A 461,373-nucleotide genomic window follows, 5' to 3' on the forward strand; every position below is an offset into this window, starting at 1 on the left:
CCGAGCCCGCGCAGGGCCGGGCCCGGATCGCCCGGCACCGCCAACGCCGCCGCCACCCGGTCCGCCTCCCGGCTCTCCCCACGGATCCGCTCCCGGCCGACCAGCACGTCCTGGTCCCCGACGACCGGCCGCCGGAACGCCCGCGAGGCCGGATCGAGCACGGGCACGTTCCCCGCCCACCGATAGGCCCGGAACGACGACCAGGGCAGCGACACCAGGCTGCCCCCGGCCGGATCCCGGTTCACCTCGGCGCGCACCGCCGACCACTCCGCGGGGTACCGCACCGTGTCGAGCTGACCACCGAGCCCCCACGCCAGACCGGGCATGAGCAGCACCGGCGCGACCACCAGCAGCGGGGCCAGCGCCCGGGCCCCGGCCGTCATGAGCGACTCCACAAGCATCCCGAGCCCCACCGCCTGCACCAGCGCCAGCGGGGCGAGCAGCCGGGTGCCGTCCCGGACCGCGCCGGCCAGCGGAACGTGCTCGACCAGCGCGACCATCCACTGCGCGCCCAGCGACCACGCCGGCGCCACGGCGACCACGGTGCCCAGGACCGCGCCCGCGAGCAGACCCCACCATGCCGCCGACGGCCAGCGACGACGGGTCAGCACGTACCCCCACAGCGCCGCGCCGGCCAGCGCCAGCGCGAGCAGGGCGACCGCCCACTGGTCCCGGCCGACCGGCACGGCGTGCCGGCTCCAGACGCCGCCGAGAGTGGCGACGCTGCCGAGCACGCCGAGCGGCGTGTCCGCGCGAACCGCGAAGGCGGCAACCCCCCGCTCGTCGAGGTCGACAGCGCCCCCACGGCTCACCAGCGCGAGCCACCACGGCGCGGTCAGGCCGGCCAACGTGGCCGCCCCCGCCACCAGCGCGCGCCACCGGCGCGCCAGAGCCAACGCCGGGGCACAGGCGGACACCGCCGCCAGCACCATCGCCGGGCCGCCCAGCACCACCGCGAGCCCTCCGGCCACTGCGGCACGCCGTCCCGGACCGGTGCCCTCGGGCGGCGGCCGGAGCACCCCCAGCACCCAGGCGAACGCCCACGGCAATGCCGCGTACCCCGCCAGCACCGCCCACTGCCCGAGGTGCAGCCGCCCGTACACCCAGGGGTTCCAGACGTACGCGAGCCCGGCGGCGACCCTCGCCAGCGGGTGACCGACGGGCGCCAGCCGCGCGGCGCCCACCGCGGCCAGGGCGAGACAGCCGGCCAGGAGCGCCTTCTGGGCCACGTCGGCGGGGACGATCTGCGACAGCCCGACCGCGAGCAGCTCGCTGGGCACCGCACGCGGCAGCTCGGAGCCGCTGCCCCAGACCACCGCGCCGAACGGCGGATCCGGCACGAACACCAGGTCGTACCGGAGGACGAAGCCACGGCGCAGCACCGGGCCGAGGATCGCGACGACCACGCCGACACCGAGCGCCGTCTCCGGCCACCAGCGGCGAAGCGCGGCGGCGGCCCACGACAGCGCCGAACCGAACCTCGGTGACGCTCGACGCACACGGACCCCCATGAACCTGGACGGAAGCAGGCCCGACGTCGCACCCGGGGCTCCGGACAGCACTCTAGGCACAGGGGAAGTGCGGACGGTAGCTTGCCTCACGACGTCGACGAACGAGTCGCGACGACGACACGAGGTCCGGGCGAACGTTCCCACAGGCGACACCGACATGAGGCGCGATGACAGAGACCACGGCGGGGCCCGGCGCGAGCCGCATGGGGACAGCCGGCGCGGCCGTCGCGGGCGCCGCGATGGTGGCGAACGGGCTCGCCTACCTGCTGCCCATGCTCGGCGCCCGCTACCTGCCGGTCGAAGAGCTGAGCGTCCTGGCCACGACGCTGGCCCTCGTCGCGATCGCCGGCGTCGCCGGCGTGGGACTGCAGATGGCGGTCGCTGTGCACCGGGCGCGCCACCCCGGCGCGCCGACGCACCGGGTCAGCCTCGTCACCACGGCGGTCGCCGGTGGCGCCGTCGTCGTGGCCGCGCCGCTGGTGATGACCGCCCTGCGGCTGTCGTCGACGGTCGTGGCGCTGGTCGCCGGCACCACTGTGGCGGTCGTCCTGGCCGCCCGATGGCTCGGCGAGCTGCAGGGTGAGCAGCGCTTCGTCCGCCTCGCCTGGGCGATGGGGATGGTGGCGCTCGGGCGGTACGGCGGCATGATCGTCGCGCTGGTCCTCGGCGCCGACGTCGTGGTCACCCTGCTCGCCGGCATGCTGACCGCCTGGCTGGTGCTGCCCGTGCTGGCCTGGATCGCCCGGCCCGACCGGCCCGCCGGGGACGACGCCGTCGCCACCATGCGGATCCGGCAGGTGGCAAGCGCCGGCACCGCCGCGCTGGCGATGCTCGCGGTGTCGTACGCCGACCTGATCTTCGCCCGCCAACTGCTCTCGCCCGCCGACTCCGGGGCGTACGCGGTCGGAACCGTGCTCACCAAGGGCGCGCTCTGGGCGCCCCAGGTGATCGTGGTGCTGGCGCTGCCCCGGCTCGCCGTGGGCGACAACCGGGTCCGTACCGTCGTGCTCGCCATCGTCGCCGCCTGCGGCGTCGTGCTCGTCGCCGCCTCGGCCCTGGCCGGCGGGTTCGCGTTCCGGCTGGTGGGCGGCGAGGACTACACGTCCCTGGGGAGGTACGCCCCGTTCTTCGCCGCGACCGGCGCGCTCTACGCGCTGATCTTCGCGGCCGTCAACGCGAAGATCGCGGCGGGCTCCCGCTGGCCCTCCGCGCCGCTCTGGGTCGCCGCGGCCGTCCTGGCCGTGCTGACCACTACCGTCGCGCCACGGACGTTCCAGGGCATCATGTGGTGCGCGCTCGCCACCGCCGCGGGAACCGCGCTGGTGATGGTGTTCAGGCCTCCGCGAGCCAGTCGCCCAGCAACTGGTGATCGATCGAGTCCACCCGGCCCAGCGACCGCCCTGCCGCGACCCGCGCCCGCAGCTCCGCCCGGCTGAACCAACGCGCCTCCAGCAGCTCCACCCCGTCGACCCGGACCTCCTCGGACACGGCGACGGCCCGGAAACCCGCCATCAGCCCGGCGGGAAACGGCCACGCCTGCGACCCCTGGTAGACCACGTCGGTGACGGTGACGCCCGCCTCCTCGGCCAACTCCCGCCGGACCGCGTCCTCCAGGCTCTCGCCGACCTCGACGAAGCCGGCCAGCGTCGACCAGGCCCCCTCGGCCGCGCCCGCGTGCCGGGCCAGCAGGCAGCGCCCAGCCCGGCCGGGCGCCTCGACCAGCACGATCACGGCCGGCTCGATCCGGGGGAACCACAGCCGCCCGCACTCACCGCCGCCGCAGGTCCGCAGGTGCCCGCCGCCGCCGGCCACGGCCCGGGCGCCGCACGCGCCGCAGTACCGCTGCTGCCGGTGCCAGAGCAGCAACCCCCGGGCGTACGCCTGCACCGCCGCACCGGCCGGGTCGAGCCGGCCCACGAGCGTCCGGACATCGACAGCCCGCGTCGCGGCGGCCAACTCGACTGCGGCCCGCTCGCCGAGCGCGGAGAGGTCGGCCGCGAACACCGCGACGTCGCCGTCGACCCCCAGGAAGACGGTCTCCTCGGCGGCCGACCGGACGCGGGAAGCGTGGTCGCCGGTGAGCCGGACCGGACCGGCCGCGTCGACCAGGCAGCGGTCCCGCCACAGCGGCAGCACCACGCTCACCGGATCGGCCAGCCGCCCGGCCAGCCACTCCGCGTCACCGCGCAGCGCCGCCGCCCGGTCGAGCCATCCACCGCCGTACGCCAGCACCCGCTCACCGTGCCACGATCCACACCCGGGCGCGGCCCCGAATCGGGTGATCGGCACGACACCGCCGAACGCCCGACACGACCGCCGGGCCGGAGACTCCCGGCGCGCCCGGGCGTTGGCTACCGTAGGTGTCTCCCGCGGGGGAAGCGGTCCCCGCGTGTACTTCCGATCGAGGTTGCAGTGACGATGTACGGCGAGAAGGTGCCGGCTGCCGACGACCGGCCCACCATCAAGGTGGCGGCGGTGAGCTGGCCCGGCGTCGAGATGGAGCCGGTCGCCACACCGCCCGGAGGCGAGTCGGGCAGGCCGGGGCGGTCGCGACGGGTCCGGCTGCTGCTGGCCGGGGGGATCGTCGCGGCCGTGCTCGCCGGCGGCGTCGGCCTGGGCGCCTACGCGTACGCCGGTGACGTGCCCCGCGGCACCACTGTGCTCGGCACCGAGCTGGGCGGGCGGAGCCGCACGGAGGCGGCCCAGGCGCTCCGCGCCGAGCTGGAGCGCCGCGCCGACACGTTGAACGCACCGCTGGCGGTCACCGTCGGTGAGAAGAAGGCCGAGCTGAAGCCCTCCGACGTGGGGCTCGCCATCGACGTGGACGCCACGGTGGCGGCGGCCGCCGAGGCCGACGCGCACGCGGTGAGCCGGCTCGTCGGCTCCCGTACGGTCGAGCCGGTGGTCACCGTCGACCAGCACAAGCTGGAGGCCGCCCTGCGCAAGGTGATGGGCTCGCAGGGACGCGAGATGACCATGCCGGCGATCATCTGGACCGGCACCACCCCGAAGCCGGTCTACCCGAAGCCGGCGCTGACTGTCGACACCGACGGCGCCACCGCTGTGGTGAAGGCCGGCTGGCTGGCCGCCGAGCCGGTCACCGTGCCGCTCGTCGAGAAGTGGCCCGCCACCACCCAGGAGGAGGTGGACCGCCTGGTCGCCGAGCTGGCCCGGCCCGCGGTCGCCGCGCCGGTGACACTCACCACCGACGGCGGTTCCGTCACCATCCCGCCCACCGCCATCGCCCGGTCGCTGCGCTTCTCCGCCGACGACGCCGGCACACTCACCCCGAAGGTCGACGTCAAGCGGCTCCGCGCCGCGCTCGGCGACCGGCTGACGAAGCTGGAGGTCGAGCCGCAGGACGCCGGGCTGACCATCAGCGGCGGCAAGCCGAAAGTGGTGCCCAGCAAGGCCGGCCGCCAGGTCGACGCCGCCGCGCTCGGCCCGGCCCTGCTTGCGGTACTGCCCAAGTCCGAGGGCCGCACGGTGACCGCCGAACTCAAGCCGGCCGCGCCCGAGCTGACCGAGGCGGAGCTGGCGAAGCTGGGCATCAAGGAGCGGGTGTCGAGCTTCACCACCCACTTCACCGGCGGCCTCTCCTCCCCGCGCAGCCAGAACATCGTCCGCGCGGCAAAGGACGTGGACGGCGCGCTCGTGAAGCCGGGCGAGACGTTCTCACTCAACGGGCACACCGGCGAACGCGGCTACGACCAGGGATACAAGGACGCGCCGACGATCGTGAACGGCAAGCTGGTGCCGGGTGTCGGTGGCGGCGTCTCACAGTTCACCACCACGCTGTTCAACGCCACCTACTACGCCGGGCTGGAGGACGTGGAGCACAAGCCGCACTCGTTCTACTTCAGCCGCTACCCGGCCGTGATCGAGTCGACCATCTACTGGCCGCAGCTCGACTTCAAGTTCCGCAACAACACGCCCCACGGCGTGCTCATCGACACCTCGTACACGTCCAGCTCGATCACCGTCTCGATCTGGAGCACCAAGATCTACGACAGCGTCAAGACGGAGTACGGCCCCCGCCGCAACATCACCCAGCCGAAGACGGTGTACCTGACGCCGGGACCGTCCTGCATCCCCGCCGCCGGCGCCATCGGGTTCGCCCAGGACGCGTACCGGGTCATCAAGAAGGACGGCAAGGTCCTCAGGCGGGAGAAGTTCAGCTGGCGCTACGACGCCGAGCCGCGCTTCATCTGCGCCCCGAAACCGGGCGGCAACTGATCCACGAAACGCGGAAAGGCCCCGCCGGACGCATCCGGCGGGGCCTTTTCCATGCTTCTCACGGCCGCGCCGTGGCCAACCCTTCGCGTACGCCGTCCGCGTCCAGGTCGGTGCCGTAGACGGGCGTGTCGGGCTGCTGACGCCAGCTCTCGTCCAGGGTGCCCGCGTCGACCGGGTCGAAGCCCAGGTCGTCCACGAGGCCCATCACGATCCGCTTGGCGTCCGCGTCGTCCCCGGCCACCGGCAGCGCGATCCGGCCCGCCGTACCCGCCGGCTTGCCCTCGTCCATCAGGTGCGTCGCCTGGATGTTGTTGAAGACCTTCACCACCCGGGCGCCCTTGAGGTGGTCAGCGGTCCAGCGGCTGGAGCTGAGGCTCCGGTCCAGCAGCTCGGCGATGTCGCCGTCCCGCTGGGGGTAGTAGTTGTTGGCGTCGACCACCAGCTTGCCGTCGAAGAGGCTCGCCGGAAGCTCCGGCACCGCCTTCAGCGGGATCGCGATGACCACCAGCTCGGCGCCCTGCACGGCGTCCTCCACCGACACCGCCCGGGCGCCGGTCTCGGCGGCCAGGTCGGCAAGGCTCTGCGGCCCGCGGGAGTTGGCCACCGCGACGTCGTGGCCGAGTGAACGCAGACGACGGGTGAGGGTGCCCCCGATGTGCCCCGACCCGATGATTCCAATCTCCATGCCCACTCCTGTACCCCGTGCGCACCGCCCCGACCACGGCCCGGGCGTACGCCATGTCACGTTTCGGGCCGCTGAGTCGGCGTGCGTCGGCGGTCCCGGCTCGACGGTACGAGACTGACGCGGCCGTCGTGGTGATTCCCGTCGGCCAGCCCTGAATCCGGGGCGGTGTGGGTGGGCGGCGGCCCGTGCCCGCCACTTCGGCGTGGTGGTGGCCGCCCGGTTCGCCCAGTTCGGCGAAGTGCCGGGGACGGGGGCACTTCGTTGCCGCAACTTCGGGGAAGTGGCGAACGCCTCGCCAGTTCGGGGAGGTGGCTGGGTCCAGGGCACTTCATTGCCGCCACCTCGGGGGAACTGGTGAACGGCTTGCCAGTTCGGGGAATGGCGGGATCCGCAGCACTCCGTTGCCGCCCACTTCGGCGAAGTGGGCGCCGGTGTGGTGGCGGGCGGTTGAGGTTCGTGTTTCGGTGTCGGCGGGGTGGCCGGCTGTGGGGGAATGCGTTTCAGGGCCACCCCGTGTGGGGTGGCCCTGAAATCAAATGTTTGTCCGGCGGTGTCCTACTCTCCCACACCCTCCCGAGTGCAGTACCATCGGCGCTGGAGGGCTTAGCTTCCGGGTTCGGAATGTTGCCGGGCGTTTCCCCTCCGCCATGACCGCCGTAACTCTATGAACATATCAAACAACCAACCTGCGGGTTGTTGTGTGTTCAGAGTTGCACAGTGGACGCGTAGCAGCTTAGTAGTCAAGTCCTCGGCCTATTAGTACCGGTCAACTGAACCCGTTACCGGGCTTACATTTCCGGCCTATCAACCCAGTCGTCTAGCTGGGGGCCTTACCCCACCAAGGTGGGTGGGATACCTCATCTTGAAGCGAGCTTCCCGCTTAGATGCTTTCAGCGGTTATCCCTTCCGAACGTAGCTAACCAGCCGTGCCCCTGGCGGGACAACTGGCACACCAGAGGTTCGTCCGTCCCGGTCCTCTCGTACTAGGGACAGCCCTTCTCAAGTATCCTACGCGCACGGCGGATAGGGACCGAACTGTCTCACGACGTTCTAAACCCAGCTCGCGTACCGCTTTAATGGGCGAACAGCCCAACCCTTGGGACCTGCTACAGCCCCAGGATGCGACGAGCCGACATCGAGGTGCCAAACCATCCCGTCGATATGGACTCTTGGGGAAGATCAGCCTGTTATCCCCGGGGTACCTTTTATCCGTTGAGCGACACCGCTTCCACATGCCAGTGCCGGATCACTAGTCCCGACTTTCGTCCCTGCTCGACCTGTCAGTCTCACAGTCAAGCTCCCTTGTGCACTTGCACTCAACACCTGATTGCCAACCAGGCTGAGGGAACCTTTGGGCGCCTCCGTTACCCTTTAGGAGGCAACCGCCCCAGTTAAACTACCCACCAGACACTGTCCCTGAACCGGATAACGGTCCGAAGTTAGATACCCAAATCAACCAGAGTGGTATTTCAAGATTGCCTCCACCCATACTGGCGTATGGACTTCACCGGCTCCCACCTATCCTACACAAGCTAATTCAGATACCAATGTCAAGCTATAGTAAAGGTCCCGGGGTCTTTCCGTCCTGCCGCGCGTAACGAGCATCTTTACTCGTAATGCAATTTCGCCGGGCCTGTGGTTGAGACAGTGGGGAAGTCGTTACGCCATTCGTGCAGGTCGGAACTTACCCGACAAGGAATTTCGCTACCTTAGGATGGTTATAGTTACCACCGCCGTTTACTGGCGCTTAAGTTCTCCGCTTCGCCCCGAAGAGCTAACAGGTCCCCTTAACGTTCCAGCACCGGGCAGGCGTCAGTCCATATACATCGAATTACTTCTTCGCATGGACCTGTGTTTTTAGTAAACAGTCGCTTCCCCCTGCTCTCTGCGGCCATACAACGCTCCACCCGCATGGGGCTTCACGTCTCCGGCCCCCCTTCTCCCTAAGTTACGGGGGCAATTTGCCGAGTTCCTTAACCACAGTTCGCCCGATCGCCTCGGTATTCTCTACCTGACCACCTGTGTCGGTTTGGGGTACGGGCCGCTAAGAACTCGCTAGAGGCTTTTCTCGGCAGCATAGGATCACTGACTTCACCTGAATCGGCTCGGCATCACGTCTCAGCCTATATGCGCCGCGGATTTGCCTACGGCACGGCCTACACGCTTACCCCGGCACAACCACCGGCCGGGATCAGCTACCTTCCTGCGTCACCCCATCGCTTGACTACTACCCGCCAGGTTCCCACGCTCCCCAACCTCAACCCGAAGGTCTTGGCTGGTTTGGGTGGTTAGCACAACGAGGTTCGTCAGGGTCGCTCTTTCGCGGGTACGGGAATATCAACCCGTTGTCCATCGACTACGCCTCTCGGCCTCGCCTTAGGTCCCGACTCACCCAGGGCGGATTAGCCTGGCCCTGGAACCCTTGGTCATCCGGCGGAAGGGTTTCTCACCCTTCTTTCGCTACTCATGCCTGCATTCTCACTCGTGCCGCGTCCACAACTGGGTCACCCCGCTGCTTCACCCCCGGCACGACGCTCCCCTACCCATCCACACACCTGCATACCCCATCAAGGAGGCACGAAGTTAAAATGTGAATGCCACAGCTTCGGCGGTGTGCTTGAGCCCCGCTACATTGTCGGCGCGGAACCACTTGACCAGTGAGCTATTACGCACTCTTTAAAGGGTGGCTGCTTCTAAGCCAACCTCCTGGTTGTCTATGCGACCCCACATCCTTTTCCACTTAGCACACGCTTAGGGGCCTTAGCTGGTGATCTGGGCTGTTTCCCTCTCGACTACGAAGCTTATCCCCCGCAGTCTCACTGCCGCGCTCTCACTTACCGGCATTCGGAGTTTGGCTGATTTCGGTAAGCTTGTGGGCCCCCTAGACCATCCAGTGCTCTACCTCCGGCAAGAAACACGCGACGCTGCACCTAAATGCATTTCGGGGAGAACCAGCTATCACGGAGTTTGATTGGCCTTTCACCCCTAACCACAGGTCATCCCCCAACTTTTCAACGTTGGTGGGTTCGGCCCTCCACGCGGTCTTACCCGCGCTTCAGCCTGCCCATGGCTAGATCACTCCGCTTCGGGTCTAGAGCATGCGACTGAAAACGCCCTATTCAGACTCGCTTTCGCTACGGCTCCCCCACACGGGTTAACCTCGCCACATGCCACTAACTCGCAGGCTCATTCTTCAAAAGGCACGCCGTCACCCCGCAAGGCTCCGACGGATTGTAGGCGAACGGTTTCAGGTACTATTTCACTCCCCTCCCGGGGTACTTTTCACCATTCCCTCACGGTACTTGTCCGCTATCGGTCACCAGGAAGTATTTAGGCTTACCAGGTGGTCCTGGCAGATTCACGGCAGATTTCAGGAGTCCGCCGCTACTCGGGAACACCCACAGAAGACCAGCAGCTTTCACCTACCGGACTATCACCGTCTACGGTCAGCCATTCCAGACTGTTCGACTAGCCACTGACTTTGTAACTCCTTGAACAAGTGTCAGCTCATTCAGCAGGGTCCCACAACCCCGACCACGCAACCCCTGACAGGTATCACACGCAGCCGGTTTAGCCTCAATCCGCTTTCGCTCGCCACTACTCACGGAATCACTATTTGTTTTCTCTTCCTACGGGTACTGAGATGTTTCACTTCCCCGCGTTCCCCCCACACACCCTATGTGTTCAGGTGCGGGTGACATCACATGACTGATGCCGGGTTTCCCCATTCGGACACCCTGGGATCACAGCTTGGTTGACAGCTCCCCCAGGCCTATCGCGGCCTCCCACGTCCTTCATCGGCTCCTGGTGCCAAGGCATCCACCGTTCGCCCTTGACAACTTGACCACAAAGATGCTCGCGTCCACTGTGCAATTCTCAACAAACAACCAACCCACAACCCACAAGCCCCACACCAAACCCGACAACCGCCGGCGGTATGCGAGACCAGGCCGCGCCTGGCGCCTTCCGCCCCCCGGAACACAGTCCACACAGGGGCATCTCAAGGCTCTGAAAGACAACCACACGGGTTGTTCCTTCAGGACCCAACAGGGTGCTATACGCCATCCACCAGCCGCACCAGAACCCCGTTCCCACCACCCCGAAGAGCAGCTGTACTAAGAAAATTCCTGGCCGTTGCCGGCGCCTGACTTGCCAGTGTCTCCGCCATCTGAGCACCCCGACCCGACATTCGCAGGCCGCGGGCTCCATACCACCTTTCGGTGGATGGTGCTCCTTAGAAAGGAGGTGATCCAGCCGCACCTTCCGGTACGGCTACCTTGTTACGACTTCGTCCCAATCGCCAGCCCCACCTTCGACGGCTCCCTCCACAAGGGTTGGGCCACCGGCTTCGGGTGTTGCCGACTTTCGTGACGTGACGGGCGGTGTGTACAAGGCCCGGGAACGTATTCACCGCAGCGTTGCTGATCTGCGATTACTAGCGACTCCGACTTCACGGGGTCGAGTTGCAGACCCCGATCCGAACTGAGACCGGCTTTTTGGGATTCGCTCCACCTCACGGTATCGCAGCCCATTGTACCGGCCATTGTAGCATGCGTGAAGCCCTGGACATAAGGGGCATGATGACTTGACGTCATCCCCACCTTCCTCCGAGTTGACCCCGGCAGTCTTCGATGAGTCCCCGCCATAACGCGCTGGCAACATCGAACGAGGGTTGCGCTCGTTGCGGGACTTAACCCAACATCTCACGACACGAGCTGACGACAGCCATGCACCACCTGTGACCGCCCCCGAAGGACCTGCCATCTCTGACAGTTTTGCGGCCATGTCAAACCCAGGTAAGGTTCTTCGCGTTGCATCGAATTAATCCGCATGCTCCGCCGCTTGTGCGGGCCCCCGTCAATTCCTTTGAGTTTTAGCCTTGCGGCCGTACTCCCCAGGCGGGGCGCTTAATGCGTTAGCTGCGGCACAGGGAACCGGAGAGGCCCCCCACACCTAGCGCCCAACGTTTACAGCGTGGACTACCAGGGTATCTAATCCTGTTCGCTCCCCACGCTTTCGCTCCTCAGCGTCAGTATCGGCCCAGAGACCCGCCTTCGCCACCGGTGTTCCTCCTGATATCTGCGCATTTCACCGCTACACCAGGAATTCCAGTCTCCCCTACCGAACTCTAGCCTGCCCGTATCGACTGCAGGCCCGCAGTTGAGCTGCGGGTTTTCACAGTCGACGCGACAAGCCGCCTACGAGCTCTTTACGCCCAATAAATCCGGACAACGCTCGCGCCCTACGTCTTACCGCGGCTGCTGGCACGTAGTTGGCCGGCGCTTCTTCTGCAGGTACCGTCACTTACGCTTCGTCCCTGCTGAAAGAGGTTTACAACCCGAAGGCCGTCATCCCTCACGCGGCGTCGCTGCATCAGGCTTCCGCCCATTGTGCAATATTCCCCACTGCTGCCTCCCGTAGGAGTCTGGGCCGTGTCTCAGTCCCAGTGTGGCCGGTCGCCCTCTCAGGCCGGCTACCCGTCGTCGCCTTGGTAGGCCATCACCCCACCAACAAGCTGATAGGCCGCGAGCCCATCCCAAGCCGAAAAACTTTCCACCAAACACCATGCGGTGCAAGGTCATATTCGGTATTAGCCCCGGTTTCCCGGGGTTATCCCAAAGCCTGGGGCAGGTTGCTCACGTGTTACTCACCCGTTCGCCGCTCGAGTACCCCGAAGGGCCTTTCCGCTCGACTTGCATGTGTTAAGCACGCCGCCAGCGTTCGTCCTGAGCCAGGATCAAACTCTCCAACAAAAACTTGTCGAACAGCAATCAACCTGACAACAAAAAGTGTTGCCAAAGGAATCCCAACCAGCCAGACAACAGCCTGACCAGTCCGGGGTATAAAACAATTGGCACTGGCTTTACAAGCACCCTGTTGAGTTCTCAAAGAACAACCACACACCAACCAGAAAGCCCCACACAGTGGAACCCCGACCGGGGTATTTCGTTCAACTGCCCGCCGCTCTCGCGCCGGGCACTTTTACTACGTTACCTCACCGTCTCTGCCGTGTCAAACCGTGTGTCCCGGTCTGTCACGCTTCGTACGGGTCGGCGCCGCTGAGCCCACGCAGCGGTCACCCGCTGCGTCTGATCATCGGATTTGGCAGGCCGGCCGCTGCGGTTTCCCGCTAGCTCGCCCGGTTCCCTGCCGGTCGACAACCTTACCCGGTCGGTTTCGCTCCGCCAAATCCGCCCTGCGGCGTCTCGGCGAGCCTCGCCCGGACCAGGTCCTGCGGAGGCGAAAACCTCGTTCGGACCCGGCACCAGTCCCGGTTCGGCGCTTCAGGACTTTCGTCCTGTTTGCCCCGTTCCGCGCTGGCAGAGAGAAAGTTACGCGTCCACAGGTTTGATCGTCAAATCGGTGGGCAGCGGCGCGCGTCACACCCGTCTGCGGCGCAGACGATAGGCGCGGATGCCCAGGACTCCCACAGTCGTGCCGATCGCCAGGGAGGCGCCGATCAGCAGGGCGTGCACCCAGAGGAAGCCCGTCGGACTGCCCTCGCCGACGACGCCGGCAGACCAGGCGCGCTCGTCGTTCCAGATGGCGACCGCGAACCTCGGCCAGATCGCCCAGGTCCACACCCCGACGGCGACCAGGAACAGCGACCAACCACGCGAGAGGACCATGGTCGGCCAGTATGCCAGCGCACCCGTCCGCGCAGGTCAGGGCCCCGGGGACGGCGCAACGTGTTTCCGTCGTGGCCGCCGGGGCACTGTGCACGGTGTCGAGCCGATGCGCGGGAGGTGCCACCTATGCAGCCGTTCAACCCCTGGGCCTGGCGGGACCCGTCCGCCCTGGCGGGTGGGTACGACCAGACCCGGCCCGGAGACGTACCGCGGCAGCGCGCCTCGGACACCGACGACCAGCTGGACGCCCCCGGCCCCGGTACGCCGCTCGACCTCACCGGCTACCACGTGGAGGCGACTGACGGCCGGATCGGGTCGATCGACGAGGCGAACGAGGATGCCGACGCGCGCTACCTGGTGGTGGACACCGGACCGTGGATCTTCGGGAAGAAGGTGCTGCTGCCGGCCGGCACGGTGGCCCGGGTCGACCACCTGGACCGCGTGGTGCACGTGGACCGCACCCGCGACCAGGTGAAGGAGTCGCCCGCGTTCGACAGCGACCACTTCGCGCACCCGGAGTACCGGGAGCAGGTCGGCAGCTACTACTCCGAGAGCTATCGACAGCGGTGAGCGCGGCAGGAGGCAGCGGCGCAGGCCGGTGAGCAGTTACCGTGTCAGGCATGGTCCGGCCGCGCAGCTGCCTCCCGGAGACCCGTGCCGGTCTTCCGGGCCATGCTGCCGACGGCCGGGAGCAGATCCTCGACGTACTCCGTGCCGGCGGACTTCGGTTCCGCGCCGGCGGGCGATGGCGGCGCTCGTTCTGACGAGCCCGCTCCACCGACCCGGGTGACACCCGGGTCGCGTCTCCCCGCCAGCGAACGGCACGAAAGGCGTACGACCATGCCCTCTGCACGCATGCTCACCGGCGACCGCCCGACCGGGCGGCTGCACCTCGGCCATTACGTGGGCAGCATCGCCAACCGGGTGCGGCTGCACCAGCGGTACGAGAGCTTCTTCATCATCGCCGACCTGCACATGCTCACCACGCGCAACAGCCGCGCGGACATCGAGCAGGTGGCGCACAACGCCCGCGAGATGGTCACCGACATCCTGGCCGCCGGGGTGGAGCCGGAGCGGGCCACGTTCTACCTCCAGTCGGCGATCCCCGAGGTCGGCGACCTGAACACGCTGTTCCAGAACCTCATCACGGTGCCCCGGCTGGAACGGGTGCCGTCGCTCAAGGAGATGACCCGGGACGCCGGCAAGGACGAGATGCCGTACGGCCTGCTCGGCTACCCGGTCCTCCAGGCCGCCGACATCCTCTGCGTCAAGGGGCAGGTCGTGCCGGTCGGGAAGGACAACGCCGCGCACGTCGAGGTGACCCGGGAGATCGCCCGGCGGTTCAACCACCTCTACGGCGAGGTCTTCCCGGTGCCCGACATGCTCATGTCGGCCACGCCCACGCTGGTCGGCACCGACGGCGCCGGGAAGATGAGCAAGAGCAAGGGGAACGCCATCGCGCTCTCCGACGACGCGGCGACGGTGCGCCGCAAGGTGATGGGGATATACACCGATCCGAACCGGGTCCGCGCCGACGTGCCCGGCACCGTCGAGGGGAACCCGGTCTTCGAGTTCCACGACGTCTTCAATCCGGACCGGGCGCAGGTGGCGGAGTTCAAGGACCGCTACCGGGCCGGCCGGGTCGGTGACGTCGAGGTCAAGGAGGCGCTGGTGACGGCGCTCAACCGGTTCCTCGATCCGATCCGGGAGCGCCGGGCCCGCTTCGAGGCGCAGCCCGGCCTGGTCGACGAGCTGATCGTCACCGGCACCGAACGGACCCGCGTCGAGGTGCGCCGCACGCTCGTCGAGGTGCGCCGGGCGATGGGCCTGAGCAGCGCGTACACCCAGGTGCGGCGCCGGGCCGAGCGCTACCGCAAGGCCGTCGCCACCTCGGCCTGACCACAGACCGGCCCGGGGTACGCGCTTGCGCCGACCCCGGGCCGGCCGGTTACGCTGCCGACATGGCCAGTTCGCACGCGTACCCGATGACGTCCCCCGACGTCCGGCTCGGCGCGCTGCGACGCCGGCGGTCCCGCGACCGCCTGCGCTGAGCCTTCCTCTCCTGCGACCGGCGGATCGAGCCGCCGGTCGTCATCGATCGTCCTCGCTCCGCCGTCGCGTTCCCGTCAGGTGATCCGCGCGACGGATCCACAGCGAGATCGGCGTACCCATGGATCTTGAAAAGCTGCTTGCCGACCGGCTGGCGCCCGCGTTCGCGGCGGTGGCCGGCGTGCCGGTGGACCCGGCCGTGCGGCGCTCGCAGCACGCGGACTTCCAGTCCGACGCGGCGTTGGCGCTGGCCCGGCGGCTCGGCCGTCCGCCGCGGGACATCGCCGCGGAGGTACGGGAGCGCGCGGCGCTCGCCGACCTCTGCGCGGCGGTCGAGGTGTCCGGTCCGGGCTTTCTGAACCTCACCGTGTCCGGGCACGCGCTCGGCCGCCTGGTCTCCGCGATGGCCGCCGACCCGCGGCTCGGCGTGCCGGTGGTCGCCGAGCCGGAGACCGTGGTGGTCGACTATTCGGGGCCGAACGTGGCGAAGGAGATGCACGTCGGGCACCTGCGGTCGACCGTGATCGGGGACGCGGCAGCCCGGACGCTGGAGTGGCTCGGGCACCGGGTGCTGCGCGCCAACCACCTCGGCGACTGGGGCACGCCGTTCGGCATGCTGATCGAGCACCTGCTCGACCTGGGCGAGGCCGGGGCGGCGCAGGAGCTGTCCATGGGTGACCTGGACGGGTTCTACAAGGCGGCGCGGGCGAAGTTCGACGACGACGAGGCGTTCCGGGAGCGGTCGCGGCTGCGGGTGGTGGCGTTGCAGGGCGGCGACCCGGCGACGCTGCGGCTGTGGCGGCTGCTGGTGACGCAGTCCGAGAGCTACTTCCTGACCGTGTACGACCTGCTCGACGTGACACTGACCGGCGACGACTTCCGGGGCGAGAGCAGCTACCACGACCAGCTCGCGCCCACTGTCGAGGAGCTGGACCGGCTCGGACTGCTGCGGCGCAGCGACGGCGCGGACTGCGTGTTCCCGCCCGGTTCGGTGGGGCGTGACGGCGAGCCGTTGCCGCTGATCGTGCGCAAGTCCGACGGCGGGTACGGCTACCCGGCCACCGACCTGGCCGCGCTGCGGCACCGGACCGGCGCGCTCGACGCGACCCGGCTGCTCTACGTCGTCGGGCTGCCGCAGCGGCGGCACTTCGAGATGGTGTTCGCGGTCGCCGCGCAGGCCGGCTGGCTGACCGAACCGGTGCGGGCCGAGCACGTCGGGTTCGGCTCGATCCTCGGCCCGGACGGGCGGATGCTGCGCAGCCGGGCCGGCGGGTCGGTGAAGCTGGTCGGGCTGCTCACCGAGGCGGTCCAGCGGGCCACCGCGCTGGCCCGGGAACGCAACCCCGAACTGAGCGAGGCGGAGGCCGCCGAGGTGGGGCGCGCGGTCGGCATCGGCGCGATCAAGTACGCCGACCTGTCCGGGGACCGGCACAAGGACTACGTGCTGGACTGGGAGCGGATGCTGTCGCTGGACGGCAACACCGCGCCCTACCTCCAGTACGCGTACTCCCGGGTCCGGTCGATCTTCCGGCGGGCCGGCGCGGCGGCGCGGCCGGACGCGGAGGTCACGCTCGCCGAGCCGGCCGAGCGGGCGCTCGCGATGGAACTGGTCGGCTTCGGCGCGGTGGTCGAGGAGGTGGCGGACGGCCTGGAGTTCCACCGGCTGACCGCGTACCTGCACCGGCTGGCTGTCGCGTTCAGCGCGTTCTACGAGCGCTGCCCGGTGCTGCGGGCCGACGGGCCGGTACGGGAGAGCCGGCTCGTGTTGTGCGACCTGACCGGTCGGGTGCTGCGGCAGGGCCTGGACCTGCTCGGCATCCGTACCCCGGAAAGGTTGTGAGGCGGCCCGCCCCTCCTGGCGGCTCCGACACCTCCCTGGGCATAGCACTTTGGGCAGCTTGTGGGCCTGATTCGCGCGTATCTATGGTCGGTGCGTCTCCGCGAGCCCGACATGGGGGTGGGTCATGCCCGAACGTCCGACTACCGGCGCGGCGACGGTGGTGCCGTCGTGAGCACCACCGAAGCACCGACCACTGTCGCCTGGGACGGCGCGGCCCGGATCCGCCGCCTCGCCGCCACGATCGCGCTCGGCGAGACGGCCGGCGTCCTGGTGCCGGTGGTGGTGATCGCGCTGATGGCCCGGATCAGCGTCGAGGCGATGTACGTGCGCTCCCTCTACGTACCGTTGGCGCTGCTCTTCGCCGCGCTCCAGGTGGGTTTCGACGTGAGCAACCAGGTCGCCGCGTCGGTGAGCCGCGGCGCCGGCCGGGCACGGGACGTCCTCCCGGTCGCCGCCAGCATGGCCCGCGTCGGCATGGCCGTCTGGGGCACCGTCAGCCTCGTACTGATCCTGGCGGCGCCCTGGCTGGCGGCGCTGCTGAACGTCCCGGACGCGTCCGTGGGGGAATTCGTCGCCTTCACCCGCTGGGCCTGCCTGGCCAACCTGATCTTCTTCCCGACCGTGCTGCTCTCGTCGAGCCTGCGCGGCTACGGCCGGCCGGGCTCCGCGGCGGCCGTGGTGCTGACCGGCGCGACCCTGGAGGTGGGCGGCGTCGCGGTCCTGGGCTTCGGCACCGACCTCGGCGTGTACGCGCTTCCGGTCGCTATCGCGGGCGGCGGCGTGGCCGCACTGACCGTCGGCATGGTGCAGGTGTACCGCTGCGGACTCTGGACGGCGAGCGGCCCGCTGACCTGGCGGCCGGAGGCGATCGGGCGTCTGACCGGCACCGGGCTGCCGGTCACCGCGTCGTTCGTGGTGATGGCCGTGGCGAACGCGGGCCTGCTGTGGGCGCTCAGCCCGTTCGGGCCGGACGTGGTGTCCGGGTACTCGGCAGCCGGCGCGCTGCAGAATCTGCTCATCGTGCCCGCCTCGGCGCTCGGTTCGGCGACCGCGATCGTGCTGAACCAGATGCGGGGCGCGGGGCGGCCCGGGGAATGGCTGACGGCATTCGGTTCCGGACTTCGCCTGACCGCCGCGGTGTACGCGGTGCTGGCCGCCGCGATCTGGTTGTGCCGGGAGCCCCTGGCCGCGCTGCTGGCCGGTGACCCGACCGTCGCGTCGGAGACCGGACGCTTCCTGGCGATCGTCGGCCTGACCTACATCGGTCTGGGCTTGAACGTGATGACGCTGCTCCTTCTCGAACAGGTCGGCGGGGGCCTGATCGCGCTGTTGCTGAACGTGCCCTACTTCGGGGGCATGGTGGTGGTCGGCAGCGCGCTGGCCCGGACCCAGCAGGATCCGTCGGCCCTGTACTGGACGATCGCGGTGCTCAACGTCGGCGGCATGCTGCTCGTCCCGCTGCTGACGTGGCGGCACGTCCGCCGGACCAGCCGGGCGGAGGCCCGGTGAGCCGCCCCGAGTGGCGGGCGCGGGACGTCCGTCTCAGCGTCACGATCATGCATCATCCGGCTCGCGACGTCGCCCTGGACCCGCTCGTCGAGGCGTGCCGCCCGCTGTCCGCGCGCATCGTGCACGACCCGGACCCCGACGCCGCCCGCAGCCCGTTGCGGACCGCGAAGGTCGCCTGGGCCTCGATCGCCGAGGGCGCCACGCATCACCTGGTGCTGCAGGACGACGCCCGGGTCTGCGACGACTTCGCCACCCACGTGGTCGCCGCGATCGCGCGTCGCCCGGCCCACGGCATCGCCCTGTACACCGACTGGAGCAGCCCGCAGAACAGCTTCCTGTGCCGGCTGGCCGCGGTCGCCGGATCGCCGTGGGCGGCGCTGTCCCCGATGGAGTGGATCCCGGCGCTGGCGTTCCTGCTGCCGGCCGACGTGGCCGCGGACCTGGCCGCCTATCTGGCGCCGATCCCGGACGAGGTCACCGACGACGACCAGATGATCGCCCGGTACTGCCGGGAACGTGGAGTGCCGCTGCTGGCGACGGTGCCGCACCTGGTCGACAACCGCGGGCTGCCGACCCTGATCGCCGGGCACGGCGGCCGGCACCACGCCACCGTGTGGGCGCCGCCGGCGCCGTCCGACACGCACTGGGAGCTCGACCCCCGGATCGACACGACCCTGGCGTCGCGGTCCCGCTACCAGTCCCATGACGAGTACGTCGTGCGGGTCAAGGACTCGCGCTGCCTGATCCGGCTGCTCCGGCCGCACACCGGTGAGCCCGGAGGCAACGAGTTCTGCTGGTACTGGGCGGACTGGTGCGACCTGATCGGGGTCGACGCGGAGGAGGTGACGACCGCGCTGGCCGCGTACCTGGACAACCGTCCGGGGCCGCGGCCCCCGGCGCGGGCCGCCCTGGAGATCTGGGCCGCCGGATACCTGCTCGGGCGGGAGGCCGCGGCGGTCCGCCGTGAACTGCCCGTCCCACTCGTCCCCGCCCACCCCGCCCGGATCCGTGCGGCCGTGTCGACCTGGGTGGACTCCGGCCTGACCGCCCTGGACGGTGCGGCCCTCGGCGCCGCCGGCCGGAGCGCGCTCATCGACCTCGGCGTGGCCGCGGTCGCCCTCGGCCTGCACCGCCGGAGCCCTGGCACCTTCGTCACGGCCGGCGTTCCGGCCGACGCCCGTGGAGAGGACACCCGACATGACCACGCTTGCCACGACTCCTGACCCGGCCCTGGGCACCGTGGTCGAACGGATGGCGCGCCGCGAGGCGGCGGCCCACTTCCTCGTTCCGGCCGATCAACCGCCGGGGGTGATCCGCCCGCCCGCACCCCCGATGGCGGTCCGGATCATGTCCTGCCCGGACTGCGGCGCCGACGCGGTCACCTTCCGGGCCGCGGGCGTCGCGTTGCCCTTCGCGGAGTGGCGGATCGTCGCCGCGGACGACGTCGACACCGGCGGGCTGCCCACGCTGACCGTGCTCGGCTGCGAGTGGTTCGCGCCGCGCGCGATGCTGCCGGTGGCGATCGCGATCGAGCGGTTCGGCCCGGTGTCGGCGACCGGCTTCCGCAGCCGCGCGGTGGCGGTCGCCGAGTTGCGTGGTCTGCCGTTCGACGCCGTACTGGCCACCCTCGACGAGCAGGAGAGCTGGGCCGACGCCGTGTGCGCCGGCAGCAGCCTGCCGCCGCGGCCGGCGCGGACCGTACCGGCCGCCAGCCGGCTGGTCAGCCCGGCTGCCACCTGGGCCGACTACCGCGCGTCGGTCGCCGCCCGGTTCCTCGGCCCGCACGCGTCCGACGCCGGGCTGGGCCGGTGGAACGAGCTCTACCTGGAGAACCGCCGGGACGCGGCGGTCCGCACGCTGGACGGCTACGCATCGTGCCCGGCCTGACCGCGGACGTGCGCTGGCAGCCGGCCTGCTTCACCGGTTCCCGGGCGATCGTCGAGCAGCTGACGTGGGGGCAGGTGCTTGTGGAACGCGACATCCGGCGGATGCCGTCGGGCGCCGCCTACAACGTCACGGTCCCCCTGCTGATCCCCGAGGGAGTGGACCTGGCCATGGTGTGCGCCGCGGTGGGCGCGCTGGCCGGCCGTTTCGAGGCACTGCGCACACGGTTCCCGCGACGGGACGGCCGGCTGGTCCAGGAGGTGCTCGACAGCGGCAGCATCCCGGTCGGGGTCTTCTCCGGCGCCGGTCCGGCCGAGCAGTTCGCGGCGGCCGCCCGGGAACTGGACGAGCAGCTTCAGGCGACACCGTTCGACCACGATCGGGACCTGCCGATGCGCGTCCTGGTCTACGTGCACCGGCAGGTGCCCCGGGCACTGGTGCTCTGCATCGCTCACCTGGCGGCCGACCTGCAGAGCAGCCGCCTGGCGGCGCGGGTGCTGGCCGAAATGCTGGCCTGCCGGGCGGCGGGGCGCCCGGATCCGGCGACTCCGGAACTGGTTCATCCCGCCGACCTCGCCGCCTTCGAGCGTTCCCCCCGGGGTCGTACGGTCAGCGCCGCCGCTGTGGCCCACCTGCGCCGGCAACTGAACGCGGTTCCGCTCGACAACTTCGCCGCGGTCCGGCCGGTGGCGCCGGCCGAACCCCGATTCTGGCGCGGTGTCCTGGACTCGCCGATCTCGGCGCCGGTGCTTGGGCTGCTCGCCGACCGGTACCGCACCAGCACCGCCACGGTCGCGCTCGCGGTGACCGCGGCCCTGCTGGGCGTGGTCGCCGAGACCGACCGGTGCGGGTTGCTCCTGGTCACCGGCAACCGCACCACGGCGCCACAGCGGGCCTCGATCGGCACGCTGACCCAGCACATGCCGACCGTCGTCGACCTGACCGGGCCAGCCTTCTCCGACCTGGTCCGGCACTGTTGGGGCACGGCCGTGCGGGCCTTCCGGCACGGCCGCTTCGATCCGGTGGACGGGTGGGCGGCGCTGGCCGAGGTGAGCCGGGAACGCGGCGCCGAGCCGGAGATCCGATGCTTCTTCAACGACATGCGCGGCGCGCCGGAGACGCCGCCCGTCACCGCACCGCTCGACCGTGACGTGGTGCAGCGGGTCCTGACCGAGCCGAGCTTCCGGTGGACCGAACGCCGGCCGGCCGGCCCCTCGTTCTTCATGGAGGTCGGCGACGTGCTCGACACCCCCGGGCAGCTGCGCTGGACGCTGCTCGGGGACACCACCCTGCTGCCCCCTGACCTCATCCGTGCGGTCCTGATCGGAGTGGACCGCCTGCTGGTGCGACTGCTCGACACGGATCTGCTCCTCTCCGAGGTGGGCGAGGCCGCCGGTCTGCGCGGCGTGGTGGCCCCGCACTGAACGACCCGATCGACCGGGGCGGGGCGGCGTGTGCCTGCCCCGCCCCGGTCTCTCAGCCCTGGACGGTGGCCGTCAGCTCCGGCTGCGCGTCACCGGCCTCCGGAGCGGAGGGGACCTGCGGCCGGCCGCCCAGGAAGCGAGGCGCCCACCACGCGGCGCGCCCGAGAATCGCCATCGTCGCCGGGACCAGCAGCATCCGGACGATCACCGCGTCGATCAGGACGGCCAGCACCAGACCCAGACCGACCTCCTTGATCGGGGCGAAGCCCCCGGTCATGAAGCCGGCGAAGGTGACCGCGAGGAGCAGGGCGGCCGCGGTCACGATGCCGCCGCTTCGCTGCAGACCCTCCCGTACCGCCTGGTCCGGGGCCGCGCCGGCGAAGCGGCGCTCACGGATCCGGGAGAGGACGAAGACCTCGTAGTCGGTGGAGAGACCGAACGCGATCGCCGCGACGACCACCGGCACGGTCAGGTCGATGCCGTCGAGCCGCTCACCGCCGAGCAGGCCGACCAGGTGCCCCTCCTGAAACACCCAGACCACCACACCGAGCGCGGCGAACAGGCTCAGCAGGTTGGTGAGCACGGCCTTCAGCGGGATCAGCACCGACCGGGTGAATGCCAGCAGCAGGACGAAGGTGGCCAGCAACACGATGCCGCCGGCGATCGGAAGGCGGTCGCGCAACTCCTGCTGGTAGTCGACCAGGCGGGCCGCGTCCCCGGTGACCTGCACCGTGAAGGGGGCGTCCAGGTCGCGGATGTCGCGTACCGCCTGGGCGGTGTCCGGGTCGCTCGTCGGGTTCTTCGGGGTGGCCTGGAGAACGGCCAGCCCGCCGCCGCTGCGCCCCGGGTTCACCACGGAGACGCCGGGCACCGCGGCGACCCGCTGCCGGAAGTCGGCCAGGTCGGGGTCGTCGGCCGAGGTCCGGGCGACGATCGTGATCGCGCTCGGGCCGGCAAGTGCCGGGAAGTGCTCGCGCAGCTCTTCGGTGAGCTGGCGGGTGGCACTGTCGGCCGGCAGCGACCTGGGGTTGCTGGTGTCCAGCCGCAGGTTGGTCGCCGACAACCCGGCCACGATCAGGCCGACGAGCACCACCAGCAGGGTGAGCACCGGCATCTTCTGCACGCCACGGGCGACCGCGGCGAAGGACCGGCCACGTTCCTTCCGCGCCCGGACCGGCTTGATCCTGTTACGCAGCAGCTGGAGCAGCGCGGGAAGCAGTGTGATCGCGGCAAGCATGTCGATCAGCACCACGGCGGCGCCGGCCACGCCGATCGACCGCAGGAACGGATCGGCGAAGACCACCAGGCTGGCCAGGCTGACCGCGATGGTCAGGCCGGAGAAGACGATGGTCCGGCCGGCACGCTCGGAGGCCCGCACGAGCGCCTCCTCCGCGTCCTCGGTCAGCGCCCGTTCCTCCCGGAACCGGCTGACCATGAGCAGCGCGTAGTCGACGCCGAGGCCGATGGCGAGCATCGTGGTGACCTGGATCGAATAGATCGACACATCGGTGAAGAAGCTCATCACCAGCAGCGTGGAGAAGGTGCCGCCGACACCGACCAGCGCGATCAGCAGCGGTAGCCCGGCGGCGATCAACGACATGAAGACCAGCAGCAACAGGAGCAGCAGCAGCGGCGCGGACACGATCTCGGCCCGCCGGGTGTCCGAGGTGGCCTGGTCGTTGAACTCGCGGTCGGTGAGCGGGCCGCCGGAGACCACCGCTGTCGTGCCGTCGATCCCGGTCAACTGCGTCAGTACCTTGTCGGCCAGCACGTCGCCCTGGTGCGCCAGTTCCACGTTCACCAGGACCGCCGCGCCGTCGGTGGCGACCGGGGCCTGGGGACCGAACGGGTCGGCCACCGCCAGCACGCCGTCGATGGCGCGCAGCTCGGTGAGCGCGGCGGAGACCTTGGTACGAAAGGCGGGGTCGGTGGCCGGGCCGCCGGAGATGACCGCGTTGATCACGGGTGGCGCCAGCTTGGCGTCACCGAGCGCCTGTGCGCCCTGCTGCGACTCGCTGCCGGCGATGGCGCCGACGCTTGTCGTCATCCGGGCGAAGACGCCGTTTCCGACAGTGAAGCCGGCCGCCGCGATCACCAGCCAGATGACGAGCACGACGGCAGGGCGCCGGCGAGCGAAACGCGTAACGACACGGATCATCACACAGCTCCTCAGGACGGAAAGATCGATGTGATCTCATCCTGATGAAGCGGGCCCTCCGGCGGATCGCCGACGAGAGCGAAATCCGGTCTCACCCGAGCGAGGGAGAGCGCTCAGTCGAGATCCTCACCGGGACTGATCAGCCCGGCCTCGTAGGAGAAGACCACCGCCTGCACCCGGTCCCGCAGGCCCAGCTTGGCCAGCACATTGCTGACATGGGTCTTGACGGTGTGATCGCTCACCGTCAGCCGGGCGGCGATCTCGGCGTTGGAGAGCCCACGGGCGACCAGGCAGAGGATCTCCCGTTCCCGGCCGGTCAGCTCGTCCAGCAGAGCCGGCGGGCGGATCGCGCCCTGGGGCCGCCGCAGCAGGTCGGCGATCACCCGCCGGGTCACCGTCGGCGCGAGCAGCGCCTCGCCCTTGGCGATCACCCGTACCGCCTCGACGAGCTCGGCCCGGCGCATGGTCTTGAGCAGGAAGCCGTTCGCGCCGGCCCGCAACGCGTCGTGCACGTGCTCGTCGACGTCGAACGTGGTGAGGATGAGCACCCGCGCGTCCGTGGTCGCGCAGATCCGGCGGGTGGCCTCGATGCCGTCGATCGGGCCCTCCATCCGGATGTCCATGACCACCACGTCCGGCTTCTTCTCAGCCACCACCCGCAGGGCCTCCAGGCCGTCCGCCGCCTCGCCCACCACCGTCAGGTCCGGCTCCGCGTCGAGGATCATGGCGAAGCCACCCCGAACCAGATCCTGGTCGTCGACGACCACGATGCGCACCATCGGGCGCCACCCCTCGATTCGTAGCAGCTCACTCGGCGGGCAGGACGGCGCTCACAGTGAAGCCGCCGCCATCGGGACCCGCTCCGATGTACAGCTCACCACCACAGGCGGTGACCCGCTCCCGCATGCCCATCATCCCGTATCCGCCACCGACATCCACCGCACCGATGCCGTCGTCGGTCACCGTGACCCGGATTTCCCGCGGGCTGAACTCGATCAGCACGTCCACCATCGACGCCCGCGCGTGCCGGATGGTGTTTGTCAGCGCCTCCTGCACCACGCGGAAGACCGTGGCGTCCACGTCGGCGGGCAGTGGCCGCTGCTGCCCGCGCCAGCGCAACGCCGCCTCCAGGCCGCCCCGACGCGCCTCGCCGAGCAGTTGCGGTACGTCACCCACCCCGGGCGCCGGGGCCGGCCGCTCCTCGCCCTCCGCCGAACGCAGCGCGGCCAACGACCGCCGGAGCTGGGCGATGGCGGACCGGCCGCTCTCGGCTATCACCTCGAATGTCTTCTCGACCCGAGCCGGGTCGGTGCGGGCCACCACCGGCCCGGCCTCCGCCTGGACCACCATGATCGCGACCGTGTGCGCCACGATGTCGTGCACCTCGCGGGCGATCCGGTTGCGGTCGCGCGCGGCGGCGGCGGCTCGTTCCTCCTCCTGGCGGGCGGCCCGTTCCTCGAGCACCGCGATCCGGTCGCCGCGCCCTCGGGAGGCGATCCCCATGCTGTACGCCGCCACGTACGCCATCCCGACGTACCCGAAGGTGGCGGCACTCTCGCCCGGGACCACAAGTGAGACGACCACCCCCACGGCCTGCACGCCGATCGCGACCTGTCGCCACGGAGACGGGCTCAGCGACGCGAACGTGTACGTCGCGACGAGCGGCCCGAAGGGCAGCGGCGGCATCTGGTGCGAGAGCCCGAGGACGCTGATCGCCAGGCCCACTGTCACCGTGGTCAGCAGCGGAGCCCGCCGGCGCCAGATCAGCGGTAGCGACGCGCCGGCGGCCACCAGGATGTGCCAGACCTTCCCGTCCTCGGAGAACGCCACCGGCAGGGCGGTGCCGACGAACACGGCCACCGCGATCAGCCCGTCCAGCCAGAGCGTGGCGTTGCGGGGCAGCCGCGCGGGTCGCGCCTGCGCCCGGACGGTGGCCGGAAGAGGCATGGACAACGGCACGATCGGCTCCTCAACGCGCGGCGGTCCCCAGTATGCGGCTCCGGAGAGCCGTCCGGCCGGTACGCACGCCCTCGGACCGCCGTCGATGTCCTGTTCAGGACATCGAGGTGGAGACCGGGACGAGCGGATCGGTTGAATCGACTTCTGTCGCAGAGAGAAGGAGGCACCACGTGGGCGCAGTCCGCGTCGCCATAGCCGGGGTCGGCAACTGTGCCGCGTCGCTGGTGCAAGGCGTCGAGTACTACCGGGACGCGAGGACGACCGACACCGTTCCCGGCCTCATGCACGTCGCCTTCGGCGACTACCACGTCGGCGACATCGAGTTCGTCGCGGCTTTCGACGTGGACGCGAAGAAGGTGGGCCGGGACCTGTCCGAGGCCATCGTCGCGAGTGGCAACAACACCATCAAGATCTGCGACGTTCCCCCGTCCGGGGTCGTCGTGCGGCGTGGCCCGACGCTCGACGGTCTCGGCGAGTACTACCGGGAGATGATCGAGGAGTCCGACGAGCGGGACGTCGACGTGGTTCGCGTACTGCGCGAGTCCGGGGCCGACGTTCTCGTGTCGTACCTGCCGGTGGGATCGGAGGAGGCCGACCGGTTCTACGCCCGGTGCGCGCTGGAGGCGGGGGTGGGGTTCGTCAACGCGCTACCGGTGTTCATCGCCTCGGACCCGGTGTGGGCGGCCCGGTTCACCGAGGCCGGCGTGCCGATCATCGGCGACGACATCAAGTCGCAGGTGGGCGCCACCATCACCCACCGGGTGCTGGCGAAGCTCTTCGAGGACCGCGGGGTCCGGCTGGAGCGCACCTACCAGCTCAACTTCGGCGGCAACATGGACTTCATGAACATGCTGGAGCGTCGGCGGCTGGCGTCGAAGAAGCTGTCCAAGACCCGGGCCGTCACCTCGCAGATCCCCCACGAGATGGCCGCCGGCGACGTGCACATCGGTCCCAGCGACTACGTGCCGTTCCTGGAGGACCGCAAGTACGCGCTGGTGCGCCTGGAGGGGCGGGCGTTCGGCGACGTGCCTCTGCAGCTGGAGTACAAGCTGGAGCTCTGGGACTCCCCCAACTCGGCCGGCGTGATCATCGACGCGGTCCGGGCGACCAGGATCGCCATGGATCGGGGAGTCGGCGGGCCCATCCTCTCCGCCTCCTCGTACTTCATGAAGTCGCCGCCCGAGCAGTACGACGACGCCGCCGCCCGGGACGCCGTCGAGCGCTTCATCCGCGGCGAGGTCGAACGCTGACCGGCAGGTGACGGGGGAGCCGGAGTCCGGCTCCCCCGTCGTCGTCCGTCACGGTTTCCGCCTCAGATCGCGACGGAACTCGTGGTGGTGACAGGCCGCGGGATGCGCTCCGGCCAGCGCCACGGCACCACGGAAGACGTCGTGGTCGGGCAGGTCCCGCAGGAAGTAGTCGCCGGGCAGCCGGCCGGACGGATCACGGACCACCGCCCCGGTCGCCACGCCGGGTACCGGTAGCCGCAGCCCGAGCGCCAGGCGCGCGCCGGCGGCCTTGACACACGCCTCCTTGCGGGTCCACAACCGCAGGTACACGGCATAGGCCCCGGTGCCCGCGGCCGCCACCCGGGCGGCCTCCGCGGGGGTGAAGAAGCGCGCGGCCATCCGCCGCGGATCCAGCCCGGGCCGGGGACGGTCCAGGTCCACGCCGACCTCCCGGCCGGCGACCGCGATCACCGCCCGCTCCCCGGCGTGCGCCAGGCTGAAGTGCAGTGAACTGCCCGGCAGGTACGGCCGCCCGCACGGCTCGCGGCGCAGCGGCAGCGCGGTGGGCCGCAGGTCCAGCAACCCGGCGAGGATCCCGTTCAGAGCGGCGTGCGCCGCGACGAAGCGCCGGCGCCCGTCCGGGTCGCCGACGGCGGCAGCGCGCCGCAGTTCGGCCTCGCCGAGCCAGCGGGCGGCGTCGACGTCGCGGTCCAGGTGGACGGTCCAGACGTCGACGCCGTCCGGCTCAGTCACGGTCGAGTTTGCCCTGGACGAGGCCCTGGAAGGTGTTGAGTCGCTGGATGTTGCCGGTGCCTTCCATGAATTCGACGCCCCGGGCGTCGCGGATCAGCTTGTCCAGCATCGGCTGCGTCAGCCGTGCGCCCGGGCCGAAGTACTCCAGCGCCTCCAGCGTCACCTCCTCGGCCAGCCGGGCCGCCCGGGCCTTCGCCGCCGAGGCCAGGTGGCCGTTGGCGGGCTGGGCGTCCACGATCGCGGCGGCCCGCCAGATGAGCTGTCGCACGCCGTCGATCCGCCGGCCGGTCCGTTCCCAGCGCAGCCGGTCGGCCTTGGACAGCGAACCGCGTTGCTCGGTGACGTAGTCGTGCGCGGACCGGGCGATGCCCAGTGCGATCGCCGCCACACCGGGTCGGAGGCGGTTGAACATCTGCACGCCGCTCCACACCCCGCGCCGGGTGGGGCTGAGGTGGCGGCCGAGCACCCGGCCCTCCGGTACCGGCACGCCGTCCAGGTTGATCGCGCTGAGCTGGGCGCCGCGCAGGCCGATCGTCGGGATCGGCTCGGCCTTGAAACCGGGCGCGCCGGTCTCGACCAGCACCGCGGTGGCGCCGAGGGGACCGGGCCGGTCCCGGGCGAAGACGACGCCGACCTGGGCGCGGGCGCCGTTGCCGATGTAGCGCTTGGCGCCGCGCAGGAGCAGACCTCCCTCGCCGTCGGGGTCCAACCTCGTACCCATCGCAGCCGCGTCCGATCCGTGGTCGGGCTCGGTCAGCGCGAAGAAGGTCCACGTCGGCGCGGCCAGCAGCCGGCCGTAGAACCACTCCTTCTGCTCCTGGTCGGCGAGCAGGTCGACGAGGACCCCGGACAGCGAGGCGCCGGGGGACGCGAGCATCATGCCGGCGTCCCCGGCGGCGATCTCCTCGGCGAACACCACGCGTTCCATTGCCGTCATGCCGTCGAACCGGTACCCGCCGATGAGCGTCCGCTCCGGCAACCACGGCGCCGGGATGAGCATGGTGGACAGGTGCCGTACGGCGGGGTTGTCCAGGCACCGGTACACCGTGTCCGGGTCACGGTCCAGCTCCAGCGCCGTCGAGCGCAGGTCGCGCGCCCAGTCCCGGGCGTGCGCCCGGGCGGCGCCGAGCCGGTCGTCCAGTTCGATCACGGCGCCCACTCCTCTCCACCGATCCAGGCGTCGGCGAGCAACTCCGACGCGTTGACCACCGCGCCCGGTCCGTCCGCGGTGAACCCGCTGGCCCCGAGCAGGCGCAGCAGCATCCGGTCAGCAGTGGTGATCTGCCGATGCAGCCAGGCCAGGGAGCCGGCCGGTGGCGGCGTACCGGTCAGCCGGACCTTGATCTCGATCTGCTCGGTGACGGCGTCCGCCAGAGCGCCCTTGATCATCTGTTGCAGCACCAGCGGGGTGTCGCCGACGCGGCGGTCACCGAGGTGGGCGACAGTGGCGTCGAGCAGGGCCTCGGAGAGCCCGAGCCGGAGCCCGGCCAGCGCGGCCAGCCAGTCCGGCCAGGGCGCTGGCGTACCGGCCGGCCCGGGAACGCCCCGGTAGCGGACGGCCGCCAGCGGGCCGTCCGGTGTCTCGACCGTGCCGAGCCGCTCCACGGCGACCGGGTCCAGGGCGGCGATCGTGTCCCCGGTCCAGACCCGGCCGGCGTCGTGCAGCGCCGGCTCGGGCAGCACGCAACACCCGGTCGGGCCGCACGGCAGGATCCGGTCCGCCAGCGTGGCGTGCATCGCGGTGAGCGTGGCGGTGAGCCCGCCGGTCCGGGCGCTGCGGCGGGCCTCGTCGGCGATCACGACCGCGCCTCCGGGTCCGAGCCGGCGAAGACCGCCACACAGAGAGTGCCCGAGACCGGGTCGTGGTCCGCCACCGCGATCGGCCCGGCGGTGCCCGCCCGTTGCCGGGCGAACTCGGCCCAGACACCGGCCGCACCCAGCCCCGGCGCCGGAACCGCCGGGCGGCCGGCGGTCAGGCCGGGACCGGCGATCAGGACGGCGTCCGCCGGCACCAGCTCGTCGAGCAGCGTCCCGGCCGCCGCCGGCGAGACGTCCGGGCGCTGGTGCACGCTGGTCCCGTCCGAGGCGGCCGGCTCCAGCAGCACAGCCACCCCGACGTCGTGGCCGGGTACCGGATAGCGGGGCCCCACCAGCTCGTACGACATCGTCGTCTGTTCCAGGATCAGCAGCAACGCCCGGCAGCCCGGGAAGTCGCCGGAGTAGGTCCCGAGCAACCGCAGAGCTGTGAACGCCGCCGCCGGCCCCTGATCGGACACCGCGAAGGCGAGGGGATCGCCCGGCACCAGCTCGTTGAGGTAGCAGGCGGTGACCCGGCGTGGGTCGCCGTCCGGAGTGGAGTGCGCGATGGCGATCAGGTCCACCGGCGCCGCGAGGTCGAGATCGCGCACCAGGCGGTCCGCCATCCCGGTGAACGAGTTACGGGCGGCCGCCGCGTGCCGATCCCGGTCGAAGCGACGACCGTACAGCTCGGTCATGTCCGACAGGTATTCCTCGAGCAACGGATCGTCCCGGTACGGCTCCGGATCGGGGTCGAACCGGCGGGCGATCACCTGAGTCGGCCTGAGCCGGCCCGTACGGACCGATGGGGCCGGGGCGATGGACAGGAACATCGGCGTCAGGCCAGGCCCTGGTCGATGACGTAGTCGGCGAGGGTGCCGACCGACTCGAAGTGGTGCTGCTCCAGCGTGTCCGAGTCGATCACGACGTTCAGCCGGTCCTCGATGTGCATGAGCAGTTCGAGGACGTTCGTGGAGTCCAGCCCGAGCTCGTCCATCAGCCGGGTCTGCTCGGTCACCTGGACGGATTCGCGGTTCAGCACCGCGACAACGGCGTCGATCATGTGGTCGACGACCGCGGCGCGGTCGACTGTGGCTTCCGAAGCCATGGTCATGGCGGGCCTCCTGTGTGCCGGTCGGGGTTGGGTTGTCAGTCGAGGATCTGCGGGCCGAGCAGGTCCTCGACGGTGTCGCGGCGGCGGACCAGGCGGGCCCGTCCGCCGTCCACCAGAACCTCGGCCGGGTGGCCGTGGCTGAGGAAGAGCACCGGCGAGGCGCTCGGGCCGTACGCGCCGGAGCGCAGCACGCCGACCAGGTCGCCCGGCCGCAGCTCGGGCAGATCCACGTTGCGGCCGACGGTGTCGTTCGGCGTGCACAGCGGGCCGGTGACGTTCCACGGGCCGGCGTCCGTGCCGGCCCGGTTGAGCAGCCGCATCGGGAAGTTGCGTTTGACGTAGGAGCCGATGCCGACGGCCGCCATGTGGTGGTTCGTGCCGCCGTCGGTGACCGCGAAACGCTCCCGCATCGAACTCTTCACGTACCGCACGCGGGTGACGTAGGTGCCGCACGGCGCGGTCAGGTACCGGCCGAGCTCCAACAGCAGCCGGGCCCCGGGGTGCGCGGCGTGGAACGCCTCGACCACCGGGTTGAGCAGGTGGGCGACCGCGGCCGGGTCGAGGTCCGGCTCGCCGGGGAAGTAGGCCACGCCGAGGCCACCGCCCACGTCGACCGCTTCCAGGACGAAGTCCAGCCGCTCGGCGAGTCGCTCGGCCAGGTCGATGATCCGGCGGGCGTTCTCGGCGATCACCTCGGGATCGAGGATTCGGGTGCCCAGGTAGGCGTGTACGCCCAGGACGCGTACCCCGGGATGGTTCTTGACCAGATCGGCCTCGTCGAAGAGCTGCTGCTCGTCGATCCCGAACTGGCGCGGTTTGCCGCCCATGGTGAGGCCGGAGCCCTTGACCGCGAAGCTCGGGTTGACCCGCAGCATCACCGGGGCGATGACGCCTCGCTCCCGGGCCAGCTCGTCGATCACCGCCAGTTCCCCGAACGACTCGCAGACCAGCGCGAAGACGCCCTCGGACAGGCACGCCTCAAGTTCGGCGCGGCTCTTGCCTGGGCCGAGGAAGATGATGTCGAGCGGGGCCACCCCGGCGGCGAGCGCGGTACGCAGCTCCACCATCGACGACACCTCCGCCCGGGCGCCCTGCGAACCGAGCAGGGCGCAGACGGCCACGTTCGGGTTGGCCTTCAGCGAGTAGAAGATCTCCATCGCCGGGTGCAGCCGCTCGCGCAGCCCCAGGTACTGCCCGCGCAGGCTGTCCCCGTCGTACACGTAGAGGGGCGTGCCGAACCGCTCGGCCAGTTCGGACATCGCCACACCCTGGATCGTCATCTCTCCGGTCACTGTCGTGTTCCTTCCGCCACGGCCGCCAGGCGGCCCGCGATCTCCCCGTCCATCGCCGCCAGCTCGTCGGCCGTCGGCGCGGTCAGCAGGCCGTACAGCCGGCCGTCCGCAGCTCCCGTGCCTTCTCGCACCAGGGCGTTCACCGTCGAGAAGTTCTGCACCACCATCCCGGCCGCACCGGCGGCGCTCAGCAGCCACGGCCCGAGCCCGTCCCGGACCTCACCGAAGCGCAGCGGCCGCGCCAGGCGCAGCGGGTACTGCCGGGCCAGCGCGTACCAGCCCGCCGGCACCAGGTGTTCCTGGAGACCCACCTGGTAGGTCGACATGTTGTGCCGCGCGTTGATCTCCACGACCGGATAGACGCCGCCCTCCGGGTCGAGCATCGCGTCCACCCCGACCACGCCGTGGTAGCCGTCTCGGGCGAGCCGGGCGCCGAGCACCGCGGCGCTGTGCGTCACGATCGCGAGCTGGCCCTCGGTCAGCCCGGCCGGCATCCGGTGCCCCTTGTGTACGCCGTTGGCGGTGACCGCCTCCTTGACGAAGTCGAAGTGCACCCCGCCGTCGCGGAACACGGTGAACTGGTAGTTGAGGTCGACGGTCTTGGCGACCCACTCCTCGACCAGCAGCGCCAGCCGCTGATCGCCGGAACGGTCGGCCCGGCGACGCAGCGTCCGGTGGATCTGGTCCAGGCGCGCCGCGTCCCTGATCAGCAGCAGGCCCTTGCCGGACACCCCGTACGAGTCCTTGAGCACCACCGGCCGCCCGGCCGCGAGCAGGACCCGGGCGTGTTCCACCGCCTCGTCCAGGTCCTCGACGGTCTCGCAGATCCAGCCCGCGGACTGGCGCAGCCCCAGCTCGGTGGCGATCCGCCGGCTGTAGATCTTGCCGTTGACGGACTTGCAGACGGCCGCCGGCGACCCGGCCAGCGCGACCCCGGTCAGCGCGGCGAGCGCCTCCTCGTCCCCGGAGACCCCGTGCGGGACGATCGCGGCCGCCCCGGACAGGGCGGACAACCGGGCCAGCAGGGCCGGGCTGTCCAGCGCGTCCTGGGTCACAGTGCGGTGCGGGTCCTGGCGGTCGGTGATCAGCAGATGCGGCAGTGCCGTCCCGAGCGTCTCCAGATGGGCCAGGTGCTCCGGGTGCGGCCGGTCCTTGAGCACCACGTAGTCGTCCGGACCGGCCAGCAGCAGGGCGAACTCGTCCATCCGGTTGACCATCGCGTCACCCGCGGTCAGCGCGACGCGGGGCAGGCCCGGCTCGTCACCGCCCCACCGCTGCTCGACCTCGAAGTTGCCGAGGAACACCAGCGGGATCCGGTCGGTGCCCAGCAACGCCGTCCGCAGCCGTCTGACGAAAGGTTCCTGTGTCGTCGTCATAGCGTCCTGTCAGTGCTCGAAGACCGCGGCGGCGAATGTCGAACCCAGTCCGACCGCGGCCATCAGGTAGCGGTCGCCGGGCCGTAACCGGCCCAGCTCGCGGGCCGCGACGTAGTTGAGGAAGGAATCGGCGCAGAAGCAGTGGCCGGTGACCGGCATGTTGTCCAGGAACAGGCGCTCCACCGGGATCCCGACATTGCGCGCCACCCGAACCCAGGACACCCGGTTCACGTTGTGCGGCAACACCACGTCCAGGTCGGCGACGGTGATCCCGGCGCGCGCCACCGCCGCGAGGATCACCTCGGCGAGCGCGTCCGGATAGCGTTGCTGGAACTCCAGGGACATCTGCGCGGTCAGGGACAGCCCGGCGTTGAACTCGCCGTGGGTGGCCGAGGCGTACGACAGCAGCCGGTCGCGCCGGCCCGTGCCGACCAGGACGGCCGCGCAGCCCTCCCCCATCAGCGCGGTGCCGGGGATCATCCGGGCCGACGGGGTGAACGCCTTCTCACCGACGAAGACCAGGGCCAGCGCGCCGGGCTCGCCGTCCTCGGCGAGCAGCCGGCCGGCCATCTCGACGGCGAGCAGCCCTGAGGCGCAGGCGTGCTGGGTGACCGCGAAGGCCCGCGCGTGCCGCAGGCCGAGGGCCCGCACCACGTCGTGCAGCGGATCCTCGGGGTACGGTGCGATCGCCTGCAGGGTCCGGGCCTGCACCACGTACCGGACCTGGGATTCGCGGCCGCGCAGCTCGGACAGTTTCGCCGCGGCGTTGAGCATCAGGTCGGTGATCGTGCCGGTCGGTTCCCGCAGCACCTCGGCCAGTCCGTAGTACCGGCGGAACATCCGGACCTGCGTGTCGGTCAGTCCCAGCTCCCCGGCCAGCGAGTCGATCGGCACCCGTTCCGGCGGCAGGTAGGCGGAGACCGCTTCGAGGGCGGTCACGTCCCGGCGTCCAGCGGCAGGCCGGACAGGTACTCGGTGAGTGCGTCGATGCTCGGGTGGTCCCACACGATCGTCGGTTCCAGGGGCACCCCGAGGTGGTCCTCGATCTCACCGCAGAGCGCGAGCGCGTACACCGAGTCGAGGCCCAGATCGGCCAGGGGCGTGGCGGTGTCGATGGTGGCCGGGTCCCGGTTGGTGAAATCGGCGACGCGGTCCCGCAGCCACGGACGGAGCTGTCCGGCGGCCCGGTGGTTCGGCAAGATGGTCAATTCCGGCTCCTAGGAAGGTCGGGCAGCACGCTGTCGGACAGGTCGAAGGCCCGGCCGGCGGCATACCGGCGGGCGAGCTCCGCGTGAATCGGGCCGGCCAGCGCGGCCGGCAGCGACCGGGACGTGCCGTCCAGCTCGTCGGCCAGCCGCAGCAGGGCCGCCGTCACCCAGGCCGGGTCGGCCAGGAAGGTTCCGGGGCGGCGCTGCTCGGCCAGCCAGAGGTTCAGGCAGGTGGCGGCGGTCAGCACCGTGGTGTAGCGGGCGGTCAGGTCGAGCGCCGCCGGGTCGCCGCCGATCGCCAGATCAGCCGGACGGAGGCCCAGCGCCGCCGAACGCAGCCGGGCCAGCTCGGCGGTGAAGCGCCGGACCAATCCGCGCAGCCGGTCGTCGCCGGCCGGCATCGCCTCGGCGGCGGCGAGCAGCTGCGCAGTGAGCGGGTCGCCCGTCGAGGCGATCCGGAGCCGGTCGAACGGCAGGGCCGGAAGATCGGCGTCCAGGTCGTACAGGGCGGGCGGTGGCTCCTGGCCGGTCGCCCAGGAGCGCCGGGCCAGCCGGGGGAGCTGCGGGAGGACGGTGGCCAGGCAGGCGACCCGGGCGGCGTGCCCGAACCCCGCCGGCGCCAGGTCGCGTTGCAACTTCTGGAAGATGCCGTACTCGCCGGTGCGCAGGTAGCTCTGCGCGCCGAGCAGCTCACCGAGCCGGGCCATGGCGCGGATGGACCGGCCGGACACGACGTACTTGACGGCCGAGGCGTACGCGTTGGTGTCCTCGGGCAGCAGGTGCACGGCGCGGGCGACGGTGGTGGACAGGCAGTCGGCGATCAGCAGGTCCGTGAACGCCTCGGCCAGTGCGGTACGGACCACCGGCATGGCGCCCACCGGCCGGCCGCGCAGCCGCCGGTCCGCACCGAACCGCAGCACCGCGCGCAGGCCGGTGTCCAGCACACCCAGCGTCATCGCCGGCAGCCCGGTCCGGGTGAGCTGGAACGAACGCAGCGCGACCTCCATGGCCGAGCCGAGCGGCCCGAGCGCCACGCCCGCGTCGACCGGGCACCGGTCCAGCTCGATCCCGCCGAGCTGCACCCCGCGCATCCCGCTGCTGGGGAACCGCGGCAGATACCGCAGCGCGCCCGGCGGCAGCGTGTCCTTCTCCACGAACAACTGGGTGTGGCTGCGGCCACCGGCCGCGTCCGAGGTGCGACTGAAGATCACCATCGCGCTGCACCGCTGCGCGTTGGTGACCACCTCCTTGCGGCCGCTGAGCAGCAGCTCGCCCGGCCGCCCCGGGTCGGCCCGGAAGTCCACCCGGGCGAAGTCGTTGCCGTGTGCCAGCTCGTGGTAGACGGACGCCACCCGCCGGCCGGAGAGCAGCAGCTCCGCCAGCCGTCGCTGCTGGGCATCGTCGCCGCCGGCCCACACGTTGACCGAGGCGATGAACGAGCTGGCGCCGTAACCGAGGCCCAGGCAGGGGTCCCGCCGGAACACCGAGCGCATCATCCGGATCAGCCGGTCCAGGCCGGCCATCCGGCCGCCCCGAGCGACCGGCACGAACTCGGCGTTGAGTCCGAAGTCGTCGAGCATCCGCTCACCGTCGGCGAACATCTCCTGCCGCTCGTCGGCCGCCAGCACGGCCCGGTTCCCGAGAGGGTTCGCCGGGTCCCACGGATCACCGAAGCGGCTCTCCAGCTCCCGCACGGTGCTCATCACGCCTCCTCGGCGCCGTCGAGGTCGAGCACCGAGGGGCGACGGCCCGGGACGAGGACCGCGTACACCCGGTCGTAGCTCTCGGGATGGTCCGGCGCGACGCCGAGGCGGTGCAGCACCCAGGTCAGCGCCGCGTCGAGCCACAGCCCGTCCGCCCACAGCGGGTCGGCGCCGGCGTGCTCGTGGTTGTGCAGCCACAGGTGCACCGCGCTCGCGCCGGCCACACACAGCTCGTACCGGTGGGCCAGGTCGTAGGCGGCGGGTTCCACGTCGTGCGGCCGTGGGCGGTACCCGGCGAGCTCGGTGTGCAGCAGTTCGGTAGCGGCCAGGAGCGCCTCGGCCCGGGCCGCCGGGCCGCCGGCCGCGCGGACGGCCGGCACCGCAGCGGCCAGCCCGCGCAACGGCAGGCATCCGCGACCGGCGGCCAGCGAGATCCGGTCCGGGTCCAGTTCGGGCACCGGCACCCGCAGGTCGGCCAGCGACCGTAGCCGGGCCGCGTCCACCGGGTCACCGGGCCAGCCCCGCGCCAGTTGCGGGAACTGGTTGATCAGCGCGTTGCGGTTGACCGGGGTGCTGCCGTCGAAGATCCCGACGATCCGGTGGTCCCGCTCCACCTTCTGGAAGCGTCCGTAATCGGGGATGCCGGTCAGGAAGGCACGGGCGCCGAGTTGCTCGCCGCACCCTGCGATCAGTTCGTCGGTGAGTGCCGGCACGAAGGCCTTGAGCACCGGGGCGAGCACGCCCAGTTCCTCGGTCTCCGCCGTCGCCGCCCGCGTGACCAGGGCGGTCACCGCTTCGGCCAGGAACAGCATGGCGTGCAGCCGGCCCACCCCGCGCCGCAGGTACGGCACGTCGGCCAGCCGCCGGCCGTACAGCCGACGGTCGGTCAGGTACCGCCGGACCAGCGCCAGGGCGTGGTCGGCCGCACCGAGCGACAACGCGGCGCAGGTGGTACGCGTCAACTGCAGGGCGCGCAGCACCGTCTCCAGGCCGGTGCCATGCGCACCGACCAGGGCCGCCTCCGGCACCCACGCGTCCTCGAGGACGATCCCGCTGATGTCGGCGCCCCGGATGCCGTGGGTCGACTCCCTGGGCAGGCACCGGTACGAGTGCGCGGGAAGTTCCCGCTTGTCGGCGAGCAGCACCGTGAAGCCACGTGGCCCGCCGTCCGGGTCGGTCCGCGCCAGCAGGCACACCACACCGGCCCGGGTGGCGTTGTTGATCAGCCATTTCGTCCCGGTCACCCGGTATCCGTCGTCGCGCGGGACCGCCGCGACCTCACCGCCGAGCAGGTCGCTGCCGTGGCCCGGTTCGGTGAGCGCCCAGCAGACGGGCACTCCGGCCAGGATCGTGCCGGCGAGCGCGCGGGCCTGCGCCCGGTCCGCCTCGTCGCGCGGCGGCCGGGCCCAGACCGAGGCCGCGCCGAGGAACGTCTTGCCGTGTCCGATGGCAGTCGTCAGGTCCCGGCGCGCGATCACCCGCAGGACCTGGACCAGGGTGTCGAAGCCGCGCAGTTCACCGCCGTACGCCGCCGGGACGTAGTGCGCCGGCAGGCCGAGCCGGTCCAGGTGCGCGCAGATCTCCGCCGGGAACGCCTCGCTCTCGTCGGCGGCGGCGACCCGGGCGTGGTTGAAGACGACGTCGGCGTCGTCCGGATCGCCCAGCCGCTCGTCGAGGTGCCGGGCCACGGTCGCGGCCAGGGGCAGGGTGGGCGCGGTCATCTCAGGCCCGCACCCGGTCGTCGGCCCGGCGCGCGGCCCGCACGCCGTCGGTGAGTTCTTCGTGCTCGGCGCCGAGGGCACCGGTCAGGAAGAGCATCCGGGCCAGGCCGCGCTGGATCTTGCCACTGGTCGTGCGGGGCACCGTGCCGGGACGGACCAGCACCACGCTGACCGCGCCGGTCCCGAACTCCCGCGACAGCACCTGGCGGACGGCGGTGACGACGGCGGCGCGGCCCGCCGGGTCGAGGGACCGGGACCGGCACTCCTGCACCACCACCAGTTCCTCGTACGGCACCTCGACGGTGAAGGCGGCACCGACACCTCGGGACAGGCTCTCGTCCACCGCGCGCACCGTCACCTCGATGTCGTGCGGGTACAGGTTGCGGCCGTTGACGATCAGCAGTTCCTTGATCCGGCCGGTCACGTAGAGCTGGCCGTCGCGCAGCAGGCCCAGGTCCCCGGTACGCAGGAAGCCGCCCTCGCCGTCGGCCAGCTCGTTGTCGAACACCTCCCGGGTGGCCTCCGGGTCGGCCCAGTAACCGCGCGCCACGCTGGCGCCACGCAGCCAGATCTCGCCGATCCGGTCGGGCGGTTGCGGCAGCCGGGTGGCCGGATCGACGATCCTGATGTCGAACTCCGGAGTGGACTCGCCGCTGCTCACGAGTTCGCGCACCGGCTCCGGGTGGCCGGCTCCGACCGGTGTCACGACGTTCCGTTCCAGCTCTTCGGCGTCGACAGTGAGCACCACCGGCGGGCGGCCGATGGTGGCGCCGCTGACGCTGAGCGTGATCTCGGCCAGACCGTACCCGGGGCAGATGGCCTCCGGCCGCAGCCCGGCGGCGGCGAATCGACTGCCGAACGCGGCCAGGGTGGCCGCCTGCACCGGTTCCGAGCCGTTGACCGCGCGCTTCCACCGGGACAGGTCGACGCCGGCGATCTGCTCGTCGGTGATCCGCCGGGTGCACAGGTCGTACGCGAAGTTCGGCGCCGGAGAGATCTCGATGTCGTGCCGGTCGATCAGCCGGAGCCAGGTGGCGGGGCGTTTGAGGAACGTGGTGGCCGACATCCCGACGCTGCACCCGCCCCGCGAGAGGGGGGCCAGCAACTGCCCGATCAGGCCGAAGTCGTGGTACATGGGCAGCCATCCGCCGACGCGTACACCTTCGCCGCCGCCGAGGATCTCGTTGAACGCCCGCAGGTTGGGCAGCAGGTTCGCGTGGTCCACGACGACCCCCTTGGGGTCGCTGGTGGAGCCGGAGGTGTACTGCAGAAAGGCGATGGTGGACCCGTCGACGGCCGGCCGCCGCCATGCCGCCGCCCGATCCGGGGGGATGTCGTCGAAGGCCAGGCACGGTACGTCGGACAGCCCGGACTCGCCCGCCCAGTCGCGAACCGCGTCGAGGGCCGCGGCGTCGGTGACCACCGCGGCCACCTGGGCGTTGTGCGCGATGCCGGCCAGCCGCTCCCGTTGCCGGCGATATCCGTCCGGCAGCGGGGCCGGGACCGGGATCGCACCGGCGTGCTGGACGCCGAGGAAGTTCTCGGCGAAGGCGGTGCCGGGCTCGTTCAGCACGAGCACCCGGTCACCGGCGCGGACGGTGTCGGCGAGCAGCACGGCGATCTGCCGGGCCCGGGCGGCCAGGTCGGCCCACGACACCGTACGCACCCCGGCGTCGCCCGGTCCGGGATCGGTGTCGAAGATCAACGCCGGTCGCTCCGGGTGGACGGCGGCACGCTCCTGCAGCAGGTCGACGAACGTTTCGTGGTCGGGCATCAGGCGCTCCCCGCGGGTCGGTGACGTGCCGGACCCAGCGTCGCGCCGGATCCGGCATGTGCAGAAGGCTCGATCGAGCGGGCGGTTGGGGTAGCCGAACAGGTATGCCAGGCGGTCACGACGCCTCCTGCCAGCCGCCGAGCCAGCCCTGCGACACCCCGGCCAGGCCGATGGCGACCAGCGCCGCACGTCGTTCGACGGTCAGACCGGCGGCGTCCGGCTCCGCCAGGCCGGAGGTGATCCAACTGGTCATCGCGGCCTGGGCGAGCCCGGCCCCGACGGCTGCCGGGGGCCCGACCCCGTCCGCCTCGCCGCGGCGGACCGTCACCGCGTCCGCGCCGAGCAGGTAGCCGGCCGCCCACACCTCCAGGGCGAGTCGCCAGGGCAGGCCCGAGGGTAGGCCGGTGACCCCGAGCAGGCGGTCGAACCCGTCCACCACCTGACTCACGGTCAGCCCGACCAGGCCGCAGTGATCAGCCCAGTACCAGCCGAAACCGTGTTCGACCGGTTCCCCGCTGCCGGGTCGCAGCGGCCGCAACAGGCACCGGCTGCGATGCAGCTGCACGGTGTAGGGCAGCTTCTCGTCGGAGCGGCACCGCCGTGCCAGGGCCTCCTCGGCGCTCGTGCTGAACTGCCAGTACGTCGGCGACAGGACCGGAGCCGGCAGGAAGACGGTGGCGTGGAACCGGCCCGGATGCCCGACGATCGTCGGATCGAACCGGTGATCGACCAGGTGCGGCACGGTCCCGACGACCGGGATGCCGGCCTCCCGGCAGAACATCACCACCATCTCGTCGTCGTCCTTGACGTCGTCCGGAATCCCGGCCAGGTAGTCGGCCAGCTCCCGGGCCACCCGCACCGGCAGGACGAACCCCTGGGTGGGGGTCCACTCGAACAGCGACAGCGGCGCGAACGGCCAACCGGCGATCACCGCGCGGCGGACCAGGTACGAGTTCTGCGGGCTGTCCCAGTGCGAGTAGAGCGAGATGCCGTGTTCCGGACGGGCCGCGATCGCGTGGTGGACCTGGGTGGCGAAGCTCCGGATCAGCCGGATGTCGTCCTGCAGCACCAGGTGGTGGGTGGCGCCGTCGGCGACGGCGCGCCAGGCCACCTTGGCGGTACGCAACGGGCTGGGCACCCCGTCCGGGTCCGGATCGGTGACCACCCGGGCGGTCAGCGGGGCGCAGTCGCGCACGAGCGGTGGGATGCGCTCCCGCCGGCGCGGGTGGTGCATGATCGCCACGCTGAGCCGGATCTCGGCGGCCGTCACCGCGCTTCCGCGGCCGAGAGGCCGGCCGGCACGACCGGCTCCCCACCACGGGTCGCCGACCGGTAGGCCGCCTCGATCAGCGCCGTCGTGGTGACGACCTCCCGCATCGGCCGGTCCCAGCCGGTACCCGCGGCTACCAGGCCGGCGAAGTCGGCGAACATACCGGGGAACCACTCCTGGTGGGTCTGGTCCCGGTTCGGCGGGGCCAGGTCGGTGCGCTCCAGCCCGTCCGCCGTACGCACCTCGGCCATCCCGTCGTGCACGTCGGCGGCGCCGTCCGGGCCGCTGACCAGATAGCGGTTCGACCGGGTGTCACTGACCCAGCTCAGGTCGATCTCGCAGGTCCCGGCGTCGCCGAACTCCAGGTCCAGCCGGGCGGCCACGTCCATCCCGGCGGTGGCGTCGCCGTCCGCCCACTGCGCGACGCAGGAGACCGTCCGGGGCGCCTCGCCGAAGAGCTGGGTGGCCATGTACGCGCAGTGCGTCCCGTGGTCGAGCATGATCCCGCCCCGCGCCACCGAGATGTCCCGACGCCAGTCCGGTTGCCATCCCGGCACTCCGCGGGCGTGCGAGTCACGGGCGATCCGGAACCGGGCCCGCAACGGGCCGCCGAGCCGCCCGCCGGCGACCGCGCCGGTGAGCACCCGCATCATCGGCGAGAAGCCGTAGTTGTGCGCGGGGTAGAGCAGCAGGCCCCGGTCCCGGGCCAGGTCGATCAGGTCGAGCGCCTCGTCGGTGCGCACCGCGACCGGCTTCTCGCAGATCACGTGCAGGCCGGCGGCGAGCGCCTCGCGTTCCAGCTCGACGTGATGGTTCGGTGGGGTGCAGATGTCGACAGCGTCCACCGGCTGGGCGGCGAGCAGCTCGGCCAGTGTCGGGTAGGTGGCCAGGCCGGGGTCGAGCTGCCGGGCCCGGGCCCGCCGCTCCGGCGACGGGTCGAGCACCGCGACGACCCGGCCGGCGGTGACCGTACGGTATGCGTGCAGTCGCCCTTCCCCAGCGGTGCCGAAACCGATGACGGCGATCCTCATGCCGGTACCTCCTCGAGGTGCTGGGGCGCCGCGCCGTCGATCAGGACGCGGCGGATGATCTCGACGGCCTGCTCGGCCAGCTCCGCGTCCACGTTCAGCGGTGGGTAGAGGCGCAGCGTGGTGCCTCCGGTCATCACCAGCACCCCGGCGTCGACCAGTGCCAGGAACGTCTCCCGGAAGGTGCCCTTGTCCAGTGGCCGGCGGGACCGCTTGTCGGCGACCAGCTCGATGCCGATCGCGAAACCGGCGCCGCGGACGTCGCCGACCAGCGGGGACTCGTCGACCAGCGGCTCGAGTGCGGCCAGCATCTCGGCGCCGAGCTTGCTCACGTGGCTGGGCAGGTCCTCGTCGACCAGCACGTCGGTGGTGGTGGCGACCGCCCGGCAGGCCAGCGGGAACGCGCCGAAGCTGGACGAGCTCGCGCTCGGGTCGGCGAACGGACTGGCGGCCATCAGCTCCGCGGTGGAGATCACCCCGGTGACCGGGTATCCGGCGCCCATCCCCTTGCCGACCGTGACGATGTCCGGCGCCACCTCGTCACGCATGAAGGCGAACGACTCACCGGTACGGCCGAAACCGGTCATCATCTCGTCGACGATCAGCAACGCGTCGAACTCGTCGGCGACCGAGGCCAGCGCGGCCAGGTAGCCCGGTGGCGGCACCACGTTGCCCGACCGGCCCTGCACCGGCTCGACGACGAGGGCGGCCAGTGAGCCGGTGGAGTTCTCCTTGATGGTCTCCCGCACGGTCTCCACGCAGGCGTAGCCACAACTCGGGAAGGTCATCTTCAGCGGGCAGTGGTAGCAGTTGGCGTACGGTGCGCTGAAATAGCCGGAGGGCAGCGGGCCGAGACCGGCCCGTGCCCCCGCGGTGAGCGCCAGGCTGCCCAGCGTCTTGCCGTGAAAGCCACCCCAGAACGACAGGAACTCGTGCTTGCCGGTGACCGACTTGGCCAGCCGCAGCGCCGCTTCCACCGCCTCGGTGCCGCCGCTGTAGAGCTGGATCCGGTCCAGCGGCGGCGGCAGGAACCCGCGCAGCGACTCGGCCATCGCCCGGCGGCCGGCCGACCCGAACGCACCGGCCGGCGCGGTGGCGAGCTCGGCGGTGAGGGCGGCGATCAGACGCGGGTTGGCGTGGCCGATCGAGTTGACCCCGCCGGCTCCCTGGAAGTCGATGATCTCGTTGCCGTCCACGTCGACCAGGACCGCGCCGACGGCGTACTCGACGCACAACTGCGCCCAGAGCATGACGGCCTGCAGGCCGGGTCCGATCACTTCCTGCTCAGCGGCCCAGTGCTGAGCACCACGTGGCCGGTCGGGCGTACGCCCAAAACGCCGGCCGTCGCCTGAACTCTCTGCCATCGCTCCGCCTCTCGGGTGCGGCCGATCCGCCGGTCACGCCGACAGCGGACCGCTTTCCGCCCATGCTCGGGATCCGGCGGCGGGCCCGGGAGCCTCCATCGGCCACGACGAATGGGCATGCCCGGACGGCTGACACGTCCGGGCAGCGCGGCACCGGGGCGGACGCGGTTAGCGTGGCGCCGTGACCAGCACGGTGCAGGACCTCATCGACGTGGCGGCGCAGTCCGCCGTGGACGCCGGCCGGCTGGTCCGGCAGCGGTTCGGCGAGCCGACGGACGCTTCCCGGAAGCAGGCGGCCCACGACGTCGTGACCGGGACCGACCTGGCCGCCGAGGCGTTGATCCGCGCCGCGCTGGGTGACGCCGTCGCGCGCTCGACGGTGGTGGGCGAGGAAGGCGGCCGGCAGGACGGCGCCCCGACCGGACCGGACGATCCGGTGTGGCTCGTCGATCCGATCGACGGCACCTACAACTTCGTCCGGGGCATCCCGTTCTTCTGCGTGTCGATCGGACTGCGGATCGGCGGTCGTACCGTGGGCGGCTGCGTCTACGACCCGCTGCGCGAGGAGTTGTTCACCGCGGCGGACGGCCGCGCCTGGTTGAACGGCGCTGCGCTGCCCACGCGTACCTCCGCGTCGTCGGCGCCGCCGCTCGTGCTGTGCGACATCCCGAACGCCGGAGGGCCGCCGTCCACCACCGAGACCGACCTGCTGGCCGCGCTGCTCACCGCCGCCGCGGACGTGCGACGGCTCGGTTCGTCCGCGCTGGCGCTGGCGTACGTCGCGGCGGGCCGCGCCGACGTGGCCGCCAACGCGGACGTCTACGACTGGGACACCGCTGCCGGGCGGGCTCTGGTCACCGCCACGGGCGGCGGTTACCTGAGCCATCCCGATCCGCTGCCGACCCGGCGGCGGGGCAGCTTCGTCGCATGGGCCCCCGCGTACGGGACCCTCGGCCGCGCGGTCGGCGAGGCCCTGCACCCCGACAGCTTCGCGGAGGTCGTGTGACACGCCGGCGCTTTCTGATCATGGGCGGCATGCACCGCAGCGGCACCACCCTGCTGGCCGCGCTGGTCGGCACGAATCCGCAGGTGGCCGGGTTCCGGCAGACCGGCGCGCCGATGGACGAGGGTCAGTACCTGCAGACCGTCTGCCCCTACGACGAGCAGCACGGCGGTCCGGGGCGGTTCGCGTACGCGCCCGGGGCGCACATGACCGAGCATCACGAGCTGGCCAGCCCGGCCACCGCCCGGCTGCTGCGCGAGCAGTGGGACCGCTACCTGGATCCCGGCCGCCCGGTCGTGCTGGAGAAGTCGCCACCCAACCTGTTGCGCTTCCGGTTCTTCCAGCGGCTCTTCCCGGGCTCCCGGTTCGTGCTGGTCAAGCGGCACCCGGTGGCAGTGGCGATGAGCACCCGGAAGTGGACGCCGGCGCTGACCGTGCGGCAGCTCGTCGAACACTGGCTGCACGCCCACGAGCTGGCCCGGGCCGACGCCACACACCTCGACGCGATGTTGACCGTCCGCTACGAGGACCTGATGGACGACCCGGACCGGACGTTGGGGGCCGTCGCGGCCTTCGGCGGCCTTCCACCCGTCTTCGACGTCGGCGACCTGGACCGGGACACGAACACCCGCTACCTGCGGGCATGGCGGCAGGGCCCGGGGGCCGACGACGACCTCGCCGATCTCGCCGACCGGGTCGCACGGTACGGCTACCGGCTGCCCGCGCGCGCCTGAACCGGCTTCGACCGAGAGGGAGAACGGATGTCCCGGTTGCTCATCGTGCACGGCACCGGCGGACCGCGGCGCTCCGACGACTCGGTCCGCCGGGAGTGGATCGGCTCAGTCGAGGACGGTCTGGCGCTGGCCGGCTATCCCGCGGTGGCGCCGGATGCCGCCCTGGTCAACCTCGACGCCCCGGACCGCGTGCCGGCCGTCGGCGACAGCGATCCGGCCGCCGAGGCCGCACTGTTGCGGCGCTGCTGGCGGGCCGCCACCTTCGACACCGAGGCCGGTGCGGAGCCGGTCGACGGGGACGCGTTGGCCGGCCGGCTGGCCTGGTCCCGATACTTCTGCGGGCTGACCGCCGAGGAGCTGACCGGGACCCTGCGTCAGGTGCTGGCGTTCGCCGCCGGCGCGACGGCCGGGCACGCCGCGATCGACGCCGTGCGCGCCGCGCTCACCCCGGACACCGAGATCGTGATCGGCCACTGCCTGGGCGGGGTGGCCGCCGCGCTGGCCCTCGCCGACGCCGGTCCCGCCGCCCCCGCGTTGATCACAGTGGGTGCACCGCATCCTCCGGCCGTGGGACCGCCCGCCTCCGGACCGGCTGTCTGGGTGGATGTCACCGACGTGCAGGACACGCTGCTCCTGGCGGCCGGGGCCGGTCCGGCCGGCGTCACCGAAAGGGTGTCAATCGACTGCGACCCTCGACTGCGCGGCGCTCGCAACTATCTGGCCTCGCCGGAGTTCGGCAAGGTGCTCGGCAGCCTGCTGGAGACGTCTGACCGCGGCTGACTCCGGAGCATGTCCGGAACGAGACATGGTCCTGGATGGGGCGTGCCGCCGTCCGTTTCGATGATTCGTGTGACTCCGAGTGAGAGGAGCGCGGTCATGACCGCGACGATCGTCGAACACCATCCGCACCGCGAGTCGGCAAGCCTGCGCATCGCACTCGTAATGATCAACGACATCCTGCGGGACGGCCTCAGCATGGCACTTCGCGGCCTGGCTCTGACCACTTCCGTCCGTTCCTACCGCTCGATGCCGGAACTGCTGACCGAGGCCGTCGACAAGCGACCGGAAGTGCTCGTCGTCAACGCGGCCGACGGCGTCGCGGGCATCGCGGCCGCCGCGCTGATCGCCCCGGAGAGCAAGATCGTCATGCTGATCCACGACGCCCATGCCGCCGAGGCGGTACTGGCGGACGGCGTCGTGGTGGACGGCTTCCTGCTTCAGCAGGACCTGTCCGGTCGCACCTTGGAGAACGCGCTCCGGGCGATCATGACCGGTGAGGTGCCGATGCCCGCGGTCCTGGCGCAGCAACTGCTGGCCCGGGCGGGCATTCGCCGTACGCCCACCTCGATGGCGCCCATCAAGCTGACGCCGCGCGAGCACGAGACGTTGTTGCTGCTTGTCGAAGGGTTGAGCAACAAGCAGATCGCGCGACGCCTCAAGATCTCCGACCACGGCGCGAAGCGGCTGGTGGCAGGGGTACTGCTCAAGCTCGGCTGCACCAATCGGACGTCGGCGGTGGTCACCGCCATCCGTTCCGGCCTGGTGGAGTGCGCGTAGGGCGGGCGGCGCCGGGCGACCGTACACAGAGGTGGCGGCACCGCAGCGGTGCCGCCACCCGCACGGTCCCTCAGACCGCCTGTCGCAGCGGGGGCCGCTCGTAGAGGCCGTGCACGGCCAGTTTGATGCCGAGTTCGAGCCGACTCCGGGCACCCACCATCTGCATGATCTGCGTGACCTGCCGCTGGACGGTACGGGTGGACACGGCCAGCGCCCGCGCGACCACGTCGTCGGTGGCCCCGCCGGCCAACCGCCGCAGCACGTCGCGCTGCAACGGGTTGAGCCTGCCGTGAAGGTCAATGAAGTCCGCCCGCGCCTCGGACCAGTGGTGGTGAAAGATCGTCGTCAGTGCCTGCACAGCGGTCGGCGAGCGAACGGCCAGCGGCGACGTGGCCCCGCCCCGCGACACGATCGCCAGGTTGCGGTCCAGCACGACCATCAGCGTCGGCGAGTGCTTTCCGCTCCGCACGTCGGCCCGGACGCCCAGCAGGGCCCGCAGCCGGGCGCCCCGGTCCAGGAGGGTTTCCCCGGCCACCACCACGCGCACCCGGGCGGCTCCGGACCATCCGGCCAGAGGCGGCCAGGTCCGGCCCGGCTCCTGATCGGACAGCAGCGCACAGTTGGCCGGAATCAGCGCGAGCACCTCGTCGCGCGCGGCTCTGATCACCCGCGCCGCCAGACGCCAGCCGGCGGCCTCGGCCTCGATGACCTTCGGCTCGGGATCCACGGCTTCGTTCTGCATCAACTCTCCCCCGAGTTGACGTCGCTGACACGTGGTCATGCGACAAGCGGACAGTGATTGAAAGGTAGCGATGGGCGAACGTCGCGGGTACCGGGAAATCCCTGCCTCGCCGAGCCGGATTTCACCGGCTCACCCCGGGCCGGCGTTCGTATGGAGCCTCAAGGCCCCCAACCGGCGGAGCTGTTCGACCGGAGGTACATCAGCACCGCCCGTACCCGCCGGTGCACACCCTCCGCCGCGTCGATCTGCAGCCGCTCCAGAATGCTCGTCACATATGACTCGATGGTCTTGCTGCTCAGCCGCAGACGGTCGGCTATCGCCCGGTTGGTCAACCCCTGCGCCATCAGTGCCAGCACCTCCTGCTCCCGGACGGTCAGGCGGTCGATCCGGCCACCCGTCCGGCGGCGGGCCATCAGCTCCTCGACCAGTGCCGGATCGATGACCGCTCCACCGCTCGCCAGTTCACGCAACGCGGTGACCACCTGCTCGACGTCGAGGATGCGCTCCTTGAGCAGATATCCGACGCCACCCTCGCCCGAGTTGACGATCGCCAGCGCGTACTCCGTCTCGATGTGCATGGAGAGGACCAGCACCGCGATGCCGGAATAGTCCCGCCGGATCCGCTCGGCGACGGCCAGCCCTTCGGTGGTGTAGGTCGGCGGCATCCGGATGTCGACGATCACCGCGTCCGGGCGGTGCCCGGCCACCGCGTCCAGCAGTTCGTGCGCGTCCTTGACCGCCGCGAGCACGGTCATCCCGGCCTGCCGCAGGAGGGCCGACAAGCCCTCCCGGATCAGCACCGCGTCGTCTGCGATGACGATGCGCACGGGATCACCGTCCGCAGCGTCGTGCCGACGCCGGGTCGGCTCTCCAACTCCAGCCGGCCGCCGAGTGCTTCGGCGCGGCGGCAGAGGTTACTCAGACAGTCTTCGTCGTCAAGGGTCCGAGTCGAGCCGGAGCCGTCGTCGCACACCTCCAGGTACAGGCAGTTCTGCTCCATCCGCATCCGGATCACCACCGTCGAGGCGCCCCCGTGCCGGACCGCGTTGGTCAACGCCTCCGCCACGACGAAGTAGGCGGCTTCCGCCACCTCACGCGGAACCAGGCGAGGCCGGCCCTCGATCCGCACCGTCACCGGCGTGTTGGTGGTCAGGGCGGCCAGCGCCTCGTGCAGCTCGCGCCGATCCAGCGCGGGCGGACGCATCCCTCGGCTCAGCAGCCGCAACTCGGTGAGTGCCATGCCCAACTCGGTGACCGCCGCATCCAGGTGAGCGTCCGCCTCGGCGGTGTCCCGCTTCGTCCGGCGCGCCATCTGCACCAGCAGGGTCGCGGTGACCAGCCGCAGCTGCGCGCCGTCGTGCAGGTCCCGTTCGATCTCGCTGCGCGCCCGGTGCCGGCCGTTCCGCGCCTCCTGCTCGTAGCGACGTTCCCAGAGCGCGGCATCGGCCCGCCAGCCGCGTGCGTTGGCGAGCAGCACCGACGGCGGTATCAGAATCTGCAGGACCACACCTGCCGCATTACTCACCAGCCAGGCCAGATGAGGCGGAGTGGTCAACACAGGCACCATCGCCGCGGCGCTCACCTGCACGCAGAGGAGGATGCCCGGAAGCGCGGCGACCCGCTGCGCGCGCTGCCATCGCCTGATCAGGTGGACGGCGAGCCAGATCGCCACCACCGAGACCACCAGCCGCGCGGCCACCGGCCCGTACGGCTCGGCGGCCCAGCCCGGCTCGGGAAGGCAGGCCAGGCACGGGTCGATCGGGCTGGCCGGAGCGGCATAGCTGTCGATGACCAGCAGCGGCAGCCCGGCGAGCGCGGCGGCCAGGAGGACGCGATCCGCCCGGGTACGCGTACGGCCGTGCGGCTGGGTGACCAGGACGGCCACCAGGAGAGTCCAGATCAGCGGGTGCGCGACGGCGGCCACTCCGGTGCCCGTCTCACCGTGCAGCGGCCCGGTGCTCCGGGCCAGCCACACCATCGCGACGGTGAAGAACAGTGTGCCGGTCACCGGGTTGGCGGTCGACCCGATCAGGATCATCCCGGCGGTGCCGTAGGAACAGACCAGAGCCAGAGCCGTCGCGACGAAGAGCGTGGTCTCCGCGTCACCGGACTGGATCACCCGAACCGCGGCGACCACGCTCCCGCCCAACATCACACAGACCAGCATCGCGACAGCCGCGCCCCGCAACGCTGGCCCCGCGTCGACTCGGCTGACTCTGCCGGGCATCGGAAGCCGGACCAATCATCCCTCCGCGGTCGGTAGCCGATGGAGCCGACCGGTGGACGGTGGTGAACCGATGAACGGTCGCTCGACGATCGCGACGCGATCCCTGAAGATGATCAGACCGCCCGAATCGATCTCCTCGATCGGCGTCAATACTATCGCATCGCCGATTAATTGGGGGCAGGTAAATTGCATAAGAGTTTCCGCAAAAGCGGTCATTACTCACCCACAGCCGCCGTAGCGACCCCAAGCGCTCGAACCGGACAGCCCGATGAGTCGCAGCCCGATATCACCCATGATTCTGAGGGTATTTGGCTTCCATTCGTAGCAGCAGGTCGACGCCCTCCCTATCCGTCCCGCCCCGGCCGCACGGCAGCGAATTCCACCCTGCGGGCAGGCTCCGACGACGGGGCAGTTCGGCAGCCAGATCGACGCGCCACGCGACAGCCCGGCCGGCCGGGAAGCCGGCACGCATCCCAGCAATCAGGATAATTGTCGTCCACTCCCAGGAAACAAACCCGCGCATACCGTCGGCAGCCAGATGTCGGGGCGCCGACACAATAGAGGTAGTCCGGGCGATCCCGGCAAGGCGTGATCGGCATCCATCTGAAACCCGCCCGACCGCAATTTGCCTGGCCATGCGCCGCACAGGACCGAACTGCGCGCCCGAAAGGTGACCTCGTCCCGAGCGCAACTCGCCACTGCGGCTGTCCCGGAACGGCGGACAACATCGTTCCGGACGAAGCAGTAGCGTGACGCATCGATCGAACGAGAGGCAGGCGACCATGGCGGATCGGCGCGCGGTACTCGCTCCGGGACGGGGCTACGACACCCGGGGACCGCTCTTCGTCTACCTCGGGGAGGCGTTGCGCCGGCTCGGCTTCGACGTGCACGAGGTGACCTGGCGGTCGCTGGGCGATCTGCGCCTCGACGGCGCGCCGGAGTGGGTCGCCGAGCAGTTGGACCCGGTCCTCGACGCCGGTGTGGATCTGCTCGTGGGCAAGTCGCTCGGCAGTTTCGCCGCGCCGCTCGCCGCCGACCGGGGCATTCCGGCGGTCTGGCTGACGCCGCTGCTGACCGACCCCGCGGTACGGGAGCCGCTGGGCCGGGCCACCGCGCCGTTCCTGCTGGCCGGCGGCACCGCCGACCGGGTCTGGGACGGTGCGGTGGCGCGCCGGCTCACCCCGTACGTGGTGGAGGTCGCCGACGCCGACCACTCGATGATGGTGCCTGGGCCGTTGGCGGCCTCGGCCGAGGCGCTCGGGCGGGTCTGCACCGCGGTGGAGGAGTTCGTCCGGTCCGGCGCTGTCGACAGCTGACGATCAGCGGCGCTCACGTGACCGGCGCCGCGCCCACACCCCCGCCGCCACCGCCGCGACGAGCGGCACGAGGCAGCAGATCGCCAGGACGGACAGGTGCCACGGCTTGATCGCTCCCATGGGCTGAACGATAGGCGTCGCTGTCCACACCCGCTAGGCGGAGGCTCGGGCGGCCTTGCCGTCCAGCCACAGCGTGTCGCTGTCGTCGCGGTGCGAGCCGGTGGAGCCGATGTGCTTGGCGCTGATCTTCGTCCCATTCTTGATCACGTGGACCAGAGCCATCGCGTGTCCCCGTCCGAGGCCGTACTCGTCCTTGAGCCAGCCGACGATCACGCCGGAGGCGAGACGCCGGAGAGCCCGGCCCGCTTGGTTCGCGGGCCGGGCTCTCCACACCTCGGGGTACGCGCTCAGCGCTGGAGGGTGAGCAGTCCGGGGCGGTAGGGCAGGAGGCCGTAGTCGCCGCCGGAGTTGGGGGAGCGGCCTTGGTAGAGCAGTTGGAGGTTGCAGGGGTCGACGGTGAAGGTCTGGTCGGCGGTGGTGCGGATCAACTCGCCGTGGCTGATGTCGTTGGTCCAGGTGGCGCCGCTGTTGGCCTTGCCGGCGAACGGGTTGGACTCGGTGGCGGCCTGCGGGGTCCAGGAGCCGCCCAGGCTGGTGGCGGTGAAGGACCGGAAGTAGCGGCCCTGGGAGCCGATGGCCTCGACGATCATGAGGTAGCGGGTCTGGCCTTGCAGCTTGTAGACCTGCACGGCTTCGAACAGGTTGTTCGTGGTGTCGCTCATGATGGTGGTGTAGTTGGAGCCGAAGCTGCCGGGGAAGTTGCCCAGGGGCATGCTGGAGCGGTAGATCTTGCCGTTGTCACCGGCGAAGAACAGGTACATGTTCTGGTCGTCGGCGATCAGGGTCTGGTCGATCGGGCCGGTGCCGGAGCCGGAGATGCTGCCGGTGAACAGCGGCTGCGCCGAGGACCATCCGTTGGGGTTGGTGGGGTCGTTGGAGGTGCGGTAGGAGAACGCGGTCGGTCCCCACTGGTAGGCCAGGACCCAGATGTTGCGCGGCGCGAAGTAGAACAGCGTCGGCGCCACGGTGCCCGAGGACATCGCGTTCTGGCTGGCGGAGGCCATCTGCGACCAGTTGGAGAACAGGCCGAAGTTCATCGACCCCCACGACGACCCGGTGTCGTGCGTGGTGGCGTAGACCAGGTGCTGCCCGTTGTAGGGCACCACTGTGAAGTCCTTCAACGACACCCAGCCCGAGCGCGGCTGCGCCAACACGCCGGAAGACGACCACCGGTACGACGACGGCAGGTTGCAGGTACCACCCGGCGGAGGCGTCGTGGGCGGCGCCGTGGTGGGGTTACCACCGCCGCCGTCGACGCGGACGAGCTGCCACTGCTGGTTGGCGCCGTTCCAGTCGTCGTACTGGACGATGTTTCCGCCGTCTGCGGTCGAGGCGCCCTGCACCTCCACCACCTTGTTGCTGTTGCGGTTGATCAGGCGGATGTAGCCGCTGTCGGAGTCGGCCAGCCGGAACTGCTGGTTGGTCCCGTTGGTGTCGGACCACTGCACGATGCTGCCGCCGTTGGCGGTCGACCAGTTGTAGACGTCGAGCACCTTGCCGGACAGCCGGGACTTCAGCCGGTAGTAGCCGCCGCCGGAGTCGACGAACTGCCACTGCTGCTGGTTGCCGTTGTTGCGCGACCACTGCACGATTCGCGCGCCGTCGTTCGTGGCCAGGTTGTAGACGTCGAGCGCCTTGCCGCTGTTGCGGTTGACCAGGACGTACCAGGCATTCGTGTCGACGCTCGCGGCGGCGGCGGGCGCGGACACGACCGCCACGGCGCCGGCGCCGACGAGGAGCGCCGCGGCACCTGTCGCGACGACTCGCGGCAGCCATCCGCGCCGTCGTGGCGGCGAAACCGTCGATGGGGATCTACCAAAAGCAAACATGTTCCTCCCTCAGATCACATTTGTGAGCGCTAACAATTAGCGCTGGCGCACTGACCCCACACCCGGCCTGCCACCCGGCCGCCCGCGCCCGCTCGGCGACCCGTCGCTCCCGCCGCGCTGTGCCATCGACTGTGAGCGATAACACGTCGTTCGTCAAGTCGTAACAGTCGATGGATGCCGGACCCGAGGGCCACGGAGGCCATGTCGGCTTGTCGACCCAGCACTGGCGACGCCCGCATCGCGGCCCGACAGTGCACACGGCTGGAGGGTGGTGGGGAAGTTGGGGCAGCCGGCGGACGAATCCGTCATGATCCGGGACTGGTTCAGCGTGCCGCGGGTGTCCGCCGAGGACCGGGCCGCGGTCTTCGGCGTACGCACCCAGGACCCGCGCGTGGAGTTCGTCGCGCTGACCGTCAAGTACTGGATGGACGCCCACGCCACCCGGTCGATGACCCGCGACCGGGTCCTGACCGCGATGATCGGCCGCATCACCACCGACAACGTCTGGGACCTGACCGCGATGCTCGCGAAACTGCGGCTGGCCGAGGCGTTCTTCGACCTGGCCGCCTCCGACGTCGACACCGACGGCGCGTTCCGCCGCTACCTGCTCGGCCTCGACCCCGCGCTGCTCGACGCGATGCGGCACTACGCGGCCTGGAACGGGATCAACCCGAAGCTGTTCCTCGACGGGTTCGCGGTGGGTGTCGGGGAGTCCGTCGCGACGGTGGTGGTCGACCTCGGCAAGCTCGTGCAGTTGATCGGCCGGCTCCAGCAGGAACAGTTCACCACGCTCATCGTGCTGACAGTCGATCCCCGCGCCGGTGTGCAGCGCATCGCCGACCAGGCCACCGTCGTACGCCAGGCGCTGGCCGGGATCGTGGCCGCGCTGGACCCGACAACCGTCCCGGAACGGCTGCTGGCGCTGTGGCGCGGCTGGGCGGCCGAGTTCGCCCGGCACCTGGAGAACCTCGACCCGTTCGCCGCCGGCCGGCTGCTCGGGCGCGTCGCCGGCGACCTGTACCAGGTGCTCACCGGACTGGTACATCTCGCCCGGCTGCTCGGCGGCGTCGCGGTGCGCGCCGCCGTCCGGTACGTGCCGCTGCTGCTCGCGGGCGCCCGCGAGGCGCGCCTGCTGACCGCCCAGATGGCCGCGCTGCTGGTGGCGATCGGCCGGGCCGCGATCGCCGCCACGCCCCGGGTGGGGCTGGCCGTCCTGCGCACGCTCTTCCCGCCGAAGGTGCTCGACGCGCTGTTCCGGCAGGGCCGGGTGCTGCTGGCCGACGCCGAACTGACGCTGAGCGTGTTCAACCAGGCGGCGCACGCCGAGGCGTTCGCGGGCGCCGGGGCGGGCACCCGGCTCGGCGCGCTGGTCAGCCTCGACGGCCGGCCCGTGCTGATGGCGAGCATGTCCGAGACGGTGTCCTCGGCCGGCCGGGCGGCGACCCGCGCCGAACTGAACGAGGCGCTGGACGAGATCATCAAGCGGGTCGAGGACCTGCGCGAGCTGAAGCCGCCGAAGACACCCCGGGACATCCAGGCCGCCGTCGTGCGCGCGGCCATCGCCCGGCAACTGGAGCAGCGGCTGACCACCGCGTTCAACCGGGCGCTCCAGACCGCCGCGTACGAGGAGTTCCGCGCGCTGCGCAAGGCCGGGCAGGCGCAGCCCTGGCGGCTCGGGCAGCAGGTGCACCGGCGGATGGCCGCCGAGGTCGCCCAGCTCGTCGGCCGGTCACCGGGCCTCGAGGCGTTCGCGGAGAAGTCGCTGGCGACAGTGGTCGAGGCGGTCCGCGCGGCCCATCCGGAACTGGCGCCCGCGCTGCGCGGCTCCGAGGCGGTGCTGCGCCAGACGGTCGCCCAGATGCTGCTCGGCCACCCGGACCGGGACCTGCTGCTGCGCCTCGTCGGGTTCACCGGCAACCCGGCCGCGACCGGGGCGGAGAAGGCCCTCGCCGGCCACCTCGCCGAGCGGTTCCGGTGGAAGGCGTCCACCACTGTCGGGGACCTCCGTTCCGACCTGCTGCTCGTCGACCCCGATGCGGCCCGCGTCACGAACGTCGACTGGACCTCCTCGACCAAGCTGGAGCGCTTCGAGAAGACCTGGGGCACCGTCGCCGACGACCTCGGGGAGACGTTCGACGGTCGCTGGGAGGCGATCGCGGAGGCGTACCAGCGGGCCGCCAAGGGCGGTGTGCCGGCAGAGGTCGTCGCCGGTCTCGAAGAGCTGACCGCGCACGCCGTACGCGAGACGGTCGTCCGGCAGGCCGCCCTCAGTCAGTTGTTCCCCGGGTTCTTCGTCACCTCGCACGAGATGACGTACCAGGGGCTGCACTCCCTGTTCACCCTGCCGCTGTAGAGGAGCACCGATGGGCAGAGTCGTCGTCGCCGACGCCGATCCGGCGACGCTTGGTTTCAGCACCGCGCATTCCGACCGGTACGTCTACTCCAACTACTTCGTACCGGTCCGGCTCACGTTCGGCGGTGGCGAGACGCCCATCCTGCCGTTCTACGTCAAGCAGGCGCTGATCGAGGCGATCCGCTACGGCGGGCTCGACGGCGACCGGCTGCCCCACCTGCTCAAGCAACTCGGCCTCTACGACCTGTGGAAGGCGAACGACATGGACGCCGCCACCGAGGCTCTGCCCGGCACCGACTCGGGCATGTCGTACCGGGAGCCGCCGGCGCGACGCCAGACGCTTCTCGGCGACCAGCAGGCGGAGTTCCTCGCCGGGCTGCTCCAGTCCGACGTGGGCATCGCGTTCCTCGACCGCACCCGGATCCGGCCGGTGGGCTTCGCGCTCGGCGAGCACGTCTACGCGCTGGCGCTCGCCCCTGGCGAGGAGGCGGTGCTGGAGCAGCGCACCTACACCAAGCGCGAGCTGACCCTGGAGGAGCAGAACGAGTCGGAGCAGCAGACCGACGTCGAGCTGACCAGCGCGCTCACCACGGAACTCCAGGAGGGCTTCGAGCGGCAGAAGTCGCTCACCGACACCTGGGGGCTCAACGCGAGCCACACCGGCCAGTACACCAGCCCGACCGGCATCTGGGGCACCTTCAACGCCAGCCACACGATCGGCTTCGCCAGCAGCGTCACCGCGGCGAGCCAGGAGACGAGCCGCCGCGCGGTCAAGGACAGCCGGACCGCCACGTCGAAGGTCGCCGCGCGCTACCGCACCCAGCACAAGACCGACTTCAAACTCGTCACCGAGACGGGTACGGAGTCGGCCTCGAAGCGCACCGTCCGCAACCCGAACCGGGCCACGCCGATCACACTGCACTACTTCAAGGTGCTGCAACGGCTGGAACTGGCCCACGAGCGGTACGGCGCACGGGTCTGCTGGGCCCCCACGATCAAGGATCCGGCGTTCGCCTTCGCCCGGAAGATCGTCAACGGGCGGCAGCGGATCCGCGACAACGCGGTCGCCGCACTGCCCCCGATACCGGTGAAGCCGGAGCGCCCGCCGCGTGGCGCGCCCGCAGCGGTGGAGACGCGCGTCGTGTACTCCCCCGTGGTCACGCTCGACAAGTGGGGATTCACGGGTGACATGAGCGCGGACTACGACGTCGACGTCGCCCTCGACGCCGGATGGGAGTGGGACGGCAACGTCGACACGATCCGGCAGAACCTCAACCTGATCACCCGCCGCCCGCCGACCGCCATCGCGGCCCAGGTCGTCGGTGTGCCGGTGGTGACGGAGGCGGACGGCCGACCGGTCCTGCGCGTCCGCATCCACGTGGGCGCGGCCAGCTGGCTGGGCGGTCCCGGCGCGCAGGCGCAGATCGCGGCCGGGTTCCGGCGTACCCCGACGGTGGTGGACCAGACCGCCGACGACGCGGCGTACAACGCGCTCGTCGCGGGCTACCTGACCGATCTCCAGGAGTGGCAGGACCGGCGTGACGCGGCGCTGGCGGCGGCCCAGACGGCGGGGGACGAGTTCGAGGCGCGGCTGCGGGCCGGCTTCTCGCCGGTCAACGAGATGGTCTCGCAGATCGTGGAGGCGCACTTCCCGGCCAGCGTGCGGGACGAGGCGTGGGAGATCGACTTCTGGCACCGGGTCTTCGACTGGGAGCGCGCGTCGTTCGTGTCGTACCCCGGGTGGTGGTCCGGCGGTGACGCCCGTGCCCCGGAGCGCGACCCCGGCGACTTCGTCAACGCCAGCTGGGCGAAGCTCTACCTGCCGGTGCGGCCCGGCATGGAGCTGACCGCCCTGCGGTGGATCTTCGGCAAGGTGGTGGCGACCGGCCTCGCGCCGCAGGTGGAGCACGAGCTGAAGGCGTTCGTGGACGAGCTGACGGCGTACCGGACCGGCCACCTCGGCACCGGCGACGAGATGCCCGAGCTGACCACCGAGTGCCAGGACGTGCCGGAGCGGGTGTACTGCCTGGCGAAGTGGACCGAGCTGATGCCCACCGACGGCACTCACCTGGAGGTGGTGCAGGGCGCCACCACGGCGGCCGACGCGGTGACCGCCAAGGAGATCAGCGACGCGGAGGCGCTGCGGGCGGCGCTGCTCGACGGCGAGGTGCAGACCAACCGGCTCCGGACCAAGGCGTACGACCAGATGACCGAGCCGGCCGAGGTAGGCATCCGCCTCGGCACGCCGTCCGGGAGCGGCCCGGCCGTCTGAGAGAGCGCTCGTCCACCCCGATCCCGCAGCTGACCAGGGGATCGGGGTGGACGATTTCTGCAAGAATTCGGACTTTCGATTCATCCCGGATGGGCAAAAAGGGGCATAAGATTGGGCCCCCACGGTCGCTCCCCGACGACGACGATGCCGGTGGTCGGCGAACCGTCCAAAAAGCACTGTCTGCCCACCGGAGGGTTGATGGCGCTGGATCTCCAAAGCCACTAAGTTGGCGTCGCTGCTGTGCTCGGCCGGCGCATTCACGAACCTAAGGAAAACTCATGACTACCGCACCCTTGCGCCAGGAAGAGCCCCCGGTGTCGCTGGGCAAGGTCCGCGCGGAGCCGCTCGACCGGCTCTCCGCCGCGGACATATCCCCCATCGTGCGCCGGGTGATGGCGGCTCACCTCGATCAGACCAGGATCCCGGCGGCGAAATTCGGCTCGTTCATCTGACCTGCGATGTCCCCGGGGCCGGCCCGCGCGGCGCTCACCGAGTTCATCCTCAAGGTGCACGCCAGGTGTGACCTGGCGTGCGACCACTGCTACGTCTACGAACACGCCGACCAGAGCTGGCGCCGCCGCCCGGTACGGATGACGCCGGAGGTGCTCCGCGCCGCGGCCGGGCGGATCGCCGAACACGCCGCGGCCCACGACCTGCCGGACGTCACTGTCATCCTGCACGGCGGGGAACCGCTGCTGCTCGGCCCCGAACGGCTGGGCCAGGTGCTCGCCGAACTGAGGCGCGTCATCGGCCCGGTCACCCGGCTCCGGATCGGCATGCAGACGAACGGCGTGCTGCTCTCCGAGCGGTTCTGCGACCTGCTCGCCGAACACGACGTCGCGGTGGGCGTATCGCTCGACGGCGACCGGGCCGCCAACGACAGGCACCGGCGCTTCCGGTCCGGGGCCGGCAGCTACGACCAGGTGCTGCGCGCGCTCGCCCTGCTGCGCCGCCCGGCGTACCGGCGGATCTACTCCGGCCTGCTGTGCACGGTGGATGTGCGCAACGACCCGATCGCGGTGTACGAGGCGCTGCTCGCCCAGGAGCCACCGCGGATCGACTTCCTGCTCCCGCACGCCACCTGGGACGACCCGCCGTGGCGGCCGGCCGTCGGGGACACCGCGTACGCCCGCTGGCTGCGCGCCGTCCACGACCGCTGGCGCGCGGACGGCCGCCCGGTCCCGGTGCGCCTGTTCGACTCGCTCCTGTCCACGGCCCGCGGCGGACCCAGCGGCACGGAGTGGCTCGGTCTCGACCCGATCGACCTGGCCGTGATCGAGACGGACGGCGAATGGGAGCAGGCCGACTCGCTCAAGACCGCGTACGACGGTGCGCCGGCCACCGGCATGACCGTCTTCTCGCACGCGGCCGACGACGTGGCGGCCAGCCCGCTCCTGGCCCGTCGCCGCTCCGGCCGAGCCGGTCTCAGCGACGAGTGCCGGCGGTGTCCGGTGGTCGACCAGTGCGGCGGCGGACTCTTCGCCCACCGGTACGGCGCCGGGCACTTCGACAATCCGAGTGTCTACTGCGCCGATCTGAAAGAGCTGATCGTGCATGTGAACGAGAACTCACCAGCACCCGTCCGGCTCGACGCCGGCCTGCCCGACGACTTCATCGACCGCCTCGCGGCACCGACCGGCGACCGGGTCGCCATCGGCCGGCTCGTGGAGGCACAGATCGCCATCGTCCGCGCGCTGCTCGCCGAGGTGGCCGACCGCCTGCCGACCGGCGGGGCCGGAGCCGACGGCTGGGCCGCGCTGACCGCCCTGGACCGCGGCGCGCCGGAATCCGTGGCCCGGATCGCGGCGCATCCGTACGTGCGGGCGTGGGCTGTCGACTGCCTCGCCGGCACCGGCACCGGCGCCCGCCAGGGGCCGGACTACCTGAGCGCGATCGCCGCCGCCGCCGCGCTCGACGTCGGCACGCCGGTACGCCTGGCCGTGCCGGTGCGAGGCGGCCGCCTGCACCTGCCGACGGTGGGCACCGCCCTGCTGCCAGAGGTGGGCGACGGCACCGCACGGGTCGAGACCGGCCCGGGCTCGCTGCGGGTGACCGCCGGGGACGTGACAGTGGCGATCCGCCCCGGGACGCCGGAGGACACGCCCCGGTGGTGGCCCAGCCGCGTGCTCGCCACGCCGGACTTGAGCGTCCTGCTGGAGGACGGCGACCCGCACCGCGACTGCCACCGGCTGCCCGCCGGTGACCGGCTCGACGACGCGGGCGCCGCGCGCTGGGCCGCCACGTTCGCGTCGGCGTGGCAGGTGATCCGGGACGAGGTGCCGGGCCACGCCGAGGAGCTGCGCGCCGGGTTGCGGGCCGTGGTCCCGTTGCGGCGCAGCGGCGCCGGTGTCAGCGAGGCGTCGACAGCGCGGCAGGCGTTCGGCGGTGTCGCGGCCACGGAGACCGATGCCGGGTCGCTGGCGGTGCTGCTCGTGCACGAGTTCCAGCACAGCAAGATGAACGCGCTGCTGGACGTCTGCGACCTGGTCGACGGCACCCGGCCGATCGACATCACGGTGGGCTGGCGGCCCGATCCCCGGCCCGCGGAGGCCGTCCTGCACGGCATCTACGCGCACGCGGCAGTGGCCGACATCTGGCGGATCCGGGCCGACCGCCAGGTCGACGGCGCGCAGGCGGTCTACCGGCGGTACCGCGACTGGACTGCCGACGCGATCGGCGCGCTGCAACGGACGGACGCGCTCACCCCGGCGGGCTCGCGGCTGGTCCGGCAGGTCTCCCGTTCGATGTCCGGGTGGCCGTCGTGACCGTCGCCCGGACCTTGTACCGGACCGGCACGCTCGCCGCCGACCTGCGCGCACTCGGGCTCGGCCCCGGCGACGTGGTGCTCGTGCACTGCTCCCTGCGCGCCCTCGGACCGGTAGCCGGTGGGCCGGCCACCCTCGCTGCGGCGCTGCGGGCCGCCGTCGGGCCGTCCGGCACCGTCGTGGTCCCGGCGCAGACCCCCGACAACTCGGTGAGCAGCCCCGCGTACCACGCGGCGACCGCCGGGCTGACCGACGGGGAACGCCTGGCGTACGAGGAACGGATGCCCGGCTTCGACCCGGCCGTCACGCCGTCGTTCGGGGTCGGCGCGTTCGCCGAGCACGTACGCCGCCTGCCCGGCGCGGTCCGCAGCCGGCACCCGCAGACGTCGTTCAGCGCGTGGGGGCCGCTGGCGGAGGAGCTGATGCGCGTCCACGACCTCGACTCCCACCTCGGGGAGCGGTCCCCGCTCGCCGCCCTGGAGGCGGCCGGTGCCCGGACGCTGCTGCTCGGTGTCGGTTATGCGACATGCACCGCGCTGCACCTCGCCGAGTACCGGTTGCGCCGCCCGGCACCGTGTCGTCCGTACCGCTGCTACGTGCTGCGCGACGGCCGCCGGGAACGGCTGGACTTCGACGCGCCGCACCTGGATGCGGCCCCTTTTCCCGCAATCGGCGCGGAGCTCGACCGGGCGGCGTTCACCCGGCACGGGACGGTCGGCGACGCCCCGGCCCGGCTGCTGCCGATATCCGACGCGGTACGCACCGCCGTCGCCTGGATGGACGCCCACATCGGACGGTGAGGGCCTGGTAACCCGAGCGCAACCTCTCTACCCTGATCGATAGACGCCGTATCGTGTCGACTGGGGAGCAGCACGTGATCATTGACGGTTGGGGGTCAGGCGCTCTTCCCGTGGAACGGTCGGGTCGTCGTGACCTCTGAGCGGCCCGCGCTGCCGGGCCCGCCCTATTTCTTCCTCAGCTACGTCCCCCCGCCGGCACACAACGACCGCACCCCCGGCGACCACTGGGTCCGCCGCTTCTACCACGATCTCAACCTGGCGATCGACGGCCGGCCCGGCGACCGGTTACGCCGGCAGGGCTTCGCCGACTTCATGGTGCGGCCACCGGAGGCCCGGACGGAACGAAAACGCATCGCGCTGGCCGAGGCCGAGGTGTTCGTCCCGCTGTACTCACCGGCCTACCTCAACCGGAACGACTCGCGCCGGGAGCGGGAGTGGTTCCGGCAACGGCTCATCCGGGCCGGCCGGCCGCCCGACGGCGACAACATCCTCCCGGTCCTGTGGATCCCGTCGCCGGCCGCCGTCCACGCGCCGGACCAGACGCGCGCGGTGGCGATGGCCGCCGACGTGGAGGCGTACGCCGCGAACGGCATGAGCGCGCTCTGCCGGCTCCAGAAGTTCCAGCATGCCTACAAGGAGGTGCTGGGCCGGCTCGCCCAGCACATCGTCGACACCGCCGAGCAGACGCCGCTGCAACCGGCCGAGCCGCCGACCGGCCCGACCGACCTGCCGTCGTCCCCGACCAGCGAGGTGCCGTTCCGGGCGGTGGTGATCGCCCCCGAGCAGCCGGGGGACCCGGGCCGGCTCAACGGACGCTCCGACACGCACGCCGGGCGGTGGCGCCCGTTCCGCGGCCGGCCGCCGGTGGTCGACGACGTGGCCGACGCGGTGCAGCGGCTGCGGATGCCCATGGACGTGCGCGACTTCGTACCGGACGCCGGGCTGTTCCGGGCCTGTCCGGGCGTACTCATGATCGATCCTCGGGTGGTCGAGACGCCGGACGGCGCGGAGGCCGTCCAGGCCGCCGTCGACTGCCTGCACAGCTGGGTGGGCGTCGTGCTGATCAGCGAGGACGCCCGCTCTGGCCACCGCTCGCACGCGGTGGGACTGCTCGACCGGGCGGCGAGCCTCCTCTCCGCCACGACACGTCCGCTGATGATCACCACGTGGGACGACTGGCGGACCGAGATCCACGATCTGGTCCGCCGGATGCGACGCCGATACCTGGAGGCGGGACCGAACTACCCACCGCCGGGACCGCCCATCAACAAGCCCCGGCTCTGGGAGAACCCGCCGCCCGACGAGGGAGTGGACACATGACCCGACGTGAGGGACAGGTCGTCACCTTCTACTCCTACAAGGGCGGCACCGGCCGGACGATGGCGCTGGCCAACGTCGCCTGGATCCTCGCCGCGAACGGCAAGCGGGTGCTCGCCGTCGACTGGGATCTGGAGTCCCCCGGCCTGTCGCGCTTCTTCGCGCCGTTCATCGACCGGGACGCGCTGGAGAGCACCGGCGGGGTGATCGACCTGATCCGCGAGTACGAGTGGGCGACCACCACCAAGCAGGACAAGGGCGACGACCGCTGGCACGAGCAGTACGCCCGGGTGCACAAGTACTCGTTCTCGCTGAACTGGTCCAACTTCCCCGGTGACGGGACGCTGGACTTCCTCGGCGCCGGCCAGCAGAACAACGACTACGCGGGCGCGCTCGCCGGGATGAACTGGGACGAGTTCTACGAGCGGCAGGGCGGTGGCTACTTCTTCGACGCCCTGCGCGCCGACATGAAGCGCAACTACGACTACGTGCTGATCGACAGCCGCACCGGATTCTCCGACGTCGCCGACATCTGCACCATCCAGCTGCCGGACGTGCTCGTCACCTGTTTCACCCTCAGCGAGCAGGGCATCACCGGCGCCGCGAAGGTGGCGCGGCTGGTCGAGCACCGGTACGGGGCGCGGCGGATCCGGGTGCTGCCGGTGCCGATGCGCATCGACCCGGCGGAGAAGGTCAAGGCGGACACCGGGCGGGCGGTGGCGCGGCAGCGTTTCAGCGGTCTGCCCAGCGGCATGAGCGAGGCCGAACGGGACCGGTACTGGGCCCGGATGCAGGTGCCGTACCAGGCGTTCTACGCGTACGAGGAACTCCTCGCCACGTTCGCCGACCAACCAGGCGTCAACGGGTCGCTGCTGTCCGCGTACGAGGCGCTGACGCGCGAGATCACCCGGGGCGAGGTGGAGTCGCTGCCGTCGATGAGCAGCGCGGTACGCGAACGGGTCAACGCCCGGTTCACCCGCACCTCCAACTCGGTGGAGAACGAGATCATGCTCCGGCACGCCCCGTACGACAGGGTGTGGGCGGAGTGGATCGGCCACCTCCTGGTCTCGGCCGACGTGCGGGTGACCGACCCGTGGTTCACCGACGACGAGACGCCCCGGACGGCCCGGGAGCTGATCATCGTCTCCGAGGGGAACGCCAACGAGGAGGCGGTGCTCGCCGCGCCGGACCGCTCGCCCGACCAGGTGCCGCTCGTCGTCTACGTGGCGGACGTGCGGCGCCTGGCGAACGTGCCGGCCGCGCACACCGTCTCGGTGGCCGGGCTGGAGGCGCAGACCGCCGCCGCGCGGATCCTGCGCCTGGTCGGCCGGGAGGGGGTGCCGGCCGACCTGGAACTGCCCACCGGTCCCCGCTTCCCCGGCCGGGACAACACGGTGTTCGAGGTGCCGGGCCGCAACAAGCGCTTCACCGGCCGGGAGGCGGACCTGCGCGAGCTGCGGACGCTGCTGCGCAGCAGCCCGAAAGTGGTGCTCTCCGGCACCGGGCCGGTGGCGTTGCAGGGCATGGGCGGCATCGGCAAGAGCCAGCTCGCGCTGGAGTACGCCCACCGCTACCGCGCCGCGTACGACATGGTGTGGTGGATCGACGCCGACCAGGTGCCGTTCATCGAGTCGGCCATCGGTGACCTCGCGCCCTACCTGGGCGTGCCCGCCTCGGAGTCGAACCGGGAGAACGCCCGGCTGGTGCTCCAGGCGCTGCGCCGCACCGACCTCCGATGGCTGCTGATCATGGACAACGCCGACGAGGTCGAGGGCGTCCTGCCGTACGTGCCGGACGGCAGGGGCCACGTCCTGATCACGTCCCGGAACCTGCAGTGGGTCGAGCGGGCCACCACGGTCCAGGTCGACGTGTTCAAGCGCGCGGAGAGCATCCAGCACCTCACCGAGCGGGTGCCGACGATGCGCGTCGACCAGGCCGACCGGATCGCCGCCCTGCTCGGCGACCTGCCGATCGCTGTCACCGCCGCCGCGGCCTGGCTGGCCGACACCGGCCACTCGGTCGACAGCTACCTCACCGAGATCGCCAACTTCGGTCCGGGCGCGGTGATGGAGCCGAACAGCAACGTCTCGGTGGAGGCGACCTGGGAGCTGTCCCTGAACCACCTGCGTACCCGGAACCCGGCGGCCTACCGGGTGCTGCAACTCTGCTCGGTGTTCGCGCCGGAGATCTCCGCCGACCTGGTCTACAGCGACGAGTTCGCCGAGGCGCTCGTGCCGTTCCACCCGCAGGCCAAGGAACGGCTGGTCCGTCAGCAGTTGGTGCAGCAGGCGAACCGGCTCGCGCTGGTCCGCGTCGACCTGCGGGCCGAGAGCCCGTCCGGTGGCGAGCGGGGCCGGGGCGGCCTGGTGCTCATGCACCGGCTGCTCCAGCACGCCGTCCGGTCCCGGATGACCGAGGAGGAACTCGACGAGGCGCGCCGCCAGGTCCACCTGGTGCTCGCCGCCGCCCGGCCCGAGGGCGAGGTGGACGACCCCGACGGCTGGCCCCGGTTCCGGGTCATCTGGCCGCACCTGGAGGCGTCGAAGGCGCCGCTGAGCCACCGGGTGGAGGTGCGGGCCCTGATGATCGACCGGGTCCGCTACCTCCAGTTGCGCGGCGACCTGGAGACCGGCCGGCGGCTCGGCGAGGAGGTCGCGCAGACCTGGGAGCAGATGCTGGCCGAGGAGACCGACGCACGGGCACGCGACGACCTGCGCCGGCAGTTGCTGCACCTCCAGTTCAACCTCGCCAACATCCTCGCCTTCCTCGGGCAGTTCCAGCAGTCCCGGGCGCTGGACGAGGAGGTCCTCGCGGCCCAGCGGGAACTGCTCGGCGAAGACCACCCACACACGCTGATGACCGCGGGCGGGCTGGCCCGCGACCTGCGCGGCATGGGGAAGTACAACGAGGCGCTGCGCCTGGACGAGATCACGTTCAACGCGTGGAAACGGAACTTCACCGAGGAGCACCCACGTACCCTCGTCGCGCTGAACAACCTCGCCACCACCCAGCGCCTGATGGGCGACTTCCGGGAGGCCCGCAAGAACGACGAGATGGTGCTGGCCGGACGCCGCGCGATCCTCGGGGAGGACCACCCGGACACGCTCGCCTCGTCCGCGTACGTGGGCATCGACATGCGCGACGCCGGCGACTACGAGCAGTCCATCGCCCGGCTCCGCGGCGTCCACCGGGACCTGCTGCGCACGGCCGGGGCGGAACACCTGATGACCCTGCGCGCGCAGACCAACCTGGCGGTGTCGCTGCGCTCGGCCGGGCACGCGGTCGAGGCGGGCAAGCTCCTCGAAGCCGCGTACGAGCTGCTGAACGAGCGGTTCGGGCCGGACAACCCGGAGACGCTCACCTGCCGGCTGAGCCTGTCCGTCAACCTGCTCAGCGTCGACCTGTTCCAGCGCGCCAGCCGCGAACTGACCGAGGTGCACCGCGTCTACCAGCAGAACCTCGGCCCGGAGCACCCGCTGACGCTGGTCTGCATGGTCAACCTCGCCATGGTCGCCCGCCGCGCCGGGGACTTCGACGAGGCCCGGCAACTCGCCGCCCGGTCCGCCGACGCGCTCGCCGACGTGCTGGGCAGCGATCACCCGTATCCCCTCTCCGGGTGGATGAACCAGGGCATCTGCATCGCCGAGCATCCGGACCCGCCGGAGGGCCGGGAGGCGGCGGACCTGGAGGCGCTGGGGCTGTTGCGGCGCGCCGACGACGGCCTGACCCGGATGCTCGGCCGCGACCACCCGAACACGCTGCGCTCCCGGGCGAACCTGGTGGTGATGCAGGAGCGGATGGAGAGCGGACGGCGGGCGGAGCTGGAGGCGGTCACCCGCGAACTGGCCTACCGGCTGGGTGAGAACCACCCGGCGGTCGAGGCCGTCCGGGAGAACCAGTTGCAGCGGCGCATCATCGACCCGCATCCGATCTGACAGCGGTCCGCTCCACCGGGTCGGCCAGCCAGGCGAGGATCTCCGGCAGCACCTCGACCGCGCCGAAGTGCGCGCTGCGCGGCTGCACGTGCAGCTGCGCGCCGGGGATCTGCTCGGCCAGCCACCGGGTGTGGCTGGCCGGGGCGAAGTTGTCGTCCGCGCCGTGCCACAGCCGCACCGGCATCCGGATGTCCGCCAGCGTGACGCCCCAGTCGGCGCGCAGCGCGAGGACGTCGTCGATCCAGCCGTGCGGCCCCTGGCGCAGCGCCTCGGCATAGGCGTCGGTCAGCTGCCGGCGGATCGGCACCCCGGCCACCACCCGGCGGTCGGCCGCGGTCATCTGCTCGACCAGCAGCGCGAGCAGCGAGCCCGGGTCGTCCATGGTGCGCTCGGCCCGCAGCCGCAACTGCTCGGCGAGCACCGGCGCGGCGCGCTCGGCGGCGCCGTAGTCCCGCACGTTGGCGTCGGTCATGCCGCCGAACCAGTCCAGCCCGGCCGCCCCCGCCGGGGCGAGGCCGACCAGGACGGCGGTGCGCCGTACCCGCTCCGGCAGCAGCGCGGCGCAGGCCAGGGCGTGCGGGCCGCCGCCGGATCGGCCGACCACCGAGAACCCGTCCAGACCGAGGTCGTCGGCGACGGCCGCGACGTCGGCGGCGGCGTCGGCGATCCGGCGGCCGGGCAGGCGGCTGGAGCCGCCGTAGCCCGGCCGGTCGTAGGAGATCAGGCGTACGCCGAGGCGGTGCAGCACGATCGAGCGTGGTCGCGGACCGTTGCGGCTGCCCGGTGTGCCGTGCATCAGGAACACCGGCCAGCCGCGTTCCGCCCCGGCGATGTCGACCGCCAGGCTTCTCCTTCCCGTTCGGACGATGTGCTCACGATGCGGGGGCGAGTGTGCCAATCGGGGCCTCCGAACGGGTGGTGGCGGTGCGGGTGGCGCGGTCAGACCGCCTCGGCGGCCGGGATCTGGTCGGTCTGCTCGGGCTGGTCGGTCCGGTCGGTCGCTGCGAGGACGCGCAGCGTGTCGAGGGCGGACGCCAGCGAGACCTCGGCCGGCGCCCGGTCGTGCGCCCGCAGGTAGTCCACGAGTAGCCGGCACAGGCGCGCCTCGTCGAGGAACTCGTCCGGCAGCCGGTGCGCGAGCAACTCGGCCATCGTCCGGGGCGGGATCTTCCGCCAGGCCAGGTCGCCGTACTCGGTCAACGCCATGAGCAGCCACAGCGCGGTGCGGTTGTCGACCCGCGCGGCCGCGAACTGCTCGGCCATCTCGGCCGACACCACGCCGTCCTCAAGCGGCAGCTCCGCGAGCCGCCCCTCGATGTCGGCGAGCACCGCCCGCACCCGGGGCACGTACCGCCGGGGCAGCCGGTCGAGCCCGTGCCGCAGGATGAGCGCGTGCAGCACCGCGTGATCGTCGGTCGTGCCGAGCGAGTCGACCAGCTCCGGGAACTCGTCGATCAGGTACGGGCACGAGATGATCAGCTCCGGTGGCGCTGTCGGTGAGCTGGGCAACCGGCTCAGCGCCACCCGGGTCAGCCCGCACACCACCTCGCGGGGCAACTGCGCGCCGTCCTCGGCGAGGCATTCCAGCAGGACCGTGGCGCTGGTGCTGGACACCGCCTCCGGGAACTCGACGGCGCGCGCCCACAGCCGCCGGTAGCTGCGCTCGTCGTACAGGATCAGCTGGTGCAGTGACGGCACCGGCCAGCGGCGGGTGGCCAACTCCACCAGGTCGGCGTGGAACCGGCCCGCCTCGAAGCTGTTCGGCGCCTGGCCGCGCCACGTCCGCGCGCCGGCCTGCAACTGGCTGTAGGTGGTGACGTCGCCGAGCAGCCGGGCCTCCTCGGCCGCCACGTTCACCTTCTCCCCCCGGCTTTCACGCCGCCGCTCGGCGACGATCCGGCCGTCGGCGTCGCGGCGCAGCCAGCTGATCATCGCGAGTTGGCCCTTCTCGTCCAGCCCTGCCCGCCACAGCCGCACCGTGGACATCCAGGTCTCGTCGTCCATCAGGTCGCTGTGCCGCACCCCGTCCGGTGACACGAGCGCGGCCAGCGCCACCAGGTTCGCGGTGTATGCGGCGAGCAGCCGCACCGGGTCGTACGGCGCGGGCCGGTAGCCGTCCACCCCGGCCAGGTTGGTCCGCTGCCGGGCCTCGGCCAGCAGGCCGGCGATCGTCTCCACGATCGCGTCCCGCTCCCGCGGATGGCGGGAGGCGAGTTCCCCTGCGAAGCCGACCACCGCCTCCCGCTTGACCAGCGGCTGGTGCGAGAGCAGCGCCCGGAACTGGCCGGTGTCCAGCTGATAGCCGAACCCGGCCGGGCTGCGGGTGTGCCGCCGCAGCTCGGCCAGGCTCCGCAGCGCCCCGATGACGTACTCGGCGATCAGGAAGTCGCCGATGGTGGCGTGCAGGAACTCGTACGTGCGCCGGGCGTCCTCGCCCTGCACGTCGTCCGGGCCGTACACCACGAAGAAGGCGGCGGTGACCAGTTGCTCCGGGCCGAGCACGTCGCCGAGTTCGAACCGGGAGCCGTCGCCGGCCCCGGGCCCGAAACAGCCGAGGTCGGCGCGGAGCGCGGCCCGGTTCACGAGTTCCCGGTTGCGGTTGAACATGGCGAACGCGGTGATCGCCAGGTCGCGCCGCAGTTGGTGTTCGCGGGCCTCCCGTTCGTGGTGCGGGAGAGCGGTCGGCGCCTTCTCGCTCACCTGCCGTCTGATGAACGCGGTGAGCAGGCCGGTGAACAGGTCGGACGGGGAGATGGCGGCGCCCGGACGGCGATCGGCCCAGTGCTCGTTGTAGTAGATGGCGAGCAGCGTGAGCAGCAGCGGCTGGCGGGCCAGCTCGCCGTGCGACAGCAGCTCGCGGGCGGCGAGCCGGCGGTAGCCGGGCCGGTCCTCGTTTGCCGCGTTGACGGCGGCCAGCCACGCCGTCACCTGCGCGTCGGTCAGGTCCTCCAGCCGCACCAGCACGGTGCCCTGCGGCACGCTGGCGCGGTCCATCACCAGGATCCGGGACGTGATGATCGGGATGACGGAGTAGCCCAGGTCCCACTGGGCCTCCTGGAACTCGGCCACCCGGTCGATGTACTGGGAGTGGGCGGTGCCGGTGACCTGGACGAGTTCGTCGAACCCGTCGAAGATCACCACGACTGTGGTGTTCTCGGTGGCCCGGCGCAGATCCGCCCAGCGGATGCGCTCGTCCATCACCTGCTCGATCGCGGCCTCGATCTGTTCGGTCGGCGACGTGTCCCCGGACATCCGGCGCAGCGGCACCACTATCGCGGTGAACCGGCTCGCCGGCAGCCGGGCCGCGATGACCCGGGTCAGCAACGTCTTGCCGGCGCCCGGCTGGCCGAGGAGCAGCAGCGGACGGTGCAGGCTCGCCGGATCGGTCAGGTACTCGGAGAGGAAACCGACCAGGTCGCCCCGGCGCGGCTGGTCGTCCCACCAGCGCTCCCGCTCCGGCGACGTGTGCTTGCCGTACTCGGCGGCCCGGAAGTCCGGGCTGATGAACCCCTCCTCCACGGTGGGCAGGCGCAGGTGGAAGTCGACGTCCTTGATCCGTAGCAGCGGCTGCCGGAACACCGCGGCCAGCGAGCCGGTGAGCCGGTCGAGGGACTCGCGGAGCAGGTCGGGACGGTCGGCCGGGGCCGGGCCGGACAGCTCGGCGAGATTGCGGTACAGCTGCGCCAGCGCGTCCAGCCGGGCCGAGACCTCGGTGGTCAGATTGCGGTTGTCGATCAGGTTGTGCTCGATCGCCTGCCGGAGCATCCGGAACCCGAACTCGGGGAGGTCCGCGGCGAGGCGGTCGAAGCGGTCCTCGTAGTGCCACATGGCCCGGCCCACCACCCGGGACCGCAGCGACGTGAGGTCGAGCCCGCGCCGCACCGACGGCCAGGCGGCGAGGCCCTCGCAGAACGCGATGGTGGCGTCGTAGAGCTTGACGTAGGCGGCCTCGACGTCCCGGCGGGTGTCGTCCATGCCGTGGACCGAGGAGGGCAGCGGGAAGTACCCGCCGTCGATCTCCTTCGGCAGCGTGTGCTGGCGACGGTCGGCCGCCACCATGCCCACCTTTTCCGCGTCGGTCAGCTCCAGCCGGTCGAAACCCGGCCCCACCTCGTCCCGGAAACCGTCGAAGAACGCGGAGAGCGCCAGCACTGTGTGGCTGGCCTCCAGCAGCTTGTAATACGATTTCCCGCCGGTTGTGCGGATGCGGCCGGCCTGGTTTCCGGTGGCGTCGCGGACGAGTTGCATGAGCGCGTTCTTCGGGCCGAGCAGAGCGAGCGCCGTGCCCTGGGTGAGCGCCCCGGCGCCCAGAATCCCCGCGCTGACGACCTTGTCGGTCTCGGTGATGCGCGTGCTGCCCGGGGCCAGCAGCTTTAACGCATCTCGATAGCTGAGGCTCGAACGGCGCGGCATGCCGCCCCTTCCGCTGCTGGCGATCGGGATTCTTCAAGGATAGAAACTTCAGTGACGGAAAGCTATCGATTCCTCACCGGGCGGCTGCTTTACGACGACTTTTCCATTCATTCATCTCATTCATCTGCTAAATGCGGCCAACGCGTCGGACCCCTATAGTCGAGCGGTGGACGACACACGGGTACGGCAGGCGTACGGGGCGGTCGCGGAGCTCTACATCGAACTGATCGGCAGCACCGCCGCGGTGCACCCGGACGACCTCTCCCTCATCGGGCGGCACCTGGGCGGCCGGACCGGCCCGGTGCTCGACCTCGGCTGCGGACCGGGTCACCTCACCGACCACCTCCGGTCGCTGGGCGTCGACGCCACCGGGATCGACATGGTTCCCGAGTTCGTCGCGCACGCGCAGGCGACCCATCCGGGCGGCCGGTACCGGCTCGGGTCGCTGGCCGACCTCGCCGTCCCCGACCACTCCGTCGACGGCATCCTCGCCTGGTACTCGCTGATCCACCTCCCGCCGCCGGATCTCGACGCGGTGCTGGCCGGGTTCCGCCGCGCGATCGTGCCGGGTGGACCGCTCGTGGCCGGCATCTTCGTCGGCGACGAGGTGAGCGCCTTCGACCACAAGGTCGCGACCGCGTACCGCTGGCCGGTGGACGAGTTCTCCGCGCGGCTGCGGCAGGCCGGGTTCACCGAGGTCGAGCGCCTGACACGCCTGGACGACGACGCCCACCGTCCGCACGCCGCCGTCGTCGCCGTCGCAACCGGGCCCTGAGCGTCCGCTTCTCCTGCGCGAAAATTGGCGGAGCGAACGGCGGCGACTGTGCCAAGATCGACGCTTGGAGCCCGACCGACCGGAAGGACACCATGCCCGCGTACGTAATCGCCCACCTCCAGGACGCCGCCCCGCACCCGGACATCGCCGAGTACGTCGAGCGCCTTCCGGCCACCCTCGCCCCGTACGGCGGACGGTTCCTCGTGCACGCCACGCCGCACGAGGTGAAGGAGGGCGCCTGGCCCGGCGCGGTCGTGATGCTCGGCTTCCCGGGGATCGCCGAGGCGCGGGCCTGGTGGGACTCGCCCGCCTACCAGGAGATCGCGCCGCTGCGCTCGCGGCACATCGAGGGCGACATCATCCTGGTCGAGGGCGTCCCCGACGACTACTCCCCGACCGGCCTCGTGCAGGCGATCCGGACGGCGCTGCCCTGAGCCGGACCGGCCGGCGCGCCCGGGACCTCGGGATCGTCGTCGGGTCGCTGCCCACCGGACGCCACAACGCGATCACCGACGTCCCCGGCGTCCTGGTCGGTCACACCACAGTCGACGACGGTGGCGAGCTGCACACCGGCGTCACAGCCGTCGTACCGGGCTGCCTCGGCCCTGGGCGGTGGACGCTGCCGGCGGCCGTGTTCTCCGGTAACGGGCACGGGAAACTCGTCGGCTCGACCCAGGTGGACGAACTCGGCGTACTGGAATCCCCCGTGGTCCTGACCGCGACGCTGTCGGTGTTCCGGGCGGCGGACGCGCTGCTCAGCTGGTTGATGGAGCGCCGGCCGGACGGGGTGTCGTTCAACCCCCTGGTCGGCGAGACGAACGACGGGCACCTGTCGGACATCCGCCGCCGCCCGATCACCGAGGACCACGTCCTGGCCGCCGTCGCCCAGGCGTCCGACGGGCCGCCCGCCGAAGGCTGCGTCGGCGCCGGCGCCGGCACCACCGCCCTGGGCTTCAAGGCCGGCATCGGCACCTCGTCCCGGACCGTGCGGACCGCCGGCCGTACGGGGACGGTCGGCGCCCTGGTCCAGTCGAACTTCGGCGGCGTCCTCACCGTGCTCGGCGTGCCGATGCCGGCCGACGAACTGGTCCCCGCCGCCGACCGGACCGAGCCGCCCGGCAACTCGTGCATGATCGTGGTGGCCACCGACCTACCAGTGGACGCGCGACAGCTCGGGCGGCTCGCCCGCCGGGCGGTCTTCGCCATGGCCCGGGTCGGCGCGTCCTTCAGCAGCACCAGCGGCGACTACGCGATCGCGTTCACCACGTCGGATCAGCCGCCGATCCCGGACGGGGAGATCGACCCGGTGTTCGCGGCCGTGCTGGACGCCGTGGAGGAGGCGCTGCTGAACTCCCTGTTCACCGCGGTCACCACCACGGGCGTGGGCGGTCGTACCAGTCACGCGGTTCCGCACCGCGCCGTGATCGAACGGCTGACGGCGGCCGGACGGCTCCCCGCCCCTCCGCTGATTCCGGAATCACCGTCGGAAACGCGCCTGCGGACTACGCCGGCGCGCGACGAGCCGGGCTCCTGAGCCCGGCCGGCGCGGCCCTCGCGCGTCCCGCCGCGCCGGCCGTACTCGTCAGCCGAGCTCGGCGTCGAACGTCCTACGGGCCTGTTCGATCTGGGGCAGGTGCGCGTCGGCCCAGTCGAGCAGGACGTCGATCGGGGCACGCAGGGTCTTGCCCAGCCGGGTGATCCGGTACTCGACCGCGACCGGACGGGTCGCCACCACGTGGCGTTCGACGATGCCGTTGCGTTCGAGCCGTCGCAGTGTCGCCGTGAGCGATTTCTGTGTCACCGCCGGGATCGCGCGGCGCAGTTCGTTGAATCGGCACGGCCGCTCGCACAGCTCGTTGAGGACGCTCAGCGACCACTTGTCCAGCACCTGATCGAGCAGCTCACGGTGCGGCGCGTCGATGCGCAGCTCGGCGGCGCGAACGCCTGCGGTATCGCCCATGAAACCAGGTCTCCTTGAAGTGTCCTTCGTCAACTAGGTATCAATGGTAAACCTAGTTTGGTTCGTGAAGGAGAAACGATGTCTGTCACCCGCTTCAGCCCTGCCGGTCTTCAGCCGCACACGCCGTACCACCACGTGGCGGTGGCCACCGGATCGCGCCACATCCACGTCAGCGGCCAGATCGCACGACTGGGCGACGGGACTCCGGTCGCCCCCGGAGACCTGGCCGGGCAGGTCGCTCAGGTGCTGCGCAACACGGGCCGCGCCCTTGCCGGAGCCGACGCCTCGTTCCAGGACGTGGTCCGGCTGACCTTCTACGTCACCGACTGGACGCCCGACAAGATCGGGCCGTTCATGGCCGGCATCGAGTCGGTCGTCGAGGAACTCGGCCTGCCGTGGCCGCTTCCGCCGGCATCCCTGATCGGGGTCGACCACCTGTTCGAGCCCGACGTGCTCGTTGAACTGGAGGCAACTGCCGTCTCGCAGAACGGGTGACTTCCTGGGCCAAGTCGACCGAGCTGGTGTTCGCCGCCGCGCTGGGCGCGGTCGAGGAGAGTCACTGGTGAGCTCGAACGTCCTGTTGGTCGTCGACGCGGCCGGGCATCCGCAAGCCCGGCTGCGCCGACACCGATCCGCTGCCGACCGCCCGTTCGGTTCGCACAGCCGGAGGGCGCGCCGATCAGGCCCACTGTCGTCACTTTGAGTGACCACGCCGATAAGGATATCGCGGTGGCTGCCGTTACCGTTACGAGACCGGGACAACGTTGCCGGTCGAATGTGGACTCCCTAACCTCGACCACGACGAGGGAAATTAAACGTCATCTTTATGAGGCGATGACCGCCGATGCCGGTCGGCAGCCGCTTCGGCGTAATGCCACCCGGGGCTGACCGCAGTCCATGCTCACCCAAAGTGAGGGAGGTTGTGGTGAAACCAGTTCCCGAGGCCTCTCCCCAGATCATCGGCGCGGCCGAGGCACGGACCGGAACCGAGTGTCCGGAACCGAGGGCGGAGGGCGGCCGGTACCTGGTGACCGGCGGGCTCGGGTTCGTCGGCAGTCACCTCGTACGGCACCTGCTCGCACTCGGCGTCCAGGTCACCGTGTTGGACAGCGACCGCACCTCGACGCGCGCCGACCGATTGCGTGCCGGCGTGCCTGCCGGCTCGGTGGCACGGCTGAGGATCGTGGCCGGTGACGTCCGGCGTCCGGAGGACCTGCACGATGCGCTCGCCGACGGCCCCTTCCGCGCGGTGTTCCACCTGGCGGCGTACTCGGTGATCGAACGGGCCGCGCAGGATCCGACCGGTGCCATCGCGACGAACGCGATCGGCACGGTCAACTTGCTCGACGCGCTGCGGCGCGCGCCGTCCGCACTGCCCGACGCAGTGGTCATCGCCAGCACCGACAAGGTGTACGGGGAGATGGAGGGGAGCCGGTACACCGAGCAGAGCGCACTGCGGGGGATCGGCATCTACGACGCCGCGAAGCTCGCGGGTGACGTCATGGGGCAGGCGTTCCATCAGTCCTTCGGCGTCCCCACCGTCGTCCTCCGCCTGTGCAACGTGTTCGGCCCGGACGACCGGAACAGCCGCTATCGGCTTGTCCCCCGCTCGCTGTCCCTGATCTTCGACCCCGCCGGCCCACTCCCGCCGGAGTTGTACTTCGAATCGATCGGGCATTGGCGGGACTACATCTACGTCGACGACGTGGTGACCGCGTTGCTGCTCGCCGCGGGTCACCCCGCCTGCCGGGGTGAAGTGTTCAACGTGGCCGGCTGCGTCAACCTCAGCACCCCGGAGGTGCTGCGCCGGGTCGTCGAGGCCGCTGCCGAGTACGAACGCCGCCTCGACCCGGAGCGCGCCGAGCGGATCATGGCCAACGGGTTCCGGGTGGTGGTCCGTGGCCAGACGCCCGGGGTGACCACGATCAGCCGCCAGCACCTCGACGGCACGAAGTTCGCTCAGACCACCTCCTTCCGGGCCCGGACCGACTTCGACCACGGGCTGCGGGTGACCGTCCGGGCGGCCCGGGCGGGGTACCTCGACCCGACCGCCGGCCCGGTGCTCGCCGGCACGACCCGATGACCGCACCACTCCCCTCCGTGGCAGGGCACCCGCCCGCGAGCGTCGACCCGGCGAGATTCTGGGCCGGCCGGCGGGTCATGGTCACTGGTGGCTGCGGTTTCGGCGGTGGTCATCTGGTGCTCCGGCTGGTCGCGCTCGGCGCCGAGGTGGGCGTCTTCGACCGGCAACCGGAGCAGCCCGGCGTACTTTGCGGGGATCCGGCGCGAGCCGAGGTCGACGTGATGCGTGGAGACGTCCGCGACCAGGCGGCGGTGGTCGCGGCACTGCGTCGGTGGCGTCCCGAGGCGGTCTTCCACCTGGCCGCCCAGCCCCTGGTGCCGGAGAGCATCCGTACGCCGGCCGACACCCTCGCGGTGAACGCCGGCGGAACCTACACGCTGCTGGAGGCGGTCCGCCGGATCGACCAAGGAACCGCCTTCGTCCTCGCCTCCACCGGCGGCTACTACGGCGAGAACCACGACGATCGGCCGTTGCAGGAGGAGGACCCGGCCCGCGCGGCGGCGAATCTCTACGGCGCCTCGAAAATTGCTGCCGACGTGGCTGTACAGGCGTACGCCCGCACCTTCGGCCTACCCGCCTCGGTGTGCCGGTTCATGAACACCTACGGGCCGGGCGATCGACAGACCTCCCGCCTGGTGCCACACGCACTCCGGCGGCTGCGCGAGGGTGGTCCGTACGACTTCGGCGACCGCGATGACGGCACGACGCGGTTGGACTTCCTGTTCGTCGGTGACATGGTCGAGGGCTACCTGCGGGTGGCCGAGCGTCTCGCCGGGAACCCCGGGAGCTGCTACAACTTCGGCTCCGGCCGTCCCACTGCCATACGGGCCGTCGCCCGGATGGTGAGCGAGGCGTACGACGGTGTGGCGCGGGAGCCGCTGTTCCGGGGCCCGCGCCGGGACCGGCCGATTGTCAAGAGCCTGGACGTCACCCGGGCACGGACCGAATTGGGGTGGGTGCCCACCGTCTCGCTCGCCGACGGGCTGGCCCGCACCGTGCGGTACGCGACGGCGGGACCAGCGGGATGAGTGGCCCGCTGGAGCGGATCCTGCGGGACGCGCACTTCCGAATGGATCTGTTCCCGGTGAGCCGGGATCGGACCTTCCTCGCCCATGCCGCAGTCGCTCCGCTGCCCAGGCCCGTGGTGGAGGCGGTCACCGCCTACCTGGAGCGGGCCGGCCGAGAAGGACAGTTCGACCTGCTCTGCCCGGGCCTGGCAGAAGACGTGCGGTGTCTCGCAGCCGAACTGCTGGGGGTCGACACCGAGGAGATCGCTCTGAGCCCGTCCACCTCGGCCTCGCTGGGCACGGTGGCCGGGGCTCTGCGCTGGCAAGCCGGCGACCGGATCCTGGTGGCCGCCGACGACTTCCCCAGCCTGCTACTTCCCTGGACCAGTCTCCGGGAGCAAGGCGTCGAGGTGGCCACGCTGCCGTACCGGGACACGCCGGTCGGCACCGATGAGGTGCTCGACGCCGTCGACCACCGGACCCGGTTGGTGGTCGTCTCCACCGCCCACTTCGTCACCGGTCGGCCCGTGGCAGACCTGTCCGGCCTGGGCCGCGCCCTGCGCAGACGGTCGGTGCTGCTGGCGGTGGACGCGATCCAGACCCTGGGGGCCGTCCCGGTGGACGCTCGTGACGTCGACTTCCTCGCCGCCGACGGGCACAAGTGGCTGCTGGCCCCGGCCGGAATGGGGGTGCTCTACGTCCGCCGGGCACTGCTCGAGCAACTCCGGGTCCCGGTCGTCGGCTGGCACAGCATGGACGACCCGAAGCGGTACACCGCCGACGGCGTGCTCGCCGCCGGCGCACGGCGGTTCGAGCCCGGTTCGCTCAACGTGCTCGGGCTGCTCGGTTTGCGGGCCGCGCTGCGCCTGCTCCACGAAGTAGGGGTTCCGGCCGTCGCCGACCGGCTCGGGTCGCTGCGCCGGACGCTTGTCGCCGGCCTCACCGGGCGTGGCTACCAGGTGCCCGGAGCCACCGAGGAGCGCTGGAGCGGCATCACGGCGTTCCGCCGGGACGGTGTCGACGCCGAGGACCTGGCCCGGCGGCTGCTGGCCGGCCGGGTGGTCACCTCGGTGCGTCGGATGCCGGGTCCGGGAACCGCCCACATCCGGCTGGCCCCGCACTACTACACCACCGACGAGGATTTGGAGCGGCTGTGGACGAGGCTGTGAAGCCGGGAGCGCCGTACGCTTTCGACGGGCTCGCCGCGCAGTACACGACGCTGGTGGAGACATCGTGGCAACGACTGCGGCACCGGCTGATCGTCGCCAACCTCCGGCGACACCTGACCGACGGGCCACGCCGGTGGCTCGACGCGGGTGCAGGGGACGGTCTGCTCGCCGTGGATCTCGCCGGGGACGGCCATGGGGTCACCCTGGTCGAGCCGGCCGCCGACCTGCGGGACGCGGCCGGTCGCCGACTGTCCCGGGCGGGACTGCTCGCACGGTGCGACATCGTCCCCGGCACCCTCGACGACGTGCCCGCATTGATCGGGCGGTCCGGACCGCGAGGACTGAGCCTGCACAACGTGCTGGAGTACGTACCCGATTGGGGTGCGGCCCTGGACGGCTGCCTGCGTGCGGTGCCCGTCGGTTGCCTGGTCTCCGTGGTGGTGAGCAATCCGTACGGCCAGTTGCTGGCCGCCGCCGCGCGGGGCGCGGACCCCGGTGATCTGCTCGACCGGCTGCGATCCGGCACTCTCACAGTGGGCCTCGACGGGCACCGGTTCAGCCGAGCGGCGCTACCGGTCGGGCAGGTCGCGGAGCGGATGGAGGCGGCCGGGCTGCGCCTGGTGGGCCGGTACGGCGTCCGGGTCTTCCACGACGTCCTCGCCGCCGGACACGGCGACCGGATTCTTGACCCGGAGACGGTGTTCGCGTTGGACGACGCCGCCGGCCGGAACCCGGAGCTGGCCATGCTGGGTCGACACGCGCACCTGGTGGGAGAGAAGGCGTGAACAGCTCCCCGGTGGCCGAGGTGCCGGCCTTCCACACCCTCTGGACCGCGCCGAGCCGAGCCCGAGGTGTGGCGTACGAGTTCACGCCGTGGGAAGTCGTCACCGCCGTCCTGTCGGTTCGTTCGTGGCAACGATTCCACGGGCCGGTCCGCCTTTACACCGACGACGCAGGCGCCCACCAGCTGGACCGGCTGGGACTGCTCGACCTCTATGCCGACGTGTCCACCGACCTCGACGACGTCACCCCGTACGACGTCGACCCGGTGGTCTACTACACCGGCGGGAAGCTGGTGGCGCTGGCCGCCGAGCGCGCCCCGGTGGCCATGCTCGACCTCGACCTGTTCCTGCTCTCCTCCGTCGACACCACCTGCGCCGACTTCGTCTTCGCGCACGTCGAGCGTGCCACCGGCGACATCTACCCGCCGCTGGAGCGACTCCCCGGCACCGACCGGGTCGCCGGCACCCCGCCGGACCTGGCAGCGAACACCGCGTTGGCGGTGTTCAACAACGAACGGCACCGGGCCGCCTTCACGACCGCTGCCCGCACGTTCATGCGGGGCAACGCCGATCCGGCCGGCTGCGCCCCGGTCGCCCTGCCGGCCTTCTGCGAACAACGACTGGTGCTGTGCGAGGCGGAGCGGCTCGGACTGAGCTACGCGCCGGTGACGCCGGCGGTCTGGGATCCCGGGGAGCGAGCCTGGTCGGGCGACACGAGGAGGGCTCCGTTCCACCACACCTGGATCCGCAAGCGTCTGCTCGCCCGCGACCCGTTGCGGCAGGCCCGCTACGTCCGCCGACTGGTCACCGAGGTCGCCCGCAACTGGCCGGCGGACCTGGACCGGCTCACCGCGCTCGCTTCTCTCGCCCCGGCGGTCGCCGAGGTGCGGAGCCGGGGACCGGTGTCGGGGCCATGACCCTGCGGTTCACTGTGCTCGGTCCGGTCGGCGTCACCGTGGGAGCGCGCCCGGCCGAGATCCATCGGCCCCGCCGGCTGGGAATCCTGGCATATCTCCTGCTCCACGCGAACCAGGTGGTCACGGTGGATCGGTTGATCGCCGCGACCTGGGGCGACGCGCCACCGACGACCGCCCGCGCGCAGGTCCAGTCGGACATCCACGGGTTGCGGCGGGCCATCCACGCGGCCGGGTCGTCCGACAATCCGATCTCCACCCAACCCGGCGGGTATCGGCTCGAACTACGCCCGGAGCAGCTGGACCTGGCCCTCTTCACCGACCAGGCCGCCCTGGCCCGCGCCGAAGCGGCCCGGGGCGAGGCGGAAACCGCAGCCGGCCTGATGCGGTCCGCCCTGTCACTGTGGCGGGGCCCGGCCCTCTCCGGGGCCAGCGGCGACTTCCTTGAACCGGCACAGGCCCGCCTGGAGGAGGCCCGCCTGGATCAGTACGAGTGGCTGGTCGACCTGGAACTGGCGCTCGGCCGGCACCACCGGCTGGTCACCGAGCTGACCGAGTACCTCACCGAGCATCCGCTCCGGGAGCGGCTGCGCATCCAGCTCATGCTCGCGCTGTACCGCAGCGGACGGCAGCCGGACGCGCTGCGGGTCGGGCGGCAGGGCCGGGAGATCCTGGTCGACGAGTACGGTCTCGATCCCGGTCCGGCGCTGACCGAACTGGAGACGGCGATCCTGCGTCAGGATGCCGCGCTGAACGCCCCGGGAGGATCACCGGCCGAGCCCGCCGCCACCACGGTCGGCGACCGTCCGGCCGTCTCGACGTCCTGCCGCCCGGCGCAGTTGCCGCCGTTTCCGGTGCCGTTCGCCGGGCGGGCCGACGACGTCGTCCACCTCGGCGCCCACCTGCACGCGGAGGAAGGCCCCGAGAGCCGGCCGGCCCCACCGGTGCTGCTGCTGCACGGGATGGCCGGTGTCGGGAAGACCGCCCTGGCGGTCCGGATCGCGCACACCGTCCGGGCCGACTACCCGGACGGTCACCTGTACCTCGACCTGCGCAGTGGCGGATCCGAGGCGCGGGCGCCCCGGCACGTCGTCGCCGAGGCGCTACGGGGCCTCGGGGTGGACCACCGGGAGCTTCCCTACTCGCTTGACGAACGCGCCGCCCTCTACCGCAGCCGGCTGGCCGACCGGCGGCTGCTGGTCGTGGTGGACGACGCCGGCTCGGTCGACCAGGTCCAGCCGCTCGTTCCGGCCGCCCCGGGCTGCGCGGTGCTGGTGACCAGCCGATTCCTGCTGGACCTCCCCAGTGCGCGGCGGCACCGGGTGGACCCGCTGCCCGAGTGCGCCGGGCTGGACGTGCTGACGGCGCACCTCGACGACCGGCGGAGTGAGGTGGCGCCGGCCGCCGCGCGGGCGGTGGTCCGGGCCTGCGGCGGGCAGCCGCTCGCGCTAAGGATCGCGGCGGCCCGGGTCCGATCCGGAACGCGGCTGACCGATCTGGCGGAACTGCTCGCCGATCCACGGCACCTGCTCGACGAACTCGCAGTCGACGGGCTCTCGGTGCGGGAGGGCCTGGCCGCCGTTCACCGGTCGCTCAGCCCGTCGGCGACCCGGGTGCTGGCGGCGGCGGCCCAGCTGCCGACTCCGTCCGTGCCGGACTGGGTACCGGTCGCCTGCGCCGGTCTCGGTGCCCGCGAGGCGGTTCGCGTCCTGGACGAACTGGTCCGCTGTCACCTGCTGACCCTCGCCCCGGGTTCGGCCCCGGGGCCGAACCGGTACCTGGTCCATCGACTGGTCGCCGCGTTCGTGGCCGCCGGGGAGGGCGGCGACCCGCCGGGCGACGATCCGGTGGCCCGTGCCGCGCACACCTGGGGTGTGCTGGCCGGCGAGGCGGTCCGGCGGATCACGGCTTCGCCGCACCCCGCCGAACCCACGCCGCCGCCGGACGTGGACCTGCACAACCGCACCCTCGCCGATCCGGCCGGGTGGCTGCGAAAGGAGCGGGCGAACCTGATCGCGGTGCAGGCCCTCGCCCAGGACCGGGACTGGCCGGAACTGGCGGATCGCATCGCCGCCGCCCTGGCCGACCGGCACAGTCACGTACGCGCCTGCCCGCCGGTGCCGACCGCCGTCGGCCAGTCGAGAAGTTCCTGGTAGGCAGCCACCGTCGCGGCGGCGGCGCGGGCGCGTAGGCCCGGTGCCACCTGGGGGGCGTCGCCCCGTACGGCAGCGACCATTGCCTCCAACCAACGCCGGATCTCCGCAGCGCTCATCGTCACCGCGTAGTCGGCGTCACTGGCCGGCGGGTCGAGGCAGACACCACCGGCGCCGACGGCCTCGGGCAGGCCACCGACCCGGGTCGCCACGACCGGTAGTCCGTGCAGCATCGCCTCCCGCGCGACCATGCCGAAGCTCTCCCGCCAGAGGCTCGGCGCGAGCAGGAGATCGGTCTCGGCGTACAGCGCGCAGACGTCCTCCCGGAACGGCGTCACCTCCACGTTCGGGCAGCGGTCCGGGTCGACGCCGACCCGGCGCAGGTCAACAGCGGTCCACCGCCCCTCCACGAGCCGGAACCGGAACGGCAGCCGGCGCGCGGCAGCGACCCCCGCCAGGGTGAGCACGACGCCGAGGCCCTTGGCTGGTTCGGGGTTGACGAAGGTGACCCGGACCGGTCCGCGCCGGCCGACCGGCGGGCGCACCGCCGGGCAGTCGCAGGGGCGCGACATCGGCGCGACGACGTGTGCCCACGGGCCACCGCCGGCCGCGAGCTGCTCCCGGGCGTACGCCGACGGAACGACGACCTCGTCGGCGCGTTCGAGGGTTCTGGCGGCGGGCGGCAGGTCGGCGGCTGGGTGCTCGACGACCAGCCGGACCCCGGCGGCGACCAACCGATCGACGAGAGGCGTCTCCTCACCGTCGGCTCCCGGCCAGAGCAGGGCCGCGTCCGGCCGGTCGGCGCGGAGCAGCCGGTCCAGTTCGGCGCGGAGCGGACCGAGCTCGGTCTGCGGGTCGCTCACCGGCCGGCCCGGGTGCAGTGGTCCGTCCAGCACGGTCGTCCGGTGCCCGGCGGCGGTCAGTGCGCGGGTGAGCTCGCGCAGGTGAACGGCCTCACCGGAGCGGCCCTCCGCCAGCCGGTACCCGCTGAGCACCAGCAGGTGCCTCAACGAGGCGTCCACAGGCCGCCACGGCGGTACGCGGTCAGGCCGAACGCGGTTCGTATCCGTTCGAACGCGTCCACGCGGCGACGCAGATCGGACCGGCTGGCCGGGTCGCTCTTGCGGTACGTGAACGGGGCCAGCCAGACCAGCGCGCGGGAGTCCAGCGGGCGTAGGGTCCACGGACCGTCGGCCAACGCCGGATCGTCCTGGTTGGCCCGCCAGTACGCGACCACGAGCGCCGGGTCGAACGGCAGGCAGGCGGTGTGCCACTCCAATCCGACCGGGCGGCCGGCGACCGCCTCCGGCTGGTCCGCGCTTCCTCCGACGACGCGCAGGTCGTCAGCGTGGCCGACTGCGTCGAGAGCCACCCGCAGGCCGTGCTGCCCGGCGATCCGCCGAACCTCGGCGACGATCGTACCGAGCATGGGCCGGGAGACGGCGCCGACGGTCAGGTACAGCACCAGACCGTCATGAGCGGTGGTGACGCCCTGCATCTGCCGCCGCGCCACGGGCTGGAGCAGTGAGCCGGTGACCAGCCGATGGTGCAGCAGTTCCCGCCAGCATCGCAGCAGTGCTTCGGTCGGTTCGGGGCCTGCGAGCAGCACCAGTGGCGCGGTGTACGGCACCGCGGGCGGCAGGACGTGCGTCAACTCGACCACCACCGGACCGTGCCCTCCGGTCTGGAAGACCGTCCCGCGCGAGTGCGGACCGGGCGGGTAGGGCAACGCGCGCCGGACCCGGTCGTCCTCGTCGCCGGTCCAGTCGAGCCGGAACAGCGTGCCCTCCCGGCTGAGCACGAGGAAGTCCCGGCAATGCTGTTCGCGTTCGCCGAGCCCGGCCAGTAGCCCTCGGTCGAGAGCGTTGCCCAGCACCGAGGTGTGCGGACCGGAGCCGGGTGGGGGCAACCGGTACGGTGCACCGGCCTCGTCGAGCGCACGCTGCAGTTGCGCGAAGGTGACCCCGGGCTCGACGGTGGCCAGGCCCAGTTCCGCGTCGAGGTCGAGCCGGTCCAGCCGGGCGAGCCGGACGATCGCACCCGGCTCGGGCACCCGGGCGTCGTCATAGCCCCAGTTGCGGCCGAGTGCGTCTACCCGCCAACGGACCCCGGCGGCGTTGAGCACACCGACGACGGCCATCAGTCCGGCCAGCGATTCGGGCTCGACCAGCCAGTCGGGTCGGTGTCCACGCGGGACGGTGGAGTCGGGGGCCGCGCGGACCACCGCACCGGCGTTGGCCAGCAGATCTGGCAGGGCTGTGGCAGTCATGCCTGCTCCAGGGCGACGCGCAGTTGCCCGGGCGCCACGCCGTAGTCACTGACGAGGATCCGGCGGATCATGGTGAACACCTCGACGATCTGTTCGGCACCGCCGCCTCGTTTCAGGTTCCACAGGTGGCCGAAGGCCGGGGGTGGGCTCAGCCAGCGCAGCGAGCGGGTGGACCAGCGGGCGGCGAAGATGCTGGTGACCGGCCGGCCGGCGCGCATCGTCAGGTCGGTGGCGAGCACCTGCTCGGCAACGGTCATGTGCAGGTGAGGGTCCCGCCCGGGAGTGGCCGGGTTACCGTCCAGGAAGGCCAGACCGGTGGCGCTGATCCGATCCGCGAGTGCCCGGTCGGCGGCGCGGAACAGGGCGGTGTTGCCGACCAGTCCGGGAGCGTCGGGCAGATCCACCCCGGCCGGGTTGCACAGGCCGCGCAGGCCGGCGTAGAAATCACCGTCCCCCACCTCGAGGTGCGCGAAGTGCGATCCGGGGCCGGTGAGCCGCAGCGGCGCGAGCAGGTAGGCGTCGGTGTCGACCAGGACCGCGTCCGGGAACCGGGCCAGGGCGAGCAGCTTCGGCAACGCGAAGCAGGCGCTCCTGTCGTACCGGTGGTCGAGCCCGGTGTCGTCGAGCGGTGTGGTCCGGTCGTAGAGGTCGAGCCAGCCCAGCCCGGCCAGCCAGTCCGTGGTCGGGGCGTCGGCGTACAACTCGACCGGGCCGGCGTGACGCCGCCAGGACAGCACGCTGAGCAGCCAGGTGGCTGCGGCCAGCTGCCGGTACGCCCGGGGCCGCCAGCCCGGCACCCGCCAGTACGCGTGCACACCGCGCAGCCCTTCAGCCATGGTCGGGCACCAGCCGGGAGATGCCGTCGGCGGACCGTTCCACCACGAGGTGCCGACTGCCGAGGTGTGCCGCTACCGGCCGGTGGCTGACCACCACGAGGGTCTCCACCCGCTGCTGCACCGCGCGCAGCAGTCGCAGTTCCATCGCCCGGTCCAGGGAGTTCGTGGCCTCGTCCAGGATGAGCAGGGACGGCCGGCGCAGCAGCGCCCGGGCCAGCGCGAACCGCTGCACCTCCCCGGCACTGAAGGTGGCGTTGTCGATCTGGAGGGTGGTGCGCAGTCCCAGCCGCAGCGGTCGCAGCACCTCGTCCAGCTCGAACAGGCGAAGCACCTCGTGCAGGTCCGCCTCCCCGATGTCGTCGGCACCGCTGCACAGACTGTCCCGCAGGCTGGTCCGGGCGAAGTCCGATCGGGGTGGCACGTAGCAGACCATCGGGCGGAGCCGGTCGGGGTCCCAGTCGGCGACGGGGACGCCGTACACCTCGGCGTGGCCGGACGGGACCGGATCGAGCCCGCACACGATCCGTGCCATCGTCGACTTGCCGGCACCGCTCGCCCCGCCGACGGTGACCGTCTCACCTCTCGCCACATGCAGGTCCAGCCGTAGGTCGAACCCGTCGCGCGGGCGATGCACCCGGACCTCGCGCAGCGCCACCGCCGGAGCGCCCGGCACCGGCTCGGTGCGGGTGCCGGCCGGTACCACCGGCAGGTCCATCAGGGTCGCGACGTAGCGGAGCTGTCGTTCCAGTTGGGCGGCGGCCGGCAGGCTCTCCGCGACGTTGACCACGGCGAACATCACCGTGCCACCCATGGTGAGGAAGCCGAAGAGTTCTCCGGTGCTGACCGCGCCGGCGGAGACGAGCACCGAACCGACCAGCAGAATCGCGTAGAGACCGACGAACCTCAGCGCCTCGGTCGGGCCGGTGACCCAGGAAAGCCGGAAGTTCAGTGCGCGGATCGCCTCGTTGAGCTGGTCCAGGCGGCGCGCGTGGGTGTCTCGCAGGTGTCCGGTCGCACCCAGTCCCCGGAATGTGGACAGCCCGCGGGTGAGGGTGATCAGAACCTCGTGGACCTCACCCTCGAGCCGGAGCCGCTCGTCGTAGTGCCGCACGATCGGCCGCCGGGCCAGCATGGTCAGCCCGACGTGCCCGACGGCGAGCGCGGCGACCACCGCGGACAGCGGCAGCGACATCGACACCATGAAGCTCATCAGGACCAGCACCGCGCAGACGTCGGTGAACACCGCCAGGGCCAGCCCGGTGCTTCCCTCACGGACCTCGCGGACGGTGGTCACCCGGTGCAGCAGGGAACCGGAGGATGTCTCGACGTTCGTGGCGGTCCGGGAGAGCCGGTCCACCAGGTGGTTGAGCAGGGCCCTGTCGAACGCCAGCCCCAGCGTGGTGAGGTGGCGGTGCCGGAACCAGAACATCGCGCTGAGCGCGAGGAAGAACAGAATCAGGCCGGCGACGAGGCCGGGAGCGCTGTCCCCGCCCTGCCCGCTCGCCCGGTTGAGGTACGGCATCAGCACCAGGTTGAGCAGCGTCAGCCCGGTGTAGAGCAACAGGCTGACGGCGAGTACCGGCACGACGTGACGGAAACGGAGACCTCCTGCCCGTACCAACGGGCGCAGCCACCCGAGCCGGGCCACGCGGGGCCGGACGCTCGGTGCGGGGCTTTCCCGCGGCACCAGCACCCAGCCGGAGCAACGTTCCCGGTACCGGCGCTCGTCCAGCCACTCCGGGCCGGTGGCCGGGTCGAAGATCCTGACGCGGCGGAACCGCCGGCCGATCACTGTCACGAAGTGGTCGGCGCGCAGGTGCACCACCGCTCCGGTGGTCAGCGCGTCGAACGGGCAGTCGCGCGTACCCCGGTAGCCGACACCGCAGACCTCGGCGGCGGTGTCCCTCAACTCCCGCATCGATCGGGCGCCCCGGGCATCGAGTGTTTCCCGCAGCCGCGCCTCGGGCGGGTCGTGTCCCAGGAGCCGCAGGCTGACGACCAGGGCTTCCACGCCGCAGTCGTTGTCCTGGCGTTGCAGGGTGAAGGTCATCCCCGCGCCCCGACCACGGTCGCCGTCCCGTCACCCAGGCTCAGAACCGCGCCCCACCACGGCGGTGTCGGTTCGGTCGCCTCCACCAGCGCCAACGCGACGCCCAGCGGACCACTGAGCAGGGCGTGCGCCAGTGGCATGCCGAACACGGCGTTCAGCCCGCCGTCGTCGGTCCGGTCGAGATAGGCGACGAGCCGCGCGGTGAGCCGGACACGCAGGTCATCGGGTACGAGGCCGGCCCAGAGTGGGGCGAGCCTGGCCGCCAGGGCCACTCCGGCCAGGCCGTGACAGAGCGTCTCGTCGCTGGCGGGATCGGCGACCAGGGTGGCCAGCCGGGCAAGCGTCGGGGTGGTGACCGGCGCCTGCGTCACCGAGACGGCCAGCGCGGCGTCCACGTCGGGGCCGAGCGCGACCGCCGTCCCCGGCAGCCCTGAGCACAGGGTGACGCCACCGACACCGAGTTCCCCGGTGTCCAGCGCGGCGGGGGTCAGTCGGAGCAGGTCGCCAACAACCGTCGTGGCCGCGGCCTGCTCGTCCGCGACGTCCGCCAGCATCCGCCGGAGCAGGAGGTTGCCCGGGCGGCCGTGGTACAGGCCGTTACTACGCTGTGCGGCGATCCGCCGGGCCACGTCCGCGAGCGAGGCGGCCATGCTGCCCCGCAACTCGTCGTCGGCGACGTCCCACAGTCGCATGCCCACCCCGCCGGCCCCGTTGATCAGGTCGACGTTTCCGGCTTCCAGGTCGGACCGGTACTGGGCCCGAAGCGCGGCGACGGCGTTCCGGTGGGCAGCCGCAACCAGGCGCGGGTCATCCGGCTCGTCGCCGAGGCACTCCCGGGCCAACCGGTGGAGCAGCCAGGCGGTGCGGTCGTCGGCAGCCGGCCCGGCGCCGAGTGCGACCCGGGTGAGTCCGGCCGCGAGTGGTCGCCGGTGCAGGCGCTGTGCGAGCAGTGCGATGCCGGCCAGGGTCGCCGCAGGAGCCCCGCCGCGCTCCCGCAACTCGACGACGAGCTTGGCGAGCAGACGCCCGGCGGCCTGCGGGTCAGACATCCGCGCCGTCCCGGTCGGGTGTGCGGGTCGGGCACGCCGTCGCCGGTGTGGCGACGCGCTCCGCCGCCGACGACCGGCCGGCCCGACCGGCATCCACGGAGCGAGCCGTACGGGCCCGTAGCAGGCGGGCGGCGGCCATCACGATCTCCGGCTCCCGGGACACCGCCTGGTTGAGCGGGAGGCCCCGGTTCACAGTCATGTGGATCAGGCTGTTGAGCGCCAGTAGGCGCGCGTCCGGCTCCAGCCCGGTCAGGTACGCGAGGGTGGGTTCGGGAACGCGGCTCTCGGTCGCGAACCGGTCTTCCAGCTGGGGCCGGGCGATGCGGTAGCTCGCCATCCACTCCCGTTGGTCACGGCTACTCGGCAGGCGAGGGTCCAGGCCGCGCAACCGGGCCAGGAAGGCCACCGCGTCGGGCCCCGCGAGTTGGTGACACCAGGTGGCGATCCGGGTCACCGCGAGGACGTACCGCGCGGTGACCTCCGGGGTTCTGGCCAGGCGGCGGATCCACCACGCCGAGTCGGCGCAGAAATGCGCAACGGTCGCGACGCGGGCGTCCCGGCCGCCGTACCGGTGGTCCTCAGGCACCCATGGGTGCGTCTCCACCGGGCAGGGGTGGTGCGGTGACCAGGCGGCGAGGTGGGCGCGCAGGTCGGCTAGCAGCTCCGGGGTGGCTGCCGGCAGCCGCAGCCGCAGCCGCAGGTGCGGGCGGTCGTCCCGGTAACGGATGTGGAACAGTTCACCGCGGTCCATCAGGGCGAGCACCTCTGCACGGGCCAGCCAGGTCTCCACTATCCGGTCCGGCGCGTAGACGTACCAACTGGTCCATTCGGGGTCCGCGGCCGGCGGTCGTCTGACGATCCGGGTGCTCGCCAGCCTCGCGGTAGCCGGGAGGTCGGCGCGCACCCACGGCACCCAGACGTCGTGTGCGTGGTCGCCGAGCCGTGAGGTCACCGGCGTGGCGACGGGCAGTGCCTCCTGCAGGACCAGCCGGTCGGAGCGGCGCAGCCGGCGAACCAGCCACCGGCGGTGGTCGACGTCGGTGACGTCCACCCGCAGCGTCAGGTCCGCGGAGCGCTCGGTCACCTCCACCACCGGGCCGAGACCCACCTCGCCGAGCACCCCGGCCAGCGCGCCCGGGTCTTCGGCGAGAGCGAGCAGGTCGGCACGGTGACCGGCGTCCAGGACCACCCCGCGCCGGGCGAAGAGACAGCGGCCACCGGTGATCCGGGGCACAACCGACCCCGGGGGCAGCTGGAACGCGGGGTCGATCATCCGGCCGGTGGCGTTGCCCTCGACGGCCACCATCCCCAGCAGCCGCACCACCCACGGGTTGGTCGGCTGATCCAGGTTGAGTGGGCTGTCGAACCGCAGTTCAACCAGTCGCCCGTCCGGCAGGTGCACCAGGTGCAGGCGACCGTCGAGCACGGTCACCGCCAGGTCGGCCAACCCGATGTCGCCGGGCCGGGCCGGCAGGTTGAGGTTCAACCGGGGCAGCGGCCCGGCCGGCCGGCGGGTCAGCGGAGCACGACCGTCGACGGGCGTCCAGCCGAGCTCGACGGTCAGCCGACCGGGGTCCACCCGCTCCGGCGGCGCCGGCAACGCCACCACGTCCGCCAGCCGCGCACCCGGACCGTGCCAGAGTCCCGACAGGGCCATCTTGAGCCACACGTCCGTCCCGGAGACCGGGTTGGCCAGCACTGCGCCGCAGACCATGCCGTTCGGCGGTTCGACGGCCGCGACCGGACCGGCCGGTCCGCCCGCCCGGGAGGTACGCCGCGGGCGCCAGCGGTCCACGTCCTGAGCGGTCCGCCACCAGTCGACCAACACGCCGTCCCGGTCCTCGGCGGGCACGAACAGCCGACGGGCCGGACCGGGCGGCGGCTCGGCCCCGACCGGCGGCGCTGGTTCCCGGCGCCAGCTACCGAGCGGATGGTCCACCGGTGCGCTCAGCAACCAGGACAGCGGCACCGCCCCACCGCTCACCATGGACTCCAGGTGGTTGCGCAGGGATGCCAGCCGGTCCCAGGGCCAGGTCATTCCGAGCAGCCGGGCCGCGCCGGCGACCAGGGCGGTGGCGGCCGTCCGGTCAACTGCGGGACGCACCGCGCTGAACGCGTCGACGAACTGGTCCGGGCGGAACGGCCGCTCGGTGGCCATCAGAGCGCCCACCGTCACCGCATGCGGCTGCGGATCGGCCGCGGAAAGCCGCGGGCGGTCGAGACGTGGCGTGTCGACGAACGGTCCCGGCGTGTGGATCGGCAGGAGCACCTGCTGCTCGACGCACCTGTCGAACTCCTCGCGGCCTAGTTCACCGATCCAGTCGGCGGCGCCACGAGGGCCGGTTGCCCGGCGCTGCGCGATCAGACGCAGCGCGGGCGTGTCCGGGGCCGACGAGGCGGCGCCCCGGTCCGGACGCAGGTACATCCACCGGCCGGCGTCGGCGGCGAGGGTGGGGTTGGCGAACCACTCGTCGATGCGCCGGGGCACGTCAACCGGATGTACCACGACGTCGGTCTCCAGGTCGACCCGCGTGGGTCCGGGGTCGTCGACCAGGTCGGCCCGGGCGGAGAAGGCGAACAGACCGAACGGGGTGGGACGGTGCCTTGCCCGCGCCGCGTACACGGCCCGTAGGGTCCGATCGGTCCGCCATTCGCCGTCCGGCCCGGAGGACCGGCCGTACGTCGAGGCGTACCCGACCGCCAGGTCGAGCAGCCGCCCGGCCGCCTCGCGCGCGTGTACGTCGGCGGGGTCGACCCGCGGCACTGCAGGCAGCATCGGCACCCGGATCAGGCACCAGTCGCCGACGCTCAGCCGGGGCGCCGTACCGCCACTCACCCCGACCGTCCGTGCAGGTAGGAACGCATGGCACCGTGCGGGCGCATGGTCTCACCGTCCCGCCGCGCCGTGACCAGCCGGGCCCGCAACGCGGGGTCGGCGGTGTCGCAGGCGGCCACCAGCGCCAGGACCGCGTCCAGCGCTACGTGGTACGCCCCGGACAGCAGCGCCCGGAACTCGGCACGCAACGGCGGGGCGAACGGCTTGAGACGCCCGTTACGGGCCAGGGTGTCGAGGTCCCGCAGCATGTCGGTGACGCCGTGCCGAGCCAGGACGCACCTGCTGTAGGCATCGCTGTAGGTGGTCGCCCACGCCGAGGTGCCCGTGACGGTGGGCCCGAGCAGCGCCAGCAGACCTTCGGCCAGGCCCAGTGGCACGCCGGGCATGTTGGCCAGGAAGAGTTCCCCGTCGCCGTAGATGCCGGTGGGCCGGTCCGACGGGACGTCGGTCAGGTCGACGACGTCTGTCTCATCGACGTGGACGTCATCGGCTCGCAGTGTGTGGCTGGTGGTGGCGAGCAGGCCCGGCCCGGCCCAGGGCTCGTCGACGCGGAGCAGGTCCCGGCGCAGCAGCGCACTCCGCCGCCGGCCCTCCACCGGCACGCAGCCCATGGCGAGGTAGGTCGCCCGATCCGCGCCGGAGGCGAAACGCCACCGTCCGTCGATCCGCGCGGTCCCGTCTCCATCGGGACGGAGCACGCCCACCGGTGCGACGACGCCGAACACCTGGTTGTCCCGGGCGTACGTCCGGTCCAGCAGTTCGTCGGACGCGAAGGTCGAGAGGTAGTGCGCCGTGCCGTTCGCGATCATGCACAGCCAGCCCTCGGCGACGTCCCCGGCCGCCACGTGACGGACCAGTTCCAGCCCTTGGACGAGGCTGCGCGACTCCTCCGGGCCGCGTCGAAGCCACACCAGCGGGTACGGCGACTCCGCCCCGGCTCTCGGATCAGCGGTGCCCGGCGAGACAACCTGCTCCACGCGGCCCACGCGGCCTCCCGTGTCGGTGCAAAGGTCAGACATGGTGGATGCTTCCCGCGCCGGAGCGGGCTCCTCGTCTGCGGAACGAGTCTGGTCCGACCCGCTATCCGGCTTCTCCTCGTCCGCTATCCGGCGTCGACCCGGCCACGCGCACACGTTGGGCGGTACGGGGCCGACAATTCGGCAGTGCCCCGTACCGCCCTCAGCCGGGTGTCGGACGGATCAGTACTGCTGACCGTTGCAGCCGGCGGTGGCGCACCTTCCGGTGATCGTGCACAGGTCGGTCGGCCGGAACCCGCCCGCGACATCCTCGGTCGCCTCGACCTCAAGAGCGGCGAAGTCCAGGTCGTCGAGGTCGATGAAGTTCTCGCTGGCGGACGTTCCCGGCACGGCGGCCGAGTTCGTGTCGTACGACATGCGTTCTCCTCGTGGTCGGACCCTGTTGGACGGCCGGCGTACCGGCCTGTGTCAAGTCTCGGGCCCGGCGCTATCCCCGCCCTATCCCGCGGCGATGCGTCGGGTGACGCCCTCGGGCAGGCTGGCGGACCGACGCGCCAGCTCAACCACCCGCATGACGCGACCCTGAATCCGCACCCTCGGGTACGGGTCAAGCTCCGCACCGCGGACCACAGTAACGGCCAGAGCACGCAGTGGGCCCAGCCGGCGATCGAGATCAGCTTCTGCCGGGGGTGCCCCTACGCTCCAGGGTCAGCTGGAGCGTAGGGGCACCTGGTCGAGCACACCCACCCGAGCCGTTGCGGTGGCCTGGGCGGGCCACCGGGATCAGCCCGTGGTGCAGGAACGGATCTGAGGTCTGGCGCTGCTGTTGCCGTTCATCATCGTGGTGAAGCCGAAGGTGTTGCCGCTGCCGTTGGACCGCATCGTCATCACGTAACCGGTGCTGTCCCAACTGGGGGAGCCGTTCCAGGTGGTGGAGACCCGCTGCGGCGGGGTCAGAGCCACGACCACGGTCCAGTTGCTGGCCCCCTGAACCGTCACCGAGGTGTTGTACCGGTCACCCCAGACGTTGGGGGTGGTCGCCGTCGCCGTGCACCCGCCGCTGGGAGGCGGAGTGGTCGGCGGCGGAGTGGTCGGCGTGCCGGTCGGCGGCGGAGTCGTCGGCGGCGGGGTGCCGTCCGGGGCCACCGCCCGGCCGGTGCTCGGTGAAATCATGCCCGGACAGAGGTTACGGCTGCTCAGGTTGGCCATGATCTGCGGAATCGCGTCGCGGGTGTTCTGAATGCCGTCGTGCATCAGGATCACCTGGCCGTCCTGAAGGCGGCTGGCGTTGGAGACGATCTGGCTGACGCTGGCGCCGTTCCAGTCCTGGGAGTCGACGTCCCAGATCACCTGGCGCAGGCCGAGCGACGAGGCGACCGACTGGAGGGTCGAGTTTGTCTCCCCGTAGGGCGGGCGGAACAACTGCGGCCGGACGCCGGTCGCCGCCTGGATCGCCGAGTTGGTCTGGGAGAGGTCCGACTGCATCTGGCTCTGGTTCATCGAGGTCATGTGCGCGTGGTTCCAACTGTGGTTGGCCACCCACATGCCCGCGTCGACCTGGGCCCGCGCGGCGGACTGGTTGTTCTGCACGTTCTGGCCGACGTTGAACATGGTCGCCCGTGCGTTGTTCGCGCGCAGCACGGACAACAGGGCGCTGGTGCTGCCGGTCGGCCCGTCGTCGAAGGTGAGGCCGACGTACCCGTTGCAGGTGGCGGCGCTGGACGGAGTGGCGGCGACCGCGAGACCGGCGGCGGTCAGCGCCACAGTGGAGGCGAGCACTGCCAACCGGACGGTGAGACGCGATGTTCGGGGGGCGGATGGGCGGCGGGAGCGGCGGATGCTGGCGTACATGCGCAGGTCCTCCTTGGGACGGGTTACACCCGACGACGCGTGGCTTCAATCGACACACACTGATGTCGCAGTGCTCGGAGTATTGCAGCGGCGTTTCGAACCGGTCAATGATTTTCCGGAAGTTTTCCGGAAGGATCGGCTCCCAGCCAGTCGCTGCGCATCCAGCGCCGTTGCTGTCAGGTTGGCCCTACGGCCGCTGGCCGACCTTGCCCACGATCGCCTGGACGGTGGTGTCGGTTACCGTTCCGAGGTAGGCGTACGAGACCGGGTCGAAGATCCACATCGCAGTGCTGTTCCCGAAGCGGCATGACTGGCGCTGGCGCACGATGAGGGGCCGCCCCGGTTTCCCGGAACGGCCCCTCATCTTCTGTGCGCCCGAAGGGACTCGAACCCCTAACCTTCTGATCCGTAGGAGGAAGGGTAACCACCTTCCCCACCAAATACAAAGTCTCATAGCTCGTACTGTTTTGCAAGCCCTTCGTCCACGCGGAGGGCTTTTTGTTTCGGCTGGTCCAGGCGCTGCAGGCGACGGGCAGGGTGATGGGCTCGCCGCGGCTGGGCTCACCGTGCTGATTTCGACCTGCCCGTGCTCGACCGGTGCCGAACATCCGAGCACCATCGGAGCACCATGCGGGCCATCCCTTGGATCTGAGCGCCGGGGGTTCCTGCGATGTCGATGATTAGGTAGCACGCACGCTCCCCAATGACCGCCTTCATCTCTCGCTTCACTCGGACCGAGGCGGGACCGCTGGCGCTACCCCCAGACCTTGGCGCGGTGATTCGCGCTTCGATGACAGCGGGAGCGGGCGGCCGAGTGCGGCGATGTTAGTCGTCCTCAAGGTCGGCGAACCGTAGCTCGGCCGCCGACTCCGCCATGGCGGAGTCGTCGAAGTCCGGTAGCGCCCGTTCCGGCATGTGCAGGTCGGCGTCCGGGTCGATGCCCTCTGAGCTGCCGATCAGGTCCAGGAGGAATTCCTCGGCACCGCGCAGCAGTACGGGGTCCTCCGTCCAGAACCCGAACTCGAGGCTGCGTCGCGACGACGCCGTGAAGTTCGCCGACCCGATCCAGAGTCGCTTCGGGGTAAAGGCGGTGACGTCGGCCGGCCCGAAGTCGTCCTCGTCGTGTTCCCACAGGCGGCCGAGAAGCGCCAGCTTGGCGTGCAGGATCGGCGGCATGGACCCGTTGGCGCCCACGCCCTTGCGCAAACCGATCGTCCGCACAGTCGGGATCATCTCGTCGCCCGGCGGCAGCGACCACCCGGGTCCGATCACCGGGTGCTCACCGTCGACCAGGGAGGTCAATTGCTCCAGCGGTGTCGGCGTACGGGCTCGGGTGCACAGGTAGGTACGCGTGAACGTGCCCAGGTCGTGATCGTCCGATGGCCTTCGGGCCGTTACTGTCCGCGTTGGCGCGGCCCCCACCACGGCAGCAGCGGCGGAAGCTCGGCAAGCGGCCAGCGCGGCGGTTTCGGCGGCTGCGACTCGCCGTCGTCGCCGTCCCAGCGTCGTCCGTACTGGTCGGGCAGGTCGCCCCAGCCGAAGTACGGGATCGGCTCGCTGGGCAGCACGCTGAGCGTCTCCACCGGGTCGATGCGGGACTCGGCGACCGTGCACAGATGCGCCCAGTCATCACCGAAGTCGAACACGTACGCTAACTGCTCGCCGCCACCCAGCCGGCTCAGCTTGGTTCGGCCACTGTCGATGCTGCCCTCGGGCTCCTCGCCATCCCACAGCTCAAGCGGCGTGACCTGGGTCTGGTCGGCCAGCGTGAACATGTGCATGTGGGCCAGGTCCCAGCGGGCAAACGCCAGATCGATCGCGTCAGCCAATTGGGCGAAGGTGTGTGACCGGCTCGCGGCGAAGACCCTGCCCGGTCGAGGCCATAGGTCGATGCCACGACCGGAGACCAGCTCAACCCGTATGGACAGCCAGGTACGCGCCACCGATCACCCTTCCATCGAGAACCGCTGTCTCCCGTTGAAGGCTACGCAACGTCACCGACAGCGGCCCCAGGCGGGGCCAGCGGTTGGGTACGTTCAGTCGTACTTACCTGTGCACCCGAAGTCGTACGCCGACAAGCGGGGGGAAATAGCACACCGGGAGACCGGGTGTACGGGCGTTGAGGTCGGCCAGGCGGCGAAGCTTGTAGGGCAGATCCGGCGGCTGCACCTTCTTGTCCCGGGCCTGCTTGCTGACCACCACGCAGGCAGCCTGCAGCCTGGCGAGTTCGTCGAGCAGTTCCGGGTCGTCCATCCACATCGCGCAGCCCAGCAACGTCGCCCCAGGCCCATGGTATTGGTCCCACCGCTGCTGCCGGCGCTCTCGGAAGTCCCGGATTCCCTGTACCATGCCAGCCAGCACGTCCCGACCGAAGAAGGCCAGATTTCCGGCCGGGCCGACGTCGAGCGCACGGTCGTACCACTGCCTGAATTCCGGCTGCGCTTCCTCGTCCCCCATGACGGCAGGTTAGAACCTTCGCGCCTGCGGCCCGAGCGCCGCCAGGTCAGGAGGCGTTGGCGGCGGTCTTCGGGGGCGCCGGTCAGCGGGCCTTCTTCATCGCTCGCTTACGAGGCGGAGTCAGCAGGTCGGCGATCGTAGCGATGGCGGACGGCACGAGCCGGTAGTAGGCCCAGACGCCGCGCTTGTCACGCTCGAGCAGGCCGGCCTCGGTGAGGATCCGCAGGTGGTGACTGACGGTCGGCTGGGATAGTCCGAGGGGCGCGGTGAGGTCACTGACGGACGCCTCTCCCTGAGGGGCCATCAGGCTTCGACTGCGGTGTTGTTGTGGGCAGCGCGGGATGCGGCGATCAGTGAGGCGCCGAGGTTCGCCGCTTTCTGAGGGGTGAGCCGGATCGTCGTGCGGTCCCAGAAGCCCGACAGCAGCGACGCGGCCAGGTTCCGGACCGCGTTGTGGTTCATCCCGTCGAGCTTGGTCATGTCGGTGGGACGCTGTTCCGGGTTGTCGATGGCCAGCGTCACTGATGGCGGCTCGTCGTACCCGTCGGGGGAGTTGAACGCCTGAAGGTCGACCGTCGCCACCTTGATGTCGTTGGCACATTCGTGGTGCTGGCCGTACACGGCGGCCACGTGCCGGTCGTGCAGGCGGACGCCGTCTTCGGTAAGGCACTCCCCACCGCACCACACCGGGCACTGCGGCTCGGCCGGCTTGGCGGGTGGAAGCAGGTAGCCGGCGTGCGACCACATCGCGAAGTCCACCATCGCGTCCAGCACCTGCTCCTCGGTGCAGTTCAACCGCACAGCCTGCTCACTGACGCTCAGGCCCTGCTGGGTAAGTCGCTCGGCGACCACGCCGCGGAACACGCTAATTTTCTGCTCGGCCGTGAGGCCCTCGTCGTGGACCACCAGATCGGCCACGGTCTGGTCGAGGCTCGGCCGGTGTGGCCTCGGCGCTGGACCGGCCAATCCGGCCTCGACCAGCTGGTTGTCCGTATCGCGCGCCATGGCCACAACTCGTCCGACCGCCGTCCTCACCTGCTCAGCCTCGTCCAGCGTGAGCCGCAACGCCGCCGTCGCGCCCTCGATCACGAACTTCACCACCGGCTCGACCGCGTCGGCGTGCTGCTCCAGGTCGACCTCCAGCCCCGGCGGCCGGTACGTCCCATCGCTGCACGACTCGCCGGCAGTACTCACCGAGCTGTGCAGCGACAACAGCATAGGCGGCGAGTCGTCTGGCCAGTGGATGCGATCCTCGAGGTGGTCGCCGTCCTGGTGCGTCGCGACACACCAGGACGGACACGCCCGCCTCAGCCAGTACGGCCGGTGCGTTCGGCGGGCTTCCATGACCGCCTTCCTAATGGAGGTGGCGAGGTAGCCGGCGTCGGCCAGACTGAGCGGATCCGGAGCAGACACGACCAACTCCGCTGAGGTGTTCTCCTCGGGCTGGTCAAGGTGCTCCAGTGAGAAGATCTCCACCGCCATCCCGCCGACCTCACCCTTGTGGGTCTCCATCACCATCCGGGAGTGCCCCCGGGCCCGGTCGCCCGGACTACCCAACTCCTCCTCGGCATGGACCTTGACACACCATGGCGGGCGACCAGGATGGCGGTCTTGGCGCTGTCGAAGGCGATGGTGAGCGCGCCGTCGAGGAAGTGCTCTCTGCGGTTGTGAGGCTGTTCTCGGGGAGTTTGAGTACTTCGGTGAGTGCTTGGGCGGACCGGTGGCTCTGTAGGTCGTCCTGGTAGACGACGCTGATGTGGATCGGCCGTGTTGCCGTGTTGACGGCCGAGGCGAGTTTCGCGTGCCGGTGCCGGTCGGGGTCGCCGGGGGCGTCGATGTTGCGTATGGGTGTGGTTTCCAGGATGAGCGACTGCGTGTTGAGCCTGGCGGTGGCGTGCTCGAGCACGCAATCGAGGAATCGGCGGCCCGGTCCGGAGCCGATGGGGTGCCTGTCGGGTGTGGTGGCGTGCCGGGCGCGGATGCGGGGGTGGGTGGCGAGGAGGTCATCTGCGGTGAAGTCGGCGGGCACGCCGCGGATGCTGAAGGAGTCGACGAGTTGGGGAAGGAGCCCGGTGATCACGTTTCGGCCGGTGGGGCGGTCGTAGCGGTGTCTGGCGGTGAGCAGCATGCCGGTGTCGTCGGTGGCGATCCAGAGGCTCTTGGCGTTGCCGGGGAAGCCGGTGGTGGCGCTGATGTGGGCGTCGAGGTTGAGCAGGATGCCGGGGGTAGCCGGGGGCGGTGATGGGTTCGAGACTGACGTAGTGGATGCCCTGTTCGGCCCTGGGGTGCGTCTCGGGAAGCGTCAGCGCTCATTTGCCGGCACCCGCCCTCGACATCTGCCGGACCAGATCGAGCATCTCGGCGACAGAGCCGGCTGGATCGCGGATCGGGAACTGCACCGAGCGGACGACGGCGTTCGCGTCGACGAGCAGGCTCAACCGCTTGAACCGATCGACTCCCCCGGCGCGGAAGGTAGGGAGGAGCAGGCCTGCGGCGAGTCTTCCTTGCTTGTCTGACAGGACGGGGAAGGGCAGCCGGGTATGCGCCACGAACGCGGTCAACTGTTCCGGGGCCTGAGTGCTGACGCCGTATACCCGGGCGCCGGCCGCCGCGAAGTCGGCATGGCTGGCGGCGTAGGTCGTCGATTCCACCGTGCAACCGCGCGCGCCCGGGATGTCCTCCCAGTCCGGCGGAGGTTCCGCATCGCCCGGGGTGAACGCTCCCGGGAAGAAGAAGAGCACCAGCCATGAGTCGGGTGTGTGCAGCCGTTCCGGTCGGCCGTCGTGGCGGGTGAGCAAAACATCGGGCAGACGGCGTCCGACGAGGTGGCGGACGCGCCGCGCCTCCGCGCTGGCCGGCTCGGCCGTGGCGGTAAGGCTGCCGTCACCCATTACGTGGCGGGTGCCCCAGTCCTGCAGGGCGATGAGAATCGGCAGAAGCGCCTCGCCCTTGGGAGTGAGCAGATAGTCCGCTCGCGGCGGGTGCCGTGAGTAGAACCGGCGGTGCAGCACGTCGTGCTCCACCAGGGTGGCGAGGCGCTCGCTGAGCATCCGGCGGCTCACTCCGAGACCATGTTGCAGCGCGTCGAAGCGGGTCGCGCCGCCGGCGATGTCGCGCAGGATGAGGAACGTCCACCAGTCATGGAGGACTCCGAGTGCCTGGGCGATACCACACTCCGCGTTCGCCAGTTCAGACTTCCGCATCCTGCCACCGCCTCCTGTTCACCGGCTTCGATCCCGACTATAGTCCGTTCCAAATCGGAACGGACGTGGATGCGAGGTCAGGGCGGATGAGCGTCGGACACAGCGCCGGGGTCTTCTGGAGGTGGTGGACGGCCGGCACGCTCAGCGCGGTTGGCTCGGCAGTCACGGCGATCGCGCTACCGCTGACCGCGCTCATCGCGCTCGATGCCAACGCGTTCGAGATGGGGCTCATCGCCGCGGCCGGCTACGTCGCCTGGCTGGTGATCGGTCTGCCGGCCGGCGTCATCGTGCAGCGCATGCCGCTGCGCGGCATGCAGGTGGGCACCGACCTGGCCCGGGCCGTGGCGCTGCTGTCCATCCCGCTGGCCTGGTGGTCAGGACACCTGACCGTCGCCCAACTCATCGTCGTCGCACTGGTGATCAGCTTCAGCACCGTGCTGTTCGACGTAGCGAACGCCACCTTCCTTCCCAGCATCGTCGAGCGTTCGGAGCTGGAGTCTCGCAACAGTCTGACCTCCGGCACCCATGCGGTGACGCAGGTGGGCGGCCCGCCGTTGGGCGGCGTGGCCGTGCAGTTGCTCGGTGCGGTGCCGACGCTGCTGATCGACGCGGTGAGCTACCTGGTGTCGGCGCTTCTGCTGCGGTCGCTGCCGGAGCGACCGCAGGAGAAGCCGGACCGCTGGCCGCCGGTACGTAGCATGATCCGCGAAGGGTGGCACTTCGTCTCCCGGCATCCGGTGATGGCACCGTGCACCTGGGCGGCCACGGCGCTCTGCGTGGCCTGTGGCGCGCAGATCGCGCTGTACCCGCTCCACCTGGTCCGCACCCTTGCCGCCCCGGCCGGTCTGGTCGGTCTGCTGCTCGCCGTCGAAGGGGTTGGTTCGCTGATCGGCGCCGCCCTGACTCCCCGGCTCACCGGGTGGCTCGGCTCCGCCCGCGCGCTGCTGCTGTCCGGTGTGGTCTCCGTGGCCGGTGCGATCCTGGTGCCGCTGGGCAGCGGCGTGGTGGGTTACCTCTGTTTCGCGCTCGGCAGCGCCATCTTCGCGGCCGGCGTGGTGCTGCTGAGCGTGATCACCCGCACCTACCGCCAGGTCGCCAGCCCACCCGACCTGCTGTCCCGGGTGATGGCCAGCGTCCGCTTCGTCACCTGGGGCGCCATTCCGGTCGGTGGCCTGGCCGCTGGCGCCCTCGCCAGCATCTACGACAGCCGGGTCGCTCTGCTGGTCTCGGTCATCGCGGTCGTGTGCGCTCCGCTCGTGTTGGTCTTCTCTCCCGTCCGTCACCTACACGACCTCACCGACCACCCGTCCTCGGCCGTGACGCCGGACGAGGAGGCCATGGTGAAGGCCGGCCACTGAGGACCGGGCGACCGAGGGTTCCCCGGCTGGGGACGATCAAAAAGACCTCCGATCTCCGGAAACGTCAAGTCGTCGGTTCGCCGTCATGCGATGAACTGGAATATCTTGCCGTTCTTCAGCGGCTGTGGGGTGCCGGTGAAGCGGTGGACGCCGACGGAGAACGGCACGGCGTCGGGAGCGGTGAACGCCTGTTCGGAGAACCCTGCGTCGGCCAGCCATCTTCGGACAGCCGGTGTCAGGTCGGGTGCTCGTCGTGTTCTGGTCCAGATGACCGTGGCTCCGGCGGCGCAGAGCTGCGGCAGTGCGTGAATGGTGGTGTGGGCGTCGGCGTCGCTGATGTTGCCCAGTACGCCCGCCATGATGACCAGGTCGGCGGGCACCGCCTGCCGGTATGAGGCGAGGTCACCGGCGTCGGCCTGCGTGACGGTCACCGTGTCGAGGCCATCTGCGATTGCTCGGGTCCGGGCCGCAGCGACGTTGCGCGGTTCGTACTCGATCAGCGTGGCGCTGACTCGCCTGGCGTCCGGGCGCGACGCCAGCACGGCCAGAATGTCGTGACCTTGGCCGGCGCACATGCTGAGCACGGACATCGGTTCGCCAGGTCGCTCATCGAGCCACGCGGCGATGTGCTGCTGGACCAGCCTCAGTCGGCGTGCCAGGGGCGAGCCGGGATCGGTGTAAGGGCTGTGCCAGGCGTACCAGTCCTTGCCGTCGTTCATGGGCGCCGAGTCTGCCAGTGTCACTGCCCAGCGGCGGGCGCGGGCATGCCGAGCATGGGGAAGGCCTTGCCAGGGTGGTAGAGCTGTCCTGTTGCGAGGCAGTGGTGCAGGCAGCCGAGGAGCCGGTTGAACAGGTGGCGTAGTGCGGCGGGATGGCGGTCGCCGTGGTCGCGGCGGCGCTGGTAGTGCTGCTTGGCGGGTTCGGCGTGCGTGGCGGCGACGAAGGCCCACAGATAACCGACAGCGGCAAGCCGATCGTTCTTCACCTTGCGGTGGGTGATGGAGATGCTGCGCCCGGACGCGCGGGTGACCGGGGCCGCGCCGGCGTAAGCCTTCAGAGCGCGAGGATCGGCGAACCGGGCCCGGTCGTCGCCGATCTCGGCCAGAACGCGGGCACCGGTCACGTCGGCCAGACCGGGGAAGCTTGTCACGATCGCGTGGTCCGGGTGCTGGCGGAACGCTTCGCTGGCGGCCCCGGCGAGCGAGTCAACGCTGGCGCACTCGACGTTCAGCGTCGCCAGCAGTGCCAGCGCCTGGATGCCCATGGCTTCCTCCACGACGGCCGGCTGACGTAGTTGCGGACGACGCAGCGCCTGCTGCAGCTCGGCCGCCAGGCCCTCGACGCCGCGCCGTCGGCCGCCGCGGCGTAGGGCGGCGGCGATCCGAGTGGTGGACAGTTTCGCAGCAACTGCGGGTGTGGATGCGACGGCGAGCACCGCGCGGGCGTCCGCGCTGGTCAGGTAGCCCTTCCTGCCGTTGAACGCGGCGAGGAACGTGGGGAAGTACTCCCGCAGCAGCGACCGCAGCTCGTTCGAGGCCCGGGTTCGCCGCCAGGTGGCGTCCTGGTGGGCCCGGGCCAGCACCGCGACCGCCTGAACCAGTTCGCTGTCGTGCGGCAGCGGCCGGTGAGCGTGGGCGTCGGTGCGCAGGATGTTGGCCAGCACCACCGCGTCGGCGTGGTCGGACTTCTTGCGTGACACCGAGTGCCGTTCCCGATAGCGGGCCACCGCCATCGGGTTGATCGAGTACACCCGCCGCCCGCTTGCGCGTAGCGCCGCAACCAGCAGTCCACGCGGGGTCTCGATCGCCACCGGGATCGGCTGCTCGGCGTTGTCACCGGCGGCGGCCAGCATTTCGACCAGCGTGGTGAATCCGTCCAAGTCGTCGCCGATACGACCCTTGGCGGCCAGGCGACCGTGCTCGTCGACCAGGGCAACATCGTGATGCCGTTCCGACCAGTCGATGCCGCAGTACACCGCCAACTCCTACTCCTCCCTCGCCTGCCCATCGGCATGCAACCCTGGCGGAAACGCGCGGCACCCTAATGACGAGGCTCTGTGGCCTACCCTCCGATGAGCCGTTCGCGATTCCAGCGACCCGCACGGTCCCGGTCTTCGCAGTCAGAGCTCGTCGGCTCCCGGTATGCGAGGTGTTCGCCGTGCGGGCGGGCTGCCACCACGATCAACATCCTGCCCAAGGTCACGAGGTGGTCCGGCCCCGCCCGAGGTCCGCCGGTCTTGCACGAGACCTGGCTCGGTCTAGAGGTGTGCAGGCGTGCACTCAGCGAGCCGGACCACCACACGAACGGCTCGCCGAGCCCACGCTGCCGATCTTTTTGGAGACCTCCAGGGTCAGGTAACGGGCAGGCATCCCGCAGACCTCGGCGGGCCGTTCGGGATTCATTAGGTAACGGGACATCTGACCATGGACGCATAACCTTCCCGGTTGCCGACACCGGCCGGCGCAAATCCGGCACCGCCACACGTCAGCCTGGTCACGTGGAACATGCGGCGTGCCGCGCGGCCCGTTCCGGAGCCAGTGGGCGTCGGCCGCTGACTCCGCCGAGCCGTCCCGGTCACGCCGTGCGGCGTGGGTGCCCCCGACGGCACTACAATCGGGCTCGAGCGCCGTCGACGACCGCAGGGATCCCTACATTCATGGTTCCGTTCCCCCGACAACCGCCGCCCTCGGTCGGCGAACCATCGGAGCCGCGCGTGGGCGTGGTTACCTGGAACGTCCAGCGAGCAGCGTCGGCCCGCGCCCGGTCCCAGATGTCGTGGCTGGCCAGCCAGCCGGACGCGGACGTCGTGGTGCTCACCGAGATCCCTCGGAGCGGCGCCGCCCACGCCGACGCGCTGCACGCACACGGCTACACGGTGCTCTGCCCGGAACCCGACGGTGACTATCGCGTCCTGGTCGCGGCCCGCGTCGGCGCCGTGACCCCCGTGGCCGGGCTCTACGCCGGCGAGCTGTCCGGCCGCTTCGTCGCGGCGCGGATCGCCCTGACGGGCCCGACCACGCTCGGCATCGTGGGGCTCTACGTTCCGTCGCGTGGATCCCGGGAACACCGCAACGTTGCGAAGCGGCTGTTCCAGACCGAGGTCGCGGCGATGCTTCCCCGGCTCGGCCGGGCCTACCCGGACGCCAGTCCGCTGATCGTCGCGGGAGACCTGAACGTGGTCGAGCCGGGGCACCTGCCCGCACACCGCGTCTTCGGCCAGTGGGAGTACGACTTCTACCGGGCCTTCGCCGGGGCGGGCCTCATCGACGCGTACCGGCACGTGCACCCTCGGACGGTGGAGCACTCCTGGTACGGCCGGTCCGGAGCGGGATACCGCTTCGACCACGTCTTCTGCGACGATCCGGGCCTGGTGCTCCGCTGCGCCTACCTGCACGCGCCCCGACGGGCGAAGCTGTCGGACCACTCGGCGATGACGGCCACCTTCGGGCTCACGTCCCCGGTCACCGGCCTCCCGCCGGTCAAGGCCGGTCAGGTGGGGGTGTAGTCCGCCGTCCGGGCCAGCCAGGCGTCGAGCTTGGCGACGAAGCGGTGCATCTGCGGGTCGTAGACATCGCTGTTCCAATTGACCTCGGTGAGGCCGTACCAGCGCACCGAGCGGAACTCCCGCGGGTCGGGCCGCACCGGGTCCGTGCGCCGTGCTTCGAGGATGAACCACAGGGTCATGTCCACATGGCTGTGGTGACCCCGCGTCCAGGTCCTGCTCAGGAAGAACGGATCGTCGCCGAACCGGCTGTGGAAGTCGGCGAGGACCCCGAGTTCCTCCGCGGCCTCGCGGACGACCGTGTGCCGGGGATCCTCGTCCTCGTCGACGTGACCGCCGGGCAGCAGCCAGCAGTTCGCCTTGAGGTGGTCCACGAGCATGACCGAACGCTCGCGCTCGTCCAGCAATGCGAAGTAGACCGCGAGGTGACGTGGCGGGTCCGCCGGCGCGTGTCGGCGGAACAACGGCTCGCCGGAGCGCACCCATCCGGTCATCGCCTGCTGGTCGAGCGCTTCCTGCCGGTCGTACGGCACCACCCGCCTGACGAGGTCAGCGACGATGGCACGGGGCTCCTGACGGGTGAGCACGACAAATCTCCCACGCGTTGCTCGATGGACCTGGCCGAATGAACCGGAACCTTACCGTGGGTGGCACGGGGTCGACGGGAGGCGTGGCCGGTATCGGCATGTGGCGCGGGACAGCGGAGCCGGACGGGTCTGTGACCCGACCGGCTCCGCCAACTCGAGGAGATTCCGGGTCAGCCGGGAGTCGCTCCACCGTGTTCCGGGGCGAAGCGCAGAACGGTGCGCACTGCGGCGTGGTCGCTCAGGTTCTGCCGCCGCGGCGCGTGGTCATAGTCGCTTCCCACCAGCGAGCCCGCTGCGGCGTCGGCGAACGCGTAGTCCAGGCGCTGCGCCCCCAGCCGGTCGCTGACCCAACTGAATTGGGTGGCTTCGGGATGCAGTGTCCGGTGCGTGTCGCGCACCCCCAGCGCCAGCAGCCCTGCGTAGAACTCGAAGTCGTGCCGCTCGAACACCGACGCGCAGGGTTGGTCCGTGGAGTCCAGGACGTTGAGGTCGCCGACCACGCAGAAGCCGGGTGTCCGGATCGACGCCAGGTAGTCCAGACACCGGCGTTGGAAGGCTGCCCGCGCGGTGCTGCTGTCGGGTGTCATCCCGTTGGTCGGTGCGTAGATTGTCACCAGGCGGACCGACCGGCCGGCGGCGGACAGGTCGACGGCGAGGATGCGCGCGCTGTCCGGCTCGGGCACGACCCGGGCCACGTCGAAGCCCCGGGTCGTCACCGCGGTGACGTACTGCTCGTCGGGACGGGCGACGGTGCAGACGACGTCGTACCCCTCCTCCCGGAGGGCGTCGAGCAGCGGTCTCGCGCCCTCGCCCGCCCGCAGCTCGGTCAGGGCGAGGACGTTGCACTGGGTCTCCACCAGCCAGCTGGCGAGAGGCCGGGCCCGGCTAGCGCCGGCGCTCTGCACGTTGAGTGCGCAGACGCGCAGCTCCTCACCAGCGACGCTCTCGTCGACCGCCGCCGTGGGGGCGAATCCGAACAGGGCGCCCTGCATGGCGTCACCCATCACGACCGCAAGACCGCCGAGGCCGCTCCGGTGATCGTCGCGACGCGGCCGATCGTCTCGTCCACGCAGGACTCCGACATGCGCTTGCTCGCTCTCTGCTCCGGGCTCTCCTGGGCAGCACCGTACACCCAGAAGGATCCACCGGCCGCGCGATCGAGGATGAGGAACCGGTTCTTGGCGGCCGGCCCCCGCAGCAGGAGGGAGATGGTGTCGGCCTCGGCCTGGACGGTGTGCACGCTGGTGTGGTGCAGGGCGTAACTGTCGCCCGGACCCTCGATCCGCTCGTGCACCGCCACCAGGCTGTCCGGGTCGGTGTCCTCGCCGAACTGCTGGTCGTTGCCGAAGATGCGGTGGGTGTACCGGCCACTGAGGATGTACGAGGCGAACGACCAGCGGTGGTTGTGCGGGCGGTCGAAGTAGCCCGACCGGTAGAGGTGGAGCCGGATGCGCACCTGCGCCGCGCGGTCGTCGTGGAGCACGAGCTTGTCGAGGAAGTCGTAGCGCTCGCACAACTCGCGCAGGCTGCGGTCGACCCGCAGGTTGTCGAGGAGCCCGGGCAGCAGTTCGGGGTCGTTGACCAGAGCGTCGAAGACGGTCTCACCGCCCCGGACGATCGAGCCGGTGTCCTCCCAGTCGATCTGTCCGAGAGCGGCGAGGGCGGGATGACGGATGTCGGCCATCGGGTCGTTCCTCCTGTTCGAAGCGGTTCAAGCGGCGTACGGCGAGGCGTCCAGCAGCCGCTTGAGATGGGGGTGCAGGCGGTAATACCGGGTGCCGCCAGCGGCCGGCTGCGGCGTTGTGTCGGGCAGCTCGCCGTGGCGTGCCACGTGCGCGGCGGCGGCCAGCAGTAGCGCCACCTGTGCGGCCTTGACCCTGGCCCGCAGGGTCGGTGCGGGCCCCGGCGCGACCGGCACGCTGGCGATGATCTCGCCGGTGTCCGCACTGGCCCGGACCCGGTGCACGGTGCACACCACCGGGTCGTTGTTCAGCAGGGCCCAGCCCACCGCGTCCATCCCGCGGTAGTCGGGCAGCGCGCCGTTGTGTGCGTTGATCGCGCCGAGCCGAACGCCGGCCAGCACCCGCATCGGGACGACCGGCATGCCCAGCAGGACCACCAGGTCCGCGCGGTGGCGGCGCAGCACGTCGGCGAGCTCGTCAAAGTCGACGGCGGCGCACTCGGTCACCGCCGGGGGCGCGGTCGCCGGCGCTGGGTCGTCCGGCGGCTCCGGCGGGTACCAGGCCTGTGCGTAGCCGGAGTCGAGGGCCGTTCCGGGGTTCGTGGCCTCGTACCAGCACACCGCCGCGACTGGGAGCCCGGCGCTGGCTGCGGCCCCGAGGAACCGGCGGGCGCCGCCGGACCCCCGGCCGGCGACGACCACGATCCGCGCCGACGCCGACGTGGGCACCGTCGGCACGCCGAGGTCAGGCGCACCGGCTGCAGCGGCGGAAACCGAGCGCCGGTCCAGGCGCGCCGCCAGCTGCGCGCTGCCGTCGCGGACGAGCCGGGCGGCGAGCCGGAGCAGCCCGGCCAGGCGGGGTACGTCCCAGCTCTCGCGCTCCGGTCCCGATGCCTCGGTGCGGCGCAGCCACACCGCGCCGAGCAGCTTGCACGCGGCGTTGAGATACCGGGGATCCCCGTGCCGGAGGTGCTGGCGCGCCCAGTGTGCCGCCAGGACCAGCCATCCCTCGGCCAGCGCGGGCGTGAGCCCGGCGAGCCTCGCCGCCACCGGTGGCACCCACAGGCCGGCGGTCTCGACGTGGTGCAGCAGCGTCACGTCCGGTCCCGTCACGGCCCGGGCCTTCGACTCCGGCGAGCTGATCCGGTGCCCGGCCACCGCCCGGTGGAAGGCAGCCAGGTCCGCCGTTCCGTCCAGTCGCCACAGCCTGGCCGCCAGGGCGGCCGCCGCGACACCGTCGGTCGGGGGTTCGGCGGCCTCCGCGCCCGGGACGGCCCGGAGAATCTGCTCGGGCGCGACGTCGCCGTCGACCGCGGGTCGCAGCGGATAACGGGTGGGCCGCACGCTTTCCGCCCGGGCGGCACCAGTCATCGCGCGACCGCGCCGGAAACCTTGTTCAGGGCGGCGAGATAGCCCTCGACCAGTTCCTCGTCCCCCTCGTAGCCCCAGATCGGGATCTTCAGGAAGACGTCCTGGAAGCTCCGCACCCCCGGCAGCGACGCCGCCGCCACTTGCTCGGGTTTCCACGGGGCGAACGAATCGCGCCGCGCGAAGAGCGGTTCGCCGCTGATGTCCCGGGTGGAGCCGGGTGCGTCGACCTCAGTCGCCCCCTCCGCCACGGCCAGCGCGACGAAATCGTCCCGCGTCACCGTGGCCGCCTCCGGGCAGAATCGCAGGCCGGTGACGTATAGGCCGTGCCGGCCCCGGTCCTCGGGCACCAGCACCGGCGTGACCACGGGATTGTCGGCAAGTTCCTGACGGACCCGGGACAGCACGCCCCGCCGGCGGGCCTCGATCTTGTCGGCCTGTGCCAGTTGGTGCAGGCCGATGGCCGCGCCGAGGGTCGTCATCCGATGCTTCAGTCCCATCCCGGTGAACGCGAAGGGGTAGTACTCGGCGCTTGAGTCGATCTCGCTGAGGCACCGCTTGTTGTAGTGGCCATACAGCAGGGCCAACTCGCGGTAACGGTCGTTCGAGGTGACCAGCACTCCCCCCTCGCCGGTCGTGATGGCCTTCTGGTTGGTGGAGAAGACCGCCATGTCGCCGAAGGTGCCGACCCGGGAGCCGCCCCAGGACGCGAAGTGGGCGTGCGAGCAGTCCTCGAACAGCAGCAGGTCATGGCTGCGGCAGAAGGCGACGATCTCGTCCATCGGGCAGGGGTTGCCCCACATGTGAGTGACTATCACGGCCCGGACGTTCGGGGCAAGCTTCGCGGCGAGGCTGTCGGCCGTCACGTTGCCGTGGTCGTCCGCGTCGGCGAAGATCACCTCGACGCCGTCGTAGGCGAACGGCGAGGCGGTGGCCAGGAAGGTATACGCCGGGGCGAGCACTGCGTCACCGGGCCGGAGCCCGGCGATCCGGGACATGGCGTGGATGGCCGCCGTCCCGGAGCTGAACGAGATGGCGTAGGGCGTCCCCACGAAGTGGGCGAACGCCGCCTCGTACTCGCCGATGACGCCCCGCGCGTCGCGGTCGGAGAGCGACCGGTGCATCTGGTCCGACACCGCCCGCTCTAGGCTCGGGTCAATGATCGGCCACCGGTAGTGCGGGCCGGGGATGTCCATGGTCTTCGGTCCGCCGTGCGCGGCGAGTGCCGTCATGCCGTTGCCTCCTTGGAGTAAGCCGATCTGTCCTGCCCGGTCGTCTCTCCCACCGTGGCCAGGGCCGCCGTGACCAGGGCGGACACCCGACCCCGGGTCTCATCCACCGGCTCTCCGGCGCCAATCGTGAGCACCGGCCACCGGTATTCGCGGGCCAACTGCTCCAGCAGCTGCATTCCCTGCTCCTGGTACGTCACGAAGGAGGCCCGGTTGAGCTCGGTGTAGCCGGCGTGCATGCCCAGCTCGCTGGCACGGAACCCGCGGCCCTGCCGGTCGTAGAGCATGCCGGCGTCGGCGCTGAGCAGGACGACCACGTCCGGTTTCCGCACCTCGGCGAAGATCGTCTCCAGGTCGTGACGCTGGTAGCCCTGCAGGAGCAGCTTCGACCAGAACTTATAGAGCCAGCCGTCAACGACCACGTCGTGTCCCGCGCGCAGCAGCGGCTCCAACACGTTCGTCGCGTGCGCCGTGAACCAGGCCGCCTGCACGGACACCCAGAACGAGTCGGGCAGATCCGTGCTGTCACCGCTGTGCCACAGCACCGTCGACAGGTGTTCCATGAGCTTCGCCGCGTAGCCGGAGGTGCCGGAAATCTGCCGTCGGGACACGAAAACCAGGGGCCGCCCCGGCTCGGGGGCCGGCCGTGCCACCAGGGCAGCGACGGCCTCGTCGTACGTCAGGGCACCCAGTGCACCGGCGAGGGTGGTCTTGCCGATACCGTCCGGGCCCTCCAGGGCGATGAACCGTCCGGGCAGTGTTTGCGAGTGATCCGACCGTCGGCGGCCGGGCCGGCCAGAGGACTCGTCCACGGTCATACGGGTTCCTTTCTCAGGGGTGCGGCGAGGCGGTGGTCGCAGCCTGGTCAGCACGAGTCGGAGGCGTTGATTAGCCGCCAGCCCGACCGCAGACGCCAGCGGTCGTGCTCCCGGTCGAGCAATTCGGCCGCGGCCGGGGTGAGCGCGCCACGGATCGCCGTGACCGCCGACGCGAGGGCGTCCGTCATCACCAGCAGCTCGGCGTCCATCATGGTGGTCAGCTCGCGGTCGAAGGCGTCCTGGTCGTGCTCGTCGATCGACTGCTTGTCAATCAGCCGTACCATGTTGCTGAGCACCGTGAACGCACCCGCCTTGATAACGCGCCGCACCTCGCGCACCGCGTGGTACGCCTCACCCTCCAGGATCTTCTCCAGGCTCTTGAGGGTGTAGTCCAGCGCGAAGTTCCGGTCGACCCACATCTGGGCGTGGTGCGAGGCGCGCCCGATGCGCCAGTCGGCGAAGGAGGCGTCCACCCGGCCCATCGACGGGCGCGGCTTGCCGGCCAGGCCGGCTGCCTCGACCCGTCGGGTGTACGCGGCGCCCAGCAGGCACTCCATCGACACCAGCAGGTACGAGACCGCCGAGTAGAACGGCGCTCCGAGGGCGTGCTCGCTGACGAACCTGGGATCGGTGACGCCGTCAACGATCTCCTCGACGCTGAGGTGGTGTAGAGGTCGCAGCAGCAGGTCGGTGCGGGCCTGGAAATCGTGCGTCGCGCGCAGCTCCTCCAGCGTCATCAGGTGGTCGAAGGTGATGTAGGTGAACCGGGTCGGCACTCCCAGCGCGGACAAGGTCCGGATCGCCAGGGCGTTCTGCTCGCCGGTTGTCTCCTTGTTGAACCGTTCGAGGATGGAGGTCACGCCCGACTCCACGCCGAACAGCATCCGGCGCAGGCCGGTCGCCACGAGCTCCCGCCACATGTGCCCGCGTTCCAGGTGCCAGGCGCGATCACGCTGCGGGTCCACCACCTGGTCGATTCGGCACGACGACTCCCACCGGAAGCCGGCGTCGTGCATGGTCCGCGAGATCACCAGAGCCCGCTGCGCCGCGTCGTCGCCCCGGCCGATGAACTCCTCGTCGACCAGGTAGAGCGTCCGGGACAGGTGCGGGTGGCGTTCGAACACCTCGCTCATGGCGGCGAGCATCCAGGGCAGGCCCTCCGGGGCGGCGCCGGACCAAATGCCCTTGTGCCCGCGTGGGCAGAAGGAGCAGTAGTTCGTGCAGCCGCGACTGGTCTCGAGTTGGGCGACGCCGCGGTGCCGGAAGGTCCGGTCGAGCAGGTCCAGCTCCGGGAGGATGTCGGTCTGCGCACGGTTGGCCACCGTCGCGGTCCGCCGGGGCGCGCGGCGGATCGTCATCCCCCCGCCGCGGGCCGCGCCGTTGTAGCCGATCCCACGAACATCCGCCAGGTCGAGGTCGCCGTGGAAATGCGCGATAACGTCGACCACGGTCGGCTCGCCCGCGCCCCGGGCCACCAGCAGCCCTGGGTACTGGGCGAGGAGGAGCTGTTCGTTGCGGACGGTGAGGCTGCCGCCGGTCAGCACCAGGGGCGGAGACGGCCGTCGGTAGATCTCGTCAAGCAGTTCCACCATGAGATCGTGCTGACCGAACGTCGCGGAGATCCCCACGATGTCGGGTGCCTGCCTGGTCGCGGCGATGACATCGTCCATCGATACGCCCAGTTGCATGTCCATCATGCGGACCCGGCCGGAGAGCGTCGACCGCGCTGCCCGCGCCACGTCGGAGATCGCCAACGGAAAGCGCGGCAGCGGAAAGTTCTCCGGGTGGTAAAGCGCCACGAGAAGGATCTCGGGCTTGAAGAGACGCCGAACGCCCGAGTCCGTCAGTTCCGCCGACGAGTGCCAGCTCTCCGGGTCACGCAGCGTCAACCGGTGCCGGGTCCACTCGGGCCAGTCGCGCTCGCCGAGCGGACGTCCATCGAGGCTGGCGACGTACCACCCGCCCTCGGCCGGGTGTTCGGCCACCAGCAGACGCGCCTCGTAGGTGCCGGTGATCGTCGACCGTCCCGGCAGGTAATCGCGGACGGCGTCGAGAACCGCGAGCGGCTCCGCCGGAGACAGGTTGTGCAGCGCCGCGGCCGGGATGGTTCCCGGCCCCGCCACCTCGTTGACGGCGTGCACCAACCTCGTAGGCCAGTTGTTATCCATTCCGCCTCCTGATGACAGCAGCTTCAATGGACCGCCCGGGCGCGGTGGTGTGCGCTGGGCATCGCTTCCCAGCGGTCGGGCCGGTAGTCGCCAGACCGCGTAGCTCGGCTCGTGTGGGGACCGGTCAGGTCATGGGTTCGGAGCGGTCGCGCCGACTGGCGGTGCGACGGCGGACATCGGCGGGCGCTCGTCGAGGAACACCTCGCCGGTGTTATCGAGACGCCGCTGCACGTCCGCCATCACCGCGCGCGCCGCGTCGATGACGTCGATGGGCGGCGGCTCACCGAGGCAGGTCAGGTTCATCTCGACCTGGGCGGCCCGGGTGAAGCCCACCAGGACAGCGGCGTTCTCGCTGCGGAGCAGGCCGCTCCAGAGCGCGACCCTGACCAGATCCGCCCGGTCGGGTCCGACGATGGCTCGCAGCCGGGCCAACCCTTCCCCGATGACGACGCCGGCCGCCGGAGTGAACCATCGCTTCCGGGAGCGGTGATCGCCCGGGCCGAGGACCCGGGGATGCGCGGGATCATTAACTCCCACCAGCAGTCCCTGGCCGAGTGTCTTGTTCAGCAGGATCCCGCAGCCGTGCTGCTCGGCGAAGGAGATGATCGGCGCCGATCGGGCGGACGGGGTCAGCAGGTTGTCCCGGACCGCCAGGATCTGCGGCTCGACCACGTCGAAGACCCGCCGGAACGTGGCCGACTTGTCCTCCCGCGCGGCGGTGCCGCCAGCCCGCCGCTGCGCCGCGAAGCGGTGCGGACCGCGCATGCCGATTGCCCGGATCAGGCCCTCGTCACGCAGCGCGCGCATGGTGTCGGCGGCGCCGCGCAGCCACCGGTCGTCTGGGCCAAAGTCGGAATGGTGCAGGAAGTATATGTCGAGGTGGTCGGTGCGCAGGTTCTCCAGGCTCTGTTCGAGCTGACGCCGCATGTGCCCCGGATCGAAGCCGTGCGGCGCGGTGCCCCGGAAATATCCCACTTTGGAGGCGAGCACCAAGTCGGCCCGTGGCACCTGCGCGACGAGCTGCCCGATCAGGCGCTCGGAGTGGCCATGACCGTAGACGTCGGCGGTGTGGCCCTTCGGTCGGCGGATCGCGTGATGTGCGCGGTCGCCGCCCGACTCGCGTCAGGGCCCTCGGAAATGCTGGTGTCCGGACGACGGACGACGACCAGCAGTGATCGACGCCCATCTCTCAATGAAGGTCAAGTCGTATGGGGCGGGCAGGACCTTGCCCGCCCCATACGACGGCGAGGGTCCGTGGTTCAGGTGGCCTGTTCGGGGTCGAGGCGTACGCGGGTGGGGTCGACGGTGGTGAGCAGGTGGCGGGAGACGCCGCGCCAGTAGCGGCCGTTGTTGCCGCCGAGCGGGACGAGGGAGACGCGGCCGGTGCCGGTGTCGCGCAGCACCACGTACAGCTCGCCGGGAGGCTGCTTCCAGCCCGCTCCGGCGACGGTGACGAGGGTGCCCGGGTGCAGCGGCGCCTCGTGGATCATGGTCCACTCGCCGCCGGTACTAGCGCTGGTGGTGCTACCGCTGGTGGTGATGTCCGCTGCGGGGGCGGGCCGCAGGTAGATGGGGTTGACCTTCACGGGTCGGCCGCCGTCGACGGGTTCGACGACGACGTTGACCGGCAGTAGCCGGGTGACGCGGTAGGTGACGCCCCGGGTGCTGGCGCGGGCCACCGCCGGGTCGATGATCACCCGGTCGCCGACGGTGTAGGTGTGAGGGCTGCTCATGGTGGGTGCGCTCCTTATACGGGTTCTCGGCGACCGTCGCCGAGGACGGGGACAGCAGTCGGGGGCGGGGTGGAGATGGGGCACGGTGAGGACCTCGCGCCCGTCGACGGGCGCGAGGTCCTCCTGGTGCGACCGTGAGCGGTCAAGGGCGCCGCAGGTCCCGCAGGCGGGTGCCCGGTGGCAGACCGGTGTGGCCGGTGGTGGCGCTCGCGCCGTGAACCCCGGATCCGGTCTCCTTGGCCTGGTACATGGCGATGTCGGCCTGACGCAGCAGGGTGCGGGGGTCGACACCGAGGGCAGCGGTGGTGTGCCCGACGCTGGCGCGTACGGCCACGATGTGTGCGCCGAGGTCGACGGGGTGACGGCCGACCGTCCGCCAGGCGGCGCGGGCTGCTGCGGCGACGTCGTCGGCGCCGCCGTCGATCAGCAGGGCGTACTCGTCGCCGGACAGGCGCGCGGCGAGCCGCACCGGCCCTCGCAGGGCGGCCAACCGTCGGCCGACCTCGGTGAGGACGTCGTTGCCGGCCTCGTGGCCGAAGGTGTCGTTGATGGCCTTGAAATGGTCGAGGTCGAGTAGGACGAGCCCGAACGGGCCATCGGTGCGGGTGGCGCGGGTGAGGGCGGCGAGCAGGGCCCGCCGGTTGGGCAGTCCGGTGGTGTCGTCGTGGTCGGCGGCGTAGCGGGCGCGGGTCAGCGCCTGCTGCTGGCGCCACAGCAGCGCTGCGGCGAGGGCGAGGCCGGCGAGGATTCCCCCGGCGGCGGTGACGATCGAGGTCAGGATGGGAGACACTTCGGAAGCTCCTTGTCAGGTAAGGAGCACCGGGGGCGGGCGTGGTTCCGGGAAGTTCGACGCCCGCCTCCGGGCTAACGGCAGGGTGGGGTCGGTCAGGCGGCGGGGTCGGTGAGGGCGAACGTGACGGGTTTCTCGGCGGCCAGGACCGCCCGTCCGGCCTCGACGAGTTTGACGGCGGCGTTGTGGACCGCGCCGGCGCTGGCCTTCTTCGCGCCTGTTCCCTCGTTGGCCCGGTCGACCAGCTTGCACAGCTCGCTGACCTTGTACCGCTGGCCGGGGTGGGCCTCGAGGATGTCGAGGATCGCGCCGCGTAGGCTGCCCGACGCCCGCCGGGTGCGGGCCTGCGCCTCCTCGCCCGCCGCCTCAGCGGCCGGCGGCCCGGCTGGTGATCCTTCCCCTGCGGGGTCGCCGGTGGTGCTGTCGGTGGCCGTCCCGGCGGGAGGCGCATCCGGTGTGGCAGGTCGGGCGCCCGCTTCGTGCGCTGGGGGCACTGCGGTGGCAGGCTCGGTGTCGTCGACCGGCACCTCGGGTTCGGTGGTCGAGCGGCCGCTGCCACGGCCCTCGGCGGTCTCGTCGTCGTCGGTTCCGGTGGCTTCGTCGACTGCCACCTCGACGTCGTCCGGAGCGGGCGATGCCGGCTCCTGGGCGGCATCGGGCTGCTCGGCGGCGAGGGCCTCGGTTGCTGGTCGCTCGTCGTGGTCCTGCCCGGTAGCCTCTCCGGGTCCCTGCGGGTCGTCGCCGCGCGGCCCGGATTCTGCGGCGGCGTCGCGGAGGGCGGGTTCCGGCTCGGGCTGGCCGTGCTCGTCGCCCTGTTCGGCGTGGGCGCGACCGGTGTCGGTCAGCCGCCACAGGCTGCGTCCGCGCTCGTCGCGAGTGGGTTCGGCCAGTCCGGCCGTTTCCAGGGTGCGCAGTTTCGGGGTGGTGGTCGAGTAGCCGAGGCCGGCTTCGGTGGCGATGGCGGCGGCGGTGGCCTCACCGAGCCGGTGCAGCGCGGTGAGAACCTTCGCCACGCTAGGCGCCGGCGGTGGTGTGACGGCCGTACCGGTGGTCGTGTCGGTCGGTGTGCTGGTCATGGGCGCGTGGCCCCCTTTCTCCTGCCATCGGGCAGGGGTTGGTGAGTGAGGCGCGTGCACTGATCCACGCTTCGAGTCGGGCATTGATCAAGTCATCTGCCCGTACTGCGGGACTCCGGCGGCGCGCACAGGTGTGCCGCCCGGCGAGATCACCGGGCGGCACATTGAGGACCGGGGGTCAGTGCGCGGCGTGGTAGGCGTCACGGACCGTGGCGGGGATGACGCCGCCGGTTCGCGGTCGGGGCAGGCTCAGCTCCTGCCAGTTCGTGGTCCACCACCAGGTGCGGATCTCCTGGGTGCGGCTGGTGGTGGTGCCGCGCTGCCGCCGAGGCGCCTTGGCCTGTTTCGGCAGGCGGCGTCCCGCGGTGATGAAGGGGGCGAAGGCCGCGGCCATACGGTCGAAGTTGCCGGCGGACAGGTCGATCTCGTAGGTGACGCCGTTGAAGGTGAACTGGTAGGTGGCGACGTCGTCGGTGGTGCCGTCGAGGTCGTCGACGACGATCGCGGTGGTGTGGGTGGCCACGAGGGCCACCTCCTTTCTTCGAGGGGCGGGTTACTGGGCGGTCTGGGTGCCGAGGCCGAGCTGGTGGCCGATGGCGGGCCCGCGGTGCACGGCGGCGACGGCGGCGGGCAGGTGTCGGCGTTGCCAGCCGTGCAGGGCGGCGGTGAGGTCGGCGGCGTACTTGCGGTGCTGGGTGAGGGCGGCGGCGAGGCCGGCGGCCTGTTCGATGCCGTTGTTGGCGCCGCGGGCGGTGTGCGGGCGGACGGGGGCGAGGGCGTCGCCGAGCAGTACGGCTTGGCCGGCGCCGACGGGCCAGACCATGCGCTGCGGTGGGGTGATGTCGAGGACCGGTACCGCCATGCGGGTGGTGGTGGCGTGGACGACGGCGGCGTGGTCTGCCGGCAGTAGCAGGTCGGCGTGGGTGTCGACGTGGGTGCGGGCGGCGGGGCCGACGTGTCGGGGTAGGGCGAAGACCCGGCGGGTGGGGTCGGCGCCGAACCGCTGCGCGTATTCGCTGCTGGTGCAGTTGAGGTAGAAGGTCCAGTCGCAGCCGCCGGGTACCGGGGCGAGGTTGAACTGCGCGCCGGGGCAGGGCTGCAGCCTCAGGAAGTCCCGCAGCCCAGGCTCAGGGGTGGTGTCGGCGATGCCGCGGTGGGCGACGTAGCCGGCGTACCGCAGGTTCCGGTCGGGGTCGAGCAGCCGGCGGCCGGTGGAGGATCGGCCGTCGGCGAACACGACCAGGTCGGCGGCCTCGGTGTGGCCGTCGCGGAACCACAGCTCCGGCTGGCCGGTCTGTTCGGCCAGGGCGGTGACCTTCATGCCGGTGTGCAGGACCCCGGCGGGGAGGCGGCGAGTCAGCGCCTGGTGCAGCAGCGTCCAGGTGGTGTTGCGGCCCGGGTAGGTGCGTCGGATGGTCTCGGCGGGGTGGCGGTCGCGGATGGTCATCTGAACGATGGCCTCGGAGTCGTGGGCGACGAACTCGTGTTGCGGGATGTCGAGGCGGTCGAGCACGTCCAGGGCGGGATGTTCCAGGCCGATGAGGCCGCCGCCCAAGGGCGCGGACGCCGGCGCCGCCTCGTAGACGGTGACGTCGTCGAATCCGGCGTGCAGCAACAGCAGCGCGGTGACGGGGCCGGTGATGCTGCCGCCGACGACCGCGATGCGGGGCCTGCTGGTGGATGTCATGAGGGTTCCCTTCGGCAGGGGTGGGAACCCGGGCACAGCCGTGCCCGGGTCTGCGCGAGTGCGCGGGTGGCCGGGCATCGGCCAGGTCGTGCCAGTGAGAAAGCGCGTCACCGGCGGCGGGCCGTGGACGCGCGGGTCAGCCGCCGTGGTGCGGCGAGTGGATGGACGTGTGCGAGGAGCGGGGCCGGGCTGCGCCGGCTGGTGCGCGAGGTGCGACCGAACGGCGGCAGCGCGGCAGGGTGCGGCCTTGGTGGGGTTACCGGCCGGGCGCGGTGAACGGCGGCGGCACGGGAAGGATCCGCCGCGCCCGCTGCAGCACCTCGTCGGCGACCGGGATCAGCGTCCCTGCGTTCGGCGCGGTGGTCGGGGTGGTGCGGTGCCAGCTGTGACCGGGGCTGCTGGCGATGATGGTCCAGGTGAACAGTGGGGTGAGGACCTCGGCGACCGCCGTGCTCTGCTTGGCGTAGCTGTCCCGGTACACCTGCACCCGCAGGACGTACCCGTCGGTGTGGTGCACCCGGGTCAGCTCGTAGCTGCCAGGGCCGCCCTGGTGGAACACCTCGTCGACGATCACAGCGACCGGTCCTTCGGGTCGGCGGCGCGGAAGGTCGTCTCGGACGCGACGAGGGTCCACGGCCACTGGTAGGCGCCGATGGCGTAGCAGCGGTTGGCGTCCGGGGCGACCCGGTCGTCCTCGATCCAGCGGCCGTCCAAGCCGTCGTCGTGCTCCCACTCGACGGCGACCTCGTCGCCGTCGAACCGCAGCCGGGGGTGCTCGCCCGGCATGTCACCGGGGTAGAGGCCGTCGAGGTGGGTGGCCATACGCTGCACCGCGAACAGAGGGAAGCGGCACAGCAGTCCGCTGCGGGTGAGGGTGGTGTAGCCGGGGGCGACCATGGCGCGGTAGGCACCGCCGCCGACCACGTCGCAGGTCACGGTCGCCGGGGTCCAGGTGGACAGCGGCGGGGGGATGTCGCCGCGGTGGCGGGAGATGCGGTAGCGGTCTCCTGCGGCCTCGCTCGCCGGGTCGGGGTGCAGTCCGAACCAGTGCGCACCGTGGTGGCGGGCGTAGCGGAGCAGGTCCAGCAGGTCCCGCCGGCCGTCCCGGTGGTCGGTGTGCAAGGGCAGGAATCCGTGTCCGTCGTCGGCGGGGACCGGGTTGCCGGTGGCGCCGGTGGCGGTGTGGGTCCACGTTTCGGCGAGGACCCGGTGGTCGGCGCCGTCGGCGTCGTACCAGCGGGGGATCCCGTTGGAGGACAACCAGTCACCGTCGGTGTCGTGGGACCAGATGAGCGCGGCCTGGTCCGGGACGCCGGCCCGGTACTGCTGCCGGGTGCGCAGGTGCGCGGTGGTTGCTGCGGCGTGTTCGGCGAGGGGCAGGACGTCGTCGACGCGGAACCACAGTCGGCCGGACATGGCGAAGGAACCTCCTGGTAGGGGAAGAGGGAAAGGTCGGCCGTTCACCGGCCGGGCTTGCGGGGAGCCCCAGCCCGGGGCGCCGGGCGGTGCCGCACGGGGCCGGCAGTGGGTCCACGCCACGCCGCTTTGGCCCCCCGTGGGTACGGCAGATCGCCCGCAGGAGCGGGTCGGATGTAGTGCAGGCGGGCGCGGTTCAGGTGGTGGTCAATGTCGTGTGGGGGGTGTGGCCGCACTCGTCGCGGCGGGTGTGTGCGTCGGAGGGCCGGGACGCTCAGGGACGCGGCTGCAGAGCTCGCGTCTGCAGAGCTCGCGTCTGCTGCTGCTGCTGGTGGCCGGGGCGGCGGGGAAGGGGGTGGAGCCGGCCGGGCCGCCGCCGATCCCCAGGGAAGAAGGGATGGGTGGCGATGCCCGACCGGTTCCGGATCCGGATCCGGTGGTGCTACAGGGCGACGGCGAGCAGCCGCTGGTCGGCCTCGATGGTGTCGAGGTACCGGGTCGCCTGCTCGAGGTAGGTCACCCGGTGGGTGAGGACATCGCTCGCGGGTGCGAACTTGTGCCCGTCCGGGGTGAGCAGGGCGTCGCCGCACACGGCGGTGGTGGCGCTGTAGTGCTGGTAGGCCATCGGGCCTGCCTGGAACATCTCCAGCTCCCCAGGGCTGAGGTGGGCGGCGCCGTAGCTGGCCGCGTTGTGCATCCGCATCGCGTTGACGCGGGGCTGGTTGTTGAAGTCCGCCTCGGCCCGCTCGCGCGGGTATTTGGCGGGTTCCGCCAGGTGGCGGGCCAGCAGGGTCGGCCACGGGGTGGCCGGCCGGGTGCCGTGCACGACCTGCTGCCACAGTTGGTGGCGGATGCCGGCGCCGACGCCGGCGGCGTGACGCATGGCGTCCAGGTCGAGCAGCTTGACCGGTCCGCCGGCGCAGTACACCGGACGTCCCTTGCGCGGTGCGACCAGGTCGCGCCGCTGCCACAGCCACATGTCAGGGATGGCCCAGAAACGGGACTGCAGGGTGCCGGACACGCCGAAGTGCCGGTCGAGCTGGGTGGCGGTCAGGGCCTGCGACGGCAGGCCGTCGGGCAGGCAGACGATCATGGTGTTGATCGTCGCGGTCGGCGTGACCACCGGGCTGGTGGGCGCCGTGGTGCTGGCGGTGGTGGTTGCCGCGGGGGCGGGCTTGCGGCCCGGGCGGGGCGTCACCGTCGGCACGCGGGTGCCGTAGCGGCTCAGCGGAGTCGCGGCACCGTTGGTTGCGGTCATGAGGGGTTCCTCCTTCGGTCGGGGCGCGTTGTTGGGCGCGCGGAAGTGGTCGGCCCACCGGGTACATGGGTCGACTCACGGGACGAACAGGGAATGGGTGCAGCAGAGTCGCTGCTGGTGGAGCGGGCTGGTGCTGGCGGTGCGGGTTGGTGCTGGCGGTGCGGGTTGGTGCTGGCGGTGCGGGTGGGTGCTGGTGGTGCTGGTGGTGCGGGTTGGTGCTGGTGGTGCGGTGCGACCTGGGGGTCGCCGCGCGGCGCGGGCGCCGACCGGCCGTGAAGGCGGGTGGGCGGAGCGCACCGTTGGGGTGCGGCGGTGGTTCCCGAGATGGGACCGGACCGGGTGGAGCGATATATGGGTGAAGGTGGTGCCGATGACGGTAGCGGCCGGATCTGTCAGCGCCGGCCGCCGTCACGATCGTCAGAAGTGCGGTTGACCTGCCCTGTCAGACGACCGCTCGATTAAGCGGGTGAGGAACGGTGAGGCTGTGAGATCCGGTCAGTCTCACAGTCGCCCACGACGGTGGACGACCCCCTCCGCGTGCGGTGAAGGTGGGCGTCAGGGCTCCGGGTCGGCGGGGCCGCTCAGGTCGGTGTCGGTGAAGCGGTGCGGGTTGGTGGCCGGGTTGTCCGGGCCGTGATCTGAGGGCAGTTCATGCAGCCAGCGGCGCAGGCCCGGATCGGTGGTGAGGGTCCAGGCAGGCCCGGCGGGGTGCTCGCCGTGCAGGCCGGTGGCGACGGGCATCGCGGTGGGCACTCCGGCGAGGGCGTCGAGGAGGTGCTGCTCGCGGCGGCGGCCGGGGACGCGCAGCAGCACCGGGTACCGCGGCCCGTAGCGGGCGAGCTGCTCGTAGCCGCGCAGCTTGCGCAGCACGGTGCCGAGGGGTTCGGTGCCGTTGTCGTGTTCGAGGAAGAACCCGACGGTGTGCCCACCGGCGTGCCAGATGCCGTGTCCGTCGGGCTGGACACCGGTTCCGCTGCCGGCGGCGTAGGAGGCGGCGGCGAACGTGGCAGTGGTGTGTTGTTCGGACCACCACCGGGCCAGCCGGGCGTGCTCGTCGGTGCGGGCGTAGCCGAGCAGGTCGATGAAGAGCTGGTTGGTGCCGAGCAGGTGGGGCAGGCGGCGGCTGCCGATGATGCGTTCGGTCCGTTCGATGCTGGTCCGCGGCGCTCGGGCACCAGCGCTGTTCGGGTCGTTGAACTGGGTCGGGTGGACCACGGCACCGAGTGGGCCGAGGGTGTAGAGATGCTGGCCGCTGCCGGTGGTGACGTCCACGAAACGACTGACCGCCTCCATCTGGTGCAGCTGGGCGAGGCGGAGCCGGGCAGAGCGACGGGACGGGAACAGCGCCGACGTGATCTGGTCGGTGGAGAGCACGTAGTGCTCGGCGAGCAACCGCAAGAGTTGATGATCACGGGTGGTGAGTCGACGAAGCCGGTCCAGACGAGCGAGACGGGAGGACGAACGGGAACCGGACGAGGAGCCGGAGGACGAGGCGGACGACGACCGGGAGACGGAGTTGTTGGTAGGCACGGTGGATGCTCCAGGCGGAAGAGGAGTTCCCTCCGAGGGGAGGGTGTCTGAGTTCGGTGAGGTGGTCACCGGAGGCTGGTGACCGCCGGTGAGCGGCACTGACAGACCCGGAGAGCCGGATCTGTCAGTGCGGTGTGGTGATCGGTGGTGAAGGGCTGGTGAAGCCCTCACGGAAGGGGTGACCGGGACGCAGTAGACCCGGCCGACCTGGCCGGCCTGGTCTGTCGATCTATCGCCAACCGCCCTGCGGCGTTCAGGCGTTCGCCTTCGGACCGCTCTTGCCCCGGGCCCGGCGGTTGTCGTCGGGTCGGGCCGAGAACCGGTCGACGAGGTCGTCGATAGCGCTGGTGTCCTGCGCCGGCACCGCCTCCGCCGCGGCCTGCCGGATCACCGTCGCCTCCCCCACGACCGGCTTCGGCGGCCGGGTCCTGAGGGTGAACGCCGGCGTCTGCCGCCCGTCGACGACGAGGCGTCCGGCGGCGGTGTAGGCGTCCAGGTGGGTCAGGTCGTGCTCGTCGAGTTCGGGCAAGGTATGCCTCGCGAGGACGCGGGCGTCCTCGGGGGCGACGGAGAAGTACAGCTTGTTGCGGGCGTTCGCCGACGCCGCCGCGAGGAGGTCCTTCGGGAACTGGGCCAGGTCCTGGTGGGCGAGGACCATCGACAGCCGGTACTTCCGCGCCTCCGCCAGCATCGAGTCGAGGGAGTTGGCGAGGGTCAGGAAGTTCTGACACTCGTCGATGATCAACGTGGCGTCCCGGCGTTTGTCCGCCGGCACGGCCGCCCGGGCGGTCGCGGCCTGCCACACCTGCGCCAGAACCAGGGAGCCGAGCAGCTTGCTGGTGTCCTCACCCAACTGCCCCTTTGGGATGCGTACCAGCAGCGCCCCACCGTCGAGGACTTTGCCCATGTCGAAGCTCGATTGGGGGTAGCGCATGGTGCGTTTAACGAAGTCCCGCAGCAGGAACGCCCGCAGGCGGGCCAGGACCGGGCCGATGACCTGGGAGCGCAGGGCCGGGTTGAGGTCGTCGTACCACTGCCAGAACCCGGACAGGCCGGCCGGATCGTCCAAGCCGACGGTCATCGCCGACCGGAACTGCGCCGAGTTGAGCAGGGGCGGGATGTGTTGGAGGGTTACGTTGGCGTGCCGCAGCAGGGTCAGGCAGGCCACCCGCATCACGTCGTCCATCCGCGGCCCCCACGCCTTCGCGAAGATGTTCCCGAAGATCGACACCAGGTTGTCCACGACCAGGTCCGGGTCGCTGCCGGACAGCGGGTTGAGGGTCGGCGGGTTGGGCTGGTCGGGATCGAACAGCACCACCCGCCCGGCGACGCTGGCGGGAAGCCGGTCGAGGATGTCCAGGACCATGTCGCCGTGCGGGTCGATGACCACGGTGCCCCGGCCGGCTTTGATGTCCTCGACGGCCATGTTGACCAGCAGGGTCGTCTTCCCGGAGCCCGTCGATCCGACCACATGCATGTGATACCTCGCATCGGCGACGGACAGGGCCACCGCGTGGCCACCGACTTCGGCGTCGCCGAGGACTTTCATCCCGCGGCCGCCGGTGGGCACCGCCACGGGGGCGGGCATGGACTTCGCTCGCGCCCGGTCCAGCCCCGGAACGGCCAGATCCCGTGGCAGGGCGGCGAGGACGGCCAGCTCGGGGGTGGAGGCCAGGAACCCCGCTCCGAGCCGCCGTGTGGCCAGCACGGCCACCGGTTGCGTCATCCGCGCCCGGTGGGCGAGCCGGTTGCGGCCGGCGTAGACGGCGAACGACGAGGCGACCGCGTCCGCGACACCTCGCAGCCTGCCCTCCGGCCGGGACCCTCCGCGGTGGTTGTTCTTCGCGATGGCGTAGCGGATGCCGATCGTCCACAGCGGGTGGGCGGTCTTGTCGAGGATCGCCCGCACGTCCCGCTCCACGCCGGGGTCCCGGCGGCCGGCCGGCTGGCCGCCGCCGCTGCGGGTGGTGGCGGTACGGCCGGGCAGGAACGCCTCGACGAGCCACAGCAGCGGCGCGGCGGGATTGATGGCCGGTACGGCCGTCTTACCGTCGCGCATTCGGCCGGCGGCGCGACGGGCGCGTGCGGCCCGGCGGGGGGTGGCGGGGCGGGCGAGGACCTGCACACAGACGTACTCATCCGGTTTCAGCTGCGACCCGGCCGACATCAGCGCCCGCAGCGGGTCGTTGTCGTGGTCGGTTTCGAACGGCAACCACTCCGCGGCGGTCGGCAGCAGGTGCCCGCCGACGGCGGCCGGCACATCGAGGGGGATCGGCGGTGGGGCCTGGTTGTCGGTGGTGCAGGCGGCGCCGGGCCACGCGGCCCGCACGGCGGCCTCGACCGCCCCGGCCGGCACCGTTCCGGGTACCCAGAGCGAGATGAGGAGCTGCCGGCCGGTCCAGGTGTACTGCCACGCGACGTGCGGGGCGCCGTACAGCAGCCTGCGTCGGCGGGACGGGGTGAGCGTGCCGTGCAGATTCGCCCACAGCGCGGCGGCGCTGTGCGGGTCGACCTCCGGCGGTGGGGCGACCGTGACGAGGCGGGCGCCCTCGAGGTGGCGGCGGTGCCGCCACCCGTCGAGCAGGTTCCGCCCGGCGACGTAGACGACGAGCAGGGCGGCGGCGACTGCCAGGAGCCACGGCCGGTCGGCCGCCCACTGCGCGGCGTGCAGAATCCAGCGGGTGGGCGCGACTGGCGGAGAGATGAGACCGGCGCCCGGCCCGGACGGGCTGGGCGCCGGCATCGGCGAGAGGGCACGCAGGGGTGTCACAGCTCATCCTCCCCATCGTCGGAGTCGAGGTCGGCGAGGTCGGACGGCTTCGTGGTCGCGAGAAGGTGTTCGGCCTGGGAGGAGATCGACTCGAACGCGGTCCGGTTCGTGCCGGAGATCAGCAGGCCGTGCCCGACCCGGGCGGACAGCAGCATCCGCCGCTCGCCCGCGGTGAGACCGAACGCGTCGGCGACCTGATCGATGGCCTGCGGGGCCTGCTTGAGCAACACCTGCGTGGCCGCGTTCGACACGACGGCCTGGCCGAGGTCGGTGCCGAGCACGTCGGCGACGTCCTGGGTGATGACCGACAGGCCAGCGTTGCGTTTCCGGCCGGCCTTGGACATCTTGAACAGGAACCGGGCGCCTTCCCCGTCGCGCATCAGCAGCCATGCCTCGTCCACCACGACCAGCCGCCGCGCCTCCGGCGAGGAGCTGGTGCGGTACTGCCGCGGCAGGTCGACCTGCCGCCAGATCTCGTCCAGGGCGAGCAAAGTGCCGACGGTCCGCAGCTCGTCCGGCAGGTGCCGCAGGCTCCACACGACGAGGTGCCCGTCCGGGCGGGTCGTGGTCGGGGAGTCGAACAGGTCGGAGTACGAACCAGCCACCCACGGGGCGAGCCGGGCGGCGAGTTCGTGCGCGGCGGCGGCGTCGTCGGCTCGCAGGGTCGCGGCCAGATCCTTCAGCAGGGGCGCCGGCCGGTGGTGGGTGGCCGGGTCGGCCGTGATGCCCGCCTGCCGGTAGACGGCGAGGATCGCCCGGTCCAGGGCGGCGCGTTCGGCGGGCGGCGGCAGCTGCCCCACCAACACGCTGATCAACGTGTGGAGGAACAGGCCGCGGCGGGTGAGCACGTCCGGGCGGATGTCCCCGGCCGGCAGGTCCAGAGGGTTGATCTTCACGCCGGGTGCGCCGAGTCGCACGATGGTGCCGCCGACCGCGTCGGCCAACCGGAGGTATTCGTCCTCGGGGTCAACGACGGCGACCTGCACCCCCTGGTACAGGTTGCGCAGCACGTCGAGCTTGACGAAGTAGGACTTCCCGGCGCCGGAGCGGGCCAGGACGACGCTGTTGTGGTTCTCCTGCGCCCACCGGTCCCACCAGACGATGCCCTGCGAGTCCGGGTTCACCCCGTACAGGACACCGCCGGTGGTGGCCGGGTCGCCGGGCAGCGGCGCCGGCAGATCCGCGCTGGCGAGCGGGAACGCCGCCGCCAAGGCCTGGGTGTCCATGGTGCGGCGCATCTGCAGGCTGTCCGTCGCCAAGGGCAGGGTGGTGGTCCAGCCGGGCAGATGCCGCCACGTCGCGGGCTGCACTTCGATCAGGGTGGACGCGGCGGCGGCCTTCACCTGCGCGCACGCGTCGAGGAGTTCGGGTTCGGTGCGGGCGTGCACGGTCAGGTACAGGCCGACGCGGAACAGCTTCGCTGCCCCGCGGGCGAGGCGTTCGGCGAGGTCGGCGGCGTCGTCGGCGGCGGCCTCCACGTACGGGTCGGTGAGTTTGCCCTTCTGCTCGTCGGCCCGACGGGACGATTCGAACCTGGCCCGCTGGTTCCGCAGCCGCGACGCCGCGACTGGCGCGGGGATCGGGTCGATGTGCAGGGCGAGGTCGAGGCGGCCCGGCCAGGACAGCAGCGGCTCCAGCCACGCCGGCCCGACCTCGGCCGGGTAGCCGGTGACCACGAGGGTGGCGGCGTAGCCGTCTCCGACCCGCAGGAACCGCGGCGTCACCTCCACCGAGGCCGGTGCCACCGTCGCCGCGACGCCTCCGGCGGGGGGCAGCGCCGTGGCGTCCGGGCGGGTGCGGGTCGTCGGGCGACGTATGCGGATCGTCATGATGATGTCCTTCGGGGTGTCGGACTCCGGGCCGGAGGTCCGGTGATGGTGGTGTCGGGGGCGGCGAGTCCGCCGGGTCGGGGCGGCCGGTAGGGGTCGGCCGCGGCGGCCAGGGCGGCGGTGGTGGCGTGGCCATCCAGGGCGCGGGTGGTGACGCCCAGCCCGGACAGGGACCGGACGGTCTGGTCGGCGCGGCGCCGGGCGGCGTGCTCGCCCCGCTCACCCGCATTGGTGCGGGTGACGATGAGGACCTGCCGGCGCAGCGGATCCCGCCGCTGCGCGAGGTCGTCGAGGAACCGGGCGTGGTCGCCCGCCGCGTCGGCGAGAGCTGGGTGCGGCATCACCTCGGCGGCGTGGGCGAGGGTGCGGGCGGCGGAGTGCAGGTCGACCGGCTGCGCCGACACCACGATCTGCGTCGGCGTCGACAGCGAGTTCAACCAGCGGCCGAAGGTGTCGACCAGGGCGGCCTGCTCGTCGGCGGTGCGCAGCGCCAGGTTGACACTGGTCGCCGCGACCATCGCCGCCTTCACACCGTCGAGGCTGATCTCCCCGTGGTCATCGATGGCGTCGGCGGGAAGCTTCAACGGCGCCGGCAGCATCACCTTCGACGCCGGGGCCTGCACCCAGTCGGGTGTCTTCGCGGTGGTGTCGGTGGTGGACAACGCGCGTGGCGCCCGAGAGTGGCGGACCGCGGAGGTCAGCCACACGTCCATGGGCAGTCCATCGCGGCGGCCGACCGCGAGGCCGAACACCAGGCCGCCGAGGACGACAGCGGCGCCGAGTAGCACCGGTGCGGGCACGATCGCGTGGAGGGCGCGCCAGGCGCCGTAGAAGATGACGGCGGCGACGGCGAGGATCGCGAGTTGCCGGAACGTCAGCCCGTAGAGCACCTTGTCCGGCGCGTCCACGTCGGCGGGCATGCGGGCGGTGACCGGTTGTTCGTCGCGGGGGTCGCGGCTCATCGCCCCACCGCCCGAAGGCCGGGGATGCGCAGGCCGCGGGTGAGTTGCTGCACCACGACGACCCGCACGATCGCGCCGAGTGGGTTGCCGCCGCGTCCGCCGCCGCTGGTGGCATAGCGGCGCAGTAGCCCCGGCACCTTGAGCGTGGTCCAGAGCAGGACCATCACCACGAACAGGTTGAGCACGCCGCCCGGTTCGACCGGTAGGCCGAGCAGCGGCAGCATGTTGCTGGTGTCCAGCAGCATCCACTGTCCGGCGAATAGGACGAACGCCTGCGCCACGGGGATGGCCAGCATGGCGACGTAGGAGCGCCACCACATGCGGGCCACCCCGTCGGTCTGCGGCAGGGCGTGACAGGCGAGGGCGATCGGGGCGACCGCGGTGAGGATCAGGGCGACCGCGAACCGGACGATCACACTGCAGGCCGTGGCGGCGAGCAGGAACACGATGATCGCCAGGCAGACGAGGAATAGCAGCCCGGCGGTCTGGTCCCGGGCGGCGAGCAGGTGGGTCTTGATCGCGTCGAGGGCGCTGTCGCCGTGGAAGTTCTGCGCGGTCAGGGCGGTGGTGAACGCGTTGGCCAGCGCGATGAGTTGGCCGGCGATCAGTTGGGAGAAGTGGGCGGTGACGAACCCGACGACACACCGCGGCATGAGGTCCTTGGCGGTGTAGCGGGCCCGTTCGTCGCCGCCGGCGACCATGGTCAGGACGCCGGCGGCGACGAACACCAGGACGAAGACGGTGTCGACGACCCAGATCGACCGTCCGGTCAGGGCCTGCACCTGCGGCAGCGCGGTGACGTCCGGGGTGATCAGCAGCGCGTGGGTGATCGCGGTGATCAACCCGTTGAGGCAGTCCAGGAGCAGACCGGCGAACCAGTCGAGGATCTGGTTGAGCGCCCAGGTCATCGTCAGCCTCCGACGATTCCCTTGACGACCTGCAGCAGGATCGGCGCGAGGACGGCTAGGCCGTAGCCGATCAGGGCGTTCTTCAACGCGCCCTTGGCCTTGTCGACCTGGGCCGGGTCGCCACCGGCGGTGGCCCAGTACACGCCCGCGAGGACCAGGAACAGGGTGGCGACGGCTGCGAGGATGCCCATCAACCAGGTCTGCAGGTTGGCGATGACGGTGGGTAGGTCGTTGGCGGCCAGGATGACCGGGCCGCCGGGGTCGGCGTAGGCGGCGGCCGGCACCGCCAGCAGCGTCACGGCCGCTGCGGCGGGCGTGGCGACGCGGGCGATGCGGCGAAGCGCGCGAGTGGTCATCGGCGCGTGGGACAGGGCGGTCAGGGCACGGAAACGTACCCACAGCGGGCGGAACATGATGGCGGCACCTCCCGCCCCGGCTCGCGCCGGGGCGATTCGACGTGGGTAGGAGGCCGCCGCTGGGCTCGGGAGACGCCCGTCGGAGGGGACCGTGGTGAACCTCGGGAGGAGCTCATCCTCCCGTTCGGGTAAGCGGTGATCGATGAGGTGTCAGCGCATCAACGTGGCGCGGCACCCGAGGCACCCGGTCCCGTACCGACAAGGCCTCCCGGCCCGGCGGCGGGCGGAACCAGCCCCCTGCGTGACGCCGCAGTGGCGTCGGAGGAGTTCCGCACCCTCAAACCGGCGTTTGTGAGCCGTGGCGAACACCTGCCGATCCCACAGCGCTCCGACGCGACCTCACGAACCTCTGACAGCCCTGGTCAGCGGCATTTCCGACGATCATGCCGCTGGTGGCGGACCTCGCCGTCGGCTCGGCCCCGAATCTCACAGCCGCCGAATCAACACCCCGTCAGCGCCGCTGTCAGATCCGCGAAAGATCCGTCAGGCCCGCTCGGCAGCGGCCACGGCGGTTCTCCCCCGTACCGGGTGGGGCCGGTCGCAGCGGTGGAAAGGGCTGGGTTCGCCGGACGTGGTCGCGGGCCCGACCAGATGGTCGGGCCCGCGACCGGAGAGCCTGCGGAATGGTCGGCGGTCAGGCGGCTGCCAGCCTCACCCGCGCCGCGGCCGGCCGGGCGCCACCGCGGGCGGCCCGGATGTGCTGCCGTCGCTCGGCCGCAGCGGCGAGGTCTTCCCGCGCCCGGGGCGAGGTCGCCTCGGTGAGCATCCCGGCGGCGAGCGCGTCGGCAATGCGGACGTCGATGCGCTCGACGCGCCGCCGCAGCGTGTCGACCTCCAGGCCGAGGCGGGCGGCGATCGGTTCGATAGCCCGCCGGCCCAGCCGCACATCAATGTAGGGCTGCTCGTCGCAGGCGTCGACGATGCCCAACTCGACCGCCCGGCGTACGAGGAGGTCCGGATGGCCGTAGGGACGCTTCGGGGTGCGCGGGCCGGTGACATGCTCGAGGTCGTCCACCGGCACGGCCTCGGCGCCGTCCCGCTGCCGCAGCTCGTGGCCGGCCCGCCACGCCGCCATGCACAACGCCGCGTACGGCGCCGGCTTGGCCAGGTCGACCCGGTCACGTAGGGCGCTCAGGAAGCCGGTGAGGATCTCGGCGTCCAGGTCGTGGGCGTCACCGGCCCAGCCGGTGTGCAGCCGGCCGGCGTAGCGGCGCAGCGCCGGCATCGCCAGAGCGACCGCGGCGATGACCCAGGCGGGCCCGTCGAGACGGGCGCGGCGGACCAACTCCCGCCACACGACATCACGGGCCGTGTAGGCGCGGGGATGCTCCAGCAGCCACTGCCGCAACGCCGGCAGCGCGATGACACCACCGGGCAGACCGCTGTCATCGCCGAGTTCGTCGGCCAGCGGGTCGAGGTCCAGGGACAGCGGGTCGGGGTCGCAGGTCAGGGCGGCGAACGCGGTGTCCACGGCGTCCAGCGGTGAGTCGGGCCAGTCCTTGGCGGACGCGGTCATGTCACAAACTCCCATGTCAGAGACGAACGTCGATGACGGGCCGGAGTGGTGTGGCCGGCGCGTCTGACCGCCATTGCGCCACCGCGGTCTCACCGGCCCCTGACAGCGCAGGCCGACAGGCATGGAACATCGGCTCGACGGCGTCAGCCGCCACCGGCCCCCGCTGGCTGAAGACCGGTGTCAGCGCGCGTCGCCGTTCTGACAAACCCGTGTTGACCTGCGCCTTGACACGACAGGAGGCGGCGGACACAGGACCAAGGCCGCGAGGGACATGACACCGCCGAGGGGTCTGACAACGGGGTCTGCCGGTCTCACAGCGTCTGGCAGCGCCCCGCGGACGGCGTGGTGTCAGCTCGCGACCGGCTGACACCGCGGCCGAGTGTCATCGTCACCGCGCCGTCTGACAGCGTTCGTCCGGCGTAGGGACGGTCTGACACGCCCGCCGCCTCCGATGACAGTCCGGCACCGGTGTCCTCGGTGACATCGCCACCTTCGGGACAGACGCCGCTGCCGTCCAGGACACCGGACGGCGATCTGACACTACCGGCCAGCACCCGCGTGTCATCGATCCAAGTCGCTGTCATGGTTGAGGTGGTCGTGACCGTGCGCGTCTGACAGCCGGAGGTGGCGGAGGGCTGTGACGATCTCACGACGCCCGCCTGGCCCAGTCGAGCCAGCGACCGCCAAATCATCCCGCGTTCCCGAGGTCAGCCGAGCGGACAGGAATCGGCTGTCAGACAGTCGTGAGATCACCGTGAGATCGGCAGGTGTTCGCCACAGCTGACAAACACCGGTTTGAGGGTGTCAGCGCACCACGGCGCGGCGCGGAGCCGACACCACATGAGCGAGCACACGCCGCAGCACCACAACCCGCAGCACGATCCCACCGTCGACACCGGCACCCTGGCCGAGGTCGACCCCACCCCGACCGACCTGGTCGCCGGCGACCCGCCGGTACCGCTTACCGTCTGGCGCACCGCCCGCACCCCGGGCGACGCCGGCCGAAGCATCGGCACCCGCCTCGCCGCCCGGCTCGTCGCCGCCTACAGCCGCCCCGGTGAGGTCGTCGTCGACCTCACCGGCGACCACGCCCTCACCTCCGCCTGCGCGGCCGGGGGCCGTCGGCACCACCCAGCGTGGTTCACCGACGCCTCCAGCCTGATCGTCGGCCCGGCCACTCCCCGTCCGCCCGCCGGCACCGCCGGCGGCACCGACGAGGACGAGGACCTGCCGGAGATGGGGGCCTGGTTCGGAGACGACCTCACCGACCCGGACCTGCACCCACCGGCCGACACGGTCGCCGGCCCGCCGCCCGGCGGTTCCCTGCAGCAGGCGACCAGTCTCGTGGTCGCCTGCTGGCCCCTCGACCCCCACGCCGCGACCAACCGGGTGCGGCTGGCGTGGCTGCTGACCGGCTGCGCCGCGCTGCTGCAGCCGGGTGGCTGCCTGATCCTCGTCGTCACCGTTCCGGCCGGCACCACCGCCGGGCCGGAGGACTTCTCCGGCGTGGTCCAGGCCGCCGCCAGTGTCGGGCTGGGCTACCTGCAGCACCTCGTCGCCGTCACCGCCGACACCGACGGGGACGCGTTCGTCTACCACGTCACCGACGAGGAACTGCTCACCCTCACCACCGCCATGGGCGACAGGTGGCGGGTGGCGCACCTGCGGGTCCACGCGGACCTGATGGTGTTCAGCCAGCCCCAGCGTCAGGCTCCGCGCCGGGGCGGGCGCGAGGGCGGTGGTCGCCGTGGCTAAGCACCGCGCACACACCACCGCCAACGAGCCCGACAAGTCCAGCGGGCAGAACCCGACGGCCGCCGCGAGCACTGACCCGGTCGGACGTCATCGGGCTGCTCCCGGCCCGGAGGGCCTGTCGGTGTGGGCGACCGCCCAGTCCACCGGACCGGTCCAGCGCCGCGGCCGTTACGTCCGCGAGTCGGTGCAGCATCCGGCCCGGATGCTGCCCGCGATCGCCGCGCACGCCGTCAACGCCTACACCCAGCCGGGAGACCTGGTACTTGACCCGATGTGTGGGATCGGCACGACCCTGGTCGAGGCGATCCACGCCGACCGGGACGCGATCGGGGTGGAGTACGAGTCCCGGTGGTCCGACATCGCCGACGCCAACATCAAGCACGCCCATGCCCAGGGTGCGACCGGAAGGGCCGGGGTGATCCGCGGCGACGCCACCGGCATCCTGTCGCTCGTACCCGGGGCCCTGGCCGGGCAGGTGGCGCTGGTGGTGACGTCGCCGCCGTACGGGCCGACCGTGCACGGCTTGGTCCGGCCCGGCGCCGACGGGGTGGCGAAGTTCGACAACGCCTACAACGACGGCACCGACCGCGGGAACCTCGCCTACCGCGACCTCACCGGACTCGCCGACGGGTTCGCCCAGATCCTCGCCGGCTGCCACACCCTCCTGCGCCCCGGCGGAGTCGTCGTCGTGACCGCCAGGCCGTGGCGCAAGCACGGCGAACTCGTCGACCTGCCCAGCGCGGTGATCGGCGCCGGCATCCGGGCTGGCCTCACCCCGGTGGACCGGTGTGTGGCGCTGCTCGCGGCTGTCCGCGATGGCGGGCTCGTGGCGCGGCCGTCGTTCTTTCAACTCCAGGCCGTCCGTAAGGCCCGAGCTGGTGGCACTCCCATGCACCTGATCGCGCACGAGGACGTCCTCGTGTTCGTCAAGAGCCCGGCGCCGGAATCCGGGGTGGTGGCGTGACCGCACCCACCCACCGCTACCTGTCCCTGGGCGCCGGTGTGCAGAGCTCCACGCTCCTGCTGCTGGCCGCCCAGGGCAGGATCCCACCGTTTGACGCCGCAGTCTTCGCCGACACCTCGTGGGAACCGGCCGCCGTCTACCGGCACCTGGGCCGGCTGACCGGGATCGCCGAGCGGGCCGGGATCGAGGTCGTACGCGTCAGCGCCGGGAACATCCGCGCTGACGCGCTCGACCCGGCCCACCGCTTCGCCAGCATGCCCCTGTTCACCCTCGGGCCGGCCGGCGAGCGGGGCATGGCCCGCCGGCAGTGCACCAGCGAATACAAGATCAAACCGATCAAGGCGGAGGTGCGGCGCCGGCTCGGCTACCCGCACCCGAGGCGGGTACCGGCCGGCGTGATCGCGGAGATGGCGATCGGGATCAGCCTGGACGAGATCGGCCGGGCCCGCGACGCCGACGTCGCCTACATGCGCAACGTCTTCCCCCTGCTGGACCTCGGTTGGCGGCGCGACGACTGCTTGCGTTACCTGCGCCGGCACGGCCTCGGAAACACCCCGAAGTCGTCGTGCGGATTCTTCCCTATTAGATCTTCGTGTGACGACTCTCAGTGTTGCAAAGTTGATCTCCCGGTGGCGTGTGCACTGGGTGCCGAGGAACGGCGCCGTGGTAGCAAGTGACCACCCCATACTCCAGCGATGGACCGATCTTGGTGAGCGTGAGGCAGCGTGCCGGATCGATCCCGGAGATGCCTTCCTGGTCGATCCTGACCAGCGGGTGGACGCCCGGCTGACGTTGTACCTGACGCGCTCCTCCTTCGCCCGGCTCGCCCGAGAGACCAGGCGAAACTATGCCGGGGACAGCTGCCTGTTCTTCAACTTCCTGTGGTCGCGCGGTAAGGGCTGGGACCGCGCGACCGCGGAGGACCTGCTCGACTTCGAGGACTGGCGGCGCTGGTCGACGCGCAATCCACGGCGGATCAGCGGGGCGAAGTGGAATCGCGAGCTGGCGGCCCTTCGCCGACTTTACGGCTGGGCCGCCCGGCAGGGCTTCCTGCCCGCGAGCCCGGTGACGGAGCGTGAAGTACGCGGGCGGCACGGCGAGTTGGTCCGGGTGCCGGCGGCGCGGGCGAAGGCCGCTCGGTCGAGCAACGTGAAGTGGTTGACACCGCGGGCGTATCGGTTGTGGCGTGACGTCGGGCTGCGCGGTTACGACGCGGACGGCCGGCGTGATCCGCGGTGGCGGGGGCGCAACGACGACCGCAATGCCGCGTACTCCGACGTGCTGTTCTCCTCGGGCATGCGCCGTTCGGAGGGCGGCTCGCTGCTGACCATCGAGATGCCAGAGATGGCCGCCTCGGACCGGTTGTACTTCGACGCCCGGCTGGGCAGGGAGGCCACGAAGAGCCGCCGCGAACGCACGTTCTACGTGTCCGCAGACGCGCTGCGCGCGGTGTGGGCGTACGTGAACACCACGCGCCGGGCCGCGGTGCGGCGAGCGCAGGCGCACGGCCGGTACGAGCTCGGCGCCGAGCAGATGGTGGTGGTGGACCGGTCCGGCCATGCCGGTCGGGTGCTGCACTGCCGTCTGGGCGATGGCCAGGTGGTGCGGCGTCACGTGACCACTCTGGACGTTGAGGAGCGGCGCTGGCTGTTCGTGCAGGGTGAGCAGGGTTTGGAGCCGCTGTGGTTGTGGCTGGCCGAGAACGGTTTGCCGTTCCTGCCGCACTCTTGGGAGGCGGTCTACCGGGCGGCGTCGCAGAGGTGTGAGGTGCAGCTGGCCGGCCGGGTCGGGCAGCCGCCGTTCTTCACACCGCATATGGCCAGGCATTCCTTCGCGCTCTACATGCTGGTGGCGTTGCAGCACGCGCTCGACAACCGGTTCGGGTTGAGCGTGCAGGAACGGCACGACTTCCGGCTGCTCTACGGCGACGCTTGGAGCCTGGTGAAGAACCTCCTCGATCACGCGAGCGAGGAGACCACCCGCTCGATCTACCTGGCCCCGGTCTCCGATCTGCAGGTCAGATCGCTGCTGCAGGAGCAGGTCGACGGCGGGGCGACCGAACTGCTGGCCCAGATCGCCCGGCAGTCCGAGCGGGTCATGGACACCGAGGGCGGCTGGTGAGCCCCCGGGGCAGAGCCGCCGCGATGCCGGTCGGTGATCACCAGCGTGAGCAGCCGTTGGCGGCCGGTGAGCTGGTGGTTCGACACGTGGCCGAGGACGGCGAACGAACCGCGGTCTACGACTTCGGGACGCTGCCGGTGGCCGACCAGTTGCGTCGGGAGTTCGCCGAGACCTTCGCCCGACGCGTCGGCCCGGACGGGACATGGCGCAGCATCGCCTCCAGCCGGGAAATGTGGCTGATCGCTCTGTACTTCGCCCGGTTCGTGGCCACACTGCAACCGCCGCCGAGCGCGGTCAAAGACCTGACGCCGAGCGTGTGGGCGGCGTTCAAGTTGAGCCGACCGGACACCACGGTCGGGCCGGTGCAGCTGCGCAAGATGGCGACGTTCCTACGAGATCATCCGCAGCTGCCGCACGAGACCCGGCTGCTGCTACTCACCCAGCGCATCCCCAACGCGGTGGTCCGCGAGACCGCATACTCCGACGCCGAGTTCGACGAACTCAAGAAGGCGGCGGCACGCCGGTTCCGGGCCGCGTTGCAACGGATCCGGCAAGGTCGCGAGCACCTGGAACGGTGGAGAGGGGGCCAGTTCGCGCCGGCCACCCGTGAGCACCTGGTCGGCGAGGCACTGGACCACCTTGTCCGATGCGGCGAAGCGCCCAGCTACATCGGCACGGACGGCAGAAAACGCATCGTGTCCGCCTACGCGACGGCGCTGGGCGGCAAGGGGCCTGAGCGCACCTGGATGCGGCTGTTCCTCAGCGGGGAGGAGGCGTGCTCGCTGGTCGTGCTGTTCGTGGCCGCCTACGGCTGGAACGTCACCCCGGTGATGGAGCTGAGGACTCCTGACTCGAGCCCGGACGCCGGCAATCCGGACCAGATCATTCACCGGATCGAGCTGGAGAAACGGCGCCGCGGTGCCGCGTCCCAGTTCGAGACCCGCAACCTCGCCGACTGGGGTGCGAACTCACCCGGACGGTTGGTAACCCAGGCGCTGGAGGCGACGTGGGCCGCCCGGGAGACACTCGCCCGCCTGGGCACGCCATCCGATCGGCTCATCATCTGGCGCCGTGGATGGAGTCCCCGCAACGTCGCGGGCGATCCCAGCCGGTTGTTCGAGACCGGCTGGCAGGACAACGTCTGGCACAATCGGCGCGCCAGCTTCGGCGAAGGGGTCAGCCTCAATCTGCGCCGGCTGCGCAGAACCGTAGTGATCGCGCATCGCCGCACGCCGACGCAGCACACCCGCGAAACCCACGACACGCGCTACGTGCTGCCGGACCCGCGCACCCATGCCGAAGCCGCACCGAAGATCAGCGCCGGCGTCGCCGACGCGATCGCTGCCGCCTACACGACCTTCCGCGCCCGGGCCAGCCGCACCGACAGCGACCCGCGCCGCGACACCGCCACCACGGGCTGCACCGGCTACCACCTCAGCCCGTTCAGCGAAACCGGACAGCCATGCCGGGCGTCGTTCCTGGCCTGCACCGCCTGCCCGAACGCGGTGGTCACACCCCGCCACCTGCCCCGGCTGGCCTATCTACACCAGGCACTCGGCGAGCTGCGCACCGTTCTGGAACCGGAGATCTGGCAGCAGGACTGGGCGGCACCGTTCGAGCGGCTGCACGACCTCATATCCGGCCCGCACTTCACCAGCACCGAATGGGACGACGCGCTGCGCCAGATCACCGCCATCGACCGCGACCGCGTCAACCAGCTGCTGCGACGGAGCTTCGATTCATGACCCACGCCCTGAACCTGCCGTCCGACACACGCGCCGTCCCCGCAGCCCACGATTGGGTCTTCGACCCCGACCAAGTCCAGCCGCACCGGCGAGCAACCGTCCCCCGCTACGGCGACGACCGATGGTCGCTGCTGGCCCTGAGCCAGAACCCCTCCACGCGCGAGGGCATCGTCTACTGGAAGAAACGGTTCCCTGACGCCTACCGCGAGGCGTTCCGGCACGCGGCCTGGGCGCTCATCACCCTGCCGCTTCCCCGCACGGTCCCCCTGTCCCACGGCGGAGCACCGATGCGAGCCCAGCTCAGCGCCGATCGGACCTTCAAGACCATCCAGCAGTGGGCCGTATTCGCGCACTGGCTCGTCGCACGCGGCATCCCCACCCTCTCCGCCGTGACCGCAGACGACCTGACCGCGTTCGCCGAGCACCTCCACAAACAGCGCGGCATGGCCCGCAACACCGCCTGCAGCCATCTGATCACTCTGACTCGTCTGCACTTCTACGGCACCGCCTTTCTGCCGGCCGCCAACAGGCTCACCGAGCCGCCCTGGCTGCGCGACGGCCACGACGACTACCTGCCCGCCGCGTCGTCACGAGGCGAGAACCTGACCGAGCCCATCACCCCGCAGACGATGGGACCGCTGCTGGTGTGGTCCCTGCGGTTCGTCGAGCAGTTCGCCGACGACATCCTCAACGCGCACCAAGAACGCGCACAGATCATGGCGGCCGCCGCCGCGGCGGACTCCGGCCCGACGGCCACGGGCAGCGACCAGCTGCTGCGCTACCTGCACGCGACCAAGCAGGCCGGCGACCCGATCCCGGTGATCTTCGCCGGAGGGCTGCCAGCCCGAGCGGCGATCATCTACCTCGCTGCGAAGACCGGCACACCGACACGCACGGTCGCAGCGACCCTCCAGCGGCCGATCTGGCGGGAATACCTTCGAGATCACCACACGTCAGCCCCGCTGGACACCCCGGTCACCGGCCAGCTCGACGGGCAGCCCTGGCACGAGCCGTTCCTCTACCACGAGCGGCAAAACCTGATCAGGATGCTCTCCACCGCCTGCTTCGTCGTCATCGCCTACCTCACCGGAATGCGTCCCGGTGAAGTCCTGGCGTTGGAAGCAGGCTGCTGCCCACAGCCGCCCGCGACCGGCTCTGGACGACAACTGATCTACGCGACGGCCCTTGAGGACGCCGCCCCGGACGAGGACCCACCCGCCCACTCGTTGATCCACGGGCGGCAGTTCAAACACGCCCTCGACGAGAACGGCGTCCACCAATCCGCCGGAGCCGTTCGAGTCCCGTGGGTCGCGGTCCCGCCCGTGGTCGCCGCCGTCCGGGTGATGGAACGGCTCAGCCAAGGAGGCCGGCTGCTGTTCGACACGATGGCCGAAGACCGTCGCTCCAGCGAGATTCGCACCGGGCGCTCGCTCTCACCGGTCACGGTCCACAACCGGGTCAAGGCGTTCATCGAGTGGGTCAACCAACATGCCCGGTCACGCGGACGCGAAGCCGAGGCCATCCCGGCGGACGCTCACGGCGCCATCAGCCTCGGCCGGTTCCGGCGCACTCTCGCCTGGCACATCGCCCGGCGACCCGGCGGGCTCGTCGCCTTGGCAGTGCAATACGGTCACCTGCGCACTCTGATCAGCGAGGGCTACGCGGCGCGATCCCGCAACGGCATCCACGAACTCCTCGACTTCGAGACCGCCCGGGCTGTCGCCCAGGACCTGACCGACGTCCACGAAGCCCTCGACAACGGCGGCGGCATCTCCGGACCAGCCGCGCGTCGCCTGATCAACGCCGCCGGCACGCAACACCGCCGGTTCGGCGGCCTGGTCACCACCACGCGCCAAGCCCGCAGCCTGCTGGCCGACCCCGCGCTCAACGTCTTCCATAACAGCGACGCGTTCCTGTTCTGCAACTACGACCGCGCCAAGGCACTCTGCCATCCCAGCCGCGGCGGCCAGACCACACCAAGCCTCGACCGCTGCCGCAGTAACTGCGCCAACATCGCGCGCACCGACGAGCACGCCAGCCAGATCGAGAACGCCGCAACCGAGCTCCGCGCCCAAGCGAGCTCACCGCTGCTGCCCGAGCCGCTCGCCGACCGGCTGCGGCAGAAGGCCGATCACCTCGCTCAACTCGCCTCAGACCACCGCACTTCCCGCATCACCACCGATCAGGAGGACTCATGAACGCTCGATCCGCCACCGCCGACCGCGACGCCATCCGCGCAGCAATCGACCGGCTCCTCGCCGGAACACCGCTTCGCTCCAACGGATCACTCACCATCGTCGCACTCGCCGACGAAGCCAACGTCAAACGACACCTGCTCACTCACCGTCACACCGACCTCAAGGACGACTTCTACGCCCGCGTCCGCGCACGCGGCCACGTCCCCGACAACGAACGCAAGCTCCGCGACGACCTCAACAAGGCAACCGACCGAATCAAAGAGCTCATCACCGAGATCAACAAGCTCCAAGGAGAGAACGACGCGTTCGCCCGCATCATCAACGTCCTCGAACTCGAAAACCACCAGCTCCGGACCGGCACGGGCAGAACTGGCCATCTGGTCGCCCTGCCCGCCGCACACGAACGCTGATCCGTCCCCATAGGAGGCGCCTCCGGCGGCCGGGGGTAGATTCGCCGCCACATCGGTCTCGACGGGAAGGTCAACGAGGAATGGACGCCAGAACCGAAGAACTGCGAAACGCTCATGACGTGCTCTCGGAGTGGTACGCCAAGAACCTGGGCGGAGTGCTCGAGAGCATGCCGATCGAGCGGGCGATGCTCGACCTGTTCGCCGAGATGACCTTGGCCGTGGGCACGCAGATCGCCGACGTGGGCTGCGGCACCGGACGCCTTCTTCCCTACCTTACGAGCCGGGGTCTGTCGCCTCGCGGCGTGGATCTCTCGCCCAAGATGATCGAGGTGGCACAACGGGAGAACCCCGGTTTCACATACGAAGTTGCCGATCTGCGCGATCTGCCGTTCGAGGGCGCCTCGCTGGCTGGAGTGGTCTGCTGGTTCTCGCTGATCTACCTGGCACCAGACGCCAGGATTCCGGCCTTCGCCGAACTCGCCCGGGTAGTAAAGCCGGGCGGATACCTGGTGACCGCCTTCAAGCACGGCGACGGCACCGGGCACCGTAACCCTCCCGGCAGCCGCGTCGAGAGCTTCGGCATCGACTTCGACCGCTACTGGCTCTCCGCTCGAGAAATGGAGGAACGCTTCGCCGCCGCCGGGTTCGCCTTGATCTTCCAGGGCAACACGCCACCCGAAAAACCGGAGCCCTCATACGGGTACATGCTTGTCCGCAAGACTGACTTCGGAGGTGCGTAGCCTCAGCCCGGCATAGCCAGGGTTGGCTGTGTCTGTAGCTATGGACCGCACTTCAACGGCGATTTCGATACCGCGTGACCGTCTGCGTTTCTCGTGTCCGCGAGTTCCGACACCACCGCGGGCGAGGTGGCCAGGTCCGCGGCGCTCGGGCCGGTTCCTACGCCAGGGCGGCGGTGAATACGCGTTGGAACCGCGCCACGAAAGCCTTCTCCGTCGACGTCCACGCCAACACCTCGGCCGGCGAGGGCCCGGAGATCACGGGCGGCCCGGTGAAGGCGCGTGCGGTCCAGAAGCGCTCGTTGCGTATGAGACGTTCGTAGACGGCGTCCACTAGACGGGTACGCTGAGCTGTGGAAAGTCCGTAGGCGTCGGCCAGGACACGGACCTGGTGCGCTTGGCTGGCCGCGTCTCCTCGTGCCGGCTTTGACGAGATACACCATGACCAGGCCATATAGGCGACGTCTTCGAGGGGGTCACCGACGGCGGCAAAGTCGAAGTCGATGAAAGCGATCGGTCGACCGTGACGGAAGACAGTGTTGTTCGGCCCTGCGTCGTTATGGCAGATCACTGGCCCATCGCCGAGATGATCGGCGAGAGCTCGGCTCGCCTCGTGGAAGCGGCGCAACAGCGCTCCAGCAGCCGCGACCTGGTCATCTGTTAGAGCGCGCCACTTCGCAGGGACATCGCCCGGCAGGAAGGCCAGGATGTCCCGGTCGAGCTCGTCGCAGCCGAGATACTTCGGGACGCCGTCGAAGCCGGCCTGAGCAAGGTGCAACAACAGCGTCCTCGTGAAAACCGACTTTGGTCGTCTCACCGTCTCACCGATCTTGACGACCCCGGGGGTCAACCGCCCGCCGCCCAGAATCACTTCGGACGGGTCGGCTTCCTCATCGGCGAACACTCGCTCAGCCTATGCGCACTGGCCGACGCCATAACTCGTCGATCAACGATCTTCGGACACAACACCCTGGAACTTGACAGGGAAGTCGGGTGCCCGTTCCACGACGACGGCTTCTGGGCCGCCCTGCGGGAGAACAGCCCGACCGAGTGGGCCGACGCGGTCGCCTTCGACACGGCGGTCCGCCACGGCTCCGCCCGGGCCAACGCCGCCGGGCAGCCACTGCGCGGCCAGTTCTTCCTGCATCGGCAGCGGGTGCCACTCGACGAGGTGGTACTGCATCCACGCCCGCGGCCGGCGGACTCGCCGAGCTGCGGGCCGTGGACCTGCCCCCACGACACTCCCGTGCCCGGCGGCGCTGACCGTGGGGAGGTGGCGTGACCATTGCCCACCCAACCTCGCCACGGATCGGATCGCTCTGCACCGGCTACGGCGGCCTCGACATGGCCGTCGAGCTGGTGCTCGGTGGCCACCTCGCCTGGTACGCCGAAACCGACCGGCACGCCACCACCGTCCTGGCCCACCATTGGCCCCACGTGCCCAACCTCGGCGACATCCGCACCCTCGACTGGAGCAGCGTCGAACCCGTCGACATCCTCACCGCCGGATTCCCCTGCCTCAATGACACGCTGGGTGGGCCGTCTTCGGACGGCGCCGACGCGGTAGCGGGCTGACTCATTCCCGTGTTGTCGCCCCGTGTGGCGCTGGGCGGGTCGGTCTGCCGCCGTGGTAGATACGCCACGGTGGCGGACTGACTCGTTTCCATGCTGTCGCCCTGCGGGGTTGACGAGGTCTTGTCATGTCGTCCGCCGCCGTGTCGACCTGCCGGCGTGACTTGATTGGAGCTTGGTCCCGATCCCCGATTGAGGCATGTCCGCCGGCTGGTTCCCCTCTCGCCGTTTCGACCTGGGAGTTCAGCAGAAGTGATAGTTCTTGGTGTCGACCCCCACAAGGACCTGCTGGTCGTTGTCGCGGTGGACAGCAACGGCCGTCAGGTCGACGTGACGTCCGCGCCGGCCCGGCCGCGCGGGGTGAAGTCTTTGCTGCGGTGGGCGCGGCAGTACGGCGAACGGCTGTGGGCCGTCGAGGACGTCCGGCATGTCGCCGGCGGTCTGATGCGGGGTCTGCTCGCGGCCGGTGAGTCGGCAGTGTGGGTGCCGACGCAGTTGACTGCCCGCTACCGGCGCCTCGGTCGGGGCCAGGGTAAGAGCGATCCGATCGACGCTCTCGCCGTCGCCCGCGCCGCGCTGCGGGAGGACCTGCCGCCGGCCCGGCCGGAGGACGAGTCACGCGTGGTGAAGATGCTGCTCGACCACCGTGAGGACCTGGTGGGTGAGATGGTGCGCATGTGCTCGCGGCTGCGGTGGCTGCTGCACGACCTGGACCCGGACTTCGCCGAGACGATTCCGGCCCGGAAGCTGCACAAGCGCCGCTGGGTGACGCATGTGCGTGACTACCTCGCCGCGCAGGCGGGGAGTGTGGGTCTCTCGATCGCTGCGGAATTGCTCGACCGGGTCGAGGGGTTGGCCCGGCGAGCTGATCAGCTTGAGCGTGAGATCCACGAGTTGATGAAGGTCCAGGCGCCGCAGTTGTTGGCGCTGCCCGGGTGCGGGCCGCTGTCCGCGGCCAGGATCGTGGCGGAGACCGGCGACGTGCGCCGGTTCCACTCCAGTGCCGCGTTCGCCATGCACACCGGCACCGCACCGATTCCGGCATCGTCCGGGGCGACACACCGGCATCGCCTTAACCGGGGCGGCAACCGGCGTCTCAACGCCGCCGTGCACCGCATCGCGATCACCCAGGCCCGCGTCGACGACAGGGCCCGCCGCTACCTGGACAACCGCAGGGCGATGGGCAACAGCCGCACCGAGGCGATCCGCGCCCTCAAACGCCACCTTGCCCGACACGTCTACGGACTCCTGCACACCGCCAAGCGACTGTCCGGCGAAGTCGCTATCCCGGGGCGGGACGGCCTGCCAGCAGCGGCCTGAACGGTGCTATCCGCGGCGCCGCGGGCCCCACCAGGGCAGGATCGGAGGAAGATCCCGCAGCGGATTTTTGGGTGGGTTCGGCATCGGCGACTCGCCGTCGTCGCCGTCCCACCGTCGACCGTACTGATCGGGCAGGTTCCCCCAACCCCAGTACGGCGTCGGCTTCGTCGGGACGAACCCGAGCTGTTCCAGCGGATCGATCCGCTGCTCATCGACCATGCACAGGTGCGCCCAGTCATCCCCCATGTCGAAGACGTAAGCCAGCTGTTCACCCGGTGTGAGCCGGCTCAGCTTGGTCTTGTCGCTGTCGACCGCACCGTCTGGGACCTCTTCCCATATCCGGAAGGAGCAGGCCGGGGTCTCGTCGGCAAGGGTGAACATGCGCAGGTGTGCCAGGTCCCATCGGCCGAAAGCGTCGTCGATCGCTGCGCCGAGCTGCTCGAACGTATGCGTCCGCGCTGCGGCGAAGATCCGCCCTGGGCGAGGCCAGAAGTCCTCGCCACGGCCGGACACCAACTCAACCCGGATCGACAACCACGTCCGCGCCACCGCACCGCCTCCGTCACCAACTGCGCAAAGGACGCTACCGGCAGCACCGCCCTCGGAAGCCGCCAGGGTCCCAAAGTCCAACCTTGACATTGGAGCGACAGGACATCAGCAACGCCGGTAAACGCGCCGGCATCACCGGAGAACACTCCAGCCTGTGGACCCACATCGCCACAGCCGTTCGCATACTTCGACCCCGGCTGCTCTTCGTGGAGAACGTCGCCGCGCTCCTGCGACGCGGATTCGACGTCGTCCACGCCGACCTGGCCCAGATCGGGTACGACACGAGCTGGACATGCCTACGCGCATCCGACATCGGCGCAGCCCACCGCCGGGACAGGCTATTCCTGCTGGCCACACCCACCGTTCGGCTGGGAGGGGGTGCGGACGCTACCGACACCGTGCGCCCGTGATGGGAAAGGGCCCGGTCACCAGTACGGGCTGCCTGACCTGATCGAGGCGTCCGGCTCCACCCGTGGCCTGCTGCCCACCCCGAGGGCCAGCGACACTGGTACTCCAGGACGGCGAGCGGGGGCCGGGTTCCGGCCCCCGCTGTCGCAGGTCCTGTTGCCCACCCCACGGGCCACCGACGGAACGAAGGGCTGCCCCGGGCAGCGCGGCTCACACGGCGACCTGACACTGCCGTCGGCGGCCGTGCGGGTACCGGCCCGGTCCCTGCCCACCCCGCGCGCGTCCGACGCGCGCGGGCCTGGCCAGCACGGCGACGGCGGTGCGGATCTACGCACCACCGTTGCCGGGCTCGGCCAGCCCGACGCAGGCCAGTGGGGCGTCTACGCCGCCGCTGTGGCCCGCTGGGAGTCGCTGCTCGGCCGGCCCGCGCCGGAACCCACCCAGCTGGGCCAGCACGGCAAGCCCGTCCTGGCGCCGCCGTTCGTGGAATGGCTCATGGGACTCGACGAGCACTGGGTCACCGACCCAACTCTCCGGCTGCCGCGCACCGCCGCACTACGGGTTCTCGGCAACGGCGTCGTCCCCCAGCAGGCTGCCGCGGCGTTGCGGCTTCTGCTGTGCCCTCGTCGGTGGGAGGGGTCCGCGTGACCAGCGGTCGCCGCGGGTGGAACAAGCTACGAAGGGTTCTCCGTCCGGTCTACCTGCTCGGGATTGTTGTCCGGTGTTGCGCCCAGCCAGGTGTGGACCGTCGTGATCTCCTCGTCGGAGAACGTGATCTCCGCTGCGTCGGCGCGGCTGAGGACGTTGCCGACGAACGCCGCTGCGATGTCGTCGGCTGTCGGTGGGGGTTGACGGTGCAGCGGGCAACCGCCGAACGACGTGCCCCGCACGACGAACGCGACGGCGTTGCGGCTGACCGGCAGCCCCTGGTCGCGTAGCTGGTCTCGGGCCCAGCTGGTGCAGTGGGTCAGGTTGAACCGCTGGGACTGGGCGTACTCCGCGAGTGTCCGGTAGATCGCCGGCCACCAGTGTTGCGGCATTCGCGGCAGGTCGAGCTGATCGCCCAAGCGCTCAACGACGTCCGGCAGGGCGACGCGTGGCGTCGCGGTGGCCGCCTCCGGAGCCGGGTGGCGGCTGGTGTCCCAGATCAGGTACTGCGACGTCTGCAGGTTCGGCAACGTCAAGCTCGCCACCGCACGGGCGAAGCTACCGAAGCCGAACCAGTTGCTGTCCGTGACCGACGGACCGAGCTGCATCCGCAGCCGGGAAGCGAGCGAAGCCATATTCAACGGCTCAGTCGCCGTGGCGTACTCCTGGGTCACGATAGACCGGAAGGCCTCGTACGCCTCGCTTTGACCAGAGGCAGGGGCGTCACCCGCGACCGCGGCCACATGTTCGTCCAACCCGTCCTCCACCTCACTGTCGGGCTCGTCGTCGAGATCGACCGACTCGCCCTGCACCAGTGCCAGCAGGTGCTGGCTGTCGAGAACCTGGTCGGCGATCGCGGTGAAGGCCTCAGCCGCGTCGGCCGGTGACACGATCATGGTTCGCCGGTCGGAACGGCGTAGGCGTTGCAGCAGAGGTGTCATGTCGGAGTCGCCGGAGGCGATGACGAACTCGTCATACCGGGTGTCGACGGACAGTGCGTCGACGGCGTCAACGACGATCCTGATGTCGGCCGCGTTCTTCGTGCTGCTATAGCGAGGGCAGTCGATCACATCGAAGCCGGCGCGGACGAACGACGGCCGGAACTTCGAGAAGTACAACCGCGTTTGCTCCCCATCTGGGTCTGCGCGGTACACCCAGCCCGCGGGGTTGAGGTAGCAGCGCAGGACCAGCCAGCGCCGTACGCCATCCGTCGTGGCCGTCGTCGCCAGCCGGCGCAGCCATCCCCCCGGATCCTCGGCGAAGTGAACTGCCACGTCCGGGTCCAACTTGTAGAGGCCGCTGAACACGTTGTCGAAGTCGAGGTAGAGCGCCGCCCGAACGTGATCCACGAGCGCAACCTACCAACGTTGAGCAAGGACGCCATCACCCCGTCTTCACGGCAGTACGTGTGAGGGCGGGGTGATGGTCCGCTACAAGCGAGGGCCGCACCTGTCCGACTTGACCTCACTTTCCTTCCCCTTTCGAGACTCGGGAGTAATCACCGTGACCAGCCACGACATCAATCCCAGAACCCCCGCCAGCGGTGGCGAGGTGTGGACCGAAGAGCGCATCCGCGCGCTCGGCGCGATCACCGACCTGCCCACCGCCGGACGTGTCTTCGGCCTGGGACGCGCCCTGTCCTACGACCTCGCCCGCACCGGCGACTTCCCGGTGCCGGTCCTGCGGGTCGGCGCCCGATACAAGGTGCCCGTCGCCGGGATCCTCACCGCCCTGGGTCTGTCGCCGACGTCCGGCGACTTGACCCTGGGCGGGATGCGAAGCGTCGATCACCAGGACGAAATCAGCAGCATCGACCCGCCGTACACCGGCGGCGACAGGAAGAAGGAACCGTGACCCGCACCCGCAGCCCCGAAGGGGCCCTCACCAAACGCTGCACCTGCACCGACCCCGACACCGGCAAGAGGCTGGGCAGCCGGTGCCCGAGACTGCGCCGGCCGGGCGGCGGCTGGCACCCCACCCACGGGGTATGGGGCTACCAAATCGAACTGCCCGCCCGACCCTCGCGGCCCCGCCGGCAGCTACGCCGGTCCGGCTTCGACAGCCGCGACACCGCCGCCGCCGAGTTGCGGCACGCCCGCGCGCTGCTCGATGTCGCCGACGGCGACACCCACGTCGCGGCGCAGATCGGGGACCTGCTGCACTCCTGCCAGCCCGGCACCCCGCTGCCCGACCGCGACGCGGTTGCCGCCCGTGTCCGCGCCGGCGTGCCCGCCTCCGTGCCGACCACCACCGGCGAGTACCTGAACGCGTGGCTGGACGGACGGCGGGGACTCGCGGAGAAGACAGTGCGCGGCTACTCCGACCACATCCGCCTCTACCTGATCCCCCACCTCGGTGCCATCCCGATCCAGAGCCTACGGACGGCCCACATCGAGGGCATGTTCACCGCCATCGCGGTCAAGCAGGACGAGATCCGCGCCGCCCGTGCGAGCAGCGACCCCGAGATCCGGGCGAACGTGAAGGGCGTCCGGCCGATGGGCGCATCGAGCACACACCGGCTGTACGCCACGGTGCGCAAGGCACTCAACGACGCCGTCGTCCGCGCAAAGCTGATCCCCACCAACCCCGCCCTTGGCGTCGAGTTGCCCACCGCGAAACGACCCAAGGCGCGGGTATGGACCGCGAAGGCGGTCGAGCACTGGCAGTCCACCGGCAGGCGTCCCAGCCCGGTCATGGTGTGGATGCCGCAACAAGCCGGACAGTTCCTCGACCACGCGCAACGCCACGACATCGTCCTCTACGCGATGTTCCTGCTCATCCTGCACCGAGGCCTACGCCGCGGCGAGGCCTGCGGTCTCCGCGACCACGACGTCGACCTCGACGCCGGCTACCTCACCGTCGTGGAACAGATCACCACCGTCGGCTACACCCCCATCGTCCGGCCGGTGAAAAGCGACGCCGGCGACCGGGTCATCCCTCTTGGCCCGAAAACCATCGCCGCCCTGCGCTCCTACCTCGACATGCGCCGCCGCTGGCAACAGGTCAACGACACCGGATGGCCCGACAGCGGCCGATTCTTCGTCCGTCCCGACGGCAAGGCCTGGCACCCCCAGACAATCAGCGACCGCTTCGACCACCTCGTCGCCACCGCAGGCCTGCCACCCGTACGGCTGCACGACCTCCGGCACTGCGCCGCCACCTACCTGCGCCATGGCGGCGCCGACATGAAAGAGGTCCAGGAAACCCTCGGCCACTCCACCATCGGCCTGACCTCCGACACCTACACCACCGTCATCCTCGAACTCGAACGCAGTGGCGCGGATGCCGTCGCCGACCTCATCCCGCGCAGCGACAGGGCCGCATAGCGTGCGAGACGCACCGTGCAGCACGCCGACGCACCACGAAATCGCCCGGCCGAGGGGCCTATGCCGCTTCCTTGCCCGCCATTCCCCGGCGTGACAGCATCTGCGCATGGGCATCTTCGACTCCGTCGCACGCGGCATGGGTAGCCTCCGCCCGCTGTCCGACGAGGAACTCGAAGACGAACGCGAAGCGCTACGACAGCGCTACGTATCCAGCGACAACGTCGGTGAGGCGTCGAACCTCTACGACGAGCTGCACCGCTACGACAAAGAGATGACGCGCCGCGCCAACGAGGCCTACGGGCGCGACAATCCGGACGCAACCACCAGGCACCGTGAACACGGCTGGTACCTGCCGAATGACGACTAGCGAGCGCCCTGCCGGGCCTCGGCCCCCCGTCGACCTCGGCCGCCCGCCTGTCAGGTTCAGCGGGGCTTGCGGCCCGTAGTGGAGGCGAACTGGTAGCCGCGCACCAGCACCGCCGGGTCGGCCATCAGCTCGGCGAACCGGTCGAGCTCGTCGTGGGACAGGTCCTCGGCGAGGAGCCGGTCGCGTAGCTGGGTGGCGTTGTCGGCGTACAGGCGGCAGCCAGCGCTGCCCCCGGCCCAGGTCTCGGCGACCCAGCGGGTGTGGACCTGCTCGAAGCCGTTGCCGAGCAGGACCGACGGAACCTTGTCGCCCCAGTGCAGGTCGACCCCGCGCCCGGCGAGGACGTCGAGGATGGTGTGCACGACGCGGGTGATGAGGTCGTTGTCGCTGTCGGCCGGGGCGTGCGCGGACACGGGTGCGTAGACGATCTCTCCAAGGACAAGGTGCCCGCCGGGGCGCAGCGCGTTGATCATCTGGTGGAGCATCAGGTGCCGGTTCGGCAGGTGTTCCAGGACGCAGCGGGCGGTAGCGACGTCGATGGTGCCGGGTTCGACCGGCAGCGGCTGGGTGCGCAGGTCGCGTTGATAGACGTCGAGCACGCCGGTGGGGTTGAGCATGCTGGTGTCGATGTCGACGGCGATGACCTTTCCGGTGCGGCCGACGAGTTCGCACAGGTGCCGGGCGATCGAGCCGGCGCCGGCTCCGACGTCGAGGGCGGTGTGCCCGGGGTTGACGCCCAGGCGGGTCAGGTCGTCGAGGGTGACCGGGTCGAGCATCTCCTGCAGGGGGTGGAGCTGGTGGGGGCTGTTGCGAAACTGGTAGCGCTGCGTGGGTGCGGTGGCCCTCATGGAGTGACTCCTTGGTTCGTCGTGGTCTGGCAGGGCGGGGGCGTTGTCAGCAGCCAGTGCTGTTGCGGCCGCGGGTACAGCGGTAAGGACGGCGTGGCTGGCCGGGGACGGGCGGTGGGTTCCCACCAGCGGCGGGTGGCATGGCTGTGGGCGAGGTAGACGAGGTAGGTCTGCGCTCGCCAGCCGAAGGGACCCAGGTGGGCGGATTCGTAGGCGAGGACTTCCCCGGTGCCTGGGTGCAGGACGAGCAGGGCGCGTCGGTCGCCGCTGGTGGCGGCGACCGCGATGCCTGGGCGGCCGGAACGGTCGACCACGCGCGGGTAGTAGGTGAGCGGGCTCAGGCCGGCCAGCAGATCGAGGGTGGCGGCGCGGCCGTCCCGGCGAGGGCTGTACCAGGTCGACAGGTGTGCCAGGTTCGCCAGCACCTCGGTGGGGTCGGCTGGTGAGGGCTCGTTGATGCCGAGGTCTTCCCGCAGCACGTCCGTGCGGGTGAAGGGGTCGACCAGCCCGACGCTGTAGAGGTCGCCGGGTTGCCACCAGTCGTGGGTGACCGGGACGACGCCGGTGGGGTGCTGGGTGGCGAGTTGGCCGCCGGAGCGGTCGTCGCCGCGCCAGCGGACCACCTCCCGTACCGCCGCCCCGAAGCGGGCGGGGTTGTTCCACTGCCGGTAGTGCACGAGGTCATACCGGCCCGCGACGGTGTCGCACGCGCTGGCCCGCAGGCGTGCCGCCAGCGCTAGCAGCGGGGCGCGCGCCGGCTGCGGGTACGCCACCCGAGTGCCCCTGTGGCCGGGGGTGTGATCTGCCGCTGCAAGCCGGGGCTGCGGGGCCGCTGAGGTGGGACAGTGCGCGGCCCTGGCCTGAACCGGGATCGGTGCTGGCATCGTCGCGGCGGGTACGGAGGTGGCGGCGAGCACCACCAGGGACGCCACTGCCGCGGTAGTGGGGGTCATCGGTGTGCCTGTCCAGGGTTGGGCAGGGCGGGTGAGACCAGGGTGAGGTGGTCGCGTAGCGCCTGCTCGGCCTGTCCGCCGCTGGTGGCGATGGGTCCGGTGAGGCGTCCGTCGGCGAGGACGTAGACGGTGTCACTGAGGGTGGCAGCGGCGCGGGCGTGCGGCACAGCGGCGAGGACGGTGACGCCGTGGCAGGGCAGATCCCGCAGCGCGTGAGTGACGTGCGCGGCCATGGTGGGGGCGAGTCCTTCGGTGGGCTCGTCGCACAGCAGCAGCCGGGGCGCGGTGCGCAGGGCGCGGGCGATGGTGAGCATCTGCTGCTCCCCGCCGGAGAGTTGGTGGCCGCGGTGGCGCAGCCGGGCCGCGAGGGCCGGGAACATCTCCAGCAGTTCGTCCACTGCCCAGGTGCGGCTGTCCGGGCGGCGGACGGGCGGCCGGGTGACGGTGAGGTGTTCGGCGACGGTCAGCGACGGCCACAGCCGCCGCCCCTGCGGGGCGAGGGCAACCCCGGTGCGGGCGGCGCGGACGGGCGTCCAGCCGGTCACGTCGCGGCCGTCGAGCAGGACCCGCCCGGTGGTAGGTCGCAGGTGTCCGGCGAGGGTGTGCAGCAGGGTGGTCTTCCCGGCGCCGTTGGGCCCGGCCACGGTGTGCACGGCGACGGCCGCCAGATCGACGGTGATGTGGTGCAGGACGGGGGTGTCGGGGCGGTAGCCGGCGGCGAGGTCACCGATGCGCAGCATCGTCACCCCCGGTGCCGAGGTAGAGGGCGGTGACGGCGGGGTCGGCGCGCACGGTGTCGGTGGGGCCGTCGGTGTGGCGGTGGCCATGGTGCAGGACGGTGGTCCAGTCGGCGAGGGCGGCGACGACGTCCATGTGGTGCTCGACGAGCACGACCGCCATCCAGCCGGGTAGACGCCCGAGGATGTCGAGCAGGCGGGTGGTAAGGGTGTCGGTGAGGCCGGCGGCGGGCTCGTCGAGCAGCAGCACGCGGGGTTGCCCGGCCAGGGCGACGGCGAGGTCGAGCATGCGGCGGTGCCCGTGCGACAGCGCGGCGGCCGGGTAGTCGGCGTACCCGAGCAGGCCGACGAGGTCGAGGGCTTCCAGAGGCGTGCGTTCGGGTTGGTGGCGGTGGTGCCAGCCGCCCATGCGCACGCAGTCCAGCAGGGTCAGGTTCGGGTAGACGCGGGGGTGTTGGAAGGTACGGCCGATGCCGGCGCGGGCCCGCCAGGCCGGGCCACGCCGGGTGACGACTTGTCCGTTGTAGGTGATGGTGCCGGTCTGCGTGCGGGTGGTGCCGGCGAGGATGTTCAGCAGGGTGGACTTGCCGGCGCCGTTGGGGCCGATGACGGCGTGGCGGTCGCCGGGGGCGACGGTGAACGTGTCCAGGTCGAGGACGGTCAGCTGTCCGTAGGCGTGGCGCAGGCCGGTCGCGACGAGGCCGTTGCCGTGGGCGCGGTCGATGTCACCCGGTTCGCGCTGCGACGGCACGCCGTCGGGGTCTATGCGGTGGACGGTCCTCACGGAATGCTCCTGGTGACGGGTCGGGCCGGGCCCTCGGGGGTGTGCAAAGTGGGACGGCGCCGGTGGATGGGCAAGCTAGCCAGTCGCGCAGAAAGAGCGGTCAGGCCGCCGGGCAGCAGGTACACCGCGGTGACGAACAGGGCGCCGAGGAGCAGGGGCGCGTGACCGGGCAGCGACGCCCCCACGACGTCGCGCACGGCGAGGACGGCGACCGTGGCGGCGGCGGCGCCGGGCAGCGAGGTTGCGCCGCCGATGACCACGGCGAGTAGCGCGAGGGCGGCGGTGGTGAAGCCGACATCGGCCGGAGTGATCCACCGGTGGGTGTGGATGAGTAGGGCCCCGCCGATCCCGGCGAGCGCGCCCGCACCGGTGTGCGCCGTCCACAGGTAGGCGGTGACTTGGTGGCCGCTGGCGCTCGCGCGGGCCTCGTTGGCGCGTACGGCCGCCAGCAGCGTGCGCCGGTCGCCGTCGAGCAGCGTTATGGCGGCGGCGGTCGCGGCGATCGCCACGGCGGCGGTGTAGAGGAGCACCGTGCGGTCGGCCAGCAGCGGCGGCAGGCCGGGCAGTAGGCGGGGGGCGGGGATCCCGGCGAGCCCGTCGGTGCCGCCGCTGACCGTGCGCCACTGGGCGGCGGTGATCGCGGTCAGTTCCGCGACGGCGAGGCTGAGCATGAGGAACACCGTGGCGCGGTAGCGGACCAGCAACGCGCCGAGAGCCCCGGCGGTCACGGCTCCCGCCCCGGCCGCCGCCAACAGGTGCAGCAGCGCGAGGTCGGTGCCGGCGAGGGCGAGCCGGGCGGTGGCGTAGGCACCGGCCGCGTACGGGGCGACCTGGCCGAGCGTCGGCAGTCCCGCGTGGCCGGTGACCACCGCGACGCTGACCGCCAGCACCGCCAGCGGCAGCATCCGCGCGGCGGTGGCGTGCAGGTACGGATCCGGTGAGACGGCCACAGCGCCCACCACCGCCGCTGCCAGCCCGAGTGCCGACCACGGTTGCGCGCGTCGTGCCAGCGCGCGCACCACCGTCGCCGAGATGTGATGCCGTGAACCGCTCATGCCGACGCCCCTGTGGGGAGGCTGGTCCGACGGGCCAGGAGCACCACGGCCATGGCCCCGATCAGCAGGTACGGGGCGAGCGCCGGGAAGGACGTCACGCCGACGGTCTGCACGACGCCCACGGCGAGGGCGGCGGTGAGCGCGCCGGGCACGGAGCCGAGGCCACCGCAGACCACGATGATCAGCGACAGCAGCAGCGCGGTGTCGGCGGTGTGCGGGCCGACGCCGAGGATCGGCGTGGTCAACGCGCCGGCCAGGCCGGCGAGTGCCCCGGCGGCGACCAGGACTGCCGCGTCCACCAGTCGGGGGTTCACACCGATGCCGGCAACCATGGCCCGGTCGTCGACCGTGGCGCGGATCAGCCGCCCGGCGCGGGTGCGGTGCAGCACCACGTAGCCGGCGGCGACGACCGCGACAGCGACGCCCAGCACGGCGAGCCGGTCGACTGGATACCGGTGCCCGGCAATCCGGACGGTCGCCTCCAACACCTCAGGCAGGCGAGGTCGCAGGGTGTCGGAGCCGTAGGCGGCGGTGAGCAGGTCGGCGCCGACGAGCGCGACACCGAAGGTGAGCAGCGCCTGGTCGAGGTGCCCCCGACCTTGCAGTGCGGCGGTCGCGGCGGCGAGCACCCCACCGCCGGCGGCACCCACACCAGCCGCCAGTGCGACCGCGGCGGCGAGGCTTGGCCATGTCCCCGAGCTGGTGGCGGCGGCGACGTATCCGCCGGCGGCGATCAGGGTGCCGTGCGCGAGGTTGAGCACACCCCCGGCGCCGAACGCGACGGTCAACCCCGCGGCGGCGATGGCCAGGAGCAGCCCGTAGGCGACGCCGTCGACGGCGGGTATCAGGTAGGCGTCCACGCGCACCGCACCCCCTTCTCGTGTGCTTGGTGTGGTCAGCTGGCAGGCAGGGTGGTGAGGTCCTGCACCAGGACGTTGGACAGCACCGGGCCGTCGTTGCGGACCTCGCGCAGGTACCACCGCTGCACCGGGCGGTGCTCTGTGGGGTCGAACTGCCAGTCCCCACGCGGGGAGACGACCCGCCCGACCTGCCCGATCGCGGCGTTGAGCTTCTCCCCGCTCACCTCGCCGTTTACGGCGGTCAGCGCCCGGTCGAGGACGGCGGCGGCGTCGTAGGAGGCCATCGCGAAGGTCGTCGGCTGGCCCGAGTGGCCGGCGGCGGACCAGGCGGCGACGAAGTCCTGGTTGGCCTGGTTGGCGAGGGTGGGGCTGTAGTTGAGGACGTTGCGGATGCCGGTTGCCGCTGATCCTTGCGCGGTGAGCACGGATCCTTCGGTCAGGAAGCCGGCGGCGTAGAGCGGGACGTCGGCAAGGTCGGACTGTGCGTACTGCTTGACGAACGCCACCGCCGCGGCCCCGGCGTAGAAGGTGTAGACGGCCTTCGGTTTGGTCTCGGCGGCCTTGTTCAGGTACGGCAGGAAGTTCTCCGTCGCCGGGAACGGCGTGAACAGCGTCCTCCCGTCGGGGTTGGCGAGTTTCCCGCCGAGGCGGGTGAAGGTGTCGGTGAAGCCCCGTAGTTCGTCGTATCCGCCCTGGTAGTCCGGGCCGATCGCGTACACCTGACCGTCGCCGACCTGCGCCCTGACGTACTCGGCGATGGCGATGCCCGGCTCGTCGGAGTTGTAGGAGGTGTGCCAGGTGTAGGCCAGGTCGCGAGGCTTGCCGCCGACCGGCGCGAACGCCGGCCGCGCATTCGCGCCGAGCAGGGGGACCTTCCGCTGCGTGGTGAGGGTCTGCACCTTGTCGACCGTCGCGCCGCCAACCAGCCCGGTCAGGGCGACCACCTGGTCGCGTTCGAGGAGCTTCTGCGCGGCGGGGACGGCCGTGGCGGGGCCGTCGCCCTCGTCGGCCACGACCAGGTCGACCTTCCGGCCTCCGAGTTTGCCGTCGTGTGTGTCGAGGTAGAGGCGGAAGCCGCGCTGCATGTCCACGCCGACGGTGGCGTAGGTGCCCGACAGTGAGACCAGCAGCCCCACCCGGACCGAGCCGGAGTCGGTGGCGGTGCTGGTACACGCGACGCCGGTCAGCAAAAGACCGGCAGCGGTCAGGGCGGCGAGCCGACGTCGCAGGTGTGGCCGAGGATCAGACATCGAAGATGCTCCTTCGTCAGGGGTGAGGGGCGGGTTCCGCGGGTGCTCAGGGCCGAGCGACCGCCGAGCGGGGCCTGGTCTGGGTGATGACGTGCTCGATGAGGGCGATGAGCAGCCGGCGCACGCTGTCGCGGTCACGGGCGTCGATGTCGACGATCGGCACGTCCGCGGCCAGGGCGAGGGCTTCACGGATGGCCGACGCGGGGTAGGAGCGGGCACCGGGGAACTGGTTGACCGCGACGACGTAAGGCAGCCGCACGTGGTCGACGTAGTCGAGGTGCCGAAACGAGTCCTGCAGGCGGCGGGTGTCGACCAGGACCACGGAGCCGGCGGCACCCCGGACGATGGCGTCCCACATGAACCAGAAGCGGTGCTGGCCCGGGGTGCCGTAGACGTAGACGGTGACGCCGTCGACGTCGAGGCGGCCGAAGTCCATCGCCACCGTTGTGGTCGTCTTGGCCGGCATGAGGGTCGTGTCGTCGGCGGCGTTGCCGGCGGACATACGTGCCTCGGTGATGACCGGTGCGATGTCGGAAACCGCGCCGACGAGGGTGGTCTTCCCGACGCCGAACGGCCCGGTGAGCACGATCTTCAGGCTCGGCGGCCCACCGGCGGGTCCCCGGACGGTAAGGGCGGGTGCGGTCATCGCCGGCCGGCCGCCGCAGCGGTGAGCGTGCCGGCGAAGGCGGGGGTGAGCTGGTCGCCGACCTGCTCGGCGAAACGGCCGAGTTCCTCGGTGACGAACGCGAGGTCCGCGTCGCGGGTGGCCAGGGTCAGCAGCGACGCGCCGGTGCTCACCGCCACCAGAATCAGGAACCCGTGCGCCAGCTCGGTCAGGTTGCCCCGCACCCCGCCCGCGGACAGGTCGCGGGCGGCGCCGTTGAGCAGGCTGTTCATTCCGGCCGCCACCGCGGCGAGGCGCTCGGCGGCGTCCCGGTTGAGCCCGTCGGTCCAGGCCAACAGCAGCCCGTCAGCCGACACGGCCACGGCCCGGCTGATCCCGGGCACGCGGGCGACGAGGTTGGTGTTCAGCAGGTAACTCAGATCGCTCATGACTGGCCCTTCGACTGGGGAAAGCGGCGGTCGAGGCCGCGCTGGTAGGCCCCCGCCGTACGAGCCAGGCCACCGATCGAGCGGACCGGCGCGTCGGCAGCGGGCAGGGGCGGGGGTGTGAACGCGGACATGGGCTGCCGCTTCGGCAGGCCGTTGGCCGTGGTGGCGTCCTGCCCGGGCAGCCCGCGCGCAGGGGTGGCGGGCATGTGCACCGTGGCTCCCTCGACGAACCACGCCGGCGCCGGCAGGTGTCGGGCTGTCTCGTCGTAGGCCGGCGTCGACTCCGACTCAGGCGCCCGGCGGGGCACCGGAATCACTGGCAGCGCCTGAGTAGGGCCGTCCATCACGCTGAGGCTGGACGACCGGCGTCCGGTGGGCAGCGCGGCCGAGCCGCCGCGCCGGGCCGGCGCCGCCGCGGGCAGGGTGAGGGTGGACGCGGGCGTGCCGCCGGGAGCACGCCGGCCGGCGATCGGGCCGGCCGGCAGCGCGGCCGGCTCAGGAATGCTGATCAGGAGCTTGTCGGCGGGGATCTCGACTTCCGCGACCGTGCCGTGCAGCTGTCCCGGCAGCAGCCGCACGCGCAACCCGTGCGCCGCGGCCAGCAGCGCGACGGTGGCCAGGCCCTGGCGCCGGATGTGCTCCACCTCGATCATCGGCGCGGGCTCGGCCAGCTCGGCGTTGAGCCGAGCCAGCAGGTCCGCCTTGATGCCGGGCCCGGTGTCGGTGACCTGGATGATCACCCGGTTGCCCAGAAGATGCCCGGTGACCACCGCGTCGCCGGGGCTGTAGCGGGTCGCGTTGTCCAGCAGCGACGCCAACAGGTGCACCAGGTCGTCAATCATCGGTGGCGGCACCAGAACCCGCTCGTCGATCACCCCGAGCCGCACCCGCCGGTACTCCTGGATCCGGCCCTGCGCCGCCTGCGCCACCGTCACCAGCTCCGCCGGCTGCGGGTGCACCGCCCCCAACGAACGTCCCGACAGCACCAACAGGCTCTGCGTGGCGTGCAGCAACTGTGCGGCGAGACTGTCCACCGCGAAGAACGTCGCCAGGGTCGCGGCGTCCTTCTCGTCCCGCTCGGCCATGTCCAACTCGCGCAGCAGCCGATGCGTCATCCCCTGACACCGCCGCCCCACCGCCTCCACCGCACCGGCGGCCACCCGCCGCTGCCGCGCCAGATCCGTCGAGATCCGGTACGTGTTCAACGCCAGCGTGTCGAACGCGGCGGCCACCTCGTCCACCTCGTCCCGCGCCGGATCGAGTGCCAGCGCGGCAGGCGGCGGCGGAACCGACGCCGGGTCGGCAGGATCCGCCGCGTCAACGCGGCGGACCAGGTCCGGCAGGTCCCGCTCAGCGACACGGGTCACCGCGTCACGGACCCGCCGCAGCCGCCGCGCCAACGCCCGCCCCTGCCGCCACGCCAGCGCCGCGGCGGCCACGGTCAGCGCCACGGCGACCGCCGACAGCACACCCGTGGTCACCCACTGCTGTCGGCGTTGCCGCCCCACCTCGGCGGCGATATCCGCGTCGACGCGGGTCTGCACCTCGTGCAGACGGTCGCGCCGCTCACTACTGGCCGCAGCCCACCGGGACGCGTTCACCCGCAACCGCTGACCCACCTGAATGCGAGCGACCTCGTCGTCGAGACGCTGCGCCGCGAGGACCTGCGGGCCTGACAGCGCCTGGTCCAGCCACGACCGCCACCGCGCCGGCGACCGCTGCGACACCGCCAGCAACGCCTCCTCATACCCAGCACGGGTCGCGGCCAGCTCCCGCTGCACCGCCTGCGACACCACGGCGCCGTTGTTCGCCACTACAGCTGCCTGTTGGAGACCCGCGTACTGCCCGGCCTGCGACAACGCCGCCGCCACCCGCAACTGGTCAGCCACCGCACCGTCCGCACCGCCGACCTGACCCACGGCCTCCCGCACCGCCAGCCCCTGCGCGAGCACCGCCCGATACCGCACCAGCACCGCCGTCAGCGACGCCGACCGCGCCTTGACCTGCTCCCGAAACCCCGGAAGCAACCGCAGCTGCTCATCGAACGACCCCACCAGCCGACTGACCGAATCCGAAGCATCGAGCTCGCCACGGCGCCGCCGGTAGGCCTCCACCGCCCCGTCGGATGCCGCGACCTGCTCGAGATAACCGTTGAGGCCACCCGTCGGATCACCGACCAGCTCGCCGGCGACCTGCCGCTCCCGGTCGAGTTCGTGCAGCACCTCACCCACCGCGGCCGACACCGCCACCAGCGACTGCAGGCGGTCGGCACTGCGCGCCTGACGGCTCGTCGACGCCACACCCCACGAGGCGAAGACCAGAGTCGCCACCAACGGGATCAGCAGCAGAAGCGCAAGCCTCCGAGCAACAGGCACAACATTCCTTCCTGGTTCGAGAGCTTTAACGGGCGTAGCCAAGGCGCCGAGGCAGGTGGGGACCTTGCCACGTGAATCGGAAGTGGGAACCGCGTAGCGCCGGAACCGTTCTGGGGCGGTCCGTCGACGGGTTGGTCCCGGTTCAGGTCACACTGGTGGCTCTGCTCGGCAGCCTCTTGGCAGTTGGTCCCGATAGCTGACCGTTGATGCACATGTGAATGTCGATGATTGCGTCGTCACCGAGCCAGAACCAGAACCACCGTGGCGGGCCACCTTGAGCCCCCACCGTGACGAGGTTGGCCACAACTAGGCCGCCGGATTCCGGGTGCTTCCAGTCGAGGTGCATGAGGGCACGTACGCGAGCCCCATGAGACCTCGCGGAATTCCCAGCCTTCCGGCGATTCGTTCGAGCACGTCATAAGAGGTAACTCGTTGGCGCCCCTGGATCACCGCTCGGACCTGGTTCTCAGTCGTTCCGGTCACCGCAGCGATCGTCGCTTGGCTCCAGCCCCGCGATTTGAGGAAGCGGAATAGGGCGCCGATGTCACGCTGACGCAGCAGGTCGGCAAGCGAGTGGCTCCCGAAGTGCCCGTCGATCCACCAGTTCGGATCAACTTGGCTGTGCGCCGGCCACCCTGGGTGCCCTGCGGACTGCGACCCGAACACAGCGGTGGTGGCGGTAGGGGCGTTCATGGCCATCGTGGTCAAGGCGCTCTCTCCTGAGGTGAGGTGATGCCAGCGCGTTGGCTTCTGCGAGCGGGCCGTTGGCATGACCGGGTGGGCTTCCCAGCGATCACACTCGCCTCGACATCCGATCGCTGATCGTGGGGATGCGGCCACCGCCGGTCAGGGACTGTCGCGGACGTCTCGGTGGGGGTATAAAGGCCCCTATGCGTCCCTCGCCAGGTCTGGACCTCTGATGCCGAACGAGCGTCTGCGGGGAGCCGTATCGGCGAAGGGGCTGACTACCCAGCGGTGCGCGGAGCTGATCGGAGTCGATCCGAAGACGGTGGAGCGCTGGATCACCCGCGATCGCGTTCCGCACCGCGCTCACCGCGTCGCGGCTGCGGACTTGTTGGGCGTCGACGAGACCTACCTATGGCCTTCGCTTGTGGACGATCCCAGGGCGGTGTCCGCGGGGCGGGCTGAAATGGTCGAGTTCTACCCGTCCCGGTCAGCGGTGCCGCTGGAGCTGTGGAGGTCGCTGATCCAGCAGGCAAAGGAGTCGGTTGACATCCTGGTCTACGCCGGGCTGTTCCTGCCTGAGCTCCACGACATCACCCAGCTCGGTGACCGGGCACGCCAGGGCTGCCGGATACGAGTCCTGCTGGCCGATCCGAACGGTGCTGCAGTACGCCGCCGCGGAGAGGAGGAGGGATTCGGAATTGGGCTCGCCCACCGAGTGCTGCTGAGCCTGCGTTACTACGAGCCGATCTTGGCCATTTCTGGCGTGCAGGTCCGGCTGCACGATACGACGTTGTACGCGTCCATCTTCCGAGTGGACGAGGCCATGCTGGTTAACACCCACGTGTACGGATCCACTGCCGCCCACAACCCGGTGCTACATCTCCGGCGCGTACCTGGTGGCCGAGTCGTCGACCACTACCTCACCAGCTTCGACCGGGTCTGGACGCAGGCCAAGCCCACCTCGGACATCAACGCGGCGATAGCCGCGTTCGACGGGAGATGACGGATGCCACGCCGCGACTTCTTCAACGACCCTGACGCCCCCGAAGCCAACAGTGTGGTGCCGTCAGTGGTCGCGGCCGTTCGTAACGAACACGGAGAGTTGTTGATGATCCACCGCACCGACAACAACCTGTGGGCTCTTCCTGGCGGTGGCCACGATATCGGTGAGTCGATCGCCGACACGGTGGTGCGCGAGGTGCGCGAGGAGACGGGGATCGAGGTGGAGATCACGGGTCTGGTCGGCACCTACACCAACCCCCACCATGTGATGGCCTACGACGACGGTGAGGTGCGCCAGCAATTCTCGCTGTGCTTCAACGCCAGACCTGTCGGTGGGAATCTGACGACCTCCAGCGAGTCACGTCAGGTCCGTTGGGTGGATCCCGCCGAACTCGACCAGTTGGACATCCACCCCTCAATGCGACTGCGTATCGACCACGCCCTCGACGGCCGGACCGCACCGTACATCGGCTGACGCCGGAGGGGCGTTTCCCGGGCCGGGGACGTCCCAACCGTCTCGCCGAGCCGGTAGGGCGGCGGCCCGCCGTGCGGCTACGTTCGGAGGGTGTCTGACCTAACGGCCAACGCCAAGGACCTTGCTGCTGGCCTGCTCGACTCCCCACAAATGGCCCGGCGCTGGGCCCACGTCCAGGGTGTCGGCCAACGGGCCACGGAACTGACGAGGACGGTGGTGCCGGCCGATCGTGACCTGCTGGTGGCAGCCGCCTGGCTACACGACGTTGGTTATGCGCCTGACCTCGTGGACACCGGCCTACACTCCCTCGACGGCGCCCGATACCTGAGACGTAACGGCTACCCGCTGCGGCTAGTCGGGCTGGTCGCCCATCACACCTGCGCCCGCATCGAAGCGGCTGAGCGCGGCCTGGCGGACCAACTCGCGGTTTTTCCGCTCGAAGAGGGACCCCTGATGGACGCGCTCGTCACTGCAGACCTCACGGTCGGACCGCGGGGACAACGTCTCGAGCTCGCCGAGCGCATCGAGGAAATCCTCCACCGGTATCCTCCGCAGAGCCCCGTTCATCGGGCGATCCAGCGAGCAGAGCCACTTCTCAAGGCGCATGTCCGCCGAACACTGGGTCGGCTCGACGCCGACGAGCAACCCGCTCCGTGACATTCGACGTCAGGCTGGTTGGCCCGGCCCCATGGTCTGTATCGCCGACGACTGGAGGCGGAACGGCTGTCCCGGCGGAGGACCCTGACTGCCCGACCGTCAAGCCGGCCCGGGAGGTTAGAGGATGCGCCACGGGACGATGTCCTGGTCGCCCCGTCTGAGGGCGATGATGCGGCGGAGCACCTCGGCCTCGGCATCAGTGCCGGGACGGGACTTGCGGGCGTTGGTGGCGATCATCTGTAGTTCGCGGAGTTGGCACAACTCCTCGAAGCCGCGCCACGAGGTGACATCCCAGCCGTATGTAGCGGTGAAGTCAGAGAAGGCGGCAGGGCCCGGTGGGGTAAACCGGCGACAGTGCACAGCGACGGTGGCCAGGTCCCATTCCCGCGGACCGACGGCGGCGCCGTCCCAGTCGGCAAGTACTGGCGTGCCGTCGGAGCGGCGTAGTGCGTTGCGCGTCTGGGGATCGGACTGGATCAGGCTCGCGCCCCGAGGGAAGCTCATCTCACGCCAGCGGGCCGCGAGCGGTTCGAGACGCTTCAGCAGCAGGTCACGGTCCCTCGCGGTTAGGATGGTCGACCTTTGCACTGACCGCCGGATGCTGTCCATCGGCATTAAGGTCGGCAGGCTCACCGGAGGAGCCGGCAGGGCGTGCAACTGCCGGAGCAGAGTACCCAACTCGGCCATAGTGACCGGAGTGTCGATCGCCGCATCGAGCCGTTGCCAGACAGTCACGGCATGCTCGCCCACCAGCAGGGGCTGTGGCAGGCGCGAGCTAAGGCCAACAGTCGGGAACCCCTGACCAGCCAGCCACCGCACGACGGCTACCACGGCGCTCATGCGCTCCACGCCGAATTCCGCCGGAGCGATCTTGACCACCACATCGCCGACCGCGTATACCGCGTTCGTGTGATGCCGGATCAGGACAGCGTCGGCGTCGGACAACTCCAGGCGACGACACACCTCGGCGAGCGCCGGACGTGTTCGCGTTTCGACGAACATGGGGCCCCTAGGGATCGAGCGCGGCAGTTCCGGCAGCAAGCGTACGGGCGCGTTCCCGGCAGGCTCGCACATAGTCCGTCAACTCGGCGGTCTCGCTGCCGCGATGTCTCACCGGAATCGCCGAGACCACGTCGCTTGCCCTCGTCAGTACGATCTCCGTGCGCTGCGCCTCGGGCAGGGTGGCGACGGCGTCGAGGGCCGACGCTGCGGCCTCTGCCGCTCGGCGGTCACGCACCAGGCACATCGATCGGTCGAGCGCGAGGAGGGCGGGATCAATCGGCACTGAAGGCGACGGCCCGTAGAGGCACAGTGCCTCGTCCTGCACCCGGTAGGCCTCGCTCGTGTCGCCCAGCCAGGTACTCGCTCCGGAGAGGTAGAACAACATGCGCTTCACCGGAAAGCGGAAGGCCGTGTCACTGTCATCATCGCCGACCTGCTCGAACAACTGCCGGGCCTGGACGATCGCCTGCCGCGCCTGCTCGGCCGATCCGAGCCGGGCCAACGCCCGGGCGCGTCCCGCCGCAGCAAGCGCCGCCGAGGACGACGGCGTCGCGGTGACCGCCAGCGCTGCCTCCGCCAGGACGACCGTCTGCCAGGGGTCACCGAAGTAGTAGGGCAGCATCGCCGCTTGGGCGCGGACCAGCACTCGTAGCCGGCTGTCCGAGCTGTCGTCTGCCGCGTGGATCGCTGTCCGATACCACAGGCGTGCCTCGTCGACGTCCCCAAGCCGCATGAGCGCGTCGGCACACATGGTCGCCAACAGGGCCGCCGTGCCGGAGAGCCGCGCCTGAACCGCCGCCGGCTGTCTACGCCGGGACAGAATTTGCACCTCGACACACTCGGCGGCCAGCCGCGACAGCATCACCCCAGGCGGGGCTGCCGGATAAATCCGCATGTGCTCGCCGGCCGCTTCCTCGATCAGATCGAGTTGTCGCGGAGTGACGGTCGATGAGGCGAGCGCCTCGTCCAGCCCGGTACGAAGCCGGGCGAGCGCGTTGATCGCTTCATCGGGCCGGCCTCCTGCTGGTCGCCCGACTGGTGGGAAGTCCGCTGAACCTTCCACCTCCTGGTCAATCGAGGGCCTCGCACCCGTCCCGTCCTGGCCCAAGCCCATCCAGACTCGGGGAACACCTAGTCCGACCGCGATGCGTTCGAGGACGTCGTAGGCCGTTACCTGGCGCTTGCCCTTGGTGATCTCGGCGGCTCGATTCGGGGACACGCCGACCAACGCGGCGATGGCGCCGTAGGAGACCCCACGGGCATGCAGGAATCGGAACGTGGCGGCGACGTCACGGCGCTCCAGGAAGTCGCGGATCGGTCGACCCTCCCAGACACCCGACGTCCACCAAGACGGATCGACCTGGACGCCCACGACAACCTCCCGCCAAACGAACGACCTTGATCGATATGTGATCACTTCGCGTCGCTGGCGACAAGTCGGTTCGGCGCCTCACCGAAAACGCCGGTGCCTCAAATGATCCTCGCCGCAGCGGCGACCGCTACCCCCATCGTGGCCCCCCACCATGGGGGTCGACAGCGAGCCCCGTCTTCGAGAGACTTGAGCGGCTCCCGTCGATGGACAAGGAGCGGCATGGTGGGACGTGCTGCATCAGACTGACGCCGAGGCAATTCCCAGAAATGTCAGGCTTAATTCCGCGGGTCGCTCAGCTTAACTGCGCGAGGAACCCACCGGCGTAAAGCAACGGCTACCGCGACCGCGCAAGATCGCCGATCGCCTCCGGCACCCACGTCCGGGGTGTGAAACTGCCGATCCGTAGAGATCGACGCAAGCAAGGGGGTCTGGTTTTCAGGCTGGCCTCGTCGGAGGCCTGCGGAGTTCCGCCGACCACGATGCATGCGGACTTGGCCCACGATTCGAAGGCAGGCTCGGATGCCTATAGCGACGCCCAACACCAAGCTGGAGATGGATGAGTTAGCCAGGCTGGCCGCTCGGTATGAGGTACCAGTCGAGGATGCTGTGCTGATCGCGCTGAACCTATACGGAATCTCGTCGGATATCTGTCAGCACCGAGCTCGAGTGGGCGTAACAATTGCCTCGGTGCCGAGGGTTTCATGGAAGGTGATCGTGCCGCTGAATGCGGCAGGGTCGCCGTTCCGTCTTGTGGATCACGATCTGCATTTGGGACAGCAGCGTATTGGCACTGTCCAGCGGATCGATGCCGACGAGGCGGTTGGAGGCTACTTCCGCGATGGCGGCAGGGCCGCGACGTTGAACCCGAACGCCCGGAGCCGCTGTGTGGGCTGCGCGTTCTGCCCGAACACGCTGGAAGCTGCCGCCGACCCGCGTTTCTCCGAGGAGCGGGAGCTCACCGAACTGCTGGCGGCAATGGTTGAGCAGCACCCGCGCCGGAACTTGAACGAACTCCGCGAGGTGACTGTCTCGACTGGGTGCTTCGAGCGGGAAGACGCCGCCGTTGCTCATCTGGTAGGCCTGCGGGCCGCGCTCGGTTCACAGGGTATCGGCGCCCGGATCGGCTTCCTGACGTCGGTCATCCAGTCCGACGCCGCCTTCGCCGATCTTGCTGCTCGCGTCGCGCCGTTCGTGCTGCGGTTGACGGCCGAGTGCTTCACCCGGCGTGACCTGCTGTTGAAGGCGAGCAAGGCACGGCTCCAACGGGTCGACATGCCCGACCTGCTCCGTCGGGCCCGCCAAGCCGGACTCGGCACCTCGTTTACCTACATCGTGGGCCTCGATCCACTCACCGAAATGCGAGCCGGTGTGGCCGCACTCGGCGAACACGTGACCGAGTTTCCCAACTTCCAGGTGTACCAGGCCCACAACTCGATCATGGCGGGTTTGCGGACGCCGGGCGCCGAACAGTTGGAGTTCTATCTACAAGCCAGGGCATCGATCGAACAGATTCTGGGTGGGCGTGGGTTGCGGCCGCAGGCGTGGGAGTGCTACCGGCCGTTGTGGTACTTCACCTTTGCTGGCGAACGACTGGTGAGAGTCTGAAGTGTCGGTGGATCTCGCCCATCTTGCGGATGCCCTTTGGCGGGCGCTCACGTACCTGTCGGTTGCGCAGCTTCACCTTCGGTCGAACGTGCTCGCTGTCGACCGCCTTGACGAGTCCGACGTTAAGCCGCGCCCGGCAGGTCATTGGGGCACAGTGCCCGGCACGGCTTGGGTGCTAGCGCATGCCGGCCTCGCCGCAGGCTGCGGCATCGGTGTGCAGTTAGTTCCAATTCTGGGCGCCGGCCATGCTGGTGTCGTCCAGCGCGCATTGGCCTGGATGACTGGCGACATCGCCAAAATGGATTCACGGTATCGGCGCGACGCTGATGGGCTGGCGGCGCTGGCTGCGGCGTTCCCGGACGGAGACGCGCTCGGCTCGGAGACTCATCCCGAGTTGCCGGCCGGTGCGTATATGGGCGGGTGGCTCGGAGGCGCGTTCGCCTTCGCCCAGGGCCTGGCGCTGGACCACCCGAACCGTGTCGTCGTGCCGATCATCGGTGACGGCGAATGCGAGACGCCGACTACGGCGGCGTCCTGGCTGGCACACCGCGCGCTATCCGACAGCAGGGTGCTACCGGTCGTCCATCTCAACGGCCATCGAATGGGCGGCCCGTCGCTGCTGGGTGGCATGAGCGACGAGGAGGTGAGCGCTTACGCACGCGGTCTGGGCTGGGAGCCGGTCGTCGTAGAAGTTGGGACAGGCGCCGGTTTGGTCGAGCATGCCGAGTTCCACCGGGTCCTCGTGGCCGGCGTCAAGGCAACCGCCAATGGAGCACAGCGTGTGGTATTCCTACGCTGCGTGAAGGGCTGGTCCGGCCCCATTGGGGAGCACAAAACACCGCTCACAAACCTCACTGGCGATCCCTGTCAGTTGGCGGCCCTGCGTGCCTGGCTGTCGTCCTACCGGCCCAGCGAACTGTTCGACGCCGACGCGCATCCCCTTGGTGCGCTCGCGTCCGCGCTGGATCTCATTGACGTTGGCAGCGTGGTACCGGACACCCCGCCGTTGCCTCCGTCAGCACCGGCAGCGGGCAGGGGTTTCACAACGGAGGTAACCGCGGTTCTGCGGGCGCACGCCGCAACCGGCCACCTCAAGGTCTTCAGCCCAGACGAACTGCGGTCGAACCGGCTCGGCGACCTGCAGGGCGAAGCTTGGACGCATGAGGTGCTTGCTGAGGAAGTGCTCCTCGGCTGGGCTGCCGGGTGGACGGCGGCAGGCCATCGCGGCCTGATTGTCTCGTACGAGGCATTCGCTCCGCTGTTGCTGACCGGATTGGTCGGGCAGCTCAAGCAACGGCGGCTCATCAAGCATGCCTTGCCGAGCATCAACCTGCTGTTGACCTCGTATGGCTGGCACAACGTGTACAGCCACGGAGACCCTTCCCTGATCACGGCGCTGTTAGGGACGGGCGACCCGGCCGTACGCGTTTTCACACCCGCCGACTCAGGCCGGGTCGCTGTCGCGCTCGATGAGGCGTTGCGGTCAACAGGGCGCGTCAACGTCATCGTCGCTGGCAAGCACACCACCATGACCCACTCTCGGGAGACGATCGATGAAGAGCGTCACTGCGGCTTGGCGGTCTGGCGCCACCTGAGCGACCCGGGCGAGCCAGACCTGACGCTAGTGTGCGCCGGCGATCTGGCCACGGCGGTGGTCACCGACGCCGTGGTGGGGATCCGCAGCTGCTCTGGCTGTCAGATCCGGGTAGTCAACGTCCACGACCTGACGGCGCTTGCAGAGCCGGACCTGCACCACTACTTCGGAACTCACGCCGCCGTCCTCATCGTGACGCTCGGGCACCCGGCCGCGATCTGGGGGCTGCTCGGCGGAAGGCTGAAACGCGACGTCGACGTAATCGGCTGGGCCGAGCCACCGATCCCCATGCCACAGGAGAGGTTGGCGGCGCACGCCGGGTTCGATGTCGCCGGCGTTACCTCGGCGGCCGAGGCACTGCTAGCCAAGCGGAAGAGCTGATGGTAGCCAGGATTGCCGGTGTTCGCGTCGTCACCACCGAAGCCGGGCTGGGTGAGGACGCCACGTTCGTTGCCCTTCACGCGGCCGGGGCGATCGGCTGGTACGGGCCGGTGACGACGGAGATTGGGCGGTACGTGGAGGCTGTCCTGGCGCTCCCAGTCCTCGGCGAGCCGGTGAACGACCACCAGAGACTCCATGCGGCCCTGTGTAGGGCGATCCGGGCAGACACCAGCGTGGTGGCATCGTGGGCCGTCGGCGCGGTGGATTGCGCCGCTTGGGACCTACATAGCCAACTTGCCCAAGTCCCTGTCGCTGACCTGCTTGCAGCGGCGCCGCAGCAGCGGGTGTCGCTCTACGCCTCATGGCTGAGCCTCGACGTAACAAATGGCATACCCGTCGCGGCCGTCGAGCGCGTCAACCGCGACGGATGGCAATTCACAAAATGGGGCCTGCGCAAGAATCCAGCAGCCGACGACCGCAAGGCGGAGGCCGTCCGGCTTGCCGTGGCGGTACGGGCGATGGAGGCAGCGCTCAGGCAGGAGGCTGCATTCGACGCCGTCTTCACCTGGGATCCCGAATTCGCCTGCCTGTTCCTCGATGAGCTGGACCCGGCTTCGGTGCGCTGGCTGGAGGACCCACTACCACAATGTGATCTCGACATGTATGGGGCATTGGCGATGAATATCCCGTTGGCCCTCGGTGAACGGCTCCTCGTGCATGCCGACGCTGCGACGATTCTCCGACTCAAGCTACAGGCGTTCACACTTGACGTAGTGGCGTGCGGCGGACTCACACGCGCGGTCGAGCTGGTGACCGCGGCGCAAACACTCGGCGTGCCGGTCTACCCGCACGGCCGCTCTTTTGTTCCGGCCGTTCACCTCGCCGCCGCCTATCCGAATGCGATCGCCGCAGTCGAGTATCGGTTGCAGTGGGAACCGGTACGGCAGCGAAGGTATGCACAGCCTTGGCTGCCCTCACACGGAGTAATCACCGTTCCCAAGTCTCCGGGCTTGGGCGCCATGCCAAGGAGCTGCTGATGCCCGAAACCATTCAGCGCCTGCCCATCACCGGGACCGTCGCAGCAGACTCGAACGGTACGTTGCTCGTGCTGTCCGAACGACTCGACGGACACGACACCTTCCTGACAGGCCAGCTCCAACTCCCCGACGCTCGGCCGGTACAGGTGCAGATCTTGAGCTTCGACGACGTCACCGTCCTGCGCCTGCCCGACCCATCGCACGCACCTCCCGCCGGACCGTGGGCCGGCATCTTGCACCTACCGCACGGATGGCGCACCCGGTCGATACCCGACGACCTGGCGACCGCAGTCCGTGCCGCGCGGCGTGACCTAACCGTCCTAGACGAGGCCGAGCGCCGCTACGCGCTCACATTCCTCGCCGAGGCAAGCACTCCGGCGATCCGGCAGGCCAGAATCGACGCGATTGTCACTGCCCTGCCAGCAGTGGATAGTGCCTCGTGAAACGGATACTGCTAAGCATCGATGTCGGGGGCACCCTTTGCCAGCTCGAAGGACCCACGGTGGCCACGATCTTGGTGAAGGCTTCGCCGCTCAGGCCCGCCGACGCGCGCTCGGTCATCCGCCAGCAGTTGTACACCCGAGCCTCGATCGATCCCGCAGTCATTGCGGAGGTCTGCGATGCGCTGCAGATCCCCGTGAGCGCCTTCCCGACACCCGCCAAGTCGCCCCCGGTGCAGCTCCTGCCAGGGGCAGGAGCGGCGCTGCGGACCATGAGTCGACATGCCACCATCGTCACGTTGTCGAATGCGAGCTGCCTGGAGGCCGATACTGACCGTTTGCGGACCCTGCTGTCTCCGTGGGTGACCGACTACTTCCCCTCCTGTCGGACCGGCTACTCCAAACCCGATTCAGCCGCTTTCCATTGCGTGGCCACCGCGTGCCAAAGCAGCCCGGCGAATATGGTGCACATCGGCGACGACTGGGATTGCGACGTCATCGGTGCCCGAAGTGCCGGGATTACCGTCATCTGGGTGTCGAACGGACGACCAGTACCCCAGCCCGAACGGCTCGACGACGTTGACCTACTCGTGGCCGCTGATCTCACCGCCGCCAGCCAGCACCTCACAGAACTCGCTACACGGAGATGATCATGAGTCTGTTTCATGGAACCGTCGGCTTCTACCGGCAGTACCGGCCCGGCATCCCGGCGACCGTGGCCGACGTGTTGGATGCCGCGGTCCCTACCGGTGCGCCGCGGCGCCTACTCGACGTAGGCACCGGCACCGGCCTCGTGGTCGAGGCTCTGCTTGGCCGTTTCGATGACATCATCGCCATCGACAACGATCCAGACATGCTCGCCGCTGCCGAAGACGCGCTCCGCCCGCAGCTAGCCGCCGACGCTCAGCTGCGGCTGCAGGAGGTCACGGCGGAGAAGTTCACGCCACCGGCAGGATGGCAGGCCGAACTGGTGACGATCTGCCGAGCGTTCCACTGGCTCGACCAGGCCGCGATCCTGACCCGATTGGACGCGCAGGTCAGCCCGGACGGCGCGGTCGCGATCTTCGGCGACAACAGTTTCTGGACCGCTACCAGCGACTGGAAGGCCGCAATCCGCGCGGTCATCCAGGACTTCCTCGGCGAGCAGCGTCGCGCTGGCGAACGCACGTTCCAGCATCACAACCGCCCGTACAGCGAGATCATGCGTGAGTCGCCGTTCAGCCAGGTCGAAGAGCACACTGTGCCCGTCAACCGGACCTGGACCGCCGACAGCATCCTCGGGTACCTGCACTCCACCTCGTTCGCCGCGCCACAACTGTTTGGCGACCGACTCGGCGAGTTCGACAGCGCTGTGCGTGCCACCCTTGCCCGATACAGCGACACCGACACCTTCGCCGAGGACAACGAGTTCCTCATCCGCGTCGGCCGGCGAGATCGGGCATGAACCGTTGGTACGGATCGCTCCCGGCGCCGGAGATAGCCACGTACCTGACCGAGCGATCGGTCCTGTGCCTGCCCATCGGCTCATATGAACAGCACGGCCCGCACCTGCCCCTGCACACCGACACCGTCATCGCCGCCCAGTTCACCAACCGGCTCATCGACCACTACGGCGACACACACGACCTCTGGGCGCTGCCGGCGCTGCCGTATGGCCTGTCCCTGGAACACTCCTGGGCCCTGGGCACTGTCTCCCTAAGGGTCGGCGTACTTACCACCCTGCTCAATGCCATTGTCGGCGAGTTCGCGCGGGCCACCCCGGCCCGCCGGCTTCTCATCGTCAACGGGCATGGCGGCAATCGCGGCATCCTCGAGGCAGTTAGCTACGAACTGCAGGCCACGCATCAGGTGCAGGTCTGCATCATCCACCCCAGTTCACTCTCGACCGCACATGCGACATCGGAACTGCCGGAGATCCACGCGGGCGTGGAAGAAACCAGCGTAATGCTGACCTTCGCCCCCAGCGATGTACACCTGGACCGACTACCGGAGACGTTCGTCGACGACCCAGCCCACCGCCACGAGATCCAGCGACTCGTCCTCGACCGTGGCACCACGTGGCCGTGGAGTTCGGGCGATGACCGCATCTCCAACTTCGGCATCATTGGCGGTGACCCGCGGCTGGCCTCCGCCGAACTGGGGGAAGCCATCATCGCGAGCGCCCTGGACGCATCCGATCAGGTTCTACAACATCTGTAGTCCGTCAATGATGGGAAACGACCATGCCCCTCACCGCTGACGACCTGTCCACCTTCACCAACAAGGGAGCGGTCGTCAAACGCAACTTCGTTCCGACGCAATTGATCGACCGTGCGACGGCGCTGGTAACCGACTGGTACCGCGCCGGCCTAGATCAACGCCGGCTCGCCGAGTTCACGCAGCGGACCTTCGCCCCGCACCTTGGTGACCATCGGGACCTGCTCGCGCTGTTTGCTCAGTCCGGTGTAGCCGGGCTCGCAGCCGAACTCCTCGGCGACGTGGCACCGGTCACCACTACGCAGATCCAGATCCGCGTTCCGGAACGCGACCTCGGCCAGGCACAACCCGAAAAGGCCATGCACGTGGACGGCGTCGCTTGCCCACACCTTGACCCCGCCGAACTGCGCACCTTCTCGCTTCTCGTGGGTGTCGTGCTTTCCGACGTCAGCGACCCGGCCGGTGGCGCCCTGCGTTACGTCATCGGCGGACACCTGCGGATGGCGGAGTGGTTCCGGACTCAATGGTCGCTGGGCGTCACCGCCCAAGTGCCCCCGCAGATCGATGCCGAGCGAGGTACCCCGCTACTCGGCGAGCCGGGTGATGTACTGCTGATGCACCACTTAGTCCCCCACGCCGTTGGCCGGAACCTGACCGCTGTACCGCGGATCATGGCCTATTTCCGCGTGTCCCACGTCAACCATGCTAGCCACCGTCTCGCCGCGCTTCGCGACCCGTGGCTGGACTTCCCGCCACTCGCCGAACGAGTGCGATAGCCGATCCCGACACCCATGGAGCATCTATTGGCGCGCACCTCAGGGTGGCGCCGAACTCTGCTGGCGCGAGCGTGCATTCGCCTCCGGTCGCGGCTCGGCATGTCCGGGGCCAGTACGCCTTTGCCCCGACTGGCAGGCGCGACGCCGTCCGGCAGAGCATTGGTGCAGGACAAAACAACATGCCACACCGAGGCCTGAAGGGCTGATGTCGTGAAATTGATCCGACCCGACGAACTCACGCTGGCGATTGAAGCACTCGAAGCTGGCGAACTTGTCATTGTCCCAACTCGGCGTTGGTACATGATCTGCGCCAACGCGCGCGACCACGACGCCTGCGCGCGCATCTACGCTGGCAAGGGCCGACCACGAGCGAAGTCGTTGGCCTACATACTGCCATCGCCCGTCGCAGCCGACGAACTGTTCATCATGACGCCGGCCGCGAACCAACTTGCCACGGCCTTCTGGCCCGGAGACTTGGCCATGATCCTCCGTTGGCGAGACTCGGAATGCGCTGAGCAGCACCAGCCCGTCGGCGTGCCTAACGCTCTCGTGACCCTCGACCCTGGCGTGCTCGGTCAACTTGCCGGACGAAGCCGCGTTCCCATCGCCGCCACGACGGCCAACCTTTCCGACCCGACTAAGACGTTAGGCCCAGCGATCACCGCAGCGGAGGTTGAAGGGTTTGTAGCGGAGTCCGAGCTCAGCGTCGCGTATTGCATCGACGGCGGCATCAGCCCACTGGGCAATCACCTAACTATCGTCGACTGCACCGAACCGCAGGCGAAGATCACGAGATCGGGAGTTGTCCACGACCGCGCCGTCAATGCAGCCATCGCGGCTGTTACTTGAACCTCTCATGTCAAGAATTGAGCAGATTCGCGCGGCTTCTGAGGAGCCGCACGTTCGGGCGAGAGGAAACGTGTGGACGCCACCGACCAGAGCTCCGGCTGGCGGTCCTCACTGACGCCGACAACACGCAGCCCGCAGTCGTCGCACTGCTGGCCGAGGTCGCGAAATGCGGCCCACGCAGGTGCGTCCCCGGACTCATTAACGCCATTCGCCCGACCGCCTCGACCTCGGAGTCCCAGCATGCGGAGCCATGACCTCACGCCCGGACGGATGATCGGCGTCACCTTCGATCATGGCGAGGACTTCTTCACCGCTCTCGCCGACGTCTGCCGCGTCAACGGCATCCGGCACGGCTACATCCCCGTCTTCATCGCCGGGTTCAGCACGGTCGAGATCGTCGGCACCTGCCAGCGCCTGGACGACCCCCAAGCCCCGGTTTGGGACCGGGTGCAGCTGACCAACGTCGAAGCGCTCGGCGGCGGCACCATCGCGTACGACGACACCCACGACCGGATCGCGCCGCACATCCACGTCAGCGTCGGACTCAAGGAGCACAGCGCGACCGGCCACACCAGTCACCTGCTCGCCGCGACAGTCCAGTTCCTCACCGAGATGTTGATCATTGAGGTTGCTGCGCCCGTCATGCGTCGTATCCCCGAGGCGAGCCTCTACGACGTGCCGCTGTTGCGGATCGGGGACACCTGACAGCCCAGGGGCATCCACGCCCGCCACGCCGGGGAGTCGTTACCCTAGCCAGGGCGCCTCAGTAGCTACCGGCCTCGTTGCCCCTACCGCCAGCGGCGGTTCGCCGCCTGGATCCCGAATGGCAGTTCCGGCCACGGAGCCGCCGACCAACGCGACACCGATGCCGCAGCCATACGACCCATCGGCCCGGAGGACTCAGTCGGTGACTCCAACCACCTCGCGGGGCTGGGGGCCAGCGTAGGGACACGACGCCTCTGCCAACATCAACGTCGCTTTCGCAGCAGCAGTAGACCCTCGCGAGCTCCTACACCCAAGCTGGTGAACTTGAAGAACTCGCACCCTGCTGGGCAGCGCCTACGTCAGCTGAAAGCCATTGAAAACCATCGAGGCATCGCTCGAGCTCAACGAGCCCGACGGCGGTTGGTCCGGTGGCGCGAGGAGCTGGTTGTCCTCGAACTTGAGGAGCAGATGACCGCCTAACGGGCAGCCAGCGACCCGCCCGAGCTCAGCAGCGAACTGACGGCGGCCACCACCGTGGTCGGGTCGAGACTGTCGAGTACCAGGTCAGGTTCGTAGGATGCCAGCTCTTGACCCCCAATCCGGTGAGTGACGACAGCGACGCGAAAGTCGGCGTGACGTGCGCAAGCGATATCGTTGGGCGCATCCCCGATGACGATCACACGAGCGGAATCGAGCGGGTCACCGTAGATCGCGGAGTAGCGCTGAGCCACGACCGCCGCAAGATGGAAGCGATCTCGCGCGTCCGATCCGAACCCGCCGATTCGAAGATCAAGAAACTCATCCAAGCCCGCCACGTGCAGTTTCACCTCGGCGGCCGAACGCAGGTTGCCGGTCAGCACGGTCTGGATGAAGCCATGCTCGCGCAACTCCGCGATGCTCGCCGCGGCACCTGGATACGGCGGCTGGACCTCAGCCAACTCCTGCCGACCCTCCTGCATGACCGCAGCAATGGCCTGACGGAAGGCGTGTATGCCCGCCTCCGCAGCTGACGGGTCCACGCCTGAAGCGATCGCCGCGTCGACCGCAATCGACTCGTCCGTATACCCATGCACCTTCTTGTCAGGGAAGACAACCTCGGACTCCGCGATACCGTACGCACGAGCGATCGCGCGCGTCAGCCAGCGCAAGTCCGCAGGGATGAGCGTCCCGTCAACGTCCCAGATGACCAAGCCGGCGCTGCTGTGGTTCACAGCAGCATCGTCGCACGTCCAGCGCAGTGTCCTCGCGCCGAAGACGGTGCTGATTGCCCAATGTGCGATACGCCGGGTTCGCCCTCGCGGTGACGTCGGTAGATGGCTAACGCTACCTGATACAGGAGCGCCCGGCGTAGCCCCGGTATGAAAGTCAACGAGGCGACCATCGCCACCTTCACAACACCTCCTGCGATCCACCGCCCCGGTGTAGCGGCGCCACCGTGGCGTAACGACCGCGTGCTGAAGCGCCAGCATGATCGTCGACTCTCATCAGCGGTGGCAAGCGAAGGATCTGCGCGAGTCGGGAGGGCGCGTCCTGGTCGGCGAGCTTGAGCGAGTCATCGAGGGCCGCCTGCATGGCAAGGCTAGGGTGCACCGGCTGCTTAGGGTAACCATCCACATCGAAGACCGGCTTTGGCCGGCGCTCGGTCAGATCGCTGGGCCGGCCCAGGCGCGATGGCCCGGGGGAGGCGACGGTGGCAGACCCGCACGAGGTGAGCGAGGCGTGGCGCGCGCTGGGCCAGCAGTTGGCCGTGTACCGCAAAGCTGCCGGCCACACCCAGCAACCCAGGATCCTCACCGGCCGCAGCACGATCGCGAACACCGAAGTCGGGAGCCAGCACCCAGATCGAGCTTTCTGGATGCACCGTGACGAGGCACTCGAAAGCTACGGCGCCCTCACCACCGGGTATGACCAGGTCGTTGCCGTCCGGCAGAAGTATTGGCGGGCCGGCGGGAACGGCAGCATTCACCACCGCCCTGACCGCAGTGGGCACTGCCCTGGCGACCGGCACAGACGGCCAGGTCGCCGGGGAGATGGATATCGTGGCGACTGTGGCAGACCGGCGAGGACGGCAGGTTCAGGTCAGCCGCCAGGCGCTTCTACAGGCGGTCCCCGGCAGTGTGGTGGCGTCCCTGGCGAGTGCGAAACCGCTGCCCGTAGCGATACGGGCGGCGCAAGTTGATCCGGCCGTCGTGGAGCACTTCGCGGCGCCGCGGTCGGTGCTCGTGGAGGCCGACAACCGGGTCGGTGCCGCGGCGTTCCTCCCCACGGCCCGCCAGCAGCTCGGTCACATCGCCGACTACCGCCGAGCCGCACGAGGCAGCCTGCGCGACGCGCTGTTGAGTACCGAGGCCCGGTGGGCAGAATTCGCCGGCTGGCTCAGCGACGATATGGGCGACCGGGACGCCGGCGAATGGTGCTCGCCCAAGCGTTGACCATGGCCCAAGAAGCCGGCGACATGGAGTTCACCGCCTACGCTTTCGCTCGCATGGCGCAGCGGGCCAGAGACGCCGCCGACCAGGACCGCGTACTCGGGCTCGCCCGTGCCGCCGAGCGCGCTGGCAGCATCCGGGAGCAGGTGCGCGCGTTCGCGGCGGTGCAACGCGCCCACGGGCACACGGTCGAAGGTGACACTGGCTCGTTCCGGGCCGCCATCGACGAGGCCCGCCACCTCGCTGCCACCACCGGATCAGACGGCGGTGGGCTCGGCGCGTTCTGCACCACCGGATACATCAGCGCGCAGGAGGGCGAGGGCTGGCTTCGGCTGGGTCGCCCCGGCGCCGCCGTCCGGTGTTTCGGCGAGGCTCTCGACGCGTGGCCGGAAACGTACCGACGGGAACGGGGCCGCTATCTCGCGCGCACCGCCGTCGCCCACGCCACCGCCGATGAACCCGAGCTGGCCGCTGCCGCCGCCCTCGCCGCGCTCAACCTGGCCAACCTCACCCGCTCGGCACGCATCCAACGCGAGGTCGCAATCGCAGGCCGCCAGCTCGCGGCGTTTGCCACCGAGCCCGGAGTGCAGCAGTTGCATGCCGCCCTGGCCGCTTCCGCGGCGAGCTCGTGACCGACAGCAGCGGTGCCGGCAACAGGGTCGATGTCGTCTTCGTCGGCCGGGCCAACATCGACCTGACCGTCCATGTACCCCACCGCGCCCGACCCGGCCGCACCGCCGTCGGCTCGCCTCTGACCGCCAACGCCGGAGGCAAAAGCCTCAACCAGGCGATCGCCGCCGCCCGCCATGGCGGGCGCGCCGCCCTGATCGCCAACGTCGGCGCAGACACCTGGGGATACCAGATCACCACAGCACTGACCGACGCCGGTGTCGACACCCGCCATGTCCGGCTCGTCCCCGACGCCACCACCGGCGCGGCCATCATCGAGGTCACCCCAGACGGCGAAAGCTACATCACCCTCGCACTCTCACCCGCCACCGAACTCACCACCGACGACATCCACCGCGCCACCGCCAGCCTCGCCGCGGAAGCCGTGATCGTGCAGCTCGACTTACCACCCGAACCCGTGACCACGCTGCTGAGCCACCGCCGGGCGCCGATCCTCGTTGGCAATCTCGTCCCTAACCCCGGCCTCGACCCCCGGCTGCTCGCGGAACTCGACGTCCTCGTGGTCAACCAGCACGAAGCCGCCGCCATCCTGCGCACCACCGCCGGCAACCCGCTCGAATCCGCCGCCGCGCTGCAACGCCTCGGCCCACCTACCGTCGTCGTCACGGCAGGCCCCAATGGCGCCGCCTTCACGCACCCCCACGGATCCGGCACCGTGCCGGCACCTGCCGTCTCGGTCGTCGACACCACCGGAGCCGGCGACGCCTTCCTCGGCTCTCTTGCCTTGGACCTCGCCCGCCACGCCCCGCTACCCGACGCCATCACCACCGCCGTCCACGCCGGCTCCCACACCGTCGGGCACAGTGGTGCCCACACCCCCACAAACCAGATCCCTAAATAGAAACAAGGGCTCGACCCTCGGCAGTCGAGAATGGAAGTAGAGGACGACCGTAGATGGACCCGGTACCCGCTGCTGACGGGAGAGTCGACCGTGAACGGCTCGACGAGTTGCTCGCGCTGCAGACCGAGTTCGACGGACTCGACTTCAAGCAGGAGCGATCGCTGGCGAAGGGAACGAAGGCTCGACTGGAGTTCGTAAAGGACTGCGCCGCGATGCTGTCCCGCCCACATGGTGGATACCTGGTCATCGGTGTCGACGGCGTCGGCGCACCCAGCGGGGCCCTCATCGAGACCGCCGACTACGACGCGTCCCGTCTACACGACATGCTGACTAAACACCTCGAAGGTCAGGTGTCGGTTTCATCAGGTGTGCACACCGTCGACGGCAGCACGGTGGTGCTCGTCTGCCTGCGGCGGCGCGGCGACGGTTTGTTCCCGGTGGTCAAGGCGGACTTCGTGGCCAACGACGGCGGCACGCCGACGACAGTTCTGCGCGGTGGAGATGTGTACGTGCGCGAAGGCACAAAGACTCGCAAGTGGCGCTCCGCGGATCTGGTCGGGCTCATCGCGCCCCACGTGGCCATGGTGCGGCAGGAGGAACGTGCCAGGCTCGCAGACCTGATGGACGTCCTGCGGCGCGAGTACCAAGGGCTGGCTCTGGCGTCCGGGCCGGTGGCGGCGCTGACATGGCAGGTCGGGCAGGAGCAGTTCGATACCGCGGTCACCGAGGCTATCCGGCGCAACGACACCTCCGCACTGCGACTGCTCGTGCTTGGTCTGCAACGCGACGGCCTCGGCCTGCTGACCCAAGACGCCGCCGCAGCTGGCGAGGACCTGCTGCAGCTGCTCGACCGGGCCACCGCCGTCGCCGCTATCGCGGTCACGCTCAGCACCCAACAGCTCGTCGACGATGTCGTCACGATGCTGGCTCGCCTCTACCACCGGCTGTATGTCAATGGTGAAGCACTGACGAACACTGCTGCGGAGCGCGGACTCGCCATCGCCGCCCGGATCCTCGCGGTCATAGCGCTCGCCGTGCGGCTAGACCAATGGTGGGTCATCCGCAAGCTTGCGCTACGCCCCGCGGGAGACACCATCGTCTACGTGTCCTGGCTGCGTCACGCCCAAGTCCAAGCGGCCAGGCGCCACGTCGTTCTCACCAACACAGCCACAGAGCCTGTCGGGGGCGGACTGGTAGCAGCCGCCCGACAGTTGATTTCGATGTTGCCGGCGCTGCGCCCCGACCTCCCAGGCGACCTCGTTGACGACCTGCCCCTCGGAACGCCGCCTGCTCCCGGCGATCCGGTGATCGATTCGGTGTGTCAGGCGGACCTGCTGTGGTGCGTCGCCGCAGCGCTCGATACACCACAGGAGCGAACCAGATACGAGTTCTACCCCAGCTTCGCCTGGCTCTACGAGCACCGGATCGCACCCATGGTGAACCGGCTACGCACCGACGAGAACCTGACGAAAGACGTATACCCCGGCCGCGCTGTCGATGAGGTGCGCCATGCGCTTGACGAGGTTCTGCAGCTAGCCGCTCGGGAAGGAGGCCGGCTCGGCCACTTTCGATAATGCCCCAAGCTCAACCTCAGCCGATCTCACAGTAGAGGGTACGCCGGTGCTGGATAGCACCGCGGCACAGCGCAGATAAGGACCGCTGGTGTTCCTCCCAGGTTTCGATGTGGTCTCCACCAAACCCGGTGGCGGGACATCACCCCTCATCGACCCCGAACACGGCACGACCGGCACGACGACGTGGTCGGCCCTCATCCTCCACGATGCCGTGCTCCTGAGCTGACCGGCCACCGAAGCCCAGCCGCTCAACCAGCCCACAGGTCAACGAGCCGTACAGCCGACACAACACCCCTACGGGCGCGTCTCACGTCGTGTGTCCGGGCTTGCTCTACGTACACTCTGTCCTGCGAGGAGCCGGATCACCTAGCCCGCGCATTGCTGTGGAATCGGTGCTGTCTGTCAGATCGGGGGAGCTGCGTGGGCGACGAGGGCGAAGAGGAAGTCGAGGTGGCCATCCCCGGTCCCGGCGCGGACACGTACGAGGGGAACGAGCTGCTGCACATCGCGTCCACGATGCCTCACACGGACATCGACGTGGTGCGCCGACGCATCGGGAAGATGGACAATTTCCGGGAACTTGCCACTGACGCCCTCGACGTCCTAGAACGGCATCACCACGCCACGCTCGGCGCCAACAGCCAAAGTCAGGAGTGGTTCCACCGCGCCTGCCAGGACACCCGGGACATCTTCCGGGTCGTGCTCGCGCAAGACCTGGAATGGGAGCAGCAGCGGTACGTGCTCGACCTGCTGATGCGGCTTCTGCAGATGGAAGGTGCGAAGGACACCGAGAGCAGGAACCTGCTCAGCTCGCTCTCCGACAAGCTATCCAACAAGATGATGGTGATCGGCGGTGTCGCCATCACCGCGGCTGCTGTGGTCGTGACGGTCGGCGCTCCCAAGGCGGCACGGCAGATCGCACAGGCCCTACGCAGAGACTGACCTCGAACACGATCGGGTCAGCCAGCGGGCCGCGCCACATAACGAAACGTGCCCAGCCGTAGGTCCCCCTTTCCAACCCACGCTCGCCACGCGGACAACTCGGAAGGGTCGACCCCGCACCGCACGCCCGCATCACGGCCCCCAACCGAACAGCTCGCCCGGACCCGCCGCACACCAGCAGGCCGTTACTGACAGTTGTGGCATAGAACGGGAAACATCCCCGCCGAAACAGAGGAGCACCAGCGGAGCACCAGACGTCCACATCGCGGACGATCACGACACATGCTGGGAAGCGATCAAGGCCGCAACCGGCGTTTCCGCTGGTCACGGCCTTGATCGTGAAGTGCGCCCGAAGGGACTCGAACCCCTAACCTTCTGATCCGTAGACGACAAGTCAGACGGCCCAGCTCACAACCTTGATCAAATCTCTTGCTGACACCCGATTCCGGTGCAAATCTGCCGGTTCCGACGCTTGTCAAGGATTTTCTTGCCGTCGTCTCGCATGGCGGGATGACCATCGATGGCAGTTAGCTTGGAGGCCACCGAGCGAAGCGATAATCGATCTCGCTCCGGTGCGCTTCGCGGGCACAATGAACGCCGTGCTGATCGCCACCCGTAGCCTGCTGACGTCGCTCGATCCGCTGCCGTACCGCGCGCGGATGAACCGGCTCGCTCAATGGGCGCGTACCGCCCCTGATCGTGTTCAGGTCTGCGGGGATCTGCGCGGGCAGGGTCCCTATGAGCGGCATCTCGCCCTGGTCGCGGCAATGGTGGCCCGGGACGCCGAGGGCATCGCCGCTGCGGCGCGCGACCGCCAGCCGTCGATACGGGGTGCCGCGCTCACCGCGGCGCTGCGCGCCGGCATGCCGATCGGCTCCATCGCCGACCGGTCGGCGATGGAGCGACGTCGTGTCTATCGGAGCCTGCGCCGTCGGTATGCGCCAGCTGTCGCCGACTTGCTGATCAGCGAGGTCCGCGCCCAGTTCGGTGATGAGGAGGCCGCCGCGCTGCTGCCAGGCTGCGGCGCCGACACGGTACGGGCGTTGCTGCCTGATCTGGAGCACGCGCTGCGCCTGGAGCGGCTGGTCCGGTGGCACTCAGGCCCGCTCCTGGACCGGGTCCGTGAGCGGCTGGCCGCCGCCCCGCCCGAACTGCGGGAACGGATCTGGGGCGACGCCGCCGCTGCGGTGCTGCGATGCGACCCGGCGCAGGCGCTCGACCTGCTCGAACGGTACGCGCCCGAGGAGTCGCTGCCCGGCCCAGTCGACGCGTACGGACGACTCGCGGCGCACGATCCGGGTCGCGTGGCTCGTCTGCTCACCACGCCCGGCCGCGCGGCCTGGCTGCGGCGGACCGTGCTGCCGCCGGCCCTGCTGCGCCGACTCGCGGTGCTGCCCACCGACGAGGTGGCGCCGCTGGCCAGGCGGTTGCGCGACCACAGCCGGGCGCTGGCGGCGCTGCTCGACGCTGTCGCGCCAGCCCGGCGTAGGGAGCTGTACGACCGGGCTGTGGCCGAGGTCGACACGGCAATGCTGGTTCCGGCGGCCGAGATCATGGAGGTGCTGCCGGGCGCGGTCCGGATTCGCGAGGCGAGGCGGGTGCTGGGCCTGGTGAAAATCCAGGAGCGCGAGGCGGAGGTGCGCATCTGGAGTGCGTACCTGGCCTGGCCGGACGCGTCAGCGGCGCTGGAGGTCGCGTTGCGCTCGGGTGACGCCGACGAGCGGGCGTCCGGCTACGCACTGTTGGTGCAGGCCGCCCGCCGCTCCCGCGACCCGCAGGCGGTGGCTGAGGTGGTCGTGCGGCTCGGCCGGCTGCGCAACGAGCAGGACCCGGTACGCGCCGCCGCGCTCACCGCGCTGGCGAAGGTTGCACCGCTGCTCACCGCGGACACGGCGGCCGGGCTCACGCAGCTGACCACCGACGCGGTCGACGCCCGCGACGCCTCCGCCGCGACCACGACAGCGCTGAGTTCGCTCGCCGCCGACGTCCTGCAGCACCACGTGGCCGTGCCGCAGCTGCGGGAATGGGCGCTACTGACGATCGACCTGGTGAGCACCGGCGCCGCCGTGCCGGTACTGCGCCGCTTCGACACGGTGCTGCGCCAGGGGCAGGAGACACTGGTCTTCGAGCGGCTACGCGGCTGGGTCGAGGCGGGAATCACCCGCGGCCGGTACGGCCCGCTCTTCGCGCTCACCCACGCGCTCGGCAAGCGGGCCTGGCGGCTGCCACAGCTGCAGGACCTGCTGCGCCGGGCGATCGACCCGCACACGCTGACCTCGGTGGCCCGCACGGCGATCGGGCTGTGGCTGGATGACCCGCGTACCCGTTCGGAACGGGTCGCCGAGGTACTCACGGTTGATTCGACGGCGGTGACGATCCACGAGGTGTGGACGACGATCTGCACCTCCCGCACAGACCTGCTCGACCGCGTGCTGAAACGCCGGCCGCGCGGCCGGTTCGTGGAACCGGGGGCGCGATGGGTGCCCGCCTGGGCGTTTCACGCCGAGCGGTGGCTGCCCCGCCAACAGGCCCGCTTCGTAGACCAGCTGGAGCTACTCGTCGCCAACACCGAACAGGGAGTGTGGCAGCGCGCGGCGGCGATCAGAGCCGCTGCCGGCGTTCCCGGTGTGGGCCGTGAACTGGTGCTGCGCCACCTCGACGCCCCCGAAGTGGCGATCGCCGAGGCGGCACTGGGCGCGCTGGTCTGGACCGACCGACCGGACGAGGCACTGCCAGTGCTGCTCCGGTACGCCGACGGCGACCGGGCGCGGGTCGCGCTGTACGCGGCCGGCCGGGCCGCACGGCACGTCGCACCGTCCCGACTGGCCCATGTGCTCACCGAGGTGCTGACCGGCCCGGCGAAGATCACGAGCCGGAAGGAGGCGGCCCGGCTGCTGGCACGCTACGGACCGCCGCACGTGATGGCGACGCTGCTCGACGCGTACCACCACCCGGACGCGCACCGCGACGTGCGCGCGGCAATCGTCTCCGCCGCTCGGCAGCGGCTGCAGACCGAGGCGAGCTGGACCATCCTGCGCACCGCAGTCGACGGCAGCCGGGAGGAACGACGCGCGGTCCTGGACGCTGAGGCGTACACGATCCCGCAACGGCACCGTCCGCGCTACGGCACGCTCATCATCGAAGCCTGCCAGGCCACCGACCGGGAGGTCCGGCGCACCGCCTTCCGCCAGCTCGGGGACTGGTCGCCGTGGCTGGCCGGACACACCGGACTGGCCATTGACCGACTCACCGACCTCGACGAGACGATGGTGTCCACCGAGGTCGCCCACCTCCTTAAGGCTGGCGGCGACGCCATCCTCGGCACCGCGCTGACCCGGTTGGTGGACCGCGACGCCAATGACGACCATCCGGGCGACCTGGCCAGGGATCGCCCGGCCCGACGCCGCATCGAACTCCTCGCACGCGGCGCGGTCGTCCGATCCGGGCACCAGGCGACCAGTGCCGACCGGACCACACTGATCGAATCAGCACGGTGGCTCGCCAGCCGGCCCGCCTTCGCCAGCACGGCCGCAGGGTTGCTGGTCGACCTCGGTCGACTCGACAATCTGGACGAGATCGCCGGGCTGTGCGAAGGCCGGCCCGTCCTCGCTGCCCGCACCGCCGAACGCGTCGGCGCCCGCCTACGAAGCCTCCGCGAGTGGCCCGACCCGGCGGCCCTCACCGACACCATCGCGCGGCTGGCGGGACGCGGCGACCTCGCCGGCGGGCTGTTCGCGGTAGCACTGGTCCAGCACGGAGCCAGCTTCGGGTGGAAAACACCATGGCTAGACCAACTGATCCGGCTACGCCAACACCTGAACGCCGACGTGCGCGCGGAGGCGTACAACATCGACATGAGCTAACCAGCCCAACCAGCAAGCAATCCTGCAGTCCTGTGACCGCGAAGGCCGGGGGGCTCAGTTGATGGTGCCTTCGATCTTGTCGGTTAGGTCGAGGATGTCAGGGACGCCGTCCAACACGGTGACCTCGACCAAGGCGCCATCGCGGCCATACCGGCGGCGGTACTCGGCGTAGGGGTAGTCGGCGATCGGCAGCCAGGATCGATGCCCCCGCACGGGGTGGTTCTTCTGCGTCACGGCCCCGGAGTTGAACCGGCAGAGTTCGATTCGTGGGCCATGTCGCTCGACGAGGGCGCGGGTGTCGACGTGCAGGACCACCTGGTCCTTGGTGCGGTACTCCCTCGCTTGACGCAGCCGGTCCAGTCGCTCAGCACTGGCCCAGAAGAAGACCCGGGAGTTGATGGCAGCGAGGTACTCGGTCAGCGAGGAGTGTGGATCAATCTTCTCCGCGACGAATTTCATCGGTTTCTGATCGCGGATCACGGCCGGCGGCAGGCCGGGCGCGCGCAGAACGGTGGACTGCTTGCGAGGGGCGCTCAGCAGTCGGTCACGCTCGGCGGCGTCGAGGGCGAACAAATCGATCAGTTGCCACGTGGACACAAGGCCGTGTCGTTGCACCGATGGCCACGCTGTCGCCGGCATCGTGTGGAAGACCCGCGGATGGCGCGCGATCAGTTCCTCGGCGTCCATGCGGTCATCATGCCGGACATCCGCGACTACGGGCCACCAGAGATCCGGCCGACGTCCTTCCATCACCTGTTCGACGCGTGGCCTGCAGCGCTGGCGCTCCTCGCCGCTACGCCCACGCCTGCCAAGACAACCGCCACCCTGCGTAGTGGCCGAATCGCGGACGGGGATGCTGTAGGTCTCGCAGTGTGATTCCCCGGCGAGTTGCCCTTCGGCAAGGATTCGCCGGTGGCGATCGACATCACCGGCCAGTACTGGCACGGCGAGACCCGGGCGGACCTGGCCGAGTATTTGCGCGAGTTCCGAGCCGGCGGCTACGCCGGCGAAGAAGTCACCGAATCGGTCTGCGCCAGCTCCCACTCCAGCGCGCGCTGACCCGCGTAGTTCCGCTGCATCGACGTCACCGGCGCCCTGGTCCTGGCCGCCGACCGGCACAGCAGCAGACGGAACAAGAGGCCGCTAACAACCAGCCTGCTGCGCGCCGCCGAACAACAACCGACCTCGCCCGGCGGAGCCGGTTTGGCTCGGTTGCTGCAGGTTTGACTACTGGCGGTCGTCAGTCGGGCAATAATCTGTTTCGGCAGAGTATGAACACGCTGACAGAGGAGGCTCTGACCAGCAACTTTGCCGGGCAGACGGCAGAAACCGTCGTACCCCTGTGCGATCGTAGAGATGTTGGAGGAGGGAGGTAGCGACGTGACGGCCATCGAGCACCGCGTACGCCACCCTGAGACGCCGGAACCCAACTCTTGCCGCTGGTGCGGCATCCCCGAACGTGAGCACGGGCAGCGTTGGACACCGTCAAAGAGATGGCACCGATGGGAAGCTCCGACACTTGCGCAGCGGCGGGCCCGGATGCTGAGTCGCCGTGCCTCACGTATCCAGAGTGGCTAGCTTCTCCAGTTGAAGGAACGCATCGCACAGCTCTGCGGGAACTTCGGCAGCGGCCTTGAGGCTCCGCGCCATCTCATACATCATCTCCGCTTTGGAGGATGGCCCGCTGTCACTTCCCTCCCGGAACAGCTTCAGCAAGGCGGAGCTGAACTTGCCGGATCGCAGCGCGTCCACGTCCTTGGCTTCCCAGCTCCGGGTGTCGTTGCGAGGCCACACCAAGTTCGCCACCGCGCACCACTGCTCGTTTGTGAAAACGAACTCCAGTTCCTTGTCCGGGGTGCCAATGAAGCGAGTCTGACCCAGGATATCGATGCCCTCTTTCGCCAGATTTGCGTCGCTGAACATCTTGTTCGTCTTTCGGCTGTCAGCGTCGACGATGAGCATTACCTGCCGCTGTGAGCGGGCGAGGTATCCGATGAACTTCAGAGCGCCTTCGTTGTTGTGGCAGCCGACTATCACGACTCCCGCCGCATGTACCGGCCGCCCAGTGCACAGACGGAAGAAGAGCGGGAAGGATTGCTGCTCGGTAGCACCTTCAACGCCGACGAAGCACCGTTCATGCAGCAGGACGGTGTTGCGGAGTCCCAGGGCCGTGGCGATGTCCGAGAGGAACTGGCCGTTCGCGTTGTCGTCGAGGTCGGACAGCAGCAGACTCGCCCGGGTGCGTTCCCCGTCGAGTCGTAGGTGAACGATGTCTTCGATGGCAGCTCCGTCGATAAGGTTCATCGAGTGGGTTGCGATGACCATCGACACCCCGGGGATCGCGCACTGTTCTCGGATCAGCGCCATCACCCGACGTTGTTGGATGTAGTCGAGATGTGTGTCGGGCTCGTCGTAGGCGAGCACGATCTGCTGCTCGTCTGAGGCAGCGTGGCTGCCGGCGTCCCTCTGCAGTAGTTCGCTTGTCCACTCCCAGATAGCGAGACTGATGCGACGGGAACGGCCAGCTCCGACGGCGCTAAGGCTGACGGTCTCACCATCAGTGCGGGCCAGCAAGATTCTGGTGGATCGGAGGCCGGAGGTGAAGGACACGTCCGGCTGGACCTCCACCGACACCAGGTCCGGGCATCGCTGCTTGATGTGGTCAACTAGCCCTTGGGCGTCCTCGCGTACTCGCCGGCCGAGCTCGTCTTCGAGACTGTGGACCTGCTGCTTGAGATCCTCGTCCTCGAGATGAGACCTGTAACGGCTGTTCAAGGCAACCCGGACTGCGGCCTCCGCCGATTCGGCGTCACCGAAACGCAGGAACTTCGGCAGAGCCGCCGTTATCTCTTTGCGCGCCGGGATCCACGCTCGGGTGAATGGCTGGGTCCGAGCGAACTGCTCGAGTGCCGCAACCCAGCTGCTCTTGGCTCTCGCGTCGGACGTGACCGTGACCCCGAGGGCGGCCGCTGTGGCTCGCAAGTCGGACAGAGGCTTCGCGTCGAGGTCCCGGAGGTTCTCGTCCAGTGGCGCGTCTACCAGCAGCTCCAAGCGCGGCCCTAGTTCATGACTGCTGAGGCGACGCATCAGGATGGTGCCGGGCAGGGTTAGATCTCCCTGCTCCTGGTCCGAAAGGCGAAACTCGCCCTCGACCCACGTGGCTTCGACCCGTCGCACGGATTCCGGGGCATCGCTGGAGGGCGCGGCTTCGCCATCTCCGATCCGGGTCACCTCGAAAGTTCGGTCCTCTTCGGCCAGAGAAGAGGCGCCCAGCAGGAAGGCGAGCGCGTCGATGGTGGCCGACTTCCCGCTGTCGTTGTGCCCTGTCAGGAGTGTTGGGCGCCGGATCGGGATCGGGCCGACGTCCTGCAGACTGCGAAAGCCGTGGACCGAAATCGACACGAGTTGCATGGAGATCCTTCCCGTCACCGACCTGTCCAGGCCGCACAGGCGCAACGTCCGCCTCGCGCGGACAGGCATCGGTGCATCCCGCGGCAGACAGGTTACTACTCGCCCACGACATGCCGCCTCACCTCCTCGGGGAGCGGCAACTACTTGCCTTCCCTGTATGGTCAGAACAAGCGGTGAAGCCGAAGGCCACGCCCAAGCATCCCGTCAATCGGAGTGCTGGTCACGTCGCCACACAGGGCGCCGACTCGAGGATCGCTGGCGGCGGTGCCGGTCTTGGTCGCGCCAGCTCGCACGGTCGCGGGCGACCCCCCCCGCCGGCCTCGAGCGACCTTCGAACCGGTCGAAGCGTTTGCTGCCGGGGCGGCGATGCTTGCGAGCGTTATGGGTAGCGGCCCATAGGACGCAGGCCCCTGGCTGGATACGAGCCAGCCTGCTTGACGCGACACTTCCAGCGCTCGATCGAGTATCCGCACATCGGCCATGACAGTGCACTGCCATCCGCGCCGAACGCGGCGAGATGCCCCGTCACCAGGCGAGCTAGCGTTGCCCGCCGCGCAGGGCCGGCCGCACGTGCGGCAATCAGATGCGTGGACCTCCCGGCCGTCACCGCCGATGCTCGCCCCGGGTCGACGTCCCGACCCCCGCTCGTCACCTACGCCAGCCCAGGTCAACGGCGACCGACCGTCCGGGCGCCCACCTCGGCCCAAGAGATCCACCACCCCGGCCACAGTGGACAGCGGCCGCACCCTGACGCACCGGCATCCCGACCATGATCCAGACTAGGCGACACGCAAACGCCCTGGTCAGCACCAACCGGCACAGACCACCGCCGGAACAGCACACCGACAACGGAGCACCATCGGAGCACCAGATTCCAAATCCTGGGAAGACTGGTCCCAGTTTGCAGAAGCGATCAAGGCCGTGACTGGCGTTTCCGCTGGTCACGGCCTTGATCGTTTGTGCGCCCGAAGGGACTCGAACCCCTAACCTTCTGATCCGTAGCTCCGAGCGATGCGATCTACTGCGGCTGGCAGCGGTCTCAGCTAGCTCCGGGTGGTCCCTTCCTAGCTGTTGCAGCTCGGTCGGTTGCTGTACTTCGCTGCTGTACTGGACAGCCACGAGGACGAGACAACCGGTCGCAGCTGAGCTTTCAGCGGCCCAACCCGCGCCGCTACACGGCTGGGAGCGGCTGGGGTACAGAAGTCCGGTGCTCAGCCCAGTGCTCCTGAAGCCATCGGCGGTGGCCGGCAGTGAGAGGTACCGCCAGGCCCTTGCCGTGAAGCGAGGCGTAGTCCGGGAAGGCGAACAGGGCAGGGGCGACATCAAGCGTCGCCTCCGTGGGATGGACAGCGATATGCCCGAGGTCGAACAGTCGGTGCAGGTCTCGACGCAGGAGGAAGCCTCCTCGGCTGTCATGTCTCCCGGTGGTCGCGTAGCTGTAGAGGTGCGCTGCCTCAAGCGCATCCACGGGAGCCTTCCCTGTGAAAGCACAGACGGATCCGAACTGATCCAGCAGCGCCCGCCGGAATGCGCCTTGCCCTCTACGCGCCCTGACTACAGCTCGCGCATGTCCACCTGCAATCTGCTCGCCGGCGGCGTCGAGGACCCGCAATGACACGTCGAGGCCGGATGCGTGGACTGCGCCTACGAAGTTCCCCCACCTCAACTGACGGAAGCTGTTCTGAGAGTCCGGCAGGTACGCGAGCGGACGTAGCTGGCCAGCGGAGAGACAGCCAGCCAGGTCGACCCACCCACGATCGTGCTTCGACCGATACGCCGTCACCCTCTTCTGCTCACTGCGCGGCTCGTCGAACTCGGCCTTGCACTTGTAGCACCTGTAGCGTCGCGGCTGCTTGCGCCGCCTCTTAATGCCGGCCTTGCCGCAGTCAGGGCACCGATGCACCCACTTGTCGACCTCGGCTGTCTCGATGCTCTCGATGACCGACGCCCCGATCAGCCCGCGCTCTTCCCACAAGACGATGGCATCACCCACCTTGACTCGGGCGTGGTTCGGGACCGAGCTGTCCCAGCTGTAGTGCTCGGCGGGCTCGTCGTCGTAGCCGTCGTTGCCGCCATGCTCGCGGTTCTCACCAGCGACGAGCGCGAGCCATGCCACGCGGTCGATCTGTTTGGGCGTCGTCACTATGTGAAGGTAGCGGCAGAGGACCAGCCCTACCGATCTCCCAAAGCGCGCGGTTGGAGCTCCTTCGCTGGCGAGGCAGCGATAGGGCGCTCACGCCTCAGGGCTTGAGCCCCCTAGCGACGCCCTGCACTGCAAAGATCAAGCCTGCTGTCGACCCGTGACGGTACTACTGCTGAACTGCTCGTTGTGTCGAGTTCCGTCGCTCTCGGGTGGCGTTCGTCGATCGGTTTGGCTGTACGGATGGCTGTACAGCCCAGACGGACTCAGCTTCCGAGAGTCGGACGCCACGACGGCGCCGGGCGAGCGCTAAGTAAGGTTTACGCCAGATGCCTTGACGGCGCGGCTGAAGTCACTGCCACTAGCCTCGTGACGAGCAGAGCCGGCGACCACGACCGAGAAATTCCGATCGACCCCACTGACGAAGACGCTAACGAAGTCGGCGAGGAGATTGAGGACGAGCCTGCCTGGGAGCGAAACGCCGCCCGCTTCCTCAACTGGTTCAGCGAAGATGGAAACCAGGGGCTTCGTCACGGCCTAGCTTTCTGGCTCGTAGCCATCTTCGTTATCTGTTGCGCCTACGACAATTGGAAATCAGCCACCAGCACCGCAGAAAAGTGGTATGCGAGCGGCAAAGCCTCAGCCGATGCCGTCCTTACCGAACCTCAGCAGATCGCAGCGGTCGCCGCAATAGGCGCGCTAGTCGTATATCGAATTTGGCGGTTCATCCAGATCCGTCGAGGCATCAAGCCGGTACCGTGGCTACTGATCGCGTTAACCGTTTTCATTGCCCTCGGATTTACACTTGCCGCGACGTGGCTCATGTTCAGGGAGGCATCTAAAGCACCGGAGGGCGCGGCAGCACAATTGCGGTTCGATGCGGTGAAGACTGGCATTACCTTATTCGCCGGGACGGCAGGCGCGGGTGCTCTGATCCTATCCTTCAGGAGCCACTTCAACTCAGAGACTGACCGCCTGAACTCCCAGTTCGACACCGCCGCGGACAAGATGTCGAACAGCTCCCAAGTGGTGCAAGTAGCCGGCATCCTAGCCGTCGAACGAATTGCCCTTAAGCACAAATCATATCGTCGCAGCGCCGTAGCACTTCTTTCGACTTTCACCCTAACTGCGAGCGGATACCCCAGGCGGCAGGCGATTCGCGTCCTCCGCCGATTCGGGGAGCGGAATTTTGATTACCCACACCCCGATGATTCCTACATCAGCGAGTAGCAGGCGGACTGCGGCTACTCAGTAAGCTCCCTGACGCAAGCGGCCTGATGCCGGGCGCTCGGCGGCGCATGGACACTGACGAGCTGGCCATTTCTCGCGCGGACCTGTTCGACCAGATCCTCCCCGTCGTCCCGGATCGGTATCGCGCCCTGGTCGCCGCCGGCGCCGGCCTCCGCTGGGGCGAGTGCGTCGGGCTGCGCTGGGACGCCGTCGACCTGGCCGCGAATGTCCTCCGGGTAGTGCGGGTCGCGGAGGAGGCGTCCAGTCATGTGACGCTCAAGCCATATCCGAAGTCACAAGCTGGCCGGCGGATTGTGCCGCTGCCCCGTTCGTCGTCCAGGCGTGACCTACTATCGGCAGTCCTTCGAGACGGGCACCGACGGGTCAATCTTCGTCGCCCGGACTGGCGAGCCACTGAAGCGGGGAACGTTTCGGGCTCGGATTTGGAAGCGTCCCCGCAATGCGCCAGGCCCTGCCGCCCGGGCTCCGGTTCCATGACCTGCGGCACTCCTACGCGACGTTGGCTCCAGGATCAGGCAGGGGCCAGCTTGTGCGTTGAGCCATGTCAGACGTTGCGGCGGGTACACGCGGGCCGGCAGCCGCCCCTCGCGGGCCCGTCCTGCTGCCGCCACGGCAACCCCTCCTATGCACCGCCAGAAGCCGGATCGTTACGGCCGCGACGCAACGCCCAACGGGGGTGCGACTCTTGACCTCCAGGAGGTTGTACCTCACCCTTAGGCGCGCACCATGGGCGAAATCCGACAAGAAACCACGGAGGCACACAGTGGGCGCTACGCTACCCTCGGGGTATGTGGCGGCTTGTGTCCGGAACAACTCGGGAGGGATGCATGGTGGACCAGACGCTGTCCTACACCCGCACTGCTGACCTGCCCCTGTTCGAACGCCCGCCAGTGCGTGAAGTAAGCATGGCGCTCCAGTTTAAGCAGCTCGAATTGCGCGCAGTGGACCTTGGGCGCCTCCGCGAGCTTCTTAGGGATAGGTACCCAGAGGTTGAGGAGAGGGCGCCGGCTCCGCTCCAGATGGAGAACTTCGCTAGAGGGCATCGACTGGGAATGCAGTTTCAATTCGCGCTAATGGAACGCCCTCCGATCCCCATGGTCATATTCACTTCGGCTGATCGATCAAGCCTCGTGCAGGTCCAGGGAGATCGCTTCGCTTGCGCGTGGAGGAGAACCGACGGTGTCGACTACCCTCAGTACTCTTCCCTGCGAGAGGTTTTTGTTCAGAATGTCGTTTCCTTCAACAACTTCGTTGAAGAAACATGCGGTGCAGATATCAAGGTTAGCCAGGCTGAGATCTCGTACGTTAATGAAATCCCGACGCCCGATGGAGTGCGTCCCGATGCCCTCGGGAGCGCTGTTCCCTTGCCCTACAGTGGCAAGAATCTAGTGCAGCCAGAGGTATCGGCGGTAAGCGTCTCACAACGAATCACCTTCCGCACCCGAGACGCCGGAGGTGGAGTCGACTACGCCCGCCTACACATTGAGGCTGAGCCAGTTGCCGCTGATCATGAATCGGGCCTTCGTCTTTCACTCCTTTACAGGGGAGAGCCTTACGAGCGGGATCGTCATTCGCCGGGCCTCGCACCACTAATGGGGTTTTTCGACGAAGGGCATGACCAGATAGTCCGAGGGTTCGCTGCAAACACCACCGAGGAAGCGCACCAACTCTGGGGGAGGATCGCATGACCCTTGCGGCATACCTGCCGACGGGCAGTAGTTTGTGGCGTTTGCGAATGCCGTCGCTGACTCGGCGGCCGGGGCCGACTGTGCAAGTATCCGCACTTCCTGGCGAGGATGTTTGGTCGCGTCACGCCCTGCCGCCATGGGTGAGTGTCGCACTCGAAAGGATGGCCTCGGCCCTGAGTCTCGAGGAGAACTGGGACGGGGAAGGCGGCGTTCCCGCATCCCTTGAGGCTGCAAGTGCGGCAATGATGGTTCTGATCGAGACGATGGCAGACGACTCGATCCCTCCGAGCGTTGTCCCAATTTCCGACGGCGGCCTCCAGCTGGAGTGGCACGTTGCTGGCGTTGACCTAGAGATTTATATTGAGCCGGACGGTCGAGTCACCGCATGGTGCCGAGAGGGTGTGCGAGAGTGGGAAGAGGAGCGTTACCCCCGCGCCCGTCTTAGCAAAGAGCTTGGGCTCTTGACACACGCATACTGCGACTGATGCCAGAACTGCCCGAGGACGATAGATCCATCGACGGCAGCGACCGTTGCTACCGCCGAATCCCTCCGAGCCAGGCGCCCTATAACGAAAATCGTGGCCGCCGTTGGCCGTCATCAGGCAATCTCACGCCCTCAAAAGAGGATACGGAAGTTTCGATCTACCTCGGGTCCGTCTTGGACGAGCTACACCTTCTCCCTGAGGATGTCCTGGAGGGCCATGAAGGATACGGGTTGTCGTGCTTCCCCGCGCAGGCAGCACGCGACGCGAACTTCGGCATCAAGAGAGATCCGGTTACCGAGAGTAATAGGCCATTGAAGGTCGATCCCGCGCACGCGGTGCTTACCGGGCTTCCGCCTACCGGCAAGCCGGCCATTAAGCGAGCACGGAAGTTAGTTTACGACGAACGCCTCATAGTTGTTCGTGAGCCCGATGCCCCGGAAGATCTTCCTTAGCTCAGCCGACAGCCTGAATCGACCTCATCCGACGTCAGGTATTGACGCCTGCGACGAACCTCATTCGCGTGGATGCCATCCCGTCTGCCGCCGACCCACACATCGTGGAGCGGGCCAGGGCCAGGGCGACAAGGTGGAGCGCCCAACTGGACGAACGACCTTGTCGCCCTGGCCCTGGTCTGCTCGGTTTGCCTGGGTCGGTGGCTGGCGGGATGGCATCCCACCTCAACCACTCTCCGACCGGAACCGTTCGGCAACTCCATCTCGGAGTCGTCTGGCCCCCGCCGGAGGCACAGATCTAACCCCGCCTCCTCCCTCACCCCACCACCCTCACACCACCTCCACCCCTTTCTCATCCTGGGCCTGGGCGATCGTGAGGCGCCGTTCGGCAACTTCGTCCGCTGCGGTTGCCTGCCGGGTCTCGTGTTGCTTCGGGATCGTCGGCATCGGGTGGAAGGAGTCCGCCTGGTACTGGTCGTCCTCGGGATTCGTCACCGGGTCACTTCACTGACCCAGGTGTGACGCGCGGGGCGGGGCGTGGGGTTCGGGCCGGCTGATTTTCCGCCCCGGCGCCCTTGCGCCGGGGCGGCGGCTCCGCAGGAGCCGTTTGCCGCGCCCCGGCCCGCGCCGCGCGGAGCGCGCTTGATCCAGTACAGGCTAATTCGGCAACAGATCACCGGCTGCACTCCGAGTCGACTCGGCCAGCACGAACGCAACTCCGTGCCGTCGTCCGATATCGCCTCGGGGAGACCGCTGCGGCTCATCTCGTGCGTGAAGGTGACTGCCTCGTCCGCTCCGTGAGCGGTCGCCTGCCAACTCCGCCGACACCGACAGCACCGGTCCTCTTTCAACCGACCTGCTCAGGCTCCCACCTCCTCCGCGGCTCAGTTCACACCATCGCCTACAGGCGACGTGCGAGGTGCGCCGGGGGGCCTTGCCCGGCTGACGGCGCGGAGCGAGCCTGCGGGACAGCACAAACTGACTAATCGGGCCGGAAGGGGCCGGGGAGACAACACCCCGGCCCCACCTGACTACCGCAGGAACAGGGCCAACAGCCCCGTCAGAGCGGCCAGAAGAACTCCTGCGCCCTGGAGAACACCGGGAGCCGTCTTGAGGTAATCAATGATCACCGAGTGACGGTTCCGTGACTGATTGTCTCCCTGCTCGTTTGGCTGTACGGTCACGCTGACTCCCTACTGACCAGATGTACCGCTTAACGGAGTCACAAAGAACGCCCGGCTTGCACCCGGGCGTTCACTCCGTCTAGATACCTCAACGGTCATGTCTTCAGCGGGTTACCTTCTCCGTTACGACCGGCCGACCGACTCCGTCGGACCTTCAGGTCGGAGCAGCAAAACCTAGGTCCCTAGGCTTGCCTTCACCCCTGGTCCCCATGCCGGCAGACGTCGGCTCGCACATGCGTCCCGCACCACGGAGGCAGTTCTACCGACCACACGCGCCAGCCGCCGTCGTCCTTGCGCAGCTTCCACTGCCACGGGTGGTCGGCGCCAGCGAGGATCTGCGGGCCGTCCCACCACACCGCGCGTACCTGCTGCACCACCGTCGCCCGGCCGTTGCCCTGATGCTCGATGGTCATCGGCCCCACGCTCTCCAACTTCGATGGCGGCCGGGCTGTGCTGGTTATCTCGGCGCGGTAGTCGCGCCACTGCCGGCGGAGCTCGTCGTGAACGGGGCCGGCTAGCACCCGCGACAGCCCCAGCTCGTCACCGGCACTGAGTTTCAGGAGCCAAAGCGTGGCCGCCGCTTCCGGCGTCGCCTCACCGCGCTCCGCTTCTAGCTGCTTCCGCACCGCCCAGGACGCGGGCACAGCAACAAGGCCGACGCAGGCAAGCCCCACGAGTGCCACAAGCACCCAGGGCCATCCCCGCGCTGGCCTTGTCGCTGCCCGGACTCGGTGCGGTCGCCATCCGTGGGGTTCCTCCCCCATGGTCATCATCTGCCGACGATACGAAGCAACCAGGAAAGATCAAAGACCCTCGACCTGCATGAGGGCCTGCGCGATTTGCCGCATCGATGTAACCACCGCGTCCGCACCCGCCTCTTGGAACGCCGCCACCTTTGCGGGCTTGTTCGCGTACCCAATCACACGAGTGCCTGCGGCTTTCGCTCCCTCGATGTCGGAGAGCGAGTCGCCGACCAACACACACAGCGCCGGAACGACTCCAAGGGATGCCGCCGCGTCAACAATGGGCGTCGGGTTCGGCTTCATACGCAAGGGATCGGCGTATGCCCGGCCAACAGTCTTGGCGACATGTTGGCTCAGTCGGTGCTCTCTCAAGTAGGCGTCCACTGCCTGGGGCGAGTTGTTGCTGACCACCGCGATTGGCAGCTGCAGCTGGCGCGCGGCCACGATGACCTCTCGCCCGTAGGCGGTCGGTTCCGCCGTCGATGCCGCCTCCACCTCAGCTGCGATCAGGGCGTCTTCGACGAGTCGGGTCAACTCCTGATCCGTCGAGCTGCCGGTGTGCCTCAGCACCTCCAGCGGGTCCGATTCTTCGGCTAGCTCGTTCGTGAGCGCCAAGCCCTGGCTCACTAGTAGGTCCAGGAGCTCCCTCGCAACCTGTGGTGCTGGGTAGTTGGCGAAGATGCTGCATACCGGCCCGTCGAAGTCGAGCAGCAATGCGCGGACATCCCGGCACAGCTGCTCCAGGCTGGCGGTCATCCTTCGTGCCGATAGGCGATGGTCGACCACAGTGAGTCGAACCACTGGCGGGACGCTTCCACGAACTGAGTGCCGTGCGATGTGTCGTCGTCGGTGACGGCGTAGTGGAAGAGCGGGACGTCCTTGCCCATGAGGTCGTAGATGGCGGTGGGCTCGCCCTTGATGGTGACGGTCCGTTCGACGGCGGGGTAGAAGCCGAAGAACACCTCTTCACCGTTGAGGACGTAGAGCTTGAACTGCGGTGAACCTCGATGCATCCGCACCTCGACCGTGGCCGAACGAATCAAGCCCAGGTCGCCTAGCTCCGTAACCTGATCAACAATGCCGTCGACAGCCCTGCGGGTGATGCGGTCAGCTCGTTCCCGGACGGCCGGATCGTCAGACTGTGTCTCAGCCCTGGCGGGTAGCGCCATGGGGACTGACATGTCGGAGACGAGCACACGTACTGCGATCGTCTCCGGGGCGAGGCGACCAACGCGGACCTTGTCCAGCACCTCGGCCAGGGCGTCTCGCAGGGTCTCGCCAGAAAAGCCGGCGAAGTCGATGGTGACGTGGGCTCGCTCGAACGCTGCTTCGATGTGGGGACGTAGCTCCACTGCCCGTTGCGTCTGGGCGCGAACGAAAGCGCCGCTGCCTTGCCGGGTGATGATGAGGCGTTCTGAGCGGAGCACCTCTAGCGCTCGTTTGATGGTCTCCCGTGCCACCCCGTAGCGGGAAGCAAGTTCAGGTTGCGACGGCAACTTGTCGCCCGGCGCCAGTCGGCGCGTAAGGATCGCGGCCCGGAGCTTGTTTGCGATCTGCTGTGACGCCTGCTTCGGGTCATCGGGGTCGAGTTCACCCAGGTAGTCCAGGTCTTCGGTCACCCGTCAAGGCTACCTGCTGACTAGCCAAGCTAGGAAACTCCTACTCCAACTCTTGACCTGACTAGCCAAGGCGGCCTAACCTCGGTGCATGCCACTTGGCTAGCCAGGCAGGTCAAGTCTGGTGCACAAGCTCTACCGGATGGGTCCGGCTGAGCAGAAAGCGCATTGCGCTGAAGGAGGAATCCGTGGCTCTTCGTGGTGGTACTCGGTTCTCGGTTCCGTTCGAGGCGGTGTTTCCGCATGGTGCGGTGTTCGTGCCGGACTCGATTGCGGAGGCGCAGGACTTCAACGAGGCGACTCGTCAGCGGACGCCGGCGAAGGACAAGGTGACGGGGCAGCGGGTGTGGCAGTGCCGGGTGATGGACATGGACCCGGAGTTGGGGTCGCGGTCGCGTGAGGTGGCGATCAAGATCCTGGCCGATGTGCAGCCGGTGCCGCCGGTGGGTCCGTTCCAGCCGGTGGAGTTCGAGGGCCTGACGGTGACCCCGTACGTGGGCAGCAACGGTCGGTTGGCGTTCTCCTACCGGGCCACCGGTCTGGTGGCGCCGAAGACCCTGGCGGAGTCGCGTGGGAAGGCCGCGTGATGGCGGGGCTGCACATGACGGCGAACGTGCACGTGAAGCCGGAGACGGAGCTGTCGTTCTCGCTGTACCCGACGCAGGGTCGGGTGGCGGTGCAGATCGGTGGGGTCGGTGGTGACGTGACCTTGTTCCTGCCGGGCAGCGAGATCGACCGGTTGGCCGGTGTGCTGGCTGACGCGCGTGAGTCCCTGTCGGCCGTGACGGCGGCCTGATTCCTGTTGGTGGCGCGGGGCGGTCCTGGCCCTAGGAAAGCTTGACCGCCCCGCTGCCCTCTCAAACCCTCTCGGCCTGGAAGGGCAGGTTCATCATGCCTGTTGTCCTGGACTGGACGCGTACTGCCGGTGCCGGCGAGCCGGTTCCGTGTGTCATCTGCGGTAAGCCCGCGATCTGCCGGAGTCCGGCGGGTAAGCCGGTGCACAAGGTCTGCGCCGAGGCGTGGACCGAGCAGCGCAACGCCGACCGTAAGGCGGTGGCGTGATGGTGCGGGCGCCGCTGGTCAACTTCCGCCGGTTCCAGATCTCGGCTCCGTGGCCGCTGCTCTGGACCGTGACCGCCCTGTTCCTCCTGTTCCGCCTCGCCGTGGCGGTGGTGCGGCTGGGTGTGTTCGTGGTGCGGCACTGGCGGGCCTGGCCTGCCGTGGCCCTGGTCCTGCTCGCCGTGAACGTCTACCGGGCGCATGGCTGGTGGCTTCACCTCCTGGCCGCCGTCGTCCTCGCCGCTGTCGGCGGGAGCTGGTGGTGGCGGGGCCGGGACTCGTTCCACCGCCACGTCGTCCTCCGCGCCGTCTCTCTGTGGCGGCGGTTGTGGGTGTATCGGCGGCAGTGGCACGAGGTGATGTCGCTGTGCGGGCTGGTGAAGAAGTACGACGGCGGCGAAGTCGTACCGACGTTGTTGTCGGTGCGCTGCTCCTACGCCACGGACGAGTTGGTGCTGCGGATGCCGAAGGGTCAGAACCCGGAGGTGTGGCACAAGGCGGCTCGGGATCTGGCGTACTCGTTCGGTACGCGGCACTGCCGGGTGTTCTCCACCCGCCGCCACCCGGTACCCCACCGGTCCGGGCGTCTCGCCTGGCTGTTGCGGCTGGTGGATCGGGTGCGGTTCCGGGACCGGCCCCGGCATGTGTGGCTGGTGTTCATCCGCCGCGACCCGCTGACCCGCATCGTCGCCCCGCTGCCCGTGCCGGCCCGTCCGGATTTCACCGCCCTGCCGCTGGGGCTACGGGAAGACCTGGCCGTCTACTGCTTCCGGCTCCTGGCTACGCACGTGCTCATCGGCGGCGCCACGCGGATGGGCAAGGGCTCGGTCATCTGGTCCCTGCTCCGCTCCCTGGCCGCGGGGATCCGGTCGGGGTTGGTGCGGGTGTGGGCGATCGACCCGAAGGGCGGCATGGAACTGGCGATCGGCCGGCCGCTGTTCTCCCGCTACGTCGACGACGACTGGTCCCGCATGGCCGACCTGCTCGAAGACGCCGTAGCTCGGATGCGCGCCCGGCAGCAGATCCTGCGCGGCAAAGCCCGCGTCCACACCCCCACCGTCGATGAGCCGCTGATCGTCGTCGTCATCGATGAGATCGCCGCGCTCCTGGCCTACCTGCCCGACTCCGAGATCCGTACCCGGATCACGCAGGCCCTCGGGTTGCTGCTGTCGCAGGGAGCCGGGCTCGGCGTCCTGGTCGTCGCCGCCACCCAGGACCCCCGCAAGGAAGTCGTCTCCGTGCGCGACCTGTTCCCGACCCGCATCGCTCTCGGGCTCACCGAGCGGGGTCACGTCGATCTGCTGCTCGGTGACGGTGCCCGCGAGCGGGGAGCCCTGGCGGATCAGATCCCGCTGTCGGGCAAGGGCGTGGCCTACGTGCTGCTCGACGGTCAGCCCGAACCCGCCCGGGTCCGGTTCTCCTACGTGGCCGATGACGTGATCCGGGACATGGCGGCGACCTTCCCGGCCCCGCCCGAGACGCAGCCGGAACCCGCCGTCCAGTCGGCGCCCAGGGCGCGCACCAGCACCGGCAGCGGGCGGCACACCACCTACCGGCCGACGCCGAAGCAGGGCGCTCCGCTGTTGCCGCCGTCGCTGCTCAACGCCCTGGACCTCAACAGCACGAACGGGAGTGACCCCCGATGACCCACCACGAGATCCCCGACGGCACGCCGGTGCGGATGCCCTACGCCGACGATCCCGACCAGCAGGAGCAGGAGCCGCGGCGGTTCTACCGGCTGCGCGCCCCGCACGTCGACAAGGCGTCGGTGCCGGTCACGGTCCGCGTCACCCCCGACGCCGACCTCTACATCGCCGTCGGCGCCGGTCGTCGGCGGATGTATCTGACGCCTGCGGAGGCGTGGGCGCTGTGGCGCTGCCTGTCCGAAGCCGTGGCGTCCACGGGCGAGCCGCCGGAGTGGATCCGCGTGCACGTCAACCCCACCACCCGCTGACCTGCTTGGAGCCCGTGATGCGTACTCGTCGCCTCAACCGCCGGCCGATCCGCCGGACCTGCCTCGACCTGCTGCACGTCGATCCCGACCAGTCCTGCCCCTACTGCGCACCCGACCCCGACGCCGTCGACGTGATCGCCGCGGCGCTGCGCCAGCACGCGGAGATCGCCGCCGAGGACGCCGAAGCGTGGGGGTGGGCGGCGTGAACCCGCAGATCTGGTCGTGGCTGCTCATGGCCGTCGGCGTCACCGGCCTCTACCTCGCCGGTAAGCGCTCCTGGACCGGCTGGGCCGTCGGCCTCGCCGCCCAAGGACTGTGGCTGGCCTACGCCATCACCACCCGCCAGTGGGGCTTCCTCGCCTCCTGCTTCGTCTACGGCGCCGTCTACCTACGCAACCTGCACGCCTGGCTGCGCCCCACCCCGACGACTGAGCGGGAGGTGACCCGATGCGCCGCTACCTGAACGCCGACCGGCTGGAAGCCGTCGTCCTGGTCCTCATCCTCCTCATCGTCGCCGGGACCGCCGGGTGGGCGTCGTTCTCCCACGTCCACGACTGGACCATGCGCCACGTCCCCGACGGCACCCCCGACGCCTTCGGCTGGGCCAACGCCGTCCTGTCCGACCTGGTACCCGTCGCCTGCCTGCTCGACATCCGCCGACGCCGACGCCGCCGTCAACCCATCGGCTACCCGGTGTTCCTCATGCTCGCCTTCGCCTCCTTTTCCCTCGCCGCCCAGCTCGCCGTCGCCGACGCCAGCCCCTCCGGCTGGCTGCTGTCCGCACTGCCCGCGCTGGCATTCATGGCCCTGACCAAGCTCGTCTTCACCGGCACCCCCACCCCCGCACCCGCCGCGGTGAAGCCGACCCCGGCCCCGGCCCCCGTTCGGGAGCCCGTCGACGCCGAACCCGTCAGCGTCCCGACTGCCCCGGCGCCCGTCTTCACGCCCCCGACTCCGACCCCGGCCCCGGCTGGCGCCCCGGTGCGGTCGGCGCTCGTGTCGTCGGTCGTCCAGGCCCCGCGCAACGGCCACATCGTCTCCGAGGTGACCCGATGAACCAGCCCAAGCACCCGCCGGTGACGGACACGTGCGTCGTATGCAACGGACCGATCGAGTACGTCGACGTGAAGGACCCCTACTGGCGGCACACCGACATGCGCAACCTCGCCAAGCCCCACGGCGCCCGCCCCCGCCGATAACCCGACCACTGCTGCGGCGCGGCCGACTCACCCTCGACCGCGCCGCAGCACCCCCGGACATCGACCGAGCCAGAGCAGGAGAACCCGTGATGCCGTCCACTGCCCGCACCGCTCTTGCCCACCGGACCCGTCCCACCACGCTGACCCGCCGGATCGTCGGCACCCCGACCGAGGTCGCCGCCGCGCTCGCCGTCCTTAGGGAGTCGGGGCGCCTGATGTTCGCCGACCGCCCCCACCAGCACGCTGACGGCCGGGTCACGGTCACCGTGCGGTTCCTCGACACCGCCCGCCCCGCCCCACCGCCGGTGCGTCGGCTGCGCCGCGGCCGGGTCATCGCCGCCACCGCCATCACCACCACGGCTGTCGGCGCCCTGGCCGGAATCGGCTACCTCGCGACCCAGGTCGCCCACACCGTCCAGCGCAACGCGCCCGCCGTCGTCGGCGTAGTCCTGGTCCTGCTCGTCCTGGCCGTGTTGCTGCTGCGTCGCAAGGCGACCTGCGGCGGGCTGCACTGCTCGGGATGCCGGCACTGACCGCCACGGCTCGGCCCGTCTACTGCGCGCGCTGCTGTGGCCGGGCTATCGCCCTCGTCGAGGCCGGCCGTCCGGGTACCGGCCGCTACCGCGCCGAGACCGCCTGTGCCCGGCACGAGTCGGCCGCCCGTCGCTGGGCCGGGCACGCCGGTCCACCCCGCAGCACCCCTATCACCCCTGTTCAGGCTGTCTTGTTCGAGTTGGAGGTAGCGCCGTGAGCACGCCGCTGACCTACCTGTCGCTGTTCTCCGGAATCGGTGGCCTGGATCTCGGCCTCGACCGCGCCGGGATGACCTGCGTCGGTCAGATCGAGGCCGACCCGTTCTGCCGATCCGTGCTCGACCACCACTGGCCGGAGGTCCCCAAACATGACGACGTCTGCACCGCCCCCACCTGGTGGCGCTCCCGTCCCCGTCCCGCTGTTCGACTGGTCGCCGGCGGCTTCCCCTGCCAGCCCTTCTCCGCCTACGGCCTACGCCGCGGCACCGCAGACACCCGTTGGGGCTGGCCCTGGTTCCGTGACATGGTTCGCGCAGTACGACCCGACTACGTCCTCGTGGAGAACGTCGCAGCTCTGCTTCGCGATACCCACGCCTTCGGACGCCTGCTCGGTGACCTGGCCGAAGACGGGTTCGATGCGGACTGGACGGTGCTATCCGCGTGCGCCCTGGGTGCGCCACACACACGCGAACGTCTGTTCCTGGTGGCCTACACCCCGCGCCGTGATGGCCAACAACCGCTGCACCTACCGACCGCACTACCGACCCGACGCCCCCGCCCTGGAACAACGAGTAGCCCTACGCGGGCAGACCGGTGGCTACCTGAACCCGCCGTGGGTCGAGTGGCTCATGGGCTTCCCAAGCGGCTGGTTGCCTCCCACCTGCATGCCCTCGGCAACGCCGTCGTCCCCCAGGTCGCCGAAACGGTCGGCCGCCTGATCGTCGCCGCCGACACCGCCCGGGAGGTGAGCCGATGAACACCCCGACCCTGCCCGGCCTCACCCCCGACCCGGTGACCGTTGCGGCTGAGCCCACACCGACGCCCGGCACCCGTGCGGCCCGTTTCGCGCTGCCGATGTCGCGGAAGATCGTCACGGAGATGGCCGCCGAGTACGGCGTCTGCCTGCACCCGGTCACCCTGCGCCGTACCGACCTGCACACCGGTCTGACCGAAGTCGTGGACCTGCCGTGCGGCTCGACCCGCGAGGACAAGTGCGAGCCGTGCGCGAAACGCGCTCGCCGGCTGCGGCAGACGCAGATCCGGGAAGGCTGGCACCGCGCCGACGAACCCGCGCCCGGCCCGAACCCGGCCACAGACGCGCAACGCGAGTTGATCCTGCTGCGGGCTCATTTGGAGTTCGCCCGCGATGAGGCCCAACGCGCGGCGCAGTTCGACCAGGTCCCCGCCATCGATGAGGCGATCGGGGAGGTGGAGGAAGCCATCGCCGCCGAAGGACTCCGCGGCGCCGTCGCACCCTCGCACGACTCCGACGACGACAACCACGGCCGGCGCAAGCGCTCCACCCGCCGCCGCCAAGACGCACCCGACCTGCCCCGCAAGAAGGTCGAACCCCGCACCGTGGGCAAGGTCTACACCGCGCCCGACGGCACGCAGCATCGGCCGTCGATGTGGCTGTCCCTCACCCTGGACAGCTATGGGCGGGTGCTGCCCGACGGCACTCCCGTCGACCCGGCCGCGTACGACTACCGGCGGGCAGCGTGGGATGCGGTGCACTTCGCCCGGCTCCTGGACCGGTTCTGGCAGAACCTGCGCCGATGCGTCGGCTGGAACGTCCAGTACGCCGGCTGCGTCGAGCCCCAACGCAGGCTCGCCCCGCACGCCCACTTCGCCATCCGCGGCACCATCCCCCGCACGGTGCTGCGGCAGGTCGCCACCGCCACCTACCACCAGGTCTGGTGGCCGCCCGCCGACGAACCCGTCTACACCCTCGACCGGCCACCCGTCTGGGACACCGACCGCGCCGAGTGGATCGACCCCGACACCCGCGAGCCGCTGACCGGATGGGCTGACGCCTTGGACCTCATCGACACCGACCCCGACGCGCAACCGGCGCACGTGGTCCGCTTCGGCGCCCAGGTCCACGCCGAAGGCGTCACCCCCGGCACCGTGCACGCCAACCGCACCATCGGCTACATCACCAAATACATCACCAAGAGCGCGGCCGACTGCCACAAGCCCGACACCGACCGGCAGCGCGACCACCTCGACCGGCTCTGGCACGAACTGCGGGTGACCCCGTGCAACGAGCGGTGCGCCAACTGGCTGCTCTACGGCATCCAACCCAAGAAGGCACACGGACGCCTGCAAGCCGGACGCTGCAAAGGCAAAGTCCACCAACGCGCCACCCTCGGCATCGGCGGCCGACGCATCCTCGTCTCCCGCGACTGGTCCGGAAAAACCCTCGCCGACCACCGCGCCGACGCCCGCGCCTGGGTCCGCAACCTCCTCGGCATCACCGTCGGCGCCACCGACGCCGACGCCGTCGACCAGGACGACCCACCCGCATACGCCTGGGAACTCGCCCGACCCGACGACCCCGACCTACCACCCCTGCAACACCGGCTCCTCAAAGCGCTGTCGCAACGTGCCCAGTGGAAGGCGGCACTCCTCGCGGCGAGAGACAGAGCGTCTACCGGTTCCGCCCCACCCGCCGAACAGACCGCCTGACGGAGAGAGGACACCATGAGCACCCGTTCCCAGCTCTTGGCCCCGAAGTGGTACTCGCCCGCTGAGGTCGCTGCCTTGCTCGGCTTCGGCCTGTCAAAGGTAAAGATGAAGATTGCCACCGGTGAGCTGCGCTCGGTGAAGGACGGCAAGTACCGCCGGATCCTGCCGGAGTGGGTCGACGAGTACATCCGCGATCAGGTCGAGCGGCAGGAGGCTGCCTGATGACGGGCCGTACTCGCGCCAACGGCGAAGGATCGATCTTCCCCTACCGCAACGGCTACGCCGCTTACGTCTGGGTCAACAAGCCGGACGGCAAGCGCGATCGTAAGTACGTCTACGGGCAGACCCGGGAGATCGTCCACGAGAAGTGGCTCAACCTGCATCACCAGGCCAAGACCGGTCCGGTGGCCACCCGCGTGCCGACTCTCGCCGGCTACCTCGGGTACTGGCTGGAAGAGATCGTGAAGCCGAATCTCGCGCCGGCTACCTACGTCTCGTACGAGGGGTTCACCCGTCTCTACATCGTGCCGGGCATCGGGGCGAAGCGGCTCGACCGTTTGCAGGTCAAGGACGTCCAGACCTGGATCAACAAGGTGGCTCGGACGTGCCAGTGCTGTGCCCAGGGCAAGGACGCCGCCAGGCCGCCAGCTAAGCGACGCTGTTGCGCGCTCGGCGCCTGCTGCAACGCCGTCCCGTCCGACAGCGCGGTCAAGGGGCTGCGGGCGACGCTGCGAGCCGCGCTCTCTCAGGCCGTAACGGAAGAGCTGGTCAGCAAGAACGTGGCGGCGCTGGTCAAGCTGCGTGCCACCCGGAAGAGGCCGGGCACGGCGTGGGACAGCGACGAGGCACGCCGGTTCCTGGAAGCTGCGCGAGCAGACAGCGATCCGATGTACGCCGCGTGGGTGCTGCTGCTCGTGCTCGGGCTGCGCCGCGGGGAACTGCTTGGCCTCGCGTGGGACGACATCGACCAGGCGGCCGGCGAGCTCAACGTCTCCTGGCAGCTCCAGCGCATCGGCGGGCAGCTCGTGCGCCGCGAGACCAAGACGGCGGAATCCGACGCCTCGATGCCGTTGCCCGAGATCTGTCGGACCGCCCTGGCCATCCGACGCGCGGAACAGGCGGCGGACCGGAAGGCTGCCGGTGAGGTGTGGCAGAAGTCGGTTCTGGTGTTCACTACCCGGTTCGGCACGCCGATCGAGCCGCGGAACTTCAACCGGGCCTGGGAAGCTCGGATCCGCCGCTACGGCCTGCGGGAGATCACTCCACACGGTGCCCGGCGTACCTGCGCGAGCATCCTGGCCGATCTCGACGTTCACCCGAGAGTGGCGATGCAGATCCTGCGGCACGCTGATTTCAAGGTCACGATGGAGATCTACACCCGGGTCAGCTCGAAGCAGACTCGTGAGGCGTTGAAGCGCCTGGGCGACCGGATGAACGGCACGGAATCGGCATGACCGCTGCTGTACTTTGCTGCTGTACCGCACGAGAAAGGGGCCGTCTCGGTTTCCCGAAACGGCCCCTCACCTGCTGTGCGCCCGAAGGGACTCGAACCCCTAACCTTCTGATCCGTAGTCAGATGCTCTATCCGTTGAGCTACGGGCGCTTGTGCTCAGCCAGTCTACACAACCGGCTTTCGCGCGGAGACTCCGGGATTCGAACCCGGGAGGGGCTTTAAGACCCCAACCGCATTAGCAGTGCGGCGCCATAGACCAGACTAGGCGAAGTCTCCCTGGTGACCCTGAGGTCACCGCGCCCGAGGATACAGGCCCGGACCCGCCCGGGGCAAAGCGGATGCCGGGACCGGCCCTCACGACCGCGTTTCCGTCGTGTGCCAGATCACGTCCACGGCTACGCTCCATCGATATGCAGGAGCAGCCGCCGAGCGATCCGCCCCGTCGCGAGCCTGCCGCGAAGGCCCGGCGGACCCGCTCCCCCCGACCCACGTTCAGTCCGCCACCCACGCCGGAGCCTCCCGCCGGGAGCGCGACGAGCGACACACCACCGCCCCGGCGTCCGCGCCGGGCCGCGCCGACTGTGGTCTTCCAGCCGCCGACGGCGGCCGACGCCGCAGCGCCGGCACCGCGACCACGCCCGCCCGCCGAGCCTCCGACAAACGATCCGGGTACGCCTGCCGCCGCGCAGCCCGACCCCGTGCCCGCCGAGGCCGAAGCGAGTACGCCTCCCGCCAAGCCGGCCGCACGAACACGGCGTCCGGCCGAGGAGCCGGTACCCGCCGAACCTCCGAGCGGGGACCAGACGCCGAAGCGGACCCCCCGTACGCCGGCCGCGAAGAAGGCCGCCCCGAAGAAGGCCGCTCCCGTGGTCAAGAAGGCCGCCCGGAAGGCGACCCTCCCGAAGCAGGCGGCGCCCGAGACACCGGCCGAGCCGGCAGCGGCCGCGGCCGGGCAGGAGCCCGGCGGGACCGACGCGGTCCCCGTGGAGAAGCCCGGCCCTGCGCCGGCGAGAAGAACCCGGACCACCAAGAGCGCCAATACCCCCACGGCCACGGAGGCCTCGACGGCGGCCACGGACGCCACCGCCGTCACCGGGACCACCACAGCCACGGCAGCCACGGCCGCCACCTCCATCCCGACGACGGCGACCACTCCGGCCACGGCGGCCGCGGAAGCCACCCAGGTCACGCCGGCCACCCTGGCCCCGGCGGCCACCTCTGCCCCAACGGCTACGGGCGTGGCCGCGACGGCCGAAACGGCCAGGCGTGACTCGTCCACCACAGCCACTCCGACACCGGAGACACCCGCGTCAGCGGGTGACCCCGCCAACCCCGCAGCCGTAGCCGGCGATCAAGCCCCGGCCGTCGACCGAACCGCAGCCGACGAGAGCCGGAAGACCGAACCGCCCGTCCTGGACCCGCCGGAAGAAGCGCAGCCGCACGACAACACCGAGAACCTGCCGGCCACCGTCGAGCACGCTGCGCGTACCCAGGAAAAGGGCTGGCGGGCGGTGGGGCCGCAGTTGCGCGACCACCCCGGGTTCGCGCCGGAGCTGCTGGCGCTGGCGGCGGTGGACGCGCTCGGGCCGCGCGCCCGGGACTGGGTGGCGCAGGTCCGGCGGGCCTACCCGGAGGCGGACGCCGACGGGGTGGCCCGGCTGGCGACGCGGCGGTTCGTCCGGATGGCCGGTACGGGTGGGGCGCTGGCGGCTGGCGCCGGGATGTTCGCGCCGGTCGCGGAGCTGGCCGCGGTGCTGTGGACGCAGGCGAACCTGGTGCTGCACCTGGCCGCCGCGTACGGGCGGGATCCGGCGCATCCGGATCGGGCGGCCGAGCTTCTGGTGCTGACGTTGGTGCACCCGGACGACGGCACCGCGCGGGCGGCGCTGGCGGCGGCTCTGGCGGCCGACGAGCCGGCGGACGGGCCGTGGGGGCGAGTGGCACAGGCGGCGTGGCGGCTGGCGACGCCGGTGGCGGCGCAGGCGGGCGGGTGGCTCGGGCTGCGGCTGGCCGCCCGGCGCCTGCCGGGTGCGGCGGCGTTGGCGGCGGCGATCGGCGGTACGGCGACGGCCGAGCGGGTGGCCGCGCGGGCGGTCGCCCGGTACCGGCCCGGCCGCACCTGATCAACGCGTGTTCGGCGAGGTGGCGGGGTCCGTCGGGCCGCGATACCGCCACCTCGCCGAACCGGCGCGGGCCGACGACCTGCCGGGCCCACGGAACCACCAGGCCGGGCAAGCCGGCAGCCGGGGTCAGAGCCAGTCGAACCAGGACTTGGGCAGCATCGCGTACCCGACGAACGCGAAGATGTCGAGCAGCGTGTGCGCGACGATCAGCGGGGCGACCCGGCGGGTGCGCAGGTAGAACAGGCCGAAGATCACGCCCATGACGGCGTTGCCGACGAACGCGCCGAAGCCCTGGTAGAGGTGGTAGGAGCCGCGCAGCAGGGCGCTCGTGGCCAGCACCGCGCCGATGCGCCAGTTGAGCTGCCGTAGCCGGGTGATCAGGTAGCCGACCACGATCACCTCCTCCAGCACGGCGTTCTGCACGGCGGCGAGGATCAGCACCGGCACCGTCCACCAGAGGTCGGGCAGCGCGGCCGGGACCAGCGTGGCGTTGAGGCCGAGCTGCGCCGCCGCCCAGAACAGCGCCAGCCCGGGCAGGCCGATGAGCGCGGTCAGGCCCGCGCCCCGGGCCAGGTCCGAGCCGGGCCGCCGGAAGTCGACGCCGAGCGTCCGTGCCGGGTCGCCGGGGTCACGCGCCAGCAGGTGTACGGCGAGCAGCACCGGCAGCAGCGCGAAGACGATCCCGAGGAGCTGGTACGTCAGGTCGAGGTAGGGCCGGGCCGACGCGGAGGTGTTCAGCGCGGCGGTCTGCTTGGACAGCCCACCGGTCGCGGTGAGCTTCGCGATCAGCGACACCAGCGCGTACACGGCCGACTGGCCGAGGGACAGACCGAGCACGAGCAGCGTCTCGGTGCCCAGCATCCGGCGGGAGACCGGGCGGGCCAGCTCGTCAACCGTCACCGGACCATGAAATCACTTCGGCGTCCCGACCTGGCGATCGCACAGTCTGTGCGATCGGCACACACGCTCCGTGGAGATTCTATTGCTGCCGATCCGCCCGTACGGAGAAGGAGCGTGCCCCTGTGGAGAACTTCGCGCGGCTGCTGAAGGAGAGCTGGGCCCTGGTCGAGGAGGACCGGGAGCGGCTCAGCGGTCACTTCTACGCCCGGCTGTTCCTCCTCGACCCGGAGCTGCGCAAGCTCTTCCCGGTGCAGATGAACGGGCAGGGCGACCGGATCCTGGAGGCGATCGTCACCGCGACCCAGACAGTGGGCGACCCGGAGAGCTTCGACGAGTACCTGCGGGCGCTGGGCCGGGACCACCGGAAGTACCACGTGTCGGCCGAGCACTACGCGACCATGGGTGTCGCGCTGCTCGACGCGCTGCGCAGCACCGCCGGGGACGGCTGGAACCTGGAGTACGACCAGGCGTGGCGGGAGGCGTACGCGAGCATCAGCGCGCGGATGCTGGCCGGCGCGGAGGCCGACGGCAACCCGCCGTACTGGCACGCCGAGGTGCTCACCCACGAGCGGCACGGCCCGGACACGGCAGTGCTGACCGTACGCGCGCTCCAGCACCCGCTGCCCTGGCAGGCGGGGCAGTACGTCAGCGTGGAGGTGCCCCGCTACCACCCACGGGTGTGGCGGACGTACTCGGTGGCGAACGCGCCGAACGAGGAGAACGTGCTGGAGTTCCACGTGCGTACGCCGCCCGGCGCGGCCGGCTGGGTGTCCGGCGCGCTGGTCCGCCGCACCAAGCCGGGTGACCTGCTGCGGGTGGCCGCGCCGATGGGCTCGATGACGCTGGACCCGGAGTCCACCCGGGACGTCCTCTGCGTGGCCGGCGGGGTCGGGCTGGCGCCGATCAAGGCGCTGGTGGAGGAGCTGACCCGGGTCAACCGCACCCGCTGGGTGCACGTCTTCTACGGCGCGCGCCGCCCCGACGAGCTGTACGGGCTGGCCGGCCTGGAGGACCTCGTCGCGACCCACCCGTGGTTGTCGGTGACGCCGTCGTGCAGCGAGGACCCGGACTTCGGCGGGGAACTCGGTGACGTGTCCGAGGTGGTCACCCGGTACGGGCCGTGGACCACGCACGACTGCTACGTCTCCGGCTCGGCCGCGATGGTCCGGGCCACTCTGCGGGCGCTCGCCGCCGACGACGTCCCGCCCGATCACATCCGGTACGACACGTTCGGCAACCTCTGAACCTTGCTCCCCCCGAGCCGGGTCGCGTGCCCCTGCCCCCTGGGGCACGCGACCCGGCACCCCGTTTCAGTAGCGCCAGGGGGTGCCGGTCTCGCGGTACTCCTCCACCGGCACCAGCGGCACGCCGGGCGCCATCCGGTCGACATAGAGCCGCCCTTCCAGGTGGTCGATCTCGTGCGCGACCAGCCGCGCCATCGCGTACTCGAACGACGTGATCACCCGGCTGCCGTCCCAGAGCGCGTGTTCCACGTCGATCCGCAGCGGCCGGGGCACCAGGCCGCGGTGGTCGAAGAAGGAGAGGCAGCCCTCGTACTGCTCGTCGGTCTCGGCGGCGGTGTCCACGAGGCGCGGGTTGAGCAGCACCACAGGTTCGGCCGCGCGGTCGGCGGGCCGGACCAGCGCGGCGGACCAGCCGATGCCGAGCTGGGGCGCGGCCAGGCCGACGCCCTTGCTGAACGGGTGCAGCTCGTCCAGCCGGGCCAGCATCGCGGCGAGCCGGTCGATGACCTGCCGGGCGTGCGGCTCCTCGGCCGGCAGGTCGAACTGGCGGGCCGGCTGCCGCAGCAGGTCGTCGCCGCGCTGCACGATGCCCACGGCACGCATCCGGTCGCTGGCCCGCACGCGGACGCCACCGGTGGGCGCGTTGTCCGGCTCGGCGTCCGGCTGTGGGCTGCGGAACCGCCACTGCATCCGGTAGCGGGCGTTGAGCGGCGGGTCGTCGGTCCCCCAGTCGAAGATCACCCGGTCGCCGTCCACGGCACGCTGGATCGGCGTACGCAGCGGTCCTTCCTCGGCCGACAGTGAGGTCTCCGCGCCCCGCACCTTGGGGTCGAGGTCCGCGGGCAGGTCGAGCCGCACCGCCAGGTGCCGGGTGGGCAGGCGTACGGCCCGCTGGAACCAGGGGCCCCACTTGTCCTGGCCGACGCGGTACGCGTATTCGATGGTGACCCGGTCGCCCGGGTAGAGCGGGAAGCGTCCCTCGTCGTTCTCGAAGAGCAGCCAGATCTCCTTGAACGCGTCCCGGTCGTGCTTGGCCCGCCAGTGCATCGGCTCGCGTCCGCTGCCGTCGTCCCGGTACGCGGCGAGTTGCAGCTCGGCGAAGGTGAGCGGGTGTTCCCGGTGGTGCCGGTTGGAGCGGCCCGGGTCGTTCGGGTAGCGGTCGACGGCGACCCGGACCAGGTAGCGGGTGACCGGTTCGGTGCCCGCGTTGTACAGCTCCCGCCGGATCGCGCAGTGGTAGCCGTCGTCGATGTGGGTGAGCGTGGCCACCTCACGCTCGACCACGAGGCCGGTGCCGGGCGGCAGCCACTGCCCGGGTACCGGCGGGTCGCGGTGCGCTCCGCCGGCGCGGCCGTTCCGCAGTTCGTCGTACTCCCGGAAGCGCTGCCAGATCGCGCCGCTGGCCTCCAGGACGGCCTCGGCGCGGCGGGCGAAGTCCTCGGTGGGCCGGTGCCGGCGCCCTTCGACGTGGCTGACGTAGGACGGGTCGAAGCCCATCAGCGTCGCCAACTGCTTCTTGGACAGCCCTCGGCCGGTCCGGTGCCGGGCAAGTTCCGCCGCGAACGAGTCCGCGGCACGCTCGATCGGTGAGGTCGTCATCAGCTTCCTCGTGGCGGGAAGCCCATTTTCACGTTGGGTGGCCGAACGTGTACGGAAACTGCCTCGTATTCGACATACACCTTGACATCTCAACGGAGCGCGTCGATCCTGACACCGTGCGTCGCCGTTTCCGGCGGCGTTTTTCGTCTCCCGGGCCGGGTAGTACGCGACCGGCGCCGGAGTGACCGGGACCTCCCCGCGATACCGCGACGTCACTTCCCCTCCCGCCGCGGGAGTGGTTAGGCTAGCCTTAGCTTCGGTCGACGGCACGCGCCGGCCGACAGGGCGACCAGACAGGGGACGGCCAGGTGACTGCGGTGATGCCGGGGCGCGACGCCGCCACCCCGTTCGCCCCGGTGACCGCGACCCTGCGCGCCATGTTCGGCACCGACGACCTGCCCGGGCTCGCGCCCGGCCTGCTGGTCCGCGACGAGCTGGACCGCTGGTCCCCGGCCGCCCGGCTGATCGACGGCACACTGCTTCCCGAGTTCCTGACCCGCGCCGGCCGCCGCTGGGGCGGCACCCCGCACGCCTGTGCCGCGCTCGCGTGGAAGTCCTACAGCTACTGGACGGCGCTACCAGCGGTGCTCGGCTGGGCGTCCGCCCGGCGGGTGCCGCTGCTCGACCCGGCCGACGTGCTCGTGCACTTCGAGGACCACCACCAGCTGCTCACGCTGGGGCTGCGCGCGTCCACCCCGGTGGCGGTGCTGCCCGGCGATCCGCTGGCGCTGGCCGACGTGCCCGGCGTGCGGGTGGTGCCGGACGAGGCCGCGCTGCTCGGCGCGCTGCGCGCGTCCCTGCTCGACGCGCACTTCGCCCCGCTGATCGCCGCCATCCAGGGCGAGGTCCGGATCGGCACCCGTACGCTGCTCGGCTCGGTGGCCTCCGGCATCGCGCACGGCATCCTGCGCGCGGCGGACGCGCTGCCCGGCTCGTCAGTGGCGACCGTCGGCACGCTGCTCGGCGCGCTCGACCTGAGCGACCTGGTCGAGCTGGTGCCCGGCCCGGGCGGCGAGCCGACCGTGCAGCGGCGCACCTGCTGCCTGGCGTTCACGTTGCCCCGGCCCAAGGTGTGCCAGGGCTGCTGCGTACGCCAGGGCTGACCGCTCAGTCGGCCAGCGGCCGGACGTCCCACAGCCAGACCCCGCCGGTACGGGTGGGTGTGATCCCGCTCAGCTCCGTCATCGCCCGGCGCAGCGCTTCAGCCTGCGGCAGCCGGGGGTCGAGGATCACCGCGCCCGCTCGCCAGTAACGCAGGTCGTCGACGGCGGCCACCCGGTCCTGCGGGGTGATCGGCGGGACCGCGTCGGTCCGCCGTACCGTCTCGAAGAATGTGCTGGTGGGACGCGGCGGCGCGGTGAAGAGGGCGATCCGGTCCCCGCCGGGGCGGGTGTCCGGATAGAGGAAGTAGCCGCGGGCCAGCGGCATGTCCAGCCGGGTCTCGGCGGACCAGCGCAGCGGGACCGCGTACGTGGTGTCGGGCAGCGGCAGCGTGACCACGCTGCGCCCGTCCGCGACGTAGGGGCGCCAGGCGCCGGAGGTGACGAACGCCGGGGTCGGGTCGAGGCGCCTGGCCGGCAGCGGGGTCGGCACGATCGGCAGCAGCGCCATCGCGAGCACAGTGACGGTGGCGAACCGGATCTGCCCGCGCGCGTCCCGGTGCCGCGCGGCGAGCCGGCGAATCCGGTCCGCGCCGAGCGCGAGCAGCACGCCGATGATCGGGGTGAGCGCCAGCGACCAGCGGGTGGGCACCACCGAGTGCAGGACCGGCAGGTTCTCCAGCGCGGCCCAGGGCCCGGGGATGCCGGTGTCGCGTCCGTCGTAGCGGATCTCCCGGCCGAGCGAGAAGAGCGCGAACACCAGGCCGACCGCAGCCAGGCCGAGCACGACGGCGTTGCGGCGCATCCACCAGACCAGCGCGATCACCAGGATCACCAGCGGCCAGCCGAAGAACGCGTTCTCCTCGGTGGCGTTCTTGACCAGCGGTTCACTGCCCCGGGCGTCACCGGCCACCGACTCCCGCGACCAGGCGACGTACGCGGCGAGGTCGGTGGAGTAGCCCCGGATCAGCGTGGAGAGCCCGCTGTACGCGCCGGGGCCGAAGAACTGGACCCAGAGCGGGTACGCGAGCAGCGCCCCGGCGATCACCGCGGCCACCCCGAGTCCGGCGGCGAACGGGCGGGCCGCCGAGCGCAGCGCGGGACGGCCGAGTACGAGCGCCAGCACCACCGCGCCGAGGCCGATGGCGGTCATCAGCAGGATCTCCAGGTTGAGGAACGCCTGCCAGACGATCACCAGGGCGAGCAGTACGCCGTTGCGCAGCCACCGGCCGGGTTCGGCCAGGCGCAGCGTGCGCCAGATGATCAGTGGCACCACGAACTGGCTGACGATGTTGGGGTGCGAGTTGGCGTGCGAGATCATCGCCGGCGCGAACGCGCAGAAGGCGGCGCCCAGCCAGGCCGGACCGCGAGACCGCACGACAACTCGGGAGAGAAGGAAATACCAGGACACGCCGGTGGCGGCGAGGCCGAGAGTGAGGAAAATCAGGAATGACCAGCGCGGCCCCGCCCAGAGCGTGATCGGGGTCAGCGGCAATGAAACGGATAATACGGACGTATTAGCCATGAGATTGACGACATCCGGCACATTCATCCGGTCCGAGGTGAACGGATAGGCGAAATCCGTGACGACGCGCGCACCATGCGCCATCATCCATTCGAATTGCGCCTGATCTGTCCGATTGTCCCGGATGCCATTGCGGGGGTCCGTCCACAACCGGGCGGTGACCCAGAGCGCGAGCAGCACGAAGCTGAGCACGGCGAGCGCGTCGATCCGCCCGCCCTGCCCCGTTTTCGACGGCTCCGCCGCTGATTCCGGAGTAGTCATGACATTTCAGAGCGTAGTCAGGGTATGACCGGCAGGTGCAATGTTCCGCAGACTCACGTACTATGTGCCGAGTTCGCCGATCGCTGATCAGGCACCCCTCCGCATCACAATTCGGCCCCCCTCCGTCCCCCGATTTCCCCATCAGCCATCCAGATGGTTGACTCTGACGGTCCAGGCGCGGGTCAGTCATATCGTGAGGAATCGACGCATGGCAGAAATCACTGGGGATCAGCGCGTCCAGTCCGAGGTGCTCGAAGGCCTCGCGACCGCGGTCAACCACCGGCAGTGGTTCGTCGAGCTGGCGGTGCCCTACCTCGGTGACAACCCGATCGAGATCGGCAGCGGCCTGGGCGACTACGCCTCCGCGTGGGCAGAGCAGGTACCCCGGATCACCGCCACCGAGGCGGACCCGGACCGGCTGGTCCAGCTCAAGGAGCGGCTGTCCGACCACCCGGGCGTCGAGGTCCGGCAGATGCTGCTCCCGCACCACGAGCGCGGCGACTACAGCGCGGCCGTCTCGTACAACGTGCTGGAGCACATCGACGACCACGTGGGCGCGCTGCGCAGCATGCGCGACCTGGTCCGCCCGGGCGGCGCGGTGGTCATCATCGTGCCGGCGTTCCAGTTCGCCATGAGCCCCGCCGACATCGCCACCGGCCACGTCCGCCGCTACACCAAGAAGACGCTCGCCGCCGCCATGACCGAGGCGGGCCTCACCGTCGAGCGGATCCACTACGCCAACGCGCTCGGCCTGATCGGCTACTTCATGGCCACCAAGGTCTTCCGGCTGATGCCGAAGGAGGGCCCGATGGTGAAGGTGTACGACACCCTCGTGCTACCAGTCACCAAGGCCGCCGAGCAGCGCGTGCGTCCCCCGTTCGGCCAGTCCGTCTTCGCGGTAGCCCGCGTGTAAGGAAGGGCCCCTTGTTAACAGACGTCTGTTAACAAGGGGCCCTTCCTTACACCTCACTCCTTGATCTGGTACGTGGGGCGGATGACCGCCCGGGCCAGCGTGTGGAACGCCAGGTTGAAGCCGACGAAGGCCGGGCTCGCCCCGGCGGGGATGTCGAGGCGGTCGACGTCCACGGCGTGCACCGCGAACACGTACCGGTGCGGGCGGTCACCGGCCGGCGGCGCGGCGCCGCCGTAGCCGGTCTCGCCGTAGTCGTTGCGGACGCTGAACGCGCCACCCAGGTCGTCCTCCCGCACGCCGCTGGGCAGCTCGGTGACGGACGCCGGCACGTTCACCAGCACCCAGTGCCAGAAGCCGCTGCCGGTCGGGGCGTCCGGGTCGAAGCAGGTGACCACGAAACTCCCGGTCTCGGCCGGGAAGCCCGACCAGGACAGCTGCGGTGAGACGTTCTCGCCGCCGGTGCTGCCGTGCGCGTACCGCGCGTCCATCGGCTCGCCGTTGTGCACGTCCTCGCTCGTCAGGTCGAACGACGGCACCGTCGGCAGCAGCTCGTACGGGTCCGGGGCGATCGGTCGTTCCAGGGTCATCGAAACGGTCCTTCCGGGTACGCGAATGTCCTGCGCCCCCTTCATACCCCGTTGTCCGCGCCGCCGTGCTGTCGGCGCACCATCTCGTTGATCCAGACCGGCGCGTACGGCGACGTGCAGCCCGGCGGCGTCGGGTAGTCCTTGAGCACCCCGAGCCGCTCCCCGATGCCGATCGCGCGTTCCCGGTACGCCGGGTGTTCGATCCCGATCTGCGCGAGGCAGTGGTTCATCGCCCACTGGAGGCGCTCTGGCGCGCCCGCCATCTGCGCCTCGATCACGTCGAGCAGGCCGGCCAGGTCCAGCGCGTCCGGATTCCGCGCCACCCGATCGGTGGTCAGCGCCCAGCCGGCGCTCGCCACCACGGGATCCCTGTCGGCCGACCAGGCCAGGCGCAGCGGCTCCGCGTGCGGGCTCTTCTTCACCACGTAGTTCACGAGCCAGTCGTGCACCTTCGGCGTACGCGCCTCGCGCAGCATGGCGTCCAGCTCGTCCCGCCCGTAAACCTTCGGCCGGCAGATCAGCAGCGCCAGCAGCCGTGCCGCGCTGTCCCCGGTCGCCCACAGCTCGCGCGCGAGGTCCTGCTGCGTCTTCAGCCGCTTCGCGATCGCCCGCAGCTTGCCCAGGTTGACCCCGTGGTCGTCGCCGTGCCGCTCGTTGACCGCGCGGATCTTCGGGTCGTCGAGCGCGGCCAGCTCGGCCGTCACCTCGGCCACCGTCGTCGTCTCCGCCACCAGGGCCTCCCGCCGTCGCCGCACTCCGCAGCCTACGACCGGCGCGACGCTCCCGCTGTTCCGCCGCCCCGCCGCCCCGCCGCCCTGACGGTCGGCGTTCCGTCCCGTCTCATCGCGCTCCCCCGATTCCGGCAACTCGCCCTCGGCGATCGCGGTATCAGCCACATCCGGTGCGGCCGAGCCGCGCCGTGGGGGTCGCCGAAGAAGAGAGCACTCAAGACGCTTATGACTCTCAGTCATATTTATGACGGAGAGTCATAAGCCGCAGAGGCGATGGCTACTTCCGGGGCGACACGCCGATGTGTCCGCACGCGCGGCCGACCGAGGCGAGGCGGGAGTGGGCGGAGGGTGTGGGATTCGAACCCACGAAGACATCGCTGCCTTACCGGTTTTCAAGACCAGCGCCATCGGCCACTAGGCGAACCCTCCCGGCACGCCCCCGAGGGGTGCGCGACCGGGGACCAGTCTGCCACGAACCCCGTACCGGGCAAGCCGCCGTCCCACCACAGTTGCGAGAATGTGTACATGTGGAAGAGTCCGGCAGTGGTGCTGATCAGCGGAATCATGGCCGTAGGCAAGTCCACAGTGGCCGAAGGGCTGGCCCGGCGGCTACCCCGGGCGGTGCACCTGCGCGGTGACGTGTTCCGCCGCATGATCGTCAGCGGACGGGCCGACATGACCGCCGAGCCGACCGACGAGGCACTGCGGCAGCTCCGGCTCCGCTACGACCTGGCCGCGTCGACCGCCGACCGGTACGCCGCGGCGGGCTTCACTGTCGTACTCCAGGACGTGGTGCTCGGCGCGGACCTGCCGGCCATGATCGGCCGGATCCGGCACCGGCCGCTCGCCGTGGTGGTGCTCGCCCCACGCGCCGAGGTGGTCGCGACCCGCGAGCGGGACCGGCCGAAGACTGGGTACGGGGACTGGCCGGTGGCGGACCTGGACGCCGGGTTCCGGGCCGACACGCCCCGGATCGGGCTCTGGCTGGACACCTCCGACCAGACGCCGGAGGAGACGGTGACCGAGATCCTCGCCCGCGCGTGGACCGACGGGCAGATCGGGTAAGACTGAACCATGCGCGCAGTCACGATCACGGAACCCGGCGGACCCGAGGCGCTCGTCTGGGCTCACGTGCCCGACCCCGAGCCCGATCCCGGTGAGGTCGTCGTCGAGGTGCGGGCCAGCGCGGTGAACCGGGCCGACCTGTTGCAGCGGCAGGGGCACTACCCGCCGCCGCCGGGCGCGTCCGCGTACCCCGGTCTGGAGTGTTCGGGGACGGTGCGTGCGCTCGGTCCCGGGGTGACCGGCTGGTCGGTGGGCCAGGAGGTCTGCGCGCTGCTCGCCGGCGGCGGCTACGCCGAGCAGGTCGCGGTGCCGGCCGGGCAGTTGCTGCCGGTGCCGGCCGGGGTGGACCTGGTCGACGCGGCGGCGCTGCCGGAGGTGGCCTGCACGGTCTGGTCGAACGTGGTCGACCTGGCCCGGCTGGCCGAGGGGGACACGCTGCTGGTGCACGGCGGCGGCAGCGGGATCGGCACGTTCGCGATCCAGCTCGGCGTGGCGCTCGGCGCGACTGTGGTGGTGACCGCCCGCTCGGCGAAGCACGAGCGGCTGCGGGAGCTGGGCGCCGCGCACACGATCGACTACCGCGAGCAGGACTTCGTGGACGAGGTACGCCGGGTCACCGACGGCCGGGGCGCGGACGTGATCCTGGACATCATGGGCGCGTCCTACCTGCCCCGGAACGTGGCGGCGCTGGCCACCGGCGGGCGGCTGGTGGTGATCGGCATGCAGGGCGGCCGCAAGGGCGAGCTGGACCTGGGGATGCTGCTGGCGAAGCGGGCGGCGGTGCACGCCACGGCGTTGCGGTCCCGTCCGGTCGAGCAGAAGGCGGCGATCGTCCGGGGCGTACGCGAGCAGGTGTGGCCCCTGGTGGAGGCGGGCCGGGTCCGGCCGGTGGTGCACGCCCGGGTGGACATGGCCGACGCCGCCGCGGCGCACCGCCTGGTGGAGACCAACGACCACCTGGGCAAGGTGCTGCTGGTCCGGTGAGGGTCAGCCCTGGCCGGGGCGCGGGAGCATGAGGCGCGGGCCGGGGCCCTCGACGGCGAGCGAGTCGCCGGGGTTGTAGAGCGTGCAGCGCTGCAACGACAGGCAGCCGCAGCCGATGCAGCCGTCCAGGTCGTCGCGGAGCTTGCCGAGCAGCCGGATCCGCTCGTCCAGCCGGTCCCGCCAGGCGCGGGACAGCGCGGCCCAGTCGTCCGGCGTGGGGGTACGCCCCGACGGCAGCGAGTCCAGCGCGGCCCGGATCTCCTCCAGCGAGACACCGACCTGCTGGGAGATCCGGATGAACGCGACCCGGCGCAGCTCGGTGCGGGCATAGCGGCGCTGGTTGCCGCCGGTGCGGGCGGCGTGGATCAGGCCGAGCCGCTCGTAGTAGCGCAGCGCCGAGGGGGCCACGCCACTGCGGTCGGCGAGCTGCCCGATGGTCAGTGTTGCTTCGTGCATCACACGGCCTTGAGTTGAAGTTCGGTTCAAGTCGGAGGCTATCGGTATGACGACGACCACCGCCACCGAACTGGGCCCGCTGCTGGACCGGGTGCGCGCCGGCCGCGAGTTCGGCGCCAACGTGTACTCGACGCTGGACGTGCTCCAGGTGCTCTACGACCGGGTACTCCGGATCACCCCGGCCACCGTGGACGACCCGGACCGGGACCGCTTCCTGCTCTCCAAGGGACACGCGGTCGCCGGCTACTACGCGCTGCTCGCCGCGCGCGGCTTCGTACCGCCCGAGTGGCTGGACGACCAGGGCGGCCCGGCGAGCCGCCTCGGCGACCACCCGGACCGCACGCTCGTGCCGGGCGTCGAGATCGGTTCCGGTTCGCTCGGCCACGGCCTCGGGCTGGGCGTGGGCACCGCGCTCGGGCTGCGGGCCCAGGGCCGCACCGGCCCCCGGGTGTACGTGCTGCTCGGCGACGCCGAGCTGGACGAGGGCTCCAACCACGAGGCGATCGCGTACGCGGGCGCGAGCGGGCTGGGCAGCCTGACCGCGATCGTGCTGGACAACCGCTCGGCCACGTACGGCTGGCCGGGCGGCGCGGCGAGCCGGTTCACGGTGAACGGGTGGAGCGCCGCCACCGTCGACGGGCGCGACCACGACGCCCTGCACGCCGCCCTCACCGGGCACGACGATCACCGGCCGCACGTCGTCGTCACGGACGGGGAGTGACAATGACCAGCACCATGCGGGACGCGTTCGTGACCAGCACCGAGGAGGTGCTCGCCGATCCGCGTACGACAGTCGTGCTCGCCGACATCTCCGCCGACGCGTTCGAGCCGGCCGCCGCCCGGTACCCGGAGCGGGTCATAAACGTGGGCATCCGGGAGCAGTTGATGATCGGGGTGGCCGGTGGGCTGGCGCTGACCGGGCAGCGGCCGGTCGTGCACAGCTACGCCCCGTTCCTGGTCGAGCGGGCGTACGAGCAGATCAAGCTCGACCTCGACCACCAGGGCGTCGGCGCGGTACTCGTCGGCATCGGCGGCTCGTACGACCGGGCGGCGGCGGGGCGCACCCACCTCGGTCCGGCCGACGTGGCGCTGATCGACACGCTGCACGGCTGGACCGTGCACGTGCCGGGGCACCCGGACGAGGTCCGGCCGCTGCTACGCGACGTCGTGTGCGGGCAGGACTCGGCGTACCTGCGGTTGTCCATCCGGACCAACTCGCGGGCGTACCCGGAGGCGGGTGACCTGCGGGTGGTGCGCGACGCCGGGCCGGGCGCGCCGCTGCTGGTGGCGGTCGGGCCGGTGCTGGACGCGGCGGTGGCCGCGACTGCGGACCGGGCGGTCACTGTGGCCTACACCCACCGGCCGCGCCCGTTCGACACGACCGGGCTGCGGACGCTGGCCGGGACCGAGGTGATCCTGGTCGAGCCGTACCTGGCGGGCACTTCGGCACGGGTGGTGTCCGAGGCGCTGGCCGACCGGCCGCACCGGCTGCTCGCGCTCGGGGTGGGACGCGAGGACCTGCGCCGCTACGGCAGCGCCGAGGACCACGAACACTGGCACGGCCTGGACGCCGCCGGGCTGCGCCGCTCGGTGGACGCGTTCCTCACCTGAGCGTCCCGGACACGACGGAACCCCGCGACCTCGGCTCGTGCCGGGGTCGCGGGGTTCCGGTTGGGGCTCAGTGCGCGGCGGCGGGAGTGGCCGGGCGGCGGCGGGCGCGCTCGCGGGCCAGGATCCAGATCGCCTCGACGCCGTCCTTCCAGGTGATCTTCTTGCCCTCCTCGCGGCCCCGCGCGCGGTAGCTGATCGGCACCTCGTAGGGGCGGATGCGCTGGCGGAGCAGCTTGCCGGTGACCTCGGCCTCCATGCCGAAGCCCCGGGAGCGGACCTCGAGCGAGCGGTACAGCTCCAGCGGCATCAGCTTGAAGCAGGTCTCCAGGTCGCCGATGTAGGAGTTGTAGAGCACGTTCGCGGCGAGCGTGACGCCCTTGTTGCCCATCACGTACCAGAAGCTGTACGAGCTGTGGCTGCCGAAGGTCCGATTGCCGTAGACGACTGTCGCCCGCCCGTCGAGCACCGGCTCCAGCAGGCGCGGGATGTCCTGCGGGTCGTACTCGAGGTCGGCGTCGAGGATGACCATGTACTCGCCCTCGGCGCTGTCGACGGCGGTCTTGATGGCCGCGCCCTTGCCGGCGTTGCGCTGGTGGGTGATCACCCGGAGGCGTGCGTCGTCGACCCGGCCGAGAATCTCACCGGTGCCGTCCCGGCTGCCGTCGTCCACGACGACAAGCTCGATCTCGCACGGGTAGTCCACCGCCAATGCCTGCTTGAGGGCATCCGCGATACGTTCTTCCTCGTTGTAGACCGGCATGAGGATCGAGAGCTTCACGGATTCTCCACTGAGGCGATGGCGGGTCGGGGCATAGCGTAGCCTGGCACATTGCTTCCGTCACGACAGCCCAGGCACCTATTCCTGGCGAATCGGAACCACCACCAGCCGGGCCACGTTCCTGCCGCCGTCCTTCGCCCCGGCCACCGCGACCGTCGTACCGATCTTGACGTCGTTCGATCGGATCGCGGTCCGGCGCTCGACCACCCGCAGTTTCTCGCCGAACGTCCAGGTCACTGTGAAACCGTCGGTGGACTTCACGGTCATCGAACTGTCGTCGATCGCCGTCACCTCGCCGCGCTGGACCGCCACGGTCCTCGTGCCGCCGTCCCTGGTCCGCACCACCGCCTCGCCGTGCAGCGTGTTACGCCGCAGCAGCACTCGGGCCCGGTGGCGCCTGTTCCCCTCCTTCGCCCGTTCGCCCTTGCCGTCCGGCCCGGCCTGCGGCGTGCCGGCGGGCGCCGGCGCGGCGACCGGGTCCACGTCCAGGTCGCCGGCGTCGAGGCCGAGCGCGGCGAGCGCCTGGCCGTCCGCGCCCAAGGCGGCGCTCACCTCGACCGCCTGGTCGGGTTCCGCGCCGGGCCGGCTCGCGCCGCACCCGGCGAGTCCGAGCGCCGCGGCGGCGAGCAGCGCGGTGGCGCCGGTGACGATTCGCTGACGTGCCATCTGTGGTCCTTCCCTCGCGGTGACGACCCGAGCGTTCCGCACCGACACGAGGGGACGGTCAAGCCGATGTTCGAGCCCGGTAAGGATCCGGGGGCACCACGACTGTGAAGGCGGCCCCGCCCTCCGGGGCGTGCCCCGCGGTGACGTCCCCGCCGAGCCGGCGGATCAGCCCGGCGGCCAGCGCCAGGCCCAGCCCGCTGCCCACCTTGCGTACCCCCCGGTACCGCTGGTGCAGCGCGCCCCGCTCGAACGCCACGTTCAGGTCGTCGTCGGTGAGGCCGGGTCCGCCGTCCCGGACCTCCAGCGTCCCGCCGCCCGCCGGGCCGGCGGCCCGGACCGCGAGCACCACCGGCGCCCCCGGCGGTACGACCCGCAGCGCGTTCTCCAGCAGCCCGTCCACGACCTGCCGGACCCGGCCCGGATCGGTGTACGCCGGCACCGGCGCGTCCGGCGTCTCCAGCCGGAACGGCACCCCGAGCGCCGCGCAGCGGCCGGACCAGGCGCGCTCCGCGTCGGCAGCGAGCCGGGCCAGGTCGACCGGCACCGGTTCCAGCGGAAAGTCGACGGCTTCCAACCGGGCCAGCGCCAGCAGGTCGCGGACCAGCCGGTCCAGGTGTTCCGCCTCGGCGAGCACGGTCCGGCCCGTCGCCGGCACCGCGTCGGCCTCGATCACGCCGTCGGACAGCGCCTCGGCGTAGCCGCGGATCGCGGTCAGCGGGGTACGCAACTCGTGCGAGACGGACAGCAGGAACTCGCGTTGCCGACCCTCGCTCGTGGCCAGCGCGGCGGCCAGGCCGTTCAGCGCGTACGCCAGGTCGGCCACCTCGTCGGGCGGCTCGACCGGCACCCGGACCGCCCGGTCCCCGGCGCGCAGCCGCGCGGCGGCGGTGGCGGCGGTCCGGATCGGCCGGGCCAGCCGGCGGGCGAGCAGCAGTCCGGCGGCCGCCCCGGCGGCGAGTCCGGCGAGCAGCGGCAGCCAGAGTCCGCGCAGCACCTGCCGCCACGGCGCGGCGCTACGGGCACGGGTCAGCACCACCCCGTCCCCGCCGGGCAGCGCCCGCGCCTCGACCAGCCGACGTTCCCCGTCGACCAGCCGCCGGCCGGAGACGTTGTCGCCGCCGGCCACCCGTGTCACGAGCGGTCTGGGCAGGCCCGGCGGGTCGGCCTGCCCGCCCCGGATCACGTACACCTCGATCTGCTGCTGACCCAGTTGGCGGATGAGCCGGTCCCCGGCGCCGTCGCGCTGGCGTACCGCCCGCACCCGGAGGACGTCGGCGGCGAGCCGGGCCTGGGCGGCGAGCGCCTGCTGGTCCCGGCGCTCCGCGCCGCGTACCGCCAGGGGCACCGCCACCAGCGCGGTGACGAGCACCGACACCAGCGCCACCGCGCAGGTGGCCAGTACGGCACGGGCGGTCAGCGTCCGCCCGGGCCGCAGCCGGGGGCGGGCCGGACCGGGCGGTGGCACTCCGACGGTGGGGTCCTCACGCATCGGCGGCGTACCCGACGCCCCGGTGGGTGCGGATCACGCTGTCCGGGCCGAGTTTCGCCCGGACCTGCGCCACGTGCACGTCGACGGTCCGGGTGCCGGCGTGCGCCGCGTACCCCCACACGCCGGCCAGCAGCTCCTCCCGGGTGAACACCCGGCCCGGGCGGGCCATGAGGTGGGCGAGCAGGTCGAACTCGGTGGAGGTGAGCTGCACCGGCGTACCGGCGGCGGTGACAGTGCGGCGGGCCGGGTCGAGTGTGACGGCGCCGAGCGTGCGGGACTGTTCGGCGGGCACGCCGGACGTGCGGCGCAGCACCGCCCGCAGCCGGGCGAGCAGTTCACGGGGACTGAACGGCTTGGTGACGTAGTCGTCGGCGCCCAGCTCCAGCCCGACGACGCGGTCCACCTCGTCGTCCCGGGCGGTGAGGAAGATGACCGGTGTCCAGTCGCCGGCCGCGCGCAGCCGACGGCAGATCTCGGTGCCGGCCAGGCCGGGCAGCGCGATGTCGAGCACGCAGGCCACCGGGCGCAGCCGCCGCGCGGCGGCCAGCCCGGCCTCGCCGTCACGTTCCAGGTGTACGCCGAACCCGTCGCGGGTCAGGTAGAGCCGGACCAGGTCGGCGATGGCCGGCTCGTCCTCCACCACGAGGACGAGCCCGGGCGGGGCGGCGGTGGTCACCGGCCCATGATGACCGACCGGCGACCGACCGGCCGGTCAGGAAATGTTCGGATCCGGTAAGGAGAGCGTCAGCGGGCCGACGCCGGTCGGAGCACAGTGGGCCGGGCACCCGCCGGTGGCTCGCCGATCGTGGCGACCACCCGCTCGTCCGGGGCCCGCAGCCGGGTACGGAAGGCGTGGTTGAGCAGCGTGTCGAGCTGCCACACCTGCTTCGGGTGATGGGTACGGATGACGAAACGCTCACGCGCCCCGTCGATGGCTGTCGCCGCCAGCTCCACACTGTGCGCCCGGGGATCGGGGCTCCACGTCACGTTGCTCAGCTCGCGCAGCTCCGTGTTGAGGTGCAGGCGCAGCCGGTGCAGCACCCGGGTCTGCCGGGTGACCACCAGGCGGCGGTGGGTGAGCAGCATCAGGTAGTCGCCGCCGACCGGGTCGTCCGGGCGGCTGCACCGGGTGACCAGGATGGTGGCGTCGCCGGAACCGACGCACCGGCGGAACACCGGCATGTGCCGGGTGACGGTCTGGGTCGCCAGGCCGGTCTCGGCGGCGGCCGGAAGGAACGTTCGCGAGAACACGTCCATGCCCGGTCCAACGACGCGATGACCAGGGGTGATATGGGTCACGCCCGATTTCTGGAACTTCCACACGTGCAAGTCGCACCTACGGTGCGACACCGGCGGCCGGTCGGCTCAGAGCAGCTCGACGATCGTGGCGTTGGCCATCCCGCCGCCCTCGCACATGGTCTGCAGGCCGTAGCGGATGCCGTTGTCCCGCATGTGCTGGAGCATCGTGGTCATGATCCGCGCGCCGGATCCGCCGAGCGGGTGACCGAGCGCGATCGCCCCACCCCGGGGGTTGAGCCGCTCCGGGTCCGCCTCGGTCTCGGCCAGCCAGGCCAGCGGCACCGGGGCGAACGCCTCGTTCACCTCGTACACGCCGATCTCCTCGATGCCCAGCCCCGCGCGGCGCAGCGCCTTCGCGGTGGCCGGGATGGGCGCGGTCAGCATGGTGACCGGGTCGTCGGCGGCGACGACGGCGGTGTGCACCCGGGCCAGCGGGCGCAGGCCGTGCCGGCTGGCCCACTCGGCGGTGGTGACCGCGAGCGCGGCGGCGCCGTCGGAGATCTGCGACGCGGACCCGGCGGTGACCACGCCGTCGGCGCGGAACGGGGTGGCCAGCTCGCCCAGCTTGGCCAGCGAGGTGTCGCGGCGGATGCCCTCGTCGGCGGAGAACTTGCCGCCGTCGGCGAGCGCCACCGGCGCCAGCTCGGCCTCGAACGCGCCGGCGTCCTGCGCGGCAGCCGCCTTGTCGTGGCTGGCCAGCGCGAACTCGTCAAGCTGGGTACGCGAGAAGCGCCACCGCTGGGCGATCAGCTCGGCCCCGACGCCCTGGTTGAACGGTAGCGGCGAGTCCGCCGCGACGCCCTCGACGCCGCGGTAGCGCTCCAGGATCGCCGCGCTGAACGGCATCCCGCCGCCGACGCTGGACCCCATCGGCACCCGGGTCATCGACTCGACGCCACCGGCCACCACCAGGTCGGCCTGGCCGGAGAGAACAGTCGCGGCGGCGAAGTGCAGCGCCTGCTGGCTCGACCCGCACTGGCGGTCGAGCGTGGTGCCCGGGACGGACTCCGGCCAGCCGGCGGCCAGCACCGCGTTGCGGGCCACGTTCCAGGACTGCTCGCCGACCTGCGACACACAGCCCCAGATCACGTCGTCGACCAGGCCGGGGTCGATGCCGGTGCGCTCGGCGAGCGCGCGCAGCACGTGCGCCGAAAGGTCGACCGGGTGCACTCCGGCGAGGCTGCCCTTGCGCCGCCCGACCGGGGTGCGTACCGCGCCGACGATGACCGCGTCACTCATGTCTACTCCCGGGTAACCTTGCTTGCCCCGATAGTACGTGCTGACCGACCGGCCGTCCTCCTCCGGCGAGCGGACGGTGCGGCTGGCATGCTGGGCGGATGGATCCACAGTCGCCACCGGTCCGGCAGTGGCGGGTGCCGCGCGAGGTGCCGGTGCTCAAGGCGCTCGGCGCGCTCGCGCTGCTGGCCCTGGGGCTGCTCTTCGCCGGCGGTGACCCGGTCCGCCCGGGGCTGGCCGGGCTGGCCGCCGCCGGTCTGCTCGCCTGGGCGCTGCGCGACGTGGTCGCACCGGTCCGCCTCGCCGCCGACCCGGACGGGTTGACCGTGTTGCGGGGGTTCGCCGGGCGACGCCGGCTGCCGTGGAACGCCGTGGAGTCGATCCGCCTGGACCGGCGCGCCCGGCGCGGGATCACCGCCGAGACGCTGGAGATCGACGCCGGGGATTCGCTGCACCTGTTCGGCCGCCGTGACCTGGACGCGCCGCTGGACGAGGTGGCGGCGGCGCTGGACGAGGCCCGCCCCACCGCGGGCTGAGGCTCAGCCCAGCAGAGCGGCGGTACGGACCAGGGTCAGGCCGATCAGCGCGACGAGCACGATCACGCAGCCCGCCACCTGGAACGCGGTCCGCCGTGACCGCGGGGCGTACGCCAGGATCAGCGACACCGCCGCGCCGGCCACCAGACCGCCGAGGTGCCCGGCCACCGAGATGCTCGGCACGGTGAACGTGAAGATCAGGTTGATCACCAGGATCGGGACGATCGCCGACGTGTCCCGGCCCAGCCGTCGCATGACCACGAAGATGGCGGCGAACAGACCGAAGACCGCCGTCGAGGCGCCGGCCGTGAACCGGTTCGGCTCGGTGAAGACGTACGCCGCGACGTTGCCGCCCAGCCCGGCGAGCAGGTAGAGCGCCAGGAAGCGCAGCGGTCCGAGCACCGCCTCCAGCGTCCGGCCGAGCACCCAGAGCGCCCACATGTTGAGCAGCAGGTGCAGCACGCCGTAGTGCAGGAACATGGCGGTGACCAGCCGGTACCACTCGCCGTCGGCCACCCCGCCGATGTGCCCGTCGGGGAAGCGCGCCAGGCCGAGCACCGAACCCCACTCGGTGAGCGGGGTCCCGCTGCCCATCAGGCCGCCGAGGCCACCACCGGCCACCGCGGTGCCGCTGCGGGCCGAGGCGATGGAGAGCAGCATCATCAGCACGTTCAGCGCGATCAGCGCCTTCGTGACGTTGCCCTGGCGGCCGGCGGCACCGCCACCGAAGGCGGTACGCGCCGGCCGCACGCTGCGGCGTCCCTCGGCGACACACTCCGGGCACTGGTGCCCGACGGAGGCGTCCCGCATGCACTCGGTGCAGATCGGCCGGTCGCACCGGGAGCAGCGGATGTACGTCTCCCGGCCGGGGTGCCGGTAGCAGACCGGAGTGGTCGGCACCGGGTCCCCGGTGGTGTCGCCTGGCTGGCCGGAGCGCTCAGTCATGCGAGCAAAGGTACCCGCGTGTCGCTCAGGACTGCTGACGCTCGATCTCGACCCGCTCGATCACCACGTCCTGCAGCGGCCGGTCGCTCGGGCCGGTCGGGGTGTTGGCGATGGAGTCGACCACCTTCGCGGACTGCTCGTCGGCGACCTGGCCGAAGATGGTGTGCCGGTTGTTCAGGTGTGGCGTGGGCGACACCGTGATGAAGAACTGCGAGCCGTTGGTGCCCGGCCCGGCGTTCGCCATGGCCAGCAGGTACGGCCGGTCGAAGCGCAGCTCGGGGTGGAACTCGTCGCCGAACTTGTAGCCCGGGCCACCGCGTCCGGTGCCGGTCGGGTCGCCCATCTGAACCATGAAACCGCTGATCACGCGGTGCGAGACGGTGCCGTCGTAGTACGGCCCGCTGCCCGGCTGACCGGTACGCGGGTCGATGTACTCCCGGGTGCCCTCGGCCAGCTCCACGAAGTTGCGGACGGTCTTCGGCGCGTGGTTCGGGAAGAGCTCCAGCCGGATCGGGCCGGCGTTGGTGTGCAAGGTGGCGTAGACAGCCTCGGCCACGGGTACTCCTCACTCGTTGGTCAGTTCCTTGCGGATCCTCCCATGTGCCCGATCTGGCCATGCGGAGGCATCCGAAGGTGGAGGATGACGAAGGAACAACTCCCAGGAGGTGGGACCGTGTTTGGAATCGGGCGGCGAAAGACCCAGGGCCAGCTCGCCAAGGTGGAGCTGAACCAGGGCATCGGTCACCTGAGGCAAGCCGCGACGCACGCGGCGAAGGGTGCCGGCGCCACTGTCGGCCCGCGGGTCCAGGCAGCCCGGGGTGCCGTCGCGCCGACCGCGGTCATTGTCCGGGACCGGGCGTCCAGCGGGTTCGCGTCGACCGCCGCGGCGCTCGCGCCGGTGCTGCTGGCCGTGCGCAACGCCCGGGTCGAGGCCGCCGGTAAGGCGTCGGGCGGCCGCAAGGCGATGGCCGCGAAGCAGTCCGCGATGACGAAGAAGGCGAAGAGCATGAAGGCCGGAAAGAAGAAGCAGCGCAGGTCGCGGGGCATGACCGCGGGCCTGCTGGTGGCCGGGACCGTCGCCGGCCTGGCCGGGGCGATGGCCATGCGGCGGCGCCGCGAGCAGCAGGAGTGGGCCGAGTACGACCCGACCGGCACGCTCGGCGCGACCGGCACGCTCGGCGCGACCGGTCGCGACAAGCTGGAGCCGATGCGGGAGGACGTGGACACGATCGTGGTGGAGACCCCGGACGCGAGCGCGAAGGTGACGCAGGCCGGCCCGACCGGCGCCGGCTCCTCGGCGGTGGCGAAGGGCAGCAGCGCGTCGACCGCCACCTCCGGTAGCCAGCCGGTGATCCACCCGAACGACCAGGTCCCCTCCGTCGCCGAGGGCGCCCGGGACGTCTCGGGTCGCCCGGCCGACGACATCACCAAGGCCGTGCAGGCCGGCAAGAACGCCGCGAAGGCCGCCGGTCGTCGCTGACCCCGTACCGTCGGATCGGCGCCGGCACGCGGGACACCCCGCGTGGCCGGCGCCTCCGCGTGTGAGGCGTCCGGTTCGGCGCGGCGCGAAGGCTTACAGCCAGCCGTTGCGGCGGAACAGGCGGTAGAGCGTGAAGGACGCGGCGAGCATCAGCGCCCACACCCCCGGATAGCCGTACGTCCACCTCAGCTCGGGCATGTTGTCGAAGTTCATGCCGTAGATGCCGGCGATCGCCGTCCACACCGCACCGATCGCGGCCCAGGCGGCGATCTTGCGCATGTCGTTGTTCTGGTCGACGGTGACCTGGGCCAGCCGAGCCTGGAGGATCGAGTTGAGCAGGTCGTCGTAGGAGTTCACCTGCTCGACGGTGCGGCTGAGGTGGTCCTGCACGTCGCGGAAGTAACGCCGGACCTCCTGCGGCACCCACCGGTTGACCTCGGAGGTGAGCGTCATCAGCGGCCGCTGCAGCGGCACCACCGCCCGCTTGAACTCGACCAGCTCCCGCTTCATCTGGTAGATCCGCTGGATCCGGCCGCTGCTCTGCCGGTCGAAGACGTCCGCCTCCAGCACGTCGAGGTCGTCCTCCAGCCGGTCGGCGACCTCCAGGTAGAGGTCGACCACGCGGTCGGTGATCGCGTACGCGACGGCCCACGGGCCGTGCCGCAGCAGTTCCCGCTTCGCCTCCAGGTCGGCGCGGACCGGCGCCAGCCGGCAGGCGTCACCGTGCCGCACGCTGATCACGAAGTGCGGCCCGATGAAGAGCATCACCTGGCCGGTCTCCACCACCTCGGAGTTCTCGGTCAGCTCCGCGTGTTCGCAGTAGCGGGCGGTCCGCAGCACCAGGAAGACGATCTCGCCGAAGTGCTCCAGCTTCGGGCGCTGCTGGGCCTTGACCGCGTCCTCCACGGCCAGCTCGTGCAGACCGAAGGTGGCGGCGATCTCGGTCATCTCGGCCAGGTCCGGCTCGTGCAGGCCGAGCCAGACGAAGCCGTCCCGCTCCTGTCGGGCGGCGGCCAGTGCCTCGGCGTACTGGGCACGGCCGGGGCGGCGCTCGCCGTCGACGTAAAGCCCGCAGTCGACGATCCCGCTTCGCTCCGGGCCGGCCGGCTGGGCGGTACGGGGGGAGCCGTCGGCGTTGAGGATGCGGGACATCGCGCGTACCGGGGCCGCCCAGGCCCGGGGTCGCAGTGCCCGGCCGCCGTCGGGTCCGGCGGTTCGGTCGCGTGCCACCCGGTCCGTCATCTCTCGCCTCCTCTCCCTGGAGCTGCGGCTTGCAGGTTACGCCGACCGGCGGGAGGCGCAGCGCGGGAGCGGGACGGGCGGTGCGACGGATGTCACGCGCCGGCGCCGGGCGGGCCGGGCCGCGTCAGGGGGGTGAGGGGCGACACGGCCCACCCGGCACCCTTGGGGGGCGGGAGTGATGCTGGGCGTGCCGTCGGCCCGGCCGGAGTGGCCCGCGTACGGGCCGGTCACCGGGCAAAGGTGAACGACACTCGCAGCATTGTGGGCTGCCGGCCGGTCCAGCGGGAGTGCCGAACCGGCCAGCGGGGCCTATTTGTCAGAAACCCGACAGAAATCAGCCGCGAACGGCGGCCATCGCCTCCGCGAGCCGCCGGACGCCCTCGTCGATCCGGTCCGCGGTGACAGCCGAGTACGCCAGCCGCAGCGCGTGCCGGCCGCCGTCGACCATGAAGTCGCTGCCCTTCACCACCGCCACGCCGCGCTCGGCGGCAGCCGGCGCGAGCCGGTCCACCTCCACGTCCTCCGGCAGCTCGATCCAGAGGAAGTAGCCGCCGTCCGGCTCCACGAACCGGGCCTCCGGGATGTGCCGGCGCAGCGACTCGGCCAGCACCGCCGACCGCTCGCCGAGCGCCGTACGGACCGTCCGGATCGACTGCTCGATGGCGCCGGAGACGCAGAACTGGTGCACGATCGCCTGGGCCACCATGCCGGGCGAGATGTAGAGGTTGGTGGCGCGCTTCGCGATCGTCGCGATCAGCTCGGCCGGGCCGACCAGATAGCCGACGCGCACGCCCGGGCAGACCGTCTTGGTGAAGCTGGACGCGTGTACCACCACGCCCCGGGTGTCCATCGACAGCATCGACGGCAACGGCTCGCCCCGGAACCGGATGTCCGCGTACGGGTCGTCCTCGAAGATCGTGAACCCGTACTCGGCGGCCAGGTCGAGCAGCTCACGGCGCTTCTCCAGGGAGAGGGTCACGCCGGCCGGGTTCTGGTAGTTGGGGATCACGTGCGCCAGGCGCGGCCGTACCCCGGACTCCAGCAGCTTGCGCAGCTCGGCGGTGTCCAGGCCGTCCGGCTGGATCGTCACGCCGTGCACCTCGCCGCCCATCTGCTGGAGGTTCAGCAGCGTGCGGTCGTACGTCGGGCGCTCGACCACCACCGCGTCACCCCGGCGGACCAGGTGGTCGAAGAGAAACGCGTCGGCCTGCAGCGAGCCGTTGGTGATCAGCACCTGATCGGCCTCGACCCCGTGCTTCTCGGCGATCCACTTCCGCAGGGGCGGGTAGCCGACGGAGGTGCCGTACGCGGTGACCCCGGCGGGGTCGGCGTCGAAGGCGCGGACAGCGGCGGCCTTGAGCCCTTCGACATCGACGATGTCCAGCGAAGGCGCGCCACGGGCGAACGAGATCAGCTGCTCGGCGGTCATGCGCAGAGCCTAGGGCCTGGCCCGGCGGGTCCGACCGCGATACACGCGAAGTTCAACATGCGGGCGGCCGGTGGCGGCGACCTGGGCCGACGGGGGATCCGGGAACCGCTCGCGACTGTCTACGATCCGACGGACGCTGGCGCCGGTCCCACCGGACGCCGAAGGATGACGGGTCGCGGCAGACCCGGAGAGACAGGGGATGGGGCTCGTGACCGAGGACGAGGCGGGACGGCTCGACGACCAGCGGTTCGCGCAGTGGCTGGCGGCCGAGGCCGGCGTGGCGCTCACCGCGCTGCGGGACCGGCAGGGCTTCGCCGACCCGAAGGCGCTCAAGGACGCCGGGGACCGCGCGTCGCACGAGCTGATGACGGCGGCGCTGGCCCGGCTGCGGCCGGCCGACGCGGTGCTCTCCGAGGAGGAGGCCGACGCCCGCCGCGCGTGGGCGGACGGCGAGCGCGCGCCCCGGCACGAGGCGGACCGGGTCTGGATCATCGACCCGCTGGACGGCACCCGCGAGTTCTCCGAGGAGGGCCGGGACGACTGGGCGGTGCACGTGGCGCTCTGGCAGCGTTCCGCCGCGCCCGACGGCGCCCTGGTCGCCGGGGCGGTCGGCATGCCGGCGCGGACCACCGTGGACGGTACGCCGCTCGTGCTCGGCACCACCTGCCCGCCACCGAAGCCGTCCGACGGGCCGATCCGGATCGCGGTGAGCCGCAGCCGTCCGCCCGCGTTCGTGGGCGAGCTGGTCGAGATGCTCGGCGCGACCGCCGTACCGATGGGCTCGGCCGGTGTGAAGGTCTGCGCGGTGGTGACCGGCGAGGTCGACGCGTACGTCCACGCGGGCGGCCAGTACGAATGGGACAGTGCCGCCCCGGTCGCCGTGGCGCTCGGCGCGGGCATGCACGCGTCCCGGATCGACGGTTCGCCGCTGCGCTACAACCGCGCCGACCCGCGCCTGCCCGATCTGCTCGTCTGCCGGCCGGAACTGGCCGACCAGTTGCTCGACGCGATCGCCCGGACCGGGGTCGAGATGCCCGCTTCGACCGTCACCGACACCCATGGTCAGGCGTTCGGTTGAGTGTCACGGTACATACGGCCAGGTGAATGAGGGTTATCGTCGGGCAGGTATGCGTGGCGATCTGAGCCCGGACACGGGCCGCCGACAGCCAGGGAGGGTCATGCCGGCCGATCGAGAGCCGCACAACGCCTTCGGGCAGCCGACCGGCCTGTGGCCGGGTCAGGACATTCCACGCCAGGCACGCGGACCGTCGCTGCCCTGGCCGGAGACCGAGGCCACCTCGTCTCCGCCACCACCGGCCCCGACCGGCGGTGACCTGCCCTGGCCGGAGCACGAGGTGCCCCACACCGGCCACCAGGACGCCGCCTGGGCGCAGGACGAGCCGACGGTCCACGGTGGCGCCGACTGGGCGCCGCAGGCCGGACCGGCGGGGGACGGTCACGCCGACTGGGCGCCGCACGACGAGCCCGGCCGGCCCGGGCCCGGCGCGGCTGCGGGTGGCCCGGCGGGCGAGGCGGGATGGGGTGCGGGCGCGGCGGCGACCGCCACCCTGACCGGACCGCCCCCGGTGGACGCCCCGCACGGGCCGGCCTCCGGTGGGCCCGGCCGGCCACCCGCTCCGCCGTTCGCCCCGGGGACGCCTCCGTCGCCCGGCGGCGCCCGGCGACGCTGGCGCGTGGCGGTCGCGGCGGCGCTGGCGCTGGCAGTGGCCGGCGGCGGGGTCGCGGTGGCCGCGCTGCGGCCCGACTCCGCGAACCCGCAGGCCGGTGAGGCGCCCGGAGCGCTCGGCCCGGCCTCGTCGATGGGACCGGGCGCGCCCGGGACATCCGGCGCCTCGCCGAGCGCCGACCAGGGCCTCGGCGGCAAGCCCTCGGCACGCCCGTCGGCCTCCGAGAGCGCCGGCCCGGGCTTCGCCGGTACGCGACTGACGCTGCCCGGCGCCTCGATCGGCGTGCAGAACGGGGAGACCTTCGGTCAGGCGCTGGCCCGCTCCGACCGGACGTTCGGCAAGCTGCGGATGGCCCGGATCTTCTTCCCCGGCCTGCCGCCGGCCTGGTCAGGCAGCCGGGCGGACGTGGTGGACCGGACCGTTGTGGTGTCCTTCAAGGCGGCGCCGCAGGAGATCAACACCGGCAAGTTCGACTCCCGCCTGACCTCCTGGTTCGCCTCGATCCCGCGCGAGCACAACGTCTACTGGTCGTACTTCCACGAGCCGGAGGACGACGTCGAGCGCGGCGCCTTCACCACCGAGGCGTACCGGACCGCGTGGAAGCGGGTGGCCGGCCTGGCCGGCCGGGCGAACAACCCCAAGCTGATCAACACGCTGATCCTGATGTGCTGGACGCTCGACCAGAAGTCCGGGCGCAGCTTCGACGCGTTCTACCCGGGCGGCGACGTGATCGAGGCGCTCGGCTGGGACTGCTACAACTGGGGCAAGAAGTGGAAGCGGTACGCCTCGCCGCAGGAGATCTACGGCCCGATGATCAGCAAGTCGAAGGCGCTGGGCAAGCCGTGGGGCGTCGCGGAGACCGGCAGTGACCTGGTGCCGGGTGACCCGGGCGCCGGCCGGGCGGCCTGGATCCGGTCGATGACGAACTTCCTCAACGGCCAGCGGCCGGAGTTCGTGGCGTACTACAACCAGACCGTCAGCCAGGGCGACTTCCGGCTGCTCGACCAGCCGAGCATCCAGGCGTGGAAGTCCTTCTGCACGGCCTGATCGCAGCGGAACGACGACGGGCGGGCGACCTCGGTCGCCCGCCCGTTTCGCGTACGCGTCAGATGCCCCGGCCGCGCTTGTGCAGCGTGCGCAGCACCCGGTCGGCCTGCACCGCCCGGCTCGCCACCGCCAGCGCCAGGTAGGCGCGCGGCTCCTTCGGGTTGCGGGCCAGCGTGCGCCGCGCCCAGCGGACCGCGTCCCGCCGGTTGCCCATGGCAGCCTGCGCGAACGCGATCTGCCCGGCCACCCGCGCCTCGCCGTGCGGCACGGTGGCGAACTCCGGGTAGCGGCGCAGCAGCCACTGCAACGCGGTCGAGATGGTCTCCCAGCGCTGCGCGAAGTAGGACCGCTTGTGCCAGCGGACCAGCACGTACGGGCTCTCCACGTTCACCAGCGGGGCGTACCGGGCGGCGCGCAGCAGGAACTCGTAGTCCTCCGCGTAGCTGCCCGGGATCTGCTCGTCGACCAGGCCGATCGCGTCGAGCAGCGCGGCCCGGCGGATCAGGAACGTGGACGGGTGCAGCTCGGTGAGCCGGTCGCGCAGCAGCGCCTCCAGCGAGATCCGCGCCCGGTCCAGCGAGCGGTCCACCGTACGGTCGTCGTAGCTGACCCGGATGCCGCAGCTCACCAGCGCGCCGTCCGGGTGCGCGTCGAGCGCCCCGAACTGGGCGGCGAGCTTGCCGGGCAGCCACTCGTCGTCGTCGTCGCAGAACGCCACCCAGTCGCCGACGGCCGCCTCGATGCCGGTGTTGCGCGCGCCGGCCAGCCCGGCGGTACGGGTGTTCGTGATCACCCGGACCCGGCGGTCACCCCGGTCGGTCTCCAGCGACCGGTCCGGCTCGGACTGGTCGTACACCACTATCGCCTCGATCAGGCCCGGATGCGCCTGGCTGAGGATCGCGTCGAGCGCCGCACGCAGCAGCTCCGGACGGTCTCGCGTCGGTACGACGACCGAGATGGTCGGCCCACTCATGCTCTCTCCACGGACTCGTCGGATCCCCGCTGGCCCAGATAGCCGTAGCGGACCCGCAGGGGAAGCGTGGCCAGGCTGACCACGGCACGACTGCGTCGCGGCAGGCGGTCCCGCCATGCCTCGTCGCGGCGCACTGTCAACGGCCCGCCGCTGAACCGCAACGGGTTGCCGGCGACGCTGTGCGCGCGGAACGGCGCGGCCGGCTCGCTCGCCACGTCGGCCGCTTCCGCCGAGAGGATCCGCAGCGCGGCCGGGTCGTCCGGCAGGCCGGCGAAGTCCCGCACCCGGCGTACGGTGCCGGCCGGGTCGGCGGTGAAGTCCTCGTACCGCAGCCGCAGCACCTTCGCCCGGGAGGCGAGCAGGTGGAACGCCGCGTTCTGCGCGGTCCACAGCTTGCTCACCTCGAACGGCGAGAAGGTCGGCATGAAGTCCTCGCCGTCGACCACCTCGGGACGGCGCACCTGCTTGCCCCACGAGTACGCCACCGCCCGGCTGTCCCGGACCAGGTGCAGCACCCGCAGGTCGAGCCCTTCGGCCCAGCGCAACGCGAACGCGAGCGATGCGTGCTTGCTGGAGTCGACCACCACCCGGGCGCCGGTCACCGCGAGCGCGGCCCGGTAGATCCGGGTGTACAGGTCGGCGTAGCGGCGCACGTCGGCGAGCTGCTCCGGCGGGAGCGCCTCCTTGGCGAGCCGGGGGATGTGCCGGGTCCGGTCGACCCGGTCCTTGAGCGCCAGCACGTCGTCCCGGTCGACGGCGTCCCAGCCGCCGAACGCCAGGTCGCCGACCTGCCGCCAGAACGGGCAGGCGGTGAACCGCTCACCGCAGCCGCACCGCTCGTCGGCCCCGAGCGCCCGCTCCCACAGGTGCACGACCTCACCGACGGCGCACACGTCGCCACTCTGCGCAAGCAGCAGCTCCAGCAGCGTGGAGCCGCTGCGGCCGAGGCCGCCGACGAAGAGGACCCGCGGCGGTGCCGGGTCCGGGCCGCTCATCCGCGCCGCCCGACGGTCCGCTGCCGTACCCGGCTGGCCACCAGGCCGTCGATCACCGCGCCGACCCGGGCGACCGCCTCGGCACGCGGGTCGGGGCGGCCCGGGTCGGCGGCCAGCACGAACCGCTCCGGGTCGGCCAGGCCCTCGTCCAGCGCGGCGACCAGCTCGGCCTCGGACTCGCACAGCCGCACCATGCCGGCCGCGCCCAGGCGGCGGGAGAACAACTGCTGGTGGTTGTCGACGTGCTCGTCGTGCGCCGGGTCGCGGGGCACCACGATCGGCAGGTGGCCGGTGCGCCGGGCCTCGGTGATGGTGGCCGGGCCGCCGTGGCTGACCACGAGCGTGGACTCCGCCATCGCCCGCTGGAGTTCCTCGTGGCCGAGGAACGGGGTGGCCTCGGGCAGGGCCGGGGTGCGGCTGTGCCCGTACTGGAGGACCAGCCGGACCTCGGGCCGGGCGGCGTGCCAGCGTTCCAGCCAGCCGACCAGCCGGTCGAAGCGGTGCACGTCGGTGCCGACCACGACCAGCACGAACGGCCTCGACCGCCGGTCCCTCTGCTGCGGAATGTGCGCCATCAGAGGAGGTTCCCCACGACAGTCGCCTCCGGGTACATCCGGCGCTGCTCCTCCCACTGCACGAGCATCGCGGAGAGGAAGGGCCGGCAGAGCCGGGCGGTGAGCGTCGCGCTGTCGATCCGGTCGTACACCTCGATGTAGACCGTCGGGATCTTGCGCATGCGGGCAGCCACCACGAACGGCAGGGCGACCCCGGCGCCGGTGGTGACGACCGCGTCGACCTGGCGCCGGCGGATGACCTTCAGCGCGAGGAACGCGTTGCGTACCAGGTTCTTGACGTTGCGTGTTGTGGGGTGGTGCGCCCAGACCACGTCCTCGCCGGCGAGCAGCGAGCGCGCGTCCGGGGTGTCGAAGGTTACCCATGCGCGGCGCCGGTCCCGGTACCACGGTTCCAGGGCCAGGAGCTGGGCCAGGTGCCCGCCACTGGACCCCACCAGCAGTACCTGCCCCGAGTCCTCGGTTGACCCGCTCACCACAAACGTCCTCCCGTACGCGGATGACGCGTCCGGATTTTGTGAATGCTCCTCGGACGCGTCCTGACAACCTACTGGCGCGCCCGTGGGCAACTGAAGGGGCCATTGGACGGATCCTGGCTCGCCGGTCGGCTCACCTAGCGATTCCCGTCAACGGGATGCGCGTCGACCGGCCATCGGGCAGGTCAGCCCGGCCGCGCCCGGACGACGGGCCGGGACACCCGAACGAAGTGAGATGTGTCAGGATTCCGTCACCGCTCCGCACGAGAGCCGGCGACGACGTCGGCTTACCGGGGGCAAGTCGGGCCCGGCACCGGGAAACCCGCCGAATGGTCAGCGCCGATCGGCCATTTCTACGCGGGCTGCCCACACCCGGGCAGGCTTACCGGAACGTGAGCAGACTTTCCCTCGTCGTTCGGATCGGGGACACTCAAGGCCACGGTCAGGTCCAGCTGTGCCGTGGACTGCCCGGCTCGGTCGAAAGGGAGCGACAGACTCTGATGCCCTCACCCCATTTGGCCGAGAGCGACGCCGACGGTCTTGCCCTGATGGCCTACCTGGGCTGGCTGCGCCGCCGTTGGTGGATCCTGCTGCTCGCCGCGGTCCTCGGTCTGGGCGGAGGGCTGGCGCTGAGCCAGATCCAGGAGGCGCGCTACACCTCGACCACCTCGCTGCTGGTGCGCCCGCTCGGCTCGGGCGCGGAGAACAACCCCAACGCCAAGGTCAACCTGGACACCGAGGCACAGGTCGTCCGCTCCCTCGTGGTGGCCGAGCGGGCCAAGGCGCTGATGAAGGTCGACACCGGGGCCGACCAGCTCGTCAAGTCGGTGACCGTCAAGGTCCCGCCGAACAGCCAGATCCTCCAGGTGGCGTACGAGGCGAACAGCCCCGAGGGCGCCCAGTCGGGCTCGCACGCGTTCGCCCAGGCATACCTGGACCTGCGCAAGGCCACCGCTCAGAAGACGCTGGAGAACGAGACCAACGCGCTCAAGCAGCAGATCGCCGACCTGCAGAAGCAGTTGAGCGCGGTCGCCGGGCGGATCTCGGCCGCGCCGTCCAACTCGCCCGAGCGGGAGCGGGCCGACGCCGAGCGCCAGGTCATCACCAACCAGATCACCGGCCTGTACAACCGGCTCAACCCGCTGGCCTCGGCCGGCTCCGACCCCGGCGAGATCATTTCCGACGCCCGGCTGCCGGAGCGGCCCAGCTCGCCGAACCGCACGCTGAACCTCGCCAGCGGCATGGGCGCGGGCCTGCTGCTCGGCATCGTGCTGGCGCTGGTGCTGGACCGGCTCGACACCCGGATCCGGCGTGGACGCGACATCTCCGACCGGGTCGGCCTGCCGCTGCTCGTGGAACTGCCGTCGCGCGCGCCGTCGCTCGCAGTCCTGCCGGCCACCCACCGGGTCTCCCGCGAGCTGGGCCGGCTGCGCAACGTGCTGCTCTCCGCGGTGCCCGAAGCGGCACAGGGCGGGCGCGGGCGCCAACTGCTGCTCTGTGACGCCTCGGCCGGCACGGCCGCCGGGTTCGTCGCCGCCAACCTCGCCGCCTCGTACGCCCGTACCGGCCAGCAGGTCGCGCTGATCACCACGAAGCCCGACTCGGCGGTGGGCGCCATCACCGGCGTCGCCGAGGGGCGGCACAGCCTCGCCTCGGTGCTGCGCCGCGACGTGCCCCCGCTCAAGGGGCTCGCGCCGGTGCCGGGGCTGGGCCAGCTCCGGGTGCTGGTGCCGGGCGACCTGGACGCCGAGGTCGAGCTGCCGGTCGCCGGGCTGCTGGAGATCCTGCACGAGCTGTCCGCGCGCTTCGACCACGTGCTGATCGAGACCGCGCAACCCACGTTCGCCGTGGAGGCCCAGGCCCTGGGCCGGTACGTCGACGCGGTGATCATGGTGGCCGAGGCGGGCAAGACCCGCAGCGGCGAGATCACCGCCGCCCTCCAGCAGTTCGAGCAGGTGAACGCGCCGGTGATCGGCGCCGTGCTGGCTCCGCGCCTGCCCGACCCGCCCGCCGGCACCACCCGCCCGGCGACGTCCGGCGGGTCGAGCGCGCCGAGCGCGCCGGCGGCCCCGACCAACCGGCCCAAGCCCCGGCCCAGCCCCGGCCCGTCCGCCGAGTCGACCATGGTGCTGCCGCGCATGCAGTCGTCCCGTCCCGCCCCGGCGAAGCCGGCCGCTCCGGCGCCGCAGATGCCCGGCAAGGCCACCCCGCCCGGTGCCCCGGGCAAGCCGGTGCCGCTCAACGGCACCGGCGGCACCTACCGCTCCCGGGGTGACGGCGACGGCCGCAGCTACGCCCTCGACTCCGGCGAGGACCTGGGGTGAACCGCCGGCAGATGCTCCGCGCCGCCATCGCCCCCGCCGTCGTCCTCGGCGTCGGGACCGGGTGCAGCGAGCCCGAGCCCAAGCCGGGCAAGGTCCAGGTGGTGGACCCGGGCGACGTCACCGCCTCGCCGCCCGCGGCCAGCGCCTCGCCGACCCTGCCCAAGGGCCCGCTGACCGGCGCTCCGGTCAGCACCCCGGCCGCGGCGACCCGCCAGGCGGTCGCGGTGCCGCTGCGGGTGAGCCCCGCGACCACACCGGCCGGCCTCGACGCCGCCGACCTGGTCTACGCCGAGTTCGCCGAGGCGGACACGCTGCACCTGACCGCGGTGTTCCACTCCAAGGACGCCACGAAGATCGGCCCGGTCACCGAGATCCGGCCGGTCGACATCCGGTCACTCACCGTGCTGCGCCCGTTCGTCGGCTACAACGGCGGCCCCACCGGCTTCCTCACCCAGTTCGAGAACTCCGACCTCGACGGCGTCACTCCCGACGACGACAGCAAGGTGTTCTCCGGCGGCTACACGTCGACCGCAGCGCTGCTCAAGGCTGCCCCGAAGGGGGGCCAGCCGCCCACCCCGCCGCTCGACCACGCGACCGACGGCGAGGCGCTCGCCGCCCGCGACCTCGCCCCCGCCACCGAACTCACCGTCTCCGTCGCCGGCGGTCCGCCGATGGTCTGGCGGTACGACCAGGCGAAGTCCGTCTGGGCCGGCAAGATCGGCAAGGTCACCGTGACCGCCGCCTCCGTCATCGTGCTGACGATGGAGTACCGCACGCTCGACGTACGCAACCCGTCCCCGCGCTCGTTGCCCTCGGCGAACGTCTTCGGTGAGGGCGCGGTACTCGCCGTGTCCGGGCCGAACAGCGCCAAGGGCCGGTGGCGCAAGCCCGGCCTGCCCCTGGTCTGCACGCTCGCCGACACCGGCGGCGACCTCCTGCATCCGCAGCCCGGCAACGCCTGGGTGATCTACGCGCCGACCACCGCCAAGGTCTCCGTGAAATGAGCACCGCCACCCCGCCCCGTACCGCGCGCGGGTCGGTTCCGCTCGCCGCGGTGTCACCGCCCGGCGGGAACCGCCTCCGCCCGGTGCGGGTACGGCCGGAGGGCTGGTCGTGGCGGCTGCCGACGGCGTGGCCGCTGATCGCAGTCTTCCTGCTGTACCCGCTGTGGTGGGTGCTCGGGGTGTCGAGCTTCGTGTTCGTCATCTTCGCGGTGCCGATGGTGGCGCAGATGCGCAAGCGCGGGCCGATCCGGGTGCCGCCCGGCTTCGGGATCTGGATGATCCTGCTGCTCTGGGTGTTCCTGTCCGTGCTCACCCTCGACCTCACCGCGCCGAACACGCTGCCGCCCGGCGGCAGCGGCAAGTACATCGGCTGGGGCATCCGGCTCGCCAACTACGTCGCGATGACCGTGACCATGCTCTACGTCTACAACCTGCGCGAGCGGGAGCTGTCCCAGCGCCGGATGGTGCGGCTGTTCGGGTTCATGGGCGTGATCGTGGTGCTGGGCGGCTGGATCGGCTCACTCTTCCCGAACCTCAAGTTCGTCGCGCCGCTGCGCTTCGTCCTGCCGCAGTCGATCGCCGGCCACCCGTACGTCACCTCGCTCATGGAAATCAAGTTCGCCCAGGTGCAGCAGGTGATCGAGGGGGAGGCAAGCTCGCCCCGCCCGTCCGCGCCGTTCACCTACACGAACTCGTGGGGCCAGAACACCGCGATCCTGCTGGTCTGGCTGATCGTCGGCTGGGTGGTGCTGGGCAGGCCGCTGCGCCGTACCGCCGGCGTGGCGATCGCGCTGGCGGCGATCTTCCCGATCGTCTACTCCCTCAACCGCGGCCTCTGGATCGGCATCGGCATCGCCGCCGCGTACGTGGCGCTGCGGCTCGCGCTGCGCGGCCGGATGGTGGTGCTCGGCGGGCTCGCCCTGGCGGTCGGGCTGATCGGCGTGCTGATCGTCGCCACCCCGCTCGGCCGCACCTTCGACGAACGCCTGCAGAACGGGCACAGCGACGACATCCGCACCACCCTGTCGCAGGGCGCGGTCCGGGCGGCCAACCAGTCGCCGATCCTCGGCTACGGCGGCAACCGGGCGCTGATCGGCAGCAACCGGTCGATCGCCATCGGCAAGTCCGAGGACTGCAAGCAGTGCGGCAACCGGGAGCTGGGCAGCAACGGCCAGGTCTGGGCGCTGCTCGTCGGGCAGGGCTGGATCGGCGCGATCTGCTACAACGCCTTCTTCATCTACTGCATCTGGCGCTACCGGCGCGACCACAGCGCCATCGGGATCGCCGGCACGCTCGTGCTCATCCTCATGCTCTTCTTCCAGTTCACCTACGGTGCGATGGAAGCAACACTCGCCTACGCCCTGATCACTGTCGCCCTGCTGGCCCGCAACGACCGGATCCGCCGGTCGCTCGCGCCCGCGCCACCGCAGGGCACGATCGCCGGGCTCCGGGCCCGACTGGAAACGACCGGTGACCGCTGATGGTGTTCCGCGTACCCCCGGACGGCGACGGCCGTGCCGCGTACCTCGGTGAACTGGCCGGGCTGATCTGGCCCGCGCCGGCCGAGCCCAGCCTGCGCCGCGGCGGCGCCGGCTGGGTGGTGGTGCCCTCGGCGGCCCGCCCCCGGCTGCTCGTGCCCACCGGCTCCGGCCGGGCGGCGGCGAGCGCGGTCCGGCACTCCACCGAGGCCGTCGGCCGCAAGGCCAAGCTGGTCCGGCAGGGCCTGGCCACCGCGTTCCGGCTCGGTCTGGGGCCGCTGGTCTTCCGTGACCGGCTGGTCGTCGACGGCGGCGGACTGGACGCGCACCTGGCCGAGGTGCTGGGCGAGCCGGCGCTGGTGAGCCTGCACATCGGGCCGGCCCGCGCGAACCGCAAGCCGGTGCTGCAACTGCTCGCCCCGGACGGCCGGGCCCTCGGGTACGCGAAACTCGGCGTCGACCCGCTGACCCGCGCGCTCGTCCACGCGGAGGCCGATGCGCTGCGCCGCCTCGCCGAGGTGCCGCTCGGCCCGGTGGTCCTGGCCGGGGTACGCCACCACGGCGACTGGCACGGGCACGCGCTGCTCGTGCAGGAGGCGCTGCCGGTGCGGCTGCCCCGGGCCGCCCCGGCCGCCGCGCAGGCGGCCGAGCGCGCGGCCATGGTGGCGGTCGCCGGCTGCCTCGGCGTACGCCGGCAACCGTGGGCGGCCAGCGGGCACGCGACCCGACTCACCGCTGCGGTGGACGCGCTCGGGCCCCGGCCGGAGGCCGGGCGGCTGCGCGCGGTGCTGAAGTCCGTCGCGGACGCCGACCCGGTGGTCGCCTTCGGCGCGTGGCACGGGGACTGGAACGGCGGCAACAGCGCGGTGCTCGCCGACGGGCGGGTGCTGGTCTGGGACTGGGAACGGTTCGAGGCGGACGTGCCGGCCGGGTACGACGCGCTGCACCTGGCGGTGCAGGGCGCGATGAGCCACGACGGGGTGGAACCGGTCGAGGCCGCGCGTACGCTCGTCGCCGGCGCGGCGGGCACGCTGGCGCCGTTCGACCAGGCGGCCGGGGACGCCGACCTGGTCGCCGTGCTCTACCTGGTGGAGCTGGCTGCGCGCTACCTGCGCGACCGGCAGGCGGAGGCAGGTGCGCGACTGGGGCACGTCGACACCTGGCTGCTGCCCGCCGTGGAGGAACACCTGGCCCGCCGGGCCCGGTGAGAGTGAGGAGTGGGGACGTGACGGTGGCCAGGGAGCAGGCGCTCCGCGCGGTGAAGTCGGTGAGTCGGACGGTCGGTCGCTTGACCGCCGGCTCGCGGATGGTGCCGGGATTCCTGATCGTGGGGGCGCAGCGCTGCGGCACCACCTCGCTGTTCAAGACGCTTTCGCAGCACCCCGGCGTGCTGCCGCCCGCGTACCACAAGGGCGTGCACTACTTCGACATGGACTACCACCGGGGGATGAACTGGTACCTCGGGCACTTCCCCACCACGGCCAAGGCCGAAGCGGTGAAGGCCCAGATCGGGGCACGCGGGATCACCGGCGAGTCCAGCCCGTACTACATGTTCCACCCGCTGGCCGGGCAGCGGATCGCCAAGGACCTGCCCTCGGTGAAGCTGCTGGTGCTGCTGCGTGACCCGGTGGAGCGCGCCTACTCGGCGCACTCGCACGAGCTGGCCCGCGGCTACGAGACCGAGTCGGACTTCGAGCGGGCGCTGGCCCTGGAGGAGCAGCGGACCGCGGGCGAGCGGGAGCGGATGATCCGCTCGGCCGCGTACGGGAGCGAGCACCTGCAGCACAACGCGTACCTGGCCCGGGGCCGCTACATCGAGCAGCTGGAGCGGCTGGAGGCGCTCGTCGGCCGGGAGCGGATGCACGTCATCGACAGCGACGACTTCTTCGCCGACCCGCGCCCGTCCTTCGACGCGGTCTGCGACTTCCTCGGGCTGCCCCGCTGGGCGGACATCGCGTTCGGCAAGCACAACTCGCGGTCCCGTTCGCCCATGTCGGCGGAGCTGCGGGCCCGGCTGGAGGACCACTTCGCCCCGTACGACGAGCGGCTGGCGGCGTGGTGGGGACGCGTGCCGTCGTGGCGGCGGTGACCCGGCCGGACGCCGGCGGCACCCCGACGCTCACCGCTCCACCGCCCGGACCGGGCGCGGGGCTCGGCGGCGCGGCCCGGCAGGGCTTCGCGAACCTGGTCGGTGTCGGCCTGGCCGCGGTGGCGGGCTTCGGGCTCAACATCGTCATCGCCCGGGGCTGGTCGGTCCGCGAGGCCGGCATGTTCTTCGCGGCTACCAGCGCGTTCATGATCGCCGCGTCGGCGGCCCGGCTCGGCACCGACGTCGGCACTGTCTACTTCGTCAGCCGCCAGCGCACGCTCGACCGCCGCGACCAGATCCGCGGCACGATCCTGGTCGGGTTGCTGCCGGTGCTCGCGGTCGGCGCGCTGCTCGGCCTCGCCGGCTGGGTGGCCGCGCCGGCGCTGGCCCGCGCCACCATGCCGGAGGCCGGCCCGGAGGCGGTGACCGCGCTGCGCATCCTGCTGGCGTTCGTGCCGCTGGCCGCGCTCAACGACTACGCGCTCGCCGCCTGCCGGGGCTTCGGCCAGATGCGCCCGCTGCTCACAGTGGAGCGGCTCGGCCGCACGCTCGTGCAGTTCCTGGCCGTGGCGGTGGCCGCCTGGCTCGGCATGTCCGCCACCGTGGCGCTGCCGCTGGCCTGGGTGGTGCCGTACCTGCTCGCCGCTGTGGTCGCGCTGTTCTGGTTGAGCCGGCTCGTCGGCCGGGCCGGTCGCCAGGTGACCCGGCCGGTGCCGGCGCGTGAGCTGGCCGGGCCGTTCTGGCGTTTCACCGGACCCCGCGCGGTCAGCAGCCTGGCCGCGATCGTGGTGCAGCGACTGGACATCGTGCTGCTCAGCGCGCTGCGTGGGCCGGCCGAGGCGGCCATCTACACGGCGGCGACCCGGTTCCTGGCGCTGGGCCAGCTCTCCAGCGTCGCGCTGTCCAGCTCGGTGCAGCACCGGCTGGCCGCCGCGTTCGCCCGCAACGACCGGGCCGAGGCGGGCCAGCTCTACCAGGTCGCCACCGGCTGGCTGGTGATCCTCTCCTGGCCCGCGTACCTGATCTTCGCGGCCTTCGCCACGCCGATGCTGGCGCTGTTCGGAGGCGACTACGCCGACGGCCGCCGGGTCGTGGTGCTGCTGGCGCTGACCATGCTGCTGGCCACCGGATGCGGCATGGTCGACATGGTGCTCAACATGGCCGGGCGCACCGCGTGGACGTTCTACAACGCGATGACCGGCACCGTGCTCAACGTGGTCGGCAACCTGCTGCTCATCCCGCGGTTCGGCATCCTCGGCGCGGCCCTGGCCTGGATCGTCTCGATCCTGGTCACCAACCTGGTGCCGCTGACCCAGCTCTGGTGGTCGATGCGACTGCACCCGTTCGGCGCCGGCACCCGTACCGCGATGGCGCTCGCCGTCGTCGCGCTGGGTCTGCCGCTCGGCGCGGCGAGCCTGCTCGACGCCACGACGCCGGTGCTCGCGCTGGTGACCGCCGTCGGCCTGGCCGCGTACGTGGCGGGTGTCTGGCGCTGGCGGCGCACCCTGAACCTCGACGCGCTGCGGGCCCTGCGCCGCGGCCGCAACCGCGCCGGGTCGGACCCGGCCGCCCAGTCCTGACCGATCCTGCGCACCGATGGGACCTTCGATGACCAGCGACTCCCCCCTCGCCCCGCACGCCGGCCTGTCCACAGTGAAGGCTGCGAAGCTCGCCGCGGTCGGCCTGCTGGCGGACCGCAAGGAACGCCGCGAGCTGGACCGGCCGGTGGAGGCGGGCAGTCGCCGCCTGACGCTGAAGGTGGAGCGCCCGATCTTCATCCTGGGCGCCCCGCGTTCCGGCACCACGTTCCTGGGCAGTTGCGTCGGCGCGCTGCCGGACGTGTCGTACCACTTCGAGCCGCGGCTGACCAAGGCGGTCGCCCGCTGTGTCTACGAGGGAAGCTGGACGCCGCAGCGGGCCGCCCGCTATTTCCGCGGCTACTACGGCGCGCTGCTCGCCGCGTCCGGGCACGGCGGGTTGCGCTTCGCCGAGAAGGACCCGGAGAACTGCTTCATCGTGCCGTTCCTGACCGAGGTCTTCCCGGACGCGGTCTTCCTGCACGTCTACCGCGACGGCCGGGACGTGGCGGTGTCGCACGCCGAGCAGCCCTGGCTGAACGCCGCGTCCACGGGCAGCGGCCGCAGCGGCCGGGGCGGTACGCCGTGGGGCGCCGCGCCGAGGTTCTGGGTGGAGCCGGAGCGACGCGAGGAGTTCAGCCGGGTCTCCGACCTGGGCCGGTCGGCCTGGATGTGGCGGCGCTTCACCGGCAGCGCGCTGTCCCAGCTCGCCGAACTGCCAGCGGACCGGGTCCGGCACCTGCGCTACGAGGACGTCGTCACCCGGCCGGCGGAGGCCGCCGAGGTGGTCGCCGACTTCCTGGAGGTACGCGACCCGGCCGGCCGGGCGGCGTTGCACGCCCGCTTCGCCAAGGCCCGGCCGGGCTCGGTGGGACGCTGGCGGCAGCGACTGACCGAAAAGGATCTGACCGACGTGCTGGACCAGGCCGGCCCGCTGCTGACCGAGCTCGGTTACCCCGCCTGAGCGCGCCTCCCCGGGTAGAGTGCCAGGGGTCGCCCGCCCGGCCCGGCGTGCCTCTCCGCTGACGCGGATCCGTCAGGGCCACACCGTGCCGGCGACCGTCCTGGGGAGAGGTTGCGGTGGTACGACGGTTACGACTGACGATGGCTGCCGTGCTGGGCCTGGCCTTACTGGCGCCGGCGGTGACGGCCTGCGAGATCGGCTCCGATCGGTCCGGCGAGGGGACCAGCGCGGCGCCGCCCCCACCGACTGTGACGCCGCGGACCGCGCCGGTCCGCACCACCGGACGGGGGCCGGAGCCGCCGGAGCAGGGGGCCTGGCTCGGCACCTGGGTCAAGCCGCAGTACCACACCGCCACCGGGCGGGCCGCCGCGTTCGACGAGTTCAACCGGGCCGCCGGCGGCACGCTCGCCATCGCGCACATGTTCCACGAGTGGAACGAGCCGTTCCCGGGCGCCAGCGAGCGGGCGTTCCAGGCCCGGGGCAAGCTGCAGATGATCTCCTGGCAGGGCACCGACACCCGCTCGACGGTCAGTGGCACCTACGACACGCTTATCCGGGAACGCGCGCGGGACGTCAAGGAGTTCGGCGTTCCGGTGCTGCTGCGCTACCGGTGGGAGATGGACCGGCCGAACCTGGCCGCGAGCATGCACTCGCCGGAGGACTACGTCGCCGCCTGGAAGCACGTCCGCGGCATCTTCACGGAGATGGGCGTCACCAACGCGGCCTGGGTGTGGTGCCCGCACGCGGACGGCTTCGCCGAGCCGCAGCGACGGGCCGCCGCCTACTACCCCGGTGACGACCAGGTCGACTGGCTCTGCGCCGACGTCTATCCCAGCCCGGAGTGGAACAGCTTCTCCAACCGCATGGACCACTTCATGGCGTTCGCCAAGAAGCACCCGCGGCCGGTCATCATCGGCGAGTACGGCCTGACCCAGGACGGGCGTCCGGGCCAGCGGGCCGACTGGATGCGCGAGGTCGGGCCGTACCTGAAGAAGCACCCGCAGATCAAGGCGGCGGTCTACTTCGCGGCGCGGCAGACGCAGAAGCCGATTTACGACAGCACGTTCGGCGACGACCCGGAGAGCGAGAAGGTCTTCCGGGAAATGGCGACGGATCCGTACTTCCAGCCGCCGATACCCGACCTGAGCGTCTCCTCAGGGCAACCCTCCGTGTCCGGCGAGTGATCGTCGCTCGTCTTTTCGTGTGACCCGGGCCGTTTCCTCGGCCAAAAAGGCCGATCCCGGGTGGACGCGCGACCGGCGAATGCGAGAAGGTATTGCTCTCACGTCTGCGGTCGGTCGAGTGACGCCCCGCCTCAAGTCGGCACCGGCCACGATCGCAGCGCCTCCGACGTATTCCCCCCGGAGTAGCCTGTGGCTTCCTCGATCCTGAGACACCGCTCGGTGTCCGCCTTCGGCGCTGCCGTACTCGGCATCGCCACCCTGTTCACACCGGTGCCGGCGCTCGCCGCGCCGGCCACCGCGCCCGCGCCCGACCACAGCACGATGGTCGGCGAGGTGCCCTCGGACAAGACGCCGAACATCAACGACGGCAACGTGGTGGCCATCCACGACGCCGGCAGCAAGGTGATCGTCGGCGGCTCGTTCACCAACGCGCAGAACCGGGGTTCGTCACCCACCCCGGTCGACCGCCGCGCGCTGCTCGCCTTCGACAAGGCCACCGGCAAGATCGACAATGCGTTCGCGCCGGTGCTGGACAACGACGTCACCGCGATCATCGCCGGCCCGACCCCCGGGACGGTCTACGTCGCCGGCAAGTTCAACAAGATCGGCGACAAGAACTTCCGGAAGCTGGCGTTGCTGAACGTCGCCGACGGCACCCCCGTCGAGGGGTTCAAGGGCCCGGCGTTCAACGGCACGATCAACGACATCGCGCTCGTCGACGGCCACCTGATCGTCGGTGGCATCTTCACCACCGTCACCGCGACGACCAACCGCAATGGGCTGGCCTCGCTGAACCCGACCACCGGCGCGGTCGACGACTACCTGACCGTGTCGCTGACCGAGCACCACAACTGGACCCCGACGAACAACGGGGCCTCGGCCGGTGTCGGCGTGGAGAAGTTCACCGTCTCGCCGGACGGCAAGCACCTCGTGGTCATCGGCAACTTCAAGAAGGCCGACGACGTCGTGCACGACCAGATCGTGCGGATCAACCTGGGCGCCAACTCGGCCACCGTCGCCGACTGGAACACCGACGGCTACTCCGCGGCCTGCAAGTACTCCGCGTTCGACTCGTGGGTACGCGATGTGCAGTTCTCCCCGGACAGCAAGTACTTCGTCGTGGTCACCACCGGCGCGTCCTACCCCGGCACGCTCTGCGACTCCGCGGCCCGCTGGGAGACCGACGCCACCGGCGCCGGCCAGAAGCCGACCTGGACGAACTTCAGCGGCGGCGACACCTTCCTCTCCGTCGGCATCAGCGAGAAGGCCATCTACGTCGGCGGCCACTTCCGCTGGTCGAACAACCCGCTCGCCCGGGACAAGGCCGGACCGGGTGCGGTGCCGCGTGCCAGCATCGCCGCCCTCGACCCGGTCAGCGGCCTGCCGCTGTCCTGGAACCCGGGCCGCCACCCGCGGGGCTACGGCGTCACCGAGATGCTGGTGACCCCGGAAGGGCTCTGGCTGGGCAGCGACCAGGAGTACATCGGCGACTTCGACTACCAGCGCAAGCGGCTCGCCTTCTTCCCGCTGGCCGGCGGCAACGCCCCGCACTCGACCAGCACCAAGGGCCTGCCGGGCAACGTCTACCAGGCCGGTCGCGCGGCGCAGACCGAGGTGCTCTACCGGGTCAACGCCGGTGGTCCGGCCATCCCGGCCACCGACGGCGGGCCGGACTGGGCCGCCGACAGCGAGGCCACGCCGAGCCCGTACCACAACACCGGCAACAGCGTGACGACGTACACGACGAACGCGGCCTTCGACGCCACAGTGCCGGCGAGCACGCCGGCCACGCTGTTCAACTCGGAGCGGTGGGACGAGTCGACCGCGCCGGACATGCAGTGGGACATCCCGGTCGCGGCCGGCACCCGGATCGACGTCCGGATCTACATGGCCAACCGCTGGTCCGGCACGAGCAAGCCGGGCAACCGCAAGTTCGACGTCAGCGTCGACGGCGTGCTCAAGCTGAACGACTTCGACCCGGTCGTCGCCGCCGGTGGCACCGACCGCGGCACCATGCAGTCGATCTCCCTGGTCAGCGACGGCGTGGTCGACATCGACTTCGGCCGGGTGGTCCAGAACCCGCTGCTCCACGGCATCGAGATCGTCAAGACCGCGCCCACGCCGGACGCCTCGGACGTGCTCTACCGGGTCAACGCCGGCGGTGACCAGATGGCCGCGCCCAGTGGCCCGGCCTGGGCCGCGGACACCGCCACCGCGCCGAGCACTTACCACAACACCGGCAGCCAGGTGACCAGCTACACCACCAACGCCGCGCTCGACGCCACCGTGCCGTCCGGCACGCCGGTCGAGCTGTTCAACTCGGAGCGGTGGGACGAGTCGACCGCGCCGGACATGCAGTGGGACTTCCCGGTTCCGGCCGGCACACCGGTGCAGGTGCGGCTCTACCTGGCCAACCGCTACGCCGGCACCGCCACCGCCGGCAAGCGCAAGTTCAACGTCAGCATCGACGGCGTGGTCAAGCTCAGCAACTTCGACCCGATCACGGCGATCGGCGCCACCAACCGGGGCACCATGCGGGCGTTCCCGGTCACCAGTGACGGCAACATCGACATCGACTTCGGTCGCGTCCTGGAGAACCCGCTGGTGCAGGCCATCGAGATCGTCAAGCTGCCGCCGGTGCCGCCGTCCACCACCGTGGACAGCATCACCAAGCGGACGTACGACGGCGCGTCGTCGGTCGGCAACGCGATGTCGGTGCCGAACGGCGACAACACCGGCTGGTCGACCGTCAAGGGCGCGTTCTGGGTCGGCGGCGACCTGTTCTACGGCGTCGGCGGCGACCTCTACAAGCGCTCGTTCGACGGCACCGAGTTCGGCACCCCGAAGAAGCTGGACCCGTACCACGACGCCAAGTGGGACCTGGTCGTCACCGGCTCCGCGCCGGAGGGCTCCACCTACGCCGGCATGAACGGCAACTTCTCCGCCGAACTGCCGAACGTGACAGCGATGTTCTACAAGAGCGGCCGGATCTACTACTCGCTGGCCGGTCAGAGCACGCTCTTCTGGCGCGGGTTCGCGCCGGACACCGGCACCGTCGGCGCCGAGCGCAACACGGTCACCGGCACCACCGGCTTCGCCGACGCGGGCGGCCTGTTCCTGGACGGCGACACGCTCTACGTCGTCTCCCGGAGCACCGGCAACCTCGCCTCGATGGCGTGGTCCGACGGTGTGCCGACCGGTACCGCGACGGTGCGCAGCGGCCCGAGCGTCGACGACGTCGACTGGCGCGGCACCTCGGTCTTCGTCGGCCCCTGACGGGCGGGCACGACCGAAACGGAACAGATAAGACGATGGCCCGGCCGGTATCGGCCGGGCCATCGCCCGTTCCGGCGCCCGTCGCGCCGGCCGGGTTCAGCTCCGGGTCGGCGCCTGCCGCCCCGCCCAGACCCGCATCAGATCCCGTACCGAGATCACTCCAGCCACCTCACGCCCGTCGAGCACGACCAGGTGCCGGAATCCGCCCCGGGCCATCGCCGCGGCGGCCTCCTCGATCGTCCAGTCCGGGCCGGCGTAGACGACGTCCCAGGTCAGGTGCGCGCCGGTGCGTTCGACATCCGGATCGAGCCCGGCGCCGATCGCCTTCAGCACGTCGCGTTCGGTCATGATCCCGACCCCCTCGGAGTCCGGGTCGATCACGACCGCCGACCCGACACCGCGGGCCGACATCATCCGGGCCGCCTGCCGGAGCGTGTGCTCCGGCCCGACCACGAGTATCTCGCTGGACATCGCTTCCCGTACCTGCATCACACATCACTCCTGTGGGACGGCGACTGAGTACGGACATGGTGGGCCCTCGATACGCACCGGGACAAGGACGGGCATCGCCGGAAACGGTGCGGATGGCTACTGTCGGAGGGTGCCCCGAGAGCCCCTGCGCTGTGCCGGCGCGCTGATCGTCGACGACGACGGCCGCATCTTCATCCAACGCCGATCCCCCGACCGACGCCTCTTCCCGAACTGCTGGGACATCGTCGGCGGCCACCTCGAACCGGGTGAGGAGATCGACGACGCGCTGCGCCGGGAGGTCACTGAGGAGACCGGCTGGTCCGTGTCGCACGTGCTCGGCCTGGTCGGCGAATACCGCTACACCGCCGACGACGGGCTGACCCGGGTGGAGACCGACTTCCTGGTCCGGGTGGACGGCGACCTGAGCCGGCCCCGGCTGGAAGCCGGCAAGCACACCGAGTTCCGCTGGCTGGCGGAGTCGGACGTCGCGCTGCTCGACGAGCACCGGGACGTCAACGACGGGCTGATCCGGCGGATCGCCGAGGACGGCTTCGCGGCGCTGCGCTCGATCGGGCTGACGGGCTGAACCACTGCCGGTCGGCGCCCGACGATATCCTCGCCGGGTGGAATCGGGTCGAGAAGAGGAGCGTGTCGGCATGATCGGGATGGTGCTCGCCGCGGGAGCGGGGCGCCGGCTGCGGCCGTACACCGACACCCTGCCCAAGGCCCTGGTGCCGGTCGACGGGGAGACCACCATCCTCGACATCGCGCTGCGCAACCTCGCCGAGGTGGGGCTGAACGAGGTCGTGATCGTGGTCGGCTACGCGGCCGACGCGGTGCGGCAGCGCCAGGCCGCCCTGGAGGAGAAGTACGGCGTCACGCTCAACCTGGTGCACAACGACAAGGCCGAGGAGTGGAACAACGCGTACTCGCTCTGGCTGGCGCGGGAGCACTTCTCCCGGGGAGTGCTGCTCGTCAACGGCGACACCGTGCACCCGGTGAGCGTGGAGAAGACGCTGCTGGCCGAGCGCGGTCCGGGCATCCTGCTCGCCGTGGACACGCTCAAGCCGTTGGCCGAGGAGGAGATGAAGACGACCTTCGACGCGGCCGGCCAGCTCACCCGGATCACCAAGATGATGGACCCGGGCGAGGCGTACGGCGAGTACATCGGCGCGACGCTGATCGAGCCGCAGGTGGCCGAGCCGCTCGCGGACGCGCTGGAGGCGACCTGGCGGCGCGACCCGAACCTCTACTACGAGGACGGCTACCAGGAGTTCGCCGAGCGCGGCGGCGAGGTGCGGGCGGCCCCGATCGGTGACGTCTCCTGGGTCGAGGTCGACAACCATGCCGATCTGGCCCGGGCGCGGGAGATCGCGTGCCGCTACTAGCCCGCAGCGTCCTCGCCCCGCTGCACATCGACGTGCGGCGGGGCGCGGTGGCCGACCTGGCGGCGATCCTGTCCGACGGCCGGATCTCGGCCGGTGGCGACGTCGCCGTGGTGGTCGGGCCGGGGCAGGGCGAACGGATCGCCGAGCTGCTCCGGCCGTCGCTGCGCTCGGCGGACGTGTTCACCGTCGCCGGGGGCACGCTGGACGCCGCCGACGACCTGGGAGCGAAGCTGCGCAGCCGGTCGTACGACGCGGTGGTCGGCATCGGCGGCGGCAAGACGATCGACGTGGCCAAGTACGCCGCGACCCGCCGTGGCCTGCCGATGGTCTCGGTGGCGACGAGCCTCGCCAACGACGGCATCGCCTCCCCGGTGGCCAGCCTGATCACCGAGGGCCTGAAGGGCTCCTACGGCGTGCACATCCCGATCGCGGTGATCGTCGACCTGGACTTCGTGGAGGCCGGGCCGGAGCGGCACAACCGGGCCGGTATCGGCGACGTGATCAGCAACATCAGCGCGCTCGCCGACTGGGAACTGGCCCGGCGGGTACGCGGCGAGCCGGTCGACGGGCTGGCCGCCTCGCTGTCGCGCGCCGGTGCCGAGGCGGTGCTCAACCACCCGGGCGACATGAGCGACGACGGCTTCGTCACGGTGCTCGCCGACGCGCTGATCTCCAGTGGCCTGGCGATGGCGATCGAGGGCACCAGCCGGCCGTGCAGCGGCGGCTGCCACGAGATCATGCACGCGATCGACGCGCTGTTCCCCGGCACCGCCTCGCACGGCGAGCTGGCCGGGCTCGGCGCGCTGTTCTGCACGTTCCTGCGCGGCGACGAGCGCCGGTTCGCCGAGATGGCGGCCTGCCTGACCCGGCACGGGCTGCCCCGGCTGCCCGCCGAGGTCGAGCTGACCGACGACCAGTTCGTGGAGGCGGTGCAGTTCGCGCCGGCCACCCGGCCGGACCGCTACACCATCCTCGAACACCTCGCGATGTCCGCTACCGAGACGCGGGAGCGGCTGGCAGACTACGCCGGTGCCCTCCGCGACCACATTGGCTGAGCCCCGTCCCACAGTCGCCGACTTCCACCGGGTCAACCGGGGAGGCGGTCTGTTCAGCGAGTCCATCAGCCAGTGGATCGGGGCGGCGTTCGCGCTGGCCGCCCAGCGGTTGGGGCTGCGCCCGACCGCGCTGACGCTCACCAACCTGGTGCTGGGACTGGCCGCCTCGGTGACTGTGGTGGCGCTCGCCGACGACGTGGCCGCGGGCACCGTACCGGCCTGGGCGGTCGGGCTGGCCGCGCTGGTCGCGTGGCAGATCGCGTACGCGCTGGACTGCGCCGACGGGCAGCTCGCCCGGGTGACCGGTCAGGGCAGCGCGGCCGGCGCCCGGATCGACGTGCTCTGCGACGTGGCCGCCCAGATCGCGCTCGTCGCGGCCATCGGCGCGACAGCCGTGGCGCAGCGCTCGTCCACGCCCGTCTGGCTGGTGGCGGTGTTCGCGGGCACCTGGATGGTCAACCTGGTGACCTCGGTGATGCAGTCCGGGCCGAACGCGGCGAGCATGGTCACCTCGACCTCGCTGCCGGTACGCCTGGTCAAGCTGGTCCGCGACTACGGCGCGGTGATCTTCGTGGCCGGTCTGGTGCTGGCTTTCGCGCCCGCGCTGGCGTTCTGGGTGATGGTCGCGTTCACGATCGTCAACGGCGGCTTCCTGCTGGCGAGCATCGCGTTCTCCGCCCGCGCCTCCCTGCGGTAAGGAAGGGCCCCTTCTTAACGCCTCGTGCATAAAAAGGGGCCCTTCCTAACACCTGGGCCCAGCACACCTGGGCTCAGCGCGCGGGACGGCCTCCGGGGGCGGCCAGGCCGGCGTACACGTCGATCAGACGCTTGGTGATCACGTCGGGGTGGAACGTGCGCTCGTAGCGGCTGCGGGCCGCTGGGGCCAGGGTGGTCGCCTCGGCAGCGGCCAGTGGCAGTGCCGCCGCCAGCGCGTCGGCCTCCGGCGCCACCACCCAGCCGGCCTCGCCGCGCTGCACCCCGACCGGCAGCGGAACCCTCCCGTCACCCGGCGCCGCGGTGGCCACCTCGGCCGGGCCGGTACCTGCGGGCTCGCGCGGGCTGTCCGCGCCCACCAGGTACGGGATGCCACCCAGCGCGGTGCCGAGCACCGGCCGTCCGGCCGCCAGCGCCTCGATGATCACGGTGGGCAGCACGTCGTGCCAGGTGGAGGTGGCCAGTACCACGGAGCTGTCGGCCAGCGCCGCGCGTACCCCGGAGCGGTCGAGCTGGCCCAGGTAGAGCACGTCGGGCCGCTCGGCGGCGGCCGCCTCGGCGAGCGGGCGCAGCTCGCCGTCGCCGGCGATGCGCAGCGGGCCGAGCGCGCCCACCGGATGCCGCCGCCAGGCGGCGAGCAGCAGATCCAGGCCCTTCTCGGGGCTGAGCCGCCCCATGAAGAGGAAGCCGTTCCCGGCCGGCGCCGGGGAGCCCGGGTCGGGCACCGCGTTCGGCTTGACCACGATCCGCTCGTCCGGGATGCCGTAGTCGCGCAGGTGATCAGCCACAGCCGTGGTGAGCGCGATGTACCGGTCCACCGACTTCCAGGTCGGCCGGTGCACGGCGAGCGTGGTGGCCATCAGCGCGCTCTGCGCCCGCGAGTTGCGGTAGCAGCGGTGCACGATCGCCGGCACGCCCAGCGCCCGGCCCCGGCAGTCCTGGCAGATCACGCCGTCGCGGAAGTAGAGACCGGAGGAACAGACCTGCCGGTAGTTGTGCACTGTCTGCACCACCGGCACCCCGCGCTTGTGCGCGGTCCGCACCACCCAGGGCGAGAGCAGGGGGTACGGGTTGTGCAGGTGCAGCACGTCCGGCCGGTGCTCGGTGAGCAGACGGTCCAGGTCGTGCTGGGCCTTCGGTGCCCAGATCGGCGAGATCGGCAGCAGCGCCTTGGCCGGCTTGGACATCGACGGGATCTCATCCGAGCTGCGCAGGAACGGCAGCACCTCCACGCCGGCGGCGGTGAGCTGGGCGATCTCCGCGTCGACGATGGTGTTCTCGCCGGAGGGCTGGGCTTCCCGGTACCGGTTGTGCGCCACCACGATTCTCACAGAGCTCGCCTTTCGTTCGCGACTGCGGGACTCGCAAGCTCATTCCTCGCGCTCACGGGAAAGAAGGCTACCGTTGTACCGTGCCCGAACTTCCGGAGGTGGAAGCGCTCGCCGGTTACCTGCGCGAGCGTGCGGTGGGCCGCCGCGTCGAGCGGTTCGAGGTCGCCGCGATCAGCGCGCTGAAGACGTACGACCCGCCGCCGAGCACTGTCGCCGGCCGCACGGTCACCGGCGCCGGCCGGTACGGCAAGTTCCTCGATGTCCGGTTCGACGAGGGACTGCACCTGGTGGTCCACCTGGCCCGGGCGGGCTGGCTGCACTACCGGGAGGCGTTCCCCTCGGCGACGCCGCTGCGGCCCGGCAAGGGCCCGATCGCGGTGCGGGTACGCCTCGGCGACGGGTCCGGCTTCGACCTGACCGAGGCGGGCACCCAGAAGAAGCTGGCCGCCTATCTGGTCAACGACCCGGCGCTGGTGCCGGGCGTGGCGAAGCTGGGGCCGGACGCGCTGGAGGCGGACCTGCCGACCTTCGCCGAGCGGCTGCGCAGCCGCCGGGGCCAGGTGAAGGGCGTGCTGACCGACCAGTCGGTGCTCGCCGGGGTGGGCAACGCGTACTCCGACGAGATCCTGCACGCGGCGCGGCTGTCGCCGTTCGCGATCACCGACCGGCTCACCGACGACCAGCTCGCCGGTCTGCACGCGGCCACCCGGACCGTCCTCGGCGACGCGGTACGCCGGTCGATGGGGCAGCGGGCGGCGGAGCTGAAGGGCGAGAAGCGCTCGGGCCTCAAGGTGCACGCCCGTAAGGGCCTGCCCTGTCCGGTGTGTGGCGACACGGTGCGCGAGGTGTCGTTCGCCGATTCGAGCCTGCAGTACTGCCCCACCTGCCAGACCGGCGGGAAGCCGCTGGCTGACCGAAGGTTGTCCCGTCTCGTACGGTGAGTGACGACACCCGGTGATTACTGAGCGGAATCAGCCCGGGATCGCCGAAGGTCCCGGTCCGCCCCTCTACCCGACTGGTCATCCATCGGTATAGTGGCTCGGTCCCCGGCTTCACAACTGATTCGGAGCCGGCCAGATCTCACCGAGCACCAGCGGCACGGCTTCTTCGCGGGGGCCGGTCCGGGTCGGGCCCGCGTGGGAGACTGGGACGGTGAGCGACCCGGGTCCTTACGGCGAGTGAGGGTGCGGGTCATGCGGGAGGACATGGGTTGAGGTGACGACAAGCCTCCAGCGCCCGGTAACCGACAGAGGCCGGAGCAAGAGCGTGCGGCACGTCGACAGCTTTGAGATCCAGCCGCCGACTCCGCCGTCGCACAACGGCGTACCCCGGTCGGCGTGGGCCCGCGCTCGGCGCCGGGTCTCCCGGTGGCACCGGCCCTACATCGTGTTCCTGCTGCTGCTCGACTTCGGCGCGGCTGCTCTGGCCAGCTTCCTGGCCGTGCAGATCTTCGAGCAGGCCGACTCGGGCTTCCGCAACTCGCCGCAAGCCTGGTTCTACACCGTGGCGTTTGTGCTCCTGCCGCTCGGCTGGCTGCTCTTCCTCTGGGGCAACCGGGCCTACGATCGGCGCTACCTGGGGCTCGGCCCGGACGAGTTCAAGCGGGTGATCCGGGCCGGCGTGGCGGTGGCGGCGGCGGTCTCGTTCATCGCCTTCGCCACGAAGACCTACTCCCTGTCCCGGTGGACTGTCGGCTTCGCGCTGCTCGGCGCAATGCTGCTGATCCTGCTCGGCCGCATGATCGCCCGGGCCGCCCTGCACGGACTGCGCCGCCGGTTCGGGCACGCCGGGCACCGGATGGTGCTCGTCGGCACGCTGCCGGAGTGCCTGGAGGTCTACACCACAGTCACCCGGCACCCGTCCGTCGGCCTGGTGCCGGTGGCCATCCACCTCACCGACGGGTACGCCGCCGCCCGCGGCCTGGAGACCCCGGTGCCGGTGTACGCGGGCCGCGACGTGCTCGCGCTGGTGCGTGAGGTCGGCGGCGACACCATCGCGGTCTGCGGCTCGGCCAGCGCCGAGCCGGGCGAGCTGCGCCGGCTGGCCTGGCAGCTGGAGGGCTCCGGCGTCGACCTGGTGGTCGCGCCCCAGCTCACCGACATCGCCGGCCCACGGGTGCACATCCGCCCGATCGAGGGCCTGCCGCTGCTGCACGTCGAGGAGCCGACCCTGTCCGGGCCGGCGCTGCTGGTCAAGAACCTGATGGACCGGGTCGCCGCCGGGCTGGGCCTGCTGATGCTGGTCCCGCTCTTCACCGCCATCGCCCTGGCCATCCGGATCTCCGACCCCGGGCCGGTCTTCTTCCGCCAGCCCCGCGTCGGGCACGAGGGGCGGACGTTCCAGGTCTGGAAGTTCCGGACCATGTACGTGGACGCCGAGGAGCGGCTGGCCGGTCTGGTCGACCGGAACGAGACCGACGGCATGCTGTTCAAGATGAAGCAGGACCCCCGGGTCTTCCCGGTGGGCCGCTTCCTGCGGGCCTCGTCGCTGGACGAGCTGCCCCAGTTGATCAACGTGCTGTGGGGCGAGATGTCGCTCGTCGGCCCGCGCCCGCTGCCCGCCGACGACGGCGACTTCCTGGGCGACGTCCGGCGTCGGCTGCTGGTACGGCCGGGCATGACCGGGCTGTGGCAGGTGTCCGGCCGCTCCGACCTGTCCTGGGACGAGGCGGTCCGGCTCGACCTCTACTACGTCGACAACTGGTCGCTGGCGTACGACCTGAGCATCCTGTGGCGCACAGTGGGCGTGGTGCTGGCCCGCAAGGGCGCGTACTAGCGCCGAGGGCACGGCACCCGGCAGGATCGCTGCGTGGGTGGCAACCTCTCCGCCGTCTTCGCCGTGGTCTCGCTCGTCACCGCGTTGGCCGCGGCGCTCTGGGCGGTACTTCGGCTGCGCGCCCGACAGGGCATCGCCACGGCGACGCAGCGCGCCACGTACGAGGTGCTGCACACCGCCGGGCTCGCCGCCGAGCCGCTGCGCGCCGGGCTGACCGCCGCGGACGCGGCGAAGGCCGTACGCCATCTGCGGGCCCTGGTGGGCGCGGCCGGGCTGGCGCTGACGGACCGGGACACGCTGCTCGCCGTCGACGGGCAGGGCGCGCACCACGGCGATCAGCTGGTCGCGGCGGCCCGGCGCGCGGTCGGGAGCGGGCGTTCCACGGTGCTGGGCGAGTCGGAGCTGCGCTGCGACCTGGTCGACTGCCCGGTACGCGGCGCGGTGGTGGCTCCGCTGCGCGCGGACGGGCGGGTGGTCGGCGCGCTGGTGGCGGTGGCCGGCGAGCGCCCGGCCCCGGGTCTGGTGCAGGCCACGCTGGAGACCGCGCACTGGGCGGGTGACCAGCTCGCCCTGGCCGAGCTGGAGTCGTCGCGGGAGCGGCTCGCCCGGGCCGAGGTGCGCGCGTTGCGCGCCCAGATCAGCCCGCACTTCATCTACAACGCGCTGACCGCGATCGGTTCGTTCGTGCGTACCGACCCGGAGCGGGCCCGGGAGTTGATCCTGGAGTTCGCCGAGTTCACGCGCTACTCGTTCCGGGCGCACGGCGAGTTCACCACGCTCGCCGAGGAGCTGCGCTCGATCGACCGCTACCTGACCATCGAGCGGGCGCGGTTCGGTGAGCGGCTCCAGGTGCGTCTTCAGATCGCCCCCGAGGTGCTGCCGGTGACGCTGCCGTTCCTCTGCCTGCAGCCGCTCGTGGAGAACGCGGTCCGCCACGGGTTGTCGCGCAAGCCGGGCACCGGCATGGTGAGCATCGAGGCCCGGGACGCGGGCGCGGAGTGTCACATCACGGTGGAGGACGACGGGGTGGGGATGGATCCGACGACGCTGACCGCCGGGATCGCCGAGGTGTCCGGGGCGGGCAGCGACCCGGCCGACGACCCGGGGCAGCACGTCGGCCTCTCGAACGTCGACGAACGGCTCCGGTCGGCCTTCGGGAACGGGTTCGGCCTGGTCGTCGAGACCGGCCTCGGCTCGGGTACGAAGGTGAGCATGCGGGTGCCGAAGTTCCACCCCGGCGTACGGGTTTCCTCGTGACCACGCCCGGCACCGGGTTCCTGCGGGTGCTGGCGGTGGACGACGAGCCGCCCGCGCTGGACGAGCTGGCGTACCACCTGCGCGCCGATCCCCGGGTGGCCCGGCTGCACACGGCGGGGGACGCGACCGAGGCGCTGCGGGTGCTCCGGGACGACGACGTGGACGTGGTGTTTCTCGACATCCGGATGCCGGGCCTGGACGGCATGGAGCTGGCCCGGGTGCTGCGCCGGTTCGCCCGGCCCCCGGCGATCGTGTTCGTCACCGCGTACGACGACGGCGCGGTGGACGCGTTCGACCTGGGCGCCACCGACTACGTCCGCAAGCCGGTACGCGCCGAGCGGCTGGCCGAGTCGCTGCGCCGGGTGATCGGCGCCCGGGTGGTGCCGTCGCACCCGGCCGCGCTGGCGCGGGCGGAGGAGGACCCGACGATCCCGATCGAGCTGGCCGGCACCACCCGGATGCTGCCCCGTTCGGCGGTGCGGTGGGTGGAGGCGCAGGGGGACTACGCGCGCCTGCACACGGCGGAGGGGTCGCATCTGGTCCGGGTCTCGCTGGCCACGCTCGCCGAGCGCTGGGCCGATGCCGGGTTCGTCCGGATCCACCGCTCCTACCTGGTGCAGTTGCGGCTCATCGCGGAGCTGCGGCTGGTCAACTCCGGCTACGTGGTGGTGATCGACGGCTCCGAGCTGCCGGTCAGCCGGCGGCACACCCGGGAGCTGAAGGACAAGCTGGTACGCGCGGCGAAGCAGGACTGGAGTCGCTGAGGGGCGGGCCGCCCGGCGGAGCTGGCGTACGATGTACGGCAGACCGTACGACAGGGTGGAGGACCACATGTCCGACGATCGCTTCGACGCCGCCACGGAATTCGACAGCCAGCTCGACCGCCTTGTCCTGCTCGGCTATCCGGCGCTCGCCGGGCAGACCGAGGAGGCGTTCCGTGCCCAGCTCACCCCCCTGCGCGACGCCGCGGTCACCGGGGCGGCCGAATTGAGCGGCCCCACCGAGGGACGGGTGCCGTTCCTGCTGGTGACCACGCGGGAACTGGTGCCGGTGCCGGAACGGATCGCGCTCACCACGCTCGCCGGCAAGCGCAAGCCCGGCGTCCTCGACCGGAACTTCCCCGCCGACGACCTGCCGGCGTTCCACCCCATCAAGGAGCTGGAGGTGCCGCCCGGCCCCGCGTACCTGCTCTTCGACGTGGACCGGGGCGAGGAGTACCGCAACGTGGCGCCGTCGGCCGCGCTGGAGGACATGACCGCGAAGGACCGGCTGCCGATCACCATCGACGAGGGCCTGGCGTTCGTCACGCTGTACCCGGCGGCGCTGGCGAGCAACAGGTGCTTCTCGCTCGTGGGCTCGCGCTGCGGCGACCGGCGGGTGCCGGCGCTGTGGATCAGTCAGGGCGCGCCGAAGCTCGGGTGGTGCTGGTTCGGCAACCCGCACACCTGGCTGGGCTCGGCGACAGCGAACCCGGTACGGGTCGGGCTCGACCGAACCCAGGCGCTTTGATCGACTCCGGCTCGGCGTGAATCGCACGCACGTACGCGGCGACGGGGCGGTGGGCGGGACCGGATGGTCCCACCCGCTTCGTCATGGGGAGGCGAGGAGGAACTTGTCCCACGTACGCCCGTCCTGGGTCAGCACCAGGTGATCCGCCTCCCCGCCCGAACCGCTGTCCCCACGGAAGAGCCAGGCGTAACCGGGCGCGACGCTTACCGAGCCGGTGGGCAAGCCGTCCCCGCGCGCGACCGTGAGGCTCCGCCCCTCGTCCCGACTGACCCGCAATTCCGCCCTGCGGTTGCCGTCCGGACCAGCCTGCGTGACAGCCAACAGGGCCCCCTTCGCCCCCACCGTCAGGTCCCAGTGCGGCCCCTTCGGCAGGCCGGTCGCGGTGGTGGACCACATCGCCCCGCCGTCCGTGGTCCGTTCGAGCGTCACCGCGCCGTTGGCATCGGACACGAGCTGATAGCCCTCTTGACTGTCGACCCCCACCAGAGCCAGAAGAGATGTGCCCGTCGGAGGCGTCCAGGTCGTCCAGGTCACGCCACGGTCGGCGCTACGAGCCCCGATCGCGGCCCCGCCGGTCTGGTAGTACGTGGTCCAGATGCTCCCGTCCGAGGCGGGATAGAGGCTGAAGAGGCGAAGCGGTGACGGCGGCGTGCCCGTGAGCCGGTAGACCCGTCCCGTCGAGGGTTCCACCGCCAACGGCTCGTCCATGACGCCACAGGTGAACTGGCAGGGGACCGGCCGGGCGGTTTCCGGAAACGCCCGCACCCCGATGATCGCCTGGTCTGCGTCCTGCCAGGTGCGGCCGTAGTCGGTGGAGAGGCGGCGCGACCCGTCGTCGCGAACCAGATAGGTGCGGTCCCCGAGCACCGAATACTCCAGGCTCTTCCCGGCGCGGCCCGGGCCGGGCTCACAGTCGACAGCCGCGTAACGGGCGTCGTTCCAGTCGGACCAGGTCCGTCCCCCGTCGCTGGTCCCGGCGAAGCGGAGCAGGCAGTCCTCGACCCGTACGTCCACCCCGGACTGCGGGCCGGTCAGCGTGAAGTCGCCGGGCTTGCCGGGTAACGCCGGGACGGGCGACGACGTGGGGCGCCCCTCCGAACCGAACCGTCCCGGCTGAGCCACCAGCGGCGCGACGGTCACCGTCGCCAGCAGGGCCAGGGCGGTCGCCCCCAGCGCGGCCGTCCGGCGTCGCCTTGAACGTGCCACGGCACGCAACTCGTGCAGGGGCGGCTGCCGGACGGCGTCGGCGATGGTGTCGACCTCGAACCCGGAGAATTCACGATCGGGCATCGAGCCTCCCGGTACTGATGACGTCGGTCACGTCGGAATCGGTGAGCAGCGCCGCGAGCGCCCGCCGCCCGCGGGAGAGCCGGGACTTCACCGTCCCGGTGGAGACGCCGAGGGTTGTGGCGATCTCCTCCACCGGAAGATCGACCAGATAGTGCATCGCCAACGCGGTTCGTTGCGCCTCGGGCAGCTCCCGCATGGCGGCCAGCAGTGCCAGGTGTTCCGGCGACCGATCGGCGACGGCGGGCGGAGGGCCGATCCGGAGCAGCAACCGGTCGAGAACGCGCCGCCGTCGATGCCGGCTGCGGGCGACGTTCACCGCGACCCGTCGCAGCCACGCCTCGGGATTGTCCAGCCGCGCGAACCGCCCAGGCGTGGTCAAGGCCCTGGTGAACGCCTCCTGGACCGCCTCCTGAGCCTCGCTCAGGTCGCCGGTCACCGCATAGAGCTGGACCACCAGCCGACGGAAGGAACCGGCATAGACCTCAGCGATCACATCACCGTCCGGCACCCGTCACCCCCTCTCTCCACCTGTCCACTCCCGGAACGGGAGGAAGGTTCCAGCCGAGCGGGATCGGCTTGTCGCGACGCAGACGTCCGGCACGAGGCTCGGCCGGGAGAACCGGACACCCCGCTGGTTCGTCCACAACGACTCCACGCTCATCCACCGGGTTTTCCACAGGCGTGACCTGTTATCCACAAGTTGTGCACAGGGCTCGTGCCGGGCTCTTGACATTCCGGCTGAGCGGGCGAGACTGCCGGGGGTGACCGGAGCCGAGGAACAGCATCCACCGGGGCGGCCCGTCGAGGCCGTCCCGGTTCCCGGTCCGCGCGCGTCGCCGCCGCCCGCCCCCCGGCAGCCGGACAGCCCGCAGCCGGCCCCCACGCCGAAGCGGACCCGGATCGTGCTGGCCGAGGTCTCCCGGGCCGGCAGCCCGGCCGATCGCACCCGCTCCGAACTCACCCAGCAGACCCCGGTCGGCGAGACGCTGGTGCAGGGACTGATGCGGGCCCAGCTCTCGCTCGCGCTGCGGCTCAGCCTGCTGGTGATGATCGGGCTCGGCGGCCTGCCGTGGCTGTTCGCCATCGCACCCTCGGTCGGCCGGGTCACGGTGCTCGGGGTCAACCTGCCGTGGCTGCTGCTCGGCGTGGTCTCCTTCCCGTTCCTGATCGTGGTCGGCTGGGCGTACGTGCGGCTGGCCGAACGCAACGAGCAGGACTTCGTCGACCTGATCCGACGGCCGGAACGCTGATGTCCAACGGGTACGTGGTCCCGGCGATCGTCGCCGTCACCCTGGTCACCGTCGGCATCGGCTTCTACGGGCTGCGGCTGGCCCGGACCACCTCGGACTTCCTGGTCGCGTCCCGGGCGGTCAGCCCGACCTGGAACGCCGCCGCGATCGGCGGCGAGTACCTGTCGGCCGCGAGCTTCCTGGGCGTCGCCGGGCTGATCCTCAAGTACGGCGTGGACGTGCTCTGGTACCCGGTCGGTTTCGCCGCCGGATATCTCGCGCTGCTGCTGTTCGTGGCCGCGCCGCTGCGCCGCTCCGGCGCGTTCACGCTGCCCGACTTCTGCGAGGTGCGGCTCGGCTCGCGGCGGCTGCGGACGCTCGCCACCGTCTTCGTGATCTTCATCGGCTGGCTCTACCTGGTGCCGCAGTTGCAGGGCGCCGGGCTGACCCTGGCCACGCTGACCGGCTCGCCGTACCCGCTCGGCGCGCTGCTGGTCGCCGTGGTGGTCACCGCGAACGTGGCGCTGGGCGGCATGCGGGCGATCACCTTCGTGCAGGCGTTCCAGTACTGGCTGAAGCTCACCGCGCTCGCCGTACCCGCGATCTTCCTGGCGTTGCAGTGGCAGGCCGACGCCCGCCCGGCGGTGACCCCGCCCGACGGGCCGACGTTCCGGACCGCGACCACGGTCGTGGTCGAGCACCGCGCGACGCTCACCCTGCCCGACGGCGCCATCCGGGAGGTACGCCCCGGCGACCGCCTGGAGTTCGCCGCCGGTGACCCGGTGCCGGAGGTGTCCGGCGCGGCGACCGGCCCCACCGAGTGGCTGCTGCCGGACACCGCGGGCGAGAACGACCAGGGGCTGTTCGCCACGTACTCGCTGATCCTGGCCACGTTCCTCGGCACGATGGGCCTGCCGCACGTGCTGGTCCGCTTCTACACCAACCCCGACGGGGCCGCCGCCCGCCGCACCACGCTGGTGGTGCTGGCGCTCGTCGGCGTCTTCTATCTGCTGCCCACCGTGTACGGCGTGCTGGGCCGCATCTACACGCCACAACTGCTGGTCAGCGGCCAGACCGACGCGGTGGTGGTGCTGCTGCCCGGGGCGGCGCTCGGCGACGGCACCACCGGCCGGCTGCTCGCCGCGCTTGTCGCCGCAGGCGCGTTCGCGGCGTTCCTGTCCACCTCGTCCGGCCTGCTCACCAGCGTGGCCGGGGTGATCTCCACAGACGTGCTGGGCCGCGGCTCGGTACGCGGCTTCCGGATCGCCACGGTGATCGCCGGCGGAGTGCCCGCGGTGCTCGCCCTGAACGTCTCCGGGCTGGACGTCTCACAGGTGGTGGGACTGGCGTTCGCGGTGGCCGCGTCGAGCTTCTGCCCGCTGCTGGTGCTCGGCATCTGGTGGCGCGGCCTGACCGACCTGGGCGCCGCCGCCGGGGTGCTGGTCGGCGGCGGCGCGGCGGTCGGCGCGGTCCTGCTCACCGTGCTGGGCCCGCCGCTGACCGGCTGGCCGGCGACGCTGACCACGCAGCCGGCCGCGTGGACGGTGCCGCTGGCGTTCACCGTGATGGTGGTGGTCTCCATGGCCAGCCGGCGGCGGCTCCCGCGTGACGTCCGCGCCACCATGCTCCGCCTGCACACCCCGGAGTCGCTGCGCCTGTGAGGCGGGGCCCCGCTCGCTCGGCCCCGCCTCACACCCGAACACCCGTCAGCAGGTGTCCGTGCCGGCGCACAGTCGGTTCGCCACCGACCGGGCGGTACGGCGGGCCTCGGTGGGCGTGGTCTGGGAGTCGAGGCGGAGCTGCGCCACCAGATCGCCCTGCCGGACGACGAGCCAGCGACCGGGCCGCCCCCCGACCTCGCTGCCCACCAGCACCCCGTCGTCGCCACCGAGCGACTCGGCCATGATCGACAACGAGTCGCCCGGCTGCTCCATCTCGCAGCCCGTGACCAACTTGCGGAGATTCTTCATGACCGTTGCGGCAGAGGTGCCCGAGTGCCGGGTCACCCGCTGGACGATCCAGTCGCTGGGCGAGTCGAACGCCACCGACCGGGTGGCCACCTCCCCGCCGGACAGCGTCGGCGACTCGTTCACGCAGAAGGAGGTCATGAACTCCAGGGACCAGTCACCGTCCACCTTTCCTGTACGCATCGTGAAGCCCGTCGGCAGATCGGCGAGCTGGAGCATCGCCGCCGCCGGAATCGTCCGGCTCGGCGCACGGCTGGTCGGCCCGCCGCCGATGCTGGCGGCCGGCTCTCCTGCGGTGCGACTCGGCGTCGACGTCCCGCTCGCGGACGGCTCGGCCGACGGCGTGGAATTCGGCGTGGGCGCCGGCGTCGGCGTGATCGGTTCGACTGTCGCCGGGGGCACCGGTGGCGGTGCGGCGTCCGGACGGGCCAGCACCACCCCGGTCGCCACGACCGCGACGGCGACCGCAGCGGCCAGGCCGGCGGCGAGCTGGGTACGCCGGGCGCGTTGCCGCCCTCGGCGGCGCACCTGCTCGGTGGGCGCCCAGATCAGGTCTTCGGTGTCCTGGTAGAGATCGGAGAAGATCGGGTCAGGCATTGCGGACCTCCTCCGGGAAGTTCACGTCGAGCAGGGCTGCGAGGGCCTTACGGCCCCGGGCGAGACGGGCCTTGACGGTGCCGCTCGGCACGCCGATCTGCGCCGCGATCTCCGCGACCGACAGGTCGGCCAGGTGGTAGAGGACGATCGCCTGCCGCTGGTCAGCCGACAACTGCCGCAACGCGGTGACCAGTGCGACCGTGTTCTCGGAGGGTGGTTTGACGGGGGGTGGCGGCCCGTGCCGCCGGTAGGCGACGACGCTGTTACGGACCTTCCGCCACCGGTTGACCAGCAGACGGTGCCCGACGGTGCGCACCCACGCCTCCGGGTCGTCGTACGTGCCGACCTGGGACCAGCGCTGCCAGGCCCGCGCGTACGCCTCCTGGGCGGCGTCCTGGGCCTCGCTCCGGTCACCGCCGAGCGCGTACAGCACCGTCACCACGCGTTGTCTGCTGTTCCGGTAGAACTCCTCGAACCCACTGTCCGGATCCATCTCTCTCCCCGCTGCCGTTCGTACGCCTGACACCCCCCGTCGTGTTCGCCGGTTGCACACCGTCGGCGATCCGACTCGTACCTCTCAGGGATGAGGCGAGATCATCCTGCCGTCCGAGCAGCCGTTGGGCGGGGACCGATACGGTCGGACCATGACCGACCAGCACCCGGCGCTCTCCCTTCGTGGCCTGGCCAAGCGCTTCGACACCAAGGTCGCGGTGGCGGGCGTCGACCTCGTCGTGCCGACCGGCTCGTTCTACGGCCTGCTCGGACCGAACGGGGCCGGCAAGACCACCACGCTCTCCATGGCCGTCGGCCTGTTGCGGCCCGACGCCGGTGAGGCGCGGGTGCTCGGGTACGACGTCTGGGCCGACCCGGTACGCGCCAAGAGCCTGCTCGGCGTGATGCCGGACGGTGTACGCCTCTTCGACCGGCTGAGCGGGGCGGAGCTGCTGGCGTACCACGGTCTGCTGCGGGGCATGGACCCGGCGGTGGTCGACCAGCGGGCGGCGGAGCTGCTCGACGTGCTGGCGCTCTCCGACGCCGGACGCACGCTCGTCGTCGACTACTCGGCCGGCATGAAGAAGAAGATCGGCCTGGCCTGCGCGCTGCTGCACGGCCCGCGCCTGCTGGTGCTGGACGAGCCGTTCGAGGCGGTCGACCCGGTCTCGGCCGCGCTGATCCGGGACATCCTGCACCGGTACGTCGGCGGCGGCGGCACGGTGATCTTCTCCAGCCACGTGATGGAGGTGGTCGAGCGGCTCTGCTCGCACGTGGCGATCCTGGCCGGGGGCCGGATCACGCGGGTCGGCACGCTCGCCGAGGTGCGCGGCGACCGGTCGCTGGAGGACGTGTTCGTGGAGGTCGTGGGCGGCCGGACCGCCACCGGCGAGGAGCTGTCGTGGCTGTCCCGGTGACCGTCCCCGAGCGGCCGGCCCGGCGCGTTTCGTCCCGGCACTTCGTCCGGCTCAAGCTGCGGGTGCTCGGCAACAACTTCCGGGGCCAGAAGTGGCGGATCGCGCTGTTCGTGCTGGGCCTGCTGCTCGGGCTCTGGTTCGCCGCCGTCGGGTTCTTCCTGCTCGCCACGCCGGGCCTGGCCGACGAGCCCCGGTACGCCCTCATGGTGGCCGCTTTCGGCGGTGGCCTGCTCACGCTCGGCTGGCTGCTCCTGCCGCTCGTCTTCTTCGGCGTGGACGAGACGCTCGACCCGGCCCGGTTCGCGCTGCTGCCGCTGTCCCGCCGCACCCTGGTCACCGGCCTGCTCGCCGCCGCCCTGGTCAGCGTGCCCGCGCTGGCGACGACGCTCACCGCGGCCGGTCTGGTGGTCACCGCCGGTCTGCTGGGCGGCTGGTCCGCCGCCCTGGTCGGCGCGCTCGGCGTGGTCGCCGGGCTGCTGGTCTGCCTGGCCGGGGCCCGCGCGCTGACCAGCGCGTTCGCCACGATGCTGCGGTCCCGCCGGGTACGCGACCTGGCGGCCGTGCTGCTCGCCGTACTGGCCGCTCTGCTCGGGCCGTTGCAGCTGCTCGTGTTCGCCGCGGTACGGCAGACCGACTGGGACCGGCTGGACGGCGTGGCCCGGGTGGTCGGCTGGACGCCGTTCGGCGCGCCGTGGACGGCCGGCGTGGACGTGGCCGAGGGCCGGGCCGGCACGGCGGTGGCGAAGCTGCTGATCGCGGTAGCGACGCTCGGCGTACTCCTGCTCTGGTGGTCGCGGTCGCTGGAGTCGGCGATGGTGGGCACCGCGAGCAGCGGCCCGGCGCGGACGCCGCGCGGCGCGACCGGCGGCGCGGTGACGCAGTTGTTCCCCCGCGCGATGGGCTGGGCGCGGCGGGACCGGTTCGGGGCGCTCGTCGCCCGCGAGTGCCGCTACTGGTGGCGGGACGCCCGCCGCCGGGCCAACCTGATCACCGTGGCCGTGGTCGGTGTGTTCGTGCCGCTGATGGTCAACCTCGGCGGTCCCGCGTTCCTGTCCGACGGCGGCGCCGCGGTCGAGCGGGCCACCGCCGACTCGTCGCCGGCGCTGGTGAGCGTCACCATGATCTTCGTCGGGGCGCTCGCGTCGTTGACGCTCGCCAACCAGTTCGGCTTCGACGGCAGCTCGTACGCCGCGAACCTGGTCGCCGGGGTGCCCGGGCGGGTGGAGCTGCGGGCCCGGATGGCCGCGTTCTCGATCTACGTGGTGCCGATGCTCGTCGTGATCGCGGTCGCGCTGGCGCTCGTGCTGGGGCGTCCCGCATGGCTCGGCGTGATGGGTGGCGCGTTGTTCGCCGCGTACGGCTGCGGGCTGGCGATCAACGGGTTCGTGTCGGTGCTCGGCGCGTACTCGCTGCCCGAGTCGACCAACCCGTTCGCCATGAACAGCGGCGCGGGGTTCACCAAGGGCCTGCTCACGCTGGTGTCCATGGTCGCCTCCGCGATGACGGCGGTGCCGTTCGTGGGGGCCGCCGCGCTGCTCGGCGACGTGTGGCTGTGGCTGGCGCTGCCGGTCGGCCTGGCGTACGGGGTGGGCGCGGCGCTGCTCGGCGCGTACCTTGCCGGGGACACATTGGACCGCCGGCAGCCGGAGCTGCTGGCCACCGTCACCCCGAGGCGCTGATGCCGGTCGTAGAGGCGGTCACCACGGTCCCGATCCCCCCGGAGCTGGCGTTCGCGGTCTCCCAGACCGTCGCGCCGGTCCGCTACCGGTGGGACCCGTTCGTCCGCGAGCAGCACTTCGTCGACGGCGCGACGGGGCCCGGCCGGGGCGTGCGCACGTACACCCGCTCCCGGCACGGCCTGGTCATGGTCAGCGAGTACGTCTCGTGGTCACCGCCGACGAACGTCGGCATGAAGATGGTGCGCGGGCCGTGGTTCTTCGAGCGGTTCGGCGGCGGCTGGCGCTTCGCGCCCGGCCCCGAGCCCGGCACCACGATCGCGACCTGGCGGTACAACTTCCGCTGCCGGCCGGCGTTCCTGCGCCCGGTGGCCGAGCGGATCGGGGTGTGGCTGCTCGGGCGCGACATCCGCCGCCGGATCGCCGGGTACGCGGCCGGCTGCGCCGACCCGGAGGTGCTGGCCGCCGCCCGCCAGTCGCTCGCCGGCGACTGATCCGGCGTCAGGCGGTACGGCGCATCGCCGCGTAGACGGTGTGCCCGTCGCCGACGCTCGTCATGGTGACCAGCTCCCAGCCGTAGTTGGACAGGTGCTCCACCGCCTCCATCAGCGGCTGGAACGCCCGGCGACCCCAGGCGTTGTTCGCCCGGACCAGCAGGTGCCGGTGTGGATAGGCGCGCAGGTCGACCTGGCCGCCGAGGACGGCATCGGCGGCGACGACCCGTTCCTGGGCGAGCTGCTGCGGGGGGATGAGATTCATGCCCGGCAGGGTAGGGCGTTCCGTCGGACCTCGCCCGGCAACGGACGGCACAATGTTTCACGTGAATCCAGAGCCGGGCGCCCAGATCCATTCCACCGATCCGTTCGCGGCGCCGGCCGGGCAACGCTCGCCGGTACGACGGCTGCGCGGCCGGCTGGCCGCTCCGGTGACGCTCTGGACCGCGCCCGGGCCGGCCGGGCTGACCGTGTCGTCCACGCTCGTGGCCGAGGGGGAGCCGGCCCGGCTGCTCGGGCTGATTGATCCGGAGTCGGACCTGTGGGCCGCGGTCGAGGAGGCCGGGCGGTTCGCGGTCGCCCCGCTGGGCCCGCGCCACCGGCAGCTCGCCGACCGCTTCGCCGGCCTGTTCCCGTCGCCCGGCGGTCTGTTCGCCCTCGACGCCTGGACCGAGACGCCGTACGGGCCGGTGCCGGCGGACGCCGGCGGGTGGGCGGGGTGCCGGCTCGACACCGCCCGCGAGTACGGCTGGGGCCTGCTGGTCGAGGCCACCATCGAGTCGGTGGACCTCCCCGCGGACACCCTCCCCTTGCTGCACTACCGCGGCCGCTACCGCGAGCTGACCGACTGACCCACCCCGCCCCGGTCGCGCCCCGGCCCGCCCCGGCCCGGCCCTGGCCCGGCCCTGGCCCGGCCCTGGCCCGGCCCTGGCCGGTCGATCATGAGGTTGACCGTGTTCGGCGTCCGATTTGTCGCCGCCAACTTCATGATCGTCGCTTGTCGGCGGGAGGGCGGCCGGAGGGCGGTGGGAGGAGGTCGGGGTGACCGGTTAGCGGAGTGATGTGGGTCACTCGGCGCAGCCGGGGCGCCGTTCGGCGCAGCCGTTCGCCGCCGGGCGGCGGAGCCTTCCCGGGCGGGGAGCGCGCTCTCTACCGTGCGCGAAACTCCCCCACGCCTGCGAAGGTGGTGATCCACAGATGTCCACGGACACACCCGCGTCCGCACCCGCCGAGTCGACGGCGGAACGGTACCTTGCCGTCCAGCGGTCCGACGAGTTCGCCGGGTTGCGGCGCGCGCTGCGCGGCTTCATCTTCCCGATGACCGTCGCGTTCTTCCTGTGGTACGCGCTCTACGTCATCCTCTCCGCGTACGCGCGGGGATTCATGGGCACGAAGCTGATCGGCAACATCAACGTCGCCCTGGTCTTCGGCCTGCTCCAGTTCGTCTCCACGTTTGTCATCGCCTGGCTCTACTCCCGGTTCGCCAACCGCCGGATCGACCCGGTCGCCGACCGGATCCGCGACGAGATGGGGGAGGTGACCCATGAACACGGTCCTCGCGGCTGAGGCGGGCAGCACCACCGCCCGGAACCTCACCATCACGCTGTTCCTGGTCTTCGTCGCGATCACGCTGGCGATCACCGTCTGGGCCAGCCGGCAGACCAAGACCGCCACCGACTTCTACGCCGGCGGCCGGTCCTTCTCCGGTTTCCAGAACGGCATGGCGATCGGCGGCGACTACATGTCGGCGGCGTCCTTCCTGGGCATCGCCGGCATCATCGCGCTCTACGGCTACGACGGCTTCCTCTACTCGATCGGCTTCCTGGTCGCCTGGCTCGTGGCGCTGCTGCTCGTGGCCGAACTGCTGCGCAACTCCGGCCGGTACACGATGGCTGACGTACTGGCGTTCCGGATGCGGCAGCGGCCGGTCCGGACCGCGGCGGCGGTCTCCACCATCACCGTTTCGATCTTCTACCTGCTGGCCCAGATGGTCGGCGCCGGCGCGCTCGTCGCGCTGCTGCTCGGCATCAAGCCGGGCACCACCTTCCTCGGCATGGACGCCGACACCGCCAAGGTCGCCACGATCATCATGGTCGGCGCCCTGATGATCATCTACGTGACGGTCGGCGGCATGAAGGGCACCACGTACGTGCAGATCGTCAAGGCGTTCCTGCTCATGGGCGGCGCGCTGGTGATGACGCTGCTGGTGCTCGCCAAGTACAAGTTCAACCTGTCGTCGCTGCTCGGCGACGCGGCCGACGCCTCGGGCAAGGGAGCGGCGTTCCTCGAACCCGGGCTGCGCTACGGCGTGGAGACGCCCGGCGACGCGCTGAAGACGTTCTACAGCAAGATGGACCTGCTCTCGCTGGGCATCGCGCTGGTCCTCGGCACGGCCGGCCTGCCGCACATCCTGATCCGCTTCTACACCGTGCCGACCGCGCGGGCGGCACGTAAGAGCGTGCTCTGGGCGATCGGCATCATCGGCTCGTTCTACCTGCTCACCCTGGCCCTCGGCTTCGGCGCGGCGGCGATCGTCGGCGGGCAGGCGATCACCGAGCAGGACAAGGCCGGCAACACGGCCGCGCCACAGCTGGCCGAGGCGCTGGGCGTGGACTTCCTCGGCGGGAACCTGGGCGGCGCGACACTGCTGGCGATCATCGCGGCGGTCGCGTTCGCCACGATCCTCGCCGTGGTCGCCGGGTTGACGCTGGCGTCGTCGTCCAGCCTGGCGCACGACTTCTACGCCAACGTGATGAAGAAGGGTGAGGCGTCGGAGCGGCAGGAGGTGAACGTCGCCCGGATCTCCGCGCTGGGGATCGGCGCGGTCTCGATCGTCCTGTCGATCTTCGCGCAGAACCTGAACGTGGCGTTCCTGGTAGCGCTGGCGTTCGCGGTCGCCGCCTCGGGCAACCTGCCGGCGATCCTCTACAGCCTGTTCTGGAAGCGGTTCAACACCTCCGGCGCGGTCTGGGCGATCTACGGCGGCCTGCTCTCCGCCGTGCTGCTGGTCTTCTTCTCGCCGGTCGTGTCCGGCGTGCCGACGGCGATGTTCCCCGACCACGACTGGCACTGGTTCCCGCTGTCGAACCCGGGCATCATCTCGATCCCGTTCGGCTTCCTGTGCGGCTGGCTCGGCACGATCCTGTCCAAGGAGAGCGACGAGGAGAAGTACGCGGAGCTGGAGGTGCGCTCGCTCACCGGAGCCGGCGCGCACTGATCAGCACGTCGAGCGGGGCCCCTGCCGTACGCGGGGGCCCCGCCTCGCGTGTATAGGCTGACCGCCATGAAGGTCGCTCCCCGCTTCGGTAGCGGACACCGCATCCTCGTCACCGGCGGCGCCGGTTTCGTCCCGTCCCACCTGGTCGACCGGCTCGTCGAGCGCGGCTGCACGGTCGTGGTGCTGGACAACTTCGTCACCGGGTCCAAGGAGAACGTGGCCCACCTGCTGGACAAGCCGACCTTCACGCTCGTCGAGGCGGACATCTCCGACGGCCTGCCGCACCACCCGGCGATGACGGAGCGGTTCGACGCGATCCTGCACATGGCGTCCCCGGCCAGCCCCACCGACTTCGAGAAGCTGCCGGTGGAGATCCTCCGGGTGGGCTCGGTCGCCACGCTGGCGCTGCTGGAGCGGGCCACCGACGACGGCGCGCGGTTCCTGATGGCCTCCACCTCCGAGGCGTACGGCGACCCGAAGGAGCACCCGCAGCGGGAGACGTACTGGGGCAACGTCAACCCGATCGGCATCCGGAGCGTCTACGACGAGGCGAAGCGCTTCTCCGAGGCGGCCACCATGGCCTACCACCGCAGCCGGGGCACCGACACCGCGATCGTGCGGATCTTCAACACGTACGGCCCGCGGATGCGCCCGGACGACGGCCGGGCGATCCCGACCTTCATCTCCCAGGCGCTGCGCGGCGAGCCGATCACCGTGCACGGCACCGGCAACCAGACCCGCTCGATCTGTTACGTCGACGATCTGGTGCGCGGAATCCTGCTGCTGCTCGACTCGACGCAGACCGGGCCGATCAACTGCGGCACCGAGCACGAGATGTCGATGCGGCAACTGGCCGAGACGATCGTGTCACTCACCGGAAGCACGTCCGAGGTGAGCTACATCACTCGCGCCTCGGACGACCCGGAGATGCGCCGTCCGGACCTGACCCTCGCCCGCGAACTGCTTGGATATGAGCCGAGCGTCACGCCCGAAGACGGACTCGGGCGCACGATCGAGTACTTCCGCGGGCGGCTCGGGTACTGAACCCGCCCGGGACGCGGCTGACATCGGCGCGCGTCGAGGGCGTCGGTGGCCCGGCCGACCTACCCTCGGTTACATGTCAGCGACCTCGTCTGCCGGCGCCCCCTTCCCGCACCACCTGAACCGGGATGCGGGCCGCGCTTCGGTTCCCGGCTCCGGCCGGGGCGCCACCGGGCGCGCCCGCACCTCGGATGCCCGCTGGTATCCCCCGCACGACGAGGCGCCCCGCTCGGGCCGTACCGGCGGTCCCGTGGGGCCGACCGGACCCGGCGGTCCGGGCGACGGCGGCCCGGGTGGTCCGGGCCGGCGCGGCCCCCGGCCCCGCTGGGGACGCATCGGCCTGGTGGCCGGTGTCGTGGTGCTGGTGCTGGCGCTGCTCGGCGGCCTCGGAGCCTGGTTCTACGCCCGCAACCTCGACGACGACCTGGCCCGTACGGACCCGTTCGCCGGGATCACCGGCGGGCGCCCGGCCAAGCAGGTCGACGGCGCGTTCAACATCCTGCTCGTGGGCAGCGACTCGCGGGACCCGGACGCCCCGGTCGACGGCTCCGGCAAGTGGCGCGCGGACACCGTGATCGTCATGCACATCCCGGCCGACCACAAGCGCGCCTACCTGGTCTCGGTGCCGCGTGACCTGTACGTGCCGATCCCGGAGAACGCCGGCGCGTCCTGCGACTCGGGTTCCCGCAACAAGATCAACGCGGCGTTCGCGTTCGGCGGCCTGCCGCTCGCGGTGAAGACCGTGGAGTGCTTCACCGACGTACGGATCGACCACGTCATGGCCATCGACTTCGGTGGCTTCAAGGAGGTCACCGACGCCCTGGGCGGGGTCGACCTCAAGGTGGAGCGGACCATCACCTCGATCCACAAGCCGTACCGGACGTTCACCAAGGGCGTGAACCACATGAACGGCGCCGAGGCGCTGGACTGGGTCCGGCAGCGCAAGCAGTTCCCGGACGGCGACTTCGCCCGCATGCGGCATCAGCAGGAGTTCCTGAAGGCGCTGATGGACAAGGCGGCGAGCACCGGGACGCTCACCAACCCGAAGAAGCTGAACGACTTCCTCAAGGCGGTGACCGCCGCCGTCACGGTCGACCAGGGATTCTCGTTGACCGACATGGCAGTGCAGTTCCGCAGTCTGCGAGGCGAGAACCTCACGTTCGTCACCAGCCCGCACCTGGGCGGCCAGACCATCGATGGCCAGTCTGTGGTGGTCTCCGACCGGGAGAAGGCGCTGGCGATGTACAAGGCGATCGCCGCGGACCGGATGGCCGAGTGGATGCAGGCCAACCAGAAGGGTTCGGGCGACAGCGCCGGCGGCTGACGGCAGCGCACGAACGACAGAGCCGGTGTCGCGCGTGAGAACCACGCCACCGCGGCGGCAAAACCGCCGACCGGCCCCTTACCCCTGCCCGTTCGGCCACAACCGAGAACGTGGGCCGGTATTGATGGGAATTGCCGCCCTACGAGGTCGCGAGAACGGGAACATATACGTAAAGTGGTCCCGCCCCCGATCACCGAGCTGGAGCACGCATGTCGGTCCAGACCAGCCGTCGCCCGCAGTCACCGGCACCCGGATCATCCGGGCGGGTCCCTCCGGTCATCCCCACACAGCCCGGTCCTGGCGGTCGCGGTTCCGGCGGTGGCAAGAAGAAGCGCACCAAGCGCAAGGACCCACTCTGGGCGAAGCTCACGCTGGTGCTCGGCGCCGTGCTGATGGTGACCAGTGGCGTCGCGATCGTCGGCAGCAAGGCGGTAATCGGCCAGGCCACCGACAACATCGCCCAGCGCAACCTGCTCGGCGGGGCCGGCAAGAGCGAGGCCGAGGGCGGCAACAGCCTCGAAGGCCCGATCGACATGCTGCTGCTCGGTGTGGACGCCCGCGAGCGCTGGGCCGCCGATGACGTCCGGTCGGACACGATCATCATCCTGCACATCCCCGCCAGCCACGACCAGGCGTACCTGATCTCGATCCCCCGGGACACCGAGGCGCGTATCCCCGCGTTCGAGAAGAGCGGCTACAAGGGCGGCACCGACAAGATCAACGCGGCCTTCTTCCACGGCGCCCAGAACGGCGGCGGCTGGGAGGGCGGCGCCCAGTTGATGGCCAAGACGATCAAGTCGATGACCGGGATCGGCTTCGACGGCGCCGCGATCATCAACTTCGGCGGCTTCAAGAGCGTGATCGACGCGCTCGGCTCGGTACGCATCTGCGTGAGCCACGAGGTCAAGTCGCACCACATGTCGTACGTCGACGGCAAGGCGATGTGGAACGCGGACGCGAAGAAGACCGGCAAGCCGTACAAGGCAGTGGTGCACAAGAAGGGCTGCCGGGAGATGGAAGGCTGGGAGGCGCTCGACTACTCCCGCCAGCGCTACGGCCTGCCGAACAGCGACTACGACCGGCAGCAGAACCAGCAGCAGCTCATCAAGGCGATGGCCAAGAAGGCCACCGAGGGCGGCATGCTGACCAACCCGATCAAGCTCAACGCGCTGATGAAGGCGGCCGGCAAGGCGTTCGTCCTGGACACCGGCGGCGTACCGATCGCGGACTTCATCTTCACGCTCAAGAACCTCAACGGGAACGACCTGGTCACCCTGCGGACCAACGGGGGGACGTTCGCCGGCAACAACAACGGCCGGGAGACGTTCAACGAGACGACCATGGACATGTTCCAGGCGGTCAAGAACGACAAGCTGGCCGACTTCGTGATCTCCAACCCGGACGTCCTCTCCACCCGTAAATGACCTGCTGACCTGCGCGAAAGCGCCACCGGCCGGCCGATCCCCCCGTAGCCTGACGTGAGCGGGTCTCATGTCGCGGCTACGGGGGGATCGTCACGTCCAGGCCAGCACGGAACCGACGCGGGCGGGGCGCACCTGCCCGCTGGGCCCGGTTCCTGCTCGGCGCCGGACTCGCCCTGGTCCTGCTCGCCGCGCTCGGCGTGGCCGGGCTGAACTGGCTCACCCACCGCTACGACCGCACCGTCGCCAAGGAGCAGTTGCTCGACCCGGCCGCCCGGAAGAAGCGGACAGAGCTGGACGGCGCGCTCAACTACCTCCTGATCGGCTCCGACCACCGGCCCGGCGCGAACCCCGAGGACCAGCGCTCGGACAGCATCCTGATCGTGCACGTGCCGGCCGGCATGCGGCAGGCGTACCTGATCTCCGTACCCCGCGACCTGCTGGTGGCGCTCCCGGCGGCGCCCGGCTTCCCCGGCGGCCAGGACAAGGTCAACGCCGCGTACGAGCACGGCGGCGGGGGCGAGGGCGGCGCCCGGCTGCTCAGCGCCACCCTGAGCCGGCTCGCCGGAATCCGCTTCGACGGGGCGGCGCTCGTCGACTTCTCCGGCTTCAAGCAGGTGATCGACCAGCTCGGCGGCATCCGGATGTGTGTGGACACGCCGGTGCGCTCGATCCACACCCGGCACCAGTTCGACGCGGGCTGCCAGCAGATGGACGGGGCCCGGACGCTCGACTACGTGCGGCAGCGCTACGACCTGCCCGGCGGCGACTTCGACCGGCAGCGGCACCAGCAGCAGATGCTCCGGGCGGTGCTCGACCGGGCCGGCGAGACGCGCCTGCGCACCGACCCGGTCAAGCTGGACCGGGTGCTGCGCGCGGCCGGCGGGGCGCTGACCGTGGACACCAACGGCGTACCGCTGGACGAGCTGCTCTTCGCGCTGCGCGGGCTGCCCGCGGACGCCCTGCGCGGGGTCCAGATCCCCTCCTACCCGCAGACCATCGACGGGATCTCGTACGTGGTGCTGGACAGCGGGAGCGGCGGGCTCTTCGCCGCGCTGCGCGACACACACGTGCCGGAATGGGCCGGCGCCAACCCGCGCTGGGTCAACCGGCTGTGAGCGGTCCGGGCGACTAGGCTTGGTGACCGTGTTCGGAGCCCCGCTACCCAGCGTCCCCGCGTCGGCCGTGCCCGTCGACGTCTACCTGCTCGACGTCCGTGAGGACGACGAGTGGGCCGTCGGCCACGCGCCGGCCGCCCATCACCTGCCGATGACCGAGTTGCCCGCCCGGATCGCCGAGATCCCGCAGGACCGCGACGTGGCGGTGATCTGCCGCTCGGGCGGCCGCTCCGCCCAGGTCGTCGGCTACCTGATGCGTAACGGCTGGGACCAGGTGCGCAACGTCGAGGGCGGGATGGGTGACTGGGCCGCCGCCGGCCGCCCGGTGGTCACCGACGACGGACAGCCGGGCCGGGTCGCCTGAGGCGGTCATGACCGTCCCCCTGGTCTTCGCCCACCGCGGCGCCTCGTACGACCTGCCGGAGCACACGCTCGCGGCCTACCTCCGCGCCATCGAGGAGGGCGCGGACGGGCTGGAGTGCGACGTCCGGCTGACCCGCGACGGGCACCTGGTCTGCGTGCACGACCGCCGGCTGGACCGGACCAGCAACGGCAGCGGGCTGGTCAGCGCGCGTACGCTCGCCGAACTCGACGCGCTCGACTTCGGCTCCTGGCACCGGGCCGCGACGCTCGCCGAGGACGACGCGCCGCTGGACGAGTCGCACACCCGGCTGCTCACGCTGGAGCGGCTGCTCGACGCGGTGCTCGACGCCGGGCGGCCGGTCCGGCTGCTGATCGAGACCAAGCACCCCTCGCGCTACCGGGGCGAGGTCGAGCGCCGCCTGGTCGCGCTGCTGCGCCGGTACGGGCTGGACGAGCCCCGCCCGGGGCGTCCCGTCCAGGTGACGGTGATGTCGTTCTCGCCGCTGGCCGTACGCCGGGTCCGGGAACTCGCCCCGGCGCTGCCCACGGTGCTGCTGCTGGAGGTGCTGCCGCGCCTGCTGCCGCTGGGCCGGCTGCCGTTCGGCAGCCGGATCGCCGGTCCCGGGATGGGTCTGGTCCGGGCCCGGCCGCGGCTGGTCCCGGCGCTGCGCGCGGCCGGCAACGCGGTGTACGTCTGGACGGTCAACGAGCCGGAGGATCTGGAACTCGTGCTGGAAGCCGGCGTGGACGGGGTGATCACGGACCGGCCGGCCCACGCGCTGGCCCGGTTGGGCCGGTGAGTCCGGTCGATCGGTATCGGGGACGGTCGACCGGCCGGGGGTGTCCGGGAGGGCTGCCGCGCGGCACACTCGGGACATGCCGGAGCGACCCGACTACCCCGCCCTCATCACCGGCCACACGACCGTGATCAATATGATCAACTCGGGCGAGTCCGGCCCCGCCGTGCTCAACCGCCTGCTCCACGAGGTCGAACCGGCGGTGGGCGCGGCCGGCCTGGTCTTCGTGGAGTTCACTCCGGCCGGCGGACGGGTCATCGCGGCGACCGGCCGCGCCGAGTTCGTGCTCGGCCGACCGCTGCCCGCCACCGACCCGGCCACCGTCTGCCTGCTCGCCGGGCCGCCGGTGCGGGAGGTCCGGGTCGACGCGATCCCGGGCGCGCTCGCCGACGAGGTGGCCGGCCGGGGCCTCTGCCGGATGATCGTGGCGCGTGCCGAGATCGGCGGGCTCACCGTCGGCAGCCTGCACGCGCTCTACCCGCTGGGCGAGCCGCCGGAACCCGCGCAGCGCGCCGTGATCGGCTACGTGGCCGCGTGCATAGCGCACATGTACGGCGACCAGACCGGTCTGCCGGTGCACGGGGACGGCCCGGTCGTGGCGGCGCTCGCCGACGGGCTGGCCGTGGTGGACCGCGACGGGCGGATCCGGCTCTGGAACCCGGCGGCGGCCGAGGTGACCGGCCGCCCGACGGAGGAGGCGCTGAACCGCCCGCTGCCGTTCCCGCTGCCGCCGCCGGGTCAGGTGCTCGACCACCGGATGCCCGACGGCCGCTGGCTGCGGATCACCTCCGGCGAGTTGCCCGGCCCGAACGCGCTGCGCGTGGTCACCTTCCGCGACATCACCGACCAGCAGCGGCGCGACCACGACCGCGACCTCTTCGTGGCGGTGACCAGCCACGAGCTGCGCACCCCGGTGACCGTGATCAAGGGGTACGCGGACACCCTCACCGACCACTGGGACTCGCTCAGCGACGACGACCGGAGGCAGGCCGCGCGGATCATCGGTCAGCGCGCGAACGAGCTGGCCCGACTGGTCGACAGGTTGCTGACCGCCGCCACCGAGAATCGTCCCGGCGGCGAGCCGGCCGCGCCGTTCGACCTGGTCGACGCGCTGCGCGCCGCGGTGACCCACCTGCCGGCCGACATCCGGCACCGGGTCGTGCTCGACCTGCCGGCCGACCTGCCCAAGGCGCTCGGCGACCGGCACAGCCTCGCCACAGTGCTCACCGAGCTGGGCACCAACGCCGGGAAGTACTCGCTGCCGGACACCCCGATCGAGATCACCGCCGAGGCGAACGAACGGACCGTCTCGTTCCGGGTGGCCGACCGGGGCATCGGCATCCGCCCGGAACACGTGGAGCGGGCCTTCGACCGGTTCTGGCAGGGCGAGTCCGGCGACCGCCGGCGGTACCCGGGCGCGGGGCTCGGCCTCTATCTCGTCCGCCAGATCGTTGAACAGCAGAATGGATGGGTATCCCTCCGGCCCAGAGCCGGTGGCGGTACGGTCGCAGAGGTGCGGCTGCCGCGGGGTTGACCCGGCGCTCGCAGACGGGGAAGGAACGACGTGTCGACTGGTCCGCCCGAGCGGTCGTGGTGTGTGGTGGTGCCCCACGACCCGACCGGCGCGCGCCTGGCCCGGCACCGGCTCGCCGACGAGCTGACCGGCGTCGTACCCCCGGTTCTGCTGGCCGACCTGGTCGCGGTCCTCGCCGAGCTGGTCGGCAACGCGGTCCGGCACGCCGAGGCGCTGCCCGGCGGCGTGGTCCGGGTCGCCTGGCGGCTGCGGGTCACCGAGCAGGGCCCGAGCGTCCAGCTCCAGGTCACCGACGGCGGTTCCGGCGCCGGCCCGTGCATGCGGGCCGCCTCGCCGGACGCGGCCGACGGGCGCGGGCTGCACATCGTCGCCGGGCTCGCCAGTGGCTGGGGCGTGGAGCGGGACGGCCTGGGCCAGAGCGTCTGGGCGCGGTTCGACCCGGCGCCGGCGCACCGGCCGGATCTGGTCGCGGCCGGCTGAACGCACGGGCAGGCGGGTCCTGCCCCCACCCGCACGGCCCGGCATCTAGGCTGTCTCGCCATGAGCAAGCGTCGGAAGAACCAGCGGGTCGGCGAGAGCACGCCCAAGCGGGAGAAGGTGCGCGACGTCTTCGTGCCCCGGCCGTTCGAGGGCCTGGTCGACGAGCCGGAGTGGATCGCCCTGCGCGAGCTGGTCCCGGCCGCCTCCGCGCCGCTGCGGCTCACCCCGGAGCTGATCGAGGAGTACGGCGACCGGCCGGTCACGCTGGCCACCGTGCTGCCGATGGCCGCCCCGGCGATGACCAAGCCGGACGGACGCGTCTTCATCGGTCTGCAACGGCACCAGCAGTCCGGCGACGTCTCCCGGGACCTGGCCGACGCGCTGATCTCCGCGCTGCGGACCGAGCCGGGCGGTCAGGTGAGCGTGCCGCCGCTGCCCGGGCCCGGCCCGCGCCTCCAGGACATCCTGGTGGACGGCCCGCTGGAGATCAGCATGCACGACGGGTTCGACTTCTGGCTCGACCCGGGCGCCGCCGACGACCCGAACGTGCAGGCGTCCCTGGAGCGGGCCAACTCGGCGATCTACCCGACCGTGAAGCTGGCCGCCGCGCGGGCCGCGTACTGGTGCCAGGTGCCGGAGAAGGCCCACGTGCGGATGGTGCTGCCGGAGGACGAGGACGCCGCGCTGGACGCGCTGTCCCGCCTCGGCGCGGCCGGCGCGCTGACGCTCGGCGACGACACGAAGTTCGCGGGCATGTTCCGGGCGCACGGGCGCCTCGCGCCGGTCTGGGACCTGCCGGAGGACAGCCCGGCCGCCGAGTGGGAGGCGCCGCTGGCGGAGTTCGCCAAGCGCTACGCCGAGGCGGTCGCGGAGCAGGCGCCGCTGGACGCGGCGGGCCGCCGGTCCCGGCAGGGTCTGCTCGGCCGCCAGCTGACGCTGCGCTGACGGTTCCGGGAGTCAGGCGGGGTCCGGAACCCCGCCTTTCTCCCGCACCAGCGGGCAGGACATGCACCGCGGGCCGCCCCGGCCGGAGCCCAGCTCCGAGCTGGCGATGGCGATCACCTCGATGCCGGCGCGCTCCAACTGCGCGTTGGTCTCCACGTTGCGCTCGTACCCGACGCAGAGCCGGGGCGCGAGCGCGAGCGTGTTGTTGCCGTCGTCCCACTGCTCGCGTTCGGCGGTGACCGGGTCGAGGCCGGTGTCGATGACCCGGAGCTGGTCGAGGTCCATCGCGTCGGCGGCGGCCCGCAGGAACGGCGCCGGGCCGTCGACCCGCAGGTCGTCGCCGTCCGCGCCGGCGATCACCGTGTACGCGGACAGTTCGTTGGCGATGTTCGGGTACATCAGCACGGCGTCGGTGTCGACCATCGTGCAGACCGTGTCCAGGTGCATGGTGGCGCGTTCCTGCGCGATCGGGACCACCAGGATGGTGTGCGCCAGGCCGGCGGCGAACACCTGCCGGGCCAGCCGCTCCGCGCCGGCCGGGGTGGTGCGTTCGCCGACGCCGACGGCGAGCACCCCCGGGGCGAGCAGCAGCACGTCGCCGCCCTCCAGATGCTCCAGCCGGGGGTGGTAGACGAACTCGGTGCCGACGAACCGGGGGTGGAAGCGGTAGATCGCGTCGGTGAGCGTGGTCTCCCGCCGCCGCGCCGGCATGGCCAGGCTGGTCACCCCGACCCGGTCCCCGATCCACACCGACGAGTCGCGGGTGAACAGCAGGTTGGGCAGCGGGTCGATGACGAAGTCGTGCCGGTCCATGAGGGTCCACACCAGACCGCCGGGACGGTCGCCGCCGATTCGCAGCTCCTCGTGGGCGAGCCCGGCGATCAGCACGTCGGCCAGCCCGGCCGGGTCCAGGTACGTGAGGTGGTCGGCGACCCGGCGTCGCAGGGTGTGGCCGAGCCGGCGGGACCGCAGCACCTGCTCGGTCAGCTCGGCCCGGGCGTCCGGCACGGCGAGCGTCTCGGCCAGCAGGTCGGCCAGGTAGAGCACCTCGACCCCGCGGGACCGCAGCGCCGCCGCGAACGCGTCGTGCTCCTCCTGCGCCCGTCCCACCCATGGGATAGCGTCGAACAGCAACGAGTCGTTGTTGCGTGGGGTGAGGCGGGCGAGTTCGGGCCCCGGGCGGTGCAGCAACACCGTCCCGAGCCGGGCGACTTCGCTGTCCACATAGTGGGTCACCCCCGCAGCCTAGGGCAGGCTTGCGCACCATTCGGAAAAGAAGGGTGGATGAATATGGCATTCATCCGCACTCACTCCGGCGCCCCGGCTTGCCGACCCCCCGGGTGCGCAACGTAGGGTAGCGGAGACATAACTTCGAGAGACCTTTTGCCGGAGGTCGCGATGACTGTCTTTCCCGCTCGTCGAGCCGTACCGAGCAGGGCACTGCCGCCCCGCACGGTGCCGCACACCCGGGTCGAGCCCACCTCGGTGCTCGAGCCGGCCCGACCGACTCCACTGGAGTGGGCCCGGCGTCGCCGGGCGGAGCGGGGGGCCCGCCGGTTGGAAGCCGCCGGGGCCCGCGCCCTCGGCCAGCTCGACCATCTCGGGCCCGCCTGGCACGTCATCGAGTGGCCCCGGACAGACCCGGCCGACATGCTGTTCGACCGCGTCCGCGACGACCGGGCCGGGTTCCTGGCGATCGGCCCGAGCGGCCTGTTCGCGGTCACCATCGCCGACCACGGCCGCGCGCGGGTGCTCGTCGCCGGCGACGTCGTGCAGATCAACGGCAAGCGCCCGCCCTACGTGGCGGAGGCGCGCCGGGACGCCAAGCGGGCCAGCAAGGCCCTCTCCGACGCGGTCGGCCTGCCGATCCCGGTCGCCCCGGTGCTGACGTTCGTCGGTTCCGGGGTGATCAGCGTCTACGGGCTGCCGAAGGACTGCCTCATGGCCACCCACCGGGAGCTGGACCGCCTGCTCGTGGCCGGCGGAAACCGGATCAGCCCGGCCACCGCCGAGAAGCTCTCCCGCGTCGCCCAGGCACCGTCGACGTGGTTCAACGGCACGTACCGTCCAACCGCCGACTACCGGTGGTACGACGAGGGCCGAACGGCCGCTGACAAGCGGGCCGCCCACCGGTAACGTCTCCGGCGACGCCACGCGGCCCCCGGCTCCGCCCCCCGACTGGTTCCGTCGGTCCGCGTCGTCGCCGGCCGCCCGGCAGCCGATGCTCCCGCCGCACCGACCGGCTAGCGTGGACGAACCGTCGGTGTACATAGGAGGCGCGGTGGCCCACGTCGAACTCTCACTCTCGGACGTGTTCGCGCCCCCGGCGGCCTCTTCCGAGCAGGAGTCCGACAACTTCGGGCAATGGTCCGGCATGGTCTCCCGGGCCGCCGAGCCGTGCCTGCTGATCGACGCCGGCACCACAGTCGTGGCGATCTCGTCGTCCGGCTGCGCGCTGCTCTGCCTGGGCGCGCCGGAGGACGTGATCGGCCTGCCGCTGCTGGAGGGCGGCCTGCGCCTGGTGGACTTCACGGCCAGCCCGAGCGAGCTGACCGAGCAGGAGACCGACAAGATCCCGCCGCTGCTCGCGCTGCACTCCGGGCGACTCGCCCGGGGTCTGCTCCGCGTGCAGGGGCCCGGCTCCGACGCCGGCCGTACCGTCGACGCGATCTCCACCCCGGTGCTCACCGACGGCGTGGTGGCCGGCTCGCTCACCTTCCTCTCCGCGGTCTGAGCCGCGACGAGGCCCGGCACGCTTCACCCGGGCCCGCACTCCTCCTACGATGGGCTCGACCCCGCCATACGACGACATCCCTCGATGCCCCGAGGACACCCATCGTGCTCCGCACCCCCCACCCCCGTCGCCGGCACCGCCCGCTGGTGCTGCTGACAGTGCTCGCCCTCGCCGCCTGCGGCACGCCGCCCGAGCTGCGCCCGCCGCCCGTCGCCACCGGTGTTCCGGTCCCGTCGGCGTCCGCCACGCCCACCGCGAGCGCCACACCGGCCGCGCCGGTCACGCCGTCCACGCCCGCGCTCTCCCCGTCCACGCCGGTGGCGGCGACGCCGTGCCGGGGCCGGCCGTCCGGCGACCGGATCGTCACGCTGCTGCGCGGGTCCGCCGGAGTGCTGCCCCGCGACGTCCGGGTCACCGTGACCACCGGCCCGCTCTGCGCCGAGGGCTGGCAGTACACCGTGCTGGCGGTCACCGGACACGAGGAGCTGCAGGTGGTCACCCGGGGCGACACCGGCACGCCGACCCTGGTGACGGCCGGGACGGACGTGTGCGGCGTCGAGGTGCGGACCCTCGGGCCGCCCGGCATCCGTACCCTGGCCTGCGACGGCACGCCGGGTGCGTAGGCTGGTCGGCATGCCGGGAACACCGCCGACCCGCTTCGTCTACCTGGGCCCCGAGGGCACCTTCGCCGAGCAGGCCCTGCGAACAGTGCCCGCCGCCGAGCGCGGGGACCGCACGCCGGCCCGCAGCGTCGGCGAGGCGCTCGACGCGGTACGCGCCGGCGAGGCGGACGCGGCTCTGGTGCCGCTGGAGAACTCCATCGGCGGCGCGGTCGGGGTGACGCTCGACGAGCTGGCCGAGGGCGACCCGTTGGTGATCACCCGGGAGGTCGTCCTGCCTGTGGAGTTCGTGCTCGCCGCCCGGCCGGGCACCACGCTCGCCGACGTGCGCGGCGTCGCCGCCCACCCGCAGGCGTCCACCCAGTGCCGGGGCTGGCTGCGCGAGCACCTGCCCGACGCCACAGTTGTCGACGTGCTCTCCAACGGCGCCGCCGCGGCCGGCGCGGCGAGCGGCGAGTACGACGCCGCCATCTGCGCCCCGATCGGCGCGACCCGGCACCGGCTCGCCGTCCTCGCTGACAAGATCGCCGACCATCCGGACGCGGTGACCCGCTTCGCGCTGGTGTCCCGCCCGGGGCCGCCTCCGCCGCCGACCGGTGACGACCTCACCTCGCTGGCCGTCTACATCGCGCACGACCGGGTCGGCGCGCTGCTGGCGGTGCTCATGGAACTGGCGGTGCGGGGCGTGAACATGACCCGTATCGAGTCCCGCCCCACCGGTGAGGCGCTCGGCCGGTACGTGTTCTTCCTGGACTGTGCCGGGCACGTCGCCGACGTACGCCTGGGCGAGGCGTTGCAGGGGCTGCGCCGGGTCTGCGCCGACGTGCGGTTCCTGGGGTCGTACCCCCGGCACCGCTGGAACGCGACGGCGGGTGACCGGCCCGCGCCCGCGCCGAGCGGGCTCTCCGACCTCGACTACGCCGATGCGGCGGCCTGGGTGGCCCGGCTGCGGGCCGGCGAGCTGAGCTGACCGGCCCGGGGCGACCACGGCGGGCGCCCCGGGCACCGGGCCGTCACTGCAGCAGGCCGCCGAGCATGCCGCCCTGCTGCTGGGAGCCGCTGCCGGCCACCGGAGGCTCCTCCGAGGGCTGGACCACGACGAAACCCTGCCCGGCGAAGCTCATCGTGAACGCCTCGCCGGTGCTGCGGCCGAGCAGCGTGCCGAGGCCGAGCTGCTCGGCGCGGTGGTAGCCGGTCTGGAGGTTCGCCGACCAGCAGACCGCCGCCTGCGGGTCCACGTACGTCGGCGCGTCCACGTTGAGCACCACAGGGGCGCCCTTCGTGGTTACGGCGATCCGGCCGTGGCCGGTGAAGACGCAGTTGAACAGGCCGGAGGAGGAGGCGATACCGGCGCCGCCGACCATCTTGATGTCGTACTGCAGGGTCGAGTCGAAGGCCAGCACGCTGGAGCCGTTGATGGACAGCGCGTCGCCCGGCTCCAGGTCGATGATGTGCACGTCCTTGGCGAAGTCGGCGAGGAACACGTCGCCGCGCCCGGAGACCTTCATCAGCGGCACGCCCTCACCGGTGAGGCGCTGCTTGATGAACTTGCCGATGCCGCCGGAGCCGAGGGCCTGGAACTGCACCTGGCCCTGGTACGCGACCATCGAGCCGACGCGGGCCATCGCCTCGCCGTTCAGCTCGATCTTCAGCATCTTGGAGTTCTGCAACCGCATGCCCGGCTGCTGGGACTCCTTCTCGAGGTTCTCCGCGGAGAACAGCGCGCTACGCATGGGGTTTCCTCCTGGGTCAGGATGTGCCTGACCACGGAGATTAGGGGACCGGCGCAACCGCCGGGATCAGCCGGGCGGAGGCGCGCCGCGACCGGTCAGCCCCAGCCGAGGGCGTGCAGACGCTCGTCGTCGATGCCGAAGTGGTGGGCGATCTCGTGCACCACTGTCACCGCGACCTCCTCGACGACGTCGTCGTCGGTGTCGCAGATCGCCAGGATCGGATTTCGGTAGATCAGGATGCGATCGGGCAGCACGCCGGAGTAGTCCCAGCCGCGAGAGGTGAGCGAATGCCCCTCGTACAGGCCGAGCAGGTCCTCGCCCGGCGGCGGGTCGTCCTCGACCAGGATGACCACGTTGCTCATGAGCCCGAGCAGTTCCTCGGGCACCTCGTCGAGCGCCTCACCGACCAGTTCCTCGAACCGGTCCCGGCTCATCTCCACGGCCACGCGGCCCGGTCACTCCCCCACAATCGGCACGTCGCACGGCGAGGGCGGCCCGCAGGACACCCTCGCCATGCCGTACGTGATGGTCAGGCCAGGCGGGCGTTCAGCGTGATCTGCGCGCCCGGCGACAGCAGCCGGGAGATCGGGCAGTTCTCCTTGGCCGCCTCGGCCAGCTTGGTGAACTCGGCCTGGTCGATGCCCGGAACCTGGCCGACGGTCTCCAGGTCGATGCGGGTCACGGTCATGCCGGCGTCGGTCTTGTCGAAGTGCACCTTGGCGGTGGTCTCCACCGCCGTCTCCTGGGCGCCGGCGTCGGCGAGCTGCTTGGAGAGCGCCATCGAGAAGCAGCCGGCGTGCGCGGCGCCGATCAGCTCCTCGGGGTTGGTCCCCTCGCCCTCCTCGAAGCGCGACTTGAAGGAGTAGTTGCCGGACAGGCCGCCCTTGCCGGTGCGGACGGTGCCGGACCCCTCGGTGAGGTTGCCCTGCCAGCGAGCGGATGCGGTACGGATAGGCATGGCACGACGCTAACCGAAAGCGGGCCGCGTCGCACCGCACCTCCGGACGACGATCCGGGCCGGCGGGTGTGTGCTGTGCCATGATTCGACGCAGGCCCGCGTACGGGAAGGGTGGCCATGTCACAGGATCTCCCCGTCCCCCGGCAGGAGAAGCGAACCCCCGTGCGGGACGACCGGTCCGACGACACCACTGTCGTCGAGTGGGGTGACGCCGAGCCGGAGTCCACCGGCCGGGCCGGACGCACACTCGCCGCGCTGGGCCGGGACCGCCGGCTGCCGACGGTTCTCGCCGGACTCGCCACGGTGGCCGCGGTCGCCTCGCTGATCGGCGAGTGGCTGATCATCACGGTGCCGGCCGAGGCCCGGGACGACGACGCGCCCACCCGGCTGACCAGCGGCATCTCCGAGATCGGCGGGTTCGGGGTGGCGTACCTGGTGGGCCTGCTCGGGTTGTCCGTGGCGCTGGCTCTGGCGCTGCGCGGCGCCCCAGCGGTCCGTCGGCACGCCGCGCTCGCCGGGCTGGGCCTCTCGGCGGGCGTGCTCGGCGTGCTGGTCGCGACCGCCGCGTCCCTCCAGCAGCTGGCCCGGCGCATCCTGTTCTTCGTCGGGGACCAGCGCCTCGACGTGGAGCACGGGCGCGGCCTGGCCACCGCGTTCCTCGCCGTCGCGCTGCTGGCCGCCGCGCTGCGCCTCGCCGGCCGTCCGGCCGGGGACGCGCCCGTGGACGAGGAGCCGGACGACGACCGGCCCGCCCGGCGGGGCCGGGCCGCCGAGGACGACCTGCCTCCGGCGCCCGCAGACCTGACGGTGCAGCCCACGGTGCCGTTCGCGGACCCCGACCGGTCCCGCTGACGCAGCGCCGGCACCGCCTCCGCCGGCCACCGCGGGGCCGTCGTCGCTTCGTCTCCGATTCGCCGGAAAGCCGTGGTTGCCGCCCGTTCCGCGAGATACGGTTGCTGCCCGCCGTCCCATGGTCGCGGCACCGAGGACCTGGTCGGCCGGCGTGACGGCGGCGGGCGAAGGAGGAACCATGACCCGCCCGGGACTGCCCAAGCTGATCGCCACCGACCTGGACGGCACGCTCGTCCGCAGCGACGAGACCGTCTCCGCGTACACCCATCGGGTGCTGGACCGGGTGCGGTCCGCCGGGATTCCGGTGGTCGGCGCGACCGGCCGCGGACCGCGCCTGACCGAACTCACCCGCAACGACATCCGGGCCGCTGACTTCCTGGTGATGGCCGGCGGCGGCCGGGTCGTGGACCAGAGCGACCCCGAAGGGCCGTTGGTGCTGCGCGACGAGCGGCTGCCCGGCGAGGTGCTGGCCCGGATCCTCACCGACCTGGAGGCGGTGGTCGGCCCGCTCACCGTGATGGTGGAGGCGTCGGACGAACACGACGCGCCGCTGTGGGGCGACTACCACCCGAGCTGGCCCTACCCGGACCGGTTCGAGGCGCGCAGCCGGATCGAATGCCTGTCCTGCGACGTGATCAAGGCGTTCGCCCGGACCGCCGACCACCACGTGGACGAACTGCTGGCGGCGGCGCGGGCGATCGTGCCACCGCAGGTGGCCACGCTCACCCAGGCCGGGCTCGGCTTCATCGAGATCTGCCCGCCCCGCACCGACAAGGCCAGCGGCCTGAGCGTGATCGCCGAGCGGCTCGGCGTGGACCCGGCCGACGTGCTGGTCTTCGGCGACCAGCCCAACGACCTGCCGATGTTCGACTGGGCGGGATGGGCCCGGGTGGCGGTGGCGAACGCCCACCCGGAGGTGCGCGCCGCGGCGGACGAGATCACCTTGCGCAACGACGACGACGGGGTCGCGGTCTACCTGGACCGACTACTCTCCCGGTGATGGAAGATCCACCTCGGCTCGTCGCCTCCGACATCGACGGCACGCTGCTTCGCGACGACCGGACGCTCAGCGCGCGTACCGCCGCGGTGCTGGCCCGCATCAACGCCTCCGGCACGCCGGTGGTCCTGGTCACCGGCCGTCCGATCCGCTGGCTCCAGATGGTGTACGAGCAGCTCACCGAGCCGCTGCCGGCGATCTGCGCCAACGGCGCGGTGGTGTACGACCCGGTCACCGACCAGGTGCTGCGGGCCGACCCGCTCGCCCCGGAACTGCTGGCGGAGGTGGCCCGGCGGCTGCGCGCCGAGGTGCCCGGGGTGAGCCTCGCGGTGGAGATCGTGGACAGCCGGCAGATGCGGCACGAGGCGCACTACCCGCTGCGCTGGGACGCCGACCTCGACGCGATCCGGGCAGTCGAGTCGCCCGAGGAGCTGCTCGCCGTGCCCGCTGTGAAGCTGCTGGCGCGAGCCGGTGAGCAGGACCCGGACGTGTTCGTACAGGTGGTGGCGGGCGCGCTGGAAGGGCTGGCCGAGGCGACCCACTCGTCGTACAGCGGGCTGATCGAGATCTCGGCGGCCGGCGTGACGAAGGCGGCCGGGCTGGCCTGGTACGCGGAGCGGCTGGGCGTCGACGAGCGGGACGTGCTGGCCTTCGGCGACATGCCCAACGACGTGCCGATGCTGGCCTGGGCCGGACGCGCGGTGGCAGTCGCCAACGCCCACCCGGCGGTGCGGGAAATCGCTCACGAGGTCACCGGGCCGAACACCGAGGACGGTGTGGCGGCGTACCTGGAGAAGGTCTTCGGGGTGGACTGACCGACCGGCCGGGGCGCTCGACGCGCCCCGGCCGGTGGGTCACAGGTACTGGCCGGGCGCGTGGCCCTCGCCACCGGCACCGGGGATCCCGGGCATGCCCGGGATCACGCCGCCGGGGCCGCTGGGCAGCGCCTGACGGCCCGAGCGCATCTGCTCCAGCTGGACGCGGGCGGCCATCTGCTGGGCCACCAGCGCGGCCTGGATGCCGTGGAACAGGCCCTCCAGCCAGCCCACCAGCTGGGCGTGCGCGATCCGCAGCTCGCCCTCGCTCGGCGTCTGCTGCTCGGTGAACGGCAGCGAGATCCGCTCCAGCTCCTCGCGCAGCTCGGGTGCGAGGCCCTCCTTCAGCTCCACGATCGAGCGCTCGTGGATCTCCCGCATCCGGTTCCGGCTGGCGTCGTCCAGCGGCGCCGCCTTCACCTCCTCCAGCAGCTGCTTGATCATGCTGCCGATCCGCATCACCTTGGCCGGCTGCTCGACCAGGCGGGTCGGGTCCTCGCCCTTGCCCTCCTCGGTCTGCACCGTGCCGACCGGGCGGCCGTCCGGCCCGACCACCACCACGGTGCCGGGGATGCCATCGTTGCCCTGCTCGTCGTCCCGTCCGGAATGCGCTTCGGTCATGGCACCCATCTTTACCCACGTCGACCATGTGCACGCGGCCGGACCGGGGGGCGCTACCGTCGCCGCATGCTCTCCGACCCGCGCGAGGTGCTGACCCGCCCGTCCCCACCGCCGGACGCGACAGTCGCCTACGGCGATCACCCGGACCAGCTCGCCGACCTGCGCCGGCCTGCCGGCGACGGGCCGCCCCGGCCGCTCGTCGTCGTGGTGCACGGCGGTTTCTGGCGAGCCGAGTACGACAGGGCCCACACCGGCCCGATGGCGGCGGCGCTGGCCGCGCTCGGCCACCCGGTCGCGCAGATCGAGTACCGCCGGACCGGCCGGCCGGGCGGCGGCTGGCCGCACACGCTGACCGACGTCCGCGCCGGGGTCGCCGCCCTGCCCGGCCTGGCCGCCGCGGCGCTGCCCGGCCGGGTGGCGCCCGTGCCGCCGATCCTGATCGGCCATTCCGCGGGCGGGCACCTGGCCCTGTACGTGGCCGCGCACGCCCCGCAGACGGTCGCCGGGGTGCTCGCGCTGGCCCCGGTGGCCGACCTCGCCGAGGCGTACCGGCTGGACCTGGACGGTGGGGCGGTGGCCGCGCTGCTCGGCGGCTCTCCGGAGGACGTGCCGGACCGGTACGCGGACGCGGATCCGTCGAAATCCGTACCCGCATCAACACGGACGGTAGTCATACACGGCGAATTGGATGTGCAGGTCCCCGCCTCGATCAGCCGATCCTGGGTGGCCGCCGACCGGGCCGCCGGGGGGACTTCCACGCTGATTGAGCTGCCCGAATGCGAGCATTTCGGGCTGATCGACCCGGACTCCACCGCCTGGCCCCGGGTGACACAGGCGTTGCGGTCGCTTCACGATGATCTTCAAGGCATTGACGCAGCGTCGCCGACCAGGTAGAACGCCGAAGGGGTGTGCACCATGGCCACCCCGTCGGGAAGGAAGTCGGTGGCACAGATGAACCGCAGGCGAGCCCTGCAAATGCTGGCCGCACTGGGTACCACCGGACTGGCGGCGGGTTGCGGCTCCGGGGAGGCAGACACCGGGGAGCAGTCCGGGTCCGGCAGCCCGATCAAAGTCGGGCTGATCGTGCCCGGCAGCGGGGCGAACAAGGCCATCGGCGACGAGATCACCAACGGCTTCCAGCTCTACCTCCGCCTGCGCGGGCAGCAGATCGCCGGCCACCCGGTCACGCTGGTGCCCGCCGAGGAGGGCACCACCGCCGCGTCCGGCAAGGCCGCTGTGGAGCGCCTGCTCAAAGAGGATGTGCTCGCGCTCACCGGCGTGGTCAGCCCGGCCGTCATGACCGGCATCAAGGACTCGGTCGAGCAGGCCCGGGTGCCGTTGATCGGCTCCAACGCGTCGCCCTCGACGCTGCAGGGCGTCGTCTACATCTGGCGTACGTCGTACGTGCTGACCGAGCCCGGCGAGGCGCTCGGGGAGTACCTGCGCCAGAAACTGGACGCGTCGAGCCGCATCGCCATCTTCGGCACCCGCGGCCAGGGCAGCGAGGACGTCGTCGAAGGGCTGCGGCGGGCGTACGAGCGGGGTCGCCGGCTCACCGAGGACCCGATCTTCACCGACGACTCCGACAACCCCACGCGAGAGCTGTACGCCGGGCCGATCCGCAAGGCGCTGGGGCGGAAGCCGGACGCGGTCTTCTGCCACTACTCGGGCACCCAGGCCGTCCAGTTCGTCAAGCAGCTCTACGCCCAGGGCTACCGGGGGCCGATCTACGCCCCCGGGTTCCTCACCGAGGGCACCGCGCTGGACCAGCTCGACGACGGCGAGAAGGGCCGCGACCGCAAGCTGATCGAGGCGAACGGCCTCGAGACCGCGCTCAACTACTCGGCCGACCTGAACAACACCGCCAACCGGATCTTCGCCTCGGCGTACCGGAAGACGTTCAACTCCGCGCCGACCACGTACGCGATGGCCTCCTACGACGCCGCGCTGGTGCTGGACAAGGCGATCCGGCTGGCCGGGGCGAACCCGTCCCCGCAGCAGGTCAACCTGGCGCTGGGCAAGATCGGCCAGGTGGACAGCCCGCGCGGCACCTGGCAGTTCAACCAGACCCGTACCCCGCAGCAGAAGTGGTACCTGCGCCGGGTGCAGACCGACGGCCGGCTGCTGTCCAACATCGTGATCAACGAGCTGGCCACGCTGGGCTGACCGGCTCCCGTACACGCGAAGGGCGGCCTCCCCGCGGGGAGGCCGCCCTTCGCGTGCCGGGGCTCAGTGCCGAAGCTCGGCGATGCAGCACTTCACGCTGCCACCGCCCTTCTTCAGCTCGGCCAGCTCCACCGGGACCGGGTGGTAGCCGGCCGCCTTCAGCTTGCCGGCGAGCCGGGTCGCCTCGTTGTTCAGCACCACGTTGAGCCCGTCGCTGACCAGGTTGAGCCCGAACGCCAGCGCGTCCTCGTCGTCCGCGACGATCGCGTCCGGGAACAACTGCGCCAGCACCCTCTGGCTGGCCGCGGAGAAGGCGCCCGGGTAGTAGACGATGTTCTCGTCGTCGATCGAGGCCAGCGCCACGTCCAGGTGGTAGAAGCGCGGGTCGATCAAGCGCAGCGAGACCACCGGGCGGCCGAGCGCCTCCTGCGCCTCGGCGTGCGCGGCCGGTTCGGTCCGGAAGCCGTGCCCGGCGAGGACCAGTCCGCCGTGCGCCTCCGGCAGGTACGCGAAGTCGCCCTCGCCCTCGTTCGTCTCGTTCGGGGCGATGAACCGCCAGCCCTGCTCCTCGTAGAACGCCCGGTGCGCGGCGGCCTCGGCGGTCCGCTGCTCGTGCTTGAACCGGGCGCCGTAGACCGTGCCGTCGACCACGAACGCGCCGTTCGCGGCGTAGACCATGTCCGGCAGCCCTGCCTCGGGGGTGAGCAGATGCACGTCGTGACCGAGCCCGACGAGCGTCTCCCGCAGCCGGTCCCACTGCTTGACCGCCAGGTCGGCGTCGACCGCCGTGGTCACGTCCATCCACGGGTTGATCGCGTACTCGACCGCGAAGTGCTCGGGCGAGCACATGAGATATGTCCGCTTTCGCGAGACTCGCTGCTGGTTCACGGTCACCAAGAGTAGGTACGGTACAACTTTGGTAACAGCCACAAGCATTGCTTCCCGGGAGCAGAACGTTGCAGATAGACGCGGTAGACCAGCGAATCATTGCGTTGCTCGTGGCAGATGCCCGCGCCTCGTACGCGGACATCGGCACCCGGGTGTCACTCTCCGCCCCCGCCGTCAAGCGACGGGTCGACCGGCTCCGATCCGCCGGTGTGATCCGGGGATTCACCGCGGTCGTCGACCCCGCCGCCGTCGGCTGGACCACCGAGGCGTTCGTCGAGCTGTTCTGCGCCGGCCGCACCACCCCGGCTCAGATCGGCGCCGCCGCACGACGGCACCCCGAGGTGGTCGGCGCGTACACCGTCTCCGGCGAGGCGGACGCGCTCGTGCACCTGCGCGCCGCGGACATCTCACACCTGGAGGAGGCGCTCGAACGCCTGCGCGCCGAATCGTTCGTCACCTCGTCCCGCAGCACCATCGTGCTCTCCCGGCTGGTCGAGTCGCCCGGCGTCGGACCGTCAACGGTTTGACCTCAACCCGGCTTCATGTCGTGCACTGGTGACCGGCTTGAAGCGAGGGGGCGGTATGCGTGCGGTGTGGCTGCGGGAGTTCGGCGGACCGGAGGTGCTCGTGCCCGGGACGGCACCCGACCCGGCACCCGGACCGGGCCAGGTGCTCGTCGACGTGGCACACGCGAACATCACGTTCGTCGAGACGATGTTCCGGGCGACCGGCTTCGGCCCGTTCGGCGCCGAACTGCCGCTGATCCCCGGCAACGGCGTCGGCGGGACGATCACCGAACTGGGACCGGGTGTCGATCCGGCGCTCGCCGGACGCGTCGTGGTCACCGCCACCGGCGGGTACGCCGAGCGCGTCGTGGTCGACCAGGGCGCGCCTGTCCGCGTACCCCCGGGGTTGGCGCTGGACGCGGCGGTGGCGCTGATGGCCGACGGCCGGACCGCCCTGATGCTGGCCCGTGCGGCCGGGCTGCGGCAGGGTGACCGCGTCCTGGTCGAGGCGGCCGCCGGCGGCGTCGGATCGCTGCTGGTCCAACTCGCCGCGCGGGCCGGCGCCACCGTGGTGGCCGCAGCCGGTGGCCCGGCGAAGGTCACCACGCTCCGCGCGGGCCGGCTCGACGTCGTGGTCGACTACCGGCAGCCCGGCTGGACCGACCGGGTCCGGGACGCCGTCGGCGCGGTCGACGTGGTGTTCGACGGCGTGGGCGGACCGCTCGCCCGGGAGGCGTTCGGCCTGCTCGACCCGGGCGGGCGGATGCTCAGCTTCGGCCTGGCGAGCGGCACCTGGGCGGACATCCCGGCCGAGTCGGCCGCCGCACGCGGCGTGACGCTGCTACGGCCCCGGCCCGGCCCGGACGAACTGCGCGCCCTCACCGAGGCGGCGCTCGCCGAGGGCGCGGCCGGACGGCTGCGCCCACTCATCGGCCGACGCTTCCCGCTGGAACGGGCCGCCGAGGCGCACGCCGCGATCGAGGCCCGGGAAACGATGGGCAAGACCCTGCTCGACGTACGCTGACCCGACGGCTCAGAGGTACATGCCGGTGCGGTGCTCCTCGCTGCGGGCCGGCTTGTCGCCCTCACCGAAGAAGCGCTTGCCGCCGAACTCGCCGTGCAGACGGTCGTCCAACTCGTCCGCCAGGCCGGTCATCACCTGCACCGCGAGCATCAGGTGGGTGGCCTGGAAGTTGCGGCCGAAGACCGGAATCGACGCCCACACCGTGTCGTCGGCGCAGTAGAGCCGGCCGATCGGCATCCGGTTGGTCAACTCGGAGAGCTTCACGTAGAGACGCTCCGTCGGCTCCACCTCGGTCAGCACCGGCGAGAAGACGTCCACGAGCGGCGGATTGTCGCGGACCCGGACGAACACCATCGCCGAGCCGGCCCGGATGTTGATGTCACCGTCCGAGTCGATCTGGAGCTGGTCGGAGGTGGACTTCAGCATCGTGGACACGACGGTATGCACCCGCTCCGCGAGCGCCTGCACGTCGTTCTCGTCCGCCTGGGCGGTCGCCGCCGCGGCCAGCGCCTCGTCCAGATCGGCCTCGACGTCCCGGTCCGGCCCGAACTCGCTGCGGGCCGTACCGAGCGGTTCCACCGGCAGCGGCTCACCCTCGACGTCGTGCACCAGGTAGACGAGGAAGGCGGGGTGCGGGGCGCCGTAGACGTCACGCAGCGTCCGGGAGAGCACGGCGGCCAGCCGGGTGGACTCGTCGGCGCCGCAGTCCAGGCCGAACTGCTCGCCGGAACCCGCCACCACGCCCGGCGGCGACCAGCCGAGCGCGACCATGTCGGCCACCGCCGCCCGGTCCAGCCGGTAGCCCTGCGGCAGTGTGGCGTTGCCGACCGCCCGCGCCGAGAGGCGACCCTCCTCGCCCGCGTCCACGCTGACCGAGTAGACGGCGTCCCCGGTGCCGGAGGCGGTCGGATCGAGTGTCACCTCAAGGTGGCCACCGGCGGGCAGCGCGCGTAGCCGCTCGGCGAGCGCCCGGGCGAACTCACGCCAGGCCTCGGTCACCTTGGCCCGCAGATCGGCAGTGGTCGGCTCGTCCAGCAGGATCGACTCGTGATGATGCTCAGGCGTACCGCCGGCAGAGTGATGAGCCGGCGTGCCACCGGAGCTGTGCTCAACCGGCGTGTCGCCGGCCGGCTGCTCGACCGGCGCCGAGGGGTGGTCTGCCGTCATGATCGCCTCCGTCTGTTCCCGCCACCCTACCCACGCGCGGCGGCGACCGAATCACGCCCGAGGCGCTATTCCGCAGGCGTGGAACCGCCCAGATCCACCGGCCAGGAACCGGCCAGCGCGCTGAGCCGCTCGGCCGCCGCCGCCGGGTCCGCGCCGCGCCCCACCGCCAACCCCAGCAGGTACGCGGTGACCGGCGCCCCCGGCCGCACCACCTGATGTGCCACGTCCCGGGCCACGTCCAGCACCGTCGACACCGGCACCCCGGCCGGGTCCAGGTCCAGCTCGGCGCAGACCGCCGTCACCCAGTCGTCCAGGACCGTCATCTCGACCACTCCTCCGCCCGGCGTACGTCCTCGTCAGTGTCGCAGTCGAACCAGGGCGGCGGACCGGAGCCGGACCAGGACACCTCGCGTACCGCGACACCGGTCAGCAGCCCACGTACCGGCGCCCCGTCGAGCGTGCCGCCCCGCGTCGCGGCGAGCCGGTCGAGTGCGGCCCGCAGAGCCGGCAACCGCCACACCGCGCAAAGCTGCTGGCGGCGGCCGTCGGCGTCCACGTAACAGGCGAGCGCGACTGTCGATCCGGCCGGCGTGAGCGCTGATTTCCGCTCGGCGGCCAGGTCGTGTTCCCGCTCGGCGGCGGGGTCGTGTTCCCGCTCGGCGGCTGGGTCGTGCGGCTGCCCAGCGGGCGGGGCGTGCGGCTGATCGGTGGCTGGGGCGTCGAGCGCGCGTCGCAGCTCGGTCACCGCGGCGGCGGTGAGCAGCGGGAGATCGGCGGCGAGCAGGGCGACTGTCGTCGTAGCCGGGTCGAGCAGCGCCAGCCCAGCCGCTGTGGCGGCCACCGGCCCGCCCCCGGGTGGCTCCTCACGTGTCGTCCGGACCTCGTCGGGCAGCGGACCGGACGGGCCGACCACGATCCGCTGGTCCGCATCGGCCACCGCGGCCAGTACCCGATGCAGCATCGGCCGGCCGCCAACCGGGCGGGCCGGCTTGTCCACGCCGCCCATCCGCCGGGCCGCGCCACCGGCGAGGACCACCGCCGCGTACCCCGTCACCGCCTCACCCTATCCACGGCCACGACCGCCGCATCCCGGCTCGGACCGAGGGCTCGGTTCACAGGATCGGACCCATGCCCGGCTTTGCTGGCGGTTTTCCGACGTTGATCAACTCCCTTTCGCCGAAGTGGTGGCATCCAAGGCCCTCCGATACCGCCACTTCGGCGATCTGGTGTCGATCATCATCGGCCGAACAAGGCCGGGCCGGGGGCGGACCGGGGGTGGAGATGGGAGCCGGGCCGTTCGGGCGAGGCGTGTGCAGGAGCGGGGGTGAGGTGCGGGCGGCAGAGTGCCCGGGGAGGATGGCGGCATGGGACGGGCAACAGACCGGCGAAGCGTGCTGCGGATCGACCTCGACGCGACAGGCGAGGGCCGGGGCCGGGGCCGGGGCCGCCGCCAGGACACCCTGGCTGCGGAGGAGCCACTGGAGATCCGCGTGGGCGCGGCCGGGCCGGGCCGGCGTCGGCCGCTCGCGGTGACGATGCGCACCCCGGGCGACGACCTGGACCTGGCGATCGGCTTCCTGCTCACCGAAGGGCTGATCCGGTCGGCCGCAGACGTGCACACCGCACAGCTCTGCGCCGGGGCGGAGACCCCGAACACCTACAACGTGGTCGACGTCGTGCTCACGCCCGGTGTTCCGGAGCCGGTCACCGATCCCTCGCGCAACTTCTACACCACCAGTTCGTGCGGCGTGTGCGGCAAGGGCAGCATCGAGTCGGTGCGTACCCGTTCGCGGTTCGCCGTGCGGGACGACCCGCTGACGGTCACCGCCGAACTGCTGGCCGCGCTGCCGGATCGGCTGCGGGCCGCTCAGCGCGCCTTCGACCGCACCGGTGGCCTGCACGCGGCCGGCCTCTTCACCGCCGACGGGGAGATGGTGGTGCTGCGGGAGGACGTCGGGCGGCACAACGCGGTGGACAAGGTGATCGGCTGGGCCACCCGGGAGGGGCGGTTGCCGCTGGCCGGGCACGTGCTGCTGGTCTCCGGGCGGGCCAGTTTCGAACTCACCCAGAAGGCGTGGATGGCGGGCGTGCCGCTGCTCGCCGCGGTGTCCGCGCCCAGCACGCTCGCCGTCGAACTGGCCGAGGAGGCCGGGATGACGCTTGTCGGCTTCCTGCGCGGGCCGACCATGAACGTCTACACCGGGGCGGCGCGGATCGGCGGCTGACGGCTCAGCGCCGTGGACGGCGACGGCGACGGCGCAGCACCGCGCCGCCGTCGGAACCGGGCCAGCCGTCCAGCTGGGACGGGGCCACCCCGCGCCGAAGCGCCTCGTCGAGCAGCACCGCGAGCGAATAGCCGGGGTGGGCGGACAGCACCCGTTCCAGGGCTACCGCCGCCAGCGCCCCGTGCCCGGAGCGCCAGGCGGAGAAGGCGAGCAGGCAGCCCGGCGCGGCGATCAGGTCCGGCTCGGCGCGCCGCGTGACGTCGGTCCAGAGGCTGATGTCCGCGTCCCGGCCGTCGGTCCGGGACCAGGCGTGATCGCGTACCGGGATGTGGGTGAGCAGCACGGTCAGCCAGGCCACCTCGTCGTCGTCGAGCCGCTCGCCACGCCGCTGACGGCGGAACGCGGCCCGCACCGCCGCCGTGCCCGCGCTCCGCACCGCACGTGGTGAATCCACCGGCCCGGCACCGTCGGCCCGCACCTCACCGTCCACCGGCACGGAACTACCGCCCGCCGGACCGCCACCCGGCCCGGAACGGTCCGCCGATCCGGTGCCGACCGGTGCGGTGCCGTCGACCGGCTCCGGGCCTTCGTGCGGCCTGCCGGCCACCGGGCTGCGGCCGGACTGCGAGGACGTCCCGCCGGTGAGCGCGGCCAGGCGCAGACGGGCCCGGCCGGTGGCCCTGCGCATGGCGAGGCGTACCGGCCCGTCGAGCGGGGACACCTGCGCGGCCAGCGCGGCCCGGTCGGGCAGGGCGACCTGACCGGCGAACACGGCCGCGGCGCTGACCTGGCTGGCGGCCGGGTCGTACGGGGTGCCCTCGGGCGGGCAGCAGGACGGCTCGGCGCACAGGTACGACCACCAGCGGCCCTCGGTGACCCGCAGGGCGTCGAGCACGACCAGCCCGGCAGCGGTCAGCGCGTCGCCGATCGCGTCCACGACGCCGGTCACCCGGGCGGCCGGACCGTAGCCGACGACCGTGGCGGCGTCCGCGTCCTGCCGGGCCACCACCTGTGCCAGGTGCCGGGCCGCCGGGCCGGGGTCGGCGCCGGGTGCGGGCAGGTCTCCCCGGGCGGCGAAGACGACGCGCCGGCCGCGTACCGCGACCACCACGACGCTGTCGGCCGGGTGGAAGCCGAGCAGGTAGGGCACGGCCGCGACCATGTCGGCCGGTGAGCGGACGGAGAGGCGGGGTTGCTCGGTGGAGTTCATGCCGGGAGCGTGGGCGTTCGCATGTCGCACTGTCCGCCCCTGTGGACGACACGCGGCCCGTCCACAGATACGGAGCGTATCGGTCCAGGTCAGCGGCGATCCGTGGCGTCGCTTGCCCCACGGTTGTCCGGGGTACCCGCTACCTTGCGCTCATGGACCTGGCGTACCTGCGGGCACACCCGGAGCACCTGCCGACCTTCCTGACCCACCAGCGGATCCGGGAGACCCCGGTCTCCGGCGGTGAAATCTGCGCCGCCTCCCGGCTCACGCTGGACGACGGGCACTCCGTGTTCGCCAAGACGTGGCCGGAACGGGCGGCGCGTCCCCTGCCGGAGGGTTTCTTCGCCACCGAGGCGGCCGGGCTGCGCTGGCTGCGCGAGGCGGGTTCGGTGCCGGTGCCGGATGTGCTCGTGGCGCTGCCCGGCCTGCTGGCGCTCGACTGGGTGGAGCCGGGCGAGCCGACGCCGGAGGCAGCGGAGGCGTTCGGGCGTGACCTGGCCGGGCTGCACCGGGCCGGGGCGCCGGCGTTCGGCGCGGACTGGACCGGGTTCATCGGCGCGCTGCCGCAGGACAACACACCCGACCCCGGTCCCTGGCCGGACTGGTTCGCCCGGCGTCGCCTCCTGCCGTACCTGCGCATGTCGGTCGACGGCGGCGCGCTCGACCGGTCCGGGGCGGCGCTGGTCGAGCAGGTCGTGGCCCGGATCGGTGAGTTCGGCGGCGACGAGCCGCCGGCCCGGCTGCACGGCGATCTCTGGCCCGGCAACCTGCTCTGGGGCGCCGACGGCCGGGTCTGGCTGGTCGATCCGGCCGCGCACGGCGGCCACCGCGAGACCGACCTGGCGCAACTCGCCCTTTTCGGCGGCCCGCCCCATCTGGACCGCGTCATGGCCGCCTACCGGGAGGCGTGGCCGCTGGCCGACGGCTGGCGGGAACGTGTACCCCTGCATCAGCTGCACCTGCTGCTCGTGCACACCGCGATCTTCGGCGCGGCGTACGCGAACGCGGTGGCCGCCACGGCTCGGGACGCCCTCCGGGGCGTCGAGCGCGCTACGGTCGACGGATGAGCGCCCCCCGGACGACGGCCGACGGCCTCCTCGCCGACCGGTACGGCCGCGTCGCCCGGGACCTGCGGGTCTCGCTGACCGACAAGTGCAACCTGCGCTGCACCTACTGCATGCCGGCCGAGGGCCTGCCCTGGCTGTCCGGTCCGCAGCTGCTCAGCGACGACGAGATCGTCCGGCTGGTGGGTGTCGCGGTGACCCGGCTCGGCATCACCGAGGTGCGCTTCACCGGCGGTGAGCCGCTCATCCGACCTGGTCTGCCCGGCATCGTGGCGGCGGTGGCCGCGCTCACACCCCGGCCGCGCATCTCGCTCACCACGAACGGCATCGGCCTGGCCCGCATGGCGCCGGCGCTGCGCGCGGCCGGGCTGGATCGTGTCAACGTCTCGCTCGACACGCTGGACCGGGACCGGTTCACCGCGCTGACCCGGCGCGACCGGCTCGCCGACGTGCTCGCCGGGCTGGCCGCGGCGGCGGACGCCGGGCTGACACCGGTGAAGATCAACTCGGTGCTCATGCGTGGCACGAACGACGACGAGGCGCCGGAGCTGCTGCGGTTCGCGCTCGCGCACGGTTACGAGCTGCGGTTCATCGAGCAGATGCCGCTCGACGCGCAGCACGGCTGGGACCGCTCGACAATGGTCACCGCCGACGAGATCCTGGCCTCCCTGCACGCCGCGTTCGCGCTGACGCCGGACCCGTCCGAGCGGGGTGCGGCACCGGCCGAGACATGGCTGGTGGACGGCGGGCCGGCCCGGGTCGGTGTGATCGCCAGCGTGACCCGGCCGTTCTGCGGCGACTGCGACCGCACCCGGCTCACCGCCGACGGCCAGGTCCGCAACTGCCTCTTCGCCACCGAGGAGTCGGATCTGCGCGGCGCGTTGCGCGACGGCGCCGACGACGAGGAGCTGGCCCGGCGCTGGCGCGCCGCGATGTGGGCCAAGCGGGCCGGTCACGGCATCGACGACCCGACGTTCCTCCAGCCCGCGCGCTCGATGTCGGCGATCGGAGGCTGAGGGTGGAGCTGACGGTGCGCTATTTCGCCGGCGCCCGCGCGGCGGCCGGACGATCCGAGGAGACCGCATCCGCTGGCCGGTCGCTGGACGAACTCCTCGATGACCTGGCCGCCCGCCACGGCGAACGCCTCGCCGTGGTGCTGAAGGCGGCGAGTTTCCTGGTCGACGGCGTCGCCTGTCATGATCGACGGGCACCGTTGCCGGCCGGGGTGACGGTGGACGTGCTGCCGCCCTTCGCGGGCGGCTGAGGGGGCACACGTGCTGGCCATGGCGACATTCCTGGGCTTCGTCGTGCTCGTGATCGGCCTGATCCACTTCTATCTGTGGAAGCGGCTGGTCCGGGACACCACGCGCCCTGGGCGGTGGCGCCGGGTCGGCGGGGTGGCGATCGCGGCGCTGGCGGTGCTCGTGCCGGTGACCCTGGCCGGCACCCGCAACGGCTGGTACTGGCTGGCCTGGCCCGGCTACCTCTGGGTCGCGCTCATGTTCTACCTGCTGGTGATCCTGCTGGTGCTCGAAGTGCCCACCGCTGTGGTCCGGCTGGTGCAGCGCCGCCGGGCCCGCTCGGCGGCCGTCGGCCCGGAGCCCGAGCCCGAGCCCGCGCTCGTGGGCGCGGCAACCGCGGAGGGTGGGACGCCGCCGCCGGTCGCCCCCACCGACGCGCCGCCCGCCGGCACCGACGCGCCGGACCACGATCCCTCCCGGCGGCTGCTGCTCGCGCGCGGGGCGGCGATCTTCGCCGGGCTGACCGCCGCCGGCGTCACCGGGTACGGCGTCCGCACCGCCATCGGTCCGCCGCAGCTCGACCGGGTGCAGATCCCGCTGGCCAAGCTGCCCCGCAGCATGGACGGGCTGCGCATCGCCACCGTCTCCGACATCCACCTCGGGCCGCTGCGCGGCCGGGCGCACACCGAGCGGATCGTCGCGATGATCAACCGGATGGACGCCGACCTCGTCGCCGTGGTCGGTGACCTGGTCGACGGCACGGTTGCCGAGCTGGGCGAGGCCGCCGAGCCGCTGCGCGACCTGCAGTCCCGGTACGGCAGCTTCTTCGTCACCGGTAACCACGAGTACTACTCCGGCGTGGAGGAGTGGGTCCGCGAGGTGGACCGGCTCGGCCTGCGGGTGCTGCAGAACGAACGGCAGGAGATCCAGGCCCGGGGCGGCGTGCTGGACCTGGCCGGGGTGAACGACGTCAGCGCCGCCGGCACCGGGGTGGCCGCCCCCGCCGACTACGCCGCCGCGCTCGGCGACCGCGACCCGAGCCGGCCGGTGGTGCTGCTCGCCCACCAGCCGGTGGCCGCGCAGGAGGCCGCGAAGTTCGGCGTCGACCTCCAACTGTCCGGGCACACCCACGGCGGTCAGATGGTGCCGTTCAACCTGGCGGTCAAGCTCGAACAACCGGTGGTCTCCGGTCTCGGCGAGGTGGACGGCACGAAGGTCTACGTCACGAACGGCGCCGGTTTCTGGGGCCCGCCGGTCCGGGTGGGCGCGCCACCTCAGGTGACGCTCGTGGAGCTGCGCGCCCCATAGCGCGCACGGGCCGCCGAGTCCAGCACCGCATTGCTCAGGTCACCCGTACGCGTGGCGACGGGCGGGCGGGGGACCGGACGTGACAGGATGCGGCGTGCCTCCGTTCAGCGCCGCACCCCCCGGTGGCCTCCCGCCGTACGTGGCGGACCTGCACATCCACTCGAAGTACTCCCGCGCGTGCAGCCGCGACCTGACCCTGCCGAACCTGGCCTGGTGGGCCCGGCGCAAGGGCATCGGAGTGCTCGGCACCGGGGACTTCACCCATCCCGCCTGGTACGACCACCTGCGCGAGACGCTGCACCCGGCCGAGCCCGGCCTGTACCGGCTCGCGCCCGAGGCGGAGCGCGACGTCGCCCGGCGGCTGCCGCCCCGGCTGGCGAGCGAGGCGGAGGCGGACCCGGTCCGGTTCATGCTCAGCGTGGAGATCTCCACGATCTACAAGCGGGACGACCGCACGCGCAAGGTGCACCACCTGATCTACCTGCCGGACCTGGACGCGGTGGGGCGGTTCAACACCGCGCTGGGCCGGATCGGCAACCTCGGCTCGGACGGGCGGCCGATCCTCGGGCTGGACTCCCGCGACCTGCTGGAGATCACGCTGGAGGCGAGTCCGGACGGCTACCTGGTGCCCGCGCACATCTGGACGCCCTGGTTCTCCGCGCTGGGCTCGAAGTCGGGCTTCGACGCGATCGCCGACTGCTACGCGGACCTGGCCGAGCACATCTTCGCGGTGGAGACCGGCCTGTCGTCCGACCCGGAGATGAACTGGCGGGTCGGCAGCCTGGACCGCTACCAGCTGGTGTCCAACTCGGACGCGCACTCGCCGCCGGCGCTGGCCCGGGAGGCCACTGTCCTCACCGCCGCCCGTGACTACTTCGCCATCCGCGAGGCGCTGCGTACCGGGGACGGGCTCGCCGGGACCGTCGAGTTCTTCCCGGAGGAGGGCAAGTACCACGCCGACGGCCACCGGCTGTGCGGCGTGAACTGGTCGCCGCAGCGGACCCGCGAGGCCGGCGGGCGCTGCCCGGAGTGCGGCAAGCCGCTGACGGTGGGCGTGCTCAGCCGGATCGAGGAGCTGGCCGACCGGCCGGCGGGGCATCGTCCGGCGCACGCGCGCGAGGTGACCCACCTGGTGCCGCTGGCGGAGATCCTGGGCGAGCTGAACCGGGTGGGCGCGCGGTCGAAGAAGGTCGAGGGCAAGCTCAACGAGCTGATCGCCGCGCTCGGACCGGAGTTGGAGATCCTCACCCGTACCCCGGTCGAGGAGATCGGCCGCGTCGGCGGCGAGCTGCTCGCGGAGGGCATCGGCCGGCTACGGCGCGGCGACGTGCGCCGGGTGCCGGGCTACGACGGCGAGTACGGGGTGATCACGCTGTTCGACCCGGCGGAGCTGGGCGGTCCGGGTGCCGGGGCGGGGCAGGAGACGCTGTTCGACGTACCCGTGCCCGCGCAGCGGCGGCCCGCGGAGCCGGCGCCGAAGCCGAAGGCCAAGCGCCCGGCGGCGGCCCGGCCGGAGCCGAAGCGGACACCGCCGCCCGCGCCTCCGATCGCGCCGCCGCCGTCGCCGCACGAGCCGTTCGAGCCGATGCTCGCCGGGATGGAGGAGGTCGGCACCGGCCTGCTGGACCGGCTGGACGCGATGCAGCGGGTGGCCGCGTCCGCGCCGGGTGGCCCGCTGCTCATCGTGGCCGGTCCGGGCACCGGCAAGACCCGCACGCTCACCCACCGGATCGCGTACCTGTGCGCGGAGCTGAACGTCTTCCCTGATCAGTGCCTGGCGATCACGTTCACCCGCCGGGCGGCCGAGGAGCTGCGGCACCGGCTGGACGGGCTTCTCGGCCCGGTCGCCGAGGACGTCACAGTGGGTACGTTCCACTCGCTGGGCCTGACCCTGCTGCGGGAGAACTCGGCGGCGGCCGGACTGCCGGCGGACTTCCGGATCGCCGACGACGCCGACCGGGCGGCGGCGCGCGCCGAGGCCGGTGACGACGACGAGCGGTACGTGGCGCTGCTGCGCAAGCGGGACCTGGTCGACCTGGACGAGCTGCTGACGCTGCCGGTGGCGCTGCTCAAGGGCGATCGGAAGCTGGTCCGGGAGTACCGCGAGCGGTGGAAGTGGATCTTCGTCGACGAGTACCAGGACGTCGACGCGGTGCAGTACGACCTGCTGCGGCTGCTCAGCCCGCCGGACGGCAACCTGTGCGCGATCGGCGACCCGGACCAGGCGATCTACTCGTTCCGGGGCGCGGACGTGGGCTACTTCCTGCGCTTCTCGCAGGACTTCACCGACGCCCGGCTGGTTCGGCTGAACCGCAACTACCGCTCCTCGGCGCCGATCCTGGCCGCCGCCGTGCAGGCCATCGCGCCGTCGTCGCTGGTGCGAGGGCGACGCCTCGACCCGGCCCGGCTCGACCCGGAGGCACCGCTGGTGGGCCGGTACGCGGCGAGTTCGGCGTACGACGAGGCCGACTTCGTGGTCCGTACCGTGGACGAACTGGTCGGTGGCCTGTCCCACCGCTCGCTGGACTCGGGGCGGATCGACGGGCGGACGACGTCGCTGTCCTTCTCCGACATCGCGGTGCTGTACCGCACGGACGCGCAGGCCGCGCCGATCGTGGACGCGCTGGCCCGGGCGAACATTCCGGTGCAGAAGCGCTCGCACGACCGGCTGCGTGACCGTCCCGGCGTGCCGGCCATCGCCCGCGAGCTGCGCCACGCCGGGCTGGACGGTTCGCTCGCCGCCCGGGTACGCCAGGCCGGGCAGATCCTGGCCGAGCGCTTCGCGGTGCCGACGCTCGACGGTTCCGGCGCGGTACGTCCTGAGGACGTCCGTACGGCGGTGGACCTGCTCGCCCCGCTGGCCCGCCGCTGCGACGACGACCTGGAACTGTTCCTCAACCAGCTCGCCACCGGCGCGGAGGTGGACGCGCTGGACCCGCGCGCCGAGGCGGTCACGCTGCTCACGCTGCACGCCGCGAAGGGCCTGGAATTCCCGGTGGTGTTCCTGGTCGGGGCCGAGGACGGGCTGTTGCCGCTGCGCTGGCCCGGAAGCGAGCCGGACGACGACGCGGTGGCCGAGGAGCGGCGGCTGTTCTTCGTCGGGCTGACCCGGGCGCAGGACCGGCTCTACGTCAGCCATGCGGGCCGGCGCGCCCGGCACGGCGCGGAACGCGACACCCGCCCGTCGCCGTTCCTCGACGTGATCGACCCGGCGTTGTTCGAGCGCCTGGACGCGGCCGAGCCCCGCCGCCCGAAGGACCACCAGCTCCGGCTGATCTGACCGGCGCGCGTCAGGTGAGGACGGCGGCGAGCCACGCGCCGCCGAGGATCGCCGGGCCGAACGGCACCGGCGTGTCCCGGCGTACCCGGCCGGCGGCGAGCAGGACGAGGACCACCACCCCGGCTAGCACGTGCGGCAGGAGCAGCCCGAGGCGCAGCGCCGGCCAGCCGAGCCAGCCCAGCGGCAGCCCGAGCGCGGCGGCGAGCTTCACGTCGCCGAACCCGAGCCGGGCCCGGGGCAGCAGCGCCAGCAGCGCGTACCCGATGAAGGAGAACGCGGCCCCGGCGACCGCGACGGTCAGGCGGCGCGGTTCGCCGGTCGCCGCCGTGGCAGCGGCCAGGCCGAGCCCGCCGCCGATCGCGACCAGGCCGACGAGCGGGTCGGGCAGCCGCAGCGTTGTCAGGTCGGTGACCGCGAGGACCAGCCCGGTCGCGGCGATCAGCAGCAGCGCCGGCAGCGCCGGATCGCCGCCCCGGGCGGCGGCGAGCCCGCCGAACACCACGGCGCCGACCAGGGCGAGCGCGCCTCGGCGCGGAGGGCCGCCAGCGGGAACGGTGACGAACAACCGGCCGACCGGTACGGCCACCCACCCGGCCGCCGCGCCGAGGAGCGCGACCCCCGTCACCAGCAGCGCAGACACGGGCCGGGACGCTACCGCCCGGCGGGTTCCCCGGCTGTCCCTTCGACGGCTGGTGGCGGGGACCGGCGGGGTCGCTCGGTGCTCACCACCACCGCCACGCCGACCACGATGATCGCGCCGCCCAGCAGCACCTGCGAGGTGATCGGCTCGGCGACGAACAGCGCGCCGAGCACCACCGCGACCACCGGATTCACGTACGCGTACGTGGAGACCAGGGAGATCGGCGCGTGGGCGAGCAGCCAGACGTACGCGGTGAAGGCGACGAGCGAACCGGCCACCATCAGGTAGGCCAGCGCCGCCCAGGACCGCCCGGTCACCTCGGCGAAGCTGAAGCCGCGCAGCTCGCCACGGGCGACGCCGACCAGCGCGAGCACCGCCGCGCCGGCCGTCATCTCGTAGACGGTGGCCACGAACGGGTCGGCGGGCATCCGGATCCGCCCGGACAGGTACGAGCCGACCGACCAGCTCGCGGCGGCCGCGACCACCGTGAGCGCGCCGGCCACCGGCACGCCGTCCACCCCTTCGCGGGGCAGCACCAGCACGACGAGGCCGGCGAACCCGAGCGTCACCCCGGCGAACGTCCACGGCCGGGGCCGGTCCCCGCCCACGGTCCGCAGCAGCACCACCAGGAGCGGCACGGTGGCCACCAGCAGCGCGGCCACGCCCGAGGGCACCGCGGTTCCGGCCGGACCCGACTCGGCGAGCACCACCAGCCCGTTTCCACCGGCGAGCAGCAGCACGCCGATCAGCGCGGCGGAACCGACACGGCGCGGGGGCACCCGCAACGCGCCGGGCCCGCGCCGCACCCGCAGCACCACGGCGAGCACCACGGCGGCGGCGGCGAACCGCATCGCGGCGGAGATCAGCGGCGGCAGCGACTCGACGGCGACCCGGATGCCCAGGTACGTCGAGCCCCAGAGCAGGTAGACCAGCACGAGTGCGGTCCAGATCAGGGCGGTACGGGTCGGCGGCGTCGCGGAATCGACAGCGTTCGTCGCACTCGTGGGGCGTGAGCTCATCGAGGGACCACGCTACGGTGACCACGGCGTCGGCGTCCCCAGTTGGTGGCCGGCCTCTCAGCACTGGCGTACGCAGGAGGCGTTCATGTCGAACTTCGGTCCACCGGGCGGCGGCTCCCCCGACCCCTGGGGACGGCCAGACGACGGCTACGCCCCGCAGTCCGATCCCCGCTACGCGCCGCAGGGCGACCCTCGTTACGCCGCGCAGCCCGACCCGCAGTACGGCCCGCCGCCGGGCGCGCGGCCGTACGGCCCGCCCGAAGATCAGTACGGGCCGCCGACCCACCAGTACGGGCCCGCCGACCGGTACGGCCCGCCGGCGGATCAGTACGGGCCGCCGACGCAGCGCTACGAGCCCGGGCCGGCCTGGTCCCCCGGCCCGCCCCGGCAGGGCCACCCGGCCGAGGGCGGGTACGCCGGACCGCCGTACGGCGGGGAGCCACCGTACGGCGAGCCGACCCCGCCGAAACGGGGCAAGGGCCCGCTGCTGTTGGTCGTGGTCGTGCTGGCGGTGCTGCTGCTCGGGGGCGCCGGGGCGTACTGGATGCTCGGCCGGGACGAGGAGAGCCCGACGGCCGGGACGACGGCGGCCACCGCACCGGCCGATGATCCGACCGAGGCGGCGCCGAGCGATCCGGCGGAGACGACGCCCACGGCGCCGGCGCCGGCCTCCTCGACCGATCCGCGTTTCGTGAAGGCGGGCCAGTGCGTCGCCAACGAGGGCGGCGGCGGGCAGCCGAAGCTGGTGATTGCCGACTGCGCCCCGAAGACGTACGAGGTGCTGCGGCGCGTCGACGGCGCGACGAGCGGCAAGAAGGACGCGGAGGCGAAGTGCGGGAAGGTCGACGGTTACACCGACTGGTACTTCTTCGACAGTGAGCTGGACACGCTCGACTTCGTGCTCTGCCTGAAGCGCCGCTGAGGCCCCGGCCGGTCGGTACGCAAAACTAGGGCTGTCTAGCATCCACGCTAGACAGCCCTAGTTTTATGTCGAGGCCGACACGCGGTAGCCGCCTCTACGCACGTCTAGCCTGGTCGCTAGAGAACCCGATACTGTGCGATTCGTGGATCCGGTCCGCAACCCGTACGCGCCGGGCGCCGGCCAGCGCCCGCCCGAACTCGCCGGGCGGGGGCGGGAACTCGACGTGTTCGACGTGGTGCTGGAACGCATCGCGCGCGGCCGGCCCGAACGCAGCCTGATGCTCACCGGGCTGCGTGGCGTGGGCAAGACGGTCCTGCTCAACACGCTGCGGTCCGAGGCGATCAACCACCTCTGGGGCACCGGCAAGATCGAGGCGCGGCCGGACCAGTCGCTGCGCCGGCCGATCGCCGCCGCGCTGCACATGGCGGTCCGTGAACTGGCGCCCCGGCACCGCGCCCCGGACCGGATCGACGCCTTCCTCGGCGTACTCAAGGCGTTCGCGCAACGCTCCGCGCCCACCGGACGCGGTGGCGCGGCGCCCAAGCTGCGCGACCGCTGGCAGCCCGGCATCGACGTACCCGCGAGCAGCGGACGCGCCGACTCCGGCGACATCGAGATCGACCTGGTCGAGCTGCTCAGCGACGCGGCGGCGGTCGCCACCGACGTCGGCACCGGCATCGCGATCTTCATCGACGAGATGCAGGACGTCGGCGCGGAGGACGTATCCGCGCTCTGCGCCGCCTGCCACGAGCTGTCCCAGCTCGGCGCGCCGCTGATCGTGGTGGGCGCGGGGCTGCCGCACCTGCCGGCCGTGCTCAGCGCCGCCAAGTCCTACTCGGAGCGGCTCTACCGCTACCAGCGCATCGACCGGCTCGACCGGATCGCCGCCGACCAGGCGCTCTGCGCGCCGGCCGAGCGGGAGGAGGTCGAGTACGAGCAGAAGGCCCTCGACCTGCTCTACGAGAAGTCCGGCGGCTACCCCTACTTCGTCCAGGCGTACGGCAAGGCCACCTGGGACCACGCGCCCCGCTCGCCGATCACCGCGGCGGACGTCCGCGTCGCCGCGCCCGAGGCGGAGGCGGAGCTGGCAGTGGGGTTCTTCGGTTCCCGGTTCGAGCGGGCCACCCCGGCCGAACGCGAGTACATGCGGGCCATGGCGACGCTGGCGCTGGTGGACGGTGAGGACGCCGGCCGCGACGACATGGACGCCGCGGTGCCCACCGCCGAGATCGCCCGCGCGCTCGGCCGCAAGCCGGCCAGCCTCTCCCCGGCCCGCGACGCGCTCATCAAGAAGGGGCTGATCTACTCCGGGGAGCGCGGGACGGTGGCGTTCACCGTCCCGCACTTCGGCCGCTACCTGCGCACCCAGCCCACCTGACGGCTCAGGCCACGCCGGCCCAGATAGCGTCGGCTCAGACCCGCGACCACGGCGGCGGGAAGACCACCTCGCCGGACGGGGGCGGCGGCTCCTCGCTCGCCGACGGCGGCAGCACCAGCGCCTGCCACGGCTCGCCCAGCCCGGACCAGGGGCTGGTCAGGCCCAGCCGGTCCGCCGGGCCGAACCCGAACCGCCGGTAGTACGCCGGGTCGCCCAGCACCACCACCAGCCGCTCGCCCAGCTCGGTGGCCGCGTCGAGCGCCGCCTGCACCGCCGCCGTGCCGTGACCGAGCCGCTGCCGGTGCCGCGCCACGGCCACCGGGCCCAGAGCCAGCGCCGGCCACACTCGGCCGTCGTCGGTGCGTACCCCCACGCGCGTGAGCAGCGCGTACGCCACCACCTCGCCGCCGTACTCGGCGACCATGGCCAGCTCGGGAATCCACGCCGGGCTGTGCCGCAGCTCCTCGACCAGGCCGACCTCCGGCGGGGTGGCCACGTCGGGCCGGGCGAAGGCGGCGGCCAGCACCCGGGCCACCGCCGGCTCGTCGGCCGGGCCCTCCGGGCGTAGTCGCAGCGTCGTCACCCGCGCGACCTTACCGAACGCGACCGGTCCATCCGCGACTGTCGCTGAAATCGATACCGTCCGGACGTCCACGTCGGCCGATACCTTTCGTGTGTTGCGGGGATGACGACGCCCGCGACGGGGTAAGACTGAGCCATGAAGCCCGTGCGTTCCCTCGCCCGAGTCATGTTGAGCGGCATCTTCGTGGTCAGCGGTGCCCGCAACCTGCAGAACCCGGAACGGCTGGTGCAGGCCGCGGAACCGGTCACCGGGAAGGTCGCCCCGCTGATCCGCAACGTCCACCCGCGCATCCCCACCGACACCGTGTCGCTCATCCGGGCCAATGCCGCCACCCAGCTCGTCGGCGGCCTGATGCTGGCCACCGGCCGGTTCACCCGCCCGGTGGCGCTGGTGCTCGCCGGCTCCCTGATCCCGACCACGGCCGCCGGTCACGCCTTCTGGAAGAACGACGACCCGGCCGCGCGCAACAACAATCAGGTCCACTTCCTGAAGAACCTCGGCCTGCTCGGTGGCCTCCTCCTCGCCGCCGCCGACACCGAGGGCAAGCCGGGGCTGCGCTGGCGCGCAGGCCACCGGATCGACCACTCGCGCCGGTCGGTCAAGCGCGCGGTACGCACCGCGCGGCGCGACGCGAAGATCGCCGTACGCTCCGCGGCGACCGCCCGCAGAATGCCTGGCTGACAGCCCTTCCGTACGGCCACCACCCCCCGCAAGGCCACCAATCACCTGAACCGTCCGAGACCCGTTAACGCGGTGGAAATGTCGCAAACACGTGTGGGATCGGACACGGTCGCGTAACGCGGGAGGCAGCAACGTGAGGCGCCGTTCTAGGCTCCGTTCTGGACCTGGACGGGTACGACGATCTTGGTACGGGGGTGGCCACGCCATGCCGACGTCAGTCGGTAGACGGACCAACCGCCTCGCCCCGACCTCCCGCGTCGACCGCCGGACCGTCGTGCGCCTCGGCGTCGTGGCCACCGTGTCGTACGTCGCGTGGCTGGCCATCAGCGCCTTCGGACGGCCGTACAACTTCTTCGACATGAAGATCTACCACGGCGCGGTGGTGTGGTGGGCCAGCGGCAACGAGCTGTACGACTTCGTCGCGCCGTCGACCACACTGGGCTTCACCTACCCGCCGTTCGCCGGCCTGGTCATGCTGCCGATGTCCTGGCTGCCGGTCGACGGCGCCGGTTTCGTCAACGCGCTGGCCAGCATCGGCGCGCTCGCGGTCGTCCTGGCGGCGCTGCTGCGCCCCATCGTGGACCGGCTCGGCTGGCCGCTCTGGTTCACCGTCGGCATCGCCACCCCGCTCGCGGTGGCCATCGAGCCGTCCCGGGAGACGCTCGGCTACGGCCAGGTCAACCTGCTGCTGTTCGCGCTGATCATGGCCGACATGGTGGGCCTGCGCTGGCGCGCCAAGCGGGGCACTCACCACGAGACCGCCGACTCGCCGCTGGCCCGGTTCGTCTACAGCGGCGCCTGGGCGGGCGTCGGCATCGGGCTCGCGACCGCCGTCAAGCTCACCCCGGCGCTGTTCGTCGCCTACCTGATGCTCACCCGGCAGTGGCGGGCCGCGCTCACCGCTGTCGGCACCACGATCGGCGTGACCATCGCGTCGTTCGGTATGGTCGGCGAGGAGTCCCGCGCCTATTTCACGAGCGTGCTGTGGCAGACCGAGCGGGTCGGTGCGGCGGACATGACCGCCAACCAGTCCCTCGCCGGGCTGCTGGCGCGGCTCTACGACTCGATCGAGACGCCCGGTCTGCTCTGGCTCGCCTTTTCGGTGCTGCTCCTGGCGCTGGGCCTGTCCCGGGCGATCAGCGCCCGCGCCGACGGCGACGAGCTGACCGCGTTCACACTCGTCGGGCTCACCGCCAACGTGATCAGCCCGATCTCCTGGTCGCACCACCTGATCTGGGTCATCCCGGCGATCATCGTGCTGGCCGACGCCGCGGTACGCCGCCGCGACGCCAGCCGTGGCCTGCCCCTGCGCGGCAGCGGGCCCTCGGCCAACGGGGTGCCCGCGCTGCGCCCGCCCATCTGGTACCCGACGCTCACCGGGCTCCGCCACGGCGCGGGCGCGCTCGGGCTCTACCTGCTGTTCCTGATCTCACCGATCTGGCCGTACGAGCACCAGCTCCCCGAGGTGTCCCACTACCAGGACGGCCTGTTCGGCGCGCTCATGGAGAACTCCCTGGCCATCGCGCTGATCGTGCTGGTCGCGGCGCTGCCGTGGCGTCCGGGCGCCGAGCCGGCGTTCTACCACGACCGGTTGAGCCGAGCCGCCGCGCTCGCCGCCCGGCGCTGAGCCCTCAGGGGCAGTTCACCCATTCCTCGGTGCCGTCGTCGAAGACCTGCCGCTTCCAGATCGGCAGCCGCGCCTTGACCTCGTCGACCAGCCGTGCGCACGCGGCGAACGCCGCCGCCCGGTGCGCCGTGCTGACCGACGCCACCAGCGCCACGTCGCCGATCTCCAGCGGGCCGATCCGGTGCGACACCGCGACCGCGTACACCGCCGGGTCGGCGGCGACCTCGGCCGCCACCTCGCGCAGCACCACCTCGGCGGTGGGGTGGCCCTCGTACTCCAGACGGGTGACCCCCCGCCCGTGGTCGTGGTCGCGAACCACGCCCTGGAAGGACACCACCGCGCCGGCCCGGCGGTCGGCGACCGCCGCCTCGTGCGCGGCCAGGTCGAGCGGCCGGTCGGTCACCGCGCCGAGCACCACGCCTGCCTCCACAGTCACGACGTCTCCCGTCGGCTCGTTCGTCGCGCTCATCCGGCACGCTCCCCGGGGGTCAGCGGCAGCGGCACGAGCGGCACCCGGTCGCCGGCCGCGCCGCTGGTGCCGGGCCGGATCACCGCGAAACCGTCAGCGCCCGCGAGACCCCGCAGCATGGCCGAGCCGACGTGCCGCACCGGGTACGCGGTGCCGGCGATCCGGTCCCAGCGGGCCAGCGCCAGATGGGTGTAGTCGCCGCGCCCGGGAATCGGCTCGGCCAGCGTCACGTGCGGCAGCACCGGCATCGGCCGGCCGGTGAGGCCGGCGAGCAGGGGCGCGACGAGCGACACGAGCGCCACCACCGCGGACTGCGGGTTGCCGGGCAGGCCGGCCACGAACCGCACCCGCCCGTCGGCGTCCACCAGCCGGGCGAGCAGCATCGGGAAGCCCGGGCGCACCGCCACCGTGTTGACCACGTAGTCGGCGCCGAGCGCCTCCAGCGTCGGGTGCAGGTGGTCGACCGGCCCGTGCATGGTGCCGCCGGTGGTGCAGACCAGGTCGGCGTTGGCGAGCGCGCCACGCAACGCCGCCACGTGCGCGGGCAGCGTGTCGGCGACCGGGCCGACCACGTCGGCCGTACGCACCTGGCAGCCGTAGCGGCGCAGCCAGGCGGGCACCGACGGGCCGAGCGCGTCGCGGACCCGGCCCGCGCCCGGCGGACCCGAGGTGAGCAGCTCGTCGCCGAAGACCAGCAGCGCGGCCCGGGGCGGGCGGCGGACCCGCAGCGTGTCGTGCCCGCAGGAGGCGGCCAGGCCGATCACCGCCGGATCCACCGGCGTGCCGGCGGGCAGCAGCTCCTCCCCGACGTACGCCTCCTCGCCCGGTTCCCGCCACTCCGGCTGGGTACGGGGCGTGCCGGTCACCAGGCCGTCCGCCGTGCGGGCCGAATCCTCGATCCGCAGGATCGCGGTCGTGCCCTCGGGAACCATCGCGCCGGTGGCGATCTCGACAGTGGTGCCGTCGGCCTCCAGCGGCGGCGCGGTGTGCCCGGCGAGCACCCGCCCGACCACCCGCCACGGCCCCGGCCCACGCACCGCCCAGCCGTCCACGCTGGACGTGGGGAACGCCGGCAGGTCGGTACGCGTCGTCAGCGGCTCGGCCAGGGTGTGCCCGTCGGCCTCGGCCAGCGGGCGGGCGACGGCGGGGAGCGCGGCGGACAGGCCCACCGCGTACACCCGGGAGCGGGCCTCCTCCCACCCGGCCGGGGGTGGCGTGGCCGCCTCGGCCGCGGCGGCTTCGGTTTCCGTGCTCATCCGGCGAGCCTAGCGCCGGGGCACGCGGCCCGCGGGTTCAGTGGTCGCCGCCGCGAAGCTGGTCGACGGCGTGCCGCAGGATCGGCCCGAGCACCGCCAGGCCGTCGCGGGCGCCGCCCCGCGAACCGGGCAGGTTGACCACGAGCGTCCGGCCGGTCACCCCGGCCAGCCCTCGGGACAGCGCCGCGGCCGGCACGGTGTCGCGGCTGTACGCGCGGATCGCCTCGGCGATGCCGGGAATCTCGTAGTCGAGCAGCGCGCGGGTCACCTCGGGCGTGCGATCGGTCGGGGTGATGCCGGTGCCGCCGCTGGTCAGCACCACGTCGACGCGCTCCTCGCGGGCGGCGAGCAGCGCCTGACCGACCGGGTCGCCGTCCGGCACCACCACCGGCGGGTCGACCTCGCAGCCCAGCTCGCGCAGGCCGGTCACGAGCAGCGGGCCGCTGGTGTCCTCATACACCCCGGCGGCGGCCCGGTTGGAGGCCACGATCACCCGGGCCCGGATCACGGCCGGTCCTCCGGCCGGACCCACTCGCCGGTCTTGCCGCCCTCCTTGCGGAGCACCCGGACGGCCTCCACCGAGGCGGCCGGGTCGACCGCCTTGACCATGTCGACCAGGGCGAGGCCGGCGACCGCCACCGCGGTCAGCGCCTCCATCTCGACGCCCGTTCGGTCGGCGGTCTTCGCGGTGGCGGTGATCTCCACCGTGTCGGTGGTGAGGTCGAGGTCGACGGTGACGCCGTGCAGCGCGATCGGGTGGCAGAGCGGGATCAGGTCGGGCGTGCGCTTGGCGCCCATGATGCCGGCGAGCCGGCCGACGGCGAGCGCGTCGCCCTTGGGCAGGCCGTCGCGGCGCAGCAGCTCGACCACCTCGGCGGTGGTGCGGAGCCGGCCGGCGGCGACCGCGAGCCGGCCCGACACCGGCTTGGCGGAGACGTCGACCATCCGGGCCGCACCGGCCGGGTCGACGTGGGTGAGCTGCGCGGGTTCGGTCACGGCCCGACCCTATCCGCCGGGTACGACGACGCGCGGCCGTCGGCGCGGAGGAGCGCCGCTGCCAGCGGTTCGACCTGCGGGTTGTCCGCGGCGTTGTCGAGCACCACGATCGCGGATCTCGTGGCCACTTCCCGTCGCCACATCTCCAATCGACCGGGCAGTTCCATCGGTATCCGGCCGGCCGGCACACCCATGTGGCGAAGAAGGATGTCAAGCGATGGGGCAGGCGTCAGCCACGTGTCCTCGGTGTGGCCGCGCAGGCCGGCCGCGAGGCCAGGTGCAGGGCAGGAGTCGTCTTGCCGCAGCCCGCCATGCCGTCGATCAGGCGGATCGTCGGGCCGCTACCCGATCGCTCGCTCACGTCGTGCAATAAGCGATCGAAATTTCCTTCCGACCGACGAAATCCGGCTCCGCTACGGGACCGCCTGCGCCGGCTCTCCCGCCCGCATCAGTTCCCGAGCGCGGGCCAGCGCGCGGTCAGCCGGTACAGGGTCGATGAGGCTCTCGTCGGCGAGGAGCCGGTAGCCACCCGGCTCACGGACGATCCTGAGCCTGTCGTCCGCGTGCGAGTCGAGGCTGCGCCGCAGGTTGCCGGCGTAGGTCCGGCCATTGGCAATCGTGGAGCGGGGCGGATCGTCGGGCCACAACTCGTCCACCGGGTCGTGCATCGGGACCAACTGATTGGCCCGCACGACCAGCAGCGCCAGAACCAACTGCTGTTCGGGGCGTTCCAAGCGAGAGGTCCGTGGTGCCGATCCGCACCGCCAGACCACCGACAACCTGGATTTCCATGCTGCTGTTCCAGCCTCAATCGGCTCCTGTCCACGGGCACACGGGAGCGCAATGGATTAGTCACAAACCCGTTGCCCCATCAGCGGTCTGGCACACCGACGCCACTCTCGTCCGACCCGGCGGTGAAAGCCGTCCAAACCACGGTTGTAATGTTCCGCCGCCACGACGACGCTACAGGCGACGTAAGGCACCTCAGGCCATTCCCATGGCGCTGAGCGACTGCGCGGGTACATGAAGGAGACGATCGGCTCCGCTCCGCATACAGCCCGTGGACACAACGTCATTTACTCCGCAATAGTTACTTATATTGCGCATACCGACATTAATGCTTTCTTATCGCCCTGCCTACGCTCTAACCTGCTCTTACAAGACAGGGGCGCCACAAAGCGCCAAGAGAGATATGCGAGGAGGGTCGTGACAATGCGCAGCACCGAATGGAACTGACGAACCCTTTGGGCATCAAGCAACCACGACCCGTTTTCGATATCCGAGGAGGGCGACAAAATGCGTAGCACCGAATGGAACTGAGAGTTCTCATATTCCCGGCGAAGGGGTAGGCTGCCGCTCATCGCATTCCGACGGTGAGCGGCGGGTGATGCCGGTTGAGCCGAACAGCGGACGGCCGACAAGCCGTCGAGCCCACGCTGCGCGTAATCGTGTCCACCTTGAGCGTATGCGCGACGTTCGTCGCGCTCGCCGCACTGATCGCCGTCTGGACAGAGCCACCGGACTCCGTACGTGACCTCGTCACCGTCACGACCCTGGTGGTGACGGTCGCCCTGGCCACAGTCATCAAAACCCCGGTGCGCATCCGGTCGACCACAGTGGCCTTCGCCTGGGTCGAGACCGCGATCGTCATCGGTCTCGCCGTCGCGCCGGCCTCCTGGCTGATCCTGGCAACCGGCATCGGCGTAGCCTGCGGATCGGTCACGCGACTCGCGCCCATCAAGACCGCATTCGGCGTCGCGAAGCACACGTTGGTCGCCGGGGGCAGCACTCTCGTCATCCTGCTGCTCGGCAACGCGTGGCCGCCCCGCGAGCCGCTCCAGATCGTGCTGCTGCTGGGAGTCGTCTACCTAGTCGCGGCCGTGCTCGACGACCTACTCGCGATTCCGGTCATCGCGCTCGCGTCCGGAACGCCCATCATGCGGCAGTTCCGCACCGACCTCGACCTGCGGATCGCGGGATTCGCAGTCCGCTTCCTGGTGGCCGCCTGCACCGTACTCATCCTGCGGGCCGACCCCCGACTGCTGCTCGCCGTACCGGCACTGGTGCTCAGCCTGCACCTGGCCTACTCCACGCGGATCCGCAGCCGAACCGAACAGCAGGCGTGGCAACGACTCGCCCGCGCCACCGACGCGCTCAACGTGGTCGACCTCGACCAGGTGCTGACCACCGCCGTCACCGAAGCCAGCGAACTCTTCTCCGCCGACGAGATCGAGATCGAGCTGCGCGAGGGCGGACGCACCGTCCGCGGCAACGCCGCAGGCATCGCGTACGACGGAACGTCGCCCCAGCCCAGTGACATCGACGGCCGGGTCATGCCGGTCGCGCTGGAAGGCCACAACCGCACCGACGACCTCGGCGTGCTGCGACTGCGGTTCGCCGGTCCGGTCGAGCTCTCCGAGCGGGAGCAGTACACCCTGCGTACCTTCGCCTCCGCCCTCTGCACCGCGGTCCGCAACGCCCAGGCGTACGCCGAACTCGCCCGCATCGCCCAGGACCACGCCTACGCCGCCACCCACGACGCCCTCACCGGCCTGTCCAACCGGCGGCACCTGCTGGACGAGGGCAGCGCCCAGCTCACCACCCGGCACGCCGACGGCGTCACCGCGCTGGTGCTGATCGACCTCAACCACTTCAAGGAAGTGAACGACACCCTCGGCCACGGCGCCGGTGACCGGGTGCTGATCCAGGTCGCCGAGCGGCTGCGCCGCGCGGCCCGCCCCGACGACCTGGTCGCCCGGCTCGGCGGGGACGAGTTCGCCGTGCTGCTGCGCGGCCTGCCCGCCCCGGCCGTCGCCTCCCACCGCGCCGAGGCCCTGCTCAACGCCCTGCACGATCCGCTCGACGTGGACGGCATGCGAATCAGCGTGGAGGCCAGCGGCGGCATCGCCGTCGCCCCCGCCACCGGCGGGATGCCCGAGTTGCTGCGCCGCGCCGACGTGGCCATGTACCAGGCCAAACGCGCCGGCCAACGCCTCGCCACCTACGCGCCCGCCCGCGACACCGCCGACCTGAGCCGGCTCACCCTCGGCGGTGAACTGCCCCGCGCCGTCGCCGACCACGAATTCACTGTCAACTTCCAGCCCATCGTCGACCTCGCCAGCGGCGAGGTGATCGGCGCGGAGGCCCTGGCCCGCTGGCACCACCCCACCCACGGGCTCATCGACCCGCTGCGCTTCCTCGAAGCGGTGGAACGCTCCGGGCTGCTGCCCGCGTTCGCCGAGGCGATCCTCGACCAGGCGCTCATCGCCGCCTGCTCCTGGCGCGACGCCGGCTTCGACCTGCCCGTCTCGGTCAACGTGTCCCCCCGCAGCCTGCTCGACGCCCGTTTCCCCGGCGCGGTGCTGGCCCGGCTGCGCGCCCACGACCTCCCGCCGGACCGGCTCGTGCTGGAACTGACCGAGACGCTCACGCTCAGCCAGCTCGACGTGGTCGACCGCGTCCTCAGCCGGCTGCGCGACTCCGGCGTCCGCCTGGCGCTCGACGACTTCGGCACCGGATACTCGTCGCTCTCCCTGCTCTCCCGCATCCCCGTGCACGAACTGAAGATCGACCGCAGCTTCGTCACCGCCATGGAGACCACGCCCGAGGCCGCCGCCGTCATCCGCTCCACCCTCGACCTCGGCCGCAGTCTCAACCTCACAGTCGTCGCCGAGGGCGTCGAGAGCGAACCCCAGCGCCGCGCCCTCTGGGAACTCGGCTGCGCCGCCGGCCAGGGCCACCTGTTCGCCCGGCCACTGCCCGCCGCCGCGCTGCTCGCCAGCCTCCAACGCGGCCACGGCGGCCGGACCGGCGCGCTCGCACCCGCACTGCACGACGCAGGCGCCGTGATCCGCCTCCCCGGACGCCGCGCCGGCGGTGCCCGCACCCGCCCGAACACGTCCGCCGCCGGCGACTCCCGGCAACCCTGACCCCGCGGGACCACCGCGCCGGTCTGCCAGACTGGCCCGCGTGACCGCCCACGCCGACCCCGCGACCCCCGTCTCCCGCCGCTGGTCGGCACTCGACACCGCAGCCGGTGGCCTCGCCCTCGACCTGGGCCTCTACGCCACCGCCACCGTCTTCGCCGCGATCACCGCCGCCACCTCCACGCTGCCGCCGCACCGCGCCTGGGGCACCGTCGCTACCATCGGGTACGCGCTCGCCACCCTCGCGGCGACCGCGCAACTGCTCGCCCGCCGCCGCGCCGCCGGCACACCCCTGGCCGCGCTGCCGGCACGCTGGACGGTCACCGGAATCACCTGGGCCACCACCGCGCTGCTCCCGATCGTCACGCAGAGCCTCGAACGGGCCGGCGGACGCACCGACCGCGCCCAGGAGGAGGTGATCGTCGTGGAGAACGCCGGCACCCGCCTCGCCGAGCACGGCACCCCCTACCTCGGCCCCGACGCCATCGCCGCGCTGCCCCCCGGCGAACAACTCCTCGGCTACACCCCCTACCAGCCCGGCATGGCGCTGTTCGGGCTGCCCCGGGCCGCAGTGGACGCCTGGTGGACCGACGCCCGCATCTGGTTCGCCGTGGTCACCGCGCTCACCCTGATCGCCCTCGTCGCCACGCTGCGCGCCGCCGGTGGCCCCGCCGCGCCCCGCCGCGACGCCGCCGTGCTGCGCGCCGTCCAGGCCGCCACCGTCCTGCCCATCTGCGCGCTCACCCTGGCCACCGGCGGCGACGACCTGCCCGTACTCGCGCTCTGCCTGCTCGCCCTCGCGCTCGCCGCCGCCGGACACCCCGGCCGCGCCGGTCTCGCGATCGGCGCCGCCGGCGCGCTGAAACTCTTCGCCTGGCCGATCGCCCTCGTCCTGCTCTTCTGGGCCGCCACCCGCCGCGCCACCCTGCGCACCGCCCTCGGCGCCCTCGGCCTACCCGTCCTCGCGCTGGTCCCGGTACTGCTCGTCGACCGCGACGCCCTCGTCGAGAACGTCCTGCGCTTCCCCCTCGGCCACGGCATGGTGACCAGTCCCGCCCAGTCGCCCTTCCCCGGGCACCTGATCGCCGAGACGCTCCCGGCCGGCCGGGCGATCGCCGCCGCGCTGCTCGTCGCCGCCGGAGTCGCGATCGCCGTCCGGCTGCTGCGCCGCCCGCCCCGCACCGCCGTCACCACCACGATCATCTGCGGGTACGGGCTGCTCGCCGCGATCCTCCTCATGCCCTCCACCCGCTTCGGCTACCTGCTCTACCCGGCCGCGCTGCTCGTGCTCGCCCCGGCACTGGCGCTCACCCGACCAGCGGACCCGACGGCATTCCCGGCAACCGCCCCGCGCGACCCGGCCGGAAGGCGTACACCTGAGGGATGACCACCTACCGCGACCGGGCCGAGGCGGGACGGGATCTCGCCGAGCGCCTGACCGACCTCGCCGGCCGACCCGACGTCATCGTGCTCGGCCTGGTCCGCGGCGGCGTACCCGTCGCCCAGGTGATCGCCGACCGGCTCGGCGTACCCCTCGACGTGCTCGTCGTCCGCAAGCTCGGCGTGCCCTGGGCGCCCGAGGTCGCGTACGGCGCACTCGGCCCCGGCGGTGTGCAGGTCCTCAACGAGATGGTCGCCGGCCGGATCAGCGAGAACGACCGCGCTCAGGTCCGCCGCCGCGAACAGGCCGAACTGGAACGTCGTGAGCAGCGCTACCGCGCCGGCCGCCCGCCGCTGGACCTCACCGGACGCACCGCCGTCGTCGTGGACGACGGACTCGCCACCGGCGCCACCGCACGTGCCGCCGTCCAGGTCGCCCGCCACCTCGGCGCCGCCCGCGTCCTGGTCGCCGTCCCGGTCGGCTCCGAGCAGGCGTACGAGATGCTCGCGTCCGAAGCCGACACGGTCGTGAGCTGCCAACTCCCGCCCGACTTCGCCGCCGTCGGCGCGTACTACGAGGACTTCCACGAGGTCTCCGACGACGAGGTGACGCAGGCGCTGACCGCCACTGCGTGAAAACACCCGGTACCGTCGTTGTCATGCAGATGACCTGTCCCAAGTGCCGCGGAGAAATGCGCCAGTACGAGCGCAGCGGAGTAGTCATCGACCAGTGCGGCGAATGCCGGGGCATCTTCCTCGACCGCGGCGAGCTGGAAAAGCTGTTCGATGCCGAGGCCAACTGGAACCAGCAGCACGGCGGCGCCCGGCAGGCCGCGCCCTCCGGCGCCGGCTACCCGCCGCCCCCGCCGCCCCCGCCCGCCGCCGCGCCGCACCAGCCCGGCTACGGCGCCGTCCCCCCGCCCCCTCCTCCGCCGCCGCCCGGCCACGGCTATGCGCAGCCCGCGTACGGCCACAGCCAGCAGCAGCACTACGGCTACCACGGCCACTACCGCCGGAAGAAGAAGCACGGCTTCCTCGGCGAACTCTTCGACTGACCGACGCCGACGCCCACGCCGGGTCGGTGCACCGCATCGACCCGGCGTGCCCGACGTCCTGCTCCTCGCCGTGCGTCCCGTCGTGCCGGGCGTGCCGCACCGTGGCAGGCTGCACGTCATGAGCCCGATCCGGCAGCACGAGGCGCTGGCCCAGGCGTACGACGGCATCACCGCCGTGGTCACCCCGCTCGACGACGCCGGCCTGCAACGGCCCACCCGGTGCCGCGGCTGGCTCGTCGCCGACCTGCTCTTCCACGTGCTCTGCGACGCCCAGCGCGCGCTGGTCGCCCTGGCCAGCCCCGCACCCGGACCGGCCGACGTGGACGACGTCAGCTACTGGCACGCGTTCACCCCCGCCGACGACGACGCGAGCGCACGGCACGCCTGGTGGGCGCGCCGCTCCGCCGTCGCGTTCGACCGACCCTCAGGTGTGGTCCAGCTCTGGTCCGACACCGCGCCCGCCGCCGTCCGCGCGGCCACCGCAGCCGACCCCGACGGATTCGTGACCACCCAGGGCCACGTGCTGCGCGTACCCCATCTGCTCGCCACCCTGACCACCGAGGCGGTCATCCACCACCTCGACCTGGTGGTGGACCTGCCGGACGCGCCGCTGCCGGCGGCGGACCCGACGCGGGTCGCCGTGACCACGATGGACAGCCTGCTCAGCGACGAGGCGGTACGGCCGACCGGCTGGGACGACCACGAGTACCTGCTGAAGGCCGCCGGCCGGGTGCCGCTGACCGACCGGGACCGGCTGGAGCTGGGCGAGGCCGCCGGCTGGTTCCCGCTGCTCGGCTGACGCCGCTCAGACGATGGCCATGTCCACGAAGCGCGACAGGTGCAGCTGTGCCGCGACCGTCACCGTGTCGGTCGGCCCATTCCTGTGCTTGGCGATGATGAAGTCCGCCTCGCCCGCGCGCGGCGACTCCTTGTCGTAGTAGTCGTCGCGGTGCAAGAGGATGACAACGTCTGCATCTTGCTCAATCGAGTTGTGCGCGGCGATGCCGTTGGCGATGAAGTTGTGTGTGCCGAGCACCGTGGCGTCGTAAACGTCCTTCTCGCCGACTGACTCGATCGAGACGATCTCGTCCCAGAAGACATCGTTCGTCGCGTGCAGATCAAGATCCGCAGAGTCCAGCACCGCGGCCACCTTGGCGAGACGAGACCGGCTGGGCGCATGCTTCCACATCACGCTGCCGGAGAACTGGGTGCCGACCGCGGCCGCAAACTTTCGGTGGCTCATCTTGCGTTCCGCCAGGACCTCTCGGACCCGTGACCACACCTCCGTGGGCACGGTGTCCACGTTGGGGTTGCTGACGACGGATTCGAGAATCACCAGCAGCGCTGCGCAGCCGTTGGCGCGCTCGCCGTGCACACCGATCTCTCGAAGGAAACGGAGCTGGTCATCGCGACCAGAGATGTCCAGGGTGTACTGCGGCCGGTGTCGAGCGACCGGAACCTGTCGCAATCGAGCCGAGATTCCGTAGCGAAGCAGCAGGCGTGAAATGTCCTCCAGCATGCGCCGCGACGTCGAGGAAAAGTAGACCCGTCCGCCTCGACCAGACTTGTTGACGGTTACGGACCCGTCCGTCGCCCAGATGTGCCGCAGGAAGAGCGTGATCTGCGCTTTGGGCAGGCCGAACACCGCTTGAGGTACGAACTTTTCGTGGGACCGCAGCCCGAACAGCCCCAAGCCGTCCAACCACTCAGCGATCGGGTTCCGCCGCCCGCGGGCGAGCCGGAATGGTGCCGGTAGCCGGAGCGTGGTCACTCGGGCAGCCGGATAGTCGTCTCGCACAGCCGTGATCCCGAAATGCGTCGCGGCCTCCGTCACGGCCGCCAGGTTGGCCTCGTCACAACTGGCGTAGCGGATCGGCTGCCGGCGGACGAACGAGCCGTCTCCGAGGAGGTGAGCCAGCATTACCACCTCTGGCTCGGCCCACGGCTGAATGTTCAGTGGCGGCGGAATGTGCCGAGGCGCGGCAAGCCGGGTCCCCACCGTGAGTTCTTCCAGTGGCAGCCAACCACCGAACGTGAGGAATGGGTGGTTGGCGGTCGCTTCCACTTGCTTCCCGGATGAAAGTGTCATCCGGAACACTTCGCGTGTCCCACTGGGAAAGGCGTGCGTGAGCGTCCGGGGGGTGTAGCGGAGACCTTCGTCGAGGGCCCAGACTGGGATGTCCCTGACATTCCCGGCCAGGAGTGCCCCGAGGGTGATCTCCGAGTTGTCATCGGCTCTGACGAGTCTCGTATCCGCCGTCAGACAGCCCGACTCACGCAGGTCGGAAAGCTGGGGACGCTTGTCAGTCCGCTGCTCCGGGCCACGGTTCAGCTGACTCACCGCGATCACCGGGCACTCAACTTCCTTGGCCAGCAGCTTCAGGCCACGGGACAGGTCCGCGACCTCCTGCTGCCGACTCTCGGTGCGTTTCGGTGAGGTCATCAGCTGGAGATAGTCGACCACGATCAACTTCAGATCGTGCTTCTGCTTGAGCCGCCGCGCCTTCGCCCGGATTTCCATCAGGTTCATGCTCGGCGTGTCGTCGACGAAGAGCGGTGCCTCGCTGATCTCGCCCATGCAGCGGGCCAGCTTGGTCCAGTCGTCGTCGGAGAGCTGCCCGCTGCGCAGCACGTGCAGCGGTACGCGCGCCTCGGCCGAGAGCAGTCGCATGACGATCTCGACCTTGCTCATTTCCAGCGAGAAGATCGCCGCCGCCTGATTGGCGCGGATGGCCGCATTTCGGGCAAAATCCATAGACGCCGTTGATTTTCCGAGACCAGGCCTGCCTGCAACAATAATAAGTTGGCCGGCGTGCAGGCCGTTGAGCAGCCGGTCCAGGTCGGTGAAGCCGGTCGGCACACCGGTCATCATCCCGCCCTGGGCGCCGACCGCCTCGATCTCGTCGAGCGTCGGTTGGAGCATGTCGGCCAGGACCGCGAAGTCCTCGCTGACGCGCTTCTCGGTGATCTCGTAGACGGCCTGCTGGGCGAGGTCGACGATGTCGTCCACGTCGCGGCTGCCGCCCTGGCCGGTGCCGTAGCCGAGCTGCACGATCCGGGTGCCGGCCTCGACCAGGCGGCGGAGCACCGCTCGTTCGCCGACGATGCGGGCGTAGTAGGCGGCGTTCGCGGCGGTGGGCACGCTGGCGATGAGTGTGTGCAGGTAGGGCGCGCCACCGATGCGGGCGAGGTCGCCGGAGTCGGCGAGCGCGGCGGCCACCGTGATCGGGTCGGCGGGTTCGCCGCGTCCGTAGATGTCGAGGATCGCGTCGAAGATGGTGGCGTGGACGGGGCGGTAGAAGTCGTTGGTCTTCAGGATCTCCACGACGTCCGCGATGGCGTCCTTGGAGAGCAGCATGCCGCCGAGTACGCACTGCTCGGCGGCCACGTCCTGCGGCGGTGTCTTCTCGAACGCCGTATCGCGCGGCGGCGGCTCGGACGGCTGTCCCCCGGTCCGTTCCGCACGCGTCTCGTCGGTGACCGACACGGGTGCCCCCCTTGCTGCGTCGGATCGAGTCCAGCTGTATCGCTGGGGTGTGACAACTTCCGCCGACCCCTCCGGTCGATCGGGGGTCATCGTCCGGCGGTCGGGGGACCACGATACGGAACCCGAGGTCAGCGACTCAACAAGGCCGGTGGATGAGCCTCGGGACAACCTGTGGACGCCTGGGGACCGGCATGTGCGCAGGGTGTGCACAGGGTGTGGAAAAGTGATGGGGAATTCCGGTCGCATCGCCTCTGACCTGGCCTTTTCCTGTCCCCACCCTGTGGACGGAAGATTTCCGGCCGAGCTTTGTCGTCGTTCGTCCCGTACTATCGCTGCGAACGGCGACACCTGGGACAGCGGGTTTACTTTCGGGTTGAGAGAGGTCACGCTCCGGCCGTGAGACACCGGGACTGGGGAAGCGGGGAGGACAGCCCGCGCGAGCGACGGCCGAGCGGTTCCTGGGATGAGCCCGCCGGGCCGCGCCGGGTCGACTCGTACGCGCCGGAGAGCTACCGCACGCCGAGTCGGCGGCGGGCGATCGAGCGCGGCCAGGACGAGCCTGTGGACGCCTACCTTCCCCGCTGGGCGCTGGAGTCCGGGGTGAGTCGCGCGGACGGTGGCGGGCGGCACGCGGCGCCCGACGACGACGAGATCGAGGTCGAGACGCCGTCCTCCGACGGTGTCTGGCGCACGGAGGCGGGCCGCGGCCGACGTGAGCAGCGGGCGATCGGTGCGGGTCCGTTGTCGGACCACACGGCCGAGTGGACGATGGACGCCCCCCAGGAGCGGGGGTACGTGGGAAACAGGCGTGCCGACTCGGACGACGAGCCGGTGTCGGGAATGTCGCCCCGTAGTCGTCCCCGCCGCGCGGCGACCCGGCGTCCGCAGGTGACCTGGTCCGGGCTGCCGGATTCGGCGGGTCCGGGCGACGAGGAAGCGGCGCGGGACAGCGGGCGGGCGGGCCGGCGGCGTCGATCGGCGTCGGGTTCTTCCTGGCCGCCGCCGGTGGCGTCGGACTCCGCCTGGTCGCGGTCGGCGGTGTCGGGCTCGGACCGGTCCCGGCCGGCGACGTCGGATGCCGACTGGCCGGCGTCGGAATCGCGGCGACCGGCGTCGGCGGCGCCCGAGCCGGGCTGGTCGTCGTCGGCGTCATCGGGCCGGTCACCGTCGCCGGCTTCGGAGTCGACCTGGCCGCGGTCGGTGGCCCCGTCGGGTTCGGACCGGTCCCGGCCGGTGGCGGATCCCTGGCAGCGGCGTCGGGCGGCCGATCGCGAGCCGCCGCAGCCGCCGGAGCCGCCGCCTGCGGTCGACCCGTGGGACGCGTCGGGCGTGCACGCCTGGGACCGGCCGGCGCCCGGTGGCGGCTGGCAGCAGGCGGAGAGCCGGTGGGACCGCACGGAGCACACAGGCGAGTGGGACCGGTTCACCGACACCGGCTATCTGGAGCCGGTGCGCGACGGGGTCGACCCGTGGGACCGTACTGCCCCGCCGGTGCGGGAGGGCTGGGCGTCACCGGAGCGGGCCGAGGCGTTCTGGTCCGGTACCCGGCTGGCCGGGGACGATCCGCGGTGGATGGAGACGCCGACGTCGGCGCCGAGGTCGCCGGCGGTGGCGTACTCGGCTCCGCGTCCGCGTGCCGTGCCTCGCGGCCGGCCGGTGGCGCCGGCCGGGCCGACGCTGCGGCAGCGGGTGGAGACGATCGGTGGCGGCTCGTGGGGCCGGCGACTGGAAGACGACCTGCTGGACCCGGATCCGGGTGGACCGCTGCGGCCGCTCGTCTACACGGTGGCGTGCTACCTGGTTCCGGCCGTGCTGGTCGTCGTCGGCCTGCTGTTCCTGAGCGGTCAGCCCCCGGCGGGTTGCGTCACCGACATCACCGGTGGCGGTTGCGACTCGCCGCGTACGCATGCCCTGGATTCGCTGGTGTCGGCGGCCCCGCGGTTCGGCCTGGCGCTGGTGAGCAGCCTGGTGGTGGCGGTGTTGCTACGGCAGGTCGGGACGACCTGGCGGTCGGCGACGGTGGCGCTGGCGGCGGCCGTGGTGGGCGGTGGCCTGTCCACGGTGGTGATCAGCGCGGTGACGGGTAACCCGCTCGGCTGAGTTCCGGCGAGACCGGGGCTGCCGCCGGGGTCGTGGTGACGCAGATGCGGAAGGGCCCGCACCGGTGTCCGGTGCGGGCCCTTCGCGTCGTGCTACGGGTGTCAGCCCTTGACCACGTTCAGGTCGAACTTGGCGGTCACCTCGGGGTGCAGCCGGATGCTGACCGGGTAGGAGCCGAGCGCCTTGATGTGGCCGGGCATCTCCAGCCGGCGGCGGTCCAGCGTCGGACCGCCGGCGGCCTTGACGGCGTCGACGATCTCGGCCGGGGTGACCGAGCCGAAGAGCCGGCCGCCGTCGCCGGCGCGGGCCTTCAGGTTGACCTTCAGGCCCTCGACCTGGGCCTTGACCTCGGTGGCGTGGCCCAGGTCGCGGATCTCGCGGGCCGAGCGGGCCCGCTTGATGACCGTGACCTGCTTCTCCGCGCCCTTGGTCCAGGCGATCGCGAAGCCCTGCGGCAGCAGGTAGTTACGGCCGAAGCCGTCCTTCACCTCGACGATGTCGCCCGGAGAGCCGAGGCCGGACACCTCCTGAGTAAGGATGATCTTCATGTCCGTGCCTCCCCTCAGCGGGCCGTGGCCGTGTACGGCAGGAGCGCCATCTCGCGGGCGTTCTTGACCGCACGGGCGATCTGCCGCTGCTGCTGCGAGGTCACGCCGGTCACCCGTCGAGCGCGGATCTTGCCGCGGTCGGAGATGAACTTGCGCAGCAGCGCGGTGTCCTTGTAATCGATATAGGTGATCCCGTCCTTGTCGAGCGGGTTCACCTTCTTCTTCGGCTTGCGCAGTGCCGCAGCCTTCGCCATTGCTCTTGCTCCTGGTTTGCGATCGCGGGCGCTCGGCGCCATCAGAACGGGGGCTCCTCGTCGAAGTTTCCGCCGCCCGAACCACCGCGGGAGGGGGCGGGGGCAGCAGAGGCCCAGGGGTCGTCGAAGTTGCCTCCGCCGCCACCCTGGCCGCCACCACCACCGAAGCCGCCGCCACCGCCACCGGAGCGGGACATCTTCTGCACCTTCGCCGTGGCGTAGCGCAGGGACGGGCCGATCTCGTCGACCTCCAGCTCGATGACGGTGCGCTTCTCACCCTCACGGGTCTCGTACGACCGCTGACGCAGCCGGCCGGACACGATCACCCGAGCGCCACGCTGCAGCGACTCGGCGACGTTCTCGGCGGCCTGGCGCCAGACCGTGCACGAGAGGAACAGCGGCTCGCCGTCCTTCCACTCGCCGGAGGCCTTGTCCATGAAGCGGGGCGTCGAAGCGACCCGGAACTTGGCGACCGCCGCGCCGGAGGGGGTGAAACGCAACTCGGGGTCATCGGTCAGGTTGCCGATGACCGTGATGGTGGTGTCTCCTGCCATGACCATCTCCTCGCGCACTCATCTTTGTGCCATACAGGCTCTCAGAGCCGTACGACAGCGTGGATGAGGCTTGATCCGGACGTGCCGGGACTAGATGCTCAGCGCATCTCCGGACGGATGACCTTGGTGCGCAGCACCGACTCGTTGAGTCGGAGCTGACGGTCCAGCTCGCCAACGGCCTCCGGCGTCGCCTGGAGGTCGATGACGGCGTAGATGCCCTCGGCCTTCTTGTTGATCTCGTACGCGAGGCGCCGGCGGCCCCACACGTCGGTCTTCTCCACCGAGCCACCCGCGGTCCGGATCACGTTCAGGTACGTGTCGAGCGACGGGGCGACGGTGCGCTCCTCGAGGCTGGGGTCGAGGATCACCATGACTTCGTAATGACGCAAGACGTGCTCACCTCCTGTGGGCTAAGCGGCCACGGTCCTTCCGTGGCAGGAGGTCGTGCGTCGTTGCCGTGACCGGTTCCGGGGGAACCCGGCTGGACACGGGCAACCGGACCAGAATAGCCGGTGCGGACGATCATGGCCGGACCGGCCGCCCCGCGCGCCCCGGACGCGGTGACAGGGGCCCACCTGCGGCCTCGCGAGCCGGCAGGCGGACCCCTGTCCACGGGGCCGCGGGGCGTCCCGTCCGCATTCCTTGGGTGGGACCTGGGGAGGAACGACCACACCGATGAGGTTGGATCGAAGACGCCCCGCGGAGCTTTATCGTGTTGTCACCTGCGCTGACCATACAATGGCTCTCGTCACCACTTGGGGTAAATGGAGGATTTAGTCCGGACTCTCGATCGGCGGTGCCGGATGACGAGTGGATCCCGCCCCGTCGTGCCGGGCCGCACGCCGGGGCGCCCCGTTACCGGGTGTCGACCCCTTCACCAGTACGTGCTGTGGACCACGTGCGGGCGGAGCGTCGACCATCGATCCCACCTCGGACAACGACCGCCGGGCCGGGTGGTGACGCCTCCGACCCGCCGGGCGCCTCCGGCGAGCGCGGCGACCGTCGCAGGCGCGACGTAGGCTGCCCTGCATGCGAATCGGAGCCCACGTCGATCCGACCGACCCGCTGGCCGAGGCAGCCGCCCGGCAGGCCGAGGCGGTGCAGTTCTTCCTGGCCGACCCGCAGGGCTGGAAGGCCCCGAAGACGCGCGAGGACGCCGAGCGCCTGCGCGCCGCCGACGTCGACCTCTACGTGCACGCGCCGTACGTGATCAACGTGGCCACGCTCAACAACCGGATCCGCATTCCCAGCCGCAAGCTGCTGCTCGCCCACGCCACCGCCGCGGCGGCCGTCGGCGCCAAGGGCCTGATCGTGCACGGCGGCCACGTCAACGCCGGCCAGGACGTCGCCGTCGGCTTCGACAACTGGCGCAAGACCTTCGCGTACGCGGCGGAGTCCGGCGGGTTCCCGCTGCCGGTGCTGATCGAGAACACCGCCGGCGGTGAGAACGCCTGCGCCCGGCACCTCGACTCGCTGGCCCGGCTCTGGGACGCGCTCGGCGACCACGAGGTCGGCTTCTGCCTCGACACCTGCCACGCCCACGCGGGCGGCGAGGAGCTGCTGGGCCTGGTCGACCGGGTGAAGGCGATCACCGGCCGGATCGACCTGATCCACGCGAACAACTCGAAGGGCGCCTTCAACTCCGGCCAGGACCGGCACGACAACCTCACCGGCGGCACCATCGACCCGGAGCTGCTGGTGGCGGTGATCCGCGCGGCAGGCGCGCCGGTGATCGTGGAGACTCCCGGCGGCGTCGAGGGTCAGGCCGCCGACATCGCGTTCCTGCGCGGGCAGTTGGGCGCGGCGGAGTGACCGCCGAGAAGTCCGGCACGACCGGCCGCCGGTCCGGCGCCGAGACCCGGGCGGACGGGACCGGCGCGAAGAACCCGCCGGACGAGACGGCCGAGGTCGGGCCCGGGAACGGCGCGAAGAACGGGCCGGACGACACGGCCGGGGTCGGGCCCGGGAACGGCTCGCCCGACGAGCGCGCCTCCGGCGCGGACAAATCCGGTGAGGACGACGCCGCAGGCACGGTGACGAGTGCCGGCACGGCGAAGCGGACCGGCAAGGCTCGCCGCACCGGCAGGGCGAAGGCGGCAGGCACGGCGAGCACCGCCGGCAAGACGAGCACCGCCGGCAAGGCGGGGGCCGCCGACAAGGCGGGGGCCAGCGCCGAAGCCGGGAACGAGGACGAGGCGCGGGACGTGACCGGGAGCAACGGCGACGCCGGGGAGGACGGCGTCACCGTGGCGAAGGCCGGGGCCCGGGACAGAGCGGACGCCACCAAGAAGGACGACGCCGCGGAGAAGACCGACGCCTCGAAGAAGGACGGTACGGGCGGCGACGAACCGGCCGACCCGTGGTCCGCGTTCGGTCCGGCACCCGAGCCGGTGCTCGGTCGCCCCCGCCGGGCCGTCCGCGCGGTGGGCCGTTTCCTGGTGCACGAGTGGACGCTCGCCGTCGTCGCCGCGCTGGCGCTGGCGGCGGCGATGACCTGGCCCACGCTGCGCTATCCGCGGCACACGCTGCCTCACGACTACTGGGACCCGAGCCTGCAGGCGTGGCAGATGGCCTGGTCCGGGCACATCCTGCGGACGAATCCCGCGCAGCTGTGGCACTCGAACACGTTCTATCCGGAGAACTGGAGCTTCGCGTTCTCCGACACGCTGCTCGGGTACGCCCCGGCCGGCCTGATCGGGGTCGGGCCGGAGCAGGCCGTGCTGCGCTACAACATCATGTTCGTGCTGGCGCACGCGCTCGCCGCGTTCGGTGCGTACGCGCTGGCCCGGCAGCTCGGCGCGGGCCGGATCGGCGGCGCGGTGGCCGGGGCGAGCTTCGCCTACGCGCCGTGGCTGCTGGCCCAGGCCGGCCACCTGCACATCATCTCCAACGGCGGCATCCCGTTGGCGCTGGCGATGCTGGCGCGGGGTCACGGCTGGTCACTGCGGTACGGCTACCGGCCGCGCCGCCGGCACGCGGGGTGGGCGTTCGCCGGGTGGCTGGTGGCCGCGTGGCAGCTCAGCCTCGGTTTCGGCATCGGGCTGCCGTTCGCGTACATGCTGGCGGGGACGGGCCTGGTCTCGGTGGTGCTGTGGTTCGTGCGGCGGCGCCGGGTGAAGCGTCCGTTCGGCTGGCGGCTGTTCCTGGCCGACGTGCTGGGCGGGCTCGTCTTCGCGGCGGTCGGCGCGGCGCTCGCGGGGCCCTATTTCCGGGTCGCCGAGCTGCACCCGAACGCGGAGCGCACGATCGGCGACATCGGCCTCTACTCGCCACCGGCGAGCGGGTTCTTCACCGCGCCGGCCGAGTCCCGCATCTGGGGTGGTCTGCACGAGGGCGCCCGGGCCGTGCTGCCCTGGCATCCGGAGATGACGTTGCTGCCGGGCTTCGTGCTCTACGCGCTCGCCGCCGGGGGCCTGTTCTTCTCGGTGTGGCGGGTCCGCCACCGGATCTTCCTGCTCGCCGGGGTGCTGGTGACGATGGCGCTGGCGATGGGCACCCGGTTCTTCGGCGGCCGGTTCACCTACGTGCCGCTCTTCGACTACCTGCCGGGCTGGAGCGGGCTGCGGACGCCGGGCCGGATGATGCTCTGGACCACCCTGCTGCTGGGCCTGCTCGCGGCCGGCGCGGTCACCGCGTTCTGCATGCGGGTACGCGAGCTGGCCGCCGAGCGGGTGCCGCCGTGGCCGGGTCCGTGGCTGCGGTTGGCGACGCTGCTGCCGCTGGCGCTGGTGCTGGTGGAAGGGCTGAACGCCACGCCGCAGCCGGTGGTGCCGCGGCAGCCGGCGGCGCTGCGGACCGTGGACGGGCCGATGCTCGTGCTGCCGAGCAGCCAGAACCTGGATCAGCCGGTGATGCTCTGGTCCACCGACCGGTTCCAGCCGATGGTCAACGGCGGCAGCGGCTTCACACCACGGTCGCAGGCCCAGATCCGGGAGGCCACAGTCAGCTTCCCCGACTACGCGAGCGTCGACTATCTGCGGCGGATCGGCGTGAAGAACGTGGTCGTGTTGCGCGACGAGCTGGAGGGCACCCCGTGGGAGGGGATGCTGGACCGGCCGGTCGACGCGCTGGGCGTGGCCCGGGAGCAGGTCGGCGAGGCGGTCGTGTTCCGGCTCTAGGCCGACCTGCTCCGTCGCTCAGACGGGCACGGGTTCGGCGGGCTGTTCGGCGGCGCGCGCCCGCCAGCGCTGGTGCCAGGGCGCGTCGGGCGCGCCGTCGAGCACCCCGCCGTCGGGGTCGTCGGCGTAGGTCTGCCGGACCGCGTCGAGTTCGGGCCGCAGGATGTCCCGGATGATGAACCCGCAGAGCACCGCCACGGTGATCAGACGCAGGCTTGACGCCAGCACGAAGACGCCCTCGGGGAACACTGGCCGGGACATGGCCGTGCCGAGCAGTTCGCCGTAGAACGCGGCGAAGTAGCCGACCTCGGCGATCTGCCAGGCCAGGAACGCTCCCCAGCGCGGCCGGGCGAGCACCGCGAGCGGCAGCAGCCAGAGCACGAACTGCTGGGACCAGACCTTGCTGAAGATGAGGAACGCGGCGACGACCAGGAAGGCGAGCTGGGCCAGCCGGGGCCGGCGCGGCGCCAGCAACGCCAGTCCGGCCACGCCGAGGCAGGCCAGCCCGAAGAGCAGGTACGACACCCAGTTGAGGGTGGGGATGTTGGCGTTGAGCCATTCGAACGGCCCGAGTTCGCCGGGTGCGGACGGGCTGATCCGGCCGTCCAGGTAGCGGCCGATGTACCAGAGCGTGCCCCAGTCGATGGGTCGTGTGGTGTTCAGGTCGAAGAAGCGTTCCCAGTTCTCCCGGTAGGGAATCGCCACCGGCAGGTTCACCGCCACAAGGGACACCAGCGCGGTGGCCGTGGCGACGAGCCCGGCCGCCAGTTTCCCGGCCCGCAGCGTGAGCACCAGGATCGGGCCGAGGAGGAACAGCGGCCACATCTTGGCCGCGCCACCGAGTCCGATTAGCACGCCCGCCACCGCGGGCAGCAGCATCGCGTACCGGTCGGGGCGGGCGCGTGCCCAGGCCAGCAGGCCGAACGAGGCCAGGCCGATGGCGAGCAGGTCCCAGTTGACGGTGGCGGTGAGCACCAGGGCCGGGGAGAGCGCGAACAGCGCGGCGTCCCAGGGTCGTCGGCGGCGCAGGCTGAGGATCACTGCGACGGTGGCAACGGCGAGCGCGCCGAGCACCAGCGCGTTGAGGTTGTAGAACCACTGTCCCTGGTTGATGGCGGGGTTGTCGACGCCTAGGGCGTGCACCGGCAGGCCGAGCGCGCCCATGAAGTAGCCGGTCAGCACCGGGTACTCCACCGGGTGGTCGGCGTAGGGCACCTTGCCCTCGTTGAGCCCTTCGGCGTAGTAGAGCGCCAGCACGTCGGTGTAGCACATGCGGGTGTACTGGATGTTGTTCTGCCAGGCGCCGTCCTGGCAGGGGGATTTCTGCACCCAGTGCAGGGCCAGCGTCAGGCAGACGAGCGCCAGCACGATCCGGCCGGCGGTCCAGAACCGGCTCTCGCGGTCGGCCGGCCGGTCCAGGGCGGCGGCGTGGTCGCCGAGCGGCCCGCCGATCAGACCGGAGGCGCCGCGGACGAACCAGTCCGAGCGGGACGGATGGTCCACCGTCTCTGATCGTGGCGCCGCCTCGGACGCGCCAAGCTCATCGATGCCTGCGGGCGACTGGGTGCTCATGGAGAGGCATCCTGCCGTACACAGGGGGTCGCCGTCCCGTCGCGCGCGGAGAAATTCCGGTACGCGAAACGCCGGCGGCGGCCGGACCGCTCGGGTCCGGCCGCCGCCGTCGGGTCGTGCGCGTCAGTTCTGTCGTGTCGGTGGTGTGCTCGGTAGCAGCCCGCCACCGCCGCCACCACCGCCGGGGCGTCCGCCGCCACCGGGGAGCCCGCCCCCGCCGGGGGTGCCGCCCTGGTTGCCGCCACCGGGGGTGCCGCCACCGGGCGTGCCGCCGGGGCAGAACAGGCCCAGCGGGTCGCAGTTCGGGCCGCCCGGCTGGCCGGGCTCGGTCGGCGGCGGCGGTGCCTCGCCGTTGCCGGTGTCGTCCTTGCCGACGTTCGCCGCGGGCGGGAACTCTTCCTTGTCCTTGCCCTTGAGCGCGTCGTCCATGAAGCGCTTGAAGATGTCACCCGGCATCCGGGCGCCGCTGATGTCCCGGCCGTCCTTGTACTGGATCGGCTTGCGGTCCTTGACGTTGCCGACCCAGACGGCGGTGGCGAGTTGTGGCGTGTAGCCGATCATCCAGGCGTCGCCGTTGCGGGTGGTCTTGTCGCCGAGTTCCCAGGTGCCGGTCTTCTCGGCCACCTGACGGCCGTCGTCGAGCCGCTTGTTGATCTGGCCCGGGTACTGCTTCAGCACGGAGGTGACGTCAGCGACGACGTCCTTCTCGATCCGCTGCTGCCCCTTGAGCTTCTCCGCGCCGACCAGGTCCCACTTACCGGTGTCCGGGTTCTGCTTCTCCACCTTTCGGATGAAGTGCGCCTTGTGGTACATGCCCTGGTTCGCGAAGGTGGCGACGCCGTTGGCGTGGTCGAGCACGGTGATCGGGTACTGGCCGTACCCGATGACGTGGAAGAACGGCGCCGGCGCCAGGTCCTTCGGGTCGGCCTTGGTCAGGTCGTGCGCCTTGGCCGGGTTGGTGTCGGTCTGCCACATGGTGGTGACGCCGGCCTGCTTGGCCATGTCGAGCACCTTCTCCGGGCCGATCTTCTCGGTGATGTAGTAGAACGGCACGTTCAGCGACTTGAGCGTCGACAGTTCGAGCGTGCAGGAGTCACCGCAGGAGACCTTGTCCGCGCCGGCGTTGCTGACCTTGAACTTGGTGTCCTTCGGCGTGAACGCCGAACCCTTCCACCGGGACTTGAGCGAGATGCCTTCCTTCAGCGCCGCGGCGAGCGTGTAGATCTTGAAGCTCGAACCCGGCGAGTGGCCGCCGCTGACGACGCCGTTGTCCACGTTCTTCCCGGCGTAGTCGGTGCCGGTGCCGTTGTCCCCGCCGTAGTAGGCGAGCACGCGCCCGGTCTTCGGGTCGATCGCCACCACGGCGGCCATCAGGTTCGACCGCTGGCCGGCGAGTTCGGAGCCCTTCCTGGCCCGCTGGGCCGCGTCGAGCGCCGCCTCCTGCATCTTCCGGTTGATGGTGGTGGTGATCTTGTAGCCGCCGCGGCTCAGCGCCTTGGCGCACAGCGGCTTCTTGTCCGTCACCTCGGCCTCGTTGTCGGTGCAGAGCTTCATCTCGCGCAGTTCCTGGGAGACGTAGTTGACGACGTTGCCGTACGGGGTGTCGATGCCGAAGCCGCCGCCGCTGTTCTTCGACGGCTTCTGGATGTTCTTCGGATACTCGGTGGGGTGCTGCGGCGTGTTCGGCGCATCAAGCCACTTCTCCGTGATCATGCCGTTGATCACGTAGTTCCACCGGTCGACAGCGGCCTGCGCGTTGATCGCCGGGTCGTAGCCCTTGTGCGTGGCGCTCGGCTCCGGCTGCTTGATCAGGGCGGCGAGCACGGCGGCCTCGGCCACGTTCAGGTCCTTGACGTTCTTCTTGAAGTACGTCTGCGACGCCGCCTGGATGCCGTAGGCGCCCCGGCCGAAGTAGATGACGTTCAGGTAGTGCTGCATGATCACGCGCTTGTCGTACTTGTCGTTCAGCTTGGAGGCGAGGACCGCCTCCTTCACCTTGCGGCCGTACGTGTCCTGGTTCAGGTTGTCGAACGCGTTGCGTGCGTACTGCTGGGTGATGGTCGAGGCGCCCTGCTTGTCGCCGCCGGTGAGGTTGTTCCACGCGGCCCGGGTGATGCCCTTGTAGTCCACACCGGAGTGCTTGTAGAAATTCCGGTCCTCCGCCGCGGCCACCGCGTGCTGGACGTGCTCCGGAATCTGGTCGATCGTGACGAGCTGGCGGTTCTGGTCACCGATCCGCGCGATGGGTTCCTTGCCGCTCGAGTCGTAGATCGTGGTGGACAGCGGCGGGATCGTGTCCTCCGGGAGCACCACCTTGGTGGAGTACCAGGTGAAGCTCACCACGCCGATGCCGGCGAGCATGATGAACACGGCGAAGCCGGCGATCAGCATGTTGATCCGGCGGCGCTTCTTCGCGCGCGCCGGGTCCTCGCCGCGACCGCCCCGGCCGGGGCCGAGCGGGCCGCCGGGACCACCGGGACCACCGCCGGCGGAGCCGGGCACCCGGGCGCGGCCGCCTACCGCTGCCGCGCCGACGCTCGCCCGCGCGCCGACACTCGCGCGACCGCCCACGCTCGCCGCGCCGACCGCGGCACGTCCGGCCGGAGCGGCCGGGGAGACCGGAACCGATGCCCGCCCGGCGCCCGCGCGCCCGGTTGCGCCGGGCGCCGGCGAGACGGGCACCGAGGCCCGGCCGCCCGAGCCGGCCCGGCCCACCGAGGCCGAGCCCGACGCTGGGCGCGGTGCCGGAGCAGCGCCGCCGACCGAGGCCCGGCCGCCCGAGCCGTACGGTGTCGCGGAGGCGCGCGCCGAGGCGCCGCCGTCCGGGGAGCCGGACCAACCGTTCCCGCCCCGGCTCCAATCGGAACCGGGGTCGCCGTTCGGGTCCGGGATCTGGGCCCGCCCACGCGAAGAACTGGGATCGCCGTAGTTCATTCCTCACACCCTGCCGGTCGCGGTGGGGCGCGGGGGCGCCGCCACCGGGTTGCCGTGAGCTGGAACACGGGACGTTACCCGCCGGCCGTGCCAGCGGCTGCCCGTCAAATCCGATCTATTCGGACTAATTACGCCTAAAGGCTGTCGATCCCGCCGCCCGGGGAATGGGCCGGCAGAGATCGGGACAGCCACGTTCACCGTTGCGCCTCTCGCCTTCGCCGAGGGGTGGAGCCGTTGGCCGCGACGGAATCCTCCGCGCCCTCCGCCTCGCCCGCGAGACCATCCCGGCCGAGCAGGAACTGCTCGACGAGATGGTTCCAGTCGCAGCCGGGGCAGACCTCCACCACGAACACCTGGAACTCACGCAGCGTCATGGCCAGGACGGGCAACTCGGCCCGGGTACGCGCCTGACCCGCCGACTGCTTGAGTTCGTCACCGTAAATGTAGTGGACGTGGATCAGGTTCTCGCTGCGGCAGATCGGGCAGCGGTGATCGGTCGGCTCGCCGTGGAAGCGAGCAGCGTTCTTCAGGTACGGCGAGGCGTCGCAGACGTCGTACGTGCCGATCCGCCCGGCGAGCAGTTCACGCAGCACCGCCCGCTTCTGGAGCGAGTAGTCGACGACCTGGCGCTGCGTACGCATGCGGCAAAGGGTACGCGCTCCGACGAACCCAGGCGACCATGGTCACGATCAGTGATGATCGCGTCGCCAAAGCGGGGGTTTGCCCCGCACATCAGTCTCCGCTAACGTGCGATGTATCGGTCCGATACATCGCGGTGGTTGGTGCTCCGCGCAGGGGGAAAGAGGGGATGGCCCGTGCTCGAGCTCGCCATCCTCGGCCTCCTGCAGGAGGCGTCGATGCACGGCTACGAACTGCGCAAGGAGCTGACCGCCAAGCTCGGCGCCATCCGGGCGGCGATCAGCTACGGCTCGCTCTACCCGACCCTGCGCCGGTTGCAGGCGGCGGGATGGATCACCGAAGCCGCTGAGACACCCGCGACCGCCGAGGAGGTTCCCGCGCTGACCAGCCGACGTGGTCGGGTGGTCTACACCATTACCGCGGAGGGCAAGGAACGCTTCGCCCAGCTGATAGCGCAGGCTGGACCCGAGACGTACGACGACACGGGCTTCGGCGTGCACTTCGCGTTCTTCGCCCGGACCGACCAGGCCACCCGGCTCCGGATCCTGGAAGGTCGTCGTCGCAAGATCGAGGAACGTCGCGAAGGTCTTCGTGACGTGCTCGGCCGGGCAGCCGAGCGACTCGACGCGTACACCCTGGAACTGCAGCGCCACGGGCTCGACGCCTGTGAGCGCGAAGTCCGCTGGCTGGAGGAGCTCATCGCCAACGAGCGCTCCGGCCGGGCCCCGGCCGACCCGCGAACCGGGTCGGCCGACGGCCGACGAGACAACGACAGCCCGCCCACGCCTGGAACGTCCAGGACAGAGCGGCCGTGATGAAGAAGAAGGAGGCAGACGCTATGGGCTCCGTCCGCGTCGCCATCGTCGGTGTGGGTAACTGCGCCTCGTCCCTGGTCCAGGGCGTGGAGTACTACCGGAACGCCGACCCGAACGACCGCGTCCCGGGTCTCATGCACGTCACCTTCGGCGACTACCACGTATCCGACGTGAAGTTCGTCGCGGCGTTCGACGTGGACGCCAAGAAGGTGGGCATGGACCTCGCGGAGGCGATCGTCGCCAGCGAGAACAACACGATCAAGCTGTGTGACGTGCCGCCGACCGGCGTCACCGTGCAGCGCGGCCCGACCTTCGACGGTCTCGGCCAGTACTACCGCGAGATCGTCGAGGAGTCGGACGCCAAGCCGGTCGACGTGGCGCAGGCGCTGCGCGACGCCCAGGTCGACGTGGTCGTCTCCTACCTCCCGGTGGGCTCCGAGGAGGCCGACAAGTTCTACGCCCAGGCCGCGATCGACGCCGGCTGCGCGTTCGTGAACGCCCTGCCGGTCTTCATCGCCTCCGACCCGGAGTGGGCGAAGAAGTTCACCGACGCCGGCCTGCCGATCGTCGGCGACGACATCAAGAGCCAGGTCGGCGCCACGATCGTGCACCGCGCCCTGGCGAAGCTCTTCGAGGACCGCGGGGTCGAGCTGCTGCGCACGTACCAGCTCAACTTCGGCGGCAACATGGACTTCATGAACATGCTGGAGCGCACCCGCCTGGTCTCGAAGAAGATCTCGAAGACCCAGTCGGTGACCTCCCAGATCCCGCACGAGATGAGCAAGAGCGACGTGCACATCGGCCCGTCCGACCACGTGCCGTGGCTGGACGACCGCAAGTGGGCGTACATCCGCCTGGAGGGCCGCTCCTTCGGCGACACCCCGCTCAACGCGGAGCTGAAGCTCGAGGTGTGGGACTCGCCGAACTCGGCCGGTGTCATCATCGACGCCGTCCGGGCCGCGAAGATCGCGCTGGACCGGAAGATCGGTGGCCCGATCCTCTCCGCCTCCTCGTACTTCATGAAGTCCCCGCCGGAGCAGTACGCCGACCACGACGCGCACGCCGCCGTCGAGGCGTTCATCGCCGGCGAGATCGAGCGCTGACGCGCTGACGCACAGCAGTAAGGAAGGCCGGGTCCGCGCGGACCCGGCCTTTCTTCTTCGCGTACGTCAGGACCAGGCGCGCCGCAGCGCCACGGAGGCCTCCAGCTCCAGCAGCGTCACCTTGCGCGGCAGCCCGCCGCCGAAGCCGACCAGCTTGCCGCCCGCGCCGACGATCCGGTGACAGGGCACGATCACCGGCACCGGATTGCGGTTGCAGGCCACCCCGACCGCCCGCGCCCCGCCCGAGTCGCCGACCGCCTTCGCCACCTCGCCGTAGGTCTTCGTCTCCCCGTACGGGATGCGGGTCATCTCCCGCCAGACCGCGCGTTCGAACTCCGAGCCGCGCGGGGCCGACACCGGCACGGTGAACTCGGTCAGCTCACCTGCGAAGTACGCCCGCAGCTCCGCCACCGCCAGCCGCGCCACCTCGTCGCCGGGCTCGTCGGTCGCCCCGTCCACCCGGCCGAAGTGCGCGCCGCGCACCGCGCCGTCGTCGGTGCCGATGGAGAACTCCCCGATCGGCGAGGCGAGCACAGTCCAGCGCATGCCTCCCATTGTCGCGCGGTGGGCAAAGATTTCCCCGCCCCGGGCGTCTCAGATGCGGAGGTGGACGGTGGCAGAGGTCGACGGGGAGTTCACCGCGTTCGTCAACGAGCGGGGAGCGGCCCTGCTGCGGGTCGCGTACGCGCTGGCCGGCAGCCAGCACGCGGCGGAGGATCTGCTGCAGAACGCGCTGGCCAAGGCGTACGTCCGGTGGCCCCGGATCCACGGCGACGCGGAGCCGTACGTGAAGCGGATCCTCTACCACGACCAGGTCTCCGGCTGGCGGCGACGGGCGCGGCGTGCGGAGGTGCCGGTAGCCGAACTGCCGGAGCGACCGGCCGCCGGCGACGACAGCGACCTCCGGCTGCTGGTGCGGGACGCGCTGCGGGCGCTGCCGCCGCGCCAGCGCGCCGTGCTCACCCTGCGCTACCTGGAGGACCTGAGCGTCGAGCAGACGGCCGCGCTGCTCGGCTGCCGGCCCGGCACCGTGGCCAGCCAGAGCGCCAAGGCGCTGGCCCGTCTCCGGAAGCTGGTGCCGGGGCTCGACGGACTGACGAACCGGACGGAGGTGACCCGATGAGCACGTCGCTGGACGAGACGCTCCGGACGGCCGTACACGATCTCGCCGACGGCGCCGCGCCCGCTCCGGACCTGGCGTCGCGCGCGCTCTGCCGAGGCCACCGGCTGCGCCGCCGCCGGCGCGTGGGCACTGCTGCTGCCGCGCTCGTCGCGGTGGTCGCCGTGGCGCTGCCGTTCGTCCTGCTCCGTCCGCGCCCCGCCCCGCCGCCGACCGCGCCGCCGGTCACCGTCGACCCGTCGCCGGTCGTCCGGTCGGCGCCCGGACCGGACTGGGCGGACCGGCCGCTGGTGCTGCCCGGCGACTGGGTGGTCACCGGCACGCGGGCGGGGGCGGGCGCCGCCGGGCCGTCGTACCTGCTCGACCGGGGACGCGGCCGGTACTTCGGCAACAGCCGCTACGACGCCGTCCTGCCCGCGCCCACCGGTTCGCTGGTGGCGGTCTGGGACGACGACCGGCCCCGGCAGGTCGGCCTCGTCGACCTGGTCGGCGGCACCACCCGCTGGTACGAGCCGGGCCGCGCGCTCGGCTCGCCGAGCTGGTCGCCGGACGGCCGCAGCCTGCTGTTCACCAGTAATCGGGTCGGTCACCCCGGTTTCGTCGTGCTGAGCGTCGACGGCACCACGCGATCCCACGCCGTCGACACCGCCCGCTACCCCTGCACCGACTCGTGCTTCTTCCTCTGGACCCGCGACGGGCGGGAGGTGCTGCTCCAGCAGACCGACCCGAACGGTCCCCGGTCCGAGGCGGTCCGGCACCCCCGGCGGGGCGTCCAGTTCTTCGCCGCCGACAGCGGCCGGCCCACCCGCTTCGAGCCGCTGCCGGGCGACCCGGCCGGGCCGTGGGCCTGGTCACCGGACGGGAGACTGGTGGTGGTGCAGGGGCAGCAGGAGCCGCTGCTCGTGGAGGCGGCGACCGGCCGGGTGGTGAACCCGCTGCCGGTGGCCGACGTCGTCTGGGTCGGCGACGACCGCCTGCTCTACCGGCGGCCGTACGGATCGCGGGACTTCGTGCTCGCCGACACCACCGGCCGCGAACTCGTGCGTCAGCCGTTGCCGAAGGACCTCTTCCTCGCCGAGGTGACGATCGCGCCGCGCTGACCCGGGCGCTGAACGTCCGCCGAGCGAAGTGGATGTTGCACGGCGTCGATACCGTGCAGGTCATGGCCACCGGGACGCTCATCTTCCTGATCATCGGCGGGGTCGGTGTGGGCGTGCTGACGCTCGCCCTGCTCGGCTCGGGAGTGCTCCACCTCGGCCAGCCGGACGTCGACGGGCCGGTGTCGCTGGAGGCGGCCGCCGGGTTCACCGGGGCGTTCGGCTTCGGCGGCGCGATCGTCAACGAGCTGCTCGGGGGGCGTACCCCCGGAATGATCGCGGCGGCGGTGGCCGGCGGCGCGCTCGCCGCCGTGCCCACCGGCTGGCTGGCGGCCCGGCTGAGCCGCGCGGCCCGCAACATGCGCACCGACGCCACCCCCACCCGCGACCACCTGGCCGGCGCGATCGGCCTGGTGGTGACGCCGATCCCCAGCGGCGGCTACGGCGAGGTGCGGGTGCGCCTCGCGGGCCAGCCGGTGAAGCTCAACGCCCGCGCCGACGGGCCGCTCCCGGTCGGCGCCCGGATCTTCGTGGTCGAAGCACTGAGCGAGACCAGCGTGCACGTCGAGACCTACTGACACCAACAGACAGGAATGCCCATGCCCCTGCTCGTCGCCATCGGCGGCGCGGTTCTCCTCGCCGTCGTCCTCGTCCTGTTCGTGCTGTCCCGGATCAAGGTGGCCGGGCCGAACCAGGCGTTCATCGTCACCGGCCGCAAGGGCCGCACCACCCAGTCCGCCGACGGAGCCCGCTCCACCGACATGTCCGGGCAGAAGGTCGTGCTCGGCGCCTCGGTCTTCGTTTTGCCGGTGGTCCAGAAGCTCCAGTCGCTCGACCTGTCCAGCCGCCGGATCGACGTCAGCATCCGGGGCGCGGTGAGCAAGCAGGGCATCCGCACCGAGCTGCACGGCGTCGCGATCGTCAAGGTCGGCGGCACCGAGGACGCGATCCGCGCCGCCGCCCAGCGCTTCCTGAACCAGCAGGAGGAGATCGACAACTTCACCCGGGAGGTGCTGGCCGGCGCGCTGCGCTCGATCGTCGGGCGGCTCACCGTCGAGGAGATCATCCGGGATCGGGCGGCGTTCGCCAGCGCGGTCGCCGAGGAGGCCGAGCACTCGATGACCAACCAGGGCCTGGTGCTGGACACGTTCCAGCTCCAGGACATCTCGGCCGAGGGCTCCTACCTGCAGGACCTGGGCCGTCCCGAGGCCGCCCGGGTGCTCAAGGACGCGGCCATCGCCGAGGCGCGGGCCCGCCAGCAGGCCGAGCAGGAGCGGCTGCTCGCCGAGGAGGCGATCGCCGAGGCGAACCGGAACCTGTCGCTCAAGCAGGCCGGAATTCAGGCCGAGATCGACGCGGCGAAGGCGAAGTCGGCGGCGGCCGGGCCGCTCGCCCAGGCCGAGCGGGACCAGGCGATCCTCTCCGAGCAGCAGAAGGTGGCCGAGCGCAACGCCGAACTGAAGCAGCGTCAGCTCGACACCGAGGTGCGCAAGCCGGCCGACGCGGCCCGGTACAAGGTCGAGCAGGAGGCCGAGGCGGCCCGCAACGCCGCGGTGCTCCACGCCGACGCGCAGCGGCAGGCGACCATCGCCGCCGCGCAGGCCTCCGCCGAGCAGGCCCGCCTCACCGGTGAGGGCGAGCGGGCCCGCCGGGCCGCGCTGGCCGAGGCGAACGCGATCGAGGGCGCCAAGGAGGGTGAGGCGGAGCAGCGCCGGCGTTCCGCGATCGCCGAGGCGGTCGAGCGGGAGGGCCAGGCCGAGGCCGCGGCCATCCTGGCAAAGGGTCAGGCCGAGGCCGACGCGATGGCCCGCAAGGCCGAGGCGTTCGCCGCGTACGGCGAAGCGGCCGTCCTGGACCTGCTGGTCAAGGTGCTGCCCGAGGTGGTCGGCGCGGCCAGCGCCCCGATCGGCGCGATCGACAAGATGACGGTGATCTCCACCGACGGCGCGTCGTCGCTGACCAAGTCGGTGGCGGGGAACGTCGCCCAGGGTCTCCAGCTCGGCAGCGACCTCACCGGCATCGACCTGGCCGGGCTGCTGGCGCGGCTGGGCAGCAGCGCGCAGAGCAACGGCAAGAACACGGTGGGCGGCAGCACCGTCAGCGCGTGACGAACGACGGCGCCCGCCGGATCTCCCCTCGGGGAGCCGGCGGGCGCCGTTTCGGTGTGGCGGGTCAGAGCGCGGTGAAGACGAACTTCTCGCCGGTGCTCAGGCCCAGGGTCTCGCTGTCCCAGTCGATGACGCGGCTGGCGATGAGCTGGCTGCCCCCGGTGGCGCCGGCGGTGACTGCCTTGCCGTTGGCGTTCGCCCGCAGGTAGACCGAGCCGTCGGTGTTGTAGTCGAGGAAGTCGAAGACCTCCCAGGCGTCGATCACGGTGGATTTGGCGATCAGCGCCCGGTTGCCGCCGGCGTCCGCCGTGACGAACTGGTTGTTGGCCAACGCGCGCAGGGCGAAGAACCCGTCGCCCACGCTGACGACCTCGTACCTCTCCCAGGCCCCGACGGTCGCGGACCGGGCGATCAGCGGCCGGGTGCCGCCGCTCTCGGTGGTCACGTAGTTGCCGTTGGCCACCGCCTTGATGGCGACCACCGAGGGCGCCGCGTCGAAGTCGAACTTCTCCGCCGCGCCGATGGTGGTCTTGCTGGCGATCAGCGGGTTGGTGGTGTTCGAGGCGGTGACGTACTTGCCGTTGGTCACGGCCTTCAGGCTGACCGAGCCGTCGGTGTTCGTGACGATCTGGAACTTCTCCCAGTCGCCGATCGCGGCGGACCGCGCGATCAGCGGCCGGTTGCCGCCGCTCTCGGCGGTGACGAACAGGTTGTTCGTCACCGCACGCAGGCCGTAGTAGCCGTTGCCGGCGTCCACCACGTCGTACCGCTCCCAGGCGCCGACCTCGGTGCCGCGGGCGACCAACGGCCGGTTGCCGCCGCTCTCCGCCGTCACGTACAGGCCGTTGCCGCGGGCCTTGAGGCCGTACGACTCGCGCGCCACCACCGCGTCGCCGACGTGCAGCAGCCGGTCGGGCGAGCCCATGGTGTCGTGCACCGCGCCGCTGACGCTCGTGCTCACCACGGAGTCGCGCACCTGCTGCGGCGTCCAGCCCGGGTGCGCCTCCAGCAGCAGCGCCGCGGCGCCCGCGACGTGCGGGGAGGCCATCGACGTGCCGTTCATCGTCTCCGTGCCGGCGGCGGTGCCGGCCTTGGCCGAGACGATGCCGGTGCCCGGCGCGAAGGTGTCCAGGCAGTTGCCGTAGTTGGAGAACCAGGCCCGGAAGTCGATCTGATCGGTGGCGCCGACGGTGATGGCCGCCGGCACGCCCGCCGGGGAGGCGCCGCAGGCGTCCTGCATGCTGTTGCCGGCCGCGACGGCGTAGGTGATGCCGGAGGCGATGGAGCGGGCGACCGCGTCGTTCACCGCCTGGTCGACGCCCTCGAAGCCGAGGCTCATGTTGGCCACCGACGGCCCGGTGGCGTGCGAGGTGACCCAGTCGATGCCGGCGAGCACCTGCTCGCTGCTGCCGCCGCCGTCGCAGTCGAGCACCCGCACGGCGACGAGCGCGACGTCCTTGGCGACCCCGTACTTCGTGCCGCCGATCGTGCCGGCCACGTGCGTGCCGTGCCCGTCGCAGTCCTGGGCCACGTCGTCGGACTCCACCGCGTCGTAGCCGTTGCTGGCCCGGCCGCCGAAGTCCTCATGGTCGATGTCGATGCCGGTGTCGATGACGTAGGCGGTCACTCCGGCGCCGGTCGCCGGGTAGGTGTACTTCCCGTCGGTCTTCGGCCGGGCCTGGTCGATCCGGTCCAGCCCCCACGGCGGGGTGGTCTGGGTGCCGGTGGCCTGGTAGCGCTGGACCTGCTGCACGTAGGCGACGTCCGGGTCAGCGGCGACGCGCTCCGCCTGCCGGCGGTCCATGCCGGCGGAGTAGCCGGACAGCGCCTTGCCGAACACCCGCCGTACCGACCCGCCGTGCTCGCCGGCGAGGGCCGACGCGGTGGACTTCACCTTGGCAGGGCTGGCCTTGCCGTCCTTGAGTACGACGATGTAGCGGCCGGGTACCGCCTCGGCCGTGTCGGCGCCCCGGACCGGGGCACGCTTCGGGCCGGCCGGGTCGGCTGAGGCGGCGCCGCCGGTGGCGGCGCAGATGATGGAGGTCGCGGAGGTGAGGGCCAGCCCCACCAGCGCGGAGCGGCGCAGCGCGCCATGACGTGACACTGAATGTTCTCCCCGTGTCCAGCGGCCGTCCCTTGGGGACGGGCGGATGTGATCAGGACAGCCGTACCCGTCGATCCGGGCGGCTGATGATGACCATCATCATGCGGGAGACATCGACTGACACGCGTCAACCTTTCGGTCGACACGCCGCCGTATCGTCGTTGAGCGTCCCGGCCGGGAGATCAGCCGGTGATGCCCTCGTCGCGGGCCCAGCGCAGCAGCTCCGCCTCGGCCTCGTCGCGGGCCAGCGGCCCGCGCTCCAGACGCAGCTCCTTGAGGTGCTGCCAGGCACGGCCGACCACCGGCCCCGGCGGCACGCCGAGCAACTCCATGATCGCGTTGCCGTCCAGGTCCGGCCGCACCCGGGCCAGGTCCTCCTCGGCGGCGATCCGGGCGATCCGCTCCTCCAGCGCGTCGTAGTCGGCCGCGAGCTGCGCGGCCTTGCGCCGGTTGCGGGTGGTGCAGTCGGAACGGGTCAGCTTGTGCAGGCGGGACAGCAGGTCGCCGGCGTCGGTGACGTACCGGCGCACCGCCGAGTCGGTCCACTCGCCGCGGCCGTACCCGTAGAAGCGCAGGTGCAGGCCGACCAGCTTGACCACCTGAGAGGTGATCTCCTTGGAGTAGCGCATCGCCTTCATCCGGGCCTTTGTCAGCCGGGCCCCGACCACCTCGTGGTGGTGGAAGCTGACCCGGCCGTCCGCGCCGACCGCCTTGGTGGCCGGCTTGCCGATGTCGTGCATGAGCGCGGCCATCCGCAGCACGAAGTCGCAGCCGTCGGTCTCCAGCGACATGGCGTTGCTGACCACCGTGAGCGTGTGCTCGTAGACGTCCTTGTGCTGAGCGTGCTCGTCGATGGTGAGCTTCAGGCCGGTCAGCTCCGGCAGGAAGCGCTCGGCCAGGCCGGTGTCGACGAGCAGCCGCAGCCCGGTGATCGGGTCGGCGCCGCAGAGCAGCTTGGTGAACTCGTCCCGGATCCGCTCGGCGGTGATCCGGTCGAGGTCACCGGCCATTCCGGTCATCGCCTCGCGGACGTCCGGGTGGACGGCGAAGCGGAGCTGGGCGGCGAACCGGGCCGCGCGCAGCATCCGCAGGGGGTCGTCGCGGAACGACTCCTGCGGCGTGCCGGGCGTACGAATGATCTTGGCGGCCAGGTCGGCCAGCCCGCCGTACGGGTCGGTGAACCGGTGGTCGGGCAGGCTGACCGCCATCGCGTTGACTGTGAAGTCGCGGCGCTTCAGGTCTTCGGTCAGGCTGGTGCCGTACTGCACCACCGGATTGCGGCTGACCTGGTCGTAGACCTCGGCCCGGAAGGTGGTGATCTCCAGGTTGAGGCCGTCGCGCTGGCAGGCGATGGTACCGAACTCGCGTCCGGTCTCCCAGATCGACTCCGCCCAGCCACGGATCACCTTGACCGTCTCGTCCGGGTGGGCGTCGGTGCAGAAGTCGAGGTCGTTGCCGAGCCGGCCGAGCAGCGCGTCGCGGACGGATCCGCCCACCAGGTGCAGTTCGTGACCGGCCTGGGCGAAGCGCCGGCCCAGCTCGTCGGCGACCGGTGAGACTCGGAGCAGTTCGGCGACGGCGTTGCGCTGCGCGGCGGTCAGCTCGCGGCTGTCGGCGGCGTGGGAGGCGGAGGCTTCGGACATGGGATCGCCAGCCTATCGGGCCGGGGGTGGATCGACCGCGCCGGGCGCGGGTAACGGGCGGAGGTTGACTAAGGTTCCGGTTGGGCGGGGCCGGCCGGACCCGGTTGCGACGTACCCCTTGGAGGCTGGCAGATGAGCGGCGGGCTCTACCGCAGCGCGAACGCGCACGGCGGCGGCCTGCCGCCGGACGACGGCGCGACCTTCATCTCCGCCGAGCCGCTGAACCAGCCGGCCGTCGAGGCCGTCGCGCCCCCGCAGGAAGTGGTCGCCGAGACCAGCGCCGCGGCGAACAGCGCGGTGATGGCCGTCGGCAGCCTGGTCAGCCGGGGTACGGGCTTCATCCGCAACCTGATGATCGGCGCCGCGCTCGGCACCATGGTCGGCGACGCGTTCACCACCGCCCAGTTCCTGCCCAACCAGGTGTACGAGTTCCTGCTCGGCGGCGTGCTGACGAGCGTCCTGGTGCCGGTGCTGGTTCGCCGTCGCAAGATCGACGCGGACCGGGGCGAGGCGTACGCCCAGCGCCTGCTCACCCTCGCCGTGCTGGCCCTGGCCGCGACGGCGCTGATCGCTGTGGTGCTGGCCCCGGTGCTCACGGCCCTGTACGCGGCCGGCAGCGACGACCCGGCGTACACCACGCTCGTCACCCGGCTGTCCTACCTGATGCTGCCGATGCTGTTCTTCACCGGTATCAGCGCGTTGATCGCCGCGGTGCTGAACACCAGGGGGCACTTCGCCGCCCCGATGTGGGCGCCGATCCTCAACAACATCGTCTCCATCGGCACGTTCGGCCTGTACATCGTCGTCTACAGCGCGAAGGCGCTGCCGCCCGGCGAGGTGGGCTGGGACCGGATCCTGCTGGTCGGCGGCGGCACGCTGCTGGGCGTGGCGGTGCAGGCGATCGGCCTGCTGCCGGCGCTGCGCAAGGTCGGCTTCCGGTGGAAGCCGCGGTTCGACTTCCGCGAGCTGGGGCTGCGCGAGCTGGCCCGGCTCGGCGCCTGGATGTTCTGCTACGTCGCGGTCAACCAGCTCGGCCTCTTCGTGGTGGTCAACCTGCTCAACCGGGCCACCGGCGGCGACGGCGAGAACGCCGGCCTGCTGATCTACAACAACGTCTTCCTGCTGCTGATGATGGCGCACGGCATCATCGCGGTCTCGATCATCACCGCGCTGATGCCGCGGATGAGCGCGGCCGCCGCCGAGAACCGGTTCCACGACGTCACCGCCGACCTGTCCCGGGGCACCCGGATGGTCACCGCGGTGCTCGCGCCCATCGCGGTCTGCTACGCGGTGCTGGCCGCCCCGATCTCGGTGGTGGTGTTCCGGTACGGCGCGTTCACCGGCGACAACGCGGTGGCCACCTCGACGGTGTTGCTGGTGGCGGCGCTCGGCCTGGTGCCGTTCGCGGTCAGCCAGCTGTTCACCTTCGCGTTCTACGCGCTGCCGGACACCCGTACCCCGGCTCTGATCAACATTCCGGTGGTGGCGCTGCGCGTCCTGCTCCAGGTGGGCCTGTTCCTGATCTTCTCGAACACGTTCGCGGCGGCCGGGATGATGCTCGGCAACGCCGTGTCGTACCTGGCGGCGGCGATCATCTCGGCGGTGCTGCTGCGGCCCCGGGTGGGCCGGATCGGGCTCGGCGGGATCATGCGCACGCTCGGCCGGGTGGTAGTGGCGGCGCTCGGCGCCGCGCTGGTCGGCCTGCTGGTGGTCGCGGTGCTTCCCGGCGACCCGGCGAGCCTGAGCTGGCTCGCCGCCGCGGTCCAGCTGGTGATCGGCGGCGCGGCGATCGCCGCCACCTACCTCGGGCTCGCCATGGTGCTGCGGATCGGTGAGATCACCGAGGTGGTCGGGATGGTCCGGCGGCGCCTCGGGCGTTGACCCCCTCGGTGACCGAGGGTCAACGAGGATCACCAGCCTGGGGATACGGCTGTGGATAACTTGGAATTCCCCCGTCCACTGGGCCTCTCGGCCTGTGGACAACCAACCGTAAGGACGAGGGAGCGCAGGCCGGAGTGGGGAAACCACCCGGGCGGCACACCGGTACGCCCCTGTGCCGCCTCCTTGCCGTCAACCTTTAGATTGGCGGTGCGTGTCCGGCTCGCCCACCGGGTCGGCGGGCGGCCCGGCCGGGGCCCGTGGTTGTCTGGCTTCCGGCCGGTCACAGCGGGAAGATGACATGTCGGAGAACCGGGCATCCCGGGTAAGGTCGCTCTCGACGGGTACGACCGGGTCGACGCGGCTGTCGAGCCGGCCGGCCGTTCCACCGAAGGCAGAGCGGGAAGCCACATGCCCAGCAGCACGGGTCCATCGATCGACACGATCACCGAGGGAGGACGGGTGACCCAGGTCGGCGAGGGTCAGGAAGCGGAGGAGACCTCTCCTGCGGTCGCGACCTTCGGTGCTCCCACGGTCGGTGAGCTGCTCGCCGAACGGTACGAGCTGGTCGAGCACATCAACAACGACAGCGCCGGCCGGCTGGTCTGGCGCGGCGTCGACGTGGTGCTCCGCCGTCCCGTCGCGGTGATCCTCCGCTACCCGGGTGGCGACTCCGCCACCGAGATGCTTCAGGCCGCGGTCGCCGCGAGCCGCGTCATCCACCCCAACCTGGTCGGCGTCTACGACGCGATCGACGAGGACGACCGTGCCTACGTGGTCCGCGAGTGGGTCGACGGGCAGTCGCTGCGCGAGCTGGTCGCCGCCGGCGGGCCGTTCGACCCGGCCCGGGCCACGGCGATCGGCAACGCCGTCGCGAGCGCCCTCGCCGCCGTGCACGCCACCGGCATGGTGCACGGCAACGTGCACCCCGGCACCGTGATGGTCAGCGACGACGGCCGGGTGGTCCTTGCCGACGCGCGTACCGACGGGGCGGACAGCCAGCAGAACGACCTGCGTGCGGTCGGCGGGGTGCTCTACTTCGCCCTGACCGGGCACTGGCCGCACGGCGAGGCCCCGCTGCACGGCGCCACCGCCGGGCACGGCCGCGCCGCCCTGCCGGACGCGGTCCGGGACGCCGCCGGCGCCATCGCCGCGCCCCGGCAGGTGCGTGCCGGCGTGCCGGCCTACCTCGACGACCTGACCATGGACCTGCTCGACCAGGAGATCGACCCGCCGGCGTCGGACGTGCTGGCCGCCGAGCTGAGCCGGCTCGACATCCCGGCCGACGAGCAGTTCCTGGAGCAGGCCGGGCCGCTGCGTTTCACCGCCGAACCCGGCGAGGAGCCCTCGCCGCTGGCCGCGGCCGGCGGGCGCAAGGTCGCCATCGGCATCGCCGGCCTGCTGGCTGTCGCTCTGGTCGGGCTGCTCATCGGCATCAACGCGCTCGGTGGCGAAGACGGTGACAAGGAGCCGGTCGCCCAGCCGTCGAACAGCGCGCCGGCCAGCGCCGGAGGTGGCGACGAGCCCGCAGCGCAGGTCCGCAAGCTGACCATCCAGGACGTACGGATCATCGACCCGGACGGCGACCGCGCGGAGGTGCGCAACGCCGAAAAGGTCATCGACGGCGACGACGACGAGGGCTGGGAGACCAACACCTACCGGACGAACGCCAAGTTCGGCGGCCTCAAGAAGGGCATGGGCGTCTGGATCGACCTGGGCGCCCCGCACACGATCAAGCAGCTGGAGGCGACGCTGTCGGCCACCGGCGCCACGGTCGAGCTGCGCGCCGGCGTCCGCGGCGACTTCCCGTCCAGCTCCGCCGGCGACAAGCAGCTCGTGAACGCCTACTCGACGCTGATCGGGCCGCCGAACGAGAACGGCGGCACGAAAATGATCTTCGACAATTTCGACGCCGACAAAAAGTACCAATACCTCCTCTTCTGGATCACCAAGCTGCCCGTGAAGGACAGCGGCACCACCTGGAAGCTCGGCGTCCAGGAGATCACGGTCCAGGGCTCGTGACCCGTCGGCCGCACCCGCCGCGCCACCTCCGCCGGATGTGGTGATGGCGGATCGCGGCGGGCGTACCCCGGACGCGGCGACCGGCGTCGGCCCGCAGCCCGGCCGCTCCGACCTGGACCTGCTCCGGGCCCACGTGGAAGGCGACCGGGACGCGTTCACCGACCTGTTCCAGCGGCACCGTGACCGGCTCTGGGCGGTGGCGCTGCGCACGATCGGCGACCGTGAGGACGCCGCCGACGCCCTCCAGGACGCCATGCTCTCCGCCCACCGCGCCGCCGCCCGGTTCCGGGGTGACTCGGCGGTCACCACCTGGCTGCACCGGATCGTGGTGAACGCCTGCCTGGACCGGATCCGGCGGCGGCAGACCCACGCCACCGTCCCGCTGCCGGACGGGGTGCACACCGACGGCGAACCGGGCCGGCACACCGGCGGGCGGGAACCGGCCGCGCCGTCCCGCGACCACGACACCGCGCTCGTGGTCCGGCAGGCCCTCGCGGCGTTGCCGGCGGAACAGCGGGCCGCGCTGGTCCTGGTGGACGTCCAGGGCTATCCGGTGGCCGAGGTGGCACTGATGCTCGGCGTCGCCGAGGGGACTGTGAAGAGCCGGTGCGCCCGGGGTCGGGCGCGGCTCGCCGTCCGGCTCGGGCACCTGCGGACCGGCTCCGACTCCCCCGCGGCCGACGTGCCGCGGGTCACCTCCGGGAACCGACGGGGCCCCGAGGGCGTCGGATCCTCGTCGGGAGCGTCCCGTCAGGCCGTCAGCCAGGAGGAGCCGTGACTTCCCGGGAGTTCAGCGAGGTCGACCACGACCTGCTCGCCGACTACCTCGGCGGGGCGCTGGACGGCACCCCCGAGCAGGCGACAGTGGCCCGGCTGGTCGAGCAGGACCCGGCGTGGCGGGTCGCGTACGAGACGCTCGCCGAGGCGGTCGACCTGGTACACGCCGACCTGGCCGGCTGGGCGGCGGCGCCCGCGCCGGAGATGCCCGTGGCGGTGGCCGACCGGATCACGGCGGCGCTCGCCGGAGCCGGGCCCGCGCCCGGTCCGGCCGCGCTGCGCGACGGTACGCCCGTCGTACCGGCTCAGGCCGGCGGCGCGTCCCGCCCGCCCGGCACCGCGTCGCGTCCCGATCGGCACAGCGGCCCCGGTCGTCGTCCCCGGCGCTGGGCCCGGATCGCCGGCCCGGTGGCCCTGGCCGCGGCCTCGGTCGCGGCGGTCGGGCTCGGCGTCGGCCGGCTGGCCGACCTGGGCGACGGCGGTACGGCCGACCGCGCGGCCGGGGAGGCGGCGCCGATGGCCGCCGCCGCGCCGTACCGGACCACCGGACCGGCCCTGCGCAGCGGCACCGACTGGACGCCGGAACGCCTCGCCGCCGACCGGGTGCCCAGCGGGGCGAAGTCGATGCCGCAGGACATGGCCGGTCCCTCCGGCGCGGGGCGGGAGAACGGCCCGGAGATACCCCTGTCCAGCGACAAGTACCGCGTCAGCGCGCTCGAGCTGGACCGGCTGGCCCGGCCGGAGACGCTCGCCGCGTGCCTCACCGCGATCGGCGCGGAGCACGGCGCGACCCCGCTCACCGTCAACATGATCGACTACGCCCGGTACCAGGGCGCTCCGGCGCTCGTGGTGACGTTCGCGGACGCGACCGGCGCCCGCTGGGGCTGGGCGAGCGGGCCGAAGTGCGGCGTACCCGGGTCCGGCGCGGACACGCGCTTCCGTACGCGGGTAGGGTGAAAACGCGGTCATCACGCATGTCCCGCCACGTGACCTGACCCACCGGATGACCGGCTCGGGAATCCCCGCTTCGTACGATGACGTTCTGCAAGTCAGGCGCCGGCGCCGCTGAGCCGTCGGCACTCGGGATCGACATCGGTGCGGCCGGTGACGAACACACACATCGGGAGACGGCAGTGGACGAGGTCCGCAACCTGATCATCATCGGCTCCGGTCCGGCCGGCTACACGGCTGCGGTCTACGCCGCACGCGCCAACCTGAAGCCGCTGGTGATCGAGGGCGTGCAGTCGGGTGGCGCGCTGATGACCACCACCGAGGTGGAGAACTTCCCCGGTTTCGCCGACGGCATCCTCGGCCCCGAGCTGATGGACAACATGCGCAAGCAGGCCGAGCGTTTCGGCGCCGAGTTCCTCACCGACGACGTGACCCGCGTCGAGCTGAAGGACACCGGCGAGATCGGCTCCGACGCGGTGAGCACCGTGTGGGTGGGCGAGACCGCGTACCGTGCCCGCGCCGTCATCCTCTCCACCGGCTCCGCCTGGCGGCCGCTCGGTGTGCCCGGCGAGCAGGAGTACCTCGGCCACGGGGTGTCGTCCTGCGCCACCTGTGACGGCTTCTTCTTCCGCAACCAGCACATCGTGGTGGTCGGCGGCGGCGACTCGGCGATGGAGGAGGCCAGCTTCCTCACCCGGTTCGCCGAGTCGGTGACCATCATCCACCGCCGCGACTCGTTCCGCGCCAGCAAGATCATGGCGGACCGGGCGCTGGGCAACGAGAAGATCAAGGTCGAGTGGAACTCCGTGGTCGAGGAGATCCTCGGCGACGACGGCAAGGTCAACAGCGTGCGGGTACGCAACGTGCACACCGGCGAGAGCAAGGTGCTCGACGTCACCGGCGTCTTCGTGGCGATCGGTCACGACCCCCGCAGCGAACTGTTCCGCGATCAGGTCGAGCTCGACGACGAGGGGTACGTGAAGGTCGAGGCGCCGAGCACCCGTACCAGCGTGCCGGGCGTGTTCGCGGCCGGTGACGTGGTCGACCACACCTACCGGCAGGCCATCACGGCGGCCGGCACCGGCTGTGCCGCCGCGCTGGACGCCGAGCGCTTCATCGCCACCATCCAGGGCTGAGAGTTCGACGAGCAAGGTTCGGAGGAGGAGAGTTCATAGTGGGAGCAACCAAGGCGGTCACTGACGCGAGTTTCGTCAGCGACGTGCTGCAGTCCGACAAGCCGGTCCTGGTCGACTTCTGGGCGGAGTGGTGCGGCCCGTGCCGCAAGGTCTCGCCGCTGCTGGAGGAGATCGCCGGCGAAATGAAGGACCAGGTCACCATCGTCAAGCTCAACATCGACGAGAACCCGGAGACGGCGCGCGCCTACCGGGTGATGTCGGTGCCGACGCTGACGATCTTCAAGAACGGCCAGCCCGTCCAGTCGATCGCCGGCGCCAAGCCGAAGGGCGAGTTGCTCAAGCTCATCGAGTCGGCGCTCTGAGCCGTACCGACAGCGCCGGAACCCCCGTCACCCAGCCCGGGTGACGGGGGTTCCGGCTTTCCTGACCTGCATGAACACGAACCCGCTGGGTACCGGTCACGGTACGCTCCGTAAGCATCCGTCGGAGTTCCGGTCCTGCCAACGTCCGTGCATAGGGGGTCGTCGTGCATCCGATCCGACCCGGTGACCAGGGACCGGCGGTGGCCGAGATCCGTACCGTGCTCGTCGGCCTGGAGCTTCTCCCCGCCGACAGCGGGGGCGACGACTACGACGCCGAGACCGAACGCGCGGTCCGGGCGTTCCAGCAGTCCCGCGGCCTCAGCGTCGACGGGCGCGTCGGCGCCGAGACCTGGCGGGCGCTGGACGCGGCCCGCTGGCGGTTCGGCGCCCGCGCGCTCTTCCACGCCGTACCCGAGCCGATCACCGGCGAGGACGTCCGCTCGCTCCAGGAACGCCTGCTGGAGATGGGGTACGACGTGGGACGCGCCGACGCCATCTACGGCATCCGAACCTCCCGCGCGGTGGCCCAGTTCCAGCGGGAGATGGGACTGAAACCGGACGGGTCGTGCGGGCCGCACACCGTCAACGCGCTGCGCCGCCTCGGCCGCAAGGTGGTCGGCGGGCGCCCGCAGTGGCTGCGCGAGTCCGACGCCATCCGGCAGGCCGGACCGGAACTCGTCGGGCGGACCGTGGTGATCGACCCGGGGCACGGGGGCACCGACCCGGGCGTGGTGGTGCCCGACGGCACGCTGCGCTGGACCGAGGCGGACCTCGTGCACGACCTCGCCAGCCGGCTGGAGGGGCGGCTCGCCGCGGCCGGTGTACGCGTGCAGCTCACCCGGGGCCCGTCGCCCGCGAGCTGCCTGCCCGACGACGACCGGGCCCAGCTCGCCAACTCTCTCGGCGCCGACGTGTTCATCTCGCTGCACACCGACCACCACGCCAACCCGGCCGCCGAGGGGGTGGCCACCTACCACTACGGCACCGACAACGGCGTCACGTCGGCGACCGGCGAGCGCCTGGCCGGGCTGGTGCAGCGGGAGATCGTGGCCCGTACCGGGCTGCGCGACTGCCACACCCACGCCAAGGCGTGGGAACTGCTCCGGCTCACCCGGATGCCCGCGGTACGCGTCGAGGTCGGCTACCTGACCTCCCCGGACGACCGGGCCCGGCTGGTCGACCCCCGGTTCCGGGACCGGGTGGCCGAGGCCATCGTCGCCGCGGTGCAGCGGATGTACCTGCCGATCGAGCGGGACGTGCCGACCGGCTCGATCGACGTGACCGAACTGCGGGCGGTGCTCGCCGCCGGCACCGTCGTCGACTGAGCCCGCTCAGTTGGTCGGCTGGCCCTGCTCAGCTGGTCGAGCGGGTGGCCGGCGCCGGCCGGACCGGCCGCAGCAGCGTCTCCGGGCTCATCGAGCCGAGCAGCTTCTCCAGCGCGTACTCCACGTCCGACTTCCAGCTCAGCGCCGTACGCAGCTCCAACCGCAGGCGCGGGTAGCGCGGGTGCGGCCGGACCGTCTTGAAGCCCACCGACAGGAAGAAGTCGGCCGGCGCCACGCAGGCGCGGGCCGGGTCGTCCGCGTCGTCGCCGAACTTCGCGTCGCCGAACGCCTCGATCGCCTTGATGCCGCGCTTGGTCAGGTCGCGGGCCACGCCCTGGACCAGCATCCGGCCCAGGCCGCCGTCGGCGAAGGCGGGCACCACGTGCGCCGTCATCAGCAGCGCCGCGTCCGCCGAGACCGGCGAGGTGGGAAACGCCATCGAGCGCGGGACGTACGCCGGCGGCGCGTACATGACGAACCCGGCCGGCATCCCGTCGACGTAGACGAGCTTGCCGCAGGAGCCCCATTCCAGCAGCGTCTGGGAGACCCACGCCTCCTTCTCCAGGCCCGGGTCACCGGCCGCGCAGGCCCGCTCCGCGGAGACCGGATCCAGCTCCCAGTAGACGCAGCGCCGGCACGATCGAGGCAGGTCCTCCAGCGTGTCCAGGGTCAGGCTGACCAGACGTCGCGACATGAGCGCACCCCACCAATAGGCTCGGAGCGCCGGTGTGTCCCGCGCCCTCCTGCTCCCGACGAGCGATCGTACGCTTCCGCCCGGCGCTGCGGGAGTGGACGCGCGAACCCCTGCCCGGAAGGCGGACGCCCGGTCCGGGATGTGGACGTGTCCACACGGCGGGTACCGCTACCGTCACGACGGACTACGATCGACCAACCGGCCCCCGCCGCCAATGTCTGTCGGCATCGCGGGTACCACACCGGGCGGCAGCCCCGCCGACACCCGATCGAGGTGATGTCATGACCGGCACGACGCTCGACGACTACACCGACAGGTACGCCCGGCGCGTCCGCGGGATGACCGCCTCGGAGATCCGGGCGCTCTTCGCGGTGGCCAGCCGGCCGGAGGTCGTTTCGCTCGCCGGTGGGGCACCCTACATCGCGGCGCTGCCACTGGACGCGGTCGGCGAGATGCTCGGCCGGCTCGGCGCCGAGCACGGGGCCACCACCCTCCAGTACGGCATCGGCCAGGGCACCCCGGAGCTGCGCGAGCGGATCTGCGAGGTGATGTCCCTCTCCGGGATCGACGCCTCCTGCGGCGCCTCCCCGGAGGACGTGGTGGTCACGGTCGGCGGCCAGCAGGCCCTCGACCTGGTGGCCCGGCTCTTCCTGGACCCGGGTGACGTGGTGCTCGCCGAGGGCCCGACGTACGTCGGCGCGCTCGGGGTGTTCCAGGCCGCCCAGGCCCAGGTCGCCCACGTGCCGATGGACGACGAGGGACTCATCCCGGAGGCGCTGGAGGTGGCCATCGCCGACCTGGCCCGGGCCGGCCGGCGGGTGAAGTTCCTCTACACCATCCCCACCTACCAGAACCCCGCCGGCGTGACGCTGAGCGAGGAGCGGCGCGAGCGGGTGCTCGACATCTGCGAGCGCGCCGGGCTGCTGGTGGTGGAGGACGACCCGTACGGTCAGCTCGGTTTCGAGGGCGAGGCGCCCAGGCCGCTGCGGGCCCGGCGGCGCGACGGGGTCTTCTACCTGAGCACGTTCTCCAAGACGTTCGCGCCGGGCCTGCGGGTGGGCTGGATCCTCGCCCCGCACGCGGTCCGCGACAAGCTGGTCATCGCGAGCGAGGCCCAGATCCTCTGCCCGAGCGCGTACGCGCAGTCGGCCGTCTCGACGTACCTCGGCACCATGCCCTGGCGGCAGCAGCTCAAGGTCTACCGCGAGATCTACCGCGAGCGCCGGGACGCGCTGCTCGACGCGATGGCCGACCTGATGCCCGAGGGCACCACCTGGACCACACCGCGCGGTGGCCTGTTCGTCTGGGCGACGCTGCCCGACGGGCTCGACTCCAAGGCGATGATGCCGCGGGCCGTGGCCGCCCGCGTCGCGTACGTGCCGGGTACCGGCTTCTACGCCGACGGCACCGGCGCCGGGAACATGCGGCTGAACTTCTCCTTCCCGTCGCCGGAGCGGATCCGCGAGGGCGTCCGCCGGTTGGCCGGGGTGATGGAGCAGGAGATCGCCATGCGCAAGGTCTTCGGCGCGGTCGGCGGTGCCGGACCCCGCCGTCGCCAGGGCGGCTCGGACACGCCCGGTCCCGACTTGGCATGATGCCCGCATGTCCGACAGCCCTGCCGCACCGCCTCCCGTGACCGGATCCGCCGTCGACGAGCTGCACGTGCTCGTGCTCGCCGGTGGCCTCTCCTACGAGCGGGACGTCTCGTTGCGATCGGGCCGCCGGGTGCTCGACGCCCTGCGCGCGGTCGGCGTACAGGCGGAACTGCGCGATGCCGACGTGGCGTTGCTGCCCGCCCTGACCGCCGACCCGCCGGACGCGGTGGTGATCGCCCTGCACGGCGCCACCGGCGAGGACGGCTCACTGCGCGGCGTGCTCGACCTCTGGGACGTGCCCTACGTCGGCTGCGACGCCCGGTCCTCCCGGCTCGCCTGGGACAAGCCGTCCGCAAAGGCGGTGCTGCGCGAGGCGGGCATCCCGACGCCCGACTGGGTGGCGCTGCCGCACGACCGCTTCTCCGAACTGGGGGCGGTCGCCGTCCTGGACCGGATCGTGGACCGGCTCGGGCTGCCGCTGATGGTCAAGCCGGCGCAGGGCGGGTCCGGGCTGGGCGCCGCCGTGGTCCGGGAGGCGGCGTCGCTGCCGGCCGCGATGGTCGGCTGTTTCGCGTACGACCAGACCGCGCTCGTGGAGCGCTACGTGCCCGGGATGGACGTGGCGGTCTCCGTGCTCGACCTCGGCAAGGGCCCGCAGGCCCTGCCCCCGGTCGAGATCGTGCCGCGCAACGGCGTCTACGACTACGCGGCCCGCTACACCGCCGGCCGCACCACGTGGCACGCGCCCGCCCGACTCGACGCCGCGACGACCGCCCGGGTGACCGAGGTGGCGCTCGCCGCGCACACCGCGCTCGGCCTGCGCGACGTGTCCCGGGTCGACCTGATCGTCGACGCCGGGGGCCAGCCGCACGTGCTGGAGGTCAACGTCTCCCCGGGCATGACCGAAACCTCGCTGCTGCCGCTGGCCATCCAGGCGGCCGGACTGGACTTCGGCCGGGTGCTCGGCACGCTCGTGACCCGGGCCGCCGCCCGCCGTCGCTGAGGTCAGCCCTCCCGGGTACGCGCCGCCCGCGGCTGGTCGTCCTCGGCCTCGCCCGCGGTAGCGGCGTCCTCGGGCTCCTCCTGCTCCTCGGACGCTTCGGGTCCGCCCTCCGGCGACGGGTCGTCGCCCGACGGGCCCGCAGAGGGGTCTGAGACGTCCTGTGCCGCCTCGGACTCCGGGATCTCGTCCGCAGCCTCGATCACGGATGCGGGCTCCTCCTCGGGCTCCTCAGCGGCGTCCACGGGCGAGGCCGGGGAGAAGCTCGACGGGGCCTGCCACTTGATGCGCGGCGGCTCGGCGAGCGGCCGGCCGCCGAACTCGGCGAGCCACGCGGCCACCATGGCCAGATTCTCCCGCCACCTGTCCTCGGAGATCGGGGGCAGGATCGAGTCCCACAGCGACAGGAACGTGCCCCGCAGCTGCAGTCGCCCGTACGGCCGCGCGAGGAACCACAGGTGCAGGTGCGCGGAGCCGTCGCCCCAACGGTTCACGTGGACCCGGGCCACACCGTCGAGCGACCGGATGGCCCGCTCCAGGCGCACGGTCATCACGCCCAACTCGGCGGCGAGCAGATTCGGCAGGTCGCCCAGATCCAGGTGGGACCGGGACTCCAGGATCAGGACCATCGGCAGCCCGGTGGGCCGGTCCATGGCGCGGACCCGCCACCGCTCACCGACCCAGATGTACGCCTCGTCGGGCGCATTGCAGGCGGTGCACTCCCGATCCGCCTCGCCACGGCGGGGAGGTTCGAACGGCACGGGCTCGTCGAGCGGCTTGACGCGGAGATCGCCCTCGAAGGGAAAGGACGGCCACTGGGTGAAGTCTGGAACTGAGGGAGGGGTGTCCGGCACGACGCTGACCCTAACCGAGTTGGCGACGCCTGTCCCTACCCGTTCCACGGCCGCACACAGGTTGTCCACCGTGTTGTCCACAGGCTGCCGAGATCACCAGTACGGTGCGTCATCCACTGCTCAGCAAGGGTTTCCGCGCTTTGTTTCACGTGAAACGAGACGAGCCTGTGGACAACTTCTGTGGATAACTCGGAGGGCGTGTGGATCCGCTCTTCCAACGATCCGGGCGCTCGATCCGTACCGGGTTCGGGAGGCGCTTCTTGCGGTCGGTTCCACGTGAAACGGCGGCGGCCGACGATCCCGGTCAGTCGCACCGCCGGTCTTCGGTGATCCTGGTGCTGGCGTGGCTTGGCCGGTGGCTCGGTCCGGCACCAGTTGGTCGCCTTGGTCCGGCGGCTCCGGCGGCTCCGGCGGCTCCGGCGGCTCCGGCGGCTCCGGCGGCTCCGGCGGCTCCGGCGGGCATCCTCCCGTTGGTGGGATCGCCGTGCAACGGGACGACGCGCGGCGCTAGCCCTCATCCGGCGCGGGGCGGGTGCGGGCGTTGGTGACCTTCGGGGAAGCGGGAGATCCGGGGAAGCGCGCCCTCTAGACGGCCGCTTCCGGTCCAGGGTCGCCGGCGCCCGCTGCTGCCTACCGGGCGCGAGTGGAACGGCGTGGGTGCCTCCGGAGCGTTTTGACACACATGGCGTTCCACTCGGTTTCAGCACCGTTCCAAAGAGCGGCCGCGTGGGCGGTTAGCGCGCAGCGACGGCGCACACCCAACCACGGCGGTCGGCTCGTCTCATCGGCGACGCGGGGCCAGCCTCGACGCGCCGGCGTCATCATCGACTGGGCCGGCCCTCCAGGCTCGACGGGCCACCCCCGTTTCACGTGAAACGCCGCCCTATCGCTGCAAGGCTCGACCCTTCACCCGGCGGCACAGGTTCTCGCAAGCGCAAGCTCTCTCCAGCACGCTGCCGCGCGGATCAGGCGGCCCCCTTCAGTCCTTCGCTCACCCCTTGGACGCCGTGCGGCCGCCAATCTTGTTGGCAACTGACCCGGCTGGGTGCCGGCCCGCCTCCTTGTCGCCGTCACCCACGCCGACATCGTTCAGACAGACCGACTACTCCTCCGCCCGCCGAATCGGACCGTCAGCATGGAGCGGAAGACGAGGCACCCGGCGGGTTCCCGATCATCAAGCACAGCCGAACTCGACGGGACACGCAGCCCTGACGTCGACGGGTGGCCACACAAGTTGGCACGGAGTCATGACCCCGACCCGCCCTCGGCAGTGAGTCACTACGGCCACCGGCCTCCGAGTTGTCGTAGACGCGAGCGCGGTGGGCGGTGGGCTACTCGGCGCGCTCCGGCACCCGGCACCTCGCCCACCCGTCAATCGCAGAGGCCAGCCTCGCGACACGGGAGCAGAACGGCCGACTCTGAGTTCCGCCCGCCGCCTCAGCCCGCCCCGCACCGCCGTCCTCGTTTCACGTGAAACCAAGGCAGGCAGACCGACGGCGGTCCCGCAACCGCCACACCCTCAGTGCGATCGCAGGAGCCGGATCGCCCGGGGAACAGCAGCCTGGAGAAAGAACCGGCCGCACCCCCTCGCGGGCGGTGCGGCCGGCCGTACAAGCCCTCGCGGCTACGCCTCGGGCCGCTCCTCCTCGCCCACCCCGATGAGCCCGACGATCCGTTCCAGGTCGTCAACGGTGGCGAACTCGATCGTGATCTTCCCCTTGCTCCGGCCAATGTCGACCTTCACGCGGGTGTCGAACCGGTCCGAGAGCCGGTCCGCGAGATCGGTGAGCGCCGGGGCGTGCGGCTTCGGCCGGCGCTTCGCGGCAGACGCCTTCGCCGGTTCCTCGGCGAGCGCCAGGTGCACGAGTTCCTCGGCACCGCGTACCGAGATGCCCTCGGCGACGATCCGCTTGGCGAGCTGCTCCTGTGCCTCGGCGTCGTCGAGGCTGAGCAGTGCCCGGGCGTGACCGGCGGAGAGTACCCCGGCGGCGACCCGGCGCTGCACCGCCGCCGGCAGGTTCATCAGCCGGATGGTGTTGGAGATCTGCGGGCGGCTGCGGCCGATCCGCCGGGCCAGTTCCTCGTGCGTGGCGCCGAACTCCTCCAGCAGCTGCTGGTAGGCCGCCGCCTCTTCCAGCGGGTTCAGGTTGGCGCGGTGGATGTTCTCCAGCAGCGCGTCCCGGAGCATCGCGTCGTCCTTGGTGTCCCGGACGATCGCGGGGATGGTTTCCCGGCCGACCGCCTGGGCGGCGCGCCAGCGCCGCTCACCCATGACGAGTTCGTACTTCTCGGTGTCGAGCTGGCGGACCACGATCGGCTGGAGGAAGCCGACCTCCTGGATCGAGGTCTTCAGCTCCTCCAGCGCCTCCTCGTCGAAGACGTGCCGGGGCTGCTTCGGGTTCGGCACGATCGCGTCGACCAGGATCTCGGCGAAGCGGGCACCGGGCACCGGGCTCAGGTGCGACTCGGGCTCGGCGGCCGAGGGCGGGACGCTCCCTACTGCGCCGGTGATCGCGGCCGTCGCGCCGGCCACGGGAGCCGACGTCGGGCCCACCGCCGTGGGCGACTCCGGCTCCGTGGCCACCGGGTCGGCACCCGGTACCGGTCCGGTGGGGATGAGGGCGCCGAGCCCTCGGCCCAGCCCGCCGCGGGGACGGTTCTTCATGCGACGCCTCCCAGCGACATCTCCGCACTACGCATTCCGGCTCACCGGCTCCTTGACGCCTCGCTCCGCGATCTCCTGGGCGGCCTCGAAGTAACTCGTGGCTCCCCGCGAACCGGGATCGTAGGTCATCACCGACTGGCCGTAGCTCGGCGCCTCGGAGACACGCACGTTGCGCGGGATGACGGCCTGGAGCACCTTGTCGCCGAAGTGGTTCCGGACGTCCTGCTCCACCGCGTCCGCCAGCCGGGTACGCCTGTCGTACATGGTGAGCAGGATGGTGGAGACCTCGAGCTTCGGGTTGAGGTGCTGGCGTACCAGGTTGATGTTGTTGATCAACTGGTTGAGCCCTTCCAGCGCGTAGTACTCGCACTGGATCGGGATGAGCACCTCCTGCGCGGCGACAAGCGCGTTGACGGTGAGCAGGCCGAGCGACGGCGGGCAGTCTATGAAGACGTAGTCGAAGTGCCCCGGGTACGCGGCGATGGCCCGCGCCAGGCGGGACTCCCGGGCGACGACCGAGACCAGTTCGATCTCGGCGCCGGCCAGGTCGATCGTGGCCGGTACGCACCACAGGTTGGGGATGCCCTCGACGGCCTGCGCCACCTCTTCGAGCGGCACGCTGTCGATCAGGCAGTCGTAGACGTCCGGCACGCCGGTGTGGTGCGGGACGTTCAAACCGGTGGAGGCGTTGCCCTGGGGATCAAGGTCGACCACGAGCACCCGGTTGCCGTGCAGCGCAAGCGCCACGGCCAGGTTCACGGTGGTGGTCGTCTTGCCCACGCCGCCCTTCTGGTTGGCGACGCACATCACCCGGGTCCGGTCCGGGCGGGGCATGGTGACCTCGCCACTGGGATTCAGGATCTGCACGGCGCGCATCGCCTCCATAGCCAACGGTGGATCATCCTCTTCGCGCGTCGGGGTTTCACGTGAAACGTACGTGCTGCCGTCTGCCTCGTCGCCGTACCCGCTCGCCTGTGGCGTGTCGGACGGCGCCACGGCGGCCTCGGGAGCGGCCTGGTGCGGCACGGCCGAGACGGGCGGCTGGGGTTCGAAGCGAGCGGGCACTGCGGCGTTCGCCCGCACCGCCGGGGGTCGCGGCGTCGGGGCGTTCGCCGGGCCGTCGGCCGGGTCGAGCGGGTCCCGGGCCGGCGGGACGTTCGCGGGCGCCGACGACACCGGCCGCACGGCACCGGAAGGTGGCGTCTCGGCCGGCTGGTACGAGGCGGACGGATCGCGGGGCTCGTTCACCGTCCACTCCCGGTAGTTGGTTTCACGTGAAACGGGGCCGGGGGAGTTCCCTCCCGACCCGGTTACTCGTAGATCGTCGTACCTGCCGTCGTCATGCACCTGTCATCCCTACCCGCTCCGGATGGTCGGTCCGCACCCGTCGAATCGAGTCCGCGCCTCGCCCGGCGTGGTCGGCTCGGCGGGAACCGTCGGGTTCGGGTGCCGCCCGGCACCGCCGTTCCACACTATCGACGCGCGGTCAGCCTACGGCCGACGGGCGCAGTGGGTCCATGTCGGGTTGCGATCGATCACGTCACGCCCACCCGGTCCAACGACCGGGTGGGCGTCCGGACAGCCGTTTCGGTCAGCGGTCGCCACGACGGCGGCCGCCACGCGACCGCTTCGGCTTCTTGGGCCGGCGCGGGTTCACCACGCGCTCCCGGACCACCTCGATCACCGTCGCCGGGGACTCGACCATCCCCTCGCCGCAACGGTGCAGCTCCGGCGTACCGCCACCGAGGCGTACCACCGCTTCGGTGTGCTCGGCGATCTCGTCGGCCGCCGAGGCGCCCTTGAGCGCCACCAGGCGACCGCCGGAGACCAGCAGCGGCAGGCACCAACCGGCGAGCCGGTCCAGCGGCGCCACCGCGCGGGCGGTCACGATGTCGGCGGACAGCGCTTCCCGGTCCCGCGACCCGGCCGCCGCCTCCTCGGCCCGCCCGCGGAAGACGCGGACGTCGCGGGTCAGGCCGAGGCGTTGCACCGCCTCGATCAGGAAGGAGGTACGCCGCGCGAGCGGCTCCACGAGCGTCAGTGTGAGATCGGGACGCGCGATCGCCAGGACCAGGCCGGGCAGCCCGGCGCCGGAGCCGACGTCGATCACGCTCGCCCCCTCCGGGATCCGCTCGGCCACCACCGCGCAGTTGAGCAGGTGCCGGTCCCAGAGCCGCGGCGCCTCGCGCGGGCCGATCAGGCCGCGCACCACGCCGTCGGTGGCAAGCAGTTCGGCGTACGCGGCGGCGAGGTCGAGCCGGTCACCGAAGAGCGCACGGGCGGCCTCGGCCAGTTCGGGCGGTAGTGCAGCGGAAGCCGGGTCGGGGGCGGTGGCACCGTCCACAAGGGAAGGCGCGTCCTCCGCCGGCTCGGCGAAGACCGGATCGGCCGGCACGGCCGGTGCGGCCGGCGTCGCGTCCGCCACCGGCTCACCGGAGAAGGCCGGTGTCACGTCAGCAGCCGGGTCGGCGGGCTCGATCCCGGTCACCACCTCCGGCTCGGCCGAGAAGGCGGGCTCGCCCGGATCGGCCGGGGCATTTCCCGGGTACGCCGGGTCGGCCGGCCCGCCCTCGTCGGAGAAGACCGGGTCGACTGTGGGCTCGGCGCGCACAGCCGACGGCCCGGGCGGCGTACCACCCGGGCCGGCCACGGCGCCTGCCGTCGTCTCGTCGGAGATCACGGACCTCAGTCCGTCACCGGACGCACGACGATGCGGCGGTCGGGCTCGACGCCCTCGGACTCGCTCTCCACGCCGCTCATCGCGTTCACCACGTCGTGCACGCACTTGCGCTCGAACGCGGACATCGGCTCCAGGCGCACCGGCTCACCGTGCTCCTTGACCTTCTCGACCGCGTTCTTCGCCACGGCGGCCAGTTCCTTGCGCCGGGCGGCCCGGTAGCCACCGACGTCCAGCAGCAGGCGGCTCGGCGTGCCGGTCTGCCGGAACACGGCCAGCCGGGCCAGCTCCTGGAGCGCCTCCAGGGTTGCGCCGCGCTGGCCGACCAGGTTCTGCAGCCGTCCGCCGACCACCTCGACGACCGGGCGGCCACCGGAGACCAGCTCGTCGATGTCGCCGTCGTAGTCGAGGATGTCCAGCAGGCCCTCGACGTAGTCGGCGGCGATCTCGCTCTGCCGGAACAGGTCGCTGTCGGCCGGGGCCTTCTTCTCCCGGGGCTCGCCCGTGGCGTCCTCGGTCTCGGTGGCGGCGGTAACGGGGGTCTCCTCGTCCAGGGACTGGTCGGCGCTGGGGATGCTGGTCTCGGTCACGGGTCTCATCTCCGTACTCGCTCGGCCGGACCGTTCGGGGGTCCGCTGGTCTCCCGGGGCCGGCGGGAGGTTCGCCGGTTGCCCTCGGGCACGTCTGTACGGGCCAGTTTCGCCCGCGGCCGCGCGTCGCGCGGCGATTCCGGCCCGGCGCCGACTCCTCGGATGGCAGCACGTGGCCGGAACGGGCCACCGCCGGTATCGCGGCGGTGGCCCGGTGAAACTCAGCCCTGTCGCTTGGCGGGCCGGCTGCCGCCCTTCTTCGGGTTGACCGGCTTGGCGCCCGGCTTCGGTCCGGCCACCTTCGGCGCAGCGGCCGGGGCCTTCGCCGCCGGCTGGGCGGCCTTGCGGCCGAACAGGCCACCGGCCTTGGCCGGCTGCACCGGGCTCTTGCCACCGGTGCTCTTGGCGGCGGTGGTGCTCTTCGCCGTGGGCGGCGGCGGGAACTTCCGCAGCACCCACTGCTGCTGACCGAGCGTGAAGAGGTTGTTGGTGACCCAGTAGATGATCACACCGATGGGGAAGATCGCGCCCGAGATCAGCAGGGACAGCGGGATGCCGTAGAGCATCAGGCGCTGCACCATGCGCTGCTGCGGATCCTCGGCCCATCCGGTCTTGAGGATCATCTGACGGCTGGTCAGGTAGGTGGTGGCGATCATGATGATCACCAGGATGCCGGCGACGACCTTGACGGTGCCGGTGTTCGCGCCCAGCCGGCTGAGCTCCTCGGCGGTGGAGCCGAACTTGCCGGAGATCGGCGCGGTGAAAAGCGTCGCGTTCGAGGCGCTGTTGAACTGGTCGACAGTCCAGCCGTACAGGGTCTTGCCCTGGTTGTCCGGGCTGAGGCGGCGCAGCGTGTGGAACAGGCCCAGGAAGACCGGGATCTGGAGGAACATCGGAAGGCAGCCCATGAGCGGGTTGGCCTTTTCCTTCCGGTAGAGCTCCATCATCTCTTTCTGGAGCGTCTCCCGGTCACCCTTGTGCTTCTCCTGGAGCTCCTTCACCTTCGGCTGGAGCGCCTGCATGGCACGCTGCGACTTGATCTGCTTGACGAAGACCGGGAACAGGATCACCCGGACCGTCACCACCAGGAAGATGATGGCGAGGATCCAGGCCCAGTTCGTACCGATCACGGCCCCGACCGGAACTCCGATGGCGTCCCAGGCCGAGTGCCAGGTCAGCAGGATCCACGAGATCGCGTAGTAGATCCAGTCGAGACTAAACACTCAGGCTCCAGTCACGTCGGCACGGCGGCGGTCGCCCGGCTCCGGAACCGGGTCGTGTCCACCTGGGTGGAAGGGATGGCAGCGCGACAGCCGACGGACCGTCAGCCAGGCGCCCCGCAGCGCACCGTGCCGGGACACCGCCTCCACGGCGTAGGCACTGCACGACGGGTAGAACCGGCAGCGGGCCGGCAGTGCCGGACTTATCCACCGACGGTACGCGATGATAGGCGCCAGCAGCATGCGGGCACCGGTTGTGGGCGACGAAGTCGCGCTCGGGCCGGTCACCGCGACCGCCGTCCCTTGGGGGACCGCGCGGCGGCGAGAGCGGCGTCGAGGTCGGCCCCGAGCCGGGCGTACGTCGCGTCGGCGGCTGCCGGCAGCGCGCGTACCACGAGGGTCGTGCCGGCGGGCAGCTCGGACAGCCGCTCGCGGACCAGGTGCCGGAGCCGCCGGCGAACCTTGTTCCGGACCACCGCGCCGCCGACGGCCTTGGACACGACGAAGCCGGCGCGGCGTGGTGCGGAGGTCTCCGCACCGCTGGTCCGCGCCGGCTCCGGCGAAGGTGTCGCGGTGGTGCCGATCGGCTCGGGGGTGGTCAGGTGGACCACGACGGCGCCGCGGCCGACGCGTCGGCCACCGCGAACCGCTGCGGCGAAGTCGCTACTGCGCCGCAGTCGTTGCGCGGCGGCCAGCACGACTGCCCACGTCCCCGGACCGGACCTGTCGGCCTCAGGCCGACAGGCGGGTGCGGCCCTTGGAACGACGGGTAGCGATGATGGCGCGGCCGGCACGGGTGCGCATGCGCAGCCGGAAGCCGTGGGTCTTCGCGCGCCGGCGGTTGTTCGGCTGGTAGGTGCGCTTGCTCACGTCAGGCTCTCCGTTGTCGTACGCCCCGCGCGGCGGATCGCCCGGGGTCGTGTGCTGGTCCAGGCCACCTTGTCGGTGACCTCCGATCGGCGCTGCCGTGACGCGCTCCCCGGCGATGCGAGGTGACAGCCACGGACAGCAAGCATCAATCACCCTAGCAGAGGGCGAGAGAGCAGCCGCTCCAGCCTACGCAGGGGTGCAATGACCGTCAAACGTCACACTCCGGCGTCCCACCTGCGTCGGAACCCCGACCGAAGGGGCGGTTTTCACTGATGTTGCCAAGGTCGTCAGGGTGTCGCCGGTTGATGGCGTGGGGTCCGCGCTGTTAGCGTGCCCGATTGCGGTCGACGTCGGGGGTCCGGGGTTTGTCGCCGATCGGCAAGACCGGACACGCTGTTGAATCGTTCGGCACGGTGAACCCGCTTCAGCGCCTCCGCGAATCGAGGGGGGGCAGGTCCGACCCGCGTCCGGTGGGCGGTCACAATCGGTCGGTACACAGGCTGTGGATAACTTGTGGATGACGACCGGTCAGCCGTCCGGGCGGGCGTGAGGAGCAGGCGAGGGGGTGGCACGACGGTGACCGGAGCGACCGACCTGGCCGCGGTGTGGACGGCGACCACCGACGAACTCGCCGACGAGATCATCTCCGCGCAGCAACGGGCGTACCTCCGGCTCACCCGGCTGCGGGCGATCGTCGAGGACACCGCGTTGCTCTCCGTTCCGGACGCCTTCACCCGGGACGTGATCGAGTCGCGGCTGCGCCCGGCCATCACCGAGGCGCTGAGCCGCCGGCTCGGACGGCCGATACAGGTGGCCGTCACCGTACGGGTCACCGAGGACCCCGGAGCACGCCCGGCCGGCACTGTCTACCGCAGCAGCCCGGAACCGCTCCCCGAGCACGACGGCGCGGCCCCGCTGCCCGGATTCGACCAGCCCGGCCCGCCCACGGCCAACCCGCCCTTCCCGTCGCCTCGCCCGGAGCCCGGCTATGCCGAGTCCGGGTACGCCGCGTCCGGCTACGCGGATCCCCGCACGGAGCAGCAGGCGGACGAACCAGCGCCGCGGCAGCGGACCGCGGACGGCGGCCGCCCTCATCTGATCCCGTCCGGGCGGGACGCGCAGGACACGCTCTTCAGCGCCGCGTTCGCCGAGCCGCTGCGCGCCGCGCCCGATCGCCGCCCCTTCGACGAGCGCCGGGTCGAGCCCTCCTCCCCTGACTCCGGGGGGTACGAGCCCCGCTACCGGGAGAGCCCCGGCCCCGCCGATCCCGCGCCGATGCGCGGCCTGCCCCGCGACGGCGCGACTGACAGCGGCCCCGGTCGTGGTGGCCCCGGCCGCGGCGGCGCCGACCACCACCACCGTCCGGGCGGCCAAGCCGACCGCCGGCTGCCGGGCGGTACGGAGAGCGGCGGCAACCGGCTCAACCCGAAGTACATGTTCGAGACGTTCGTCATCGGCTCGTCCAACCGGTTCGCGCACGCGGCGAGCGTGGCGGTGGCCGAGTCGCCGGCCAAGGCGTACAACCCGCTGTTCATCTACGGCAGCTCAGGGCTGGGCAAGACCCACCTGCTGCACGCCATCGGGCACTACGCGACGACGCTCGGCAACGCCCGCTCGGTCCGGTACGTCTCGACCGAGGAATTCACGAACGACTTCATCAACTCGCTGCGCGACGACAAGACGAGCGCGTTCCAGCGCCGCTACCGGGACGTGGACATCCTCCTGATCGACGACATCCAGTTCCTGGAGAACCGGGAGCGGACGCAGGAGGAGTTCTTCCACACCTTCAACACGCTGCACAACGCCAACAAGCAGATCGTCATCACCTCGGACCGCTCGCCGAAGCAGCTCGCGACACTCGAGGACCGGCTGCGTACGCGCTTCGAGTGGGGCCTGCTCGCCGACATCCAGCCGCCGGACCTGGAGACGCGGATCGCGATCCTGCAGAAGAAGGCGGCCCAGGAGCGGCTGTACGCGCCGCCGGACGTGCTGGAGTTCATCGCCTCCCGGGTGTCGAACTCGATCCGCGAACTGGAGGGGGCGCTGATCCGGGTCACTGCCTTCGCCAGCCTCACCCGCTCCTCGGTCGAGCTGTCACTGGCCGAGGAGGTGCTGCGGGACTTCATCCCGGACGGCGCCGGGCCGGAGATCACCGCGGACCAGATCATGGTGTCCACCGCCGACTACTTCGGGGTGAGCCTGGAGGACCTGCGCGGCCATTCCCGGTCCCGGGTGCTCGTCAACGCCCGCCAGGTGGCCATGTACCTGTGCCGCGAGCTGACCGACCTGTCGCTGCCCCGCATCGGCCAGGCGTTCGGCGGCCGGGACCACACCACTGTGATGCACGCGGACCGCAAGATCCGCCAGCAGATGGCGGAGCGGCGCTCGCTCTACAACCAGATCGCCGAGCTGACCAACCGCATCAAGCAGACGACCTGACCCCTGCTCCCGCGCTGCCCCTTCCCCGTCCCGCCGCTCCGCCGCTCCGGCGGCCCCGGCGGCCCCGGCGGTGATCAAGGAGTTTGTGTCGGAAAGGCACGTCAATTCCTGCGCCGAACTCCTTGGTCAACAACGAGATGGCGGCCACGGGCGTCGCCGGCTCGGCCTGGGCGGCGTCCCGCTGGAGCGCCAACTCCATGATCGACGCCCTGTCGCCGTGTGCGCTCGGTCGCTTCGTCCGTCTTCCGGGCAGGAGTCGGTCGAGCCGAGCGCCATTGCGCCCCCGCCGCTCGGCCAGCGTCTGCGAGCGGGCTCCCCGCAGATCGTTGGAAGCTTGGCGCCCTCATGGGGGTCGTTTCCTACCAAGATCTCTCCGGAGCTGAGTGTCGAGCCGCAGGCACGGCGTGATCGCGGCCACGGCGGGCACTTCCGGAGGACCGACAGCAGCCGGAACCCGCTAGGCCGGAAGGCAGAAGCGGGGAGCCCTGGGGAAAGGCCCCGGGAGACCGGGGGCAGGGGCCGGGAATCCGGGCCTCGTGCGGACCACCCCGGGCCTCGGACCACCGGGCCGGTCGCGCCAGCCGGGCCTCAGAACCACCGGGCCAGCCGGGGCAACAGGGCCGGTCGGGGCGATCCGGTCCGCCCTCGCGACCGACCCACTGCCCCGGTTCCGCCGTCGCCCGCCGGCCCTCCCCGTCGATCATGAGAAGGCGGCAACCGGCCACCAACTGCCGCCACCTTCATGCACCAACACGAGTGGAGCGGGATCCGGGTAAGACAGGAACCGGAGGGCTGAGACAGAAACCGGGCGGTGCCGAGGGAAGGCCGGCGTGATCAAGGCGACCCCGGAAGCGGCCGACGGACCGGGCGCGGCGGGTGGCAACCAGCCGACAGCGGGAACGGTTGACCCTCGACCCGGTGAAGGACCCAGGATCGGTGCTGTGTTCGTCCACAGCTCGTACCCGTTGTCCACAGCCCCTGTGTCACAGGCGGTGGACAAACACCGTCCGCACCCGGCCGGTTACCCACAGACTGTGGACAACTCCTGGGGACGACGCTGTGGACGCCTGGGGATGACGATCACGTTGTCCCCAGACGACGGGCCGCCTGTGGGCGGGCTGTTGAAGGTTCTGGGGATGACGACGTCCGACGCTGTCGGCGCTGTCCACAGCGCTGGGGAGAAAACCGGTGGATTACCGGTGGACAACCGGTGGACAGCCGTGGAAAACCCGGCGGCTGGCGAGGGCTGTGGACCGGGACACGAGTTGTACCCCTGGTTCTCCACAGCAAAAACACCGGTGGATAACGTGTCTGACCTGCGCCTTCGCGAGTTCTCCACAGTTTGCACAGGTGCGATGAAGACGATGAGTTATCTCTTCTAAACAACAAAAACCAATCATCACCGTTGGACTTCCTGTGGATCGGGCCGGAGCGCTGCCGTCGGCAGTCACCCCGGCACCTGGATCCACGGGGTCGGGCGCACAGCCGATGCCCACGCGCCCTAAGGTGCGATGGGTACCCGCACGGTCGGGCGGGACGGGTGGCAGCGGTCGGCATGAGAGAGTTGTCGCTGACGTCGACGCGGAGGCATTGATGAAGTTCCGAGTGGAGCGCGACGCGCTCGCCGAGGCGGTCGCGTGGACCGCCAAGAGCCTGCCCAACCGGCCCTCCGTACCGGTGCTGGCCGGGGTGATGCTCCGGGTGACCGACGGCAACCTCCAGGTCTCCGGCTTCGACTACGAGGTCTCCAGCCAGGTGACCGTCGAGGTGCAGGGTGACGCGGACGGCGCGGCCCTGGTCTCCGGCCGGCTGCTCGCCGAAATCACCAAGGCTCTGCCGGCCAAGCCGGTGGACATCGCCGCCGTCGGCGCCCACCTCGAACTGGTCTGCGGCAGCGCCCGCTTCACGCTGCCCACCATGCCGGTGGAGGACTACCCCACGCTGCCGGACATGCCGGAGAGCGCGGGCACCGTGGACGCCGCCGCCTTCGCCGCCGCCGTGGCCCAGGTGGCGGTTGCCGCCGGCCGCGACGAGACGCTGCCGATGATGACCGGTGTACGCATCGAGCTGACCGGCAGCACGCTGGCCATGCTGGCGACCGACCGCTACCGCCTCGCGCTGCGCGAGATGGAGTGGAACCCCGACGACCCGGAGATCAGCCTCAACGCGCTGGTGCCGGCCCGCACGCTGCACGACACCGCCAAGGCGCTCGGCCCGCTCGGCGGCCACGTCACCATGGCGCTCTCCTCCGGCGGCGCCGGCGAGGGCATGATCGGCTTCTCCGGCGGCACTCGCCGGACCACCAGCCGCCTGCTCGACGGCGCCAACTACCCGCCGGTGCGCTCGCTGTTCCCGGCCGACCACAACGCCGAGGCCCGCATCGCCGTCGCCACGCTCATCGAGGTGGTCAAGCGGGTCGCTCTCGTCGCCGAGCGCACCACTCCCGTCCTGCTCAGCTTCAGCGCCGACGGCCTCGTGGTGGAGGCAGGCGGCACCGAGGAGGCGCGCGCCAGCGAGGCGATGGAGGCCACCTTCACCGGTGAGCCGCTCACCATCGGCTTCAACCCGCAGTACCTCATCGACGGCCTGGCAAACCTGGGCGCCCAGCACGCCCTGCTCCGGTTCGTCGACGCGTTCAAGCCCGCGGTCATTTCCCCGGCCGGCGAGGATGGCGAGGTCATCCCGGGGTACCGGTACCTCATCATGCCGATCCGCGTGTCCCGCTGATCGCAGGCAGCACGACCCTGACGTACGGAGGTAGGAGCAGATGCAGCTCGGCCTGGTAGGACTCGGCCGGATGGGCGGCAACATGCGGGAGCGGCTGCGCGCCGCCGGGCACGAGGTGGTCGGCTTCGACCACAACCCGGACATCAGCGACGCCGCGAGCCTGACCCAGCTGGCCGAGAAGCTCCAGTCGCCCCGCGCGGTGTGGGTCATGGTTCCCGCCGGCGTCACCGACGCCACCATCGACGAGCTCGCCGAGGTGCTCGGCGAGGGCGACATCATCATCGACGGCGGCAACTCCCGGTTCAGCGACGACGCGCCGCGCGCCGAGCGGCTCAACGAGCAGGGCATCGGCTACATCGACGTCGGCGTCTCCGGCGGCGTCTGGGGCCGGCAGAACGGGTACGGGCTGATGGTCGGCGGCGCGCAGGAGCACGTCGAGCGCCTGATGCCGATCTTCGAAGCGCTCAAGCCCGCTGGCGAGTTCGGCTTCGTGCACGCCGGCCCGGTCGGCGCCGGCCACTACGCCAAGATGGTGCACAACGGCATCGAGTACGGCCTGATGCACGCCTATGCCGAGGGCTACGAGCTGCTGACCGCCTCCGAGCTGGTCACGAACGTCCCCGGCGTGTTCAAGTCGTGGCGCGAGGGCACCGTGGTCCGGTCCTGGCTGCTCGACCTGCTAGACCGGGCGCTGGACGAGGACCCGGAGCTGGCCGAGCTGAGCGGCTACACCGAGGACACCGGCGAGGGCCGCTGGACGGTCGACGAGGCGGTACGGCTCGCCGTGCCGCTCAACGTCATCACCGCGTCGCTGTTCGCCCGGTTCGCCTCCCGGCAGGACGACTCGCCCGCCATGAAGGCCGTCGCCGCGCTGCGCCAGCAGTTCGGCGGCCACGCCGTCCACAAGCGCTGACCGGTATCCACAGCCTGTGTACGTCCGCCGGCTCGAACTGGTCGACTTCCGCTCCTACGAGCGCGTCGGCGTCGACCTGGAGCCGGGTCCGAACGTGCTCGTCGGCGCCAACGGCGTCGGCAAGACGAACCTGGTCGAGGCGCTCGGTTACGTGGCGACCCTGGACTCGCACCGGGTCGCCACCGACGCCCCGCTGGTCCGGATGGGCGCCTCCTCTGCGGTGATCCGCTGCGCCGTGGTGCACGAGGGCCGGGAACTGCTCGTCGAGCTGGAGATCGTCCCGGGCAAGGCCAACCGGGCACGCCTCGGCCGGTCTCCGGCCCGGCGCGCCCGGGACGTCCTCGGCGCGCTGCGCCTGGTGCTGTTCGCGCCGGAGGACCTGGAACTGGTCCGCGGCGACCCCTCGGAACGTCGCCGTTACCTGGACGACCTGCTGGTCACCCGCCAGCCCCGCTACGCCGGGGTACGCGCCGACTACGAGCGGGTGGTCAAGCAACGCAACGCGCTGCTGCGTACCTCGTACCTGGCTCGCAAGACCGGTGGTTCGCGCGGCGGCGACCTGTCGACGTTGGCCGTGTGGGACGCGCATCTGGCCCAGCACGGGGCGGAACTGCTCGCCGGGCGCCTGGAGCTGGTGGCGGCGCTCACCCCGCACGTCGCGAAGGCGTACGACGCGGTGGCCGCCGGCCGCGGCGCGGCTGGCGTCGCGTACCGGCCCTCGGTCGAGCTGCCCGAGCCCGGTGCCGACCGGGCGGCGCTGGCGGAGGCGTTGGCGGCCGCGCTGACCGCGAACCGCGCCGCCGAGATCGAGCGCGGCACGACGCTCGTCGGCCCGCACCGCGACGACCTGGCGCTGACGCTCGGCCCGCTGCCCGCCAAGGGGTACGCGAGCCACGGCGAGTCGTGGTCCTACGCGCTGGCGCTGCGGCTGGCCGGGTACGACCTGTTGCGCGCCGACGGGATCGAGCCGGTGCTGGTGCTCGACGACGTCTTCGCCGAGCTGGACACCGGCCGGCGGGAACGGCTGGCCGAGCTGGTGGGCGGCGCGAACCAGCTGCTCGTCACCTGCGCGGTGGACGACGACGTGCCGGCGACCCTGCGCGGCACCCGGTACGCGGTGGGCGACGGGACGGTGCGACGTGTCTGATGACGAGGTGCAGCTCCCGCCCGCGCGGCTCGGGCCGGGACGCGACGCGCGTACCCCGGGAAAGCCCGCGGACGGTGAGCCGGGCGCGAACGTGCCGGATGGCGCGGCCGGGCCGGAACTGGCCCGGGCGGTGCTGGACGCGGCGAAGGCCCGGCGTCAGGCGGCGGCTCCCCGGCGGCGCGGCGCGGTACGCGGCGACGGCGAGAAGCGGCTGCGCGGCTACTCCGGTCCGGGGCCGGACCCGCGCGACCCGCAGCCGCTCGGCGCGGTGCTGGACAAGCTGGTCAAGGCGCGGGGCTGGCAGCAGCCGGCGGCCGAGGCGACGGTGTTCGGCGCGTGGGAGAAGGTGGTCGGCGCGGAGGTCGCCCAGCACAGCCGCCCGGTGAAGCTGGAGGACGGCGAGCTGACCGTGGAGGCCCGCTCGACGGCCTGGGCGACGCAGTTGCGCCTGCTGGCGGGCTCGCTGTTGAAGCAGATCGCCCGCGAGGTCGGCCACAACGTGGTGCGCAAGTTGCACATCCACGGCCCGGCCGCGCCGTCGTGGGCGCGCGGCCCCCGGCGGGTACGCGGGCGCGGGCCCCGCGACACCTACGGCTGACCGTCGCCTCCCGAGCGCCGGGCCTCCCGCCGGGCGCGCTTGAGCTCACGCTGCTCGCGGCTCCACTGCTTGCGGCGCTCCAGGTCCTGCTTCCACGCCTCGCGGGCCAGCCGGGAGCCGCCCTGCACCGCGCCCTGGACCTGGGAGGGGCCGGCGAGGTTGCGGAACACCCAGCCCAACAGGCGGCCGCCCTTGCCGGAGGCGTCGCCCACCTGCTCGTCGTCGCTCATCCGCCGCCCTCTCCCTGATTGGTGTACAAACAATTGGTACACCAATCGTTGCTACGCTCGCAACGACGACGAGGAGGACGAGGGTGAGCGACCCGATCGAGGAGGACCCCCTGGCGTTGGAGCAGCAGGTCTGCTTCGCGCTCTCCGTCGCCGCCCGCGGCGTGGTCGCCGTCTACCGTCCGCTGCTGGAGCCGATGGGGCTCACCCACCCGCAGTACCTGGTCATGCTGGCGCTCTGGCAGCACGCGCCGCTGTCGGTCCGGGACCTGAGCCGGCTGCTCCAGCTCGACCCGGGCACGCTGTCACCGCTGCTGAAGCGGCTGGAGGCGGCCGGCTACGTGCGGCGGGAACGGGACGCCGCCGACGAGCGCAGCCTGGCCGTCACGCTCACCGCCGCCGGGCAGGCGCTCCGGGCACAGGCCGAGCGGATTCCGCCGGCCATCGTGCAGCGGCTCGGCCTGCCGCCGGCCGACCTGCGGCACCTGCACACGGCGCTGACCGAGGTGATCGCAGCAGCCAACCGGGCCGCCGCTGTCGCCGCGGCGCCCGATCAGGGGGCGGGGCCCGGTCAGGCGTCGGCGTAGACAGCGAAGCCGCGCTCCGCGCAGCGCCGGTAGAAGGCCGCCAGCACGCTCAGCTCGGCGCAGGTGAAGTTCCACTGCGGCGGGTCGCCGCTCTCGTCCCGCAGCCGGTCCAGCCGGCTGTCCAGCCAGCGGAGCTGCTGCTCGGCGAGCCGCCCGTCGCCCAGCAGCGCGCGCAGCACCTCGCTCACCGACTCGAACGTGACCACCTCGCCGTACGGCCGGTGCCGGGCGACGAACTTCTCCACGCCCTGGGCGATCCAGGAGCAGCCGTCCGGGTCGATCACCGGGTCCTCGTCCTCGGCCGAGTTCTCCGTGGCGTAGAGCACATTTTCCAGCCCGAGGATCAGGTCGACCAGTTCGGTGTATGCGGTCGCCCGTACCGTGCCGGTCTTCGCGATCAGTTCGGCGAGCGCGGCGGTCGGCGCGGAGATCCGGGGTACGTCCACGATCTCGCCGAAGTCCACGAACTCGGCCGGCGCGACCGGGTCGTAGAAGCGGCCGGTCCGCGGCCAGTGCACCGCGACGTTGTCCAGCCCCATCGGGCGTCACCTCTCACCAAGCGTTTTCGGGCCTTCTCCGACGATCGTCCCGGTTCCGGGCGCAAAAGATCAAGACCGCAACGGCGGCGCCGCAAAAGCTACGGCACGCCGGGCCCGGCCGCGACCCCCGGTCGGGGCAGCCGCCGATCACCGGTCGGATGACGGTCGTGGCTCACGGTGGCCGGTGGCGCGGCAGTGCCCCATTCGCGTGTAGGGGGAGTCGCGGGAGGCGCGGTTCGTCCGGCTACGGCATTCTCAGCCGCCTCGGAGAGGGTGCCGAGTGGCGGTTTGGTCGGCTCCGCACAGTAAGATTGGGAGCGAGACGAAAGACCCGAGACGGAGCGACGGGCAGGGGCCTCCGGGCCCTCGATCATAGTCCCGCCTCGGGTCCGAGCCGATCGCGATCCGCGGGCAACCGCGGCGCCCGGCGTACACGATCCGTGCCTGGCGACCCCAGGGGCGGTCCGTGCGCGCCGACGTCGCGTCCTGTCCGCCGAACCCGCGCCCCCGCGCCCACGCGCGGCCGGTGCGAGAAAGTGGCCGAGCGTGGCAGCGGAGGACAACAAGAAGTACGGTGCCGAGTCCATCACCGTTCTCGAGGGCCTGGAGGCGGTCCGGAAGCGGCCCGGTATGTACATCGGGTCCACCGGTGAGCGCGGTCTGCACCACCTGGTGTGGGAGGTCGTCGACAACGCGGTGGACGAGGCGATGGCCGGGCACTGCGACACCATCGACGTGGTGCTGCTGGCCGACGGCGGCGTCCGGGTGACCGACAACGGCCGTGGCTTCCCGGTCGACCTGCACCCCAAGCTGAAGAAGCCGGGTGTCGAGGTCGCCCTGACCGTGCTGCACGCGGGCGGCAAGTTCGACGGCAAGGCGTACGCGGTCTCCGGCGGCCTGCACGGCGTGGGCGTGTCCGTGGTCAACGCGCTCTCCACGAGGATGGCCGTCGAGATCCACAAGGACGGCTTCGTCTGGCGGCAGCGTTACAACCACTCCAAGCCGACCCCGCTGGAGAAGGGTGAGGCGACCGACCGGACCGGCTCCGCGGTCTCCTTCTGGCCCGACCCCGACGTCTTCGAGACCGTCGACTTCGACTTCCAGACGATCTACCGCCGTTTGCAGGAGATGGCCTTCCTCACCCGAGGGCTCACCATCCACCTTCTCGACGATCGGGTGCCGGAGGACGAGGAGGGCAAGACCCGCGAGGTCACCTTCCGGTACGACGGCGGCATCGCCGACTTCGTCCGGCACCTCAACGCCTCGAAGAACCCGATCCACAAGACGGTGGTCGAGTTCGGCGCCGAGGAGACCGGCATGTCGGCCGAGATCGCCATGCAGTGGAACGAGTCGTACGGCGAGTCGGTCTACACGTTCGCCAACAACATCAACACCCACGAGGGCGGCACCCACGAGGAGGGCTTCCGGGCCGCGCTGACGAGCGTCGTCAACCGTTACGGCGCCGAGAAGAAGCTGCTCAAGGGCGACGAGCGGCTCTCCGGCGAGGACATCCGCGAGGGCCTGGCCGCGATCATCTCGGTCAAGCTCACCGACCCGCAGTTCGAGGGTCAGACCAAGACCAAGCTGGGCAACACGCCGGTCAAGGGCTTCGTGCAGCGGGTCTGCAACGAGTCGCTGGTCGACTGGTTCGACCGCAACCCGGCCGAGGCGAAGATCATCATCCAGAAGGCCTCCCAGGCGGCCCGGGCCCGCATCGCCGCGCAGCAGGCGCGCAAGCTGGCCCGGCGCAAGTCGCTGCTGGAGTCCGGCTCGATGCCCGGCAAGCTGGCCGACTGCCAGTCCACCGACCCGCGCGAGTCCGAGGTCTTCATCGTCGAGGGTGACTCGGCCGGCGGCTCGGCCAAGCAGGGCCGCGACCCGCGTACGCAGGCGATCCTGCCGATCCGCGGCAAGATCCTCAACGTGGAGAAGGCCCGCATCGACCGGGTGCTGAAGAACAACGAGGTGCAGGCGCTGATCACCGCGCTCGGCACCGGCATCCACGACGACTTCGACATCGAGAAGCTGCGCTATCACAAGATCGTGCTGATGGCCGACGCCGACGTCGACGGCCAGCACATCCAGACGCTGCTGCTCACGCTGCTGTTCCGGTTCATGCGGCCGCTCGTGGAGCTGGGGCACGTCTACCTGGCCGCCCCGCCGCTCTACAAGATCAAGTGGAACAAGAAGGGCGACGACGCCCAGTACGCGTACTCGGACCGGGAGCGCGACGGGCTGATCGCACTGCGCCAGCAGAAGAAGCCCAACGCCCGCCCGGACGACATCCAGCGGTTCAAGGGTCTCGGCGAGATGAACTACCCGGAGCTGTGGGAGACCACGATGAACCCGGGGACGCGTACGTTGCGGCGGGTCACGCTCGACGACGCCGCAACCGCCGACGAGCTGTTCAGCGTCCTGATGGGTGAGGACGTCGAGGCACGCCGGTCGTTCATCCAGCGCAACGCCAAGGACGTGCGGTTCCTGGACATCTGACGGACGCGCCGGGCCGGCCGGAGATCCACCGGCCGGCCCGGAAGTCCACAGAGTTATCCACAGTCTGAACGCTTTCCACAGCCGTTATCCACAGCGAGACCACGACTGAAGAGTCTGATAAGGGTTAACAGTGACCGATACTCCCGAGTCCACCCCGAACGAGCCGGAGACCCCGGAGACACTGGCCGCGGTCGTCCAGCACGACCGGATCGAGCCGGTCGGCCTCGAGGTCGAGATGCAGCGCTCGTACCTCGACTACGCGATGAGCGTGATCGTCGGGCGGGCCCTGCCGGACGTCCGGGACGGGCTCAAGCCGGTCCACCGCAAGATCCTCTACGCCATGTTCGACTCCGGCTACCGGCCGGACCGCGGGTACGTGAAGTGCTCCCGCGTCGTCGGCGACGTGATGGGCCAGTTCCACCCGCACGGCGACTCGGCCATCTACGACGCGCTGGTTCGGATGGCGCAGCCGTGGTCGCTGCGCTACCCGCTGGTCGACGGCAACGGCAACTTCGGCTCCCCCGGTAACGATCCGGCCGCCGCCATGCGTTACTGCCTGACCGGCGATGCCCGCATCCGCACTGCCGAGGGTTCCGTCCGGATCGCCGACGTAGTGCCCGACGCTGCCCCGAGCAGCGAGACCGACGTCGACCTCAAGGTCCGTGACCGAAACGGCGACCTGGTCCGAGCCAGCAGGTTCTTCCATTCCGGCGAGCACCCCACGCTGCGGTTGCGCACCCGCGAGGGGTACGAGCTGACCGGCACCCACAACCACCCGGTGCTCTGCCTGGTGAACGTGGCCGGCGTGCCGACCCTGCTGTGGAAGCTGCTCGCCGAGATCGCCCCGGGCGACCGGGTGGTCCTCCAGCGCACCGTGCCGGACGAGATCGGCTACCCGATGCTGGAGCACGTCGAGGCGGCCGTGCTTGCCGGCGCGTTCGTCTCCGAGGGCTGGGTGTCGGAGAACCGGGCGGGCTTCAACAATGTGGACCGGGAGTTCTTCGTCCGGGTCCTCACCGCCTACGACCTCGCGGTCGGCGGCCCTCGGTACGTCGCCGAGCGGGTCATCGCCTCCGGCAGCACGCTGCACGAGCTCGACGTACAGGATCTCACCGCGCTCCGGGCGAGCGTGCTCGGCGAGATGGTGGGCGCGCGGAGCGCCGACAAGTTCGTGCCGGAGTTCGTCTGGCGCGGACCGGCCGCGGTCAAGCGGGCCTTCCTCCAGGCGCTGTTCGAGGGCGACGGTTCGTCGTCGCTGCTGCCCCGCCACACGATCCAGGTCTCCTACTCGACCCGCAGCGAGCGGCTGGCCCGCGAGGTGCAGCAGCTGCTGCTGGAGTTCGGCGTGGTCAGCCGGCAGTGCCGGTACGAGGACGGCGAGATCAAGGTTGTCGTCACCAACCGGCGGGACGCCCGGATCTTCGCCGCCCACGTCGGCTTCCTCGGCCGCAAGCAGGCCAAGCTGGAATCCGAGCTGGCCCAGGTTCCGGCGAGCAGCACCGCGCTCTCCGGCGATCACGTGCCCTTCGTCGGCGACTTCGTCCGCGAGCACGGCGCGAGCCGCTGGACCGAGCGCGACTGGCTGCGCCGGCACAACGTGGACCGGATCGAGCGCTGGGAGCGGGACCGCGACGAGATCGCCGCCCGGATCACCGAGCCGGGCATCCTCGACGTGGTCGAGCCGCTGGTCGACGGGCGCTTCTACTACGCCCAGGTGACCGAGATCACCGACGCCGGTGTGCGGCCGGTCTACAGCATCCGGGTGGACACCGAGGACCACTCGTTCGTCTCCGACGGCTTCGTCAGCCACAACACGGAGTGCAAGCTCGACCCGCTGGCGATGGAGATGCTGCGGGACATCGACGAGGACACCGTCGACCTGCAGGACAACTACGACGGCCGGGCCAAGGAGCCCACCATCCTGCCGTCGCGGATCCCGAACCTGCTCGTCAACGGTTCCGAGGGCATCGCGGTCGGCATGGCCACCAAGATCCCGCCGCACAACCTGCGGGAGATCGGCGCAGCGGTCCAGTGGTGCCTGGAGAACCCGGAGGCCGACGAGGCGACCACGCTGGAAGCCCTGCTGGAGATCGTCAAGGGCCCGGACTTCCCGACCCACGGCCTGATCGTCGGCCAGGCGGCCATCCAGGACGCGTACCGGACCGGGCGCGGCTCGATCCGAATGCGCGCCGTGGTCGAGGTGGAGGAAGACAAGCGGGGCCGGCCGGCGCTCGTGGTCAGCGAGCTGCCGTACCAGGTCAACCCGGACAACCTCGCCGAGCGCATCGCCGAGCTGATCAAGGAGGGCAAGCTCGCCGGCATCGCTGACATCCGCGACGAGTCCTCCGGGCGTACCGGCATGCGGATCGTGCTCGTCCTCAAGCGCGACGCGGTCGCCAAGGTCGTGCTGAACAACCTCTACAAGCACACCCAGCTCCAGGAGACGTTCGGCGCCAACATGCTGGCGCTCGTCGACGGTGTGCCGCGCACGCTCAACCTGGCCCAGTTCCTCCGCTACTACGTCGAGCACCAGATCGAGGTGATCCGGCGGCGGACCGCGTTCCGGCTGCGCAAGGCCGAGGAGCGGGCGCACATCCTGCGCGGTCTGTCCAAGGCGCTGGACGCGCTGGACGAGGTCATCGCCCTGATCCGGCGTTCGCCCACTGTGGAGGACGCCCGGCAGGGTCTGATCCGGCTGCTGGAGATCGACGAGGTCCAGGCGACGGCGATCCTGGACATGCAGCTGCGCCGGCTGGCCGCCCTGGAGCGGCAGCGCATCCTGGACGACCTGGCGAAGCTCGAACTGGAGATCGCCGACCTCAAGGACATTCTGGCCAAGCCGGAGCGGCAGCGGCGGATCGTCTCGGAGGAGCTGGGCGAGATCGTCGCGAAGTGGGGCGACGACCGGCGTACGAAGATCGTCCCGTTCGACGGCGAGGTCTCGATGGAGGACCTCATCGCCCGCGAGGACGTGGTCGTGACGATCACCCGCACCGGGTACGCAAAGCGGACGAAGGTCGACCTCTACCGGTCGCAGCGGCGCGGCGGCAAGGGCGTCAGCGGGGCGACGCTCCGCCAGGACGACATTGTCAGCCACTTCTTCGTATGCTCTACCCACGACTGGATCCTGTTCTTCACGAACAAGGGCCGGGTCTACCGGGCGAAGGCGTACGAGCTTCCCGAGGCCAGTAGGGTGGCCAAGGGCCAGCACGTGGCCAACCTGCTCGCGTTCCAGCCCGACGAGCAGATCGCGCAGATCATTGAAATCCCGAACTACCAGGTGGCGCCCTACCTGGTACTGGCCACGAAGAACGGCCTGGTGAAGAAGACGCGGCTTGAGGAGTTCGACTCCAACCGTTCCGGTGGCATCATCGCGATCAACCTGCGCGATGAGGACGAGCTGGTCGGTGCGGTCCTTGCCGCTCCAGACGACGACCTGTTGCTGGTGTCGAAGAACGCCCAGGCGATCCGCTTCAACGCCACCGACGAGGCGCTGCGTCCGATGGGTCGCGCCACCTCCGGCGTGATCGGCATGCGCTTCAGCGGCGAGGACGAGTTGCTCGCCATCGAGGTGGTCCGGGAGGGTCTGGACGTCCTGGTCGCGACGAACGGGGGTTACGCGAAACGTACCCCGATCGAGGAATACCCGGTCCAGGGCCGGGGAGGTAAGGGCGTGCTGACCGCGAAGATCACCGAGCGACGCGGTGGCCTGGTCGGCGCGGTCGTGATCGATCCGGAGGACGAGCTGTTCGCCATCACGAGCAACGGCGGCGTCATTCGGACTCCGGTGAAGCCTGTACGCCGTACGCGTGACCGGAACACAATGGGGGTCAAGCTGATGGACCTCCCGGACGGCGTGACTATCGTGGCGATTGCTCGCAATGCCGACGAGCCTGACGAACAGGACTAGTTGATGACGGAGACACAGGCGAAGTCGGGGAACAAGGGGACCTCGGCCACTCCGGTCGAGGAGGAGGCCGCGCAGGGCGGTACACCAGCGACCGGCCGCGCGGCAGTGGGCCGGGCCACGGTTCCCGCCGACGCGCCTGCCCCGAAGTTCACCCGGGCCCCCGGCATGACGCCGCCTCCGGACAAGCCGTCCGAGGACTCGGGTTCCCGGGACTCGGCCGAGACCAAGGTCGACGCCCCGACGTCGGCCAACGGTCTGGCCGCTCCGGCCGCCAAGCCCGCGAACGCCACGAGCGCACAGCCGATGAAGACGCCGTCGGCGGCCGCAGGCCGGGCCTCCACCGGGACGACCGGCACGCAGCCGCGCATCGGCGGCGGCCTGGGCACCGCGCCGAAGGCATCGCCCGACGGCGCTCGCCCGACCACCGCCGGCGCCACCGGCCAATCCCGGCCCGCGAACGGCGGGGGCCTGCCACCGGGCATCAGCGGCGCGGCGGCTGTCGGCGCCGCGCGCGTGGGTGAGGCGGTACGCGCCGCGCGTACCTCGGTCAGCTCGGCCGCGTCCCGCGGGCCGCGACGGGCCCGGCTGAACCTGAAGCGGATCGACCCCTGGTCCGTGATGAAGTTCGCGTTCGCGGTCTCCGTGGTGCTCTTCATCGTGGTCGTCGTGGCGACCTCGGTGCTCTACCTCGCGCTGGACGCGATGGGCGTGTTCAAGAGCGTCAACGACAGCCTGACCGACCTGGTGAACGCCGGCGGCGGCCAGGGCGGCGGCGGCTTCCGGATCACCGCCAAGGGCGTGATCCTGACGTCGGCGCTGATCGGCCTGGTCAATGTCGTGCTGTTCACCGCGCTGGCCACGCTCAGCGCGTTCGTCTACAACGTCTGTGCCGATCTGGTCGGCGGGATCGAGCTGACGCTCGCCGAGCGGGACTGATCCACTCGACGCCGGGGTGCCGCGTAAAGCGGTCGCCCCGGCGTCGTGCGTCCGGGTAGGTTCGAGGTGGCGAGGGTGCTTCCGCCACGGACCCCCGATTTGGGCGCGGTGGAGGCGATGGGTTAACCTTGCTCGTCGCCACGCGGGGCTATAGCTCAGTCGGTTAGAGCGCAGAGCTGATAACTCTGAGGTCGCTGGTTCGATTCCAGCTAGCCCCACCGCATATCGTCCGACGGCAGTCGAGCACGAGGGGTCAAGCACATGTTCAAGAAGCTCCTGATCCTGGCCGGCATCGTCGGTGTGGCAGCCGTCGTGGCCAAGAAGGTCAAGGCCTCGAACGACGAGCGCGCCCTGTGGCACGAGGCGACCACCGCGCCCGACCTGCGCTGAGCGCCGACACGGGGCCCTAGCTCAACTGGCAGAGCACTGCCTTTGCAAGGCAGGGGTTAGGGGTTCGAGTCCCCTGGGCTCCACCAGAACTTTCCTTGGTTGATCTCGGGTCCGAGTACAGCCATGCCGACTATGAACACGCCTCAGGCCGGGAACGGACGGTTGGTGCGTGCGTCGGTGAGGACGGCGGTCCACCAGGCCAGCTCAGCCAGCGCACTGGACAGCGCCTTGTTCGTGCCGTCGGCGGGTGAGAAGCGGTTGCCGTCGTCCAGGGCCTCCCACGGGGCAGCCAGTCCGAGGCAGCGTCGCGTGGTGACCATGTTCAGTTCGGCCAGTACGCCGCGCAGGTGTTCGATCGCCGCGTACCCGCCCTGGACTCCGTAGGCGACGACGGTGGCGGGCTTGAGCATCCAGGCGACGTAGTGCCAGTCGATCAGCCGCTTCAGCGATGCAGGGTAGGAGTGGTTGTACTCCGGGGTGACGAACACGAACGCATCGGCGGCATCGATCCGGTCGGCAACCTCGGTCTTCGGGCCGCCGCCGGGAGAAAGCTGGGCGTCGTCGGGCAACGTGATCTCGGCGAGGTCGATCAGGTCGACGTGCACGCCGCTGCTCTGCTGGAGCGCGGCGACGACCCATTCTGCGACGGTCGGGCTCATCCGCCCGTCGCGAAGGCTTGAGGCGATCACCGCGATTCGCGTCGTGGCCGGCGCGGCGGTGGTGGAGTGGCGATTCGCGTGTGCTGTCGGAGCGGTCATGTCCACCACGCTGCGGGTTGAACATATGTTGAAGTCAAGCCGGATCGACGCGCATCGTCGGGGGAAGCAACCCCTCGTGGGCGTACGGTGAGGACATGACGCTCACGAGCCCGCGCCTGGCATACGCCACCGTCAGCGATGTCGCCGCCGACAGTGGAGTGGCGCCCTCGGCGGTGCGGTTCTACGAGAAGCACGGCGTGATCAACGCGGTGCGGACGGCGGGCAACCAGCGCCGGTTCGACGAGTCCGCTGCCTGCCGCATCCATGTCGCCAAGCTCGCCCAGCGGGTCGGGTTGACGGTGCGCGAGATCGCCGAACTGTTCTCCGCGCTTCCCGCCGACCCGGGACCCGAGGATTGGGGCCGGGTCGCCGAGCGCATCGTCACCGAGGCCGAGCAGCGCGTGGCCGACCTGAAGGCCCGGCTCGAACTGCTCGGTTCGGGCGCCAGGCTCTGCGAGCTGGGGGCGGCACTGGACTCCTGACGCCGCCGGCAGGCGGCGATGCGATCCGATTCCGCCCTTGACTTCAACATATGTTGAAGGCCGAGGCTGCCGGTATGAACAATCGACCAGCGGCCGCACCGGACCCGTCCCACGCCCTCGCCGAGTGGCTCGCCACAACTCCGGCCGGCCTGCGACCGGACCTGATCGCCGATGCCGCCGCCGAGGCGGCGATCGTGGGTCTCGGCGTGAGCACCCGCGAGGCGCACGAGGTGCTCGACTTCGTCACCGACACCACCTGGCTCCTGGTCGAGCGCGGGTTCACGACTGTCGCCGTGCTGGACAACCAGCGCGTTGCCGACCTCTACGACAGGTACGTGTCCGGTCAGGACGTCGACATCGACCACGCGCTCGCCCAGGCGTGGGGGCCGTGGCAGGTCGGCGAGATGCGCGATGCGCTGATCTGGTTGCGTGAGCACAACCGGGCCCGGGCCGCAGCGCCGGTCCGGATCATCGGCGTCGCCGGCTCACGTGTCCTGTCCGCGGATTACCCCCGCATCGTTGACCTGCTCGCGGGCATCGACGGGAGCACCGCCGCGAGAGTCGAAGCGCTCCTCGACGTCATCCGTGTCGCCCACAGCAGCGGCGAACACGTGCTGCGCGCCCGGGGCACCCACCCGGGCACCCCGTTCGTGGAACTGGCACGCGCCGCCCGGGCCCACGCGGCCGAACTGCCGCCCGGCGACGGGCGGGACGCCGCGCTGGAACTCCTCGACGCCGTGGTCGACTTCCACGCACGCGCGATCGGCGTCGGACACGACATGGTCCGGGAGGAACACGCCGCCGCCGGTCGGCTTCTGGACCACCACCGCCGCACCGGGGATCGGATCGTGCTGTGGGAGGGCAGCACCCACGTCGCCGCGCATCCCAGTGCCATGCTCGGCTCCCGCCTGCGAGCCGAGTTGGGAGATCGGTACGTCGCCGTGCACATCGCCGTCGGCAGCGGCCAGATCGCGAGGGCCACCATCCCCGAACCACGCCCGGACTCCATCGAGGCCCAACTCGCCGGCGCCCACGGCGAGCGCACCCTCGACCTGCGTACGCCGTCGTCGGCCGTGACCGCAGGGGAGCTGGACCGTTCCTGGCCCACCCGGATCATCTCCGGCCTGTACGACCCCGCCGAGGACGCCGAGCACTACGTCGAGCTGCCGTCGCTCCGCCAGAGCTTCGACGCGCTGGTCTACATCCCCGCTATCACTCCCGCTCGGCCGGCGTGACGCGCTCAGCGCCTCGTCTCGTACCTGCTCAGGGTTACGCCGCCGGAAAACGTCCGCGCCTCCACCAGGTTCAGCTTCGACCAGCCGTCCAGCGCACCGAAGAACGGTTTGCCGTCGCCCACGAGGACCGGATGGGTGACGATCTCGTACTCGTCGATCAGCCCGGCCCGCATGGCCGCCCTCGCGAGCGTTGCGCCACCGACCCTCATCGGCCCGCCGTCCTCGGCCTTGAGCCGGGTGATCTCGGCGATCGCGTCGCCGGTGAACAGGCGGGCGTTCCAGTCGACCTTGTCGATGGTGGAGGAGAACACCACTTTCGGCGTGTCCCGCCAGTTCCGGGCGAACTCGATCTGCGCCGGGGTGGCACCCGGCTGCTGGTCGCCGGTCGGCCAGTAGGCGCTCATGTTCTCCCACAGGCGGCGTCCGTACAGGAACAGGCTGATCGCCCGCTCCTGATCGAGCCACCACTGGAACAGTTCGTCGCTCGATTCGCCCCAGCCGATGTCGTCGCCGGGCGCGGACACGTAGCCGTCCACTGTCAGGTTCATGCCGTAGATCAGTTTCCGCACTGCGCATGCCTCCGTCGGTCGGTCCCGCAACACCAGACCAGCCGGGCGACGGGAACTGATCGGTGCACACCGTAGGTCAGTCGTGGCGGTGACGCACGATGTAGTCGATATGGCGGATGGTGTCCCGCCGGTCGTGTTCGCTGATCGAGTCCCACAGGTCCGCCAGCCAGTAGAGCGATACGGACAGCATCCACGCCCACCCGCGTACCCAGGTCGCCTCGTCGAACCCGAGCGCCTTACGGTAGGCGGCTCGCGCGCGGGCGTCGAACAGGCTCCAGCCGGGTCGTACCTCGACGGCCGGATCGCCGCGGCCGAGACCGCCGAAGTCGATCACCCCGGTGAGCCTGCCCTGATCGACCAGCAGGTTGCCCGCCAGGAGATCACCGTGCAGCCACACCGGCGGTCCGGGCCACTCGTCCGCCGCCATCGCCTCGTCCCACGCGGCGGTCACCGCCCGGCCGTCGATCCGGTCGCCCAGCGCCGCGATCGACCGGCGGGTCAGTTCGTCGCGCTGCACCAGGGGTACGCCGCGCTGGATGCCCTCCTTGACCGGCCCGTCCATCGGGTCGATCGCGATCATCGCCCGTACGAAGCCGGCGAGGTCGACGGCGAGGTCGACGTGGTCCTGCCCGGCTTGCGGGTTGCGCCCGTCGAGCCACGGGACGACGGTCCACGGCCACTGATAGTCCCCGCCCGGTCGGCCGACCGCGACCGGCACTGGCACCGGCACCGGGAGATGGGGCGCGAGCCGCGGCAGCCAGGTCGCGTCGGTAGCCACCTGGTCGACCGCCCACGGTGCCCGCGGCAGCCGTGCCGTCAGGGAATCGCCCAGCCGGAACAGCGCGTTGTCGGTGCCGTTCAGCGGCTGCGGCACGATCGGCAGGTCCGACCATTCGGGGAACTGCTCGCCGATCAGGGCGCGTACCTGCTCCACAGTGACGACGATCTCTCCAGGGCGCATCGGCGCGAACGTAGGACCCGCCGGATCACCCCGTCAATCGAATTCGCAGCCTGCCGCGTCGTGGATCGGCCATCGCCCGGACGTGACCCTGATCATGAACCGATCGGTACAGAACCCTGCTACGGTTGGCTCAGAACCGAGCGGTACAAAATATGGACATGGATCGCTCGGCCACCGCCGGCCCGTGGACGCGGTCCGGCACCAGCAGATGGGAACGAACGATCATGAGCGCCACTGCCACCAACACCGAAGCGGGCATGTCCACTCAGGAAGTCCGCGATTTCTACCTGCGGTACGTCGATCTGGCGAACAAGCGGGAGTTCGACCGCATGGCCGACTTCGCCCACGAAGAGGTGGTCATGAACGGCACGCCGGTCAGGATGGCGGACATGGTGGCCGAGTTCTACAAGCACGTCGAGGCGGTGCCGGATCTCCACTGGGAGATCCAGGATGTCGTCGTCGAGGGCGACCGGATCGCCGCCCGCCTCGTCGATACCGGCACGCCTGTCAAGGAGTGGAACGGTCTGGCCCCTACCGGCGCCTCGGTCTCGTTCGTCGAGACCGCCTTCTACCGGCTCCAGGACGGCAAGTTCAAGTACATGTCGTACCTGATGGACACCGACTCGGTGCGGCGGCAGCTCGCTGGCTGACGGGGGAATCCGGAAAACGCGGCGCGCCCAGCCCGATGAGGCATCGAGCTGGGCGCGCCCAGGGAACTATGCGACGAAGCGGGAACGACGCCGGCGTCCGATGACGTAGCTCGCGCCACCGAGGAGCAGCAGCGCCCCGCCGATGCCGGCCACGGTCGCGGTGTCGGCACCGGTCACCGGCAGCCCGCCACCGTCGCCGCCGGGCGCGCCCACGCTGGCGGAGGGGGTGACGGGCGGAACGACTGTCGACGCGGCGCTGGGCGTCGCGGTCGGCGTGGTCGTGGGCTGAGACGGCGTCGGAGTCGCCGTCGGCTGGGACGCGCAGTCGAGCGCACGAGCCTCGTACAGGCCGTTGTTCAGGTAGGCGAGGTAGGCCTCGACGGACGGGCTGTCGAGCACCTTCTGCGCGGCGGCCAGCACGTTGGGGCCGGCGCCCGTCATCGTCTGGCCGATCGAGACGCGCAGAGCCGTCGCCCAGCGATTCGGCAGGTTCTTGAGATATGCGCGAAGGTCGTCCGAGGTGCCCTTCAGTCGCTCCTCGATCTCGCCCGGCAGAACGGGCAACGATTCGGCCTGCGCCTCGGCCAGCAGCCGGTACGCCAGCAGCCGCAGTTCGGAAACGGTGGCCGTGTCCAGGTCGATGGTGACAAGCTCGCGGAAATCCTTGTACACCTTGCGTTCGACCGTCTGGCAGGACTCGTTGAGCCCGGGCGCTGCGGTCTGCGCCACCGCAGGCGCCGCCGGAATCACAAAGGCCAGCGCCACCAGGGCACCGGCCGGAATCTTCCATTGCATGTGGACTTTCCTCCCCGTAGATCAAAACATGGAGATGTTACCGGCGTCTGTCCGAAACGCAAGGGGCATTGATGTGGTCGGGGCGTGCGCAGAATTGCGCTAACGGCGCAGTCGATCAACCGCCTCTTTTATCGCCGCGACCCGGCTCACCAGCGGGCCGGCCGGCACGTCGGCGAGGTCGAATCCGGCCTCGCGATAGGTCAGCTCGTGGATTCGCTCGAAGACGAGTGATTCCTCGAACGTGATCCGGCGAGCGGCTGTCGCCTCGACGAAACCCTGATGGCGTACGAAGAAAACGGTCCGCTCGTGGTGGCGATTCGCCGTCATGCCCTCGATTTCGTCGAGCAGCGCGGGCGGTGCGGCCAGCCCCAGATAGCGGCACAGCGCCAGCGTGCAGACGGGCGAACGGTCGTGGAAGACGACCCCGCCGGTGTTCGCCGCGGCCCGGCGACGGCGCTCCCGCTGAAGGTCCAGCACCCGGTCGGCGAAGCCCGGCTCGCGCCACGGCTCCGGTCGTCCGAGCGCCTGGTGAAGCGCGATCACGTCGGTCGCGGCCTCCTCCACGACGGGATATCCGTCGATCTCCAGGTGTCGGAGGATCGCTGTCTTACCGGAGCCGGGGGTGCCGGTGAGGATGTATCCGGGCATGACGTCCTCCGAGTGGCCGAGCAACAAACTTGATAGGCAAGCCATCACTTGCCTATGGTGGGTGACGTGGGCGATCTGTACCAGGCGCTGGCCGACCACACCCGCCGCCTGATCCTCGACGAGCTGACCGAGCGCGACGGTCAGACGCTGTTCGAGATCTGCGGGCGGCTGGCCACGAAACACAGGGTCGGTTCGTCCCGGCAGGCGATCTCCCAGCACCTCGACGTCCTGGAGGCCGCCGGCCTGGTCGTCACGCGGCGGCAGGGTCGCTACAAGTTCCACCACCTCGACACCCGGCCGCTGCGGGCCGTCACCGAGCGATGGCTCAGGTCCGCCGCACCCACTCAGGAGAACCCATGAGAATCAACCTCACCAGCGTGTACGTCGACGACCAGGACAAGGCCCTGCGCTTTTACACCGAGGTGCTGGGCTTCGTACCGAAGACCGACGTGCCGACCGGGGAGTACCGCTGGCTCACAGTTGTCTCGCCGGACGCCCCGGACGGCGTGGAGCTGCTGCTGGAACCCGACGCCCACCCGGCCGCCAAGGCGTTCAAGGAGGCGCTCGCGGCCGACGGCATTCCGCTGACGCAGTTCGCGGTGGACGACGTGGCAGCCGAGCACGACCGGCTGCGCAGCCTCGGCGTGCTGTTCACCCAGGAGCCGGTCGACATGGGCCCGGTGACCACAGCGGTGTTCGACGACACCTGCGGCAACCTGATCCAGATCGCACAGTACCGGTAGTGGGGCGCTGACTCCGCGCGGAATTGCTGGACACGATCGGTCACCCTGGCGGCATGACGGTGTGGCAGCGCCCGTACTCGCTGGACCTGACCACCTCCGGCTCCATGGTCGTGGGGGGTATTGCGGTCGGCTACTTCGTGCTCATCGTGTTCGGGGTCCGCAGCGGCAGGCTCCTGGAACGGGAGGCGGTGGTCCTCGGAGTGTGGAACGCCGGCGTCCTCGCCGTCGCGGTCCGCCGCGCGATGCTCGGCGTCTGGGTGAGCCCTGTCGGCGTCCGTTCCCGCTCGCTGCTCCGCACGACCACAGTGCCGTGGGCGTCGGTTGCGGAGATCCACAGCGGTACGGGCTCGATAGTGGGCCTGGACATGGGACGCGACGCGATCGTTATCGAGCGGATCGACGGCACGCCGGTGCAGACGCCGATCCAGTCCGGCGCCATCGTCCGGCCGTTCCGCCTGGAGCTGTTCCGGCTGGTCACCTGGCCGGAACACTACGACGAGATCCTCGCGACCCTGCGGGAGTGTCACCGCAATGCCCGGCCGCCGGAGCAGCGCGCGGCGGCGAACCCGGCGCCGGATCCGGTCCGCGCCGACCGTCCGGACCGGACCCGGCCGCCGGCTCCGAGCGCCGGGCGGCGGCGTGACATCCACGCGCTGACCCGGCAGTACGAGCGCGGGGTGCTGACCGACGCCGAGTACGCGGCCGAGTTGGCGCGGCTGCGGGGTGGCGAGTAGGCGTCAGCCGAGCCGGTCGAGCAGTTCGCGGCTGCGGCTCACCACCAGCGCGGTCGCCTCGGCGTCGTACGAGGGCAGCGAGCTGTCGGTGAACAGGTGCCGGTCGCCGGGGTAGACGTACAGCTCGCCGCGTTCGGGGCCGACGATCGACACCAGTTCGCGGGCGGCGTCCACGTCGCCTTCCAGCCCGAAGAACGGGTCCCCCTCCATGCCGTGCACCTGTACCGTCACGCCGTCGGGCCAGGGGCCGATCGCCCACTCACCGGTGACCGGCAGACAGGCTTCGTAGAGCAGGGCGGCCCGGGCGCCGGGCCGGGTCTGGGCGAGCCGCTGGGCGATGGCGGCGCCCCAGGAGACACCCGCGTGGACGAGACCGGCCGGCAGGTCGGCGACGACAGCGTCGGCGCGCTGGTCGAGGACGTCCCCGCCGATGCGCTTGACCAGCGCGGAGCCGTCCTCGATGGTGGCCGGCCGTTCGCCGTCGAATAAGTCCGGGGTGTGCACGGTGTGCCCACCGGCGCGCAGGGAGTCGGCGAGGGCGCGTACGCCGTCGGTGAGCCCTTGAATGTGGTGGAAGAGCACGATCTCGGCCATCACTACACTCCTGAGTTGTCAGACCAGAGTTGTCGAACGAACCAGAATCTTAGAACGGTCGAGAAATGTCGGTCAATCAGCGGATCCCGGACTACGACCTCGAGGACCTGCTCGTGGTCACCGCCCCGGAGCAGTTGCGCGCGCTCGCCGACCCGCTGCGGAGCACGCTCCTGGAGCTGCTTCTGGAACGCGCCGCCACTGTGAACGAGCTGGCCCGCGCGGTCGACCGGCCGAAGAGCAGCGTCGCGTACCACGTGAACCAACTGGTGGACGCCGGGCTGCTGCGCGTGGTGCGGACCCGCCGGGTACGCGCCATCGAGGAGCGGTTCTACGGGCGTGTCGCCCGCACCTTCTACGTCGGCGCGCTCACCCGGGCAGAGGACAAGCAGGTGGTGTCCCGGATCAACGGGCTCGCCGAGGCAGCCGCCGAAGCGGCAGCCGCACACGCCGCCGACGAACTGCGGTGCACGCTCGTGCACGCGCGCATCCCGATCGAGGACGTCCGCGAGTTCTGGGCGGAGGTGCAGGCGCTGGCCCGGCGGTTCGCGCAGATCCCCCGGGCCGGGGACCAGGTGTACGGCTTCGCCGCCGGCCTCTACCCGACGGACGCGCCCACGCTTCCGGACACGGACCCCGCCCCGTCGACGGGGTCTTGCCGGGACACCGAAGCGGGCAGGCTAGCGTCGGAAGCGTGAGCACCGGATCCCCGCGCGTCCTGCCGGCCGAGCGCGGCATCGACGAGGCCGCCGCCGTTCTGCGCGCCGGCGGTCTGGTCGCCTTCCCCACCGAAACCGTCTACGGGCTCGGCGCCAACGCGCTCGACGCGCGGGCGGCGGCGCGGATCTTCGAGGCCAAGGCACGGCCCAGCTTCGACCCGCTGATCAGCCACCTGGCCGACGCCGCCGATCTGGCCGCACTGGTGGGCGAGGTGCCAGCGGCGGTGGCCGAGCTGGCGAAGCGGTTCTGGCCCGGCCCGCTCACGCTGATCGTGGACCGGCCGCAGATCATCCCGCCGATCGTCACCTCGGGCCTGGACACCATGGCGGTACGCGTACCGGACGAGCCGTCCGCGCGGGCGCTGATCGCGGCTGCGGGCGTGCCGGTGGCCGCGCCGAGCGCCAACCGGTTCGGCCAGCTCAGCCCCACCCGGGCCGAGCACGTGGTGGCCGGGCTGGGCGGGGCGGTGGACGTGGTGCTCGACGGCGGGCCCACACGGTGCGGGATCGAGTCGACGATCGTGGACGCCCGGGGCGAGCGGCCGGTGGTGCTGCGGCTGGGCGCGCTGCCGATCGAGGCGCTGGTCGAGGCGGTCGGCCCGGTCGAGGTGCGCCAGGGCAGCTCCGGCCAGCCGGTCGCGCCCGGGACGCTGGCCGCGCACTACGCCCCGCGTACCCCGTTGCGGTTGGGCGCGGCGGCCGAGCCCGGCGGCGGCCGGCGGGGATTCCTGGCCTTCCGGGAGCCACCGGCGGACGGCGACTGGACGGCCGTGGAGGTGCTGTCGCCCGACGGTGACGTGACAGCGGCGGCGGCGCGCCTGTTCGACGCGCTGCACCGGCTCGACGCGGCAGGGGTGACCGAGATCGTCGCCGAGCCGGTGCCGGACACCGGCGTGGGCCGGGCGATAAACGACCGGCTGCGCCGCGCCGCCGCCACCTGGCACTAGAACTATTCCGCGTCGGGACGCCCATGCGAGCCGGGCCGCGGCATGCGGTCCACCAGCTTGGTGAGCGTGCCGTTGGCGAACGTCGCGCCGAGCGCCGAGCCGGTGGCGATGGCCCAGCCCACGGGTCCCATCGGGGTGCAGCCGAAGAACTGGCTGACACCAGGCGTCTGCACCACCACGACCAGCGCGCCCACCGACGCGGCGGTGGCGGCGAGCACGCTGGGGCTGGTGCCGCCGGCCAGCACGGTCTGGCCGAGCTGCGTGCCGATCAGGGACGCCAGCGCGACGGTGCCGGCCCGCCGCCGGGTGCCGGTCCACCTGGCGATCGTCCAGCCGGCCGTCGCGCCCAGCGTGGTCGACGCCGCGCGCAGCCCGATCTCCCGGGTCATGGTGACGCCCAGCGAGGAGTCCGGACCCTCGCGCAGCAGGTGGTCGGCGCGGTCGTCGGCCGGCGGGCGTACCGCGATGGCGAGCGCCGGCGCGAGGTCGGTGAGCAGGTTGACCAGCAGCAGTTGCCGGCCGTTCAGGGCGGACCGGCCGGTCGCGGCGGCGGTCAGGACGCTGAACGCGATCTCGCCGAGGTTGCCGCCGACCAGGATGCTGAGCGCGTGCCGCACGGACGACCACATGGCCCGTCCCTCGACCAGCGTGGCGATGATCGTCTCCAGCCGGTCGTCGGTGACCACCAGATCGGCGGCGGCGCGGGCGGCGGGTGTGCCCCGTTGACCGAGCGCGATGCCGACGTCGGCGAGCCGGATCGCCGGGGCGTCGTTGGCGCCGTCACCAGTCATCGCGACGGTCCGGTCCTGGCGCTGCAACGCCTGGATGATCCGTACCTTGTGGGCGGGCGTGCAGCGCGCCACCACGTCGGTGGCCATCAGGCGCTCGGCGAGCGCGGCGTCGTCGAGCCGGTCCAGGTCGGTGGCGGTGACCACGCGCTGCCCGCCGTCGTCCGGGCTGATGGCGGCGGCGATGGCCTCGGCCGTGGCCGGATGGTCGCCGGTGATCATGACGGTGTGCACGCCCGCCGCCCGGATCCGGGCCACCGCCGGCCGGGCGCTGTCCCGCACCCCGTCGGCCAGCGTCAGGAAACCCACGAAGACCAGCCCGTCGACCTGTTCGTCGCTGACCTGCTCGGTGGAGACCGGGCACTCGGCCACGGCGAGGACACGGTGCCCGGCGCCGGCCCGTCCGGCCAGCATGGCCTGCACCTCCTCGCGTCCGGCCGCGTCCAGCGGCCGGTCACCCTCGGCGGTACGCCGGGACGCGCAGCGCGGCAGCACCGACTCGGGTGCGCCCTTGACGCTGAGCAGCAGCCCGTCGGCGGCGCGGCCGACAGCGGCGCTGTAGCCCCGGGACGGCTCGAACGGCAGTCCGGCCGTGGCGGTCCAGTCCGCCGCGCCGGTCCGCTCGACCACCCCGGCGGCGTTCGCGCCGCGGCGTACCGCCCGGTCGGTCTGCTGCGGCAACTCTTCCGGGTCGGCGGCGGACGGGGTGGCCCGCAACGCGGCGGCGAGCGTCATCCGCAACGCGTCGTCGAGCTGGTCCACCGGGGCGTACCTGTCGTCGCCCGCACCGACCCCGGCCAGCAGCAGCTTGCCCTCGGTCAGCGTGCCGGTCTTGTCGAAGCAGAGCACGTCGACGCGGCCCAGCGCCTCGATCGTCCGCGGGTTGCGGACCAGGGCGCCGTGCTCGGCCAGCCGCCGCGCCGCCGCCAACTGCGCGGCGCTGACCAGGAACGGCAGCCCTTCCGGCACCGACGCGACGGCCAGGTTCGCGGCGGTCGCCGCCGTCTCGGCCAGGGGTACGCCCCGAAGCAGCCCCGCACCTGCGACAGCGATCGCCGAGGCGGCCGCCAGCGGTACGGCGCTGCTGGTCAGCTTGCCCAGTCGTGCCTCCACACCGCTGGCGGGCGGGGCCTCCCGGGCCATGGCGAGGCTCCGCCCGGCCTCGGTCTCCGCGCCGGTGGCGACCACCACAGCGGTGCCGTGGCCGGCGGCGACAGTGGTGCCCTCGAAGAGCATCGAGTGCCGTTCGGCGATGGCCGCCGCGACCACCGGGTCGGGGTTCTTCGCCACCGGCAGCGACTCACCGGTCAGGGACGACTCGTCCGCCTCCAGCCCGTCACTCGTCAGCACCCGGCAGTCGGCCGGTACGGCGTCCCCCGAGCTGATCGTGATCACGTCGCCGCGTACCAGCTCCTCGGCGGGCACCACCCGTTCCGCGCCGTCGCGCAGCACCCGGGCGGTGATCGCCGAGCGGGACAGCAACTCGGCCAGCGACCGTTCGGTGTTGCGCTGGTGCACCGCGCCCACCAGCGCGGAACCGCCCACCACACCGCCGACCAGTGCGGCGTCGACAAGTGAGCCGAACGCGGCGGAGAGCACCGCCCCGGCGGCCAGCACCGGGGTGAGCGGGTTGGACAGCTCCTCGACGAACGAGCGGAGCAACCCGGCCGGACCGTGGTCGTCCCCGACCTCGACGCGCCGCCGACGTGTCGCCTCGCCCTCGGTCAGCCCGGACGGATCGGTGTCGAGTTGGTCGAGGACGGTCTCCACCGGCATGAGATGCCACGCGCTGAGCGCGGGCGCCGGTGCGCCGGTGCGGTCCGGCAGCCGGTGCGCCCGGAACACGCCGTGCGCGAACGCGGCAGCAGCGGCGCCGTTCACCGCGGCGAGCGTCGGGCGGGGCAGGCGCCGGCGGTCGGCGGTGAACGCGCCGAGCGCGCCGAGCCCGGTGCCGGCCATCGCGATCCGGATGTTCTGCTCGGTCATCCGGCGGGCCACGCCGGCGGCGTCGACGAGCAGGGCCGGCACTCGCAGGTCGTCGCCGACCAGCAGGTGCGCGCCCCACGGGGGCAGGTCGTCCGGGCCGTACACGCCGAGGCCGCAGTCGGACGCGGCGAGCGCCGACCGCTCGCCGGAGACCACCATCACCACCGCGCCCTCGCGTTGCAGGTCGTGCACCGCGTCGGCGAGCCGGGGGCCACCCGGGACGAGCAGGTCGGCGAAGTCGTACCGGCCGTCGTCGGCGCCCGCAACCACGAGCCGCAGGCCCGCCTGCCGGGCGGCCGACGCGAGCGCGTCCACCCCCGGCGCGGGTTCCGGCTCGACCCGCAGTACGGCGGCGAGCCGGCCGTTCTCGGCCAGCCCGAGCAGCTGACCACCGTCGGCGCGCAGCCGCGCGCTGTCCGGGGTGTCTCCGGGATCCTCGGCGCCGAGCCGGTCCAGCGGGCCGATCCGCCAGCCGTCGGCGGCGCGTGCCGCGTCCGGCTCGGCCGGGTCGAACAGCGCGAACGCCCGGCCGGCGACCTGACCCGTGTCCGCGCCGGCCAGCGGCGCCAGGTCGGCCAGCACGCCCCGGTCCGAGCCGAGCACCGCCGCGTCCAGCACCACCGTGTCGATCCGGTCCAGCTCACGCAGCACGCTGCGGTCCATCGCGATCACACCGCGCCGGGCGAGCATCCGGCCCAGCTGTGCGCCGTACCCTTCGCGGCCGGAGCCGGGCGCCTTCGGTAGCGAGGAGAGCGCCAGCGCGGCGGCCCGCTTGGGTCCCAGCACCGGCAGCGCCGCCGCCCCGGCGACCGCGCCGGCCGGAAGCACCCGCTTGGCGTAGCGCTCCGGCTGCCCGTCCGGCACCGGGCACGGCCGCTCACCGTCCGGCACCCGGGCCACAGCCCGCTCCGGATCACCGGTCAGGTGCGGCTCGGCCCGCCGCCACGCGGCCAGTTGAGCGGCCCCCTCGCCCCACTGGACCACGCGCTGCGCGCCGTCGAGCACGATTCCGGCCCAGCCGCCGGTCAGACCCTGCACCACCGCTTCGGCCAGCGGGAACAGCACCTCGGCGCGGGGGTCGGCGCGGATGCCAAGCCCGGCCAGCGCGTGCAGCTTCGGGTGCAGGTCGACAGCGCCCAGCAGACCGGCCACCTCGGCCGGAACGGGAGTGAGCGGCAGCACCCGGGTCGCGGCGGAGATGCCCAGCCCGAGCACGTCGGACAGCAGCGCGCCGAAGGTACGGGCGGTGCGCGGGCCGTCCTCGGGCGGCTGCGGTGGCTCGATCTCCGGGTCCGGCTCGTACGGGCAGGTCCGCTCGACGCGGGCCACCGTGGCGATCAGGTCGCGCAGTTTCGGCGCCGGTTCCCCGGTCGCCACCACCACCCGGCCGGACGGCGCGTTCACCCGCGCCCAGTCCACCCCCGGCATCGACTCCAGCGCCGCCTCGACCTGCCGGGCCAGCCGGTCGCCGCCGTCCTGGCAGACGCCGTGCACCTCGATGTGGTGGCGGCCGTCCTGGGACCACACCCGGCGGCTGGTCAGCCCGGTGAGCCGGGCCAGCCGGGCGGCGGCCGTACCCACGCTTCCCGCGACCTCGGTGACCTTGGTGGGCACGGCGTCGGTGGGCAGGGCCGACCCGACGGTACGCGCGACGCGCGCGGCGGCCTCCGGCACGACCGTCGGGGACAGCAGGAGGCCGGCAAAGCGTCCCAGCGCCATCTAGCCTCCCGGTCTCGTCCCGGCGGCCCGACTTCCCGGCGCGGCGTCCGTTATGCCACCCGGACGGCAGAAGTTCGCGCTCCCGTCGTTCCCGCCGGACGAGACGGGGACCACAGTTGACCTCAACCCGGGGTGAGGTCCGAGGCTGTGACCCATGACCAGCACCACCGCCGTCCCGGCTGATCCACCCGTCGACCTGTGGTCGCCGCGCCTGCGGGCGATGACGGTGGGCAGCGTCGCCCTGGTGTCCCTGCTCGCGTTCGAGGCGCTCGCGGTGGGCACCGCCATGCCGACGGTGGCCCGCGCCCTGGACGGGCTCGGCCTGTACGCGCTGGCGTTCGGCGGCTCGTTCGCCTCCGGCGTGGTGGCGATGGTCGCCTCCGGCATCTGGTGCGACGCGCGCGGACCACGGCCGGCGATGTGGCACGGCGTCGCCTGGTTCGTCGCCGGGCTGGTGGTGGCCGGCTCCGCGACGACCATGGAGGTGCTGGTCGTCGGGCGGGTGGTGCAGGGCTTCGGTTCCGGACTGGTATCGGTGGCGCTCTACGTGGTGGTCGGTCAGGCGTACCCGGAGCAGTTGCGGCGGCGGATCTTCGCCGCGTTCGCCGCGGCCTGGGTGGTGCCGTCGCTCGTCGGCCCGGCGCTGGCCGGCCTGATCGTGGAACACCTGGGCTGGCGATGGGTGTTCCTCGCGGTACCGGCGGTGGCGATTCCGGCGGCGCTGCTGATCCAGCCGGGGTTGAAGGCGCTGGCCGGCACCGTGCCGACCCGGCCGCCCGCGGGCGCGTTGGCCCGCATCGGCTGGGCCTGCGGGGCGGGGGCGAGCGCCGCACTGCTGCACTACGGGGGGCAGCAGCGCGGCGTGCTCGCCGCCGCCCTGATCGGGACGGCGCTGGCCGGGCTGTTCGCCTGCGTGCCGCGTCTGCTGCCGTCCGGGTTCCTGCGCGCGGCACGTGGCCTGCCGACGGTGATCGGCCTGCGCGCGCTGGCCTCGGCGGCGTTCGTCGCGGCCGAGGTGGTGATCCCGCTGATGCTGTCGCGGGAGCGCGGGTTCTCGCCCACCGGAGCCGGGCTGGTGCTGACGGTCGGGGCGCTGTCCTGGTCGGTGGGCTCGTGGATCCAGGGCCGGATCGCCTCACCCCGCTCGGCCGCCAGCCTGCCCCGGGCGGGCCTGGCCTGTATCGCGCTCGGCACGGCGGGCGTCGCGTCGGCGCTGCTGCCCGGGCTGCCGGTGCTGCCGGCGGTGTTCTCCTGGGCCGTTGCCGGGCTCGGCATGGGCCTGCTCTACCCGTCGTTGTCCGTGCTCACCCTGGCGCAGTCCGCCCCGGCCGAACAGGGCCGCAACAGTTCGGCGCTGCAACTGGGCGACTCGCTCGCCGCCGCCACCGTGCTGGCGTTGACCGGCGCGGTGCTGGCCGCCGGTTCGTCACCCGGACCGGCCAGCTACGCGACCACGCTGGCGGTGGCAGCGGGCTGCGGCCTGCTGGGCCTGGCGCTTGCCGGCCGCGTGGTGCCTCACCCGGCGGGCTGAGGTGGGGCCCGCCCGGTCGCCCCTCACCCGCAGTGACGCTCCTGCCCACAACATCACCCGACCGCAGTATGACTCCTGGTCATATTTATGACTCTCAGGTATATCGCTCAACAGTCGTTGTCGCCTGCGCGGCTCTCACAGACTGTGATGAGGCAGCCGGGCAGACGCGAGATCGGTCACGACGGCCCGGCGAGCGGTCACGATCCCGGCCGGGCCGCCGTCCTGGATGCGGTCGGACGAGCCGGCCGCCGCGCACGGACTCGCCGCGACCGGCGAGGTCGGGGTGCGGGACGGGTCTGCAGGACGTGGGTAGGAGGAGTGGCGATGCGGGTGCTGGTGACCGGGGCGACCGGACGGCTCGGGCGGGTGGTTGTGCCTCGGCTGCGGGACGAGGGCTTCACGCTCCGGGCGACCAGCCGTCGACCCCGTACCGGGGACGGGGTCGAGTGGGTGACCGCCGACCTGGCCACCGGCGCCGGGCTGGCGGAGGCGGTCGCCGGGGTGGACGCGGTGCTGCACCTGGCGTCGTCGCCGCGGCGGCGTACCCATGAGGTCGACGTGCTCGGCACCCGCCGGCTGACAGTGGCCGCCGACCACGCCGGGGTCCGTCACCTGGTCTTCGTCTCGATCGTCGGCGTCGACCGGGTGCCGATCGCCTACTACCGGCACAAGCTCGCGGCCGAACAGGTGGTGGCCGCCGGGTCGGTGCCGTGGAGCGTGCTGCGCGCGACCCAGTTCCCGGAGTTCCTGGCGGACCTGCTGAAAGGCGCGAGCCGCCTCGGCCCGGTGATCGGGGACCGGGCGGTACTCGCCCAGCCGGTCGACCCGATCGACGTGGCGGATCGGCTGGCGGTGATGTTGCTCGCCGGGCCGTCGCATCGGGTCGAGGACTTCGCCGGGCCGGAGGTGCTGCGCTTCGACGAGGCGGTCCGCACGTGGCTCGCGGCGCGCCGAGTGCGCCGGCCGCTGCTGCCGGTCCGGATTCCCGGCCGGCTCGGGCGGGAGTTGCGCGGGGGTGGACTCACCACGACCGCCACGCCGACCGGCACCCGCACCTGGGCCGACTACCTCGCGGACACGTACGGGGGAACCGGCGGAAGATGAGAACCGGTCGGATCCGCGCCGGCCTACGGTGACCGCATGCTGGTCTTCGTCACCACAGTGCTCCTCTACGTCTTCGGTTTCGTCTTCCTCTACGGCGTGATCCGGGTCGGGGTCCGGCACGGCATCGAGGACGCCGAGGCGAACCGTCCCGAGGTGCTGCGCCGTCGGCAGCTCGCGACCACCGAGAACCGGGACTTCGCGCAGGAGAACGCGTTCCTCAGCAATCCCAACTGAAGGGCGGAGGCGGGGTCCGGAGGGTCGATCCGCGGGGCGGGTGCGAGGATCGCGACATGATGGGGACGCTGAAGACGGAGCCGGCCCGGGCACGGCTCGACCTGCTGGCCCCGCCGGTCGCCGCAGCGCTGCAGGAGTGGCCGGCCGGGGCCCCGGTGGACGTGGACGACGTGCTCGTCGCCCCGATCGACGCCGACCTGGCCGACACCGCTGCGTTCTGTGAGGCGTACCAGGTGGCGCTGGCGGAGTCGGCCAACTGCGTGGTGGTCGCCGGCAAGCGCGGCGGCGAGACCCGGTACGCGGCCTGCGTCGTGCTCGCCACCACCCGCGCCGATGTGAACGGCGTGGTCCGCAAGCTGCTCGACGTGCGCAAGGCGAGCTTCGCGCCGATGGCCGAGGCGGTCGAGTTGAGCGGCATGGAGTACGGCGGCATCACGCCGATCGGCCTGCCGGCGGACTGGCCGATCCTCGTCGACTCCCGGGTGATCGCCGCGCCGCACGTGATCATCGGTTCGGGCGTACGGCACAGCAAGATCGCCCTGCCCGGGCCGGCGCTCGGCGCGCTGCCCGGGGCGAGGGTGGTGGAGGACCTGGCCAAGCCGGCCTAGGTCCTCATCTGCATCGATCTTGTTCCACGTGAAACATCAGGCTGCCGCTTCGCGCTGCGCCACCTCGCGCAACGCGGCGAGCAGCGTCTCCGGCTCCTGCGCGCCGGTGACCGCGTACTTTCCGGCCAGCACGAACGTCGGCACGCTGGAGACGCCGAGCTGGTGCGCGGCGCTCAGGTCGGCTGCGACCTCCCGGCGGCCGAGGTTCGACTCCAGGTACTGCCGCGCCTCGGCCTCGTCCAGACCGGCCTCGCCGGCCAGCGTGACGAGCGCGTCGATCGATCCGACGTCGACACCGTCGTGGAAGTGCGCCCGGTACAGCCGCTCGACCATCTCGGCGGAGCGGCCGCGCTCGGTGGCGAAACGCACCAGCCGGTGCGCGTCGAACGTGTTCGCCGCCACCGCCCGGTCGAACCGCAGGTCCAGACCCGCGCCCGAGGCGACGCCCGTGACATGCGCGGCCATGCCCTCGGCCTTGTCCCGCCCGCCGAACTTGTCGCCCAGCGCCTCCAGCAGCGGCTTCGGCTCGGTGACCGGCGTCGGGTCGAGCTGGAACGGCCGGAACCGGACCGTAACGTCGCCGTCGTACGCCTCCAGTGCCTGTTCGAGTCGGCGCTTGCCGATCCAGCACCAGGGGCAGACCACGTCGGCGTAGATCTCGATGTCCATGACCAGCGACAACCCGCCGGTCAGGCGATCTGTTCCCGGACCTGGCGCTTGAGCCGGGCCAGGATGGCGGTGCCGCCGCGTACCCGCAGCGGGCTGATCGCCTGGGCCAGCCCCATCCGCTGGTAGAGGTCGTCCGGTACGGCCAGCACCTCCTCGGCGCTCGCCCCGGCCAGCCCTTCGGCGAGGATGCCGGCGAACGCGCGGGTGGTGGGCGCCTCCGGCGGGCAGTCGAAGACAGTGCTCACCGTCTTGTCCGCGTTCACCTCGGCACGCAGGAAGAACGCGGTCTGACACTCGGGGACCTGTTCCAGTTCGGCCCGGTCCACCCCCTCGGGCAGGGGCGGGATCACGTCGGCGAACTCCAGCAGCATTTCCAGCACGACGTCGCGCGGTGCGGCGGCGAACTCGTCCACGATCTCGGCCAGCTTGGTCGGCATCTCGGGCATGAGTCGAGGCTATCCGCCGCCGCGCGCCGTCACGCGACGGTGGTGGCGGTGCCCCGCGTCACGCGAGCGGGGCACCGCCCTCACGCGTTCGGCGCGGCCTCGCTGATGTCGCTGAGCGCCGACTGGGGGTCGAGCTGCATGGCGAGGTCGCCGAGGGAGACGATGCCGACGAGCTTGCGGTCGTTGTCGCAGACCAGCACGCGTCGGATGTTGCGCTCGCGCATCAGCGCCGCAGCCTCGTTCGCCGTGCAGTGCTGCTCGATCATGACCACCTCACGGGTGATGATCGAGCCGATCGTGGTGGTGCCCGGGTCGGCGCGTTCGGCCACCGCCCGCACCACGATGTCGCGGTCGGTCAGCATGCCGGCGAGCGTGGCGCCGTCGGTCACCACCACGTCGCCGATGTCCGACTCCTTCATCACCCGGGCCGCCTCGTCCAGCGGGGTTTCTGCCGGGAGGTAGATCACCTGCCTGGTCATCACGTCACTGACGCGGTACATGAGAGCCTCCGAACAATTCGGTCGATCCGTTTGCGGTACCCGGTGCCGCGTTCGCTACACCCCGTTGTGGCGCGTCGCGCCCACCTCGTCGCGCAGACGCTCCACGATGTCCTCCACCGGCACCTCGGTCCGTTCGCCGCTGGCCCGGTCGCGCAGCTCCACGTACCCGTCGGCCAGGCGGCGGCCGACCACGACGGCGCGCGGGACGCCGATCAGCTCGGCGTCGGTGAACTTCACCCCGGCGGAGACGTGGGTGCGGTCGTCGACGAGCACGCGCAGGCCGGCGGCGGCGAGGCGCCCGCCGAGGTCGAGCGCCGCGTCGAGCTGCGGCCCCTTCCCGGCGGCGACCAGGTGTACGTCGCACGGCGCGACAGCCGTGGGCCAGACCAGCCCTCGGTCGTCGTGGTGCTGCTCGGCCACCGCGGCGACCGCCCGGGACACGCCGATGCCGTAGCAGCCCATCGTGGGCCGGACCGGCTTGCCCTCCGGGCCGAGTACGTCGACCGCGAACGCGTCGGTGTACCGGCGTCCGAGCTGGAAGATGTGCCCGACCTCGATGCCCCGCCGGATGGTCAGCTCGCCCCCGTCGCAGGCCGGGCAGGGGTCACCGGGGCGCACCTCTGCCGCTTCGATCGTGCCGTCCGGTACGAAGTCGCGCTCGCACACCACGTCGGTGGCGTGCCGGCCCGGCTCGTTCGCGCCGGTCAGCCAGGCGGTGCCGGGCACCACGCGGGGGTCGACCAGGTAGCGGATGCCGTACTTCGCCAGGATCTGCGGCCCGATGTAGCCGCGGACCAGCTCCGGGTGAGCGTCCCAGTCCTCGAAGACCGCCACTGTGGCCGGGGCCAGCACTGCCTCGACCCGCTTGAGGTCCACCTCGCGGTCACCGGGCAGACCGATCACCAGCGGTTCGACCCGCTCGGCGCCGGGCCGGCGGACGCTGAGGACCACGTTCTTCAACGTGTCGGCAGCGGTCCAGCCGGTGCGCCCACCCAGCTTCCGGGCCTCGGCCAGCTCGACCAGAGCCGCGATGGTGGGCGTCTCCGGGGTGTCGTGCGCCTCGGCGGGCGGGTGCGCGTCCGGGTCACCGGCGGCCGGGGCGCGGGTCACCACCGCCTCGGTGTTCGCCGCGTAGTCGCAGGCGGTGCAGCCGACGAACGTGTCCTCACCGACCGGTGTGGCGGCCAGGAACTCCTCCGACGCGGACCCACCCATCGCGCCGGACATCGCGTGGACAGTGGTGAAGTCCAGCCCGAGCCGGGTGAACACGCGCTCGTAGGCGGCCCGGTGCCGGTCGTACGCCGCCTGGAGCCCGGCGTCGTCCAGGTCGAACGAGTAGGCGTCCTTCATCAGGAACTCGCGCCCGCGCAGCAGACCGGCCCGGGGACGGGCCTCGTCGCGGAACTTCGTCTGGATCTGGAACAGCGTCACCGGGAAGTCCCGGTACGAGGTGAACAGGTCCTTCACCAGCAGCGCGGCCAACTCCTCGTGGGTCGGCGCGAGCAGGTGGTCGGCGCCCTTGCGGTCGGCGAGCGTGAAGATGTCGTCCCCGTACTCGGTCCACCGCCCGCTGGTCCGGTAGGGCTCGGCCGGGAGCAGCGCCGGGAAGTGCACCTCCTGGTCGCCGATCGCTGTCATCTCGTCCCGCACGATCGCGGTGATCCGGTCCAGCACGAGCTTGCCCAGCGGCAGCCAGGTGTAGCCGCCCGGTGCGGCCCGGCGGACGTATCCGGCGCGCAGCAGCAGCCGGTGGCTCGGCACCTCCGCGTCGGCCGGGTCCTCGCGCAGGGTCCGGAGCAGCAGGGTCGACATGCGCAGCAGCATTGCCGCAGCCTATGGCGCGAGCGGAGGGCCGGGCGACCCCTTTCGGTGTCCGTGCGGACCGATCGTCGCCGGCTCGGCGAGGTGGCGGTATCGACACCAGTCGGATGCCGCCAACCCGCCGAGATGGCGCGGACGGGCCGGCAGATGTCGCGGGTGTCCGGTAGGAATGCGGCATGGCTGAGCGACCGCTGATGAAGCTGACGACAACGGTGCTGGACGCGCCGTCCGCAGAGGACCTGGCCGCGTTCTACGAGCGGCTGCTCGGCTGGACCCGGCGCGAGAAGGAACACGACTGGGTTCTCCTCGCCCCGCCGGAGGGCGGCCACTGGCTGGCGTTCCAGGACGAGCCGGCCTACGTGCGGCCGGTGTGGCCGGCCGGTCCCGGCGACCAGCAGATGTCTGTCCACCTCGACATCAAGGTCGACGACCTGGAGGCGGCCGTGGAATACGCGGTGTCGGTCGGCGCGACGCTGCCCGACTTTCAGCCGCAGGACGACGTCCGGGTGCTCCTCGACCCGGACGGTCACCCGTTCTGCTTCTACCTCTGACATGGGTGGTGTCAATCCGTCGGCTCGCGCCGTGAGTCAGTCAGCGCCCGGGGACTTCGACCTGACGATGGACGAGTTGCGCGAGGTGGCGCGGTACGCAGTCCGGCACGCGGAGGACGTCCTCCCGGTCTACGAGCGGGCGGTTCCGGACGGCCCGCGTCCCCGCGCGGCGATCGACGCCGCCTGGACGTTCGCGCGCGGTGCCGCCCGGACGAAACTCCAGCGGGTCACGTCCCTCGACGCGCACCGGGCCGCCCGGTCCGCGCCCACCGAGTCCGCGCGCCTGGCCGCCCGGGCCGCCGGTGACGCCGCCGCGGCCGCGTACCTGCACCCGATCGCGAAGGCCACCCAGGTCGGCCACATCCTGCGGGCCGCCGCGAACGCCGCGCGCGTCGCCGAACTGGAAGCCGGCGGCGACGAGACCGTCGGGCAGGCGATGCTGGACCGGTACCGGCAGCTCACCACGCCCGTACTCGTCGACGTGCTCCGCCGCTATCCGCCGCTGACCGGCGGCGGCAGCCGTGTGGCCCGGCTGATGAGCACACTGGACCACGACCTGCGGCACCGCGAGGCCGCGTCGTGATCCTGCCGAAGGTCCGCGATCCCCGGTTCACCACGATCCGCCGGGGCGGGACGCTCACCGACGAGCACCACCACCTGCTGGCGCTCTGGGCCGCCACCTGCGCCGAGCACGTCCTCGGCCTGTTCGAGGCGGTCCGGCCGGACGACAGCCGTCCGCGCGAGGCGATCGCGTACGCCCGGGCCTGGGTGCGGGGCGAGGTCAGGATGATGGAGGCGCGCGCGGCCGGGGGTCACGCCATGGGCGCGGCCCGGGACCTGCGCGGGGCGGCCCGCAACGCCGCGTACGCCGCCGGACAGGCCGCCGTCGTGGCCCACGTCGCCGCGCACGAACTCGGCGCCGCCGCGTACGCGATCAAGGCGGTACGCGCGGCGGCGCCCGCCGGTCTCGGCGAGGCGGCCGGGCGGGCCGAGTGCCGGTGGCAGCGCGACCAGCTCCCGGCCGAGATCCGCGAGCTGGTCCTGGACGACCAGCGGCTGCGCAACGACATCTGCTGGTCGGTCTTCGACTGCTGACGCCGGCCGGGTCCTGTCGGGAAAGTGCCACGGGCGGCGGCAACCATGGCGTGGGCGGGTGGCGTCTCGGAAGGCGTCACGCTGATGCACCACCTGACCCCAAGGACCGGCTCGTGTGGATCTTCTCCTGACTGAGTTCGACCTGTTCGTCCGAACTCGTACGCCCGCGCTGCTGCGCTCCGCCTACCTGCTGACCGGCGACCAGCATCTGGCCGAGGATCTCGTCCAGTCCGCCCTGGCCCGTACGCACCGTGCCTGGAACCGGTTGCACGAGACCGGCAACGCGGAGGCGTACACCCGGAAGGTCATGTACCACCTGCAGGTCTCCTGGTGGCGACGTCGCCGGGTGGCCGAGTCGATGCCGGGCGACATGCCCGAGCCGCGCGGAGGCGAATCGGCCCTCGACCACGCCCAGCAGACCACGCTCCGGCTGACCCTTCGGGCCGCGCTGTCCCGGCTCTCTCCCAAACAGCGGGCCGTGCTGGTTCTGCGGTTCTTCGAGGACCGCACCGAAACCGAGGCCGCCGACCTGCTCGGCGTGACAGTCGGCACCGTCAAGAGCCAGACCTCGAAGGCGCTGGCGAAGCTGCGCAGCGTGGCACCGGAGCTCGCCGAGCTGTACGTCACGGAAGGAACCGCCCGATGAACCAGGACCGACTGCGTTTCGACCTGGCCGACCTCGCCGAGGAGGTCACCCCCGTCGACCTGCGGGACCGGGCACTGCGTACCTCGCGGCGGCTCGGCATCCAGCGGGCCGCCGCCACCTCTGCCGCCGTGCTGGTGGTGCTGGCGGCCGCGACCGGAACGGCACTGGCGATCCGGCCGAACAGCCAGACGCCCGTGCCGGCCGGGCCGTCGGTGACCGCCACCGCCCCGCCGGTCGAGACCACTGCGACCCCGTCCGCCGAGCCGTCGAGCACGCCCAGTGAAACCACCGGCGAGGGGCCGAACGGCGACGTGACCTTCGGGCGGCTCGTCTACGGCCCGTCCGACCTGGCGAACGCCCCGTCCCCGACGAGCACCGTCCGGCTTCAGTCCTGGCGACCGGGCGACAACCCGGTCCGCCTGCTCGGTCTCCCGTACGGGCCGGCGCAGGTCAACGTCGCGGTGTCACCCGACGGAAAGAGGGTGGCCTGGGTCGAGGCGACCGGTGCGGTGTGGGTGTCGGCCCCCGACGGGTCGGGGCGGCGCAAGCTCCGGGACGGCGTCGACGACCTCTGCTGGTCACCCGTCTGGCTGCCGGACTCGCAACAGCTCGTCGTGCGTCTGACCGCCGCCGGCGGCGGCGACCCGGACACCGGCGTGCTCGACGCCTCCTCCGGGAAGTTCACGAGGGTGACGGGCCTCGACGGCTGTCACGCCGTGTTCGCGGCGGACGGGACACTGGCGTTCGCCGACGGCTCCGACGGCACGATCGTCCTCACCGACCGGAACGGCAAGAACCGACGGACGGTGCCGGGTCTGGGCGCCAAGGGCAGCCGGTACGTCTCCTTCGACCTGTCCAGTCTCTCCCCGGACGGCCGGCAGGTCGCGCTCCTGCGGATCGACCGGAACGGCACGTACGGGGACGCGGCACGGGAGCTTCTCGTCAACGCCGTGCTCGACACCCGGACCGGCAAGGAGGTGTCGCTGCCGCTGGAGGGACGTCAACTGCGGCAGGTCTTCTTCCAGCCGGACGGGTCGATGGTGGTCCGGGTCCGCAGCGGTGACCGCTACGTGGTGGTACTGGTGGACGCGACCGGCAGGAAGATCACCGAGCGGGCGGAGCCCTCGGCTCTGCGGGACATGCAGATCGTCGGCGCGCTCGGCTGAGGTGACTCGTCGGGGCGGACCACGCAGGGGTGGCCCGCCCCGGCGGCGTTCAACGCAGGACCGTGATCGCCGCGTCCGCGGTGACGTGCTTCCAGGGCACCAGCACCACAGTGCCGTCGCGCTCCAGCACCGTCGCGTCGCTGCCCTCGGTGCCGGCCGACAGTGGCGCCTCGGCCACCACGCTCACCTTCCCGGTGGCCGGATCGATCCGGACCAGCCGCGGAGCGAGATCCCGCCGGTCGCCCACCTCCCACGCCAGCAGGCCCTGCTCGTCGAGGCGGACGAGCTCCACCTCGCTGTCGGTGTGCCCGGCCGACACCCAGCGCCGTTTCCCGGTGGCCAGGTCGATCGCCACCACCTGGTTGGCCTGGCGCATCTTGTCGCCCACCGGAGAGGACTCGGTCGGCAGGTAGAGCGTGTCCGCGTCGGCCAGGTACGGCCGGATCTGCGGCCCGCTCACCGTGTTGGAACGGTTGACCGGCAGGTCGCTGAACCGCGTACCGTCGACGGGGTTGCCGAACGTGGCCCGCTCCTTGCCGGTGGCGTCGCGCGCGACGAACGTCTCGGTGCTCAGGCCGGGCCGGCTGACCAGCGGGTCGACGCTGAGCACCCCGTCGCTCTGCTGCGCGGCGGGCAGGTCCTGCTTCCAGCGCGGCTTGCCGGTGGCCGGGTCCAGGCCGAGCAGCGCCCCCCGGTCGCCGTCACAGAGCGTGGTGACCACCGCCTGGTCCCCGGCGGCCTGCACGTCGGTCAGGCGGCAGTCGCGGCCGGGCAGCAGCCGGTCGGCGTCGGTCTGCCACAGCCGCTTGCCGTCGGCCAGCGAGTAGCCGAGGACGCTCTCGCCGCTGCGGACGACCACCTGCCCGGCGGCCACCGACAGGTCGGGGGCGACGGTCTCGGACCGGCCCGTCCGGCGTTCGACAGGGAACGTCACCCGCCACGTCTGCGTGCCACCGGCCGCGTCGAACCCGACGAGCGTGTCGCACGAGTCGGCCGGACCGAGCGCCACCACACCCCGCCCGTCGGCGAGGGTCTGCGCGGCCGCGCACAGCGAGGCCGCCTGCGGCGCGGGCACGCCCCACGCCTGGCCGCCGTCGCCGAGCCGGTAGGCGATGATCCCGTCCGGCTGGGCCCGGACCACCGCGTCGCCGACCAGCCAGGCGCCGAACATGTCCTGCCCGTCGTACGTCTTCAGCCCGTTGCGCTGCAGCTCCGGGAAGTCGAGCACCCACGCGGTACGCAGCTTCTTCCCGTCGTCGTCACCGCCGCCGACCAGCCGGGACACGCCGTAGGCGGTGCCGGCCGCGACCGCGAGCACTGCCACCAGGCCACCGGCCACCAGCAACGCCACGCGCCCGCGCCGCTTCGGCGCCGTCGGCGGCGCACCGACCGGACCCGGGCGGCCCACCGGCGGGTACGCGGGCGGCGGGTACTGCTGGTGCTGATACGTCATCGGTCGTCTCCCGTTTCCGTCAGCCCGCCAGTTCGCGGACGTAGTCGGCCCAGCCGGCCTGGAACTCGTCGAGCGACACGCCGAGCACGTCCCGGGCGGCGCGGTCGGTCGGGGTGCCGCCGTAGACCGCCTCGACGAAGCGGAACAGCTTCGGTTCGCCGTGCTTCTCGGCGAGGTGGTTCATCGCGGTGTGCCCGAGCCAGTAGTGGAAGGTCAGCAGGCCGCTCTTCTCCCAGTCGCCGTTGCTGGGCAGCGTGCCGTTCCAGCCGTTGCGGACCAACTGCAGGGCCTGCGCCGTGCGGTCGCTGGCGGACAGCGGGCGGCCGTGGAAGGCGATGTACTCGGCGAAGCCCTCGACCACCCACTCGTCGAGCTTGCTGAACTCGTCCACAGCGGCCGGGTCGGTGCGGGGCGTCATCAGCGAGTGCGCGATCTCGTGCCGCAACACCATGTGGGCGTCGTTGTCGCCGCCGGAGCGGGTGAAGTAACGATCTCTGGTGTCCACCACGATGCGGGTGCCGCCGATCGTGGTCCTGCCGTCCTTGCGCTCGGCCGCGACCATGCCCACCGAGTAGCCCGCCTCGGTGGCCTTCTCGGTGCCGATCCGGTAGAGCGAGGTCATCTCTTCCTTGCCGGCGGCGAGCGTGACGACGAACTTGTCCGACACCGGCTCGGGCGGCGCGTTGGCCCGCCACACGGCCAGGTTGCTCGTCACCGACTTGTCGACGGCCGGGGCGTACCGCCTCGCCACGTCGGCCCGGGCAGCGTCGGTGATGATCAGGGCGAACGGGGTCCGCTCGACATGGATGTCCTGCCACTTGTCCCACGGTCCGGGGTAGTAGACCGTCTTCGAGTCGCCGTTGCCGCCGGCCGGCGCGCCGGTCACAGCGGTGACCCGGATCGGCGCGTCCTTGCCTTCGCGGACGATCGTCCAGCGGTACCACTCGGCGACCGGCGCCATGTCGAAGCCGTCCAGTTGGTGCACGAAGGAGACGTCGAGCTGGAACGTGACGCCCTGCCCGAAGGCGTCGCTGACGCGGCCCTGCTTCTCGATCGTCTCGTAGCGGGCCACCGACAGCGGCAACTTGCCCAGGTTGCGGAACAGCTGGGTCTGCCCGGCTATCAACTCCTTGCGGGCCGGGTCGAACGCGGCCAGGTAGCCGTCCAGGTCCTTCGCCGCCAGCGCCTGGCTGTGCCGGTCGAGCAGGCCGGTCAGCTCGGCGTCCGTGACGGTGACGCCGTTCGCGCCGGCTGCGGCCTTCGGCGCCGGGCCGTCCTCGTCGTCGCCGCGCAGGCTCAGCCCGACGCCGACCGCCGCGCCGGCGCAGACCGCCAGCGCGAGCGCGCCCGCCGCGAGCCCGATCCAGAGCCCACGGCGGGACTTCGGCGCCTGGGGTGGCGGCCCCCACGGCGCCGGCTGCGCGGGCGGCGGTGGTGCGCCGTACCGGGGGTCGGCGTTGCCGGGCGGCGGCCAACCTGCCGCCGGTGGGTGCCCCTGCGTCATGTGGTTCCTCACTCGTGCCGGGTGCGGGACCAGCCGGACGGTTCCGCCCGGCGGGATGACGGCAAACATCATCCCCGGTCCGGACGACGGATTCTGCCCCGCCCGGACGTGTCGGGGCTTTTGTCCGGGGGGCGGCTGTCGCGAACAGGACGTCGAGACATCCGCCACGTCCGGCGTCCAGGGTCAGCGGGACCGGTCCGCGCGGTGACAGACTGTGCAACGCACTTCTGCCGGGACGTCTGAGGGAGGCGCCGTGCGCTGGCGCAGCTACGTGGCGGTGGGCGACAGCTTCACCGAGGGCATGGACGACGCATATCCGGACGGCAGCTACCGGGGCTGGGCCGATCTGGTCGCCACCCGTCTGGCTGTCGAGGCCGGGCCGGACTTCGGCTACGCCAACCTGGCCATCCGCGGTCGGCTGTTCCCGAACGTGGTGGCCGAGCAGGTGCCGTCCGCGCTGGCCATGAAGCCCGGCCTGATCAGCTTCGCGGCCGGCGGCAACGACGTGCTGCGCCGCAGCTTCGACCCGGACGTGTTCGTCCCCCGCTTCGACTCGGTCGTGCAGCGGCTGCGGTCCGTCGGCAGCGACGTGGTGCTGTTCCGGTTCGCCGACGTGATGTCCCGGCTGCCCGGTCAGCGGATGATGGCCCCGCGCGTGGCGCTGCTCAACAGGGTGGTCGGCGAGGTGGCCGAGCGGCACGGCGCGATCCTGGTCGACCTGTACGCCGACGACACCTACCTCAATCCGCTGCTCTGGAGCACCGACCGGATTCACCTGTCCGCGGAGGGCCACCGCCGGGTCGCCGCGCAGGTGCTCACCGCGCTCGGCGTCGGCTGCGACGAGGAGTGGCTGCTGGTGCCGCCGCACCCGGCGCCCAGCCCGTGGCTCGCCGCGCGCGCCGCCGACCTGCGCTGGGCCGGCAAGCACCTGGCGCCGTGGATCAAGCGCCGGCTGACCGGGCGCTCGTCCGGCGACTTCATCACCGCGAAGCGTCCGGTGCTCAGGCCGATCGACTTCGACTGAGCGTGCGTACCGTCCACGCCGCCGACCTGCTGCGGCTGACACCCGACGACCCACCCCGCGCCGGGTGGGCGGTCGTGGTCGCCGGTGACCGGGTCGAGGCGATCGTGCCGGCGGACGAGCTTCCCGGCGCGTACCCCGGGGTGCGGGTGCGGCGGTGGGCCGGAACGCTCGGGCCGGCGCTCGTGCACGGCGGCCCGCTGCCTCCGGCGCCCACGCCGCGCGAGCGGGTGCACGCGCTGTTCCGGCTCGGCGTCGCCGCGGTGGTCGAGGAGCACGTGGCCGATCCTGCGCTGCGGGCCGCCGCCGCCCGCAACGACGTGGCGGTGCTGCCCAGCGTGCGGCCGCCCGCGCTGGTGGCCGGCGGGCGGGCCGACCTCGCCGTGTTCGGCCCGGACGGCTCCTGCCTGGCCACAGTGGTCGCCGGGCGCCTGGTGCACCGCCGCGCCTGACCCCCGCCGGACGGCTGGACCTTCACCGCCGATCGTCCGATGTGTCCGCTCGTCCGCTTATCGGGATCGCCCGATGTCCGCCCCACTGGATAGCATCCGCTGCCCCCGTCTATCGAGCACGGGGTGAAATCGGGGAAAGGTGGATGAGGGATGACCCTCATGCCTGACAGAAATCCACGTCGAACCGGCAGGCGAAGCGTGCTCGCCGCCGCGCTGTCGATAGTGGTCGCGGCCGGATCGGTGGTCGCCACCGCGGCGCCGGCAGCCGCGTACGACATGCGCTACGAGACGAACGCCTCGTGGGCCTGGACCGACTCGCACTCGCCCACCACGATCAACATCGACCGGCCCGGCGACGTGCCGGTCGGCACCTGGAAGGACGAGAGGGGCCGCCCGCACACCTCGCGCGCCTACTTCACGTTCGACATCTCCCGCTACCGGGGAGCGGACATCCAGTCGGCCGTGCTCGACGTGAAGGAGACGGCGGGCGGCGACTGCACCAGACGTCCCGTGGTCGAGCTGCGGCGTACCGCCGCCTACACCGCCCGGTCGAGCTGGCGGAACCCCCCGGCCGACCTGGGGCTGGTCGACAGCCGCCAGCTCACCGACCAGACCGTCTGCCCGGCGCCCCGGGTGGAGTTCGACGCGATCGAAGGGCTGCGCCAGGCGCTCGCCGAGGGCCGGTCGACGCTGACCCTCTCGCTGCGGCTGCCAGCCGACGCCGAGCGGGACCCGGCACTGGCACGGAAGTACGCCACCAAGGTCGGCATCTCGATCGACTACAACTTCCGCCCCGGCGTGCCGACCGAGCTGCAGAGCGAGACCGGCACGGCGTGCACCACCACCGAGCCGTACCAGGTGATCCGCTACCCCGTCCCGTCCGGGGTGGTGCACGACCGGGACCGCAACAGCGGCGGCGGCACGGACCAGCTCACCGTCTCCTTCGCGGCCTGGCCGGTCGACCAGCCGGAGGCGCGGATCGAGCAGACGGACTACGCGCGCGACGGCGAGCGGGCATTCGGCCGCTACGACAACATGTATCCGTCGCCGTTCGAGCACGACCGGACGTACGCCTGGCAGATGCGGGCGGCGGACAGCCGGGCCACCGGCGAGTGGAGCCCGGTCTGCTACTTCCGCCTCGACGTCCAGGGGCCGGCCACGCCGCCCGTCGTGACGTCGACCGACTTCCCCGACGACGACGGGTGGTACCCGGCTCTGCCCGGCGAGTTCACCTTCACCGCCAACGGCGCGGCCGACGTGGTGCGGTACGGCTACTCGCTGGACTCCGGCGTCGAGAAGACGATCGACGCGGACCGGGCGGGCGGTACGGCCACCGTCACGCTCACCCCGGACAGCGGCCCGAACACCCTGCGGGTGTGGAGCCTGGACGCGGTCGGCAACCGCTCGGCGACCACCGAGTACACGTTCCGCGCCACGGATGTGTCGCCGGTCGTCGAGGGACGGCTGAGCGAGATCGGGGTGCCTGCCACGTTCCAGTTGCGTCCGCAGATGGACGGCGTGGTGCGCTACCGCTACGCCCTCGACGGCGAACCCGAGCAGACGGTGGACGCCGCGGCGGACGGCTCCGCCGCGATCACCGTCACCGCGACCCGGGGCGGCTCCCGCACCCTCACCGTCACCAGCGTCACGGCCGGCGGCGTGGAGGCCACCAGCAGCCGGCAGTTCGCCCTGCCGACCGCGCCGAAGATCTCGGCCACCGTCTACCTGCCCGTCCCCAGCGGAGGGCAGGGTGTTCCGGGCGTCTTCACCTTCACCCCCCGCCTGCCCGACACGGTCAGCTACCGCTACCAGTTCACCGGCGAGGACCAGCAGGTGGTGGCCGCTAAGGCCGACGGCACCGCGTCGGTCACCTGGGCGCCGACCGAGGCGGGCACGGTCATCCTGGTCGTGCGGAGCGTGAGCCGGGACGGCACCGTGTCGGAGCCGGCGACCCTGTCCTTCCGGGTGCGGGACCTGCGTCCCGCCGTCTCCGCCGACCCGTACCGGACGGACGTGCCCATGGGTGGTCCGGGCCAGCCGGGCGAGTTCCGGTTCACGTCGCCACTCACCACGACGGTGGCCTTCCTCTACCGGTTCGACGACGGTGCCGAGCAGCGCGTCGAGACCGGTAACCGGGCGACGGTGAGCTGGACGCCCACCGAGGGCGGGACGCACACGCTCACTGTCGTCGGGGTCACCGCGGACGGGACCCGCTCACCCGAGCAGGTCTGGACGTTCCTGGTGAACGACGCACCGCAGGTCCAGTCGGCGGAACGCTGACCTGACCGCACCGGCCCCACCACCTTTCCGAGGCGGTGGGGCCGGTGTCACATCCGTGGCCCGAGATCCGGCGTACCTTGGGGATCATGCCTGTGTCGAGCGATCCGCATCCTGATCTCCAGTCGTACGCCGACCCGCAGCGCCTGGTCACCACCGAATGGCTGGCCGAGCACCTGGGCGACGAAGGGCTCGTGGTCGTCGAGTCCGACGAGGACGTGCTCCTCTACGACACCGGCCACATCCCCGGCGCCGTCAAGGTCGACTGGCACACCGAACTGAACGACCAGGTCACCCGCGACTACCTGGACGCCGCGAGCTTCGCCGAGATGTGCGCGGCCAAGGGCATCGGGCGGGACGACACTGTCGTCTTCTACGGCGACAACTTCAACTGGTGGGCCGCGTACGCCCTCTGGGTCTTCTCCCTCTTCGGTCACCCGGACGTACGGCTGCTCGACGGCGGCCGGCAGAAGTGGGTCGCCGAGGGACGGGAGCTGACCCGGGACAAGGTGAGCCGGCCCCGCGCCTCGTACCCGGTTCCGGAGCGCGACGACGCGCCGATCCGCGCGTACCGGGAGCAGGTCATGGCGCACGTGGAGGCGGGGCGGCCGCTGGTGGACGTGCGTTCGCCCGGTGAGTACACCGGCGAGATGCTGCACATGCCGGACTACCCGCAGGAGGGCGCGCTGCGTGGCGGGCACATCCCGGGCGCGGTGAGCAAGCCGTGGAAGTCCGCCGCGAACGACGACGGCACGTTCAAGTCCGCCGACGAGCTGCGCGCGATCTACGCCGACCAGCTCGGGCTGAGCCCGTCCGACGACGTGGTGGCGTACTGCCGGATCGGCGAGCGGTCCAGCCACACCTGGTTCGTGCTGCACCACCTGCTCGGCTTCCCGCAGGTGCGCAACTACGACGGCTCGTGGACCGAGTGGGGCAACCTGGTGCGGGCCCCCGTCGTGAAGGGCGACCAGCCCGGCGGCCTGACCCGCTGAGCGTCCCGGCCGGTCCCGCCGTCGTGGTGGGGCCGGCCGGTTCCGTTCGTCTCCGCCGGTTCCGGCCGTGGTCGGACCGGTCAGCGGGCGGCGATCGACAGGCTGCCGGGCACGTTGTCCGCCACCCGGTCGACAGCGCCGGTCTCGGGTCGCCAACGGGCCAGACCGGCGTCGTAGCGGAACAGCAGTTCGCCGTCGGCGGTCCAGCCGTACACCGCGCAGCACCCCTTGGCTCGGCCCTCCCGGCCCAGGTCGAGCAGGCGGGTCACAGCGCCGGTGCGGGCGTCCAGCACCGCCACGCCCTCGCCCCCGCTGGAGGTGCCGGCGCCACTGGCGGTGGTGGTCCATCCGGCCTGGCCGATCCGGTCGCCGCGCTGCCAGCCTCGCCCGTAGACCTCGTCCAGGCGGTAGCCGGGGGGAAGCTGCCCGGTGGTCACCGGCCGCCGGTCCGCTGTGCCGCCGGCGGCGGGGAACCGGCGTACGGCCAGGCCGCCGTCCCCGGACCAGCCGCCAACTGTGAGCAGGTCGCCGGACCGGTCCGGCTCGGGTACGACGAGCGTCCAGGGGTCGACAGCCAGCTTCCGTGTCGCTCCGGTGCGCCGGTCCAGCTCGTACGCGGTGTCGTTGTCCCCGACGATCAGCCGGTCACCGGCCCAGACCACGTGCTCCAGGTAGCCCGCGAGCGGATAGCGGCGGACCCCGACGTCGGTCAGGTCGACCACCACCACCTCACCGGTCTGCGCGAACGCGGCGGTCCGGCCGTCCGGCGAGAGACTGCCCGGCTTGAGGGCCGTCGCCTCGTTGCCTCCGGCGTCGCGGGTGGGCGCGAGCGTGACCACGTCGAGTTCCCGGACGATGCCGTCGTCTCCCAGCACCCGGACCGTGCCCGCTTCGCCGGTGGCCGGGTCGACCGGCTGGTACAGCGCCAGTGCCCGGCTCACCGGGCGGGCGGAGAGGGCGGCGCCGACCCGGTCGCCGAGCCGGCCGAGCGGGTCGCCCGCCTCGCCGAGCCGCTCCGGGGGCCGCTGCACGACCGGCGCGTTCGGGGCCGAGGTCACCGCCGGGCGGGGCGGTGCCGCAGGGGGCGGGCCGGAGCGGTGCAGGAGCGCCGTCGTACCGCCGCCGACCAGGACCACGGCGACGGCGGCGGCCGCGGCGGCGCGGCGGGCACGACGGACCCGGCCGGCCCGTTCCCATCCGGCGGCGGCCGGCCGCGTCGGGCGGATCTCCTCGGTGGCCCGGGTCAGCAGTCGGGTCAGCTCCGTCTCGTTCACGGGTTCACCTCCCTTCCGGCGGCCAGGCCGTCGCCGGATCCGCCGGGGGCGGGCACCACGTCGCGCAGCCGGCGCAGCGCGTCGTGGCACTGGCTCTTGACGGTGCCGACCGTGACGCCGAGCGCCTCGGCGGTGGCGACCTCGGTCAGGTCCTCGAAGTAGCGCAGCACCACGACGGCCCGTTGGCGTGGCGGCAGCCGGTCGAGCGCGGCGCGCACGGTGAGCCGCAACGCGGGGTCGCCGTCCGCGTCCGGCCGGTCCGGCGGGTACGCGCTGAGCCGCTCCCGCCGCCGGCGTCGCCACCAGGAGACGGCGTCGCGGTAGAGGATGGCGCGCACGTACGCGGCCGGGTCGCCGTCGCGCACCGACGGCCAGCGCAGCGCCAGTTTGAGCAGCGCGTCCTGGAGCAGGTCCTCGGCCTGGTGCCGGTTTCCGCAGATCAGGTACGCGGCGCGCAGCAGCCGGTGCTGGTGCGACTCGACGAAGGCGAGGTAGTCCGCCCGCCCGTCGTCCGCGTCACGCCCCATCCGGCTCCTCCTCCGTCACCGGCCAGACGCGCGGGACGGGGGAAAAGGTTGGGTCAGGTAGCGCTGAATCGTCGGGCCGACCCAGGCGGCCAGCTCGTCCGGGTCGAGGTCCACCACGGGTGGCAGCCGGACGACGTACCGGGTGAGCGCGAGTCCGAGGATCTGGCTGGCCACCAGACCGGCCCGGCGTTCGGCGGTGGCCGGGTCGGCGCCGGACCGGGCCACGGCGGTGGCGAGCTGGCCGGCGAAGATGCCGCGCATCCGGTCGGCGGCGCCGGGGTTGGTGGCGGCGGCCCGGAGCAGCGCGACGAGTGTCCCGTCCGCCTCCCAGCGGCGCACGAAGTGCCGGGTCAGTGTCTCGCCGAGCCGGTCCGGCGGCACCTCGGCCAGGTCGGGCAGGTGCAGGTCGAACTCGGCCGCTGCGGCGAACAGCCCCTCCTTGCTGCCGTAGTAGCGCATCACCATCGACGGGTCGATGTGGGCGTCGGCGGCGATGGCCCGGATGGTGGCCCGGTCGTAGCCGTCGGCGGCGAAGCGTTCCCGGGCGGCGCGCAGGATGGCCGCCCGGGTGGCGTCCGAGCGGCGGGTGCGGGTGGCGGGTCCGGTCACGTCCACGACTGTAGGCCAACACCCGTTGACATCAGTTCTACAGTGGAGTCAACAAGTGTTGGCAAACGGTTGTTGACCTCAGTCCGGAGGTGGAAGCGATGCTGCCCGAACGCACCGACGTCCTCGTGGTGGGAGCCGGTCCGACCGGTCTGGCGGTTGCGGTGACGCTGGCCGGGCACGGGATGACCGCGACAGTTGTCGACCGGCTCGCCGAGCCGCCCGTCACGTCGCGCGCCGCCGTCGTGCACGCCGGCACCCTGGAAGTGCTGGACCGGATCGGGGTCGCCGCGCCGCTGGCCGCCCGAGGGCTGCGCTCGGCCCGGTTCAGCGTCCGCGACCGGGACCGGGTGCTGCTCACCGTCCCCTTCGACCGGTTGCCGTCGCGTTACCCGTACGCGCTGCTCATCTCGCAGGCCGAGACCGAGGCGGTGCTGACCGACCGGCTCGCCGCGCTCGGCGGGCGCGTGCTGCGGCCGTACGAGATGACCGGGCTGGACCTCGACGGCGACGGCGCCGTCGCGCGCTTCGACGGCGGCCGCGCGGTCCGGGCGCGCTGGGTCGTCGGCGCGGACGGGATGCACAGCCGGGTCCGCGAACTCGCCGGCATCGGCTTCGGCGGCCCGGCCGACCCCGGCGAGTCGTTCCTGCTCGCCGACGTGCGCGTGGACAGCGCGCTCCCGCGCGACCAGGTGAGCCTCTTCCTGTCCCGGCAGGGCCCGCTGGTCTGGGCGCCGCTGCCCGACGGCACGGTCCGGCTGGTCGCCACGGTGACCGACGCGCCGCGCGAGCCGCAGGCGCACCACTTCCAGGCGCTGCTCGACGAGCGCGGTCCGGCGCGGCGGCCGGATCGGATCACCGGGATGGCGTGGTCGTCCCGGTTCCGGATCCACCACCGGATCGCGAGCACCTACCGCTGCGGCCCGGTGCTGCTCGCCGGGGACGCGGCGCACGTGCACAGCCCGGCCGGCGGGCAGGGGATGAATCTCGGCCTGCGGGACGCGGTCGCGCTCGGCGACGCGCTCGCCGCCGGCCCGCGGGCCCTCGACCGGTACGCGGCCGACCGCCGCCCCCGCGCCGAGGAGGTGCTCGGCTTCGCCGCCAACCTGACCCGCCTCGCCGCCGCCCCACCCTTCGCGCGCCCGCTGCGCAACCTGCTGCTCCGAGCGGTCTCCACCCTCCCCCCGGCCCGCCACCGCATCGCAGTCCGCCTCGCGGGCTTCGAACCACCACCCCGCTGATCTTGTAGTTACGGCCCTCGGACGGTCCTTTTTGTGCGCCTTCGCCCGGGCAGAAAGTGCAAGATCGGCGAGGAGGCGGAAGGGAGAGGGAGGGATGAAACGGGACGGACACTGTCGGCGCTGACCGGTACGGTGAGCGCCGAAATCCGAACCGGGAGCGCGATTGGACCGCACCTTCCAGGTGGACCTCCGTGGCGTGGTCGACCTGCTCAGTCACCACCTGTACGGCAGCCCGCGCGTGTACGTGCGCGAGCTGCTCCAGAACGCCGTCGACGCGATCACCGCGCGCCGGTCCACCGAGCCGGACGCCCCGGCCCGGGTACGCATCGAGCCGCCGGAGCTGACCGGCGACGGGACGCTGCGCGTGCACGACACCGGCATCGGCCTCACCGAGGCGCAGGTGCACGAGCTGCTCGCCACCATCGGCCGCAGCTCCAAGCGCGACGAGCTGGGCTTCTCCCGGCACGAGTTCCTCGGCCAGTTCGGCATCGGGCTGCTCTCCTGCTTCCTGGTCGCGGACGAGATCCGGGTGGTCACCCGGCACGCCGACGAGCCCACAGTGCTCTGGACGGGCTGGTCCGACGGGCGGTACGCGGTGCGGCTCGCCGAACCCGAGCAGGCACGCGACGAGCCCGGCACCACAGTGACGCTGCTGCCCCGGCGCGACGCCGACCAGTGGCTCGGCGTACCCACAGTCACCGAGCTGGCCCGCCTCTACGGCAGCCTGCTGCCGGTCGACGTCCGGGTCGGTGACACGCCGACCACCGCCGGGCCGCCGCCGTGGCCCACCACGCCCGGAGCGCCTGTCGACCGCGCCGCGCTCCAGCGGTACGCGCAGGAGCTGCTCGGGTTCGTCCCGTTCGACGTGGTGCCGCTGTCGGTGCCCGAGGCCGGCCTCACCGGAGTCGCATTCATCCTGCCCACCGCGGTGAACCCGGCCGCCCGCGCCGGGCACCGGGTCTACCTCAAGCGGATGCTGCTCAGCGAGCACGCCGACGGGCTGCTGCCCGAGTGGGCCTTCTTCGCCCACTGCGTGGTCGACGCGAGCGAGCTGCGCCCCACCGCCAGCCGCGAGGCGCTCTACGAGGACGCGCTGCTCACCACGGTCCGGGACGCGCTCGGGGACCAGATCCGGGGCTGGCTGGTGCGGCTGGCCAAGCACGACCCGCGCCGCCTCGGCGAGTTCCTCCAGGTGCACCACCTGGGCGTCAAGGCGCTCGCGATGCACGACGACGAGATGCTGCGGCTTGTCGACCAGTGGTGGCCGATGGACACGAACGTGGGCACGATGACGCTCGCCGAGTTCCGGCAGCGGCACGGCGTGCTCCGGTACGCCGCCAGCCTGGACGAGTTCCGCCAGCTCGCCGCCGTGGCCGCCGCACAGGACGTGGCAGTCGTGAACGGCGGCTACACGTACGACACCGAGCTGATCGAGCGACTGCCCACCGTGGATCGGTCGGTGCTCATCGAACGGCTGGAGCCGAGCGACCTCACCACCCGGTTCGAGATCCTCGACCCGGCGACGGAGCTGGCCCTGCGGCCGTTCCTGACCGGGGCGCAGCGGGCGCTGGAGCGGCTCGGCTGCGAGGTCGTGATCCGGGCGTACGACCCGGTCTCGCTGCCCGCGCTCTACCTGGTGTCCCGCTCGGCCGCGTTCCACGACCAGCTCGCCGCCAGCCGGGACAAGGCCGACGACCTGTGGGGCGGGGTGCTCGACGCGCTCGCCGCCTCCGCCCCGCCGGACCGCCCGCAACTCGTGCTCAACCACCGCAACCCGCTGGTCCGCCGGGTGACCACGCTCGCCGACCCGGAGCTGGTCGGGCTGGCCGTCGAGGCGCTCTACGGGCAGGCCCTGCTGCTCGGGCACCACCCGATCCGGGCGGCCGACGCCGCGCTGCTGAACAGTTCCTTCCTCGGCCTGCTCGGCCGGGCCGTACCGGGAGTGACGCGTGACTGACGACGACCTCTGGCGCATGCACCACGAGATCGAAACCATGCCGTACGGCCCGGGGCAGATCGCCGCGCTGGAGCAGCTGCTGCGCCGCGCCGACGCGGGCGACGACCGGCACCTCGCCTTCGCCGCCCGGGTCACCGGCACCACCGCGTACGTCTACGGCGGCGAACCGGCGAAGTCGTTCGTCACGTTCTCCTGGTGCCTGTCGGAGTACGACAAGGATCCGCAGCCCTACCACCAGGGCTACACGCACCAGCTGCTCTGGGCCTTCAAGTACATGGTCAACGCCATGGTGAAGTTCCCGGAGCTGCCGCTGGACCGGACGTACGCGGTGCTCGACGACATGGAGCGGCGCTACCGCGACGCCGGGCACTCGTTGCAGGCGGTCCACAAGCACCGCTACCTGGTGGCCGCGCACCTGGGCGAAGAGGACGCGGCGGAGCAGTGGTACCGCAAGTGGATGACCACGCCCCGCGACGCGCTCTCCGACTGCGCCGGCTGCGACCCGACCACGCAGGTCGCGCACCTGGTCCGGCTGGGCCGGCACGAGGAGGCGGTGGCGCTCGCCGAGCCGGTGCTCGCCGGCCGGCTGACCTGCAGCGAGCAGCCGCAGGGGATCCTCACCGCGCTGCTCACCCCCTACCGCGAGACCGGCCGGGGCGACGCCGCGCGGGAAGCGCACCGGGAGGCGTACCGGCGGCTGCGCGGGCACCTGGCCAACCTGTGGGACGTCGCCGAGCACATCGAGTTCTGCACCGCGACCGGCAACGAGGCCCGCGCGCTGGAGCTGGTCGAGCGGCATCTGGACTGGCTGGACCGGGCACCCACCCCGGCCGCCGCGATGCACTTCGCGGCCGCCGCGTCGGCGGCGCTGCGTCAGGTGCCGGCCGAGCTGACAGTGCGCCGCCGCGCCTCCGGTGACCGGCCGGCCGCCGACGTGCCGGTGGGCGCGCTCGCCGACGAGCTGGCCGGTACGGCCACCGGGCTGGCTGGGCGCTTCGACGCGCGTAACGGCACCACGCACCAGTCCGCGTTGATCGCCCGGAAGCTGGTGGCCGGGCCGGAGGGTGAGCACCTGCCGCTCTCCGCCAGCGTGCGCCGCCCGGTGGTGCCCGCACCGCGTACCGGGCCGGACGCTCAGGTGACGAGCGCGCCGCCGGTGACAGTGCCCGCCGAGGCCGGCGCCGACGAGCTGCTGGCGCTGGCCGAGGAGTGCTGGCGCACCAACCGCCGGGACGGCCTGGGCACTGTGCTGCGGGCGTACGACGAGCGGTACGGCGACGCCGACCTGCCGGCGGCCACCCGGGCGTGGCGGCTGGAGCTGCGGGCGGGCGAGCTGTCCCAGGACGACGACGGCGTGGCAGTGGCGACCGCCGTCAACCGGGAGGCGCTCGCCGCGTGGCAGGAGGTGCCGGACCCGCTGCGGGCACAGGTGGTGGCCGGGCGGCTCGGTGTGCTGCTGAGCATGGCCGAGGAGAGCGCGGACGAGGGGCTGACGCTGGCGCAGGAGTCGGCCGCGTATCTGGCCGCGCACGGCGAACCGCGGGATCGGGCCGCCGGCTGGGATCGGCTCGCGCTGGCCCACGTGCACCGGGAGCGGTGGGCGGACGCGCTGGACGCGCTCGACCGGGCCGGGGCGGACGCCGATGCCGACGCGTGGCTGGCCGGGCGGGTCGCGCTGCACCGGGCGCACGTGCTGGAGCAGTTGGAGCGGGCCGAGGAGTTCCGGGACGCGGCGGCGCAGGCCCGCCGGCTGGCCGGCGAGCTGGGCGACGCGGAGATGCTGACCGGCGCCTGCCTGGCGTGCGCGCGTGCCGCGGACGACGCGGCCGAGGCGGTGGCGGTCTGTGACGAGGCGCTGTCGGTCGCCCCGGCCGGCGCCCACCTGCCGCTGCGGGTGACGCGCGGGCGGGCGCTCCTGGCCGCCGACCGGGCCGGCGAGGCGGTGGAGGACCTGGCCGAGGCGGTCACGCTCTGCGTCGAGCAGGGGCTGCCGGGCGACGCGCTGCTGCGCTGGGAACTGGCCGAGGCGTACCGGATGGCCGGCCGGCTGGCCGAGGCCGCCGAGGTGGCCGAGGAGGCGGTGCTCGGGCTGGACCGCTCCGGCGCGCAGGCCGAGGCGGACCGGTGCCGGCACATGCTGTCCGGGATCTACGCGGGTCTCGGCGAGACGGATCTGGCGCTCACGGTGCTCGACCAGCTGGCCGAGAACCTGGACGGGCCGGACAATCTCCCCCGCCGGGCGCAGGTGCTGGAGGAGTCCGGCGGCCTGCTCTACGACGCCGACCGGGACGCCCTGGCCGCGCAGCGGTTCGCGTCGGCGGCCTCCGCCTGGCGGCTGGCCGGGTATCCGGTGGACGAGCTGCGGGCCCGGCGGCGGGAGTTGCTCGCCCTGCACTGGTCCGGTGACCTGCCGGGGGCGGTGGCCGCGATCGAGCGGGTGGACCAGGCCGTGAACGCGCTCGCCGGTCAGCCCGACGAGCCGCCAGTGGTCACGTACGAGCGGGCGATGGCCGCCGACGCGGTCGCCCGGGTGCTGATCGGCGAGGACCGGCTCACCGCCGCGCTGGACCGGCTGGAGGGTGTGCCCGGGAGGCTCCGGTCGATCGAGGCATTCGGCGAGGCGGCGCAGGTCGAGGTGCTGACCGGCGAGCTGCTGCTGCGTGACGGCCGGCCCGAGCAGGCCGAAGGGCTGCTGCGCCCGGTCCTCGGCGGGCTGCCCACCGGCTCCCGGCCCGCCGCGCAGGCCGCCTGGCTGCTGGCCCGCGCGCTCGACGACCAGGGCCGGCCCGCCGAGGCGGCGTCGGTCCGCGCCGAGCACGGCATCGAGGAGGACTGAGGCGACCGTCGGGTAACCGCGGCTGCTCTAGATCGACCCTGAGGTCTAGGCTGGCCCGGTGGCGGTGGAACAGCAGGCACGGGGGACGGCGGGCACGGCCCGGCGCCGGTCCCGGCGGGACGAGATCCTGGAGATCGCGGTCGGCCTCTTCGCGGCGCGCGGCTACCACGGCGTGTCGATGGACGACGTCGGCGCGGCGGCCGGGGTCACCGGGCCGGCGCTCTACCACCACTTCGCCGGCAAGGAGGCGATGCTCGTCGCCGCGCTGGTGCCGGTCAGCGAAGGGCTGCTCGCGGGCGGGCGGGAGCGGGCCGCCGGTCACCCGGACGACCCCCGTGGCGCGCTGGAGTCGCTGATCGACTTCCACGTCGAGTTCGCGCTGGCCAACCCGGCGGTGATCGCCCTGCACCTGCACGAGCTGGACCGCATGCCGGACGAGCCGCGCAGGCGGATCCGCCGGCTCCAGCGGATGTACGTCGAGGAGTGGGTGACGGTGCTGACGGCGCTGCACCCCGGCCTGCCAGACGGCGCGGCGCGGGTGCTCGCCCACGCGGCGTTCGGCCTGATGAACTCGACGCCGTTCCTCGGCGGCGAGGTCGATCGCCGGCGACGGGCCGAGCTGCTGCGCGGTGCGACGCTCGCGGCCCTGCTCGCGCCGACCGACCCGACCTGACACGCCGCCCGGACCTTAACGCATGTTAAGAAGAGACCCCGGCTTTGCGTCGAGAAGGGGTCACGTCCGTGCAGAAGATGATCGAATCGTTGTTGGTCGCGAATCGGGGGGAGATCGCGCGGCGGATCATCCGTACCGGCAGGCGGCTCGGGATCCGGACGATCGCTGTGCACTCGGAGGCCGACGGCGCGCTGCCGTTCGTGACCGAGGCCGATGAGGCGGTCTGCGTCGGCCCGGCGAACCCGGCGCAGAGCTACCGGAACGCCGACGCGATCCTCGACGCCGCCCGCAGCACCGGCGCGCAGGCGATCCACCCCGGCTACGGCTTCCTGTCGGAGAACGCGGACTTCGCCCGTACCGTCGAGGGGTCGGGCCTGATCTGGGTCGGACCCGGCGCGGACGCGATCACCGCGATGGGCGACAAGATCAACGCCCGGAACCTGATGGCGGCGGCCGGGGTGCCGGTCGCGCCCGGCACCACCGAGCCGGCGGCCGATCTGGACGCGGCGGTCGCGGCCGCCGCGGAGATCGGCTACCCGGTGATGGTCAAGGCCGCCGCGGGTGGCGGCGGCATGGGCATGGGCGTGGCCGCCGACGAGGCGGCGCTGCGCACCGAGTACGACAAGGTCCGCGCGTTCGCGGAGCGGATGTTCGGCGACGGCTCGGTGCTGATCGAGCGCTACTTCCCCCGGGTACGCCACGTCGAGGTGCAGATCCTCGGCCTGGCCGACGGCCGGGTGGTGGCGCTCGGCGAGCGGGAGTGCTCGGTGCAGCGGCGCAACCAGAAGCTGGTCGAGGAGTCGCCGTCCCCGGCGGTCTCGCCGGAGCTGCGCGAGCGCTTCCTGGCTGCGGCGGTACGGGCGGGCGAGGCGGTGGGCTACCGCAACGCGGGGACCGTCGAGTGCCTGCTGGTCCCGCGTCAGCGGGATCTCAAGGACGGCAGCCCTCTCTCCGATGAATTTTTCTTCCTGGAGATGAACACGCGGCTGCAGGTCGAGCACCCGGTCACCGAGTACGTCTACGGCGTCGACCTGGTCGAGGAGCAGCTGCGGGTGGCGGCCGGACTGGCGCCGACGTTCGACCCGGACGCGCTCACGCCGCGCGGCCACGCCATCGAGCTGCGGATCAACGCCGAGGACCCGAAGCGCTTCCTGCCCGGCCCCGGTGCGATCAGCACCTGGAACGAGCCGTCCGGCGCCGGGGTACGTGTGGACTCCGGCTACGTCGCCGGCAACACCGTCACGCCGTTCTACGACAGCCTGATGGCCAAGCTGATCGTCAGCGGGGACACCCGCGAGGAGGCGGTCGAGCGGGCGCGGGCGGCGGTCGCCCAGTTCGAGATCGCCGGCCCGAAGTGCAACCTGCCGTTCTTCGCCGAGCTGCTGGAGAACCCGGAGTTCCTCTCCGGCGACTACGACACCGGCATCGTCTCCCGGATGCGCTGATCTTCGACCCAGTGAGGTGAACCTGATGGCGGAACTCCCAGACTCCGTGAGCATCCGTGAGGTCGGTCCCCGGGACGGGCTTCAGAACGAGGAGCCCATCCCCACCGACGCCAAGGTGCGGCTGCTCGACGCGCTGTCCCGCACCGGGGTGCGGCGCATCGAGGCCGTCTCCTTCGTGCACCCCAGGGCGATCCCGCAGATGGCCGACGCCGACGAGGTGTGGCAGCGGGCGGAGAAGGCCGACGGGGTGCGCTACTCCGCGCTGGTGCCGAACACCCGTGGCGCCCAGCGGGCGCTGGCGGCGGGCTTCACCGAGATCGAGGTGGTGGTCTCGGCCAGCGACACGCACAACCGCCGCAACGTCAACCGCTCCACCGACGAGTCGCTCGACGACATCGCCGAGCTGATCGACCTGCTGCACGCCGCGGGCGCCGCCGCCGAGGTGATCGTGGCGACCAGCTTCGGCTGCCCCTACGAGGGCGACGTGGACCCCCGCCGGGTCGCCGCGATCGTCGACCGCGTAGCCCGCGACGGCGCGGACCGCGTCGCCTTCGGCGACACCACGGGCATGGGTACGCCCCGGCGCGTCCGCGAGCTGGTGACCGCGGTGCGGGACCGTAACGCCCACCTGCCGGTGCTGCTGCACTTCCACAACACCCGGGGTACCGCCCTGGCGAACATGCTCACCGCGATGGAGCTGGGCGTCACCGAGTTCGACGCCAGCGTCGGCGGCCTCGGCGGCTGCCCGTACGCGCCGGGCGCCAGCGGCAACCTGGCCACCGAGGAGGCGGTGCACATGCTGCACGACATGGGCATCGACACCGGTATCGACCTGGACGCCCTGATCGAGGCCGCCGAGCTGGCCGAGACCCTGGTGGGCAAGAAGCTCCCCTCCGGAGTCCTCCGAGCCGGCCCTCGCACCCGCCTGACTCCCCTCCCGGCCTGACCCCAGCCCTTTGCCCACCCCGTTGATCAAGCAGTTTGTGTCCTCCGGGCGCCCGGATGAGGACACGAACTCCTTGATCACGGGGGTGATTGGGGTGCGGGGGTGTGGCGGGGTGCCGGGAGGGGCGCTGGTGGGGTAGCCTAACGATCGTTCAGGTCGGTGGCGCCCTGTGCGGGCGGTGGCAACGGGAGTCGGCGTGACGCTCGACGGTGAGGCACTGGAGCAGCTGCGCAAGCGCGCCCGCGCCGGTGGTGCGGACAAGTACCACGCGGCGAACGCCGCCAAGGGGAAGCTGTTCGCCCGTGAGCGGGTGGCGTACCTGGTCGACGAGGGCTCCTTCGTCGAGGACGGGCTCTACGCCAACGCGATGGCCGACGGGCTGCCCGCGGACGGCGTGGTCACCGGCACCGCGACCATCGACGGCCGCCAGGTCTGCCTGATGGCGAACGACTCCACTGTCAAGGCCGGCAGCTGGGGCGCGCGTACCGTCGAGAAGATCATCCGGACCATCGAGCGGGCGTACGCGACCGGCGTCCCGATGGTCTACCTGGTCGACTCGGCCGGCGCCCGGATCACCGACCAGGTCGACCTGTTCCCGGGGCGGCGCGGCGCCGGGAAGATCTTCTGGAACCAGGTCCGCGCCTCCGGCTCGATCCCGCAGGTCTGCGCGCTGTTCGGGCCGAGCGCGGCGGGCGGGGCCTACATCCCGGCGTTCTGCGACGTGGTCGCCATGGTGGACGGCAACGCCAGCATGTACCTCGGCTCGGACCGCATGGTCGAAATGGTCACCGGCGAGAAGACCACGCTGGAGGCGATGGGCGGCGCGAAGGTGCACTGCGCCGAGTCCGGCGTCGGTCACTTCCTCTGCAAGACCGAGAACGACGCGCTGGACGTGGTGCGGACCTACCTGTCCTACCTGCCGTCGAACTGGAAGCAGGACCCGCCGGCCGCCGAAGCAGTGGACGCGCCGGAGAAGGCCGACCTGGCCGCGCTGGTCCCGGCCAGCGAGCGGCAGGCGTTCGACATGCGCCGGTACGTGAAGGGTCTGCTCGACGAGGGCAGCTTCTTCGAGATCCAGGCGCTCTGGGCCAAGGAGCTGACCGTCGGGTTCGGCCGGCTCAACGGCGAGGTCGTCGGCGTGGTCGGCAACAACTCGATGTTCAAGGGCGGCGTGCTCTTCGTCGACTCGGCCGACAAGGCGACCCGGTTCGTGCAGCTCTGCGACGCGTTCAACGTGCCGCTGCTGTTCCTCAGCGACGTGCCCGGCTTCATGGTCGGCAGCGCTGTGGAGAAGCAGGGCATCATCCGGCACGGCGCCAAGATGATCACGGCGATCTCCGAGGCGACAGTACCCAAGATCTGTGTGGTGGTCCGCAAGGCGTACGGCGCGGGTCTGTACGCGATGGCCGGCCCCGGCTTCGAGCCCGACGCCACCATCGCGCTGCCCACCGCGAAGATCGCGGTGATGGGCGCGGAGGCCGCCGTCAACGCGGTCTACGCCAACAAGATCGCCGCGATCGAGGACGAGGCCGAACGGGCCGCGTTCGTGGCCGCGAAGCGCGAGGAGTACGAGCGCGACATCGACGTGGTCCGCCTCGCCAGCGAGCTGGTGGTGGACGCGATCGTCGAGCCGCACGAGCTGCGCGCCGAGCTGGTACGCCGGTTCGCCGCCGCGCGCGGCAAGGAGCGGCACTTCTCCCGGCGCCGCCACGGCGTCACCCCGGTCTGACCGACACACGCCCCGGCGTCACGAGCGCCCGGCCCGTCCGTACCGCCGTCCCACCAGGAGGATCAGATGGACTTCCGGCTCAGCGACGAACAGGAGGCGCTGCGCTCAAGCGTGCGGGAGTTCGCCCGCGAGGTGGTCGCGCCCACCATCGCCGAGCACTACGAGCAGCACACCTTCCCGTACGAGATCGTCCGTCAGATGGGCAAGATGGGCCTGTTCGGGCTGCCCTTCGCGGAGGAGCGCGGCGGCATGGGCGGCGACTACTTCGCGCTCTGCCTGGCCCTGGAGGAGCTGGCCCGGGTCGACTCCAGCGTGGCCATCACGCTGGAGGCGGCGGTGTCGCTCGGCGCGATGCCGATTTACCGGTTCGGCACCGAGGAGCAGAAGGCGCAGTGGCTGCCGAGGCTGCTCAGCGGTGAGGCGCTGGCCGGGTTCGGGCTCACCGAGCCGGGCACCGGCTCGGACGCGGGCGGCACCCGGACGCGCGCGGTGCTGGACGGCGACGAGTGGGTGATCAACGGCTCGAAGGCGTTCATCACCAACTCCGGCACCGACATCACCGCGCTGGTCACCGTCACCGCCGTCACCGGTACGCGGCCGGACGGCGGCAAGGAGCTGTCCACGATCATCGTGCCGTCCGGTACGCCCGGCTTCACAGTCGCGCCCGGCTACTCGAAGGTCGGCTGGACCGCGTCGGACACGCACGAGCTGACGTTCGACGACTGCCGGGTGCCGGCGGCCAACCTGCTCGGCGAGCGAGGCCGTGGCTTCGCGCAGTTCCTGAACATCCTGGACGAGGGCCGGATCGCCATCGCGGCGCTCGCCGTCGGCCTTGCCCAGGGCTGCGTGGACGAGTCGATCAAGTACGCGAAGGAGCGCCAGGCGTTCGGCCAGCCGATCGGCAACTACCAGGCCATCCAGTTCAAGATCGCGGACATGGAGATGAAGGCGCACACCGCCCGGCTGGCCTACTACGACGCGGCCGCGCGGATGCTCGCCGGTGAGCCGTTCAAGCGCCAGGCGGCGATCGCCAAGCTGCACGCGAGCACCGTGGCGGTGGACAACGCCCGCGAGGCGACGCAGATCCACGGCGGGTACGGCTTCATGAACGAGTACCCGGTGGCCCGCTTCTGGCGGGACTCGAAGATCCTGGAGATCGGCGAGGGCACCAGCGAGGTGCAACGCATGATCATCGCCCGCGACCTCGGTATGTGAGAGGCGCCCTCGTCCGCGCCCTGTCGGATAACGGCGAGGGACGGTCGGGTGGTTGACGATGGGCTGTGGAGCGTCGGAGTCCATCCGTACTCTTCGTGCCCATGACTCCGGATCATGACGGTGCGCGGGGCCCAGGTGGTCGCACCGGTCTGTCCGATCTGTTGCGCGGGCACCGGCTCGCCGCCGGCCTGACCCAGGCCGAGCTGGCGGGCCGGGCCGGCGTGGGCGTGCGGACGGTCCGTGATCTGGAGCGGGGTCGGGCCACCCGCCCTCAGCGCACCACAGTGGACCTGCTGGCCGACGCGCTCGGCCTGGCCGGTGACGACCGACGGGAGTTCGTCGCCACCGCCCGGCCCACGCCGGTCCGGCCCGGACCGCGCCTCGCCGACACAGACACCGACGCCGGACCGCTGGTCGCGTTGCCCCAGCCCGTGCCGCTGCTGGGCCGCGACCGGGACGTGGCCGAGGTGGCCGGCCTGCTCGACGCGTACCCGGTGGTGAGCCTGGTCGGGCTCGCCGGCGTCGGCAAGACCGCGCTCGCCATCGCTGTCGCGCACGCGGTGGCGGCCCGGCACCCGGGCGGGGTGACCGGGGTGCTGGTCGGGGAGGGCTCGGACGTCGCCGACGTGCTCGCCGCGTCGGCGTCGGTGTTCGGCGTGAACCGGCTGGCCGACCTCGCCTGCCGGCTCGACGGACGGCCGGCGTTGCTGCTCGTCGACGCGGTCGACCGGGCGCCCGAGCCGGTGGCCGGGGCGCTTCGCGCCCTGACCGCGGCCGTGCCGGACCTGCGGGTGCTGGTGACCGGCCGCCGCCCGGTCGGGCTGCCCGGCGAGCTGGTCCGCCCGGTCGCGCCGCTCGACGTGCCACCCGCGGACGCCGCGCCCGCCGACCGCTCCGACCTGGATCGCTGGCCGGCGGCGGCACTGTTCGCCGCCCGCCTCGCCCAGGCCCGCCGCGAACTGCCCACGGCGGCCGAGCTGCCGGCGCTCGCCGCGCTGGTACGCCGCCTCGGCGGGCTGCCGCTGGCGATCGAGCTGATGGCGGCGCGGGGACGCATCCTCGACGTCACCGAACTGCTCGACCGCTACGGCGACCGTGTCCTGGACCTGACCGGCGCGCATCCCGGCTGGGAGCCCGCCGACCGGTCGGCCGGCACGGTGACGCTGCGCGAGGCGGTGGCGAGCAGCTACCGCCTGCTCGCGCCGGCCGACCGGGCCGCGCTGCGACGGCTCTCCGCGTTCCGCAACCGCTGGTCGGTCGAGCTGGCCGAGGACCTGCTCGCCGGTGGCGGCAGGCGGTGGGACGCGGCACCGATGCTGGACCGGCTGCGCGAGCTGGGCCTGCTCAGTGTCCGTGGCGCCGGCCCGTTCCGGTTCCGGCTGCTGGACGCGGTCCGGGACTTCGCGGCCGAGCAGGCTGACGTCGAGGGCGAGACCGCCGGGATCCGGCTCCGGCACGCCTCGGTGATCGCCGGGCTCGTCCACCGCACCGCACCCGGGCTGGTGGGCGCACAGTTGTCCGGCGTGGCACGCCTGCTCGACGAGGCGACCGGCGACATCACCGCCGCCCTCGCGTACGCCGCCGAGCACGCGCCGGAGACTGCGCTGCTGCTGGCCGCCTCGCTGCCCCGCTGGTGGCGGCTGCGCGGGCGGGACGTCTCCGGTCGCCGCTGGCTGCGGTGGCTGCTGGCCGATCCGCGAACCGCCGGCACCCGGTCCACGCTGCGGGCCTGGGCGATGCTCGGCGCGGCCCGGCTGGCCGTCGAGCACGGCGCGGGCGCGGAGGAGTTGCCGGCCGCCCGGGCCGCGCTCGTCATCTTCGCCGAGGCGGGCGACGTGATCGGGGAACTGTCGGCCCGGTCCGTGCTCTGCGCGCTGCTGCGCGGGCTCGGCGCGCACGACGAGGCCCGCGAGCAGGCCGAGGCCGCGCTGGCGACGGCCACCCGGCACGGCCGGATACGCGAGATGGCCGTCGCTCAGGCGCACCTCACCTGGCACGACGTACGCGCGGCGCGGCTGGCCGACGCCCGGCGGCGGCTGGCCACGGTGGACCGGCTGGCGGCGCAGTGCGGCGACCGGCGCCTGCGTCTGCTGGCGCGGGCCGACCAGGCCGAGCTGACCCGCCTGGAGGGCCGGTACGCGGAGGCGGTCGAGCAGGGGCGCCGGGTGGCGACAGCGCTCGCGGAGCTGGGCGATCCCGGTCGGCGGCGGCGGACGGTCGGCAAGGTCGCGCTGGCGCTCGCCGGCCAGGGCCGGGGCGACGAGGCGCTGGCAGCGGCCGCCGAGCTGTGGCCCTCGGGTGCGGTGCCGGGTCAGCGCCGGCCGCCTGTCGTGGAGAGCCTGAATCCGCCCGGCGTGGTCGCGGACGCCCGCGCCGAGGACGCGCTGCGCGGGCTGATCGAGGGCCATGTGGCGCTGCACCGGGGGGATCGGGAACTGGCGGTGGAATGGTTCGCCGCGGCGGCCGACGCGGCCGAGGGCGGCGCGGGGCGGCGCGACCTGGTCGAGGCGCTTGTGGGGCTGGCGGTCAGCACCGGGGATCCGGCAGTGCTGGACCGCTTGGACGACGCGCGGCGGGTCACCGGGGTCAGCCTGCTGCCGCGGGAGGAGGAACTGCTCTTCTCCCTGGCGGCGTGGCGTCAGAAGGCGCGCTGAATGGCGGCGCGTCCGGCGGGCCGGGGAGGATGGAGGGCGCGGGGGTGGCGCGAACGAAGTAGCCCCCTGGTGCTGCCCCTCGCTCGACGCTCGCGCCAGCACCCCCCGGTGCCCCCCGCTTCGGGAAGACTACCGAGGTACTGCGAGAGATATGGGGACTTATGCACCGGTTGCCCGACTGCCTGAGCGGTTCTGCCGGTTGTTCTGCCGGTGACCCGCTGGTATCGACCAGCGGGTCACCGGGCGGTGAGCCGTCGGCAGTGGACCGTCAGGCGGCGTCCTCGGCTGGTTCGGTGCTGCCGGCCGTGGCGCCCGGGTGGACCGCGTCCCGGACCCGGCGTAGCCCGTCCAGCAGCCCGTCGAGCTGGTCCGGATCGAGCTGGCCGGTGAACCACTGCTCGATGATCCGCAGGTGGCCGGGGAGGATGGCGTCCAGCCGGCTCAGGCCTGCGGCGGTGACCACCGCGAAGGAGCTGCGGCGGTCGGACGGGCAGGCGCGCCGACGGATCAGCCCGTCCCGCTCCATCCGGTCCACCACGCGGGTCACGCCGCTGGTGGAGAGCGAGGTCTGCGCCGCCAGGTCGGTCATCCGCAGCTGGTTGTTGGGTGAGCGGGCGAGTCGGGTGAGCACCTCGAACTCGACCGGGGAGAGGCCGTGCTCGTCGAACTGGGCGGCGAACCGGGCGGAGAGCCCGGCGTGCGCCTCGACGAGGAGGCCGACGGCGGTGATCCGGGGATCGTCGAACACGTTCTGGTCCACGCCACCATCCTAGCAACACTTGACACAGGGAATATTGCTGTAGCTATAGTTGCTCAGTCAGTCGTTGGGATACTAAACCGTTTTCCCGGAGGAGAGCACCATGACCAGCAGCACCGAAGCGACTACCCGCGACTGGGAGGGTCTCACCATCCCCACCCCCGGCACCTATCTTCTCGACGCCGCGCACAAGCGTGTCGGATTCGTCGCCCGGCACATGATGGTCAGCAAGGTACGCGGTGAGTTCGCCGACGCAACCGCCACCATCACCGTCGCCGACGACCCGATGCAGTCCACGGTCACCGCCAGCATCCAGGCCGCCAGCATCAACACCGCCCAGGCGGACCGGGACGCGCACCTGCGCAGCCCGGAGTTCCTCGACGTCGAGCAGTACCCGACGCTGGAGTTCCGCAGCACCGGCGTGAAGTCCCGCGAGGGCAGCGAGTTCGTCCTCCTGGGCGAGCTGACCATCAAGGGCGTGACCCGTCAGGTCGAGCTGGAGGTCGAGTTCGAGGGCGTCGGCCGCAGCCCCTTCGGGCAGGACATCTTCGGCTTCTCCGCCTCCACCGAGATCGACCGCGAGGACTTCGGCCTGACCTGGAACGTGGCGCTGGAGACCGGCGGCGTCCTGGTCGGCCGCAAGATCAAGATCGAGATCGAGGGCGAGGGCATCCGCCAGGGCTGAGCCCGGCCAGGTCCGCAGGGCCCGCACCGTCCCCTCGACGGTGCGGGCCCTTCCCGTGTACGCGCAGCGGTGCGAATCGTCACGCGATGTTCTCCGGCCGACGGTGCTGGTGAGGGCCCCGACGGGGTACAGGTGCAGATCTGCCGCCCGTCCAGCGGGCGGCGGACGGGGCGCACTTACGCGCACCACGCGAATGGTTCACAATGCGTTGCGGAACGGTACGGTTCCGTCGCACCGGCGTCGGGAGGACACATGGGCAGAGACGTCGACCAGGGCGCCTTCTCCCGCGAGGATCGGGTCCGCTACCGGCAGAAGGTCCGGCGCTGCCTGGACGTCTTCGCACTGATGCTCGACGACTTCGGCTTCGACGCCGACCGGCCGATGACCGGGCTGGAGATCGAGCTGAACCTGATCGACGCCGCCGCGGAACCGGCCATGCGCAACGACCAGATCCTGGCCGACATCGCCGACCCGCTGTTCCAGACCGAGCTGGGGCAGTTCAACCTCGAACTGAACGCCTCGCCCCGACTGATCGAGGGCAGCGGCTTCGCCGACTACGAGCAGGACCTGCGCAGCAGCCTCAGCCGCGCCGACGAGCGGGCCGCCAAGTCCGACGCGACGATCATGATGGTCGGCATCCTGCCCACGCTCACCGAACGCCACCTGGTCGCGGACAACCTCTCCACGAACGAGCGGTACCGCGTTCTCAACGACCAGATCGTCGGCGCCCGGGGCGAGGACATCGAGCTGGACATCAACGGCGTCGAGCGGCTGCGTACGCATACCGACTCGATCGCGCCGGAGGCCGCCTGCACCAGCCTCCAGTTCCACCTCCAGGTCGCGCCGGACAGCTTCGCCGACTACTGGAACGCCTCCCAGGCGATCGCCGGCGTTCAGGTCGCCGTGGGGGCGAACTCGCCGTTCCTCTACGGCCGACAGCTCTGGGCGGAGACCCGGATCGCGCTGTTCCAACAGGCCACCGACACCCGTCCCGACGAGCTGAAGGCCCAGGGCGTACGCCCCCGGGTGTGGTTCGGGGAACGCTGGATCACCTCGATCTTCGACCTGTTCGAGGAGAACGTCCGCTATTTCCCGCCGCTGCTGCCGATCTGCGAGGACGAGGACCCGGTCGAGGTGCTGCACGCCGGGGGCGTACCCCAGCTCGGCGAGCTGCGGCTGCACAACGGCACCGTCTACCGCTGGAACCGGCCGGTCTACGACATCATGAACGACCGTCCGCACCTGCGGGTGGAGAACCGGGTGCTGCCCGCCGGCCCGACAGTGGTGGACATGCTCGCCAACGCGGCGTTCTACTTCGGGCTGGCCCGCGGCCTCGCCGAGTCGGACCGTCCCATCTGGAGCCAGTTGACGTTCAGCTCGGCGGAGGAGAACTTCCACGCCGCCGCCCGGCGCGGCATCGAGGCGGTCCTGCACTGGCCGCGCCTCGGCGACGTGCCGGTGACCAAGCTTGTCCTCGAGACGCTGCTCCCGGTGGCCGAGCAGGGGCTGGACCGGTTCGGCGTCGCCCCGGCCGAGCGCGATCGCCTGCTGGGCGTGATCGAGGGCCGCTGCCGTACCGGCCGCAACGGCGCGGTCTGGCAGACCGAGACGGTATGGGCCGCCGAGCGGCGCCAGGGCATGGACCGGGAGGCCGCCCTGCACCACATGGTCAAGCGGTACGCCGAACTCCAGCGCAGCAACGAGCCCGTACACACCTGGCCCGTCGACTAACCCCGCCCGCCCTCGCCTCGTCGATCTTGGAGTTGTGGTGCCTCTGATGTCCCCAACAGGGCATTTGCGAGGTGCCACCACTCCAAGATCGACGGGAGTGGCGAGATTCGGCCGAGTCGCCGAGGAGCCTCGGTCTACGACGAGGGCTTGCCTGACCGCGACGAGGAGTCGTCCTGGCTGGTCTGCGGGTTCGGCTGGTCGAGGGCCTCGGGCTGCCGCTGCGGCGGCACGGCCCGACCGCGTCGGCCGGTAGCCGACCGGGTGGCACGACCCTTCTCCGTTCCGGTCCGGCCGACGGCTACGCCAGGCCCGTCCTCCGCTGCGGCCGTCGCCTCACGCGCGTCGGCCGAGGTGTCCGGTGCCTTGTCCGTCCCGGTCGCCCGATCCGCTGACCGCTCCGCCGCTGACGGGTCTGACGCTGACGGGTCGGACGCTGACGGGCCCGACGGATCGGACGCCGACCGGTCGGCCGTCCGCGACCCGAACAATCCGGCCGAGCGCTTGCGGGACACACCCGACGGGCTCACCCCCGAGGTGCCCGGCGACGTGCCGGACGGGTCCGACACGGCTCCGGCCGGCTCCGACGGCCTGTCCTTCGAGGCCGGGTCGCCGGTGGCCGGGTCGGCCTCGCCGCTGATCCGGTCCGGCTCGCCGGTGCGCTGGCGGGGGACTGTCACCCGCTCGGCGCTGCGGCGCTCGGCGCGCTGGGCGAGCGCCGCCATCAGCATCGAGCCGCCGACACCGGCGATCACCGCGTACGGGGCGATCAGGTGGGCCGACAACTGCTCGGCGGCGATCCCGGCGAGCCGCGGTACGGCGAGCAGGTACGCCAGCGCCACGAGCAGCGGTCCGGCCGCCCCGGAAGCCGCCGCGCCGACCCGTACCTCTGGAGCGCGGGCCGCACGCCGGGCCGCCAGCACGCCGATCACCAGCGCGGAGAGCACCGACAGCAGCGCGCCGGGCCAGTAGAAGTAGTCGCGGATCCAGAACGCGCCACGGTCCGCGCTGATCTGCCAGATGCCGAGCTGGGCGGTGGTCAGGCCACGGCCGGCGACCACCCCGTCGACCACCGACACGACGGCGAGCAGCCAGAGCCAGCCCGAGGTGGCGATGAGGTTGGCGGCGGCGGCGCGGGTGTGCAGCGCCCAGGTGGCCAGCAGCATCCCGAGCAGCAGCCCCGCTGCGGCGTAGGCGGCGGCGACGGTCTGCGGCGCGGACACGTCCGGCACCTGGGCCGCCCGCGCCGGCACCGCCACCAGCAGCACGGTGACGAGCGCGCCGACAGCTGCGGCGAGCACCAGCGCGAGCCGGGGCGGCCGGCCCTGCGACTCGTCGTCCCGGCCCCGCAGGCGCTGGGCGCAGACCGCGCCGGCGATGACCGAGGTGGCCGCGATCCAGGTCGCCCAGGCGAGGCTCGCCACCCAGGCCGCCTCGACACGTACCGCGCCGGTCGGCGCCCAGTTGATGATGCCCAGCCCGTACCCGAAACCGAGCTGCGCGGCGCCCGCTCCGGCAGCGACGCCGAGCGCGGCGGCGGTCGATCCTCCCCAGCCCCGACTGACCATGCCGGGGAGCGTAACGTCCCGAGGTCGGCGCGGCGAGTCGTGGCGACGGGCCGTGACCGTTTGGCAGCTGTGGATACGGTCGTCGATGAGCGGGGGCGGGGGAACATGACGGACGAGCGGCGACCGGACGGCGACGGCACCGGCCCGGGACGGGCCAGGCTGCTCATCGGCGGCGGTCTGGCAGTGGTTCTGCTGGCGGTGATCGGGGGCAGCGCCGGCTGGATCCTGGCCGGTGACCCGGACCGCCCGGCCGCGCCCGGCGAGGCCGCGCCGGTCGTCACGGCCTCGACGTCCGCGCCGGTCACCACGCCACCTGCGACCACAGCCGCCGCCCCGACCGGTACGCGGACGAGCGCGCCCGCCGGGCTCACCGTGCCGGAGGTGGTCGGCGTCGACTTCGAGCAGGCCCGCCGGGAGTTGCGTGACCGCCGGCTCGGCTGGCGACTGGTCTTCGGCACCGGCGCCGGACGCTCGGTGGAGCGCGCCTCGCCGGCGCCGGGCACGCCGGTGAAGCGCGGTGTCACCGTCTCCCTGTTCGTGACCGGACCGGCCCCCGCGGTCACCGTGCCCGACGTGGGCACGCTGTCCTGCTCCGACGCGGCCGACGACCTGGTGGACGCCGGTCTCTATCCCCGGTACGGCACCGGCCGCCAAGGTCCGGTCACCGCGCAGGAGCCGGTCGCGGGCAGCCCGGCGCGGTGGAACGACCAGGTGGTGCTGACCTGCGGCGACACCCGGTCCGTGTCGCCGAGCGCCACCCCGTCGCCGACTGGCTGACCGGCGCGGGCGCGCTGATCCCGGCCGACGTGGCCGTGGCCCGTTACGGTGGACGATCGAGGGCCGTGCGCCCCGTCCCGGTGGGGAAAGGACGTGCCATGAGCGACGACCGTCAGGATCCTCCCGCCGGTGACGCGGACGAGACCCGCGCCATGCCCCGGAATCCGGCCGGGGAGGACGCCGACGCCACCCGCGCGCTCCCTCGAAACGCTCCCGGGGACCCCGGGGCCACTGCCGCGATGCCGCGCGACGTGGGCGGGGAGGACGTCGACGCGACCCGCGCCATGCCGCGCAACGCCGCCGGGAGCGACGCGACCCGCGCGATGCCGCCGGACGTGGACGACGCCACCCGTCCGCTGCCCGGCGGGCCGTCACGGCGTCCGCTGGACGCCACCGCCCCGCAGGAGCCGGTGGGCGCCTGGTCCGGCCGGGCCGGGGTACCCCCGCCGCGACCGGCCGGCTATCCCGAGCCCGGGGGCGAGTGGTACGGCGACGAGCAGGCCGGACGCCGCTGGTGGATGCCGATCCTGCTGGGCATCCTGGCGCTGCTCCTGCTGGGGTTGATCGGGGTGGGGGTGTGGCTGGCTCTGCGCGCCGCCGACCAGGACTCCGATCCGGGGACGGTGCCGTCGGCGGTGCCGAGCACCTCGGCGCAGACCAGTGCCGCCCCGACGAGCGCCGCACCGAGCAGTTCCCCGCCGAGCACGCCACCGACCACCGAGGCGGTCGAGGTGCCGATGCCACCGTTGGTGGGGCTGCCGGAGGCCGCCGCCCGGGCGGCGCTCGACCGGCTGGACGTGGACTACCGGGTGCAGCGGCGGGCGTCGGACCGGCCGGCCGGCACGGTGATCTCGACCGATCCGGAGGCCGGCTACCCGGTGGGCGAGGGCGACCGGGTCACCATCGTGGTTGCAGTACCCGCGCCGCCGACCGCCGGCCCGAGCACGCCGGGTTCCGCCCCGGCGACCACCACCACGCCCTGACGCTCACCAGTGGCGTCGGGACGCTCACCACTGGCGTCGACGGGTGCCGACCAGGCCGAGGCCGGCGAGTGAGATGGCGAGCCCGAGCAGACCGGAGTAGAACAGTGACCGGCTGAGGTCGCTCGTGGCGTCGCCGGGCCGCTCGGCGAGCGCCTCGCCGCCCCCGGTGCCCGCGGGCGGCGTGTCGGCGTCCGGATCGTCCTCGTCCTGCGACGGGTCGGTGGGAGACCAGCCGTCCTCCTCGTCGTCGTACTCGTCCCCGCCGGCCGCCGCCCGGGCGTCCTCGCCGGCTGGGGCGCGGCCGTCCTCACCGGCCACGGTGATCTCCGGGGCCGGTACCGGCTCGGCGAGCTGCTGGGTGGCGGAGAAGGCGGGGTGCCGCACCACGAGCGCGAGCGCGGTGGCGGCGACGAGGAAGACGAACAGCCCGAGGGCATAGCCGACACGGGACCGGTGGTGCCGCCGCGCGGCGGGCAGATTGACCATGACCATCCCAGGTTCAGGGTCCATGGCGCGCGGGGTGGAACGTGCCGGGGTGGGCGTACTGATTCTATGGCGACGGCACGCCCTCCCGACCGGGAATCGTGAGGTCAGCCCACCCGGACCGGAGTCCGGACCACCGGGCGGCGGGCCGTCCGGACGGTGTGTTGCCGGGGCACCGGCGCGGCGTGGACCTGCTGCAACCCCTCTTGGAGTACGAAGATCGACCTCCGGTTGACCGCGTCCCCCGCCGCGTTCAACTCGTAGCCGTCGAGCCAGAGCCAACCGTCGTAGGTCGGCCAGTCGAGCACCCGGATCACCCGGAACATGATCGGTCGGAAGAACTGGACACTCGCCGCGCGCGTCACGTGCAGTACGTCACCGGAGCGGGGAAGCACATGGGCTCCTGGGGAGGGTCGGCCGGTCGGGACCGGCGAGGCGGAACGGGGTCGGTGCGGTCCGGTGACGGGGGTCTGTCTCGTGGACCGGCGGTCGTTGGGTCGGTGCTGGTCGGGCCGTACCCGCGGTGGCGGACCGCCACCCGACCATCACCCGGCTGCTCCCGGTTACCGCTCCCGCCGCCGCAGCCGAGCTGGCGTGCAGCGACGGGGTCTTCATTCCGGGGCAGGTCGCACGGCGCGGGACGGCTCCCCTCCGGCCGTCCCACGGACCGCGGTATCACCACGCCCGGAGATCGTTCGAAGACGGTGAGTAACCCGTGCCATACGGACAGAGTGCTACAGCGACGTGCGACATGCAAGTTGCACGTTGTGTTTTGCGGATAGGTGAGGAGGACACGTGAACGGGAAACTTGAAGCGTCAGGTATCGGGGCGTCACACTGGACCCCGGTTTCGCCCGTCGCGGCCGGTCGATGAACCGGCACCATCTCTGCCGCGAACGCTCGCCCACCGCCCGCCGGTCGCGCCCGCGGTGGGTGCCCAACCGGGGCGCGACCGACCGGAGGTAGCCGGGTGACTGTGACGCAGTCGCGAGCCGAGGAGGCACCGTGACCGAACGGCGCAGCCCCACCATCCGGCGGCGCCGGCTGGGGGCGGAACTCCGCCGGCAGCGCGAGGCCGCGGGCATCACCATAGAAGCGGTCGCCGAGCAGCTGGAGTGCTCGGCGTCGAAGGTCTCCCGGATCGAGACCGGCCACACCACCGCCACGCCGCGCGACGTACGCGACATGCTCCGCATCTACGGAGTCGTCGGCGCGGAGAGCGACGAGCTGGTGCAGATCGCCCGGGAGGCCCGGCAGAAGGGCTGGTGGCATCCGTACAGCACGGTGCTGGTCGGGGCGTACGTCGGCCTGGAGGCCGCGGCCAGCTCGATCCGGGCCTACGAGCAGCAGGTGGTGCCGGGGCTGCTGGAGACCGAGGAGTACGCCGGTGCGATGATCCGGGCGGCGCGGCCGGACTTCACCGCCGAACAGGTCGATCAACGAGTGCGTGTCCGATTGGGCCGTCAGTCGTTGTTGACGCAGGACGATCCGGTCGATCTGTGGGTGGTGCTCGATGAGGCGGTGCTGAGCAGGCCGGTTGGCGGCGACGCGGTGATGCGTGGTCAGCTCAAGCGGCTGGTGGAGGTGGCTGAACTGCCGAACGTGACGGTGCAGGTCCTGCCCTTCGAGGTGGGCGCGCACGCGGGCATGGACGGCACCTTCACTATCCTCAGCTTCCCCGAGCCGAGTGATCCCGATGTCGTGTACGCGGAGAACGCCACGGGTGGGCTCTTCCTGGAGAAGAGCGACGAACTGCAGAAGTACAGCTTCATCTTCGATCACATTCGAGCAGCGGCCATACGCCCGGAGGAATCCATCGCTCACATCGCGAAACTGGCAGAGGAGCCACTGTGGAAATGGCGACCAAGGAGTTCCCCGTGGACCTGACGCAGGCGACGTGGTTCAAGAGCTCGAAGAGCGGGCCGAACTGCGACAACTGCGTGGAGGTCGCGTACGTGACCGGGGCGGTCGGGGTCCGGGACTCGAAGGACAAGACAGGCCCGGCCCTGGTCTTCGCTCCGGACGACTGGCAGGCCTTCGTCGCCCGCGCCCGGGGCGGCGCGTTCGGCCGGAGCTGACCGGCACCGCAGCGTGGTCCCGCCCGGCAACGCCGCCGGGCGGGACCATTCGCGTCCGGGCGCCGCACCCGTCGCCAGTTTCGATCCGCCTCGTTGAACCGCACGGATCGGCAACCGAACGAGGCAGGCGAGACGGATGACGACGATCGGTTCAGAGAACCTCACCAGCGGCCCGGGCAAGCCCGAGCGGTTCGGTGGCAAGTACCGGGGTGCCCGCCGGGACACCGTCCTCACCGAGGTGGTCTCCGGTGACGGCGAGGAGGCCCGCGAGGGTGGTGTGCCCGAGCAGGCCGCGACGCCGCTGTCCCTGCCGTCGCTGGACCCCAACCCGCTCACCGAGCCGTCCTTCCCACCGAGCGGCTGGCCGATCGAGCAGCAGGAGTCCCTGGTGGACCACCCGCTGCTGCGCGGCCTGCTGATGGAGCTGCCGCCGAAGGGCAGCGTCCCTCCGCCCGGCTGGCTGGACCGCTGGTTCGAGGCGACCCGCGCGATCCTGGAGCTGCTATACGTGCAGGGCGCGAGCCGGTCGCGCTGACACCACCTCGGCGGCCGGCATCGCCCGTTCGGCGAGCCGGTTGTGCCGCAGCGCGTGGCGTACCCCGATCGCGCACACACCGAGCACCGCGACGGTGATCACCGGGCCGGCCACTCCCGGCGCGGCGAACAGGTCGACGCCGACCGACGGCAGCACCGCCACCAGCACCGCGAGCGCCGTCGCCTGGAGCGGCAGCGCGATCAGCGGGTGCGCTGCGGCCGCACGCAGCCCGTGCGGGGCGGGTGTTCCCGGCGCCGCCGCGAACGCGCCAGCGCCGGACCGCAGCCGCCGGACCCGCCGTACCGTGCAGACCGCCACCACGGCCGCCGGCACCGCCGCGACGCCGAGCGCGGCGGCGGACCGGTCCACAGTGGTGTCGCCGGCGCTCTGCAGGCCCGCGGCGAGGACCGCCGCGGTGAGCGCGAGGCCGGTCAGCACCAGGGCGGACAACCATCCGGTACGTCGGCGCAGCGCCCGGGCGCGGTCCAGCCCGGGCAGGCCCTCCGCGACGAGGCCGGCGGCCAGCCAGACGGCGGCGACGGGAAGCAGCACGGCGAGACGGTCATCCATGCCCCCTAGCTTTGCCCGTTTCGACGTTCGCCGAATCCGGGACGGCACCCCGGTTCGTCCCGTATCCGGGCCCGTAGGGGTCGTCGGGGCGGATCAGACGTCGAAAGTGGCCGGTCGGGTGGTGGCCGGCGTCGGCGGGGTGGCCTTCCACAGCCCGGTCTTCTGGGCCGCGAGCCGGGCCAGGTAGGCCGGGTTGAGGATGACGTAGCGGCGCCACAGGCGCTTGGGCTCCAGGCCGAGCCGCCAGAACCACTCCAGCCCGGCGCGCTGCATCCACGGTGGCGGGTTGCGCAGCAGCCCGGCGTGGTAGTCGAACGCCGCGCCGACCGCCATCAGCGGCATGTCCAGCAGCGGGCGCATGGCGTACGCGAAGACCTCCTGGCGCGGGCAGCCCAGCCCGACCAGGACGAGGCGGGCGCCGCTGGCCCGGATCCGGTCGGCGATCTCGGCATCCTCGCCCGGCGTGGCGGCGCGGAACTTGGACGGCTCGACCCCGGCGATCTTCAGCGCGGGGAACTTGCGCTCCAGCGCCGGGACCAGCCGGGACAGCGTCTCCTCGGTGGAGCCGTAGAGGTAGACCGGCAGTCCCTCCTCGGCGAACCGGGCGAGCACCCGCAGGGTCAGCTCCGGGCCGTAGACGCGGTCGGTGAGCCCGGCGCCGTGCAGCAGGTTGAGCGCCCAGCGCACGGGCTGCCCGTCCGGGGTGACCACGTCGAACGAGTTGAGCCGGGCGTTGTGCGCCGGGTCGAGCACCCCGGTCATCACGCCGTGCACGGCGAGCGCGGTGAGCGCCAGCGGGCGGCGCTCGTGCGCGGCCGCCACCACGGCCTCGGTGGCCCGGGCGTAGTCGGTCGCGTCGACCCCGACGCCCAGCACGTTGCGCTTGGTCCCGGCGCTCATGCCTTCGGCACCCACTTGTCGACGTTGGCCTCGTAGATCTCGCGGAGGATCATCGGCACGTCGTACGTGATCTTCCAGGACGGGTAGTGCTCCTCGAACCGGGCCATGCTGCTGACGTACCACTGGTGGTCGCCGGTGCGGGCCTGCTCGACGTAGTTGATCCGCGCCTCGCGGCCGGTGATCTCCTGGGCGATCCGGAACGCCTCGATGTGCGAGGTGTTCGAGTGCCGGCCGCCGCCGAGGTTGTAGACCTGGGCGGAGCGCGGCTCGCGGAAGAACGCCTCGAACGCGGTGAGCACGTCGTGCGAGTGGATCGCGTCCCGGACCATCTTCCCCTTGTAGCCGAAGAGGTTGTACGTCCGGCCCTCCATCACGCAGCGCATCAGGTACGCCAGGAAGCCGTGCAGCTCGGCGGCGGAGTGCGCCGGGCCGGTCAGCGTGCCGCCGCGGAAGCAGGCGGTCTTCATGTCGAAGTAGCGGCCGTACTCCTGGACCATCACGTCCGAGGCGACCTTCGAGGCGCCGAAGATCGAGTGCATCGACTCGTCGATCGACATGTCCTCGGTGATGCCGTCGTACCAGCGGTGGTCCTCGGGCAGCTCGTAGCGGGTCTCCAGCTCGATCAGCGGGAGCGAGTTCGGCCGGTCGCCGTACACCTTGTTGGTGGAACAGTGGATGAACGGCGCGTCGATCGCGTGCCGCCGGGTGTTCTCCAGCACGTTGAGCGTGCCGCCGGCGTTCACGTCGAAGTCGGTGAACGGCTCCTTGGCGGCCCAGTCGTGGCTCGGCTGGGCGGCGCTGTGGATCACCACGGCGATGTCCTTGCCGTAGCGCTTGAAGACCTGCTCCAGCCCGTCCCGGTCGCGGATGTCGACGGCGTGGTGGGTGTACGCGGAGCCGAGATCGGCGGCGAGCCGGTCGAGGCTCCAGGCGGTCGAGCCGTCCTCGCCGAAGAAGTACCGCCGCATGTCGTTGTCGATCCCGACCACGTCGAGACCGAGTCCGGCGAAGTGCCGGGCCGCCTCGGAGCCGATCAGACCGCCGGAACCGGTCACCAACGCGACAGTCACACGCCACTCCTGGTCCGTGGGAGGCAGGGAAACCATCGGAGCATAGCGTGACGTCCGGAACGCCCCGATACGAAGCAAGGGCCCCGCTGTGTGCGGAGCCCTCGTCCTGGTGGGGATGGGGGGAGTTGAACCCCCACGTCCTTTCGGACACACGGACCTGAACCGTGCGCGTCTGCCATTCCGCCACATCCCCGTGGCACGACCCGGAACACCATATCGCATCCCGCGCCCGCCCTCTGCGGCGGGTGCCGGGACATATTACGCTGTCCACTGGCCACGCCACGAACGATCACCGCTCGTGGCGGGCGAAACTTTAGCACGTCCGCGGGCCTGGTCACGAACGGGCCGACGGCAGCCGGCCGAGCGGCGTGTGAGCTGCGGAGGCGGTGTCCGGATACCATCATTGCCTCGGGACCCGAGGAGGAGCCGGTGAGCGTGCTGCAACGCTTCGAGAAGCGTCTGGAAGGCCTGGTCGAGGGGGCCTTCGCCAAGGTCTTCAAAGGGGTGGTCCACCCCGTGGAGATCCTCAACGCCATGCAGCGGGAGGCCGAGGCGCACAAGGCGATCCTGGCCGGTGGGCGCACCCTTGTGCCCAACCGCTACGTGATCGATCTCTCGCCCTACGACCACAGTCGGCTGGCGCCCTACGCGGCCGCGCTGGCCCAGGAGCTGGCGCAGTCGCAGGCCGAGTTCATCGGCGAGCAGGCCTGGACGGTCTACGGCGACGTGATCGTCGAGGTCGAGCGCGGTGAGGGCCTGGACACCGGCATGTTCCGGGTCACCGCCGAGGTCTACACCGGCGGGGACGTCGCCCCGGTCTCCGCGCCCGGCGGCTACGACGCCGGCCCGGCGTACCCGGCGTACGACCAGGGTGGCGGCTACGGTCCTCCGCCCGGTCACGGCGGGGGCCGCAACGTCCGCCTGGTCTCCGGCGACGGCCGCACCTACCCCCTCCAGATGGGCTCGACCGTGATCGGCCGCGGCGACCAGGCCAACCTGCGCCTGCCCGACGTCGGCATCTCGCGGCGCCACGCCCGGCTGGACTTCGACGGCGGGCAGGTCGTGCTGACCGACCTGGGTTCCACGAACGGCACGATGGTCAACGGCCAGCGCGTCTCGGCGGTCGCCCTCAACCCCGGCGACATGATCCAGCTCGGCACCACGACGCTGACCTTCCGCGTGGACGGCTGATCCCCGTTGCCGGAGCTCGTCATCACCGTCGCCCGGTTCGGGTTCCTCATCCTGCTGTGGATCTTCGTGTTCACGGTCGTCGGTGTGATCCGCCGGGACCTCTTCGCGGGCGCCCGGTCGGGCCGCCTGGTGGCCGCGCCGCGGGGGATCGGCGCGTCGACCGGGCAGCCGGGGCAGCCGGGGAAGCCGGCGAAGGCCAAGCGCGGCCGGGCCGCCCGCCAGCTCGTGGTCACCGCCGGTCAGCTGGCCGGCACCCGAATCACGCTCGGGGATGCCCAGATCACCATCGGCCGGGCGGAGGACTCGACGCTGGTGATCACCGACGACTACGCCTCGGCGCGACACGCCCGGCTGGTGCCCCGTGAGGGGCAGTGGTACGTCGAGGACCTCGGATCGACTAACGGCACGTATCTCGATCGCGCTAAGGTCACCGGACCAACCCCCGTCCCCCTCGGCGTGCCGATCCGGATCGGCCGCACTTCCCTCGAATTACGGCCATGACTCTGACCCTGCGCTACGCGGCCCACAGCGACCGCGGTCTGATCCGAGACGGTAATCAGGATTCCGTCTACGCCGGACCGCGGCTGCTTGCCGTGGCCGACGGCATGGGCGGCATGGCCGCCGGTGACGTCGCCAGCAACATCGTCATCGGTGCCATGGCGCCCCTCGACGAGGACGTCCCTGGTGACGCCCTGGTCGACGCGCTCCGCTCCGCCGTGGGCACCGCCAACCAGCAGCTCCGCGACACCGTGGACGCCAACCCGCAGCTGGAGGGGATGGGCACCACGCTCACCGCGACCCTCTTCTCCGGCAGCAAGCTCGGGATGGTCCACATCGGTGACTCGCGGGCCTATCTCCTGCGCAACGGCGAGTTCGCGCAGATCACCAAGGACGACACGTACGTCCAGATGCTCGTCGACGAGGGCCGGATCAGCGCGGAGGAGGCGAGCAGTCACCCCCAGCGCTCGCTGCTCACCCGGGCGCTGGACGGCCGCGACATCGACCCGGAGTACAGCGTCCGGCAGGTGCTGCCCGGCGACCGCTACCTGATCTGCTCCGACGGGCTCTCCGGCGTGGTCAGCGCGGACACCATCGCCGACACCATGCGGGAGTACCCCGACCCGCAGCGGTGCGTGGAGCGCCTGGTGCAGCTCGCGCTGCGCGGCGGCGGCCCGGACAACATCACCGTGATCATCGCCGACGCCACCGACCAGGACATCGTCGAGGCGTCCCCGATCGTGGGCGGCGCCGCCGCCCGGGACCGCGGCATGGCGACCTCGGCCGACGACTCCACTCCGGCGGCCCGCGCCTCGGCGTTGTCCGCGCCCCGGCCACCCGTGCCCGAGGAGCCGGCGGACAGCCGCGACGACGAGCCCGAGGGCCGTCGCCGCCGGCCGCTGCGCACCGTCGCGATGGTGGTGGCGCTCGCGGTCATCGTCGGTGGCGGCATGTTCGGCGGCTGGACGTACACCCAGCGGCAGTACTACGTCGGCGCCACCGACGACGGCCAGCTCGCGGTCTTCCGCGGGGTGCCCGGCCAGGTCGCCGGGCTGGACCTGTCGAACGTGCACGAGCGCAGCGACGCCCGGCTCGACGACCTGACGCTGGCCGCCCAGGAGCGGGTGAAGCAGGGCATCCAGGCCCGCAACGAGCCGGATGCCGAGCGCCGGCTGACGGAGCTGACCAGCGACGACCCGGGCAATCCCAACCTCAAGCCGCTCTGCCCGCCCGACCCGTCGCCCGGCGTGACCAGCCCGACCCCGGTGGCCACGACCGACCCGCTGTCCCCGCCTCCCGGCGGCAGCCCGCTCCCGTCCACGCCGCCCGCGGGCGCGTCGACGCCCACCCCCGGCGCGTCGACGCCGGCGTTCACCACCACGCCCGACGCCGTTCCCTCCGACACCGTTCCGCCGGCCGACCCGGCGGGTTGCCGGTCGCCGCAGTGAGTGTCGGCTCGATCCCGAGGACGTATCCGTGACCGCAGCCGCCGTACCGGCCGCCTCGCCCGCTTCGACGGGCGAGCAGTCCGGCGTACGCCTGGCCCGGTCCCGGCGTAACGCCGAGCTGTCCCTGCTCCTGCTCGCCATGGTGCTCGTGGCGGCGTACGCGGCGATGGTCGAGGCGAAGGCGCTGGACACGATCACGAACGACTTCTGGATTCCGGCCGCCGCGCTGGGGCTGGTCTTCCTCGGCCTGCACCTGGTGATCCGCTGGCTGGCGCCGTACGCCGACCCGGCGCTGCTGCCGGCGGTGGCCCTGCTCAACGGCATCGGCGTGGGCTTCCTGCGCCGGTACGACCTGGCCAAGGCCGCGCCCGCGGAGCGGGAGGACCTGGCCATCTTCGCCGGCACCGGTGGCCGGCAGCTCGCCTGGACGCTGGCCGCCGTGGTGCTGGCAGCCGGGCTGCTGGCGATCCTGCGCGACCACCGCTCGTTGTCCCGGTACGCGTACACGCTGGGCCTGGCCGGCATCGTGCTGGTGATGATCCCGGCGGTGCTGCCCAGCCGTTTCTCCGAGATCAACGGCGCCAAGCTGTGGATCAAGTTCGGCGGGTTCTCCATCCAGCCGGGCGAGTTCGCCAAGCTGGCCCTGCTCACGTTCTTCGCCTACTACCTGGTGCGCAAGCGCGAGGTGCTGTCGCTCGCCAGCCGGCGGGTGCTCGGCATCGACTTCCCGCGCGGGCGCGACCTCGGCCCGGTGCTGGTGGTCTGGCTGGTCAGCCTCCTGGTCCTGATCTTCGAGAAGGACCTGGGCACCTCGCTGCTCTACTTCGGCATGTTCGTGGTGACGCTCTACATCGCCACCGAGCGGGTCAGCTGGCTGCTCATCGGCCTGATCCTGTTCTTCGGCGGCGCCTACCTGGCGTACGTGCTGGGCAGCACCGTGGGCGGCCCGTTCGCCAACTTCTACGACCGGGCGGAGATCTGGCTCGACCCGTTCGCCGAGCCGTACGACCGGGGTTACCAGTTGGTGCAGGGTCTGCTCACGCTCGGCACCGGCGGCCTGTTCGGGGCCGGTCCGGGTGGCGGCCAGCCGACGCTGCTGCCCGAGGTGCAGACCGACTTCATCTTCGCCGGCATCGGTGAGGAGATCGGCCTGTTCGGTCTCTCCGCGTTGCTGGTGATCTACCTGCTGATCGTGGAGCGGGGCCTGCGTGCCGCGCTGGCGGTGCGGGACTCGTTCGGCAAGCTGCTCGCCGGTGGCCTGGCGTTCACGCTGGGCCTCCAGGTGTTCGTCATCGTCGGCGGCATCAGCAAGCTCATCCCGCTGACCGGCCAGACCACCCCGTTCCTGTCCGCCGGCGGCTCCTCGCTGATGGCGAACTGGCTGCTGATCGCGGTGCTGCTGCGGGTCTCCGACGGCGCCCGCCGCCCGGTGACCGGTGGTGGTCCGGCGGCGCGGCCTTCCGGTGGCCCGCCCGAGCAGTTGCACGGTGCCCCGACGGAGGTGATCCGACCGTGAACGCCCCTCTGCGCCGCGTCGGCGTGGTCGTGATGGTCCTGTTCGGGCTCCTCTTCGCGAACCTGAACTGGATCCAGGCATACAAGGCCGACGAGTACCGCAACAGTGACTACAACGGCCGGGTCCAGGTCGCCGAGTACGACCGCAAGCGCGGCAACATCGAGGTCGGCGGCACCGCGTACGCGCTCAGCAAGGAGACCGGCGGTGAGCTGAAGTACCAGCGCACCTACCCGGGCGGCGAGACGTACGCGCACGTGCTCGGCTGGAAGCCGGTCAACGGCAGCGCGAGCGGTATCGAGCGGGTGGAGAACGACTTCCTCGCCGGCACCAGTGACGCGCTCATCGCCAACCGGATCAAGGACATGTTCACCGGTGACGAGACCGGTGGCGGGAACGTGGTGCTGACGCTGTCGAAGCGGGCCCAGGAGACGGCGTACAAGCAGCTGAACGACAACCAGGTCGGCGCGACGAAGGGCGCGGCGATCGCTATCGACCCGCGTACCGGCGCGGTGCAGGCGCTGGTCTCCATGCCGAGCTTCGACCCGAATCCGCTGGCCAGCCACAACAGCACAGAGGCGGACCGCGCGTACAACACGCTGGAGAAGGACAAGGACCGGCCGCTGGCGAACCGGGCGCTGTCCGAGACGCTGCCGCCCGGCTCCACCTTCAAGATCATCATGGCGGCTGCCGCGCTGGAGAACGGCGTCGGCCAGCAGACCCGCATCCCCGCCGGCTCCAGCTACACCGCGCCCGGCGCCGGGCAGCCGATCCGCAACGCCGCGCCGTCGATCTGCCCCGAGTCGCAGGTGACGCTGCGGGAGGCGGTCACCGAGTCCTGCAACACCGGCTTCGCCCAGCTCGGCGTGCGGCTCGGCGCGGACAAGGTCAAGGAGAAGGCCAAGCAGTTCGGCTTCGAGCAGGACGACCTCACAGTCGGCCAGCTCGGCGAGGGTGGCCTGCCGGTGGCGGCCAGCCGCACCGGCGACATGCAGAACCCGGACGGCAGCACCGACCCGGCCGCGCTCGCCCAGTCGTCGATCGGCCAGAACAACGTGCGGATGACGCCGTTGCAGGGCGCGATGATCGCCGCCGCGGTGGCGAACAAGGACGGCAAGCAGATGCGTCCGTACCTGGTCAAGCAGTTGCTCGGACCGGACCGCACCACCGTCTACGACCCCGCCCAGCCGCGCGAGCTGCGCCGCCCGATCAGCGGTCAGGTCGCCGCCGACCTGCGCGACATGATGCAGAACGTGGTGAAGGAGGGCACCGGCCGCCGGGCCGCCATCGACGGCTACCTGGTCGGCGGCAAGACCGGTACCGCGCAGTCCGGCCCGAACACCCCGGACCACGGCTGGTTCATCGGCTTCGCCCTGGACAAGGACGGCACGCCACTGTCCGCCGTCTGCGTCGAGCTGGAGCAGGCGGGCAACGGCGGCAGCGCCGAGGCGGCCCGCATCGCCGGCCGGATCATGGCGGCGGCCATCGCGGACTCCGGGAGGCGCTGACGTGCTGAGCCCGGGGGTGAAGCTCGGCAACCGCTACCGCCTCGACGAGCGGATCGCCAGCGGTGGCATGGGCGACGTGTGGCGCGGCACCGACCAGGTGCTGGGCCGTACCGTCGCGGTCAAGAGCCTGCTCCCCGCGCTGCTGGACGAGCCGGGCTTCGCCGAGCGGTTCCGGGGCGAGGCGCGGACCATGGCGACCATCAACCACCCGGGCGTGGTCGACGTCTACGACTTCGGCAGCGACCAGCACATCGCGTTCCTGGTGATGGAGTACGTCGAGGGCGACGCGCTCTCCGCCACGCTCAGCCGGGTCGGCCGGCTGACCCCGGCGCGGACCATGGCGCTGCTGGCCCAGGCCGCCGACGCGTTGCACGCGGCGCACGAGAAGGGCATCGTGCACCGCGACGTGAAGCCCGGCAACCTGCTGGTCCGGCCGAACGGCACGCTCGTGCTCACCGACTTCGGCATCGCCCGCTCCGAGCTGGTCGGTCAGCTCACCGCCGCCGGCTCGGTGCTCGGCACCGCCTCGTACATCTCGCCCGAGCAGGCCACCGGCGCGGTGGCCACGCCCGCCTCGGACGTCTACGCGCTCGGCGTGGTCGCGTACCAGTGCCTCGCGGGCCGGCGCCCCTTCGAGGGGGACAACCCGCTCGAAATCGCCATGAAGCACGTACGGGAGACGCCCCGGGCGCTTCCGGCCGACATCCCGCCGCCGGTCCGGGCCATCGTGGAGCGGGCCATGGCGAAGGACCCGGCCACCCGCTGGCCCAGCGCCGCCGCGCTGGCGAGCATCGCCCGGCAGGCCAAGCTCGCGCTCTCCCAGGCGGCCCGTGCCGGTCGGCCCATCTCGGCCGCTCCGGCCTCACCGGCCGCACCCGTCGCACGCGCGCAGGTGCCGACCGCTCCCCGTCCGCAGCCACCGGCCGCCGCCGCGCATCCGCAGCCCCGGCCGCCGGTCTCCCCGGCCCGTCAGCCCGTCTCGCCGGCCCGTCCGCCGGTGACGCCGCGCCCGGCCGTGATCGCCCACCCGGCCCCGATGCCCCGCCCGCCGGTGGCGCCGCGTGGCGCGGCCCCCGTACCGCCGCGGCCAGTGCCCCAGCACAACCCCATGCCGTACGCCCGCCCGGCCGCCCCGCCGCCACCCCGGCGCTCCCGATCCGGGCTCTGGACGACGGCGATCGTGGTGGCCGTACTGGTCATCCTCTGCTCGGGCGTGATTTCGTTCCTGTACCGGAAATACGGTGCTACCGCATCCGCTCCGGCGAGTGTGAGCGTGACCTCCGGCGCGGTGCGGCCGCACGGAGGCGACTATCCGGTCCGCACGTCGTACCGTCGTGAGGTACGCCTCCTGCCGGCCGGCGGCGGTACGACGACGAGCGAAGGACGAGACACGCGATGACAGCGCAGGCCCGCCTGCTCGGTGGCAGGTATCAGGTCGGCGAGCTGCTGGGCTACGGCGGCATGGCCGAGGTGCACCGCGGCCGCGACCTCCGGCTCGGGCGGGATGTCGCGATCAAGATGCTCCGTACCGATCTGGCCCGGGATGCGACCTTCCAGATGCGGTTCCGCCGCGAGGCGCAGAACGCCGCCTCGCTGAACCACCCGGCCATCGTCGCCGTCTACGACACCGGTGAGGAAACCGCCCCGACGGGCGAGACCCTGCCATTCATCGTGATGGAGTTCGTCAACGGCCGCACGCTCAAGGAGGTCCTCGGCGTCGAGGGGCGGCTCCAGCCGCGCCGGGCGCTGGAGATCTGCGCCGACATGTGCGCGGCGCTGGAGTTCAGCCACCGGCACGGGATCATCCACCGGGACATCAAGCCCGGCAACGTGATGCTCACCCAGACCGGCCAGGTCAAGGTGATGGACTTCGGCATCGCCCGGGCGCTGGCCAGCGGCGCCACCACGATGACGCAGACCAGCGCGGTCATCGGCACCGCGCAGTACCTCTCCCCGGAGCAGGCGCGCGGAGAGGCGGTAGACGCCCGCTCCGACGTCTACGCGGCCGGCTGCGTGCTGTTCGAGCTGCTCTGCGGCCACCCGCCGTTCGTCGGCGACAGCCCGGTCAGCGTCGCGTACCAGCACGTGCGGGAGCAGCCGCCGACGCCCAGCACGATCAACCCGGACGTCAACCCGGCTGTCGACGCCATCGTGCTCAAGGCGCTGTCGAAGAACCCGCTCAACCGCTACCAGAGCGCCGGTGAGATGCGGGCGGACCTGCTCCGCGCCGCCGCCGGCCGGCCGGTGCTCGCCACCCCGGTGATGCCGGCCGAGGAGACCATGCCGATGGGCGCCGCCGCGGGCGGCGGTTACCACCAGGCGCAGCAGACCCAGATGATGGGCCCGCAGACCCGCTCGCAGCCGGCGGCGCGCGTCGGCGACCCGGGCAAGCGCAAGAGCTCGTCCTGGGTCATCGCGGCGTTCGCCGCGCTCGGCGTGCTCGCGGTGATCGCGCTGGGCACCGCGCTCTGGCTCAACCAGGCCGGCAACGAGAAGGTGTCGGTGCCGCAGCTGGTAGGCCGTTCGCAGGCCGACGCGCAGGCAGCGCTGACCCAGGCCGGGCTGCGGTTCGTCCCCGGCGATCCGGTGCAGAGCACCACCTGCGAGAAGGGCTCAGTGGTCGAGCAGAGCCCGACGTTCGGCCAGCGGGTGGACAAGGACACCGAGGTCACTGTCAAGGTCTGCACCGGCCCGGGCCAGGTCACCATCCCCACCAACCTGAAGGGCGGCACCTACAACGCCGCGAGGGACCGACTGACCGAACTTGAGCTGGTTCCGGTTCGCGAGGATGTCAACGACAGCGCGCCGGAGGGTCAGGTCATCTCCGTCTCGCCCACCGAGGGCAGTACGGTCGCCGAGGGCAGCAAGGTGACGCTCAAGGTCTCCAAGGGCAACGTCGGCGAGGTCCCGGACGTCCGCGGCTACACCGAGGAGCAGGCGACGAAGCTGCTGAAGGAAGCCGGCTACACGGTCCGGGTCCGGGAGGGCAACGAGGTCGACCCGTCCCAGGCGGGCAAGGTCAGCAGCCAGTCGCCGACCGGCAGGACCAAGCTGGCCAAGGGCGAGCGGGTGACCATCGAGGTCGACGTGCCGCGCGAGGACGAGGAGCCGACGACCCCGACGCCGAGCGGCACCCCCAGCACGACGCCCAGCACGCCGGGCGGAGGCGGCGGCAACGGCGGCGGCAGTGGCTTCCCGTTCCCGACCCTCGCGCCCAGCCGTACCGAACGCTGAGCATCACCTGACCGACGACGCGGCGGCGTCCCCTCCCCCCGGGGCCGTCGCCGTCGTCGCACCCGCCCTTACCGCCCCACCCTCCCCGTCGATCATGAGGTTGGCGGCGACAAATCGGCCGCGCTCGTACCGCTAACTTCATGATCGCCGGGCGGGCCGGGCGGGCGGCGGGTGAGTGGGGTTGGGGGTCAGGCGGCGGCGAAGGCGGCTCGGCGGCGGGCGTCGACCTCGGCGGCCAGCTCCGGGGCGCGTTCCAGCGCCCCCGGGAAGCCGCAGGCGGCCAGCCAGTTAGCCAGCATCAGGTGACCGCCCTCGGTCAGCACCGACTCCGGGTGGAACTGCACGCCCTCGATGGGCAGCGTGCGGTGCCGCATCGCCATCACCACGCCGGAGCCGGTCCGGCCGGTCACCTCCAGCTCGTCCGGCAGCGTCTCGGGCAGTACGGCGAGCGAGTGGTAACGGGTGGCGGTGAACGGGTCGGGCAGGCCGGCGAGCACGCCCACGCCGTCGTGGCGTACCTCGGAGGTCTTGCCGTGCAGCAGTTCCGGCGCACGCGCCACGGTGGCACCGAACGCCTCGCCGATCGCCTGGTGACCGAGGCAGACGCCGAAGATCGGGAGCTTGCCGGCGTACTCGCGGATGACGTCCAGGCAGATGCCGGCGCGGTCCGGGCTGCCGGGACCGGGTGACAGCAGGATGCCACCGGCGCCGGCGCGCCCCACCTCGGCGACGTCGATCTCGTCGTTGCGCCGTACGTCGCAGTCGGCCCCGAGCTGGCCGAGGTACTGCACGAGGTTGAAGACGAACGAGTCGTAGTTGTCGATCACCAGGACACGCATCGGGGTCACCTGTTCGGGGTGGGGGGCGGGGCGTTGTTCGTCTCGGTGCTGTACGGCAGCTCCTCGTCGCCGGGCAGCCCGGTCGGCTCGGTGAGCCCGCCGTCGCCCGGTACGCCGGAGTCCTGGGTGACCTGCACGTCGTCGAAGGGCAGCAGCGGCTCGGCCCACGGGAAGACCACGAACCAGAGCAGCGCGACGGTGGCGGTGGCCAGCAGCAGCGAGCCGATCAGCTTCCCGGGCAGCCCGAAGGGAAGTTTCCGCCAAATCCAGGTGTACACGGCTCACGTCTCCAGTTCGGCCGGGCGGCCCGCCGACTTGGCCTGGACGGCGTCCAGCCGGGCGTGAATGATCAGCCGCTGGTAGTTGTCGAACTTCGGGTTGCAGGTGGTGAGCGTGAGCAGCTTCTCGGTGGGCTTCTGGCCAGGCTTGCCCGGCACCGGCGCGACCACCTCGACCTGGGACGGCTTGACGATGCGCTGCTGATAGACGCGGTAGACGAGCCAGTCGGTGCGGGTCTCGACCACTATGGCGTCGCCGGTCTTCAGCTCGTCCAGCCGCCAGAACGTGGAGCGGATCCGGTGGCCCGCCACGGAGAAGTTGCCCACCTCGCCGGGCATCGCGCTGTCCGGGTAGCGGCCCGGGGCGTACCGGATGTCGTTCGGGCTGACCCCCTCGACCACCACCCAGTGCTTGTCGAACTTGGGGATGTAGAGGCCGGCGACCGGCTTTCCGTTGGCCGGCGGCTTCGGTTTCACGGTCGGCCCGGTGGTCGGGGCGACCGTCGGGTCCGCGCCCCACTCCTGGGCGAGCTGGCTGTTCAGATCGCTCTGGTGGGCCTCGACGATGACCGCCTTGCCCCAGATCTCGTAGCCGGCGAAGAGGAGCACCACGATGCCGAAGGTGATCAGCAGTTCGCCGGTGCCGCGTACGACGGTGCGCAGCCGGGAGCCGACGGTGGGGCGGGTCAGCTCGGAGTAGACGCTCCGGTAGCCCTCGCCGGTCTGCTCGGGCCGCAACTGCACCACCCGCTCACCGCGCCGGGGGCGGGGCGGCTCGCCCGAGGACTCGTCGCCGCCGTCCGCCGCGTCCGGCGCCGGAGGCACCGCCCCCATCAGCCCGGTGGCGTCCATCCGGGGGTCCGCGGGCGGGCGGGTGACGGGGGGCAGCACCGCCGTCGCTCCCGGGTCGACCGGCGGTGTCCGGTCCGCGTCGGCCGGGCCGCCGAACCGGGGTACGCCGGGCGGACCGGCTGCCTGCCGTCCCTCGCCCCCCGGTGGCCGGCCGGTGGCCTCTGGTGGCCGTCCGGCGCTCTCCCACGGCTGCGCGCCGGGCTGCGGCGGCTGCCCTGCGCGCCCACCGCGCTCCGGCGGGAGCGCGCCGCCGGCCTGGCGGGCGGGATGCTGGTGCGCCGCCGGTCCGTACGCGCCCGGCCGCATCTGGCGCTCGCCCGTCCCGGGTGGGACATCGCCGGGTCGCGCCCGGCGCTCACCCGCCGGAGGCGGGACATCGCCCGGTCGCGCCCTGTGGTCACCCGTCCGGGGCGGCACGTCGACCGGCGTGGACGGACGCATCCCGGGGGCGCGCTGTGGCGCCGCTGCGTGGTGCGGTGGGCCGCCCGGCAGACCGGCGCCAGGTCCGCCTGGTCCGGCGAAGCGCGCCGGGCCGGACCCGGCCGCGCCCGGACGGCCGGGTGACCGGGGCACGGACTCGGGAGCCCCGCCGCCGGAGGGGCGGAAACCGGCCTCGGGAACCCCGCCACCGGAGGGGCGGAGCCGCCTGTCGGCCTCGGCGTGGTGCGGGCCGGCCGGCGGATGTGCCTGGTTGCCCGGCCAGGGCGGCGGCGGGGCGGGCGGTGGTGGGGCGGTCCGTGGCGGGGCGGGCGGTGGTGGGACCGGTCCATGCCGGGCCGGGGAGGCGTGGGCCGGTCCGGCGTCGGGCCAGGGCAGGTCGAGCGGGGGCGGCGACGCCGGGGCAGGGGCCGGGCGCTCGACCTTGGGGAGGAACGCGGTCGGCTCCTCCTGGCGGTCGTGGCCGCGGCGGTCCCGGGGGTCGCCGCCGCTCACCGGGGCACCGTCGCCGACTGCAACGCGGTGGAGTCCTCGAACGCCGGCACGGTGACGGTGGCGACGCGCTCGACGTAGCCGAGTTGGTAGTGGTCGGCCACTTCCTTGAACACCCGCACTCCCTCAGAGGCGGCGAGCGCCCGCTGGAGTTCCGCGGGGTCGCCGATTGCCACGATCTTGAAAGGAGGGGAGTACACCCGGCCGTGCAGCAGCAGGGTGTTACCGACGCAGCGTACCGCGCTGGTGCTGAGCACGCGCACGTTC

Annotated in this window: 420 protein-coding genes, 6 tRNA genes, 3 rRNA genes and 2 pseudogenes (2 of these 431 cut by a window edge); 233 read left to right on the forward strand and 198 right to left on the reverse strand. The window is 71.5% G+C overall.

The features are described 5' to 3' along the window. On the reverse strand, positions 1–1,499 hold the 5' portion of the coding sequence (locus FHU28_RS01075) for an MmpA family trehalose lipid delivery protein (RefSeq protein WP_184679968.1). Its footprint begins 229 nt before the window's first position; only the first 1,499 of its 1,728 coding nucleotides appear in the window; the start codon lies at positions 1,497–1,499; the stop codon falls past the left edge of the window. Between the two features lie 179 nt (positions 1,500–1,678). Here FHU28_RS01075 and FHU28_RS01080 point away from each other — a divergent pair, with 179 nt between their 5' ends. Further along, the gene (locus tag FHU28_RS01080; protein WP_184679969.1) at positions 1,679–2,947 is read left to right on the forward strand and encodes an MATE family efflux transporter; all 1,269 of its coding nucleotides are present in this window, start codon (positions 1,679–1,681) and stop codon (positions 2,945–2,947) included. Here the strand turns inward: FHU28_RS01080 and nudC are convergent. Next, positions 2,844–3,743: an NAD(+) diphosphatase gene (gene nudC, locus FHU28_RS01085; RefSeq protein ID WP_184679970.1), complete on the reverse strand. Its 900-nt coding sequence runs from the start codon at positions 3,741–3,743 to the stop codon at positions 2,844–2,846. The two genes, FHU28_RS01080 and nudC, sit on opposite strands and share 104 nt — an antisense overlap. A 186-nt stretch (positions 3,744–3,929) precedes the next feature. Here nudC and FHU28_RS01090 point away from each other — a divergent pair, with 186 nt between their 5' ends. Continuing rightward, entirely contained in the window at positions 3,930–5,747 is a 1,818-nt protein-coding gene (locus FHU28_RS01090; protein WP_184689081.1) for a VanW family protein, read from the forward strand. Between the two features lie 58 nt (positions 5,748–5,805). Here the strand turns inward: FHU28_RS01090 and FHU28_RS01095 are convergent, their stop codons facing one another. The 5 genes from FHU28_RS01095 to FHU28_RS01115 all read right to left on the reverse strand — a co-directional run bounded on the left by FHU28_RS01095 (position 5,806) and on the right by FHU28_RS01115 (position 13,061). Continuing rightward, positions 5,806–6,432 carry an NADPH-dependent F420 reductase gene (locus tag FHU28_RS01095; RefSeq protein ID WP_184679972.1) on the reverse strand — a complete coding sequence of 209 codons (627 nt, stop codon included), beginning with the start codon at positions 6,430–6,432 and terminating at the stop codon, positions 5,806–5,808. 542 nt (positions 6,433–6,974) lie between these two features. After that, positions 6,975–7,091, reverse strand: a 5S ribosomal RNA gene (gene rrf / locus FHU28_RS01100). Between the two features lie 77 nt (positions 7,092–7,168). Next, a 23S ribosomal RNA gene (locus tag FHU28_RS01105) occupies positions 7,169–10,278 on the reverse strand. Positions 10,279–10,670: 392 nt separating this feature from the next. Next, a 16S ribosomal RNA gene (locus tag FHU28_RS01110) occupies positions 10,671–12,185 on the reverse strand. The 16S, 23S and 5S rRNA genes sit together here, the layout of an rRNA operon. 627 nt (positions 12,186–12,812) lie before the next feature. Further along, on the reverse strand, positions 12,813–13,061 hold the full coding sequence (locus FHU28_RS01115) for an SCO4848 family membrane protein (RefSeq protein ID WP_184679973.1): 249 nt from the start codon (positions 13,059–13,061) through the stop codon (positions 12,813–12,815). A gap of 126 nt (positions 13,062–13,187) precedes the next feature. Here FHU28_RS01115 and FHU28_RS01120 point away from each other — a divergent pair, with 126 nt between their 5' ends. The 7 genes from FHU28_RS01120 to FHU28_RS32970 all read left to right on the forward strand — a co-directional run bounded on the left by FHU28_RS01120 (position 13,188) and on the right by FHU28_RS32970 (position 21,767). Beyond that, on the forward strand, positions 13,188–13,631 hold the full coding sequence (locus tag FHU28_RS01120; protein ID WP_184679974.1) for a PRC-barrel domain-containing protein: 444 nt from the start codon (positions 13,188–13,190) through the stop codon (positions 13,629–13,631). Between the two features lie 270 nt (positions 13,632–13,901). Then, positions 13,902–14,960 (forward strand): tryptophan--tRNA ligase, encoded by a 1,059-nt coding sequence (gene trpS / locus FHU28_RS01125; RefSeq protein ID WP_184679975.1) that lies wholly within the window; start codon positions 13,902–13,904, stop codon positions 14,958–14,960. Positions 14,961–15,231: 271 nt separating this feature from the next. Beyond that, a complete protein-coding gene (gene argS / locus FHU28_RS01130; RefSeq protein WP_184679976.1) occupies positions 15,232–16,950 on the forward strand; it encodes an arginine--tRNA ligase in 1,719 nt (572 codons plus the stop codon). 168 nt (positions 16,951–17,118) lie between these two features. Next, positions 17,119–18,459: an MATE family efflux transporter gene (locus FHU28_RS32965; protein WP_184679977.1), complete on the forward strand. Its 1,341-nt coding sequence runs from the start codon at positions 17,119–17,121 to the stop codon at positions 18,457–18,459. A 47-nt stretch (positions 18,460–18,506) separates the two neighbouring features. Continuing rightward, positions 18,507–19,682 (forward strand): hypothetical protein, encoded by a 1,176-nt coding sequence (locus FHU28_RS01140; RefSeq protein WP_184679978.1) that lies wholly within the window; start codon positions 18,507–18,509, stop codon positions 19,680–19,682. Continuing rightward, positions 19,657–20,346, forward strand: coding sequence for a hypothetical protein (locus FHU28_RS01145; RefSeq protein WP_184679979.1), 690 nt, complete (start codon positions 19,657–19,659; stop codon positions 20,344–20,346). Before FHU28_RS01140 ends, FHU28_RS01145 begins: the two co-directional genes overlap by 26 nt. Beyond that, entirely contained in the window at positions 20,334–21,767 is a 1,434-nt protein-coding gene (locus FHU28_RS32970; protein WP_184679981.1) for a condensation domain-containing protein, read from the forward strand. Before FHU28_RS01145 ends, FHU28_RS32970 begins: the two co-directional genes overlap by 13 nt. Positions 21,768–21,819: 52 nt before the next feature. Here FHU28_RS32970 and FHU28_RS01155 read toward each other — a convergent pair whose 3' ends face one another. The 3 genes from FHU28_RS01155 to FHU28_RS01165 all read right to left on the reverse strand — a co-directional run bounded on the left by FHU28_RS01155 (position 21,820) and on the right by FHU28_RS01165 (position 25,884). Beyond that, positions 21,820–23,880, reverse strand: coding sequence for an MMPL family transporter (locus tag FHU28_RS01155; RefSeq protein ID WP_184679983.1), 2,061 nt, complete (start codon positions 23,878–23,880; stop codon positions 21,820–21,822). A 158-nt stretch (positions 23,881–24,038) separates the two neighbouring features. After that, entirely contained in the window at positions 24,039–24,704 is a 666-nt protein-coding gene (locus tag FHU28_RS01160; RefSeq protein WP_184679985.1) for a response regulator, read from the reverse strand. Positions 24,705–24,732: 28 nt separating this feature from the next. Then, on the reverse strand, positions 24,733–25,884 hold the full coding sequence (locus FHU28_RS01165) for a sensor histidine kinase (protein ID WP_184679987.1): 1,152 nt from the start codon (positions 25,882–25,884) through the stop codon (positions 24,733–24,735). Positions 25,885–26,054: 170 nt separating this feature from the next. Here FHU28_RS01165 and FHU28_RS01170 point away from each other — a divergent pair, with 170 nt between their 5' ends. After that, positions 26,055–27,134: an inositol-3-phosphate synthase gene (locus tag FHU28_RS01170; RefSeq protein WP_184679989.1), complete on the forward strand. Its 1,080-nt coding sequence runs from the start codon at positions 26,055–26,057 to the stop codon at positions 27,132–27,134. Between the two features lie 48 nt (positions 27,135–27,182). On the opposite strand, the gene FHU28_RS01175 is transcribed toward FHU28_RS01170, so the two are convergent. The 15 genes from FHU28_RS01175 to FHU28_RS01245 form a co-directional block, all read right to left on the reverse strand. Next, the gene (locus FHU28_RS01175; RefSeq protein ID WP_184679991.1) at positions 27,183–27,866 is read right to left on the reverse strand and encodes a 4'-phosphopantetheinyl transferase family protein; all 684 of its coding nucleotides are present in this window, start codon (positions 27,864–27,866) and stop codon (positions 27,183–27,185) included. Further along, positions 27,859–29,016: an acyl-CoA dehydrogenase family protein gene (locus FHU28_RS01180; protein ID WP_184679995.1), complete on the reverse strand. Its 1,158-nt coding sequence runs from the start codon at positions 29,014–29,016 to the stop codon at positions 27,859–27,861. Before FHU28_RS01180 ends, FHU28_RS01175 begins: the two co-directional genes overlap by 8 nt. Then, complete coding sequence (locus FHU28_RS01185; RefSeq protein WP_184679998.1) at positions 29,013–29,666, reverse strand: hypothetical protein; 654 nt, start codon at positions 29,664–29,666, stop codon at positions 29,013–29,015. The genes FHU28_RS01180 and FHU28_RS01185 overlap by 4 nt, the downstream gene beginning before the upstream one ends. Further along, positions 29,663–30,436 (reverse strand): hypothetical protein, encoded by a 774-nt coding sequence (locus FHU28_RS01190; RefSeq protein WP_184680001.1) that lies wholly within the window; start codon positions 30,434–30,436, stop codon positions 29,663–29,665. The genes FHU28_RS01185 and FHU28_RS01190 overlap by 4 nt, the downstream gene beginning before the upstream one ends. 65 nt (positions 30,437–30,501) lie before the next feature. Continuing rightward, positions 30,502–30,777 (reverse strand): acyl carrier protein, encoded by a 276-nt coding sequence (locus FHU28_RS01195; protein ID WP_221453083.1) that lies wholly within the window; start codon positions 30,775–30,777, stop codon positions 30,502–30,504. 35 nt (positions 30,778–30,812) lie between these two features. Then, on the reverse strand, positions 30,813–32,069 hold the full coding sequence (gene lysA / locus FHU28_RS01200) for a diaminopimelate decarboxylase (protein ID WP_184680003.1): 1,257 nt from the start codon (positions 32,067–32,069) through the stop codon (positions 30,813–30,815). Next, the gene (locus FHU28_RS01205; protein ID WP_184680005.1) at positions 32,066–33,445 is read right to left on the reverse strand and encodes a preATP grasp domain-containing protein; all 1,380 of its coding nucleotides are present in this window, start codon (positions 33,443–33,445) and stop codon (positions 32,066–32,068) included. Before FHU28_RS01205 ends, lysA begins: the two co-directional genes overlap by 4 nt. A gap of 9 nt (positions 33,446–33,454) precedes the next feature. Beyond that, the gene (locus FHU28_RS01210) at positions 33,455–34,384 is read right to left on the reverse strand and encodes a 3-oxoacyl-[acyl-carrier-protein] synthase III C-terminal domain-containing protein (protein ID WP_184680008.1); all 930 of its coding nucleotides are present in this window, start codon (positions 34,382–34,384) and stop codon (positions 33,455–33,457) included. Further along, positions 34,381–34,653: an acyl carrier protein gene (locus FHU28_RS01215; RefSeq protein WP_073831748.1), complete on the reverse strand. Its 273-nt coding sequence runs from the start codon at positions 34,651–34,653 to the stop codon at positions 34,381–34,383. Before FHU28_RS01215 ends, FHU28_RS01210 begins: the two co-directional genes overlap by 4 nt. Next, complete coding sequence (locus tag FHU28_RS01220; RefSeq protein ID WP_184680010.1) at positions 34,650–36,356, reverse strand: acyl-CoA dehydrogenase family protein; 1,707 nt, start codon at positions 36,354–36,356, stop codon at positions 34,650–34,652. The genes FHU28_RS01215 and FHU28_RS01220 overlap by 4 nt, the downstream gene beginning before the upstream one ends. After that, entirely contained in the window at positions 36,356–38,077 is a 1,722-nt protein-coding gene (locus FHU28_RS01225) for an acyl-CoA dehydrogenase family protein (RefSeq protein WP_184680011.1), read from the reverse strand. The genes FHU28_RS01220 and FHU28_RS01225 overlap by 1 nt, the downstream gene beginning before the upstream one ends. Before the next feature lies 1 nt (position 38,078). After that, the gene (locus FHU28_RS01230) at positions 38,079–39,851 is read right to left on the reverse strand and encodes a fatty acyl-AMP ligase (RefSeq protein ID WP_184680012.1); all 1,773 of its coding nucleotides are present in this window, start codon (positions 39,849–39,851) and stop codon (positions 38,079–38,081) included. A 115-nt stretch (positions 39,852–39,966) separates the two neighbouring features. Beyond that, positions 39,967–41,121 (reverse strand): hypothetical protein, encoded by a 1,155-nt coding sequence (locus FHU28_RS01235; RefSeq protein WP_184680013.1) that lies wholly within the window; start codon positions 41,119–41,121, stop codon positions 39,967–39,969. Further along, positions 41,118–42,152 carry a Gfo/Idh/MocA family protein gene (locus FHU28_RS01240; RefSeq protein ID WP_184680014.1) on the reverse strand — a complete coding sequence of 345 codons (1,035 nt, stop codon included), beginning with the start codon at positions 42,150–42,152 and terminating at the stop codon, positions 41,118–41,120. The genes FHU28_RS01235 and FHU28_RS01240 overlap by 4 nt, the downstream gene beginning before the upstream one ends. Continuing rightward, positions 42,149–43,426, reverse strand: a complete 1,278-nt coding sequence (locus tag FHU28_RS01245) for an aspartate aminotransferase family protein (RefSeq protein ID WP_184680015.1) — start codon at positions 43,424–43,426, stop codon at positions 42,149–42,151. The genes FHU28_RS01240 and FHU28_RS01245 overlap by 4 nt, the downstream gene beginning before the upstream one ends. 268 nt (positions 43,427–43,694) lie before the next feature. Between FHU28_RS01245 and FHU28_RS01250 the strand changes: the two genes are divergently transcribed. The 4 genes from FHU28_RS01250 (at position 43,695) to FHU28_RS01265 (ending at position 46,807) form a co-directional block, all read left to right on the forward strand. Next, positions 43,695–44,519: an inositol monophosphatase family protein gene (locus tag FHU28_RS01250; RefSeq protein ID WP_184680016.1), complete on the forward strand. Its 825-nt coding sequence runs from the start codon at positions 43,695–43,697 to the stop codon at positions 44,517–44,519. Further along, positions 44,516–45,250 carry a sulfotransferase family protein gene (locus FHU28_RS01255; RefSeq protein ID WP_161565921.1) on the forward strand — a complete coding sequence of 245 codons (735 nt, stop codon included), beginning with the start codon at positions 44,516–44,518 and terminating at the stop codon, positions 45,248–45,250. The genes FHU28_RS01250 and FHU28_RS01255 overlap by 4 nt, the downstream gene beginning before the upstream one ends. A 27-nt stretch (positions 45,251–45,277) precedes the next feature. Further along, complete coding sequence (locus tag FHU28_RS01260) at positions 45,278–46,030, forward strand: hypothetical protein (protein ID WP_184680017.1); 753 nt, start codon at positions 45,278–45,280, stop codon at positions 46,028–46,030. A 96-nt stretch (positions 46,031–46,126) separates the two neighbouring features. Next, positions 46,127–46,807 (forward strand): response regulator transcription factor, encoded by a 681-nt coding sequence (locus tag FHU28_RS01265; RefSeq protein ID WP_073831739.1) that lies wholly within the window; start codon positions 46,127–46,129, stop codon positions 46,805–46,807. A gap of 70 nt (positions 46,808–46,877) precedes the next feature. On the opposite strand, the gene FHU28_RS01270 is transcribed toward FHU28_RS01265, so the two are convergent. The 3 genes from FHU28_RS01270 to FHU28_RS01280 all read right to left on the reverse strand — a co-directional run bounded on the left by FHU28_RS01270 (position 46,878) and on the right by FHU28_RS01280 (position 49,701). Then, positions 46,878–47,549 (reverse strand): helix-turn-helix transcriptional regulator, encoded by a 672-nt coding sequence (locus tag FHU28_RS01270; protein WP_116505527.1) that lies wholly within the window; start codon positions 47,547–47,549, stop codon positions 46,878–46,880. A 158-nt stretch (positions 47,550–47,707) separates the two neighbouring features. Beyond that, entirely contained in the window at positions 47,708–48,376 is a 669-nt protein-coding gene (locus FHU28_RS01275; RefSeq protein WP_184680018.1) for a response regulator transcription factor, read from the reverse strand. Continuing rightward, positions 48,343–49,701, reverse strand: coding sequence for a sensor histidine kinase (locus tag FHU28_RS01280; protein ID WP_260413244.1), 1,359 nt, complete (start codon positions 49,699–49,701; stop codon positions 48,343–48,345). The genes FHU28_RS01275 and FHU28_RS01280 overlap by 34 nt, the downstream gene beginning before the upstream one ends. A gap of 857 nt (positions 49,702–50,558) precedes the next feature. Between FHU28_RS01280 and FHU28_RS01285 the strand changes: the two genes are divergently transcribed. Beyond that, positions 50,559–51,092, forward strand: a complete 534-nt coding sequence (locus FHU28_RS01285; RefSeq protein WP_184680022.1) for an alpha/beta hydrolase — start codon at positions 50,559–50,561, stop codon at positions 51,090–51,092. 153 nt (positions 51,093–51,245) lie between these two features. On the opposite strand, the gene FHU28_RS01290 is transcribed toward FHU28_RS01285, so the two are convergent. Both FHU28_RS01290 and FHU28_RS01295 read right to left on the reverse strand, forming a co-directional pair. Further along, a complete protein-coding gene (locus FHU28_RS01290; protein WP_311773498.1) occupies positions 51,246–51,485 on the reverse strand; it encodes a DUF4287 domain-containing protein in 240 nt (79 codons plus the stop codon). Between the two features lie 14 nt (positions 51,486–51,499). Then, the gene (locus FHU28_RS01295) at positions 51,500–53,041 is read right to left on the reverse strand and encodes a non-reducing end alpha-L-arabinofuranosidase family hydrolase (RefSeq protein ID WP_184680024.1); all 1,542 of its coding nucleotides are present in this window, start codon (positions 53,039–53,041) and stop codon (positions 51,500–51,502) included. A 307-nt stretch (positions 53,042–53,348) separates the two neighbouring features. Between FHU28_RS01295 and FHU28_RS01300 the strand changes: the two genes are divergently transcribed. The 7 genes from FHU28_RS01300 to fxsT all read left to right on the forward strand — a co-directional run bounded on the left by FHU28_RS01300 (position 53,349) and on the right by fxsT (position 66,483). Beyond that, the gene (locus FHU28_RS01300; RefSeq protein ID WP_221453084.1) at positions 53,349–55,394 is read left to right on the forward strand and encodes a hypothetical protein; all 2,046 of its coding nucleotides are present in this window, start codon (positions 53,349–53,351) and stop codon (positions 55,392–55,394) included. Positions 55,395–55,404: 10 nt separating this feature from the next. Further along, positions 55,405–57,666: a hypothetical protein gene (locus tag FHU28_RS01305; protein ID WP_184680026.1), complete on the forward strand. Its 2,262-nt coding sequence runs from the start codon at positions 55,405–55,407 to the stop codon at positions 57,664–57,666. A 278-nt stretch (positions 57,667–57,944) separates the two neighbouring features. Next, the gene (locus tag FHU28_RS01310) at positions 57,945–58,118 is read left to right on the forward strand and encodes a hypothetical protein (RefSeq protein WP_184680028.1); all 174 of its coding nucleotides are present in this window, start codon (positions 57,945–57,947) and stop codon (positions 58,116–58,118) included. A gap of 6 nt (positions 58,119–58,124) precedes the next feature. Further along, entirely contained in the window at positions 58,125–60,431 is a 2,307-nt protein-coding gene (locus FHU28_RS01315) for an FxsB family cyclophane-forming radical SAM/SPASM peptide maturase (protein ID WP_184680029.1), read from the forward strand. Continuing rightward, positions 60,428–61,231, forward strand: coding sequence for an AAC(3) family N-acetyltransferase (locus FHU28_RS01320; protein ID WP_184680031.1), 804 nt, complete (start codon positions 60,428–60,430; stop codon positions 61,229–61,231). Before FHU28_RS01315 ends, FHU28_RS01320 begins: the two co-directional genes overlap by 4 nt. A gap of 129 nt (positions 61,232–61,360) precedes the next feature. Next, positions 61,361–62,551, forward strand: a complete 1,191-nt coding sequence (locus FHU28_RS01325; RefSeq protein WP_184680033.1) for a TIR-like protein FxsC — start codon at positions 61,361–61,363, stop codon at positions 62,549–62,551. Beyond that, positions 62,548–66,483, forward strand: a complete 3,936-nt coding sequence (gene fxsT, locus FHU28_RS01330; RefSeq protein ID WP_184680035.1) for an FxSxx-COOH system tetratricopeptide repeat protein — start codon at positions 62,548–62,550, stop codon at positions 66,481–66,483. The genes FHU28_RS01325 and fxsT overlap by 4 nt, the downstream gene beginning before the upstream one ends. Here the strand turns inward: fxsT and FHU28_RS01335 are convergent. Next, positions 66,461–67,381, reverse strand: a complete 921-nt coding sequence (locus FHU28_RS01335) for an alpha/beta fold hydrolase (protein ID WP_184680037.1) — start codon at positions 67,379–67,381, stop codon at positions 66,461–66,463. The genes fxsT and FHU28_RS01335 overlap by 23 nt on opposite strands. Positions 67,382–67,422: 41 nt before the next feature. Next, on the reverse strand, positions 67,423–70,896 hold the full coding sequence (locus tag FHU28_RS01340) for an NACHT domain-containing protein (protein ID WP_184680041.1): 3,474 nt from the start codon (positions 70,894–70,896) through the stop codon (positions 67,423–67,425). Positions 70,897–71,062: 166 nt separating this feature from the next. Between FHU28_RS01340 and FHU28_RS01345 the strand changes: the two genes are divergently transcribed. The 3 genes from FHU28_RS01345 (at position 71,063) to FHU28_RS01355 (ending at position 73,205) form a co-directional block, all read left to right on the forward strand. Continuing rightward, on the forward strand, positions 71,063–71,671 hold the full coding sequence (locus FHU28_RS01345) for a class I SAM-dependent DNA methyltransferase (RefSeq protein ID WP_184680043.1): 609 nt from the start codon (positions 71,063–71,065) through the stop codon (positions 71,669–71,671). A gap of 92 nt (positions 71,672–71,763) precedes the next feature. Then, on the forward strand, positions 71,764–72,105 hold the full coding sequence (locus FHU28_RS01350) for a DUF1330 domain-containing protein (protein ID WP_184680045.1): 342 nt from the start codon (positions 71,764–71,766) through the stop codon (positions 72,103–72,105). Between the two features lie 47 nt (positions 72,106–72,152). Then, complete coding sequence (locus tag FHU28_RS01355; protein WP_260413247.1) at positions 72,153–73,205, forward strand: P1 family peptidase; 1,053 nt, start codon at positions 72,153–72,155, stop codon at positions 73,203–73,205. Positions 73,206–73,253: 48 nt separating this feature from the next. On the opposite strand, the gene FHU28_RS01360 is transcribed toward FHU28_RS01355, so the two are convergent. Beyond that, entirely contained in the window at positions 73,254–73,631 is a 378-nt protein-coding gene (locus tag FHU28_RS01360; protein ID WP_184680049.1) for a winged helix-turn-helix transcriptional regulator, read from the reverse strand. 78 nt (positions 73,632–73,709) lie between these two features. On the opposite strand from FHU28_RS01360, the gene FHU28_RS01365 reads away from it, so the two are divergent. The 7 genes from FHU28_RS01365 to FHU28_RS01395 all read left to right on the forward strand — a co-directional run bounded on the left by FHU28_RS01365 (position 73,710) and on the right by FHU28_RS01395 (position 81,742). Then, positions 73,710–74,126: a RidA family protein gene (locus FHU28_RS01365; protein ID WP_184680052.1), complete on the forward strand. Its 417-nt coding sequence runs from the start codon at positions 73,710–73,712 to the stop codon at positions 74,124–74,126. Positions 74,127–74,556: 430 nt separating this feature from the next. Further along, positions 74,557–75,714: an NAD-dependent epimerase/dehydratase family protein gene (locus FHU28_RS01370; protein WP_184680056.1), complete on the forward strand. Its 1,158-nt coding sequence runs from the start codon at positions 74,557–74,559 to the stop codon at positions 75,712–75,714. Next, positions 75,711–76,742 carry an NAD-dependent epimerase/dehydratase family protein gene (locus tag FHU28_RS01375; RefSeq protein ID WP_184680059.1) on the forward strand — a complete coding sequence of 344 codons (1,032 nt, stop codon included), beginning with the start codon at positions 75,711–75,713 and terminating at the stop codon, positions 76,740–76,742. The genes FHU28_RS01370 and FHU28_RS01375 overlap by 4 nt, the downstream gene beginning before the upstream one ends. After that, a complete protein-coding gene (locus tag FHU28_RS01380; protein WP_184680061.1) occupies positions 76,739–77,890 on the forward strand; it encodes an aminotransferase class V-fold PLP-dependent enzyme in 1,152 nt (383 codons plus the stop codon). Before FHU28_RS01375 ends, FHU28_RS01380 begins: the two co-directional genes overlap by 4 nt. Beyond that, a complete protein-coding gene (locus tag FHU28_RS01385) occupies positions 77,875–78,675 on the forward strand; it encodes a class I SAM-dependent methyltransferase (protein WP_073831719.1) in 801 nt (266 codons plus the stop codon). The genes FHU28_RS01380 and FHU28_RS01385 overlap by 16 nt, the downstream gene beginning before the upstream one ends. Next, complete coding sequence (locus tag FHU28_RS01390; protein WP_184680064.1) at positions 78,672–79,589, forward strand: DUF6734 family protein; 918 nt, start codon at positions 78,672–78,674, stop codon at positions 79,587–79,589. Before FHU28_RS01385 ends, FHU28_RS01390 begins: the two co-directional genes overlap by 4 nt. Continuing rightward, positions 79,586–81,742: an AfsR/SARP family transcriptional regulator gene (locus FHU28_RS01395; RefSeq protein ID WP_184680072.1), complete on the forward strand. Its 2,157-nt coding sequence runs from the start codon at positions 79,586–79,588 to the stop codon at positions 81,740–81,742. The genes FHU28_RS01390 and FHU28_RS01395 overlap by 4 nt, the downstream gene beginning before the upstream one ends. Here FHU28_RS01395 and FHU28_RS01400 read toward each other — a convergent pair. The 16 genes and pseudogenes from FHU28_RS01400 to FHU28_RS01475 form a co-directional block, all read right to left on the reverse strand. Then, on the reverse strand, positions 81,682–82,749 hold the full coding sequence (locus tag FHU28_RS01400; RefSeq protein ID WP_184680073.1) for a glycosyltransferase family 4 protein: 1,068 nt from the start codon (positions 82,747–82,749) through the stop codon (positions 81,682–81,684). The two genes, FHU28_RS01395 and FHU28_RS01400, sit on opposite strands and share 61 nt — an antisense overlap. Then, on the reverse strand, positions 82,746–84,008 hold the full coding sequence (locus tag FHU28_RS01405) for an FAD-binding protein (RefSeq protein ID WP_184680074.1): 1,263 nt from the start codon (positions 84,006–84,008) through the stop codon (positions 82,746–82,748). Before FHU28_RS01405 ends, FHU28_RS01400 begins: the two co-directional genes overlap by 4 nt. Beyond that, on the reverse strand, positions 84,005–84,844 hold the full coding sequence (locus FHU28_RS01410; protein ID WP_184680075.1) for a hypothetical protein: 840 nt from the start codon (positions 84,842–84,844) through the stop codon (positions 84,005–84,007). The genes FHU28_RS01405 and FHU28_RS01410 overlap by 4 nt, the downstream gene beginning before the upstream one ends. Further along, positions 84,837–86,894 (reverse strand): ATP-binding cassette domain-containing protein, encoded by a 2,058-nt coding sequence (locus tag FHU28_RS01415; protein WP_184680077.1) that lies wholly within the window; start codon positions 86,892–86,894, stop codon positions 84,837–84,839. Before FHU28_RS01415 ends, FHU28_RS01410 begins: the two co-directional genes overlap by 8 nt. Next, positions 86,891–87,943, reverse strand: a complete 1,053-nt coding sequence (locus tag FHU28_RS01420) for a glycoside hydrolase family protein (protein ID WP_184680078.1) — start codon at positions 87,941–87,943, stop codon at positions 86,891–86,893. The genes FHU28_RS01415 and FHU28_RS01420 overlap by 4 nt, the downstream gene beginning before the upstream one ends. Then, the gene (locus FHU28_RS32975; RefSeq protein ID WP_184680088.1) at positions 87,936–90,779 is read right to left on the reverse strand and encodes a thiopeptide-type bacteriocin biosynthesis protein; all 2,844 of its coding nucleotides are present in this window, start codon (positions 90,777–90,779) and stop codon (positions 87,936–87,938) included. Before FHU28_RS32975 ends, FHU28_RS01420 begins: the two co-directional genes overlap by 8 nt. Next, positions 90,776–91,765: an acyl-CoA dehydrogenase family protein gene (locus FHU28_RS01430; protein WP_184680091.1), complete on the reverse strand. Its 990-nt coding sequence runs from the start codon at positions 91,763–91,765 to the stop codon at positions 90,776–90,778. The genes FHU28_RS32975 and FHU28_RS01430 overlap by 4 nt, the downstream gene beginning before the upstream one ends. A gap of 213 nt (positions 91,766–91,978) precedes the next feature. Next, a complete protein-coding gene (locus FHU28_RS01435) occupies positions 91,979–92,173 on the reverse strand; it encodes a hypothetical protein (RefSeq protein ID WP_073831709.1) in 195 nt (64 codons plus the stop codon). 366 nt (positions 92,174–92,539) lie between these two features. Continuing rightward, positions 92,540–93,607 carry a polysaccharide deacetylase family protein gene (locus FHU28_RS01440; RefSeq protein ID WP_184680099.1) on the reverse strand — a complete coding sequence of 356 codons (1,068 nt, stop codon included), beginning with the start codon at positions 93,605–93,607 and terminating at the stop codon, positions 92,540–92,542. A gap of 825 nt (positions 93,608–94,432) precedes the next feature. Next, positions 94,433–94,879: a hypothetical protein gene (locus FHU28_RS01445; protein ID WP_184680101.1), complete on the reverse strand. Its 447-nt coding sequence runs from the start codon at positions 94,877–94,879 to the stop codon at positions 94,433–94,435. Between the two features lie 122 nt (positions 94,880–95,001). After that, the gene (locus tag FHU28_RS01450; RefSeq protein ID WP_184680103.1) at positions 95,002–95,550 is read right to left on the reverse strand and encodes an IS1096 element passenger TnpR family protein; all 549 of its coding nucleotides are present in this window, start codon (positions 95,548–95,550) and stop codon (positions 95,002–95,004) included. Between the two features lie 103 nt (positions 95,551–95,653). Beyond that, the gene (locus tag FHU28_RS01455) at positions 95,654–96,064 is read right to left on the reverse strand and encodes a hypothetical protein (RefSeq protein ID WP_184680105.1); all 411 of its coding nucleotides are present in this window, start codon (positions 96,062–96,064) and stop codon (positions 95,654–95,656) included. A gap of 82 nt (positions 96,065–96,146) precedes the next feature. Continuing rightward, a pseudogene (locus FHU28_RS01460) lies at positions 96,147–96,374 on the reverse strand (ArsR/SmtB family transcription factor); the annotation flags it as partial. Further along, complete coding sequence (locus tag FHU28_RS01465) at positions 96,368–97,582, reverse strand: DUF6907 domain-containing protein (protein WP_184680107.1); 1,215 nt, start codon at positions 97,580–97,582, stop codon at positions 96,368–96,370. The pseudogene FHU28_RS01460 and the gene FHU28_RS01465, both read right to left, overlap by 7 nt. A 31-nt stretch (positions 97,583–97,613) precedes the next feature. Further along, complete coding sequence (locus FHU28_RS01470) at positions 97,614–98,192, reverse strand: hypothetical protein (protein ID WP_184680109.1); 579 nt, start codon at positions 98,190–98,192, stop codon at positions 97,614–97,616. Positions 98,193–98,373: 181 nt separating this feature from the next. After that, positions 98,374–99,267: a winged helix-turn-helix transcriptional regulator gene (locus FHU28_RS01475; RefSeq protein ID WP_184680111.1), complete on the reverse strand. Its 894-nt coding sequence runs from the start codon at positions 99,265–99,267 to the stop codon at positions 98,374–98,376. A gap of 86 nt (positions 99,268–99,353) precedes the next feature. Between FHU28_RS01475 and FHU28_RS01480 the strand changes: the two genes are divergently transcribed. Next, positions 99,354–100,625, forward strand: a complete 1,272-nt coding sequence (locus FHU28_RS01480) for an MFS transporter (protein WP_184680113.1) — start codon at positions 99,354–99,356, stop codon at positions 100,623–100,625. 83 nt (positions 100,626–100,708) lie between these two features. Here FHU28_RS01480 and FHU28_RS01485 read toward each other — a convergent pair whose 3' ends face one another. Next, complete coding sequence (locus tag FHU28_RS01485; protein WP_184680115.1) at positions 100,709–101,344, reverse strand: class I SAM-dependent methyltransferase; 636 nt, start codon at positions 101,342–101,344, stop codon at positions 100,709–100,711. 20 nt (positions 101,345–101,364) lie between these two features. Continuing rightward, the gene (locus tag FHU28_RS01490) at positions 101,365–102,606 is read right to left on the reverse strand and encodes an IS110 family RNA-guided transposase (RefSeq protein WP_184680117.1); all 1,242 of its coding nucleotides are present in this window, start codon (positions 102,604–102,606) and stop codon (positions 101,365–101,367) included. A 732-nt stretch (positions 102,607–103,338) separates the two neighbouring features. Here FHU28_RS01490 and FHU28_RS01495 point away from each other — a divergent pair. Continuing rightward, positions 103,339–104,130 (forward strand): endonuclease/exonuclease/phosphatase family protein, encoded by a 792-nt coding sequence (locus FHU28_RS01495; protein ID WP_184680119.1) that lies wholly within the window; start codon positions 103,339–103,341, stop codon positions 104,128–104,130. On the opposite strand, the gene FHU28_RS01500 is transcribed toward FHU28_RS01495, so the two are convergent. The 23 genes from FHU28_RS01500 to FHU28_RS01610 form a co-directional block, all read right to left on the reverse strand. Further along, positions 104,115–104,714: an NUDIX domain-containing protein gene (locus tag FHU28_RS01500; RefSeq protein WP_184680121.1), complete on the reverse strand. Its 600-nt coding sequence runs from the start codon at positions 104,712–104,714 to the stop codon at positions 104,115–104,117. The two genes, FHU28_RS01495 and FHU28_RS01500, sit on opposite strands and share 16 nt — an antisense overlap. Before the next feature lie 170 nt (positions 104,715–104,884). Beyond that, entirely contained in the window at positions 104,885–105,706 is an 822-nt protein-coding gene (locus tag FHU28_RS01505) for an exonuclease/endonuclease/phosphatase family protein (RefSeq protein ID WP_184680123.1), read from the reverse strand. A gap of 11 nt (positions 105,707–105,717) precedes the next feature. Further along, entirely contained in the window at positions 105,718–106,398 is a 681-nt protein-coding gene (locus FHU28_RS01510; RefSeq protein WP_184680124.1) for a hypothetical protein, read from the reverse strand. Between the two features lie 27 nt (positions 106,399–106,425). Continuing rightward, positions 106,426–107,766 (reverse strand): formyltransferase family protein, encoded by a 1,341-nt coding sequence (locus FHU28_RS01515; RefSeq protein ID WP_184680126.1) that lies wholly within the window; start codon positions 107,764–107,766, stop codon positions 106,426–106,428. Beyond that, positions 107,763–108,995: a DegT/DnrJ/EryC1/StrS family aminotransferase gene (locus FHU28_RS01520; protein ID WP_184680127.1), complete on the reverse strand. Its 1,233-nt coding sequence runs from the start codon at positions 108,993–108,995 to the stop codon at positions 107,763–107,765. The genes FHU28_RS01515 and FHU28_RS01520 overlap by 4 nt, the downstream gene beginning before the upstream one ends. Beyond that, the gene (locus FHU28_RS01525) at positions 108,992–109,810 is read right to left on the reverse strand and encodes a dTMP kinase (protein WP_184680129.1); all 819 of its coding nucleotides are present in this window, start codon (positions 109,808–109,810) and stop codon (positions 108,992–108,994) included. The genes FHU28_RS01520 and FHU28_RS01525 overlap by 4 nt, the downstream gene beginning before the upstream one ends. Before the next feature lie 47 nt (positions 109,811–109,857). Continuing rightward, positions 109,858–111,978, reverse strand: coding sequence for a B12-binding domain-containing radical SAM protein (locus FHU28_RS01530; RefSeq protein WP_260412821.1), 2,121 nt, complete (start codon positions 111,976–111,978; stop codon positions 109,858–109,860). A gap of 129 nt (positions 111,979–112,107) precedes the next feature. After that, a complete protein-coding gene (locus tag FHU28_RS01535; RefSeq protein WP_184689090.1) occupies positions 112,108–113,067 on the reverse strand; it encodes an aldo/keto reductase in 960 nt (319 codons plus the stop codon). Between the two features lie 170 nt (positions 113,068–113,237). Further along, positions 113,238–113,711, reverse strand: coding sequence for a hypothetical protein (locus tag FHU28_RS01540; protein ID WP_184680131.1), 474 nt, complete (start codon positions 113,709–113,711; stop codon positions 113,238–113,240). Positions 113,712–113,853: 142 nt separating this feature from the next. Beyond that, a complete protein-coding gene (locus tag FHU28_RS01545) occupies positions 113,854–114,501 on the reverse strand; it encodes a GGDEF domain-containing protein (protein WP_184680133.1) in 648 nt (215 codons plus the stop codon). Between the two features lie 95 nt (positions 114,502–114,596). Beyond that, the gene (locus tag FHU28_RS01550; RefSeq protein ID WP_311773499.1) at positions 114,597–115,514 is read right to left on the reverse strand and encodes a MarR family transcriptional regulator; all 918 of its coding nucleotides are present in this window, start codon (positions 115,512–115,514) and stop codon (positions 114,597–114,599) included. Between the two features lie 241 nt (positions 115,515–115,755). Continuing rightward, on the reverse strand, positions 115,756–116,100 hold the full coding sequence (locus FHU28_RS01555) for a histone-like nucleoid-structuring protein Lsr2 (RefSeq protein WP_184680137.1): 345 nt from the start codon (positions 116,098–116,100) through the stop codon (positions 115,756–115,758). A 30-nt stretch (positions 116,101–116,130) separates the two neighbouring features. Beyond that, on the reverse strand, positions 116,131–117,264 hold the full coding sequence (locus FHU28_RS01560) for an FAD-dependent monooxygenase (protein ID WP_184680139.1): 1,134 nt from the start codon (positions 117,262–117,264) through the stop codon (positions 116,131–116,133). A 256-nt stretch (positions 117,265–117,520) separates the two neighbouring features. After that, the gene (locus FHU28_RS01565; protein ID WP_184680141.1) at positions 117,521–117,838 is read right to left on the reverse strand and encodes a hypothetical protein; all 318 of its coding nucleotides are present in this window, start codon (positions 117,836–117,838) and stop codon (positions 117,521–117,523) included. Further along, complete coding sequence (locus FHU28_RS01570; protein ID WP_184680143.1) at positions 117,835–118,680, reverse strand: hypothetical protein; 846 nt, start codon at positions 118,678–118,680, stop codon at positions 117,835–117,837. Before FHU28_RS01570 ends, FHU28_RS01565 begins: the two co-directional genes overlap by 4 nt. A 442-nt stretch (positions 118,681–119,122) precedes the next feature. Further along, positions 119,123–119,938 carry a hypothetical protein gene (locus FHU28_RS01575; protein WP_184680145.1) on the reverse strand — a complete coding sequence of 272 codons (816 nt, stop codon included), beginning with the start codon at positions 119,936–119,938 and terminating at the stop codon, positions 119,123–119,125. A gap of 555 nt (positions 119,939–120,493) precedes the next feature. Next, positions 120,494–121,378 carry a replication-relaxation family protein gene (locus FHU28_RS01580; protein ID WP_184689093.1) on the reverse strand — a complete coding sequence of 295 codons (885 nt, stop codon included), beginning with the start codon at positions 121,376–121,378 and terminating at the stop codon, positions 120,494–120,496. A gap of 343 nt (positions 121,379–121,721) precedes the next feature. Then, positions 121,722–124,211: a helicase HerA domain-containing protein gene (locus FHU28_RS01585; RefSeq protein ID WP_221453410.1), complete on the reverse strand. Its 2,490-nt coding sequence runs from the start codon at positions 124,209–124,211 to the stop codon at positions 121,722–121,724. A gap of 23 nt (positions 124,212–124,234) precedes the next feature. Next, positions 124,235–126,067, reverse strand: coding sequence for a VirB4 family type IV secretion system protein (locus FHU28_RS01590; protein ID WP_184680150.1), 1,833 nt, complete (start codon positions 126,065–126,067; stop codon positions 124,235–124,237). Then, positions 126,064–127,029, reverse strand: coding sequence for a PrgI family protein (locus FHU28_RS01595; protein ID WP_184680152.1), 966 nt, complete (start codon positions 127,027–127,029; stop codon positions 126,064–126,066). Before FHU28_RS01595 ends, FHU28_RS01590 begins: the two co-directional genes overlap by 4 nt. Next, positions 127,026–127,937, reverse strand: coding sequence for a TrbL/VirB6 family protein (locus FHU28_RS01600; protein ID WP_184680154.1), 912 nt, complete (start codon positions 127,935–127,937; stop codon positions 127,026–127,028). Before FHU28_RS01600 ends, FHU28_RS01595 begins: the two co-directional genes overlap by 4 nt. Before the next feature lie 2 nt (positions 127,938–127,939). Next, positions 127,940–128,350, reverse strand: a complete 411-nt coding sequence (locus FHU28_RS01605) for a pilin (RefSeq protein ID WP_184680156.1) — start codon at positions 128,348–128,350, stop codon at positions 127,940–127,942. Between the two features lie 637 nt (positions 128,351–128,987). Next, complete coding sequence (locus FHU28_RS01610) at positions 128,988–129,869, reverse strand: hypothetical protein (protein ID WP_184680158.1); 882 nt, start codon at positions 129,867–129,869, stop codon at positions 128,988–128,990. A gap of 840 nt (positions 129,870–130,709) precedes the next feature. Between FHU28_RS01610 and FHU28_RS01615 the strand changes: the two genes are divergently transcribed. From FHU28_RS01615 to FHU28_RS01650, 8 genes are all read left to right on the forward strand, one after another. Further along, positions 130,710–131,624, forward strand: a complete 915-nt coding sequence (locus FHU28_RS01615) for a hypothetical protein (RefSeq protein WP_184680160.1) — start codon at positions 130,710–130,712, stop codon at positions 131,622–131,624. Then, entirely contained in the window at positions 131,608–132,588 is a 981-nt protein-coding gene (locus tag FHU28_RS01620) for a TRM11 family SAM-dependent methyltransferase (protein WP_184680162.1), read from the forward strand. Before FHU28_RS01615 ends, FHU28_RS01620 begins: the two co-directional genes overlap by 17 nt. Continuing rightward, on the forward strand, positions 132,585–133,265 hold the full coding sequence (locus FHU28_RS01625) for a hypothetical protein (protein ID WP_260412823.1): 681 nt from the start codon (positions 132,585–132,587) through the stop codon (positions 133,263–133,265). The genes FHU28_RS01620 and FHU28_RS01625 overlap by 4 nt, the downstream gene beginning before the upstream one ends. Before the next feature lie 97 nt (positions 133,266–133,362). Continuing rightward, the gene (locus FHU28_RS01630; RefSeq protein WP_221453086.1) at positions 133,363–134,709 is read left to right on the forward strand and encodes a site-specific integrase; all 1,347 of its coding nucleotides are present in this window, start codon (positions 133,363–133,365) and stop codon (positions 134,707–134,709) included. Between the two features lie 23 nt (positions 134,710–134,732). After that, a complete protein-coding gene (locus FHU28_RS01635; RefSeq protein WP_184680164.1) occupies positions 134,733–136,454 on the forward strand; it encodes a hypothetical protein in 1,722 nt (573 codons plus the stop codon). Beyond that, positions 136,451–138,652 (forward strand): site-specific integrase, encoded by a 2,202-nt coding sequence (locus FHU28_RS32360; RefSeq protein WP_184680167.1) that lies wholly within the window; start codon positions 136,451–136,453, stop codon positions 138,650–138,652. The genes FHU28_RS01635 and FHU28_RS32360 overlap by 4 nt, the downstream gene beginning before the upstream one ends. Next, on the forward strand, positions 138,649–139,062 hold the full coding sequence (locus FHU28_RS01645; protein WP_184680170.1) for a hypothetical protein: 414 nt from the start codon (positions 138,649–138,651) through the stop codon (positions 139,060–139,062). Before FHU28_RS32360 ends, FHU28_RS01645 begins: the two co-directional genes overlap by 4 nt. Positions 139,063–139,142: 80 nt before the next feature. Next, positions 139,143–139,802, forward strand: a complete 660-nt coding sequence (locus FHU28_RS01650; protein ID WP_184680172.1) for a class I SAM-dependent DNA methyltransferase — start codon at positions 139,143–139,145, stop codon at positions 139,800–139,802. A gap of 157 nt (positions 139,803–139,959) precedes the next feature. On the opposite strand, the gene FHU28_RS32980 is transcribed toward FHU28_RS01650, so the two are convergent. Further along, positions 139,960–140,703 carry a phosphotransferase family protein gene (locus tag FHU28_RS32980; RefSeq protein WP_184680182.1) on the reverse strand — a complete coding sequence of 248 codons (744 nt, stop codon included), beginning with the start codon at positions 140,701–140,703 and terminating at the stop codon, positions 139,960–139,962. A 374-nt stretch (positions 140,704–141,077) separates the two neighbouring features. Between FHU28_RS32980 and FHU28_RS01660 the strand changes: the two genes are divergently transcribed. After that, positions 141,078–141,374: a DNA cytosine methyltransferase gene (locus tag FHU28_RS01660; protein WP_311773500.1), complete on the forward strand. Its 297-nt coding sequence runs from the start codon at positions 141,078–141,080 to the stop codon at positions 141,372–141,374. Positions 141,375–141,539: 165 nt separating this feature from the next. Further along, positions 141,540–142,691: an IS110 family RNA-guided transposase gene (locus tag FHU28_RS01665; RefSeq protein ID WP_221453087.1), complete on the forward strand. Its 1,152-nt coding sequence runs from the start codon at positions 141,540–141,542 to the stop codon at positions 142,689–142,691. A gap of 6 nt (positions 142,692–142,697) precedes the next feature. Here FHU28_RS01665 and FHU28_RS01670 read toward each other — a convergent pair whose 3' ends face one another. Further along, the gene (locus FHU28_RS01670; protein ID WP_184680184.1) at positions 142,698–143,240 is read right to left on the reverse strand and encodes an IS1096 element passenger TnpR family protein; all 543 of its coding nucleotides are present in this window, start codon (positions 143,238–143,240) and stop codon (positions 142,698–142,700) included. Between the two features lie 83 nt (positions 143,241–143,323). Here FHU28_RS01670 and FHU28_RS01675 point away from each other — a divergent pair, with 83 nt between their 5' ends. Further along, positions 143,324–143,650 (forward strand): DNA cytosine methyltransferase, encoded by a 327-nt coding sequence (locus tag FHU28_RS01675; RefSeq protein ID WP_260412824.1) that lies wholly within the window; start codon positions 143,324–143,326, stop codon positions 143,648–143,650. Positions 143,651–143,804: 154 nt separating this feature from the next. Then, a complete protein-coding gene (locus FHU28_RS01680; RefSeq protein ID WP_260412825.1) occupies positions 143,805–144,296 on the forward strand; it encodes a hypothetical protein in 492 nt (163 codons plus the stop codon). A gap of 26 nt (positions 144,297–144,322) precedes the next feature. On the opposite strand, the gene FHU28_RS01685 is transcribed toward FHU28_RS01680, so the two are convergent. Further along, positions 144,323–145,645, reverse strand: a complete 1,323-nt coding sequence (locus FHU28_RS01685) for an NYN domain-containing protein (protein WP_184680189.1) — start codon at positions 145,643–145,645, stop codon at positions 144,323–144,325. 154 nt (positions 145,646–145,799) lie between these two features. Here FHU28_RS01685 and FHU28_RS32370 point away from each other — a divergent pair, with 154 nt between their 5' ends. The 3 genes from FHU28_RS32370 (at position 145,800) to FHU28_RS01700 (ending at position 147,989) form a co-directional block, all read left to right on the forward strand. Then, positions 145,800–146,150 (forward strand): hypothetical protein, encoded by a 351-nt coding sequence (locus tag FHU28_RS32370; protein ID WP_260412826.1) that lies wholly within the window; start codon positions 145,800–145,802, stop codon positions 146,148–146,150. Next, complete coding sequence (locus tag FHU28_RS01695; protein ID WP_184680191.1) at positions 146,147–147,622, forward strand: site-specific integrase; 1,476 nt, start codon at positions 146,147–146,149, stop codon at positions 147,620–147,622. Before FHU28_RS32370 ends, FHU28_RS01695 begins: the two co-directional genes overlap by 4 nt. A 106-nt stretch (positions 147,623–147,728) precedes the next feature. After that, positions 147,729–147,989: a hypothetical protein gene (locus tag FHU28_RS01700; RefSeq protein ID WP_184680193.1), complete on the forward strand. Its 261-nt coding sequence runs from the start codon at positions 147,729–147,731 to the stop codon at positions 147,987–147,989. Positions 147,990–148,045: 56 nt separating this feature from the next. On the opposite strand, the gene FHU28_RS01705 is transcribed toward FHU28_RS01700, so the two are convergent. The 11 genes from FHU28_RS01705 to FHU28_RS01755 all read right to left on the reverse strand — a co-directional run bounded on the left by FHU28_RS01705 (position 148,046) and on the right by FHU28_RS01755 (position 158,675). Further along, entirely contained in the window at positions 148,046–148,837 is a 792-nt protein-coding gene (locus FHU28_RS01705; RefSeq protein ID WP_184680195.1) for a class I SAM-dependent methyltransferase, read from the reverse strand. Continuing rightward, a complete protein-coding gene (locus tag FHU28_RS01710; protein ID WP_184680197.1) occupies positions 148,834–149,610 on the reverse strand; it encodes a hypothetical protein in 777 nt (258 codons plus the stop codon). Before FHU28_RS01710 ends, FHU28_RS01705 begins: the two co-directional genes overlap by 4 nt. 176 nt (positions 149,611–149,786) lie before the next feature. Beyond that, on the reverse strand, positions 149,787–150,530 hold the full coding sequence (locus FHU28_RS01715; RefSeq protein ID WP_184680207.1) for an ABC transporter ATP-binding protein: 744 nt from the start codon (positions 150,528–150,530) through the stop codon (positions 149,787–149,789). After that, positions 150,514–151,311: an ABC transporter ATP-binding protein gene (locus FHU28_RS01720; protein WP_221453088.1), complete on the reverse strand. Its 798-nt coding sequence runs from the start codon at positions 151,309–151,311 to the stop codon at positions 150,514–150,516. Before FHU28_RS01720 ends, FHU28_RS01715 begins: the two co-directional genes overlap by 17 nt. Then, positions 151,308–152,366 carry a branched-chain amino acid ABC transporter permease gene (locus FHU28_RS01725; RefSeq protein WP_184680209.1) on the reverse strand — a complete coding sequence of 353 codons (1,059 nt, stop codon included), beginning with the start codon at positions 152,364–152,366 and terminating at the stop codon, positions 151,308–151,310. Before FHU28_RS01725 ends, FHU28_RS01720 begins: the two co-directional genes overlap by 4 nt. Further along, positions 152,363–153,232 (reverse strand): ABC transporter permease subunit, encoded by an 870-nt coding sequence (locus FHU28_RS01730; protein WP_311773501.1) that lies wholly within the window; start codon positions 153,230–153,232, stop codon positions 152,363–152,365. The genes FHU28_RS01725 and FHU28_RS01730 overlap by 4 nt, the downstream gene beginning before the upstream one ends. Before the next feature lie 29 nt (positions 153,233–153,261). Next, positions 153,262–154,476: an ABC transporter substrate-binding protein gene (locus FHU28_RS01735; protein WP_184680210.1), complete on the reverse strand. Its 1,215-nt coding sequence runs from the start codon at positions 154,474–154,476 to the stop codon at positions 153,262–153,264. A 46-nt stretch (positions 154,477–154,522) separates the two neighbouring features. Next, positions 154,523–155,122 (reverse strand): GTP-binding protein, encoded by a 600-nt coding sequence (locus tag FHU28_RS01740; protein ID WP_184680212.1) that lies wholly within the window; start codon positions 155,120–155,122, stop codon positions 154,523–154,525. Then, positions 155,119–155,529, reverse strand: coding sequence for a roadblock/LC7 domain-containing protein (locus FHU28_RS01745; RefSeq protein ID WP_184680213.1), 411 nt, complete (start codon positions 155,527–155,529; stop codon positions 155,119–155,121). Before FHU28_RS01745 ends, FHU28_RS01740 begins: the two co-directional genes overlap by 4 nt. Further along, positions 155,526–157,859: a sensor histidine kinase gene (locus tag FHU28_RS01750; protein WP_184680214.1), complete on the reverse strand. Its 2,334-nt coding sequence runs from the start codon at positions 157,857–157,859 to the stop codon at positions 155,526–155,528. Before FHU28_RS01750 ends, FHU28_RS01745 begins: the two co-directional genes overlap by 4 nt. Positions 157,860–158,210: 351 nt before the next feature. Then, positions 158,211–158,675, reverse strand: a complete 465-nt coding sequence (locus FHU28_RS01755; RefSeq protein ID WP_311773502.1) for a helix-turn-helix domain-containing protein — start codon at positions 158,673–158,675, stop codon at positions 158,211–158,213. Between the two features lie 148 nt (positions 158,676–158,823). On the opposite strand from FHU28_RS01755, the gene FHU28_RS01760 reads away from it, so the two are divergent. The 3 genes from FHU28_RS01760 (at position 158,824) to FHU28_RS01770 (ending at position 160,725) form a co-directional block, all read left to right on the forward strand. Beyond that, positions 158,824–159,594, forward strand: a complete 771-nt coding sequence (locus FHU28_RS01760) for a DUF5919 domain-containing protein (protein WP_221453089.1) — start codon at positions 158,824–158,826, stop codon at positions 159,592–159,594. 3 nt (positions 159,595–159,597) lie between these two features. Then, complete coding sequence (locus FHU28_RS01765) at positions 159,598–160,068, forward strand: NUDIX hydrolase (protein ID WP_184680215.1); 471 nt, start codon at positions 159,598–159,600, stop codon at positions 160,066–160,068. 90 nt (positions 160,069–160,158) lie between these two features. After that, positions 160,159–160,725 (forward strand): HD domain-containing protein, encoded by a 567-nt coding sequence (locus FHU28_RS01770; protein WP_311773503.1) that lies wholly within the window; start codon positions 160,159–160,161, stop codon positions 160,723–160,725. Between the two features lie 117 nt (positions 160,726–160,842). On the opposite strand, the gene FHU28_RS01775 is transcribed toward FHU28_RS01770, so the two are convergent. Beyond that, the gene (locus FHU28_RS01775; protein WP_184680216.1) at positions 160,843–161,727 is read right to left on the reverse strand and encodes a phosphotransferase; all 885 of its coding nucleotides are present in this window, start codon (positions 161,725–161,727) and stop codon (positions 160,843–160,845) included. 7 nt (positions 161,728–161,734) lie between these two features. Then, positions 161,735–163,099 carry a helix-turn-helix transcriptional regulator gene (locus tag FHU28_RS01780; RefSeq protein ID WP_184680217.1) on the reverse strand — a complete coding sequence of 455 codons (1,365 nt, stop codon included), beginning with the start codon at positions 163,097–163,099 and terminating at the stop codon, positions 161,735–161,737. A gap of 606 nt (positions 163,100–163,705) precedes the next feature. Between FHU28_RS01780 and FHU28_RS01785 the strand changes: the two genes are divergently transcribed. The 10 genes from FHU28_RS01785 to FHU28_RS01830 all read left to right on the forward strand — a co-directional run bounded on the left by FHU28_RS01785 (position 163,706) and on the right by FHU28_RS01830 (position 172,682). Continuing rightward, a complete protein-coding gene (locus tag FHU28_RS01785; RefSeq protein WP_221453090.1) occupies positions 163,706–164,704 on the forward strand; it encodes a hypothetical protein in 999 nt (332 codons plus the stop codon). Positions 164,705–164,711: 7 nt separating this feature from the next. After that, on the forward strand, positions 164,712–166,679 hold the full coding sequence (locus FHU28_RS01790) for a phosphoketolase family protein (RefSeq protein ID WP_184680218.1): 1,968 nt from the start codon (positions 164,712–164,714) through the stop codon (positions 166,677–166,679). Continuing rightward, positions 166,679–167,716, forward strand: coding sequence for an enolase C-terminal domain-like protein (locus FHU28_RS01795; RefSeq protein WP_184680219.1), 1,038 nt, complete (start codon positions 166,679–166,681; stop codon positions 167,714–167,716). Before FHU28_RS01790 ends, FHU28_RS01795 begins: the two co-directional genes overlap by 1 nt. Then, complete coding sequence (locus FHU28_RS01800; protein WP_184680221.1) at positions 167,716–168,159, forward strand: YdeI/OmpD-associated family protein; 444 nt, start codon at positions 167,716–167,718, stop codon at positions 168,157–168,159. The genes FHU28_RS01795 and FHU28_RS01800 overlap by 1 nt, the downstream gene beginning before the upstream one ends. A gap of 59 nt (positions 168,160–168,218) precedes the next feature. Next, positions 168,219–168,806, forward strand: a complete 588-nt coding sequence (locus tag FHU28_RS32985) for an HAD family hydrolase (RefSeq protein ID WP_184680223.1) — start codon at positions 168,219–168,221, stop codon at positions 168,804–168,806. After that, on the forward strand, positions 168,803–169,600 hold the full coding sequence (locus tag FHU28_RS01810; protein ID WP_184680225.1) for a class I SAM-dependent methyltransferase: 798 nt from the start codon (positions 168,803–168,805) through the stop codon (positions 169,598–169,600). Before FHU28_RS32985 ends, FHU28_RS01810 begins: the two co-directional genes overlap by 4 nt. Continuing rightward, positions 169,597–170,355, forward strand: coding sequence for a creatininase family protein (locus FHU28_RS01815; protein ID WP_184680227.1), 759 nt, complete (start codon positions 169,597–169,599; stop codon positions 170,353–170,355). Before FHU28_RS01810 ends, FHU28_RS01815 begins: the two co-directional genes overlap by 4 nt. A gap of 23 nt (positions 170,356–170,378) precedes the next feature. Continuing rightward, on the forward strand, positions 170,379–171,128 hold the full coding sequence (locus FHU28_RS01820; protein WP_184680229.1) for a phytanoyl-CoA dioxygenase family protein: 750 nt from the start codon (positions 170,379–170,381) through the stop codon (positions 171,126–171,128). Positions 171,129–171,338: 210 nt separating this feature from the next. Continuing rightward, complete coding sequence (locus FHU28_RS01825; protein ID WP_184680238.1) at positions 171,339–171,977, forward strand: L-threonylcarbamoyladenylate synthase; 639 nt, start codon at positions 171,339–171,341, stop codon at positions 171,975–171,977. A 240-nt stretch (positions 171,978–172,217) separates the two neighbouring features. Further along, positions 172,218–172,682, forward strand: coding sequence for a PPC domain-containing DNA-binding protein (locus FHU28_RS01830; protein ID WP_184680247.1), 465 nt, complete (start codon positions 172,218–172,220; stop codon positions 172,680–172,682). Between the two features lie 476 nt (positions 172,683–173,158). Here the strand turns inward: FHU28_RS01830 and FHU28_RS01835 are convergent, their stop codons facing one another. Continuing rightward, complete coding sequence (locus tag FHU28_RS01835; protein WP_184680249.1) at positions 173,159–173,893, reverse strand: HAD family hydrolase; 735 nt, start codon at positions 173,891–173,893, stop codon at positions 173,159–173,161. Between the two features lie 771 nt (positions 173,894–174,664). Between FHU28_RS01835 and FHU28_RS01840 the strand changes: the two genes are divergently transcribed. The 6 genes from FHU28_RS01840 (at position 174,665) to FHU28_RS01865 (ending at position 183,021) form a co-directional block, all read left to right on the forward strand. Then, the gene (locus tag FHU28_RS01840) at positions 174,665–175,114 is read left to right on the forward strand and encodes a hypothetical protein (protein WP_184680250.1); all 450 of its coding nucleotides are present in this window, start codon (positions 174,665–174,667) and stop codon (positions 175,112–175,114) included. A 2-nt stretch (positions 175,115–175,116) separates the two neighbouring features. Continuing rightward, complete coding sequence (locus FHU28_RS01845) at positions 175,117–175,743, forward strand: NsdA family TPR-like regulatory protein (RefSeq protein WP_483403772.1); 627 nt, start codon at positions 175,117–175,119, stop codon at positions 175,741–175,743. Then, positions 175,740–176,642: a PfkB family carbohydrate kinase gene (locus FHU28_RS01850; RefSeq protein ID WP_184680252.1), complete on the forward strand. Its 903-nt coding sequence runs from the start codon at positions 175,740–175,742 to the stop codon at positions 176,640–176,642. Before FHU28_RS01845 ends, FHU28_RS01850 begins: the two co-directional genes overlap by 4 nt. Positions 176,643–176,695: 53 nt before the next feature. Continuing rightward, positions 176,696–178,216: an AlbA family DNA-binding domain-containing protein gene (locus FHU28_RS01855; RefSeq protein ID WP_169596954.1), complete on the forward strand. Its 1,521-nt coding sequence runs from the start codon at positions 176,696–176,698 to the stop codon at positions 178,214–178,216. 420 nt (positions 178,217–178,636) lie between these two features. Next, positions 178,637–179,158: a hypothetical protein gene (locus tag FHU28_RS01860; RefSeq protein WP_018787389.1), complete on the forward strand. Its 522-nt coding sequence runs from the start codon at positions 178,637–178,639 to the stop codon at positions 179,156–179,158. A gap of 590 nt (positions 179,159–179,748) precedes the next feature. After that, the gene (locus tag FHU28_RS01865; protein WP_184680253.1) at positions 179,749–183,021 is read left to right on the forward strand and encodes a hypothetical protein; all 3,273 of its coding nucleotides are present in this window, start codon (positions 179,749–179,751) and stop codon (positions 183,019–183,021) included. Positions 183,022–183,075: 54 nt separating this feature from the next. Here the strand turns inward: FHU28_RS01865 and FHU28_RS01870 are convergent, their stop codons facing one another. Then, a complete protein-coding gene (locus FHU28_RS01870) occupies positions 183,076–183,708 on the reverse strand; it encodes a DUF7002 family protein (protein WP_184680255.1) in 633 nt (210 codons plus the stop codon). A 225-nt stretch (positions 183,709–183,933) separates the two neighbouring features. Between FHU28_RS01870 and FHU28_RS01875 the strand changes: the two genes are divergently transcribed. Next, a complete protein-coding gene (locus FHU28_RS01875; protein ID WP_184680257.1) occupies positions 183,934–184,080 on the forward strand; it encodes a hypothetical protein in 147 nt (48 codons plus the stop codon). A gap of 498 nt (positions 184,081–184,578) precedes the next feature. Here the strand turns inward: FHU28_RS01875 and FHU28_RS01880 are convergent, their stop codons facing one another. Then, on the reverse strand, positions 184,579–186,432 hold the full coding sequence (locus FHU28_RS01880; protein WP_184680259.1) for an ATP-dependent nuclease: 1,854 nt from the start codon (positions 186,430–186,432) through the stop codon (positions 184,579–184,581). Positions 186,433–187,603: 1,171 nt separating this feature from the next. Then, positions 187,604–188,575, reverse strand: a complete 972-nt coding sequence (locus FHU28_RS32990; RefSeq protein ID WP_221453091.1) for an HNH endonuclease signature motif containing protein — start codon at positions 188,573–188,575, stop codon at positions 187,604–187,606. 366 nt (positions 188,576–188,941) lie between these two features. On the opposite strand from FHU28_RS32990, the gene FHU28_RS01890 reads away from it, so the two are divergent. From FHU28_RS01890 to FHU28_RS01900, 3 genes are all read left to right on the forward strand, one after another. Beyond that, positions 188,942–189,802, forward strand: a complete 861-nt coding sequence (locus tag FHU28_RS01890) for a hypothetical protein (protein WP_184680262.1) — start codon at positions 188,942–188,944, stop codon at positions 189,800–189,802. Between the two features lie 848 nt (positions 189,803–190,650). After that, positions 190,651–191,511, forward strand: a complete 861-nt coding sequence (locus FHU28_RS01895; protein WP_184680266.1) for a TIGR04255 family protein — start codon at positions 190,651–190,653, stop codon at positions 191,509–191,511. 484 nt (positions 191,512–191,995) lie between these two features. Further along, entirely contained in the window at positions 191,996–192,448 is a 453-nt protein-coding gene (locus tag FHU28_RS01900) for a hypothetical protein (protein WP_184680270.1), read from the forward strand. Positions 192,449–192,778: 330 nt separating this feature from the next. Here FHU28_RS01900 and FHU28_RS01905 read toward each other — a convergent pair whose 3' ends face one another. The 4 genes from FHU28_RS01905 to FHU28_RS01920 all read right to left on the reverse strand — a co-directional run bounded on the left by FHU28_RS01905 (position 192,779) and on the right by FHU28_RS01920 (position 195,994). Next, complete coding sequence (locus tag FHU28_RS01905; protein ID WP_184680273.1) at positions 192,779–192,943, reverse strand: hypothetical protein; 165 nt, start codon at positions 192,941–192,943, stop codon at positions 192,779–192,781. A gap of 883 nt (positions 192,944–193,826) precedes the next feature. After that, positions 193,827–194,045 carry a hypothetical protein gene (locus tag FHU28_RS01910; RefSeq protein ID WP_184680276.1) on the reverse strand — a complete coding sequence of 73 codons (219 nt, stop codon included), beginning with the start codon at positions 194,043–194,045 and terminating at the stop codon, positions 193,827–193,829. Between the two features lie 390 nt (positions 194,046–194,435). Further along, the gene (locus tag FHU28_RS01915; RefSeq protein WP_184680279.1) at positions 194,436–195,131 is read right to left on the reverse strand and encodes an HAD family hydrolase; all 696 of its coding nucleotides are present in this window, start codon (positions 195,129–195,131) and stop codon (positions 194,436–194,438) included. Next, entirely contained in the window at positions 195,128–195,994 is an 867-nt protein-coding gene (locus FHU28_RS01920) for a GntR family transcriptional regulator (protein ID WP_013283236.1), read from the reverse strand. The genes FHU28_RS01915 and FHU28_RS01920 overlap by 4 nt, the downstream gene beginning before the upstream one ends. Before the next feature lie 185 nt (positions 195,995–196,179). Between FHU28_RS01920 and FHU28_RS01925 the strand changes: the two genes are divergently transcribed. The 14 genes from FHU28_RS01925 (at position 196,180) to FHU28_RS01990 (ending at position 204,878) form a co-directional block, all read left to right on the forward strand. Then, positions 196,180–196,578 carry a transcriptional regulator gene (locus FHU28_RS01925; RefSeq protein ID WP_184680282.1) on the forward strand — a complete coding sequence of 133 codons (399 nt, stop codon included), beginning with the start codon at positions 196,180–196,182 and terminating at the stop codon, positions 196,576–196,578. After that, positions 196,578–196,787, forward strand: a complete 210-nt coding sequence (locus FHU28_RS01930) for a hypothetical protein (protein WP_184680286.1) — start codon at positions 196,578–196,580, stop codon at positions 196,785–196,787. The genes FHU28_RS01925 and FHU28_RS01930 overlap by 1 nt, the downstream gene beginning before the upstream one ends. 95 nt (positions 196,788–196,882) lie before the next feature. After that, positions 196,883–197,053: a hypothetical protein gene (locus FHU28_RS01935; protein WP_184680289.1), complete on the forward strand. Its 171-nt coding sequence runs from the start codon at positions 196,883–196,885 to the stop codon at positions 197,051–197,053. Then, a complete protein-coding gene (locus tag FHU28_RS01940) occupies positions 197,053–198,696 on the forward strand; it encodes an FtsK/SpoIIIE domain-containing protein (RefSeq protein ID WP_184680291.1) in 1,644 nt (547 codons plus the stop codon). Before FHU28_RS01935 ends, FHU28_RS01940 begins: the two co-directional genes overlap by 1 nt. Next, entirely contained in the window at positions 198,693–199,004 is a 312-nt protein-coding gene (locus FHU28_RS01945; protein ID WP_260412828.1) for a spread protein, read from the forward strand. The genes FHU28_RS01940 and FHU28_RS01945 overlap by 4 nt, the downstream gene beginning before the upstream one ends. A 17-nt stretch (positions 199,005–199,021) precedes the next feature. Further along, the gene (locus FHU28_RS01950) at positions 199,022–199,210 is read left to right on the forward strand and encodes a hypothetical protein (RefSeq protein WP_013477443.1); all 189 of its coding nucleotides are present in this window, start codon (positions 199,022–199,024) and stop codon (positions 199,208–199,210) included. Further along, positions 199,207–199,467 carry a hypothetical protein gene (locus FHU28_RS01955; protein WP_184680293.1) on the forward strand — a complete coding sequence of 87 codons (261 nt, stop codon included), beginning with the start codon at positions 199,207–199,209 and terminating at the stop codon, positions 199,465–199,467. Before FHU28_RS01950 ends, FHU28_RS01955 begins: the two co-directional genes overlap by 4 nt. Beyond that, positions 199,452–200,060 (forward strand): hypothetical protein, encoded by a 609-nt coding sequence (locus tag FHU28_RS01960; RefSeq protein WP_184680295.1) that lies wholly within the window; start codon positions 199,452–199,454, stop codon positions 200,058–200,060. Before FHU28_RS01955 ends, FHU28_RS01960 begins: the two co-directional genes overlap by 16 nt. Next, entirely contained in the window at positions 200,057–200,203 is a 147-nt protein-coding gene (locus FHU28_RS01965; protein ID WP_184680297.1) for a hypothetical protein, read from the forward strand. The genes FHU28_RS01960 and FHU28_RS01965 overlap by 4 nt, the downstream gene beginning before the upstream one ends. A gap of 89 nt (positions 200,204–200,292) precedes the next feature. Further along, positions 200,293–200,736, forward strand: a complete 444-nt coding sequence (locus FHU28_RS01970) for a hypothetical protein (protein WP_184680299.1) — start codon at positions 200,293–200,295, stop codon at positions 200,734–200,736. Positions 200,737–200,950: 214 nt separating this feature from the next. Continuing rightward, a complete protein-coding gene (locus FHU28_RS01975; RefSeq protein WP_311773504.1) occupies positions 200,951–201,712 on the forward strand; it encodes a DNA cytosine methyltransferase in 762 nt (253 codons plus the stop codon). After that, a complete protein-coding gene (locus FHU28_RS01980) occupies positions 201,709–203,424 on the forward strand; it encodes a replication initiator (RefSeq protein WP_184680301.1) in 1,716 nt (571 codons plus the stop codon). Before FHU28_RS01975 ends, FHU28_RS01980 begins: the two co-directional genes overlap by 4 nt. 15 nt (positions 203,425–203,439) lie before the next feature. Next, positions 203,440–203,646 carry an excisionase family DNA-binding protein gene (locus FHU28_RS01985; RefSeq protein WP_184680303.1) on the forward strand — a complete coding sequence of 69 codons (207 nt, stop codon included), beginning with the start codon at positions 203,440–203,442 and terminating at the stop codon, positions 203,644–203,646. After that, positions 203,646–204,878 carry a site-specific integrase gene (locus tag FHU28_RS01990; RefSeq protein ID WP_184680305.1) on the forward strand — a complete coding sequence of 411 codons (1,233 nt, stop codon included), beginning with the start codon at positions 203,646–203,648 and terminating at the stop codon, positions 204,876–204,878. Before FHU28_RS01985 ends, FHU28_RS01990 begins: the two co-directional genes overlap by 1 nt. 76 nt (positions 204,879–204,954) lie before the next feature. Here the strand turns inward: FHU28_RS01990 and FHU28_RS01995 are convergent. Continuing rightward, positions 204,955–205,027, reverse strand: a tRNA-Arg gene (locus FHU28_RS01995). Positions 205,028–205,062: 35 nt separating this feature from the next. Further along, positions 205,063–205,153: transfer RNA gene (locus tag FHU28_RS02000), tRNA-Ser, on the reverse strand. Positions 205,154–205,575: 422 nt separating this feature from the next. Between FHU28_RS02000 and FHU28_RS32390 the strand changes: the two genes are divergently transcribed. Next, positions 205,576–207,000, forward strand: coding sequence for a hypothetical protein (locus FHU28_RS32390; RefSeq protein ID WP_260412829.1), 1,425 nt, complete (start codon positions 205,576–205,578; stop codon positions 206,998–207,000). Positions 207,001–207,126: 126 nt separating this feature from the next. On the opposite strand, the gene FHU28_RS02010 is transcribed toward FHU28_RS32390, so the two are convergent. Then, a complete protein-coding gene (locus tag FHU28_RS02010; protein ID WP_030499361.1) occupies positions 207,127–207,900 on the reverse strand; it encodes a CPBP family intramembrane glutamic endopeptidase in 774 nt (257 codons plus the stop codon). 122 nt (positions 207,901–208,022) lie between these two features. On the opposite strand from FHU28_RS02010, the gene FHU28_RS02015 reads away from it, so the two are divergent. Continuing rightward, entirely contained in the window at positions 208,023–209,144 is a 1,122-nt protein-coding gene (locus tag FHU28_RS02015; RefSeq protein WP_073831705.1) for a globin domain-containing protein, read from the forward strand. A 66-nt stretch (positions 209,145–209,210) separates the two neighbouring features. On the opposite strand, the gene FHU28_RS02020 is transcribed toward FHU28_RS02015, so the two are convergent. Beyond that, positions 209,211–210,743 carry a peptide deformylase gene (locus FHU28_RS02020; protein ID WP_184680307.1) on the reverse strand — a complete coding sequence of 511 codons (1,533 nt, stop codon included), beginning with the start codon at positions 210,741–210,743 and terminating at the stop codon, positions 209,211–209,213. A 320-nt stretch (positions 210,744–211,063) separates the two neighbouring features. Here FHU28_RS02020 and FHU28_RS02025 point away from each other — a divergent pair, with 320 nt between their 5' ends. Beyond that, positions 211,064–211,846, forward strand: a complete 783-nt coding sequence (locus FHU28_RS02025; RefSeq protein ID WP_184689132.1) for a hypothetical protein — start codon at positions 211,064–211,066, stop codon at positions 211,844–211,846. Positions 211,847–211,850: 4 nt separating this feature from the next. Here the strand turns inward: FHU28_RS02025 and FHU28_RS02030 are convergent, their stop codons facing one another. Continuing rightward, entirely contained in the window at positions 211,851–213,629 is a 1,779-nt protein-coding gene (locus FHU28_RS02030) for a DUF6311 domain-containing protein (protein WP_184680309.1), read from the reverse strand. 208 nt (positions 213,630–213,837) lie between these two features. On the opposite strand from FHU28_RS02030, the gene FHU28_RS02035 reads away from it, so the two are divergent. Next, complete coding sequence (locus FHU28_RS02035) at positions 213,838–214,542, forward strand: class I SAM-dependent methyltransferase (RefSeq protein WP_073831702.1); 705 nt, start codon at positions 213,838–213,840, stop codon at positions 214,540–214,542. A gap of 53 nt (positions 214,543–214,595) precedes the next feature. Here the strand turns inward: FHU28_RS02035 and FHU28_RS02040 are convergent, their stop codons facing one another. The 3 genes from FHU28_RS02040 to FHU28_RS02050 form a co-directional block, all read right to left on the reverse strand. Then, positions 214,596–215,129, reverse strand: a complete 534-nt coding sequence (locus FHU28_RS02040; RefSeq protein ID WP_184680311.1) for a YbhB/YbcL family Raf kinase inhibitor-like protein — start codon at positions 215,127–215,129, stop codon at positions 214,596–214,598. Between the two features lie 41 nt (positions 215,130–215,170). Beyond that, complete coding sequence (locus FHU28_RS02045; protein ID WP_184680313.1) at positions 215,171–215,860, reverse strand: DNA alkylation repair protein; 690 nt, start codon at positions 215,858–215,860, stop codon at positions 215,171–215,173. 342 nt (positions 215,861–216,202) lie between these two features. Next, positions 216,203–216,289: transfer RNA gene (locus FHU28_RS02050), tRNA-Ser, on the reverse strand. A 96-nt stretch (positions 216,290–216,385) separates the two neighbouring features. Here FHU28_RS02050 and FHU28_RS02055 point away from each other — a divergent pair. Both FHU28_RS02055 and FHU28_RS02060 read left to right on the forward strand, forming a co-directional pair. Next, on the forward strand, positions 216,386–216,925 hold the full coding sequence (locus FHU28_RS02055; RefSeq protein ID WP_184680315.1) for an AAA family ATPase: 540 nt from the start codon (positions 216,386–216,388) through the stop codon (positions 216,923–216,925). A 9-nt stretch (positions 216,926–216,934) separates the two neighbouring features. Continuing rightward, on the forward strand, positions 216,935–217,909 hold the full coding sequence (locus tag FHU28_RS02060) for an NAD(P)H-quinone oxidoreductase (RefSeq protein ID WP_184680317.1): 975 nt from the start codon (positions 216,935–216,937) through the stop codon (positions 217,907–217,909). A gap of 3 nt (positions 217,910–217,912) precedes the next feature. Here the strand turns inward: FHU28_RS02060 and soxR are convergent, their stop codons facing one another. Next, positions 217,913–218,365, reverse strand: a complete 453-nt coding sequence (gene soxR, locus FHU28_RS02065) for a redox-sensitive transcriptional activator SoxR (RefSeq protein ID WP_073831052.1) — start codon at positions 218,363–218,365, stop codon at positions 217,913–217,915. Positions 218,366–218,411: 46 nt separating this feature from the next. Between soxR and FHU28_RS02070 the strand changes: the two genes are divergently transcribed. Further along, positions 218,412–219,086 (forward strand): transketolase, encoded by a 675-nt coding sequence (locus tag FHU28_RS02070; protein WP_184680319.1) that lies wholly within the window; start codon positions 218,412–218,414, stop codon positions 219,084–219,086. A gap of 14 nt (positions 219,087–219,100) precedes the next feature. Continuing rightward, entirely contained in the window at positions 219,101–219,976 is an 876-nt protein-coding gene (locus tag FHU28_RS02075; RefSeq protein ID WP_184689134.1) for a transketolase family protein, read from the forward strand. A 67-nt stretch (positions 219,977–220,043) separates the two neighbouring features. On the opposite strand, the gene FHU28_RS02080 is transcribed toward FHU28_RS02075, so the two are convergent. The 6 genes from FHU28_RS02080 to FHU28_RS02105 form a co-directional block, all read right to left on the reverse strand. Then, the gene (locus FHU28_RS02080; RefSeq protein ID WP_184680321.1) at positions 220,044–220,754 is read right to left on the reverse strand and encodes a glycosyltransferase family 2 protein; all 711 of its coding nucleotides are present in this window, start codon (positions 220,752–220,754) and stop codon (positions 220,044–220,046) included. Between the two features lie 78 nt (positions 220,755–220,832). Continuing rightward, positions 220,833–221,420 carry a hypothetical protein gene (locus tag FHU28_RS02085; protein WP_184680323.1) on the reverse strand — a complete coding sequence of 196 codons (588 nt, stop codon included), beginning with the start codon at positions 221,418–221,420 and terminating at the stop codon, positions 220,833–220,835. 58 nt (positions 221,421–221,478) lie between these two features. After that, entirely contained in the window at positions 221,479–222,909 is a 1,431-nt protein-coding gene (locus FHU28_RS02090; RefSeq protein WP_184680324.1) for a sensor histidine kinase, read from the reverse strand. Then, complete coding sequence (locus FHU28_RS02095; RefSeq protein WP_184680325.1) at positions 222,902–223,585, reverse strand: response regulator transcription factor; 684 nt, start codon at positions 223,583–223,585, stop codon at positions 222,902–222,904. The genes FHU28_RS02090 and FHU28_RS02095 overlap by 8 nt, the downstream gene beginning before the upstream one ends. Positions 223,586–223,653: 68 nt before the next feature. After that, entirely contained in the window at positions 223,654–224,166 is a 513-nt protein-coding gene (locus tag FHU28_RS02100) for a hypothetical protein (protein WP_184680327.1), read from the reverse strand. 108 nt (positions 224,167–224,274) lie between these two features. After that, the gene (locus FHU28_RS02105; protein ID WP_184680329.1) at positions 224,275–225,447 is read right to left on the reverse strand and encodes a thiolase family protein; all 1,173 of its coding nucleotides are present in this window, start codon (positions 225,445–225,447) and stop codon (positions 224,275–224,277) included. Between the two features lie 98 nt (positions 225,448–225,545). Here FHU28_RS02105 and FHU28_RS02110 point away from each other — a divergent pair, with 98 nt between their 5' ends. Beyond that, a complete protein-coding gene (locus FHU28_RS02110) occupies positions 225,546–225,980 on the forward strand; it encodes a PH domain-containing protein (protein WP_184680330.1) in 435 nt (144 codons plus the stop codon). Between the two features lie 3 nt (positions 225,981–225,983). Here the strand turns inward: FHU28_RS02110 and FHU28_RS02115 are convergent, their stop codons facing one another. Both FHU28_RS02115 and FHU28_RS02120 read right to left on the reverse strand, forming a co-directional pair. Beyond that, positions 225,984–226,925 carry a rhomboid family intramembrane serine protease gene (locus FHU28_RS02115; protein ID WP_184680331.1) on the reverse strand — a complete coding sequence of 314 codons (942 nt, stop codon included), beginning with the start codon at positions 226,923–226,925 and terminating at the stop codon, positions 225,984–225,986. 25 nt (positions 226,926–226,950) lie between these two features. After that, positions 226,951–227,481, reverse strand: a complete 531-nt coding sequence (locus tag FHU28_RS02120) for a peptidylprolyl isomerase (RefSeq protein ID WP_184680333.1) — start codon at positions 227,479–227,481, stop codon at positions 226,951–226,953. A gap of 84 nt (positions 227,482–227,565) precedes the next feature. Here FHU28_RS02120 and FHU28_RS02125 point away from each other — a divergent pair, with 84 nt between their 5' ends. Beyond that, a complete protein-coding gene (locus tag FHU28_RS02125; protein ID WP_184680335.1) occupies positions 227,566–228,405 on the forward strand; it encodes a hypothetical protein in 840 nt (279 codons plus the stop codon). Between the two features lie 93 nt (positions 228,406–228,498). Here FHU28_RS02125 and corA read toward each other — a convergent pair whose 3' ends face one another. Together corA and FHU28_RS02135 are read right to left on the reverse strand one after the other, a co-directional pair. Beyond that, on the reverse strand, positions 228,499–229,647 hold the full coding sequence (gene corA, locus FHU28_RS02130) for a magnesium/cobalt transporter CorA (RefSeq protein WP_184680337.1): 1,149 nt from the start codon (positions 229,645–229,647) through the stop codon (positions 228,499–228,501). 334 nt (positions 229,648–229,981) lie between these two features. Continuing rightward, positions 229,982–231,076, reverse strand: coding sequence for an aminotransferase-like domain-containing protein (locus FHU28_RS02135; RefSeq protein WP_184680338.1), 1,095 nt, complete (start codon positions 231,074–231,076; stop codon positions 229,982–229,984). A gap of 199 nt (positions 231,077–231,275) precedes the next feature. On the opposite strand from FHU28_RS02135, the gene FHU28_RS02140 reads away from it, so the two are divergent. Together FHU28_RS02140 and FHU28_RS02145 are read left to right on the forward strand one after the other, a co-directional pair. Further along, positions 231,276–232,154 (forward strand): 3'(2'),5'-bisphosphate nucleotidase CysQ, encoded by an 879-nt coding sequence (locus FHU28_RS02140; protein WP_184680341.1) that lies wholly within the window; start codon positions 231,276–231,278, stop codon positions 232,152–232,154. Between the two features lie 100 nt (positions 232,155–232,254). Then, the gene (locus FHU28_RS02145; RefSeq protein WP_184680343.1) at positions 232,255–233,811 is read left to right on the forward strand and encodes a glycoside hydrolase family 26 protein; all 1,557 of its coding nucleotides are present in this window, start codon (positions 232,255–232,257) and stop codon (positions 233,809–233,811) included. Positions 233,812–233,869: 58 nt separating this feature from the next. Here FHU28_RS02145 and FHU28_RS02150 read toward each other — a convergent pair whose 3' ends face one another. From FHU28_RS02150 to FHU28_RS02165, 4 genes are read right to left on the reverse strand one after another with little or no spacing between them, the layout of a single operon-like run. Then, positions 233,870–234,784: a glycosyltransferase family 2 protein gene (locus FHU28_RS02150; protein WP_184680345.1), complete on the reverse strand. Its 915-nt coding sequence runs from the start codon at positions 234,782–234,784 to the stop codon at positions 233,870–233,872. Beyond that, entirely contained in the window at positions 234,781–235,779 is a 999-nt protein-coding gene (locus FHU28_RS02155) for a sulfotransferase family protein (protein WP_184680347.1), read from the reverse strand. The genes FHU28_RS02150 and FHU28_RS02155 overlap by 4 nt, the downstream gene beginning before the upstream one ends. After that, positions 235,776–236,354 (reverse strand): glycosyltransferase, encoded by a 579-nt coding sequence (locus tag FHU28_RS02160; RefSeq protein WP_184680349.1) that lies wholly within the window; start codon positions 236,352–236,354, stop codon positions 235,776–235,778. The genes FHU28_RS02155 and FHU28_RS02160 overlap by 4 nt, the downstream gene beginning before the upstream one ends. Next, a complete protein-coding gene (locus tag FHU28_RS02165) occupies positions 236,354–236,830 on the reverse strand; it encodes a glycosyltransferase family protein (protein ID WP_030499390.1) in 477 nt (158 codons plus the stop codon). The genes FHU28_RS02160 and FHU28_RS02165 overlap by 1 nt, the downstream gene beginning before the upstream one ends. Before the next feature lie 497 nt (positions 236,831–237,327). On the opposite strand from FHU28_RS02165, the gene FHU28_RS02170 reads away from it, so the two are divergent. The 9 genes from FHU28_RS02170 (at position 237,328) to FHU28_RS02210 (ending at position 250,723) form a co-directional block, all read left to right on the forward strand. Beyond that, on the forward strand, positions 237,328–239,151 hold the full coding sequence (locus tag FHU28_RS02170) for a Wzz/FepE/Etk N-terminal domain-containing protein (RefSeq protein ID WP_184680351.1): 1,824 nt from the start codon (positions 237,328–237,330) through the stop codon (positions 239,149–239,151). Continuing rightward, positions 239,148–240,155, forward strand: a complete 1,008-nt coding sequence (locus tag FHU28_RS02175) for a DUF3048 domain-containing protein (protein ID WP_184680353.1) — start codon at positions 239,148–239,150, stop codon at positions 240,153–240,155. Before FHU28_RS02170 ends, FHU28_RS02175 begins: the two co-directional genes overlap by 4 nt. Further along, positions 240,152–241,636 (forward strand): O-antigen ligase family protein, encoded by a 1,485-nt coding sequence (locus FHU28_RS02180; RefSeq protein ID WP_184680355.1) that lies wholly within the window; start codon positions 240,152–240,154, stop codon positions 241,634–241,636. Before FHU28_RS02175 ends, FHU28_RS02180 begins: the two co-directional genes overlap by 4 nt. Then, a complete protein-coding gene (locus tag FHU28_RS02185) occupies positions 241,636–242,841 on the forward strand; it encodes a hypothetical protein (protein ID WP_184680357.1) in 1,206 nt (401 codons plus the stop codon). Before FHU28_RS02180 ends, FHU28_RS02185 begins: the two co-directional genes overlap by 1 nt. A 17-nt stretch (positions 242,842–242,858) precedes the next feature. Further along, positions 242,859–243,722: a sulfotransferase family protein gene (locus FHU28_RS02190; RefSeq protein ID WP_184680359.1), complete on the forward strand. Its 864-nt coding sequence runs from the start codon at positions 242,859–242,861 to the stop codon at positions 243,720–243,722. Continuing rightward, the gene (locus tag FHU28_RS02195; protein WP_184680361.1) at positions 243,689–245,302 is read left to right on the forward strand and encodes an oligosaccharide flippase family protein; all 1,614 of its coding nucleotides are present in this window, start codon (positions 243,689–243,691) and stop codon (positions 245,300–245,302) included. The genes FHU28_RS02190 and FHU28_RS02195 overlap by 34 nt, the downstream gene beginning before the upstream one ends. Positions 245,303–245,330: 28 nt before the next feature. After that, complete coding sequence (locus FHU28_RS02200; protein WP_184680363.1) at positions 245,331–246,263, forward strand: sulfotransferase family protein; 933 nt, start codon at positions 245,331–245,333, stop codon at positions 246,261–246,263. Positions 246,264–246,403: 140 nt separating this feature from the next. Next, complete coding sequence (locus tag FHU28_RS02205) at positions 246,404–247,447, forward strand: glycoside hydrolase family 26 protein (RefSeq protein WP_184680365.1); 1,044 nt, start codon at positions 246,404–246,406, stop codon at positions 247,445–247,447. Positions 247,448–247,666: 219 nt separating this feature from the next. Beyond that, positions 247,667–250,723, forward strand: a complete 3,057-nt coding sequence (locus FHU28_RS02210; RefSeq protein WP_425803424.1) for a malectin domain-containing carbohydrate-binding protein — start codon at positions 247,667–247,669, stop codon at positions 250,721–250,723. A 96-nt stretch (positions 250,724–250,819) separates the two neighbouring features. Here the strand turns inward: FHU28_RS02210 and FHU28_RS02215 are convergent, their stop codons facing one another. Continuing rightward, complete coding sequence (locus tag FHU28_RS02215; RefSeq protein WP_116512005.1) at positions 250,820–251,212, reverse strand: CBS domain-containing protein; 393 nt, start codon at positions 251,210–251,212, stop codon at positions 250,820–250,822. A gap of 112 nt (positions 251,213–251,324) precedes the next feature. Between FHU28_RS02215 and FHU28_RS02220 the strand changes: the two genes are divergently transcribed. The 4 genes from FHU28_RS02220 to FHU28_RS02235 all read left to right on the forward strand — a co-directional run bounded on the left by FHU28_RS02220 (position 251,325) and on the right by FHU28_RS02235 (position 254,334). Next, a complete protein-coding gene (locus FHU28_RS02220; RefSeq protein ID WP_225980582.1) occupies positions 251,325–251,780 on the forward strand; it encodes an NUDIX domain-containing protein in 456 nt (151 codons plus the stop codon). A gap of 70 nt (positions 251,781–251,850) precedes the next feature. Beyond that, entirely contained in the window at positions 251,851–252,582 is a 732-nt protein-coding gene (locus tag FHU28_RS02225) for a phosphocholine cytidylyltransferase family protein (protein ID WP_184689136.1), read from the forward strand. Beyond that, a complete protein-coding gene (locus FHU28_RS02230) occupies positions 252,570–253,637 on the forward strand; it encodes an iron-containing alcohol dehydrogenase family protein (RefSeq protein ID WP_184680370.1) in 1,068 nt (355 codons plus the stop codon). The genes FHU28_RS02225 and FHU28_RS02230 overlap by 13 nt, the downstream gene beginning before the upstream one ends. Continuing rightward, the gene (locus FHU28_RS02235) at positions 253,612–254,334 is read left to right on the forward strand and encodes a CDP-alcohol phosphatidyltransferase family protein (protein ID WP_184680373.1); all 723 of its coding nucleotides are present in this window, start codon (positions 253,612–253,614) and stop codon (positions 254,332–254,334) included. The genes FHU28_RS02230 and FHU28_RS02235 overlap by 26 nt, the downstream gene beginning before the upstream one ends. Positions 254,335–254,407: 73 nt before the next feature. Here FHU28_RS02235 and FHU28_RS02240 read toward each other — a convergent pair whose 3' ends face one another. Next, positions 254,408–255,682, reverse strand: coding sequence for a glycosyltransferase (locus FHU28_RS02240; protein WP_184680376.1), 1,275 nt, complete (start codon positions 255,680–255,682; stop codon positions 254,408–254,410). A gap of 80 nt (positions 255,683–255,762) precedes the next feature. On the opposite strand from FHU28_RS02240, the gene FHU28_RS02245 reads away from it, so the two are divergent. From FHU28_RS02245 to FHU28_RS02265, 5 genes are all read left to right on the forward strand, one after another. Beyond that, the gene (locus FHU28_RS02245) at positions 255,763–256,623 is read left to right on the forward strand and encodes an Fpg/Nei family DNA glycosylase (protein WP_184680378.1); all 861 of its coding nucleotides are present in this window, start codon (positions 255,763–255,765) and stop codon (positions 256,621–256,623) included. 325 nt (positions 256,624–256,948) lie between these two features. Next, positions 256,949–258,457 (forward strand): sugar transferase, encoded by a 1,509-nt coding sequence (locus tag FHU28_RS02250; RefSeq protein ID WP_184680381.1) that lies wholly within the window; start codon positions 256,949–256,951, stop codon positions 258,455–258,457. A 33-nt stretch (positions 258,458–258,490) separates the two neighbouring features. Beyond that, entirely contained in the window at positions 258,491–259,714 is a 1,224-nt protein-coding gene (locus FHU28_RS02255) for a histidine kinase (protein WP_184680383.1), read from the forward strand. Beyond that, positions 259,711–260,478, forward strand: a complete 768-nt coding sequence (locus tag FHU28_RS02260) for a LytR/AlgR family response regulator transcription factor (RefSeq protein ID WP_073831082.1) — start codon at positions 259,711–259,713, stop codon at positions 260,476–260,478. Before FHU28_RS02255 ends, FHU28_RS02260 begins: the two co-directional genes overlap by 4 nt. 67 nt (positions 260,479–260,545) lie before the next feature. Then, positions 260,546–261,223: a DUF5701 family protein gene (locus FHU28_RS02265; protein WP_260412830.1), complete on the forward strand. Its 678-nt coding sequence runs from the start codon at positions 260,546–260,548 to the stop codon at positions 261,221–261,223. 81 nt (positions 261,224–261,304) lie between these two features. Here the strand turns inward: FHU28_RS02265 and FHU28_RS02270 are convergent, their stop codons facing one another. Both FHU28_RS02270 and FHU28_RS02275 read right to left on the reverse strand, forming a co-directional pair. Beyond that, on the reverse strand, positions 261,305–262,513 hold the full coding sequence (locus FHU28_RS02270) for a hypothetical protein (RefSeq protein WP_184680388.1): 1,209 nt from the start codon (positions 262,511–262,513) through the stop codon (positions 261,305–261,307). Beyond that, entirely contained in the window at positions 262,500–263,021 is a 522-nt protein-coding gene (locus FHU28_RS02275) for an RNA polymerase sigma factor (RefSeq protein WP_184680389.1), read from the reverse strand. The genes FHU28_RS02270 and FHU28_RS02275 overlap by 14 nt, the downstream gene beginning before the upstream one ends. Before the next feature lie 391 nt (positions 263,022–263,412). Between FHU28_RS02275 and FHU28_RS02280 the strand changes: the two genes are divergently transcribed. Continuing rightward, complete coding sequence (locus FHU28_RS02280; RefSeq protein ID WP_174534015.1) at positions 263,413–263,763, forward strand: hypothetical protein; 351 nt, start codon at positions 263,413–263,415, stop codon at positions 263,761–263,763. Next, positions 263,763–265,403: a sodium/solute symporter gene (locus FHU28_RS02285; protein WP_184680392.1), complete on the forward strand. Its 1,641-nt coding sequence runs from the start codon at positions 263,763–263,765 to the stop codon at positions 265,401–265,403. Before FHU28_RS02280 ends, FHU28_RS02285 begins: the two co-directional genes overlap by 1 nt. A 45-nt stretch (positions 265,404–265,448) precedes the next feature. Here FHU28_RS02285 and FHU28_RS32395 read toward each other — a convergent pair whose 3' ends face one another. Then, positions 265,449–266,306 carry a hypothetical protein gene (locus FHU28_RS32395; protein ID WP_260412831.1) on the reverse strand — a complete coding sequence of 286 codons (858 nt, stop codon included), beginning with the start codon at positions 266,304–266,306 and terminating at the stop codon, positions 265,449–265,451. Then, a complete protein-coding gene (locus FHU28_RS02295) occupies positions 266,299–266,799 on the reverse strand; it encodes a SigE family RNA polymerase sigma factor (protein WP_184680394.1) in 501 nt (166 codons plus the stop codon). Before FHU28_RS02295 ends, FHU28_RS32395 begins: the two co-directional genes overlap by 8 nt. A gap of 151 nt (positions 266,800–266,950) precedes the next feature. Here FHU28_RS02295 and FHU28_RS02300 point away from each other — a divergent pair, with 151 nt between their 5' ends. The 3 genes from FHU28_RS02300 to FHU28_RS02310 are packed head-to-tail and all read left to right on the forward strand — an operon-like array spanning position 266,951 to position 269,885. Next, the gene (locus tag FHU28_RS02300) at positions 266,951–267,715 is read left to right on the forward strand and encodes an ABC transporter ATP-binding protein (RefSeq protein ID WP_184680396.1); all 765 of its coding nucleotides are present in this window, start codon (positions 266,951–266,953) and stop codon (positions 267,713–267,715) included. Beyond that, positions 267,700–269,394: an ABC transporter permease gene (locus tag FHU28_RS02305; protein WP_184680398.1), complete on the forward strand. Its 1,695-nt coding sequence runs from the start codon at positions 267,700–267,702 to the stop codon at positions 269,392–269,394. Before FHU28_RS02300 ends, FHU28_RS02305 begins: the two co-directional genes overlap by 16 nt. Further along, positions 269,394–269,885 (forward strand): type II toxin-antitoxin system RatA family toxin, encoded by a 492-nt coding sequence (locus FHU28_RS02310; RefSeq protein ID WP_184680400.1) that lies wholly within the window; start codon positions 269,394–269,396, stop codon positions 269,883–269,885. Before FHU28_RS02305 ends, FHU28_RS02310 begins: the two co-directional genes overlap by 1 nt. A 7-nt stretch (positions 269,886–269,892) precedes the next feature. Here the strand turns inward: FHU28_RS02310 and FHU28_RS02315 are convergent, their stop codons facing one another. Beyond that, positions 269,893–270,150: a hypothetical protein gene (locus tag FHU28_RS02315; protein WP_184680402.1), complete on the reverse strand. Its 258-nt coding sequence runs from the start codon at positions 270,148–270,150 to the stop codon at positions 269,893–269,895. Here FHU28_RS02315 and FHU28_RS02320 point away from each other — a divergent pair. From FHU28_RS02320 to FHU28_RS02375, 12 genes are all read left to right on the forward strand, one after another. Continuing rightward, positions 270,140–270,736 carry a flavin reductase family protein gene (locus tag FHU28_RS02320; RefSeq protein ID WP_376700600.1) on the forward strand — a complete coding sequence of 199 codons (597 nt, stop codon included), beginning with the start codon at positions 270,140–270,142 and terminating at the stop codon, positions 270,734–270,736. The two genes, FHU28_RS02315 and FHU28_RS02320, sit on opposite strands and share 11 nt — an antisense overlap. Positions 270,737–271,082: 346 nt before the next feature. Continuing rightward, entirely contained in the window at positions 271,083–271,451 is a 369-nt protein-coding gene (locus tag FHU28_RS02325) for a DUF485 domain-containing protein (protein ID WP_184680406.1), read from the forward strand. Then, on the forward strand, positions 271,429–273,102 hold the full coding sequence (locus FHU28_RS02330; protein WP_184680408.1) for a solute symporter family protein: 1,674 nt from the start codon (positions 271,429–271,431) through the stop codon (positions 273,100–273,102). Before FHU28_RS02325 ends, FHU28_RS02330 begins: the two co-directional genes overlap by 23 nt. 66 nt (positions 273,103–273,168) lie before the next feature. After that, entirely contained in the window at positions 273,169–274,146 is a 978-nt protein-coding gene (locus FHU28_RS02335; RefSeq protein WP_184680409.1) for an NAD-dependent epimerase/dehydratase family protein, read from the forward strand. Between the two features lie 73 nt (positions 274,147–274,219). Further along, positions 274,220–275,467, forward strand: a complete 1,248-nt coding sequence (locus FHU28_RS02340; protein WP_073831096.1) for an LCP family protein — start codon at positions 274,220–274,222, stop codon at positions 275,465–275,467. Positions 275,468–275,676: 209 nt separating this feature from the next. Beyond that, the gene (locus FHU28_RS02345) at positions 275,677–276,891 is read left to right on the forward strand and encodes an LCP family protein (RefSeq protein ID WP_184680411.1); all 1,215 of its coding nucleotides are present in this window, start codon (positions 275,677–275,679) and stop codon (positions 276,889–276,891) included. A gap of 197 nt (positions 276,892–277,088) precedes the next feature. After that, positions 277,089–278,006 carry an LCP family protein gene (locus FHU28_RS02350; RefSeq protein ID WP_311773505.1) on the forward strand — a complete coding sequence of 306 codons (918 nt, stop codon included), beginning with the start codon at positions 277,089–277,091 and terminating at the stop codon, positions 278,004–278,006. 28 nt (positions 278,007–278,034) lie between these two features. After that, entirely contained in the window at positions 278,035–278,370 is a 336-nt protein-coding gene (locus tag FHU28_RS02355; protein ID WP_184680413.1) for a rhodanese-like domain-containing protein, read from the forward strand. 7 nt (positions 278,371–278,377) lie between these two features. Continuing rightward, on the forward strand, positions 278,378–279,169 hold the full coding sequence (locus FHU28_RS02360; RefSeq protein WP_184680415.1) for a glycerophosphodiester phosphodiesterase: 792 nt from the start codon (positions 278,378–278,380) through the stop codon (positions 279,167–279,169). A gap of 76 nt (positions 279,170–279,245) precedes the next feature. Beyond that, on the forward strand, positions 279,246–280,700 hold the full coding sequence (locus FHU28_RS02365) for a sensor histidine kinase (RefSeq protein WP_184680417.1): 1,455 nt from the start codon (positions 279,246–279,248) through the stop codon (positions 280,698–280,700). Between the two features lie 63 nt (positions 280,701–280,763). Beyond that, complete coding sequence (locus FHU28_RS02370) at positions 280,764–281,180, forward strand: ATP-binding protein (protein WP_311773685.1); 417 nt, start codon at positions 280,764–280,766, stop codon at positions 281,178–281,180. Between the two features lie 60 nt (positions 281,181–281,240). Continuing rightward, positions 281,241–282,125: a DUF5926 family protein gene (locus FHU28_RS02375; RefSeq protein ID WP_184680421.1), complete on the forward strand. Its 885-nt coding sequence runs from the start codon at positions 281,241–281,243 to the stop codon at positions 282,123–282,125. Between the two features lie 12 nt (positions 282,126–282,137). Here FHU28_RS02375 and FHU28_RS02380 read toward each other — a convergent pair whose 3' ends face one another. Next, positions 282,138–283,361 (reverse strand): arginine deiminase, encoded by a 1,224-nt coding sequence (locus tag FHU28_RS02380; protein WP_184680423.1) that lies wholly within the window; start codon positions 283,359–283,361, stop codon positions 282,138–282,140. Between the two features lie 162 nt (positions 283,362–283,523). Here FHU28_RS02380 and FHU28_RS02385 point away from each other — a divergent pair, with 162 nt between their 5' ends. The 4 genes from FHU28_RS02385 (at position 283,524) to pheA (ending at position 286,449) form a co-directional block, all read left to right on the forward strand. Continuing rightward, the gene (locus tag FHU28_RS02385; RefSeq protein ID WP_184680425.1) at positions 283,524–284,261 is read left to right on the forward strand and encodes a hypothetical protein; all 738 of its coding nucleotides are present in this window, start codon (positions 283,524–283,526) and stop codon (positions 284,259–284,261) included. A gap of 145 nt (positions 284,262–284,406) precedes the next feature. Next, complete coding sequence (locus FHU28_RS02390; protein WP_184680427.1) at positions 284,407–284,859, forward strand: hypothetical protein; 453 nt, start codon at positions 284,407–284,409, stop codon at positions 284,857–284,859. Positions 284,860–284,963: 104 nt separating this feature from the next. Next, on the forward strand, positions 284,964–285,482 hold the full coding sequence (locus tag FHU28_RS02395) for a hypothetical protein (protein ID WP_311773506.1): 519 nt from the start codon (positions 284,964–284,966) through the stop codon (positions 285,480–285,482). Between the two features lie 10 nt (positions 285,483–285,492). Continuing rightward, positions 285,493–286,449, forward strand: a complete 957-nt coding sequence (pheA, locus tag FHU28_RS02400; protein WP_184680429.1) for a prephenate dehydratase — start codon at positions 285,493–285,495, stop codon at positions 286,447–286,449. A 43-nt stretch (positions 286,450–286,492) separates the two neighbouring features. Here the strand turns inward: pheA and FHU28_RS02405 are convergent, their stop codons facing one another. The 3 genes from FHU28_RS02405 to FHU28_RS02415 all read right to left on the reverse strand — a co-directional run bounded on the left by FHU28_RS02405 (position 286,493) and on the right by FHU28_RS02415 (position 288,170). Continuing rightward, entirely contained in the window at positions 286,493–287,212 is a 720-nt protein-coding gene (locus tag FHU28_RS02405) for an AIM24 family protein (RefSeq protein ID WP_184680431.1), read from the reverse strand. Positions 287,213–287,307: 95 nt separating this feature from the next. Next, positions 287,308–287,652 carry a metallopeptidase family protein gene (locus tag FHU28_RS02410; protein ID WP_184689147.1) on the reverse strand — a complete coding sequence of 115 codons (345 nt, stop codon included), beginning with the start codon at positions 287,650–287,652 and terminating at the stop codon, positions 287,308–287,310. An 89-nt stretch (positions 287,653–287,741) separates the two neighbouring features. Beyond that, positions 287,742–288,170 carry an OsmC family protein gene (locus FHU28_RS02415; RefSeq protein WP_013289315.1) on the reverse strand — a complete coding sequence of 143 codons (429 nt, stop codon included), beginning with the start codon at positions 288,168–288,170 and terminating at the stop codon, positions 287,742–287,744. Between the two features lie 117 nt (positions 288,171–288,287). Between FHU28_RS02415 and FHU28_RS02420 the strand changes: the two genes are divergently transcribed. The 3 genes from FHU28_RS02420 (at position 288,288) to FHU28_RS02430 (ending at position 290,834) form a co-directional block, all read left to right on the forward strand. Further along, positions 288,288–289,022, forward strand: a complete 735-nt coding sequence (locus FHU28_RS02420) for a hypothetical protein (RefSeq protein WP_184680433.1) — start codon at positions 288,288–288,290, stop codon at positions 289,020–289,022. 178 nt (positions 289,023–289,200) lie between these two features. Then, complete coding sequence (locus FHU28_RS02425) at positions 289,201–290,022, forward strand: HAD family hydrolase (RefSeq protein ID WP_184680434.1); 822 nt, start codon at positions 289,201–289,203, stop codon at positions 290,020–290,022. Then, entirely contained in the window at positions 290,022–290,834 is an 813-nt protein-coding gene (locus FHU28_RS02430) for an HAD family hydrolase (protein ID WP_184680435.1), read from the forward strand. The genes FHU28_RS02425 and FHU28_RS02430 overlap by 1 nt, the downstream gene beginning before the upstream one ends. 39 nt (positions 290,835–290,873) lie before the next feature. Here FHU28_RS02430 and FHU28_RS02435 read toward each other — a convergent pair whose 3' ends face one another. Beyond that, complete coding sequence (locus tag FHU28_RS02435; RefSeq protein ID WP_184680436.1) at positions 290,874–291,464, reverse strand: bacterial proteasome activator family protein; 591 nt, start codon at positions 291,462–291,464, stop codon at positions 290,874–290,876. Positions 291,465–291,521: 57 nt separating this feature from the next. Here FHU28_RS02435 and FHU28_RS02440 point away from each other — a divergent pair, with 57 nt between their 5' ends. Together FHU28_RS02440 and FHU28_RS02445 are read left to right on the forward strand one after the other, a co-directional pair. Further along, a complete protein-coding gene (locus FHU28_RS02440) occupies positions 291,522–292,349 on the forward strand; it encodes an alpha/beta hydrolase family protein (RefSeq protein WP_184680437.1) in 828 nt (275 codons plus the stop codon). A gap of 48 nt (positions 292,350–292,397) precedes the next feature. Next, positions 292,398–293,621, forward strand: a complete 1,224-nt coding sequence (locus FHU28_RS02445) for an ABC transporter substrate-binding protein (RefSeq protein WP_184689149.1) — start codon at positions 292,398–292,400, stop codon at positions 293,619–293,621. A 63-nt stretch (positions 293,622–293,684) separates the two neighbouring features. Here FHU28_RS02445 and ddaH read toward each other — a convergent pair whose 3' ends face one another. Next, entirely contained in the window at positions 293,685–294,518 is an 834-nt protein-coding gene (ddaH, locus tag FHU28_RS02450; RefSeq protein WP_363926264.1) for a dimethylargininase, read from the reverse strand. Positions 294,519–294,577: 59 nt separating this feature from the next. On the opposite strand from ddaH, the gene FHU28_RS02455 reads away from it, so the two are divergent. Next, complete coding sequence (locus FHU28_RS02455; protein ID WP_073831115.1) at positions 294,578–295,036, forward strand: Lrp/AsnC family transcriptional regulator; 459 nt, start codon at positions 294,578–294,580, stop codon at positions 295,034–295,036. A 55-nt stretch (positions 295,037–295,091) separates the two neighbouring features. After that, entirely contained in the window at positions 295,092–296,039 is a 948-nt protein-coding gene (locus tag FHU28_RS02460; protein ID WP_184680439.1) for a zinc-binding dehydrogenase, read from the forward strand. A 9-nt stretch (positions 296,040–296,048) separates the two neighbouring features. On the opposite strand, the gene FHU28_RS02465 is transcribed toward FHU28_RS02460, so the two are convergent. From FHU28_RS02465 to mobA, 3 genes are all read right to left on the reverse strand, one after another. After that, positions 296,049–297,206, reverse strand: a complete 1,158-nt coding sequence (locus FHU28_RS02465) for a T3SS (YopN, CesT) and YbjN peptide-binding chaperone 1 (protein ID WP_184680441.1) — start codon at positions 297,204–297,206, stop codon at positions 296,049–296,051. Positions 297,207–297,271: 65 nt separating this feature from the next. Continuing rightward, complete coding sequence (locus tag FHU28_RS02470) at positions 297,272–297,529, reverse strand: DUF6457 domain-containing protein (RefSeq protein ID WP_184680443.1); 258 nt, start codon at positions 297,527–297,529, stop codon at positions 297,272–297,274. Further along, positions 297,526–298,260 (reverse strand): molybdenum cofactor guanylyltransferase, encoded by a 735-nt coding sequence (gene mobA, locus FHU28_RS02475; RefSeq protein WP_184680445.1) that lies wholly within the window; start codon positions 298,258–298,260, stop codon positions 297,526–297,528. Before mobA ends, FHU28_RS02470 begins: the two co-directional genes overlap by 4 nt. 310 nt (positions 298,261–298,570) lie before the next feature. Between mobA and fdhD the strand changes: the two genes are divergently transcribed. Further along, the gene (gene fdhD, locus FHU28_RS02480; protein WP_184680447.1) at positions 298,571–299,431 is read left to right on the forward strand and encodes a formate dehydrogenase accessory sulfurtransferase FdhD; all 861 of its coding nucleotides are present in this window, start codon (positions 298,571–298,573) and stop codon (positions 299,429–299,431) included. 4 nt (positions 299,432–299,435) lie between these two features. Here fdhD and FHU28_RS02485 read toward each other — a convergent pair whose 3' ends face one another. Then, entirely contained in the window at positions 299,436–300,641 is a 1,206-nt protein-coding gene (locus FHU28_RS02485; protein WP_184680449.1) for a DUF4192 domain-containing protein, read from the reverse strand. Between the two features lie 152 nt (positions 300,642–300,793). Here FHU28_RS02485 and FHU28_RS02490 point away from each other — a divergent pair, with 152 nt between their 5' ends. From FHU28_RS02490 to FHU28_RS02510, 5 genes are all read left to right on the forward strand, one after another. Continuing rightward, positions 300,794–301,708, forward strand: a complete 915-nt coding sequence (locus FHU28_RS02490; RefSeq protein WP_184680452.1) for a fructosamine kinase family protein — start codon at positions 300,794–300,796, stop codon at positions 301,706–301,708. Then, positions 301,705–302,721 carry a GTP 3',8-cyclase MoaA gene (moaA, locus tag FHU28_RS02495; RefSeq protein WP_184680454.1) on the forward strand — a complete coding sequence of 339 codons (1,017 nt, stop codon included), beginning with the start codon at positions 301,705–301,707 and terminating at the stop codon, positions 302,719–302,721. Before FHU28_RS02490 ends, moaA begins: the two co-directional genes overlap by 4 nt. Positions 302,722–302,723: 2 nt before the next feature. Further along, positions 302,724–302,969, forward strand: coding sequence for a MoaD/ThiS family protein (locus FHU28_RS02500; protein ID WP_184680456.1), 246 nt, complete (start codon positions 302,724–302,726; stop codon positions 302,967–302,969). Positions 302,970–302,988: 19 nt separating this feature from the next. Continuing rightward, positions 302,989–304,254 (forward strand): metallophosphoesterase, encoded by a 1,266-nt coding sequence (locus FHU28_RS02505; protein WP_221453095.1) that lies wholly within the window; start codon positions 302,989–302,991, stop codon positions 304,252–304,254. A gap of 94 nt (positions 304,255–304,348) precedes the next feature. Beyond that, positions 304,349–307,534: a UvrD-helicase domain-containing protein gene (locus FHU28_RS02510; protein ID WP_184680460.1), complete on the forward strand. Its 3,186-nt coding sequence runs from the start codon at positions 304,349–304,351 to the stop codon at positions 307,532–307,534. A 10-nt stretch (positions 307,535–307,544) separates the two neighbouring features. On the opposite strand, the gene FHU28_RS02515 is transcribed toward FHU28_RS02510, so the two are convergent. Together FHU28_RS02515 and FHU28_RS02520 are read right to left on the reverse strand one after the other, a co-directional pair. Beyond that, positions 307,545–308,174 (reverse strand): prepilin peptidase, encoded by a 630-nt coding sequence (locus FHU28_RS02515; RefSeq protein WP_184680464.1) that lies wholly within the window; start codon positions 308,172–308,174, stop codon positions 307,545–307,547. An 11-nt stretch (positions 308,175–308,185) separates the two neighbouring features. Beyond that, complete coding sequence (locus FHU28_RS02520; RefSeq protein WP_260412833.1) at positions 308,186–309,193, reverse strand: EamA family transporter; 1,008 nt, start codon at positions 309,191–309,193, stop codon at positions 308,186–308,188. A gap of 484 nt (positions 309,194–309,677) precedes the next feature. Here FHU28_RS02520 and FHU28_RS33210 point away from each other — a divergent pair, with 484 nt between their 5' ends. Both FHU28_RS33210 and FHU28_RS02530 read left to right on the forward strand, forming a co-directional pair. Then, on the forward strand, positions 309,678–310,115 hold the full coding sequence (locus FHU28_RS33210; protein ID WP_260413267.1) for an LppU/SCO3897 family protein: 438 nt from the start codon (positions 309,678–309,680) through the stop codon (positions 310,113–310,115). 142 nt (positions 310,116–310,257) lie between these two features. Beyond that, the gene (locus FHU28_RS02530) at positions 310,258–311,493 is read left to right on the forward strand and encodes an ATP-binding protein (RefSeq protein ID WP_073831126.1); all 1,236 of its coding nucleotides are present in this window, start codon (positions 310,258–310,260) and stop codon (positions 311,491–311,493) included. A gap of 34 nt (positions 311,494–311,527) precedes the next feature. Here the strand turns inward: FHU28_RS02530 and FHU28_RS02535 are convergent, their stop codons facing one another. Then, positions 311,528–312,076 (reverse strand): GNAT family N-acetyltransferase, encoded by a 549-nt coding sequence (locus tag FHU28_RS02535; protein ID WP_043330817.1) that lies wholly within the window; start codon positions 312,074–312,076, stop codon positions 311,528–311,530. 135 nt (positions 312,077–312,211) lie between these two features. Between FHU28_RS02535 and FHU28_RS02540 the strand changes: the two genes are divergently transcribed. Further along, positions 312,212–312,757: a DoxX family protein gene (locus FHU28_RS02540; protein WP_116510963.1), complete on the forward strand. Its 546-nt coding sequence runs from the start codon at positions 312,212–312,214 to the stop codon at positions 312,755–312,757. 205 nt (positions 312,758–312,962) lie between these two features. Then, positions 312,963–314,384, forward strand: coding sequence for a glycosyltransferase 87 family protein (locus tag FHU28_RS02545; protein WP_184680477.1), 1,422 nt, complete (start codon positions 312,963–312,965; stop codon positions 314,382–314,384). Positions 314,385–314,388: 4 nt separating this feature from the next. Here FHU28_RS02545 and FHU28_RS02550 read toward each other — a convergent pair whose 3' ends face one another. The 6 genes from FHU28_RS02550 to FHU28_RS02570 all read right to left on the reverse strand — a co-directional run bounded on the left by FHU28_RS02550 (position 314,389) and on the right by FHU28_RS02570 (position 317,839). Then, on the reverse strand, positions 314,389–314,853 hold the full coding sequence (locus FHU28_RS02550) for a molybdenum cofactor biosynthesis protein MoaE (protein WP_184680480.1): 465 nt from the start codon (positions 314,851–314,853) through the stop codon (positions 314,389–314,391). Next, positions 314,850–316,109 (reverse strand): molybdopterin molybdotransferase MoeA, encoded by a 1,260-nt coding sequence (locus FHU28_RS02555; protein WP_184680482.1) that lies wholly within the window; start codon positions 316,107–316,109, stop codon positions 314,850–314,852. Before FHU28_RS02555 ends, FHU28_RS02550 begins: the two co-directional genes overlap by 4 nt. A gap of 37 nt (positions 316,110–316,146) precedes the next feature. Beyond that, positions 316,147–316,617, reverse strand: coding sequence for a MogA/MoaB family molybdenum cofactor biosynthesis protein (locus tag FHU28_RS02560; protein WP_116512017.1), 471 nt, complete (start codon positions 316,615–316,617; stop codon positions 316,147–316,149). Further along, complete coding sequence (moaC, locus tag FHU28_RS02565; protein ID WP_184680484.1) at positions 316,614–317,105, reverse strand: cyclic pyranopterin monophosphate synthase MoaC; 492 nt, start codon at positions 317,103–317,105, stop codon at positions 316,614–316,616. Before moaC ends, FHU28_RS02560 begins: the two co-directional genes overlap by 4 nt. Next, positions 317,102–317,233: a hypothetical protein gene (locus tag FHU28_RS32405; protein ID WP_260412834.1), complete on the reverse strand. Its 132-nt coding sequence runs from the start codon at positions 317,231–317,233 to the stop codon at positions 317,102–317,104. Before FHU28_RS32405 ends, moaC begins: the two co-directional genes overlap by 4 nt. Before the next feature lie 285 nt (positions 317,234–317,518). Next, a complete protein-coding gene (locus FHU28_RS02570) occupies positions 317,519–317,839 on the reverse strand; it encodes an AfsR/SARP family transcriptional regulator (RefSeq protein WP_184680486.1) in 321 nt (106 codons plus the stop codon). A gap of 714 nt (positions 317,840–318,553) precedes the next feature. Between FHU28_RS02570 and FHU28_RS02575 the strand changes: the two genes are divergently transcribed. From FHU28_RS02575 to FHU28_RS02595, 5 genes are read left to right on the forward strand one after another with little or no spacing between them, the layout of a single operon-like run. Next, complete coding sequence (locus FHU28_RS02575) at positions 318,554–321,034, forward strand: putative bifunctional diguanylate cyclase/phosphodiesterase (RefSeq protein WP_376700605.1); 2,481 nt, start codon at positions 318,554–318,556, stop codon at positions 321,032–321,034. Between the two features lie 40 nt (positions 321,035–321,074). Then, on the forward strand, positions 321,075–322,418 hold the full coding sequence (locus FHU28_RS02580; protein WP_184680490.1) for a glycosyltransferase 87 family protein: 1,344 nt from the start codon (positions 321,075–321,077) through the stop codon (positions 322,416–322,418). Then, on the forward strand, positions 322,415–323,047 hold the full coding sequence (locus tag FHU28_RS02585) for a phosphoribosyltransferase (RefSeq protein WP_184680492.1): 633 nt from the start codon (positions 322,415–322,417) through the stop codon (positions 323,045–323,047). The genes FHU28_RS02580 and FHU28_RS02585 overlap by 4 nt, the downstream gene beginning before the upstream one ends. A 23-nt stretch (positions 323,048–323,070) precedes the next feature. After that, entirely contained in the window at positions 323,071–323,466 is a 396-nt protein-coding gene (locus FHU28_RS02590) for a TFIIB-type zinc ribbon-containing protein (protein WP_073831137.1), read from the forward strand. A gap of 46 nt (positions 323,467–323,512) precedes the next feature. Then, positions 323,513–324,265, forward strand: a complete 753-nt coding sequence (locus FHU28_RS02595) for a maleylpyruvate isomerase N-terminal domain-containing protein (RefSeq protein ID WP_311773507.1) — start codon at positions 323,513–323,515, stop codon at positions 324,263–324,265. Positions 324,266–324,271: 6 nt separating this feature from the next. Here the strand turns inward: FHU28_RS02595 and FHU28_RS02600 are convergent, their stop codons facing one another. Further along, a complete protein-coding gene (locus FHU28_RS02600) occupies positions 324,272–326,953 on the reverse strand; it encodes a replicative DNA helicase (protein WP_184680494.1) in 2,682 nt (893 codons plus the stop codon). Positions 326,954–327,349: 396 nt separating this feature from the next. On the opposite strand from FHU28_RS02600, the gene FHU28_RS02605 reads away from it, so the two are divergent. Beyond that, positions 327,350–329,053 carry a hypothetical protein gene (locus FHU28_RS02605; RefSeq protein ID WP_184680496.1) on the forward strand — a complete coding sequence of 568 codons (1,704 nt, stop codon included), beginning with the start codon at positions 327,350–327,352 and terminating at the stop codon, positions 329,051–329,053. 101 nt (positions 329,054–329,154) lie between these two features. Here the strand turns inward: FHU28_RS02605 and rplI are convergent, their stop codons facing one another. From rplI to rpsF, 4 genes are all read right to left on the reverse strand, one after another. Beyond that, entirely contained in the window at positions 329,155–329,601 is a 447-nt protein-coding gene (gene rplI, locus FHU28_RS02610; RefSeq protein ID WP_184680498.1) for a 50S ribosomal protein L9, read from the reverse strand. Positions 329,602–329,615: 14 nt separating this feature from the next. After that, the gene (gene rpsR, locus FHU28_RS02615) at positions 329,616–329,855 is read right to left on the reverse strand and encodes a 30S ribosomal protein S18 (RefSeq protein ID WP_007073789.1); all 240 of its coding nucleotides are present in this window, start codon (positions 329,853–329,855) and stop codon (positions 329,616–329,618) included. Between the two features lie 41 nt (positions 329,856–329,896). Continuing rightward, positions 329,897–330,427 carry a single-stranded DNA-binding protein gene (locus tag FHU28_RS02620; RefSeq protein WP_172967885.1) on the reverse strand — a complete coding sequence of 177 codons (531 nt, stop codon included), beginning with the start codon at positions 330,425–330,427 and terminating at the stop codon, positions 329,897–329,899. An 80-nt stretch (positions 330,428–330,507) separates the two neighbouring features. Continuing rightward, positions 330,508–330,798 carry a 30S ribosomal protein S6 gene (rpsF, locus tag FHU28_RS02625; RefSeq protein WP_013289357.1) on the reverse strand — a complete coding sequence of 97 codons (291 nt, stop codon included), beginning with the start codon at positions 330,796–330,798 and terminating at the stop codon, positions 330,508–330,510. A 640-nt stretch (positions 330,799–331,438) separates the two neighbouring features. On the opposite strand from rpsF, the gene FHU28_RS02630 reads away from it, so the two are divergent. Then, positions 331,439–332,221 (forward strand): deoxyribonuclease IV, encoded by a 783-nt coding sequence (locus tag FHU28_RS02630; protein WP_184680500.1) that lies wholly within the window; start codon positions 331,439–331,441, stop codon positions 332,219–332,221. Continuing rightward, on the forward strand, positions 332,218–334,527 hold the full coding sequence (locus FHU28_RS02635; RefSeq protein WP_376700607.1) for a hypothetical protein: 2,310 nt from the start codon (positions 332,218–332,220) through the stop codon (positions 334,525–334,527). The genes FHU28_RS02630 and FHU28_RS02635 overlap by 4 nt, the downstream gene beginning before the upstream one ends. An 18-nt stretch (positions 334,528–334,545) precedes the next feature. Here FHU28_RS02635 and FHU28_RS02640 read toward each other — a convergent pair whose 3' ends face one another. The 3 genes from FHU28_RS02640 to FHU28_RS02650 all read right to left on the reverse strand — a co-directional run bounded on the left by FHU28_RS02640 (position 334,546) and on the right by FHU28_RS02650 (position 339,674). Beyond that, positions 334,546–336,099 carry a glycosyltransferase family 87 protein gene (locus tag FHU28_RS02640; RefSeq protein ID WP_184680502.1) on the reverse strand — a complete coding sequence of 518 codons (1,554 nt, stop codon included), beginning with the start codon at positions 336,097–336,099 and terminating at the stop codon, positions 334,546–334,548. 123 nt (positions 336,100–336,222) lie between these two features. Further along, on the reverse strand, positions 336,223–339,033 hold the full coding sequence (locus FHU28_RS02645; protein ID WP_184680510.1) for a transglycosylase domain-containing protein: 2,811 nt from the start codon (positions 339,031–339,033) through the stop codon (positions 336,223–336,225). 194 nt (positions 339,034–339,227) lie between these two features. Further along, positions 339,228–339,674, reverse strand: coding sequence for a DUF5318 domain-containing protein (locus tag FHU28_RS02650; protein WP_043327699.1), 447 nt, complete (start codon positions 339,672–339,674; stop codon positions 339,228–339,230). Positions 339,675–339,848: 174 nt separating this feature from the next. Between FHU28_RS02650 and FHU28_RS02655 the strand changes: the two genes are divergently transcribed. Together FHU28_RS02655 and FHU28_RS02660 are read left to right on the forward strand one after the other, a co-directional pair. Further along, complete coding sequence (locus FHU28_RS02655) at positions 339,849–340,487, forward strand: PadR family transcriptional regulator (protein ID WP_184680512.1); 639 nt, start codon at positions 339,849–339,851, stop codon at positions 340,485–340,487. 23 nt (positions 340,488–340,510) lie between these two features. Further along, positions 340,511–341,590 carry an inositol-3-phosphate synthase gene (locus FHU28_RS02660; protein ID WP_184680514.1) on the forward strand — a complete coding sequence of 360 codons (1,080 nt, stop codon included), beginning with the start codon at positions 340,511–340,513 and terminating at the stop codon, positions 341,588–341,590. Between the two features lie 66 nt (positions 341,591–341,656). Here FHU28_RS02660 and FHU28_RS02665 read toward each other — a convergent pair whose 3' ends face one another. Further along, positions 341,657–342,136 carry a methylated-DNA--[protein]-cysteine S-methyltransferase gene (locus tag FHU28_RS02665; RefSeq protein ID WP_184680516.1) on the reverse strand — a complete coding sequence of 160 codons (480 nt, stop codon included), beginning with the start codon at positions 342,134–342,136 and terminating at the stop codon, positions 341,657–341,659. Between the two features lie 67 nt (positions 342,137–342,203). Between FHU28_RS02665 and FHU28_RS02670 the strand changes: the two genes are divergently transcribed. The 4 genes from FHU28_RS02670 to FHU28_RS02685 are packed head-to-tail and all read left to right on the forward strand — an operon-like array spanning position 342,204 to position 345,915. After that, positions 342,204–342,713: a SigE family RNA polymerase sigma factor gene (locus FHU28_RS02670; RefSeq protein ID WP_376700608.1), complete on the forward strand. Its 510-nt coding sequence runs from the start codon at positions 342,204–342,206 to the stop codon at positions 342,711–342,713. Beyond that, positions 342,710–343,810: a TolB family protein gene (locus tag FHU28_RS02675; protein WP_184680522.1), complete on the forward strand. Its 1,101-nt coding sequence runs from the start codon at positions 342,710–342,712 to the stop codon at positions 343,808–343,810. Before FHU28_RS02670 ends, FHU28_RS02675 begins: the two co-directional genes overlap by 4 nt. 32 nt (positions 343,811–343,842) lie before the next feature. Then, positions 343,843–344,385: a hypothetical protein gene (locus FHU28_RS02680; RefSeq protein ID WP_073831146.1), complete on the forward strand. Its 543-nt coding sequence runs from the start codon at positions 343,843–343,845 to the stop codon at positions 344,383–344,385. A gap of 21 nt (positions 344,386–344,406) precedes the next feature. Next, positions 344,407–345,915, forward strand: a complete 1,509-nt coding sequence (locus FHU28_RS02685) for a flotillin family protein (RefSeq protein WP_184680525.1) — start codon at positions 344,407–344,409, stop codon at positions 345,913–345,915. Between the two features lie 64 nt (positions 345,916–345,979). Here the strand turns inward: FHU28_RS02685 and FHU28_RS02690 are convergent, their stop codons facing one another. Further along, on the reverse strand, positions 345,980–348,019 hold the full coding sequence (locus FHU28_RS02690; protein ID WP_184680535.1) for a S8 family serine peptidase: 2,040 nt from the start codon (positions 348,017–348,019) through the stop codon (positions 345,980–345,982). A 182-nt stretch (positions 348,020–348,201) separates the two neighbouring features. After that, complete coding sequence (locus tag FHU28_RS02695) at positions 348,202–349,662, reverse strand: CCA tRNA nucleotidyltransferase (RefSeq protein ID WP_184680538.1); 1,461 nt, start codon at positions 349,660–349,662, stop codon at positions 348,202–348,204. 132 nt (positions 349,663–349,794) lie between these two features. Here FHU28_RS02695 and murJ point away from each other — a divergent pair, with 132 nt between their 5' ends. From murJ to FHU28_RS02730, 7 genes are all read left to right on the forward strand, one after another. Continuing rightward, complete coding sequence (gene murJ, locus FHU28_RS02700) at positions 349,795–351,543, forward strand: murein biosynthesis integral membrane protein MurJ (protein WP_184680540.1); 1,749 nt, start codon at positions 349,795–349,797, stop codon at positions 351,541–351,543. A gap of 408 nt (positions 351,544–351,951) precedes the next feature. Continuing rightward, entirely contained in the window at positions 351,952–353,562 is a 1,611-nt protein-coding gene (locus FHU28_RS02705) for a protein kinase family protein (protein WP_184680543.1), read from the forward strand. Between the two features lie 43 nt (positions 353,563–353,605). After that, positions 353,606–354,340 carry an RNA polymerase sigma factor SigM gene (gene sigM / locus FHU28_RS02710; protein ID WP_184680545.1) on the forward strand — a complete coding sequence of 245 codons (735 nt, stop codon included), beginning with the start codon at positions 353,606–353,608 and terminating at the stop codon, positions 354,338–354,340. Next, entirely contained in the window at positions 354,337–355,296 is a 960-nt protein-coding gene (locus FHU28_RS02715; protein ID WP_184680547.1) for a hypothetical protein, read from the forward strand. The genes sigM and FHU28_RS02715 overlap by 4 nt, the downstream gene beginning before the upstream one ends. A gap of 176 nt (positions 355,297–355,472) precedes the next feature. After that, on the forward strand, positions 355,473–356,426 hold the full coding sequence (trxB, locus tag FHU28_RS02720; protein ID WP_184680549.1) for a thioredoxin-disulfide reductase: 954 nt from the start codon (positions 355,473–355,475) through the stop codon (positions 356,424–356,426). 38 nt (positions 356,427–356,464) lie between these two features. Beyond that, positions 356,465–356,788, forward strand: a complete 324-nt coding sequence (gene trxA / locus FHU28_RS02725; RefSeq protein WP_030499495.1) for a thioredoxin — start codon at positions 356,465–356,467, stop codon at positions 356,786–356,788. Between the two features lie 164 nt (positions 356,789–356,952). Beyond that, the gene (locus FHU28_RS02730) at positions 356,953–358,113 is read left to right on the forward strand and encodes an N-acetylmuramoyl-L-alanine amidase (RefSeq protein ID WP_184680551.1); all 1,161 of its coding nucleotides are present in this window, start codon (positions 356,953–356,955) and stop codon (positions 358,111–358,113) included. A 28-nt stretch (positions 358,114–358,141) separates the two neighbouring features. On the opposite strand, the gene FHU28_RS02735 is transcribed toward FHU28_RS02730, so the two are convergent. Continuing rightward, the gene (locus FHU28_RS02735) at positions 358,142–358,807 is read right to left on the reverse strand and encodes a hypothetical protein (protein WP_043327687.1); all 666 of its coding nucleotides are present in this window, start codon (positions 358,805–358,807) and stop codon (positions 358,142–358,144) included. A gap of 281 nt (positions 358,808–359,088) precedes the next feature. On the opposite strand from FHU28_RS02735, the gene FHU28_RS02740 reads away from it, so the two are divergent. Continuing rightward, entirely contained in the window at positions 359,089–360,402 is a 1,314-nt protein-coding gene (locus tag FHU28_RS02740) for an aminotransferase-like domain-containing protein (protein WP_184680553.1), read from the forward strand. A 7-nt stretch (positions 360,403–360,409) separates the two neighbouring features. Next, positions 360,410–361,405 (forward strand): D-alanine--D-alanine ligase family protein, encoded by a 996-nt coding sequence (locus FHU28_RS02745; RefSeq protein ID WP_184680555.1) that lies wholly within the window; start codon positions 360,410–360,412, stop codon positions 361,403–361,405. A gap of 2 nt (positions 361,406–361,407) precedes the next feature. On the opposite strand, the gene FHU28_RS02750 is transcribed toward FHU28_RS02745, so the two are convergent. The 9 genes from FHU28_RS02750 to rpmH all read right to left on the reverse strand — a co-directional run bounded on the left by FHU28_RS02750 (position 361,408) and on the right by rpmH (position 370,278). Then, on the reverse strand, positions 361,408–362,256 hold the full coding sequence (locus FHU28_RS02750) for a hypothetical protein (protein ID WP_184680557.1): 849 nt from the start codon (positions 362,254–362,256) through the stop codon (positions 361,408–361,410). A gap of 1,624 nt (positions 362,257–363,880) precedes the next feature. Next, a complete protein-coding gene (locus FHU28_RS02755) occupies positions 363,881–364,921 on the reverse strand; it encodes a ParB/RepB/Spo0J family partition protein (protein ID WP_184680559.1) in 1,041 nt (346 codons plus the stop codon). A gap of 27 nt (positions 364,922–364,948) precedes the next feature. After that, entirely contained in the window at positions 364,949–366,268 is a 1,320-nt protein-coding gene (locus FHU28_RS33000) for an AAA family ATPase (protein WP_311773508.1), read from the reverse strand. Between the two features lie 244 nt (positions 366,269–366,512). Then, positions 366,513–367,265, reverse strand: a complete 753-nt coding sequence (rsmG, locus tag FHU28_RS02765) for a 16S rRNA (guanine(527)-N(7))-methyltransferase RsmG (RefSeq protein ID WP_311773687.1) — start codon at positions 367,263–367,265, stop codon at positions 366,513–366,515. A gap of 341 nt (positions 367,266–367,606) precedes the next feature. Beyond that, complete coding sequence (locus FHU28_RS02770; RefSeq protein WP_184680561.1) at positions 367,607–368,197, reverse strand: Jag family protein; 591 nt, start codon at positions 368,195–368,197, stop codon at positions 367,607–367,609. 212 nt (positions 368,198–368,409) lie between these two features. After that, the gene (gene yidC / locus FHU28_RS02775) at positions 368,410–369,411 is read right to left on the reverse strand and encodes a membrane protein insertase YidC (protein WP_184680563.1); all 1,002 of its coding nucleotides are present in this window, start codon (positions 369,409–369,411) and stop codon (positions 368,410–368,412) included. After that, entirely contained in the window at positions 369,412–369,651 is a 240-nt protein-coding gene (yidD, locus tag FHU28_RS02780) for a membrane protein insertion efficiency factor YidD (RefSeq protein ID WP_091567651.1), read from the reverse strand. A 41-nt stretch (positions 369,652–369,692) separates the two neighbouring features. Continuing rightward, entirely contained in the window at positions 369,693–370,106 is a 414-nt protein-coding gene (gene rnpA, locus FHU28_RS02785) for a ribonuclease P protein component (protein WP_184680565.1), read from the reverse strand. Between the two features lie 34 nt (positions 370,107–370,140). Next, a complete protein-coding gene (rpmH, locus tag FHU28_RS02790) occupies positions 370,141–370,278 on the reverse strand; it encodes a 50S ribosomal protein L34 (RefSeq protein ID WP_184680567.1) in 138 nt (45 codons plus the stop codon). Between the two features lie 576 nt (positions 370,279–370,854). Between rpmH and dnaA the strand changes: the two genes are divergently transcribed. From dnaA to FHU28_RS02815, 5 genes are all read left to right on the forward strand, one after another. Continuing rightward, a complete protein-coding gene (dnaA, locus tag FHU28_RS02795) occupies positions 370,855–372,717 on the forward strand; it encodes a chromosomal replication initiator protein DnaA (RefSeq protein ID WP_184680569.1) in 1,863 nt (620 codons plus the stop codon). A 1,593-nt stretch (positions 372,718–374,310) separates the two neighbouring features. Beyond that, positions 374,311–375,444, forward strand: a complete 1,134-nt coding sequence (gene dnaN / locus FHU28_RS02800; RefSeq protein WP_116502993.1) for a DNA polymerase III subunit beta — start codon at positions 374,311–374,313, stop codon at positions 375,442–375,444. 40 nt (positions 375,445–375,484) lie between these two features. Further along, entirely contained in the window at positions 375,485–376,357 is an 873-nt protein-coding gene (gene gnd / locus FHU28_RS02805) for a phosphogluconate dehydrogenase (NAD(+)-dependent, decarboxylating) (protein WP_116502995.1), read from the forward strand. 16 nt (positions 376,358–376,373) lie between these two features. Next, positions 376,374–377,504 carry a DNA replication/repair protein RecF gene (gene recF, locus FHU28_RS02810; RefSeq protein ID WP_184680571.1) on the forward strand — a complete coding sequence of 377 codons (1,131 nt, stop codon included), beginning with the start codon at positions 376,374–376,376 and terminating at the stop codon, positions 377,502–377,504. Beyond that, positions 377,497–378,102 (forward strand): DciA family protein, encoded by a 606-nt coding sequence (locus FHU28_RS02815; RefSeq protein ID WP_116502999.1) that lies wholly within the window; start codon positions 377,497–377,499, stop codon positions 378,100–378,102. The genes recF and FHU28_RS02815 overlap by 8 nt, the downstream gene beginning before the upstream one ends. On the opposite strand, the gene FHU28_RS02820 is transcribed toward FHU28_RS02815, so the two are convergent. Further along, positions 378,093–378,332, reverse strand: a complete 240-nt coding sequence (locus FHU28_RS02820; RefSeq protein ID WP_073831169.1) for a hypothetical protein — start codon at positions 378,330–378,332, stop codon at positions 378,093–378,095. The two genes, FHU28_RS02815 and FHU28_RS02820, sit on opposite strands and share 10 nt — an antisense overlap. An 83-nt stretch (positions 378,333–378,415) precedes the next feature. On the opposite strand from FHU28_RS02820, the gene FHU28_RS02825 reads away from it, so the two are divergent. Further along, a complete protein-coding gene (locus tag FHU28_RS02825; protein WP_184680572.1) occupies positions 378,416–378,916 on the forward strand; it encodes a MarR family winged helix-turn-helix transcriptional regulator in 501 nt (166 codons plus the stop codon). Here the strand turns inward: FHU28_RS02825 and FHU28_RS02830 are convergent. Further along, the gene (locus tag FHU28_RS02830) at positions 378,901–379,455 is read right to left on the reverse strand and encodes a hypothetical protein (protein ID WP_184680573.1); all 555 of its coding nucleotides are present in this window, start codon (positions 379,453–379,455) and stop codon (positions 378,901–378,903) included. The two genes, FHU28_RS02825 and FHU28_RS02830, sit on opposite strands and share 16 nt — an antisense overlap. A gap of 546 nt (positions 379,456–380,001) precedes the next feature. Between FHU28_RS02830 and gyrB the strand changes: the two genes are divergently transcribed. The 6 genes from gyrB to FHU28_RS02855 all read left to right on the forward strand — a co-directional run bounded on the left by gyrB (position 380,002) and on the right by FHU28_RS02855 (position 387,270). Continuing rightward, complete coding sequence (gyrB, locus tag FHU28_RS02835) at positions 380,002–381,948, forward strand: DNA topoisomerase (ATP-hydrolyzing) subunit B (protein ID WP_184680579.1); 1,947 nt, start codon at positions 380,002–380,004, stop codon at positions 381,946–381,948. Between the two features lie 130 nt (positions 381,949–382,078). Then, on the forward strand, positions 382,079–385,858 hold the full coding sequence (gene gyrA / locus FHU28_RS02840; protein ID WP_184680581.1) for an intein-containing DNA gyrase subunit A: 3,780 nt from the start codon (positions 382,079–382,081) through the stop codon (positions 385,856–385,858). Positions 385,859–385,861: 3 nt separating this feature from the next. Further along, entirely contained in the window at positions 385,862–386,794 is a 933-nt protein-coding gene (locus tag FHU28_RS02845) for a DUF3566 domain-containing protein (protein WP_184680583.1), read from the forward strand. A gap of 144 nt (positions 386,795–386,938) precedes the next feature. Continuing rightward, a tRNA-Ile gene (locus tag FHU28_RS02850) sits at positions 386,939–387,012 on the forward strand. A gap of 43 nt (positions 387,013–387,055) precedes the next feature. Further along, entirely contained in the window at positions 387,056–387,184 is a 129-nt protein-coding gene (locus FHU28_RS32240; RefSeq protein WP_013283222.1) for a DLW-39 family protein, read from the forward strand. Positions 387,185–387,194: 10 nt separating this feature from the next. Next, positions 387,195–387,270: transfer RNA gene (locus tag FHU28_RS02855), tRNA-Ala, on the forward strand. A 57-nt stretch (positions 387,271–387,327) separates the two neighbouring features. Here FHU28_RS02855 and FHU28_RS02860 read toward each other — a convergent pair. After that, a complete protein-coding gene (locus FHU28_RS02860) occupies positions 387,328–387,942 on the reverse strand; it encodes an NADPH-dependent FMN reductase (protein ID WP_184680585.1) in 615 nt (204 codons plus the stop codon). 95 nt (positions 387,943–388,037) lie between these two features. Here FHU28_RS02860 and FHU28_RS02865 point away from each other — a divergent pair, with 95 nt between their 5' ends. Together FHU28_RS02865 and FHU28_RS02870 are read left to right on the forward strand one after the other, a co-directional pair. Then, positions 388,038–388,424, forward strand: a complete 387-nt coding sequence (locus FHU28_RS02865; RefSeq protein ID WP_116503011.1) for a MerR family transcriptional regulator — start codon at positions 388,038–388,040, stop codon at positions 388,422–388,424. A 74-nt stretch (positions 388,425–388,498) separates the two neighbouring features. Next, a complete protein-coding gene (locus FHU28_RS02870) occupies positions 388,499–389,659 on the forward strand; it encodes an erythromycin esterase family protein (RefSeq protein ID WP_184680588.1) in 1,161 nt (386 codons plus the stop codon). A 5-nt stretch (positions 389,660–389,664) separates the two neighbouring features. Here FHU28_RS02870 and FHU28_RS02875 read toward each other — a convergent pair whose 3' ends face one another. Both FHU28_RS02875 and FHU28_RS02880 read right to left on the reverse strand, forming a co-directional pair. Beyond that, positions 389,665–390,228, reverse strand: a complete 564-nt coding sequence (locus FHU28_RS02875; RefSeq protein WP_184680590.1) for a dihydrofolate reductase family protein — start codon at positions 390,226–390,228, stop codon at positions 389,665–389,667. Between the two features lie 76 nt (positions 390,229–390,304). Next, a complete protein-coding gene (locus FHU28_RS02880) occupies positions 390,305–391,189 on the reverse strand; it encodes an aminoglycoside phosphotransferase family protein (RefSeq protein ID WP_184680592.1) in 885 nt (294 codons plus the stop codon). 224 nt (positions 391,190–391,413) lie between these two features. On the opposite strand from FHU28_RS02880, the gene FHU28_RS02885 reads away from it, so the two are divergent. Further along, entirely contained in the window at positions 391,414–391,839 is a 426-nt protein-coding gene (locus FHU28_RS02885; RefSeq protein WP_221453096.1) for an ester cyclase, read from the forward strand. A 66-nt stretch (positions 391,840–391,905) separates the two neighbouring features. Here FHU28_RS02885 and FHU28_RS02890 read toward each other — a convergent pair whose 3' ends face one another. Both FHU28_RS02890 and FHU28_RS02895 read right to left on the reverse strand, forming a co-directional pair. Continuing rightward, a complete protein-coding gene (locus FHU28_RS02890) occupies positions 391,906–392,634 on the reverse strand; it encodes an LPXTG cell wall anchor domain-containing protein (protein WP_184680594.1) in 729 nt (242 codons plus the stop codon). A gap of 99 nt (positions 392,635–392,733) precedes the next feature. Then, on the reverse strand, positions 392,734–393,282 hold the full coding sequence (locus tag FHU28_RS02895) for an AAA family ATPase (RefSeq protein ID WP_184680596.1): 549 nt from the start codon (positions 393,280–393,282) through the stop codon (positions 392,734–392,736). A 54-nt stretch (positions 393,283–393,336) separates the two neighbouring features. Between FHU28_RS02895 and FHU28_RS02900 the strand changes: the two genes are divergently transcribed. Genes FHU28_RS02900 through FHU28_RS02910 form a run of 3 tightly spaced genes read left to right on the forward strand, consistent with a single transcriptional unit; the run spans position 393,337 to position 394,759 of the window. After that, entirely contained in the window at positions 393,337–393,642 is a 306-nt protein-coding gene (locus FHU28_RS02900; RefSeq protein ID WP_184680598.1) for an ArsR/SmtB family transcription factor, read from the forward strand. Beyond that, complete coding sequence (locus FHU28_RS02905) at positions 393,639–394,025, forward strand: VOC family protein (protein WP_073826994.1); 387 nt, start codon at positions 393,639–393,641, stop codon at positions 394,023–394,025. The genes FHU28_RS02900 and FHU28_RS02905 overlap by 4 nt, the downstream gene beginning before the upstream one ends. A 53-nt stretch (positions 394,026–394,078) precedes the next feature. Further along, on the forward strand, positions 394,079–394,759 hold the full coding sequence (locus FHU28_RS02910) for a PH domain-containing protein (protein WP_184680600.1): 681 nt from the start codon (positions 394,079–394,081) through the stop codon (positions 394,757–394,759). Positions 394,760–394,762: 3 nt separating this feature from the next. Here FHU28_RS02910 and FHU28_RS02915 read toward each other — a convergent pair whose 3' ends face one another. Beyond that, on the reverse strand, positions 394,763–395,353 hold the full coding sequence (locus FHU28_RS02915) for a dienelactone hydrolase family protein (RefSeq protein WP_184680602.1): 591 nt from the start codon (positions 395,351–395,353) through the stop codon (positions 394,763–394,765). 65 nt (positions 395,354–395,418) lie between these two features. Between FHU28_RS02915 and FHU28_RS02920 the strand changes: the two genes are divergently transcribed. After that, positions 395,419–396,048 carry a winged helix-turn-helix domain-containing protein gene (locus FHU28_RS02920; RefSeq protein ID WP_184680604.1) on the forward strand — a complete coding sequence of 210 codons (630 nt, stop codon included), beginning with the start codon at positions 395,419–395,421 and terminating at the stop codon, positions 396,046–396,048. A 20-nt stretch (positions 396,049–396,068) separates the two neighbouring features. Next, a complete protein-coding gene (locus tag FHU28_RS02925; RefSeq protein ID WP_184689160.1) occupies positions 396,069–397,016 on the forward strand; it encodes an L-threonylcarbamoyladenylate synthase in 948 nt (315 codons plus the stop codon). Positions 397,017–397,018: 2 nt separating this feature from the next. Here FHU28_RS02925 and FHU28_RS02930 read toward each other — a convergent pair whose 3' ends face one another. Further along, entirely contained in the window at positions 397,019–401,509 is a 4,491-nt protein-coding gene (locus FHU28_RS02930; protein WP_184680606.1) for a cation-translocating P-type ATPase, read from the reverse strand. A gap of 154 nt (positions 401,510–401,663) precedes the next feature. On the opposite strand from FHU28_RS02930, the gene FHU28_RS02935 reads away from it, so the two are divergent. The 4 genes from FHU28_RS02935 (at position 401,664) to FHU28_RS02950 (ending at position 404,986) form a co-directional block, all read left to right on the forward strand. Then, positions 401,664–403,040 carry an MFS transporter gene (locus FHU28_RS02935; protein ID WP_184680608.1) on the forward strand — a complete coding sequence of 459 codons (1,377 nt, stop codon included), beginning with the start codon at positions 401,664–401,666 and terminating at the stop codon, positions 403,038–403,040. Between the two features lie 324 nt (positions 403,041–403,364). Beyond that, positions 403,365–404,144, forward strand: a complete 780-nt coding sequence (locus tag FHU28_RS02940; RefSeq protein WP_184680610.1) for an SDR family oxidoreductase — start codon at positions 403,365–403,367, stop codon at positions 404,142–404,144. A gap of 36 nt (positions 404,145–404,180) precedes the next feature. Then, positions 404,181–404,378, forward strand: coding sequence for a hypothetical protein (locus tag FHU28_RS02945; RefSeq protein WP_184680612.1), 198 nt, complete (start codon positions 404,181–404,183; stop codon positions 404,376–404,378). Between the two features lie 59 nt (positions 404,379–404,437). Next, a complete protein-coding gene (locus tag FHU28_RS02950) occupies positions 404,438–404,986 on the forward strand; it encodes a YbaK/EbsC family protein (protein WP_184689162.1) in 549 nt (182 codons plus the stop codon). A gap of 36 nt (positions 404,987–405,022) precedes the next feature. Here the strand turns inward: FHU28_RS02950 and FHU28_RS02955 are convergent, their stop codons facing one another. From FHU28_RS02955 to FHU28_RS02970, 4 genes are all read right to left on the reverse strand, one after another. Further along, positions 405,023–405,655: a DsbA family oxidoreductase gene (locus FHU28_RS02955; RefSeq protein ID WP_184680614.1), complete on the reverse strand. Its 633-nt coding sequence runs from the start codon at positions 405,653–405,655 to the stop codon at positions 405,023–405,025. 20 nt (positions 405,656–405,675) lie between these two features. After that, positions 405,676–406,101, reverse strand: a complete 426-nt coding sequence (locus tag FHU28_RS02960) for a SufE family protein (RefSeq protein WP_073826986.1) — start codon at positions 406,099–406,101, stop codon at positions 405,676–405,678. Positions 406,102–406,181: 80 nt separating this feature from the next. After that, positions 406,182–406,601 (reverse strand): CBS domain-containing protein, encoded by a 420-nt coding sequence (locus FHU28_RS02965; RefSeq protein ID WP_116503040.1) that lies wholly within the window; start codon positions 406,599–406,601, stop codon positions 406,182–406,184. 54 nt (positions 406,602–406,655) lie between these two features. After that, positions 406,656–408,425, reverse strand: a complete 1,770-nt coding sequence (locus FHU28_RS02970; RefSeq protein ID WP_184680616.1) for a proline--tRNA ligase — start codon at positions 408,423–408,425, stop codon at positions 406,656–406,658. Positions 408,426–408,598: 173 nt separating this feature from the next. On the opposite strand from FHU28_RS02970, the gene FHU28_RS02975 reads away from it, so the two are divergent. The 5 genes from FHU28_RS02975 (at position 408,599) to FHU28_RS02995 (ending at position 411,880) form a co-directional block, all read left to right on the forward strand. Next, positions 408,599–408,973 (forward strand): VOC family protein, encoded by a 375-nt coding sequence (locus FHU28_RS02975; protein ID WP_184680617.1) that lies wholly within the window; start codon positions 408,599–408,601, stop codon positions 408,971–408,973. A 31-nt stretch (positions 408,974–409,004) separates the two neighbouring features. Beyond that, on the forward strand, positions 409,005–409,556 hold the full coding sequence (locus FHU28_RS02980; RefSeq protein ID WP_311773509.1) for a putative immunity protein: 552 nt from the start codon (positions 409,005–409,007) through the stop codon (positions 409,554–409,556). After that, entirely contained in the window at positions 409,553–410,068 is a 516-nt protein-coding gene (locus tag FHU28_RS02985) for a putative immunity protein (protein ID WP_184680619.1), read from the forward strand. Before FHU28_RS02980 ends, FHU28_RS02985 begins: the two co-directional genes overlap by 4 nt. Before the next feature lie 115 nt (positions 410,069–410,183). Continuing rightward, entirely contained in the window at positions 410,184–410,714 is a 531-nt protein-coding gene (locus FHU28_RS02990) for a SigE family RNA polymerase sigma factor (protein WP_184680621.1), read from the forward strand. Then, the gene (locus tag FHU28_RS02995; RefSeq protein WP_184680623.1) at positions 410,711–411,880 is read left to right on the forward strand and encodes a TolB family protein; all 1,170 of its coding nucleotides are present in this window, start codon (positions 410,711–410,713) and stop codon (positions 411,878–411,880) included. The genes FHU28_RS02990 and FHU28_RS02995 overlap by 4 nt, the downstream gene beginning before the upstream one ends. 49 nt (positions 411,881–411,929) lie before the next feature. On the opposite strand, the gene FHU28_RS03000 is transcribed toward FHU28_RS02995, so the two are convergent. Both FHU28_RS03000 and FHU28_RS03005 read right to left on the reverse strand, forming a co-directional pair. After that, complete coding sequence (locus tag FHU28_RS03000; protein WP_184680625.1) at positions 411,930–413,333, reverse strand: PQQ-like beta-propeller repeat protein; 1,404 nt, start codon at positions 413,331–413,333, stop codon at positions 411,930–411,932. Between the two features lie 19 nt (positions 413,334–413,352). Next, the gene (locus FHU28_RS03005) at positions 413,353–414,837 is read right to left on the reverse strand and encodes a hypothetical protein (RefSeq protein ID WP_184680627.1); all 1,485 of its coding nucleotides are present in this window, start codon (positions 414,835–414,837) and stop codon (positions 413,353–413,355) included. Between the two features lie 253 nt (positions 414,838–415,090). Here FHU28_RS03005 and FHU28_RS03010 point away from each other — a divergent pair, with 253 nt between their 5' ends. From FHU28_RS03010 to FHU28_RS03025, 4 genes are all read left to right on the forward strand, one after another. Next, complete coding sequence (locus tag FHU28_RS03010; protein ID WP_184680629.1) at positions 415,091–415,861, forward strand: SGNH/GDSL hydrolase family protein; 771 nt, start codon at positions 415,091–415,093, stop codon at positions 415,859–415,861. 2 nt (positions 415,862–415,863) lie between these two features. Beyond that, positions 415,864–416,310 carry a hypothetical protein gene (locus FHU28_RS03015; RefSeq protein ID WP_184680631.1) on the forward strand — a complete coding sequence of 149 codons (447 nt, stop codon included), beginning with the start codon at positions 415,864–415,866 and terminating at the stop codon, positions 416,308–416,310. Positions 416,311–416,469: 159 nt separating this feature from the next. After that, on the forward strand, positions 416,470–418,590 hold the full coding sequence (locus FHU28_RS03020) for a hypothetical protein (protein ID WP_184680633.1): 2,121 nt from the start codon (positions 416,470–416,472) through the stop codon (positions 418,588–418,590). 86 nt (positions 418,591–418,676) lie between these two features. Further along, the gene (locus FHU28_RS03025; RefSeq protein WP_184680635.1) at positions 418,677–419,579 is read left to right on the forward strand and encodes a sulfurtransferase; all 903 of its coding nucleotides are present in this window, start codon (positions 418,677–418,679) and stop codon (positions 419,577–419,579) included. 80 nt (positions 419,580–419,659) lie between these two features. Here FHU28_RS03025 and FHU28_RS03030 read toward each other — a convergent pair whose 3' ends face one another. Genes FHU28_RS03030 through FHU28_RS03040 form a run of 3 tightly spaced genes read right to left on the reverse strand, consistent with a single transcriptional unit; the run spans position 419,660 to position 421,995 of the window. Next, positions 419,660–420,853, reverse strand: coding sequence for a hypothetical protein (locus tag FHU28_RS03030; protein WP_184680636.1), 1,194 nt, complete (start codon positions 420,851–420,853; stop codon positions 419,660–419,662). After that, positions 420,850–421,380 (reverse strand): SigE family RNA polymerase sigma factor, encoded by a 531-nt coding sequence (locus FHU28_RS03035; RefSeq protein WP_184680638.1) that lies wholly within the window; start codon positions 421,378–421,380, stop codon positions 420,850–420,852. Before FHU28_RS03035 ends, FHU28_RS03030 begins: the two co-directional genes overlap by 4 nt. A 15-nt stretch (positions 421,381–421,395) precedes the next feature. Then, positions 421,396–421,995 carry a TetR/AcrR family transcriptional regulator gene (locus FHU28_RS03040; RefSeq protein WP_184680640.1) on the reverse strand — a complete coding sequence of 200 codons (600 nt, stop codon included), beginning with the start codon at positions 421,993–421,995 and terminating at the stop codon, positions 421,396–421,398. A gap of 92 nt (positions 421,996–422,087) precedes the next feature. Here FHU28_RS03040 and FHU28_RS03045 point away from each other — a divergent pair, with 92 nt between their 5' ends. From FHU28_RS03045 to FHU28_RS03085, 9 genes are all read left to right on the forward strand, one after another. Beyond that, the gene (locus FHU28_RS03045) at positions 422,088–423,227 is read left to right on the forward strand and encodes an FAD-dependent oxidoreductase (RefSeq protein ID WP_184680642.1); all 1,140 of its coding nucleotides are present in this window, start codon (positions 422,088–422,090) and stop codon (positions 423,225–423,227) included. 163 nt (positions 423,228–423,390) lie between these two features. Next, positions 423,391–425,184 carry an HSP90 family protein gene (locus FHU28_RS03050; protein ID WP_184680644.1) on the forward strand — a complete coding sequence of 598 codons (1,794 nt, stop codon included), beginning with the start codon at positions 423,391–423,393 and terminating at the stop codon, positions 425,182–425,184. Next, entirely contained in the window at positions 425,177–428,020 is a 2,844-nt protein-coding gene (locus FHU28_RS03055) for a hypothetical protein (protein ID WP_184680646.1), read from the forward strand. The genes FHU28_RS03050 and FHU28_RS03055 overlap by 8 nt, the downstream gene beginning before the upstream one ends. Before the next feature lie 58 nt (positions 428,021–428,078). Further along, a complete protein-coding gene (locus FHU28_RS03060) occupies positions 428,079–428,693 on the forward strand; it encodes a TetR/AcrR family transcriptional regulator (RefSeq protein WP_184680648.1) in 615 nt (204 codons plus the stop codon). A 77-nt stretch (positions 428,694–428,770) separates the two neighbouring features. After that, complete coding sequence (locus FHU28_RS03065; protein WP_184689167.1) at positions 428,771–430,138, forward strand: acetyl-CoA carboxylase biotin carboxylase subunit; 1,368 nt, start codon at positions 428,771–428,773, stop codon at positions 430,136–430,138. A gap of 25 nt (positions 430,139–430,163) precedes the next feature. After that, positions 430,164–431,084 (forward strand): hydroxymethylglutaryl-CoA lyase, encoded by a 921-nt coding sequence (locus FHU28_RS03070; protein ID WP_184680650.1) that lies wholly within the window; start codon positions 430,164–430,166, stop codon positions 431,082–431,084. Between the two features lie 196 nt (positions 431,085–431,280). Further along, a complete protein-coding gene (locus FHU28_RS03075) occupies positions 431,281–432,813 on the forward strand; it encodes an acyl-CoA carboxylase subunit beta (RefSeq protein WP_184680652.1) in 1,533 nt (510 codons plus the stop codon). A gap of 66 nt (positions 432,814–432,879) precedes the next feature. Beyond that, positions 432,880–434,028 (forward strand): acyl-CoA dehydrogenase family protein, encoded by a 1,149-nt coding sequence (locus FHU28_RS03080; RefSeq protein ID WP_184680654.1) that lies wholly within the window; start codon positions 432,880–432,882, stop codon positions 434,026–434,028. A gap of 101 nt (positions 434,029–434,129) precedes the next feature. Beyond that, positions 434,130–436,682, forward strand: coding sequence for an ATP-binding protein (locus FHU28_RS03085; RefSeq protein ID WP_184680656.1), 2,553 nt, complete (start codon positions 434,130–434,132; stop codon positions 436,680–436,682). Positions 436,683–436,950: 268 nt separating this feature from the next. On the opposite strand, the gene FHU28_RS03090 is transcribed toward FHU28_RS03085, so the two are convergent. After that, positions 436,951–437,442 carry a MarR family winged helix-turn-helix transcriptional regulator gene (locus FHU28_RS03090; RefSeq protein ID WP_184680659.1) on the reverse strand — a complete coding sequence of 164 codons (492 nt, stop codon included), beginning with the start codon at positions 437,440–437,442 and terminating at the stop codon, positions 436,951–436,953. A gap of 100 nt (positions 437,443–437,542) precedes the next feature. Between FHU28_RS03090 and FHU28_RS03095 the strand changes: the two genes are divergently transcribed. After that, positions 437,543–438,124: a YceI family protein gene (locus FHU28_RS03095; protein WP_184680661.1), complete on the forward strand. Its 582-nt coding sequence runs from the start codon at positions 437,543–437,545 to the stop codon at positions 438,122–438,124. A 252-nt stretch (positions 438,125–438,376) separates the two neighbouring features. Then, complete coding sequence (locus FHU28_RS03100) at positions 438,377–439,855, forward strand: glutamate-cysteine ligase family protein (RefSeq protein ID WP_184680664.1); 1,479 nt, start codon at positions 438,377–438,379, stop codon at positions 439,853–439,855. 374 nt (positions 439,856–440,229) lie between these two features. Here FHU28_RS03100 and FHU28_RS33005 read toward each other — a convergent pair. Then, a pseudogene (locus tag FHU28_RS33005) lies at positions 440,230–441,420 on the reverse strand (hypothetical protein); the annotation flags it as partial. Positions 441,421–441,525: 105 nt separating this feature from the next. Between FHU28_RS33005 and FHU28_RS03110 the strand changes: the two are divergent. Next, positions 441,526–442,197 carry a PASTA domain-containing protein gene (locus FHU28_RS03110; protein ID WP_184680669.1) on the forward strand — a complete coding sequence of 224 codons (672 nt, stop codon included), beginning with the start codon at positions 441,526–441,528 and terminating at the stop codon, positions 442,195–442,197. Positions 442,198–442,295: 98 nt separating this feature from the next. Continuing rightward, positions 442,296–443,180: a PASTA domain-containing protein gene (locus FHU28_RS03115; RefSeq protein ID WP_184680672.1), complete on the forward strand. Its 885-nt coding sequence runs from the start codon at positions 442,296–442,298 to the stop codon at positions 443,178–443,180. 24 nt (positions 443,181–443,204) lie between these two features. On the opposite strand, the gene FHU28_RS03120 is transcribed toward FHU28_RS03115, so the two are convergent. Then, positions 443,205–443,672 (reverse strand): hypothetical protein, encoded by a 468-nt coding sequence (locus FHU28_RS03120; RefSeq protein WP_184689171.1) that lies wholly within the window; start codon positions 443,670–443,672, stop codon positions 443,205–443,207. Positions 443,673–443,770: 98 nt separating this feature from the next. Continuing rightward, positions 443,771–444,058, reverse strand: a complete 288-nt coding sequence (locus FHU28_RS03125; RefSeq protein WP_116503096.1) for a hypothetical protein — start codon at positions 444,056–444,058, stop codon at positions 443,771–443,773. A 609-nt stretch (positions 444,059–444,667) separates the two neighbouring features. On the opposite strand from FHU28_RS03125, the gene FHU28_RS03130 reads away from it, so the two are divergent. The 3 genes from FHU28_RS03130 (at position 444,668) to FHU28_RS03140 (ending at position 446,275) form a co-directional block, all read left to right on the forward strand. After that, on the forward strand, positions 444,668–445,549 hold the full coding sequence (locus tag FHU28_RS03130) for a helix-turn-helix domain-containing protein (protein ID WP_043327628.1): 882 nt from the start codon (positions 444,668–444,670) through the stop codon (positions 445,547–445,549). Further along, positions 445,519–445,740 (forward strand): DUF397 domain-containing protein, encoded by a 222-nt coding sequence (locus FHU28_RS03135; RefSeq protein ID WP_073826919.1) that lies wholly within the window; start codon positions 445,519–445,521, stop codon positions 445,738–445,740. The genes FHU28_RS03130 and FHU28_RS03135 overlap by 31 nt, the downstream gene beginning before the upstream one ends. Positions 445,741–445,876: 136 nt before the next feature. Then, positions 445,877–446,275, forward strand: coding sequence for a hypothetical protein (locus FHU28_RS03140; RefSeq protein WP_043327626.1), 399 nt, complete (start codon positions 445,877–445,879; stop codon positions 446,273–446,275). On the opposite strand, the gene FHU28_RS03145 is transcribed toward FHU28_RS03140, so the two are convergent. From FHU28_RS03145 to FHU28_RS03160, 4 genes are all read right to left on the reverse strand, one after another. Then, positions 446,243–446,845 carry a hypothetical protein gene (locus FHU28_RS03145; protein WP_184680674.1) on the reverse strand — a complete coding sequence of 201 codons (603 nt, stop codon included), beginning with the start codon at positions 446,843–446,845 and terminating at the stop codon, positions 446,243–446,245. The two genes, FHU28_RS03140 and FHU28_RS03145, sit on opposite strands and share 33 nt — an antisense overlap. Before the next feature lie 93 nt (positions 446,846–446,938). Then, entirely contained in the window at positions 446,939–447,745 is an 807-nt protein-coding gene (locus FHU28_RS03150; RefSeq protein WP_073827088.1) for a WecB/TagA/CpsF family glycosyltransferase, read from the reverse strand. After that, complete coding sequence (locus FHU28_RS03155) at positions 447,742–448,851, reverse strand: NAD-dependent epimerase/dehydratase family protein (protein ID WP_184680677.1); 1,110 nt, start codon at positions 448,849–448,851, stop codon at positions 447,742–447,744. The genes FHU28_RS03150 and FHU28_RS03155 overlap by 4 nt, the downstream gene beginning before the upstream one ends. A 71-nt stretch (positions 448,852–448,922) precedes the next feature. After that, a tRNA-Leu gene (locus FHU28_RS03160) sits at positions 448,923–449,008 on the reverse strand. 209 nt (positions 449,009–449,217) lie between these two features. Between FHU28_RS03160 and FHU28_RS03165 the strand changes: the two genes are divergently transcribed. From FHU28_RS03165 to pknB, 7 genes are read left to right on the forward strand one after another with little or no spacing between them, the layout of a single operon-like run. Further along, on the forward strand, positions 449,218–450,006 hold the full coding sequence (locus FHU28_RS03165) for an FHA domain-containing protein (protein WP_026267912.1): 789 nt from the start codon (positions 449,218–449,220) through the stop codon (positions 450,004–450,006). 6 nt (positions 450,007–450,012) lie between these two features. Continuing rightward, positions 450,013–450,507 (forward strand): FHA domain-containing protein FhaB/FipA, encoded by a 495-nt coding sequence (locus tag FHU28_RS03170; protein ID WP_184680680.1) that lies wholly within the window; start codon positions 450,013–450,015, stop codon positions 450,505–450,507. After that, positions 450,504–451,952: a PP2C family protein-serine/threonine phosphatase gene (locus tag FHU28_RS03175; RefSeq protein WP_184680683.1), complete on the forward strand. Its 1,449-nt coding sequence runs from the start codon at positions 450,504–450,506 to the stop codon at positions 451,950–451,952. Before FHU28_RS03170 ends, FHU28_RS03175 begins: the two co-directional genes overlap by 4 nt. A 28-nt stretch (positions 451,953–451,980) precedes the next feature. Beyond that, positions 451,981–453,468 (forward strand): FtsW/RodA/SpoVE family cell cycle protein, encoded by a 1,488-nt coding sequence (locus FHU28_RS03180; RefSeq protein WP_184680685.1) that lies wholly within the window; start codon positions 451,981–451,983, stop codon positions 453,466–453,468. After that, entirely contained in the window at positions 453,465–454,973 is a 1,509-nt protein-coding gene (locus tag FHU28_RS03185; RefSeq protein ID WP_184680687.1) for a peptidoglycan D,D-transpeptidase FtsI family protein, read from the forward strand. The genes FHU28_RS03180 and FHU28_RS03185 overlap by 4 nt, the downstream gene beginning before the upstream one ends. Before the next feature lies 1 nt (position 454,974). After that, positions 454,975–456,372: a serine/threonine-protein kinase gene (locus FHU28_RS03190; protein WP_184680690.1), complete on the forward strand. Its 1,398-nt coding sequence runs from the start codon at positions 454,975–454,977 to the stop codon at positions 456,370–456,372. After that, positions 456,369–458,207 (forward strand): Stk1 family PASTA domain-containing Ser/Thr kinase, encoded by a 1,839-nt coding sequence (gene pknB, locus FHU28_RS03195; RefSeq protein WP_184680692.1) that lies wholly within the window; start codon positions 456,369–456,371, stop codon positions 458,205–458,207. The genes FHU28_RS03190 and pknB overlap by 4 nt, the downstream gene beginning before the upstream one ends. Before the next feature lie 188 nt (positions 458,208–458,395). Here the strand turns inward: pknB and FHU28_RS03200 are convergent, their stop codons facing one another. From FHU28_RS03200 to FHU28_RS03215, 4 genes are all read right to left on the reverse strand, one after another. Then, positions 458,396–459,046, reverse strand: coding sequence for an aminodeoxychorismate/anthranilate synthase component II (locus FHU28_RS03200; RefSeq protein ID WP_184680694.1), 651 nt, complete (start codon positions 459,044–459,046; stop codon positions 458,396–458,398). Positions 459,047–459,051: 5 nt separating this feature from the next. Continuing rightward, the gene (locus FHU28_RS03205; protein WP_116503113.1) at positions 459,052–459,324 is read right to left on the reverse strand and encodes a hypothetical protein; all 273 of its coding nucleotides are present in this window, start codon (positions 459,322–459,324) and stop codon (positions 459,052–459,054) included. A gap of 3 nt (positions 459,325–459,327) precedes the next feature. Continuing rightward, positions 459,328–460,992, reverse strand: coding sequence for a class E sortase (locus FHU28_RS33215; protein ID WP_260413274.1), 1,665 nt, complete (start codon positions 460,990–460,992; stop codon positions 459,328–459,330). Between the two features lie 113 nt (positions 460,993–461,105). After that, a protein-coding gene (locus FHU28_RS03215; RefSeq protein WP_184680695.1) for a DUF881 domain-containing protein crosses the window boundary here: on the reverse strand, positions 461,106–461,373 show its end. Its footprint extends 539 nt past the window's final position; 268 of the gene's 807 nt are visible here — the last part of the coding sequence; its start codon lies off the right edge, out of view; the stop codon is at positions 461,106–461,108.

This window comes from Micromonospora echinospora (assembly GCF_014203425.1).
Classification (GTDB): Bacteria; Actinomycetota; Actinomycetes; order Mycobacteriales; family Micromonosporaceae; genus Micromonospora; species Micromonospora echinospora_A.

Coding starts and splice junctions, on each gene's coding strand:
- FHU28_RS01530 (WP_260412821.1), bottom strand. CDS start 111,978: ATGGATAACAACTGGCCTACGAGGTTGGTGCACGCCGTCAACGAGGTG.
- FHU28_RS02590 (WP_073831137.1), top strand. CDS start 323,071: ATGCAGATGACCTGTCCCAAGTGCCGCGGAGAAATGCGCCAGTACGAG.
- FHU28_RS01810 (WP_184680225.1), top strand. CDS start 168,803: ATGATCATGAGTCTGTTTCATGGAACCGTCGGCTTCTACCGGCAGTAC.
- FHU28_RS01465 (WP_184680107.1), bottom strand. CDS start 97,582: ATGGTGATGGAGACCCACAAGGGTGAGGTCGGCGGGATGGCGGTGGAG.
- FHU28_RS02845 (WP_184680583.1), top strand. CDS start 385,862: ATGACGGAGACACAGGCGAAGTCGGGGAACAAGGGGACCTCGGCCACT.
- FHU28_RS01585 (WP_221453410.1), bottom strand. CDS start 124,211: ATGCCGGCGCCCAGCCCGTCCGGGCCGGGCGCCGGTCTCATCTCTCCG.
- FHU28_RS01360 (WP_184680049.1), bottom strand. CDS start 73,631: ATGGGCGATACCGCAGGCGTTCGCGCCGCCGAGCTGCGCATCGACGCG.
- FHU28_RS02685 (WP_184680525.1), top strand. CDS start 344,407: ATGCCCCTGCTCGTCGCCATCGGCGGCGCGGTTCTCCTCGCCGTCGTC.
- FHU28_RS02755 (WP_184680559.1), bottom strand. CDS start 364,921: ATGAAGAACCGTCCCCGCGGCGGGCTGGGCCGAGGGCTCGGCGCCCTC.
- FHU28_RS01405 (WP_184680074.1), bottom strand. CDS start 84,008: ATGACTGCCACAGCCCTGCCAGATCTGCTGGCCAACGCCGGTGCGGTG.
- FHU28_RS02885 (WP_221453096.1), top strand. CDS start 391,414: ATGAGCGCCACTGCCACCAACACCGAAGCGGGCATGTCCACTCAGGAA.
- FHU28_RS01795 (WP_184680219.1), top strand. CDS start 166,679: ATGGTAGCCAGGATTGCCGGTGTTCGCGTCGTCACCACCGAAGCCGGG.
- FHU28_RS02315 (WP_184680402.1), bottom strand. CDS start 270,150: ATGAATCTCATCCCCCCGCAGCAGCTCGCCCAGGAACGGGTCGTCGCC.
- FHU28_RS01735 (WP_184680210.1), bottom strand. CDS start 154,476: ATGTCTGATCCTCGGCCACACCTGCGACGTCGGCTCGCCGCCCTGACC.
- FHU28_RS02930 (WP_184680606.1), bottom strand. CDS start 401,509: ATGGCGCTGGGACGCTTTGCCGGCCTCCTGCTGTCCCCGACGGTCGTG.
- FHU28_RS01220 (WP_184680010.1), bottom strand. CDS start 36,356: ATGAGCACCGTGCGGGAGCTGGAGAGCCGCTTCGGTGATCCGTGGGAC.
- FHU28_RS02485 (WP_184680449.1), bottom strand. CDS start 300,641: ATGAACTCCACCGAGCAACCCCGCCTCTCCGTCCGCTCACCGGCCGAC.
- FHU28_RS01715 (WP_184680207.1), bottom strand. CDS start 150,530: ATGCTGCGCATCGGTGACCTCGCCGCCGGCTACCGCCCCGACACCCCC.
- FHU28_RS01990 (WP_184680305.1), top strand. CDS start 203,646: ATGACGGGCCGTACTCGCGCCAACGGCGAAGGATCGATCTTCCCCTAC.
- FHU28_RS01800 (WP_184680221.1), top strand. CDS start 167,716: ATGCCCGAAACCATTCAGCGCCTGCCCATCACCGGGACCGTCGCAGCA.
- FHU28_RS02415 (WP_013289315.1), bottom strand. CDS start 288,170: ATGCCTATCCGTACCGCATCCGCTCGCTGGCAGGGCAACCTCACCGAG.
- FHU28_RS02550 (WP_184680480.1), bottom strand. CDS start 314,853: ATGAGCGCGACGAACGAGCCGACGGGAGACGTCGTGACTGTGGAGGCA.
- FHU28_RS02945 (WP_184680612.1), top strand. CDS start 404,181: ATGCTGGTCTTCGTCACCACAGTGCTCCTCTACGTCTTCGGTTTCGTC.
- FHU28_RS01635 (WP_184680164.1), top strand. CDS start 134,733: ATGCCGGTCGGTGATCACCAGCGTGAGCAGCCGTTGGCGGCCGGTGAG.
- FHU28_RS01395 (WP_184680072.1), top strand. CDS start 79,586: ATGACCCTGCGGTTCACTGTGCTCGGTCCGGTCGGCGTCACCGTGGGA.
- FHU28_RS03140 (WP_043327626.1), top strand. CDS start 445,877: ATGACGACGATCGGTTCAGAGAACCTCACCAGCGGCCCGGGCAAGCCC.
- FHU28_RS01590 (WP_184680150.1), bottom strand. CDS start 126,067: ATGACGATCCGCATACGTCGCCCGACGACCCGCACCCGCCCGGACGCC.
- FHU28_RS01415 (WP_184680077.1), bottom strand. CDS start 86,894: ATGACCTTCACCCTGCAACGCCAGGACAACGACTGCGGCGTGGAAGCC.
- FHU28_RS01910 (WP_184680276.1), bottom strand. CDS start 194,045: ATGACCATCGAGCATCAGGGCAACGGCCGGGCGACGGTGGTGCAGCAG.
- FHU28_RS02955 (WP_184680614.1), bottom strand. CDS start 405,655: ATGGACATCGAGATCTACGCCGACGTGGTCTGCCCCTGGTGCTGGATC.
- FHU28_RS02890 (WP_184680594.1), bottom strand. CDS start 392,634: ATGCAATGGAAGATTCCGGCCGGTGCCCTGGTGGCGCTGGCCTTTGTG.
- FHU28_RS02335 (WP_184680409.1), top strand. CDS start 273,169: ATGAAGGTCGCTCCCCGCTTCGGTAGCGGACACCGCATCCTCGTCACC.
- FHU28_RS02640 (WP_184680502.1), bottom strand. CDS start 336,099: ATGAGCACCCAGTCGCCCGCAGGCATCGATGAGCTTGGCGCGTCCGAG.
- FHU28_RS02940 (WP_184680610.1), top strand. CDS start 403,365: ATGCGGGTGCTGGTGACCGGGGCGACCGGACGGCTCGGGCGGGTGGTT.
- FHU28_RS02545 (WP_184680477.1), top strand. CDS start 312,963: ATGCCGACGTCAGTCGGTAGACGGACCAACCGCCTCGCCCCGACCTCC.
- FHU28_RS02740 (WP_184680553.1), top strand. CDS start 359,089: ATGACCGGCACGACGCTCGACGACTACACCGACAGGTACGCCCGGCGC.
- FHU28_RS32395 (WP_260412831.1), bottom strand. CDS start 266,306: ATGCCTGACCCGATCTTCTCCGATCTCTACCAGGACACCGAAGACCTG.
- FHU28_RS01870 (WP_184680255.1), bottom strand. CDS start 183,708: ATGGACGCCGAGGAACTGATCGCGCGCCATCCGCGGGTCTTCCACACG.
- FHU28_RS02490 (WP_184680452.1), top strand. CDS start 300,794: ATGGACCTGGCGTACCTGCGGGCACACCCGGAGCACCTGCCGACCTTC.
- FHU28_RS01375 (WP_184680059.1), top strand. CDS start 75,711: ATGACCGCACCACTCCCCTCCGTGGCAGGGCACCCGCCCGCGAGCGTC.
- FHU28_RS02435 (WP_184680436.1), bottom strand. CDS start 291,464: ATGGGTGCCATGACCGAAGCGCATTCCGGACGGGACGACGAGCAGGGC.
- FHU28_RS02225 (WP_184689136.1), top strand. CDS start 251,851: ATGATCGGGATGGTGCTCGCCGCGGGAGCGGGGCGCCGGCTGCGGCCG.
- FHU28_RS01480 (WP_184680113.1), top strand. CDS start 99,354: ATGAGCGTCGGACACAGCGCCGGGGTCTTCTGGAGGTGGTGGACGGCC.
- FHU28_RS01485 (WP_184680115.1), bottom strand. CDS start 101,344: ATGAACGACGGCAAGGACTGGTACGCCTGGCACAGCCCTTACACCGAT.
- FHU28_RS01455 (WP_184680105.1), bottom strand. CDS start 96,064: ATGGGGGACGAGGAAGCGCAGCCGGAATTCAGGCAGTGGTACGACCGT.
- FHU28_RS02425 (WP_184680434.1), top strand. CDS start 289,201: ATGACCCGCCCGGGACTGCCCAAGCTGATCGCCACCGACCTGGACGGC.
- FHU28_RS02105 (WP_184680329.1), bottom strand. CDS start 225,447: ATGAGTGACGCGGTCATCGTCGGCGCGGTACGCACCCCGGTCGGGCGG.
- FHU28_RS01900 (WP_184680270.1), top strand. CDS start 191,996: ATGCCAGAACTGCCCGAGGACGATAGATCCATCGACGGCAGCGACCGT.
- FHU28_RS01775 (WP_184680216.1), bottom strand. CDS start 161,727: ATGTTCGTCGAAACGCGAACACGTCCGGCGCTCGCCGAGGTGTGTCGT.
- FHU28_RS02110 (WP_184680330.1), top strand. CDS start 225,546: ATGGATCCACAGTCGCCACCGGTCCGGCAGTGGCGGGTGCCGCGCGAG.
- FHU28_RS01505 (WP_184680123.1), bottom strand. CDS start 105,706: ATGCAGGGCGCCCTGTTCGGATTCGCCCCCACGGCGGCGGTCGACGAG.
- FHU28_RS32360 (WP_184680167.1), top strand. CDS start 136,451: ATGACCCACGCCCTGAACCTGCCGTCCGACACACGCGCCGTCCCCGCA.
- FHU28_RS02115 (WP_184680331.1), bottom strand. CDS start 226,925: ATGACTGAGCGCTCCGGCCAGCCAGGCGACACCACCGGGGACCCGGTG.
- FHU28_RS02895 (WP_184680596.1), bottom strand. CDS start 393,282: ATGCCCGGATACATCCTCACCGGCACCCCCGGCTCCGGTAAGACAGCG.
- FHU28_RS01880 (WP_184680259.1), bottom strand. CDS start 186,432: ATGCAACTCGTGTCGATTTCGGTCCACGGCTTTCGCAGTCTGCAGGAC.
- FHU28_RS01820 (WP_184680229.1), top strand. CDS start 170,379: ATGCCCCTCACCGCTGACGACCTGTCCACCTTCACCAACAAGGGAGCG.
- FHU28_RS01240 (WP_184680014.1), bottom strand. CDS start 42,152: ATGAGGATCGCCGTCATCGGTTTCGGCACCGCTGGGGAAGGGCGACTG.
- FHU28_RS02745 (WP_184680555.1), top strand. CDS start 360,410: ATGTCCGACAGCCCTGCCGCACCGCCTCCCGTGACCGGATCCGCCGTC.
- FHU28_RS01195 (WP_221453083.1), bottom strand. CDS start 30,777: ATGACCATGGCTTCGGAAGCCACAGTCGACCGCGCCGCGGTCGTCGAC.
- FHU28_RS01705 (WP_184680195.1), bottom strand. CDS start 148,837: ATGAGGGCCACCGCACCCACGCAGCGCTACCAGTTTCGCAACAGCCCC.
- FHU28_RS02935 (WP_184680608.1), top strand. CDS start 401,664: ATGACCAGCACCACCGCCGTCCCGGCTGATCCACCCGTCGACCTGTGG.
- FHU28_RS03110 (WP_184680669.1), top strand. CDS start 441,526: ATGACGGACGAGCGGCGACCGGACGGCGACGGCACCGGCCCGGGACGG.
- FHU28_RS01645 (WP_184680170.1), top strand. CDS start 138,649: ATGAACGCTCGATCCGCCACCGCCGACCGCGACGCCATCCGCGCAGCA.
- FHU28_RS02020 (WP_184680307.1), bottom strand. CDS start 210,743: ATGACGACCTCACCGATCGAGCGTGCCGCGGACTCGTTCGCGGCGGAA.
- FHU28_RS02055 (WP_184680315.1), top strand. CDS start 216,386: ATGTGGAAGAGTCCGGCAGTGGTGCTGATCAGCGGAATCATGGCCGTA.
- FHU28_RS01315 (WP_184680029.1), top strand. CDS start 58,125: ATGTCCCCGGGGCCGGCCCGCGCGGCGCTCACCGAGTTCATCCTCAAG.
- FHU28_RS02665 (WP_184680516.1), bottom strand. CDS start 342,136: ATGCGCTGGACTGTGCTCGCCTCGCCGATCGGGGAGTTCTCCATCGGC.
- FHU28_RS01765 (WP_184680215.1), top strand. CDS start 159,598: ATGCCACGCCGCGACTTCTTCAACGACCCTGACGCCCCCGAAGCCAAC.
- FHU28_RS02170 (WP_184680351.1), top strand. CDS start 237,328: ATGCCCTCACCCCATTTGGCCGAGAGCGACGCCGACGGTCTTGCCCTG.
- dnaN (WP_116502993.1), top strand. CDS start 374,311: ATGAAGTTCCGAGTGGAGCGCGACGCGCTCGCCGAGGCGGTCGCGTGG.
- FHU28_RS02680 (WP_073831146.1), top strand. CDS start 343,843: ATGTTGCACGGCGTCGATACCGTGCAGGTCATGGCCACCGGGACGCTC.
- FHU28_RS02900 (WP_184680598.1), top strand. CDS start 393,337: ATGGTGGGTGACGTGGGCGATCTGTACCAGGCGCTGGCCGACCACACC.
- FHU28_RS02090 (WP_184680324.1), bottom strand. CDS start 222,909: ATGCGTGAGGACCCCACCGTCGGAGTGCCACCGCCCGGTCCGGCCCGC.
- FHU28_RS01755 (WP_311773502.1), bottom strand. CDS start 158,675: ATGCCAACGGCCCGCTCGCAGAAGCCAACGCGCTGGCATCACCTCACC.
- FHU28_RS01090 (WP_184689081.1), top strand. CDS start 3,930: ATGTACGGCGAGAAGGTGCCGGCTGCCGACGACCGGCCCACCATCAAG.
- trpS (WP_184679975.1), top strand. CDS start 13,902: ATGCCCTCTGCACGCATGCTCACCGGCGACCGCCCGACCGGGCGGCTG.
- FHU28_RS01350 (WP_184680045.1), top strand. CDS start 71,764: ATGCCCGCGTACGTAATCGCCCACCTCCAGGACGCCGCCCCGCACCCG.
- FHU28_RS01230 (WP_184680012.1), bottom strand. CDS start 39,851: ATGCCCGACCACGAAACGTTCGTCGACCTGCTGCAGGAGCGTGCCGCC.
- FHU28_RS01985 (WP_184680303.1), top strand. CDS start 203,440: ATGAGCACCCGTTCCCAGCTCTTGGCCCCGAAGTGGTACTCGCCCGCT.
- FHU28_RS01700 (WP_184680193.1), top strand. CDS start 147,729: ATGGGCATCTTCGACTCCGTCGCACGCGGCATGGGTAGCCTCCGCCCG.
- FHU28_RS02385 (WP_184680425.1), top strand. CDS start 283,524: ATGACTGTCTTTCCCGCTCGTCGAGCCGTACCGAGCAGGGCACTGCCG.
- yidD (WP_091567651.1), bottom strand. CDS start 369,651: ATGCTGCTGGCGCCTATCATCGCGTACCGTCGGTGGATAAGTCCGGCA.
- sigM (WP_184680545.1), top strand. CDS start 353,606: ATGGCGGATCGCGGCGGGCGTACCCCGGACGCGGCGACCGGCGTCGGC.
- gnd (WP_116502995.1), top strand. CDS start 375,485: ATGCAGCTCGGCCTGGTAGGACTCGGCCGGATGGGCGGCAACATGCGG.
- soxR (WP_073831052.1), bottom strand. CDS start 218,365: ATGCACGAAGCAACACTGACCATCGGGCAGCTCGCCGACCGCAGTGGC.
- FHU28_RS03115 (WP_184680672.1), top strand. CDS start 442,296: ATGAGCGACGACCGTCAGGATCCTCCCGCCGGTGACGCGGACGAGACC.
- FHU28_RS01295 (WP_184680024.1), bottom strand. CDS start 53,041: ATGTTTGCTTTTGGTAGATCCCCATCGACGGTTTCGCCGCCACGACGG.
- FHU28_RS02100 (WP_184680327.1), bottom strand. CDS start 224,166: ATGGACGTGTTCTCGCGAACGTTCCTTCCGGCCGCCGCCGAGACCGGC.
- FHU28_RS01970 (WP_184680299.1), top strand. CDS start 200,293: ATGCCGTCCACTGCCCGCACCGCTCTTGCCCACCGGACCCGTCCCACC.
- FHU28_RS01725 (WP_184680209.1), bottom strand. CDS start 152,366: ATGAGCGGTTCACGGCATCACATCTCGGCGACGGTGGTGCGCGCGCTG.
- FHU28_RS01960 (WP_184680295.1), top strand. CDS start 199,452: ATGCGCCGCTACCTGAACGCCGACCGGCTGGAAGCCGTCGTCCTGGTC.
- FHU28_RS02085 (WP_184680323.1), bottom strand. CDS start 221,420: ATGGCACGTCAGCGAATCGTCACCGGCGCCACCGCGCTGCTCGCCGCC.
- FHU28_RS02960 (WP_073826986.1), bottom strand. CDS start 406,101: ATGCCCGAGATGCCGACCAAGCTGGCCGAGATCGTGGACGAGTTCGCC.
- FHU28_RS01145 (WP_184679979.1), top strand. CDS start 19,657: ATGACCACGCTTGCCACGACTCCTGACCCGGCCCTGGGCACCGTGGTC.
- FHU28_RS02405 (WP_184680431.1), bottom strand. CDS start 287,212: ATGCGTAGCGCGCTGTTCTCCGCGGAGAACCTCGAGAAGGAGTCCCAG.
- FHU28_RS01280 (WP_260413244.1), bottom strand. CDS start 49,701: ATGTTGGGCGGGAGCGTGGTCGCCGCGGTTCGGGTGATCCAGTCCGGT.
- FHU28_RS01365 (WP_184680052.1), top strand. CDS start 73,710: ATGTCTGTCACCCGCTTCAGCCCTGCCGGTCTTCAGCCGCACACGCCG.
- FHU28_RS01915 (WP_184680279.1), bottom strand. CDS start 195,131: ATGACCGCCAGCCTGGAGCAGCTGTGCCGGGATGTCCGCGCATTGCTG.
- FHU28_RS01475 (WP_184680111.1), bottom strand. CDS start 99,267: ATGCGGAAGTCTGAACTGGCGAACGCGGAGTGTGGTATCGCCCAGGCA.
- pheA (WP_184680429.1), top strand. CDS start 285,493: ATGCCGGGAACACCGCCGACCCGCTTCGTCTACCTGGGCCCCGAGGGC.
- FHU28_RS02870 (WP_184680588.1), top strand. CDS start 388,499: ATGAACAATCGACCAGCGGCCGCACCGGACCCGTCCCACGCCCTCGCC.
- FHU28_RS01285 (WP_184680022.1), top strand. CDS start 50,559: ATGGCGGATCGGCGCGCGGTACTCGCTCCGGGACGGGGCTACGACACC.
- FHU28_RS01525 (WP_184680129.1), bottom strand. CDS start 109,810: ATGACCGTGGACGAGTCCTCTGGCCGGCCCGGCCGCCGACGGTCGGAT.
- FHU28_RS03100 (WP_184680664.1), top strand. CDS start 438,377: ATGGGCAGAGACGTCGACCAGGGCGCCTTCTCCCGCGAGGATCGGGTC.
- FHU28_RS02735 (WP_043327687.1), bottom strand. CDS start 358,807: ATGTCGCGACGTCTGGTCAGCCTGACCCTGGACACGCTGGAGGACCTG.
- FHU28_RS01080 (WP_184679969.1), top strand. CDS start 1,679: ATGACAGAGACCACGGCGGGGCCCGGCGCGAGCCGCATGGGGACAGCC.
- FHU28_RS01610 (WP_184680158.1), bottom strand. CDS start 129,869: ATGACCGCGTCCGCCAAGGACTGGCCCGACTCACCGCTGGACGCCGTG.
- FHU28_RS01950 (WP_013477443.1), top strand. CDS start 199,022: ATGCGTACTCGTCGCCTCAACCGCCGGCCGATCCGCCGGACCTGCCTC.
- FHU28_RS02180 (WP_184680355.1), top strand. CDS start 240,152: ATGAGCACCGCCACCCCGCCCCGTACCGCGCGCGGGTCGGTTCCGCTC.
- FHU28_RS02365 (WP_184680417.1), top strand. CDS start 279,246: ATGCCGGAGCGACCCGACTACCCCGCCCTCATCACCGGCCACACGACC.
- FHU28_RS02650 (WP_043327699.1), bottom strand. CDS start 339,674: ATGCGTACGCAGCGCCAGGTCGTCGACTACTCGCTCCAGAAGCGGGCG.
- corA (WP_184680337.1), bottom strand. CDS start 229,647: ATGACGGACCGGGTGGCACGCGACCGAACCGCCGGACCCGACGGCGGC.
- FHU28_RS02060 (WP_184680317.1), top strand. CDS start 216,935: ATGCGCGCAGTCACGATCACGGAACCCGGCGGACCCGAGGCGCTCGTC.
- FHU28_RS01095 (WP_184679972.1), bottom strand. CDS start 6,432: ATGGAGATTGGAATCATCGGGTCGGGGCACATCGGGGGCACCCTCACC.
- FHU28_RS01945 (WP_260412828.1), top strand. CDS start 198,693: ATGACCCACCACGAGATCCCCGACGGCACGCCGGTGCGGATGCCCTAC.
- FHU28_RS01930 (WP_184680286.1), top strand. CDS start 196,578: ATGGCGGGGCTGCACATGACGGCGAACGTGCACGTGAAGCCGGAGACG.
- FHU28_RS02470 (WP_184680443.1), bottom strand. CDS start 297,529: ATGACGGTCCTGGACGACTGGGTGACGGCGGTCTGCGCCGAGCTGGAC.
- FHU28_RS02465 (WP_184680441.1), bottom strand. CDS start 297,206: ATGACGGCAGACCACCCCTCGGCGCCGGTCGAGCAGCCGGCCGGCGAC.
- FHU28_RS02125 (WP_184680335.1), top strand. CDS start 227,566: ATGACGAAGGAACAACTCCCAGGAGGTGGGACCGTGTTTGGAATCGGG.
- FHU28_RS01815 (WP_184680227.1), top strand. CDS start 169,597: ATGAACCGTTGGTACGGATCGCTCCCGGCGCCGGAGATAGCCACGTAC.
- FHU28_RS02145 (WP_184680343.1), top strand. CDS start 232,255: ATGCCGGCCGATCGAGAGCCGCACAACGCCTTCGGGCAGCCGACCGGC.
- FHU28_RS03080 (WP_184680654.1), top strand. CDS start 432,880: ATGGACTTCCGGCTCAGCGACGAACAGGAGGCGCTGCGCTCAAGCGTG.
- FHU28_RS01940 (WP_184680291.1), top strand. CDS start 197,053: ATGGTGCGGGCGCCGCTGGTCAACTTCCGCCGGTTCCAGATCTCGGCT.
- FHU28_RS02205 (WP_184680365.1), top strand. CDS start 246,404: ATGGCTGCCGTGCTGGGCCTGGCCTTACTGGCGCCGGCGGTGACGGCC.
- FHU28_RS02865 (WP_116503011.1), top strand. CDS start 388,038: ATGACGCTCACGAGCCCGCGCCTGGCATACGCCACCGTCAGCGATGTC.
- FHU28_RS02330 (WP_184680408.1), top strand. CDS start 271,429: ATGAACACGGTCCTCGCGGCTGAGGCGGGCAGCACCACCGCCCGGAAC.
- FHU28_RS01270 (WP_116505527.1), bottom strand. CDS start 47,549: ATGCAGAACGAAGCCGTGGATCCCGAGCCGAAGGTCATCGAGGCCGAG.
- FHU28_RS02340 (WP_073831096.1), top strand. CDS start 274,220: ATGTCAGCGACCTCGTCTGCCGGCGCCCCCTTCCCGCACCACCTGAAC.
- FHU28_RS02675 (WP_184680522.1), top strand. CDS start 342,710: ATGAGCACGTCGCTGGACGAGACGCTCCGGACGGCCGTACACGATCTC.
- FHU28_RS03155 (WP_184680677.1), bottom strand. CDS start 448,851: ATGGTTTCCCTGCCTCCCACGGACCAGGAGTGGCGTGTGACTGTCGCG.
- FHU28_RS32240 (WP_013283222.1), top strand. CDS start 387,056: ATGTTCAAGAAGCTCCTGATCCTGGCCGGCATCGTCGGTGTGGCAGCC.
- FHU28_RS01515 (WP_184680126.1), bottom strand. CDS start 107,766: ATGACTGGTGCCGCCCGGGCGGAAAGCGTGCGGCCCACCCGTTATCCG.
- FHU28_RS02270 (WP_184680388.1), bottom strand. CDS start 262,513: ATGCCCGATCGTGAATTCTCCGGGTTCGAGGTCGACACCATCGCCGAC.
- FHU28_RS02040 (WP_184680311.1), bottom strand. CDS start 215,129: ATGACCCTGGAACGACCGATCGCCCCGGACCCGTACGAGCTGCTGCCG.
- FHU28_RS01560 (WP_184680139.1), bottom strand. CDS start 117,264: ATGACATCCACCAGCAGGCCCCGCATCGCGGTCGTCGGCGGCAGCATC.
- FHU28_RS02155 (WP_184680347.1), bottom strand. CDS start 235,779: ATGAGCGGCCCGGACCCGGCACCGCCGCGGGTCCTCTTCGTCGGCGGC.
- FHU28_RS03070 (WP_184680650.1), top strand. CDS start 430,164: ATGGCGGAACTCCCAGACTCCGTGAGCATCCGTGAGGTCGGTCCCCGG.
- FHU28_RS02920 (WP_184680604.1), top strand. CDS start 395,419: ATGTCGGTCAATCAGCGGATCCCGGACTACGACCTCGAGGACCTGCTC.
- FHU28_RS03005 (WP_184680627.1), bottom strand. CDS start 414,837: ATGACGCAGGGGCACCCACCGGCGGCAGGTTGGCCGCCGCCCGGCAAC.
- FHU28_RS01965 (WP_184680297.1), top strand. CDS start 200,057: ATGAACCAGCCCAAGCACCCGCCGGTGACGGACACGTGCGTCGTATGC.
- pknB (WP_184680692.1), top strand. CDS start 456,369: ATGACAGCGCAGGCCCGCCTGCTCGGTGGCAGGTATCAGGTCGGCGAG.
- FHU28_RS02880 (WP_184680592.1), bottom strand. CDS start 391,189: ATGCGCCCTGGAGAGATCGTCGTCACTGTGGAGCAGGTACGCGCCCTG.
- FHU28_RS01760 (WP_221453089.1), top strand. CDS start 158,824: ATGCCGAACGAGCGTCTGCGGGGAGCCGTATCGGCGAAGGGGCTGACT.
- FHU28_RS02200 (WP_184680363.1), top strand. CDS start 245,331: ATGACCAGCGACTCCCCCCTCGCCCCGCACGCCGGCCTGTCCACAGTG.
- FHU28_RS02630 (WP_184680500.1), top strand. CDS start 331,439: ATGCGAATCGGAGCCCACGTCGATCCGACCGACCCGCTGGCCGAGGCA.
- fdhD (WP_184680447.1), top strand. CDS start 298,571: ATGGGACGGGCAACAGACCGGCGAAGCGTGCTGCGGATCGACCTCGAC.
- argS (WP_184679976.1), top strand. CDS start 15,232: ATGGATCTTGAAAAGCTGCTTGCCGACCGGCTGGCGCCCGCGTTCGCG.
- FHU28_RS02325 (WP_184680406.1), top strand. CDS start 271,083: ATGTCCACGGACACACCCGCGTCCGCACCCGCCGAGTCGACGGCGGAA.
- FHU28_RS01845 (WP_483403772.1), top strand. CDS start 175,117: ATGGCCCAAGAAGCCGGCGACATGGAGTTCACCGCCTACGCTTTCGCT.
- FHU28_RS03085 (WP_184680656.1), top strand. CDS start 434,130: ATGACTCCGGATCATGACGGTGCGCGGGGCCCAGGTGGTCGCACCGGT.
- FHU28_RS03095 (WP_184680661.1), top strand. CDS start 437,543: ATGACCAGCAGCACCGAAGCGACTACCCGCGACTGGGAGGGTCTCACC.
- moaA (WP_184680454.1), top strand. CDS start 301,705: ATGAGCGCCCCCCGGACGACGGCCGACGGCCTCCTCGCCGACCGGTAC.
- FHU28_RS02300 (WP_184680396.1), top strand. CDS start 266,951: ATGACCGACCAGCACCCGGCGCTCTCCCTTCGTGGCCTGGCCAAGCGC.
- FHU28_RS02375 (WP_184680421.1), top strand. CDS start 281,241: ATGAGCAAGCGTCGGAAGAACCAGCGGGTCGGCGAGAGCACGCCCAAG.
- FHU28_RS02310 (WP_184680400.1), top strand. CDS start 269,394: ATGCCGGTCGTAGAGGCGGTCACCACGGTCCCGATCCCCCCGGAGCTG.
- FHU28_RS02420 (WP_184680433.1), top strand. CDS start 288,288: ATGTCACAGGATCTCCCCGTCCCCCGGCAGGAGAAGCGAACCCCCGTG.
- FHU28_RS02460 (WP_184680439.1), top strand. CDS start 295,092: ATGCGTGCGGTGTGGCTGCGGGAGTTCGGCGGACCGGAGGTGCTCGTG.
- FHU28_RS01595 (WP_184680152.1), bottom strand. CDS start 127,029: ATGAGCCGCGACCCCCGCGACGAACAACCGGTCACCGCCCGCATGCCC.
- FHU28_RS01340 (WP_184680041.1), bottom strand. CDS start 70,896: ATGCCGCGCCGTTCGAGCCTCAGCTATCGAGATGCGTTAAAGCTGCTG.
- FHU28_RS02770 (WP_184680561.1), bottom strand. CDS start 368,197: ATGAGACCCGTGACCGAGACCAGCATCCCCAGCGCCGACCAGTCCCTG.
- FHU28_RS01260 (WP_184680017.1), top strand. CDS start 45,278: ATGTCCCGGTTGCTCATCGTGCACGGCACCGGCGGACCGCGGCGCTCC.
- FHU28_RS01605 (WP_184680156.1), bottom strand. CDS start 128,350: ATGTTCCGCCCGCTGTGGGTACGTTTCCGTGCCCTGACCGCCCTGTCC.
- FHU28_RS02135 (WP_184680338.1), bottom strand. CDS start 231,076: ATGACCGCCGAGCAGCTGATCTCGTTCGCCCGTGGCGCGCCTTCGCTG.
- FHU28_RS01380 (WP_184680061.1), top strand. CDS start 76,739: ATGAGTGGCCCGCTGGAGCGGATCCTGCGGGACGCGCACTTCCGAATG.
- FHU28_RS03000 (WP_184680625.1), bottom strand. CDS start 413,333: ATGACGTATCAGCACCAGCAGTACCCGCCGCCCGCGTACCCGCCGGTG.
- FHU28_RS01410 (WP_184680075.1), bottom strand. CDS start 84,844: ATGGCTGAAGGGCTGCGCGGTGTGCACGCGTACTGGCGGGTGCCGGGC.
- FHU28_RS02160 (WP_184680349.1), bottom strand. CDS start 236,354: ATGGCGCACATTCCGCAGCAGAGGGACCGGCGGTCGAGGCCGTTCGTG.
- FHU28_RS01160 (WP_184679985.1), bottom strand. CDS start 24,704: ATGGTGCGCATCGTGGTCGTCGACGACCAGGATCTGGTTCGGGGTGGC.
- FHU28_RS01895 (WP_184680266.1), top strand. CDS start 190,651: ATGGTGGACCAGACGCTGTCCTACACCCGCACTGCTGACCTGCCCCTG.
- FHU28_RS01980 (WP_184680301.1), top strand. CDS start 201,709: ATGAACACCCCGACCCTGCCCGGCCTCACCCCCGACCCGGTGACCGTT.
- FHU28_RS02185 (WP_184680357.1), top strand. CDS start 241,636: ATGGTGTTCCGCGTACCCCCGGACGGCGACGGCCGTGCCGCGTACCTC.
- fxsT (WP_184680035.1), top strand. CDS start 62,548: ATGACCCGACGTGAGGGACAGGTCGTCACCTTCTACTCCTACAAGGGC.
- FHU28_RS01935 (WP_184680289.1), top strand. CDS start 196,883: ATGCCTGTTGTCCTGGACTGGACGCGTACTGCCGGTGCCGGCGAGCCG.
- FHU28_RS01540 (WP_184680131.1), bottom strand. CDS start 113,711: ATGAGCAGCCCTCACACCTACACCGTCGGCGACCGGGTGATCATCGAC.
- FHU28_RS01745 (WP_184680213.1), bottom strand. CDS start 155,529: ATGAGCGATCTGAGTTACCTGCTGAACACCAACCTCGTCGCCCGCGTG.
- FHU28_RS01470 (WP_184680109.1), bottom strand. CDS start 98,192: ATGCTGCTCACCGCCAGACACCGCTACGACCGCCCCACCGGCCGAAAC.
- FHU28_RS01440 (WP_184680099.1), bottom strand. CDS start 93,607: ATGTACGCCAGCATCCGCCGCTCCCGCCGCCCATCCGCCCCCCGAACA.
- FHU28_RS02555 (WP_184680482.1), bottom strand. CDS start 316,109: ATGAGCACGGAAACCGAAGCCGCCGCGGCCGAGGCGGCCACGCCACCC.
- FHU28_RS02540 (WP_116510963.1), top strand. CDS start 312,212: ATGAAGCCCGTGCGTTCCCTCGCCCGAGTCATGTTGAGCGGCATCTTC.
- FHU28_RS02970 (WP_184680616.1), bottom strand. CDS start 408,425: ATGCTGCTGCGCATGTCGACCCTGCTGCTCCGGACCCTGCGCGAGGAC.
- FHU28_RS02830 (WP_184680573.1), bottom strand. CDS start 379,455: ATGGGGCTGGACAACGTCGCGGTGCACTGGCCGCGGACCGGCCGCTTC.
- FHU28_RS02505 (WP_221453095.1), top strand. CDS start 302,989: ATGGCGACATTCCTGGGCTTCGTCGTGCTCGTGATCGGCCTGATCCAC.
- FHU28_RS01510 (WP_184680124.1), bottom strand. CDS start 106,398: ATGGCCGACATCCGTCATCCCGCCCTCGCCGCTCTCGGACAGATCGAC.
- FHU28_RS02820 (WP_073831169.1), bottom strand. CDS start 378,332: ATGAGCGACGACGAGCAGGTGGGCGACGCCTCCGGCAAGGGCGGCCGC.
- FHU28_RS01865 (WP_184680253.1), top strand. CDS start 179,749: ATGAACGCCGTGCTGATCGCCACCCGTAGCCTGCTGACGTCGCTCGAT.
- FHU28_RS02440 (WP_184680437.1), top strand. CDS start 291,522: ATGCTCTCCGACCCGCGCGAGGTGCTGACCCGCCCGTCCCCACCGCCG.
- FHU28_RS02030 (WP_184680309.1), bottom strand. CDS start 213,629: ATGACTACTCCGGAATCAGCGGCGGAGCCGTCGAAAACGGGGCAGGGC.
- FHU28_RS01310 (WP_184680028.1), top strand. CDS start 57,945: ATGACTACCGCACCCTTGCGCCAGGAAGAGCCCCCGGTGTCGCTGGGC.
- FHU28_RS02950 (WP_184689162.1), top strand. CDS start 404,438: ATGGGGACGCTGAAGACGGAGCCGGCCCGGGCACGGCTCGACCTGCTG.
- FHU28_RS01305 (WP_184680026.1), top strand. CDS start 55,405: ATGGGCAGAGTCGTCGTCGCCGACGCCGATCCGGCGACGCTTGGTTTC.
- FHU28_RS01855 (WP_169596954.1), top strand. CDS start 176,696: ATGGACCCGGTACCCGCTGCTGACGGGAGAGTCGACCGTGAACGGCTC.
- FHU28_RS03045 (WP_184680642.1), top strand. CDS start 422,088: ATGCTGCCCGAACGCACCGACGTCCTCGTGGTGGGAGCCGGTCCGACC.
- murJ (WP_184680540.1), top strand. CDS start 349,795: ATGAGCGGCGGGCTCTACCGCAGCGCGAACGCGCACGGCGGCGGCCTG.
- FHU28_RS03175 (WP_184680683.1), top strand. CDS start 450,504: ATGACTCTGACCCTGCGCTACGCGGCCCACAGCGACCGCGGTCTGATC.
- FHU28_RS02520 (WP_260412833.1), bottom strand. CDS start 309,193: ATGAGCTCACGCCCCACGAGTGCGACGAACGCTGTCGATTCCGCGACG.
- FHU28_RS02360 (WP_184680415.1), top strand. CDS start 278,378: ATGACCGTCCCCCTGGTCTTCGCCCACCGCGGCGCCTCGTACGACCTG.
- FHU28_RS01615 (WP_184680160.1), top strand. CDS start 130,710: ATGAGCGAGCACACGCCGCAGCACCACAACCCGCAGCACGATCCCACC.
- FHU28_RS02345 (WP_184680411.1), top strand. CDS start 275,677: ATGTCGGTCCAGACCAGCCGTCGCCCGCAGTCACCGGCACCCGGATCA.
- FHU28_RS01205 (WP_184680005.1), bottom strand. CDS start 33,445: ATGACGACGACACAGGAACCTTTCGTCAGACGGCTGCGGACGGCGTTG.
- FHU28_RS01740 (WP_184680212.1), bottom strand. CDS start 155,122: ATGACCGCACCCGCCCTTACCGTCCGGGGACCCGCCGGTGGGCCGCCG.
- FHU28_RS02965 (WP_116503040.1), bottom strand. CDS start 406,601: ATGTACCGCGTCAGTGACGTGATGACCAGGCAGGTGATCTACCTCCCG.
- FHU28_RS03150 (WP_073827088.1), bottom strand. CDS start 447,745: ATGAGCGCCGGGACCAAGCGCAACGTGCTGGGCGTCGGGGTCGACGCG.
- FHU28_RS02695 (WP_184680538.1), bottom strand. CDS start 349,662: ATGTCCGAAGCCTCCGCCTCCCACGCCGCCGACAGCCGCGAGCTGACC.
- FHU28_RS02035 (WP_073831702.1), top strand. CDS start 213,838: ATGGCAGAAATCACTGGGGATCAGCGCGTCCAGTCCGAGGTGCTCGAA.
- FHU28_RS01570 (WP_184680143.1), bottom strand. CDS start 118,680: ATGTCCGGCCGACTGTGGTTCCGCGTCGACGACGTCCTGCCCCTCGCC.
- FHU28_RS02915 (WP_184680602.1), bottom strand. CDS start 395,353: ATGGCCGAGATCGTGCTCTTCCACCACATTCAAGGGCTCACCGACGGC.
- FHU28_RS02660 (WP_184680514.1), top strand. CDS start 340,511: ATGGGCTCCGTCCGCGTCGCCATCGTCGGTGTGGGTAACTGCGCCTCG.
- FHU28_RS03065 (WP_184689167.1), top strand. CDS start 428,771: ATGATCGAATCGTTGTTGGTCGCGAATCGGGGGGAGATCGCGCGGCGG.
- FHU28_RS02860 (WP_184680585.1), bottom strand. CDS start 387,942: ATGACCGCTCCGACAGCACACGCGAATCGCCACTCCACCACCGCCGCG.
- FHU28_RS03035 (WP_184680638.1), bottom strand. CDS start 421,380: ATGGGGCGTGACGCGGACGACGGGCGGGCGGACTACCTCGCCTTCGTC.
- FHU28_RS01225 (WP_184680011.1), bottom strand. CDS start 38,077: ATGACCGCGCCCACCCTGCCCCTGGCCGCGACCGTGGCCCGGCACCTC.
- rpsR (WP_007073789.1), bottom strand. CDS start 329,855: ATGGCGAAGGCTGCGGCACTGCGCAAGCCGAAGAAGAAGGTGAACCCG.
- FHU28_RS01300 (WP_221453084.1), top strand. CDS start 53,349: ATGATCCGGGACTGGTTCAGCGTGCCGCGGGTGTCCGCCGAGGACCGG.
- FHU28_RS01420 (WP_184680078.1), bottom strand. CDS start 87,943: ATGTCTGACCCGCAGGCCGCCGGGCGTCTGCTCGCCAAGCTCGTCGTC.
- FHU28_RS03135 (WP_073826919.1), top strand. CDS start 445,519: ATGGCGACCAAGGAGTTCCCCGTGGACCTGACGCAGGCGACGTGGTTC.
- FHU28_RS01830 (WP_184680247.1), top strand. CDS start 172,218: ATGCGGAGCCATGACCTCACGCCCGGACGGATGATCGGCGTCACCTTC.
- FHU28_RS02075 (WP_184689134.1), top strand. CDS start 219,101: ATGCGGGACGCGTTCGTGACCAGCACCGAGGAGGTGCTCGCCGATCCG.
- FHU28_RS01520 (WP_184680127.1), bottom strand. CDS start 108,995: ATGACGGCACTCGCCGCGCACGGCGGACCGAAGACCATGGACATCCCC.
- FHU28_RS02995 (WP_184680623.1), top strand. CDS start 410,711: ATGAACCAGGACCGACTGCGTTTCGACCTGGCCGACCTCGCCGAGGAG.
- FHU28_RS01120 (WP_184679974.1), top strand. CDS start 13,188: ATGCAGCCGTTCAACCCCTGGGCCTGGCGGGACCCGTCCGCCCTGGCG.
- FHU28_RS02430 (WP_184680435.1), top strand. CDS start 290,022: ATGGAAGATCCACCTCGGCTCGTCGCCTCCGACATCGACGGCACGCTG.
- FHU28_RS01650 (WP_184680172.1), top strand. CDS start 139,143: ATGGACGCCAGAACCGAAGAACTGCGAAACGCTCATGACGTGCTCTCG.
- FHU28_RS02910 (WP_184680600.1), top strand. CDS start 394,079: ATGACGGTGTGGCAGCGCCCGTACTCGCTGGACCTGACCACCTCCGGC.
- FHU28_RS01575 (WP_184680145.1), bottom strand. CDS start 119,938: ATGACCGCAACCAACGGTGCCGCGACTCCGCTGAGCCGCTACGGCACC.
- FHU28_RS02645 (WP_184680510.1), bottom strand. CDS start 339,033: ATGAACTACGGCGATCCCAGTTCTTCGCGTGGGCGGGCCCAGATCCCG.
- FHU28_RS03145 (WP_184680674.1), bottom strand. CDS start 446,845: ATGGATGACCGTCTCGCCGTGCTGCTTCCCGTCGCCGCCGTCTGGCTG.
- FHU28_RS02320 (WP_376700600.1), top strand. CDS start 270,140: ATGAGATTCATGCCCGGCAGGGTAGGGCGTTCCGTCGGACCTCGCCCG.
- FHU28_RS03120 (WP_184689171.1), bottom strand. CDS start 443,672: ATGGTCATGGTCAATCTGCCCGCCGCGCGGCGGCACCACCGGTCCCGT.
- FHU28_RS01600 (WP_184680154.1), bottom strand. CDS start 127,937: ATGACCTGGGCGCTCAACCAGATCCTCGACTGGTTCGCCGGTCTGCTC.
- FHU28_RS02905 (WP_073826994.1), top strand. CDS start 393,639: ATGAGAATCAACCTCACCAGCGTGTACGTCGACGACCAGGACAAGGCC.
- FHU28_RS02140 (WP_184680341.1), top strand. CDS start 231,276: ATGGGGCTCGTGACCGAGGACGAGGCGGGACGGCTCGACGACCAGCGG.
- FHU28_RS02285 (WP_184680392.1), top strand. CDS start 263,763: ATGTCCAACGGGTACGTGGTCCCGGCGATCGTCGCCGTCACCCTGGTC.
- FHU28_RS02265 (WP_260412830.1), top strand. CDS start 260,546: ATGTCCGACGATCGCTTCGACGCCGCCACGGAATTCGACAGCCAGCTC.
- FHU28_RS02295 (WP_184680394.1), bottom strand. CDS start 266,799: ATGGATCCGGACAGTGGGTTCGAGGAGTTCTACCGGAACAGCAGACAA.
- FHU28_RS02705 (WP_184680543.1), top strand. CDS start 351,952: ATGCCCAGCAGCACGGGTCCATCGATCGACACGATCACCGAGGGAGGA.
- FHU28_RS02215 (WP_116512005.1), bottom strand. CDS start 251,212: ATGCAGGTACGGGAAGCGATGTCCAGCGAGATACTCGTGGTCGGGCCG.
- FHU28_RS02025 (WP_184689132.1), top strand. CDS start 211,064: ATGCCGGGGCGCGACGCCGCCACCCCGTTCGCCCCGGTGACCGCGACC.
- FHU28_RS02150 (WP_184680345.1), bottom strand. CDS start 234,784: ATGAGTGGGCCGACCATCTCGGTCGTCGTACCGACGCGAGACCGTCCG.
- FHU28_RS01435 (WP_073831709.1), bottom strand. CDS start 92,173: ATGTCGTACGACACGAACTCGGCCGCCGTGCCGGGAACGTCCGCCAGC.
- FHU28_RS01140 (WP_184679978.1), top strand. CDS start 18,507: ATGCATCATCCGGCTCGCGACGTCGCCCTGGACCCGCTCGTCGAGGCG.
- FHU28_RS03025 (WP_184680635.1), top strand. CDS start 418,677: ATGCCTGTGTCGAGCGATCCGCATCCTGATCTCCAGTCGTACGCCGAC.
- FHU28_RS03020 (WP_184680633.1), top strand. CDS start 416,470: ATGCCTGACAGAAATCCACGTCGAACCGGCAGGCGAAGCGTGCTCGCC.
- FHU28_RS03200 (WP_184680694.1), bottom strand. CDS start 459,046: ATGCGTGTCCTGGTGATCGACAACTACGACTCGTTCGTCTTCAACCTC.
- rplI (WP_184680498.1), bottom strand. CDS start 329,601: ATGAAGATCATCCTTACTCAGGAGGTGTCCGGCCTCGGCTCTCCGGGC.
- FHU28_RS02070 (WP_184680319.1), top strand. CDS start 218,412: ATGACGACGACCACCGCCACCGAACTGGGCCCGCTGCTGGACCGGGTG.
- FHU28_RS01265 (WP_073831739.1), top strand. CDS start 46,127: ATGACCGCGACGATCGTCGAACACCATCCGCACCGCGAGTCGGCAAGC.
- FHU28_RS01115 (WP_184679973.1), bottom strand. CDS start 13,061: ATGGTCCTCTCGCGTGGTTGGTCGCTGTTCCTGGTCGCCGTCGGGGTG.
- FHU28_RS02975 (WP_184680617.1), top strand. CDS start 408,599: ATGGCTGAGCGACCGCTGATGAAGCTGACGACAACGGTGCTGGACGCG.
- FHU28_RS02585 (WP_184680492.1), top strand. CDS start 322,415: ATGACCACCTACCGCGACCGGGCCGAGGCGGGACGGGATCTCGCCGAG.